The sequence below is a fragment of the Microbacterium sp. X-17 genome (assembly GCF_039615055.1).
Genome location: NZ_JBDHNI010000004.1, coordinates 227,394 through 673,869 on the forward strand (window position 1 = coordinate 227,394; position 446,476 = coordinate 673,869).

The 446,476-nt window shown below is 71.3% G+C and carries 436 protein-coding genes, 8 tRNA genes, 1 other RNA gene, 2 pseudogenes and 1 riboswitch (2 of these 448 only partly in view); of the genes and pseudogenes, 175 read left to right on the top strand and 272 right to left on the bottom strand.

Features of this window, described 5'->3' with window-relative positions; all coding sequences use genetic code 11:
* The 8 genes from ABCS02_RS20525 to ABCS02_RS20560 all read left to right on the top strand — a co-directional run.
* A protein-coding gene (locus tag ABCS02_RS20525) for a DUF58 domain-containing protein (protein WP_345837547.1) crosses the window boundary here: on the top strand, positions 1–298 show its final stretch. It extends 1,067 nt beyond the left edge of the window; only the last 298 of its 1,365 coding nucleotides appear in the window; its start codon lies beyond the left edge, outside the window; the stop codon is at positions 296–298.
* Positions 295–2,778, top strand: coding sequence for a transglutaminase domain-containing protein (locus tag ABCS02_RS20530; RefSeq protein WP_345837548.1), 2,484 nt, complete (start codon positions 295–297; stop codon positions 2,776–2,778). Before ABCS02_RS20525 ends, ABCS02_RS20530 begins: the two co-directional genes overlap by 4 nt.
* A complete protein-coding gene (locus ABCS02_RS20535) occupies positions 2,775–4,019 on the top strand; it encodes an FHA domain-containing protein (protein WP_345837549.1) in 1,245 nt (414 codons plus the stop codon). Before ABCS02_RS20530 ends, ABCS02_RS20535 begins: the two co-directional genes overlap by 4 nt.
* A complete protein-coding gene (locus ABCS02_RS20540; protein ID WP_345837550.1) occupies positions 4,016–4,636 on the top strand; it encodes a hypothetical protein in 621 nt (206 codons plus the stop codon). The genes ABCS02_RS20535 and ABCS02_RS20540 overlap by 4 nt, the downstream gene beginning before the upstream one ends.
* Positions 4,637–4,666: 30 nt before the next feature.
* Positions 4,667–8,704 (top strand): ATP-dependent RNA helicase HrpA, encoded by a 4,038-nt coding sequence (hrpA, locus tag ABCS02_RS20545; protein WP_345837551.1) that lies wholly within the window; start codon positions 4,667–4,669, stop codon positions 8,702–8,704.
* A 196-nt stretch (positions 8,705–8,900) separates the two neighbouring features.
* A complete protein-coding gene (locus tag ABCS02_RS20550; RefSeq protein ID WP_345837552.1) occupies positions 8,901–9,842 on the top strand; it encodes an NADP-dependent oxidoreductase in 942 nt (313 codons plus the stop codon).
* Between the two features lie 44 nt (positions 9,843–9,886).
* The gene (locus ABCS02_RS20555) at positions 9,887–10,879 is read left to right on the top strand and encodes a Gfo/Idh/MocA family oxidoreductase (protein ID WP_345837553.1); all 993 of its coding nucleotides are present in this window, start codon (positions 9,887–9,889) and stop codon (positions 10,877–10,879) included.
* Between the two features lie 4 nt (positions 10,880–10,883).
* A complete protein-coding gene (locus ABCS02_RS20560) occupies positions 10,884–11,753 on the top strand; it encodes an NYN domain-containing protein (protein ID WP_345837554.1) in 870 nt (289 codons plus the stop codon).
* 184 nt (positions 11,754–11,937) lie between these two features.
* Here the strand turns inward: ABCS02_RS20560 and ABCS02_RS20565 are convergent, their stop codons facing one another.
* Positions 11,938–12,726, bottom strand: coding sequence for an LLM class flavin-dependent oxidoreductase (locus ABCS02_RS20565; RefSeq protein ID WP_345837555.1), 789 nt, complete (start codon positions 12,724–12,726; stop codon positions 11,938–11,940).
* A gap of 175 nt (positions 12,727–12,901) precedes the next feature.
* Entirely contained in the window at positions 12,902–15,454 is a 2,553-nt protein-coding gene (locus ABCS02_RS20570; protein WP_345837556.1) for an ATP-dependent Clp protease ATP-binding subunit, read from the bottom strand.
* Positions 15,455–15,604: 150 nt separating this feature from the next.
* On the opposite strand from ABCS02_RS20570, the gene ABCS02_RS20575 reads away from it, so the two are divergent.
* The gene (locus ABCS02_RS20575; protein ID WP_345837557.1) at positions 15,605–15,976 is read left to right on the top strand and encodes a GNAT family N-acetyltransferase; all 372 of its coding nucleotides are present in this window, start codon (positions 15,605–15,607) and stop codon (positions 15,974–15,976) included.
* A gap of 12 nt (positions 15,977–15,988) precedes the next feature.
* Here the strand turns inward: ABCS02_RS20575 and ABCS02_RS20580 are convergent, their stop codons facing one another.
* Positions 15,989–16,888, bottom strand: a complete 900-nt coding sequence (locus ABCS02_RS20580; RefSeq protein ID WP_345837558.1) for a hypothetical protein — start codon at positions 16,886–16,888, stop codon at positions 15,989–15,991.
* Positions 16,889–16,898: 10 nt separating this feature from the next.
* Positions 16,899–18,725 (bottom strand): Na+/H+ antiporter NhaA, encoded by a 1,827-nt coding sequence (gene nhaA, locus ABCS02_RS20585; RefSeq protein WP_345837559.1) that lies wholly within the window; start codon positions 18,723–18,725, stop codon positions 16,899–16,901.
* A gap of 122 nt (positions 18,726–18,847) precedes the next feature.
* Here nhaA and ABCS02_RS20590 point away from each other — a divergent pair, with 122 nt between their 5' ends.
* From ABCS02_RS20590 to ABCS02_RS20610, 5 genes are all read left to right on the top strand, one after another.
* Positions 18,848–19,009, top strand: coding sequence for a hypothetical protein (locus ABCS02_RS20590; protein ID WP_345837560.1), 162 nt, complete (start codon positions 18,848–18,850; stop codon positions 19,007–19,009).
* Between the two features lie 183 nt (positions 19,010–19,192).
* A complete protein-coding gene (locus ABCS02_RS20595) occupies positions 19,193–20,257 on the top strand; it encodes a substrate-binding domain-containing protein (protein WP_345837561.1) in 1,065 nt (354 codons plus the stop codon).
* 87 nt (positions 20,258–20,344) lie between these two features.
* Entirely contained in the window at positions 20,345–21,133 is a 789-nt protein-coding gene (locus ABCS02_RS20600) for an ATP-binding cassette domain-containing protein (RefSeq protein ID WP_345837562.1), read from the top strand.
* On the top strand, positions 21,130–22,392 hold the full coding sequence (locus tag ABCS02_RS20605) for an ABC transporter permease (protein WP_345837563.1): 1,263 nt from the start codon (positions 21,130–21,132) through the stop codon (positions 22,390–22,392). Before ABCS02_RS20600 ends, ABCS02_RS20605 begins: the two co-directional genes overlap by 4 nt.
* A 168-nt stretch (positions 22,393–22,560) precedes the next feature.
* Positions 22,561–22,815: a hypothetical protein gene (locus tag ABCS02_RS20610; protein WP_345837564.1), complete on the top strand. Its 255-nt coding sequence runs from the start codon at positions 22,561–22,563 to the stop codon at positions 22,813–22,815.
* Between the two features lie 3 nt (positions 22,816–22,818).
* Here ABCS02_RS20610 and ABCS02_RS20615 read toward each other — a convergent pair whose 3' ends face one another.
* Positions 22,819–23,370: a hypothetical protein gene (locus ABCS02_RS20615; RefSeq protein WP_345837565.1), complete on the bottom strand. Its 552-nt coding sequence runs from the start codon at positions 23,368–23,370 to the stop codon at positions 22,819–22,821.
* Between the two features lie 136 nt (positions 23,371–23,506).
* On the opposite strand from ABCS02_RS20615, the gene ABCS02_RS20620 reads away from it, so the two are divergent.
* The 6 genes from ABCS02_RS20620 (at position 23,507) to ABCS02_RS20645 (ending at position 29,019) form a co-directional block, all read left to right on the top strand.
* Positions 23,507–24,184: a response regulator transcription factor gene (locus tag ABCS02_RS20620; RefSeq protein WP_345837566.1), complete on the top strand. Its 678-nt coding sequence runs from the start codon at positions 23,507–23,509 to the stop codon at positions 24,182–24,184.
* A gap of 11 nt (positions 24,185–24,195) precedes the next feature.
* Complete coding sequence (locus ABCS02_RS20625; protein ID WP_345837567.1) at positions 24,196–25,635, top strand: HAMP domain-containing sensor histidine kinase; 1,440 nt, start codon at positions 24,196–24,198, stop codon at positions 25,633–25,635.
* A gap of 516 nt (positions 25,636–26,151) precedes the next feature.
* Entirely contained in the window at positions 26,152–27,069 is a 918-nt protein-coding gene (locus ABCS02_RS20630; protein WP_345837568.1) for an FAD:protein FMN transferase, read from the top strand.
* Positions 27,066–27,650, top strand: coding sequence for a hypothetical protein (locus ABCS02_RS20635; protein WP_345837569.1), 585 nt, complete (start codon positions 27,066–27,068; stop codon positions 27,648–27,650). Before ABCS02_RS20630 ends, ABCS02_RS20635 begins: the two co-directional genes overlap by 4 nt.
* Positions 27,651–27,661: 11 nt before the next feature.
* Positions 27,662–28,828, top strand: coding sequence for an NADH-ubiquinone oxidoreductase-F iron-sulfur binding region domain-containing protein (locus ABCS02_RS20640; protein ID WP_345837570.1), 1,167 nt, complete (start codon positions 27,662–27,664; stop codon positions 28,826–28,828).
* A complete protein-coding gene (locus tag ABCS02_RS20645) occupies positions 28,825–29,019 on the top strand; it encodes a ferredoxin (RefSeq protein ID WP_345837571.1) in 195 nt (64 codons plus the stop codon). Before ABCS02_RS20640 ends, ABCS02_RS20645 begins: the two co-directional genes overlap by 4 nt.
* A 13-nt stretch (positions 29,020–29,032) precedes the next feature.
* Here the strand turns inward: ABCS02_RS20645 and ABCS02_RS20650 are convergent, their stop codons facing one another.
* Both ABCS02_RS20650 and ABCS02_RS20655 read right to left on the bottom strand, forming a co-directional pair.
* The gene (locus tag ABCS02_RS20650; RefSeq protein ID WP_345837572.1) at positions 29,033–30,766 is read right to left on the bottom strand and encodes a glycoside hydrolase family 3 N-terminal domain-containing protein; all 1,734 of its coding nucleotides are present in this window, start codon (positions 30,764–30,766) and stop codon (positions 29,033–29,035) included.
* Positions 30,767–30,783: 17 nt separating this feature from the next.
* Positions 30,784–32,070 (bottom strand): MFS transporter, encoded by a 1,287-nt coding sequence (locus ABCS02_RS20655; RefSeq protein ID WP_345837573.1) that lies wholly within the window; start codon positions 32,068–32,070, stop codon positions 30,784–30,786.
* Positions 32,071–32,186: 116 nt separating this feature from the next.
* On the opposite strand from ABCS02_RS20655, the gene ABCS02_RS20660 reads away from it, so the two are divergent.
* Positions 32,187–33,191 (top strand): LacI family DNA-binding transcriptional regulator, encoded by a 1,005-nt coding sequence (locus ABCS02_RS20660; RefSeq protein ID WP_345837574.1) that lies wholly within the window; start codon positions 32,187–32,189, stop codon positions 33,189–33,191.
* A gap of 31 nt (positions 33,192–33,222) precedes the next feature.
* Here ABCS02_RS20660 and nrdF read toward each other — a convergent pair whose 3' ends face one another.
* From nrdF to nrdH, 4 genes are read right to left on the bottom strand one after another with little or no spacing between them, the layout of a single operon-like run.
* Positions 33,223–34,197, bottom strand: coding sequence for a class 1b ribonucleoside-diphosphate reductase subunit beta (gene nrdF, locus ABCS02_RS20665; RefSeq protein WP_345837575.1), 975 nt, complete (start codon positions 34,195–34,197; stop codon positions 33,223–33,225).
* 33 nt (positions 34,198–34,230) lie between these two features.
* The gene (nrdE, locus tag ABCS02_RS20670; protein WP_345837576.1) at positions 34,231–36,393 is read right to left on the bottom strand and encodes a class 1b ribonucleoside-diphosphate reductase subunit alpha; all 2,163 of its coding nucleotides are present in this window, start codon (positions 36,391–36,393) and stop codon (positions 34,231–34,233) included.
* A complete protein-coding gene (gene nrdI, locus ABCS02_RS20675) occupies positions 36,372–36,839 on the bottom strand; it encodes a class Ib ribonucleoside-diphosphate reductase assembly flavoprotein NrdI (protein ID WP_345837577.1) in 468 nt (155 codons plus the stop codon). The genes nrdE and nrdI overlap by 22 nt, the downstream gene beginning before the upstream one ends.
* Position 36,840: 1 nt before the next feature.
* Complete coding sequence (nrdH, locus tag ABCS02_RS20680) at positions 36,841–37,074, bottom strand: glutaredoxin-like protein NrdH (RefSeq protein ID WP_307216613.1); 234 nt, start codon at positions 37,072–37,074, stop codon at positions 36,841–36,843.
* 404 nt (positions 37,075–37,478) lie between these two features.
* On the opposite strand from nrdH, the gene ABCS02_RS20685 reads away from it, so the two are divergent.
* Together ABCS02_RS20685 and ABCS02_RS20690 are read left to right on the top strand one after the other, a co-directional pair.
* A complete protein-coding gene (locus tag ABCS02_RS20685; RefSeq protein ID WP_345837578.1) occupies positions 37,479–38,234 on the top strand; it encodes an alpha/beta hydrolase in 756 nt (251 codons plus the stop codon).
* 1 nt (position 38,235) lies between these two features.
* Positions 38,236–39,411, top strand: coding sequence for an acyl-CoA dehydrogenase family protein (locus tag ABCS02_RS20690; RefSeq protein ID WP_345837579.1), 1,176 nt, complete (start codon positions 38,236–38,238; stop codon positions 39,409–39,411).
* Here the strand turns inward: ABCS02_RS20690 and ABCS02_RS20695 are convergent.
* Positions 39,408–39,680 carry a metal-sensitive transcriptional regulator gene (locus ABCS02_RS20695; protein WP_345837580.1) on the bottom strand — a complete coding sequence of 91 codons (273 nt, stop codon included), beginning with the start codon at positions 39,678–39,680 and terminating at the stop codon, positions 39,408–39,410. The two genes, ABCS02_RS20690 and ABCS02_RS20695, sit on opposite strands and share 4 nt — an antisense overlap.
* Before the next feature lie 65 nt (positions 39,681–39,745).
* Between ABCS02_RS20695 and ABCS02_RS20700 the strand changes: the two genes are divergently transcribed.
* The 3 genes from ABCS02_RS20700 to ABCS02_RS20710 all read left to right on the top strand — a co-directional run bounded on the left by ABCS02_RS20700 (position 39,746) and on the right by ABCS02_RS20710 (position 42,549).
* Positions 39,746–41,014, top strand: a complete 1,269-nt coding sequence (locus ABCS02_RS20700; protein ID WP_345837581.1) for a DUF445 domain-containing protein — start codon at positions 39,746–39,748, stop codon at positions 41,012–41,014.
* A gap of 135 nt (positions 41,015–41,149) precedes the next feature.
* Positions 41,150–41,521 carry a gamma-glutamylcyclotransferase family protein gene (locus ABCS02_RS20705; protein WP_345837582.1) on the top strand — a complete coding sequence of 124 codons (372 nt, stop codon included), beginning with the start codon at positions 41,150–41,152 and terminating at the stop codon, positions 41,519–41,521.
* A complete protein-coding gene (locus ABCS02_RS20710; protein ID WP_345837583.1) occupies positions 41,518–42,549 on the top strand; it encodes an LLM class flavin-dependent oxidoreductase in 1,032 nt (343 codons plus the stop codon). Before ABCS02_RS20705 ends, ABCS02_RS20710 begins: the two co-directional genes overlap by 4 nt.
* Here the strand turns inward: ABCS02_RS20710 and ABCS02_RS20715 are convergent.
* Entirely contained in the window at positions 42,546–42,830 is a 285-nt protein-coding gene (locus tag ABCS02_RS20715; protein ID WP_345837584.1) for an antibiotic biosynthesis monooxygenase, read from the bottom strand. The two genes, ABCS02_RS20710 and ABCS02_RS20715, sit on opposite strands and share 4 nt — an antisense overlap.
* 67 nt (positions 42,831–42,897) lie before the next feature.
* Here ABCS02_RS20715 and ABCS02_RS20720 point away from each other — a divergent pair, with 67 nt between their 5' ends.
* A complete protein-coding gene (locus ABCS02_RS20720; RefSeq protein WP_345837585.1) occupies positions 42,898–43,764 on the top strand; it encodes an LLM class F420-dependent oxidoreductase in 867 nt (288 codons plus the stop codon).
* A 6-nt stretch (positions 43,765–43,770) separates the two neighbouring features.
* Here ABCS02_RS20720 and ABCS02_RS20725 read toward each other — a convergent pair whose 3' ends face one another.
* Both ABCS02_RS20725 and ABCS02_RS20730 read right to left on the bottom strand, forming a co-directional pair.
* Positions 43,771–44,124: a VOC family protein gene (locus tag ABCS02_RS20725; RefSeq protein WP_345837586.1), complete on the bottom strand. Its 354-nt coding sequence runs from the start codon at positions 44,122–44,124 to the stop codon at positions 43,771–43,773.
* A 50-nt stretch (positions 44,125–44,174) separates the two neighbouring features.
* Positions 44,175–44,846 (bottom strand): DUF1345 domain-containing protein, encoded by a 672-nt coding sequence (locus tag ABCS02_RS20730; RefSeq protein ID WP_345837587.1) that lies wholly within the window; start codon positions 44,844–44,846, stop codon positions 44,175–44,177.
* Positions 44,847–44,901: 55 nt separating this feature from the next.
* On the opposite strand from ABCS02_RS20730, the gene ABCS02_RS20735 reads away from it, so the two are divergent.
* Positions 44,902–45,372, top strand: coding sequence for a MarR family transcriptional regulator (locus ABCS02_RS20735; RefSeq protein ID WP_345837588.1), 471 nt, complete (start codon positions 44,902–44,904; stop codon positions 45,370–45,372).
* Positions 45,369–47,258: an ABC transporter ATP-binding protein gene (locus tag ABCS02_RS20740; protein WP_345837589.1), complete on the top strand. Its 1,890-nt coding sequence runs from the start codon at positions 45,369–45,371 to the stop codon at positions 47,256–47,258. The genes ABCS02_RS20735 and ABCS02_RS20740 overlap by 4 nt, the downstream gene beginning before the upstream one ends.
* Positions 47,259–47,271: 13 nt before the next feature.
* On the opposite strand, the gene ABCS02_RS20745 is transcribed toward ABCS02_RS20740, so the two are convergent.
* On the bottom strand, positions 47,272–47,751 hold the full coding sequence (locus ABCS02_RS20745) for a MarR family transcriptional regulator (RefSeq protein WP_345837590.1): 480 nt from the start codon (positions 47,749–47,751) through the stop codon (positions 47,272–47,274).
* Between the two features lie 19 nt (positions 47,752–47,770).
* On the opposite strand from ABCS02_RS20745, the gene ABCS02_RS20750 reads away from it, so the two are divergent.
* Positions 47,771–48,493, top strand: coding sequence for a hypothetical protein (locus ABCS02_RS20750; protein ID WP_345837591.1), 723 nt, complete (start codon positions 47,771–47,773; stop codon positions 48,491–48,493).
* A 68-nt stretch (positions 48,494–48,561) separates the two neighbouring features.
* The gene (locus ABCS02_RS20755) at positions 48,562–49,035 is read left to right on the top strand and encodes a cupin domain-containing protein (RefSeq protein WP_345837592.1); all 474 of its coding nucleotides are present in this window, start codon (positions 48,562–48,564) and stop codon (positions 49,033–49,035) included.
* Positions 49,036–49,042: 7 nt separating this feature from the next.
* On the opposite strand, the gene ABCS02_RS20760 is transcribed toward ABCS02_RS20755, so the two are convergent.
* Complete coding sequence (locus tag ABCS02_RS20760) at positions 49,043–50,104, bottom strand: NAD(P)-dependent alcohol dehydrogenase (RefSeq protein ID WP_345837593.1); 1,062 nt, start codon at positions 50,102–50,104, stop codon at positions 49,043–49,045.
* Positions 50,105–50,269: 165 nt separating this feature from the next.
* On the opposite strand from ABCS02_RS20760, the gene ABCS02_RS20765 reads away from it, so the two are divergent.
* Positions 50,270–51,127, top strand: a complete 858-nt coding sequence (locus ABCS02_RS20765; protein ID WP_345837594.1) for an LLM class F420-dependent oxidoreductase — start codon at positions 50,270–50,272, stop codon at positions 51,125–51,127.
* A gap of 18 nt (positions 51,128–51,145) precedes the next feature.
* Here ABCS02_RS20765 and ABCS02_RS20770 read toward each other — a convergent pair.
* From ABCS02_RS20770 to galU, 4 genes are all read right to left on the bottom strand, one after another.
* Positions 51,146–51,218, bottom strand: a tRNA-Ala gene (locus tag ABCS02_RS20770).
* Positions 51,219–51,421: 203 nt separating this feature from the next.
* Positions 51,422–52,336, bottom strand: a complete 915-nt coding sequence (locus ABCS02_RS20775; protein ID WP_345837595.1) for a large exoprotein — start codon at positions 52,334–52,336, stop codon at positions 51,422–51,424.
* 80 nt (positions 52,337–52,416) lie between these two features.
* Positions 52,417–53,046 carry a GNAT family protein gene (locus tag ABCS02_RS20780; protein WP_345837596.1) on the bottom strand — a complete coding sequence of 210 codons (630 nt, stop codon included), beginning with the start codon at positions 53,044–53,046 and terminating at the stop codon, positions 52,417–52,419.
* Positions 53,047–53,072: 26 nt separating this feature from the next.
* Positions 53,073–53,960, bottom strand: coding sequence for a UTP--glucose-1-phosphate uridylyltransferase GalU (gene galU, locus ABCS02_RS20785; protein WP_345837597.1), 888 nt, complete (start codon positions 53,958–53,960; stop codon positions 53,073–53,075).
* Between the two features lie 95 nt (positions 53,961–54,055).
* Between galU and ABCS02_RS20790 the strand changes: the two genes are divergently transcribed.
* Genes ABCS02_RS20790 through mscL form a run of 3 tightly spaced genes read left to right on the top strand, consistent with a single transcriptional unit; the run spans position 54,056 to position 55,397 of the window.
* The gene (locus ABCS02_RS20790; RefSeq protein WP_345837598.1) at positions 54,056–54,652 is read left to right on the top strand and encodes a 5-formyltetrahydrofolate cyclo-ligase; all 597 of its coding nucleotides are present in this window, start codon (positions 54,056–54,058) and stop codon (positions 54,650–54,652) included.
* Positions 54,653–54,662: 10 nt separating this feature from the next.
* Positions 54,663–54,923 (top strand): FmdB family zinc ribbon protein, encoded by a 261-nt coding sequence (locus ABCS02_RS20795; RefSeq protein ID WP_345837599.1) that lies wholly within the window; start codon positions 54,663–54,665, stop codon positions 54,921–54,923.
* Between the two features lie 39 nt (positions 54,924–54,962).
* The gene (mscL, locus tag ABCS02_RS20800) at positions 54,963–55,397 is read left to right on the top strand and encodes a large conductance mechanosensitive channel protein MscL (protein ID WP_345837600.1); all 435 of its coding nucleotides are present in this window, start codon (positions 54,963–54,965) and stop codon (positions 55,395–55,397) included.
* 102 nt (positions 55,398–55,499) lie between these two features.
* Here mscL and ABCS02_RS20805 read toward each other — a convergent pair whose 3' ends face one another.
* Together ABCS02_RS20805 and ABCS02_RS20810 are read right to left on the bottom strand one after the other, a co-directional pair.
* Entirely contained in the window at positions 55,500–55,688 is a 189-nt protein-coding gene (locus tag ABCS02_RS20805; RefSeq protein ID WP_345837601.1) for a hypothetical protein, read from the bottom strand.
* Positions 55,675–59,289 (bottom strand): AAA family ATPase, encoded by a 3,615-nt coding sequence (locus ABCS02_RS20810; RefSeq protein ID WP_345838000.1) that lies wholly within the window; start codon positions 59,287–59,289, stop codon positions 55,675–55,677. The genes ABCS02_RS20805 and ABCS02_RS20810 overlap by 14 nt, the downstream gene beginning before the upstream one ends.
* 253 nt (positions 59,290–59,542) lie before the next feature.
* Between ABCS02_RS20810 and ABCS02_RS20815 the strand changes: the two genes are divergently transcribed.
* From ABCS02_RS20815 to ABCS02_RS20840, 6 genes are all read left to right on the top strand, one after another.
* On the top strand, positions 59,543–60,052 hold the full coding sequence (locus ABCS02_RS20815; RefSeq protein ID WP_345837602.1) for a methylated-DNA--[protein]-cysteine S-methyltransferase: 510 nt from the start codon (positions 59,543–59,545) through the stop codon (positions 60,050–60,052).
* A 38-nt stretch (positions 60,053–60,090) separates the two neighbouring features.
* Positions 60,091–60,435 (top strand): Lsr2 family protein, encoded by a 345-nt coding sequence (locus tag ABCS02_RS20820; RefSeq protein WP_345837603.1) that lies wholly within the window; start codon positions 60,091–60,093, stop codon positions 60,433–60,435.
* 131 nt (positions 60,436–60,566) lie between these two features.
* Positions 60,567–61,160, top strand: coding sequence for a hypothetical protein (locus tag ABCS02_RS20825; RefSeq protein WP_345837604.1), 594 nt, complete (start codon positions 60,567–60,569; stop codon positions 61,158–61,160).
* A gap of 71 nt (positions 61,161–61,231) precedes the next feature.
* Entirely contained in the window at positions 61,232–61,960 is a 729-nt protein-coding gene (locus ABCS02_RS20830) for a YcnI family protein (RefSeq protein ID WP_345837605.1), read from the top strand.
* Entirely contained in the window at positions 61,957–62,550 is a 594-nt protein-coding gene (locus ABCS02_RS20835) for a copper resistance CopC family protein (RefSeq protein WP_345837606.1), read from the top strand. The genes ABCS02_RS20830 and ABCS02_RS20835 overlap by 4 nt, the downstream gene beginning before the upstream one ends.
* 147 nt (positions 62,551–62,697) lie before the next feature.
* Complete coding sequence (locus ABCS02_RS20840; RefSeq protein WP_345837607.1) at positions 62,698–63,384, top strand: phosphatase PAP2 family protein; 687 nt, start codon at positions 62,698–62,700, stop codon at positions 63,382–63,384.
* A 57-nt stretch (positions 63,385–63,441) separates the two neighbouring features.
* Here the strand turns inward: ABCS02_RS20840 and ABCS02_RS20845 are convergent, their stop codons facing one another.
* From ABCS02_RS20845 to ABCS02_RS20870, 6 genes are all read right to left on the bottom strand, one after another.
* The gene (locus ABCS02_RS20845; protein ID WP_345837608.1) at positions 63,442–63,657 is read right to left on the bottom strand and encodes a hypothetical protein; all 216 of its coding nucleotides are present in this window, start codon (positions 63,655–63,657) and stop codon (positions 63,442–63,444) included.
* Positions 63,654–65,093, bottom strand: a complete 1,440-nt coding sequence (locus ABCS02_RS20850) for a glycosyltransferase (protein WP_345837609.1) — start codon at positions 65,091–65,093, stop codon at positions 63,654–63,656. The genes ABCS02_RS20845 and ABCS02_RS20850 overlap by 4 nt, the downstream gene beginning before the upstream one ends.
* Positions 65,090–66,400, bottom strand: coding sequence for an EAL domain-containing protein (locus ABCS02_RS20855; RefSeq protein WP_345837610.1), 1,311 nt, complete (start codon positions 66,398–66,400; stop codon positions 65,090–65,092). The genes ABCS02_RS20850 and ABCS02_RS20855 overlap by 4 nt, the downstream gene beginning before the upstream one ends.
* 161 nt (positions 66,401–66,561) lie before the next feature.
* Positions 66,562–67,893 (bottom strand): nitrate/sulfonate/bicarbonate ABC transporter ATP-binding protein, encoded by a 1,332-nt coding sequence (locus ABCS02_RS20860; protein WP_345837611.1) that lies wholly within the window; start codon positions 67,891–67,893, stop codon positions 66,562–66,564.
* Between the two features lie 14 nt (positions 67,894–67,907).
* A complete protein-coding gene (locus ABCS02_RS20865) occupies positions 67,908–69,644 on the bottom strand; it encodes an ABC transporter permease subunit (RefSeq protein WP_345837612.1) in 1,737 nt (578 codons plus the stop codon).
* A gap of 214 nt (positions 69,645–69,858) precedes the next feature.
* Positions 69,859–70,026, bottom strand: a riboswitch (M-box (ykoK) riboswitch).
* A 31-nt stretch (positions 70,027–70,057) separates the two neighbouring features.
* Positions 70,058–71,077 carry a LacI family DNA-binding transcriptional regulator gene (locus tag ABCS02_RS20870; RefSeq protein ID WP_345837613.1) on the bottom strand — a complete coding sequence of 340 codons (1,020 nt, stop codon included), beginning with the start codon at positions 71,075–71,077 and terminating at the stop codon, positions 70,058–70,060.
* 124 nt (positions 71,078–71,201) lie between these two features.
* Here ABCS02_RS20870 and ABCS02_RS20875 point away from each other — a divergent pair, with 124 nt between their 5' ends.
* The 7 genes from ABCS02_RS20875 (at position 71,202) to ABCS02_RS20905 (ending at position 81,725) form a co-directional block, all read left to right on the top strand.
* The gene (locus tag ABCS02_RS20875; protein WP_345837614.1) at positions 71,202–72,122 is read left to right on the top strand and encodes a sugar ABC transporter permease; all 921 of its coding nucleotides are present in this window, start codon (positions 71,202–71,204) and stop codon (positions 72,120–72,122) included.
* 122 nt (positions 72,123–72,244) lie between these two features.
* Entirely contained in the window at positions 72,245–73,054 is an 810-nt protein-coding gene (locus ABCS02_RS20880) for a carbohydrate ABC transporter permease (RefSeq protein WP_345838001.1), read from the top strand.
* Between the two features lie 80 nt (positions 73,055–73,134).
* On the top strand, positions 73,135–74,475 hold the full coding sequence (locus ABCS02_RS20885) for a sugar ABC transporter substrate-binding protein (protein ID WP_345837615.1): 1,341 nt from the start codon (positions 73,135–73,137) through the stop codon (positions 74,473–74,475).
* A 68-nt stretch (positions 74,476–74,543) separates the two neighbouring features.
* Positions 74,544–76,310: a beta-galactosidase family protein gene (locus ABCS02_RS20890; RefSeq protein ID WP_345837616.1), complete on the top strand. Its 1,767-nt coding sequence runs from the start codon at positions 74,544–74,546 to the stop codon at positions 76,308–76,310.
* Positions 76,307–77,458: a galactose-1-phosphate uridylyltransferase gene (gene galT, locus ABCS02_RS20895; protein ID WP_345837617.1), complete on the top strand. Its 1,152-nt coding sequence runs from the start codon at positions 76,307–76,309 to the stop codon at positions 77,456–77,458. The genes ABCS02_RS20890 and galT overlap by 4 nt, the downstream gene beginning before the upstream one ends.
* Positions 77,455–78,636, top strand: a complete 1,182-nt coding sequence (galK, locus tag ABCS02_RS20900; RefSeq protein WP_345837618.1) for a galactokinase — start codon at positions 77,455–77,457, stop codon at positions 78,634–78,636. The genes galT and galK overlap by 4 nt, the downstream gene beginning before the upstream one ends.
* 194 nt (positions 78,637–78,830) lie before the next feature.
* Positions 78,831–81,725, top strand: a complete 2,895-nt coding sequence (locus ABCS02_RS20905) for a glycosyl hydrolase family 65 protein (protein WP_345837619.1) — start codon at positions 78,831–78,833, stop codon at positions 81,723–81,725.
* A gap of 53 nt (positions 81,726–81,778) precedes the next feature.
* Here ABCS02_RS20905 and ABCS02_RS20910 read toward each other — a convergent pair whose 3' ends face one another.
* From ABCS02_RS20910 to ABCS02_RS20955, 10 genes are all read right to left on the bottom strand, one after another.
* Positions 81,779–82,429: a V-type ATP synthase subunit D gene (locus ABCS02_RS20910; RefSeq protein ID WP_345837620.1), complete on the bottom strand. Its 651-nt coding sequence runs from the start codon at positions 82,427–82,429 to the stop codon at positions 81,779–81,781.
* On the bottom strand, positions 82,426–83,889 hold the full coding sequence (locus ABCS02_RS20915) for a V-type ATP synthase subunit B (RefSeq protein ID WP_345837621.1): 1,464 nt from the start codon (positions 83,887–83,889) through the stop codon (positions 82,426–82,428). Before ABCS02_RS20915 ends, ABCS02_RS20910 begins: the two co-directional genes overlap by 4 nt.
* Positions 83,886–85,610: a V-type ATP synthase subunit A gene (locus ABCS02_RS20920; RefSeq protein WP_345837622.1), complete on the bottom strand. Its 1,725-nt coding sequence runs from the start codon at positions 85,608–85,610 to the stop codon at positions 83,886–83,888. Before ABCS02_RS20920 ends, ABCS02_RS20915 begins: the two co-directional genes overlap by 4 nt.
* Positions 85,607–86,116, bottom strand: a complete 510-nt coding sequence (locus ABCS02_RS20925) for a hypothetical protein (RefSeq protein WP_345837623.1) — start codon at positions 86,114–86,116, stop codon at positions 85,607–85,609. The genes ABCS02_RS20920 and ABCS02_RS20925 overlap by 4 nt, the downstream gene beginning before the upstream one ends.
* Positions 86,113–86,340: a hypothetical protein gene (locus tag ABCS02_RS20930; protein ID WP_345837624.1), complete on the bottom strand. Its 228-nt coding sequence runs from the start codon at positions 86,338–86,340 to the stop codon at positions 86,113–86,115. Before ABCS02_RS20930 ends, ABCS02_RS20925 begins: the two co-directional genes overlap by 4 nt.
* Positions 86,333–86,761 (bottom strand): ATP synthase subunit C, encoded by a 429-nt coding sequence (locus ABCS02_RS20935; protein ID WP_345837625.1) that lies wholly within the window; start codon positions 86,759–86,761, stop codon positions 86,333–86,335. The genes ABCS02_RS20930 and ABCS02_RS20935 overlap by 8 nt, the downstream gene beginning before the upstream one ends.
* Positions 86,758–88,110: a V-type ATPase 116kDa subunit family protein gene (locus ABCS02_RS20940; RefSeq protein WP_345837626.1), complete on the bottom strand. Its 1,353-nt coding sequence runs from the start codon at positions 88,108–88,110 to the stop codon at positions 86,758–86,760. Before ABCS02_RS20940 ends, ABCS02_RS20935 begins: the two co-directional genes overlap by 4 nt.
* A complete protein-coding gene (locus ABCS02_RS20945; protein ID WP_345837627.1) occupies positions 88,097–89,074 on the bottom strand; it encodes a hypothetical protein in 978 nt (325 codons plus the stop codon). Before ABCS02_RS20945 ends, ABCS02_RS20940 begins: the two co-directional genes overlap by 14 nt.
* Positions 89,071–89,508, bottom strand: coding sequence for a hypothetical protein (locus ABCS02_RS20950; protein ID WP_345837628.1), 438 nt, complete (start codon positions 89,506–89,508; stop codon positions 89,071–89,073). Before ABCS02_RS20950 ends, ABCS02_RS20945 begins: the two co-directional genes overlap by 4 nt.
* Positions 89,509–89,662: 154 nt before the next feature.
* Positions 89,663–89,737: transfer RNA gene (locus tag ABCS02_RS20955), tRNA-Arg, on the bottom strand.
* A gap of 110 nt (positions 89,738–89,847) precedes the next feature.
* Here ABCS02_RS20955 and ABCS02_RS20960 point away from each other — a divergent pair.
* Positions 89,848–90,132: a Fe-S cluster assembly protein HesB gene (locus ABCS02_RS20960; protein ID WP_345837629.1), complete on the top strand. Its 285-nt coding sequence runs from the start codon at positions 89,848–89,850 to the stop codon at positions 90,130–90,132.
* Positions 90,133–90,134: 2 nt separating this feature from the next.
* Here the strand turns inward: ABCS02_RS20960 and ABCS02_RS20965 are convergent, their stop codons facing one another.
* The 7 genes from ABCS02_RS20965 to ABCS02_RS20995 all read right to left on the bottom strand — a co-directional run bounded on the left by ABCS02_RS20965 (position 90,135) and on the right by ABCS02_RS20995 (position 99,472).
* Positions 90,135–90,659, bottom strand: coding sequence for a ferritin (locus ABCS02_RS20965; protein ID WP_345837630.1), 525 nt, complete (start codon positions 90,657–90,659; stop codon positions 90,135–90,137).
* A 39-nt stretch (positions 90,660–90,698) separates the two neighbouring features.
* Positions 90,699–94,295: an error-prone DNA polymerase gene (locus ABCS02_RS20970; RefSeq protein ID WP_345837631.1), complete on the bottom strand. Its 3,597-nt coding sequence runs from the start codon at positions 94,293–94,295 to the stop codon at positions 90,699–90,701.
* A 9-nt stretch (positions 94,296–94,304) separates the two neighbouring features.
* On the bottom strand, positions 94,305–95,894 hold the full coding sequence (locus ABCS02_RS20975) for a DNA polymerase Y family protein (RefSeq protein ID WP_345837632.1): 1,590 nt from the start codon (positions 95,892–95,894) through the stop codon (positions 94,305–94,307).
* Positions 95,894–96,625 carry a hypothetical protein gene (locus ABCS02_RS20980; protein ID WP_345837633.1) on the bottom strand — a complete coding sequence of 244 codons (732 nt, stop codon included), beginning with the start codon at positions 96,623–96,625 and terminating at the stop codon, positions 95,894–95,896. The genes ABCS02_RS20975 and ABCS02_RS20980 overlap by 1 nt, the downstream gene beginning before the upstream one ends.
* Before the next feature lie 249 nt (positions 96,626–96,874).
* Complete coding sequence (locus ABCS02_RS20985; protein ID WP_345837634.1) at positions 96,875–97,372, bottom strand: HNH endonuclease; 498 nt, start codon at positions 97,370–97,372, stop codon at positions 96,875–96,877.
* Positions 97,373–97,672: 300 nt separating this feature from the next.
* Positions 97,673–98,542, bottom strand: a complete 870-nt coding sequence (locus ABCS02_RS20990) for a M23 family metallopeptidase (RefSeq protein ID WP_345837635.1) — start codon at positions 98,540–98,542, stop codon at positions 97,673–97,675.
* A gap of 219 nt (positions 98,543–98,761) precedes the next feature.
* Positions 98,762–99,472, bottom strand: coding sequence for a metal-dependent transcriptional regulator (locus tag ABCS02_RS20995; RefSeq protein WP_345837636.1), 711 nt, complete (start codon positions 99,470–99,472; stop codon positions 98,762–98,764).
* Positions 99,473–99,577: 105 nt separating this feature from the next.
* Here ABCS02_RS20995 and serC point away from each other — a divergent pair, with 105 nt between their 5' ends.
* Positions 99,578–100,690, top strand: a complete 1,113-nt coding sequence (serC, locus tag ABCS02_RS21000; protein ID WP_345837637.1) for a phosphoserine transaminase — start codon at positions 99,578–99,580, stop codon at positions 100,688–100,690.
* A 45-nt stretch (positions 100,691–100,735) separates the two neighbouring features.
* Here the strand turns inward: serC and ABCS02_RS21005 are convergent, their stop codons facing one another.
* Positions 100,736–101,401, bottom strand: a complete 666-nt coding sequence (locus tag ABCS02_RS21005) for a DUF3027 domain-containing protein (protein ID WP_345837638.1) — start codon at positions 101,399–101,401, stop codon at positions 100,736–100,738.
* On the bottom strand, positions 101,385–101,768 hold the full coding sequence (locus tag ABCS02_RS21010) for a cold shock domain-containing protein (RefSeq protein WP_345837639.1): 384 nt from the start codon (positions 101,766–101,768) through the stop codon (positions 101,385–101,387). The genes ABCS02_RS21005 and ABCS02_RS21010 overlap by 17 nt, the downstream gene beginning before the upstream one ends.
* Before the next feature lie 110 nt (positions 101,769–101,878).
* Between ABCS02_RS21010 and ABCS02_RS21015 the strand changes: the two genes are divergently transcribed.
* Genes ABCS02_RS21015 through ABCS02_RS21025 form a run of 3 tightly spaced genes read left to right on the top strand, consistent with a single transcriptional unit; the run spans position 101,879 to position 105,582 of the window.
* Entirely contained in the window at positions 101,879–102,145 is a 267-nt protein-coding gene (locus ABCS02_RS21015) for a multidrug ABC transporter ATPase (protein ID WP_345837640.1), read from the top strand.
* 2 nt (positions 102,146–102,147) lie between these two features.
* Positions 102,148–103,893 carry a helicase-associated domain-containing protein gene (locus ABCS02_RS21020; RefSeq protein ID WP_345837641.1) on the top strand — a complete coding sequence of 582 codons (1,746 nt, stop codon included), beginning with the start codon at positions 102,148–102,150 and terminating at the stop codon, positions 103,891–103,893.
* 36 nt (positions 103,894–103,929) lie between these two features.
* Positions 103,930–105,582 (top strand): DNA repair helicase XPB, encoded by a 1,653-nt coding sequence (locus tag ABCS02_RS21025; protein WP_345837642.1) that lies wholly within the window; start codon positions 103,930–103,932, stop codon positions 105,580–105,582.
* A 141-nt stretch (positions 105,583–105,723) separates the two neighbouring features.
* On the opposite strand, the gene ABCS02_RS21030 is transcribed toward ABCS02_RS21025, so the two are convergent.
* The 4 genes from ABCS02_RS21030 to folE all read right to left on the bottom strand — a co-directional run bounded on the left by ABCS02_RS21030 (position 105,724) and on the right by folE (position 109,159).
* Positions 105,724–106,434, bottom strand: a complete 711-nt coding sequence (locus tag ABCS02_RS21030) for a pyrimidine reductase family protein (protein WP_345837643.1) — start codon at positions 106,432–106,434, stop codon at positions 105,724–105,726.
* Positions 106,431–107,246, bottom strand: a complete 816-nt coding sequence (gene folP / locus ABCS02_RS21035; RefSeq protein WP_345838002.1) for a dihydropteroate synthase — start codon at positions 107,244–107,246, stop codon at positions 106,431–106,433. Before folP ends, ABCS02_RS21030 begins: the two co-directional genes overlap by 4 nt.
* A 74-nt stretch (positions 107,247–107,320) precedes the next feature.
* On the bottom strand, positions 107,321–108,541 hold the full coding sequence (locus ABCS02_RS21040; RefSeq protein WP_345837644.1) for an FAD-dependent oxidoreductase: 1,221 nt from the start codon (positions 108,539–108,541) through the stop codon (positions 107,321–107,323).
* 27 nt (positions 108,542–108,568) lie between these two features.
* The gene (gene folE, locus ABCS02_RS21045; RefSeq protein WP_345837645.1) at positions 108,569–109,159 is read right to left on the bottom strand and encodes a GTP cyclohydrolase I; all 591 of its coding nucleotides are present in this window, start codon (positions 109,157–109,159) and stop codon (positions 108,569–108,571) included.
* Between the two features lie 84 nt (positions 109,160–109,243).
* Here folE and ABCS02_RS21050 point away from each other — a divergent pair, with 84 nt between their 5' ends.
* From ABCS02_RS21050 to ABCS02_RS21065, 4 genes are all read left to right on the top strand, one after another.
* A complete protein-coding gene (locus ABCS02_RS21050; protein WP_345837646.1) occupies positions 109,244–109,918 on the top strand; it encodes a helix-turn-helix domain-containing protein in 675 nt (224 codons plus the stop codon).
* A gap of 8 nt (positions 109,919–109,926) precedes the next feature.
* Positions 109,927–110,619, top strand: a complete 693-nt coding sequence (locus ABCS02_RS21055; RefSeq protein WP_345837647.1) for a response regulator transcription factor — start codon at positions 109,927–109,929, stop codon at positions 110,617–110,619.
* A gap of 133 nt (positions 110,620–110,752) precedes the next feature.
* Positions 110,753–112,381, top strand: a complete 1,629-nt coding sequence (locus tag ABCS02_RS21060) for a HAMP domain-containing sensor histidine kinase (RefSeq protein ID WP_345837648.1) — start codon at positions 110,753–110,755, stop codon at positions 112,379–112,381.
* Between the two features lie 219 nt (positions 112,382–112,600).
* Positions 112,601–112,888 carry a WXG100 family type VII secretion target gene (locus ABCS02_RS21065; RefSeq protein WP_345837649.1) on the top strand — a complete coding sequence of 96 codons (288 nt, stop codon included), beginning with the start codon at positions 112,601–112,603 and terminating at the stop codon, positions 112,886–112,888.
* Positions 112,889–112,949: 61 nt separating this feature from the next.
* Here the strand turns inward: ABCS02_RS21065 and groL are convergent, their stop codons facing one another.
* From groL to ABCS02_RS21080, 3 genes are all read right to left on the bottom strand, one after another.
* The gene (groL, locus tag ABCS02_RS21070) at positions 112,950–114,569 is read right to left on the bottom strand and encodes a chaperonin GroEL (RefSeq protein ID WP_345837650.1); all 1,620 of its coding nucleotides are present in this window, start codon (positions 114,567–114,569) and stop codon (positions 112,950–112,952) included.
* Positions 114,570–114,671: 102 nt separating this feature from the next.
* On the bottom strand, positions 114,672–115,241 hold the full coding sequence (locus ABCS02_RS21075) for a LytR C-terminal domain-containing protein (RefSeq protein ID WP_345837651.1): 570 nt from the start codon (positions 115,239–115,241) through the stop codon (positions 114,672–114,674).
* 35 nt (positions 115,242–115,276) lie between these two features.
* The gene (locus tag ABCS02_RS21080) at positions 115,277–115,525 is read right to left on the bottom strand and encodes a DUF3263 domain-containing protein (protein WP_345837652.1); all 249 of its coding nucleotides are present in this window, start codon (positions 115,523–115,525) and stop codon (positions 115,277–115,279) included.
* A 120-nt stretch (positions 115,526–115,645) separates the two neighbouring features.
* Between ABCS02_RS21080 and msrB the strand changes: the two genes are divergently transcribed.
* Positions 115,646–116,050, top strand: a complete 405-nt coding sequence (gene msrB, locus ABCS02_RS21085; protein WP_345837653.1) for a peptide-methionine (R)-S-oxide reductase MsrB — start codon at positions 115,646–115,648, stop codon at positions 116,048–116,050.
* Positions 116,047–116,586: a nitroreductase family protein gene (locus ABCS02_RS21090; RefSeq protein WP_345837654.1), complete on the top strand. Its 540-nt coding sequence runs from the start codon at positions 116,047–116,049 to the stop codon at positions 116,584–116,586. The genes msrB and ABCS02_RS21090 overlap by 4 nt, the downstream gene beginning before the upstream one ends.
* Before the next feature lie 16 nt (positions 116,587–116,602).
* Here ABCS02_RS21090 and ABCS02_RS21095 read toward each other — a convergent pair whose 3' ends face one another.
* From ABCS02_RS21095 to ppk2, 6 genes are all read right to left on the bottom strand, one after another.
* The gene (locus ABCS02_RS21095) at positions 116,603–117,307 is read right to left on the bottom strand and encodes an anti-sigma factor (protein ID WP_345837655.1); all 705 of its coding nucleotides are present in this window, start codon (positions 117,305–117,307) and stop codon (positions 116,603–116,605) included.
* A complete protein-coding gene (gene sigK / locus ABCS02_RS21100; RefSeq protein WP_345837656.1) occupies positions 117,304–117,903 on the bottom strand; it encodes an ECF RNA polymerase sigma factor SigK in 600 nt (199 codons plus the stop codon). Before sigK ends, ABCS02_RS21095 begins: the two co-directional genes overlap by 4 nt.
* A gap of 52 nt (positions 117,904–117,955) precedes the next feature.
* Positions 117,956–118,450: a hypothetical protein gene (locus ABCS02_RS21105; RefSeq protein WP_345837657.1), complete on the bottom strand. Its 495-nt coding sequence runs from the start codon at positions 118,448–118,450 to the stop codon at positions 117,956–117,958.
* A 10-nt stretch (positions 118,451–118,460) separates the two neighbouring features.
* Positions 118,461–118,871, bottom strand: coding sequence for a DUF4383 domain-containing protein (locus ABCS02_RS21110; RefSeq protein WP_345837658.1), 411 nt, complete (start codon positions 118,869–118,871; stop codon positions 118,461–118,463).
* 93 nt (positions 118,872–118,964) lie between these two features.
* The gene (locus tag ABCS02_RS21115; RefSeq protein WP_345837659.1) at positions 118,965–119,450 is read right to left on the bottom strand and encodes a MarR family transcriptional regulator; all 486 of its coding nucleotides are present in this window, start codon (positions 119,448–119,450) and stop codon (positions 118,965–118,967) included.
* Positions 119,451–119,500: 50 nt separating this feature from the next.
* Complete coding sequence (ppk2, locus tag ABCS02_RS21120) at positions 119,501–120,409, bottom strand: polyphosphate kinase 2 (RefSeq protein WP_345837660.1); 909 nt, start codon at positions 120,407–120,409, stop codon at positions 119,501–119,503.
* 150 nt (positions 120,410–120,559) lie between these two features.
* Here ppk2 and ABCS02_RS21125 point away from each other — a divergent pair, with 150 nt between their 5' ends.
* The 3 genes from ABCS02_RS21125 to ABCS02_RS21135 are packed head-to-tail and all read left to right on the top strand — an operon-like array spanning position 120,560 to position 123,454.
* A complete protein-coding gene (locus ABCS02_RS21125; RefSeq protein WP_345837661.1) occupies positions 120,560–121,738 on the top strand; it encodes an acetyl-CoA C-acetyltransferase in 1,179 nt (392 codons plus the stop codon).
* Between the two features lie 46 nt (positions 121,739–121,784).
* Positions 121,785–122,495, top strand: coding sequence for a response regulator transcription factor (locus tag ABCS02_RS21130; RefSeq protein ID WP_345837662.1), 711 nt, complete (start codon positions 121,785–121,787; stop codon positions 122,493–122,495).
* On the top strand, positions 122,492–123,454 hold the full coding sequence (locus tag ABCS02_RS21135) for a HAMP domain-containing sensor histidine kinase (RefSeq protein WP_345837663.1): 963 nt from the start codon (positions 122,492–122,494) through the stop codon (positions 123,452–123,454). Before ABCS02_RS21130 ends, ABCS02_RS21135 begins: the two co-directional genes overlap by 4 nt.
* On the opposite strand, the gene ABCS02_RS21140 is transcribed toward ABCS02_RS21135, so the two are convergent.
* Genes ABCS02_RS21140 through ABCS02_RS21150 form a run of 3 tightly spaced genes read right to left on the bottom strand, consistent with a single transcriptional unit; the run spans position 123,455 to position 126,191 of the window.
* Entirely contained in the window at positions 123,455–124,258 is an 804-nt protein-coding gene (locus ABCS02_RS21140) for an FAD:protein FMN transferase (RefSeq protein ID WP_345837664.1), read from the bottom strand. It abuts the gene before it with no gap.
* On the bottom strand, positions 124,255–124,749 hold the full coding sequence (locus ABCS02_RS21145; protein ID WP_345837665.1) for an FMN-binding protein: 495 nt from the start codon (positions 124,747–124,749) through the stop codon (positions 124,255–124,257). The genes ABCS02_RS21140 and ABCS02_RS21145 overlap by 4 nt, the downstream gene beginning before the upstream one ends.
* A 17-nt stretch (positions 124,750–124,766) precedes the next feature.
* Complete coding sequence (locus ABCS02_RS21150) at positions 124,767–126,191, bottom strand: ferric reductase-like transmembrane domain-containing protein (RefSeq protein WP_345837666.1); 1,425 nt, start codon at positions 126,189–126,191, stop codon at positions 124,767–124,769.
* A gap of 141 nt (positions 126,192–126,332) precedes the next feature.
* On the opposite strand from ABCS02_RS21150, the gene ABCS02_RS21155 reads away from it, so the two are divergent.
* The 5 genes from ABCS02_RS21155 to ABCS02_RS21175 are packed head-to-tail and all read left to right on the top strand — an operon-like array spanning position 126,333 to position 132,826.
* Entirely contained in the window at positions 126,333–126,761 is a 429-nt protein-coding gene (locus ABCS02_RS21155) for a pyridoxamine 5'-phosphate oxidase family protein (protein ID WP_345837667.1), read from the top strand.
* Position 126,762: 1 nt separating this feature from the next.
* On the top strand, positions 126,763–128,367 hold the full coding sequence (locus ABCS02_RS21160; protein ID WP_345837668.1) for an AarF/ABC1/UbiB kinase family protein: 1,605 nt from the start codon (positions 126,763–126,765) through the stop codon (positions 128,365–128,367).
* A gap of 51 nt (positions 128,368–128,418) precedes the next feature.
* The gene (gene ppsA / locus ABCS02_RS21165; RefSeq protein WP_345837669.1) at positions 128,419–130,806 is read left to right on the top strand and encodes a phosphoenolpyruvate synthase; all 2,388 of its coding nucleotides are present in this window, start codon (positions 128,419–128,421) and stop codon (positions 130,804–130,806) included.
* Positions 130,806–131,813, top strand: a complete 1,008-nt coding sequence (locus ABCS02_RS21170) for a 1-phosphofructokinase family hexose kinase (protein WP_345837670.1) — start codon at positions 130,806–130,808, stop codon at positions 131,811–131,813. Before ppsA ends, ABCS02_RS21170 begins: the two co-directional genes overlap by 1 nt.
* Positions 131,786–132,826: a zinc-binding alcohol dehydrogenase family protein gene (locus tag ABCS02_RS21175; protein WP_345837671.1), complete on the top strand. Its 1,041-nt coding sequence runs from the start codon at positions 131,786–131,788 to the stop codon at positions 132,824–132,826. Before ABCS02_RS21170 ends, ABCS02_RS21175 begins: the two co-directional genes overlap by 28 nt.
* Here the strand turns inward: ABCS02_RS21175 and ABCS02_RS21180 are convergent.
* Complete coding sequence (locus tag ABCS02_RS21180; RefSeq protein WP_345837672.1) at positions 132,780–133,244, bottom strand: pyridoxamine 5'-phosphate oxidase family protein; 465 nt, start codon at positions 133,242–133,244, stop codon at positions 132,780–132,782. The two genes, ABCS02_RS21175 and ABCS02_RS21180, sit on opposite strands and share 47 nt — an antisense overlap.
* A 137-nt stretch (positions 133,245–133,381) precedes the next feature.
* Here ABCS02_RS21180 and ABCS02_RS21185 point away from each other — a divergent pair, with 137 nt between their 5' ends.
* The gene (locus ABCS02_RS21185; protein ID WP_345837673.1) at positions 133,382–134,251 is read left to right on the top strand and encodes a universal stress protein; all 870 of its coding nucleotides are present in this window, start codon (positions 133,382–133,384) and stop codon (positions 134,249–134,251) included.
* A 35-nt stretch (positions 134,252–134,286) separates the two neighbouring features.
* Here ABCS02_RS21185 and ABCS02_RS21190 read toward each other — a convergent pair whose 3' ends face one another.
* The 7 genes from ABCS02_RS21190 to ABCS02_RS21220 all read right to left on the bottom strand — a co-directional run bounded on the left by ABCS02_RS21190 (position 134,287) and on the right by ABCS02_RS21220 (position 140,801).
* On the bottom strand, positions 134,287–134,919 hold the full coding sequence (locus tag ABCS02_RS21190) for a response regulator transcription factor (RefSeq protein WP_345837674.1): 633 nt from the start codon (positions 134,917–134,919) through the stop codon (positions 134,287–134,289).
* A complete protein-coding gene (locus ABCS02_RS21195; RefSeq protein WP_345837675.1) occupies positions 134,916–136,634 on the bottom strand; it encodes a GAF domain-containing protein in 1,719 nt (572 codons plus the stop codon). Before ABCS02_RS21195 ends, ABCS02_RS21190 begins: the two co-directional genes overlap by 4 nt.
* A 73-nt stretch (positions 136,635–136,707) precedes the next feature.
* On the bottom strand, positions 136,708–138,549 hold the full coding sequence (locus ABCS02_RS21200) for a heavy metal translocating P-type ATPase (protein WP_345837676.1): 1,842 nt from the start codon (positions 138,547–138,549) through the stop codon (positions 136,708–136,710).
* Positions 138,550–138,592: 43 nt separating this feature from the next.
* Positions 138,593–139,246: a BON domain-containing protein gene (locus tag ABCS02_RS21205; protein WP_345837677.1), complete on the bottom strand. Its 654-nt coding sequence runs from the start codon at positions 139,244–139,246 to the stop codon at positions 138,593–138,595.
* Positions 139,236–139,793, bottom strand: coding sequence for a universal stress protein (locus tag ABCS02_RS21210; protein ID WP_345837678.1), 558 nt, complete (start codon positions 139,791–139,793; stop codon positions 139,236–139,238). The genes ABCS02_RS21205 and ABCS02_RS21210 overlap by 11 nt, the downstream gene beginning before the upstream one ends.
* A gap of 45 nt (positions 139,794–139,838) precedes the next feature.
* Positions 139,839–139,911 (bottom strand) — tRNA-Thr (locus ABCS02_RS21215).
* 35 nt (positions 139,912–139,946) lie between these two features.
* Positions 139,947–140,801 (bottom strand): thioredoxin domain-containing protein, encoded by an 855-nt coding sequence (locus tag ABCS02_RS21220; protein ID WP_345837679.1) that lies wholly within the window; start codon positions 140,799–140,801, stop codon positions 139,947–139,949.
* Between the two features lie 333 nt (positions 140,802–141,134).
* Here ABCS02_RS21220 and ugpC point away from each other — a divergent pair, with 333 nt between their 5' ends.
* Complete coding sequence (gene ugpC, locus ABCS02_RS21225; RefSeq protein WP_345837680.1) at positions 141,135–142,238, top strand: sn-glycerol-3-phosphate ABC transporter ATP-binding protein UgpC; 1,104 nt, start codon at positions 141,135–141,137, stop codon at positions 142,236–142,238.
* A 37-nt stretch (positions 142,239–142,275) separates the two neighbouring features.
* Positions 142,276–143,577 carry a DUF4032 domain-containing protein gene (locus ABCS02_RS21230; protein ID WP_345837681.1) on the top strand — a complete coding sequence of 434 codons (1,302 nt, stop codon included), beginning with the start codon at positions 142,276–142,278 and terminating at the stop codon, positions 143,575–143,577.
* Between the two features lie 162 nt (positions 143,578–143,739).
* On the opposite strand, the gene ABCS02_RS21235 is transcribed toward ABCS02_RS21230, so the two are convergent.
* The 5 genes from ABCS02_RS21235 to ABCS02_RS21255 all read right to left on the bottom strand — a co-directional run bounded on the left by ABCS02_RS21235 (position 143,740) and on the right by ABCS02_RS21255 (position 148,707).
* Positions 143,740–144,381 carry an NAD(P)H-binding protein gene (locus ABCS02_RS21235; protein WP_345837682.1) on the bottom strand — a complete coding sequence of 214 codons (642 nt, stop codon included), beginning with the start codon at positions 144,379–144,381 and terminating at the stop codon, positions 143,740–143,742.
* A 71-nt stretch (positions 144,382–144,452) separates the two neighbouring features.
* The gene (gene rlmB / locus ABCS02_RS21240; RefSeq protein ID WP_345837683.1) at positions 144,453–145,448 is read right to left on the bottom strand and encodes a 23S rRNA (guanosine(2251)-2'-O)-methyltransferase RlmB; all 996 of its coding nucleotides are present in this window, start codon (positions 145,446–145,448) and stop codon (positions 144,453–144,455) included.
* Positions 145,445–146,863: a cysteine--tRNA ligase gene (gene cysS / locus ABCS02_RS21245; protein ID WP_345837684.1), complete on the bottom strand. Its 1,419-nt coding sequence runs from the start codon at positions 146,861–146,863 to the stop codon at positions 145,445–145,447. The genes rlmB and cysS overlap by 4 nt, the downstream gene beginning before the upstream one ends.
* Before the next feature lie 159 nt (positions 146,864–147,022).
* The gene (gene ispD, locus ABCS02_RS21250; protein WP_345838003.1) at positions 147,023–148,228 is read right to left on the bottom strand and encodes a 2-C-methyl-D-erythritol 4-phosphate cytidylyltransferase; all 1,206 of its coding nucleotides are present in this window, start codon (positions 148,226–148,228) and stop codon (positions 147,023–147,025) included.
* Positions 148,225–148,707: a CarD family transcriptional regulator gene (locus ABCS02_RS21255; RefSeq protein ID WP_345837685.1), complete on the bottom strand. Its 483-nt coding sequence runs from the start codon at positions 148,705–148,707 to the stop codon at positions 148,225–148,227. The genes ispD and ABCS02_RS21255 overlap by 4 nt, the downstream gene beginning before the upstream one ends.
* A gap of 146 nt (positions 148,708–148,853) precedes the next feature.
* On the opposite strand from ABCS02_RS21255, the gene ABCS02_RS21260 reads away from it, so the two are divergent.
* Entirely contained in the window at positions 148,854–149,342 is a 489-nt protein-coding gene (locus tag ABCS02_RS21260) for a DNA modification methylase (protein ID WP_345837686.1), read from the top strand.
* Between the two features lie 22 nt (positions 149,343–149,364).
* Here the strand turns inward: ABCS02_RS21260 and ABCS02_RS21265 are convergent, their stop codons facing one another.
* Together ABCS02_RS21265 and ABCS02_RS21270 are read right to left on the bottom strand one after the other, a co-directional pair.
* Entirely contained in the window at positions 149,365–150,048 is a 684-nt protein-coding gene (locus tag ABCS02_RS21265; protein WP_345837687.1) for a response regulator transcription factor, read from the bottom strand.
* Complete coding sequence (locus tag ABCS02_RS21270; protein WP_345837688.1) at positions 150,045–151,250, bottom strand: ATP-binding protein; 1,206 nt, start codon at positions 151,248–151,250, stop codon at positions 150,045–150,047. The genes ABCS02_RS21265 and ABCS02_RS21270 overlap by 4 nt, the downstream gene beginning before the upstream one ends.
* Positions 151,251–151,415: 165 nt before the next feature.
* Between ABCS02_RS21270 and phoU the strand changes: the two genes are divergently transcribed.
* A complete protein-coding gene (gene phoU / locus ABCS02_RS21275; RefSeq protein ID WP_345837689.1) occupies positions 151,416–152,072 on the top strand; it encodes a phosphate signaling complex protein PhoU in 657 nt (218 codons plus the stop codon).
* Between the two features lie 3 nt (positions 152,073–152,075).
* On the opposite strand, the gene ABCS02_RS21280 is transcribed toward phoU, so the two are convergent.
* Positions 152,076–152,825 carry a phosphoglyceromutase gene (locus ABCS02_RS21280; RefSeq protein WP_345837690.1) on the bottom strand — a complete coding sequence of 250 codons (750 nt, stop codon included), beginning with the start codon at positions 152,823–152,825 and terminating at the stop codon, positions 152,076–152,078.
* A gap of 53 nt (positions 152,826–152,878) precedes the next feature.
* Here ABCS02_RS21280 and ABCS02_RS21285 point away from each other — a divergent pair, with 53 nt between their 5' ends.
* On the top strand, positions 152,879–153,703 hold the full coding sequence (locus tag ABCS02_RS21285) for a class I SAM-dependent methyltransferase (protein WP_345837691.1): 825 nt from the start codon (positions 152,879–152,881) through the stop codon (positions 153,701–153,703).
* Here ABCS02_RS21285 and ABCS02_RS21290 read toward each other — a convergent pair.
* The 4 genes from ABCS02_RS21290 to ABCS02_RS21305 form a co-directional block, all read right to left on the bottom strand.
* Positions 153,700–154,806: an FUSC family protein gene (locus ABCS02_RS21290; RefSeq protein WP_345837692.1), complete on the bottom strand. Its 1,107-nt coding sequence runs from the start codon at positions 154,804–154,806 to the stop codon at positions 153,700–153,702. The genes ABCS02_RS21285 and ABCS02_RS21290 overlap by 4 nt on opposite strands.
* A complete protein-coding gene (locus ABCS02_RS21295) occupies positions 154,803–155,906 on the bottom strand; it encodes a folate-binding protein (RefSeq protein WP_345837693.1) in 1,104 nt (367 codons plus the stop codon). The genes ABCS02_RS21290 and ABCS02_RS21295 overlap by 4 nt, the downstream gene beginning before the upstream one ends.
* The gene (locus tag ABCS02_RS21300; protein WP_345837694.1) at positions 155,906–156,508 is read right to left on the bottom strand and encodes an FABP family protein; all 603 of its coding nucleotides are present in this window, start codon (positions 156,506–156,508) and stop codon (positions 155,906–155,908) included. Before ABCS02_RS21300 ends, ABCS02_RS21295 begins: the two co-directional genes overlap by 1 nt.
* 128 nt (positions 156,509–156,636) lie before the next feature.
* A complete protein-coding gene (locus tag ABCS02_RS21305; protein ID WP_345837695.1) occupies positions 156,637–156,927 on the bottom strand; it encodes a hypothetical protein in 291 nt (96 codons plus the stop codon).
* Positions 156,928–156,964: 37 nt separating this feature from the next.
* Here ABCS02_RS21305 and ABCS02_RS21310 point away from each other — a divergent pair, with 37 nt between their 5' ends.
* From ABCS02_RS21310 to ABCS02_RS21320, 3 genes are read left to right on the top strand one after another with little or no spacing between them, the layout of a single operon-like run.
* A complete protein-coding gene (locus tag ABCS02_RS21310; RefSeq protein WP_345837696.1) occupies positions 156,965–157,654 on the top strand; it encodes a response regulator transcription factor in 690 nt (229 codons plus the stop codon).
* A 40-nt stretch (positions 157,655–157,694) separates the two neighbouring features.
* Positions 157,695–159,863: an RNA degradosome polyphosphate kinase gene (locus tag ABCS02_RS21315; RefSeq protein ID WP_345837697.1), complete on the top strand. Its 2,169-nt coding sequence runs from the start codon at positions 157,695–157,697 to the stop codon at positions 159,861–159,863.
* A complete protein-coding gene (locus ABCS02_RS21320) occupies positions 159,860–160,798 on the top strand; it encodes an NUDIX domain-containing protein (protein ID WP_345837698.1) in 939 nt (312 codons plus the stop codon). Before ABCS02_RS21315 ends, ABCS02_RS21320 begins: the two co-directional genes overlap by 4 nt.
* 21 nt (positions 160,799–160,819) lie before the next feature.
* Here the strand turns inward: ABCS02_RS21320 and ABCS02_RS21325 are convergent, their stop codons facing one another.
* Positions 160,820–161,266: a hypothetical protein gene (locus ABCS02_RS21325; RefSeq protein ID WP_345837699.1), complete on the bottom strand. Its 447-nt coding sequence runs from the start codon at positions 161,264–161,266 to the stop codon at positions 160,820–160,822.
* Between the two features lie 130 nt (positions 161,267–161,396).
* On the opposite strand from ABCS02_RS21325, the gene ABCS02_RS21330 reads away from it, so the two are divergent.
* The 4 genes from ABCS02_RS21330 (at position 161,397) to pstB (ending at position 165,619) form a co-directional block, all read left to right on the top strand.
* Entirely contained in the window at positions 161,397–162,518 is a 1,122-nt protein-coding gene (locus ABCS02_RS21330) for a substrate-binding domain-containing protein (RefSeq protein ID WP_345837700.1), read from the top strand.
* Between the two features lie 185 nt (positions 162,519–162,703).
* Entirely contained in the window at positions 162,704–163,723 is a 1,020-nt protein-coding gene (gene pstC / locus ABCS02_RS21335) for a phosphate ABC transporter permease subunit PstC (protein WP_345837701.1), read from the top strand.
* Positions 163,720–164,820 carry a phosphate ABC transporter permease PstA gene (gene pstA / locus ABCS02_RS21340; RefSeq protein ID WP_345837702.1) on the top strand — a complete coding sequence of 367 codons (1,101 nt, stop codon included), beginning with the start codon at positions 163,720–163,722 and terminating at the stop codon, positions 164,818–164,820. The genes pstC and pstA overlap by 4 nt, the downstream gene beginning before the upstream one ends.
* A 19-nt stretch (positions 164,821–164,839) precedes the next feature.
* Complete coding sequence (gene pstB, locus ABCS02_RS21345) at positions 164,840–165,619, top strand: phosphate ABC transporter ATP-binding protein PstB (RefSeq protein WP_345837703.1); 780 nt, start codon at positions 164,840–164,842, stop codon at positions 165,617–165,619.
* Between the two features lie 229 nt (positions 165,620–165,848).
* On the opposite strand, the gene ABCS02_RS21350 is transcribed toward pstB, so the two are convergent.
* The 4 genes from ABCS02_RS21350 to ABCS02_RS21365 all read right to left on the bottom strand — a co-directional run bounded on the left by ABCS02_RS21350 (position 165,849) and on the right by ABCS02_RS21365 (position 168,374).
* On the bottom strand, positions 165,849–166,727 hold the full coding sequence (locus ABCS02_RS21350) for an aminotransferase class IV (RefSeq protein ID WP_345837704.1): 879 nt from the start codon (positions 166,725–166,727) through the stop codon (positions 165,849–165,851).
* A gap of 158 nt (positions 166,728–166,885) precedes the next feature.
* Complete coding sequence (locus ABCS02_RS21355; RefSeq protein WP_345837705.1) at positions 166,886–167,524, bottom strand: DNA-directed RNA polymerase subunit beta; 639 nt, start codon at positions 167,522–167,524, stop codon at positions 166,886–166,888.
* A 40-nt stretch (positions 167,525–167,564) separates the two neighbouring features.
* Complete coding sequence (locus tag ABCS02_RS21360; protein WP_345837706.1) at positions 167,565–167,972, bottom strand: VOC family protein; 408 nt, start codon at positions 167,970–167,972, stop codon at positions 167,565–167,567.
* Between the two features lie 54 nt (positions 167,973–168,026).
* Positions 168,027–168,374: a helix-turn-helix transcriptional regulator gene (locus ABCS02_RS21365; protein ID WP_345838004.1), complete on the bottom strand. Its 348-nt coding sequence runs from the start codon at positions 168,372–168,374 to the stop codon at positions 168,027–168,029.
* Positions 168,375–168,470: 96 nt separating this feature from the next.
* On the opposite strand from ABCS02_RS21365, the gene ABCS02_RS21370 reads away from it, so the two are divergent.
* A tRNA-Lys gene (locus ABCS02_RS21370) sits at positions 168,471–168,543 on the top strand.
* Between the two features lie 150 nt (positions 168,544–168,693).
* Here ABCS02_RS21370 and ABCS02_RS21375 read toward each other — a convergent pair.
* The gene (locus tag ABCS02_RS21375; protein WP_345837707.1) at positions 168,694–169,230 is read right to left on the bottom strand and encodes a helix-turn-helix domain-containing protein; all 537 of its coding nucleotides are present in this window, start codon (positions 169,228–169,230) and stop codon (positions 168,694–168,696) included.
* A gap of 45 nt (positions 169,231–169,275) precedes the next feature.
* On the opposite strand from ABCS02_RS21375, the gene ABCS02_RS21380 reads away from it, so the two are divergent.
* The gene (locus ABCS02_RS21380) at positions 169,276–170,538 is read left to right on the top strand and encodes an alpha/beta hydrolase (RefSeq protein ID WP_345837708.1); all 1,263 of its coding nucleotides are present in this window, start codon (positions 169,276–169,278) and stop codon (positions 170,536–170,538) included.
* Between the two features lie 74 nt (positions 170,539–170,612).
* Here ABCS02_RS21380 and ABCS02_RS21385 read toward each other — a convergent pair whose 3' ends face one another.
* Positions 170,613–170,885 carry a type II toxin-antitoxin system RelE/ParE family toxin gene (locus ABCS02_RS21385; protein WP_345837709.1) on the bottom strand — a complete coding sequence of 91 codons (273 nt, stop codon included), beginning with the start codon at positions 170,883–170,885 and terminating at the stop codon, positions 170,613–170,615.
* A complete protein-coding gene (locus tag ABCS02_RS21390) occupies positions 170,882–171,166 on the bottom strand; it encodes a type II toxin-antitoxin system Phd/YefM family antitoxin (protein WP_345837710.1) in 285 nt (94 codons plus the stop codon). The genes ABCS02_RS21385 and ABCS02_RS21390 overlap by 4 nt, the downstream gene beginning before the upstream one ends.
* Before the next feature lie 40 nt (positions 171,167–171,206).
* Between ABCS02_RS21390 and ABCS02_RS21395 the strand changes: the two are divergent.
* Positions 171,207–171,458, top strand: a pseudogene (locus ABCS02_RS21395) (helix-turn-helix domain-containing protein); the annotation flags it as partial.
* A gap of 157 nt (positions 171,459–171,615) precedes the next feature.
* Here ABCS02_RS21395 and ABCS02_RS21400 read toward each other — a convergent pair.
* Positions 171,616–171,705: pseudogene (locus ABCS02_RS21400) on the bottom strand (RidA family protein); the annotation flags it as partial.
* A 158-nt stretch (positions 171,706–171,863) separates the two neighbouring features.
* Here ABCS02_RS21400 and ABCS02_RS21405 point away from each other — a divergent pair.
* On the top strand, positions 171,864–172,295 hold the full coding sequence (locus ABCS02_RS21405) for an SRPBCC family protein (protein ID WP_345837711.1): 432 nt from the start codon (positions 171,864–171,866) through the stop codon (positions 172,293–172,295).
* An 18-nt stretch (positions 172,296–172,313) separates the two neighbouring features.
* Here ABCS02_RS21405 and ABCS02_RS21410 read toward each other — a convergent pair whose 3' ends face one another.
* Complete coding sequence (locus ABCS02_RS21410) at positions 172,314–172,583, bottom strand: hypothetical protein (RefSeq protein ID WP_345837712.1); 270 nt, start codon at positions 172,581–172,583, stop codon at positions 172,314–172,316.
* A 111-nt stretch (positions 172,584–172,694) separates the two neighbouring features.
* Positions 172,695–173,144 (bottom strand): hypothetical protein, encoded by a 450-nt coding sequence (locus ABCS02_RS21415; protein ID WP_345837713.1) that lies wholly within the window; start codon positions 173,142–173,144, stop codon positions 172,695–172,697.
* Between the two features lie 121 nt (positions 173,145–173,265).
* Here ABCS02_RS21415 and ABCS02_RS21420 point away from each other — a divergent pair, with 121 nt between their 5' ends.
* Positions 173,266–174,090: a universal stress protein gene (locus ABCS02_RS21420; RefSeq protein ID WP_345837714.1), complete on the top strand. Its 825-nt coding sequence runs from the start codon at positions 173,266–173,268 to the stop codon at positions 174,088–174,090.
* A gap of 102 nt (positions 174,091–174,192) precedes the next feature.
* On the opposite strand, the gene ABCS02_RS21425 is transcribed toward ABCS02_RS21420, so the two are convergent.
* From ABCS02_RS21425 to ABCS02_RS21480, 12 genes are all read right to left on the bottom strand, one after another.
* The gene (locus tag ABCS02_RS21425) at positions 174,193–174,711 is read right to left on the bottom strand and encodes a pyridoxamine 5'-phosphate oxidase family protein (RefSeq protein ID WP_345837715.1); all 519 of its coding nucleotides are present in this window, start codon (positions 174,709–174,711) and stop codon (positions 174,193–174,195) included.
* Entirely contained in the window at positions 174,711–175,310 is a 600-nt protein-coding gene (locus ABCS02_RS21430; protein ID WP_345837716.1) for an isochorismatase family protein, read from the bottom strand. Before ABCS02_RS21430 ends, ABCS02_RS21425 begins: the two co-directional genes overlap by 1 nt.
* Positions 175,307–177,478: an MMPL family transporter gene (locus ABCS02_RS21435; RefSeq protein WP_345837717.1), complete on the bottom strand. Its 2,172-nt coding sequence runs from the start codon at positions 177,476–177,478 to the stop codon at positions 175,307–175,309. Before ABCS02_RS21435 ends, ABCS02_RS21430 begins: the two co-directional genes overlap by 4 nt.
* 76 nt (positions 177,479–177,554) lie before the next feature.
* Positions 177,555–177,627 (bottom strand) — tRNA-Thr (locus ABCS02_RS21440).
* Positions 177,628–177,694: 67 nt separating this feature from the next.
* Entirely contained in the window at positions 177,695–179,233 is a 1,539-nt protein-coding gene (locus ABCS02_RS21445) for an alpha/beta hydrolase (RefSeq protein WP_345837718.1), read from the bottom strand.
* Positions 179,230–180,375 carry a DNA polymerase III subunit delta' gene (locus ABCS02_RS21450; protein ID WP_345837719.1) on the bottom strand — a complete coding sequence of 382 codons (1,146 nt, stop codon included), beginning with the start codon at positions 180,373–180,375 and terminating at the stop codon, positions 179,230–179,232. Before ABCS02_RS21450 ends, ABCS02_RS21445 begins: the two co-directional genes overlap by 4 nt.
* A 54-nt stretch (positions 180,376–180,429) precedes the next feature.
* Positions 180,430–183,123, bottom strand: coding sequence for a type I DNA topoisomerase (gene topA, locus ABCS02_RS21455; protein WP_345837720.1), 2,694 nt, complete (start codon positions 183,121–183,123; stop codon positions 180,430–180,432).
* 62 nt (positions 183,124–183,185) lie between these two features.
* On the bottom strand, positions 183,186–184,091 hold the full coding sequence (locus ABCS02_RS21460) for a CHAD domain-containing protein (protein ID WP_345837721.1): 906 nt from the start codon (positions 184,089–184,091) through the stop codon (positions 183,186–183,188).
* Between the two features lie 372 nt (positions 184,092–184,463).
* On the bottom strand, positions 184,464–184,808 hold the full coding sequence (locus tag ABCS02_RS21465; RefSeq protein WP_345837722.1) for a TadE family type IV pilus minor pilin: 345 nt from the start codon (positions 184,806–184,808) through the stop codon (positions 184,464–184,466).
* Positions 184,805–185,020: a DUF4244 domain-containing protein gene (locus tag ABCS02_RS21470; RefSeq protein WP_345837723.1), complete on the bottom strand. Its 216-nt coding sequence runs from the start codon at positions 185,018–185,020 to the stop codon at positions 184,805–184,807. The genes ABCS02_RS21465 and ABCS02_RS21470 overlap by 4 nt, the downstream gene beginning before the upstream one ends.
* A gap of 41 nt (positions 185,021–185,061) precedes the next feature.
* On the bottom strand, positions 185,062–185,913 hold the full coding sequence (locus ABCS02_RS21475) for a pilus assembly protein TadB (protein WP_345837724.1): 852 nt from the start codon (positions 185,911–185,913) through the stop codon (positions 185,062–185,064).
* 14 nt (positions 185,914–185,927) lie between these two features.
* The gene (locus tag ABCS02_RS21480; protein ID WP_345837725.1) at positions 185,928–186,938 is read right to left on the bottom strand and encodes a TadA family conjugal transfer-associated ATPase; all 1,011 of its coding nucleotides are present in this window, start codon (positions 186,936–186,938) and stop codon (positions 185,928–185,930) included.
* A gap of 359 nt (positions 186,939–187,297) precedes the next feature.
* Here ABCS02_RS21480 and acs point away from each other — a divergent pair, with 359 nt between their 5' ends.
* Complete coding sequence (gene acs, locus ABCS02_RS21485; RefSeq protein ID WP_345837726.1) at positions 187,298–189,280, top strand: acetate--CoA ligase; 1,983 nt, start codon at positions 187,298–187,300, stop codon at positions 189,278–189,280.
* Between the two features lie 310 nt (positions 189,281–189,590).
* On the opposite strand, the gene ABCS02_RS21490 is transcribed toward acs, so the two are convergent.
* Positions 189,591–190,058 carry a RidA family protein gene (locus ABCS02_RS21490; protein WP_345837727.1) on the bottom strand — a complete coding sequence of 156 codons (468 nt, stop codon included), beginning with the start codon at positions 190,056–190,058 and terminating at the stop codon, positions 189,591–189,593.
* Positions 190,055–190,279: a hypothetical protein gene (locus ABCS02_RS21495; protein ID WP_345838005.1), complete on the bottom strand. Its 225-nt coding sequence runs from the start codon at positions 190,277–190,279 to the stop codon at positions 190,055–190,057. The genes ABCS02_RS21490 and ABCS02_RS21495 overlap by 4 nt, the downstream gene beginning before the upstream one ends.
* A gap of 77 nt (positions 190,280–190,356) precedes the next feature.
* Here ABCS02_RS21495 and ABCS02_RS21500 point away from each other — a divergent pair, with 77 nt between their 5' ends.
* Positions 190,357–192,939 carry a transglycosylase domain-containing protein gene (locus tag ABCS02_RS21500; protein ID WP_345837728.1) on the top strand — a complete coding sequence of 861 codons (2,583 nt, stop codon included), beginning with the start codon at positions 190,357–190,359 and terminating at the stop codon, positions 192,937–192,939.
* 5 nt (positions 192,940–192,944) lie between these two features.
* Positions 192,945–193,868 (top strand): metallophosphoesterase, encoded by a 924-nt coding sequence (locus ABCS02_RS21505; protein ID WP_345837729.1) that lies wholly within the window; start codon positions 192,945–192,947, stop codon positions 193,866–193,868.
* Between the two features lie 52 nt (positions 193,869–193,920).
* Here ABCS02_RS21505 and ABCS02_RS21510 read toward each other — a convergent pair whose 3' ends face one another.
* The gene (locus tag ABCS02_RS21510; RefSeq protein WP_345837730.1) at positions 193,921–194,205 is read right to left on the bottom strand and encodes a winged helix-turn-helix domain-containing protein; all 285 of its coding nucleotides are present in this window, start codon (positions 194,203–194,205) and stop codon (positions 193,921–193,923) included.
* A 184-nt stretch (positions 194,206–194,389) separates the two neighbouring features.
* On the opposite strand from ABCS02_RS21510, the gene ABCS02_RS21515 reads away from it, so the two are divergent.
* Together ABCS02_RS21515 and ABCS02_RS21520 are read left to right on the top strand one after the other, a co-directional pair.
* A complete protein-coding gene (locus tag ABCS02_RS21515; RefSeq protein ID WP_345837731.1) occupies positions 194,390–196,831 on the top strand; it encodes a hypothetical protein in 2,442 nt (813 codons plus the stop codon).
* A 16-nt stretch (positions 196,832–196,847) separates the two neighbouring features.
* A tRNA-Pro gene (locus ABCS02_RS21520) sits at positions 196,848–196,924 on the top strand.
* A 52-nt stretch (positions 196,925–196,976) separates the two neighbouring features.
* On the opposite strand, the gene ABCS02_RS21525 is transcribed toward ABCS02_RS21520, so the two are convergent.
* Positions 196,977–197,765, bottom strand: coding sequence for an AAA family ATPase (locus tag ABCS02_RS21525; RefSeq protein ID WP_345837732.1), 789 nt, complete (start codon positions 197,763–197,765; stop codon positions 196,977–196,979).
* A gap of 258 nt (positions 197,766–198,023) precedes the next feature.
* Between ABCS02_RS21525 and ABCS02_RS21530 the strand changes: the two genes are divergently transcribed.
* The gene (locus ABCS02_RS21530) at positions 198,024–199,709 is read left to right on the top strand and encodes an FAD-dependent oxidoreductase (protein WP_345837733.1); all 1,686 of its coding nucleotides are present in this window, start codon (positions 198,024–198,026) and stop codon (positions 199,707–199,709) included.
* Complete coding sequence (locus ABCS02_RS21535; RefSeq protein ID WP_345837734.1) at positions 199,706–199,981, top strand: metal-sensitive transcriptional regulator; 276 nt, start codon at positions 199,706–199,708, stop codon at positions 199,979–199,981. The genes ABCS02_RS21530 and ABCS02_RS21535 overlap by 4 nt, the downstream gene beginning before the upstream one ends.
* 16 nt (positions 199,982–199,997) lie before the next feature.
* Here ABCS02_RS21535 and lgt read toward each other — a convergent pair whose 3' ends face one another.
* A complete protein-coding gene (gene lgt / locus ABCS02_RS21540) occupies positions 199,998–200,960 on the bottom strand; it encodes a prolipoprotein diacylglyceryl transferase (protein WP_345837735.1) in 963 nt (320 codons plus the stop codon).
* A gap of 115 nt (positions 200,961–201,075) precedes the next feature.
* Here lgt and ABCS02_RS21545 point away from each other — a divergent pair, with 115 nt between their 5' ends.
* The gene (locus tag ABCS02_RS21545) at positions 201,076–201,843 is read left to right on the top strand and encodes an HAD-IIB family hydrolase (RefSeq protein WP_345837736.1); all 768 of its coding nucleotides are present in this window, start codon (positions 201,076–201,078) and stop codon (positions 201,841–201,843) included.
* Here the strand turns inward: ABCS02_RS21545 and ABCS02_RS21550 are convergent.
* Complete coding sequence (locus tag ABCS02_RS21550) at positions 201,807–202,526, bottom strand: FCD domain-containing protein (protein ID WP_345837737.1); 720 nt, start codon at positions 202,524–202,526, stop codon at positions 201,807–201,809. The genes ABCS02_RS21545 and ABCS02_RS21550 overlap by 37 nt on opposite strands.
* A gap of 142 nt (positions 202,527–202,668) precedes the next feature.
* Here ABCS02_RS21550 and ABCS02_RS21555 point away from each other — a divergent pair, with 142 nt between their 5' ends.
* Positions 202,669–203,514, top strand: coding sequence for a DUF1295 domain-containing protein (locus ABCS02_RS21555; RefSeq protein WP_345837738.1), 846 nt, complete (start codon positions 202,669–202,671; stop codon positions 203,512–203,514).
* Here ABCS02_RS21555 and ABCS02_RS21560 read toward each other — a convergent pair.
* The 4 genes from ABCS02_RS21560 to ABCS02_RS21575 all read right to left on the bottom strand — a co-directional run bounded on the left by ABCS02_RS21560 (position 203,504) and on the right by ABCS02_RS21575 (position 208,245).
* On the bottom strand, positions 203,504–204,142 hold the full coding sequence (locus ABCS02_RS21560) for a thymidine kinase (RefSeq protein ID WP_345837739.1): 639 nt from the start codon (positions 204,140–204,142) through the stop codon (positions 203,504–203,506). The genes ABCS02_RS21555 and ABCS02_RS21560 overlap by 11 nt on opposite strands.
* Before the next feature lie 19 nt (positions 204,143–204,161).
* On the bottom strand, positions 204,162–205,595 hold the full coding sequence (gene mqo / locus ABCS02_RS21565; RefSeq protein WP_345838006.1) for a malate dehydrogenase (quinone): 1,434 nt from the start codon (positions 205,593–205,595) through the stop codon (positions 204,162–204,164).
* A gap of 51 nt (positions 205,596–205,646) precedes the next feature.
* Positions 205,647–206,723 carry an aspartate-semialdehyde dehydrogenase gene (locus tag ABCS02_RS21570; protein WP_345837740.1) on the bottom strand — a complete coding sequence of 359 codons (1,077 nt, stop codon included), beginning with the start codon at positions 206,721–206,723 and terminating at the stop codon, positions 205,647–205,649.
* Between the two features lie 235 nt (positions 206,724–206,958).
* On the bottom strand, positions 206,959–208,245 hold the full coding sequence (locus ABCS02_RS21575) for an aspartate kinase (RefSeq protein ID WP_345837741.1): 1,287 nt from the start codon (positions 208,243–208,245) through the stop codon (positions 206,959–206,961).
* A gap of 129 nt (positions 208,246–208,374) precedes the next feature.
* Between ABCS02_RS21575 and ABCS02_RS21580 the strand changes: the two genes are divergently transcribed.
* Positions 208,375–208,869 (top strand): hypothetical protein, encoded by a 495-nt coding sequence (locus ABCS02_RS21580; protein ID WP_345837742.1) that lies wholly within the window; start codon positions 208,375–208,377, stop codon positions 208,867–208,869.
* A gap of 17 nt (positions 208,870–208,886) precedes the next feature.
* On the opposite strand, the gene ABCS02_RS21585 is transcribed toward ABCS02_RS21580, so the two are convergent.
* On the bottom strand, positions 208,887–209,843 hold the full coding sequence (locus tag ABCS02_RS21585; RefSeq protein ID WP_345837743.1) for an AraC family transcriptional regulator: 957 nt from the start codon (positions 209,841–209,843) through the stop codon (positions 208,887–208,889).
* An 82-nt stretch (positions 209,844–209,925) separates the two neighbouring features.
* Between ABCS02_RS21585 and ABCS02_RS21590 the strand changes: the two genes are divergently transcribed.
* Complete coding sequence (locus tag ABCS02_RS21590; protein WP_345837744.1) at positions 209,926–210,417, top strand: anthrone oxygenase family protein; 492 nt, start codon at positions 209,926–209,928, stop codon at positions 210,415–210,417.
* Position 210,418: 1 nt separating this feature from the next.
* On the opposite strand, the gene recR is transcribed toward ABCS02_RS21590, so the two are convergent.
* The 10 genes from recR to ABCS02_RS21640 all read right to left on the bottom strand — a co-directional run bounded on the left by recR (position 210,419) and on the right by ABCS02_RS21640 (position 220,496).
* Positions 210,419–211,012 carry a recombination mediator RecR gene (gene recR / locus ABCS02_RS21595; RefSeq protein WP_345837745.1) on the bottom strand — a complete coding sequence of 198 codons (594 nt, stop codon included), beginning with the start codon at positions 211,010–211,012 and terminating at the stop codon, positions 210,419–210,421.
* Positions 211,012–213,111, bottom strand: a complete 2,100-nt coding sequence (locus tag ABCS02_RS21600) for a DNA polymerase III subunit gamma and tau (protein WP_345837746.1) — start codon at positions 213,109–213,111, stop codon at positions 211,012–211,014. Before ABCS02_RS21600 ends, recR begins: the two co-directional genes overlap by 1 nt.
* A gap of 64 nt (positions 213,112–213,175) precedes the next feature.
* A complete protein-coding gene (locus ABCS02_RS21605) occupies positions 213,176–215,758 on the bottom strand; it encodes a glycosyl hydrolase family 65 protein (RefSeq protein WP_345837747.1) in 2,583 nt (860 codons plus the stop codon).
* 40 nt (positions 215,759–215,798) lie between these two features.
* Complete coding sequence (locus ABCS02_RS21610; RefSeq protein ID WP_345837748.1) at positions 215,799–216,524, bottom strand: HAD-IA family hydrolase; 726 nt, start codon at positions 216,522–216,524, stop codon at positions 215,799–215,801.
* Positions 216,525–216,565: 41 nt separating this feature from the next.
* Entirely contained in the window at positions 216,566–217,339 is a 774-nt protein-coding gene (locus tag ABCS02_RS21615) for an ABC transporter permease (RefSeq protein WP_345837749.1), read from the bottom strand.
* A complete protein-coding gene (locus ABCS02_RS21620) occupies positions 217,336–218,157 on the bottom strand; it encodes an ATP-binding cassette domain-containing protein (protein ID WP_345837750.1) in 822 nt (273 codons plus the stop codon). The genes ABCS02_RS21615 and ABCS02_RS21620 overlap by 4 nt, the downstream gene beginning before the upstream one ends.
* The gene (locus ABCS02_RS21625) at positions 218,154–218,528 is read right to left on the bottom strand and encodes a DUF1048 domain-containing protein (RefSeq protein WP_345837751.1); all 375 of its coding nucleotides are present in this window, start codon (positions 218,526–218,528) and stop codon (positions 218,154–218,156) included. Before ABCS02_RS21625 ends, ABCS02_RS21620 begins: the two co-directional genes overlap by 4 nt.
* A 1-nt stretch (position 218,529) precedes the next feature.
* Positions 218,530–218,859, bottom strand: coding sequence for a PadR family transcriptional regulator (locus ABCS02_RS21630; RefSeq protein ID WP_345837752.1), 330 nt, complete (start codon positions 218,857–218,859; stop codon positions 218,530–218,532).
* A gap of 192 nt (positions 218,860–219,051) precedes the next feature.
* A complete protein-coding gene (locus ABCS02_RS21635; RefSeq protein ID WP_345837753.1) occupies positions 219,052–220,134 on the bottom strand; it encodes a cation diffusion facilitator family transporter in 1,083 nt (360 codons plus the stop codon).
* On the bottom strand, positions 220,131–220,496 hold the full coding sequence (locus tag ABCS02_RS21640; protein WP_345837754.1) for a metalloregulator ArsR/SmtB family transcription factor: 366 nt from the start codon (positions 220,494–220,496) through the stop codon (positions 220,131–220,133). Before ABCS02_RS21640 ends, ABCS02_RS21635 begins: the two co-directional genes overlap by 4 nt.
* A gap of 34 nt (positions 220,497–220,530) precedes the next feature.
* On the opposite strand from ABCS02_RS21640, the gene ABCS02_RS21645 reads away from it, so the two are divergent.
* Positions 220,531–221,178, top strand: a complete 648-nt coding sequence (locus ABCS02_RS21645) for a cation diffusion facilitator family transporter (protein ID WP_345837755.1) — start codon at positions 220,531–220,533, stop codon at positions 221,176–221,178.
* A 23-nt stretch (positions 221,179–221,201) separates the two neighbouring features.
* Here ABCS02_RS21645 and ffs read toward each other — a convergent pair.
* Positions 221,202–221,298, bottom strand: an RNA gene (gene ffs, locus ABCS02_RS21650) — signal recognition particle sRNA small type.
* A gap of 118 nt (positions 221,299–221,416) precedes the next feature.
* Between ffs and ABCS02_RS21655 the strand changes: the two genes are divergently transcribed.
* The 4 genes from ABCS02_RS21655 to ABCS02_RS21670 all read left to right on the top strand — a co-directional run bounded on the left by ABCS02_RS21655 (position 221,417) and on the right by ABCS02_RS21670 (position 226,032).
* Complete coding sequence (locus tag ABCS02_RS21655) at positions 221,417–222,403, top strand: MoxR family ATPase (RefSeq protein WP_345837756.1); 987 nt, start codon at positions 221,417–221,419, stop codon at positions 222,401–222,403.
* Between the two features lie 15 nt (positions 222,404–222,418).
* Positions 222,419–223,657 carry a DUF58 domain-containing protein gene (locus tag ABCS02_RS21660; protein ID WP_345837757.1) on the top strand — a complete coding sequence of 413 codons (1,239 nt, stop codon included), beginning with the start codon at positions 222,419–222,421 and terminating at the stop codon, positions 223,655–223,657.
* Positions 223,644–225,917, top strand: a complete 2,274-nt coding sequence (locus ABCS02_RS21665; protein WP_345837758.1) for a DUF3488 and transglutaminase-like domain-containing protein — start codon at positions 223,644–223,646, stop codon at positions 225,915–225,917. The genes ABCS02_RS21660 and ABCS02_RS21665 overlap by 14 nt, the downstream gene beginning before the upstream one ends.
* 27 nt (positions 225,918–225,944) lie before the next feature.
* Positions 225,945–226,032: transfer RNA gene (locus ABCS02_RS21670), tRNA-Ser, on the top strand.
* A 31-nt stretch (positions 226,033–226,063) separates the two neighbouring features.
* Here ABCS02_RS21670 and ABCS02_RS21675 read toward each other — a convergent pair.
* The gene (locus ABCS02_RS21675) at positions 226,064–226,633 is read right to left on the bottom strand and encodes a hypothetical protein (RefSeq protein ID WP_345837759.1); all 570 of its coding nucleotides are present in this window, start codon (positions 226,631–226,633) and stop codon (positions 226,064–226,066) included.
* 79 nt (positions 226,634–226,712) lie between these two features.
* On the opposite strand from ABCS02_RS21675, the gene ABCS02_RS21680 reads away from it, so the two are divergent.
* Complete coding sequence (locus tag ABCS02_RS21680; protein WP_345837760.1) at positions 226,713–226,937, top strand: DUF433 domain-containing protein; 225 nt, start codon at positions 226,713–226,715, stop codon at positions 226,935–226,937.
* Positions 226,938–227,134: 197 nt separating this feature from the next.
* Here ABCS02_RS21680 and ABCS02_RS21685 read toward each other — a convergent pair whose 3' ends face one another.
* The 11 genes from ABCS02_RS21685 to ABCS02_RS21735 all read right to left on the bottom strand — a co-directional run bounded on the left by ABCS02_RS21685 (position 227,135) and on the right by ABCS02_RS21735 (position 237,938).
* Positions 227,135–227,887 (bottom strand): sugar phosphate isomerase/epimerase, encoded by a 753-nt coding sequence (locus ABCS02_RS21685; protein WP_345837761.1) that lies wholly within the window; start codon positions 227,885–227,887, stop codon positions 227,135–227,137.
* A gap of 236 nt (positions 227,888–228,123) precedes the next feature.
* Positions 228,124–228,744, bottom strand: coding sequence for a DUF305 domain-containing protein (locus tag ABCS02_RS21690; RefSeq protein WP_345837762.1), 621 nt, complete (start codon positions 228,742–228,744; stop codon positions 228,124–228,126).
* Positions 228,745–228,809: 65 nt separating this feature from the next.
* Positions 228,810–229,235 (bottom strand): DUF6153 family protein, encoded by a 426-nt coding sequence (locus ABCS02_RS21695; RefSeq protein ID WP_345837763.1) that lies wholly within the window; start codon positions 229,233–229,235, stop codon positions 228,810–228,812.
* Positions 229,232–231,451 (bottom strand): heavy metal translocating P-type ATPase, encoded by a 2,220-nt coding sequence (locus ABCS02_RS21700; RefSeq protein ID WP_345837764.1) that lies wholly within the window; start codon positions 231,449–231,451, stop codon positions 229,232–229,234. The genes ABCS02_RS21695 and ABCS02_RS21700 overlap by 4 nt, the downstream gene beginning before the upstream one ends.
* Complete coding sequence (locus tag ABCS02_RS21705) at positions 231,448–231,678, bottom strand: cation transporter (protein WP_345837765.1); 231 nt, start codon at positions 231,676–231,678, stop codon at positions 231,448–231,450. The genes ABCS02_RS21700 and ABCS02_RS21705 overlap by 4 nt, the downstream gene beginning before the upstream one ends.
* A 66-nt stretch (positions 231,679–231,744) precedes the next feature.
* A complete protein-coding gene (locus ABCS02_RS21710) occupies positions 231,745–232,368 on the bottom strand; it encodes a VTT domain-containing protein (protein WP_345837766.1) in 624 nt (207 codons plus the stop codon).
* 73 nt (positions 232,369–232,441) lie between these two features.
* Positions 232,442–233,551 carry an acyl-CoA desaturase gene (locus ABCS02_RS21715; protein ID WP_345837767.1) on the bottom strand — a complete coding sequence of 370 codons (1,110 nt, stop codon included), beginning with the start codon at positions 233,549–233,551 and terminating at the stop codon, positions 232,442–232,444.
* 79 nt (positions 233,552–233,630) lie between these two features.
* The gene (locus ABCS02_RS21720) at positions 233,631–235,325 is read right to left on the bottom strand and encodes an AarF/UbiB family protein (RefSeq protein WP_345837768.1); all 1,695 of its coding nucleotides are present in this window, start codon (positions 235,323–235,325) and stop codon (positions 233,631–233,633) included.
* A gap of 36 nt (positions 235,326–235,361) precedes the next feature.
* Positions 235,362–235,916, bottom strand: coding sequence for a PadR family transcriptional regulator (locus ABCS02_RS21725; RefSeq protein WP_345837769.1), 555 nt, complete (start codon positions 235,914–235,916; stop codon positions 235,362–235,364).
* A 78-nt stretch (positions 235,917–235,994) separates the two neighbouring features.
* The gene (locus ABCS02_RS21730) at positions 235,995–237,152 is read right to left on the bottom strand and encodes a glutamate--cysteine ligase (protein ID WP_345837770.1); all 1,158 of its coding nucleotides are present in this window, start codon (positions 237,150–237,152) and stop codon (positions 235,995–235,997) included.
* Positions 237,153–237,239: 87 nt separating this feature from the next.
* A complete protein-coding gene (locus tag ABCS02_RS21735; RefSeq protein ID WP_345837771.1) occupies positions 237,240–237,938 on the bottom strand; it encodes a hypothetical protein in 699 nt (232 codons plus the stop codon).
* Between the two features lie 64 nt (positions 237,939–238,002).
* Here ABCS02_RS21735 and coaBC point away from each other — a divergent pair, with 64 nt between their 5' ends.
* Positions 238,003–239,217: a bifunctional phosphopantothenoylcysteine decarboxylase/phosphopantothenate--cysteine ligase CoaBC gene (coaBC, locus tag ABCS02_RS21740; protein WP_345837772.1), complete on the top strand. Its 1,215-nt coding sequence runs from the start codon at positions 238,003–238,005 to the stop codon at positions 239,215–239,217.
* 76 nt (positions 239,218–239,293) lie between these two features.
* Here the strand turns inward: coaBC and ABCS02_RS21745 are convergent, their stop codons facing one another.
* Entirely contained in the window at positions 239,294–239,701 is a 408-nt protein-coding gene (locus ABCS02_RS21745) for a glucose-6-phosphate dehydrogenase (protein WP_345837773.1), read from the bottom strand.
* Between the two features lie 312 nt (positions 239,702–240,013).
* Between ABCS02_RS21745 and ABCS02_RS21750 the strand changes: the two genes are divergently transcribed.
* Positions 240,014–240,418, top strand: a complete 405-nt coding sequence (locus ABCS02_RS21750; protein ID WP_345837774.1) for an SRPBCC family protein — start codon at positions 240,014–240,016, stop codon at positions 240,416–240,418.
* A 12-nt stretch (positions 240,419–240,430) separates the two neighbouring features.
* Here ABCS02_RS21750 and menD read toward each other — a convergent pair whose 3' ends face one another.
* Together menD and ABCS02_RS21760 are read right to left on the bottom strand one after the other, a co-directional pair.
* A complete protein-coding gene (menD, locus tag ABCS02_RS21755) occupies positions 240,431–242,089 on the bottom strand; it encodes a 2-succinyl-5-enolpyruvyl-6-hydroxy-3-cyclohexene-1-carboxylic-acid synthase (RefSeq protein ID WP_345838007.1) in 1,659 nt (552 codons plus the stop codon).
* Between the two features lie 115 nt (positions 242,090–242,204).
* Entirely contained in the window at positions 242,205–242,609 is a 405-nt protein-coding gene (locus ABCS02_RS21760) for a PLD nuclease N-terminal domain-containing protein (protein WP_345837775.1), read from the bottom strand.
* Between the two features lie 86 nt (positions 242,610–242,695).
* Here ABCS02_RS21760 and ABCS02_RS21765 point away from each other — a divergent pair, with 86 nt between their 5' ends.
* Positions 242,696–243,025 carry a DUF4229 domain-containing protein gene (locus ABCS02_RS21765; RefSeq protein WP_345837776.1) on the top strand — a complete coding sequence of 110 codons (330 nt, stop codon included), beginning with the start codon at positions 242,696–242,698 and terminating at the stop codon, positions 243,023–243,025.
* Here ABCS02_RS21765 and ABCS02_RS21770 read toward each other — a convergent pair.
* Genes ABCS02_RS21770 through ABCS02_RS21785 form a run of 4 tightly spaced genes read right to left on the bottom strand, consistent with a single transcriptional unit; the run spans position 242,989 to position 246,825 of the window.
* A complete protein-coding gene (locus ABCS02_RS21770) occupies positions 242,989–243,960 on the bottom strand; it encodes a 1,4-dihydroxy-2-naphthoate polyprenyltransferase (RefSeq protein ID WP_345837777.1) in 972 nt (323 codons plus the stop codon). The two genes, ABCS02_RS21765 and ABCS02_RS21770, sit on opposite strands and share 37 nt — an antisense overlap.
* Before the next feature lie 38 nt (positions 243,961–243,998).
* Positions 243,999–245,132, bottom strand: a complete 1,134-nt coding sequence (locus ABCS02_RS21775) for an AMP-binding protein (RefSeq protein WP_345837778.1) — start codon at positions 245,130–245,132, stop codon at positions 243,999–244,001.
* Positions 245,120–246,022, bottom strand: coding sequence for a 1,4-dihydroxy-2-naphthoyl-CoA synthase (locus tag ABCS02_RS21780; protein ID WP_345837779.1), 903 nt, complete (start codon positions 246,020–246,022; stop codon positions 245,120–245,122). The genes ABCS02_RS21775 and ABCS02_RS21780 overlap by 13 nt, the downstream gene beginning before the upstream one ends.
* Positions 246,019–246,825: an LLM class F420-dependent oxidoreductase gene (locus ABCS02_RS21785; protein WP_345837780.1), complete on the bottom strand. Its 807-nt coding sequence runs from the start codon at positions 246,823–246,825 to the stop codon at positions 246,019–246,021. Before ABCS02_RS21785 ends, ABCS02_RS21780 begins: the two co-directional genes overlap by 4 nt.
* A 157-nt stretch (positions 246,826–246,982) precedes the next feature.
* Between ABCS02_RS21785 and ABCS02_RS21790 the strand changes: the two genes are divergently transcribed.
* Positions 246,983–247,975, top strand: a complete 993-nt coding sequence (locus ABCS02_RS21790) for an o-succinylbenzoate synthase (protein ID WP_345837781.1) — start codon at positions 246,983–246,985, stop codon at positions 247,973–247,975.
* Between the two features lie 252 nt (positions 247,976–248,227).
* On the opposite strand, the gene ABCS02_RS21795 is transcribed toward ABCS02_RS21790, so the two are convergent.
* Entirely contained in the window at positions 248,228–248,851 is a 624-nt protein-coding gene (locus ABCS02_RS21795) for a helix-turn-helix domain-containing protein (RefSeq protein WP_345837782.1), read from the bottom strand.
* A 74-nt stretch (positions 248,852–248,925) separates the two neighbouring features.
* Between ABCS02_RS21795 and ABCS02_RS21800 the strand changes: the two genes are divergently transcribed.
* Together ABCS02_RS21800 and ABCS02_RS21805 are read left to right on the top strand one after the other, a co-directional pair.
* A complete protein-coding gene (locus tag ABCS02_RS21800) occupies positions 248,926–251,700 on the top strand; it encodes an MMPL family transporter (RefSeq protein WP_345837783.1) in 2,775 nt (924 codons plus the stop codon).
* The gene (locus ABCS02_RS21805; RefSeq protein WP_345837784.1) at positions 251,697–253,586 is read left to right on the top strand and encodes a YhgE/Pip family protein; all 1,890 of its coding nucleotides are present in this window, start codon (positions 251,697–251,699) and stop codon (positions 253,584–253,586) included. The genes ABCS02_RS21800 and ABCS02_RS21805 overlap by 4 nt, the downstream gene beginning before the upstream one ends.
* 211 nt (positions 253,587–253,797) lie before the next feature.
* Here ABCS02_RS21805 and ABCS02_RS21810 read toward each other — a convergent pair whose 3' ends face one another.
* Together ABCS02_RS21810 and ABCS02_RS21815 are read right to left on the bottom strand one after the other, a co-directional pair.
* Positions 253,798–254,289: a methylated-DNA--[protein]-cysteine S-methyltransferase gene (locus ABCS02_RS21810; RefSeq protein ID WP_345837785.1), complete on the bottom strand. Its 492-nt coding sequence runs from the start codon at positions 254,287–254,289 to the stop codon at positions 253,798–253,800.
* Positions 254,286–255,752, bottom strand: coding sequence for an AlkA N-terminal domain-containing protein (locus ABCS02_RS21815; RefSeq protein WP_345837786.1), 1,467 nt, complete (start codon positions 255,750–255,752; stop codon positions 254,286–254,288). Before ABCS02_RS21815 ends, ABCS02_RS21810 begins: the two co-directional genes overlap by 4 nt.
* A gap of 111 nt (positions 255,753–255,863) precedes the next feature.
* Between ABCS02_RS21815 and ABCS02_RS21820 the strand changes: the two genes are divergently transcribed.
* Entirely contained in the window at positions 255,864–257,294 is a 1,431-nt protein-coding gene (locus ABCS02_RS21820) for an NAD(P)/FAD-dependent oxidoreductase (RefSeq protein ID WP_345837787.1), read from the top strand.
* A gap of 125 nt (positions 257,295–257,419) precedes the next feature.
* Here the strand turns inward: ABCS02_RS21820 and purH are convergent, their stop codons facing one another.
* The 10 genes from purH to ABCS02_RS21870 all read right to left on the bottom strand — a co-directional run bounded on the left by purH (position 257,420) and on the right by ABCS02_RS21870 (position 269,860).
* Positions 257,420–259,024 carry a bifunctional phosphoribosylaminoimidazolecarboxamide formyltransferase/IMP cyclohydrolase gene (gene purH / locus ABCS02_RS21825; protein ID WP_345837788.1) on the bottom strand — a complete coding sequence of 535 codons (1,605 nt, stop codon included), beginning with the start codon at positions 259,022–259,024 and terminating at the stop codon, positions 257,420–257,422.
* Between the two features lie 29 nt (positions 259,025–259,053).
* Complete coding sequence (purN, locus tag ABCS02_RS21830) at positions 259,054–259,641, bottom strand: phosphoribosylglycinamide formyltransferase (protein WP_345837789.1); 588 nt, start codon at positions 259,639–259,641, stop codon at positions 259,054–259,056.
* Between the two features lie 4 nt (positions 259,642–259,645).
* Positions 259,646–260,887 (bottom strand): DUF6350 family protein, encoded by a 1,242-nt coding sequence (locus ABCS02_RS21835; RefSeq protein ID WP_345837790.1) that lies wholly within the window; start codon positions 260,885–260,887, stop codon positions 259,646–259,648.
* A gap of 59 nt (positions 260,888–260,946) precedes the next feature.
* Positions 260,947–262,515, bottom strand: coding sequence for a polysaccharide deacetylase family protein (locus ABCS02_RS21840; protein ID WP_345837791.1), 1,569 nt, complete (start codon positions 262,513–262,515; stop codon positions 260,947–260,949).
* Positions 262,512–263,081, bottom strand: a complete 570-nt coding sequence (locus tag ABCS02_RS21845; protein ID WP_345837792.1) for a hypothetical protein — start codon at positions 263,079–263,081, stop codon at positions 262,512–262,514. The genes ABCS02_RS21840 and ABCS02_RS21845 overlap by 4 nt, the downstream gene beginning before the upstream one ends.
* Positions 263,078–263,518 carry a nitroreductase family deazaflavin-dependent oxidoreductase gene (locus tag ABCS02_RS21850; RefSeq protein ID WP_345837793.1) on the bottom strand — a complete coding sequence of 147 codons (441 nt, stop codon included), beginning with the start codon at positions 263,516–263,518 and terminating at the stop codon, positions 263,078–263,080. The genes ABCS02_RS21845 and ABCS02_RS21850 overlap by 4 nt, the downstream gene beginning before the upstream one ends.
* Positions 263,519–263,571: 53 nt before the next feature.
* Positions 263,572–264,474 carry a succinate--CoA ligase subunit alpha gene (gene sucD / locus ABCS02_RS21855; RefSeq protein WP_345837794.1) on the bottom strand — a complete coding sequence of 301 codons (903 nt, stop codon included), beginning with the start codon at positions 264,472–264,474 and terminating at the stop codon, positions 263,572–263,574.
* A 30-nt stretch (positions 264,475–264,504) separates the two neighbouring features.
* Positions 264,505–265,668: an ADP-forming succinate--CoA ligase subunit beta gene (sucC, locus tag ABCS02_RS21860; protein WP_345837795.1), complete on the bottom strand. Its 1,164-nt coding sequence runs from the start codon at positions 265,666–265,668 to the stop codon at positions 264,505–264,507.
* Between the two features lie 134 nt (positions 265,669–265,802).
* Positions 265,803–267,425 (bottom strand): carbohydrate-binding protein, encoded by a 1,623-nt coding sequence (locus ABCS02_RS21865; RefSeq protein WP_345837796.1) that lies wholly within the window; start codon positions 267,423–267,425, stop codon positions 265,803–265,805.
* Entirely contained in the window at positions 267,422–269,860 is a 2,439-nt protein-coding gene (locus ABCS02_RS21870) for a glycosyltransferase family 2 protein (protein ID WP_345837797.1), read from the bottom strand. Before ABCS02_RS21870 ends, ABCS02_RS21865 begins: the two co-directional genes overlap by 4 nt.
* A 216-nt stretch (positions 269,861–270,076) precedes the next feature.
* Between ABCS02_RS21870 and ABCS02_RS21875 the strand changes: the two genes are divergently transcribed.
* The 4 genes from ABCS02_RS21875 (at position 270,077) to ABCS02_RS21890 (ending at position 274,917) form a co-directional block, all read left to right on the top strand.
* Positions 270,077–270,745 carry a TetR family transcriptional regulator gene (locus tag ABCS02_RS21875; RefSeq protein ID WP_345837798.1) on the top strand — a complete coding sequence of 223 codons (669 nt, stop codon included), beginning with the start codon at positions 270,077–270,079 and terminating at the stop codon, positions 270,743–270,745.
* A gap of 70 nt (positions 270,746–270,815) precedes the next feature.
* The gene (locus ABCS02_RS21880; RefSeq protein ID WP_345837799.1) at positions 270,816–272,276 is read left to right on the top strand and encodes an NAD(P)/FAD-dependent oxidoreductase; all 1,461 of its coding nucleotides are present in this window, start codon (positions 270,816–270,818) and stop codon (positions 272,274–272,276) included.
* A 2-nt stretch (positions 272,277–272,278) separates the two neighbouring features.
* Entirely contained in the window at positions 272,279–273,784 is a 1,506-nt protein-coding gene (locus ABCS02_RS21885; RefSeq protein WP_345837800.1) for a lipase maturation factor family protein, read from the top strand.
* 83 nt (positions 273,785–273,867) lie between these two features.
* On the top strand, positions 273,868–274,917 hold the full coding sequence (locus tag ABCS02_RS21890; protein WP_345837801.1) for an ATP-dependent DNA ligase: 1,050 nt from the start codon (positions 273,868–273,870) through the stop codon (positions 274,915–274,917).
* 112 nt (positions 274,918–275,029) lie between these two features.
* Here ABCS02_RS21890 and ligD (ABCS02_RS21895) read toward each other — a convergent pair whose 3' ends face one another.
* Complete coding sequence (gene ligD / locus ABCS02_RS21895) at positions 275,030–276,055, bottom strand: non-homologous end-joining DNA ligase (protein ID WP_345837802.1); 1,026 nt, start codon at positions 276,053–276,055, stop codon at positions 275,030–275,032.
* Positions 276,056–276,213: 158 nt separating this feature from the next.
* Between ligD (ABCS02_RS21895) and ABCS02_RS21900 the strand changes: the two genes are divergently transcribed.
* Both ABCS02_RS21900 and ABCS02_RS21905 read left to right on the top strand, forming a co-directional pair.
* The gene (locus tag ABCS02_RS21900; protein WP_345837803.1) at positions 276,214–276,495 is read left to right on the top strand and encodes a helix-turn-helix transcriptional regulator; all 282 of its coding nucleotides are present in this window, start codon (positions 276,214–276,216) and stop codon (positions 276,493–276,495) included.
* A gap of 117 nt (positions 276,496–276,612) precedes the next feature.
* Positions 276,613–276,930: a hypothetical protein gene (locus ABCS02_RS21905; RefSeq protein ID WP_345837804.1), complete on the top strand. Its 318-nt coding sequence runs from the start codon at positions 276,613–276,615 to the stop codon at positions 276,928–276,930.
* Positions 276,931–276,933: 3 nt separating this feature from the next.
* Here the strand turns inward: ABCS02_RS21905 and ABCS02_RS21910 are convergent, their stop codons facing one another.
* Together ABCS02_RS21910 and ABCS02_RS21915 are read right to left on the bottom strand one after the other, a co-directional pair.
* A complete protein-coding gene (locus ABCS02_RS21910) occupies positions 276,934–279,381 on the bottom strand; it encodes a UvrD-helicase domain-containing protein (protein WP_345837805.1) in 2,448 nt (815 codons plus the stop codon).
* Positions 279,382–279,429: 48 nt separating this feature from the next.
* Complete coding sequence (locus ABCS02_RS21915) at positions 279,430–280,608, bottom strand: hypothetical protein (RefSeq protein ID WP_345837806.1); 1,179 nt, start codon at positions 280,606–280,608, stop codon at positions 279,430–279,432.
* Positions 280,609–280,730: 122 nt separating this feature from the next.
* Between ABCS02_RS21915 and ABCS02_RS21920 the strand changes: the two genes are divergently transcribed.
* Complete coding sequence (locus ABCS02_RS21920; RefSeq protein ID WP_345837807.1) at positions 280,731–281,141, top strand: DUF4383 domain-containing protein; 411 nt, start codon at positions 280,731–280,733, stop codon at positions 281,139–281,141.
* 220 nt (positions 281,142–281,361) lie between these two features.
* Here ABCS02_RS21920 and ABCS02_RS21925 read toward each other — a convergent pair whose 3' ends face one another.
* From ABCS02_RS21925 to ABCS02_RS21935, 3 genes are read right to left on the bottom strand one after another with little or no spacing between them, the layout of a single operon-like run.
* Complete coding sequence (locus ABCS02_RS21925; RefSeq protein ID WP_345837808.1) at positions 281,362–281,733, bottom strand: DUF86 domain-containing protein; 372 nt, start codon at positions 281,731–281,733, stop codon at positions 281,362–281,364.
* Positions 281,730–282,020 (bottom strand): nucleotidyltransferase family protein, encoded by a 291-nt coding sequence (locus ABCS02_RS21930; protein ID WP_345837809.1) that lies wholly within the window; start codon positions 282,018–282,020, stop codon positions 281,730–281,732. Before ABCS02_RS21930 ends, ABCS02_RS21925 begins: the two co-directional genes overlap by 4 nt.
* 25 nt (positions 282,021–282,045) lie before the next feature.
* Complete coding sequence (locus ABCS02_RS21935) at positions 282,046–282,858, bottom strand: ArsR family transcriptional regulator (protein WP_345838013.1); 813 nt, start codon at positions 282,856–282,858, stop codon at positions 282,046–282,048.
* Here ABCS02_RS21935 and ABCS02_RS21940 point away from each other — a divergent pair.
* The 5 genes from ABCS02_RS21940 to ABCS02_RS21960 all read left to right on the top strand — a co-directional run bounded on the left by ABCS02_RS21940 (position 282,857) and on the right by ABCS02_RS21960 (position 284,439).
* Positions 282,857–282,931, top strand: a complete 75-nt coding sequence (locus ABCS02_RS21940) for a hypothetical protein (protein WP_345838008.1) — start codon at positions 282,857–282,859, stop codon at positions 282,929–282,931. The genes ABCS02_RS21935 and ABCS02_RS21940 overlap by 2 nt on opposite strands.
* A complete protein-coding gene (locus tag ABCS02_RS21945) occupies positions 282,928–283,320 on the top strand; it encodes a (deoxy)nucleoside triphosphate pyrophosphohydrolase (RefSeq protein ID WP_345837810.1) in 393 nt (130 codons plus the stop codon). Before ABCS02_RS21940 ends, ABCS02_RS21945 begins: the two co-directional genes overlap by 4 nt.
* Before the next feature lie 40 nt (positions 283,321–283,360).
* Positions 283,361–283,561, top strand: a complete 201-nt coding sequence (locus tag ABCS02_RS21950) for a type II toxin-antitoxin system VapB family antitoxin (protein ID WP_345837811.1) — start codon at positions 283,361–283,363, stop codon at positions 283,559–283,561.
* Positions 283,558–283,962: a PIN domain-containing protein gene (locus ABCS02_RS21955; RefSeq protein WP_345837812.1), complete on the top strand. Its 405-nt coding sequence runs from the start codon at positions 283,558–283,560 to the stop codon at positions 283,960–283,962. Before ABCS02_RS21950 ends, ABCS02_RS21955 begins: the two co-directional genes overlap by 4 nt.
* Before the next feature lie 72 nt (positions 283,963–284,034).
* Positions 284,035–284,439 carry a cupin domain-containing protein gene (locus ABCS02_RS21960; RefSeq protein ID WP_345837813.1) on the top strand — a complete coding sequence of 135 codons (405 nt, stop codon included), beginning with the start codon at positions 284,035–284,037 and terminating at the stop codon, positions 284,437–284,439.
* On the opposite strand, the gene ABCS02_RS21965 is transcribed toward ABCS02_RS21960, so the two are convergent.
* Positions 284,440–285,381 (bottom strand): glycerophosphodiester phosphodiesterase family protein, encoded by a 942-nt coding sequence (locus tag ABCS02_RS21965; protein ID WP_345837814.1) that lies wholly within the window; start codon positions 285,379–285,381, stop codon positions 284,440–284,442. It lies immediately after the preceding gene.
* A gap of 115 nt (positions 285,382–285,496) precedes the next feature.
* On the opposite strand from ABCS02_RS21965, the gene ABCS02_RS21970 reads away from it, so the two are divergent.
* Both ABCS02_RS21970 and ligD (ABCS02_RS21975) read left to right on the top strand, forming a co-directional pair.
* Positions 285,497–286,399 carry a Bax inhibitor-1/YccA family protein gene (locus ABCS02_RS21970; RefSeq protein ID WP_345837815.1) on the top strand — a complete coding sequence of 301 codons (903 nt, stop codon included), beginning with the start codon at positions 285,497–285,499 and terminating at the stop codon, positions 286,397–286,399.
* A 53-nt stretch (positions 286,400–286,452) separates the two neighbouring features.
* On the top strand, positions 286,453–287,697 hold the full coding sequence (gene ligD, locus ABCS02_RS21975; RefSeq protein WP_345837816.1) for a non-homologous end-joining DNA ligase: 1,245 nt from the start codon (positions 286,453–286,455) through the stop codon (positions 287,695–287,697).
* A gap of 7 nt (positions 287,698–287,704) precedes the next feature.
* On the opposite strand, the gene ABCS02_RS21980 is transcribed toward ligD (ABCS02_RS21975), so the two are convergent.
* The 5 genes from ABCS02_RS21980 to ABCS02_RS22000 all read right to left on the bottom strand — a co-directional run bounded on the left by ABCS02_RS21980 (position 287,705) and on the right by ABCS02_RS22000 (position 292,493).
* The gene (locus ABCS02_RS21980) at positions 287,705–288,157 is read right to left on the bottom strand and encodes a nitroreductase/quinone reductase family protein (protein ID WP_345837817.1); all 453 of its coding nucleotides are present in this window, start codon (positions 288,155–288,157) and stop codon (positions 287,705–287,707) included.
* Positions 288,158–288,276: 119 nt separating this feature from the next.
* Entirely contained in the window at positions 288,277–289,869 is a 1,593-nt protein-coding gene (guaA, locus tag ABCS02_RS21985) for a glutamine-hydrolyzing GMP synthase (RefSeq protein WP_345837818.1), read from the bottom strand.
* Positions 289,870–289,883: 14 nt separating this feature from the next.
* Positions 289,884–290,381: a DUF3817 domain-containing protein gene (locus ABCS02_RS21990; RefSeq protein ID WP_345837819.1), complete on the bottom strand. Its 498-nt coding sequence runs from the start codon at positions 290,379–290,381 to the stop codon at positions 289,884–289,886.
* 130 nt (positions 290,382–290,511) lie between these two features.
* Positions 290,512–291,378, bottom strand: a complete 867-nt coding sequence (locus ABCS02_RS21995) for an SURF1 family cytochrome oxidase biogenesis protein (protein WP_345837820.1) — start codon at positions 291,376–291,378, stop codon at positions 290,512–290,514.
* Positions 291,375–292,493, bottom strand: coding sequence for a GuaB3 family IMP dehydrogenase-related protein (locus ABCS02_RS22000; protein ID WP_345838009.1), 1,119 nt, complete (start codon positions 292,491–292,493; stop codon positions 291,375–291,377). Before ABCS02_RS22000 ends, ABCS02_RS21995 begins: the two co-directional genes overlap by 4 nt.
* Before the next feature lie 112 nt (positions 292,494–292,605).
* Between ABCS02_RS22000 and ABCS02_RS22005 the strand changes: the two genes are divergently transcribed.
* Together ABCS02_RS22005 and ABCS02_RS22010 are read left to right on the top strand one after the other, a co-directional pair.
* Positions 292,606–293,712, top strand: coding sequence for an FAD-dependent oxidoreductase (locus tag ABCS02_RS22005; protein ID WP_345837821.1), 1,107 nt, complete (start codon positions 292,606–292,608; stop codon positions 293,710–293,712).
* 5 nt (positions 293,713–293,717) lie between these two features.
* Entirely contained in the window at positions 293,718–294,611 is an 894-nt protein-coding gene (locus tag ABCS02_RS22010; RefSeq protein ID WP_345837822.1) for a sigma factor, read from the top strand.
* Positions 294,612–294,760: 149 nt separating this feature from the next.
* Here ABCS02_RS22010 and ABCS02_RS22015 read toward each other — a convergent pair whose 3' ends face one another.
* Positions 294,761–295,357, bottom strand: coding sequence for a TetR/AcrR family transcriptional regulator (locus tag ABCS02_RS22015; protein WP_345837823.1), 597 nt, complete (start codon positions 295,355–295,357; stop codon positions 294,761–294,763).
* A 77-nt stretch (positions 295,358–295,434) separates the two neighbouring features.
* Between ABCS02_RS22015 and ABCS02_RS22020 the strand changes: the two genes are divergently transcribed.
* Complete coding sequence (locus tag ABCS02_RS22020; protein ID WP_345837824.1) at positions 295,435–296,874, top strand: DHA2 family efflux MFS transporter permease subunit; 1,440 nt, start codon at positions 295,435–295,437, stop codon at positions 296,872–296,874.
* A gap of 174 nt (positions 296,875–297,048) precedes the next feature.
* Here the strand turns inward: ABCS02_RS22020 and guaB are convergent, their stop codons facing one another.
* Together guaB and groES are read right to left on the bottom strand one after the other, a co-directional pair.
* Positions 297,049–298,551 carry an IMP dehydrogenase gene (gene guaB / locus ABCS02_RS22025; RefSeq protein WP_345837825.1) on the bottom strand — a complete coding sequence of 501 codons (1,503 nt, stop codon included), beginning with the start codon at positions 298,549–298,551 and terminating at the stop codon, positions 297,049–297,051.
* 208 nt (positions 298,552–298,759) lie between these two features.
* Positions 298,760–299,056 carry a co-chaperone GroES gene (groES, locus tag ABCS02_RS22030; protein WP_047543013.1) on the bottom strand — a complete coding sequence of 99 codons (297 nt, stop codon included), beginning with the start codon at positions 299,054–299,056 and terminating at the stop codon, positions 298,760–298,762.
* 143 nt (positions 299,057–299,199) lie between these two features.
* Here groES and ABCS02_RS22035 point away from each other — a divergent pair, with 143 nt between their 5' ends.
* Positions 299,200–300,393 (top strand): SAM-dependent methyltransferase, encoded by a 1,194-nt coding sequence (locus ABCS02_RS22035; protein WP_345837826.1) that lies wholly within the window; start codon positions 299,200–299,202, stop codon positions 300,391–300,393.
* A gap of 187 nt (positions 300,394–300,580) precedes the next feature.
* Here ABCS02_RS22035 and ABCS02_RS22040 read toward each other — a convergent pair whose 3' ends face one another.
* From ABCS02_RS22040 to coaA, 15 genes are all read right to left on the bottom strand, one after another.
* Positions 300,581–301,135 (bottom strand): hypothetical protein, encoded by a 555-nt coding sequence (locus tag ABCS02_RS22040; RefSeq protein WP_345837827.1) that lies wholly within the window; start codon positions 301,133–301,135, stop codon positions 300,581–300,583.
* Positions 301,132–302,202: a tRNA (adenosine(37)-N6)-threonylcarbamoyltransferase complex transferase subunit TsaD gene (tsaD, locus tag ABCS02_RS22045; protein WP_345837828.1), complete on the bottom strand. Its 1,071-nt coding sequence runs from the start codon at positions 302,200–302,202 to the stop codon at positions 301,132–301,134. The genes ABCS02_RS22040 and tsaD overlap by 4 nt, the downstream gene beginning before the upstream one ends.
* Positions 302,193–302,699, bottom strand: coding sequence for a ribosomal protein S18-alanine N-acetyltransferase (gene rimI / locus ABCS02_RS22050; RefSeq protein ID WP_345837829.1), 507 nt, complete (start codon positions 302,697–302,699; stop codon positions 302,193–302,195). Before rimI ends, tsaD begins: the two co-directional genes overlap by 10 nt.
* Positions 302,696–303,373, bottom strand: coding sequence for a tRNA (adenosine(37)-N6)-threonylcarbamoyltransferase complex dimerization subunit type 1 TsaB (tsaB, locus tag ABCS02_RS22055; RefSeq protein ID WP_345837830.1), 678 nt, complete (start codon positions 303,371–303,373; stop codon positions 302,696–302,698). Before tsaB ends, rimI begins: the two co-directional genes overlap by 4 nt.
* Positions 303,374–303,419: 46 nt before the next feature.
* Positions 303,420–303,947 carry an NAD(P)H-dependent oxidoreductase gene (locus tag ABCS02_RS22060; RefSeq protein WP_345837831.1) on the bottom strand — a complete coding sequence of 176 codons (528 nt, stop codon included), beginning with the start codon at positions 303,945–303,947 and terminating at the stop codon, positions 303,420–303,422.
* A gap of 42 nt (positions 303,948–303,989) precedes the next feature.
* The gene (gene tsaE / locus ABCS02_RS22065; RefSeq protein WP_345837832.1) at positions 303,990–304,460 is read right to left on the bottom strand and encodes a tRNA (adenosine(37)-N6)-threonylcarbamoyltransferase complex ATPase subunit type 1 TsaE; all 471 of its coding nucleotides are present in this window, start codon (positions 304,458–304,460) and stop codon (positions 303,990–303,992) included.
* A gap of 37 nt (positions 304,461–304,497) precedes the next feature.
* Positions 304,498–305,622, bottom strand: a complete 1,125-nt coding sequence (alr, locus tag ABCS02_RS22070; protein ID WP_345837833.1) for an alanine racemase — start codon at positions 305,620–305,622, stop codon at positions 304,498–304,500.
* A complete protein-coding gene (locus ABCS02_RS22075; protein WP_345837834.1) occupies positions 305,619–306,008 on the bottom strand; it encodes a holo-ACP synthase in 390 nt (129 codons plus the stop codon). The genes alr and ABCS02_RS22075 overlap by 4 nt, the downstream gene beginning before the upstream one ends.
* A 3-nt stretch (positions 306,009–306,011) precedes the next feature.
* A complete protein-coding gene (gene glmS, locus ABCS02_RS22080) occupies positions 306,012–307,862 on the bottom strand; it encodes a glutamine--fructose-6-phosphate transaminase (isomerizing) (protein WP_345837835.1) in 1,851 nt (616 codons plus the stop codon).
* A 303-nt stretch (positions 307,863–308,165) separates the two neighbouring features.
* Positions 308,166–309,830 (bottom strand): biotin/lipoyl-binding protein, encoded by a 1,665-nt coding sequence (locus ABCS02_RS22085; RefSeq protein ID WP_345837836.1) that lies wholly within the window; start codon positions 309,828–309,830, stop codon positions 308,166–308,168.
* Between the two features lie 40 nt (positions 309,831–309,870).
* Positions 309,871–310,704: a DUF5666 domain-containing protein gene (locus ABCS02_RS22090; protein WP_345837837.1), complete on the bottom strand. Its 834-nt coding sequence runs from the start codon at positions 310,702–310,704 to the stop codon at positions 309,871–309,873.
* A 1-nt stretch (position 310,705) separates the two neighbouring features.
* A complete protein-coding gene (locus tag ABCS02_RS22095) occupies positions 310,706–311,932 on the bottom strand; it encodes an ABC transporter permease (protein ID WP_345837838.1) in 1,227 nt (408 codons plus the stop codon).
* Positions 311,929–312,648: an ABC transporter ATP-binding protein gene (locus ABCS02_RS22100; protein ID WP_345837839.1), complete on the bottom strand. Its 720-nt coding sequence runs from the start codon at positions 312,646–312,648 to the stop codon at positions 311,929–311,931. The genes ABCS02_RS22095 and ABCS02_RS22100 overlap by 4 nt, the downstream gene beginning before the upstream one ends.
* Position 312,649: 1 nt before the next feature.
* Positions 312,650–313,909, bottom strand: coding sequence for an HlyD family efflux transporter periplasmic adaptor subunit (locus ABCS02_RS22105; RefSeq protein ID WP_345837840.1), 1,260 nt, complete (start codon positions 313,907–313,909; stop codon positions 312,650–312,652).
* 128 nt (positions 313,910–314,037) lie between these two features.
* A complete protein-coding gene (gene coaA / locus ABCS02_RS22110) occupies positions 314,038–314,988 on the bottom strand; it encodes a type I pantothenate kinase (RefSeq protein ID WP_345837841.1) in 951 nt (316 codons plus the stop codon).
* Positions 314,989–315,030: 42 nt separating this feature from the next.
* Here coaA and ABCS02_RS22115 point away from each other — a divergent pair, with 42 nt between their 5' ends.
* Positions 315,031–315,963 carry a Ppx/GppA phosphatase family protein gene (locus tag ABCS02_RS22115; protein WP_345837842.1) on the top strand — a complete coding sequence of 311 codons (933 nt, stop codon included), beginning with the start codon at positions 315,031–315,033 and terminating at the stop codon, positions 315,961–315,963.
* A 195-nt stretch (positions 315,964–316,158) separates the two neighbouring features.
* On the opposite strand, the gene glmM is transcribed toward ABCS02_RS22115, so the two are convergent.
* From glmM to rplM, 3 genes are read right to left on the bottom strand one after another with little or no spacing between them, the layout of a single operon-like run.
* Positions 316,159–317,517 (bottom strand): phosphoglucosamine mutase, encoded by a 1,359-nt coding sequence (gene glmM, locus ABCS02_RS22120; protein WP_345837843.1) that lies wholly within the window; start codon positions 317,515–317,517, stop codon positions 316,159–316,161.
* Between the two features lie 8 nt (positions 317,518–317,525).
* On the bottom strand, positions 317,526–318,011 hold the full coding sequence (gene rpsI / locus ABCS02_RS22125; RefSeq protein ID WP_345837844.1) for a 30S ribosomal protein S9: 486 nt from the start codon (positions 318,009–318,011) through the stop codon (positions 317,526–317,528).
* Positions 318,012–318,036: 25 nt separating this feature from the next.
* Complete coding sequence (rplM, locus tag ABCS02_RS22130) at positions 318,037–318,483, bottom strand: 50S ribosomal protein L13 (RefSeq protein WP_345837845.1); 447 nt, start codon at positions 318,481–318,483, stop codon at positions 318,037–318,039.
* A gap of 389 nt (positions 318,484–318,872) precedes the next feature.
* On the opposite strand from rplM, the gene ABCS02_RS22135 reads away from it, so the two are divergent.
* Both ABCS02_RS22135 and ABCS02_RS22140 read left to right on the top strand, forming a co-directional pair.
* Positions 318,873–327,776, top strand: a complete 8,904-nt coding sequence (locus tag ABCS02_RS22135; protein ID WP_345837846.1) for an isopeptide-forming domain-containing fimbrial protein — start codon at positions 318,873–318,875, stop codon at positions 327,774–327,776.
* A 51-nt stretch (positions 327,777–327,827) separates the two neighbouring features.
* Positions 327,828–329,372 carry a LuxR C-terminal-related transcriptional regulator gene (locus ABCS02_RS22140; protein WP_345837847.1) on the top strand — a complete coding sequence of 515 codons (1,545 nt, stop codon included), beginning with the start codon at positions 327,828–327,830 and terminating at the stop codon, positions 329,370–329,372.
* A 237-nt stretch (positions 329,373–329,609) separates the two neighbouring features.
* Here ABCS02_RS22140 and ABCS02_RS22145 read toward each other — a convergent pair whose 3' ends face one another.
* The 3 genes from ABCS02_RS22145 to ABCS02_RS22155 form a co-directional block, all read right to left on the bottom strand.
* Positions 329,610–329,804 (bottom strand): hypothetical protein, encoded by a 195-nt coding sequence (locus tag ABCS02_RS22145; protein WP_345837848.1) that lies wholly within the window; start codon positions 329,802–329,804, stop codon positions 329,610–329,612.
* A 286-nt stretch (positions 329,805–330,090) separates the two neighbouring features.
* A complete protein-coding gene (locus tag ABCS02_RS22150) occupies positions 330,091–330,246 on the bottom strand; it encodes a ribbon-helix-helix protein, CopG family (protein WP_345837849.1) in 156 nt (51 codons plus the stop codon).
* A gap of 81 nt (positions 330,247–330,327) precedes the next feature.
* Positions 330,328–331,107: a CPBP family intramembrane glutamic endopeptidase gene (locus ABCS02_RS22155; protein ID WP_345837850.1), complete on the bottom strand. Its 780-nt coding sequence runs from the start codon at positions 331,105–331,107 to the stop codon at positions 330,328–330,330.
* Positions 331,108–331,232: 125 nt separating this feature from the next.
* On the opposite strand from ABCS02_RS22155, the gene ABCS02_RS22160 reads away from it, so the two are divergent.
* The 4 genes from ABCS02_RS22160 (at position 331,233) to ABCS02_RS22175 (ending at position 335,925) form a co-directional block, all read left to right on the top strand.
* Complete coding sequence (locus ABCS02_RS22160) at positions 331,233–331,847, top strand: low molecular weight phosphatase family protein (RefSeq protein ID WP_345837851.1); 615 nt, start codon at positions 331,233–331,235, stop codon at positions 331,845–331,847.
* Between the two features lie 46 nt (positions 331,848–331,893).
* On the top strand, positions 331,894–333,351 hold the full coding sequence (locus ABCS02_RS22165; RefSeq protein WP_345837852.1) for a polysaccharide biosynthesis tyrosine autokinase: 1,458 nt from the start codon (positions 331,894–331,896) through the stop codon (positions 333,349–333,351).
* A gap of 15 nt (positions 333,352–333,366) precedes the next feature.
* On the top strand, positions 333,367–334,278 hold the full coding sequence (locus tag ABCS02_RS22170) for a hypothetical protein (RefSeq protein ID WP_345837853.1): 912 nt from the start codon (positions 333,367–333,369) through the stop codon (positions 334,276–334,278).
* 159 nt (positions 334,279–334,437) lie between these two features.
* Positions 334,438–335,925, top strand: coding sequence for a sugar transferase (locus ABCS02_RS22175; RefSeq protein WP_345838010.1), 1,488 nt, complete (start codon positions 334,438–334,440; stop codon positions 335,923–335,925).
* A gap of 8 nt (positions 335,926–335,933) precedes the next feature.
* Here ABCS02_RS22175 and ABCS02_RS22180 read toward each other — a convergent pair whose 3' ends face one another.
* From ABCS02_RS22180 to ABCS02_RS22205, 6 genes are all read right to left on the bottom strand, one after another.
* Positions 335,934–336,317 carry an OsmC family protein gene (locus ABCS02_RS22180; protein WP_345837854.1) on the bottom strand — a complete coding sequence of 128 codons (384 nt, stop codon included), beginning with the start codon at positions 336,315–336,317 and terminating at the stop codon, positions 335,934–335,936.
* Positions 336,318–336,405: 88 nt separating this feature from the next.
* Positions 336,406–337,806, bottom strand: coding sequence for an O-antigen ligase family protein (locus ABCS02_RS22185; RefSeq protein ID WP_345837855.1), 1,401 nt, complete (start codon positions 337,804–337,806; stop codon positions 336,406–336,408).
* A 66-nt stretch (positions 337,807–337,872) separates the two neighbouring features.
* Positions 337,873–338,877, bottom strand: a complete 1,005-nt coding sequence (locus ABCS02_RS22190; RefSeq protein WP_345837856.1) for a glycosyltransferase — start codon at positions 338,875–338,877, stop codon at positions 337,873–337,875.
* Entirely contained in the window at positions 338,874–340,097 is a 1,224-nt protein-coding gene (locus tag ABCS02_RS22195; protein ID WP_345837857.1) for a polysaccharide biosynthesis C-terminal domain-containing protein, read from the bottom strand. The genes ABCS02_RS22190 and ABCS02_RS22195 overlap by 4 nt, the downstream gene beginning before the upstream one ends.
* Positions 340,094–341,164: a hypothetical protein gene (locus ABCS02_RS22200; protein WP_345837858.1), complete on the bottom strand. Its 1,071-nt coding sequence runs from the start codon at positions 341,162–341,164 to the stop codon at positions 340,094–340,096. Before ABCS02_RS22200 ends, ABCS02_RS22195 begins: the two co-directional genes overlap by 4 nt.
* A gap of 96 nt (positions 341,165–341,260) precedes the next feature.
* The gene (locus tag ABCS02_RS22205; protein WP_345837859.1) at positions 341,261–342,148 is read right to left on the bottom strand and encodes a glycosyltransferase; all 888 of its coding nucleotides are present in this window, start codon (positions 342,146–342,148) and stop codon (positions 341,261–341,263) included.
* A 456-nt stretch (positions 342,149–342,604) separates the two neighbouring features.
* Here ABCS02_RS22205 and ABCS02_RS22210 point away from each other — a divergent pair, with 456 nt between their 5' ends.
* Entirely contained in the window at positions 342,605–343,414 is an 810-nt protein-coding gene (locus tag ABCS02_RS22210) for a helix-turn-helix transcriptional regulator (protein WP_345837860.1), read from the top strand.
* Positions 343,415–343,422: 8 nt separating this feature from the next.
* Here ABCS02_RS22210 and ABCS02_RS22215 read toward each other — a convergent pair whose 3' ends face one another.
* The 3 genes from ABCS02_RS22215 to ABCS02_RS22225 all read right to left on the bottom strand — a co-directional run bounded on the left by ABCS02_RS22215 (position 343,423) and on the right by ABCS02_RS22225 (position 346,192).
* Positions 343,423–344,301, bottom strand: a complete 879-nt coding sequence (locus ABCS02_RS22215) for a glycosyltransferase (protein WP_345837861.1) — start codon at positions 344,299–344,301, stop codon at positions 343,423–343,425.
* A 227-nt stretch (positions 344,302–344,528) separates the two neighbouring features.
* Positions 344,529–345,647, bottom strand: a complete 1,119-nt coding sequence (locus ABCS02_RS22220; protein ID WP_345837862.1) for a glycosyltransferase — start codon at positions 345,645–345,647, stop codon at positions 344,529–344,531.
* On the bottom strand, positions 345,644–346,192 hold the full coding sequence (locus tag ABCS02_RS22225) for an acetyltransferase (protein ID WP_345837863.1): 549 nt from the start codon (positions 346,190–346,192) through the stop codon (positions 345,644–345,646). The genes ABCS02_RS22220 and ABCS02_RS22225 overlap by 4 nt, the downstream gene beginning before the upstream one ends.
* A 51-nt stretch (positions 346,193–346,243) precedes the next feature.
* Here ABCS02_RS22225 and ABCS02_RS22230 point away from each other — a divergent pair, with 51 nt between their 5' ends.
* The 4 genes from ABCS02_RS22230 to ABCS02_RS22245 are packed head-to-tail and all read left to right on the top strand — an operon-like array spanning position 346,244 to position 349,835.
* Complete coding sequence (locus ABCS02_RS22230) at positions 346,244–347,479, top strand: glycosyltransferase family 4 protein (RefSeq protein WP_345837864.1); 1,236 nt, start codon at positions 346,244–346,246, stop codon at positions 347,477–347,479.
* Positions 347,480–347,532: 53 nt separating this feature from the next.
* Positions 347,533–348,561 carry a GDP-mannose 4,6-dehydratase gene (gene gmd, locus ABCS02_RS22235; protein ID WP_345837865.1) on the top strand — a complete coding sequence of 343 codons (1,029 nt, stop codon included), beginning with the start codon at positions 347,533–347,535 and terminating at the stop codon, positions 348,559–348,561.
* Positions 348,519–349,538 (top strand): GDP-L-fucose synthase, encoded by a 1,020-nt coding sequence (locus ABCS02_RS22240; RefSeq protein WP_345837866.1) that lies wholly within the window; start codon positions 348,519–348,521, stop codon positions 349,536–349,538. Before gmd ends, ABCS02_RS22240 begins: the two co-directional genes overlap by 43 nt.
* A gap of 6 nt (positions 349,539–349,544) precedes the next feature.
* Positions 349,545–349,835, top strand: coding sequence for a Dabb family protein (locus tag ABCS02_RS22245; protein WP_345837867.1), 291 nt, complete (start codon positions 349,545–349,547; stop codon positions 349,833–349,835).
* Here the strand turns inward: ABCS02_RS22245 and ABCS02_RS22250 are convergent.
* Positions 349,817–350,317: a DUF4916 domain-containing protein gene (locus ABCS02_RS22250; RefSeq protein WP_345837868.1), complete on the bottom strand. Its 501-nt coding sequence runs from the start codon at positions 350,315–350,317 to the stop codon at positions 349,817–349,819. The two genes, ABCS02_RS22245 and ABCS02_RS22250, sit on opposite strands and share 19 nt — an antisense overlap.
* Positions 350,314–351,096 carry an alpha/beta family hydrolase gene (locus ABCS02_RS22255; protein WP_345837869.1) on the bottom strand — a complete coding sequence of 261 codons (783 nt, stop codon included), beginning with the start codon at positions 351,094–351,096 and terminating at the stop codon, positions 350,314–350,316. Before ABCS02_RS22255 ends, ABCS02_RS22250 begins: the two co-directional genes overlap by 4 nt.
* A 101-nt stretch (positions 351,097–351,197) precedes the next feature.
* Between ABCS02_RS22255 and ABCS02_RS22260 the strand changes: the two genes are divergently transcribed.
* The 3 genes from ABCS02_RS22260 to ABCS02_RS22270 all read left to right on the top strand — a co-directional run bounded on the left by ABCS02_RS22260 (position 351,198) and on the right by ABCS02_RS22270 (position 353,344).
* Complete coding sequence (locus ABCS02_RS22260) at positions 351,198–352,505, top strand: UDP-glucose/GDP-mannose dehydrogenase family protein (protein ID WP_345837870.1); 1,308 nt, start codon at positions 351,198–351,200, stop codon at positions 352,503–352,505.
* A gap of 5 nt (positions 352,506–352,510) precedes the next feature.
* The gene (locus ABCS02_RS22265; RefSeq protein ID WP_345837871.1) at positions 352,511–353,089 is read left to right on the top strand and encodes a YdcF family protein; all 579 of its coding nucleotides are present in this window, start codon (positions 352,511–352,513) and stop codon (positions 353,087–353,089) included.
* Positions 353,090–353,203: 114 nt separating this feature from the next.
* Positions 353,204–353,344, top strand: a complete 141-nt coding sequence (locus ABCS02_RS22270) for a hypothetical protein (protein WP_345837872.1) — start codon at positions 353,204–353,206, stop codon at positions 353,342–353,344.
* On the opposite strand, the gene ABCS02_RS22275 is transcribed toward ABCS02_RS22270, so the two are convergent.
* Complete coding sequence (locus ABCS02_RS22275; protein WP_345837873.1) at positions 353,307–353,606, bottom strand: hypothetical protein; 300 nt, start codon at positions 353,604–353,606, stop codon at positions 353,307–353,309. The genes ABCS02_RS22270 and ABCS02_RS22275 overlap by 38 nt on opposite strands.
* A 174-nt stretch (positions 353,607–353,780) precedes the next feature.
* Here ABCS02_RS22275 and ABCS02_RS22280 point away from each other — a divergent pair, with 174 nt between their 5' ends.
* From ABCS02_RS22280 to ABCS02_RS22305, 6 genes are all read left to right on the top strand, one after another.
* Entirely contained in the window at positions 353,781–355,145 is a 1,365-nt protein-coding gene (locus tag ABCS02_RS22280) for a DUF222 domain-containing protein (protein WP_345837874.1), read from the top strand.
* Positions 355,146–355,249: 104 nt separating this feature from the next.
* The gene (locus ABCS02_RS22285) at positions 355,250–357,124 is read left to right on the top strand and encodes a sigma-70 family RNA polymerase sigma factor (protein WP_345837875.1); all 1,875 of its coding nucleotides are present in this window, start codon (positions 355,250–355,252) and stop codon (positions 357,122–357,124) included.
* Positions 357,125–357,196: 72 nt separating this feature from the next.
* Entirely contained in the window at positions 357,197–358,717 is a 1,521-nt protein-coding gene (locus ABCS02_RS22290) for a LuxR C-terminal-related transcriptional regulator (protein ID WP_345837876.1), read from the top strand.
* Between the two features lie 132 nt (positions 358,718–358,849).
* Complete coding sequence (locus ABCS02_RS22295; RefSeq protein ID WP_345837877.1) at positions 358,850–359,260, top strand: hypothetical protein; 411 nt, start codon at positions 358,850–358,852, stop codon at positions 359,258–359,260.
* 30 nt (positions 359,261–359,290) lie between these two features.
* Positions 359,291–359,542, top strand: a complete 252-nt coding sequence (locus ABCS02_RS22300) for a type II toxin-antitoxin system prevent-host-death family antitoxin (RefSeq protein ID WP_345837878.1) — start codon at positions 359,291–359,293, stop codon at positions 359,540–359,542.
* On the top strand, positions 359,539–359,946 hold the full coding sequence (locus ABCS02_RS22305; RefSeq protein ID WP_345837879.1) for a type II toxin-antitoxin system VapC family toxin: 408 nt from the start codon (positions 359,539–359,541) through the stop codon (positions 359,944–359,946). The genes ABCS02_RS22300 and ABCS02_RS22305 overlap by 4 nt, the downstream gene beginning before the upstream one ends.
* 3 nt (positions 359,947–359,949) lie before the next feature.
* Here the strand turns inward: ABCS02_RS22305 and ABCS02_RS22310 are convergent, their stop codons facing one another.
* The gene (locus ABCS02_RS22310; protein WP_345837880.1) at positions 359,950–361,230 is read right to left on the bottom strand and encodes a cell division initiation protein; all 1,281 of its coding nucleotides are present in this window, start codon (positions 361,228–361,230) and stop codon (positions 359,950–359,952) included.
* A gap of 47 nt (positions 361,231–361,277) precedes the next feature.
* Complete coding sequence (locus ABCS02_RS22315; RefSeq protein WP_345837881.1) at positions 361,278–361,487, bottom strand: hypothetical protein; 210 nt, start codon at positions 361,485–361,487, stop codon at positions 361,278–361,280.
* Positions 361,488–361,662: 175 nt separating this feature from the next.
* On the opposite strand from ABCS02_RS22315, the gene ABCS02_RS22320 reads away from it, so the two are divergent.
* Positions 361,663–362,226 (top strand): YdcF family protein, encoded by a 564-nt coding sequence (locus tag ABCS02_RS22320; protein WP_345837882.1) that lies wholly within the window; start codon positions 361,663–361,665, stop codon positions 362,224–362,226.
* A gap of 207 nt (positions 362,227–362,433) precedes the next feature.
* On the opposite strand, the gene ABCS02_RS22325 is transcribed toward ABCS02_RS22320, so the two are convergent.
* Positions 362,434–363,267, bottom strand: coding sequence for a universal stress protein (locus ABCS02_RS22325; protein WP_345837883.1), 834 nt, complete (start codon positions 363,265–363,267; stop codon positions 362,434–362,436).
* Positions 363,268–363,526: 259 nt separating this feature from the next.
* Here ABCS02_RS22325 and ABCS02_RS22330 point away from each other — a divergent pair, with 259 nt between their 5' ends.
* Together ABCS02_RS22330 and ABCS02_RS22335 are read left to right on the top strand one after the other, a co-directional pair.
* On the top strand, positions 363,527–364,576 hold the full coding sequence (locus ABCS02_RS22330; RefSeq protein WP_345837884.1) for a glycoside hydrolase family 6 protein: 1,050 nt from the start codon (positions 363,527–363,529) through the stop codon (positions 364,574–364,576).
* A 133-nt stretch (positions 364,577–364,709) separates the two neighbouring features.
* Positions 364,710–365,846: a response regulator transcription factor gene (locus ABCS02_RS22335; RefSeq protein ID WP_345837885.1), complete on the top strand. Its 1,137-nt coding sequence runs from the start codon at positions 364,710–364,712 to the stop codon at positions 365,844–365,846.
* A gap of 16 nt (positions 365,847–365,862) precedes the next feature.
* On the opposite strand, the gene ABCS02_RS22340 is transcribed toward ABCS02_RS22335, so the two are convergent.
* Positions 365,863–367,422, bottom strand: a complete 1,560-nt coding sequence (locus tag ABCS02_RS22340) for a glycosyltransferase (RefSeq protein ID WP_345837886.1) — start codon at positions 367,420–367,422, stop codon at positions 365,863–365,865.
* 183 nt (positions 367,423–367,605) lie between these two features.
* Positions 367,606–368,319 carry a fructose 1,6-bisphosphatase gene (locus ABCS02_RS22345; RefSeq protein WP_345837887.1) on the bottom strand — a complete coding sequence of 238 codons (714 nt, stop codon included), beginning with the start codon at positions 368,317–368,319 and terminating at the stop codon, positions 367,606–367,608.
* Positions 368,320–368,423: 104 nt separating this feature from the next.
* Between ABCS02_RS22345 and ABCS02_RS22350 the strand changes: the two genes are divergently transcribed.
* The 4 genes from ABCS02_RS22350 to ABCS02_RS22365 all read left to right on the top strand — a co-directional run bounded on the left by ABCS02_RS22350 (position 368,424) and on the right by ABCS02_RS22365 (position 373,611).
* The gene (locus ABCS02_RS22350; RefSeq protein ID WP_345837888.1) at positions 368,424–370,052 is read left to right on the top strand and encodes a PAS domain-containing sensor histidine kinase; all 1,629 of its coding nucleotides are present in this window, start codon (positions 368,424–368,426) and stop codon (positions 370,050–370,052) included.
* On the top strand, positions 370,052–371,209 hold the full coding sequence (locus ABCS02_RS22355; protein WP_345837889.1) for a hypothetical protein: 1,158 nt from the start codon (positions 370,052–370,054) through the stop codon (positions 371,207–371,209). Before ABCS02_RS22350 ends, ABCS02_RS22355 begins: the two co-directional genes overlap by 1 nt.
* A gap of 9 nt (positions 371,210–371,218) precedes the next feature.
* A complete protein-coding gene (locus ABCS02_RS22360; RefSeq protein WP_345837890.1) occupies positions 371,219–373,006 on the top strand; it encodes a DUF4012 domain-containing protein in 1,788 nt (595 codons plus the stop codon).
* Positions 373,007–373,068: 62 nt separating this feature from the next.
* On the top strand, positions 373,069–373,611 hold the full coding sequence (locus ABCS02_RS22365) for a cell wall protein (protein WP_345837891.1): 543 nt from the start codon (positions 373,069–373,071) through the stop codon (positions 373,609–373,611).
* On the opposite strand, the gene ABCS02_RS22370 is transcribed toward ABCS02_RS22365, so the two are convergent.
* Both ABCS02_RS22370 and truA read right to left on the bottom strand, forming a co-directional pair.
* A complete protein-coding gene (locus ABCS02_RS22370; RefSeq protein ID WP_345837892.1) occupies positions 373,590–374,282 on the bottom strand; it encodes an endonuclease/exonuclease/phosphatase family protein in 693 nt (230 codons plus the stop codon). The genes ABCS02_RS22365 and ABCS02_RS22370 overlap by 22 nt on opposite strands.
* Positions 374,283–374,346: 64 nt before the next feature.
* The gene (truA, locus tag ABCS02_RS22375; RefSeq protein ID WP_345837893.1) at positions 374,347–375,180 is read right to left on the bottom strand and encodes a tRNA pseudouridine(38-40) synthase TruA; all 834 of its coding nucleotides are present in this window, start codon (positions 375,178–375,180) and stop codon (positions 374,347–374,349) included.
* A 49-nt stretch (positions 375,181–375,229) separates the two neighbouring features.
* Here truA and ABCS02_RS22380 point away from each other — a divergent pair, with 49 nt between their 5' ends.
* Positions 375,230–377,110, top strand: coding sequence for an acyltransferase family protein (locus ABCS02_RS22380; RefSeq protein WP_345837894.1), 1,881 nt, complete (start codon positions 375,230–375,232; stop codon positions 377,108–377,110).
* A gap of 81 nt (positions 377,111–377,191) precedes the next feature.
* Here ABCS02_RS22380 and rplQ read toward each other — a convergent pair whose 3' ends face one another.
* The 11 genes from rplQ to ABCS02_RS22435 all read right to left on the bottom strand — a co-directional run bounded on the left by rplQ (position 377,192) and on the right by ABCS02_RS22435 (position 385,226).
* On the bottom strand, positions 377,192–377,779 hold the full coding sequence (gene rplQ / locus ABCS02_RS22385) for a 50S ribosomal protein L17 (protein ID WP_345837895.1): 588 nt from the start codon (positions 377,777–377,779) through the stop codon (positions 377,192–377,194).
* Positions 377,780–377,807: 28 nt separating this feature from the next.
* Positions 377,808–378,797, bottom strand: a complete 990-nt coding sequence (locus ABCS02_RS22390; protein ID WP_345837896.1) for a DNA-directed RNA polymerase subunit alpha — start codon at positions 378,795–378,797, stop codon at positions 377,808–377,810.
* Positions 378,798–378,876: 79 nt separating this feature from the next.
* Positions 378,877–379,275: a 30S ribosomal protein S11 gene (gene rpsK, locus ABCS02_RS22395; protein WP_345837897.1), complete on the bottom strand. Its 399-nt coding sequence runs from the start codon at positions 379,273–379,275 to the stop codon at positions 378,877–378,879.
* Positions 379,275–379,655: a 30S ribosomal protein S13 gene (gene rpsM, locus ABCS02_RS22400; protein WP_345837898.1), complete on the bottom strand. Its 381-nt coding sequence runs from the start codon at positions 379,653–379,655 to the stop codon at positions 379,275–379,277. Before rpsM ends, rpsK begins: the two co-directional genes overlap by 1 nt.
* A 139-nt stretch (positions 379,656–379,794) precedes the next feature.
* Positions 379,795–379,911: a 50S ribosomal protein L36 gene (gene rpmJ / locus ABCS02_RS22405; protein WP_005050492.1), complete on the bottom strand. Its 117-nt coding sequence runs from the start codon at positions 379,909–379,911 to the stop codon at positions 379,795–379,797.
* Between the two features lie 65 nt (positions 379,912–379,976).
* Complete coding sequence (gene infA, locus ABCS02_RS22410) at positions 379,977–380,198, bottom strand: translation initiation factor IF-1 (RefSeq protein WP_013583992.1); 222 nt, start codon at positions 380,196–380,198, stop codon at positions 379,977–379,979.
* A gap of 142 nt (positions 380,199–380,340) precedes the next feature.
* Entirely contained in the window at positions 380,341–381,714 is a 1,374-nt protein-coding gene (locus tag ABCS02_RS22415) for an FAD-dependent oxidoreductase (protein ID WP_345838011.1), read from the bottom strand.
* A gap of 17 nt (positions 381,715–381,731) precedes the next feature.
* Complete coding sequence (locus ABCS02_RS22420; RefSeq protein WP_345837899.1) at positions 381,732–382,793, bottom strand: polyprenyl synthetase family protein; 1,062 nt, start codon at positions 382,791–382,793, stop codon at positions 381,732–381,734.
* 105 nt (positions 382,794–382,898) lie between these two features.
* Positions 382,899–383,645: a bifunctional demethylmenaquinone methyltransferase/2-methoxy-6-polyprenyl-1,4-benzoquinol methylase UbiE gene (ubiE, locus tag ABCS02_RS22425; RefSeq protein WP_345837900.1), complete on the bottom strand. Its 747-nt coding sequence runs from the start codon at positions 383,643–383,645 to the stop codon at positions 382,899–382,901.
* Between the two features lie 10 nt (positions 383,646–383,655).
* A complete protein-coding gene (locus ABCS02_RS22430; protein ID WP_345837901.1) occupies positions 383,656–384,576 on the bottom strand; it encodes an NAD-dependent epimerase/dehydratase family protein in 921 nt (306 codons plus the stop codon).
* Positions 384,573–385,226 (bottom strand): MerR family transcriptional regulator, encoded by a 654-nt coding sequence (locus ABCS02_RS22435; protein WP_345837902.1) that lies wholly within the window; start codon positions 385,224–385,226, stop codon positions 384,573–384,575. Before ABCS02_RS22435 ends, ABCS02_RS22430 begins: the two co-directional genes overlap by 4 nt.
* Positions 385,227–385,351: 125 nt before the next feature.
* Between ABCS02_RS22435 and ABCS02_RS22440 the strand changes: the two genes are divergently transcribed.
* Positions 385,352–386,569, top strand: coding sequence for an isochorismate synthase (locus ABCS02_RS22440; protein WP_345838012.1), 1,218 nt, complete (start codon positions 385,352–385,354; stop codon positions 386,567–386,569).
* Positions 386,570–386,579: 10 nt separating this feature from the next.
* Here ABCS02_RS22440 and ABCS02_RS22445 read toward each other — a convergent pair whose 3' ends face one another.
* Entirely contained in the window at positions 386,580–387,800 is a 1,221-nt protein-coding gene (locus ABCS02_RS22445) for a globin domain-containing protein (protein WP_345837903.1), read from the bottom strand.
* Positions 387,801–387,921: 121 nt separating this feature from the next.
* Between ABCS02_RS22445 and ABCS02_RS22450 the strand changes: the two genes are divergently transcribed.
* The 9 genes from ABCS02_RS22450 (at position 387,922) to ABCS02_RS22490 (ending at position 395,246) form a co-directional block, all read left to right on the top strand.
* Positions 387,922–388,545 carry a helix-turn-helix domain-containing protein gene (locus ABCS02_RS22450; RefSeq protein ID WP_345837904.1) on the top strand — a complete coding sequence of 208 codons (624 nt, stop codon included), beginning with the start codon at positions 387,922–387,924 and terminating at the stop codon, positions 388,543–388,545.
* 7 nt (positions 388,546–388,552) lie between these two features.
* Complete coding sequence (locus ABCS02_RS22455) at positions 388,553–389,461, top strand: DNA-3-methyladenine glycosylase 2 family protein (protein ID WP_345837905.1); 909 nt, start codon at positions 388,553–388,555, stop codon at positions 389,459–389,461.
* A 97-nt stretch (positions 389,462–389,558) separates the two neighbouring features.
* Positions 389,559–389,972: a VOC family protein gene (locus ABCS02_RS22460; RefSeq protein WP_345837906.1), complete on the top strand. Its 414-nt coding sequence runs from the start codon at positions 389,559–389,561 to the stop codon at positions 389,970–389,972.
* Positions 389,973–390,006: 34 nt separating this feature from the next.
* The gene (locus ABCS02_RS22465; protein WP_345837907.1) at positions 390,007–390,231 is read left to right on the top strand and encodes a hypothetical protein; all 225 of its coding nucleotides are present in this window, start codon (positions 390,007–390,009) and stop codon (positions 390,229–390,231) included.
* Between the two features lie 7 nt (positions 390,232–390,238).
* On the top strand, positions 390,239–391,201 hold the full coding sequence (locus tag ABCS02_RS22470; RefSeq protein ID WP_345837908.1) for a DMT family transporter: 963 nt from the start codon (positions 390,239–390,241) through the stop codon (positions 391,199–391,201).
* Complete coding sequence (locus ABCS02_RS22475; protein ID WP_345837909.1) at positions 391,198–391,617, top strand: YciI family protein; 420 nt, start codon at positions 391,198–391,200, stop codon at positions 391,615–391,617. Before ABCS02_RS22470 ends, ABCS02_RS22475 begins: the two co-directional genes overlap by 4 nt.
* Positions 391,593–392,882, top strand: coding sequence for a sigma-70 family RNA polymerase sigma factor (locus ABCS02_RS22480; protein ID WP_345837910.1), 1,290 nt, complete (start codon positions 391,593–391,595; stop codon positions 392,880–392,882). The genes ABCS02_RS22475 and ABCS02_RS22480 overlap by 25 nt, the downstream gene beginning before the upstream one ends.
* A gap of 10 nt (positions 392,883–392,892) precedes the next feature.
* Positions 392,893–393,672, top strand: coding sequence for an ABC transporter ATP-binding protein (locus ABCS02_RS22485; RefSeq protein WP_345837911.1), 780 nt, complete (start codon positions 392,893–392,895; stop codon positions 393,670–393,672).
* Positions 393,654–395,246, top strand: coding sequence for a hypothetical protein (locus ABCS02_RS22490; protein WP_345837912.1), 1,593 nt, complete (start codon positions 393,654–393,656; stop codon positions 395,244–395,246). The genes ABCS02_RS22485 and ABCS02_RS22490 overlap by 19 nt, the downstream gene beginning before the upstream one ends.
* Positions 395,247–395,424: 178 nt before the next feature.
* Here ABCS02_RS22490 and ABCS02_RS22495 read toward each other — a convergent pair whose 3' ends face one another.
* Both ABCS02_RS22495 and ABCS02_RS22500 read right to left on the bottom strand, forming a co-directional pair.
* Entirely contained in the window at positions 395,425–395,667 is a 243-nt protein-coding gene (locus ABCS02_RS22495; RefSeq protein WP_345837913.1) for a response regulator, read from the bottom strand.
* A gap of 126 nt (positions 395,668–395,793) precedes the next feature.
* Positions 395,794–397,614 carry a DUF2207 domain-containing protein gene (locus ABCS02_RS22500; RefSeq protein WP_345837914.1) on the bottom strand — a complete coding sequence of 607 codons (1,821 nt, stop codon included), beginning with the start codon at positions 397,612–397,614 and terminating at the stop codon, positions 395,794–395,796.
* 38 nt (positions 397,615–397,652) lie between these two features.
* Here ABCS02_RS22500 and ABCS02_RS22505 point away from each other — a divergent pair, with 38 nt between their 5' ends.
* On the top strand, positions 397,653–398,093 hold the full coding sequence (locus ABCS02_RS22505) for a MarR family transcriptional regulator (protein WP_345837915.1): 441 nt from the start codon (positions 397,653–397,655) through the stop codon (positions 398,091–398,093).
* A gap of 6 nt (positions 398,094–398,099) precedes the next feature.
* On the opposite strand, the gene ABCS02_RS22510 is transcribed toward ABCS02_RS22505, so the two are convergent.
* The 11 genes from ABCS02_RS22510 to ABCS02_RS22560 form a co-directional block, all read right to left on the bottom strand.
* Positions 398,100–399,122: an ABC transporter ATP-binding protein gene (locus tag ABCS02_RS22510; protein ID WP_345837916.1), complete on the bottom strand. Its 1,023-nt coding sequence runs from the start codon at positions 399,120–399,122 to the stop codon at positions 398,100–398,102.
* Positions 399,119–400,657, bottom strand: a complete 1,539-nt coding sequence (locus ABCS02_RS22515) for an iron ABC transporter permease (RefSeq protein WP_345837917.1) — start codon at positions 400,655–400,657, stop codon at positions 399,119–399,121. The genes ABCS02_RS22510 and ABCS02_RS22515 overlap by 4 nt, the downstream gene beginning before the upstream one ends.
* A 14-nt stretch (positions 400,658–400,671) precedes the next feature.
* Entirely contained in the window at positions 400,672–401,709 is a 1,038-nt protein-coding gene (locus ABCS02_RS22520; protein ID WP_345837918.1) for an iron ABC transporter substrate-binding protein, read from the bottom strand.
* A gap of 93 nt (positions 401,710–401,802) precedes the next feature.
* Positions 401,803–402,534 (bottom strand): ABC transporter permease, encoded by a 732-nt coding sequence (locus ABCS02_RS22525; protein WP_345837919.1) that lies wholly within the window; start codon positions 402,532–402,534, stop codon positions 401,803–401,805.
* Positions 402,531–403,280: an ABC transporter ATP-binding protein gene (locus ABCS02_RS22530; protein WP_345837920.1), complete on the bottom strand. Its 750-nt coding sequence runs from the start codon at positions 403,278–403,280 to the stop codon at positions 402,531–402,533. Before ABCS02_RS22530 ends, ABCS02_RS22525 begins: the two co-directional genes overlap by 4 nt.
* Positions 403,281–403,315: 35 nt before the next feature.
* On the bottom strand, positions 403,316–403,924 hold the full coding sequence (locus ABCS02_RS22535; RefSeq protein ID WP_345837921.1) for a TetR family transcriptional regulator: 609 nt from the start codon (positions 403,922–403,924) through the stop codon (positions 403,316–403,318).
* Between the two features lie 121 nt (positions 403,925–404,045).
* Positions 404,046–404,118, bottom strand: a tRNA-Arg gene (locus ABCS02_RS22540).
* 32 nt (positions 404,119–404,150) lie between these two features.
* On the bottom strand, positions 404,151–404,747 hold the full coding sequence (locus ABCS02_RS22545; RefSeq protein ID WP_345837922.1) for an asparagine synthase: 597 nt from the start codon (positions 404,745–404,747) through the stop codon (positions 404,151–404,153).
* A 6-nt stretch (positions 404,748–404,753) separates the two neighbouring features.
* Positions 404,754–405,191 carry a YdeI/OmpD-associated family protein gene (locus ABCS02_RS22550; RefSeq protein WP_345837923.1) on the bottom strand — a complete coding sequence of 146 codons (438 nt, stop codon included), beginning with the start codon at positions 405,189–405,191 and terminating at the stop codon, positions 404,754–404,756.
* Positions 405,192–405,213: 22 nt separating this feature from the next.
* Positions 405,214–406,155, bottom strand: coding sequence for an aldose 1-epimerase family protein (locus ABCS02_RS22555; protein ID WP_345837924.1), 942 nt, complete (start codon positions 406,153–406,155; stop codon positions 405,214–405,216).
* A gap of 54 nt (positions 406,156–406,209) precedes the next feature.
* Positions 406,210–408,546 carry an MMPL family transporter gene (locus ABCS02_RS22560; protein ID WP_345837925.1) on the bottom strand — a complete coding sequence of 779 codons (2,337 nt, stop codon included), beginning with the start codon at positions 408,544–408,546 and terminating at the stop codon, positions 406,210–406,212.
* A gap of 118 nt (positions 408,547–408,664) precedes the next feature.
* On the opposite strand from ABCS02_RS22560, the gene ABCS02_RS22565 reads away from it, so the two are divergent.
* Positions 408,665–409,234 carry a TetR/AcrR family transcriptional regulator gene (locus ABCS02_RS22565; RefSeq protein WP_345837926.1) on the top strand — a complete coding sequence of 190 codons (570 nt, stop codon included), beginning with the start codon at positions 408,665–408,667 and terminating at the stop codon, positions 409,232–409,234.
* Here the strand turns inward: ABCS02_RS22565 and ABCS02_RS22570 are convergent.
* The 4 genes from ABCS02_RS22570 to ABCS02_RS22585 all read right to left on the bottom strand — a co-directional run bounded on the left by ABCS02_RS22570 (position 409,231) and on the right by ABCS02_RS22585 (position 414,020).
* Complete coding sequence (locus ABCS02_RS22570; protein WP_345837927.1) at positions 409,231–410,766, bottom strand: carboxylesterase/lipase family protein; 1,536 nt, start codon at positions 410,764–410,766, stop codon at positions 409,231–409,233. The two genes, ABCS02_RS22565 and ABCS02_RS22570, sit on opposite strands and share 4 nt — an antisense overlap.
* A 242-nt stretch (positions 410,767–411,008) precedes the next feature.
* Positions 411,009–412,154, bottom strand: a complete 1,146-nt coding sequence (locus ABCS02_RS22575; protein ID WP_345837928.1) for a cystathionine gamma-synthase — start codon at positions 412,152–412,154, stop codon at positions 411,009–411,011.
* Positions 412,151–413,152, bottom strand: a complete 1,002-nt coding sequence (locus ABCS02_RS22580) for a pyridoxal-phosphate dependent enzyme (protein WP_345837929.1) — start codon at positions 413,150–413,152, stop codon at positions 412,151–412,153. The genes ABCS02_RS22575 and ABCS02_RS22580 overlap by 4 nt, the downstream gene beginning before the upstream one ends.
* A 112-nt stretch (positions 413,153–413,264) precedes the next feature.
* Positions 413,265–414,020: an SDR family NAD(P)-dependent oxidoreductase gene (locus ABCS02_RS22585; RefSeq protein ID WP_345837930.1), complete on the bottom strand. Its 756-nt coding sequence runs from the start codon at positions 414,018–414,020 to the stop codon at positions 413,265–413,267.
* Positions 414,021–414,191: 171 nt separating this feature from the next.
* On the opposite strand from ABCS02_RS22585, the gene ABCS02_RS22590 reads away from it, so the two are divergent.
* A complete protein-coding gene (locus ABCS02_RS22590) occupies positions 414,192–415,469 on the top strand; it encodes an ammonium transporter (RefSeq protein WP_345837931.1) in 1,278 nt (425 codons plus the stop codon).
* A 141-nt stretch (positions 415,470–415,610) separates the two neighbouring features.
* Positions 415,611–416,666 carry a TetR family transcriptional regulator gene (locus tag ABCS02_RS22595; RefSeq protein ID WP_345837932.1) on the top strand — a complete coding sequence of 352 codons (1,056 nt, stop codon included), beginning with the start codon at positions 415,611–415,613 and terminating at the stop codon, positions 416,664–416,666.
* A gap of 54 nt (positions 416,667–416,720) precedes the next feature.
* On the opposite strand, the gene ABCS02_RS22600 is transcribed toward ABCS02_RS22595, so the two are convergent.
* The 25 genes from ABCS02_RS22600 to ABCS02_RS22720 form a co-directional block, all read right to left on the bottom strand.
* A complete protein-coding gene (locus ABCS02_RS22600) occupies positions 416,721–417,914 on the bottom strand; it encodes an acyl-CoA dehydrogenase family protein (RefSeq protein ID WP_345837933.1) in 1,194 nt (397 codons plus the stop codon).
* A gap of 116 nt (positions 417,915–418,030) precedes the next feature.
* Positions 418,031–419,461, bottom strand: a complete 1,431-nt coding sequence (locus tag ABCS02_RS22605) for an NAD-dependent succinate-semialdehyde dehydrogenase (RefSeq protein ID WP_345837934.1) — start codon at positions 419,459–419,461, stop codon at positions 418,031–418,033.
* On the bottom strand, positions 419,458–419,655 hold the full coding sequence (locus tag ABCS02_RS22610; protein WP_345837935.1) for a ferredoxin: 198 nt from the start codon (positions 419,653–419,655) through the stop codon (positions 419,458–419,460). The genes ABCS02_RS22605 and ABCS02_RS22610 overlap by 4 nt, the downstream gene beginning before the upstream one ends.
* Positions 419,652–420,167, bottom strand: coding sequence for a 3-phenylpropionate/cinnamic acid dioxygenase subunit beta (locus tag ABCS02_RS22615; protein ID WP_345837936.1), 516 nt, complete (start codon positions 420,165–420,167; stop codon positions 419,652–419,654). The genes ABCS02_RS22610 and ABCS02_RS22615 overlap by 4 nt, the downstream gene beginning before the upstream one ends.
* Positions 420,164–421,480 (bottom strand): Rieske 2Fe-2S domain-containing protein, encoded by a 1,317-nt coding sequence (locus ABCS02_RS22620; protein WP_345837937.1) that lies wholly within the window; start codon positions 421,478–421,480, stop codon positions 420,164–420,166. The genes ABCS02_RS22615 and ABCS02_RS22620 overlap by 4 nt, the downstream gene beginning before the upstream one ends.
* Before the next feature lie 54 nt (positions 421,481–421,534).
* Entirely contained in the window at positions 421,535–422,236 is a 702-nt protein-coding gene (locus ABCS02_RS22625) for a GntR family transcriptional regulator (protein ID WP_345837938.1), read from the bottom strand.
* A gap of 26 nt (positions 422,237–422,262) precedes the next feature.
* A complete protein-coding gene (locus ABCS02_RS22630) occupies positions 422,263–423,105 on the bottom strand; it encodes a VOC family protein (RefSeq protein WP_345837939.1) in 843 nt (280 codons plus the stop codon).
* A gap of 17 nt (positions 423,106–423,122) precedes the next feature.
* A complete protein-coding gene (locus ABCS02_RS22635; protein WP_345837940.1) occupies positions 423,123–424,130 on the bottom strand; it encodes an ornithine cyclodeaminase family protein in 1,008 nt (335 codons plus the stop codon).
* Positions 424,127–425,140 carry a dihydrodipicolinate synthase family protein gene (locus ABCS02_RS22640; protein ID WP_345837941.1) on the bottom strand — a complete coding sequence of 338 codons (1,014 nt, stop codon included), beginning with the start codon at positions 425,138–425,140 and terminating at the stop codon, positions 424,127–424,129. Before ABCS02_RS22640 ends, ABCS02_RS22635 begins: the two co-directional genes overlap by 4 nt.
* The gene (locus ABCS02_RS22645; protein WP_345837942.1) at positions 425,140–425,799 is read right to left on the bottom strand and encodes a hypothetical protein; all 660 of its coding nucleotides are present in this window, start codon (positions 425,797–425,799) and stop codon (positions 425,140–425,142) included. Before ABCS02_RS22645 ends, ABCS02_RS22640 begins: the two co-directional genes overlap by 1 nt.
* Complete coding sequence (locus ABCS02_RS22650; protein ID WP_345837943.1) at positions 425,796–426,371, bottom strand: amino acid synthesis family protein; 576 nt, start codon at positions 426,369–426,371, stop codon at positions 425,796–425,798. The genes ABCS02_RS22645 and ABCS02_RS22650 overlap by 4 nt, the downstream gene beginning before the upstream one ends.
* 39 nt (positions 426,372–426,410) lie before the next feature.
* Positions 426,411–427,598, bottom strand: coding sequence for an amidohydrolase family protein (locus ABCS02_RS22655; protein ID WP_345837944.1), 1,188 nt, complete (start codon positions 427,596–427,598; stop codon positions 426,411–426,413).
* 7 nt (positions 427,599–427,605) lie between these two features.
* The gene (locus tag ABCS02_RS22660) at positions 427,606–428,760 is read right to left on the bottom strand and encodes an FAD-dependent oxidoreductase (RefSeq protein WP_345837945.1); all 1,155 of its coding nucleotides are present in this window, start codon (positions 428,758–428,760) and stop codon (positions 427,606–427,608) included.
* A gap of 92 nt (positions 428,761–428,852) precedes the next feature.
* The gene (locus ABCS02_RS22665) at positions 428,853–429,680 is read right to left on the bottom strand and encodes an enoyl-CoA hydratase/isomerase family protein (RefSeq protein ID WP_345837946.1); all 828 of its coding nucleotides are present in this window, start codon (positions 429,678–429,680) and stop codon (positions 428,853–428,855) included.
* A 111-nt stretch (positions 429,681–429,791) separates the two neighbouring features.
* Entirely contained in the window at positions 429,792–430,994 is a 1,203-nt protein-coding gene (locus tag ABCS02_RS22670) for an acyl-CoA dehydrogenase family protein (protein WP_345837947.1), read from the bottom strand.
* A 118-nt stretch (positions 430,995–431,112) separates the two neighbouring features.
* Entirely contained in the window at positions 431,113–431,919 is an 807-nt protein-coding gene (locus ABCS02_RS22675; protein ID WP_345837948.1) for an OB-fold domain-containing protein, read from the bottom strand.
* Complete coding sequence (locus tag ABCS02_RS22680) at positions 431,912–432,892, bottom strand: nitronate monooxygenase (protein WP_345837949.1); 981 nt, start codon at positions 432,890–432,892, stop codon at positions 431,912–431,914. The genes ABCS02_RS22675 and ABCS02_RS22680 overlap by 8 nt, the downstream gene beginning before the upstream one ends.
* A gap of 2 nt (positions 432,893–432,894) precedes the next feature.
* Positions 432,895–433,827 carry an enoyl-CoA hydratase-related protein gene (locus ABCS02_RS22685; RefSeq protein WP_345837950.1) on the bottom strand — a complete coding sequence of 311 codons (933 nt, stop codon included), beginning with the start codon at positions 433,825–433,827 and terminating at the stop codon, positions 432,895–432,897.
* An 8-nt stretch (positions 433,828–433,835) separates the two neighbouring features.
* The gene (locus tag ABCS02_RS22690) at positions 433,836–434,288 is read right to left on the bottom strand and encodes a MaoC family dehydratase (protein WP_345837951.1); all 453 of its coding nucleotides are present in this window, start codon (positions 434,286–434,288) and stop codon (positions 433,836–433,838) included.
* An 11-nt stretch (positions 434,289–434,299) separates the two neighbouring features.
* Entirely contained in the window at positions 434,300–435,463 is a 1,164-nt protein-coding gene (locus tag ABCS02_RS22695; RefSeq protein WP_345837952.1) for an acyl-CoA dehydrogenase family protein, read from the bottom strand.
* A gap of 75 nt (positions 435,464–435,538) precedes the next feature.
* On the bottom strand, positions 435,539–437,791 hold the full coding sequence (locus ABCS02_RS22700) for a CoA transferase (protein ID WP_345837953.1): 2,253 nt from the start codon (positions 437,789–437,791) through the stop codon (positions 435,539–435,541).
* Positions 437,784–438,170 carry a nuclear transport factor 2 family protein gene (locus tag ABCS02_RS22705; RefSeq protein ID WP_345837954.1) on the bottom strand — a complete coding sequence of 129 codons (387 nt, stop codon included), beginning with the start codon at positions 438,168–438,170 and terminating at the stop codon, positions 437,784–437,786. Before ABCS02_RS22705 ends, ABCS02_RS22700 begins: the two co-directional genes overlap by 8 nt.
* A gap of 10 nt (positions 438,171–438,180) precedes the next feature.
* The gene (locus ABCS02_RS22710; RefSeq protein WP_345837955.1) at positions 438,181–439,017 is read right to left on the bottom strand and encodes an acyl-CoA dehydrogenase family protein; all 837 of its coding nucleotides are present in this window, start codon (positions 439,015–439,017) and stop codon (positions 438,181–438,183) included.
* Positions 439,018–439,108: 91 nt separating this feature from the next.
* A complete protein-coding gene (gene fabG, locus ABCS02_RS22715; RefSeq protein ID WP_345837956.1) occupies positions 439,109–439,867 on the bottom strand; it encodes a 3-oxoacyl-ACP reductase FabG in 759 nt (252 codons plus the stop codon).
* 38 nt (positions 439,868–439,905) lie between these two features.
* Positions 439,906–441,072, bottom strand: coding sequence for an acetyl-CoA acetyltransferase (locus tag ABCS02_RS22720; protein ID WP_345837957.1), 1,167 nt, complete (start codon positions 441,070–441,072; stop codon positions 439,906–439,908).
* A gap of 103 nt (positions 441,073–441,175) precedes the next feature.
* Between ABCS02_RS22720 and ABCS02_RS22725 the strand changes: the two genes are divergently transcribed.
* From ABCS02_RS22725 to ABCS02_RS22745, 5 genes are read left to right on the top strand one after another with little or no spacing between them, the layout of a single operon-like run.
* Positions 441,176–442,369: a CoA transferase gene (locus tag ABCS02_RS22725; protein ID WP_345837958.1), complete on the top strand. Its 1,194-nt coding sequence runs from the start codon at positions 441,176–441,178 to the stop codon at positions 442,367–442,369.
* On the top strand, positions 442,359–443,489 hold the full coding sequence (locus tag ABCS02_RS22730) for an acyl-CoA dehydrogenase family protein (RefSeq protein WP_345837959.1): 1,131 nt from the start codon (positions 442,359–442,361) through the stop codon (positions 443,487–443,489). Before ABCS02_RS22725 ends, ABCS02_RS22730 begins: the two co-directional genes overlap by 11 nt.
* A complete protein-coding gene (locus tag ABCS02_RS22735) occupies positions 443,486–444,547 on the top strand; it encodes an acyl-CoA dehydrogenase family protein (protein ID WP_345837960.1) in 1,062 nt (353 codons plus the stop codon). Before ABCS02_RS22730 ends, ABCS02_RS22735 begins: the two co-directional genes overlap by 4 nt.
* A complete protein-coding gene (locus ABCS02_RS22740; RefSeq protein WP_345837961.1) occupies positions 444,544–445,305 on the top strand; it encodes an enoyl-CoA hydratase/isomerase family protein in 762 nt (253 codons plus the stop codon). The genes ABCS02_RS22735 and ABCS02_RS22740 overlap by 4 nt, the downstream gene beginning before the upstream one ends.
* Before the next feature lie 31 nt (positions 445,306–445,336).
* On the top strand, positions 445,337–445,702 hold the full coding sequence (locus tag ABCS02_RS22745) for a nuclear transport factor 2 family protein (RefSeq protein ID WP_345837962.1): 366 nt from the start codon (positions 445,337–445,339) through the stop codon (positions 445,700–445,702).
* 44 nt (positions 445,703–445,746) lie between these two features.
* On the opposite strand, the gene ABCS02_RS22750 is transcribed toward ABCS02_RS22745, so the two are convergent.
* A complete protein-coding gene (locus tag ABCS02_RS22750; RefSeq protein WP_345837963.1) occupies positions 445,747–446,145 on the bottom strand; it encodes a nuclear transport factor 2 family protein in 399 nt (132 codons plus the stop codon).
* A 163-nt stretch (positions 446,146–446,308) separates the two neighbouring features.
* Positions 446,309–446,476, bottom strand: the end of a protein-coding gene (locus tag ABCS02_RS22755; protein ID WP_345837964.1) for an enoyl-CoA hydratase-related protein. It continues 636 nt past the right edge of the window; 168 of the gene's 804 nt are visible here — the last part of the coding sequence; the start codon falls outside the window, past its right edge — the gene reads right to left on this strand; the stop codon is at positions 446,309–446,311.

Here is a 446,476-nt window from a genome sequence, read left to right on the forward strand (position 1 = left end):
CGACGCCCTGTCCGGGGTCGAGCGCGACGCCGGGATCACGGCGCTGCCGGACGTCGCGCGGCTCGCGGGCGAGGCGCATCCGGACGTGTCGATCGCGTTCCTCGTGTGCGGACCCGCGGCCACCCCGCGGATGCTGCAGACCACGGCGCTCGCGTTCCCGCTGGGCGTCGGCGTGGTCGCGGTCGTGTGCGACCCCCGCGCGCGGCCCGGGCTGCGCACGCTGGGCGACGTCGCGGTCGTCACGGTCGGCCTCGTCGACGATCTGCGCCAGATCCTCTCCCGCGGGGCGGCGTCGTGACGGGGCCGGTCTCGACGCGCGGCGGCCCGGCCCGGCCCGCCGGGTTCTTCGTCGCGAACGCGCTGTTCCTCCTCACGCTGTGCGCGGCGGGAGCGGCCGCCGTGTGGCCGATGTACGCGGATCCGTGGTTCCTCGTCGCGGTCGGCGCAGCGGTCGCGGCGGGCGGCACGATCGCGATCGTGACCGCGCTCCGCCGGGCGCGCTGGTGGTGGGTCGCGATCTGGACGGCCGGCGCATACGTCCTGCTCGGCGTGCCGTTCGCGGTGCCGGCGGTGTGGACCGACCCGGCGCAGCTCCCGTCCGCGCTCCTGCGGGTGCTCGTGGCGCCGGTCACGGGCTGGAAGGACGTGCTGACGCTCCCGGTGCCGCTCGGCACCTTCCAGGCGACGCTCGCGCCGGCGTTCCTGCTCTTCCTCGTCGTGCCCGTGACCGCGCTCACGTTCGCCTGCCGCGCGCGGACGTGGTGGGCGCTGTCGGCCGCGGTCGCGCTCGTGCCGACGGGGTTCGGGATCCTCTTCGGCACGAGCGCCGTGTCCGCCGCCGTCGCGGTGGGCCCGTTCCTCGTGCCGGGCCTCGCGCAGGCCGCGATCGGCCTGATCGCCTTCGGGCTCGCGCTCGGCTGGTGCATGTGGCGGCAGCGGTACGAGCGCGCGGCGGCGCTCCGCGCCGCGCAGCACGGCACGCGCGTGCGCGTCACCCGGTCCGCGGGCGCCGCCGCAGCGCGGTGGGCGCTCGCGGTCGGGATGCTGGCGGTCGCGGCGATCGCGGCGGTGGCCATCGCCCCGCTCGCGGTCGCGGGCGACACGCGCGACGTGCTGCGCACGAACACGGACCCCGACCTCCGCGTGCGCACGGCCCTGAGCCCGCTCACCACCTACCGGGAGTTCTTCTCGGACAGCACGTACGACGAAGCGCTGTTCACGGTGGACGCGCCGGCCGGCGTCGACCGGGTGCGCCTCGCGACGCTCTCGTTCTACGACGGGGTCGTCGCGCGGGTCACCGATCCCTCGGCCGGCACGCCGGACCCCGCGACCGCGCTCGAACGCGTGCCCTCTACGCTCGCCGGCCTCGGGCGGCCGGTCACCGCGGACGTGTCGATCGGCGCGTACTCCGGCCTCTGGGTGCCCACGGTCGGCACGCTCACGAGCATGGCCTTCGACGGCCCGAACCGCGCCGCCCTCACCGACGGCTTCTTCTACGCCCCGGGCGCCCAGCTCGGCGTCGAGCTCGCCGATCCCGGGCTCACGGCGGGCGTGTCCTACCGCCAGGACGCGGTCGTGCCGGAGGCGGCGGCGGATCCGGCGACCCTCACGCCGCCCGGCACCGGCCCGCGCGTCGACCCCGCGGACGTGCCGCAGAGCCTCGTGGACTGGATCGCCGCGCAGGGCGCGCCCACCGGCGGCGCGGGCCTCGTCGAGCTCACAGGCCGCTTGCGCGCGCGGGGCTATCTCAGCCACGCGCTCACGATCGACCAGACTCGGCCCCCCGCGTGGATGGGCGCGCTCGGCGATTACACGTTCGAGCCCAGCCGCGCGGGGCATTCCACGGACCGGATCGACGCGCTGTTCACGGCGCTCCTGCAGCGGCAGAACGAGGTCGGCGCGAACGCGGGTGCCGCCCTCGTCGCGGCGCCGGGCGACGACGAGCAGTTCGCCGTCGCGGCGGCCCTCATCGCGGACCAGCTCGGGTTCCCCGCGCGGATCGTGCTGGGCGCACGACTCGCCGGGGGCGGTCCCGACACCCCCACCTGCCAGGACGGCGTCTGCCGCGGCGCGGACATGTCCGCGTGGATCGAAGTGCAGGATGCGAGCGGTACGTGGACGCCGATCGACGTCACGCCGCAGCACGAGCATCCGATCGCCCCCGACCTGCAGGACCGACGCGACCCGCAGAACGTCACCGACGTTCCGCCGGAGAACGCGCAGACCGTGCTGCCGCCGGACTCGAACCCGGTCGAGCGCGCCGCCGAGCAGCCCTCGTCCGATCTGCCCGCCGACCTGTCGGGGCTCTGGGCGACCCTGCGGATCGGCGGGATCGCGGTGCTGCTCCTGGTCGTGCTCGCCGCGCCGTTCCTTGCGATCCTGGTGGCCAAGCTCCTGCGCCGGCGCGCCCGTCGCCGGGCCGGTCCCGCCGGCGACCGCGTCACGGGCGGCTGGGACGAGTACGTGGACGCCGCCGTCGACCACGGCGGACCGCTGCCCGCCGCGGAGACCCGCCAGGAGCTCGCAGCACTCTACGACCCGGCGGCGACCGGCGCGGGGACCGCGCTCGCGACATGGGCCGACCGCTCGGTCTTCTCCCCCGTCACCGCCGACGACGCGGAGAGCCGCCGGTTCTGGGAGCTCGTCGACGCCGAGCGCGCTCGCCTGGCCCGCGAATCCGGCTGGTGGGCGCGGCTGCGCGCGCGTCTGTCGCTGCGCTCGTTCCGCCGCGCGCTCGGCGCCCCGCGCGAGGGCGGCGCTAAAGTGGCGGGACGATGATCGTGACCGTCGTCTGGATCGCGTTCGCCACGGGCCTTTACGTCTGGATGGCGCTCGCCCTCATGGCCGTGTTCCGCAAGACCGGCGTCCGGGTCTGGCGCGCGTGGGTTCCCGTCGTGAACGCCTGGACCCTGTTCGAGCTCGCCGCGATCGGCGGCTGGTGGGCGATCGTGCTCCTCGGCGGGGCGATCGCGCTGTCCGTCGTGCCGCTCGGGATCGCGACGATCCTCCTGTCCGTCGCCTTCGCCGCGTTCTCGCTGGCGCTGGAGATCCGGATGCTGCTCGGCATCGGCCGCGGCTTCCGGGTCGCGGGCGGCTACGTCGTGCTCGGCGTGCTCCTCCTCCCGGTGTGGGCGAGCGTCCTCGGCTGGGGTCCCGCGCGCTGGGCCGGCTCGCGGCCCGTCGTGCCGGCCGCGTATTCGGCCGGACCGGGGGCGTATCCCGCCGGGCCGGGGTATCCGCCGCCCCCACTGCCGCCCGCGCCGTATCCGCCGGCCGGGCACCCCGCGCCGCCCGTGCCGCCGCGTCCTCCGGTGCCGCCGGTACCGCCCGCGGCCGCCGCTGCGCCGCCCGTCCCGCCGGCGCCCGCGCCCGTGCTGCCCGTGCCGCCGGCCGCGCGACCCGAGGAGGAGTCGGAGGGGCTGGCCTGGCTCGAATCGGCCGTCGCCCACACCGCGACCGACGGTGCCCCCGCCTCGGCCGAGAGCGCGCGGGCCGCGGCCGATCCCCCGTTCGGATCGCGTCGGGCGCCGATCACGCCCGTCGGGCCCGTGTCGGCTTTCGGCGACGCATCCGCCGTCTCGCCCGACACGGGCTCGGAGCCGGTCGCGTACGGCCCGCGCCGGGGCGCGCCGCAGGCCCCGCCGGACGACCTCGACGATCTGGACGAGCAGACGGCCGTCGGCGACCGGCACCGCCGGACCTCCCTGCTCGTGCTGCCCGACGGCACCCTCGTGCAGCTCCTCCGCGAGGCGGCGCTGCTCGGCCGCAACCCGCTGCCGCGGACGGACTCCCCGCACGCGCAGCTCATCCCCATCGCCGACCCCACACGCACGGTCTCCAAGACCCACGCCCTGCTGCGTCGCACGGACGACGGCTGGGAGATCCGTGACCTGGAGTCGACGAACGGCATCGTCCTCGTCGACGCGGCCGGCGTCGAGAGCGAGCTCGCCACGCCGGCCGCGGTGACCGAGTACTTCTTCCTCGGGGACGCCGAGCTGCGACTGCGCCTCGACGGATGAGCGACGAGTCCGAGTCTGCCGACGAGCTCACCCTCGCCATCCGCCGGGCATCCCGCCTCGGCCCGCCCGAGTCCGTGTCGGAGGCCGAGCTCGCGCTCGCGCTGGGGGACGCGACCGCTCCTGACGCGACGGCTCGCGACGCGACGGCGCCCGATGCCGCGGAGCCCGCCGAGGACGCGACCCGCATCGCCCGCCGCCCGCCACCGCTCCTGTCCGCGAGGCCGGACGACGCCACCGCCGTCTCCCGGCTCCGCATCGCGCCGACGACGCACCCCGAGGCCACCGACCCGAGCGCCCGGGCGCGGCGCGAGCTCGGGCTCCCGGCCGTCGCCCCGCTCCTCGCGGACCCCCGCGGTGCGTCCGTCCCCGTGATCGCGCCCGTCTACGGCATCCGGCATCCGGCGGCGGACGCCTCGGACGCGCCAGAGCTCCCCGATCCCGCGGAGCTCCCGGCCGTTCCCGTCCCACCCTCGCCCGGGTCGGGCACGGCATCCGTCCCCTCCCCGGCCCGCGGGCGGCGCCCGTCGACGCGCGGCCTCCTCGTGGGCGTCGCGATCGCGACAGTGCTCGTGATGGCGGCCGCCCTCGCAGGGGTCGTGGTGCTGCTCGCGCTCTGACGGGCGACCGCAGCGATACGATCGAAGGCTGTGTCCGCGCCCGATCTCCTCATCACATACCCGCCGGAGCTGCCCGTCAGCGCCGCGCGGGACGAGATCGCGCGCGCGATCCGCGACCACCAGGTCGTGATCGTCGCCGGCGCGACGGGCTCCGGCAAGACGACCCAGCTGCCCAAGATCTGCCTCGAGCTCGGCCGCGAGCGCATCGCGCACACGCAGCCCCGCCGCATCGCGGCGCGCACGATCGCGGAGCGCATCGCCGACGAGCTGCACGTGCCCATCGGCGGGCTCGTGGGCTACCGCGTGCGGTTCACCGACCGGATCTCGGACGAGACCCGGATCGGCCTGGTCACCGACGGCGTCCTGCTCAACGAGATCCACCGCGACCGGCTCCTACGTCGCTACGACACGATCATCGTCGACGAGGCCCACGAGCGGTCGCTCAACATCGACTTCCTCCTCGGCTACCTGACGCGCATCCTCCCGCAGCGCCCCGACCTCAAGGTCGTGATCACGAGCGCCACGATCGATCCCGAGAGCTTCGCCGCCCACTTCTCCCGCGCGCTGGGGTCCGAGGTGCCGGTGATCGAGGTGTCCGGCCGCACGTACCCGGTCGACATCCGCTATCGCCCCCTCCTCCCCCGCACAACTCCTGCAATCCCGGCCGCCGAGGGCGGATCCGGTGTCCCGGAGGCCCCCGAGCCCACGGATCGCAGGAGTTCTGCGCCGCGACGTCGCGCGCCGGCCGGCGGCGACGCCGACGCGGCCGACGCGGACCCCACGGACGGGATCCTCGGGGCCCTTCGCGAGCTCGACCGGGAGACCCCGGGCGACGTGCTCGTGTTCCTGCCCGGCGAGGCGGAGATCCGGGATGCCGTCGACGCGGTCCGCGGCGCGTACGCGAAGGATGCCGCGCCGACCGAGGTCCTGCCGCTCTACGGGCGTCTCAGCGCGGCGGAGCAGCACCGCGTGTTCGAGCCGTCGGCGGTCGCGGGCGTCCGCCGGCGCGTGATCCTCGCGACGAACGTCGCCGAGACGAGCCTCACGGTCCCCGGCATCCGGTACGTCATCGACACCGGCACGGCCCGCATCTCGCGGTACAGCGCGCGCTCGACGATCCAGCGGCTGCCGATCGAGCCGGTGTCGCAGGCGTCGGCGCAGCAGCGGGCGGGTCGCGCCGGCCGTACCGCGCCGGGCATCGCGATCCGCCTGTACGACGAGGACGACTTCGACCGCCGCCCGGAGTTCACCGAGCCGGAGATCCTCCGCACGGGCCTCGCGGCCGTCGTGCTGCAGATGCTGGCGCTCGGGTTCGGCGACATCGCATCGTTCCCGTTCCTCACGCCGCCCGACTCCCGCGGCGTCAAGGCCGCGCTCGACCTCCTCGTGGAGCTCGGTGCCGTCCGCGCCGGCCGCACGCCCGAGCTCACCGCGATCGGACGCCGCATCGCGCGGCTCCCGATCGATCCGCGCTTCGCCCGGATGCTCGTCGAGGCCGAGCGCACCGCGGTGCTCCCCGACGTGCTGGCGATCGTCGCGGGCCTGTCGATCCAGGACGTCCGCGAGCGCCCCGAGGAACAGCGCGAGCAGGCCACGCAGGCGCACGCGCGCTTCGCCGACCCGACGAGCGACTTCCTCTCGCTCCTGAACCTCTGGCAGCACCTGCGCGAGCAGCAGCGCGAGCTCGGATCGAGTGCCTTCCGGCGCATGTGCCGCGCGGAGTTCCTGAACTATGTACGCGTCCGGGAATGGTTCGACGTGCACGGCCAGCTCGCCCAAGCCATGGGCGTGCCGCGCGGGACCACGGCGCACCCCGAGGCGCCCGAGGCCCCGGCGGAGGCCGCCGGGACCCGCGCCGACACGATCCACCGCGCCGTCCTGTCCGGTCTCCTGTCGCAGATCGGCATCCTCGACGAGCGGGAGAAGAAGCCCGCGAAGACGGACCGGCGCGCGGTGCCCGAATACCGGGGTGCGCGCGGCGTCCGGTTCGCGGTCTTCCCCGGATCCGGCCTGCGCAAGCGCCGGGCGGATGCCGTCATGGCGGCCGAGCTCGTCGAAACGAGCCGCCTCTACGCCCGCACGGTCGCCGAGATCGATCCCGCCTGGGCGGAGCCGCTCGCGGGCGACCTCGCGAAGCGGCAGCTGAGCGATCCGCACTGGTCGAAGGATGCCGGCGCCGCGGTCGCGGCGGAGAAGGTCACGCTGTTCGGGGTCGAGATCGTCCCGCGCCGCCGCGTTCAGCTCGCCCGCTTCGACCGCCCGCTCGCCCGCGAGCTGTTCCTCCGGCACGCGCTCGTCGAGGAGGACTGGGATGCCTCGGCGCTCGACAAGCGCCTGACGGCCTTCGTCCGCCGCAACCTCGAGCTGCGCCGCCGGCTCGAGAAGATCGAGGAGCGCGAGCGCCGCCGCGACATCCTCGTCGGCGACGAGGCCGTGTTCGCGTTCTACGACGCCCGCGTGCCGGCCGACGTCGTCGACGTCCGGGCCTTCGAGGGCTGGTGGCGCGAGGCCAGCGCGCGCACGCCGCACCTCCTCGACCTGTCCGAGGCCGACCTCCTCGGTGCCGCGGACCGCTCTGCGGAGGGCGACTTCCCGCCGAACTGGCGACAGGGCGACCAGCGCCTGTCGCTCGCGTACCGCTTCGAGCCGGGCAGCCCCGACGACGGCGTCACGGTCGTCGTCCCCCTCGCGCTCCTCGCGAGTCTTCGGCCCGACGGCTTCGACTGGCAGGTGCCGGGCCTGCGCGACGAGCTCGTCACCGCGCTCCTGCGCGCCCTGCCGAAGGCGATCCGCCGGCACGTGGTCCCCGCCGCCGACTGGGCCGCGCGCTTCGCCGAGGAGCTCGGCGGATCCGGCCCGGAGGCGCACGACGGGATGCCCCCGCAGTCCCTGCGCGCGGCACTCGCCGGGCGTATCCAGCGCGTCGCCAACCAGCCCGTCACCGCCGCCGACTTCGAGCTCGACCGGGTGCCGCCGCACCTCACGATGTCGTTCCGCGCCGTCGACGAGCGCGGGCGCGCGGTGGGCTCGGACCGCGACCTCGGCCTGCTGCAGGAGCGCCTGGCGGGCCGGGCGCGCTCCAGTGTCGCGCGCTCGCTCGAGCGCGCCGGATCCCGCCCCGACGGCCCCGCCCGCGTCGCCGGTACGGGAGCCGCCGGCCCGGGAGCCGGCGGCCCGGGGCCGGCCTCCACCGCGGCGTTCGCGGAACGGACCGGGCTGACCACCTGGGACTTCGACGACCTCCTGGAGCGCGTCGACACCCCCGTCGCGGGCGGCGTCGTGCGCGGCTATCCGGCGCTCGTCGACGAGGGCGGATCCGCCGCGCTCCGGATCGAGGCCACCCCGGATGCCGCGGCCCGGGCCACGCGCCGCGGCGTGCGCGCCCTGCTCCTGCTGGCTGTGCCGTCGCCCGCGTCCTATGTGCTCGAGCACCTGACCTCGGCCGAGAAGCTCGCCCTCGCCGCGAGCCCCTATCCGTCCGCGAAGGCCCTCATCGAGGACGCGCGGGTCGCGGTGGCGGATGCCGCGCTCGCGCGCGCCGCGCCGGACGGCATCCTGCGCACCCGGGCCGCGTTCGAGGCCGCCCGGGCGGACTTCTCCGCCCGCTCCGTCGACGATGTCTTCGCCACGGTGAGCCTCGTCGCCCGCATCCTGACCCTCGCCCGCGAGGTCGAGCGGGGCATCCGCGACCAGACCTCGCTCGCGCTCATGGGGCCGCTCGGCGACATCCGCGCGCAGCTGTCCGGTCTGGTGCATCCCGGGTTCCTCGCGCGCGCCGGGCTCGCGCGCCTCCCCCACGTCGAGCGCTACCTGCGCGCGCTGCTCGCGCGGCTCGCGGGTCTCGCCGACAACCCCGGCCGCGACCGGCAGCGCCAGACCGAGTTCGAGCGCGCCGCGGCCGCCTACGCGGAGGCGGGCGGCACGATCCCCCTGCCGGACGACCCCGACCCGCGGCTCGCCCACGCCCGCTGGCTCCTGGAGGAGCTGCGCGTGAGCCTGTTCGCCCAGTCCCTCGGCACGGCCGAGCCGGTCTCCCCCCAGCGCATCCTGAAGGCCCTCCGCCCCTAGCCCGGTTCTCCCCGCCCGCGCCCCGCCCGCGCGCACCGCCCCTCTCGCGCGCCTCTTCCTCGCGCGAGCCACGCATCTTCGCGTAGCGCGTACGCGAAACGAGCGCGCGACCCCGGCGCGCTACCCGCGCGCGACCCTCCGCGCGCAGCGCGGGCCGGGCCCTGGGAGAATGGCCCGGGCGACAGAGGAGGAACCGATGGGGCAGGCGATCGTGTACACGGAGCTCGGCGGGCCCGAGGTGCTGCGGCTCGTGGAGCGGCCCGCGGCCGCGCCCGGCGCGGGCGAGCTCGTGATCCGCGTCGAGGCCGTCGGGGTGAACCCGATCGAGGGCAAGCTCCGCGCGGGCCTCCGCCCGTCCGGCCCGTTCGCGGAGCCCCGCCTTCCCGGCACGGATGCCGCGGGCTCCGTCACCGCCGTCGGCGCGGGCGTGGAGGGCTTCCGCGCCGGCGACGCGGTCGTCGTGGCGAGCGCTCCGGGCACGTATGCGTCCGAGATCGTGGTCCCGGCGGTCTCCGCCTGGCTGCGGCCGGCCGCGGTCACGGCCGCCACCGGGGCTGCGCTGGGCGTCCCGGCCGGCACGGCGTACCAGACCGTCCGCTCCCTCGCCGTGACCGCGGGCGACACGCTGCTCGTCCACGGCGGGTCCGGATCCGTCGGACAGGCCGTGATCCAGTTCGCCGTCCTCCAGGGCGCCACGGTCGTGGCCACCGCCTCGCCCGCCCGGGCCGACCGGGTCCGCGCGCTCGGCGCGATCCCGGTCGCGTACGGCGACGGCCTCGCCGACCGCGTCCGCGCCGCCGCCCCGCAGGGGGTCACGGTCGCGATCGACGCCGTCGGCACCGACGAGGCTCTCGCGACGAGCCTCGAGCTCGTCGCAGACCACGACCGCATTGCGACGCTCGTGCGCGGGGCGCAGGCCGCGGGCCTCGGCATCCGGGCGTTCGGCGGCGGCTCCCCGCATCCCCTCACGCCGCGCCAGGTCGCCTGGCGGGCCGAGGCGATCCCGGTGACGCTCGCCCTCCTCGCCGCCGGCGCGTTCTCGGTCGAGCTCGGGCCGTCGTTCCCGCTCGCGGAGGCCGGCGCCGCACAGGCCGCCGTCGCGGCGGGCACCGCCGGCAAGATCACGCTCGTCCCCTGACCCAGGCTCCCGCCGGACGACCGGCCGCGGTTAGGCTCGTGCGCATGACCGGACTTCGCTGGGGCATCCTCGCCACGGGCGGGATCGCGCACGCGTTCACGAGCGACCTCCGAACCGCCGGACTCGACGTCGCCGCGGTCGGCTCCCGGCGCGCCGAGGCGGCGGAGGCGTTCGCGGCGGAGTTCGCGATCCCGCGCGCCTACGGCTCGTACGACGAGCTCGTCGCCGACCCGGACCTCGACATCGTCTACATCGCGACGCCGCATCCGCACCACGCGGAGAACGCGCTGCGAGCGCTGGATGCCGGCAAGCACGTCCTCCTCGAGAAGCCGTTCACGCTCAACGCCCGCGAGGCCGCCGTCGTGCGCGCCCGCGCCCGCGAGCGGGGCCTGCTCGCGATGGAGGCGATGTGGACGCGCTACCTCCCGCACATGGTGCGGCTGCACGAGATCCTCGCGGCCGGCACCCTCGGGGAGATCCAGACGGTCTTCGCCGACCACACGCAGCGACTCTCCGCCGACCCGGCCCACCGGCTCAACGCGCTGGAGCTCGGCGGCGGCGCGCTCCTCGACCTCGGGATCTACCCGATCTCGTTCGCGTGGGACGTCCTCGGCCCGGCCGAGACGATCACGGCGCGCGCCCGCCTCGGCGAGACCGGCGCCGACACGACCGTCGCCACGATCCTGACGCACGCCGGCGGGGCGATCTCGACCTCGATCTCGGGATCGCGCGGGGCCGGTCCGAACACGGCGCACGTCGTCGGAACGGATGCCCGGATCGACCTCGACCGCATCTGGTACATGCCCACGCTCCTGCGCGTGACCGCCGCCGACGGCACGGTCCTGGAGGAGTTCGACGGGCGCACCGAGGGCCGCGGCATGCAGTACCAGGCGCTCGCCGCGGAGCGGATCCTCGCGGCCGGCGGCCGCGACAGCGACCGGCTTCCGCTCGACGAGAGCGTGGCGATCATGGCCACGCTCGACGCCATCCGCGCCCAGATCGGCGTCTCCTATCCGACCGCCCCCACCCAGGAGTGAGCTGATGCCCGACCCTTCCGATCCCCGCGTCGCGGTGTACCTCGACTTCGACAACATCGTGATGAGCTGGTACGACCGCGTCCACGGTCGCAACGCGTTCAGCCGCGACCGGCAGCGGATCGCGCAGGAGCCGATCGATCCGGAGATCGCGCAGCGCCTCGCCGAGGCCACCGTCGATGTCGGCGCGATCATCGACTACGCGGCATCCTTCGGCACGCTCGTGCTCACCCGCGCCTACGCGGACTGGTCGTCGGCCGTCAACGCCGAGTACCGGTCGCAGCTCGTGGCGCGCGCCATCGACCTCGTGCAGCTGTTCCCCGCGGCCGCGTACGCGAAGAACGGCGCCGACATCCGCCTCGCCGTCGACACGGTCGAGGACATGTTCCGCCTCCCCGACCTCACGCACGTCGTGATCGTCGCGGGCGACTCCGACTACGTGCCCCTCGCGCAGCGCTGCAAGCGGCTGGGCCGGTACGTCGTGGGCGTGGGCGTCGCGGGATCCACCGCGAAGTCCCTGTCCGCGGCGTGCGACCGCTTCGACGCGTACGACACGCTGCCGGGCGTGAGCCGTCCGGCCGGATCCGAGCAGAAGGCGGATGCCGCGCCCACCCGCTCGCGTTCCAAGAAGAGCGCGAGCGACCCGGGCGGCGACCTCCTCGCCCGCGCCCTGCGCCTCGAGGGCGACAAGGAGGGCACGGACTGGCAGCACGCGTCCGCCGTGAAGAGCCTCATCACGCGCCTGGACCCGTCCTTCTCCGAGAAGGCCCTCGGCCACCGCAGCTTCACCGACTTCGTGAAGGCCCACCCCCAGGTCGCCGAGCTCGACGAGACAGCGAACATCGTCCTCATCCGCCTGGCCTCCCCCCGCCCCTGACCCCGCCCCTCTCTCCCCCTCGCCCCACCCCGCTCGCCCCACCCACTTTCCCCGAACCCACCTCCTCGTCGCGAGACCACCCGCTCGCGACGCCCTAAGGGGGTGTTCTCGCGAGGAAGAGGTGGGCTCGTGGGAGCGCTGGAGGGCGCGCGCGGGCTCGGGCTTATAGCAGCGCGGGCCGGGGCTACGCCCGCTCCGCGAGGGCGCGCACGAAGGCGACGTACGCCTCGGGCTCGTCGCGGCCGGGGATGGCGCGGAGCACGAGCTCGTCCACCGACGCACGGTACGCGGCGAGGCCGGGCGCGAGGTCCCGGTCCCCGGGGAGCGGGAGCACGGTCGCTCCCGGGGTGATCCCCAGGCGCGCGAAGTTCGCGGCGTACGGAGCGTATCCGCCGTAGGCCGCGGCCTCCGCGTCGCGACGCGCGGCGCCGGCCGCGTCGAGCGAGGTGCGGACGTAGAGCGCGACGTGCGCGCCGGGTGCCGCGCGATGGGCCTCCGCGGCCTGCGCGGCGGCGGCCGCCGGGGGGAGCCAGCTGAACAGCGGCCCATCGGACACGGATGCCGCGAGCCGCCGCATCCGCGGACCGAGCGCTCCGATCATGACCCGCGCGGACGTACCCGCACGCAGCGCGCGGACCGTCTCGCCCACGCGCTCGAGGACGCCATCGCGCAGCTGGCCCGCGCCGAGGCCGAGCACGAGCCGGTCCTCCGGGAGTGCGAGGGCGCGCACCCGGGCCAGGATCGCGTCGGCCGGATGCCGGTCGACGGGAAGCACGCCCGTGCCGAGCACGAGCCGGTCCGTGACCCGGGCCGCCGCCGCGAGGGCCGCGAGCGCGTCCCCGCCCGGGGTGTCGTTCACCCACAGCGCGTGGAACCCGCACTCCTCCACCGCTCGCGCCACCGCGGCGATGGCCGCCGGCTCGAGCGTCCCCGCGATCCCGATCGACACGAGCCCCTGTGCAGCATCCGTCATGCTTCGACCTTGCCACCCCCCACGCGAGAACGCGCGCATGTCATCTCCGGGACCGGATTCCATGACATACGCGCGTTCTCAGCGTCGGGTGGCCCGAGCCCGAGGCCGGCGCCGCGCCCGAGCCTGGGCCGAGCCTGGGCCCGCGCCGGCCGGGCCGGGGCCCGAGCCCCCGGGGTCAGGCGGCCTGGGCCAGGCGCGGGGCGGAGGCCACCACGAGTTCGTCGCGCGTGGCGTCCACGGAGACCGCGCCGCCGTCCGCGACCGCACCGGACACGAACAGGTCCGCGATCCGGTCGTCGACCTGGCGCTGGATGAGCCGGCGCAGCGGCCGCGCGCCGTACTCGGGCTCGTACCCGTGCTCGGCGAGCCAGTCCACCGCGGCATCCGTCGCCGTGAACGACACCTCGCGCGCCGTCAGCCGCGCCTCGGTCGCGCCCAGCATCAGCCGCACGATGCGGTGCAGCTGCGGCTGATCCAGCTTCCGGAACAGCACGATCTCGTCGATGCGGTTCAGGAACTCGGGCCGCATGGCCTCGCGCAGGCGCCCCATGACGCGCACGCGGAGGTCGTCCTCGCTGCCGAAGCCGGTCGCCCCGCCGCCGTCCGCGATGAAGCCGATCGCCCCCGACCGGGAGGCCAGGAACTCGCTCCCCAGGTTCGACGTCATGACGATGACCGTGTTGCGGAAGTCGACCGTGCGACCCTGGCCGTCGGTCAGGCGCCCGTCGTCCAGCACCTGCAGCAGCAGGTTGAAGACGTCCGCGTGGGCCTTCTCGATCTCGTCGAACAGCACGACCGCGTAGGGGTTGCGCCGCACGCGCTCGGTCAGCTGCCCGGCCTCGTCGTAGCCGACGTATCCCGGAGGGGCGCCGACCAGGCGCGACACGGTGTGCCGCTCGCCGAACTCGCTCATGTCGAAGCGGATGACCGCGTTCTCGTCGTCGAAGACGGATGCCGCGAGGGCCTTCGCCAGCTCCGTCTTCCCGACGCCCGTGGGGCCCAGGAACAGGAAGCTGCCGATCGGCCGGTGCGCGTCGCCCATGCCGGTGCGGTTGCGCCGCACCGCGCGAGCAACCGCCGTCACGGCGTCGTCCTGCCCGATGACTCGGGCGTGCAGCTCGTCCTCCAGCGCCCCGAGGCGCGCGCGCTCCGTCTCCGTGACGCGCGATACCGGGATGCCGGTGGCCCGGCTGATGACCGCGGCGATCTGCGCCTCGTCCACGACGGCGCCGGTCGCACCCGCGACGGGTCCGGACACGGCGCTGTCGAGCCGACGCTGCACGTCCGCGATCGCGTCGCGGATGCGCGAGGCCTCCTCGTAGTGCTCGCCCGAGACGGCCGCGTTCTTGTCGGCCTCCAGGGTCGCCAGCTCCGCCATCAGCGCACCGGTGTCCACCTGCACGCCGAGGCGCAGCCGCAGCCGCGCACCCGCCTGGTCGATCAGGTCGATCGCCTTGTCCGGCAGTACGCGCTCGGTCAGGTACCGGTCGCTCAGCTCGACGGCCGCGCGCAGCGCCTCGTCCGTGTACGTCACGCCGTGGTGCTCCGCGTATGCGGGCGCGAGCCCGCGCAGGATCTGCACGGCATCCGACACGCTGGGCTCACCGACGCGCACGGGCTGGAAGCGGCGCTCCAGCGCCGGGTCCTTTTCGATCAGGCGGTACTCCTTCAGCGTCGTCGCACCGACGAGCCGCAGCTCGCCGCGCGCCAGACGAGGCTTCAGGATGTTGCCGGCGTCCATCGCGCCCTCGCCGCCGCCCCCGGCGCCGACGACGGTGTGCACCTCGTCGACGAACACGATGACCGCGCCGTCCTGCGCCGCGATCTCGTCCATCGTCTTGGTCAGGCGCTCCTCGAAGTCGCCGCGGAAGCGGGTGCCCGCCAGCATCGCCGGCAGGTCTAGCGCGATGACGCGCTTGTCCCGCAGCTGCTCCGGCACCTTCTCCGCCACGATCGCGCTCGCCAGACCCTCCACGATCGCGGTCTTGCCGACGCCCGCCTCGCCCACCAGCACGGGGTTGTTCTTCGTGCGGCGGCTCAGGATCTCGATCGTCTGCTCGATCTCGTCGGCGCGCCCGATCACGGGGTCGAGGCGGCCCGCCGCGGCCAGCGCGGTGAGGTCGGTGCCGAACCGGTCGAGCATCGGGGTCTCCGACGTCGCCTCCGGCTCGGATGCCGCGGCTCCCGCCGGCGTCACGGTCTCGCGCACGCCCTGGGTCAGGGCCTCCGCGGTGACGCCCGCCTGCGCGAGGATCTGCCCCGCGGGGGCGTCCTGCGCCAGGACCAGCGCGAAGAACAGGTGCTCCGGGTCCACGTAGGTCGAGCCCGAGGAGCGGGCGACCTGGAACGCGTGGAACAGCGCACGCTGGACGGACGGCGTCACCACGGCGGCGTCGGCCTGGACGGACGCGCTCGGCTGCGGCAGCCGTTCTTCCGCGGCGCGCTCCAGCGCGCGCGGGTCGACGCCCAGCCGCTCGACGGCGTCTTTCGCGGGCGCCTCCGCGACGAGGACGCGCAGCACGTGCAGCGCATCCAGTTCGCGCTGTCCGCGCTGCAGCGCGTACGCGCCGGCGGCCTGCAAGAGCTCCTGCGTGCGCGCGCTCAGGAAGCGGCCGAGGTCGATCGAGCGCTCCTCACGGGCGCGCTCGCCCTGGAGGTAGCGCGCCAGGAACTCGTCGAATGCGCTGGCGCCGTCGCCCTCGTTCTGAGGGGTGAAGTCTTCGGGCATGTGCGGTCTCCTGATACTTGAGTGTTGCTATGTCAAGTTTACAAACTTGACAGGCGAAGTATCAAGTTCAACGCGGGGGTACGGCGAGTATTCCCGGGTGTCGGAACCCCCTCGTAGCGTGGGGAGCATCAGCCAGAGAGAGGGCATCCCATGGACTGGAAGATCGAGCTCATCTTCGTCCCCGTCACGGACGTCGACCGGGCGAAGGAGTTCTATGAGCGGATCGGGTTCCACGCCGACCACGACCAGACGCCGTACGACGGCCTGCGCTTCGTGCAGATGACGCCGCCGGGGTCCGCGTGCTCGATCGCGTTCGGCACGGGGCTCGGGCTCGACCTCGAGCCGGGCCGTCAGAACACGATCCAGGTCGTGGTGCCGGATGCCGACGCCGCGCTCGCGCAGCTGCGAGCCGTCGGAGCGGAGGCGAACGGTGTGGACGAGCAGGCGTGGGGCCGCTTCGTCACGTTCGACGACCCCGACGGCAACACCTGGACCCTGCAGCAGCTGCTGCCGCGCGACTGACGCGGCGACCGGTCAGCCGGCGTCGCTCCGCTCGGGCTCCCCGTCCCACAGCTGGATCGTCTGGGTGGTCCAGAACACGGCGAACAGCCCAAGGGCGACGACCTCGCCCACGAACACGAGGGGCACGGGCGAGTTCACGACCGCCTCGACACCGGCGAGCGTGAGCGCGATGACCGTCAGCAGGAACAGGACGGCCAGGGCAATGCCGGTGGCCACGGCCGTGTAGAGCGTGCGATACACAGTCCCGCCGCGAGGGGTGCGGCAGACGCGGTAGGCGCGGATGGCCGAGAACACCGCGATCACGACGATCAGACCGAAGAAGATGGATGCCGCGGTCACGTGCGCGCCCGCGAGGTACGACGCCGGCGCGAGCCAGGCCCACAGCCCGAAGGTGACGACGATCGCGGCGGCGCCGGCGAGAGCGAGGCCGCGCGCGGGCGTCATCCGCCCCTGCACGACCGTCAGCACGAGCGCGAGCAGCACACCCAGTACCCCGACGATCACGAGGCTCGTCGTCGCGGTCCAGATCTGCGGCAGGAACACCGACGGGATGCACGGGGCGGTCTCCGGGCATGTGCTGCCGGGGACCTCGCCCGCGGCGATGAGCGGCGGCACGACCGCGATGACGGGCGCGCAAATCGCCATGTAGTCCAGCAGCACCTGCTCCAGGCTGTCCCCGCTCAGCGCCACGAGGCTGATCGCGATGGCGAAGATCGACCCGACGAAGACGTCGTGCGCCGACGAGTAGTACGTCGCGCTGACGGACCCGAGCGGCCCGTCGACCCACGTGGCGACCGCGATCCCGACCCCCAGCAGCACGACCGCGCCCACGATCGACAGCCGCACGTATCGGTAGGTCCGCTCGGTCGCGGTGTTGTGCAGCCGCATCCCCATCCCCCGCCCCCCGTCCACCTCCGCGAGACTATCCGCGCGAGGCCTCCAGCGCGGCGATCAGCGTTCGGGAGTCGTAGAAGCCGACGTGGCGCTTGCCGCCGATGTAGAAGGTCGGCGTGGAGTGCAGATCCATGAGCTCGGCGTCCATCGCGTCGTCCCTGACGCGCCGCGCGACCTCGGGCGAGCGGGCATCGCGGAGGAACTGCTCCTCGTCGAGCCCGATCTGCCGGGCGTACTCCAGCAGGTCGGCGTCGTCGAGGTTCGCCTGGTTCCGGAAGAGCACGACCGCCATCTCGAAGAACCGCCCCTGCATCGCGGCCGCCTCGACGGCGCGCGCCGCATGAACCGCGTGCGGGTGCACCTGCTCGAGCGGCAGGTGCCGGAACACCCAGCGCAGCTCGGAACCGAAGTGCTCGCGGACCGCGTCGATCGAACCGGTCGCCCGGCTGCAGAACGGGCACTCGAAGTCGCCGTACTCGACGATCGTGAGCGGCGCATCGACCCGCCCGCGGATGTGGTCGCGGTCGACGTCGACCGGCCGGTTCAGCTTCGCTCCGACCGCCTGGGGCGGGCGGAGCCGGTCGCCGATGGTGAGAACCGCCCAGCCGACGGCGAACGCGATGACGGATGCCGCGAGGATGCCGACCCGCGCGAGATCCTGCTGCTCCGGATCCTCGATCGCGATCGGCACGAGGAAGAGCGCGATCGTGAAGCCGATCCCGGACAGGGCGGCGCCGCCCGCGATGCGGTGCATCCCGAGCCCCGGCGCGAGCTTCCCGGCCCCGACGGCGCGCAGGAGCGCGGTGATCCCGGTGATCCCCACGAACTTGCCGACGACCAAGCCGACGACGACGCCCCACGTGATCGGCGAGGTGACGGCGGCCGCCAGCGTCGCGGGCGTCAGGTGCACGCCCGCGTTGGCGAGGGCGAACAGCGGGAGGACCCCGAGCTCCACATACGGCCGCCACGCGGCATCCACCCGCTCGTTGATCGAGATCGAATCGCGCACCGAGCGGGTGACGGCCGCTGCGTAGGCGGTGTTCGGCGACTCCCGGAACGCGCGGGTGAGCTCCGCCGTGCGCTCCACGTCGCCGCGGCGCGGCGCGAAGACCGGGATGAGGAGCGCGACGGCGACCCCCGCGAGCGTCGGATGGATGCCGGCGAGGTACGTCGCGGCCCACAGCGCGATGCCGAGCGTCGTGTAGGCGAGGCCGCGGCCCGCGGGGAGGAAGCGCACGAAGGCGAGCGCGACCAGCAGCACCACGGCGACGGCGAGCGGGATCGGCTGGATGCCGCTCGAGTAGAAGAACGCGATCACCAGGAGGGCGCCGATGTCGTCGACGACGGCCAGGGTCAGCAGGAACACCCGCAGGCGCATCGGGTATTTGGGTCCGATGATCGCGAGCGCCCCGATCAGGAAGGCGGTGTCGGTCGAGATGACGATGCCCCACGCGGAGGCGTCGCCGGTCCGCATCGTGAACAGGACGAAGATGAGCGCGGGCAGGGCGAGGCCCGCGATCGCCGCCGCGACCGGCAGCACCGCGCGCGAGCGCGAGGTCAGCTCGCCGATCGCGAACTCGCGCTTCACCTCGAGACCGACGAGGAAGAAGAACAGGGTCATGAGGCCGTCGTTCACGAGCTCGTGGACCGTGAACGAGAACAGCGTGCCGCCGACGTCGACGCGGACGACGGTCCCCCAGAACTCTTCGTACCCCGCACCCCAGGGCGAGTTCGCCCAGACGATCGCGACCACGGTGGCCAGCAGCATGAGGCCCGCGCCGATCCGGTCGCGCCCGCGCTTCCTCCGGACGGCGAGAGGCTTCCTCTCGATCGTCTGGATCGCGATCGACGTCATGCGTGCGCGCCTCCGGGATGACGGTGTCTCCGGCTCATTCTGGCCCAGCGGGGCCGTCGGCGGCGAGCGCAGTGCGACCGCGGCGCAAACCGGTAGCCTGGGGAGGCCACCGAAGGAGTCCCATGTACATCGTCGCCCTCTTCCTGTTCCTGCTCGGCATGTTCGCGACGGGCATCTCCTTCTCGGTCCCGGGCTGGGAGGCGATCATCTTCGTCGGCGGCATCCTCAGCGTGTCCGCCGCCATCGCGATCCCGGTGCACTCTCGCTGGAGCAGCCGCTCCTAGCCGTCCGCCCGGCGGATCACGTCGCTCCCGTCCTTTCGTGGCGGGGCACGGGAGCGGTCCCACAGTTACCGAACTGTGACCGCAAGGCGCTTTTCTTTCCGTTCGTTTTGGCGCACGATGCTGACGTCGCGGCAATGTTGCACGACACCACAAATCCTCACGTCAACGAAGGGTGAGAGAAAAATGAAGCGATCCTCTCTGGCCGCCGTGGTAGCGCTCTCAGGAGCGGCTGCCCTCCTCCTGGCAGGCTGTTCCGGCTCTGGCGGAGGCTCCGGCTCGGGTGCCGCGGCTGCTTCGACGCGCGCGTGCGTCATCCTGCCCGATGCCGCCTCCTCCCCCCGCTGGGAGAACTTCGACCGCAAGTACCTCCAGGACGGCCTGACCGCCGCCGGCTACGAAGCCGACATCCAGAACGCGCAGGGCGACACGAGCAAGTACGCCACGATCGCCGACCAGCAGCTCACGAAGGGCTGCGGCGTCATGGTGCTCGTCGACTACAACGGCGCCGCCGAGGGCGTAGCCACCAAGGCCAAGGCTCAGGGCATCCCGGTCATCGCCTATGACCGGCCGTTCACCGGCGCGGACTACTACGTGTCGTTCGACAACATCAAGGTGGGCGAGCTCGAGGGCCAGACCATCGTCGACGGACTCAACGCCCAGCACAAGGACCCGAAGACCGCGACCGTCGTCTACATGGGCGGTGACCCGACGGACGGCAACGCCGCGATGTTCCGCACCGGTGCGAACAACGTGATGTCGGCAGCGGGCATCAAGCCGGCTCAGGAGCCCAAGGGCGTCTGGGACCAGGCGCAGACCGCGACCAACTTCGAGCAGGCCCTGACGGCACTGGGCGGCAAGGTCGACGCCGTGTGGGTAGCCAACGACACGAACGCCGCGGGCGTCATCGCGATCCTGCAGAAGAACAACCTCACCGGCGTGCCGGTGTCGGGTCAGGACGCGAACGTCGCCGGTCTTCAGAACATCCTGACCGGATGGCAGACCGCGACGGTCTATAAGCCCGTGAAGGACGAGGCCAATGCAGCGGTCGACGTGATCACCAAGGTGCTCAAGGGTCAGACCGTGACGACGACCAACAAGCTCGCCGACGGCACCCCGTACATCGCGGTCACGCCGCAGCTGGTCGGCCCGAACGAGGTCGAGACGGTCGTGAAGGCCGGCGATGCCTCGGCGGCCGAGATCTGCACCGGCGACGTCGCTGCGAAGTGCGCGCAGTACGGCGTACAGTAACGCCGCAACGGGGGCGTCGCGTCCGCGAGGACGCGGCGCCTTCGGCGTACGCATCTGAGGGTCGAGCTGATCGCAAGGGAGCGGCACATGTCTGACCTCATCATCGAACTCGTCGAGATCAAGAAGTCGTTCGGACCGGTGACGGTCCTGAAAGGAGTCAACCTCCGGGTACGGCCGGGGAAGGTGACGGCCCTCGTCGGCGACAACGGCGCCGGCAAGTCCACGCTCATCAAGGGCCTCGCGGGCGTCCAGCCCTACGACGGCGGGGAGATCCTCTTCGAGGGCGCACCCGTCACGCTGCACTCGCCGCGTGAGGCCGCGGCGCTCGGCATCGAGGTCGTGTACCAGGACCTCGCGCTGTGCGACAACCTCGACATCGTCCAGAACATGTTCCTGGGCCGCGAGGAGACGAGCGCGGGCACGTTCGACGAGGGCCGCATGGAACGGGAGGCATCCGACACGCTGCGGTCGCTGTCGGTGCGGACCGTGAAGTCCGTGCGGCAGAAGGTGTCCTCCCTCTCCGGCGGGCAACGGCAGACCGTCGCGATCGCCCGCGCCGTCCTCAAGAAGGCGCGCGTCGTGATCCTCGACGAGCCGACCGCGGCGCTCGGCGTCGCCCAGACGGAGCAGGTTCTGAGCCTGGTCCGCCGACTCGCCGAGCAGGGCGTCGCGGTGATCCTCATCAGCCACAACCTGGTCGACGTGTTCGAGGTGGCCGACGACATCGCCGTCCTCTACCTCGGCCAGATGGTGGCGCAGATCGACGCGGATCAGACGACCCGCGACGACATCGTCGGCTACATCACGGGTACGAAGGTGCAGGAGGGCGTGAAGATCATGGACACTTCGACGATCGCGACGGAGGCCCTCCAATGAGCGTGCGGACGAATGCCGCGCCCGACCCGCTCGTCGGCGACCTCATCGGCAGCGGCATGGAGGGCGGCGTCCGGGAGCAGTTCGATGCGTGGCTGCAGCGACTGCGCGGCGGCGAGATGGGCGCCCTGCCCGCGATCGGCGGGCTCGTCGTGCTCACGATCCTGTTCACGATCCTGAGCCCGTACTTCCTCACCGCCGGCAACTTCGCGAACCTCCTGAACCAGGCGGCGACGCTCGTCATGCTCGGCATGGCGCTCGTGTTCGTCCTCCTGCTCGGCGAGATCGACCTGTCGGCCGGCGTGACCGGCGGCGTCGCGATGGCGATCTTCATCGTCCTGAACGACAGCTTCGGCGTGAACTGGATCCTCGCGCTCGCGATCGGCTTCGCGTTCGGGCTCGCCACGGGCGCTCTCATCGGCTTCTTCGTCGCGAGGGTCGGCATCCCGTCCTTCGTCGTGACGCTGGGCCTGTTCCTGGGGTACCAGGGGCTCGCACTGCTCATCATCGGATCCGGCGGGCTCTACCGGCTGCAGGTGCCGGAGCTCATCGCGCTGCAGAACAGCAACCTGCCGGTGTGGGGCGGATGGGTGATGCTCGTGATCATGCTGGCCGTGTCGGCGACGACCTCGTTCTGGGATCGTGCCCGGCGCACTCGCGCCGGAGTCGCGAACCGGGCCCTGTCGCTCGTGTGGATCAAGCTCGGGGTGATTGCCGTCATCGGCGGCGTGGTCGTCTACCTCCTGAACCTGAACCGGTCGTCGTCGATCATCCCGGTGGAGGGCGTGCCGATCATCGTGCCAGTCGTGCTGGTCATCCTGTGGATCGGGACGTTCACGCTCGACCGGACCCGGTTCGGCCGCTACATCTACGCGATCGGCGGCAACGCCGAGGCGGCACGCCGCGCCGGCGTCAAGGTGCGGTGGGTGAAGTGGTGGGCGTTCGTCCTGTGTTCCACGCTCGCCGTGCTGGCGGGCCTGTTCAGCGTCGCCCGCATCGCGTCGGTGGATGCCGCGGCCGGCCGCGACATCGTGCTGTCCGGCGTGGCGGCCGCGGTCGTCGGCGGGGTCAGCCTCTTCGGCGGACGCGGTCGCCTCATGCACGCGGCGATCGGCGCCCTCGTGATCGCGATGATCACGAACGGCCTCGGTCTGCTGAACCTCCCCGCCGGCATCAACCTGCTGGTCACGGGCGGCGTGCTGATCCTGGCCGCCACCGTCGACGCGCTCTCGCGCCTCCGCTCCGGCGGCGCGAGAACCTAGCCCGATACCCTCCGGGGTCCGCGCCACTCGGCGCGGGCCCGCCCGCCAGATCAGGTGATCACGCTCGCTCAGGACGTTCTCCGCCCGGATCGTCCTGAACCTGCGAGATCACCTGATCTGGCGCGGTGCACGCGGCGGACACATAGGTGCCGGACGTACCGTCGGCTCATGATCGTTCACCGCAATCCTCTACGCCTTCTGGAGGTCGCGGGAGGGGTCGCGCTCGGCATCGTCGCCGCCGCGATCGCCTTCTTCGTCCTCTACTGGATCATCCGGCTCGCCGTGTCGCACGCACTCCGCGATCACGAGCGGCGGATGCATCCGCCCGTCGTCACCGCTCCGCCCGCCTACCCGGCAGCGACCGCTCCCCACCCCGCGGATCCGACACCGCCGCAGGCTCCCGCGCCGCCGCCTCTCGAGTGAGCGTCAGCGGGGCAGCACGCCCGCGGTCGAGCGGATGAGCTCGAAGGTCTGCGTCAGGATCGCGACGCCGTAGACGACGCCGACGATCACCGACAGCGCGGTGACGGCGGCCCAGCCCCAGATCGGGCCGAGGCCGTGCCCCGTGCGCCGACGCAGCACGACACCGCGGCCGATGACGTAGACCCCGTTGTTGAGGAACGCGAAGAACGCCCACGGCCACGCGAACGGCCGAGGGATGCCGCGGCGACGCAGTTCACGCCAGTCGAGCCACGCGAACAGCACGCAGAGCCCGATCACCACGAGGCTGATCCCCCACACCGCCAGAGATCCAGCCAGATACGAGGCGGTCGCCGCGTTCGCCACCTGCCGGTGACCGGTCGCGGCCGCCTCGAACGTCGCCCGGAGGTAGGCGGACGTGTTCAGGAGGAACAGCGACGGCAGCGTGACGACCGGCAGCAGCACGTTGAGCCAGATCCAGACGGTTCCGGTCGGCGCGTTGACGCGCTCCGTGCCCGCTGCCCCCACCGGATATGCCGGCAATCCCTGCACGCTCATGGCTCCCCCGATCTGACGTTCCCGGGAACAGGCTACTCGGCGAGGCGCGGGCGTGCCGACACCGCGATCTTCGGTCGGGTGTTAAGCCCGCGTAAAGGCTCACCCGCGTCGACGTGGGGCTGGGTAGCGTGTCCTTGTGGTGCGCGTGCTGGTGGTCGAAGACGATGCGGCGATCCGCACGGGCCTCGTTCGCGGCTTGGCGGAGCACGGACACGTCGTGGATGCCGCCGCCACGGCCGTGCAAGCCCTCGCCGCCCTCTCCGGGGAACGGCCGGATGTCGTCGTCCTCGACCTCGGGCTTCCGGACCTGGACGGTTCGAACGTCCTCGAGGTGGCGAAGGTGATCACGAGCGCGCCGGTCATCGTGGCGACCGCCCGCGACGACGAGCGGGAGATCGTCCGTCTTCTCAACGCCGGCGCGGATGACTATCTGGTGAAGCCGTTCTCGATCTCCCAACTGGACGCGCGGATCCGTGCCGTTCTGCGCCGCGCCGCGCCTCCGGAAGTCGAAAAGGCCCTGGTCGTCGGCGGTCTCCGCCTCGACCCCGTCGCGCGAGAGGCCGCGCTCGACGGTCGAATGCTCGACCTGACCCGCAAGGAATTCGACCTTCTTCAGATGCTCATGCAGCACGCGGGGGAGGTCGTCGCCAAGCGTCTGCTCTTGGCGGAGGTGTGGCAGCAGGCGTGGGGAGGCGCCGATCGTACGGTCGATGTGCACCTTTCGTGGCTGCGCCGCAAGCTCGGCGAGACCGCAGCCAAGCCCCGATACCTGCTGACCGTCCGCGGCGTGGGCGTGAAGCTCGTCGAACCGTGAGGCGCTGGCGGGTGTCCAGCCTGCGGGGCCGGGTGATCGCGCTCGCGGTCGGGACGGCCCTCGCAGTCATCCTGCTCGCAGCCGTCCCGATCGCGGTGCTGCGCTACGCGCAAGCACAGACCGAGGCGGAGGCGGAGGCGACCCTCGCGGCGCAGTCGGCCGCGGACTACCTCAGTCTGGGCGAGGGCGACCTGGAAGGGGCGACCGCGTACGTCCAGCGTCTGAACCAGCGCCGAGGGCAGGATGACCCGCAGGTCACCATGCTCCTTCCGAACGGGAGCCAGATCGGCGCCCCGCTGCCGGCGGAGGTCCTCACCGCGATCACGGCGGCATCCTCGTCGAGCAACGACAGCACGAATGCGCAGAGCAACACCGACGACGACGACGTGAGCGGCAACGACGGGGGGAACGCGAGCACGGCCGCGTCGTCCCCCCGGCAGATCTCGGTGCCGGGCGGACGCGTGGTGCAGGTGGTCGCGCAGACGGCCTCCGGACGCGCCAGCGCGGTCGCGTTCGCGCGGGATGCCCCGGTGCAGGCGACCCTCGCGCAGCAGTACGGGATCGGCGCAGCGGTCGCCGTGGCGATCCTGCTGCTGGCATGGGCAGGAGCAGAGCTCACGGGCCGCCGCCTCATCCGGCCTCTGCAGCTGACGGCCGACACGGCGATCGCTCTGCGTGACGGCGACCTCGCCGCGCGAGCGCCCGTCGAGGGGCCGAGCGAGGTCGCGGCCGTCGCAATCGAACTGAATGCGCTCGCGGCGCGCATCGGCGAGCTGCTCACGCAGGAGCGCGAGGCCGCTGCCGACCTGTCGCACCGGCTGCGCACCCCGCTGATGTCGGTGCGCCTCTCGGTCGAGCGGCTGCCGGACAGCCCGCAGCGCGGGGAGGTGGAAGGCGACCTCGACCGGCTGGAGCGGATGCTGACGCGGATCATCCACGCCGCACGGCGCGGGGTCCGCGAGGGGGTTCATCCGCGGTGCGACGCTGCGGCGGTCGTCGCCGAGCGGGGCGCGTTCTGGCGTCCGTTGGCGGAGGACCAGGAGCGAGCGGTGACGATCGACGTGCCCGGTGAGCCCGTCTGGGTGCGCAGCACGGTCGACGACCTGGGGTCGGCGCTCGACGCGTTGATCGAGAACGTCATCGCCCACACCGCGCAGGGCACGGCGTTCCGCGTGAAGCTGACGGCGACCTCGTACGGTGCCGACCTCGTCGTGCGCGACGACGGTCCGGGCATCCCCCGTGCCGCGCTGGAGCGCGGGATGAGCGACCGCGGGTCGACGGGACTCGGGCTCGATGTCGCCCGCTCCGTGGCCGAGGCGGCCGGCGGCACGCTCGAGCTCGTCGACGCGGATGCGACGGGTCGCGCGCACGGGGTGCTGCTGAGGCTGCACGCTGACGCAGCCGGAGGGCCGCCCGCCGGGCACGCAGGGCGGAGTGCTAGCCGGGCTTGACCCGCTCTTGACGGTCCGCTGACGAACGCATAGCGCATATCCGACGAGGGTGGACGACATGAACGACCGGACGTCCTCCTCCAGCCGTGCCCGGATTCGACGACGCGCGCGCCTGACCCTTGTCGCGGTCGTCGCCGGCAGCGTCGCGGCCGGGGTCGGCCTGACGGCCGCGGCCGCGCATGCCGACCTCGAAGCTGCGGCGGGTACGGCACCGGCGTCCGGAGCGAATGGCGGCGCCGCGTCCCCCGCACCGACCGTCCCCGCATCCTCTCCGTCCCCGGTACGTTCACCGTCGGCATCGCCGCCTCCCCCGGTCGCCTCGCCCTCTGCTCCGCCGGCGCAGCCTGCTCCGCAGGCTCGATCGGCGCCGGCGCCCGCGCAACCGGCTCCGGCGCCCGCGCAACCGGCCCCGGCCCCCGCCCCCGCGCAACCGGCCCCCGCCCCGGCACAACCGGCCCCGGCGCCCGTGCAGCCGGCCCCCGCGCCCGCGCAGCCGCAAGCACGGACGCATTCCTCGTGACGACGGAGGAATGGGCCGACTGGTCCTGCGCGGTGGCGGTCGTGACGTCCGAGCCCGGAGCACTGGCCCCGTCCGTGGAGATCGTACGCACGGTGATGGCAGAGGTCGCCGCGGCGGCGAGCCGGTTCCGGGACGACTCCGATCTCGTCCGCGTCAACAACCGACCGGGACGCTACGTCCCGGTCTCTCCGCTCCTGCTGACCCTCGTGGACCTCGCGATCTCGGTCGCTGAGAGCACCGCCGGCGCGGTCACGCCGACGGTCGGCGCAGCGCTGGCGGCGGCCGGGTACGACGACGACATCGCCGTCGTACGGGCACGCCCGTCGACGTCGGAGGGCGAGCAGGATGCGCCCGTACCGCGAGCGGCCGAGGTCGTGCGCGTCGACCGCGAGCTGTGCCGTGTCGGCGTCACGGACGGCACGATCCTGGACCTTGGTGCGGTGGGGAAGGCGTGGGCGGTGGACGAGTCCGTCCGTCGCCTTGCCGCGCGCGGGATCGACGGCGTGCTGGTCTCGATCGGCGGCGACCTCGCCGTTCACGGCACGCCGCCCGGCGGATGGCGGATCGCGGTATCCGAGACCCCCGACTCCGCCGCCGAACTCGTCGAGATCGACGCGGGCGCCCTCGCCACTTCCTCGACGAGGGGACGGCGATGGGCGGGCGGACGACACCATGTCATCGACCCGCGCACGGGCCGCAGCACCCGCGGACGCTGGCGGAGCGCGACGGTGTGGGCGCCGACGGTGGTGGAGGCGAACGTGTTCAGCACGTGGACGCTCGTCTCCGCGGACGAGGCGGAGGCCGCTCTCGCGCGAGCGGGGCGACCGTCGCGCCTCGTGGCGGACGACGGGCGGATCGTGCCGCGGGCCGGTTGGCCCACAGCCACCTCGGATGCACCGCAGGTGGTCTCGTGACGATGTACGCGCTCATCCGTGCGCTCGGCCTGGTCGCGTACGGCGTCTTCAGCCTCAGTCTCGCTCTCGGCCTCGCGAGCACGAGCGGCGGCGGCACTCTCCGGGCGATCGACCGCCGCGCCGTCAGACAGCTCCTCCATCGGTCGACGGCCGTGGTCGGGCTCCTCGTTCTCGCTCTCCACGTCCTCCTCACGATCCTCGACACGTATATCGCGACGCCGTTGAGCGCGGTCCTCATCCCGTTCACGTCCAGCTACGACACCGTGGCGCTCGGCATCGGCAGCATCGCCCTCTATGCCTTCGTGCTGGCCACGGTCTCCGGCGCGCTCCGGCTGGCGACGGCACGGATGATCTCCGAGCGCGGCTGGCGCTGGCTGCATCGGAGCGCCTATGCGGGATGGTCGCTCGCGCTGCTCCACGGCATCCTCGCCGGCCCCGACACCCGGGAACCGTGGGCGCTCTTCGTGTATGCGAGCGGCGTGCTCGTGGTCATGATCGGCTGGATCGTCCGACTGCGGGGGAACAGCCGGCTCTGGCATCGCGATCGGGACGGGGTGCTCGGCGGGCGAGGCATCCGATGACGGGGGCGAGCATGACCGCTGCGCTGGACCGCTCTCGGCTGCACACGCTCGCCGAATCGCGTCTTCTCAACGGCGACCGCCTTCCCGTTCCGCCGCGGGATCAGCGCTGGCTCGTCGAAGCGGCGGAGAGCGTGAAGCTCCTCGGCCGGGGCGGGGCGGCGTTCCCGGTGGCGGCGAAGCTCTCGGCGGCGCGTCGGGGTGCACGGGTGCTGGCGAACGGCGGCGAGGGCGAGCCCCTGTCGTGGAAAGACCGGGCGCTCATGCGGCGCTGTCCCCACCTCGTCGTGGCGGGGGTCGCGATGACGGCCGCTGCGCTGCGAAGCCGGCATGCCGTGATCGCCGTGTCCGACGCTTACGCGGCAGACCTCCTGACCGCCGCCGCGGAGGGCACCTCGGTCGAGGTGCGGCGCGTGGGGTTCGGGTTCGTGGGCGGTGAGATCGGTGCTCTCGTGAACGGCCTCGACGGCCGGGCGCCGGTGCCCAACGGCGTCCGCGTGCACGCGACCGAGCGCGGACTCGGCGGCCGCCCGACGTACGCCTCCAATGTCGAGACCTTCGCGCAGCTGGCACTGCTGTCGGCGCTCGGACCGGAGGTCTACGCCGCCGTCGGCGCGCCCGCCGAGCCCGGCGTCAGCCTGCTCACTCTGCACGGGACGGAACGGGACGGCGTGTGGGAGGTCCCGAACGGGACCGACGTCCGCAGCCTCATCGGCGGAGACCTCCGGCGACCCGTCCTCGTGGGCGGCTACCACGGCACGTGGACGACCGAGAGCCGCCTTTCGGTGGACCGTCTCGAGATGCGCCGACGGGGCATCCGCTGGGGCGCGGGCGTGCTCGCCGTCCTCCCCGAAGAGACCTGCGCGCTCGGCGAGATCGCGCGCGTCGCCCGCTGGCTCGCGAGCCGGTCAGCGGGCCAGTGCGGCCCGTGCCGGTTCGGGCTCCCCGCGATCGTGGACGACCTCGCCCGCCTCGCCGCCGGCGCCGAGATCGACGTCGATCGGCTCTCACGCCGGCTCGGGTACGTCCACGACCGCGGCGCATGCCATCACCCCACCGGGGCCGTCGCCTTCATGGCCTCCGGTGTCGGCGCCTTCGAGAGCGAGGTCCGCCGACACCTTGCGGGCCGCCCCTGCGGACGCCCGGTGCTCGGCGTCCTCCCGCTCGGAGACTCCGCATGAGCTCCCGTCGACAGCTCCGCGTCGATTGGACCCGGTGCGACGGTCACGGCTTGTGCGCCCGGCTCCTCCCGGAGGCGATCCGACTCGACGAATGGGGCTTCCCGATCATCGACGAACGCGCCGAGGTCGAACGCGCCCACGTCCGTCGAGCCATTGCGACCTGCCCACGCCTGGCCCTCCGCCTCGGCTAGCCGTCGTGCCCAGCTAGGTCTTCGAGACGAGCCCGTACCCGGCGCGGAAGGTGGGATCGGCGGTGTCGAAGGGGACGTCCTCGCGCGACGCCTCCACGGCCGGCATCGACGACGGGATGTCGAACGGGAGCCGACCGGTGAACGCGGTCCGCCCGCCCAACGCGCCGAACAACACATCGTCGCCGACACCGAACTCCCCGACGACCACGGTCGCGATCTCGAGGAGCGGCTGGAGCACCGCCGGACGCTCGAGGTAGACGGCCGCGAAGACGGGGGCCGACGCCGCATAGCCGCGGAGCTTCTCCAGGGTCGTCGCCGGGAAGGCGAGCGAGCCGCCGTGGAAGAAGTCGCCCATCGATCCGCGCCCGGACTCGAAGGGCGCATCCAGCCGCACGACGATCGCCTCCGCTGCGGCAGGATCGGCCACGGCGACGAAACCCGAGCCGCCCGGGACCGTGCAGCCGTCCGCATACACGGCCGAGCCCTCGACGAGGGACCCGATTCCACCGCCCGCGTTCCCGTCCTTCAGCAGGACCAGTGACTTCTCCTGGGCGTCGAGACCGAGCTGCGTCACGTCTGGGGCACCGCAGATCTCACCGGCACGGGCCGGGTCGACGCGGCGACGTTCGAAGAGTCCGAGCCGGAACTTCTCGGTAAGCAACCGGATCACCGAGGCATCCAGCCGCTTCGCCGGCAACTCGCCGCTGTCGACCAGCTCCTCGATCAGCTCGGTGCCACGATCGCCACCGAACTGATCCACGCCGGCGTTGAGGGCGATGCGCAGGCGCTCGAGCGGGGTCCGGTCCTCGAGGCCCCATCCGTTCGGCCCGAACGTCATGCCGCCGATGTGGGCGGCGTCAATGACGTTCCAGTCGGTCACCACGATGCCCCCGAAGCCGAGGCGCTGCCGCAGGAGTCCCTGGACGACCGGTTCGTTGAATGCGAATCCGACCTCGTCCCAGTCGGTCCCCACCGGCATGCCGTAGTAGGTCATGACCTGGGTGGCGCCGGCCTGGAACGCGGCCTCGAACGGACGCAGGTGCAGCGCCTGTCGCCCGCCGGGATAGACCTGTTCCTTATAGCGCGCGTCGTGGGCGTCGTCGCCGTCCTTCTGCGGGCCCGCGCCGGGGAAGTGCTTCACGACGGCCGCGACGCTGTCGGGGCCGAGCTCCGCGCCTCCGCGAAGAGCCCGGATGAACTCCGCCGTCAGCGCGGACACCCGCTCGGGATCCTCGCCGAACGTGCCGAAGCCCCGTGACCAGCGAGGCTCGCTATAGATGTCGGCCATCGGGCCGAGATACACGCGAACGCCCATCGCCAGCATCTCCCGGCGCACCGTCTCACCGAATCGTGCGGCCGCCCCGGGCTCGTCGATGGCTGCGATGCCGGTCGTCTCCGGCCAGCGCGATAGCGACCCGAGCGCCTGTCCGGTGAACGGGCTGCTGCGGAAACCGTGACGCGGATCCGACGAGAGCGTGACGGGGATCCCCAGCCGGGTGGACTCGGCCATCTCCTGGAGGGTGTTGTGCCATCGTGCGATCTCTTCGCTGCCCTCGCCGTCGAGCACATTGAAGTGCGAGACGAGCCGCACGGTGACGTCGTCGATCGCTTCGCGGCGGCCGGCCTCCCCGACCGGAGTCGTCGAAGGCTGGAAGAGGAGGCCGGCCTTCTCCGCGACCGTCATGCGGCCGGCCAGGTCGGCCGCGCGGCGCTCCGGCGAGTAGGCAGGGTCGAGATATGCGTCCATGTGGTTCTTCCGAGAGGTCACCGCGCGTTGCGGATGAAGACGAGGGGGATGATGCCGGCGGCCGCCACGACACCGCCGGCGAGGAACAGAAGCGTGTAGTTGGCTCCGGACCCGATCCCGAGAAGCAGCGGGGCCACGAACGGCACGATCGAGAAGGGCAGGGTCACGGCGATGTTCGCGATGCCGAGATTGCGTGCCGCATCCGCCGGGCTCGTCATGGTCGCGATCGCGAGAGCGATGAAGGTGCCCATGAGGGCTCCGGCGCCGACACCGGACACCAGGCACACACCGACGACGAACTGCGTCGGCGAGGTCGCCGTCACGATCACGACGATGCCTCCCGCCACCGACAGCGCGGCCGCGATGACCACCGGCTTCCGCCGGCCGAGCCGGTCGCCGACCCATCCGGCAAGCGGAGTCGCGACCACCGCGACGACGCCGGGGAGAAGATACGCCAGCGTGAGAACGCCCGCGAGGTCGTCGGCGGGCACCGCGATCTGATCCTGGAGGAAGTAGACCGTGTAGGTCGACACGACGCCGAAGCCGCAGGCGACCAGGAACAGGCTCACGAGCAGCCACGTGAAGTTGGACTCGCTTCGCGGGTTCACGTAGAAGCTGCCGAGGAACTCCTTGAAGCCGAAGGGCACGCGCGGGCCCTGCGCGGGAGTGTCGTCGCGGTACGCGATGACAAGGAGCCCGCCGAAGACGACCGCGGCGAGGACCGGCAATCCGATCTGCGCCAGGATGCTGGTCGGGAAGATCTGGATGAAGAAGATGCCCACCACGATCGACAGCGAGCCGGCGAGGCCCGACAGCGAGCCCACGAAGCCCTGCTGCTCTTCCGGGATCCGGTCGGCGACGATCGCCAGCGCCGCGGCGATCGCGGCGTTGACGAACCCCTGCATCAGCACCCAGCCGATGATCATGAGGGGAACCGTGTTCGACAGGCCGATCACGGCCGCGCCGGCGGCCGTTCCGAGGACACCGACGACGATCCACGGGCGACGGCGTCCGAACCGACTGCGCGTGCGGTCGCTGAGCCTGCCGAAGAACGGGTTGGCGAGCACCGCGATGAGCGTTCCCACGCCGGCGACCAGCGAGTAGGTGCCGGTCTTGTTCTCGGGATCGATGTCGCCGATACGCAGCGCGATGGTCACCGAGGCGGGCAGATTGATCGACATCCAGATGCCGAACATCGCCAACAGGTAGATCGCGATGAAGCCGACGCCGACACGGGTGCGAGAAGGCTCGGCAAGGGCGGCCGCGGCCGCGGACTCCGCTCGGGCGGGAAGGTCAGCGCTCATGAATCCTCTTCGTCGAGTGTAAACGGATACGCCACCGGTAACGTTTCCGGCTTGATCCGGTAACGTATCCGGAGCGGTGAACGCGTGTCAAGTTCTCGCCGCGGGAGAGGACGTCCATGCCGCGGAAAGTAACGCTGGCCGAGGTCGCGGATGCCGCGGGAGTGGGCGTCGCGACCGTCTCCCGGGCGATGAGCGGGCACCCCGACGTCAGCGCGGCGACGCAGGACCGCGTGCGAGAGGTCGCCAAGCGACTCGGCTACCGTCCCTCGGCGGCCGCCCGCGCGCTCAAAGCCGGCAGCTACCACGAGTTCACCGTCATCGTCCCGACCGGCGCCCTGGGCTGGTGGGGACCTTTCATCCAGACGGCGTTCGAAGCGGCGGCCGCGGAGGGCTATCGCATCTCGGTCTTCCCGGTCGGCACGGAGGACGACGCCGCCGCGATGGTCGACACGCTGTCCCTCGCGCCGACGGAGGGCGTCCTCGTGTGCACGGGCGTGGATCAGGAGCGTGTCCGGCGCGCCTGCGACCAGCTCGGCCTCCCGGTGGTGGCACTCGACGACGCCTCACGCGATGTCGTCCTCCCGACGGTCGCGGTCGCCAGCCGCCAAGGCGCGGCGGTGGCGACCACCCATCTCATCGAGCGCGGGGCGCGGTCCATCGTCCTGTGCGGCGGGTCAGGCGACTGGTACTACGAGACGGAGCGGCTCGCGGGCTATCGCGACGCGCTGGAGGCCGCCGGCATCCCGTTCCGGGAGGAGCTGGTGATCGACTGCGCGACCGATTTCAGCGAGGCGGACGAGGACCTGCCGCCGCTGGCCGGCCTCCTCGCGTCCGGCGTGCCCATCGACGCCGTGTTCTGCATCGGTGACGTCGTCGCTCCCGCGGCCTTCCGAACCCTGCGCAAGCACGGCCTCTCCGTCCCCGACGACGTCGCCGTCGCCGGCTTCGATGACGAGCGGGCCGCCGTGCTCGTCGACCCGCAGCTGACCACCCTGCGTCAGCCGTACGAGGCGATGGCGAACGCCGCGATGGACCTGCTGCTGCGCCAGATCCGGCGCGAGCCGGTCGCCGCCGAGCGCCTGCAGCTGCCCGGGACGCTGATCGTCCGCGCCTCGGCGTGAGCGACGAGCACCTACGAGGGCTTGTGCCGACTTAGAAGTCCCAGTCCTCGTCCTCGGTCGCGACGGCCTTGCCGATCACGTACGAGGAGCCGGAGCCGCTGAAGAAGTCGTGGTTCTCGTCGGCGTTCGGCGACAGGGCGGACAGGATCGCGGGATTCACATCCGTCACGGTCGCGGGGAACATCGCCTCGTAGCCCAGGTTCATGAGGGCCTTGTTGGCGTTGTAGTGCAGGAACTTCTTCACGTCCTCGGTCAAGCCGACGCCGTCGTAGAGGTCCTGCGTGTACTGCACCTCGTTGTCGTAGAGCTCGTAGAGGAGCGAGAACGCGTAGTCCTTGACATCCTGACGCTCCGCCTCGGAGACCCGCTCGAGCCCCTTCTGGAACTTGTAGCCGATGTAGTACCCGTGCACGGCCTCGTCGCGGATGATGAGGCGGATGAGGTCGGCCGTGTTCGTCAGCTTCGCGCGCGAGGACCAGTGCATCGGGAGGTAGAACCCGGAGTAGAAGAGGAAGGACTCGAGCAGCGTCGAGGCGACCTTCCGCTTCAGCGGCTCATCGCCGCGGTAGTACTCCATGACGATCTGCGCCTTCTTCTGGAGGTTCTCGTTCTCCACCGACCAGCGGAAGGCCTCGTCGATCTCCCTGGTCGAGCACAGCGTCGAGAAGATCGACGAGTAGGACTTCGCGTGCACCGATTCCATGAACGCGATGTTCGTGTACACCGCCTCCTCGTGAGGCGTCAGCGCATCCGGGATCAGGGACACCGCGCCGACCGTGCCCTGGATCGTGTCGAGGAGCGTGAGCCCCGTGAACACCCGCATCGTGAGGGTCTGCTCCTCGGGGGTGAGCGTGTTCCACGACTGCACGTCGTTCGACAGCGGCACCTTCTCGGGCAGCCAGAAGTTGTTCACGAGGCGGTTCCACACCTCGAGGTCCTTGTCGTCCTCGATGCGGTTCCAGTTGATCGCCTGCACGTGGTCGATCAGCTTGAGCTTCTCCGTCATGTCTTTCCTCAAAAATAGTCGCTGATCAGGGGATCAGAGCATGCAGCTGACGCAGCCCTCGACCTCGGTGCCCTCGAGGGCCATCTGGCGCAGGCGGATGTAGTAGATCGTCTTGATGCCCTTCTTCCAGGCGTAGATCTGGGCCTTGTTGATGTCGCGCGTGGTCGCGGTGTCCTTGAAGAACAGCGTCAGCGACAGGCCCTGGTCGACGTGCTGGCTGGCGGCGGCGTACGTGTCGATGACCTTCTCGTAGCCGATCTCGTACGCGTCCTCGTAGTACTCCAGGTTGTCGTTCGTCATGAACGGCGCCGGGTAGTAGACGCGGCCGAGCTTGCCCTCCTTGCGGATCTCGATCTTCGACGCGATGGGGTGGATCGAGCTCGTGGAGTTGTTGATGTACGAGATCGACCCGGTCGGCGGCACGGCCTGCAGGTTCTGGTTGTAGATGCCGTGCTGCTGGATGCTGGCGGCGAGCTCCCGCCAGTCGTCCTGCGTCGGGATGTGCTGGCCCGCGAACAGCTCGCGCACGCGCTCCGTGGCCGGCGCCCACTCGACATCCGTGTACTTGTCGAAGAACTCGCCCGACGCGTAGGTCGAGTCGGCGAAGCCGTCGAACGCGGTCCCGCGCTCGATCGCGAGCCGGTTGGAGGCGCGCAGGGCGTGGAAGAGCACCGTGTAGAAGTAGATGTTCGTGAAGTCGACGCCCTCCTCCGACCCGTAGCGCACGTGCTCGCGCGCGAGGTAGCCGTGGAGGTTCATCTGCCCGAGGCCGATCGCGTGCGAACGGTCGTTGCCATCCTCGATCGAGCGCACCGACGCGATGTGGCTCTGGTTGCTCACGGCGGTGAGCGCCCGGATCGCGGTCTCCACCGTGGTGCCGAGGTCGCCGCCGTCCATCGCCAGCGCGATGTTCATCGAGCCGAGGTTGCAGGAGATGTCCTTGCCGATCTCGGCGTACGAGAGGTCCTCGTTGTACGTGGTCGGCGTGTTCACCTGCAGGATCTCGCTGCAGAGGTTGGACATGTTGATCCGCCCGGCGATCGGGTTCTGCCGGTTCACCGTGTCCTCGAACATGATGTACGGGTAGCCCGACTCGAACTGGATCTCGGCGAGCGTCTGGAAGAACTCGCGCGCGTTGATCTTCGTCTTCTTGATGCGCGGATCATCGACCATCTCGCGGTACTTCTCGGTGACCGAGATGTCGCCGAACGGGATGCCGTAGACACGCTCCACGTCGTACGGGGAGAAGAGGTACATGTCCTCGCCGTTGCGGGCGAGCTCGAACGTGATGTCCGGGATGACGACGCCGAGCGACAGCGTCTTGATGCGGATCTTCTCGTCGGCGTTCTCGCGCTTCGTGTCCAGGAAGCGGAGGATGTCGGGGTGGTGCGCCGAGAGGTACACCGCGCCCGCGCCCTGGCGCGCGCCGAGCTGGTTCGCGTAGCTGAAGCTGTCTTCGAGGAGCTTCATGACCGGGATGATCCCGCTCGACTGGTTCTCGATCTGCTTGATCGGAGCGCCGGACTCGCGGATGTTGGAGAGGAGCAGCGCGACGCCGCCGCCGCGCTTGGAGAGCTGCAGCGAGGAGTTGATGCCGCGCGAGATCGACTCCATGTTGTCCTCGATGCGCAGGAGGAAGCACGAGACGAGCTCGCCGCGCTGGGCCTTGCCGGCGTTGAGGAACGTCGGGGTCGCCGGCTGGAAGCGGCCGGAGATGATCTCGTCGACGAGCTGGGTCGCCACGGCCTGGTCGCCGTCGGCGAGCGCGAGCGCGGTCATGACGACGCGGTCCTCGAAGCGCTCGAGATAGCGCTTGCCGTCGAACGTCTTGAGCGTGTAGCTCGTGTAGTACTTGAAGGCGCCCAGGAACGTGTCGAAGCGGAACTTCTTCCCGTACGCACGGTCGTGGAGGTCGCGGATGAAGACGAACGGGTACTTCTCGAGCACGGTCGGCTCGTAGTACTCCTTCTCCACGAGGTAGTCGAGACGCTCCTGGAGGGAGTGGAAGAAGACCGTGTTCTGGTTGACGTGCTGCAGGAAGTACTCCCGGGCCGCCCGCCGGTCGGCGTCGAACTGGATCTTCCCGTCCGGGCCGTAGAGGTTCAGCATCGCGTTGAGGGAGTGGTAGTCCATCCCCTCGAAACGCGCCTCGGTCTTGAAGTCCTTCTCGCTGGTCAGCGCTGCTGCATCCACCATCGTTCCAATCCCCCGCTCACGCGATCGACGTCTTCCGGTGTGCCGAACAGTTCGAGCCGGTACAAGTGCGGCACATGACACTTGCGGCTGATGATGTCTCCGGCGGCCCCGAAGGACTCGCCGAAGTTCGTGTTGCCCGCGGAGATGACCCCGCGGATGTTGCTCCGGTTGCGCTCGTCGTTGAGGAACCGGATGACCTGCCGTGGGACGGCCCCCTTCTCCTCCCCCCGGCCCTGGCCGCCCCCGTAGGTGGGGGTGACCAGGACATACGGCTCGTCGACGACGAGCGGAGAGTCGGAGGGCTGGAGCGGAATGCGCCGGGCAGGAAGGCCGAGCTTCTCGATGAACCGTGCCGTGTTGCCCGACACGCTCGAGAAGTAGACCAGGAGCGGGACCGAATCGGCCGATGCGGTCGCGCCCACGCGCTCGGCGACCGCGACGCTCATGTCAGGCCAGACGAGAGGCGAGCTCGTCGATCTTGTCGGGACGGAAGCCCGACCAGTGGTCCTCATCGGTGATGACGACCGGCGCCTGCAGGTAGCCCAGCGCCTTGACCTGCTCGAGGGCCGCCGGGTCCTCCGAGAGGTCGTGAATCTCGTATTCGATGCCCTTGGAGTCCAGCGCGCGGTACGTCGCGGTGCACTGGACGCAGGACGGCTTCGTGTAGACCGTGATCGCCATATCCGTCTCCTTCTTTCCCCGTGGTCGTCTCTTCCCGTCCGCCCTTCGGGCCGGATCCCGGTGCGACCACCACCGGGAGTCTCAATACTACATATGGGTGCCGACACGGGGAAGCACCACAAGGGCTAGTAGTTACATTCGTGTAGTTCTCCACCGCTGTCCCCAGGTACAACACACGTTGTCCACCGATTCATCCACAGGCGGCGGATCGCCTGCGAACCTGGAAAAGCGCTGGAAACCGGCTCTTTCGCGAGCCAGCGAGCGACCTGTCCACAGGGCCGAACCTAATCACCCCCACCGACATGGGGATTTCGCTCCCCCGCACCCTTCGGCGTGTCGCGCGTCCGTGACGACGCTGGTCGCGCGCGCGTCCGAGGTCTCAGCAGACGCGTAGGATTTCCGTCGTGTCCGCACCCGTGACCCTTCCCCGCGTCGCCTGGGGCGACCCGGGCGCCGAACGTCAAGCGCTCCTCGTCCACGGCCTCGGCTCCAGCGGCGCCCTCATGTGGCGCTATGGCGTGGCCCTTGCCGAGGCGGGCTGGTACGCGCTCGCCGTCGACCTCCGCGGTCACGGGACGGCGCCCCGCACCCTCGACTACACGCTCGCCGCGTACGCGAGCGACCTGGCCGAGCTGCGGTCGGCCGACGGCGTGTGGGACCTCGTGCTCGGGCACTCGCTCGGCGGCGCGGCCGTCACGCTCGTCGCCGCCGACGACGCGCACTGGACCCGGCGCCTCATCCTGGTGGACCCGGCGCTGCAGATGTCCTCCAGCGAGCGCGAGACGATCCGCAAGAGCCAGGAGGCCGCGTTCGCCGATCCCACGGTCGACGCCGTGTGGACCGAGCACCCGAACTGGCATCCGCAGGACATCGAGCTGAAGGCGCTCGCGACCCGCCAGGCCAGCCGCTGGGCGATCGAGCAGACGAGCACGCAGAACGCGGAGTGGGACCTGCGTGGCGCGGCCGCGCGACTGACCGTGCCGACGCGCGTCATCGCCGCCGACCCCCGCGTGCACAGCATCTTCACCGGGCAGGTCGTGCAGGACGTGCTCACGAACCCGCTGTGCTCGATGACGGTCGTGCCCGACGCGGGCCACTCCCCGCACCGCGACGAGCCCGAGGCCACCGTCGCCGCGCTGTTCGAGGCCCTCAAGGCCTGACATGAGCGTCACGCCGTTCGATCCGACAGCTCTGCTGCCGGACGAGCTGCTCGCGCGCTTCCGCGAGCGCGCCGCCGTCCACGACCGCGAGAACACGTTCCCGGACGAGGACCTCGCCAAGCTCCGCGACCGCGGATACCTCGCGATCCTGGCGCCGCGCGAGCTCGGCGGCGGCGGACTCGGCCTGGCGGAGGCATCCGTCCTGCAGCAGCGCCTGGCGACGGCCGCGCCCGCGACGGCCCTCGCGATCAACATGCACCTCGTGTGGACCGGCGTCGCGAAGGTGCTCGCCGATCGCGGCATCGACACGCTCCGCTTCGTCCACGAGGGCGCCGTCGCCGGCGAGATCTTCGCGTTCGGCATCAGCGAGGCGGGCAACGACCTCGTGCTGTTCGGCAGCGACACGGATGCCGCCCCGCAGGCGGACGGGGGCTACGCCTTCACGGGCACGAAGATCTTCACGTCGCTCGCCCCGGTGTGGACGCAGCTCGGCCTCCACGGCCTCGACACGACTTCCCCGGACGCACCGCGGATGGTCTACGCGTTCGTGCCGCGGACGGATGCCGTCGTCACGCGCGACGACTGGGACACGCTCGGGATGCGCGCGACGCAGAGCCGCACGACCGAGCTCCGCTCGGCGCACGCCCCCGCTGATCGGGTCGTGCGCCGCATCCCGCCCGGGCCGAACCCCGATCCGATCGTGTTCGGCATCTTCAGCGTGTTCGAGCTGCTCCTCGCCTCCGTGTACACGGGGATCGCGCGGCGCGCGCTCGACCTCGCCGTCGAGGCGGCGAACGGGCGACGCTCGAAGCGGACAGGCGAGGCCTACAGCCAGGATCCCGACATCCGGTGGCGCATCGCGGACATGGCGCTCGCGTACGACGCGCTGCCCCCGCAGCTCGCGAGCCTCACGGCCGACGTCGATGGGCTCGTCGACCACGGCGCGCGCTGGTTCTCGCTGCTCGCCGGCGTCAAGCATCGGGCCGTCACGACCGCGAAGTCCGTGGTGGACGAGGCGATGCTCGTGGCCGGCGGCGCCTCCTTCTTCTCCGCGAACGAGCTGAGCCGCCTCGCGCGCGACGTTCTGGCCGGCGCGTTCCACCCGTCCGATCCCGAGTCGGCGCACGCCACGGTCGCGACGGCGTGGCTCGGTCCGCTGGAGCCTGGGCAGCCCTAGCGGCCGTCGAAGTCGAACGCCTTCAGCAGCTCGGCGACGGCGTGGTCGCGCTGCTCGCCGCCCTCCTCGAACATGTCGGTGACGTGCGTGCGGAGGTGGTTCTCGAGCAGGAGCCGATTGAGCGACTCGAGCGCCCGCTGGATCGCGCGAGACTGCGCGATGATGTCCATGCAGTAGTCCTCGTTCTCGATCATCTTCGCGAGCCCGCGCACCTGGCCCTCGAGAATGCTCGTACGATGCAGGGCGCGCTTCTTGATGTCGTCGATCACGCCGCCAGGCTACCCCCGGCGGAACCGGGTGAGGGGATCCCCGAACCGGAGGGAAGGAGCCGGGCATGGTGCGCACGCCCACCGCGCTGCTGAGTCCCGCGGATCGAGCGCGGCGTCGCGCGCTGCGCCGGATGCAGGCGATCGCGACCGCGGCGCTCGTCGCGCTCGCGATCGTGTTCGCCCTCGCGTTCGCGCTGCAGGAGCAGTACCCCTGGGTCGCCTACGTGCGCGCCGCGGCGGAGGGCGGCATGGTCGGCGCGCTCGCGGACTGGTTCGCCGTGACGGCGCTGTTCCGCCGTCCGCTCGGCCTGCCGATCCCGCACACCGCGATCATCCCCACGCGGAAGGACGAGATCGGCCGGGCGCTGGGCGAGTTCGTGGAGACGAACTTCCTGTCCGCCGAGGTCGTGCGCACGCGCCTGTCCGAGGCGTCGCTCGCGCCCCGGATCGGGACGTGGCTCGCCGAGGAGCCGCACGCGGAGCGCGTCGTGGCCGAGGCATCCCTCCTCGCCGGCACGACGCTGCGCGCGCTCGACGACGAGGAGGTGGGCGAGGTGCTCGAGAGTCTCGCGCGCGAGCACCTCATCGTGCCGGAGTGGGCGCCGCCGCTGGGCGAGCGGCTCGCGCAGGTCATCGCGTCCGGCGCGCACCACGGCGCCGTCGACCTCGCCGTGGACACGCTGGCGAACTGGCTGCGGCGGCATCCGGACGCCTTCTCGGGGCTCGTGTCCGGGCGGCTGCCGTCGTGGGCGCCGCGCATCGCGCAGCGGCTCGTCGACGAGGCGGTCTACCGTGAGGCGACCCAGTTCGTGATGACCGTGCGGGCCGATCCCGACCATCCCGCCCGCCGGGCACTCGACGACTATCTCGCGCGGCTTGCCGAGCAGCTGCAGCACGACCCCCGCACGATCGGGATGCTGGAGGACGCGAAGGCGAGCATCTTCGACAGTCCGCGCGTGCGCGATCTCGCCGGGCGCGCGTGGGACGCGGCGCGGCGCGGCCTGCTGGCGGCGCTGGATGATCCGGCGAGCGAACTGCGCGCCCGGGCGCGCAGCATCCTCCAGGACGTCGGCGTTCGCCTGGAGACGGATGCCGGGCTCCAGCGCCGACTCGACGACTGGCTCATCGGGGCGGCGGTGGTGCTCGTCGAGCGGTACCGGCACGACATCGCCTCGATCATCACGGACACGATCGAGCGCTGGGATCCCGCCGAGACCACGGAGAAGATCGAGCTCATGGTCGGCCGCGACCTCCAGTACATCCGGCTGAACGGCACGATCGTCGGCTCCCTCGCCGGCCTCGTGATCTACGCCGTGGCCCAGGCCCTCCTCTGACCCGATCCCCCTCCGGCCCCCGTCCGCTCCGGCCCGGTCCCCCTCCCGCTGAGAACGCGTGTATGTCACGAAATCCGCCCGTTTTCATGACACAAGCGCGTTCTCACGGGTCAGGGGGACCGGTAGCCTGGCGGCGTGACCGAGCCTGCCGACCAGTTCCTCTTCACATACGGGACGCTCCAGTACCCCGGGGTGCAGCTGGACACGTTCGGGCGGCTGCTCGACTCGGAGCCCGACACGCTCGAGCGCTACACGATCGACTACGTGGAGATCACGGATCCGCGGGTGGTCGAGCTCTCCGGGGAGGCCGTGCACCCCATCGTGCGGGCGACCGGGGATCCGCGCGACAAGGTCACCGGCGTCGTGCTGCGGGTGAGCGAGGCGGAGCTGGTCGCCGCCGACGAGTACGAGGTCTCGCTCTACCGGCGGGCGGCCATCACGCTCGCCAGCGGCCGGGAAGCGTGGATCTACCTGCCCGCGACCGCCCCGGGGATCCTCCCCTCGTGACGAAGTCGATCGGATACCTCTCCTTCGGCCACTGGTCGGAGGGCCCGTTCAGCGAGACGCGCACGGCGTCCGACGCACTGCTGCAGGCGATCGAGCTCGCCGTCGCGGCCGAGGAGATCGGCATCGACGGCGCCTACTTCCGCGTGCACCACTTCGCGCGGCAGCACGCGAGCCCGTTCCCCCTGCTCGCGGCGATCGGGGCGCGCACCTCACGGATCGAGATCGGCACGGGCGTCATCGACTTCCGGTACGAGAACCCGCTCTACGCCGCGGAGGATGCGGGAGCGGCCGACCTCATCTCCGGCGGCCGCCTGCAGCTCGGGATCTCGCGCGGCTCCCCCGAGCAGGTGATCGACGGATTCCGCTACTTCGGGCACATCCCCGGCGACGACGATCCCGCCGGCGAGCAGCTCGCGCGCACCAGCATCGAGACCTTCCTCCAGGTGATCTCGGGCGCGCAGTTCGCGGAGCCCAACCCGAGCCCGATGTTCCCCAACCCCCACCCCGGCGCGCTCGGCATCGAGCCCCAGTCGCCGGGCCTGCGGGATCGCATCTGGTGGGGATCCGCCTCGGACGCCACCGCCCGCTGGGCGGCGCAGCTCGGGATGAACCTGCAGAGCTCGACGCTGAAGCTCTACGAGTCGGACGAGCCCTTCCACGTGCAGCAGCGGAAGCAGATCGAGGTATTCCGCGAGGCGTGGAAAGAGGCCGGGCACGAGCGCGAGCCGCGCGTCTCCGTGAGCCGATCCATCTTCGCGCTCGTCGACGAGCGGGACTGGCGGTTCTTCGGCCGCGAGCGCGGCGGCGCGGACCAGGTCGGCAGCATCCCGGACACCGGCCGCGCGATCTTCGGCCGCTCCTACGCCGGCCCGCCGGACCGACTGATCGAGGAACTACGCGAGGACGAGGCGATCGCCGCGGCCGATACCCTGCTGCTCACGATCCCGAGCCAGCTCGGGGTCGAGTACAACCTGCATGCCCTGGACGCGATCCTGACGCACGTGGCCCCGGCCCTCGGCTGGCGCTAATCGTCGAGTCCGGTGACGACATAGCGACGCTCGATGGAGGCGGTCGCGGCGCCCCACTCGCTCGACGCGACCCGCGCCTGATGTGATCGGAACGATGCCGGGTCGGAAAATCGCTCGCTCACACTCCAGACGAGCGGATCGTCCGTCGCGACGACGACGAACGAGAGGCACCCGGCCTCCGCGCGCGTGAGCGCGATGTGGGTAGGCAGGAGCTCGGCGACGAGGGCCGCGTCATCCGCATCGCGACAGACGAGCAGCCCCTCGAGCGTCACGGTTGTCATCGCTCCATTCTGTCCTCTACGGCTGCCGTTCGGAGCGCCGACAGCGGGCCGGGCCTACGCTGAGTCCATGCGTGCCGGACTCCACTTCTGGAACTTCACGACGGCCGGGGGCCCGGCCACGATCCCCTCCACGCTCGCCGAGACCGCGCAGGTCGCAGAGGCGGGCGGCTTCGATCAGTTCACCGTCATGGACCACTGGTTCCAGATGGAGCGGGTCGGGGACCTCCGCGAGCCGATGCTGGAGGCGTACACGACGCTCGGCTTCGTCGCGGCGCTCACGTCCCGCATGCGCCTCACGCCCCTCGTCACCGGCGTCACCTACCGGCATCCGGGCCTTCTCGCGAAGATCGTCACGACGCTGGACGTCCTGAGCGGCGGCCGCGCGGCGCTCGGCATCGGCGCCGCCTGGTACGACCGCGAGCACGACGCGCTCGGCGTCCCCTTCCCCGTCATGAAGGAGCGCTTCGAGCGGCTGGAGGAGGCGGTCCAGATCGCGCTGCAGATGTGGAGCGAGGACGAGGGTGCCTACGACGGCACCCACTACCGGCTCGCCGAGACGATCAACAGCCCTCAGGCCGCGAGCCGCCCGCACCCGCCCCTCATGATCGGCGGCCGCGGGGAGAAGAAGACCCTGCGGATCGCGGCGCAGTACGCGCAGATCGTCAATCTGACCTCATCCGACCCGGACGAGATCACGCGGCTGCTCGGTGTGCTCCGCGGCCACTGCGACACCCTGGGCACGGACTACGACGCGATCGAGAAGCAGGCCATGGCCACGGTCCTCGACCCGGATGCGCCGGACTTCCTGCCGACGATGGAGCGGCTGGCGGACGCCGGCATCGACCTGGTCGTGTTCGGCGCGCGCCGCGAGCATCAGCGCGAGTGGGCGGAGAAGCTCTCCGAGGAGGTCATCCCCGCCCTCGCGGAGCTCTGACCGGGGTCAGCGCTGGAGCGTCTTGTAGAAGACGAGGCCGTTGCCCTGGTTGTCGTAGACGACCGCGCGACGCTCGTGCGCGTCGTCGTACGGACCCTTCGCGATCCCGCCGCCGGCCTCGTCGGTCGCCGCCGCGAAGCCGTCCACGTCGTCGGTCTTGATGCCGACGACGACCTGGCCGGGGATCGGGTGGTCGATCGCCGTCGCGAGGCCGATCGTGATCGAGCCGCCGTCGAGCGCGGCGTAGTGGTTCCCGTCACGGAACTTCAGCGGGAAGCCGAGCGTCTCCGTGTAGAACTTGATCGACCCGTCGAGGTCGTCGGTGGACAGAACGACCATTCGCACCTGCGCGTCGGACATGAGGCTCCTCCTTGAACTGGGATCGAGAGCAGCCTAGCGGCGCCCGCAGGTCACCGTGTGATCGTGTTGATGGCCAGGACGATGATGAGCGCGTTGAGGAAGAAGCTGATCGTCGTGTGCCACATGACCGTCCACCGCATCCGGGTCGTCGCGACCGAGACGTCGGACACCGAGAACGCCGTCGCGTTCGTGAACGAGAAGTAGAGGAAGTCCACGAGGCGCGGATGCTCCGTGCCCGGGAAGATCAGCGGAGGCCGATCGGAGCGCCCGTAGCTGCGCTGATAGATGCGCGCGAACCCCCAGTGGAAGAGCGCCCACGACAGCAGCATCGCCCAGACGGCGACGAACGTGATCGCCGGTCCCCACTGCTCGTTGTCGCGCAGGCCCAGCAGCACGCTCGCCGACCAGATGCCCATCGCGCTCGCGATGAACGTCGCGAAGCCCGCGACGAACCGGACGAGCGGCCAGCGGTCGAGCGCGTCCGCGATCGGCGCGGTCTGCGCCAGCGGCCGCACCGCGCTGCGCCACGCGACGATGACCGCGGCGAGCCAGTACAGCGAGCCGACGACGCAGAACCCGAACAGCCAGAGGAAGAACCCCTCCGGCGATTCGTCCTCGGTGAGGATGAACTGGGTCCCGAAGACGATGAGCAGCAGCTGAGCGACGAGGTCCAGTGACCGCAGCACGAGCACGCCGATCGTCGTCATCCGCGAGTGCTGCATCCGCCCATCGTAGGGGCGCGGCGCTCCTCGCAAATAGCTATGTAAAATAGTAATGATGAGCGATGACGTCGTGAGGTTCCAGACGCAGCTGCGCACCTTCGTGCGACGGCTGCGCACCGAGCAGCCCCTCGTGGAGGGACTGTCGCGCGGCGCCGTGCGCCTGCTGCACCTGATCTTCCGCGCCGGCGGCCCCACCACCCCGGGCGCCGTCGCCGAACTGCTCGGGATGACGTCGTCGAACGTCGCGCCGATCCTGCGCGAGCTGGAGACGGCCGGGCTCGTGCGCCGCGAGCGCGATCCGGATGACGCGCGACGCGTGCGCGTCATCCTCTCCGACCGCGGGCGCACGGTGTGCGAGCGGTCCCGCGAGGGTCGCGAGGAGTGGCTGCGCGAGGCGATCGCGACGACACTCGACCCGCGAGAGCGGGCTCTGCTGTTCGCGACGGGCGACCTGCTCGAGCGGATGGCCGCGGCTGCCCCCCGCCTCGGAACCCACGCCGCGGAGAAGGAAGAGGTGCGCGGATGAGCAACATGCACGGAGGCATGACCCGCGTGGGCGCGGTGCGACGCACGCCGATCTCGGGCGGGGATGCCGCGGCGCAGCGCGCGCTCAACGCGCAGGCGCCGAAGATCGACCATCTCCTGCGCCGCACCAGCTTGCTCTTCCGGCCGCACCGGGCCGCTCTGATCCTCACCGCCGCGCTCGTCCTCGCGAGCGCCGGGCTCACGGTGCTGCCCCCGCTGCTGACACAGTCCCTGTTCGACGACGCCCTGTTCCCGGCATCCGGCGGCGTCGTGATGCCGCTGCTGATCGAGCTGTCGGTCGCGATGATCGTCATCTACCTCGTCTCGACGCTTCTCGCGGTCTGGCAGACATACCTCACGGCGACCGTGGGAAACAAGGTCATGGGCGACCTGCGCGTGCGGCTGTTCACGCACCTGCAGGCGATGGAGCTCAGCTTCTTCACGCGCACGAAGACCGGCATCATCCAGTCCCGCCTGCAGAACGATGTCGGCGGTGTCGCCGGCGTGCTCTCGAACACGGTGTCGAGCGTCCTCGGCAACTTCGTGCAGGTCGCCGCGGCGCTCGTCGCGATGTTCCTGCTGAACTGGCAGCTCGCGATCGTGTCGATCGTGCTGATGCCGCTGCTCGTCCTCGTGCAGCGGCGCGTCGGGCAGGTGCGCGCGCGCATCGCCGCCCAGACGCAGGAGAGCCTGTCGGAGATGACCGCGATCACGCAGGAGTCGCTGTCGGTGTCCGGCATCCTGCTCGCGAAGTCGTTCAACCGGCCGAAGGGCGAGATCGCCCGCTACGGAGCGGAGAACGACCGGCAGGTCGGCCTCCAGGTGCGGCAGGCGATGAGCGGGCAGTGGTTCCTCGGGATGGTGCAGGTCTTCCTGTCCGCCATCCCCGTGGTCGTGTACATCGTCGCGGGCTGGCTGCTCACCGGCGGGGCGACCGACATCACGGCCGGCACGATCGTCGCGTTCACGGCCGTGCAGGCGCGGATGCTCTTCCCGCTCGTCGGCATCATGCGCACCGCGCTCGACCTGCAGACCTCCGGCGCCCTCTTCGCCCGCATCTTCGAGTACCTCGATCTGAAGCCGTCGATCACGGACGCCGCGGATGCCGCGGAGCTTCCCGCGGGACGGACCGCGGTGGGCGTCGACTTCGACCACGTGACCTTCCGCTACCCCGACGCGAAGCCGGGCGAGACCTCGACGCTCGACGACGTGTCGTTCCAGATCCCCGCCGGGACCTATGCCGCGTTCGTCGGCCCCTCGGGGGCCGGCAAGACGACCGTCTCGTACCTGATCCCGCGGCTGTACGAGGCGACCGCCGGCGCCGTGCGGGTCGCGGGGCACGACGTCCGCGACCTCACGATGGACTCGCTCATGGCGCACATCGGCATCGTGAGCCAGGAGACGTACCTCTTCCACGCGACGATCGCAGAGAACCTGCGCTACGCCCGGACGGATGCGACGCAGACCGAGCTCGAGGACGCCTGCCGGAAGGCGAACATCCACGACACGATCTCCGGCTTCCCGGACGGCTACGACACGGTCGTCGGCGAGCGCGGATACCGCCTCTCCGGCGGCGAGAAGCAGCGGATCGCGATCGCGCGCGTGCTCCTCAAGGACCCCGACGTGCTGGTGCTGGACGAGGCCACGAGCGCGCTCGACTCGATCTCGGAGAGCGTCGTGCAGGAGGCCCTCGACACCGCGGCATCCGGTCGCACCACGATCGCGATCGCCCACCGGCTCTCGACGATCGTGAACGCGGACCAGATCTTCGTGGTCGAGCGCGGGCGCGTCGTCGAGCACGGGACGCACGCCGACCTGCTCGCCGCCGGCGGCGCGTACTCCCGGCTCTACCTCCAGCAGACCCGGTCGCCCGAGCTCGCCGCATGAGGCGCGAGCCGCGTCACCCCTCGCGGTAGCCGCGATGGCTCTCGCGGCTGAGCCCGTGGGCGGCGAGCAGCGCGTCGAGGAGGCGCGTGAGCTCGGCCCGGTCCGCGGGCTCGAGCGGGCCGAGGAGGGCGGCGGACTGGCCCTCGGCCGCCAGCCGGATCTCCGCCATCGCGGCAGTGCCCGCGTCCGTGAGCCGCAGCAGCTGGGTCCGCCGGTCCTCCGTGCTGCGCTCGCGGCGCACGAGGCCGGCGGCCTCGAGTCCGTCCACGAGCACGACGACGCGGCTCGGCACCGTCCCGATCTCGGCCGCGAGCGCGCGCTGGCTCAGCCCGGGCCGCCGCGCGATCGTGCGCAGTACACCGGCCGCCGCGGGCGTCAGCCCCAGCGGTGCGAGCCGCTCCGCGAACAGGCTCGCGCTGAAGGATCCGAGCTGCGACAGCGCGAACCCGACGCGTGAGGGCCGTCCGTGATCCCGCTTGACGGATTCATTCATAGCGTGAATCATACTCGGTATGACACAGATTCCGCACCCCGACACCTCCCGAGGCGCGCGCCGCAGCGGCGGCCCCCACCTCGGCGTGCTGGCGATCGTCTCCCTCGCGCTGACGCTCGTCGGCCTCCTCCTCGCGGGCCTGCTCTCCGGCGGAGCCCTGCTCGCCTCCCCGTTCGTCCCGCTCGACCAGCTCCTCGCGCGCTACCCCGGCAACGAGGTCGCCGTGCGCGTCGGCACGCTGTTCCAGTTCGGCGCGTCGGTGCCGCTCGGCATCTTCGCGGCGACCCTCTACGCCCGCCAGCTCCGGCTCGGCGTCCGCGTCCCGGGGCCCTCGATCGCGTACTTCGGCGGCATCGCCGCCTCGCTCGCGCTCGGATTCTCCGCGCTCGTGTCGTGGCTCCTGTCGCTGCCGGACGTGTGGACGGATGCCGCCCTCGTGCGGGCGCTCGCCGTGCTCGCGTTCCTCCTCGGCGGCCCGGCGTTCGCCGTCGGGATGGGGCTGCTGATCGCGGGCGCCGCGGTCCCGGCCCTTATCCTCCGGTTCACGCCCGCCTGGCTCGCGTGGACGGGGCTCGTGATCGCGGCGCTGGCGGAGCTGTCGTTCCTGTTCCTCGTCGCCGAGCCGTTCCAGTACCTCATCCCGATCGCGCGCTTCGGGGGCGGCCTGTGGCTCATCGCGATCGGCTTCCTCCTGCCCACGAACCGGGCCGCCCGCAACGCCGAGGTCCCCCACGACGCATGAGGATGCCGCCGGCGATTCCCTCGCGCGGCGGCATCCTCTGCCACGCTGGCAGCATGTCCCGTACCCGCATGACCGCATCCGCCCTGCTGCTCGTGGGCGCCCTCGTCTTCACCGGCTGCACCGCCGTATCGAACGGTGCCGCCTCCCCGACCGCGTCACCCTCGCCCACCAGCACCGCACCCGTCACCGCCGTGGACCTCGCGAAGGGCGAGGACCCGAACGGCGTCGACGTGCAGGTCACCGGCTCATCGCAGGTCGTGTTCCGGCGGATCACGCTCCACCCGGGCGCGAGCACCGGCGACCACTGCCACGCCGGCCAGCTCATCGCCGTCGTCGAGCAGGGCACGCTGACGCACTACGCGCCGATCTACCCCGGCGGCGTCCACGTGTATCACACGGGCGACGCGATCGTCGAGGGATCGGGATACGTCCACAAGGGCGTGAACGAGGGCACCGACGACGTCGTGCTGCTCGTCACGTACGTGATCCCCGACGGTCAGCCGCTCGCGCAGACCGACCTCACGAAGTGCGACGCCCAGTAACCCGGGGTCAGGCGACGCCGGGGTACGTGGCGCTGTCGATCACGAAGCGGTAGCGCACGTCCGACGCCAGCACGCGCTCGAACGCATCGTTCACCTGCGCGGCATCGATCACCTCGATGTCCGCGGTGACGCCGTGCTCGGCGGCGAAGTCGAGCATCTCCTGCGTCTCCCGGATGCTGCCGAAGCTCGAGGCAGAGATCGACCGGCCGGCGGTCATGATGCTGAACGGGTTGTACGACAGCGACTGCGTGGTGAGGCCGACGTTCGCCAGCGTGCCCTCGCGACGCAGGGTGCCGAGGTAGGCATCCACGTCGATCGGGGCGCTGACGGTGTTCAACACGATGTCGAAGCGGTTCGACAGCTGGGCGAACACCGCGGGGTCCTCCGTGGCGTAGTAGTCGTCTGCGCCGAGCGCGAGGGCGTCGGCGCGCTTCGCCTCCGTGCGTGAAAGCACCGTGACCTCCGCGCCCATCGCCTTGGCCATCTTCACGCCGAGGTGACCGAGGCCGCCGAGGCCGAGGACCGCGACGCGGGTACCCGGGCCGGTGTTCCAGCGCCGCAGCGGCGAGTAGACCGTGATGCCCGCGCACAGCAGCGGCGCCGCGGCGGCCGGGTCGAGGCTCTCTGGCACGTGGACGATGTAGTCCTCGTTCGCCACGTACTCCTGCGAGTAGCCGCCCTGCGTGATTGTGCCGTCGAACGGGTCGAGACCGCCGAAGACGAGCACCGAGCCGTTCACGCAGTACTGCTGCTCGCCGGCCAGGCAGTTCTCGCACGTGCGGCACGACTCGACCATGCAACCGATGCCGACCCGGTCGCCGACCTTGTGCTTCGTGACCTCGGGACCGACCTCGGTGACGACACCCACGATCTCGTGGCCCGGCACGAACGGCTCGACCGCCAGCGGTCCGAAGTCGCCGGAGACGAAGTGGATGTCGGAGTGACAGATGCCGCAGAAGAGGATGTCGAGCTTGACGTCGTGGGGACCGACGTCGCGCCGCTCGATGGCGACCGGGACCAGCGGGGCTCCGACGGCGGGGGCTCCGTACGCGTGAACGGTGGTGGGCATTCGTGCTCCGATTCGTGAGAGGGCGAATGCGCCCGTCCGGGCGCAGCATCCCCTCCACACTGCCCTACCGACGGTCGGTCGGGCCCGCTCTGCGGGGGGAAGCCAGTACCTCCCTCGCGGTGTGGGGGCCGCTTAGCCTCGTGGTATCGCCACGAAAGGACCTTCATGGAACTCGGACTCCACATCGCCGACTTCACCTGGACGGGCGGCGCTCCCGCGCTCGGCCCGGCCCTGGCCCGCCACGCCCGAGAGGCCGAGCAGGCCGGCATCCGCCGGATCACGGTGATGGACCACTTCTGGCAGATCCGCGGGGTGGGGCCCAAGGAGAACGACATGCTCGAGGCGTACGCCACCCTCGGCTTCCTCGCCGCCCACACCGAGAACGCGCTGCTGCACACCCTGGTGAGCGGCGTCATCTACCGCGAGCCGGCGATGCTCGCCAAGCAGATCTCGACGCTGAACGTCCTCTCCGGCGGCCGCGTCGGCCTCGGCATCGGCGCCGCGTGGAACGAGGAGGAGTCCGTCGGCCTCGGCTTCCCGTTCCCGCCGGTCGGCGAGCGCATCAGCCGCCTCGAGGAGGCGCTGCAGATCTGCGCGCAGATGTGGTCGGACTCCGACGAGGCCTACGACGGCACCTACTACCAGCTGGGCAGCACCCTGAACGTGCCGCAGAACCTCTCCGCGCCGCGCCCGTATCTGATGGTGGCCGGCGGCGGCGAGAAGCGCACCCTCAAGCTCGTGGCCCAGTACGCCGACGCGTGCAACATCGGGGCCTCCCCCGAGGCCGCGCACAAGCTCGACGTGCTGCGGGCCCACTGCGACACGGTCGGCCGCGACTACGACGAGATCGAGAAGACCGCGATCTTCCGCATCGACCCCTCGTCCACGGTCGACGACATGGTCACGACGGGCCTCGAGCTGACGGACCTCGGCTTCACGGCGGCCTACGTCTACGCCAGCGGCATCACCGACCCCCAGCGCATCATCGGCATGTTCGCCGACGCCCAGCGCCGCCTCGCCTGAGCCGACTCAATCACACGGTGGACCTGAGGGGATTCGAACCCCTGACCTCTTCATTGCGAACGAAGCGCGCTACCAACTGCGCCACAGGCCCGTGAGAACAACCCCACAACACTACCACGCACGAGCCCGGCCCACCGAGCCGCACAACTCCTGCAATCCGGGCGGACACGCTCCGAGACGGGCCGGGATGCCGCGGGGTGCGAGCCGCCTCGACGACGGATTGCAGGAGTTGTGCGGCCGCGGGTCAGGAGACGGGGCGCCGCACCAGGCGGCCTCGCACCGGGCGGCCGCGGGTCAGACGGCGGCGCGACGGGCGAGGAGCTCGCGGACGTGCGCCTCGATCTCGGCGTCGTCGACGTAGCCCATGCGCGCATACGCGGAGGCCTCGGCCTTGGCGGCGCGCGCCGTGTCGATCGAGGGCGGCGCGATGCGCGCGGCGCGCTCCCGGGCGGCCTCCTCGCGTGCGGCGGTCCGCAGCGCATCGCGCGCGGCCTCGGCGTCGAGGACGGCAGCGGCACGGGATCCGGCGGACGACGCGAGCGGGCGGGGCAGGCTCCGCGGCTGCCACCGCGCGACGGGCGTCGCCTCCAGAGCGACATCCTGCACGGTAGCAGGGGCGGAGACGGCGACCGGGGCGGAGCCGGCCGAACGCGCGCGCGCCGACACCCGCGACATCCGCTGCAGCAGGAGGGCGCACACGAGCGTGAGAGCGCCGGCGGACCAGAGGAGCGCCTGCGCACCGGTGGAGACGAACTGCCACGCACCGAAGGCCACGGCGGCGAGCGCCACGAGTCCGATGGTCGTGGTCACGAGCCGGGCACGGCGCCGTGCGCGGGAACGCCGCGCCGCGGGCAGAGCCCGGGCGGCTGCGCGCTCCCCGCGCGCCACCTCGGCCGCGGCCGCGGCCTCGCTCCGGGCGACCTCCAGCTCGGCGCGCGCCTCCTCGAGGCCCGCGCGCTCGCGCTCGGCCAGCGCACGCCGGGCGAGTCGCTGCTGCGCCGCCGCGGTGCGGGCGCTGAGCTCGAGGTGCACCTCGCCGGGCGTCTCGCTCGACTCGGCGAGCACGCGCAGCGCCTGATTGAGGCGGACGGCGTTGCGCTCGGCGGAGTTGTACTGGTGCCGGCTGTGCCATGAGGGAAGCAGATAGACGAGCCAGAGGACGACCGCGACGAGCACGATCACACCGCCGCCGAGCACCTGTCCATCCATGCCCCCCACGGTATGGGACGCGCCGCGCATCCCCCGTCACGCCGCGCGCGTGTCACCGACCCGCGTGTCGGAAGGTCGTGCTAGACGGAACGCTGGTCCTCCGGCGGCCGGGACGCGGCATCCGCCGGGGCACGTCCGTCGAGCCAGCGCCGGAGCACTCCCTCCGGCACCTCCTCGCGCACGAGCGCGAAGGCGTAGTGGTCGCGCCAGTCGCCGTTGATGTGGATGTACCGGCGCCGCAGGCCCTCGTATCGGAACCCGAGCTTCTCGACGACGCGCAGGCTCGCCTGGTTCTCCGGGCGGATGCAGATCTCCATCCGGTGCAGCCGCAGCTCGGTGAAGCAGATGTCCGTCGCCATCGCGACGCTCGTCGGCGTGACGTTCCGGCCCGCGAACCGCTCGCTCACCCAGTAGCCGATCGTCGCGGACGCCAGCGAGCCGCGCGCGATCCCCCACACGTTGAGCTGCCCGGCGACCTCGCCGTCGTACTCCATGACGAACGGCACACCGTTCCCGTCGCGGTACTGCTGCAGCAGACGGCGGATGCCGAGCCGCATGTCGAACGAGACCGGGCCGTCGGGGCTCGTGGCCTCCCACGGCCGCAGCCACGACCGGTTGGACAGCAGCTCCTGCTGCAGCACCCGCGCATCGCGCTGGCGGACGAGACGGATCGCGACGGGACCCTGCTCGCGGGGAATCGTCAGATCCACGACACCCACTCCCTCGACGGTCGACGTCAAAGCTGCGCCGAGAACTCCTTCAGCCAGGGCCGCAGGTCCGGACCGAGGTCCTCCCGATCCGCCGCGAGCTGCACGATGGCCTTGATGTAGTCGAGCCTATCGCCCGTGTCGTAGCGACGCCCGCGGAACACCACGCCGTACACGCCCTCCCCCTCCGTGACGGCGAGCTCCTGCAGCGCGTCGGTGAGCTGGATCTCCCCGCCGCGGCCCGGCTCGGTGTGCTCGAGGATGCCGAAGACGCTCGGCGGCAGGACGTAGCGGCCGATGACCGCGAGGTTCGACGGGGCCTCCTCGGCCTTCGGCTTCTCCACGAGACCGGTGACCTTCACGACATCCGGGTCCTCGGTGGGCTCGACGGCGGCCGCGCCGTACATGTGGATATGTGCCGGATCGACCTCCATGAGGGCGATGACCGTCACGCCGCCGCGCTTGTCGAACTCGTCGAGCATCTTCGTGAGCAGCGGGTCGCGCTCGTCGATCAGGTCGTCGCCGAGCAGGACAGCGAACGGGTGGTCGCCGACGTGGTGGGCGGCGCGCAGCACCGCGTGCCCAAGTCCCTTCGGCTCCCCCTGACGGACCATGTGGATGTCGGCGAGCTCGGTCGAGGCCTGCACGCGGCTGAGGCGTTCGTCGTCGCCCTTCTGCCGGAGCTTCTCCTCGAGCTCCGGCACGGAGTCGAAGTGGTTGGCGATGTTGTTCTTGTTGCGCCCGATGATGATGAGGATGTCGGAGATCCCGGCCTCCGCGGCCTCCTCCACGACGTACTGGATCGCCGGCTTGTCGACGACGGGGAGCATCTCCTTCGGCATCGCCTTCGTCGCGGGCAGGAACCGCGTACCGAGTCCGGCGGCAGGGATGACGGCCTTGAAGGGCTTGTGAGGCATAGGGGTGATCCTAGCCATGCACCGTGGCGATCCCATGTCACCCCGGTGTCACCCTCCGGACCTGCCTCCGAGGCGATCTGCCTAGAATCGTGGGCATGCCCGACGCGATCGACGATGCGAAGCGCGCGCTTCGCGCCGATCTGCGCGAGCGCCGGCAGATCCGCTCCGAGGCGGCCCGCGCCGAGGCGGCCGAAGGCCTGCGCGCGCAGCTCGATGCGCTGGTGGCCGAGCTCGGCGCGCGCTCGGTGTCGTGCTATCTCTCGCTCACGACCGAGCCCGGCACGCACGCCTTCCTCGACGAGGCGATGACCCGCGGGCTCCGGGTGCTCCTGCCCGTGAGCCGCGACGACGGCCGGCTCGACTGGGCCGTCGCCGGGCACCGCCACGAGGTCCAGGAGGGGCTCTTCGGGCTCCCCGAGCCGACCGGCGACCTCCTCGGCCCGATCGCGGTCGAGGACGTCGACCTCATGATCGTGCCCGCCGCGGCCGTCGACCGGAGCGGGATGCGCCTCGGCTGGGGCCGCGGCTATTTCGACCGCACGCTCGGATCCCTGCGGCGCCAGCCGCCCGTCTACGCCGTCGTGTTCGACTCCGAGCTGCGGGACGAGATCCCCTACGACGTCCACGACCAGCCCGTCACCGGCATCGTCACCCCGACCCGGACCATCACGTTCGCCCCCCGCCCGCGCTGAAACGAGAGCCATGCCCACCTACGCCTACGCCTGCAAGCAGTGCGCCCACCGCTTCGAGGCCACCCAGTCGTTCTCCGACGCCACCCTCACCATCTGCCCCGAATGCGGCGGACCGCTGCGCAAGGAGTACGGATCGATCGGGGTCACGTTCAACGGCGCCGGCTTCTACCGCACCGACTCGCGCGCGGGCGCGAAGAGCTCCGGTTCGAGCGAGTCATCCAGCTCGTCGGCGCCCGCCAAGACCGAGTCGAGCTCGTCCTCGACGTCCTGATCCCTCCATCCTGAATCCCCCCATTAAGGAGACGCACGCATGATCAAGGGCTTCCGCGAGTTCATCCTCCGGGGAAACGTGATCGAGCTCGCGGTCGCCGTGGTCATCGGCGCCGCGTTCACCGGCATCGTCAACGCGATCGTCGCCGGTCTCATCAATCCGCTCATCGCGCTCATCTTCCAGGCCGACAGCCTCAACACGCTGGTCATGGGGGTGCCGAACGTCCGTGGCGGCACGACGGACTTCGCCTACGGCACGATCATCGGCGCGGTCATCAACTTCCTCGCCGTCGCGGTGGTCGTCTACTTCGTGTTCGTGTTCCCCATGAACAAGTGGAAGGAGCGCTCCGAGGCCCGCGCGAAGGCCGAGGCGGGCGTTCCGCCGGAGGAGCCGCTGCCCAGCGAGCAGGAGCTGCTCGTCGAGATCCGGAACCTCCTCGCCCGGCAGGCCGACCGGGGTCCCTCCGCCCGGTAGCCACGCGCTACCGTTCCCCGCTCGCGCGCCTGACATATGCGTAGCGCGTGCGAGGAACAGGCGCGCGGGCGTGGGGCCTGGCGCGGGACGTCGCGGCGCGGGTCAGTAGTGCGGGGGGACGTCGCGGCACAGGCGCTCGTCGTTCGGGCCCGCCTCGGCGGAGCCGGATGCCGCGTCGCCGTCCTCCTCGGACGGCGCGGCAGGCTCGGCGGTCGTGCCCGGTGCGGGCGTCAGCCGCGCTCGGCGGCGGCCCGGGACCTTCTCGATCCGCTGCCGGTCACTCGATGACATCGATCGGCTGCGTCTGCGCGCCGACGCCCGCAGACGGCTCCTCCCGGCCGAGCAGGGCCGCGATGCGCTCGGCGACCGAGCCGGGGTCGCTGTAGAGGTCGAAGGCGTGCACCCGCACGTAGTGCCAGCCGAGCCGGCGCAGCACCTGCGGGCGGAGGCGCAGCGACTCGCGCAGTGACTCGCCGCGGGTCTCTGGGTCACTCTCGACCACGACGGCCTTGCCGCCGTAGCGCGCGACGAGCCCGAGCCGCCCGCGGTAGTTGATGTCGACCGTGAGTCCGCGCTCGCGCAGCTCACGAGCGAGGATGCGGGTCAGGGGGTCGGCGAGGTCCTCGAGCTGGCTCTGCCGCTCGCGCGCGGCGATGCCGCCGAGGATCGACATGAGCGTCGCCGCCCCGTGCTCGAGGCGCCCGTCGTCGAACGCGGACGGACGGATCGACGACACGATCACCATCGAGCGCCGCGCGCGCGTCATCCCGACCGTCAGGAGACGCTCGCCGTCGACCGTGGACAGGTCGCCGAAGTCGCTGAGAACGCGCCCGTGCTTCGTGAGCCCGAAGCCGAGCGTGAAGATCACGCGGTCGCGGCTCTCCGCGACCGACTCCTCGAGCGTCAGCACGACGAACGGCTCGGCCGTGTCGCGGGAGAGGAAGTCGGCGACATCGGACCGCCCGGCGAACGCCGCGTCGACGGCCGCGCGGATGCGCTCGGCGTGCCGACGGCTCGCGGTCACGACCATCAGGGACTCGGTCCCGCGGCCGGTGGCGTGCTCGGTGACGAGCGTTACGACGCGCGCGACCTCGGTGTCCGGGCTCTCGACCGCTCCCGTCACGGGATCGGGCGTGCCCGTGCCGCCCTCGACGTAGTCGACCCCGAGGCTCCCGCGGCCGAGGTACGAACCGGCCCACGGGAGGGACACGAGGTCGCCCCCGTAGAAGGCGTCGTTGACGAGCTCGGCGAGATCCTCTCCCCCGGCGCGGTAGCTGCGCGTGAGCGTCTCGACGTCGAGCATCTCGGCGAGGCTCTCGAACACCGAGGTGTCGTCGTACTGCTCCTCCGCCGCCTCGTCGTCGGTCGGGAGGCCGGAGGAGACGCGGAACGGCGTCGGCCGCTGCGTCACGGGATCGCCGAACACGACGAGCTGACGGCCACGGCGCAGGGCGGGCGCGACCTCCGCCAGGCACAGCGACGCGGCATCCGCGACGATCACGACGTCGAACGCCGGATCGTCCGGGATCTCGGGCACCTCGTAGGGCGACGCGAGCCACACCGGTGCGAGCGCGCGCATGAGAGTCGGCGCGACGCGCAGCAGCACGGTCGGGTCGGACACGCCGTCCTTCAGCGCCCGCTGCAGCGCGGCCGCCTCACGGTCGTGGTCGACGATCCCGATGCGCCACTGCGTCGCGAGCTGCGCCGCGAGGAGCGGACCGGCGGATGCCGCGTGCGCCTCGTCGACGAGCCGGAAGTCGCGCTCCAGCCGGTCGACGACCGTGGTGTTCGCCCCGAGCAGCGCGCGGTCGGTGCGCAGCAGGTGATCGAGGGCCGACTGCCACCAGACGAACTCGAGCTCGCGGCCCACGAGCTCCTCGGGGACGTGCCGTACGGACAGCTCGGTCAGCAGCGGCTCCAGCCCGAGCCGCGCGAGCTCGGTGCGCAGCTGCGCGCGCTCGACGAGATTCTCGAAGTACGAGGACTCCGCGGCGAGGCCCGCGAGCGTCCGCACGAGCTGCTCGACCGGCAGCGCCGCGAGCCGCGCGGCGCCGTCGCGGCGCAGGATCGCGTCCAGCTCCCCGAGCTCGGCGTCGACGCGCTGCCACGCGACGTGCACGTCGGCGAGGCCCATCGGCACCTCGGGGACGACCGGGACATCGACGAACCGCTGCCACTGCGTGCGCTGCTCGTTGATGCGCACGAGCGCCTCGTACATGTCGGTCACGTGGACGCCGGGGCGGACGTACTCGCGCGCGAGGTTCCGGAGGCGCCGGCGCTGCGCGCCGCTGAGGTCGCCCGCGTCCCGGCGGTGGGCGTGCGCCTGGATGAGCTCGTCGAGCGGGCGCTCGAAGACCGACGCGCTGAACTTGTCGAACGTCTCGCGGATCCCCTGCAGCAGGCGCAGGTACTCGCCCATCTCCTCGATGCTGCGGAACGGCCGCATGCGCGTGCGTGCGATGAGCTCGTAGCCGCGCTCGAGCAGGCTCGGGACGTGCGAGGACTGCAGCCGTCGGGCCAGTGCGTGCGCCGTGTGCGCGTCCTCCGTCGCCGCGAACGTCACGCCGTACCACGGCGAGTCGGCCGGGCCGAAGCGGAACTCGCCGAGGCGGGCCGCCGTCGCGATCTTCTCCGCGGCCGCCGGACGCAGGTCGCGCAGCCGCTCGAGGGTCGCGACGTCGAAGCGCGCGGGCGACGAGGGCGCGGGCCGCAGCGCCGCGAGCTCCGTCAGGCGCCGCACCGTCTCGAGCGCCGAGACGCCGAGCGACGGATGCGGGGCCGTGAGCGCGACGCGGTACTCGCGCAGGACCGAGCGCAGGCGCACGAGAGCGTCGTCCACCTCGGACATGCTCGGCTGCGTCGCCTTCTCGTTGCGCCCGATCGCCCGGATGAGGTCGCGGCGCAGGTGCCGCGGCGACACGGCGAGCCCGTCGAGTCCGACGCTCGCGAGGCGGTGGCGGATCCCGTCGAGGGTCGAGCGGCGCGCGCTGACGACGAGCACGCGCTTGCCCATCTGGGTCAGCGCGCCGATCGCATTGAGGACGGTCTGGGTGCCGCCGGTGCCCGGCAGCGTGTGCACCGCGAGCGACTGCCCCGCGACGATCCGCGCGAGGACGCCCTCCTGCTCGGCATCCGCGTCGAGGAGCAGGGTGTCGGCAGCCGGTGCCCGCTCGTCGGGGTCGGCGACCGCGGGTGCGGCGCGCCGGATCGACAGGCGCTCGCGCTCCGCGGGCACGCCCACGAGCGCGTCCAGCACGGGGTGGTCGAGGCGGGCGGCATCCCGCGCCATCCCGGAGCCGACGTCCGCGAACGTCGACACCACGAGACGCGGCCGCACCGTGAAAGTAGGGATGTGCGTCGTCAGGGCGCGAAGGTGGTCGATGACCGGCTGCGGCTTGAACACGCTCTCGTCGTACGCGAGGGCCGCGAGGGCTGCGCCGTCGAGATGGATGCCGAAGTGATGGCCGAGCGCTCGAACGAGCTCGAGGTTCACGGCGAACGGGCCGTGGAGCTTCAGCTCGAAGTCGGTGTGGTGGCGGCGGATCGCGAGCGAGCGGAGGAGCACCGGGGCACTGCAGGAGAGCCCGCCGATCCGCCACGACGCCATGCCCACGGCGAGGTGGACCGCCTCGAAGCCCCGCGCCGTGCGCAGCTCGACGTTCTTCGCGGTGATCCGCTCTGCGGCGATCCGCGCGGTGCGCAGCGCGACCTCGTCGCGGAAGAGGTTGGAGAGGAGCGTCGCCCGACCGGTCAGGAACTGCGGAAGGCTGCCGGGGTGCGCCTTCGTGATGTCGATGCCCGCCTCGGGCGAGTCGGCGAAGTGCAGAAGGCTCGAACGCCCGCCGATCTCGGCGGCCTGCGCCCGGAGACGACGGCGACGCGCCTCGGCCATGTCCGCGGCGTCCGCCGGCTCTTCGGTGTCGGGAGGGGACGTCGGCGTCACCCCGTCACCGACCGCTGCGGTACCCTCTGTTCGCCACACGACAGTCACACTAGGCGCGCCTCCCCCGACCGGGCGGCAGAAACGGCCGAGTTTCGCGGGATTCAGGCATTTCCGCCCTCCCCAGGCGACCAGTTCGCACCGGTTGTTCACAACCGGCCGCCGAGGCGGATGCCTCGGCCAGCGGCGACGTGAGGATGACATCATGCTCCCGGCGACCTACCGCATCCACCCGACACCCCTCGGCGAGGCCCTCCTCGTCTCCACCACCGACGGGCTCGTCCACGTCCAGCTCCTCGACGCCCCGCTCGCCCACGCCCTCGCTCCTGTCGCGCTCGCACTCCGCGCCGCGCCGGTGCCGGACGACGCGGTGACGGATGCCGAGGAGTGGCTCGACGCATACTTCGAAGGCGAGCGCGGGCCCTGCCCGGCGGCCCTCGACTGGCGGCTCGCCCACGGCTTCACGCGGCGAGCGCTCGACGCGATCCGAGACATCCCCTACGGCGAGACCGCGACCTACGGAGAGATCGCCGCCGCCGCGGGAAGTCGCCGCGCACATCGCGCGGTCGGAACGGCCTGCGCGACGACGCCGTTCTCGCTCGTCATTCCCGTGCATCGCGTCGTGCGGGCCGACGGAAACATCGGCGAATACGGCGGTCGCCCCGACATCAAACGCGCGCTGCTCGAACTCGAAGGAGCCCTTCCGTCGAGATAGGAATTCCTTTTCTCGGGGTAATTCAATAAAGTGAGCGTATGGCTCGCAGAATCGTGCATCAGCTCGTCGACGATCTCGACGGAACCCTCCTCGAAGTCGGCGACGGCGAGACCGTTCTCTTCTCGCTCGACGGAATCGCCTACGAGATCGACCTGAGCGAAGGAAATGCGCGCAGCCTGCGCGAAGCGCTCTCCCCCTACGTCGGGGCCGGCCGCTCGGTCTCCGCCGCACGCACCACGACGCGCCGCTCGGGCCGCAGCTCGGCAGCCGCCTCGCGGGACCTGTCGGATGTCCGCGCGTGGGCAAAGGCCAACGGGCACCAGATCTCCGAGCGGGGCCGCGTTCCGGCCACCATTCTCGACGCGTACGACGCCGCGCACTGAGCCGATTTTCGGGTTTTCGAGACCCGAATAGTGTTCCCCATTCCGTCGGACGGATTGAATGGGCGCGGGGTCGCGCGCTCAGGCGGGATCCCGCGCTCGGGATGGGACGCGCGTCGGGTTAGCGTAGAGGGGTGACAGCGAACCGGGCGAGCCGGACGTGGCGGGGAATCGCCGCGGCCGTGTTCGCGACGTTCGCGGCGTCGCTGTCCCACTCGGTCGCGAACGGCACGCCCGCGCCGGCGCTCGGGGTGATCCTCGCGCTGACGCTGTCCGTCCCCGTCTGCATCGCACTCGCGGGGCGGCGATTCTCCTGGGTCCGGCTCTCGGTCGCGGTCGCCCTCAGTCAGTTCGCCTTCCACGGTCTGCTGCTGATCGGGGTCGGAACCGATCCGTCGACGGGGTTCACGCCGAGCGGCGCTCACGTCCACGGGGTCGCCGCGATCGCGGCAACCGGTACTGCGGTCCCCCACGATCACGCGGGCCTCGCGATGTGGGGCGCGCACGCGATCGCCGCACTGATCACGGTGCTCGTGTTCGGCAAGGGCGAGCAGGCCCTGCGCCGACTTCTCGACCTCGCCGGCTGGCGGCTGGTCGCGCGCCTCGTCGCGTGGCGACCGGCACCCGTCGCCGTCCGTCTTCCCGCACCCGCGGGCCGCGTGTTCGTCCCGCATCCCGCCGAGCTCCTGTCCGAGGTGTCGAGGAGAGGTCCGCCGCTACCGGCGTGACCTCGCATTCCTCACTTCTCACCTCGCGCGCACCGTTCTCATCGTCGCGCGCACGCACAGAAAGCTCTTCCATGTCACACAGAACCCTCACGCGCACCCTCGCCGGTGTCGGCGCGGGCGTCGCACTCGCGATCGCCATCCCCCTCGCGGCATCCGCTCACGTCACGATCAGTCCGAATCAGGCCGCCGCGGGCAGCGACGCCTATGTCACCTTCCGGGTGCCGAACGAGTCCGCGTCGGCGAGCACGACCTCGCTCGACATCCAGCTGCCGACCGACACGCCGTTCACGGACGTCGGATACCAGCCGGTGGCGGGGTGGACCGGGAACGTCACGACCGGCACCCTCCCCGCGCCCGTCGAGGTGGGCGGCAACACCATCACGGAGGCCCCGACCCACCTCGTGCTGACGGCGAATCCCGGTACCGGCATCGCACCCGGCCAGTTCCAGACGTTCGTCGTCTCGCTCGGGGCGGTACCGGACGTCGGGAGCATCGTGCTCCCGGTCACCCAGACCTACAGCGACGGCACGGTCGCCGAGTGGTCCGCGACCCCGGCCGAGGTCGCGGCGGACGACACCAAGGAGCCGGCACCGGTTCTGTACGTGAACGACGCGCCGCCGGCGGCCGGGCACGACGCGGCCGCCGCGCCGACGGTCACGGCCGAGCCCACGGCGTCCGCGGCTTCGAGCGATCCGGGCGCGGGCGTCGCGCTGGGCCTCAGCATCACCGCGCTCGTGGTCGCCGCGGCTGGCGCGCTGCTGGCGGCGTTGGCGCTGGGGCGCCGCCGGAAGACGACGTGATCCGGCGATCCGGCGCGGCGCTCGGCGTCGTCGCGGCCGCCGTCGCCGCGCTGGTCCTCCTCGCGCCGCAGGCCGCCCTCGCGCACGACTACATCGTGCAGACGGATCCTGCCGACGGCCAATCGGTCACGTCGCTGACGGAGATCGCGCTCACCTTCAACGGTGCGCCGATCGCCCAGCCGGGAGCGAACCTGGTCGAGGTCGTCGGGCCCGACGGACGGTATTACGAGACGGCGTGCCCGACGCTCGCGGGCACCGACGTCACGACACCGGTCACGCCGGGCGCCGCGGGCACGTATCAGGTGATCTGGCGGATCGTGTCCTCCGACGGGCATCCCGTCTCCGGGCAGTACTCCTTCCAGTACGCCCCGCCGGCGGGATCCGCGGCCGCCGCGGGAGCGGCCACTCCGGTGTGCGCGCCCGCGGGCGCCGCCACACCGGCACCCACCGAGGCGGACACGTCCGGCGCGGTGGGCGGCGTCTGGCTCGGGGTCGGGATCGGCGCTGCCGTGACGATCGCCGTCGCCGTCGGCGCGTGGTTCCTCATCCGCCGCCCGAGCTCGTCCGAGGACGACTCAGCCGACGAGTGAGCCGGGAGCGGCCCTCGCTTCACAGCGGGGGCCGCTCTCCTCGGCGACACGGCCCGCGTCCAGATCGATGAGCAACACGGGTTACGCTGTCCGCGTGAGTGATGCGTTGAAGTCGGTGGCCGCGAACGTCCCGGCGGGCGGCGCGAAGTGAGCGGACAGACGAAGCCCTCACTCCTGCTCTTGGGGATCATCGCGGCCATCACCGCCGTCGTGGTCCTCGTCGTCGGCTTCGTCGTGACCGCGCTCGGCGCGTTCGAGATGCCGCTGTCGATCGCGCTCAACAACCTTCACCAGGGCGTGCTCGGCGCCCTCGGTGACGCGCTCTACCGCTGGGTCGGCCCGGTGCCCGCCATCATCGGCACCGTCGTGGTGACCGTGATCGTGCTGCTCGTCCGCCGGGATCTGCGGGTGACGTCGACGTTCGCCATCACGATCGCGATCACGTGGCTCTCGGTCGCGGTCGTCAAGCTCGCCGTCGATCGGCCGCGGCCGGACGTCTCGATGCTGCCGAACGTCTATCAACCGATCCAGGTGGATGCCTCCTACCCGAGCGGCCACGCAGCGTTCATCGCGGCGCTCGTCTTCGCGCTCGTCGCGCTGTTCGAGACCCGCCGCGCTCGGGCGATCGCCGGCACGATCGGAGCGATCGTCGTCGCGTTCGCCGGCTTCCTCCTCGCCGTCGACGGCGTCCACTACGTCACCGACGTGCTCGCCTCGATCGTCTGGGTCGCGGGGGTGGCCCCCTTCGTACGCGCGGCCTGGCTCCAGCTCGTGGTGGCGCGCGTGCCACTGCTGCAGCGCCAGCTCTCCTTCGGTCGCTCCAGCAACTCCTGAGCCAGCCCGGCGTGCCCGTGATGACCTCGGCTCCTGAGGTGTCAGCCGGGCAAGCGGTCACTCCGGGGCGTCGGGGTGGATGCTGCGGGTCTCGCGGCGACGCGACCGGCCGCCGCGCCACCGGTGGCGCGGTGCCGGAAGGATCTTCAGGATCGTGAGGCAGACGTAGAGCACGGTGTTGACCGCCACGAACTGGGCGAGCACCGTGAACCAGACGCTCGAGAGCACCTCGACCGGGAGGACGATCCCGGTCGCCGGCATCCCGCCCGTCATTGCTGCGGCTCCGCGATCGGGACGTGCGACCACTTCGCCTCACGACCGAAGGTCATGTCGATCACGCCCTTCACGAACACGACGTCGATCACGAGGTCGTAGACGAGCTCAGGGAACACGAGCGCGGCGAGCAGTCGTGCCCGCCATCCGCCGCGCCACGCCGTGATGACCCGCTCGAGCATGAACATGACGCCGATCGCGATCCAGAACGCGAACCACACCCACTGGTCGATCGCCAGCAGCATCACGATCCCCAGCGCGAAGTAGGAGGTGAGCGCGATCACGGAGTAGCCGATGCCGATCTGCTGCGCCCAGTAGCGCAGCGTGGTCGGGGTCACGCCGTATTGGCCGAGGTTCTCGAGCGCGCCGCGCTGCCACCGCAGCCGCTGCTTGCCGAGCAGTCGCCACGTCGGCATGAGCTCGGTGACGACCGTGCAGTCGGTCGGCGAGATGATGAGGCCGCCGAGGCTCTTGATCGCGATCGTGATCTCGTTGTCCTCGGTCAGCGCGATCGTGTCGTAGACCTCGCCGGGATTGCCCGGGAGGACGCTCCCACGGGATGCGGCGACCGCCCGCAGCGCGGCCGAGCGGAAGACGCTCGCCGTGCCGGTGAGCACGAACACCCGACCCCGGCGGCGCGCGATCTCGCGCGAGTAGCGGACGAACTCGTTCCGCTGGAACTGACCGAGGAGCCCATGTCCCGGCTCGCCGAGGAAGAGCCCGCCGACGGCCATCAGCGCGCGGTCGTCCGTCATCCGCCGTCGGGCGGTCTCGAGGAACCGGTCGCTGGCGAACCGGGTGTCGGCGTCCATGACGAGCACCGTGTCGTTGTCGCCGAGCTCGGGGAGGAGCCGGGCGAGCGCCTGGTTGAGGCCGCCGGCCTTCTTGTGCGTGTTGGCCACCGTCTCCATGACCTCGACCCCCGCGGCACGCGCGAGGGCGACGGTGTCGTCGGTGCAGTTGTCGGCGATCACGATGACGCGATCGGGTGGCGTCGTCTGCGCCTGCAGCGAGGCGAGCGTGCCGGGGAGGTTGTCGGCCTCGTTGTGCGCCGGGATGACGGCCGTGATCGTCACCTCACCGGCGTACACGCCCCGGGTCGCGGCCATGATGCGTCGAGGCGCGAGCGGGCGACGCGTATCGCGCGGGGACGCGCGGCGCGCCACGGTCGCGACCCGCGTCTCGACGAGCGCGATGCCCAGGCCGGCGACGACCGCGAAGAGGATCGCGCCGATCAGGAGCCACCGGGATGGCAGGTTCGCGTCGTACCAGACGTCGAAGCCGAACACGTCGATCTGCTGCGGGTCGTAGAACGACCGCGGATGGCCGAGCACGACGAGCCCGACGACGGTGAAGGCCGCGAGCACCGTGATCACGATGATGATGAGCCCGGCGAACCGGCCGATCGACCTCCGCCTCCCGCGATCCCGGCTCATGCGCCACCCCTCCCCTGCACCCAGTCCCACAGCTCGTCGATCGGCATCGGGGGCGCGTAGAGGAAGCTCTGCCCCTGCGTGACCCCCACCTGCTGCAGCCGCTCCGCCTGCGCGGGCGTCTCGATCCCCTCGGCCACCACCTCGATGTCGAGCGCCGCCGCGAGAAACCCGATGCTCTCGACGATCGCGTGATCCCGTTCGGTGGCGAGACCGGCGACGAACGAGCGGTCGAGCTTGAGCCGGCCGAACCGCAGCGCGCGGACCATGCCGATGCCGGAGAAGCCGGATCCGAAGTCGTCCAGCGCGAAGCTCACCCCGAGGTCCTGCAGCCGCGCCGCGTTCGCCTGGAACGCCTCGGCATCCCGCACCGGCTCCGTCTCGGTGATCTCGAGCTCCAGCCGCTCCGGGTCGAGCTCGGCCGCCGCGAGCGCGGCCTCGACGACGTCCGGAAAGTCGTTCGCCTCCAGCACCGAGGTCGGGACGTTCACGCACAGGCGCACCCGCTCCCCGAAGCTCTCGAAGGCCCCCGCGCACTCGGCGCAGGCGTGCGAGAGCACCCAGGCGCTGATCGAGGGCATGAGCCCGTAGCGTGCCGCGACCGGCAGGAACGCGTGGGGATCGACGAGCTCGCGCTGCGCGTCGCGCATCCGCAGCAGCGCCTCGACGGCGACCATCCGTCCGCTGTCGAGCGCGACGATCGGCTGGTAGTGCACCTCGAGGCGGTCGTGGCGGAGCGCGCCGTGGATCAGCGCCACCGTGGCGCGCTCCTCGTCGACCCGCTGCTGCAGGAGCGGGTCGTACTCCCGCACGGGATCGTCGCTCGCCTTCGCCTCGTACATGGCGAGATCCGCCCGGTCGAGCAGCTCGTCGCGATCTTCGGCATCCGTGGGGAAGAGCGCGATGCCGATGCTCGCAGAGGTGAGGAGCACGTTGGCGTCGACGAGGTAGGGCCGGGCGAGCTTCGCGGCCATCCGGTCGGCGAGCTCCCGCACGGTCGCCGACCGCCCGTCCCGATGCGGCCTCGTGACGGCGACGGCGAACTCGTCGCCGCCCATGCGGCCGAGGAGGTCGCCGTCGCCCAGCGCCTCCTGGCAGCGGCGCACGGCTTCGACCAGCACGGCATCGCCCACGGCGTGCCCGTACCGGTCGTTGACCATCTTGAAGTCGTCGAGGTCGATGAACAGCAGCGCGACCGACCACTCCCGCTCCTGCGCCTCGGCCAGCCGCGCCGCCAGCTGCGCCTCGAAGGCTCCGCGACCGAGGCTTCCGGTCAGCGCGTCCCGCGCGGCGGCCTCGTCCGGTGTCACGTCCGCCGCCGTGCTGCTCCCGCGCGCTTCATGAGGAGGATCTTCCACCTGCAGTCAACTCTCGTCGTCAATCACCGAATGGGACGCTACTGCAACCGGGGCCAGAAATGGCGGAGGTTCTCCGGCTCCGGAACGCCGCGGCGACGACACTCGCTGAAGGATCAGGATGCTCCTCCCTGCTCGGGGTGCGGGTGCGTCGGAAGCAAGAGCCTGCCGGTGTCGGCGTCGAACTCGAACAGCTCACCGAAACGGCCCCATTCGATAGCGGTGTCCAGCTGCTTCCTCGCATCGTCCGTGCCATAGAAGGTGCTACGGAGCTGGCCGACGACGTCGTCGATGCTGAGAACGCCCGATGGCGTGTGGCGCAAGTCGTGGACGATGCGCCGCACGAGCGGCGCCGCCTCCATCGCGAGCGTGGCGAACTGCTCCTTGGCCCGGAGCAGATCCGCCGCCGCATAACGACGGCCCTGCTCGGTGATGCGGAGCTCGGTGCCCTGCGGTCGCGCCAGCTTCAGCAGCTCAGCGGCATCGACGACCGGGAGCAGGTCGTCGATCTCATAGCGGAGCTCGTCGGCGATCTCCGCGAGGCCCTCTGTCCCCCCGCGCTCGGCGAGCAGCTCCACGAGGCCACCGAGCTCACCGGTGCTGACAGCGGGGAGGGGCACCTCGATGCCGGTCGCTTCCGCTGACACCGCGTATGAACCGGACGGACCGGCGGGGCGTGCCGCGGCCTGCTGACCGGTGAGAATGCCGTAGACCTCGTCGACGAGCGCCTCGAACGCCGGCGCACGACGATCGCGAGGCTGTGGCAGGTCCACCGTCAGTTCGGCTTTGATGCGTCCCGGGTTGGTATCGAGGACGATCACACGATCGGCGAGCTGAATGGCCTCCTCGATGTTGTGGGTGACGATGAGCGCCGTCCTCGTGGGGAGCGTGCCGTCTCCCCACATGCGCACGAGCTCACCACGCAGGTTCTCGCTGGTCAGCACGTCGAGGGCGGAGAACGGTTCGTCCATCAGGAGGACGTCGGGTTCGACGACGAGGGCGCGGGCGAATCCGACGCGCTGCCGCATGCCCCCCGAAAGCTCCTTCGGGTAGGCCGACTCGAAGCCGTCGAGACCGATCTGGTCGATCGCGTGGAGGGCGCGCTGACGGCGGACCCCCGGACGGATGCCCTTGGCCTCCAGCCCGAGCTCCACGTTCTCGAGAACCGTCAGCCAGGGCAGTAGCGCGAACGACTGAAAGACCAGAGCGGTACCGGGATTGGCCCCGTTCAACACCTGTCCTCGGAACGACACCGTCCCCTTCGTCGGCGAGATCAAACCGGCGATGCAGCGCAGAAGCGTGCTCTTCCCGGAGCCCGAGCGGCCAAGAAGCGCCACGATCTCGCCCTCGCGGATGCTGAGGGTGATGTCGGAGAGCACGGTCTTCTCGCCGCCGTCGGTGGCAAACGACTTGGTGACGTCTCGGACGTCGATGAGCGTGGTGGTCATGGTGGGAGCCCTCCTCACAGGCTGAAGCGCTTCTCAGCGACCAGATAGAGCCGGCGCCAGAAGAGACGGTTGAGTCCGACGACGAACACGGACATGACAATGACCCCGACGAGCACACGGGCCATGTCGCCGTTCTGGGTCGCCTCGGCGATGTAGGCGCCGAGGCCGGTAGCGGTGTAGGTCTGGTGATCGTAGGTGACGACCTCGGCCACGATCGACGCGTTCCATGCGCCGCCGGCCGCGGTGATCCCGCCGGTGACGTACGCGGAGAAGATCGCCGGGAGGATCAGCCGCCGCCAGCGCTGGAACCGCCCGACACGGAAGCTGTCCATGGCCTGCCGCAGGTCGGTGGGAATCGCGCTGGCACCGGCGATGACATTGAACAGGATGTACCACTGCGACCCGAGCGCCATCAGGAGAATGCCGCCGATGTTGAGGGAGATACCCGAGGCGACGAAGAACGCGATCGCGAACGGGAACAGGAAGTTCGCCGGGAAGCTCGCCAACAGCTGCACCACCGGTTGCGCCAACCGGCTGACCCGCGGGTTCATGCCGATCCACACCCCGATCGGCACCCAGACGATCGTCGCGAAGACAAGGATCACGACGACGCGGAGCATCGTGATCGCACCGAGCCCGAACGCCTCGAGGAATGCTCCGACGCCCAGCGATTCCTGGATGAAGACGTAGGCGGCGATCGCGCCGATCAGGATCGTGCCGACGACCGCCACCGTCACGACGACATCCAGTGCGCGCTTGCGCACGACCGGCACCCGCAGCGGATGCTCGGCGAGGCCGAACGGACGCGTCGCCCGATCCAGTGCTCGCCCGATCGGCGCGAAGCCGCCCTCGACGGCCCGAGGCAGCCATGACCTGCTGATCAGGTCCAGCACCATGCTCCTGGGCCGATCCATCGGCGCGGTGTCCTCCTGACGGAAACGCTCCGCCCACGCGACCAACGGCCGCCAGAACAGGAAGTTCACGCCCAGCACCATGATCGCCATGGTGACGATCGCCCAACCCACACGCCCCAGCTGCCCGGCTTCGACCGCGGATGCCACGTAGGCCCCGACGCCCGGGAGTGCGTAGCTGTGGTTGTTGACGGTGATCGCCTCCGACGCCGCGAGGAAGAACCATGCTCCGCCGAAGCTCATCATCCCGTTCCAGACCAGCGGGATCATTCCGGAGGGGACGTCCAGCTTCCAGAACCGCTGCCACTTGGTCAGCCGCATCAGTCGGGTCGCCTCATCCAGATCCTTCGGCTGGCTGGTGAGCGACGCATAGAAGGAGAAGGTCATGTTCCACACCTGCGACGTGAAGATCGCGAAGACTGCGGCGGACTCGAGGCCCAGCGTCGAGCCGGGGAACAGGGCGATGAAGCCGGTGACGGTTACCGAGAGGAACCCGAGGATGGGAACCGACTGGAGGATGTCCAGGGCCGGGAGGATCACCTTCTCGGCCCGGGGCAGTCGTGCGGCGGCGGTAGCGACGACGAAGGTGAACACCAGCGATGCCGCCAGCGCCACGAACATCCGCAGCAGCGAGCGCAGCGCGTAGTACGGCAAGAGAGCCGGATCGGTCGAGATCGACGAGGGCACGTCGTCGAGTCGCACGGGCGCCGACGCACCGGTGGCCGCCTGGATGACCAGAAAGAACAAGACCACGATCGCCAGCGCGACGACGACATCGATCCAGCGGAAACGGACACGACGAAGCGTGCCGGCGCCGGGAACGGTTCGGAGAAGAGGCATGACAGGACCTCACGGAGGGGAGCCGACGGGGGACGCGAAGGGTCCCGTGCCGCGCCGAACTCAGGGACGACCGGACCACGAGAGCACGGGGGCCGCCGTCGCAGGCGCGCGGTAGGGACCGAACGAACTATGGTCGTCGCTCACGACGGATCACCTCCTCGCACTCAGGCAGGCTCACGCCAGGCTCCTCCCCGGGTCGCGCGTGCGTCCGGTTGCGGGACTCCCATGTAAGAGCTTCGGCACTGCACGACGTATCCCGCTCGGGAAGCCACCTGGGATCACCCCTTAATCCGGGGAGACCTGTCCTGATCTTGGGCGTCTCTCGACGTCGTCAGATCAGTGGCTTGTGTTCGCGCAGAAGCCTCACCTAACGAAGTTCTGCCTCGAAGACGGTAGCAGACCCAGGAAACACATCATTCCCTCGACGCGAACACCGCCGTGCTCTGACGCGTGATGAGTTCGGTCGGGATCAGCAACGACGCCTCCGGCACGGAGCCCTCGATGCTGGCGATGAGCGACCGGACCGCGGCGAGGCCCACCGCATCGAAGTGCTGCCGGACGGTCGTCAGCGACGGCCAGAACGAGGCGGCCTCGGGCATGTCGTCGAAGCCGACGACGCTGATCTCTCCCGGGACGTCCGTACCCGCGGCGTGGAGCGCGTGCAGCACCCCGAGCGCCATCTGGTCGTTGGCCGCGAAGACGGCGCTCACTCCGGCCTGCGTCAGGAGCCACTCGCCGGCGGCCTGCCCGGACTCCGCGGACCAGTCGCCGACGAACACCTCCGGGACCGAGGCTCCGCCCGCCTCCAACGTCTGCCGCCACGACTCGCGTCTGCGCTGGGCCGAGAACGACTCGTCGGGGCCGGCCACGTGCCACACCGTGGGGTGTCCGAGGTCGAGGAGATGCTTCGTCGCCAGCCGTGCGCCCTGCGCCTGATCCGTGTCCACGACGGGCTGGTCGTATTCCGCGCTGGAGTCGACGACGACGACGGGAAGCCCACTGGGCAGCTCGATCTCGGATTCGTTGAGGATGTGCGCCTCGATGATGATCACGATGCCGTCGACGGCCTGCTCGCTGAGTCGCGCGAACGCCCCGGACACGCTCGCCTGCGTGGCCGCATCCAGCGGAATGAGCGTCAGCGAGTAGCCCCCCGACGTGGCCTCCGTCGCGATCGCCTCGAGCGTGCGCATGTTGCCGTACGAGGACAGCGAGAACATGATGACGCCGATGCTCTGGTAGCGACCCGATTTCAGCGCTCTCGCCGCTCCGTTCGGCCGGTAGCCCAGGCGCTGCATCGCCCCGATGACCCGCTCACGCGTCTCCGGACGGACGACATCCTTGCCCGTCGCGACGCGGGACACGGTCTGCGCGGATACCCCGGCCGCGCGCGCCACGTCATTGATCGACGGCTCGCGTCGCAGACCATCAGCCATGAAGCGATCCGCCCCGTCTCGTCGGTGAACAAATTGTTTGCGTTGACATTCTACGACGATGTGATCTATGTTTGCGTAAACAACGGGCGCGAGCCCGGGGCATCACGACGAAGAGGCATGGTCAATGACGACTTCCGCGGCGATTCCGCTATCGACGGCGGGCGGGTCCCCCCGCCGCATCCGCCGCGACTGGCGGGGGTGGGCCTTCACCGGCCCGTTCATGGCGGTGTTCGCGCTGGTCTTTCTGGCACCCCTGCTGTACGCGCTGTATCTCAGCCTGTTCCGATCGCAGCTGGTCGGCGGCACGCAGTTCGTGTGGCTGGAGAACTACGGCCACGCGCTCACGGATCCCCAGTTCTGGGAGGCCTTCGGGCGGGTCCTGGTGTTCCTGGTGATCCAGGTGCCGATCATGCTGGCACTCGCACTCGCGGCGGCCCTCGCGATCGACAGTCAGCGCCTGCGCGGCTCCTCCTTCTTCCGCATCACCCTGTTCCTGCCGTACGCGGTGCCCGCCGTCGTGGCGGTGCTGATGTGGGGCTACCTGTACGGCAACCAGTTCGGACTCACGGCGAACATCAACCACCTCGTCGGGTTCGAGCTGATCACGCCGTTCGCGAAGAACTGGATGCTCGTGAGCATCGGCAACATCGTGACGTGGGAGTTCGTCGGCTACAACATGCTGATCTTCTACTCGGCGCTCAAGACGATCCCGACCGAGCTCTATGAGGCCGCATCGATCGACGGCGCGGGCTCGTGGCGGACCGTCTTCTCGATCAAGATCCCGGCGCTGCGAAGCGCGATCGTGATCGCGACGATCTTCTCCATCATCGGCAGCTTCCAGCTCTTCAACGAGCCCAACATCCTCCGCCCGCTCGCGCCGAACGTCATCACGACCTTCTACACACCCAACATGTACGCCTACAACCTGTCGTTCAGCGGGCAGCAGTTCAACTACGCGGCCACGGTCGCGATCATCATGGGCCTGATCACGGCGGTCATCGCCTACGTCGTGCAGCTCCGCGGCTCCCGGGCGGAGGTGCTCTGATGGCGACCACGAGCATCACGAGCACCACCGAGGCCGTCACCACCGCGCCGCGCCGTGCCGCCGAGCGACGCCCCGCCTACGCTCCCCACCGGCCGCGCCGCTCGAAGTGGCTCCTGATCGTGATGGTGCTCTACGCGCTCTACACGCTCGTGCCGCTGGCGTGGCTGCTCATCAACTCGACCAAGTCGTCGAGCGGCCTGTTCTCGAGCTTCGGCCTCTGGTTCGCAGACGACTTCTCGTTCTGGGACAACCTCGTCCAGACCCTCACCTATCACGACGGGATCTTCCTGAGGTGGCTGGGCAACACGCTCCTCTACGTCGTGCTCGGGGCCGGTGGAGCGACCCTGCTGGCCACACTCGCCGGCTACGGGCTCGCGAAGTACCGCTTCCCCGGGCGACGCGCCGTGTTCGCCATCGTGCTCGGGGCGGTGGCGGTGCCGGGCACCGCGCTGGCCGTGCCGACCTTCCTCCTCTTCAGCCAGCTGGGGCTCACGAATACCCCGTGGTCGGTGATCATCCCCTCTCTGATCAGCCCGTTCGGCCTCTACCTGATCTGGGTGTACGCCGCGGACGCGGTGCCGACGGAGCTCCTCGAAGCCGCCCGCCTCGACGGCGCCGGTGAGTTCCGGACCTTCTTCACGATCTCGATCCGGCTGCTGGTGCCCGGCATCGTCACCGTGCTCCTGTTCACGGTCGTCGCGACCTGGAACAACTACTTCCTGCCGTTGATCATGCTCAGCGACCCGCAGTGGTATCCGCTCACGGTCGGTCTGAACCAGTGGGCCGCCCAGGCCCAGGGCGTCTCCGCGCAGCCCATCTACAACCTCGTGATCATGGGCTCGCTCCTCACCATCATCCCCATCGTCATCGCGTTCCTCCTGCTGCAGCGGTTCTGGCAGTCCGGGCTGGGCGCGGGAAGCGTCAAGCAGTGACCGGGCGCCGCTTGCTCAAACCATCACCCGGTGGGGGCTTCGACCCGGAGCCCTGTCGCAACTCCGAAAGGACAACAGCAATGAAGCACTTGTCTCGGGCGGGACGCCGCGCCGCGGTCGTCGTCGCCCTCGGCGCGGCCGCGTCCCTCGCTCTCGCCGCCTGCGCCGGGGGCAGCGGGGCCTCCTCCAGCTCTTCCAGCGACTCGATCGACGCCGCCCTCCAGAAGGGGGGCGAGATCACGTACTGGAGCTGGACGCCTCAGGCCGACGCCCAGGTGAAGGCGTTCGAGGCGGCGTACCCGAACGTCAAGGTCAATCTCGTCAACGCCGGCACCGGAAACGACGAGTACACCAAGCTGCAGAACGCGATCACCGCCGGTTCCGGCGCCCCCGACGTCGTGCAGATCGAGTACTACGCGCTCCCCCAGTTCGAGCTCAGCAACGCGCTGCTCGACCTCTCGCAATACGGATTCGGCGACCTCCAGCAGGACTACACCGCCTCCACGTGGGGACACGTCGTCTCCGGCGACAGCATCTACGGCCTCCCGCAGGACTCGGGCCCCATCGCGCTGTTCTACAACAAGACGGTGTTCGACAAGTACGGCATCCCGGTGCCCACGACGTGGGACCAGTACATCGCCGCGGCCCAGAAGCTGCACGCCGCGGACCCGACGAAGTACATCGCCGCCGACACCGGCGACGCCGGCTTCACCACGACGATGATCTGGCAGGCCGGCGGACAGCCGTTCAAGACCGACGGCACGAACGTCACCATCAACCTCCAGGATGCCGGCACCAAGAAGTGGACGAGCACCTGGAACCAGCTGCTTCAGGGCGGCCTGCTCGCCCCCATCCCCGCGTGGAGCGACGACTGGTACAAGGCGCTCGGCAACGGCACGATCGCCTCGATCGTGCTCGGCGCGTGGATGCCGGGTGTGCTCCAGGGTTCGGTGCCGCAGGCATCCGGTGACTGGGCCGTCGCACCGGTTCCCACGTACGACGGCAAGCCCGCCACGTCCGAGAGCGGCGGTGGCGCGCAGGCCGTGACGAAGCAGAGCCAGAACCCCGCCCTCGCGGCCGGGTTCCTGAAGTGGCTGAACAACAGCGACGCGAGCCTCAAGATCTTCACCGACCAGGGCGGCTTCCCGTCGACGAAGGCGCAACTCACCAGCCCTGACTTCCTTAACTACCAGTCGACGTACTTCGGCGGTCAGAAGATCAACCAGGTGCTCAGCCAGGCTGCGCAGGACGTGGTCCCGGGATGGCAGTACCTGCCGTACCAGGTCTACGCGAACAGCATCTTCGGAGACACCGTCGGCCAGTCCTACGCCAACAAGTCGGACCTCAACCAGGGCCTGACGTCCTGGCAGGCCTCGCTCGTCCAGTACGGCAATTCGCAGGGCTTCTCCGTCAACAAGTAGTTCGTCAGGGGGCGGTCGGATGGGTTCCGGCCGCCCCCTGCGCACCCCCAGCATGAGAAAGGCCCTCCGTGACGTCCTTCACGATCGGTCGCACCGACTTCCTCCTCGATGGCCAGCCGTTCCGGATCCTCTCCGGCGCACTGCACTACTTCCGGGTCCACCCCGAACACTGGGCGCAGCGCATCCGGATGGCACGGCTGATGGGGCTGAACACGATCGAGACGTATGTCGCGTGGAACGCGCATGAGCCCCGGCGCGGCGCGTGGGATGCGACCGGCTGGAACGACCTGGGAGCGTTCCTCGACGCCGTCGCCGCGGAGGGGATGTACGCGATCGTCCGTCCCGGTCCCTACATCTGCGGCGAGTGGCACAACGGCGGGCTTCCGGTCTGGCTGACGCGCGCCTCCGGGATCGGGCTGCGCAGTTCCGAGCCGCGCTATCTCGCCGAGGTGTCGCGCTACCTCCGTCACGTGTACGAGATCGTCGCACCCCGGCAGATCGACGCAGGTGGCAATGTGATCCTCGTGCAGGTCGAGAACGAGTACGGCGCCTACGGCGACGACAAGGACTACCTTGCCGAGCTCGTCCGGGTGACCCGCGACGCGGGGATCACCGTCCCGCTCACGACCGTCGACCAGCCGACGCCGCAGATGCTCCGCGACGGCGCGCTGCCCGGGCTGCACGTCACCGGATCGTTCGGATCGCGCGCCCACGAGCGTCTGCGGACGCTGCGGGAGCACCAGCCCACCGGGCCGCTGATGTGCGCGGAGTTCTGGGACGGCTGGTTCGACTGGTGGGGCGGGCACCATCACGCCACCGCCCCCGCCGACACGGCGGCCGAACTCGACACGCTCCTCGCCGCCGGCGCCTCGGTGAACCTCTACATGTTCCACGGCGGCACCAACTTCGGACTCACCAACGGTGCGAACGACAAGGGCCGGTACCTCCCGCTCGTCACCTCGTACGACTACGACGCGCCGCTCGACGAGGCCGGCCATCCCACCGAGAAGTTCTTCGCCTTCCGGGAGGTGATCGCCCGCTACGCCCCGGTGCCGGCGCTGCCTCCCCTGCCGGACCCCGTGGTCCCGAGCCTCGACGTGCCTCTGAGAGACCACGGCGACTGGCTCGCGGCCATCGACCCGGCCGGCGCGACGACCGACGCGCCGCCCACGTTCGAGCAGCTTCAGCATCTCGACGCGATCGCGGTCTACACCACGGTCTCGCCGCTGCTCCCGGCCGGCGATTCGCACGTCTTCGCGGTCGAGGAGGTCCGCGACCACGCCTGGATCGAGGTGGATGGCGAGCCCGTCGGATCGCTGTCGCGCACACGCCACCAGCACCGGCTCCGGATCCCCGCGGGGAGCGAGCTGACCGTCGTCGTCGAGGAGCAGGGCCGGGTCAACTACGGGCACCGCCTCGGCGAGCACAAGGGCCTCATCGGCGCCGTCACCCTCGACGGAGTCCCGCTGACCGGGTGGACCGCGGCCACTGTCGATCTGCACGCGATCGCCCGGCGCGTCGCACGCGAGCAGAGCCGCACGCCGTCGCCGGCCGGCGGCATCCCGGCCGGACGCGTCGCGCTGCGCGGCGAGTTCACCCTGGACGAGGCATCCGACCTGTTCCTGGACACCCGCACGTGGGGCAAGGGGTATGTCTTCGTCAACGACTTCCTCCTCGGGCGCTACTGGCACAACGGCCCGCAGCGGACGCTGTTCGTGCCGGCTCCGGTCGTGCAGGCGGGCACCAACGTGATCGTCGTACTCGAGCTGGAGCAGGTCATGGACACGACGGCGCGCTTCACCGGCGAGCCCGACCTCGGACCGGTCGAAGAATGACCGTCTCGCTGCTCGGCGCGGGCGTCGTCAAACGTGCGACGCGGCTCTCCGACGGTCGCGAGCTCGTCTACTACGACGATCCGGACACCTCCCTGGGGCCCGACCGTGCCGTCGACACGCGCGTGCTCGATCCTCGTCCCGCGACCGCGACCATGCGGCAGGACATCCTCACCGGGGACTGGATCTCGGTCGCCGCGGCTCGACAGAACCGCGCGTTCCTGCCCCCCGCGGAGCGGGATCCGCTCGCGCCTCAGTCGCCGACCAACCCGTCGGAGATCCCGTCGGACTACGACGTCGCGGTGTTCGAGAACCGCTCGCCCTCGTTCGGGCCGGCGCTCGCGGCGGCATCCGGTGAGGTGCCGGCCTGCGCCAACGCACCGCGCGGCGACGACGACCTCGCGCAGCTGGGGCTCGGGCGCACCCGCTCGAGCATCGGGCGCTGCGAGGTCGTGTGCTTCTCCCCCGAGCCCTCGGGCTCGTTCGGCACCCAGTCCGCGACCCGCGCTCGCACCGTCATCGAGGCGTGGGCCGACCGCACCGCGGTGCTCTCGGCGCTGCCGGGCGTGGAGCAGGTCTTCCCGTTCGAGAACCGCGGCGAAGCGATCGGCGTCACACTGCACCATCCGCACGGGCAGATCTACGCCTATCCCTACGTCACGCCCCGCACCACGCGACTGCTCGACTCGATCGACCGCACCGCGCCGGATCTGTTCGCCCGGATCCTCGAGTTCGAGCAGGCCGGCCCCCGGGTCGTGCTCCGCGGCGAGCATTGGACCGCGTTCGTCCCGTTCGCCGCGCGGTGGCCGATCGAGGTGCACCTCATGCCGCACCGGCACGTGCCCGACTTCGCGGCCCTCGACACGGACGAACGCGACGAGCTCGCGCCGCTGTACCTACGGCTCCTGCGCGGGGTCGACGCACTCTACGACTCCCCGACGCCCTACATCGCGGCCTGGCATCAGGCGCCGGTGCGGGCGGGGCGCGACACCGTGCGCCTCACCATGCAGCTGACGAGCCCCCGCCGGGCGGCGGACAAGCTCAAGTACCTCGCCGGCTCGGAAGCGGCGATGGGCGCGTGGATCGCGGACATCCCGCCTGAGGAAGCGGCCGACCGGCTCCGTGCCGCGGTCGAAGGGGTTCAGCTGTGACGGCCGACCGGGAGGCCGTGGCTCTCTTCCGCGAGCTGACGGGGTCCGCGCCGTTCGGGATGTGGTCCGCACCCGGCCGCGTGAATCTCATCGGCGAGCACACGGACTACAACGAGGGCTTCGTCCTGCCGTTCGCGATCGAGCGTCGGACGTATGCCGCGGTCGGCATCCGCGACGACGGCCGCATCCGTGTCGTGTCGTCTCTCGATCCCCGGGCGCCGGTCGAGGCTGCGCTGAGCGACCTGCCGGCCCTCTTCCCGGACCGCCGCGACGAGATCGCAGAGTGGGCGCGTTACCCGCTGGGCATCGCGTGGGCGCTCCTCACGTCGACGTCGGCGGATGCGCAGGCCGTCTCCGGCGTCGACATCGCGCTGGCCTCGGACGTCCCCGTCGGTGCGGGGCTCTCCTCGTCCGCGGCCATCGAGGGGGCGATCGCCTCCGCGCTCAACGACATCTGGGGACTCGGCCTGCGCCGGGTCGCGCTGGCGCACGCCGGGAATGTCGCGGAGAACACGGCGGTGGGCGCGCCGACGGGAGTCATGGATCAGATGGCGTCGATGCTCGGCGAGCGGGATGCCGCGATCTTCCTCGACTGCCGCTCGCTGGACGCGTCGGTCGTCGAGCTGGGCCTCGCGCGAGCGGGCCTCGAGCTGGTGATCGTCGACACGCGCGTGCAGCACGCCCACTCGACGGGCGGCTACGGGGACCGACGCGCCGCGTGCGAGCGCGGCGCTCAGCTCCTGGGGGTGCCGGCGCTGCGCGATCTGACGATCGCGGACCTTCCTCGAGCGCAGCTGCTCCTGGATGACGTCACCTATCGTCGGGTGCGGCACGTGATCACCGAGGATGCACGGGTTCAGGAGACCGTGCGGACGCTGCAGGAACGCGGGCCGCGCGCGATCGGCCCCCTCCTCGACGCGTCCCACGCATCCATGCGCGACGACTTCGAGATCTCCGTCCCCGAGCTCGACCTCGCGGTGGACACCGCGCGGGCCGCCGGCGCGGTCGGCGCTCGCATGACGGGCGGAGGCTTCGGCGGATCGGCTCTGGCGCTGGTCGACCACGCCCTCGTCCCGACCGTGTCCGCCGCGGTCGAAGCCGCGTTCCTCGCGGCCGGCTTCGCGACCCCGCACGTGTTCACGGTGCGACCCTCGGAAGGCGCCCATCGCGACGGGTAGCTCGGCGTCGCGCGATCCATCGCGCCGCTTCGATCGCGGCGAGCAGAGGGCGGTTGCTGAAGACACCGAGCGTCCGCAGGGACGTCCGCCCGGCCCGAGCGGCGAAGGCTCCAAAAGGGGACCTTCGCCTCTCCCTCGCGCACTGTGCGACGTTATCGTTCGGAGGACGGCGACAGCGACGGATCGGAGGAGGGATGGAACCGCTGCTCCAGTTGCCTGTGTCGGCCGTGGTCCTCGACGGGGGCACCTCGCTCCCACCGGGCACCCTCGACCTCCTCCGGGCCTTGCGCGCCGCGAGTATCCGAGCCGCGCTGACGATCGCCGACGGAACCGCACGGGACGTCCTGGCCGGCACCCGGATCCGCCCTCTGCTGGATGCTCTCGTGGAGGCATCGGACGACGGAGGCACAACGACGTCTTCGCGGTCGGACGCCGGCCCATTCGGCGAGGCTTGCCGACGTCTCGGGGTATCGGCGGCCCGGTCGCTTCTCATCACGGACTCGGAGGCGAGCATCGAGGCCGGTGCCACGTCAGGCTTCGGCCTCACGGTCGGCATCGCCCCGGACCCACGCCGCGCGGCGACCCTGCGACGTGCAGGCGCCGACGCCGTCGTCTCCCGACTCGACCTCCTGGAGGTATCACCGTCGGGAGTCATCGGTCGAGTCGGCGCGCCCGATGAGTGGGTTCTTCGCTTCGTCGGCTACGACCCCGACGCGGAGACCACGCGGGAGAGCCTCTGCACGGTCGCCAACGGCTACTGGGGCACGCGAGGGGCGGCCGAGGAGGCCACCGCCGGACCGCACCACAGCCCCGGCACTTACCTGGCGACGGTGTTCGACGCGGTCGCCGACGGAGCCGCGGTCGCCGAAGAGATCGTCAACGCTCCCAACTGGGTCCGGATCGACCTCCGCCCTGAAGAGGGTGACTGGTTCCGAGCGGATCGAGCAGACCTGCTCGACTTCCGTCAGGATCTCGACCTCCGCCAGGGCGTCCTTCGCCGCATGTTCACGTATCGCGACGACGCCGCACGGGAGACGACGGTCCGCTTCCGGAGAATCGTCTCGCAGGCCGACCCGCGGGTAGGCGCGGTGGAGGCGACCATCGTCGCGCGCAACTGGTCCGGCCGGCTGAGGGTGCGAAGCGGGATCGACACCGCGGTTCGGAACACCTCCACGGACACCGCGAGCACCGACCGGACCGGGCGCAGAAGACAACACCTCCTCGTCCGGGAATGTCGCCACGTCTCGCCCGACACGCTCCTCGTCGAGGCTGAAACGCGCACCTCCGGGGTGCGGATCGCGCTCGCGGAACGCACTCGCGTCTTCCGCGACCACGAACAGCTCCCGACGACGATGGAATTCATGCGGACGAGGGGATTCGCGTTCCATGAGCTCTCTGTAGACCTCGACGAAGGCAAGCCGATCATTGTAGAGAAGATCGTCGGGGTCAGCACCTCCCGTGATCGCGCGACGGCCTCGCCCTCCGCATCGGCGAGGAGCACCGCCGCGCGGGCACCCCGCTTCTCGGTGCTCCTCGACGCTCATGCGCACGCATGGGAAGAACTGTGGTCGGCGTTCGCCGTCACGGTCCTGCCAGTCGGTGGTCACGGTCAGGCACTGAACGTCAACACGTTCCACGTGCTGCAGACGCTCACCCGGGCCGACGAAGATCTCGACGCGGGAGTTCCCGCGCGCGGACTCCACGGCGAGGCGTACGGGGGGCACATCTTCTGGGACGAGCTCTTCGTCTACCCGCTGCTCACCCTCCGCCGGCCGTCGCTCAGCCGCTCCCTGCTCCGATACCGGCATCGTCGGTTGCCCCAGGCTCTCCGCGCCGCCTCGGAAGCCGGGGGGAGCGGGGCCATGTTCCCATGGCAGAGCGCGAGCACCGGGGAGGATGTCACCCCCGACCGCTTGTTCAATCCCCTCACCGGCCGATGGATCCCCGACCATTCGCGCCTGCAGAGGCACGTAGGTCTGGGCATCGCCTACAGCGCCTGGCAGTTCTACCAGACGACCGGGGACGCCGAGTACCTGGCCGAGGAGGGCGCGGACCTCATCATCGGGGTCGCGCGCTTCTTCGCCTCGCTCGCCGACTGGGATGACGGTCGCGGTCGGTACTCGATCCGTGGCGTGATGGGACCCGACGAGTTCCACGACGGGACGCCGGAAGATCCCGGAACCGGGCTGACGGACAACGTGTACACGAACGTCATGACATCCTGGGTGCTGCTCCGCGCCATCGACACCGTGCGGCTCGTCGCTGCGCGGCCGGACCAGGCCGCGGCCCGCGCGTTGACCGTTACGCCGCAAGAGCTGCAGCATTGGGCGCACATCGCCGGACACCTGCGGATCGTGTTCAACGCCGATGGAACGCTCTCGCAATTCGACGGGTACGATCACCTGACCGCGATCGACCTCGACCGCTACCGCGAGCGGTACCCCACCTTCGGACGGCTCGATCTCGTCCTGGATGCCGAAGGCGACACCACCAACCGGTACCAGGTGTCGAAGCAGCCCGATTCACTCATGCTGCTCTATCTGTTCTCCGCCGAAGAGCTCCGCGAGCTCCTGGCGCACATGGGGTACTCGCTCGACGCCGACACGATCGTACGAACCGTCGAACGGTATTCCCGATCTTCGACGTACGGCTCGACACTCTCCAACGTGGTCCACTCCTGGCTGGAGGCCCGCCGTGATCGGTCCCGATCGTGGCAGTTCCTCGAACGCACGCTCCAGAGCGACCTGGCCGACATCCAGGGAGGCACGACCCGATACGGCGTCCACCTGGCGGCGATGGCCGGGTCGGTCGACTTGCTCATGCGCTGCTACGCCGGACTTGAGACGCGCGCGGACACGCTGTGGCTCCATCCCCTGCTGCCGGCGGAGCTCGAGTCCTTGGCCTTCGTCATCATCTACCGCTCACACAAGCTGGCCGTGTCGATCACGCACGTCTCGATTCGCCTCGAATCGGCGCCTGGCGAAGCCAACCCCATACGTGTGATGGTCGAAGGCCAATCGGTGGTGCTGCGCACCGGCCAGACGCGCGTCTTCGACCTACGACCTCCCGCCGACGGACCAAAGGCCTGAGCCGGCGGTGTCGGCGGCGGGATGGGAACCGGCTACCCGGGGGAAGATGCCGCTCATGACGGGACCCGAGCTGGTGCGCCGACGTCCTCCGATGTGCCACGCCGCGTGAGGACGATCCCGTTCTGGCCGGAAGCCCAGCGCACCTGAAGGGTCTCTTCGAACTCGAGATCGTCGAGACGGCGGCGCAGATCGGCGAGCGAGGCCTCCAGCCGCGGCATCCAGCGGTGGGTCACGGCCCGCTCGCGCTGCCGAGTGGTCAGGAGCTCCGCAGCGATGCGACGGACCGCCTCCTCCGATGCCGCATGCCGCACTGCCGCCTCCGCGGCGGCGCGGTGCGCACGCGCGGCAAAAACGAGCGCGCTGCTGCCGGACACCGCCCGCACCTCCGGGAGCACCGCTTCCACCTCGGCCGGAACACGGACGCCCATTATCACTCTCCACTCCAGCTCTGCCCTCGCGGTCGGTGGGGCCGCCGACCGGGCGATGCCCTCAGCGCCGTCGATCGCCGCCGCCCGGGCGAGCCAGAAGTCGGCTTCGCGGGCTGCGGCCTCGAACTCCTCCCGCTGCAGATCGGAGGCGAGCCGCAGCTGCTCGAGGTCGTCTTCGAGAACGCGGCGCTTACGGCCGAGCAACTCCGCTCCGCGTCGCGCGATGTCAAGACGGGACTCGATCCGGGCGCGATCGGCGCGGTTCGCAGATGTCATCCGTCCGCCCCGTCCGCCCGTGCCGGGTCGGCCGCCGGGGTCGTCTGATCCTGCGACGGCCGGTAGCGGTCGACGTACTCGCGCGGGATCATCGTCAGCTCTCGCTTCGGCAGGGCGGCGAGCGCCTGCCAGGCGCGGGTCAGCGTGTCATCGAGGTCGCGCTGCTCGTCGACGCCCTGAGCGAAGAACCCTCGCTCAACCGCATCGCGGAACGCGATGAACGCCCGATCCGTCTCGCCGAGCGCCGATTCACCGATCAGCTCCGCCAGCTCCGCGGCGCTGCGTGCCCGGGCGATCGCCGCGATCACCTGCGCCGCGACATCCTGGTGATCCTCGCGCGTTCTCCCGTGACCGGTGCCAGACCGCATCAGCCTGGAAAGGGAGGAGAGCACATCCACGGGTGGGTAGATCCCGCGCGCCTGGACCTCCGCGTCGAGCACGACCTGGCCCTCGGTGATGTAGCCGGTGAGGTCCGGCACCGGGTGAGTGATATCGCTGCCCGGCATCGTGAGGACGGGCAGGACCGTCACCGAGCCGTCCCGGCCGCGCACCCGGCCGCAGCGCTCGTACAGCGTTGCGAGATCGCTGTAGAGGTAGCCGGGGTAACCGCGCCGGGCGGGGATCTCTTTTCGCGCGGCCGACACCTCGCGGAGCGCCTCCGCGTAGCTCGTCATGTCGCCCATGATGACGAGCACGTCCTGGCCGCCGACATAGGCGAGATCCTCCGCGATTGTCAGCGCGATCCGCGGAGTGAGGATGCGCTCGATGACCGGGTCGTCGGCGGCGTTGAGCAGCAGCACGAGCTCGCCCGCAGCGCTGCGGGCCTCGAGCCGGTCGCGGACGAAGGCGATGTCCGTGTGCGTGAGCCCCATCGCAGCGAACACGACGCGGAACGGGCGCCCGCGCGCGTTCGCCTGGGCCGCGATCTGCGTCGCCAGCTCGAGATGGGGCAGCCCGGCTGCGGAGAAGATCGGGAGCTTCTGCCCCCGGACAAGCGTCATCAGCCCGTCGATGACGGACACCCCTGTGAGCACCGGCTCATCCGGGGGCTCGCGGAATACGGGGTTGAGCGGCCAGCCAGCCACCGGCGCGAGGCGCTCGCCGGTCACCTCCGGGCCGCTGTCGAGCGCCTCGCCGCGGCCGTTGCAGACGCGGCCGAGCCAGCTGTCGCCGACCGGTACGTGGAGCGGCTGGCCGTCGAAGCGCACCTCTACCCCACCGGAGGCGAGACCCGCCGTGCCCTCGAGTACCTGGATGGTCGCAAGGTCGTGGTCGACCTCGAGGACGAGCCCATGCCGGTCAGGGCCGCCGTCGACAGAGATTCGGGCGAACTCGTCCCAGCCGACCCCGGTCGCGTCGCCGACCACGACAAGCGGTCCGCGGACGCTGCGGAGGTCGCGATAGCCGATGGCGGATGGTGTGAGAAGCGCGTCCGGCTCGATCGAGGCCGGCTCGCTCATGATGCCTGCCTCAGCTCCGCAAGGAACGCATCGCGCCGCGCATCCAGCCCGGCCGCGTCGTCGGGTGCGAACTCGTTGCGCGCCCGCAGCAGCGGCGAGAAGTCCCACTGCTCCAGCGTGGTCGCGGCGACCCCGGCCGCGACGAGCCGCTGGCATTCGTCGATCGTGTCGAGCGCAAATCCGAGCAGTGCAGCGCTCTTCGCGCTCGAACTAGATGCGTCGTTTGCCTCGAGGGCGCTCTGGGTCAGAACCCCCTCCCGCAGCAACCGACCGCCGAGCAATGTCATCCGCTCCCGGCCGGGCAGGGCGCTCGCACCGATCACTTCGGCGAGGCCTGCGAGACGGTCTGCCTCGGCGAGGACGCCGAGCGCTCTGGTACGACGCTCTGACCAGCGCGGGTCGTCGTTGGCCGCATGCCAGCGCCCTATCTCATCGACATCACGAGCGAACGAGCCGCGCCAACTCACCGCTGGGTAGTGGCGCGCGTAGGCGAGGTCGCGGTCGAGGGACCAGAGCGCTCGGACGAAGCGCTCGGTGTTCGTCGTCACCGGCTCGCTCATGTCACCGCCCGGCGGAGAGACGGCGCCGATCACGGTGACCGCCGCGGTCCGACCACCGAGGGTCCGGACGCGTGCGGCGCGCGCGTAGAACGCCGCGAGTGCCGACGCGAGCGAGGCCGGGTAGCCCTCCTCCGCAGGCAGGTCGCCGTTTCGGTTCGCGAACTCGCGCAGCGACTCCGCCCAGCGGCTCGTAGAATCGGCGATGACGATGACGTCATAGCCCATGTCGCGGTAGTACTCGGCGATCACGAGCCCCGTATAGATGCTCGCCTCGCGGGCCATCATCGGCATGTTCGAGGTGTTCGCGACGATGACGGTCCGGTCGATCAGGCGGCTGCCATGACGATCGGTCAGCCCGGCGAGGCCCGACAGGACATCCGCCATCTCGTTTCCGCGCTCGCCGCAACCGACGTAGACGATGACGGAAGCATCGCTCCATTTCGCGATTTGCTGCAGCGCCACCGTCTTCCCGGTCCCGAAACCGCCCGGGACGGCCGCCGCCGTGCCCGCCGCGACGGGAAAGAGCAGGTCGAGGACGCGCTGACCGGTGTGAAGCGGGACGACGTCGGGGAGCCGCTCAGCGAAGGGGCGTGGCTCGCGCAGCGGCCACGGCTCGGCGAGCCGCACCTCGCGCCCCGCGATGCGGGCGACCGCATCGCGGGCGGGCGTCTCCCCTTCGGCCGCGATCCATTCCAGCACCCCGGACACGCCGGGCGGCACGAGGACCCGATGCTCCACCGCACCCGAATCGGGCACGGTGCCGAGCAGATCCCCTGCTACGACGGTCGCCCCCGCTATCGCCGAGGGTACGAAGCGCCACCGCCGGTCGAGAATCGACGGATCCTGCGTCGAACCCGGCCGATCCGGGCGCAGCCACTGCGGCGCGCCGGACAGCGGACGGAGTAGGCCGTCGTAGGCGTTCGCAAGGAGGCCCGGGCCGAGCAGGCCGCTGAGCGGCTCGGCTTGCGGGTCTGCCGTATCGCCCACGGCGACGCCGCCGGTGTACTCATAAGCCTGCAACACGGCCGATTCGCCGTCGATCGCGATCGTCTCCGCGGTGATGCGCGCGGCACCGAGAGCGACGACCTCGCCCATCGCAAGGCCGGGGAGCCGATGGGCCTCGACGACCGGGCCGTTGACGCGCGTGATGGCGCCGCTCATGCCCGCACTCCGTGCAGCCAGTCGCCCGCTGCCGCCGCAAGGGCGGGAAGGCTCGCGTCGATGCGGCGTGTGCCGTACGTGGCGATGATGCCGCCGTCCGGAGCGGTCTCGATCGTCACACTGGGCCCGAGGAGGGCGACCACCTCGGCGCGCAATCGACCCTCGAGCGCCGGGTAGTCGTCGCTGTCACGGAGTGCGACGACGGCCGCCGCGATCGCCGCACCGGTGGCGGCCTCAGCCTCCGACCGGGCACGCAGCACGGTCTCCCGGGCGTCACGGCGAGTGCGGGCGAGCCGGGCGGCGGCTTCCCGACGGCCCTCCGCCTCGCCCTCGGCGCGCGCGGCGGCGAGGAGATCATCGGCCTCTTGCTCGGCGGCGGCGATCGTCGCTGCTGCCTCACGGTCAGCGGCTGCCGCGATTCCGGCGGCGCGCTGCTCGGCGGCAGCGCGTAGCGCGCTCACGAGCGGATCCAGCGCGGCGGCAGCGCCCCTGGGCAGCTCGCTCATGCTGGAAGCACCGTCGTGAGTCGGTCGTCGCGGTGTTCGCCGATCGCGGCCGCCGCGGCGGGCGTCAGAATGACCATGCCGAAGCTCGCGGGTAGCGCGTCCCACGCCCTCCGGGCGGTGTCGGCATCCTCCGCCGGCCAGGTCGCTACGCCGACGAGCGCGTAGCCCTCGATGCGGGCCGCCTGACCGATCGCGGCGATGCCCGTCTGCCGCAGCTCAGGCATTGCCGATCAAGATGATCGCGACGATGAGCCCATATATGGCGATGCCCTCCGCGAGGCCGACGATGACCATCGAGCGGCCGAACATCTCCGGTCGTTCGCTCATCGCGGCCAGCGCCGCCGAGCCGGTGTAGGCGACAGCGATCGCCGCGCCCAGCGAGGAACCGGCGACGGCGATCGCCGCGCCGAGCAGCGCCGCCCAGGACGCGGACGAGGTCGACGAACCGGACGCTGCCGCGACCTGCGCGGCCTGCGCCGCCGCGGGGTGCAGGGCCGTCACGAGCGCAACGACGCCGCCGAAGGCGATCGCCGCATTCGCCCCGAGCAGCACGCCGAGGCCGGTGCGTCGTCGCCGGCGCATGAGCATCATCGAGATGGCGGTCACGACGACGAGGAGGGCGATGGCGGACAGCGAGAGAATCACGGGGCGGCCCCTTCCGGAATGGTCGGTTCGGTGTCGGTTACGTCGGTTGCGGTCGAGGTCGCGATCCCTGTCTGGTCATCGGACTCACTCCTGGGCAGTGCGGGCGCCCACGGACGGAACGCCCGACCCTCGCCGAGGAAGATCCGCGAGAAGAGCTCGTAGTACTCGAGCCGGAGGGCCTGGATACCCGCGACCAGCAGCTCCAGGCCGAAGGCGATCGCATTCCCGACAAGGAAAAGCAGGATCGCAAGCGGCGCACGCCAGTCGGCGTGCCACAACGCGGAGGTGCCCTGCCACACGACCGCCATCAGCGCGGCGTGCATCAGGCCGAAGGCGGCGAGGCGGGCGAAGGAGATGAGGTTCGAGCCGAGCCGGACCACGGTGTCCACGAGCTCGATCGCGGCCTGCATGACGCCGAGCCCCCCTCCACCAGAGTCGATGTAGAGACCGACGAAGATCGCGGCGAGCGCGAGCAGCCCCGCGACAGCGGCAGCGATGTCGAGCACGACGATGTCGAAGTAGACGCCCCCGGCGACGAGCGCCACCGCGACGTAGAGCAGGATGCCGGCGATCCCCGTACGGGAGTACAACGCATAGGCCCAGCCGCCCTCGCGCACCCGGTTCACCGTGCCGACCACGAGGGAGACCCCCAGTAGCCCTGCGCCGATGAGGATCCCCACGACCATCAGCTCGATCGGCTGTTCGAGCGGGTTGATCCAGAGGGTCGGGACGATCCCGGTCGGACCGAAGAACTCACCGTAGAGGAGACCGAACACCGCCGCGGCGATGCCGGCCGCGGCGATGAACCCGCCAAGTTGCCGGTAGCGCCGCAACGGAGGGATCCAGCCGGCGATCACGGCCACACCGACGAGCGCAAGGACGGTTCCCTGCCCGACGTCGCCGAACATGACCCCGAACATGAGGACGTAACTCGCTGCCGCGATCCAGCTGGGATCGACGTCGTCGTAGGGGACGACGCCGTAGGTGTCGACCAGGACGCGCCGCGCGGTCGGCCGCCGGGGTCCGCTGAGGAGGGTCGGCGGTTGCTCGCCTCGCGGACGGGCGATCGGGACGACCGCCGCGCCGATGGGAGCGAGCCCGGCCATCAGCTCCGGCAGCCGCGGCGACGGTGTCCAGCCGACGAAGCCGGCGACCGGCCCGAACACGACCGCCGATCGCTCGGCGAGCGAGAACGCGTCGGCCGCAGTCTCGGCGGGCCCGGTCGGCAGCGCGAGCTCAACCCCGCCATGTCGGGCGATCGCGTCGAGCATCGACCGCACCCGGTCGGACGGAGCCACGAGTGCGACCCGCTCCATCCGTGTGGGGGTGAGTGCGCTACGCCACGACATCGAGCACCGCCTTGCCGGCTTGCTCCGCCGTCTCGCCGGTATCGCCTGGGACGGCCGGGATCCCGCCCGTGTGCCGTCCCGCGACGGCGACCGCCGCCCGTGCTCGCCACACGTCCACGGCGAGCATCGCGACCACGGCGACCACGACGGCCGGGCCGTCCGCGTTTCGCCGCAGCAGGCGCAGCGAGTCGGTCTCGATGCGGGCCACGAGTCGCGCTTCTGCGAGCCACAGCGCCTCCGGCCCGTCGAGGTCACGGAACGGCTCGGCCGCGCCGTATGGCAACGAGGCAGCGAACGCGTCGAGCGTCCGCGCCGTCGCCCAGGTCTCGCCGAGGAATGGCCGCAGCGACTCCAGACACCGGGTGGTCGGTGGCGCGCCCTGAACAACAGCGACGCGAGCGGCGAGCAACGCCGCCCCCGCGACCGCCCACGGCCGGGTGAAAGGTGCCGCGACAGCGACCCGCCGCAGCCACGCGGCCGTCAGCTCGTCACGAAGCTCTGCCGGGCCCGTCGCACCGACCCGGCCCCACGGCGAACGGCCGAGCTCTTCCCGGAGTGCAGGAAAGTCGCGCGCCAGGCGTAGTCGCGGCCACGCCGTCGCGAGCGAGCCGAGTTCCCAGGACGTCGGCGCCTCGGTGCCGTCGTCGAAGGAGCGCGCGAGCGCGACCGCGTTGTCGCGCTCGTAGGGAGCCGCAAGCACACGGAAGAGGGCAGCCCCCGGTCGCGGAGCCCAGCCGGCGAGGACCCGCGTCCGCCATAGGAGCGCCCCACGCATCGCGTGCTCGGCGTCGCCACGGTCCGTGAAGGCCGCGCCCCGGTCCGACCCTTCGCCTGTGGCCGCCGCAATCACGCCGAGCGCTTCGGGCAGGTCGCCGGCGGCGAGCTCCTGCGCCGTGCCCGCGCCGAGTCGGCGTCGCGCGATGCCGCGAGCCCGGGTCGCAACGGCGACCCAGTCACCGTTCACGGCGTACGCCTGGTCGGTGCACCACCAAGGAGGTGCGCGACAGCGTGGGCCACGAGTCCAGCGCGTTCCGCGGCCGCGGCCGCGGAAGTCCGCGCTGCTTGGTCCTGGGCGCGGGCGAGCTCGGCCGTCGCATCGTTGTCGGCCTGCGCGACGATCCGCGCTGCCGCATCGGCCTGTGTCGTCGGGGCGCGTTGCCGGGCCGCCGCGATGAGGTCGGCGGCCCGCCGGCGCGCGGTCTCGACGCCGGCCTCGCCCCTCGCCGTCACCTCCGCGACGAGCCGTCCGTCCGCCGCGATGCCGGCGGCGAGAGCGGCGAACACCGGCGCGAGCTCCGCGGCCGGGCCGGTCAGCTCGTTCGTGGGGACGCCTGTGGTACCGGCGGCGCCCGGCGTGCCCACGAGGCGGAACCGGTCAAGGAAGTCGAGTCGAGTCACGGCAGTTCCCGCTCCTCTCCGACAGGTGGTCCGGTCACCCGCGACAGCCGCATTGTACTGCGGCGGCCTTCTCCTCGGGCGAGTGCCGAAGCGTCGTCGGCAGGGGCTTCAGCTCGCGCCGGTTATCTCAGGGATTTGTTCGGTGACAGCCTTTTGGTGCCCCTGGAGGGAGTCGAACCCCCAACCCTCTCCTTAGGACGGAGCTGCTCTTCCGTTGAGCTACAGAGGCCGGCACCCCGATTCTATGAGAGTTCCCTGGACATGGCGGGCAGGGGGTTGCACCTTGCGGGGGATCTCGGAATCGTGGCCGACGGCAGACATCCACGGAAGGAGAGCACCATGCTCACGCTCACCGAGAACGCTGCATCCGCGGTGAAGGGTCTCATCACTCGGATCCCGGACACCGATCACGGAGGGTTGCGCATTCGGAATACGGATGCGCAGGACGCCAGCTTCGAGCTGGCGCTGGTTCCCGAACCGAACGACGAGGACACGGTCATCGAGGTCGACGGGGCACGCGTGTTCGTCGACCCGGTCGTCGTCGACGCGCTCGATGACCGCGTGCTGGACGCGAAGGTCGCAGAGGACGGATCCATCCGGTTCGCCCTCGGCGTTCAGGGCTGACGCTAGACGACACCGCCCGCGGCGGCCGGAGCATCCGGGCTGGGGGCCGACGCGGCGGAGGTCTCGCGAGCGACGAAGTTCTCGATGTCGAAGAGATTGTCGGTGCGCTCCGCGACGTTCAGGAGCGTCTGCATCGACGCGATCTCCTCGACCTGCTCCCGCAGGAACCAGAGCATCGCCTGCTCGCCGAGACCATCGCTCTCGGTACGGGCGGCGCCGAACAGCACCTGGATCTGCTCGGACACCGTCTTCTCCTGCGCGAGAGCCAGGGCGATCGCCTCACGCACGTTCTCGAAGTCGTTGACGACCGCCGGGATCGCCGGGATCACCACGCGCATGCCACGGTCGAGGCGGTAGCGGACCAGCATCATCGCGTGGTTCCGCTCCTCGCGCGACTGACGGTAGAAGTACCCGGCGAGCTGCGGCAGGTCGTGGTCGTCGAACCACACCGCGATCGCGATGTACTGCTGCGAAGCGGCGAACTCGTGGCCGATCTGCTCGCTGAGGAGCGTATCGAAAGTGGGCATGTCTGATCCTTCCGGTCGCTTGAGGGGAGCCTAACCCGGTCACCGGAAATCACGGGAGGCATGCCGCACGCCGACGCGCAGATCCTCCGCATGATCGGCGACGAGGTTCGTCACCCCCTCGATCGAGCGCTCCAGCATCCCGCGCACGATGAGGGCCGGCGCATCCCGGAGGATCCGCCGATGGCGGTTCCACACCCCGATCGAGCAGATGACGTTGACGAGCCCGTGCTCGTCCTCGAGGTTGAGGAACGTCATCCCGGATGCCGTGGCCGGGCGCTGCCGGTGGGTCACCAGGCCCGCGACCTCCACGCGACGCCCGGCCTCGTGGGTCCGCAGCTCGCTCGACGTGAGGACTCCCCGGGCGTCGAGCTCGGACCGGAAATGCGTGAGCGGATGGTCGTCGGTCGAGATCCCCGTCGCCCACAGGTCGGCGGCCAGGCGCTCGTACGCCGTCGGGTCGGGGAACAGCGGCGGCTGCACCGCGACGAGCGAGTCGGGCAGGAACTCGACGCGGTCCTGCGCCGCCGGGCCCGCGAGCCACAGCGCCTCACGCCGGGTGAGCCCCATCCCCGCGAACGCGTCGGCGGTCGCCAGGCTCTCCAGCTGGGCGCGGGTCACGCCCGTGCGCCGCACCAGGTCGCGGATGTCGCGGAACGGCCCGTCCTTCTCCCGCGACGCGACGATGCCCGCCGCCACGGTCTCGCCGATGCCCTTGATCGCCGCGAGCCCCAGCCGCACCGCGAAGGCCCCGTCGCGCCGGTGCGCCGCCGACTCGTCGGGCGCCCCGGGATCGAAGTCCCCCACCGGCGGCTGCCGCGCCTCGAGGCACGCATCCCTCCCGCCCGCCCCCATCCCCGGCCCGCCCGCATCCCTCCCCACCCCACCCCCGCCCGCATCCATCCCCGGCCCGACCGTGACGAGGGGAGGAGATGTGAGGAAGGGAGGAGAGGCTCCGGGGGGTTGGTCCTCCGCTCGTTCCATCTCCTCCGCTCGCGACGGGGGATCGAGCGGGGCGAGGGGCTCGAGGGTGGGATGGGCGCCGGAGAGGAGGAGGTCGGGGCGGCGCACCTCCACGCCGTGCCGCCGAGCATCCGCCGTGAGGGTCGTGGGCGAGTAGAACCCCATCGGCTGCGCCCGCAGCAGCCCCGCGAGGAAGGCCCCGGGATAGTGCAGCTTGATCCAGGAACTGGCGTAGACGAGGAGTGCGAAGGAGAGCGAGTGCGACTCGGCGAACCCGAAGTTCGCGAACGCCTGGATCTTCGCGTAGATCGCGTCGGCCTCCTCCCCCTCCAGCCCGTGGTTCGCCATCCCCTCATAGAGCTGCTTCTTGAGCGAGTCGATCTTCTCGAGGCCGCGCTTCGAGCCCATCGCGCGCCGCAGGAGATCGGCCTCCTCCGGCGTGAGGTCCCCGATCTTCATCGCCATCTGCATGAGCTGCTCCTGGAAGATCGGGATGCCCAGGGTCCGCTCCAGCACGTCCTCAAGGTCGGGATGCGGGTAAGTCACGGGCGACGGCTCGGTCACCTCCTCGCCCCGGCGCCGCCGCGCCGCCTGCTCCTTCAGGATCGCGTGCCGCTTCACGAACGGATGCACCGCACCGCCCTGGATCGGCCCCGGCCGGATGAGCGCGATCTCGATCACGAGGTCGTAGTACTTGCGCGGTTGCAGCCGGGGCAGCAGGCCCATCTGCGCCCGCGACTCGACCTGGAACACCCCGATCGCATCGGCCCGGCACAGCATGTCGTAGACCGCGGCCTCCTCCTTCGGGATCGAATCGAGATCCCACTCCTCCCCCGTGGAACCCCGGATGAGATCGATGCAGTACTGCAGCGCGGCGAGCATCCCGAGACCGAGGAGGTCGAACTTCACGAGGCCCATCCACGCCGAGTCGTCCTTGTCCCACTGGATGACGGTGCGGTTCGCCATCCGCGCGTGCTCGATCGGCACGACCTCCCCGACGGGCCGGTCGGTCAGCACCATGCCGCCGGAGTGGATGCCGAGATGCCGCGGCGCCTTCAACAGCTGGGTCGCGTAATCGACGACCTGCCCGGGGATGTCGTGGTCGGCGTCGGTATCCAGCAGCGCACCCCACCGCTCGACCTGCTTCGACCAGGCATCCTGCTGCCCGGGCGAATAACCGAGCGCCTTCGCCATGTCGCGGACCGCGTTCTTGGGCCGGTACTGGATGACGTTCGCGACCTGCGCCGCGTTCCGCCGGCCGTACTTCCGGTACACCCACTGGATGATCTCCTCCCGGCGCCCCGAATCGAAGTCGACGTCGATGTCGGGCTCCTCATCGCGCATGCTGGAGAGGAACCGCTCGAACGGCAGGTTGAAGCCGATCGCGTCGACCGCCGTGATCCCGAGCACGTAGCAGACCGCGCTGTTGGCCGCCGACCCCCGGCCCTGGCAGAGGATGCCGAGACGCCGGGCCTCGGCGACGATGTCATGCACGATGAGGAAGTAGCCGGGGAAGTCCTTCGCCTCGATGACGTCGAGCTCCTTCTCGATCCGCCGCCGGTGGCCGTCGGGAAGGTCGGGATACCGCACGGCCGCCCCTCTCCAGACGAGCTTGCGCAACTGCGACATCGGCGTCTCGCCGGGATCGACGTCCTGCTTCGGGAGCGCCGGACGGGCACGTCGCAGGGGGAACGCGAGCTCGTCGGCGAGCGCCACGGTGCGGGCGACCACGCCGGGATACCGCGCGAACCGCGCCGCCATCTCCGCGCCGGAACGGAGGTGCGCGGCCCCGTGCGCGGGAAGCCAGCCGTCCAGCTCGTCCATGCTGCGCTGCGCGCGGACGGCCGCGATCGCCGCCGCGAGGATGCGCCGGTCGGGCGCGGCGTAGTGCACGTTGTTGGTCGCGAGGATCGGCAGGCCCCGCTCCGCGGCGAGGGCCGCGAGGACGTCGTTGTGAGTCGAGTCGAGCGGATCGCCGTGGTCGATCAGCTCGACGTTGACCGCCTCCGACCCGAACAGGTCGACGAGCCGGTCGAGCTCGAGCGCGGCAGCCCGGGGTCCGGCGTCGACGAGAGCACGGCGGACGGTGCCCTTCCGGCATCCGGTCAAGATCGCCCAGTGCCCGCCCGCCCGGTCGGCGAGCTCGTCGAGATCGTAGACCGGGCGCCCCTTCTCCGCACCCCGGAGCTGGGCTGCGGTGATCGCCCCGGCAAGCCGGTGATACCCCTCTTCCCCGCGCGCGAGCACGAGAAGATGGGCGCCGACCGGATCGGGCTCCCCGTTCTGATGCTTCGGCAGTTCGAGCGACAGCTCGGCGCCGAACACGGTCTTCACGACGAGCTTCTCCGCGGCCTCCGCGAACCGCACGATGCCGTAGAAGCCGTCGTGGTCGGTGACCGCGAGCGCGTGCAGCCCGAGCCGCTCCGCCTCCTCCGCGAGCTCCTCCGGCGCAGACGCCCCGTCGAGGAACGAGTACGACGAGTGCGCGTGCAGCTCGGCATACGGCACCGGATCTTCGGGGCGGTCGATGTGCTTCCCCACGTACGGACCGCGCTTCCGGGAGAAGGCCGGACCATCGCCCCCGTCGGCATCCGCCGGGATGTCGGCGGGACGCCGCTCGTCGCGCAACGCCCGTTCCAGCTCCGACCACGGCACGGGCGGGTTGTGCCATCCCATCAGGCCTCCTCAGTCATAGCGGGCCTCCGCGTACCAGGCCCCGCCCTCGCAGACGAGGAGCCACGCGTTCTGGTCGTCGTCGACGACCTGGAACCGATGCGCGACGCGGCGCCGCACCGCATCCCATTCCCGCTCGACGAGCGGCCACGGCCCCGCCCACGCGACGAGTTCATGCCGGCGCCCGCCGAGGACCGCCGTGCGCGGGATCGCACTGAGGATGCCGCGCTCGTCGACCGAGACGGGGGACTCCCCGTCCCCCCGCACGACGACGGGCTCGGGCCGCGGGAACACGGTCGCCGGCAGGGGGGCGGGCAGCCCCCCGGGCCACGGCCGCGCCCGGTCCTGCCCGACGACGGCGCGATCGCCCCAGGGCACGAGCACCTGCCGCTCCGCGAGCCGGCGGCCCCCGCCGATCGCCGCGGTCATGACCCCGCGATGCCCGAGCATCGCCTGCACCCGCGAGAGCGCGTGGTGCACCCGCTCGTCCGGACCCCCGCCGAACAGCGCGGCGGCGTGGTGGGATGCCCGGTCCACCGCCTCCGGCGCGATCCGCACATGGGCGACCCCGCTCCGGAACGCCGCGCCGCCCTCCGCTCCCGGCTCCTGCTTCGGGCGTTCCGGCACCGCCTGCTCCGCGAGCTGCCACCGCACCCGGTCGACGACCGCCGCGGCGTCGAACGAACCCGGATGCAGCCACACCCGCTCGCAGCGCTCGCCCCGCTCCCCCGTGAGCTCCACCCGCAGCTCGGTGCAGACGAGCCCCAGCGCGCCCAGGCGCGCGATGAACTCCTCCGCCGCGATCCGCATCCCGAACGCGATCTGGTCGGCGAGCTCGACGGGCGGCTCGAAAGCCACCTCGCGATGCAGCTGCGGTGGGGGCACGCGCGGCTCGACGGCACGGGAGTCCTCGCCCGCGGCGAGCGCGTGCAGCCGGCGGCCCCGGTCGCCGAGCCGCTCCTCGACGCGGGCGGGATCGAGCGCCGCGAACTCCCCGAGCGTCTGCACCCCGAGCCGCGCGAGGAGCGTCGCGAGCTCCTCGCCGCGGTGCGACGTCGCCGCGTCGTCGAGCGTCGTCACGGGCAAGGGCGCGAGGAAGGCCGCCGCCTCGCCCTCGGGAACGAGACGGACCGGATCGTCCGCCCGAGCCGTCCGCACCGCGAGCTCCGCCGTGAACAAACCGTCCGCCACGGCGGCCCGCGCCTCCCCGACCCCGAGCTCGGCGAGGGCCTCGAGCAGCGCGCGGGCCGCCGCCGCCTCGCCCCCGTAGTAGCGCACCGGGCCGCGGGCCCGCAGCGCGCACAGCCCGGGCCGCACGATCTGCACCCCCGGCGCGACCTGCTCGATCCTCGCCACGAGGGGCGCGAACTCGCGCTGATCGCGGAGCGGGTCGGCGGGGGCCAGCACGAGGCTCGGGCACCGGGCCTGCGCGTCACGGCGGCGCTGCCCCCGCCGCACGCCCTCCGCCCGCGCGGCCGCGGAGCACGCCACGACGGCGCCTGCCTCCACCACCGCGACCGGCCCCTCCGCCTCCCCCGCGCTCTCGCGGAGGGAGGCGACGACGGGCCACTCCGGCACCCAGAGCACGAGCACCCGCGACATCACCCCACCGCCCGGAGCGGGAGGGGCACCGGCGGCAGTGCCATCGGCTCGGAGGTCGTGGCGGGACGAGAACCCGCGACCCCCGCCCGCGCACCCGCGGCATCCAGGTCACCGCGGGCGTCGGGCAGGAGGAGCCGGGCGCGCCGCGGCGCGGGCGAGCGCCGCGAGCGCACCGTGACGGTGAGCGCGCGCGACTCGAGGTGCCCGTGCCCCCGCCCGAGCCCCGCCCACTCCGCCTCACCCACCTCGAGGGAGGCCTCGACCCCCGGCCACGCCCCCTGCACGACCAGCACCGTCCCCTTGTCGCGCAGCCGCGCCGACAGCCGAGCCACCTCGGCGCCCACGACCCGGCCCACCGGACGCACGACCACGACCGGCAGCACGTCGGCGAGCGCCGCAGTCACCGCCAGCCACCGGGACCCGGGATCGGGCACCAGCACGAGCCGGTCGAGCGCGACCCCCGCCAGCTCCGCCGCCTCGGCGCCGAGCTCCGGCATCCCCACCACGGCGCACCACGCCCCTTCACGCGACGGGCGCGCCAGGAGCCCGAGCAGCAGCGACGCGGACGGGGCGACCGTGTACGACGAACCCGCCCGGAGGCCGCCGCCGGGCAGCAGCGCGGCGAGCTCGGGATGCACCGGGAGGACCGGGGCCCCCATCCGCCGCCCCTCGACCTCGTCGAGACGCGCACGCAGCCGCCGCACGTCGTCGACCGTGCTCGCAGCGCCCATCGTTGCCTCCCTGGACAGATTAGAACATTCGTTCTACCTCTATCAATGCCCAGGTTCGAAGCTATGCACCCCTTCCGACATCCCCGATCGGAGCCTCGTCGGCCTCACCAGATCAGGTGATTCGGCGTACTCAGGAGGATCCTGGCTCCGAACACCCTGAATACGCGAGATCACCTGATCTCGCGCGGGCGCGGAGCCCACGGCGGCACTCGCACGGGCCCGGAGCACGCACCCGGGAACCCCGCGGGGTCAGGCGGCGAGGGCCAGGTACGGCTCCCAGCGGGGGTCGGCGCGCTCCGTGCCGCGGACCGTCCACTGCGCGCCGCGCGGGGGCGCCGGGGTCAGGCGGAGCGACCACGACATCTCCTGCGGGGTGCGGTCGCCCTTCACGTTGTTGCAGCGCAGGCAGCAGGCCACGAGGTTCTCCCACGTGTCCTTGCCGCCGCGGGAGCGGGGCTGCACGTGGTCGATCGTGGACGCCGCCTTGCCGCAGTACGCGCAGCGGTGACCGTCCCGGCGGAGCACGCCCCGGCGGGTCACCGGCACGTGGCGTCCGCCGGGGACGCGGACGTAGCGGGTCAGGATGATGACGGCCGGGCGGTCGTACGAACCGCTGGTCCCCCAGACGGGATCGCCGACGACGTGCTCGACGACGGTCGCCTTCTCGTTCATCACGAGCACGATCGCCCGCTTGAACGACACGACCGCGAGGGGTTCGTACCCCGCATTCAGCACCAACGTGCGCATTCCTCTTCCTCTCGAATGGCCGGGACGGCTTCTCGGTATTCGACTGGTGACGGGATCGAGGTGCGCAGGGGCATGAAAAAAGGCGCTGTCTCTATAGACAGCGCCTCGGCGCCATGGCGCGACCATGGCTCTCGCTCAGGCAATGCCGGAGGACGAGCAACCCCAGTGCATCCATGGTTCGGATGCGTGGCCCGCCGTCCATTCGGCTCCCTCCGCTTCTCTCAAGCGTCGAGGTAAAGGCTAACTCATGCACCAGAGGGCGGGGGCTCGCCCCGATGAACGTCTGGTGTCGTGTCGCGCTCAGCTGGCGTTGGCGTTGAGCCAGGCCAGCGGGTCGACGAGCGTGCCGTTGATCTCGACCTCGAAGTGGCAGTGGTTCGCGGTCGAGGAGCCGGTGCTGCCCACGAGGCCGATGAGCTGGCCGGCGGAGACCGTGGCCCCCACGTCGACCTGGCGACCGCCGTGGATCATGTGCCCGTACAGCGTGCTCACGAGCTGGCCGCCTATGACGGAGTCGATGACGATGGCCTCGCCGTATCCGCCGTAGCCGTCCTGCGACACGCGCACGACGCCGGCGGCGGCCGCGTAGATCGGGGTTCCCTGCGGCGCGAGCATGTCGAAGCCGTTGTGATCCGGACGGATCGGCGGACGGAAGAGGTTCTCCTCCGTGTACGTGAAGTGCGTCACGGGCCAGCGGACCTGCCCGCTGCCGGGCGCGACCATGCTGAGGTCGACCGAGACGCGGGTCGACGCCGACGCGGACGCGGAGGCGGCGCGGGCGGCCGCGGCCTCCTCGGCCTTTTTCTTCGCGATCTCGTCGGAGGTCGTCGCGTCATAGCTGCTGCGGCTCAGGCTCACGTCGGCGGCGTTCGAGGCCACGACGAGCGACTGCGCGTTCCCCTCCGCGACCTGCTGGGTCGTGACGGCGGCGGCGCCGCTGCTGGGCTGCCAGGCCGCGTACGCGGGGAGGGCGACGGTCGCGATGAGGCCCGCGACCATGCTCAGGATGACGACGCTGCGCACGGGCTTCGACGCGGCGGAGCGGAAACTCCGGCCCGCGGCGCGCGCGACGGGTCGGGTCGCCTTCTGCGGGGTGCGGGTGACGCTGCTGCCGCGATAGCGGATGCGGCGCGCGGGCTCGTTCGCGGGCGACTCGTTGTTCTCAGCCAAGCTGGTTCCTCCGTCGCCTCTGCGCAGGGCGCCGGCTCGTCATAACCCGGTTTTCGGGAGCGGGTTCACCGCGCGATACGACGAGCCGTCGAGGCAATCTGCACGGGGTCCGTCGGCGGTCTTTTCGCCTGTGGACCGTTCGAGGCTACCGGAGGATAACGAACATGTCACGTCGAGCCGCCCGGAGAGTCGCCCCCGGACGGTCGTCGCGGCGACGGATCAGCGCGACTGGTCGACGAGGAAGATGTGGCCCGCGACCTCGACCGGGAGCTCCAGGCCCTGGTCGTTCCCGTCCATCTGGACGAGCACGTAGCCGTCGCTGAACTGGTACTCGCCGGTGGCTCCGGGCACGACGCCCGCCGTCTGCAGCTGGTGCAGCAGCTCGGGATCGACCTGGGCGGGCTCGGCGAGCCGGCGCACGGTGCCGGTGACCGGGCCGCCGCCGTCCTCCAGCCGCTTCACGAGGCCGACGACGCCCTCCTCGAACGCGTGCGCCGCGCCCTCCGGGACGTCCACGATCTGGTCGAGACCGGGGATCGGGTTGCCGTACGGCGACTCGGTCGGATGCCCCAGCAGTTCCACGAGCCGGCGCTCGACCTGCTCGCTCATGACGTGCTCCCAGCGGCACGCCTCCTCGTGGACGTAGGCCCAGTCGAGGCCGATGACATCGCTCAGGAGCCGCTCCGCGAGACGGTGCTTGCGCATGACGTCGACGGCCTTGTGACGGCCGGCGTCGGTGAGCTCGAGCCGCCGGTCGTCCGAGACGACGACGAGCCCGTCGCGCTCCATCCGCCCGATCGTCTGCGACACCGTCGGACCGGAGTGCCCGAGACGCTCGGAGATGCGCGCGCGCAGCGGGACGATGTGCTCCTCCTCGAGTTCGAGGATGGTGCGCAGATACATCTCCGTGGTGTCGATGAGATCGGTCATGGGGGTGTCCTCGGGCCGTTCGGGATGAGAAGCCAAGCCTATCCCCGCGCGCGTGGGGACAGGCGGCGCCGGTGAGGGCTGCGACCGGCGGCTAGAGTCGAGGGCATGTCGGACATCGTGCTGCCCCGTGAGCTCCTCCCCGTCGACGGCCGGTTCGGCAGCGGACCCTCGAAGGTCCGCGCCGCGCAGCTGCAGGCACTCGCCGGGCCCGGGGCGTCGATCCTCGGCACCTCGCACCGCCAGGCGCCCGTGAAGGACCTCGTCGCGAGCGTCCGTTCGCGCCTCGCCGAGCTGTTCCGCCTCCCCGACGGCTACGAGATCGTCCTCGGCAACGGCGGTTCGACGGCGTTCTGGGATGCCGCCGCGTTCGGCCTCATCGAGCGCCGCAGCCAGAACCTCGTGTTCGGCGAGTTCGGCGGCAAGTTCGCCACCTCGGCGAAGACGCCGTGGCTGGAGGCGCCGGACGTCCGCAACGCGGAGCCCGGCACCCGCGCTGTGCCCGTGGCCGTGGAGGGCGTCGACGTCTACGCCTGGCCGCACAACGAGACCTCGACGGGCGTCGCCTCGCCGATCCAGCGCGTGCAGGGCGACGAGGGCGCGCTGACCGTCATCGACGCGACGAGCGCCGCCGGCGGCATCGACTTCGACATCACCCAGGCCGACGTCTACTACTTCGCGCCGCAGAAGAACCTCGGCTCCGACGGCGGCCTGTGGTTCGCCGCGGTCTCACCGGCGGCCATCGAGCGGATCGAGCGGATCGACGCGAGCGACCGCTACATCCCGCCGTTCCTCAGCCTCAAGCAGGCGCTCGACAACTCGCGCCTGCAGCAGACGCTCAACACCCCCGCGCTCTCGACGCTCCTCCTCCTCGACGACCAGCTGGGCTGGATCCTGGAGAGCGGCGGGCTCACGTGGGCGGCGGCGCGCACGCGCGAGTCGTCGTCGGTCCTCTACGACTGGGCCGCCGCGACCTCGTTCGCGACCCCGTTCGTCGCGGATGCCGCGGACCGCTCGCCCGTCGTCGTCACGATCGACATCGACGACGCGATCGACGCGACCCAGATCACGAAGACGCTGCGCAAGAACGGGATCGTCGACACGGAGCCGTACCGCAAGCTCGGCCGCAACCAGCTGCGGGTCGCGACGTTCGTCTCGATCGAGCCGAACGACGTCCGCCAGCTCGTCCGCTGCGTCGACTACATCGTCGAGAACCTCTGACCCCTTGAGGGATGGACTCGGGGGCGCGAGCCCCCGAGGACCGGATCAGCGGTCGCGGTCCTCGATGACGTCGAAGCCGTCCTCCTCGGACTCGAGGTGGTCGTCGTCGTCTTCGTCGAGGTCGTCCTCGTCGAGATCTTCCCCCTCGTCGAGGTCATCGTCTTCGTCGAGGTCATCGTCCTCGTCGAGGTCATCGACGTCGGCATCCTCGGCGAACTGGTCGATCTCGACGCCGTCGACGTCGCCGGCGTGGAGCCGCAGCACCTCGTCCTCGTCGAGATCGTCGTCGTCATCATCCTCGTCGTCGTCGTCGAGGTCATCGACGTCCGCGTCCTCCGCGGCGTCGTCATCGGCCTCGACGCCGGCCTGCGCGAGGGCGGCCTGCTGGGCCTGATAGTCGGCCAGGCGCTCCGCCCACGGCACCCACTCGGGGGCGAGGAGGGCTCCGGCGCCGGGCAGCAGCTCCGCCTCGAGCACGGTCGGCTCGGCCTCCTCCACGACGGCGAGGCTCACGGTCCAGAACCAGCCGGGGTACCCGGCCAGCCGGGTCGCGAACAGGAGCGAGACGACGCCCTCGTCCTCGACGGTGTAGCCGGCGGGGTCGCCGATCGTCGCCTCCGGAGTGATCTCGCGCAGCGCGGCGAGCGCGACATCGTGCGCCGCGAGCAGTCGCTCGTCGGGCACCTCCGAGTTCTCAGGCGTCGAGCTCATCGGCCACCTTGCGCAGCACCGCGGCGACCTTCTTCGCGTGACCGCCGCTGGGGTAGCGACCGCGACGCAGATCGCCGCCGATGCCGTCGAGGAGCTTCACGAGGTCCTCGACGATGACCGCCATGTCGTCGGCGGGCTTGCGGGAGCGCTTGGCGAGGCTGACCGGGGCCTCGAGGACGTGCACGGAGAGAGCCTGGGGCCCCTTCTTGCCGTCGGCGATCCCGAACTCGACGCGCGCACCGGTCTTGGGCGCAGCGCTCCCCGCCGGCAGAGCCGTCGCGTGAAGGAAGACATCCTGACCGTCATCGGTCGCGATGAAGCCGAAGCCCTTCTCCTCGTCGTAGAACCTGACCTTGCCGGTGGGCATGGGAAACCTCGCTGCGGATGGGCCCGCAGTGCGGGTCGTGATGGATCGGGATGCACGGCGCATCCGTCCCCCAGCCTACGACACTGGGCGTTCACGGTAGGCTGGTTCGGATGAGCACGCGCACTCCCGGAGGGGACACCCCGGTTCGCCGGATCGACCGGGTCCTGGCATTCATGTCGCTCGGGCTGCTGGTCCTCGCGATCGCCTGTTTCTTCGCGATCATCATCGGCACCACCGCCGGCGCGAACTTCGCGACGGGGATCTGGCCGCTCATCGGCGTGGTCGTCTACCTGGCCCCGATCGTGGCGTTCCTGCTGCTGTTCACGCTCCTCATCATGAGCTTCGTGCGGAGGTCGCGAGCCAACCGGAGCCGATAGCGGTGCCCGAGTCCTCCGACGAGCGCGCGCTCGCCTCCGCGCTGGTCGCGCGGGATGACGCCGAGCTCACCGCCCTGCTGCTCGCGCGCGGCATCGCCCCGTCCGCGTCCTGGGAGGACGCGTTCGACGCAGCGACCGCGCTGCTCGAGGAGTCCGCGGTCGAGCGGGCGCTCCTGCGAGCGCCGCGGTTCGTACTCGTCGCCCTCGGCGAGGCCGTCACGGAAGCCACGGCACTCCCCGACCGCGCGCGGGACTGGGCGTGGCGGCGCGGGCTCGTCGACGACGCCGGCGCACTGTTCGGCGGCGTCGCGCAGCGGATCCGCGACCTTGCCGACCGGGAGCCGGCCGCGTTCGAGGCCCGGACCGCGGCGGATCCCTCGCCGGCGACGGAGGACGAGCGGCACGCCGCCGAAGAGCGCGCGTTCTCGAGCGTCAGCGCCCTGACCGACCTCCTGGTCGCGGCATCCGACATCCCTCTGCTCCGCACCGGCGCGGGCCAGGTCAGCGCCGTGGATCGCCGACGTCTCGTGGATGCCGGCGCGGTGGCCGACGCGGAGGAGCTCGAAGACCTCGTCGCGAGCGCGGCCGAGGCGGGACTCGTGCGCGGCGTCGAGCGGGAGTGGGTCGTGACCGTGGATGGCCTCGCCTGGCTCGAGAAGGGCACGGCCGACCGCTGGGAGCGGATCGTGCGCGCCTTCCCGGGCGCGCTCGGCGAGGGCCTCGTGACCGACGACGGCGGGTTCGCGCCGCCCTCCCGCTGGCCGGACGCGTTCCCCCTCGACCCCGCCTGGCCGGATCGGGCGAGCCGCACGTGGCGGGTCGCGCTGCGCTGGGGCCTGTACGCCCCGTCCGGCGCGGAGCCGGACTGGACGACGGCGCTGCGCCGCACCGGGACCCCCGCGACGGCCGCGTTCGCGGAGCTCCTCCCCGCCGAGATCGACCGGGTATACCTGCAGGCCGACCTGTCCGCGATCGCGCCGGGCCCCCTCGCGCCGGCGATCGAGCTGCGCCTCCGGCGGATGGCGGTGCGCGAGTCGCGCGCCCAGGCCTCGACCTACCGCTTCACCCCCGCCTCCGTCGCGAGCGCGGTCGCCCTCGGGGAGACCGCGGCCTCGCTGCGCGCGTTCCTCGGGGGGATCTCGCTCACCGGCATCCCGCAGCCCCTCGACTACCTCGTGGAGCAGGAGAGCGCGCGGCACGGGCTCGTCCGGGTGGGCGTGGATCCGGCATCCGGGCGGACGCGCATCGAGTCCGCCGACCGGGAGCTCCTCGCCGCGATCGCCGTCGACCAGGCGCTCCGCCCCGTCGGCCTCGTGCCCGACGGTGACGCGCTGGCGTCCCGGGTGGGACGGGATGCCGTGTACTGGACGCTCGCCGACGCGCGCTACCCCGTGGTCGCGGTCGACGCCGCCGGCGCCGCGGAGCGGCCGGTCCGCCGCGAGCCGCCGGCCGCGAGCCGCCCGGCGACCCCGGACTACGGCCGCCTCGTGGCCGTGCTGCGCGCGGCGCAGGACGACGGATCGGACGCCGCGTGGCTGCAGCGCGAGCTCGACCGCGCCGCCCGCGAACGCCAGACGATGACCGTGGTGGTCGCGATGCCGGGCGGCGCGACGCGCGAGTTCCTCCTCGAGGTGACCGGCCTCGGCGGCGGGCGTCTGCGCGGGCGCGACCGCAGCGCGGACGTCGAGCGGACGCTTCCGGTGGCGAGCATCGTCAGCGCCCGACCCGCCGAGGATGCGACCGCCTGAGCTTCGGGACATCCGCGCGCAGTAGAATTTCCGGCTATGGCTGACGGCCCTCTCATCGTCCAGAGCGATCGCACGGTCCTGCTGGAGGTGGCCCACCCCGACGCGGAGAGCGCCCGGCACGAGCTCGCGGTCTTCGCGGAGCTGGAGCGCGCGCCCGAACACATCCACACGTACCGGATCACGCGCCTCGGTCTGTGGAACGCCCGCGCTGCGGGGCACGACGCGGAGGACATGCTCGGCACGCTCGACCGCTGGTCGCGCTTCCCCGTGCCGCCGTCGGTGGCCACCGACATCCGCGAGTCCGTGGGGCGGTACGGGCGGCTCGTGATCGACCGGGACGAGGTCGATGAGCACGAGGTCCTCGTGCTGCGCTCCACGGATGCCGCGGTGCTCAGCGAGGTCTCGCGCAACAAGCGCGTCGCGCCGCTTCTCGTCGGCCACCCCTCCCCCGACACCTACGTCGTCGAGGCCTGGGCCCGCGGGCAGATCAAGCAGGAGCTGCTGAAGATCGGCTGGCCCGCGGAGGACCTCGCCGGCTACACGCCCGGCACGCCGCATCCGATCGACCTCGACGAGGACGGCTGGCACCTGCGGCCCTACCAGCGGCAGGCGGTGGACAGCTTCACCGAGGGGGGCTCGGGCGTCGTCGTCCTCCCCTGCGGCGCCGGGAAGACGCTCGTGGGCGCCGCGGCGATGGCGGACACCAAGACGACCACGCTCATCCTCGTCACGAACACGGTGAGCGCGCGGCAGTGGCGCGACGAGCTGCTGCGCCGGACGTCGCTCACGCCCGAGGAGATCGGCGAGTACTCGGGGCAGGCGAAGGAGATCAAGCCGGTCACGATCGCGACGTACCAGATCCTGACGGCCAAGCGCCGGGGCCAGTATGCGCATCTCGCGCTCCTCGACGCGCTCGACTGGGGACTGGTCGTCTACGACGAGGTGCACCTCCTGCCCGCTCCGGTGTTCAAGCTGACCGCCGACCTCCAGGCCCGCCGGCGCCTCGGCCTCACCGCGACGCTCGTGCGCGAGGACGGACGCGAGGGCGACGTGTTCAGCCTCATCGGCCCGAAGCGCTTCGACGCTCCGTGGAAGGAGATCGAGGCCCAGGGCTTCATCTCGCCCGCGGTCTGCTACGAGGTGCGGATCGACCTGCCCGCCGGCGACCGCCTCGAGTACGCCGCCGCGGCCGACGACGACCGGTACCGGCTCGCGGCGACCGCGGCCGCGAAGATCGGGGTCGTGCGCCAGCTCGCCGACCGGCACGCGGGCGAGCAGATCCTCGTGATCGGCCAGTACCTCGACCAGATCGACGTGCTCGCCGACGCGCTCGGGGCACCCAAGATCACCGGCGCGACCCCCGTGGACGAGCGCGAGGAGCTGTACCAGGCCTTCCGGGAGGGCAGCATCCCCCTGCTCGTGGTCTCGAAGGTCGCGAACTTCTCGGTCGACCTGCCCGAGGCATCCGTCGCGATCCAGGTGTCCGGCTCGTTCGGCTCCCGGCAGGAGGAGGCCCAGCGCCTGGGCCGGCTCCTACGGCCGAAGCAGTCCGGGCACACCGCGAGCTTCTACACGCTCATCGCCCGCGACACCGTGGACCAGGACTTCGCCCAGAACCGCCAGCGCTTCCTCGCCGAGCAGGGCTACAGCTACACGATCCTCGACGCCGACGCCCTCGCCGCCGCCTGACCCCCGCCGGCCGAGGCCTGTCCCCCTCCTCCGCGAGAACGCGCGTATGTCACGAAAACGCCCGGATTTCGTGACACAAGCGCGTTCTCACGGGGAGGGGGCCGGCGGAGGGGAGGACAGGCGGAGCGGAGGGGCGGGGAGTCAGCGGGCGTAGCGGAGGAAGACGAAGCCGTCGTCGTCGGCGAAGGAACCGGCGAGGGCGAAGCGGCGGTCGGCCTCGGGAGCGCCCTGCACGATGCGTCCGGCCGTCCCGCCGACGAACCGCGGCGCGACCGTGACGCACACCTCGTCCACGAGTCCGGCGTCCAGCAGGGCCCCGAACAGGTGCGGACCCCCCTCGCACAGCACCTGCGTGAGGGCACGGGCCGCGAACGCGGCGAGCATCTCCCGGAGGACGACCGTGTCCACGCCGCACACCATCACGTCGGCGACCCGCTCCAGCGCCGCCCGGCGCTCGGGCGGCGCTGCGGCGCACGTCACGACCACCGGCCGCACGACGGCGTCGGCGAAGAACGGATGCCCCGGATCGAGGTCCAGGGCCCGGCTGACGACCGCCATCCGGGGCTGCGGCGGAAGCCCGCGATCCGGCCGCCACGCGGCGTCCTCGGCTCCGAGCTCGACGCCGCCGTATCCCTCCGCGCGCATCGTGCCGGCGCCGATGACGACCACATCGGCCATCGTGCGGAGCACCTGCATGACCGCGCGATCCGTCGTCCCGCCGAGCGCGCCGCTGCGGCCGCCGAGCGTGACGGCGCCGTCCGCGCTCTCGACGAAGTTCACGCGCACGCGGACCGCGTCGCGCCCGGGGAGGGCATAGGCCGCGAACAGATCCGCGCGCGACGGAGTCGTCATGCGTTCCCCTCCGGGCGCGTGTTGTGCCGCTCGAACGCCGGATCGCGCCAGCCGAGGATGCCCTCCACCATCCGCAGCGCGTCGACGGTCTCGCGCACGTTGTGCGCGCGCACGATCCGCGCGCCCTGCAGCACGCAGAAGACGGCCGCGGCGAGCGAGCCTGCGAGGCGATCGCCGCGGTCGCGGTCGAGCGTCTCGCCCACGAAGTCCTTGTTCGACAGCGCGACCAGGAGCGGCGCTCCGAGCCCGGTCAGCTCACCCAGCCGGCGGGTGAGCTCGAGAGAGTGGCGCGTGGTCTTGTTGAGGTCGTGGCCGGGGTCCAGGATAATCCGCTCGGGCGGGATGCCGCAGCCCAGCGCCCACTCGCGCCGCTCCGCGAGGAAGGCGCCGACCTCCGCGACGACGTCGCCGTACCGCGGCTGCGGATGCTCGGTGCGCGGGGCCGCGAGGCTGTGCGCGATCACCACCGTGGCCTCGGACTCGGCGACGACGGCGGCCATCCCCGGATCGCGGAACCCCGTCGTGTCGTTGATCACGCTCGCGCCCGCCTCGATCGCCGCGCGGGCCACCTCGGGCCGAAACGTGTCCACGCTCACCGCGACGACGGGGGCCAGCTCGCACACGACCGGGACGACCCGGGCGATCTCGTCCGCCACGGGCACCGGAGGTCCTGGCGCGAACGGGACACCCCCGACGTCGACGATGTCGGCGCCCGCCTCGCGCGCGGCGATCCCGGCGGCCACCGCCGCGCGGAGCGCGAACGTCGCGCCGCGGTCGTAGAACGAGTCGGGCGTCCGGTTGACGATCGCCATGACGGCCAGACGCGTCGTGAGGTCGACGAGCGCGCCCCCGAGCACGACCGCACACGGCGCCGTCGGCGACGACGTCACGGGACGAGGCTCTCGAGCGGCGTTCCGGGGTCGGCGAGAGCCTCGGCATCCACCTCTCCGCCCGCGCGGATCAGCCGCTGCACGGTCTCGTTGACGTCCCAGACGTTCACGTTCATGCCGCCGACCACACGGCCGCCGTCGACCCAGAAGGCGATGAACTCGCGCGCGTCCAGGTCACCGCGGACGACGAGCTCGGCCGCCCGCATGAGCGGCGGGTAGCCGGACAGCTCCATGCCGAGGTCGTACTGGTCGGTGTAGAAGTACGGGATGCCGTCGTGCAGGGCCGGGATGCCGAGCATCCCCCGCGCGGCGACGGGTCCGGACCGGAGGGCGTTGTCCCAGTGCTCGCTGCGCAGCCGGTGCCCGATCACGGGATGGATCGCGTTCGCGACGTCGCCGGCCGCGAACACACCGGGCGCGCTCGTCCGGAGGGCGGCGTCGGTCAGCACCCCATTGTCGACCTCGAGCCCGGCCGCCTCGGCGAGGCCGGTGTTCGGCACGGCTCCGACCCCGACGAGCACGAGGTCCGCCGGGACGGTCTCGCCGTCCGCGACGACGCCCGTCACGCGCTCCGCGCCCACGATCCGTTCCACGTGCGTCGAAGTGCGCAGGTCGACCCCGTGATCGAGGTGCAGCCGGCGGAACACCTCGCCCATGCGCGCGCCCACGGCGGCCGCGAGCGGCACGGCCTCACGCTCGAGGACGGTGACCTCGTTCCCGAGGGTGCGGGCGGTCGCGGCGACCTCCATCCCGATCCAGCCCGAGCCGATCAGCACGAGTCGCCGGCCGCCGTCCTTCAGCTCGGCGCGCAGGGCGTCGGCATCATCGAGCCGGCGCAGCGTCCGCACGCCGGGCAGGTCGTGTCCATCGATCGGCAGGCGGCGCGGCGCCGCACCCGTCGCCAGCAGCAGGGCGTCGTACGAGAGCGCGGACCCGTCTGCGAGCGCGACGCGGCGCGCGCCGGGGTCGACGGCCGTGGCCGCCGTCGAGGTGCGCACCTCGATGCGGTGCGTCTCGTACCAGTCCGGCGGGTGGAGGATGACGGCATCCCGGTCCTCCGTGCCCTGCAGGTAGCCCTTCGACAGCGGCGGACGCTCGTACAGCGAGTGCGGCTCGTCGGACACGACGGTGATCTCGCCGTCGTACCCCTCCTCGCGCAGGGTTCTCGCGGCCGACTCGGCCGCGAGGCCTCCCCCGATGATGACCATGTGCGCCATGTCGGCCCTCCTCGTCGTCCCCCGCCGTCAGTCGGTACGGAACCGCGCCCGGAGCGCAGGATCCGCCGCGATCTCGCCCCGGAACGCCGAGGTGACGGTCGTCGCGCCGTCCGCCCGGATGCCCCGCACGGACATGCACAGGTGCTCCGCGTGGATTACGACGCCGACGCCGCGCGCTTCGAGGTTCCGGTCGAGGTCGTCCGCGATCCGGACGGTGAGCTCCTCCTGCACCTGCAGGTCGCGCGCGTGCCGGTCGACGACGCGGGCGAGCTTGGACAGGCCGGCGATGCGGGCACCCGGAAGATAGCCGACGTGGGCCACGCCCCGGAACGGCAGCAGGTGGTGCCGGCACAGCGAGGTGAACGGGATGTCGCGGACGAGCACCAGCTCGTCGTAGGCGCCCGGATTGGGGAACGTCGTGAACGCGAAGTCCTCCGGCTCGAGCAGCTCCCGCAGCCCGTCGACGACGCGCCTCGGTGTGTCCGCGAGGTGTTCGTCGCCGAGATCACGGCCCAGGGCGACGAGGAGCTCGGCGACGGCCGCCTCCGCTCGGGCCACGTCGATGCCCGGCGAGGCCTCGACCGCGTGCAGCGGGAACGCCGTCTCGGGAAGTGCCATGGTGCTCCTCGCGTCCGTGCCCCCGACAGTAGGCGCGTCCACTTCTTCTGTCAAGATCACCATTTTTAGAACTAGACTCGCCCTATGACCGCTCTCGTGCCAAACGGCGTCACGGCGCTCGCGGCGCTCGGCGAGCCGGTTCGGCGCGACCTGTACCGGCTCGCGCGAGACGCCGCGCTCCCGCTCAGCCGCGACGACGCCGCGGCCGCGCTCGGCATCTCCCGGAGCACCGCGGCCTTCCACCTCGACCGTCTCGCCGAGAGCGGGCTGCTGCGCGTCGAGTACCAGCGGCGGTCTGGCAAGGCGGGCCCTGGCGCGGGCCGACCGGCGAAGCTCTATGTCGCGGCATCCGCCGACGTGATCGGCAGTGCCCCGGAGCGGCACTACGAGCTCGCCGGAGACCTCCTGGCCTCCGCGATCGAGGAGGCGGAGGTGCACGAGATGCCGGTGCGCGACGCGCTCGCGCTCCGGGCACGCGCCGCGGGCGTCGCGATCGGCACGGGGAGCGGGAGCCTGGAGGCGGCCCTCGTCGCGTGCGGCTACGCCCCGAGCGAGGACGCCGCGGGCGACGTGCTGCTCGACAACTGCCCGTTCCATGCCCTCGCGCGCGCCCACACGACGCTCCTGTGCGGCGCGAATCTCGCCCTGCTGGAGGGCGTCGTGGCCGGTACCGGCGACCCGCGCACGCCCTCGCTCGAACCCGGCGCCGGCGTGTGCTGCGTGGCCCTACGCCGAGATCACAGCCGAGCATCGTCATAATGGGGGGCATGACCGCACCGCGCATCCTCGTTGTGGACGACGAACCGAACATCCGCGACCTCCTCATTACGAGCCTGAAGTTCGGCGGATTCCAGGTCCGCGCCGTGAGCAACGGCGCGCAGACCATCTCGGCCGTCCTGGAAGAGGAGCCCGACCTCATCATCCTCGACGTCATGCTCCCCGACATGAACGGCTTCAGCGTGACGAAGCGGCTGCGCGAGGCCGGCTACACCGCGCCGATCCTGTTCCTCACGGCGAAGGACGACACCGAGGACAAGATCACCGGCCTGAACGCCGGCGGCGACGACTACGTCACGAAGCCGTTCAGCCTCGACGAGATCGTCGCGCGCATCCAGGCGATCCTCCGGCGCACGATGCAGGCCGACGAAGAGTCGGTCATCCGGGCCGGCGAGATCACGATGGACCAGGACACGCACGACGTGCTCGTCGGCGACGTCCCCATCGACCTGAGCCCCACCGAGTTCAAGCTCCTGCGCTACCTCATGCTCAACCCGAACCGGGTGCTCAGCAAGGCGCAGATCCTCGACCACGTGTGGGAGTACGACTTCAACGGCGACGCGGGCATCGTCGAGAGCTACATCTCGTACCTGCGCCGGAAGATCGACCCGTACTCGAGCGAACCGCTCATCCAGACCAAGCGCGGCTTCGGCTACATGCTGAAGGCCGCGAAGAGCGCCTGACGAGGACGCCCTGGAGCATCACAAGACCGATGGGCTGACGCGCTGGTGGCGCGGCACCAGCCTGCGCGCGAAGGTCACCGGCGTCACCGTCGCGATCCTCGCCATCGGCCTCTTCCTCGCGGGGATCGGCACGATGGTGTTCCTCCGCAACGCCCTCGCGACGAACCTCGACACCTCGCTGACGCAGCTCGGGCAGACGAGCGTCGCGGGCTCACTGCTCAACCTCTCGGTGACGAACGGTCAGCTCGGCGTCACGGCGCGCGACCAGCTCCCGCCCGGAGCGGACTATTTCGTCGCGGTCTACGGACCTGACGGAACGCTCCTCGGCAGCGCCGGCGGCGACGGGACGTCGCATCCGGTCTTCCCGTCCACGTTCGCGCTGCAGGATGCCACGACCAACGACCTGCGCCCGTTCACGCTTCCGAGCTCGGACGGGGAGAGCACATATCGGGCGGTCGTGGGCGTGTTCCAGATCCGCGACAACTCGACCCTGTTCACGCAGCTCGTCGCGGTGCCGACGACCGCGAACGACCGCGTGATCGGCACGTTCCTCGGGATCTACAGCATCCTCGCGATCCTCACGGTGGTCGCGAGCGCCTTCCTCGTGCGGTGGATCGTGACGCTCACGTTCCGAAGTCTCGGCCAGGTGGAATCGACCGCGATGGCGATCGCGGCCGGCGACTTCAGCCTCCGCATGACCGACATCGAGCCGATGACGACCGAGGTCGGCCGGCTCAAGGCCTCGATCAACACGATGCTCGGCCGCGTCGACACGGCTCTCGGCGATCGGGACTCCACGGTGCGGCAGATGCGCCGGTTCATCGGCGACGCGAGCCATGAGCTGCGCACGCCGCTCGTGACCGTCCGCGGATACGCCGAGCTGTACCGCATGGGCGCGATCCAGACGCCGGACGAGACCGCGCAGGCGATGGACCGGATCGAGAAGGAGGCGATCCGGATGACCGGGCTCGTCGAGAACCTCCTCGCCCTCGCCCGCCTCGACGAGAAGCGCGCCGTGGAGATCGTCCCGCTCGACCTACGGCCCATCGCCCGGGATGCCGCGCTGGACGTGCGTGCCGCGGCCCCCCAGCGCACCGTGACCGTGATCGACACGACGGAGGGCGAGGTGCCCGACGTCCTCGTCGCCGAGCCGGTCCTGCCGCCGCAGCCCGAGGCCGCCCCGCGGCGCCGCGGCGGCGCGCCGGCCCGGGTCATCGGGCGTGCCGGCGCGCTGCTGCGCCGGCGACCCCGGCCGACGGAGGTCGCGGTGCCCCCGAGGGATGCGGCGGCGCTCGACCTCTCGACGGGGGCCGTGCCGCTGCATCCGTCCCCGCCGATCGTGATGGGCGACGAGAACCAGGTGCGGCAGGTGGTCGCGAACCTCCTCGGCAACGCCCGGCGCTACTCGCCAGAGGACTCCCCCGTCGAGCTGCGGGTGGGCGTCGACGCCGACCGGCACGCCGGCTGGCTCGAGGTGATCGACCACGGCGACGGCATCCCCGAGCAGATCCGCGCGCACATCTTCGAGCGCTTCTGGCGCGCCGACACGTCGCGCACGCGCGAGACCGGTGGCTCCGGGCTCGGCCTGTCGATCGTGGCATCCATCGTCGAGACGCTGGAGGGCACCGTGGACGTGCGGGACACCCCCGGCGGCGGCGCGACCTTCCGGGTCAGCCTGCCGCTGGCCCTCGGCGCCGACACGGCCGCGCACCTGCTGATCGACACGCAGCCCCTCCCGCGCCTCCGCGACCCCCAGCCCTGATCCCCCGCCCGCCCCGCCTGCCTCGCCAGATCAGGTGATGTGGCGTATTCAGGACGATCCGGCGCGAGATCGTCCTGAATCAGCAAGATCACCTGATCTCGGAGGCTCTCCACAGGGCCTCCGGAACCGGATGCCGTCCCCAAGGGAGGCCGAGGAGGGACGTGCGGGCACCGCCGGTGCATAGCGTCGGGGGCATCCATCCCGATCCGAAGGAGCACCATGGCTGTCTTCTCCGTCGACTCCGACGCGGTCCTGTCCGCCACCGCCGCAATGCGCGGCACGATGGACCGCGTCCACGGCGACACCGCCGCGATGCTGGCGCTGCTCACGCAGCTGCAAGGCAGCTGGACCGGCTCGGCGTCCGTCGCGTTCCAGTCCGCGCTCGATCAGTGGCGTGCGGCGCAGCACCAGGTCGAGGAGGCGCTCACCGCGATCAACGCCGCCCTCTCCGCCGCGGGCGCTCAGTACGCCGAGACCGAGGCCGCGACGGCGAGCCTCTTCCGCTGACGCAGACGCGAGAAGGCCCCCATGCCGAAGCATCGGGGCCGTCACGGACGTCAGGGCCCGATCAGAAGTCCATGCCACCCGTCGGGTCGGCGGGAGCGGCCGCGGCCTTCTCCGGCTTGTCGGCGACGACGGCCTCGGTCGTGAGGAACAGGCCGGCGATCGACGCGGCGTTCTGCAGCGCCGAGCGCGTCACCTTCGCCGGGTCGATGATGCCCTGCGCGAAGAGGTCGCCGTACTCGCCGGTCGCGGCGTTCAGGCCGGAACCGGCGGGCAGCTCCGAGACCTTGTTCGCGACGACGCCGGGCTCGAGGCCCGCGTTGAGGGCGATCTGCTTGAGCGGCGCCTCGATGGCCACGCGCACGATGTTCGCACCGGTCGCCTCGTCACCCTCGAGGGAGAGGCCGCCGAGCGCGACCTTGCCGGCCTGGATGAGGGCCACGCCACCACCGGGGACGATGCCCTCCTCGACGGCCGCCTTCGCGTTGCGGACAGCATCCTCGATGCGGTGCTTGCGCTCCTTGAGCTCGACCTCGGTCGCCGCGCCCGCCTTGATGACGGCCACGCCACCGGCGAGCTTCGCCAGGCGCTCCTGCAGCTTCTCGCGGTCGTAGTCGCTGTCGGTGTTCTCGATCTCGCGGCGGATCTGGGTCACGCGACCCTCGATCTGCCCGGTCTCGCCGGCACCCTCGACGATCGTCGTCTCGTCCTTCGTGACGATGACCTTGCGGGCGCGGCCGAGCAGGTCGAGCGTCGCGTTCTCGAGCTTGAGACCGACCTCCTCGGTGATGACCTGGCCACCCGTGAGGATCGCGATGTCCTGCAGCTGCGCCTTGCGGCGGTCGCCGAAGCCGGGGGCCTTGACGGCGACCGACTTGAAGATGCCGCGGATCTTGTTGAGCACGAGCGTCGCGAGGGCCTCGCCCTCGACGTCCTCGGCGATGATGACGAGCTCCTTGCCGTCCTGGATCACCTTGTCGACGATCGGCAGCAGGTCCTTGATGTTCGAGATCTTCTGGTTCGCGAGCAGGATGTACGCGTCCTCGAAGACGGCCTCCTGGCGCTCCGGGTCGGTCACGAAGTAGGGGTTGATGTAGCCCTTGTCGAAGCGCATGCCCTCGGTGAGCTCGAGCTCGGTGCCGAAGGTGTTGGACTCCTCGACCGTGACCACGCCCTCCTTGCCGACCTTGTCGATCGCCTCGGCGATGAGGTCGCCGATCGCGGTGTCGGCGGCGGAGATGGATGCCGTCGCGGCGATCTGCTCCTTCGACTCGACCTCCTTGGCGGAGGAGAGCAGCTCGTCGGTGATGGCCTTGACGGCCTTCTCGATGCCGCGCTTGAGGCTGATCGGGTCGGCGCCGGCGGCGACGTTGCGGAGGCCCTCACGGACCAGGGCCTGGGCGAGGACGGTGGCCGTCGTCGTGCCGTCACCGGCGACGTCGTCGGTCTTCTTCGCGACCTCCTTGACCAGCTCGGCGCCGATCTTCTCGTACGGGTCGTCGAGCTCGATCTCCTTGGCGATCGACACACCGTCGTTCGTGATCGTGGGGGCGCCCCACTTCTTCTCGAGCACGACGTTGCGACCGCGCGGGCCCAGGGTCACCTTGACGGCGTCGGCCAGCGTGTTGAGGCCTCGCTCGAGGCCGCGGCGGGCCTCCTCGTCGAAAGCGATGATCTTTGCCATGAGTGTGTCGTCCCTCCCGGACGTTGGCTTTCGGGGTTAGCACTCAACAATCACGAGTGCTAACACATTCTGGCACTCGCCCACGGGGAGTGCAAGCCACGGCTACGGGGTCGGCGAGGGCGACGCGAGGTGGTCGAGCCCGATCACGAGCGTTAGCTGGTGCGCGGCGGTCGGATCCGTCGTACGGAGGTACGCGTCGTTCAGCTCGGTCCGGGCGCCGCCCACGAGGTCGGCGAGGCCCAGCGCCGCCGCCTCGTCCGCCGCGGTCGGGTAATAGACCGTCGTCTGGGCGAAGTCGGATGTGCCGGCCTGGCTCGCGAACACGGCGTCGGCCTTGAAGCCGGCCGTGACGAGCTGGTCCTTGACGCTCGAGGCGAGCCCGCTCTGGCCGGTCGCGTTGAGGACGACGACCGTGTAGCTCGTGTCGAGCGTGGGCTGGACGTCCGGCGTCGACGCGAACGTCGGCACCGGGGTCGGGAAGAGGGTCACGCGGCCGGAGACGATGAGGCTCGCGAAGATGCCGAGCGCCACGAGCACCACGGTCGCGACGACCGCCCACGCGAACACGAGCCAGCCGCGCATCCGCGGGTTCTCCGCCCGGTGCGCGCCCACGCGGCCGCTGCTCACGGGCAGGTCGTCGAAACGATCCCGGGGGTAGGTCTTGCGCGGCACCAGAGAATGCTACCGGGCGGCCCGAGGCCGCCCGCTCAGGCGGCGCCCGACGCGCGAGCGCGCCGCGTGCGCTCGCGCGCGTCGCGTGCGCGTCGCAGCCGGCCCACGAGGAGCGGATCGTGCGCGAGCGCGTCGCCCGACTCGATCAGCCGGCCGAGCAGCTGGTAGTAGCGCGCAGGCGTGAGCCGCAGCTCGGTCCGCACCGCCTCCTCCTTCGCGCCGGAGTGACCGGGCCGCGCCGCCTCGAACGCGAGGAGGGCGCGATCGCGGTCGGAAAGGGGCACGCCGTCACGCTATGTCGCGGGCGCGGCGGCGGACGTGCGCCACTCCGTCCGACCGGAACAACGCGCGGTGTCCCCGGGTTGCAGGATGATGGCTGAGACCCACCAACCCGCGGAGGCACCATGAGCTACGAGATCGAGAAGTCCGACGAGCAGTGGCGTGCCGAGCTGGATCCCGAGCGATACGCCGTGCTGCGCGAGTCCGCGACGGAGCGTCCGTGGACGGGCGAGCTGCTCGATGAGAGCCGGGCGGGCCTCTACACGTGCGCCGCGTGCAATGCGGAGCTCTTCAAGAGCGGCACGAAGTTCGACTCGCACTGCGGCTGGCCGAGCTTCTACGAGTCCGTGCGCCCGGAGGCGGTCGAGCTCATCGAAGACCGTACGCACGGGATGGTGCGCACCGAGGTGCGCTGCGCGCGCTGCGGCTCCCACCTGGGCCACGTGTTCCCCGACGGCGTCGGCACCCCGACGGGCGACCGCTACTGCATGAACTCCCTCGCGCTCGACTTCACCCCCGGGGCCGAGTGAGCTCGGCACGGGAGGCCGCGCAGGCCCGCCGCTCCTGGTCGAAGGTGACGACCGAGGCGCCGACGGATGCCGAGCTCGCGGAGCTCGTCGCCGCGGCATCCCGCGTCGCCGACCACTCCTCGCTGGAGCCGTGGCGGCTCATCCTCCTGCGCGACACCGACCGCGAACGCCTCGGTCGCGCGATCCACGAGGCGGAGGGCGCCCGTGGGACCTCGTCGAAGCCGCTGCGGGCGCCGCTGCTGATCGCCGTCGTCGCCAGCTACCAGCCCAGCGGGAAGGTGCCGCGCTGGGAGCAGGAGGCGGTCGCCTCCGGCGTCGCACACGTCCTCAGCCTCCTCCTCGACGAGGCCGGCTGGGGCGTCATGTGGCGCACCGGCTGGTACACGAGGCACGAGGTCGTGGCGCGCCTGCACGGTCTGGGCCCTGACGAGGCGCTCCTCGGCTGGCTGTACGTGGGCGGCAAGGCCGATCCGCACCGGCCCTCGCCACACGCCCCGCTGGCGGTCGCGACGCACCTGTCCGCGCTCCCCCGGTAGCTCGGAGGCGCCGGGCTCAGGCGGTCGGGATGGCGACGATGGGCGCGCTCGTGGGCTGCCCCGTCGGCGATCCCCCGGCGGGTTCGACGGTCACCGCGATGACGTCGCCCGGCACCATCCCGGCATTCAGCAGCGCGGTGGCGGATCCGGACCCCGCGTCGAACGTGCCCGCGGGGATCGGCGCATCGCCACGGACGTACCAGAGCTCGAACGTCTGATCCGACGCGATCGCGGGCAGTCCGTCCGTGACGAGGACGGCCTCGCCGACGCTCACGGACCAGTGCAGGGTGGCCGTCCCGCCGTCCGCGAGCGGAGCCGACGCCGACCGCGCATCGGCCGCGGCCTGGACGTTCTCCAGCGCGACGACGGCCGCCGGCCGCGTGGCCTGCTGCACGGCGACGGTCACGCCGACCGCCGCGGCGGCCACGAGCACGATCGACGCCGCGAGCACCCACCACATGCGGGGTCCGCGGCCGCGCGCCCGGCGAGGCCGCGTCGCCGGCTCCGCAACGGCCGCGAGCAGCGCCTCCCGGATGCCGGCCGGCGGATCCACCGGAGGGGTCGCCTCCGCGAGGAGGGCGGCCGTCTCCTCGTCGTGACGGACCTGCGCGTCGCGATCCGGCCGATCCCTCCGCGCCGCGGCGAACGCCCCGGCGTCCGCCGGATCGAGGGCGCCCAGGGCGTGGCCGGCGGAGAGCACGGCGAAGTCCTGCTCGTTCATGCCTCCACCCCCATCTCCTTCCGCAGCCTCGTGAGGCCGTCGCGCATCCTCGTCTTCACCGTTCCGAGCGGCGCGCCCACCAGGGCGGCGATCTCGCTCTGACTGTAACCGCCGTAGTAGGCGAGCCCGAGGGCTTCCCGCTGCGCCTCGGGCAGGCGTTCGAGGGCGGCGGTGACCCGCTCGCTCTCCACCTTCGCCTCGACGCGTTCCGCTACGCCGGGCTGCGTCGTGGCGAGCTCGCGCAGACCCGCCGCACGGTCGCGATCGTCGCTGGCCCGCACCGACCGCACGCGGTCGATGGCGCGGCGGTGGGCGATCGTCAGGATCCACGTGCGACCCTGACCTCTCTTCGGAGCGAACCGGCCGGCGGATTGCCAGATCTCGAGGAAAACCTCCTGCAGCACCTCCTCGCTCTGCGCGCGATCGACGAGCACCCGCAGGATGAGCCCGAACACGCGCGGGGCGAGGCCGTCATAGAGGCGCGCGAAGGCATCGCGGTCCCCCGCCGCGATGCTCCGGATCAGGTCGCCCACCTCGTCGGCGGGCGCGGCGTCCTCCGCCGCCTCGAACCCGTCGATCACCATGGGCACCAGCATGGCGGATCCTCCCCGGTCCCCGCCGCTCCGTTCCGGCGCCGGGACCGACCACTCAATGACCGGCGTGCCCGCTCATGGTCCCGCCGTCGTGCACCGCGTGCAGGCCCGCGTCGGTCGTCGCCAGTGCGGGCGTCGCGATCCCGGCGACGAGGATCGTGCCGAGCACGAGCGGGACGACGAACGGACGGGGTCGTCCGGGGTCGGCGGATGCCGCCCGGCGGGTGCGGAGGCGCCGTGCCGCGAACGCTCCCGCCCCCGTCGCGAGCGCCGTCGCGGCTGCCACGGCGAACAGCGAGCCGCCGACGGCGAGGGCGGCGGCCCCCATCCCGATGGCGACGACCGCGCCCGCCACCGCGACGCGGGGGGCGGGCGGGGCATCCGCCCGGATCGCGACGATCCCCCACACGAGCTCCGCCGCGCCCAGCACGATGAGCGCGCCGAGCACCACGTCGGTCGCCACGGCATGGGCGCCCGAGACGATCGCGGCGCCGAGCGCGAGGTGCAGGAGGCCCGCCCCCCACGCGAGGAGGGCGGGCCACGTGCGCATCATCCGGCCCTCAGGCGGTCGCCGCGCGCGAACGGCCGCGCTCCGCGCCGAGGCCCACGCCGAGCAGCACGATCGCGCTGGCGAGGTGCAGGAAATGGTCGACGGTGTTGAGCGCCAGGATGTTGGCCGCGGTGCCGACCAGGAAGAACCCGACGATGCCCAGCAGCAGGTAGACCGCGCCGATCGTAATGTTCGTGGTCTTCGCCGCCCGGACCGACACGAGGCCCGTGACCAGCAGGGCCGCGCCGATCAGGAGGTGCGCGACGTTGTGGAGCGGGTTGACCATGAAGACGCCGAGCAGGAGGCCGCCCTGCGTCGCGAGGAACGACACCCCTCCGGTCACGGCGAAGCCGAGGGCCCCCACGAGGAGGTAGACGGCACCGAAGATGACGGCGACGAGGCGGTTCGGTGAAGAGCTCATTCTTTCTCCTTCGATGCGTGGCGGATGCCCGCCGACGAGCGGCCCGGTCGCCGCTCACAGGAGATTCGGAGCCGACCCCGGATCGGATCGGATCTACTCCACGAGCTGGCGCAGCACCCGGACCAGGGCCGCGGCATCCGCCCCGTCGAGCCCCTGGAGGAGCTCCGCCTCGCGGTGCGCGAGCTCGGTCATGGCGCGGTCGACGACCGCGACGCCCTCCGGGGTCAGGCGGACGAGCACGCCGCGTCCGTCCCGCGGGTTCGGCGACCGCTCGATCAGCCCGCGCGCGACGAGCTTCTCCATGCGGGTCGTCATGGTGGCGCTGCTCGCCTTCGTGAACGCGATGAGGTCGGCGGGCGAGAGCTCGTGGTCGCTGCCATGCTGGCGGAGCACCGCGAGCACGTCGAACTCCCACGAGGTCAGGTCGGCCGCGGCGAACGAGGTCCGCCGCACGCTCTCCAGCCGCCGGGCCACGCGGCGGAGCCGGGACATGATGTCGAGCGGCGTCAGGTCGACGTCCGGGAGGATGTCGCTCCACGCGTCGATCAGCAGATCGACGTCGTCGTCCCGCGTATCCATGCTCCCGAGTGTAGGGAGGAGCCCACCACCCGCGCTCAGGGAGAGCCTGCCTACTCCTCGGCCTCTTCCTGCTTGCCGCGCATGACGATCAGCGGATCCGGCGTGCCGACGACGTCCGCATCCTTGCCCTCGTAGTCGAACTGGCCGAGGAAGAACTTCATCGCGCCGAGGCGCGCGCGCTTCTTGTCGTTCGAGCGGACGACCGTCCACGGCGCGTGCCTCTTGTCCGTGCGCCGGAACATCTCCTCCTTTGCCGCCGTGTACGCCTCCCACTTGTCGAGCGAAGCGACGTCCATCGGCGACAGCTTCCAGCGGCGCACAGGGTCGAGCTGGCGGATCGCGAAGCGCGTCCGCTGCTCGGTGCGGGAGACCGAGAACCAGAACTTCGTGAGGTGGATGCCGGAGTCGACGAGCATCCGCTCGAACGCCGGCGTCTGGTCCATGAAGGTCTCGTACTCGTCCGGGGTGCAGAAGCCCATGACGCGTTCGACGCCGGCCCGGTTGTACCAGGAGCGGTCGAACATCACGATCTCGCCCGAGGTCGGGAAGTGCCGGATGTAGCGCTGGTAGTACCACTCGCCCTGCTCGCGGTCGCTCGGCTTGGTGAGCGCCACGACCCGGGCGGTGCGGGGGTTCAGGTGCTCCGTGAACCGCTTGATGGATCCGCCCTTGCCCGCGGCGTCGCGACCCTCGAAGAGGATGATCGCCCGGCGCCCGGAGTCCTCGAGCCAGTACTGGAACTTCAGCAGCTCCACCTGAAGGCGGTACTTCTCGAGCTCGTACTCGTCGCGCGTCATCCGCGTCTCGTACGGGTACCCCTCCTGCCAGGTGAAGACGGGGTTCCCCTGCGGGTCGATGAGGTCCGGATCGGGCGTATGGCCGTCGCGCACCGTGAACCCCTGCTCGCGGAGGTATTCGATGTAGGCGCGCATGTCGTTCACGGGGACGTCTTCGAACATGAACCTCATCATTCCCGACCCGCGTCCCGAGCACCGGACGAATTTCGACCGGCGCGCGAACGGCCGGTAACCGTTCCGGAAACCGGAACCCCACCGAACCCCACACACCCGAACGGTAGGCTCGGAGGCTGTATCGGAATGGAGACTGACATGGATGACGTCGTCATCGTCGCCGCGGCCCGCACGCCGCAGGGCCGCCTGAAGGGCCAGCTGGCCGCGTTCACGGCGCCTCAGCTGGGCGGCATCGCGATCCGCGGGGCGCTCGCGCAGGGCGGCATCCCGGCGGAGGCGGTCGACGCTGTGCTCGTCGGCAACGTCCTCCAGGCGGGGCTCGGACAGAACCCGGCGCGTCAAGCGGCGATCGCCGCGGGCCTCGGCTGGGACGTCCACGCTTCCGCCGTCAACAAGGTCTGCCTGTCGGGCCTCACCGCCGTGATCGACGCCGCCCGGATGATCCGCTCGGGCGACGCCCGCGTCGTGGTCGCCGCCGGGATGGAGTCGATGACGCGCGCGCCCCACCTCCTCATGGGATCCCGCGACGGCTGGGCGTACGGCTCGATCGAGGTGCTCGACCACATGGCGCTCGACGGACTGACGGATGCCTACGACCAGGAGAGCATGGGCGCCTCCACCGAGCGCCACAACGCGCGCTTCGACCTGACCCGCGAGGACCAGGATGCCGTCGCGGTGCGGTCGCACGAGCGCGCCGCCGCGGCCCGCGATGCCGGCGTCTTCGCGGACGAGATCGTCCCGGTCGAGGTGCCGCAGCGCAAGGGCGATCCGATCGTCGTGACCGAGGACGAGGGCGTCCGCCCGGGCACGACGATGGAGATCCTCGCCGGTCTGCGTCCGGCCTTCGCGGCCGGCGGCTCGATCACGGCGGGCAACTCGTCGCCGATCTCCGACGGCGCCGCCGCGGTCGTCCTCACCAGCCGCGCGCACGCCGACGCCGAGGGCTGGGCCGTGCTCGCCGCGGTCGGCGCCTCCGGCCAGGTCGCGGGGCCGGACAACTCCCTGCAGGAGCAGCCCGCCCGCGCGATCGAGAAGGCGGTCCAGAAGCAGGGCATCGCGATCTCCGACCTCGACTTCGTCGAGATCAACGAGGCGTTCGGCGCGGTCGTGGCCCGCTCGCAGAGCGAGCTGGGCATCTCCGACGACATCGTCAACATCCACGGCGGGGGCATCGCGATCGGACACCCGATCGGCGCCTCCGGCGGCCGCCTCGTCGTGACCGCGGTCCACGAGCTCGTGCGTCGCGGCACCGGCACGGCCGCGGTCGCCCTGTGCGGCGGCGGCGGACAGGGCGACGCCCTCATCCTCACCCGCTGAGAATCGCTTGGCGCGGTCTTGGAGACCGGCTGGTTGAATCGTCTCCATGGCGGAAGTCGGCGGCGAGCATCAACGGACGGCCGACCTGCCGCGCACGCCGCGAGCGCGACTCCTCTACGTGGAGGACGACCGGACGATCGCCGAGATGACGATCGAGGTCCTGGCCGACTCGTACGAGGTCGAGCACGTGGCGGACGGGCGGGATGCCCTGGCCCGCGCGCTGCGTGACCGATATGACGTCATGGTCGTCGACCGGCGCCTGCCGGGCCTCGACGGCGTGAGCCTCGTCGAAGCGATCCGCACCGCGCGGATCACGACGCCGATCCTGCTGCTGACGGCGCTCGGGGCCGTCGCCGACCGGGTCGAGGGGCTCGACTCCGGCGCCAACGACTACCTGTCCAAGCCCTTCGACTTCGACGAGCTCCTCGCGCGGCTGCGCGCGCTCGTGCGCGGCTACCGGGCGGAGGGCCGTCGGCGGATCGTCGCGGACTGGACGTTCATCCCCGAGTCCGAGACGCTGTACGGTCCGGCCGGCGAGCGCGTCCTGCTGACGGCGACCGAGGCGAAGCTGCTGTCGCTCTTGACGACGAGCCCGGAGCACGTGTTCTCGCGTCAGGAGATCCTCGGCGCCGTGTTCGCGTCCGAGGACGCGCTCAGCTCCGTGGACACGTACGTGCATTACATCCGCCGCAAGTCCGCGGTGGATGTCATCGAGACCGTGCGCGGGCGCGGGTATCGCGCGGGTCCGTCGTCGTGACCGGAGACGCGGATCGCACCCGGCTCCAGCGCTCGGCGCGGCGGGTCGGCATCCTCGTCGGCATCGCGTCGGCGATCGTGATCGCGGGCGGCGTCGCGATCCTCGTGGCGGTGCTGCTGCTGACCTCGCATCCCGACTCCCATGGCGTCGGCGGCGACGGACACGACGGGGATCGCGTCGTCATCGACGTCGACAAGGTCCTCCCCTGGGTCCTCGTTCTCGGGCTGGTCGGCGTCCTCCTCCTGGGCGGCGTCGCCTGGCTGGCGGCGCGATGGGCGGCGCGACCGCTGGCAGAGGCCCTACGACTCCAGCGGGCCTTCGTCTCGGATGCCAGCCACGAGCTGCGTACCCCGCTCACCGCCCTCACGAGCCGCATCCAGATCCTGGAGCGTCGCCAGCGGCGCGCAGAGCCCCTGGACGCCACGATCGCCGAGCTGCGGCGCGATGCCTCGGTCCTGAACGACGTCCTCACCGACATGCTGCTCATCGCGGAGGGCGGCAACGCGCCGGACGAGCGAGCCGACGTCGCGGTCTGCCTCGCCGCAGCGGTTCAGACCATCCGGCCGCTCGCCGAGGAGGCGGACGTCGACGTGGTCTCGCACGTCGACGACGCGCCCGCGGCGCGGATCCCCGCCGTCACGCTGACGCGACTGTGCGTGGCCCTCCTCGACAACGCCGTGCAGCACGCGCCGTCGGGATCCCCCGTCACCATCTCGGCCCGGCCGGCGGGTGGGACGGTAGAGGTGCGCGTGGCGGATGCCGGCAGCGGCGTCTCCCCCGCCGATGTCGACCGCATCTTCGAGCGATTCGCGCGGGCGGGCGAGGCCGGGCGCCGGCGCGGCTTCGGCCTGGGGCTCGCGCTGGTCCGCGAGACCGCGACCCGCTACGGCGGGCGGGTGGCGATCGAGCGGACCTCGCCCGCGGGCAGCGTCTTCCTCCTGGTGCTCCCCGCGGCGTGATCAGGAGGTCGCGGGCACGACCTCGACCTCGACCCCCGCGATCCACCGGCGGACGCGACCGTCATCGTCCACGATCATCCCGGTCGTCACGGGCGCGCGCGAGATCCACCCCAGGTCCTCCCCGCCTGCGACGACGGCCGTCGTCGCCCAGACGTCGGCAGTGGCCAGGTCGTCGGCGACGACCGTGGCGCTGCGCACGCCGCTCCCGCGCCGGCCCGTGCGGGGATCCACGATGTGCTCGCCGCGCTCGGCGGTTCCCGAGGTCGCCACCGCGCCGTCGCGGAGCTCGAGCGTCGCGATGACGCCACCCGGCGTGCGCGGGTCGGCGATGCCGATCCGCCACGTCCAGTCGGCGTCACCCGCCGTGAACACCCGCAGGTCGCCGCCGGCGTTGATGCCCGCCGCGACGACCCCGGGCGCCGCCAGCAGGGGCTCCAGATGCCGACGTGCCGCCTCTTCGACGCTCCATCCCTTGACGAACCCCGTGGGATCGAACCATCCGCGCCACCATGCCGAGAACCGCCCGCCCGTCGCGATCCGCGCCACGCGGCAGCGCGCGGCGACGACGGACACGCGCGGATCGGCGTCCGGGAGCGCGAGCTCGCCCCGGCGCACGCGGGAGATGTCCGAGTCGTCGCGATACGTCGAGAAGACCCGCTCGACGTCGCGCAGCTCGGCGAAGCATCCCTCCGCCGCCGCCGCGACCGGTTCTTCCCCGCAGCGCTCGCCGATGACATGGATGCTGACGGCGGTGCCCATGAGGTGCTCGACCCACACCCGCCGCGGGCCCACCACCGGGCTCACGTCGCCGCCTCGTCGAGCGCCGACTGCAAGGACTGCTGGTAGCCGTCGCTCGTGTAGGTCGCGCCCGAGACCAGGTCGATCCGCGAGCTCTGCGCCGCAAGGGTCTCGGAAACCAGCTTCGGGATCGCCCGCTGGTTGATCTGCAGGTCGCGGGCCTCCCCATCGGGGTACTGGGGCACGTCGACGGCGGTGATCCTGCCACCGCTGATCGTGACCCGGACCTGGACGGCGCCATAGCGCGTGTTGACCGCGCCGCCGGTGTAGGAGCCGTCCTTCAGGCCGGACCGTGCGGTCGTGGATGGGGCGGAGGAGGAAGGGGCTGCCGCGGAGGGCGCCGCCGCGGACTGGTGAGCCGGCGATGTCGGGTCGGCGGCCGGGACCGTGTCTGCAGAGGCGAGCGACGGGGCCTCTGTGCCCAGCGAAGTGCGGTAGCTGAAGAGCAGCACGAGCCCGCTGAGGGTGGCAAGTGCGGCGTAGACGATCTTCTTCATCGCGGCTCCTGTTCGGTCTAGACGGAGAAGGTCTCGGTGTGGATGCGGTCGTTCGGGACGCCCGCGGCGCGCAGGTCCGCGCACACTGCGGACATCCAGGGCCCCGGACCGCAGACGAAGACGTCGTACTCGTGGAGGTCGGGCGCGATATGGCGGATGAGATCATGCCCACGCCACCCGCCGTACTTCGCGGACAGCCACGATGATCCCCGCGGCGTGCGGGGACCGTTCAAGGCGTAGTGCCGCAATCCCCGGATCCGCGACAGCCGGTGGATCTCGTCGGCACGCATGAGGTCGTCGTCCGTGTGATCTCGGGTCACGAGGACGGCCTCGCCCGGGCCGTAGGGCTCGGACTCGAGCAGCGCCACGAGCGGCGCCACCCCCGCACCCGCACCGAGCATCAGCAGCCGGCGCCCGGTGCGCGCATCGCCGGTCATGGTGCCGTAGGGCCCTTCGACGAGCACCCGGGTCCCGGGCGTCAGGCCGGTGAGACGGCGCGTACCGTCGCCGACGATCTTCGCCGCGATCACGAGCTCGCCGCGGTCCGGCGACGCGGCGAGAGAGAACGGGTGTCCTCGCGACCACTCGCGACCTTCGAGGAACCGCCACACGAAGAACTGGCCGGCCTGCGCACCCAGGCGGTGGAGCGCGCGCCCGCGCATCCGGACTGTGACTCCGCTGCGACCGTCCGGCCCCACCGAGTGGACCCGGATTCCGTGACGAAGGGAGCGCCACAGGGGTAGCCCGATCCGGAAGACGAGCACCGCAAGCGCGGCGAGGGCCCAGAGCGTCCACCAGTACGCGGTGGCCGCCGGGTTCGCGGTGAAGTCCGCTCCCGTCCACAGCATGTGAGGGATCGCCAGGCCGACGCCGAGGTAGCCGTACAGATGCAGCAGGTGCCACGACTCATAGCGCAGCCGACGGCGCGCCCGGCGGATCGACGTGACCACCACCAGCACGAGCAGCGCCGTGCCCGCGGTCGCGAGCAGCATCCCGGGGTAGTCCCAGACGAAGTCCCAGAGCTGCACGAAGGGGTTGACAGCAGCCTGGGCGGCGTACCCCATCACGAGGAGGACGATGTGCGCGATCAGCAGCCAGAACGACCAGAAGCCGACGTGCCGGTGCATCCGGGTGATGGCGTCCCGCCCGAAGCCCCGCTCGAACAGCGGCACCCGAGCCATGAGGAGCACCTGGTAGAGGAGGAGATTCGCCGAGAGCAGGCCAGTGAGGCGGCCGAGCGTGTTCAACGACTCGGCGCCGAAGCCGAAGAGCGCCTCGATCCCGCCTCCTGCGACCCACAGTGCCACCACGAAGAGGCTCGTCCCCCAGATGACCGCGACGGCCGCGAGGTTCCACAGCTGCCGACGGGACCGGCGACCGCGTCGACGCCGCGCGCTGCGCGTGACGGGCAGAGGCCGGGTGGACGCAGCGAGGGAGGTCATGGACCCATCGTGAGATCCCGGCTCTGAGGCGGCGCCAAGAATCCCGCCTTCTCAGGAACTCCCTATCCAATCGATGGATCGGGCCGCCTTCAGAGGGACCTTCGACCCGTCCCGTATCTCCTCGGAGAGAAGAATCTCGGTATGTCATGGTCCTATGAGGATGCGCTCGCAAACGAGCGCGAGCCCACGAAAGCCCTCAGCGAGAACGAATGCTGGAGCCGGCTCGAGGAAGCCGAGTACGGGAGAGTCGTGACCAGCGCGGCCGGGCAGATCGACATCTTCACCGTGAATCACCGCCCCGACGGACGGACGATCCTGTTCCGCACAGCGGCCGGGACGAAGCTCGTGGAACTGACCATCCACAGCGATGTCATCTTCCAGATCGACGGCAAGGACGACGACGAGGCGTTCAGCGTGGTCGTGAAAGGCCGCGCCGAGGAACTCCAGACCTCTCGCGAGACCGAGGCCGCCGAGCACAGCGGGGTGCACCCGTGGGCGCCCGAGGAGAAGGACCGCTGGGTTCGCATCACCCCGCGGGAAGTGACCGGGCGGTCGTTCCACCTGGCGTGACATGAGATCGCACGCGGCCCGATACCAGGAGATCGCCGAGACGCTGGCACGGCACGGCCTGGCGTCGCTCCTGGATGCCGCGGGGCTGCGCTTCGGGAATCCCCGTGCCGCCGAGCACGTACGCCTGGCCCTCGAAGAGTTGGGACCGACGTTCGTCAAGCTCGGACAGGTGCTCTCGACCCGTCCGGACCTGATCCCCGAACCGTTCCTCACGGAGCTCGCCAAGCTCCAGGACGGCGCTCGTCCCGTCCCGGCCGAGGAGATCCACGACGTCATCCGCCTCGAGCTCGGCGCGGATCCGGCCGACTTGTTCGCCTGGTTCCAGAGCGAGCCACTCGCCTCCGCGTCCATCGGGCAGGCGCACCTCGCTCGTCTCCCGGACGGCACCGACGTGGTGGTGAAGGTGCGTCGGCCGGGAGCCGTCGAACAGGTGGAAGGGGATCTGGAGATCCTGCGCGACCTCGCGGATCGAGCCAGCCGCACCTGGAAGGCGGCGAGAGCATACGACCTCCGCGGCTTGGTGCAGGAGTTCTCGCGGACGCTGCGTGCGGAACTCGACTACGTCCAGGAGGGGCGGAACGCCGAACGCTTCGCCACCAACTTCGCGAGGCGACCCGGGGTTCGGATTCCCCGGATCTTCTGGGATCTGACGACACCCCGCGTCCTCACGCTGGAGCGGATGAGCGGGATGAAGATCACCGATCTCACCGCACTGGACGAGGCGGGCGTGGATCGGAAGGCCCTCGCCAAGAGCGGGGCGACGATCATGCTGCAGATGATCTTCGACGACCGCTTCTTCCACGCCGACCCGCACCCGGGCAACCTGTTCGTCGCACCGAGCGGGTCGATATCGCTCATCGACTTCGGGATGGTCGGCGAGGTCGCGGACGATCTCGCCGACCATCTGACGACGTTCTTGGTCGCCTTCACCTTCCAGGATCCCGACGCGTTGACCGCTTCCGTGCTCGACCTCTCGGCAACCAAGGGCAGCATCGACCGGGAGGCGCTGCATGACGGCATCGTGTCGTTCGTATCGGAATACGAGGGCCGCCCGCTTCGTGAGATCGGCCTCACGCGCCTCGCACCCCATCTCTTCTCCCTGTTCCGCGCGCAGCACCTGCAGCTGCCGCGAGAGATCGCCCTCATCTTCAAGGTGCTCGTCGTCATCGAGGGGATCGGCGTCCGGCTCGACCCCGATTTCGACCTGTTCGCCGTTCTCCGCCCCTTCGTTCAGCAGCTCCTGCAGAAGCAGATGTCCTTCACGTCGGTCGCTCGACGGCTCGCGCAGGCCTCGACGGACGCCGGCGGGCTGCTCCTGGAACTGCCCGGTCACGTGCGCCGGCTGCTGGCGATCGCCGAGACGTCGGGGGTCGATGTCCACTTGAGGGCGGCGGAGCTCGAGCCTCTGATGAGGCGCGCGGAACGGATCGGAGACCGGGTGGTCGCCGGGATGATCGCGGCCGCCCTCATCGGCGGCGTCGGCGACCTGGTCGCGGGCGGAAAACGCTGGCGCTCCTGGCGGAGTGCATTGATGGGAGCCGGAATCGCCGGGATCGGCACCCTGCTCGGCTATCTCCTGTGGACGGAGCGAAGACGACCCCGGTGACGCGGGACCTTGGACCCCCGCCGGCCCGGGACGGCGCGTCATCGTCGTTCTGTGACCAATGTCTTGCGGTTGTCAGACGTCTCGATGGCAGACATCGCCCAGGTCGGAGGGAAGAACGCGTCGCTGGGCGAGATGATCTCCCGGCTGGCCGACGCCGGCGTGCGAGTGCCCGGCGGTTTCGCGACCACCGCCGATGCATACCGAGCATTCCTCGCCGCGGGTGATCTGGCAGCGCGGATCGACGATTCCCTCGCGCGCCTCGACATCGACGACGTCGAGGCGCTGGAGCGCACCGGTGCCGAGATCCGTCGGTGGATCCACGACCAGCCGCTCCCACCCGACGTGGAGCGGGACATCCGTTCCGCCTTCGATGAAGTGCTCAGCGCGGGTGCGAGCCCGCAGAACGCCACCTGGGCGGTGCGGTCTTCGGCGACCGCGGAGGATCTGCCGGACGCATCGTTCGCCGGCCAGCAGGAGACGTTCCTGCACATCGCCGGGATCGAGAACGTGCTGACCGCGGTGACGTCCGTGTTCGCATCTCTCTACAACGACCGGGCCATCGCCTATCGCGCCCACCAGGGCATGACCGGCCATGCCGTGGCCCTGTCCGCCGCGATTCAGCGGATGGTCCGGTCGGACATCGGGGCCTCGGGGGTGATGTTCACGGTCGATACGGAGAGCGGGAACGCCGACGTCGTGGTGATCTCGAGCTCCTACGGTCTCGGGGAGACCATCGTGCAGGGCCAGGTGAACCCGGACGAGTTCGTCGTCCACAAGCCCGGCCTCCGCGCCGGACGCCCCGCGATCCTCCGCCGCACGGTCGGCGAGAAAGCCACCGCGATGCGGTTCTCGTCCAGCGGGGGCACCGGCGAGAGCACCGTCACGGAGTCGGTCGCGGAGAGCGACCGGCTCCGGTTCAGCGTCTCGGACCACGAGGTCGAGGAGCTCGCTCGCCACGCGCTCACGATCGAGGAGCACTACGGCCGGGCCATGGACATCGAGTGGGCGCGGGACGGGATCGACGGCCTTCTCTACATCGTGCAGGCGCGCCCGGAGACGGTGGTGTCCCGCGCCGACCGAACGGTCATGCGCACCTTCTCCCTGCGGGCGCGCGGAGAGGTGCTCCTCGAGGGCGCCGCGGTCGGACAGCGAATCGGCGCGGGCACGGTGCGCGTGGTGACCTCGACGGCGGACATGGACCGCGTTCGCGTCGGCGACGTCATCGTCGCCGACATGACCGATCCCGATTGGGAGCCGGTCATGAAGCGGGTCGCGGGCATCGTCACGAACCGCGGTGGCCGAACCTGCCACGCGGCGATCATCGCTCGCGAGCTCGGAATACCCGCGGTGGTCGGCACCCGAACGGCCACTCAAGTGCTCACCGACGGCATGGACGTCACCATCTCCTGCGCGGAGGGCGAGGACGGTCGGGTCTACCGCGGCCGTCTGCCCTTCGTCGAGGAGGAGACCCACCTCGACGTGCTCTCCGACACCCCGGTGCGCCTCATGGTGAACGTCGCCACCCCGGACGAAGCGTTCATGCTCGCTCGTCTCCCGCATCAGGGCGTGGGGCTGGCACGTCTCGAGTTCATCGTGGGTCACCAGATCGGCATTCATCCGCAGGCGCTCCTGGATCTCGAGAAGCTCCCGGACGCGCTCGCGTCGAGGATCTCCGCTCGGATCGCCGCCTACCCCTCGCCGCGCGAGTTCTTCGTCGAACGCGTCGCCGAGGGCGTCGCGACGATCGCCGCCGCGTTCGCACCCGAGCCCGTGATCGTCCGTACGAGCGATTTCAAGACGAACGAGTACGGGCATCTCCTCGGCGGTGAGCTCTACGAGCCGCACGAGGAGAACCCGATGCTCGGCTGGCGCGGGGCGTCGCGATACGTCACTCCCGCGTTCGCCGAGTGCTTCGCGATGGAGTGCGAGGCGCTGCGCTTCGTCCGCGAAGACATGGGCCTCACGAACGTGAAGCTGATGATCCCGTTCGTCCGCACCGTGGCGGAGGCGATCGCGGTCACCGAGTCGCTCGCCCGCAACGGCCTGCGACGCGGTGAGAACGGTCTCGAGGTGTACATGATGTGCGAGATCCCCTCGAACGCGCTGCGGGCAGACGAGTTCCTGGATCACTTCGACGGGTTCTCGATCGGGTCGAACGACATGACCCAGCTGGTGCTCGGGATCGACCGCGACTCGGAGCTCGTGGCGCGGGAGTTCGATGAGCGGGATCCCGCGGTCCTCGACATCCTGGGTCTCGCCATCGACGCCTGCACCCGGCGTGGCCGCTACATCGGCATCTGCGGCCAGGGCCCGTCCGATCACCCGGACTTCGCCGACTGGCTCATCGACCGGGGAATCCAGTCGATCTCGCTCAATCCCGACACGCTCGTCACGACCCGGATCCGTCTCGCAGGTCACGCGGAAGTCGCGTCCGCCTGATGTCCGCCGCCTCCCACGCCGTCGTCTCGGAGGGAACGCCGGCCATCGTCACGCTCACGATGAATCCTGCACTCGACGTGTCCGCGACGACGGATCGGGTGGTGCCGGAGCACAAGCTTCGATGCGGGCCCGCACGATTCGATGCGGGCGGTGGCGGCGTCAACGTCTCCCGGGCGGTCCGGAACCTGGGCGGTCACTCTCTGGCCGTGTATCCGCTCGGGGGGCTCAACGGCGAGACCTACCGCGCCCACGCCGCGGCGGCCGAGATCTCGAGCGCCGTGATCCCGATCGCGGGTGAGACTCGCGAGAGCTTCACCTTCTCCGACCGCTCGACCGGCGAGCAGTACCGGTTCGTGCTGCCGGGGCCGACGCTGAGCGAGGACGAATGGCGCGCCTGCCTCGCGACCGTCCGCGCTCGTCTTCCCCGTGGCGGATACCTGGTCGCGAGCGGGAGCCTGCCGCCCGGGGCCCCCGAGGACTTCTACGCCCGGCTCGCCCGGCTCGCCGCCGACGAGGACGTCCGGCTGATCGTGGACGCGTCGGGTCGCCCGCTCGAGCACGCCCTGGCAGAGGGCGTGTTCCTCATCAAGCCGAGTCGGAACGAACTGGCCCAGCTCGTGCACGCGGACGGCGAGCTCGGACCGGAAGAGCAGCTGGATGCCGTCACCGCCCTCGTCAGCGCGGGACGCGCGCAGGTGGTGGCTCTCAGTCTGGGCGCCGCCGGCGCGCTCCTCGTGTCGTCGACGGGGATCCTGCGGTCGACCAGCCCGGCGGTTCCGGTCGTCAGTGCGGTCGGCGCGGGGGATGCGTTTCTCGCGGGACTCGTCCTGCGACTCGCGCAGGGTCGGTCGCTGGACGAGGCGTTCCGCACGGCGGTCGCGGCCGGCAGCGCGACGACGACGATGCCCGGCACGGAGCTGTGCCGCCGAGCCGACGTCGAACGACTCGAGGCGCTCCTGCCGAGCGAAGGAGGGATGACGTGGCGAAGCACATCGACACGACCATGACCGGATGGACGACCAAGGGGCTCGGGGACCTCGAGCGCGGCCGCGTCGAGATCCCCGAGCCGTCGGGCGGGGAGCTCGTCGTGCGGGTCTCGGCCTGCGGCGTCTGCCGCACGGATCTGCATGTGATCGACGGGGAGCTCCCACCGAGGCGGACCCCGGTGGTTCCGGGCCACCAGGTCGTGGGCGAGGTCCAATGGACGGGTCCTGGCGCGACACGATTCGTGACGGGCGACCGCGTCGGCATCGCCTGGCTGGCGGGGACGTGCGGAAGCTGCGTCTGGTGCCTCTCCGGTCGCGAGAACCTCTGCCCGTCCGCGCGATTCACGGGATGGGATCGGGACGGCGGCTACGCGGAGTACGTGCTCGTGGACGAGCGCTTCGCCTATTCCTTTCCCGATGATCTCGACCCCATCGAGACCGCGCCCCTGCTGTGCGCCGGCATCATCGGCTTCCGTGCACTGAGCCGTGCACGGGTGCCGGCGGGCGGCACGCTCGGCATCTACGGCTTCGGCTCGAGCGGCTCGCTCGTCGCGAAGATGGCCGCCGCATCCGGCGTGACCGTTCACGTCATGACTCGCGGGGAGCGGAATCGCGAGCTCGCGCGATCGCTGGGGCTGGGCTCGGTCGGCGAGGAGGCCGATGCGCCGCCCGAGCCGCTGGACTCGGCGATCGTCTTCGCGCCCGCAGGAGCGCTCGTACCGGTCGCCCTCGAGGCCACGACCGCGGGCGGAACCGTCGTCGTCGCCGGCATCCACCTGTCCGACGTCCCGGCCATGACCTACGCGGACCACCTCTTCCGCGAGCGCGATCTCCGCAGCGTCACCGCCAACACCCGCGCAGACGGGGAGGCCTTCCTCCGGCTCGCGAGGAAGCTCCGGCTCCGCGCCTCGGTCACCCGCTACGGTCCGGCCGACACAGCGCAAGCGTTGGACGACCTGCGGGCAGGGCGAGCGGCCGGCTCCCTCGTCATCGCTGGGGGCGGAAGCGGCATCCGGTCACCGCAGACGGGGTGATGCGCACGTAGTTGAACTTGTTCGTCGGGCTCGTGGTCTGCAGGTCCAGGACGCCGGACGCCTCGATCTCGTCGTCCCGGTTCATCCGGTTGGCGACGCCACGGAGCACCACGCTCCACTGGAAGCCGTCCTCACGGCCATCGACCTCGAATGCGATCCGGGGGTCGTGCGTGACGTCGACGAGCTTCGCTCCCGGCCCCGAGCGCAGGAACAGGGCCTGCTCGCCGACGAGGTAGTCCATCACGAAGACGTCGGGACCGCCGTCCGGCCGGATCACCGCCAGCCGACCGACGTGCTCCGTCGCGAGCAGATCCCAGCACCGCTCGCGGGTGAGCCGCTCGACCGCGGATGCCGTCAACGCGAGCGGCGTCGGCGGCCGGAGATGGCGGGTGCTGACCATCCTCGTCGTGTGCGTCATGTCCGTTCCTTCCGTTCCGTCGTCCATCCCAGCCGGACCCGCGTCGATCCGGTGGGCCGATGGTCCCGTGCGGCGCGGCCACGGCTCTCTACGGTGCTGGGGAAGGGTCGAACCCGAGGCCCGAAGGAGGCACTCACATGGAACGAATCGTCCTGGGATACGACGGCAGTCCCGCATCCGTCGCCGCCCTGTCCTGGGTCACGGCACGAGCAGCACGCGGGGATGTTCAGGTCGACGTCATCAACGTCGTCTCCCGTCACTCGAACGATCGCTCCGATGCCCTCGACCGCCTCGGTGACGCGGAGGACTTCCTGAGAGAGCGCATCCCCTATCTGAAGGTCGAGCTCCACCGCCTCCAGGGATCGGTGCTGGAGACGATCCCCGAGTTCGCGGACGACGCCGATCTGCTCGTCGTGGGGATCAACGTCGGCCACCCCCTCCGCGCGGCCCTGGCCGGCGGACTGCCGCTGCGCCTGACGACCGTGTCCCGCGTCCCGGTCTGTCTCGTGCCCGCCGGCTGGGCGGAAGGAGAGGAGCCGATCACGGTCGGCATCGCGGATGACACGTCGTCCCTGCCCGCGCTGGCGTTCGCCGCCGCGGAAGCGCACGCCACCGGCTCCACCCTCCGACTCGTGCACGCCTGGCTGATGCCCACTCCCGCCTTCACCACAGGATCGGTGGTCGTGGACCCCCTCCCCGAACCGGTGATCCAGGAGCATCGCCGCATCGTGGACACCGCCGTGAGGTGGGTCGCGGAGCGCTACCCGACGGTGGCCGTGGAGACAGAGCTCGTCCGCGACAGCCGTGCGGCAGCCTTGCTCCGCTTCGCCGGACGGTCCTCGCTCCTCGCCCTCGGAACGCACCAGACCGGGCTGCTGACGGGCGGCATCCTCGGCTCCGTCGCGCAGGACGTGCTCTGGCACGCCGAATGTCCCGTCTGCGTCGTGCCGGCCCACCCGCGTGCCGGTTCCGGGGCCCCCGCGCGGCATCACGGCGCCGTCGTCTGACGGTCGACGGCGCCGGCGAGCAAGGCGCGGAAAGCTCAGAAAGACGGATGCTCCACCTGGAAGACGGCAGCCTGTGTGCGCCGTTCCAACCCGAGCTTGTTCAGGAGTGAGGAGACGTAGTTCTTCACGGTCTTCTCCGCGATGCCGAGGCGGTCCCCGATCTGCCGGTTCGTCAATCCGTCCGCGATGAGCCGCAGGATCTGCTTCTCCCGCAGACCGAGCGAGCCGAGCCGTGGATCCTCGTCGGCGCGCTGACGGATGCGATGCGCCGCCCGCTTCGCGAGCGACGGGCTCAGGAGCGAATGCCCGGAGGCCACCCTTCGCACGGCATCCACGAGGTTGGCGCCGCCGACGTCCTTGATGACGTAGCCGGCGGCGCCGGCGAGGACGGCCGCGTTCATCGCCGCGTCGTCGTCGTAGGCGGTGAGGATGAGGCAACGGATCTCGGGGAGCCGGGACCGGACGTCGCGACACAGGTCGATGCCGCTCCCGTCGGGGAGACGGACGTCGAGCACCGCGACGTCGGGATGGGTCGCGTCGATGCGACCACGGGCCTGCCGGACGCTCGCCGCCTCGCCCACCACGGCCATGTCGGCCTGCGTGCTCAGCAGATCCGCGATTCCGCGGCGCACGATCTCGTGATCGTCGGCGAGGAAGACACGGATCACGACTGCTCCTCCTTCCGGCGCTCTCCCAAGACCCTCAGCGGAACACGCCAGCGCACCGATGTCCCCGGCTCCGGCGAGCCGAAGACGAGCTGGCCACCAAGCGCCTCGGCCCGCTCGGAGAGATTGGCGAGACCACTCCGGCGGGTGGCTCCCCCGAGCCCGACGCCGTCGTCCTCGACGTGCACGGAGGCCCATCCGTCCACGACCGCCACCTCGAGAGAGATCGCGCCCGCGTGCGCGTGCCGGATCGCGTTGCTCAGCAGCTCCCGGGTCACCGCGACGACATCGGCGGCGAGCTCTCCGACGATCGCGTGGTCGACGGGGCCGCCGAACCGCACGGCGGGTGGATGCGCGAGCGCGGACGAGAGCTCGGTGACCACGTCGAGAACGCGATGCCGGAGGGAGCTCTCGTCACGCTGCGAGAGCGCGAAGATCGCGGTGCGGATCTGGGAGATCGAGCCGTCGATCTGTTCGACGACCTCGGCGATCCGCTCCCGGTCGGCGGAGTTCTCGAGCGATCCCGCGAGCGCTTGAAGGGAGAGTCCGCTGCCGAACAGCTGCTGGATGACCTGATCGTGCAGGTCCCGTGCGATCCTTCGCCGGTCGTCGGCCAGCAGGGACCGTTGCTGCGCTTCCCGGGCTGCGGCGAGCTCCAACGCGATCGTGGTCCGCGACGCCAGGTCCGAGGCGCTCGCCCGGTCCTCCGGCCGGAAGCCGCGTCCCGTGGGGTCGCGGGCGATGCTGAGCGCACCCCAGAGTCGGGAGCGCGTGCGCAGCGGCACCGCCAGGATCGGACCGGCCTCGCCATCGCGACACACGCGCAGCGGATCATCCGCGTCCTCCGGCTCCCGGGGCAACGAGCAGGGCTCGCCCGTGCGCAACACGTCCTCGACGGCGGCGACCTGACGGCTCGCGATGACGGCGCCGTGCAGGCTGTCCTCATTCGTTCCCCGCGCCGCGACCACGCGCAGTCGCTCCTCGTCGTCATCCGTCAGCAGGACGCACACCAGGTCCGCGTTCGTCAGCTCCCGGACGCGGTTGGCCACGAGGTCGTACGCGGTGTCCGTCGAGGTGGACAGCAGGGCGGCGGACAGCTCGGCCGCCGCCGACATCCATCTCTCCCCGGCCTTCGCCCGATCCAGGAGCCGCGCGTTCTCGATCGCAAAGCCCGCCGTCGTGGCCAAGGCGGCGACGAGCTGCTCATCCTCTTCCGTGAACTCCCCGTCGCGGCGGTTGGTGAGGTAGAGGTTCCCGAAGACCTCGCCGCGCACCCGGACCGGGACGCCCAGGAACGAGTCCATCCGGGGGTGATGCGGCGGGAACCCGCCGGCCCGCGGATCCCCCGCGATCTCCGGCAGCCGGATCGGCCGGGGATCGGTGATCAGCGCGCCGAGCAGTCCGTGTCCGGTGGGAAGATCCCCGATCCGCGCGGCCTGCTCCGGGCCGAGGCCCACGTACACGAACTCCTCGAGATGGTCCCGCTCCGGCGCGATGACCCCCATCGCGCCGTACTCGGCATCGACGAGCGAGCAGGCGACCTCGACCACCCGGCGGAGCACGGTGGGGAGATCGCGCTCCTCGACGAGGGCCTGAGTCCCGGCGAGCAGCGCGCGCAGGCGCCGCTGCGTGCTGGCCCGCTCGGTCTGCGCCAGCAGGGTGACGAACGCGTCATCGAGCTCCAGAGGCGATTCATCCGGAACGGGCAGAGGATCCACGCGGTTGCTCCTCTCACACAAGCCGTCGGGGCCAGCGTAGGACGTGCCGGACGATGCCACCAGCCGCGCGGTCTCAGCGGCGGTCCCGGCGCGCCGCCGCTCGCAGCGCCCACAGGATCGAGATCACATCGACGGCCTCCTGCAGCCAGGCCCCGAGAAGCGCCGGCACGAATCCCGTCACGGCCAGCACCATGAGGATCAGGCTGAGGCCGATCCCGATCCCGATCGCCTGCAGCGCGATCGAGACGGTGCGCCGGGCCGTGGTCACGGCGCGAAGCACGCCGTTCAGGTCGTCGGCGAGAAGGACGATGTCCGCCGAGTCCGCAGCGGCGGTGGCGCCGCCCGCGCCCATCGCGATGCCGACGTCGGCGGCGACCAGGACCGGAGCATCGTTCACGCCATCCCCGACCATCGCGACGGGGCGGGGCTCGGCGGCGGTGATCGCCGCGACCTTGTCCTGCGGGGTGCAGCGTGCGCGCACATCGGTGATGGCGACCGTCTCCGCGATCCGCGCCGCGGTCTCCGCGTCATCGCCGGTGAGCATGATCACCGAGGCGATCCCACGCTCCCGCAGACCCTCGACGACGGCACGGGCGTTCGGTCGGACCTCGTCGCGGAAGACGAGGGCACCCGCGAGCTCGCCGTCGATCGCGACGTAGGCGACGGATTCACCGACCTCCCTCAGCTCGCTGGCGATCGGCGACTGGACGGCGCGTGCGACGAACGACCGGCCGCCGACGACCACATGACAGCCCTCCGCATCGGCCTCGACGCCGTCACCGGGATGCTCGACAGCGCGGTCGGGCTGGGGAAGGCGAGGGTTCTCCGGGAGAGCGGCGTGCGCCACGGCTCGCGCCAGCACATGGGGGGACGCCTGCTCGGCGATCGCGGCCCGACGAAGGACCTCCCCGCGAGTGAACGACCCCCGGGGACGGACCTCCCTGAGCTCCGGGCGACCCCCCGTGAGGGTCCCCGTCTTGTCGAAGGCGAAGGTGCGCGCGCGCTGGAGTGATTCGAGGGCCGTCGAGCTCTTGACGATCAGCCCCTCCTTCGCCATGCGGCTGATCCCGGCGATGAACGCGACCGGCGCCGCGATGATGAGCGGGCACGGAGTGGCGACCACGAGCACCTCGGCGAAGCGCACGGGATCACCGCTCACCCACCATCCGACGGCCGCGATGCCGATGGCGACGGCCGTGAACGGCAGCGCGAACCTGTCGGCGAGTCGCACCGTCGGCGCCCGGGACCGCGATGCCTCCTCGACGAGGGCGACGATCTGCTGATACTGGCTGGCGGCGGCGGCGCGGAGCACACGCAGTCGCACCGGTTGCGCGCCGTTGACCGCCCCGCTCGCGACCTCCTCGGTCCGGTGTCTCTCGACCGGAAGGCTCTCGCCCGTCAGCGACGACTCGTCGAAAGACCCGCGCTCGTCCAGGAGCATCCCGTCCACGGGCACGATCTCTCCCGACCGCACGAGCACCGTGTCGCCGATGCGGATCTCGTCCACCGGAAGCGTCAGCGTCGACCCGCCGTCGATTCGGTGGGCCGTGGTGGGTTCCCGCTCCCGGAGCGCGCGGAGCTCGCTCCGGGCCCGATGCGCCGCGTAGTCCTCGAGGGCCTCTCCGGTCGCGAGCATGAACCCGACGACGAACGCGGCCCATGTTTCGCCGACGAGCAGCGCCGCCACGATCGCCATGACGGCCAGCCCGTCGACGCCGAACGAGCCCCGCGCGATCTTCCGCACCGCAGCCCAGCTCGACCGGACCGCCATCACGATCGCATAGGCGGCCGCGACCCAGGGCGAGACAGCCGCGGCCGGTGTCAGGCTGAGACCGAAGGCGACCAGGGCGGCGCCGACAGCGGCGATGACAAAGGGATAACGAAGGAGTGTCCGCCACGCCCGACGTAGGGTCATTCGGTCTCCTGACCGGTCGGCGAGGGGAGGCCGCTCGGTCCGGTCAGTAGCCCTGGACGACGATCCGGTTGTCGACCTCGGTGACATGGGGGGAAGCCCACGCAGCTTCGCCCGCCTGCCGCTTCTCCGCCCACGAGCGGACCTGACCCGTGAGGACCACTTTGTTTCCGCTCACCGTGGCATCGATCGTGCTCGCGTCGAGCTGAGCATTCCGAGTGAGGGCGTCTCGGATGCGGGTCTCTGCGTCCGCCGCGGAGGCGCGCGCGGTCAGCGTGGTCAGATCGGTCACCGACGAGACCCCTCGCAGGTATTGCACGGCTCGCATCGCCGCATGACGCTGGAAGTCCCAGGCGACGTGCCCGGTCAGGGTGATGTGGTGCCCGTCGATCGTCGCCTTGACGGTGTCCGGGACGTTCGCCGCCATCTCGAGCGCGTGCTCGACCTCCTTGGCGATGTCGACCTCCGACATCGGCCAGGCGGCCTTCGACTCGACCGTCAGGTCGTCGATCACTGCCCGTACGCCTCGGACACGCAGCGCGGCTCGCTTCGCCGCCAGCTTCTCCGCGTAGGTCTCGACCTCGCCCGAGAGAGCGACCGTCCCCTCTTTGACGGCTATCCCGATGTGCTCGGAGCCGACGTCCGGCGTCCAGTCCAGTTCCTCCTCGACACGGTCCCGCACGACGGCGTCAGAGTCCATTGCGATGCCCATATTCTGTTCCCTCCTGTGGGTGAGATGCCTCCGCCTCCGAGGCGGTGGCGTATCGGAAGACCAGGACCGGACAGTGCGCGTGCGTCACGCAGGCGAGACCCACCGAACCGATGAGGAGGCCCGTGAACCCGCCGTGACCTCTACTGCCGACCACCAGCATCGCGGCGTCCTTGGATGCCTCGACGAGCTCGCGGGCGACCTGCCCGCGATGGTTGCTGGCACTGAACCACTCGGGGGTCGAGCCGGCGAACACTGCCTGCTCCGCCGCATCCAGCACCCGCTCGGCCTCCATGGCGAGCGACTCCGCGCCGTAGGGCGTCGTGTACTCGCCGAACAGGAGCACAGGGTAGTCCCAGACCGCCATCGCATGGACGGGCAGACCCAACGGGCCGGCGAGATCGACGGCATATCGGAGAGCATCCATCGAGCACTCGGATCCGTCGACTCCCACCAATATCCCGGGCCGCGACCAGGGAAGCCCGGAAGAACGCGGCGACGGATCGGGAGTGGGAAGCACCTCGGGCATACCGGACATGCTGCTCCGGATCAGCGCTCCGCTCCGGACCGAAAGTCCTATCGGAGCCGACAGCGGGACTCGAACCCGCAACCGCCCGATTACAAGTCGGGTGCGCTACCAATTGCGCCATGTCGGCGGACGCCTCAGTCTAGCGAGGCGGCTCCGGCCGGCTCAGTGCGCGGGGGTCACCGACGCCGTCGGCGTGGGTGTGGGCGACGCCGTGTTGTAGTACGCGTCGCTGGAGACCGTCAGCACGAACTGCTGGAACTCCTTCGGGTCGCCCAGCGCGCCGAGGTACGGCGTACCGTTCACGAGGATCATCGGCGTGCTCGTCAGCGTCACGCCCTTCGTGCCCGGGATGCCCGCGAGGGCACGATCGGTCGCGTCCTTCACCCAGTTGAGGTAGTTCTCGCCGAGGATGCAGGGCTTGACGTCCGTGGAGGCCACGCCGGCCGAGGTCGCGAGCGTCGCGAGCTGGTCGTCGCTCGGGCCCGCGGCATCCTGGTCCGGCTGCGTCCGCAGCAGCTCGTTGTTGAAGGAGAAGAACTTGTCGGGCGCGTAGGTCGCGACGCAGGCTGCGGCGCTCGCCGCCCGCACGGAGTACTTCGTGCCGTTCGACTTCGCCGTCAGCATCGCGACGGGGAAGTAGGTGAGGTTCACGGACTTCTGCTCGACCCACGTCGACAGCTGCTGGACGTTCGCGAGCTGGAACTCCTTCGCCTGCGGCGAGAGGTAGTCGATGTAGATGTCGATCGACACCTGCGGCGCCGCGGTCGCGGTCGGCGTGGGAACGGCCTGGGGCTGCTCCGCCGTCGGGTTGGACCCGCTCACCGAGTCGCCGTTCTGGCTCTGCTGCCCCTGCACGCCGGACACCACCGTCACGGGGAAGCCGTCGCCGCTCGCGCCCACGGGATCGAGCTGCGGACGCGACGTCGAGGACGACACCGCCCAATACACGCCACCGGCGATCGCGCCGACGACCACGATCGCGCTCAGTGAGAGAGCCGCCGCGCGCAGCACCCGCATCCGGGACTGCTTCGCATGGACGAGTTGAGCCTTCTCGCGTACCGCCTCACGCCGATCCCGCGGAGCGGAATCGTTCGAAGAGTCGTCGCTGGACATGCAAAAACCTCGGCAGAAGACAGGAGCCGGGACTCGCCCGGCGCACCGCACGGGAACTCGCGGCTCGTTCGATGTTAGCCAGGCTGGCTGAGAAAGCCCAGACAGGGCGACGGACCACGCTCCCCGGCCGGAGTGGAATACTGGCTCTGCGCCCGCCTCGGGCGTGCGGGCAAGCCCCCGCTCATTCCTGCACTACGGATCGTCCGGCACGTACCTGCCGGTGAAGGAGAAGAAAAAATGGCGTCCGTCACGTTCGACAACGCAACCCGCCTCTATCCCGGGGGCACCCGCCCCGCGGTCGACAAGCTCGACCTCGACGTCGGCGACGGGGAGTTCCTCGTCCTGGTCGGTCCTTCCGGATGCGGAAAGTCCACGTCGCTGCGCATGCTGGCCGGCCTCGAAGAGGTCAACTCCGGCCGCATCCTGATCGGCGACCGCGACGTCACCGACATCCCGCCGAAGGATCGCGACATCGCGATGGTCTTCCAGAACTACGCGCTCTACCCGCACATGACGGTCGCCGAGAACATGGGCTTCGCGCTCAAGATCGCCGGCGTGAACAAGGACGAGCGCGCCAAGCGCGTTCTCGAGGCCGCGAAGCTCCTCGACCTCGAGCAGTACCTGACGCGCAAGCCGAAGGCCCTCTCGGGCGGCCAGCGTCAGCGCGTTGCGATGGGCCGCGCGATCGTCCGCGAGCCGCAGGTCTTCCTCATGGACGAGCCGCTGTCGAACCTCGACGCGAAGCTGCGCGTGCAGACGCGCACGCAGATCGCCTCGCTGCAGCGGCGCTTGGGCGTCACCACGGTCTACGTGACGCACGACCAGACCGAGGCGCTTACGATGGGCGACCGTATCGCGGTGCTGAAGGACGGCATCCTGCAGCAGGTGGGCTCGCCTCGCGACCTGTATGAGACGCCGAAGAACATCTTCGTCGCCGGCTTCATCGGATCGCCGGCGATGAACCTGTTCCCCGTCGACCTCGCCGAGGGCGGCATCCGCTTCGGCACCCTCACCGCCCCCGTCGAGGCCGACACGCTCGGCAAGGCGACCGGCAGCGAGGTCATGATCGGCGTGCGTCCGGAGGATCTCGTCGTGAACCCGGCGGACGGCCAGGGCCTCTCGGTCATGGTCGACCTCGTCGAGGAGCTCGGCGCCGACGGCTACCTGTACGGCCACTCCGAGATCGAGGGCAAGCGCACCGACATCGTCGCGCGCGTCGACGGGCGCCGTCACCCGAACGCCGGGGAGCGGATCGTGCTCGCCCCGGTCCCGGGTCACGTGCACGTGTTCGACCCGGAGACGGGCGAGCGCCTCACCGACAAGGCGATCGCCGCGGCCTGACCCCACGACCGCCGTCGCGACACCGGGAGAGACACGGATGCCCGAGACTCTCACGATCGCCGCGACGGCGGTCGATCCCGGCCTGCTCACCCTCCCCTGGCATCTGCCGCTGGCGGACTGGCCGAGCTCGTCGATCGTCTATCTGCCCAAGGGCATCTCCCGGCACCTGGTCCGGTTCGCGACGCTGTCCGGCCGGGTCATCGCGGTCAAGGAGACGACCGAGGAGATGGCCCAGCGCGAGTACGACATGCTCGGCAACCTGCACCGGCTCGCGGTGCCGTGCGTCGAGCGGGTCGCGGTGATCGGCGGACGGACGGATGCCGCGGGCGAGCCCCTCCCGGCGGTCCTCGTCACCGCGCACCTGAGGTTCTCCCTCCCCTACCGCGCGCTGTTCACGCAGGTGCTGCGCCCGCACACGGCGACCCGCCTCGTCGACGCGCTCGCCGTGCTCCTCGTCCGGCTGCACACCGTCGGCTTCGCGTGGGGCGACGTCTCCCTCTCGAACACGCTCTTCCGTCGCGACGCCGGGGCGTTCGCCGCGTATCTCGTCGACGCGGAGACCGGCGAGCTGCACGAGGGCGGCCTGTCCGACGGGCAGCGCGAGCAGGACCTGGAGATCGCCCGGGTGAACATCGCGGGCGAGATCATGGACCTCGAGGCCGGCGGCCGGCTCGAGGGCGGCGTCGACGCAGCCCAGATCGCCGACGGCATCCTCTCCTCCTATCGCTCGCTGTGGGCGGCGCTGACCGACCAGGAGAGCTTCGCGTCGAACGAGTCCTGGCGTATCACGGAGCGCGTGCAGCGGCTCAACGCGCTCGGCTTCGACATCGGCGAGATGTCGATCCAGGCCACCGCCGACGGCGGGCGGGTCTCGATCCAGCCCAAGGTCGTGGATGCCGGGCACCACCAGCGGCGCCTGATCCGGCTGACCGGCCTCGACGTCGAGGAGAACCAGGCCCGGCGGCTGCTGAACGACCTCGACGAGTTCCGGGTGCGTGTTTCGCGAGCCGGCGACGACGAGGAGGTGGTCGCGCACGAGTGGCTCACCCGCGTGTTCGAGCCCGTGGTGCGGGCGATCCCGTTCGATCTGCGGGCCAAGCTGGAGCCGGCGGAGGTTTTCCACCAGGTGCTGGAGCACCGCTGGTACATGTCCCAGGCGCGGGGCACCGCCGTGCCGCTCGCCGAGGTGCTGACGTCCTATGTCGACGACGTGCTGCGGCACCGCAACGACGAGGCCACCGTGATGGGCCCGCCGACGGAGACGGTGAGCCTGTCCGTCCTCCCGCCCGATCCCGCCCACGACGACGACGCCGAGCTCGACTGGCGCGACCTCGTCTGACCCCCGCCCCCCTCTCCGCCCGCCCGGGCCCCGCCCCCTCCTCCGCGCGCCCGGGCCTCGCCCCCTCCTCCGCGAGAACGCGCTTATGTCACGGAAACGGGCCTGTTTCGTGACATACGCGCGCTCTCGCGGGAGGTGGGCCGGGCCGCGCCGGCGGGTCGGTCAGTAGCCGACGGTGAAGCGCTCGCGGCGGTGCTTCGGGCTCTCGATCTCGTCGAGGACCGCGACCGCGAAGTCGGCACCGGAGATGAAGGACTCGCCGTCGGCGTCCACGACGAGCACGTCGCCGCCGTCGCGGTACGTGCCGGTGCGCTCACCGGGCGCCCAGGCGCCGAAGCCGCCGGCGGGGTGGACGTAGAACCAGTCGCGCGATGCGGGCGTCTGCTCGAGGTCCTCGAGGATGTCGACCGCCTCGCGGGCCTCGGGCTTGTACTCGTCCGCGAAGCCGTCGGTGTCGATCAGGCGCGGGCCGCCGGCCGCGACCAGGCTTCCGCCGGCACCGCCGGTGAACCCGATGCGGACGCTGTCCGGAAGGGCCTCGGAGAGCTCCGCGATCGCGGGCCGGAGCTTGCCGAGCATGTCGCCGCGGGGCGCGACGGCCGAGAAGACCACGTCGACGCCCTCGAGCTCGGCCACGAGACCGGGCACGTCCAGCACGGTGCCCTCGACATAGGTGGCGCCCGGCACGCGCTCGGCGGCGCCCTTGCGAGCGACCGAGACCACGTCGTGGCCGCGGCGCACGGCCTCTTCCACGACGTTGCGACCGGCGTATCCGGTCCCTCCGAGCACAGCGATACGAGTCATGGCATTCCTTCCGTCAACGGGGTTACGGCAGAAACAATCCGCGGCGCCGCGACTTCATTCCCGCGAATGCGTCAGCCGTCGAGCGCGGCACGCGCCGTCGAGATCTGGTAGAGCGCGACGGATGCCGCGATCCCGGCGTTCAGGGACTCGGTCGTCGCCGAGATCGGGATCGACACGATCTGATCGCACGTCTCGGTGACGAGCCGCGACAGGCCCTTCCCCTCCGATCCGACCACGACCACGACCGGCCGGTCGGCGAGCTCGAGGCCGGGCAGCGACACGTCGCCGCCGCCGTCGAGCCCCAGGACGAACACGCCCTGCTTCTTGAACTCGCGCAGCGTCGTGGTGAGATTCGGCGCGATCGCGACGGGCACGCGCGCCGCGGCGCCCGCGCTCGTCTTCCACGCCGCTGCGGTGACGCCCGCGCTGCGACGCTGCGGCACGATGACCCCCTGACCGCCGAAGGCGGCGGTGGAGCGGATGATGGCGCCGAGGTTCCGCGGATCCGTCACGCCGTCGAGCGCGACGATGAGCGGCACCTGGTCCGCGTCGAAGATCTGCTCCAGCAGATCCTGCGGATGCGCGTACTCGTACGGCGGCACCTTCAGCGCCACGCCCTGGTGCACCCCGTCCGGACCCGCCATGCGGTCGAGCTCGGGCCGCGTCACCTCCAGCACCGGGATCTCCCGGTGCGTCGCGATCGACAGCATCTCCTTGACCCGGTCGTCCATCTCGACGCGCTGCGCGACGTAGAGCGCGGTCGCGGGGATGCGCGTGCGCAGGGCCTCCAGGACGCTGTTACGCCCGGTCACCGTCTCGGTGTCCGCGGCGTCCTTCCCGCGCGACGGGCGGTTGACGTTCGTCGCGCGCGGCTTCGGGCGGCCGCCCGCGGCGATGAACCGCTCCTGCGCGGCCTTGCGCTGACCCGCGGGATGCCAGGCACGATCCTCCGCCTTGGGCGTCGGGCCCTTGCCTTCGAGCGCCTTGCGCCCCTGCCCGCCGCTGCCCTTGGTCGCGCCCTTCTTGCTTCCGGTGCGTCGCGCGCCCGGCCGTCCTGGCTTCGTCATGAACGCCCTTCCTCTCCGGCCGCAATGGTCCAGTGCGTCCCGTCCGCCGTGTCCTCGAGTGTGATCCCGGCCTCGGCGATCGCGTGGCGGACGCGGTCCGCCGCGGCCCAGTCCTTCGCGGCGCGCGCCTCCGCCCGCTGCGCGATCATCGTGCGCAGCAGCGCGTCGAGCGCGGATGCCGCCGGCCCACCGTCCGCGGAGCGCCACAGGCTGTCGCTCGGGTCGATCCCGAGGACGCCGGTCATGCTCGACACCTCCCCGTGCGCGAGGATCGCGGCCGCGAGATCGCCGGCATCCAGTGCCGCGTTCCCGGTCCGCACCGTCTCGTGCACGACCGCGAGCGCCTGCGGGACGCCGAGGTCGTCGTCGAGCGCGGCGGCGAAGTCCTCGGGGATCCCGCCGGCCACCGGCACACCGCCGTTCGCCCGGACGACACGCGTCTGGAACGTGCGGATGCGGTCAAGCGCGGCCTCCGCCTCGTCGAACGCCTGCGCGGAGACGTCGAGGCTCGAGCGGTAGTGCGCGGCCGCGAGCGCGTAGCGCACCACGAGCGGGTCCCGGGTCGCAAGCACGTCGTGCGCGAGCACGAAGTTGCCGAGCGATTTCGACATCTTCTGTCCCTCGACCGTCACGAGCCCGTTGTGCACCCAATACCGTGCGAACGCGTCGCCCGCGGCGGCCGACTGCGCGAGCTCGTTCTCGTGGTGCGGGAACCGCAGGTCGAGGCCGCCGCCGTGGATGTCGAACTCGGGTCCGAGGTAGCGGCGCGACATCGCGGAGCACTCGATGTGCCAGCCCGGCCGGCCCGCGCCCCACGGCGCTGCCCAGGTCGCACTCGCCGGCTCGCCGGCCTTCGCACCCTTCCACAGGGCGAAGTCGTGCGGGTCGCGCTTCCCGCGCGGGTCGGCATCCGCCGCCTCCATGGCATCGAGCCCCTGGTGCGTGAGCGCGCCATATCCGCGCCACGAGCGCACCTCGAAGTAGACGTCGCCCGACCCGTCCGGCGCGGCGTAGGCGTGGCCCGCGGCGATCAGGTGCTCGATCAGCTCGATCATCTGCGGGATGGATCCGGTCGCGCGCGGCTCGTACGTCGGAGGAAGGATGCCGATCGCGGCATACGCGCTCGTGAACTCGAGCTCCATCCGGTACGCGAGCGCCCACCAAGGCTCGTCGTCCGTCGCGTTCGCGAGCACCTTGTCGTCGATGTCGGTGACGTTGCGCACGAACGTGACCCGCTCGAAGCGGTGCGCGAGCCACCGGCGGAGGAGGTCGAACGCGAGCGCGCCCCGCAGGTGGCCGATGTGCGGACCGGACTGCACGGTGGGTCCGCAGACGTACATCGTGACGTTCCCGGCCTCGCGGGGCAGGAACTCACGCAGCGCCTGCACCTTCGTGTCGTAGAGCCGGACGGTCACCCGTCCCAGCGTAGTCGGCGCACCCCTCCCTTCCCCGCCCCCCCCAGCCCCGCCACCTCCCGCCGAGAACGCGCGTATGTCACGTTCCTACGGCGTGTCTGTGACATACGCGCGTTCTCGCGGGGTGGGGGTCAGGCCGAGGCCGACCCGGAGAGGGGGTCAGGCGGGGAGGAGAAGGGCCACGGCGAAGGCGGCCACGCCCTCGCCCCGGCCGGGGAACCCCAGGCCGTCGGTCGTCGTGGCCGAGACGGAGACGGATGCCCCGCCCAGGGCCGCCGACAGGGTGCGCTCGGCCTCTTCGCGCCGTGCCGCGAACCGCGGCCGCGTGGTCTGCACCTGCACCGCGACGTTCCCGATGGTCCAGCCGGCGGCGCCGAGGAGCCCGCGCGTGTGGGCGAGGAAGACGTCGGCGTGCGCACCCGCGAACTCCGGGCGCGACGTGCCGAAGCGGCTGCCGATGTCGCCGAGCCCCGCCGCGGACAGCAGCGCGTCGACGATCGCGTGCGCGACGGCATCCCCGTCCGAGTGGCCGGAGAGCGCCGGCTCGCCGGGCCACTCCAGGCCCGCGAGCCACAGGACCCCGTCCCCGCCGAACGCGTGCACGTCGGTGCCGAGGCCGACGCGCGGCGCACCCGCCGCGGCCGCACCGGCGACCGCGGGGACCGGATGGACGGCCACGAGCGAACGCGCCCGCTCCAGGTCGGCGGGCGTCGTGATCTTGAAGGCGCGCGCATCGCCGGCGACGGTCGCGACCTGATGGCCCGCCGCCGCGACGAGCGCGGCGTCGTCCGTGTACTCGCGGTCGGCGACGCGGTACGCGGTGTCGAGGATCTCGCGCCGGAATCCCTGCGGCGTCTGGGCCGCGGCGAGCTCGGACCGGTCCACGACGCCCAGGATCTCGCTGCCCGAGACGCGCCGGATGGTGTCGACGACCGGCAGCACGGGGACCACGCCCCAGCCGGTCTCGTCGACCGCCTCGATCACGCGATCGAAGACGTCGGGCGGCGTCAGGGCGCGCGCGGCATCGTGCACGAGCACGATCTCGACGTCGGGCCACACGGCGGCGAGCCCCGCCGCGACCGACTCCTGCCGCGTCATCCCGCCGGACACGACGCTCACGAGCTCGCGCCGCGAGCCCGCGGCCTCCTCGGCATCCGTTCGCGCATCGCCGACGAACTCGCGCGGCGCCACGACGACGACCTGCGTCTCGTGCGCGACCGCGAACACGCCCCGGAGCGCGTGCCGGAGGATCGTATGCGCGTCGAGCCCGACGAACGCTTTCGGCAGTGCCCCGCCCAGTCGCGTGCCGGAGCCGGCCGCCACGACGACGACCGCGATGCGCGGCACCGGCGTGACCGCGTTCAGGAGGCGAGGACCTCGTCGAGGACGCCGGACGCCTGCTCCTCGTCGTTCTTCAGCGCGAGCGCGATCTCGGAGACGAGGATCTGGCGGGCCTTCGCGAGCATCCGCTTCTCCCCCGCCGAAAGACCGCGGTCCTGATCGCGGCGCCACAGGTCGCGGACGACCTCGCTGACCTTGATGACGTCACCGGAGGCGAGCTTCTCGAGGTTCGCCTTGTACCGGCGCGACCAGTTCGTGGGCTCCTCGGTGAACTCGGCGCGCAGCACCTCGTACACCCGCTCCAGCCCATCGGTGCCGATCACGTCGCGGACGCCCACGAGGTCGACGTTGTCGGCCGGCACCTCGATCGTCAGGTCCCCTTGAGTCACTCGCAGCTTGAGATAGACCTTCTCTTCGCCTTTGATGATGCGGGTCTTCACTTCGGCGATCGTTGCGGCCCCGTGGTGCGGATAGACGACCGTTTCGCCAACCTCAAAAAGCATGGAGTTATGTCCTTTCGGCGGCTTCAACCATACCACAGCGGTTATGCGCTAAGGTTCGCCGTTCACCGCCGGAGACCCCGTCCGGACGGGGTCGCGCCGACCCTCTAGACTTCAGGGTGGACGCCGAGATCCCTGTGGGAGGAACCGTGAAATCGCGCCTCATCGCGCCGCTCGCACCGCGCTTCGTCGCGGCCATCGCGCTGGGTGCCGCCATCGCTCTCGGAGCGACCGGATGCGCCTTCCTCACGCCGGTGAGCACGACGGTGCCCTACTCCCCTTCGGACGGGATGAACGTTCCTGCGGAGAGCGGCCCGCTCCAGGTGCGCAACGCGCTCGTCGTCGGCAACGAGGACGGCACGAAGGGCAACTTCGTCGCGGCGATCATCAACGACACCGACACGGCCCAGACGCTGAACCTCGACATCAACAACAACGGCTCGCGCCGCGTCCGCGTCCCCGCGCACTCCACGGTCAGCCTCGGCGCGCAGGGCACCGACCCGCTGCCGATCCAGAACCTCGGCACGCTGCCGGGTCAGACCATCCCGATCACGTTCCAGTCCGGCAACGCGACCGGCGTCACGGTCCTGGTCCCGGTGCTGAGCGCCGTCGGCGACTACCGGCTCCTCAACCCGTGAGCCGCCGCCGGCGCGAGCCGGCTCAGGCCTCGAACCGGTAGCCGAGGCCGCGCACCGTCACGAGCATGTTCGGCTCGCCCGGGTTCTGCTCGATCCGTGAACGGATCCGCTTGATGTGCACGTCGAGCGTCTTGGTGTCGCCGAAGTAGTCGGTGCCCCAGACGCGGTCGATGAGCTGCCCGCGGGTGAGCACGCGGCCGGCGTTGCGCATGAGCACCTCGAGCAGCTCGAACTCCTTGAGCGGCATGCTGATCTCGTCGCCGTCGACCGCGACGGTGTGCCGGTCGATGTCGAGCGTCACACGGCCGCCGGCGAGGACGTGCTCCTCCAGGTCGGACTCCACGTGCGAGAACCGGCGCAGCACCGCCCGCATCCGCGCGAGGAGTTCGCGGGCCGAGTACGGCTTCGTGACGTAGTCGTCGGCGCCGAGCTCCAGCCCGACGACGATGTCGACCTCGGAGTCCTTCGCGGTGAGCATGATGATCGGCACGTTCGACTCGCCGCGCAGCTGACGGCAGACCTCGGTGCCGGGCATCCCGGGAAGCATGAGGTCGAGCAGCACGATGTCCGCGCCGTGCTCGTGGTACGAGGCCAGCGCGGCGGCGCCGTCATCGGCGATCTCGACGTCGAAGCCCTCCCGGCGCAGCAGATACGCCAGCGGGTCGGCGAGATCCGGCTCGTCCTCGACGATCAGTACGCGGGTCATGCGAGCACTCCATTCGGGTTCTTCGGCTTCTTCTTCTTGGGCTTGCGGGGACGCTTCTCGACGGGGAACGACGTGTCGGCCGGCACCGTGGCGATCGGGATGCTCACCGTGAACGTCGAGCCGCGGCCCGGGCGTGACCAGAGCCGCACCTCGCCGCCGTGCCGCTGGACGGCGTGCTTGACGATCGACAGTCCGAGGCCCGTGCCCCCGGTCCGGCGCGAACGCGCGTGATCCGTGCGGTAGAAGCGCTCGAAGATGCGCTCCTGCTCCTCGTCCGGGATGCCGATGCCGCGGTCGGTGACGGCGATCTCCACGGTGTCGGCGACCGCCTTCACGCCGACGCCGACGCTCGAGCCACGAGGAGAGTAGGCGATCGCGTTGGCGATGAGGTTGCCGATCGCCTCGGCGAGCACCTGCCGGTCGCCGCGGACGTAGAGGCCGCGCATCCCGCCGCGCACGAGCTCCACGCCGGCGGAGCCCGCCTGGATCGCGTTGGCCTCGATGGCGGATGCCACGAACTCGTCCACCGGCACCTCGCGCACCTCGCCGAGCTCGTCGGCCGCCTGCAGCCGGGAGAGGTTCATGATGCGCGACGTGAGCGACGAGAGGCGGTTCACCTCCGCGGTGAGCCGGCGGGAGAAGACGCGCACCTGCTCGGGGTCGTCGGCGGCGGACTCGATCGCCTCGGCGAGGAGGCTGACGGCGCCGACGGGGGTCTTCAGCTCGTGGCTCGTGTTCGCGACGAAGTCACGACGCATCTGCTCGACGCGCTCCCGCTCGGTGATGTCGCGCATGATGACGAGCACGAGGCGCTGGGACAGCGGTACGGCACGCGCCGAGATCACCCGCGTCTCGGCCGCGGACGCCCCCCGGCGGATGCTCATGGTCTCGGCGGCCGGCGCGCTGTTCGCGCGGGCCGTGCGGGCGAGCTCGCGCACCTGCGGGTCGGGCACCTGCTCGCCCTCGCGGAGGCCGAACGCCTCGCCGGCGGCGGAGATCGCCTGCACGGTCCCGGATGCGTCGAGGACCGTGGCGGCGTCGTCGATGCCCGCGAGCACCTCGCGGACGCCGATCGGGATCGCCGTCGATTCGTCGCGCCGGGCCCGGTTCCGGGCGTTGATCGCGAGCGTGATGAGAAGCGTGAGCGAACACCCGATGAACAGACCCAGCAGGAGGCTCAGCGCCGCCTGCATCGTGTCCATTCCCTAAGAGTAGATGCCGCCGTTCGAGGCATCCGGCCCGAGACGCGCCCCACGGCCCGAGGGCCGGCAGTATTCACTCGGTCAGCACCGGACGTTAACCTTCGATGGCGAGAATCGCCAAGATCTGTGCCGTCTCCGCGGCCGTCTACCCAGGAAGGATGTGCGATGCGCGAAGTTTTCCAGCAGTCGCTCGCCGATGTGCAGGATCGGCTCGTCGAGATCTCCGAGCTCGTGACGGTCGCGATCGACAAGGCCACCCGGGCGTTCGGCTCGAGCGACGTGACGCTCGCGGAAGAGGTCATCCAGTCCGACCCGGAGATCGACAAGAAGAGCGTCGCCCTGGACGAGATCGCGATCGACCTCCTCGCCCGCCAGCAGCCGGTCGCGACCGATCTGCGCGTGATCGTCTCGGCGCTGCGAATGAGCGCGTCGCTCGAGCGGATGGGCGACATCGCCGAGCACATCGCCCAGCTGACCCGCCTCCGCTTCCCGGAGCGCGCGATCCCCAAGGGCCTCAAGCACACGTTCACCGAGATGGGCACGCTCGATGTGCAGATCTCGCGGAAGCTCACCGAGCTCCTCCGCACGTACGACATGAACATCGGGGTGGAGATCCGCGACATCGACGCGCAGCTCGACGAGCTCCACGTCAGCGTGTTCGAGAAGGTCCTGAGCGACTCGTGGAAGGGCGAGGCGACCGCGACGGTCGACGCCACGCTCGCGAGCCGGTACCACGAGCGCTTCGGCGACCACGCCGTGGCCGTCTCGAAGAAGATCGCGTACCTCGCGACGGGCGACTGGTCGGGCGAGACCCCGGTCTGAGCCCTACCGCTTGCCCTGGGCGGCGACCGCGGCGGCGCCCGCGGCCGCGGCCTCCGGGTCGAGGTACTCGCCGGCGCCGATCGGCGTCAGGTCCGCGTCGAGGCGGTACACGAGCGGGATGCCGGTAGGGATGTTGAGCGCGGCGATGTCGTCGTCGCCGATGCCCTCCAGGTGCTTCACGAGCCCGCGCAGGGAGTTGCCGTGCGCGGTGACCAGCACCGTCTTCCCGGCCCGGAGGTCCGGCACGATGTCGCTCTGCCAGTAGGGCAGCATCCGGTCGATCACCAGCGACAGCGACTCGGTGCGCGGGAGCACGCCGTCCATCCCGACGTAGCGCGGGTCGCCGACCTGGCTGAACTCGTCGTCGTCCGCGAGCGGGGGCGGCGGCACGTCGAACGACCGGCGCCACAGCATGAACTGCTCCTGGCCGAACTCCGCGAGCGTCTGCGCCTTGTCCTTGCCCTGCAGCGCGCCGTAATGCCGCTCGTTGAGGCGCCACGAGCGCTTCACCGGGATCCACAGCCGGTCGGCCGCGTCCAGCGCGATGTTCGCGGTCTGGATGGCGCGGCTGAGCACCGAGGTGTGCAGCACGTCCGGCAGCAGCCCCGCCTCCGCCAGCAGCTCGCCGCCGCGCTGCGCCTCCGCCTTGCCCTGCTCGGTGAGGCGGACGTCCACCCATCCGGTGAAGAGGTTGAGTTCGTTCCACTCGCTCTGGCCGTGGCGGAGCAGGATCAGCGTGTAGGGCTCGGTCATCCCGCCATGATATCGAGGCGAGATGACCGTCCCGAGGTGGCATCGTGGAACGCATGACGGCTGCCGAACGCCCCGTCGGGCAGATCACGCGGGGGACGACCGGCACCAACCGGCTGCGCCGCGTCGACCGCTGGATCGCGCGGCATCCCGTCCTGCGGCGGACCGCGGATCCGCTCGTCGTCGACCTCGGGTTCGGCGCCAGCGCCGTGACGACACTGGAGCTGGAGGCGCGGATCCATCGCGTCCGGGGCGACGTCGACGTGCTCGGGCTCGAGATCGATCCAGCCCGCGTCGCCCGGGCACGCGCGCAGCTCGCGGAGGTGCACGCGGGCGAGACGCCGTTCCGGCCGGACGCGCGCGTCGGCTTCGCCCGGGGCGGCTTCGAGGTGCCGGCTCCCGGCGGCCGGTCCCCCGTCGTCATCCGCGCCATGAACGTGCTCCGGCAGTACGAGGAGGGCGAGGTCGCGGATGCCTGGCGGCGCATGGCCGCGCGGCTCGCGCCCGGCGGGATCCTCGTCGAGGGCACGTGCGACGAGCTCGGACGGATCGCGACGTGGGTCGAGGTCGGCCCGGACGGGAACCCGCGGACGCTCACCGTGTCGTTGCGGCTCGCCGGGCTCGAGCTGCCCGGCGTCGCCGCCGAGCGGCTGCCGAAGGCGCTGATCCACCGCAACGTGCCCGGCGAGCGCGTGCACGACTTCCTCACGGCGCTCGACCGGGAGTGGATCCGCGCCGCGCCGCTGTCGCCGTTCGGCCCGGTCCACCGGTGGCGGTCCGCGCTCGCGGCGCTGGCGCACGAGTGGCCGCTGCCGGCCCGCTCCCGCTGGCGCCTCGGCGAGGTCACGGTCCCCTGGGCGGCGGTCGCCCCCGGGCCCTAGATGCGCGGGACGGCCGCGCGCGCGTCGGCGCTCGACAGGCCCGTCGCGGTGAGGAGATCCACGACGATCGGCCGCAGCGCGTAGGCGAGGTCCTGGTCACCGAGCGACCCGTCGGGGAGGATCTTCCGCGGATCGAGGCCTCCGGCGAGCGCCAGGAGCGCCTCCCGGGCGGCCGGCTCGAACGCGATGTCGTCGAGCGCCTCGTTGATGAGGCCGGCCGCGGCGACGATCTCGCCGAGGAGGCTGGCGACGACCGGGCGGCTCACCCCGTCGTCGGTCTGGTAGACGGCGCGCCGCGCGAGCACGCGGAGGTTGCGCACCGCGAGGTCCATCGCCCGGCGTACACGCTCGTGGCGGATCAGCTCAGCGCGCCCGCGACGGAGGAAGGGCGAGATCCGCGCGACCGCGACCGCGGAGTCGAGGGCGATCCGCCACTCCTCGACGAGCGGGCTCAGCGCGCGGGCCTTCTCGAGACCCCGCTCGGCCCGGAAGCGGTCGCCGCGGCGCAGCCCCTGCCCGACAGCGCCCGCGGCGGAGTCGAACGCGGCGAACAGGGCCTTCGCCTTCCGCAGCTCGTCATGGCGGATGCGACGCGGCAGCAGCGCGGTCGCGAGGAGCGCCACGACGGCGCCGACCACGGCATCCTCGAAGCGCGCGAACGGCGCGATGGTGGGCAGCACGACGACGATCGCGGACTGGATCGCCGCCACGATCGCGAATCCCGGCTGCGCGGAGAGGGCCCGGGCGATGAGCAGTGTGATCGTCATCGCGAGCGCCACCTGCCACCAGCCGGTGCCGGCGACCACCAGCAGGAGCTCCGCGATGAAGACGCCCAACAGCATCCCGACCACGGTCTCCAGCACCCGCAGCGGTCGGGCGTCCCCGGCGAGGCCGAGGCTGGAGATCGGGATCGTCACCGCAAGGATCGGATTCGGATGCCCGATCACGAAGAACGCGAACGCGTAGGCCGCCGTCGCCGCCACGACGATCTGCAGGATCGCGGGCCACGAGTCCCGCACGCGTCCGAGGGCGGCCCGCGGATCGATCGCCCGTCGCCATCCCGTCGGGACCGGACCCGTCGCGGGATCGCGCGGGGCGCTCACGACGCGGGCGGGCGGCGATTCAGCCGGGGCAGGCGGGGGACGGATGCCGCCGCCCCGGCCTCCGCCGGCACGACGACCCGCGGCGAGGCTGCGACGGGTCCGTCCGCGGTGTCCACGACGTAGTCGACGTCGACGGGCGCTGCGCGGCGCACGACCGCGAGCGCGATCGGGCCGTCCTCGTAGTGCACGGCCGCCGCGCGCACCGTGCCGATCACGTCGTCGCCGACGCGGACCTCGGCACCGGGCGCGGGCAGCACGCTGTCGCTCCCGTCGAGCTGCAGCGCGACGAGACGGCGAGGCGGATGCCCGAGGTTGTGCACCTTCGCGACGGTCTCCTGGCCGCGGTAGCAGCCCTTGTCGAGGTGCACGGCGGTGCGGAGCCAGTCGAGCTCGTGCGGGATCGAGCGCTCGTCGAGCTCGGCCGCCGAGGGCCGCCACGCCGCGATGCGCAGCGCGTCCACCGCCAGCAGTCCCGCGATCGCCCGCTCCCCCGCGGCGGCTTCGGCGATGAGCCGGCTGCGCTCGGCGCAGGCTACGACGGCCTCGGCCCAGTGGCGCGCGGAGCCCGGGTGGTCGGCGTCGTCGGCATAGCCGACGCCGCCGTCCGAGACGCCGGGCCACGGGTCGCGCCACAGGAGCGGGGTGCCGGCGGGCGAAGCCACCGCGACGCCCGCGAGGGCGTCCGGCGTGCCGCCGACGACCGCGTACTCCGCCGAGGCGTCCCACGGCTCCACGCGCAGGCGGAAACGCATCTTCAGGAGCCAGGCCAGCAGGCCCGCCGCCCGGTCGCGGTCGACGAGGAGCCAGGCGGTCTCACCGTCGTCGAGGACGCCGGCGGCGTGCTCGACGTGCCCCTGCGGGTCGAGCACGAGCAGCTCGGTGCTCACGCCCGGCTCGAGCCGGGCGAGCGCCTGGGACGTGATCGAGTCGAGCCACGTGAGCCGGTCGGGACCGCCGACGGCGATCACCGCGCGATCGTCGAGGATCGCGAGCGCCCCGCCCTCGGCGAGCGCGCGCTGCTCCGTCAGCGGCGAACCGCTGTGCTGGAGCCCGCGCTCGTCGACGACGGCGCCGGGGATCGTCCGCAGCTCGGCATCCATCAGTCGGCCTTCGCGAGTCGGGCGGACGCGTGGGCGGACAGCTCGGTGCCGAGCGCCGCGATGTCCCACGCCCACAGCAGATGGCGGTCGACGAGCCCGTACATGCGCGACGCGGCCGCGTAGGCCTTCGCGCCGGCGGTCCGGACGACGGCGTCGGTCGCGATGTCGATCCGCGGACCGCGGACCTCGCCGAGGTAGAGCTCGCACACCCCGTCGGCGCGCACGATGGAGACCTCGAGATCGAAGCCGCCCTCGGTGTTGCGGAGCAGCTCCACGTCGTCCGCCGTCCGGGCGACCGGCGGGAGCAGCGGCGGAAGAAGGGCCGGACCGGGGTCGGACTCCGCGGCCGTGCGCGACAGGCGCCAGTACCCCATCTCAGCGAGCAGCGGGGCACGCTCGCCATCCTCGGGCAGCAGCCACGCCGAGGCGGAGTAGTTCAGGTACGGGCCGCCGTCATGGCTGAAGCTCACGCGGTGCAGGAACTCGCCCGCGTAGTGGTGGCCGGCGGCCTCGTAGTCGATGACTCCCGTGCCCTCCCAGACACCGACCAGCCAGGACAGAGGGACGAGGTCGGCGGGAAGGTCGGTCGGAAGCTCGAACACGACGGTCAGCGCTGGCCGCGGTAGAGGTTCTTGATCACGACTCCGGAGACGAAGAGGATCGCGAGGGAGGCGAGACCCAGCAGCCCGACGAAGAAGAGTTCCAGCGCGACGAGGTCCATCCTCTTACCTTAGACCGGAAACAGAGCGGCGACGGCGAAACCGATGCTCTCGATGCCAAGCACGACAAGGGCGCCGAGGACGCTCAGGGCGACGCGCTCGATGAAGCGATGGGACGTCCCCGAGAGGATCTGGAGCAGGAAGGCGAGGACGAGCGAGCCGCCCAGCGCGACCGTCAGCCACGGTGCGCGCCACTCCGGTGTGGCGAAGATGCCGATCGCGATGCCGGCGAGCGCCGCGACGATCCAGACCGCGCCGACCGTGCCGGCAGAGCGCCGCGGTGCGAGCGAGGGCGTGGCCATGGGACCCACCCTAAGATAATCAATCACGGAGGGCGACGTGGCACAGCTACTGGTACTGAGTTCCGCGCGAGGCGACGGCGTGGCTCTGCCTGCACTCGAACTGCTGGGCCATGGCGTCCGTCAGATCCCAGCCGAACCGGCTCAGCTCGTGAACGCCCCGAGCGCGGACGTCATCTTCGTGGACGCACGCGCCGATCTGGCAGGCGCCAAGTCGCTCTGCAAGATCCTGACGACGACGGGGCTCGAGGCTCCGCTGATCCTCATCGTGACGGAGGGCGGCTTGACCGCCGTCTCGCCGGACTGGGGCGTCGACGACGTCGTCCTCGTCACGGCGGGCCCCGCCGAGGTCGACGCACGGGTGCGCCTCGCCGTGGGACGCGGCGAGAAGGATCAGGTCTCGACGCGGATCCAGGCCTCGGGCATCACGATCGACGAGTCCTCCTACTCGGCGAAGGTGCACGGGCATCCGCTGGACCTCACGTACAAGGAGTTCCAGTTGCTCCACTTCTTCGCGACGCACCCCGCACGGGTCTTCACGCGCGAGCAGCTGCTGAGCGAGGTGTGGGGCTACGACTATTTCGGCGGCACACGCACGGTCGACGTCCACGTGCGCCGCTTGCGCGCCAAGCTCGGCGACCTCGAGCAGCTGATCGGCACGGTGCGCAACGTCGGTTACCGGCTCAACGTCTACGAGGACGACCAGTCGCCCGCCCGGCCGAACGCGTGACGTTCATGCACCCGTCATCTAGCCCTGGGAGGATGAACGAATGATCGAACACGATGTGCTCGACACGGGGCTCGGGGACGCGGACGACGACGACTTCGATGCCGCCGTCGAGAGCTTCGACGCGGCGCTGCCCGAGAACCGCTACCTCGATCGAGAGCTGAGCTGGCTCGCGTTCAACCAGCGCGTCCTGGAGCTCGCCGAGGACCCGCGCATCCCGGCGCTCGAACGGGCGAACTTCCTCGCGATCTTCGGCAGCAACCTCGACGAGTTCTTCATGGTCCGCGTCGCTGGCCTGAAGCGCCGTATCGTGACCGGCCTCGCAGTGCCCACGAACGTCGGGCGCGCCCCGCAGGATCTGCTCGCCGACGTCTCCCGCGAGGCCCACCGCCTGCAGTTGCGGCACGCCGAGGCCTGGCGCTCCGAGGTCCGGCCGGCCCTCGCCGACGCCGGCATCGAGATCCTCGCCTGGTCCGAGCTGCAGGACGAGGACCGCTCCCGCCTGTACGACTTCTTCCAGGCCCAGGTGTTCCCGGTCCTCATGCCGCTCGCGGTCGATCCGGCGCATCCGTTCCCGTATATCTCCGGCCTCTCGCTGAACCTCGCGATCCGCGTCCGCAACGCGCGGACCGGCCGCCAGGAGTTCGCGCGCCTCAAGGTGCCGCCGATGCTCCCCCGCTTCGTCGAGGTGTCGCGGGAGGGCGAGCGCGTCCGCTACATCGCGCTCGAGGATCTCATCGCCAACAACCTCGGCGACCTCTTCCCGGGGATGGAGATCATCGACCACCACGCCTTCCGGGTCACGCGCAACGAGGACGTCGTGATCGAGGAGGACGAGACCGAGAACCTCATCCAGGCACTGGAGGCCGAGCTCCTCCGCCGCCGGTTCGGGCCGCCCATCCGCCTCGAGGTCGCCGAGGACATGGACGAGGTGACACGCGAGCTGCTCGTCGACGAGCTCGGCATCTCGGACCAGGAGGTTTACCGGCTCGCCGCTCCCCTCGACCTGCGCGGCGTCTTCCAGATCTCGCGGATCGACCGTCCCGAGCTGCACTACGCCCCGCACGTGCCGACGACGGCTGTCGCCTTCCAGCCCGGCGACAACAACGAGCGGCCGGACATCTTCTCGGTCCTCCGCCACGGCGACGTGCTCGTGCAGCACCCGTATGAGTCGTTCGCGACGAGCGTCCAGGCGTTCCTCGAGCAGGCGGCGAAGGACCCGCACGTGCTCGCGATCAAGCAGACGCTCTACCGCACCTCGGGCGACAGCCCCATCATCGAGGCCCTCATCGACGCGGCGGAGTCGGGCAAGCAGGTGCTCGCGCTCGTCGAGGTGAAAGCCCGCTTCGACGAGGCCGCGAACATCGTGTGGGCGCGCAAGCTGGAGAAGGCCGGCGTCCACGTCGTGTACGGCCTCGTCGGGCTGAAGACCCACTGCAAGCTCCTCCATGTCATCCGCGACGAGGACGGGATGCTGCGCAGCTACAGCCACATCGGGACGGGCAACTACAACCCGAAGACGAGCCGCCTGTACGAGGACTTCGGCCTCTTCACCTCGAACGCCGAGGTCGGCCGCGACCTCACGCGGCTGTTCAACGAGCTGTCCGGCTACGCGATCGAGAAGAAGTTCCAGCGACTGCTGGTGGCCCCCCTCCACCTGCGCAAGGGGCTCATCCGGCTCATCGACGACGAGCGCCGGAACGCGCTCGAAGGCCGCCCGTCGGGCGTCCGCATCAAGGTGAACTCGATGGTCGACGAACAGATCATCGACGCGCTCTACCGCGCGAGCCAGGCCGGCGTGCCCATCGAGGTGTGGGTGCGCGGCATCTGCGGCATCAAGCCGGGGGTCCCCGGCCTGAGCGAGAACATCCGGGTCCGCAGCATCCTCGGCCGGTACCTGGAGCACTCGCGCATCTTCTCGTTCGTCGCCGGCGGCGATGCCCAGGTCTACATCGGCAGCGCCGACATGATGCACCGCAACCTCGACCGCCGCGTCGAAGCGCTCGTGCGGGTCGTGGCCTCCGACCAGCTCGCGCAGCTCGACGACCTGTTCTCGCTCGCGATGAGCGACGACACGAGCTCCTGGTGGCTCGGCTCGGACGGCGAGTGGACGCGGCACAGCACCGGCGAGGAGGGCCAGCCCCTCCTCGACCTGCAGGATCACACGATGGCGAACATCCAGCGGCGGCGGCGTACGCGCACGGTGCGATGACGGACAGCGTCGTGCACGCGGCAGGCGGGGTCCTGTGGAGGCTGGTCGACGGCCGCCTCCGCATCCTCTTGATCCACCGCACGCAGTATCGCGACGTTACTTTGCCGAAAGGCAAGGTCGAGCCCGGCGAGACGCTCGTCGAGACCGCGGTGCGCGAGCTCGAGGAGGAGACCGGCATCCGCGTCGAGCTCGGGGTCCCGCTCGGCGTCTCCCGCTACCACCTCCCGAGCATGCGCGAGAAGGTCGTACAGTACTGGGCCGCGAAGGCGACGGACGAGGCGATCCAGCAGTCGTCGTTCGTGCCGAACAAGGAGATCGCGGCGGTCGAATGGGTCTCGCCGAAGCGAGCGCTGTCGTGCCTCAGCTATCCCGTGGATGTCGACATCGTGCGGCGCTTCCTCCGGTACGCGGACGACGGCGTGCTCGACACGTTCCCGCTCGTGGTGCTGCGTCACGCGAAGGCGGTCGCCCGCGGGGAGTGGACGAAGGACGACGCCAGCCGCCCGCTCACCGCACGCGGCGAACGGCAGGCGCGGGCCGTGGTCGGACCCCTGCGTGCGTTCGGCGTGCGCCGCATCTTCTCGAGCGACGCCGTCCGGTGCGCGGCGACCGTCGCGCCGCTCGCCGCCGCACTCGACCGCAAGGTGCACCTCATGCCGGAGCTCAGCCAGGATGCCTGGGAGCTCGGGCAGTCGGATCCGCGGACCGTCATCGGCAAGCGCATCCGCGCGAGCCTGCCCGCGGTGCTCTGCTCGCACGGACCGGTCCTGCCCGACATCCTCAACGAGATCGCGCTCGCCACCGGAACACTGCGCAACACGCACCTCGGCAACGCCTCGTCGCTAGAGGTGGGGGCCTTCTCGGTGGTCCATCTCTCCGCAACGAAGCCCGGGGCCGGGATCGTCGCGATCGAGACGCACGCCACCCAGGTCTGACCGCGGCGGCACCCGCCGAGGTCAGGACAGGAGCGCGACCAGCTGCGCCTTCCGCATCCGCGTGTAGCCGTGATGACCGGCGGCGCGCGCCCGCGACCGGAGCTCGATGACCGTGAGCTCGGCCAGCGCGGGCGCCGTCAGCACGATCGGGGCCGAGACCCCGGGGACGGCGGCGAGGGGCGGGGCGACCTCCACGCGCGTGCGCTCGGCCTTGGCGATCGCCTTCGCGGTTGCCCGTACCAGCGCACCGGTGATCGCGACGGCTTGTTTCGTGTACTTCTCGGGGTTCTTGCGGACCGTCTTCGTATCGACGTCCGTCAGGGCGCGGACCTCGTCCGCCAGCGCCGTCACCTTCTTCGCGTCCTTGCGGGGAAGGCTCCGGGCCACGGTGTGCGCCAGGGTCGCCGCGTCCGCGGCGACGGCAATCGCATCGAGCGCGGGTTGCGCCGATGAACTCGTCTTAGCCATGAGCAGAGCCTAACGCCGGTCCCCGTTCACCTCCCGTTCACGAATCGAGCTCACTCCCTTAAGAGTCGATGTCTACGTTCTACGCGAGCCCTGCACCGGGCCACAGATCCCTGAATGTGAAGGATTCACAGTGAAGATCACTCGTTTGGCCCAGATCGGGGCCATCGCCGCGGTCGGCGCGATCGCGCTCGCCGGATGCTCGTCCACCGCGGGTAGCGGTTCGTCGAGCTCGCCGTCGGCCTCAGCCTCCGCGAACGCCGTCACCTCGAAGGTGGACCCGAGCCTCACCGGCACGATCACCGCCGGTGGCTCCAGCGCCCAGGCCAACGCGCAGGCCGCATGGACCAGCGCCTACAACGCCCAGGTCAAGGGCGTCACGATCAACTACGACAAGTCGCAGGGCTCGGGCGGTGGCGTTACCAACTTCCTCAGTGGCGCCTACGACTTCGCCGGCTCGGACTCGCCGCTCAACGCGGACCAGACGACCAAGTCGCAGGCGATGGGCGGCGGCATCAACCTCCCCATCTACCTCGACGGTGTGGCGATCATCTTCAACATCCCGGGTGTCACGAGCCTGAAGCTCAGCGGCGCGACGATCGCGAAGATCTTCAACCTGCAGATCACCGACTGGTCGGACCCGGCCATCACGGCGGACAACGGCACCGCGCTCCCCGCCGGTCCGATCACCACGGTCGCCCGCTCGGACGGTTCCGGCACGACGCAGAACTTCACGAACTACCTCGCGGCGACGCAGGCGGCGAACTGGCCCTACAAGGCCGCCAACTCGTGGCCCGTCACCGGCAACGTCTCGCTCCAGAAGGGCGGCTCGGGCGTCGTGAACACGGTCCAGGCCGGCGCCGGCACGATCGGCTACGCCGACCACTCCGCGATCGGCACGCTGAGCTCTGCGGCGATCATCCAGAACGGCACCGCCATCCCGTTCAGCGCCGACGCGGTCACGCAGACGTTCGCGGTCGCGTCAGTCCCGAACCCGAACGGCGTCGCGGGCGACCTGTCGCAGAAGTTCGACTACTCGAAGCTCACGACCTCGACCTACCCGATCCCGCTCGTGTCGTACGCGGTCCTGCCGCTGACGTTCAAGACGGCGACGCAGGCGACGCTCACCACCAGCTACCTTGGCTTCATCGCCTCGACGGCGGGCCAGGCGGTCTCGGCGAAGAACGCTGGCTCGGCTCCGCTGCCGAACTCGATCCTGACGCAGGTTCAGACGAGCCTCGGGACCGTCAAGTAATCGCATAACGCGGAAGTTCAGGGCTGCCCCTGTCCGAGATCTCTCGGACAGGGGCAGACTGAGCAAGACCCCCGAACGGAGACGGTCGGAGGCCTCGCTGAGTCGAATGCCGAACCCGAGACGCAGGCGACCCAGACACCCGAACGAAGGAGCCATCGTGTCGATGCGAGACCCAGAGGAACGCAATGACTAGCGCGAGCGCATCCACGCGCGGCGTCGCGGTCAAGAACAGCGCGAAGCGCCGGGCGGGAGACTCCGCGTTCCTCGGGCTCTCGACGGGCGCCGCCATCTCGATCCTCGTCATCCTCGCCGGCGTCGCGATCTTCCTGATCATCCAGGGCCTCCCCGCGATCACCGCGAACTGGGCCGACAGCACGTCGCTCAGCTCGATCCAGAACCCTGCGCACGTGCCGTGGGCGAGCTTCTGGGCGTACGTGGCGCCGCTCCTGTGGGGCAGCCTGTGGGCCGCGTTCATCGCGATGGTGCTCGGAACGCCGGTGGCGGTCGGCATCGCGCTGTTCATCTCGCACTATGCGCCCCGCCGGGTCGCGGGCTTTCTCGGCTATGTGGTCGACCTGCTCGCCGCGGTCCCCTCGATCGTCTTCGGCCTCTGGGGCATCATCGTGATCCGCCCCTTCCTGCTACCGCTGTCGGACTTCCTGAACACGTACTTCGGCTGGATCCCGCTGTTCGAGGGCCCGGTCTCCTCAACCGGATCGACCATGCTCGCCGGTGGCCTCGTGCTCGCGGTGATGATCCTCCCGATCGTCACGTCGATCACGCGCGAGATCTTCCTGCAGACCCCGCGCCTGCACGAGGAGGCGGCGCTCGCGCTCGGCGCGACGCGCTGGGAGATGATCCGCCTGTCGGTGCTGCCGTATGCCCGCAGCGGCATGGTCTCCGCGACGCTCCTCGGCCTCGGCCGCGCGCTCGGCGAGACGATGGCCATCGCACTGATCATCTCGCCGTCGCTGATCTTCTCGGTAAAGCTGCTCACGGACGGTTACAACTCGCAGACGATCGCGGCGAACATCGCGCTGAACTTCCCCATCTCCGACGACATCCAGCGCTCGGCACTCGTCGGAACCGGCCTCATGCTGTTCGTGATCTCGTTCGGCGTAAACATGCTGGCGCGTTACATCGTCGCGGCCTCGGGGCCGCAGGGGAACAAACGCAAGCGCCGCAAGGAAGGGAAGACCGCGTGACCGCCTCCGCAGCGACCGGCGCGCGGCGCACCGCGCCCGCCCGCCTCACGAGCGGCCAGCTGCCGCGATTCATCGAGCCGATGATCCTCGTCGGTGTCGCGGTCGTCGTCGGCGTCGTCCTCTTCCTCCTCACCCGGGACTTCAACGCGGGTCTCTGGCTCTTCCTCACCGCGATCGCGTATCTCGTCGCGGTGGGTGTGGCTTCGAGCATCGTGGAGAACCGCCGGAAGGCGACCGACCGGGTCGTCCGCGGCCTCGTGGTGAGCGCGTTCGTGCTGGCCGTCATCCCGCTGGTCTCGACGCTCGTCACGGTCATCGCGCAGGGCGCGCAGGTCGTGAACTGGCAGTTCATCACGACCGTGGGCGGCACCCAGTTCAACCCCGAGACGCTCGAGGTCACGTACGTCCCCGGCGCGCTGCAGGCGATCGTCGGCACGCTCATCATCACCGGCATCGCGACGGTGATCTCGGTGCCGATCGGCATCCTGACCGCGGTCTACCTCGTCGAGTACGCCCAGCCGAACAACCCGCTGCGCCGCGCGATCACGTTCCTCGTGGACGTCATGACCGGCATCCCGTCGATCGTCGCCGGTCTGTTCGCGTTCTCGCTGTTCGCCCTCATCGTCGGGCCGAAGGCCTTCAGCGGGTTCTCCGCGTCGATCGCCCTCTGCGTGCTCATGATCCCGATCGTGGTCCGCTCGACGGAGGAGATGCTGCGGCTCGTCTCGCCGGAGCTGCGCGAGGCGTCCTATGCGCTCGGCGTGCCGAAGTCGACGACGATCATGAAGGTCGTGCTCCGCACCGCCGCGAGCGGCATCGTCACGGGCGTCGTGCTCGCCATCGCCCGCGTCGTCGGTGAGACCGCGCCGATCTTTATCGCGGCGAGCTTCACGGACGCGTTCAACGCGAACCCGTTCTCGGACCCGATGCAGACCCTCGCGGTCATGGCCTACACGAACTACAGCTTCCCCACGACGGACATCGCCGCCAGCCAGGCTCAGGCCTGGGGGGCCGCGCTGCTCCTGGTGATCCTGGTCGTGATCTTCAACCTCATCGCCCGCATCGTCGCGACCGTGTTCGCGCCGAAGAGCCGCTAAGCAAGGAAGGCGCATCCGCGTGTCCAAGAGCATCGAAGTCAACAACCTCAACGTCTACTACGGCGACTTCCTGGCCGTCGAGGGCGTGTCGATGGAGATCGCGCCGCGCACCGTCACGGCGTTCATCGGTCCGTCCGGCTGCGGCAAGTCGACCTTCCTGCGCACGCTCAACCGCATGCACGAGGTCATCCCCGGCGGTCACGTCGAAGGCGAGGTGCTCGTCGACGGTGAGAACCTGTACGGGCAGGGCGTCGACCCGGTTCTCGTGCGCCGTCAGGTCGGCATGGTCTTCCAGCGTCCGAACCCGTTCCCGACGATGTCGATCCGCGAGAACGTCCTAGCCGGCGTGCGCCTGAACAACAAGCGCATCTCGAAGTCGGATTCCGACGCGCTCGTCGAGCGGTCGCTCGGGGGCGCGAACCTCTGGAACGAGGTCAAGGACCGCCTCGACAAGCCGGGCGCCGGCCTCTCCGGCGGCCAGCAGCAGCGCCTGTGCATCGCGCGCGCGATCGCGGTCTCCCCCGACGTGCTGCTGATGGACGAGCCCTGCTCGGCCCTCGACCCGATCTCGACGCTCGCGATCGAGGACCTCATCGAGGAGCTCAAGACCGAGTACACGATCGTGATCGTGACGCACAACATGCAGCAGGCGAGCCGCGTGTCGGACAAGACGGCGTTCTTCAACATCGCCGGCACCGGCAAGCCGGGCAAGCTCATCGAGTACGACACGACCTCGTCGATCTTCACCTCGCCGTCCGTGCAGGCCACCGAGGACTACGTCTCCGGCCGCTTCGGCTGATCCCCCGGGTCCCTGGGCCGGGGCCCGGGGCCTGGCATGCACCCGCCGAGAACGCGCTTGTGTCACGAAAACGGTCCGTTTTCGTGACACAAGCGCGTTTTCACGTTGGGGTGGTGCGGGGCGGAGACGTCAGGTGGTGCGGGGCGGAGACGTCGGGTGGTGCGGGGCGGAGACGTCGGGTGGTGCGGGGCGGAGACGTCGGGTGGTGCGGGGCGGAGACGTTGGGGGGTCAGGAGCGGGGGCGCAGGAGGGCGGCGTTCAGGGCCGCGGTGAGGTCGGCGTCCACGGGGCGCGGGGCGCCGTCGACGGCGCGGATCGGGGCGGCCAGGCGCACGCTCGACAGGAGCCACGCGGCATCCGCATTCCGGAGGTCGTCGACGGACAGGTCCTCCTCCGCGGTCCCGACCCCTTCCGCGGCGAGGTGCGCGAACAGCGCGAGCTGCGTCGTGCCGCGGAGGATACCCGTGGTGTGGCGCGGCGTGCGGAAATGCCCGCGGATCCGGAGGACCACGGAGGACGTCGGGCCCTCCATCAGCACGCCGTCGGACGACACGAACACGACGTCGTCCGCGTCGCGCCGGTGCGCTTCGCGGAGCGCCGCCATGTTCACCGCGTAGGACTGCGTCTTCGCGCCGAGCAGCAGCCACGGCGCGCGCGCCGCGGCGCCACTGTCGAGCCCGCGATCGAGCGTGACCACGCGGATGCCGGTCGTGCGGGCGGGTCCGTTGTCCAGGGCCGGGTTCGCGACGATCCACGCCGTCGGCCCGCTGCCGCGACCGCGGCTGAGCACGAGGCGGATCGCGCTCTCCCCCGCCGGGCACTCCGCCGCGACGCGGGCGATCGCCGCCCGCCACTGCGCGGCATTCGGCCGCGGGAGGTCGCAGAGCCGCGACGAGTGGTCGAGGCGCGCGAGGTGCGCCTCGACATCCTGGGCGTGCCCGTCGACGACGCCGAGCGTCTCGAAGACGGCATCCCCCCGGAGCACGCCGTCGTCGTCGAGCGGCAGCACGGGGGTCGAGGGTGCGACGGAGACGAACGTGTCGTCGAAGCCGTCACGGTCGGCGTCGTGATCGACGGGCGCGATGAGCAGTGCGTAGGGCAGCGACATGCCCCGATGCTACGCGTCCGGAATGTCCGCGCAACGGTCGCCGTTACACTGAAGTGGCCGGGCCGCAGTAACCCCGGGCTCCATCTTCTGCCGCTACGAGCGGCCTTGCGCCGAGAGGCGTTTCTGCGGCCCGGCACTTTCGTTCTCGCCCGACGGTGTCAGGTCAGCGAGTCGCGCCGCCAGAGACCGGCGCTCGCTGCGAGGTCGTTCGCGTACGTCGACAGACGCAGCGCGCGCGTCGTGAGCGCCGAGGAGCGCTCCGGTTCCGTGGCCTCGTAGTCGTCCGCGAGGTGGGTGGCACCAGCGGCCGCGACGCGGCAGAACGCCGCGGCGCGGTCGAGCGCGACCCCGAAGTCGCCCGAGAAGAGCCCGCGCATGATCGTGTCGACGAGCGCGACGAGCTCATCCGGTCCGGCGGGCGCCGGCGCACCCGCGACGGCCGCGTCGATGGAGGCGAGCTCGCCACGGCCGCGCTCGTACAGGAGCGCGGCCGTGTGCGGGTCGTCGTGGATCATGAGCTGCAGGAGGTACAGGCGCCACAGCGCCCCCGGCAGGGTGCGGGCGGGCGACCGGGACCACAGCTCGGCGATGTCGTCGATCCCGTGCTCGCCGGTGAAGCCGACGAGGCGCTCGACGACGTCGGGATGCGGGTCCTCACGCACCCGCCGCAGCAGGGCAGCCGCCGTGGCGTGGGCGACGCGGGATACCTCGGAGGGGTCGTCGCCGGCGTAGAACCGGTCGAACACCTCGGCCGGCCGACGCACGGGCTTGTGGTAGCCGCGGGTCTGGTCCGTCACCCGTCTAGGCTACCCGCGGGCCGGCCGGCGGCGGCCCTGATCAGCCAGCCTGGTTGACGCGGATGAGGTTGCCGGCGGGGTCGCGGAACGCGATGTCGCGCGGACCCCACGGCTGGTCCATGGGCTCTTGCAGGACGTCGGTGCCTGACGCCTGCACGCGCTCGAACGTCGCGTCGAGGTCCTGCGACGTGAACACGTACGGGCCGAGGGATCCCTTCGCGAGGAGGCGGTGGAGGGCCTCCGCGTCGTCGGGCGAGCGGCCGGCGCCGGGCTCGGACAGCACGATCGAGAGGCCGGGCTGCGCGGCGACGCCGAGCGTGACCCAGTGGAAGCCCTCGTTCGCGACCTCGTTGAGGACGTCGAAGCCGAGGGTGTCGCGGTAGAAGGCGGTCGCCGCGGCGACATCGTCGACCGCGATGGGCAGGTAGGTGAGGGAGAGGTTCGTCATGGATGCCACGGTAGGCGCGGCATCCGCCCCGCGCTTCTCCGATCCTGCTCGTCCTCAGCGGTAGCGGGTGGGCCGGGTGAGGACGCGCGCCATGCATTCCGGCAGGGCCTCCGTCGCCTCGTGCGAGCGGCTGCGGTAGGCCGTCGGGGTCTCCCCCGCGAGCCGGCTGAACGTCGAGCTGAACGAGCCGAGCGAGGTTGCGCCCACCGCCATGCAAGCATCCGTCACGCTGACGCCGTCACGCAGCAGCGCCATCGCGCGCTCGATGCGCCGGGTCATCAGGTACGCGTACGGGGTCTCGCCGTACGCCTCCGCGAACTCGCGGGAGAAGTGCGACGGCGACATGAGCGCGCGCTGCGCCATCGTCGGGACATCGAGCGGCTTCGCGTAGTCCCGGTCCATCAGGTCGCGCGCACGCCGCAGATGGGCGAGCGTCTCGGGCGACTGCGGACGGCTGGACACGACTCCACGCTAGCCGGGCCACTACCCTGGGAACACGGGCCTGTAGCTCAGTCGGTAGAGCATCGGACTTTTAATCCGCGGGTCGTGGGTTCGAGCCCCACCGGGCCCACGCGACCGGCGCCGTCCCGAAGGGGCGGTGTCGGGCGCGTCATCCGGGTGGCGGCGCAGGACCCACCCCCGCGGGCCCGCAGGGCCCACGCGCGGGAGGCGCCCCTCCGGGGCGGCGATCCGCGCGTCCCGGACGAGCCCCCTCGCGGGTCTAGTTCTTTGTGCGTTCCGTCGGGAAGATGACCGGACTGAAGAGGTAACGTTCGCGGCCGGGTTCGGGTTGCTGGGCGCGGACGGCGGTGATGAGTCGGCCGAGTTGTGTCAGGAATTCGGCGAGTTCCTCATGCGAGAGCCAGAGCGACATCTGCTGGTAGCCGACTAGATCGTTCATCGGTGCGGCGTCGGGCCGATCGAGGTACGCGCCGAACTCCGACAGCAATGTGGTGACCGCGATGGTGAAGGCTCGGCGATGGTCGTTAGGGGTTGCCGATGCCACGGTTTCGGCGTCGACCGGTGGTCGATCCACGGAGAGTTGGTAGCTGCGCTCGACGGTGCCGCGGTTTCGTCGTTCGGCGACGACCTCGAGGATTCCGCCGTCGACCAGCAATGCGAGCTGGCGATACAGGCTCGCCAATGAGACGTCCGTCAGAAGTTCGTGGAGGTCGTGTGCGGTCAGGATCCGCTGGCCCGTGAGCGCGTGGACGATCCGTATGCGAACCGGGTGGATCAGGAGGTCTGCACGTTCCATAGCCTTATCTTCTCAGGATCGCTATTATTCTCAAACATGAGAACAATGGATCAAGTCGAGTCTGCCGAACGGCTGGTGCGGGTGCTTGCCGCGCACGATTTCGGCTCTGCGCGCCACATGTTCGACCGCAGAGTGCGCCGCAAGCTCTCGGCACGATCACTGGCCGCGGCATGGCAGATGCACGTGGATTCGCTTGGCAGCCCCGCCATGGTCGGTTCCGGCGAATTGGTCGATGCGACATCGCCTGCACGAGTCGAGGTCCCGATCGCCGTGGGAAGTCGGCACCTCTCGGCCAGCGTTCACTTCAACGATGACGGCCAATGCACGGATCTCCAGGTGCGACCGTCCCTCGTCGAGTGGACGCCACCGGACTATGTCGACCCGAACTCGTTCACAGAGGAGTCGTTCGAACTCGAAACCTCGACCAGCGCGGTTGGCGCGACGTTGACTCGCCCGCGGCCGGCCGGCCCGGTGCCCCTGGTCATCCTGCTAATGGGCGGTGGGCCGTTCGACCGCGACGGCACCGCGGGACCGAATCGTATCGGCCGCGATCTCGCGGGAGGCCTGTCCTCGGCAGGGTTCGCCGTGCTGCGCTTCGACAAGCCATCGTTCCGGAACCCCGCCCTGAGAGGCCGGCCCACCTTCGCACCCTCGCAGGACTACATTCCGCCGGTGGCAGCCGCCGTCAATCGGTTCGCCGGCCACCGGGAGTTCAACAGCGCGTGGCTGCTCGGACACAGCATGGGAGGGCGATACGCCCCACGCGTCGCCGCCGCCGTGACTGGCATCGACGGGCTCGTGCTCATGGCAGCCGACGCCGCCCCGATGCACCACTCCGCCGTTCGTGTCGCACGCCACCTGGCAGCACTCCCCGGCGCCGACAACACCGCCAGCGCCCTGACGACACAACTGGAGAAAGCCGCCACGCAGGTGGACTCACCACGGCTCTCACTGAGAACCGCTCCGTCGAAGCTCCCATTCGGCTTCACAGCCGGCACATGGCTGGAACTTCGCAACGATGACCCCGTCACAACCGCAGCCAACCTCGACATTCCCGTCCTCCTGCTCCAAGGCGGACGCGACTACCAGGTAACCGAAGCCGACGACCTCGCCCTCTGGCGACAAGGCCTCACCACAGGCGCCACCATCCGGGTCCTACCCGACGACGACCACTACTTCTTCCCCGGCACCGGAAAGTCGACACCGGCCAGCTACGACCAAGCACAACACGTCGATCACACTGCGATCTCCACAGTGACCGAGTTCATACGCCACGAATCGCCAACCCCGTCAGACAACCCTGCATGAAATACGGCTCGAGACCTCATCTCAACAGAGAGAAGGCGCGTAACCGAATCCTTCTGCGGGCGGGGCGTGGCCTGTTAGCGGTGGTATACGTCGCGGCGGTGGGTGATCGAGACGATTTCGATGACGAGGCGCTCGTCGATGATGCGGTAGAGGATGCGGTACTCGCCTCGGCGGGCCGAGTACAGAGGCGCCAGCGGCTCACGTAACGGCTTGCCGAGCCGGCGGGGGTTCTCGCACAGGGCGCCCATAATGAACTCGAACGCTGCGGCAGCGACTTTCTCGGGCAGGTCGCGTTCGAGTGCGCGGCGAGCAGTATGGGTGAAAACGACCTCGTATTGTGCGCTCACGCCGTGAGCCTGCCGCGCGCCTCCATCGCGGCACGCACCTCATCGGCGGACGACACCTGCCCGAGTGCGAGATCGGCGAGACCTTCCCGAATCGCTTCGACCTCGTCCGGATGGCTCAGGATGTCGACGGTCTCCAGCAGGGAGTCGTAGTCATCGGCGCTGAGAAGCACTGCCGCCCTGGAACCGTTACGGGTGACCTCGAACCGCTCGTGCGTCGTGACGGCCGACTCGATGAGCCTCGAGAGATTCGCGCGGGCATCCGCCACTGAGAGCGTCGTCATGTACAGAATTATAGCGGTAGTGCACGTAGCGGGATCCGTGTTCAACGTGCTCGGCATGGTCGCCGAGTTCGAAGCCGATCTGATCCGGACCCGCACGCGCGAGGGGATGCAGATCGCCAAGGCCGCTGGCAAGCTCCGCGGGAAGCAACCGACCCTGAGCAAAACGAAGCGGAAGCACCTGCTCGCCCTCGCCGCCGCCGGAACCCACACCCAGGCAGAGCTGGCAGAACTGTTCGATGTGTCCCGCACCACCATCTACCGCGAACTCCGCCGCGCCCAGCCAGAGGAGTGACCACGCCAAAGAGCGCTGCAAAACATCGCCAAAGAGCGTCAATCACACACCCCGCGGGTCCGCCAGGGCCCACGCGCGGGAGGCGCCCCTCCGGGGCGTCGATCCGCGCGTCCCGGACGAGCACGCTCGAGCCCCACCGGGCCCACGCGACCGGCGCTCAGTCGAGGACGGCGGCTACGGCCTGCAACTCCACGAGCTGGTCGTCGTAGGCCAGCACCGTCACACCCATCAGCGTGCTCGGCACGTCGAACGGGGCATACTCCCATCCTCGCCCTCAGAGCGTGGTTTCCGAACCGAGATCTGATCGGTCAGTACTGTGATTCTCGTAGCCGGTCAGCGATTCTCCACGACGCTGACAAGCCGTTACGCACCGGCCGTTTGACGTTGGCAGGAAGTGGGAGACACATGGCACACGCAGAGGCCTCGATCGTGATCGCACGACCTCCGCTGGAGGTATACGCCTTCCTCGCGGACGGGACCAACAACATGCGCTGGCGATCGGGCGTGACCTCGATCGAGCTCCGCAGCGGCCGCGCAGGCGAACTCGACGCGGTCTATGCCCAAACCCTCACCGGCCCGGGCGGCCGCCGGATCGCCGGGGACTACCGGATCACGTCCGCGGTACCCGGCACCGAGCTGCGCTTCGCCGTGATCGCCGGGCCCGCCCGACCGGAGGGCGCCTATCTCCTCACCCCGGACGGCGACGGCACACGCGTGACGTTCTCGCTGTCACTCACCCCGACCGGGCTCATGAAGCTCATGGGCCGGACCATCCAGAAGACGATGGATGCCGAGGTCGCACAGCTGCCGAAGCTGAAGGCCGCGCTCGAGTCCTGAGCCCCGGCCGAGCCGGCGTCAGCGGAGCTCGAGGCGCGGGCGAGGGCCCTCGAGGCGCGCCACGGCGATCGCGAGGTCGCCGACATCCTTCCGGACGCCCCCGAGATCCTGACGGACATCGCGCAACTCAGCGTCAACGCGAGCAAACCCTGACTCAACGCGCATCTCGACGCGCTCGAACCGGGAGTCGAGCCGCCGGACACTCCATGCCAGGAGACCACCGAGCGCCACGATGAGCGCGATCACGACACCGGTCATCGTGAGAAACGTCGATGCGTCCACGGGCATGCCTCCATTGTGCGGGTTCCGTCGGGATGTGTCACCACGCTAGGCCGCGTCACGGACACCCGGCCGCGCCTACGGCTGAACTGTGCACAACCCGCGCGTGTGGATACCCCGTCAGCGGGCGGGATGGCTCGCGTCGGCGAGCGAGGCGCGCGGGAGCCACCGCACGACGCCCAGCAGCGCCAGCACGATCACGAGCTGCACGATGCCGGTGACAAGGAAGATCGTCTGCAGCCAGCTGCCCGCATCCACGACCGCCATCTCCACGGCGATCCAGATGACCATGCCGAAGCCGGCGACCGCGGTCCACAGCAGGGCGGACTCGCGACGCGCGAGAAGGAGCCCGAGCGCGAGCGCCTGCGTGCCTCCGACCACCAGCACGAGCACGAGGCCGGGAACCGTGAACGAGCGGAAGGGGCCGGATGCCAGGAACTCGTACGGCATCCCGAGCCCGCCGGTCACGAGCATGGCGATGCCGCCGGCCACCGCGCTGACGGCGTTCAGCAGCGTGAGGAAGACCAGGACCCAGAAGAGCGTGAAGCGCAACGCGTGGTGGGTGTTCATCTCCCGAGTCTCCGGCGACGCGCCCGCCGGCCCCAGGGCCCAAGGTCCCGCGCCGAGGGACCTTCGTCCCCGCGAGCACGGACCCCGGCGCCTAACGTTGCGGTCGACCGCGGAGGGCCGAATGGAACGCATCGTGCTCGGATACGACGGAAGCCGGGGCGCCGACGCCGCCCTTGCGTGGGTCGCCGACCGGGTGCGGAAACGGCCCGCGCGGGTCGAGGTGGTGATCGTCGCGAACATGTTCGGGGCGGACCGGAGCGAGGTCCGCGGCCACCTGGAGCACGCGGAGCGGGAGCTGCGGAGCCAGACCCCCGCCTTCCCGGTCGAGACCCACTACTACGACGGGACGATGCCCCGCACGCTCGTCGACGCCGCCGAGGGGGCCGATCTGCTCGTCATCGGCCTCAGCCACGCCCACCCGCTGCGCGCGGCGCTGCACGGATGGATGCCGTTCCGCATCAGCGCGCAGTCCTCGGCGAAGACCTGCATCGTGCCCGAGAGCTGGGCGCCGCGAGACGGCGCCGTCGTGGTCGGCCTGCAGGACGACGACTCCTCCCTCGCCGCCCTCGACGTCGCCGCGAACGAGGCGCGCGACGCCGACTGCGCGCTGCACGTCGTCCACGCCTGGGCCGCCCCGGAGGAGCCGGACGTAGACGGATCGAGCGCCCTCGCCGCAGCACCGGCAGCCGAGCTCGCCGCGCACCGAGCCGTCGTCGACGCCGCCGTCCGTCGTGTGCGTGCGGCCCACCCGACCCTGCGCGTCGAGGGCGACCTCGTGCGCGCCGATCCGGTCATCGCGCTGAAGGATGTCGCGGCGGAGAGCCGCCTCGTCGTGATCGGCACGCACCAGCGCGGCATCCTCGCCGGCGGCCTGCTCGGCTCGGTCGCGCAGGACCTGATCTGGGAGCTGGGCGCGCCGCTCTGCGTGGTCCCGTCGGCCGGCTGAGGACTCGCCACCTCCCGCCGAGAACGCGGGTATGTCACGTTCCTACGGCGTGTCTGTGACATACGCGCGTTCTCGCGGAGAGGGGGGCGGGCTTGGGGAGGCTCAGTCCGGGAACGGCCGGTGGTGGGGGATCGTGATCGGCGCAGTCGCCCGGGACGTGACCGGTGTCTCGGCGGCGGGCTGCGGAGCCGCCGCCGGCGGCGGCACGGGACGGGCCGGCGGCAGCGGGAACCGCCGGCCGGTGACGGCGTGCGGTTCGATCTTCAGGACGAACGGCTTGGCGCGCAGCACCGACGACACCTGCCGGAGCACCCCGCTGCGGAAGATCTCATCCTCGTCGAACACGCGTACGATGGCACCGCGCACGACGACGCTCCAGCGGATCGTCTCGTCCTCTCCGTCGGCCTCCAGGGCGGCGACCGGGTTCGCCGCGATCTGGCGCAGCTTGGTGTCGCGCGCCGAGCGGAGGTAGACGGCGCCCTCGTAGACCGTGAAGTTCACGGGATACAGATCCGGCACCTGGTCGAGGCCCACCAGGGCCAGCCGCCCGACGTGGTGCACCTCGAGGATCTGCCAGCACTCGGCCGTGCCGAGCGACTCGGTCTTCCACGCGTCCGCCATCATCCGGCTCCTTCTGATCCCGCCGCGTCCGACACGACGAGCTCTCCGCCCGCGTGCGCGATCTCCGCCAGCGCCCGCTCGCTCGAGTCGGGGTGGACGCCCGCCACGAGGTCCGTGTAGACCCGCACGTGGCGCCCCGCGGCGATGGCATCCAGCGCCGACGCCCGCACGCAGTAGTCCGTCGCGAGGCCCACGAGGTGGACGTCGAGGATGCCGTGCTCGTCGAGCAGGTGCGCGGCCGTCTCGCCGTCGTCGCCGATCCCCTCGAAGAGTGAGTAGGCGGGCTTGCCCTGCCCCTTCCTCAGGTGGTGGGTGACCCGCGAGGTGTCGAAGACCTCGTCGTACTCCGCGCCGTAGGTGCCCGCGACACAGTGCGCGGGCCAGGTGTCGACGAAGTCGGGCTCGGCGGCGAAGTGGCCGCCGTTGTCGCCCGTGTCGTCATGCCAGTCGCGGGAGGCCACGATGATCGCGTAGTCGTCCGCGTGCGCCGCGAGGAAGCGCGTGATGCGCTCCGCGACCTCGTCTCCCCCGGCCACGCCGAGGGCGCCACGCTCGGTGAAGTCGTTCTGGACGTCGACGATGAACAGCGCTGTGCTCATGCTTCGAGGGTACGCTCACGCCGCCAGAGCTTCGAGGGCCACCAGATGGCGGGCCCGATGTCGTAGGTCAGCGCCGGGACGAGCAGCGAGCGCACGAGGAACGTGTCGACCAGCACGCCGAACGCGACGATGAACGCGATCTGCACGAGGAACAGGATCGGGATGACGCCGAGCGCCGCGAACGTGGCCGCCAGCACGAGTCCGGCCGACGTGATCACTCCGCCGGTTGCGACGAGGCCGCGCAGGATGCCGGGCCGCGTGCCATGCACGCGGGACTCCTCGCGGACGCGCGACATCAGGAAGATGTTGTAGTCCACGCCCAGTGCGACGAGGAAGACGAACCCGTAGAGCGGCACCGAGGGGTCCGCGCCGGGGAAGCCGAACACCGTGTTGAACACGAATGCGCTGACGCCGAGCGCCGCGCCGAACGACACGACGACGCTGAGGATCAGGAGTACGGGCGCGAGGATGGCGCGCAGGAGCGCCATCAGGATCAGGAGGATGACGAACAGGACGACCGGGATGATGAGGGTCCGGTCCCGGATCGAGGTGTCGTTCGTATCGATGGCGGTCGCGGTGACACCGCCGACGAGCGCGGTCCCCTCGCCGAGCGCGGTGTTCACGCTCGCACGGAGATCCCGCACGGTCTGCTCCGCGGCGGTCGAGTCGGCGGCATCCGTCAGCGTCCCGATCACCAGCACGTCTCCGCCCGCTACGGTCGGGGTCGGCGCGGGCGTGCCCGGCGCCCCGACCGGGGTGAGCACGGCGGTGCCGTTCACCACCGTTACCGGTGCCTGGCCGCTCGGCGAATCGGCCGAGGCCACCGCCACCGCACCGATGCCGGGCGCTTGATGGAGCACGTCGACCGTCGCGGCCAAGTGTTCCTGCGGCACGACGACGTACACGGGGCTCCCCGACCCGCCCGGGAAGTGCTCGCCGAGCACCTGCTGCCCGTCGCGGGCCTGGGAGGTGCCGAGCACGAGGTCGCTCTGCGGCACGCCGTCGGCCTTGAGCTGGAGGACGAGCGTGCAGGCCGCGAGCAGCACGACGGCGCACACGATCCAGACCGCACGCGCGTGCCGCGCGACGAACCGCGCCTGACGCGGCCAGAGCCCGCGCACGGGCTGCGTGAGATCGTCCGGGATCGCGACCGCGCCGTGTTTCGGGATGAACGGCCAGAACGCGACGCGACCGAACAGCGCGAGGAGCGCGGGGAGGAACGTGAGCGCGGACAGCACCGCGAACGCGATCCCGATGGAGGCGATCGGTCCGAGCGCCCGGTTCGTCGCGAGGTCGGACAGCAGGAGGCACAGCAGGCCCGCGATGACGGTGCCGCCCGAGGCGACGATCGGCTCGAACGCGCCGCGCCACGCCCGGACCGTCGCGTCCCACCGCCGCGCGCCGGCGCCGATCTGCTCGCGGAACCGCGCCACGTAGAGCAGCGCGTAGTCGGTCGCGGCGCCGATCACGAGGATGAACAGGATCCCCTGCACCTGCCCGTTGAGCACGACGATCCCCGCTTTCGCCAGCCACCAGACCGTCAGCAGCGCGAGGCAGAGGGCGAAGCTCGAGGTCAGGAGCACGAGGATCGGCAGCAGGGGCGAGCGATAGACGATCACGAGGATCACGAACACGGCGAGGAGCGCCACGCCCAGCAACAGCCCGTCGATGCCCAGGAATCCGCCGACGAGGTCGGCGGTGAGACCGGCGGGACCCGTGACCCAGGCCGTCAGCGGGGCGGTCAGCGTGTCGGTGGCGTGAGCGCGGAGCGCCGTCACGGACGCCCGGATGCCGGCATCCGACGCGATCGGCACGAAGATCTGCGCGGCCTGGCCGTCCGCCGAGACGACGGGCGGGGAGACGTCCCCGTTCACGCCCTCCACCGTGCCGAGGCCGCTCGCGAACGCCCGGATCTCGGCGAGCTGGCCCGGGGTGAGCGGCCCATCGCCGGTCACGACGACGACCGCCGGGATGCTGTCGCCGCCCGTGAAGTCCGCGAGCCGCTTGCTCACCTGCGTGGCGTCCGCGCTCTGCGGCAGATAGCTGGACTGGTCGTTCGTCGAGACCTCGTCCACCTTGCCGAAGTACGGCCCGCCGATCGCGCCGCCCACGAGCCACACGAGCACGAGCAGGACCGGGATGCCGATGCGGAGCCAGCGCGTGGTCATGTCGCTAGCTTATCTAGCTAGTTCCGATCCGGGCTAGACGCAGAAGAGGCCCGGGGAAACCGGGCCTCTTCGAGGGAGCCGCCTTGGGGAATCGAACCCCAGACCTATTCATTACGAGTGAATCGCTCTGCCGACTGAGCTAAGGCGGCGCGTCGCGACAGGCGCCACGCACGATCAACGATTCTACATGGTCGTGGTGCGGCCCGAGAACGCGGCTCAGGTGCAGCGGAGCCCGTTCTGCGGCACGGTGTCCTGCACGAAGTACGCGTCGACCGCCGCGTCCACGCACGCGTTGCCCTTGTTGTAGCCGGTGTGGCCCTCGCCGACGCGCGTGATGAGCACGCCTGACGAGAGCTGGTCCGCGAGCGACACCGCCCACGCGTACGGCGTCGCCGGGTCATTGGTCGTGCCGATCACGACGATCGGCGCGGCACCGGGGGCGGAGATGGATTCCCGGGTGCCCGCCGGCGGATACGGCCACACGTCGCACGGGTCGGGCCCGATCCAGTACGGCGCGATGACCGGCGCGTCCTGCTTCAGTTGGGCGGCCGAGGCGGCTTCGTCGGCCGCGGTCGCGCGCGGGTAGTCCATGCAGTTGTAGGCCGAGAACGCCTCCGTGGAGTTGTCCGTGTACGTGCCGTTCGCATCGCGTCCGTAGTACCGGTCGGAGAGGGACAGCGCGTACGCCGGGTCGCCCTGCAGCGTGTCGGTCAGCGCCACCGTCAGGGCCGGCCAGTTGGACTGCGAGTAGAGGGCCGTGACGATCGCCGTGACGAGCCGGTCGGCGCCCAGCATCCGCCCGTCCGAGTTCTTCAGCGGTGCGCTGTCGACGCTCGCGAGCAGCGTGCCGAGCGCGGCCATCCCGTCGTCGACCGAGCCGTGGAACGGGCAGTTCTTCCCCTGCAGGCACGCCGCCATGTAGGCGCGGAGCGCGGACTCGAAGCCGATGCCCTGCTGGGTGCTCACGTCGGTGACCGACATCGACGGATCCAGCGCGCCGTCGAGGACCATGCGCCCGACACGGTCGGGGTACAGGCCCGCGTATGTCGCGCCGAGGAACGTGCCATACGAGTAGCCGAGGTAGTTGAGGGACGAGTCGCCCAGCACCGCGCGGATGAGATCCATGTCGCGCGCGGCGTTCTGGGTCGTGATGTAGGGCAGGATGCCGCCGCTGTTCTGGTCGCACGCCTTGGCGAACGCGGCGTTGTTCGCGTTCGTCTCGTCGGTCCACGCGGCGCTCCCCCGCGGGTTCTGCGGGATGTCATAGAGGTACGCGTCCATGTCCGAGGCGTCGAAGCAGCGCACCGCCGTGGACTGGCCGACGCCGCGCGGGTCGAAACCGACGACGTCGTACGAGTCCTCCAGCTTCGCGTCGACGACGTAGCTCAGCGAGTCGCGCAGGATGTCGACACCGCTCGCGCCGGGACCTCCGGGGTTGGTCAGGAGCGCGCCGAGCGGTGAGCCGTCGCTCGCGGGGTGGCGGATGACGGCCAGCTCGATCTGCCCCTTCGTCGGGTTCGCCCAGTCGAGCGGCGCCGTCACGGTCGTGCACTGGAAGCCGTCGGCGCAGGAGCTCCAGTCGAGCGTCTGCCCGTAGAACGGCAGGAGCGCCGGGTCGACGCCGGAGACATCCGGCGTCGGCGACGGACGCGCCGACGTGTCGCCGGGACGGACCGAGAACAAGCATCCGGTGAGGAGCAGGGCCGCGGCCGCGAGGCCCGCGACCACCGCGGCGATCCGACGCGTCGGGGTCATGGGGTCCTTCCGGTGGCGACGGTGATGAGGAGGCTCTCCAGCGCGAGCGCGGGAGCGACGTTCTGCTCCAGGTTGCGACGCGTCTCGGCGAGGTGGTCGAGCACGATCAGCGTCCGCGCCGGCGGCCACGCGTCGGCAAGCGCGTGCAGCTGCGGCGCGAGCTCGGCGTTCACGAGGTCGGTGTCGCGCCCGAACTGCAGCATCACGACATCGCGGAACATCGACTGCAGATCGGTCAGCGCCCGGTCGATGCCGTCGCGGAGGCTGCGCGTCGCACGGCGCTTCTGCTCCTCCTCCAGCGCGTTCACCTGCGCGCGGACGGCCGGCGGGATCGGCCCGCCCTCGGGCACGCCCACCGTGTGGAGCAGGCTCGCACGCTCCGCCTCGTCGCGTTCGGCCGTGAGGGCCTTCGCGTCGTCCGTAGCGCTCTGCACCACCCGGGCGGCGACGTCGACGGCGTCGCCCACGCCGCGGACCGCGAGCACCGCACGCAGCGTCCCGTCGCGGCGCTCGCGGGTCGCGGCATCCGTCGCGAGCCGCTGAGCCATGCCGATGTGCCGCTGCGCGTGCCGTGCCGACTGCTCCGCGAGCGCGGCATCCACCCCCGTTCGCTCCGCGATGAGGCGGGCGACGTCGGCGAGCTCGGGCTCGCGCAGCCGCAGGGTGCGCACGCGCGAGCGGATCGTGGGCAGGAGGTCGGCGTCGCTCGGCGCGCAGAGCACCCACACCGTGCGCTCGGGCGGCTCCTCGAGGGCCTTCAGGAGGACGTTGGACGTGCGCTCGACCATGCGGTCGGCATCTTCGACGACGATGACGCGATAGCGGCCGACCGACGGCGCGAAGTATGCGCGCTCGACGAGGCGCCGCGCCTCGTCGATGCGGATCACGACCTGCTCGGTGCGCAGCGCGGTGAGGTCGGGATGCGTGCCGGCGAGCACCTGCCGCATGGCCGCCTCGTCGCCCTCGTCGGCGATGAGGGCCGCGGCGAACGCGTACGCGAGGTTCGAGCGCCCGGAACCGGGCGGCCCCGTGATGAGCCACGCGTGCGACAGCGCGGCGGGATCGGATGCCGCGCTCCGCAGTGTCGCGACGGCGTCGGGCTGGCTCCAGACCCCGCCCCACGGCACGTCGACGGCATCCATGCGGAACAGCCTAACCTCGGCCTCCGACCCCACCCTGTGGGGTCGTGAGCCGGGTCACTTCGAGGCGGCGGCCTTGCGGGTGGACGTGCGACGGGTCGTGCGCTTGGGCGCCGGGCCCTTCGCGCGCTTGTCCGCGAGAAGCTGGACCGCGCGCTCGAACGTGATCTCCTCGACGGTCTCGCCGCGCGGGATCGTCGCGTTGGTCTCGCCGTCGGTCACGTACGGGCCGAAGCGGCCGTCCTTGACCTTGATCGGCTTGCCGCTCGCGGGGTCGTTCTCGAACTCCTTGAGCGCGCTCGACGCGCGGCGCGCGCCGTACTTCGGCAGCGCGTAGATCGCGACCGCCTGCTCGAGCGTGACGTCGAAGATCTGCTGCTCGGTCTCGAGCGAGCGGGAGTCGGTGCCCTTCTTCAGGTACGGCCCGTAGCGGCCGTTCTGGGCCGTGATGGCCTCGCCCGACTCCGGGTCGGCGCCCACCGTGCGCGGCAGGTGCAGGAGCTTCAGCGCGGTCTCGAGGTCGACGGTCTCGACGGACATGCTCTTGAACAGGGAGGCGGTGCGGGGCTTGGGGGCATCCTTCGCCGGCTTCTTCTTCGGCGTCGTCTCCACGACCTCGCCGGTCGCCTCGTCGACGAGCTCGGGCTCCTCCGGCTCGACCTCCTGCACGTACGGCCCGAAGCGCCCGTCCTTCACGACCACGAGCTTGCCGTTCTCCGGGTTCTCCCCGAGCACACGGTCGCCCGCCACCGGGGCATCGATGAGCTCCTGCGCCTTCGCCGCCGTCAGCTCGTCGGGGGCCAGATCGTCCGGAACGTTGACGATGCGCGGCTTCGCCTCGGGATCCGCCGCCGCGACCTCCAGGTACGGCCCGTACTTGCCGAAGCGGAGCGTCGCGACATCGCTGATGCGGGTCGCGTTCAGCTCGCGCGCGTCGATCTCGCCGAGGTTCTCGACGATGTTGTGGAGGCCCACGTGCGCGTCCGAGCCGAAGTAGAAGTCGCGGAGCCACTGCTCGCGGCCCTGCTCGCCGCGGGCGATCGCGTCCAGGTCGTCCTCGAGCGCGGCGGTGAAGTCGTAATCGACGAGGTCGGCGAAGTGCTGCTCCAAGAGCCTGACGACGCTGAACGCCAGCCAGCTCGGCACGAGCGCCTGCCCGCGCTTCGACACGTAGCCGCGGTCCAGGATCACATCGATGATGCTCGCGAACGTGGAGGGGCGCCCGATCCCCTTCTCCTCGAGCGCCTTCACGAGGCTCGCCTCCGTGTAACGGGGCTTGGGCGTCGTCGCGTGCCGCTTCGGCTCGACATCCTTCACGTCGAGGGCGTCGCCGACCGCGAGCGCCGGCAGGGACTGGTCGTCGGCCTTGTCGGCATCCGACCGGTTCTCGTCGCTGCCCTCCTCGTACGCCTCGAGGAAGCCCTTGAACGTGTAGACCGTGCCGGATGCCGTGAACTCGGCGAGCTGGGCGCCGGCCTTCACCTCGAGCGTGACGGTGGTGGTCTCGTACTTCGCGTCGGCCATCTGGCTCGCGAGCGTGCGCTTCCAGATGAGGTCGTACATGCGCAGCTCGTCGCGATCGAGCGCGCTCGCCACCGACGCCGGCGTACGGAAGGTCTCGCCCGAGGGACGGATGGCCTCGTGCGCCTCCTGTGCGTTCTTCGAGGCGTTGCGGTAGCGGCGCGGCTCCGCCGGGATGGCGGCCTTCCCGTACAGCGACACGGCCTGCGCGCGCGCCGCCTGGACGGCCTGAGCGCTCAGGGCCGTCGAGTCGGTGCGCATATAGGTGATGTACCCCTTCTCGTACAGGCGCTGGGCCACGCTCATCGTGAGCTTCGCGCTCAGCGAGAGCTTGCGGCCCGCCTCCTGCTGGAGGGTCGAGGTCGTGAAGGGCGCCTTGGGGCTCCGGGTCCCAGGCTTCGCCTCGATGCTGGAGACGACGCCGGCGCCCGCCTCCGCGATCGCGTCGGCGAGCGCGCGGACGGCGGCCTCGTCGAGCACGAGCGCCTTCTTCTTCAGCACGCCACGGTCGTCGAAGTCGGTGCCGCGCGCGAGGCCCTGCCCGTCGAGGCGGGCCAGCCGGGTCGTGAACGAGTCGGTGCCGCGCGCGGCCAGCGCCTCGATGTCCCAGTACTCCGCGGACACGAACGCCATGCGCTCCCGCTCGCGGTCGACCACGAGCCGTGTCGCGGCGGACTGCACGCGGCCGGCGCTCAGCGCGGCGCCCTCGCGCCCGCTGCCGACCTTCCGCCACAGCACGGGCGAGACATCCCAGCCGTAGAGGCGGTCGAGCACGCGCCGCGTCTCCTGCGCGTCAACCAGCGCGAGGTCGAGCTCGCGGGTGTTCTCCGCGGCCGTGCGGATGGCATCCTTCGTGATCTCGTGGAAGACCATGCGTTTGACCGGGACCTTGGGGTTCAGCACCTGCAGCAGATGCCACGCGATGGCCTCGCCCTCGCGGTCCTCATCCGTCGCGAGGTAGACCTCATCGGCGTTCTTCAAGGCGCGCTTCAACTCGGCGACCGTCTTGGCCTTGCGCTCGTTGACGACGTAGAAGGGGTCGAAGCCGTTGTCGATGTCGATCGAGTACTTCCCGTAAGCCGCCTTCTTGTCGGCTGGGATGTCCTTCTTGCTCGCGAGGTCGCGAATGTGACCGACTGAGCTGAGCACCTCGTAGTCGTCGCCGAGGTAGCCCTGGATCGACGTCATCTTCGTCGGGGACTCGACGATGACGAGCTTCTTTCCTGCCACTGGGGTCCTTTCGTCGTTGCACACCATACACACCGTGCACGAGGAGCCGGCCCGCTCAGCTCTCAGTCAAGGCTCTCCCGCAGCTCCCGGGCAGTGGGGAGGGCCTGGTCGGCACGGCGCACGCGGCGCACGGCGGCGGGGAGCTGCTCGATCCGCTCCCGCGCACGCTCGCGCGCAGCGGCGGCCATCACGTCATAGGGTGCGGGCTCCTCGCCGGCGCGGACGGCGTGGGTCCGGGCGCGGTCGACCAGCTGCGCGAACAGCACCTCGTCCCGATGGTCGCCCAGCACGTCGTGCAGGCGCTTCCCGGCGTCCGCGAGCTGCTCCACCGCCTCGCCGAACAGCTGGGGCGCGGCCGCCGTCAGGGCCTCCGCGAGGTGGCGGAGACGCCGGCCGGCCTTTCGGAGGTCGTGATATCGCTCCATGGAGCCGTCGAGGTGACGAGCGGCGCGGCGCACCCGCCGCGCCGCCTGCCGGAGCAGCTTCTCGAAGACGTCGGCCGCGTCCGCATCCGGCTCGATCAGCGCGGGGTGCCGACCGAACTCGCGCAGGGCGGCGTCGCGGTGCATCGCCCGCGGCAGCCTGCTCAGTTCGACGAGACGCGCATGGAGCCGGTCGTATCCGGCACGCTCCGGATCGATCAGCCTCGCCCGGACCCGCTCATCGTCGAAGCCGCTCTCCTCCAGCGCGGCGGTCGCGAAGGCAGCGCGCACCTCGCCGTCGCGCACCGCGCCGAGCTGCGCCCCCCACTCCCGCAATGCGACCTCCAGCGCCGCCGACTGCCCGGCGTCCAGGATGTCGCGCATCGCCGCGAGCGCACCGCGCAGTCTGCGCACCTGCGTGCGGTGGTGGTGCACGCCGTCGGGGAGATCCTCGAGCGCCGCCGGCTCGGTCTCCACCACCCCGGCGACGAGGTCGTGGACGACGCGGCCCGCGACGCTGACGACCGTGACGAATGACGTCTCCATCGGACCACGATAGGCGCGCTCCCCGACTGTCGGCCAGGGTCTTCCGCGACCGCGCGGCGGGAGGAGGTCCGGCCCGCGCGGAGGCCGTCACGGGCAGCACCCCGAACGACGCGTGGACGGTTACGGTCGCGATCAGACCCGCGACGTCACAGGACTCCATCGTCGCCCCGGATGCCTCCGCGAGGCGGGCCGCCTGTTCGCACGGGACGCCGGGAACTGCGCCGGATGCCGCGTCCGCGGCGGCCAGGGCCGCGGCATCGGCAGCGGAGGCAGTGCGCTGCCCCACGACCGCGGCCGCGCCGACCGCGCCGAGCCCGACCGCCAGCGCGAGGCAGCCCGCGAGGATCCCGGCCGACAGTGCTGCGCCGGCCATCAGCGACCGCCCGCGAGCGCGCAGGCCGACGCCGCGAGCGGCGGCAGAACGGAGAGGAGCGGCAGGACAGGGGCCGCGACGGTCGCGGTGACGCAGACGAGATCGCCCCGCATCTCCACCGCGGCGCGCGCGCCCGGCACCGCTCGCGCCACGGTGGCGGCCGCAGCATCCGCCTCTCCTCGCCCCGCGAGCCGCGCCGCATCGGCCGCGGCGTCCTGCAGCTGCACGGCGCGGCCCGCGGCACTCAGTGCGCCGACGCCGATGAGAAGGACGACCAGGACCGCCGGGAGGACGACCGCGAACTCCGCCGTGACCGAGCCGCGGTCGTCGCCCCGGAGCCTCATGCGACGCTGAGCGCGCGGCGCACGAGGTCGGTGAGGATGCCGCGCACCTCATCGCTGCGCATGATGACGACCAGAAGGCCCGCGAAGGCGACCGCCGCCATCGTGGCGATCGCGTACTCGGCGGTGGCGGCGCCGGTGTCGTCGACCAGCAGCCTGGCTGCGCGCCTCGTCGTGAGCCGTGGGATGCGGACGGGTCGGACGGATCGGGTCATGGGGGTTCCTCCCTGGTGTGCGATGGGCGGGCACGGCTGGTTCACGTCGACAGCGACGTCGACGCGAGAACGGTGACGAGCATCGGCGCGACGCCGAGCAGCAGGAAGGCGGGCAGGGTGCAGACGCCGAGCGGGATGAGCAGCCGCGACGAGACGCGCGCCACCCGCAGTCGCCCCTCCGTGCGGGCCCGGTGTCGCGCCAGCGCTCCGGCGGCGCGCAGCAGCTCGACCGCGGGTGCGCCCGTCGCATGAGAGAGCGTGAGGATCTGCTCGGAGGCGGGCGCCGGCTCGGGGCCGCCCGCCTCCCGCACGACCACGCGTGCCCGGTCGAGCGACACTCCCCCGGACAGAGCGATCGCGAGCAGCTCGTCGGCGAGCCCCGCGACGCCGCCCGGCGGCCGGGCGGCGCGGACGAGCCGGCCCGTCCAGCGTCGGGCGGCGAGGATCAGCAGGACGCCCGCGACCAGGCACGCGATGCCGACCGGGTTCGTGGTGAGCACCCCGAGCACGTCGAACCCGAGCAGCGCACCCAGCACGACGCCGACGAGGGGCAGCCACGCCATGAGACGCGCGGTTCCCGCCGGCTCGGCGAGCGCGACCGCGAGGTCGTCGTTCCCGTCGCGCGCTTCGCGCACCGCCTCCGCGATCGCCCGCAGGCTCGGGGCGAGCGGCGCGCCGACGACCGCCGCGACCGACCACGCCGTGGCGACGGCGGGCCACTCCCCGCCGAGCCCGCGCACCGCCTCCGCGCCCTCGGTCCCCGCACCCGCGACGGCCGCGAGCCGCGGTTCGCCCTCCGCGACGAACGCCCAAGCGCGCTCCGGCGCCACACCGGCGCCGAGCAGCACGGCGAGACGCAGCGCGGTCTCCCCCGCGTCGACCGGTGGCGGCATCCGCCCCCGCGTCCTCAGCCGGAGCGCCACGACTGCTCCTCGAGGGTGAGGCGGTCGCCGGCGAGCGCAGGCCTGCCCACGCCCGCGATCCGCCGCCGGCCGTCCGCGGCGCGTTCCAGGTGCACGACCGCGTGGATGGCGCTCACCACCTGCCGGGCGAGTGCGGGCGGGGCGAGGCCCGCGAGCGCGCCGAGCGCCTCGAGCCGCGCGGGGACGTCGGCGATCCCGTTCGCGTGGAGCGTGCCCGCACCGCCGTCGTGGCCCGTGTTCAGCGCGGACAGCAGCTCCCGCACCTCGGCCCCCCGGCATTCGCCGACCACGAGCCGGTCGGGGCGCATCCGCAGCGCCTCGCGGACGAGCCGCGGCAGGTCGACGCCCCCGGCGCCCTCGAGGTTCGGCTGACGCGCCTCCAGGCGCACGTGATGCGGGTGGTCGATGCGCAGCTCCGCGACATCCTCGATCGTGACGATCCGCTCGCCGGGCGGCACCCGTTCCAGCAGCGCCGCGAGCAGCGTCGTCTTCCCGCTCCCAGCCGATCCGGTGATGAGGACGTTGCGCCGACGCGCCACGAGCTCTTCGAGCTCCGCCCTCCGCGCGCTCGGGAAAGCCCCTTCTCGCTCCAGCGCGTCGAGGTCGATCCGCTCCCACCGCGGGACGCGGATCGAGATCGCCGTGCCGTCCGACGCGACGGGCGCCAGCACGGCGTGGACACGCACACCGCCCGCGATCCGCACGTCGACGCACGGATGGGCATCGTCGATGTGGCGGCCGCCCAGCCCGATGAGGCCAACCGCGAGCGCGCGGACCTCGTCGCCGCGCAGCGGCCAGTCCGCCACCGGCTCCGCCCCACGACCGCGGTCGACGAACAGACCGGCATCGCCGTTGACGAAGAGGTCGGTCACGTCGGGATCGGCGAGGTGCTCAGCCAGCGGCGCGAGCGCGGGATGGGCGGGCAGCGCCCGCCGGCGCGTCACGACGACATCGCCGCGGGGGCGAACGACGAATCTCTCGAGTCTCTCGACCATGCCGTCGACGGTACGGAGACGGGGAACCGCACAGTTCGGCCGGAGGCCGATCGGTGGATGAAAGGGGTCCGCGCGACCGGTGGGGAGAGAGATGTGGCGGCATCCCGCAGGGGGATGGGATGCCGCCACCGCGGCTCTGGGCGTTGGGGGTGGCCCTCGGTCGCGGGCACCGAACGAGGTTCGGGACCGCAGCCGAGCATACGCGAGGAAATTGCGCAAGTCATCGCACGTCCCGCGTGCCGAGACGAGCAGGTCGCGAATGTCCAATCCGACGGGGTCGTCATCATCCCGATGCGGAAGGCGTGCCCCGCTGCCGGAGGGTAGATTGGCGACGCACATTGACCGCAAAGGAGCACTCTGTGAGCACCCCGGGCGAAGGGCAGATCGACCACCTCCTCACGGAGTCCCGCAGATTCCCCCCTTCGCCGGAGTTCACGGCGCAGGCGGTGGCGGATGCCGGCCTGTACACGGAGGCCGCGGCCGACCGCCTCGGATTCTGGGCCGACCGTGCGCGCGAGCTCGTGCACTGGCACACGCCGTTCACCGAGGTGCTCGACTGGACGAATCCCCCGTTCGCCCGCTGGTTCGCCGACGGCGAGCTCAACGTCGCCTACAACTGCCTGGACCGCCACGTCGAGGCCGGCAACGGCGACCGCGTCGCGCTCCTGTGGGAGGGCGAGCCCGGCGACGAGCGCCGAGTCACCTACGCCGAGCTGACCGACGAGGTCAAGCGGCTCGCGAACGTGCTCGCGGGCCTCGGCATCGGCGAGGGGGACCGCGTCGCGATCTACCTGCCGATGATCCCCGAGGCGATCGCGGCGATGCTCGCGGTCGCGCGGGTCGGCGCCATCCACTCCGTCGTCTTCGGCGGCTTCTCCGCCGACAGCCTGCGGTCACGGATCGACGACGCCGGCGCACGGCTCGTCATCACCGCCGACGGCGGATACCGCAAGGGCAAGGTCTCGGCCCTCAAGCCGGCGGTGGACCAGGCCCTCGCCGACCGCAACGGCTCGGGTCCGCAGGCGACGGTCGAGCACGTGCTCGTCGTCCGCCGCGGCGGGAACGACGTCGACTGGACCGAGGACCGCGACATCTGGTGGCACGACGTCGTGCCACAGGCCTCGGCGGACCACGTCGCGCGTGCCTTCCCCGCGGAGCATCCGCTCTTCATCCTCTACACCTCGGGCACCACCGGGAAGCCGAAGGGCATCCTGCACACGTCCGGCGGATACCTCACGCAGACGGCCTTCACGAACCGGATCGTGCACGACCTCCACCCGGAGGCGGACGTGTACTGGTGCACCGCGGACGTCGGCTGGATCACGGGCCACAGCTACGTCACGTACGGCCCGCTCGCCAACGGCGCGACGCAGGTGCTGTACGAGGGCACGCCGGATGCCCCGCACCCGGGCCGCTGGTGGGAGATCGTGCAGAAGTACGGCGTGACGATCTTCTACTCGGCGCCGACCGCGATCCGCTCGTTCATGAAGCTCGGCCGGCAGATCCCGCAGGAGTTCGACCTCTCCTCGCTGCGGGTGCTCGGCTCGGTGGGCGAGCCCATCAACCCCGAGGCCTGGATCTGGTACCGCGACATCATCGGCGGCGACCAGGCGCCCATCGTCGACACGTGGTGGCAGACCGAGACGGGCGCGATCATGATCTCCGCCCTGCCCGGGGTCACGACGACCAAGCCGGGCTCCGCGCAGGTGGCGCTGCCGGGCGTCTCGATCGACGTGGTCGACGACGCCGGCCGGCACGTCGGCAACGGAAACGGCGGACTCCTCGTGGTGACGGAGCCGTGGCCGAGCATGCTGCGCGGCATCTGGGGCGACCCCGACCGGTTCGTCGAGACGTACTGGTCACGCTTCGCCGACGAGGGCTACTACTTCGCCGGCGACGGCGCACGGCTCGACGAGGACGGCGACATCTGGCTCCTCGGCCGGGTCGACGACGTCATGAACGTCTCGGGCCACCGCCTGTCCACGGCGGAGATCGAGTCGGCCCTCGTCGCGCACGAGGCGACCGCGGAGGCGGCCGTCGTCGGGGCATCCGACGAGCTCACTGGCCAGGCGGTCGTGGCGTTCGTCATCCTCAAGCAGAGCTACCTCGCGCAGCACGGCGCGGAGGGGCTCGCGCAGCAGTTGCGCGCGTGGGTCAGCGAGCAGATCGGACCGATCGCCCGCCCGCGGGACATCTACATCGTGGGCGAACTGCCGAAGACGCGGTCCGGGAAGATCATGCGGCGCCTGCTCCGCGACGTGGCCGAGGGCCGCGAGATCGGCGACACGACGACCCTCGCGGATGCCCAGGTGATGACCATCATCTCGGCCCAGGTGAAGTAGCCCGAGCCCGACCCCGCGCTCGAGCCCCAGCCCCCGCGCTCGAGCCCGCGCTCCCACCGCGCTCCCACCGCGCTCCCACCGCGCGTCACGCGATCCCGCGCGCCCTCGCGCGCCCTCCCCACGTCACGCGATCCCACCTCCTGCTCGCGAACCCACGTGCTCACAGCGCAACGAGCGGGTGCGCTCGCGAGGAGGAGGTGGGCTCGCCGGCGGTGAGGCCCGCGCGCACCCAGGCCCGCGCGCACCGGGCGCAGGCGGGCAGGCCGGGCCCGCGCGCCGGGCGCGCGAGGCGCGTCCGGCGGGACGGGGCTCAGGCGTGGGTGAAGACGACCTCGACCTCGACCGGGGAGTCCAGCGGCAGGACGGGGACACCCACGGCGGAGCGCGCGTGGCGGCCCTCGTCGCCGAAGACCTGGCCGAGCAGCTCGCTCGCGCCGTTCACGACCACGGGCTGACCCGTGAAGCGCGGGTCGGATGCCACGAACCCGGTGACCTTGAGCACGCCCGTGAGCCTGTCGACGCCACCAACGGCCTCCGCCGCCGCGGCGATCGCGTTGAGCACGCAGAGGCGTGCGTACTCCTTCGCGTCCCCCGGGGGCACGTGGTGGGAGTCCTCGCCGACCTTGCCGGTCGCGGGCAGCACGCCCGCCACGAACGGCAGCTGGCCGGACGTGTAGACGAGGTCGCCGTGGACCTTCGCGGGCACGTACGCCGCGACCGGCGTGGCAACGGCGGGCAGGTCGAGCCCGAGCTCGGCGAGACGCGCGGAGACGGTCACGCGGCATCCCCCTCGAACTGACGCGCGGCCTCTGCGGCAGCCGCGAGGCCCGCGTTGGCGGCGGTGTCACCGCCGGTCGGACGCTTCAGGTACGCCACCAGCCCGCCCTCGGGGCCGGTGACGACCTGGACGAGCTCCCACCCCTGCTTGCCCCAGTTGTTGAGGATGGCGGCGGTGTTGTGGATCAGAAGGGGGGTCGTGAGGTACTCCCACGTGGTCATCGCGACTCCGAAGTAGAGGGACGGCATGCGGGAGCCTCTCGGGTGTTCGCCCAGGTATCTCCCTTACGATCAAGCCTATGCCTGCTTCGAAACGGACATCCGGCGGCGTGCTCGGGGGGATCGCCGGTCTCGTCGGTCTGAGCGTCGCCGCAGGCGTGCTCATCACCGCGACGGTGACTCCCGCGATCGCCGTCTCGGGCGCTGCGGCATCCTCCGCGATCACACTGTTCGACAACCTGCCGAGCGTGCTTGCGATCGACGACCTGATGCTGCCGACGACGCTCTACGCGAACGACCCGAACACGCACCAGCCCGTGGTGATGACGTCGTTCTACGACCAGAATCGCTCGCCGGTGACGTTCGATCAGGTCGCGCCGGTCATGTACGACGCGATCCTCTCCAGCGAGGACAAGAACTTCTACCAGCACGGCGGCATCGACCTCGTCGGCACGACGCGCGCCCTCCTCAGCGGTGGCTCCTCAGGTGGCGGTTCGTCCATCAGCCAGCAGTACGTGAAGAACATCCTGATCCAGAAGTGCGAGCGAGACGCACCGACGCAGGACGCGAAGGACCAGTGCTTCAACGACGCGACGGCGTCAAACGGCACGCAGGGCTATGAGCGCAAGCTGCAGGAGATGCGCTACGCGATCGCGCTCGAGCAGAAGTACTCGAAGGATGAGATCCTCCTCGGCTACCTCAACATCGCGAACTTCGGCGGCACGACGTACGGCATCGACGCCGCGGCGAAGTACTACTTCGGCGTGCCCGCAAGCCAGCTGAACCTCGCCCAGGCGGCGACGCTCGCCGGCATGGTCCAGACGCCGAACACCTACCGCATCGACCGCCCAGACGGTACGACGACGGACGCGGCGGGCAAACCCGTCAACAGCCAGGCCGACGGCTACTCGATCACGAAGGCCCGCCAGACCTACGTGCTCGACCGGATGCTGGCCAACGGCAAGATCACTCAGCAGCAGCACGACGATGCCGTGGCCGCGCCCATCCAGCCGCATATCACGCCGCCGCAGGCGGGCTGTGACGTGCTGGGGGCCGCAGCTTACTTCTGCCAGTACGTCGTGTCGGTCATCCAGAACGACCCCGCGTTCGGCGCCACCGCCGACGACCGCGCGAAGGCTCTTCGCCAGGGCGGGCTGAAGATCTACACCACGCTCGACTGGAACGTCCAGAACGCCGCGCAGCAGGCGATCGCCGACAACGTCCCGACGTCGTTGGCGGGCATGAACCTCGGTTCGACGTCCACGAGCGTCGAGGTCAACACCGGACGCATCCTGTCGATCGCGCAGAATACGAAGTTCACTCAGGATCCGTCGCTCGCCAATGATCCCAACTACTCATCGATCGTCTACGCGGGCGATTCCACGTTCGGCGGCTCCGCCGGCTTCTCCGCGGGTTCCACGTTCAAGCTGTTCACTCTCGTCGACTGGCTCGAGAAAGGGCACTCGCTCAACGAGTACCTCAACGGCAACGACCGCGTCATCCCCAAGATGACGAACTCCTGTACGGGCAACTGGATCAACACCGAGAACTGGGTTCCCGGAAACTTCGAGGGCGAGGCCGGCTTCTACGGAACACCGATGCAGTTCACCGCCAAGTCGACGAACTCGGGCTATCTCGCAATGGCCGAACAGCTCGATCTGTGCGACATCGCCAAGGTCGCGACCAAGATGGGCGTGACGACGGGTGACGGCCGACCCATCACGATGTCCGTCGCGAACAACGTGATCGGTTCGGACAACATCTCGCCTCTCACTATGGCCGCCGCCTACGCGACCATTGCGAACAACGGCACCTACTGCCAGCCGACACCGATCGACAAGGTGACCAACTCACAGGGCGTCGAGCAGCCGAAGCCCAACCGCACCTGCACCCAGGTCATCGCACCCAACATCGCCGCGACAGCAGCGACAGCACTGGCGGGCGTCATGGCCAGCGGAGGGACCGGCCGCCAGGGCAACCCGCTCGATGGCACGTCCCTCATCGGCAAGACCGGTACCCACCAGGATTTCCAGACCTGGATCATCGAGGCCAATACCCGGGTCGTGACCGCGAACTGGGTCGGCAACGCGGATGGCGAAGCCAACCTCTTCCAGATGTACACGAACAACGGACAGGTCGCGAACCTCAGGTACGCGATCGGCAAGTCTGTGCAACGAGCGGTCGACCAGTTCTATCCGGGTGGCAACTTCCCGGCAGCGGACCCGACTCTTCTGCGCACGGTCCTCAAGGACGTCCCCAACGTCGTCGGGATGCCCGTCGATCAGGCGACCACGACGCTACAGAACGCCGGGTTCCAGGTGACGGTCGGCAGCCCGGTCGATTCCGACCAGCCGGCGAACATCGTCGTGACGCAGAGCTCGACACGTGCAGCTGCCGGGTCGGTCATCACCATCAGCCCGAGCAACGGGCAGGGCGGCACGATCCCGAGCGGCATCGTCGGCATGTCCCCCGCCGACGCGAAGGCATCGCTGGCGAGCGCCGGCTTCGCGAATGTCACCGCCGGCGCCGGTTGTGAAGTGCCGACGGCGAAAGTCTCCGCCTCCAGCCCGGCACCGGGCACGGCGGCCAACAAGGCCGTTGCGGTGACCCTCACCTGCGCGGTCGCCGGAAACGGTAACGGGAACGGGAACGGCGGCCACTGAGAGGTATGGCCGTAGGCCACGCTCGGACGGCCCTCGTCGCGCTCGGCGCGGCGGGGGCCGTCGGCGTGGCAGCCGGCGTCTGGGGCATCGGGATCGAGCGGTACCTGTTCACGGTGCGCCACCAGGCCGTCCGTGCTCTGCCGGCCGGGTCGCGGGCGCTGCGCATCCTCCACGTCTCCGACGCGCATCTCGCGCCCTGGCAGCGGCGCAAGCAAGAGTGGATGGCCGCCCTCGTCCGGTTCGAGCCGGACCTGGTGATCAACACGGGCGACAATCTCGGGCATCCGGACGGGCTCCGCGGCGTGCGGCGCGCTTTCGACCCATTGCGCGGCATCCCCGGCCTCTATGTGCACGGCTCGAACGACCGTGATGCGCCCAGCGCCCGGAACCCCTTCCGGTACTTCGCGGGCCCCTCACGGCGCCGGCAGCGGCCGGAGGCGCTCGACACCGGATCGCTCGACCGCTACCTGCAGGACGAGCTCGGCTGGATCTGCCTCGACAACGACGCGGCGTCGCTGTCTGCGGGCGGTCTGCGGATCACCGCCGTCGGCACGGACGACGCACACCACGATCTCGATCGGCTCGACGTCCTCCCCGCCCGGACGGCGGCGCTGCCTGTGGCCGACGTCACATTGGGCGTGACACATGCCCCGTATCGCCGCGTGCTCGACGCGCTCACCGACGTCGGTGCCGACGCGATCTTCGCGGGCCACACCCACGGCGGCCAGGTGCGCCTGCCCGGCTACGGCGCACTCGTGGCGAACTGCGACCTCCCGCTCGCGCAAGCGCGCGGGCTCAGCACGTGGACGCACGACGGACGCTCGACGGCGCTGACGGTCAGCGCCGGCCTGGGGCACTCGATCTATGCCCCGGTGCGCTTCGCGTGCCGTCCCGAGGCATCCCTCGTGACACTGCTCCCCCGGGACTAATGCTCCGCCAGCGCGCCGTCTGCGGCACCTCGACGGACGACCTGACAGCGGTCTAACGGCGGGCGACGAGGGCGGACTCGAGTGGCGCATCCGCGTCGTCGGCCCGGCGCGGGCGGTACCGATACCACGTCCCGTCCTCGCCCGCGCACGCCTGGATCACGCCCTCGGAGGCAAGCTGCTCGAGCTCGCGGCTGACCACGATCGGACTGAGGCCCAGCGCGTCGGCGATGTCGCCGGCGTATCCGGGGGCCTCGACGAGGAGCCGGACGAGCCTCGCGCCGAGCGACGCATCCGCGTGAGAGACGCCGACGGGCAGCGTGAGGTGTCGCGTTTCCATTGCAGCCTCCTCGGACGATGAGTGGTGCGCTCCAGGGTGCGTGTTTTCGGAGCCGAGCGCCAGCAAACGGATCGCTGGGTGAGACATCGCCCGGCCTCTCCCCAGGCCGGCTCCTCGTCGCGGTTGTTCACAACGTGGCCGGAAGGCCGCCGCCGGCATCTCCCGCCCGGCGAGCATCGGTCGGGTGAGACGACGAACACGACGCCGGACAGCCCTCCTCTCCACGCTCGCCGCGGCCGCGGCCATCACCGGGGTCGCTGTGGCGATCCTGCTCCCCACGACCCACGTCGCTGCGGCGGGTCCGGGTGCCGGGTTCGGCACGTGGGCCCCCAAGTCGGAGTACGGATGGCACGGGTCGATGCTCGTCGACGGGGTGCACACGTACTGCATCCTGCCGGGCGATCCCGCGCCGACCGGGGACAGCGTCGATCACGGCATCAGCACGAGTGTGGCGGGCCTGAATCCGCAGCAGCTCGCGGGCATCAACCTGCTGGTGTCGCGGTACGGGCAGACCGGCGACGCGGTCCAGGCCGCGAGCGTCGCGTGGGCCGTGCGCTCGATCGCCGACTGGAACGCCAGCCTGCACACCTACGGATACCCGGGCGACAGCCTGCGCGGCGCGATCCACTGGACGTTCTCGGCCCTGTCGCCGGCCCACGACGAGCGGATCCAGGAGCTGGCGAGCACCTACTACGACGAGGCGATGCGCGCGCCCGTGCGGGCTGACGCGACAGTGACGATCTCCACCGACCCGGCGGATCAGGCCAACGGATCGGTCCGGATCGATACCGGTCTCCCGGATGCGACCGGCACGATCGTCCTCGAGAACGCGGTCTTCACCGACACCGGGGCGGCGTCGCGGGACGGCGTCCGCCAGGGCGTCGACTACGGCATCCGCGCGGTCAGCGACGGCGCCCCTGTGGTCGTCGCGGCCCGTGCCACGATGCGGGGCGGATACGCCCCGGCGATCCGGCACTACACGACGCCCGGCGGCCAGGACACGGCTGGCCCGGGCGGGCCGCTGGAGGTCTCGGTCGAGGGCCGGGATCAGACGCCCCGCATCCTCACGTTCGCGCCGACCATCACGACGACGGTCGCCGCCCGCTACCTGTCCGCCGGCTCGTTCGTCGACGACGTGTCGTTCGCGAGCGAGCGCAACCCCTGGCCGCGCGATGCCGCCGGCTATCTCCCGGTGCGTGCGCACGCCACCGTGTACCGCACCGACGAGGAGCCCGTGCTCGCCGACGCGGTGCCGGCCGATGCCGAGGTCGTCGGCCGGCTGACCGTCGAGACCGACCGTGGGACGGGGCCGACCGCGGCCTACCGCGTGGAACCGGACTGGGCCCTTCCCGGGCCCGGCTTCTACACCGCCGTCTGGGAGATCCGCGTGGAGGAGCAAGCCGCCGAGACGGCGCGAGCGCTGCCTCAGGGCTACGCGTGGCGGGAGCGGTTCGGCGAGCAGTCGCAGCTGATGCTGCTCTCCCGGGTCTGGTCGGAGGCGAGGCCGGTCGCCGCGGTCGGCGAGCCCTTCACCGACACCGTCATCGCGGACGGTCCGCTGCCGCGCGACGGACTCGATCTGTCGGCCGCGGTCTACCGCGCGGCGGACGAGCCCGAGGCATCCTGCGTCCCCGAGCGACTCGTATGGGACGGCTCCGCCACCCCGGTCCGCGCGACGAAGGCGGGGCGGTACGAGATTTCCGGGCCGCCTGTCCCCGACTTCGGCACGTACTACTGGCAGGAGCGCGCCGTCGACGCGCAGGGACGTCTCGTGCACCTCGGGGCCTGCGGCGTGGCGGAGGAGACGACGCGGGCGCCGCTGCCGACGGTCGTGACGAGCGCGCCTCCCTCGGCCGGGTTCGGCGCGCGGATCTCGGACGTCGCCCTCGTCTCAGGGCCCGTCCCGGCGACGGGCCGCACGGAGCTGACGTTCTCGCTCTTCCGGGATGCCGCCTGCGCCGAGCTCGTGGCCGAGACGACGGCCGCACCCGTCGTGGTCACACGCGAAGGCGCGTATACGTCGCCGACGATCCCCGTGGAGGCGACCGGAGCGCACTTCTGGGTCGAGCGGCTCACCTGGACACCGCCGGGCGGCGACGCCCCCCGTGAGCTCGCGCGAGGGATCTGCGGGGCGCCGGGCGAGACGACGGTCGTGGCGACGCCGGCGGTCACCACCCGGGCCGATGCCCGCGTCGTGCCCGGCGAGCCGTTCGCCGACACCGCGATCGTGACCGGAATGGATGCGGAGGCCACCGCCGAGCTCGTGTTCTCGGCGTACCGCGGGGGCGAAGGAGCAGCCGCGTGCACGGAGGCGACACGCGAGACGCAGACCGCTCCGGTGCCCGTGCGCGGTGATGGCGAGTACCGGTCGCCGGAGATCCGATCCGAGCGGGAGGGCACGATCCACTGGATCGCCGAGCTCGCGTATGCCCGTGCGGACGGCGAGCGGGTCGTTCTCGCCCGCGGCGCGTGCGGCGAGGCCGGCGAGTCGACGATCGTGTCCTCGCTCGCAGTGACCGGCATCGAGGACGCGCTCCCGGCGGTGATGGCGACCGGCGGCGCGCTCGTGGCCGGTGGGACCGTGATCCTCGGCCTCCGATTCGGCAGGCTGCGGCGGAACAGGTAGACTCGTGTGGTTGCCACGGGGTGTGGCGCAGCTTGGTAGCGCGCTTCGTTCGGGACGAAGAGGCCGCAGGTTCAAATCCTGTCACCCCGACCACACAGGCCCGGAGACTCGAGGGTTTCCGGGCCTCACCCGTCCCCGGCCTCCATCACTCCGAGGCAAGGAGATGCCGCAGATAACGCCCCGGCGAGTCGAGGAAGCGCCGGTGGTGCTGGACGAGCTCGAGCTCGTCCCACTGGGCTTCGCGGATTCCCCATTCGCCGAGCTCGAGAATCGTCGCGCCCGGCAGCGCGGCGAGGACCGGGGAGTGCGTCGCGCAGATCACCTGCGTGCCGCGGGCGCGCATCCGATCGAGCGCGACGAGCCAGCGCAAGGTCGAGTCGAACGACAGCCCCGCCTCAGGCTCGTCCATCAACACCAGGCCGACCCAGAAACGATCCGGATCCAGCTTCCGATCGAGAAGATCGTTGAACGACTCCCCGTGGCTGAGTTCATGCAGGCGAGCATCCGGATGCCCAGAGCCCGCGCCGACCCCGTCCTCCAGCCACGAGTAGTACTGGTGCATCGTCTCGGCCCGGAGGAAGAAGCCGCCCGTCGCAGCCATGGGCCCGCGCACGATCTTCAACCACTCCCCGAGCGGCGAGTCGACCGGCCGTGTGCGCGCTCCCCCGTTGACGGTGCCACCCTCGGGTGGGAGTCCGGCCGCCGCGGCGATCCCCTCGACGAGGGTCGACTTCCCCGATCCGTTCTCCCCCACCAGGAACGTCACCCCGGGGCCAAACTCCCACCCGCCGAACGGGGCGCCGGCGCGCGCAGTGTCGAGGAGCGCACGGATCGACGGCACCGTGGCCGGCCATTTCCGCACGTCGATCGCCACATCCGCGAAGACCCCGACCGCACGAATGGGACGAGTGTCGTACCGCCAGTCGACGTCCACGCCGCCACCTTACGTGGCGTCGGCGAGACCGCGCGCCTTCCTATACCCCGGGGGGTTTATACTGGATACCCTCAGGGGTATAACACGATGAAGGGATGCGACCATGTGCAGCCGAGTGACCTGTGCGGAGTGCGGCAAGGCGACCTGGGCCGGCTGCGGCCAGCACGTCGAGGAGGCACTGCGAGGCGTTCCCGAGGCGCGCCGCTGCCCCGGCCACGAGCATGGGGCGAAGACCGAGAAGAAGCGGGCGGTCGTGCGATGAGGATCGTGATCGTCGGCGGCGTCGCGGGCGGCATGAGTTGCGCGGCGCGCGCCCGGCGCCTCGACGAGCGCGCGGAGATCGTGGTGCTCGAGCGGGGCGCGAACGTCTCCTTCGCCAACTGCGGTCTGCCGTACTTCGTCGGGGGCGAGATCTCCGAGGAGCGTTCGCTTCTCGTTCAGACACCGCAATCGCTCCGCGCCGCGCTCTCACTCGACGTACGTACGGGCAGCGAGGTCACGGCCGTGGACATCGCCGCGAAGAGCGTGACGGTGCGCAACGACGGCGGCTCGTACGATCTCCCGTACGATGCGCTCGTGCTCTCCCCGGGCGCTTCGGCACTACGCCCTCCTCTTCCCGGCCTGGACTCGTCGCGAGTACGGACACTGCGCACGGTCGAGGATGCCGTCGCGCTAAGAGAAGCCGTCCACGACGGCGCGCGCCGCGCCGTCGTCCTCGGCGCGGGGTTCATCGGCCTCGAAGCGGCGGAAGCGCTCGCCCGGCAGGGCCTGGACGTATCCATCGTCGAACTCGCACCGCATCCTCTGCCCCCGCTGGAGAGCGAGCTGGCGTGGCTGGTGACGCAGGAGCTCGCCGAGCTGGGAGTCGAGACGCGGGCGGGCGTCGGCGCGCTGAGCATCGAACACGCGGATGACGCCGACACCGTCGTTCTCGCCGACGGCGCACGGCTGCCCGCCGACATCGTCGTCCTCTCCGTCGGGTCACGTCCGGATACCGCCCCGTTCGAGGCGGCCGGAATCGCCTGCGAACGCGGCGCGATCGTCGTCGACTCGCACGGTCGGACCTCGGCACCGGCTGTGTGGGCGGCAGGGGACGCGACCGTCTCCGTCGACGCGGTCACCGGCATCCGCCGGCCGGCAGCACTCGCCGGACCCGCGAACCGCGCCGGGCGCCTCATCGCAGACGACATCCTGCGCCCCGACGATGCCCGTGCCGTGCCCCCGCCCGTCGGCACCGCGATCGTCCGGGTGGGCGAGCTGACGGCGGCACTCACGGGCGCCAATCGCGCAGACCTGGAGACTGCCGGCATCGAGTACAGGACCCTGCACCTGCACCCGAGCCAGCACGCCGGATACTTCCCCGGAGCCGCACAGATCCACCTCGTGGTGCAGATCCGCGCCTCGGACGGCCTCGTGCTCGGGGCACAGGCAGTCGGCACTGACGGCGTCGACAAGCGCATCGACGTGCTGGCCACCGCGATCCGAGCCGGTATGCGCGTCGATGACCTGATCGATCTCGACCTCGCCTACTCCCCGCCCTACGGACAGGCGAAAGACCCCGTCAACCTCGTCGGCATGGTGGGCGAGAACGTGCAGAACGGCACACTCACGCTCTGGTACCCGCAGCAGTTCCACGAGGTCGCCGGCAGCGCCTTGATCCTCGACGTGCGCACCCGTGCCGAGTACGCCACGGGCTATCTCCCCGGGTCGCTCAACATCCCGCACACCGAGCTGCGTGAGCGTCTCGATGCGGTGAAGGACGCGGCCGGCGGCCGGCCCGTGCGGATCACGTGCCAGTCGGGCGTTCGGTCGGCGATCGCCCACCGCGTCCTCGCCCAGGCCGGCTTCGACTCGGCGTCGCTCTCGGGCGGAATGCTGACATTGCGGGCATGGCTGGGCGCCCGCGAGTCCGAAGTCCTCGAGTACGAAGGGGTGCTGTCATGAACACGACCGACACCGAAACGCGCACGCGCATCGTCAACCGCCTGCGCCGCGCCCGCGGACAGCTCGACGCGGTCATCGCCGCCGTCGAAGAGAACCGGCCGTGCCGGGACATCGTCACGCAGCTCTCCGCCGTGTCGAGCGCGCTCGACCGCGCCGGATTCGCGATCGTGTCCGCCGCGATGAGGCAGTGCATCGCCGACCCTGATGCCGCCCGAGACGAGCAGGGACTCACCACCGAAGAGCTTGAGAAGCTCTTCCTCATGCTCGCGTGACCGCCCGGGAATCGGCCTACGCCGTCGGTGGGTCCGCCGTCGCGGCGACGGCCTCCTCGGCATCCGCCTTCTCGGCAGCCGCCTTCTCGGCGTCGACCTTCGCCCGGAGGTCCTTGCGCATGGCGCGCGAATTCGGCTTGGTGAACGGCGACGGCTCCGGTCCAGGATGGCGTCGCGACTGCACGATCAGGAGGACGACGCCGACGATGACGGCGACGAAGGATGCCCAGACATTCGCCGGGATGCCCAGGAAGCTGTCGCTCGACGGATCGATGCGGATGGACTCGAGGTAGCTGCGGCCGGTGCCGTACCAAATGAGGTACAGGGCGAGCATCTTGCCCCACTGCAGGGTGAAGCGGCGCTCCAGCAGGAGGAGCACGGCGAACCCGATCAGGTTCCAGATGATCTCGTAGAGGAAGAGGGGGTGGAACAGCGTCCCCGCCGGCAGCCCGGGCGGGAACTTGGGGTTCGTGGCCTCGATCTGCAGCCCCCAGGGAAGGGTGGTCGGGAGGCCGAAGAGCTCATGGTTGAAGTAGTTGCCGAACCGGCCGAGCGACTGCGCGACGAGCAGCGCGGGGGCCAGCGCATCCGCGAACGTCCAGAATCGAACGCCCGCACGGCGGCAGACGATGAGGACGCCGACCGCACCCCCGATGAGGGCGCCGTAGATCGCGTTGCCGCCGTCCCAGATCGCGAACACGTTCCACAGGTTCGCGCCTGGGAAGAAGTAGTCGCCGACGTGCGTGAACACGTGATAGAACCGCGCGCAGATGATCCCGAGCGGCACGGCCCACAGCGTGGCGTCCACGGCGAAGCCCGGATCGACGCCCCGCCGGCCCAGTCGTCGGCCGGTGATCCAGACGGCCGCGACGATCCCCGCGATGATGCAGAGCGCGTAGGTGTGGATCGTCAGGGAACCGATCTGGAACTGGGACCATTCCGGGGGCGGACTGGGAATACTGGTCTTCACGAGGGGCACTCTCCAGACGGATTGACACGGCTCCCCCCAGCCTAAGCGCCATACATCCCGACCAAGTAGGGTCGTTTCGGCGCATCCGCGTCCGAGGAACCTGCTCCCCAACAGAGAGAGCCAGATGGCCACCCGATCCCCCCGCCTCGTCGCCTTCGACCTCGACGACACGCTCGCGCCCTCGAAGAGCGCGATCGATCCGAGGATGGGCGCCCTGCTCGTCGCGCTCGCCGAGCGCGTAGAGGTCGCGATCATCTCCGGGGGCCAGCTCGCGCAGTTCCGCGCACAGGTCGTCGACCTCCTTCCGGATGCGCCGGCCGAGATCCGCGACAGGTTCCACCTGCTGCCCACGTGCGGCACGCAGTACTACCGGCTCTCCGAAGACGGGATCGTGACGATCTACGCGCACGCCCTGACCGACGACGAGAAGGGCCGCGCAATGGCTGCCGTCGAGCAGGAGGCGCGGCGCCTCGGGTTCTGGGAGTCCGAGACGTGGGGCGACATCCTCGAGGATCGCGGCTCCCAGATCACGTTCTCCGCCCTCGGCCAGAGCGCTCCGCTCGACGCGAAGGTCGCGTGGGATCCGACCGGCGCGAAGAAGAACACGCTGCGCGAGGCGGTCCAGGCGCAGCTGCCGGACCTCGAGGTGCGCTCCGGCGGCTCCACGTCGGTCGACATCACGCACCGCGGCATCGACAAGGCCTACGGCATGCGGCAGCTCGCCGCGCAGAGCGGCATCGCGCTCGAAGACATGCTGTTCGTCGGCGACCGCCTCGACCCGGACGGCAACGACTACCCGGTCCTCGCCCTCGGCGTGCCCTGCCACGCGGTCGAGGGCTGGGAGCATACGGCCGACTACCTCGACGGACTCATCCCGACTCTCGCCCAGTAGCCGGCGATGTGGTCGCGGACGAGTTGCCGCGCACCGGCGCCATCCCCCGCCTCGACGGCGTCGAGGATGGCGCGGTGCTCGCGCCGTAGACCGGCGGCGGCTCCCTCCCAGTCCGGGATCCGGGCCGCGCCGTCGAGCACATAGGCCTCGACGGACGTGCGCAGGCCCGCCATCGTGGCAGCGACCACCGCGTTGCCCGTCGCCTCGGCGAGAGCACCGTGCATCTGCTGGTCCAGCGCGAGGAACTCCTCGCGCGACAGATCCGGCGCATCCATCGCGCGCAGCAGATCCCAGACGTCGTCGAGCTCGCGATCGGGGTCGGCGGCGAGGCGCTCGACGACGGCGCTCTCGAGCATGAGGCGGGCCTCGACGACGTCGTCGAACGGGAACGCCCGCGCCGCGACCTGCAGCCGCAGCACCGAGGACAGCGCGCCGCGCGGCGTCGCCGTGATGATCGCGCCGGATGTCGGGCCGCTGCCCGAGCCCGTCCGGATGAGGCCGAGCACCTCGAGCACGCGCAGCGCCTCGCGCACGCTCGACCGCCCCACGCCGAGCGACGACGCCAGCTCCCGCTCCGACGGCAACCGGTCGCCGGGACCGAGCCTGCCCTGCAGGAGATCCGCCTCGATCGTCTCGAGGACCAGTCGCCAGGCGCGCGCGGGCTGCTCGTCGTCGTGCGACACCGCGACTCCTCTCGGACCGTCCTCGGTCCGGTATCCCCCTGTGGTCAGCCCGCACTCTAGCATGTGGTCCGACCACACCGACCCCCGGCGGGACAGCCCAGCGAAACGCCCCGCCGCGACCTCGGCACCCTACGCTGGGGGCATGAGTCCCCTCCTGCTCGTGCTCCTCGTCGCCGTCGTGACGTGCGCGGCGTGCTGGGTGCTGTCGCTGATCACGCGAGACACCTCGTGGGTCGATCGCATCTGGTCGGTCGTGCCCGTCGTGTACGTCTGGATCTTCGCGGCGGCCTCGCTCATCGCCGGGCAGGATGCCTCACGGCTCGTCGTCATGGCCGCCCTCGCGACCCTGTGGGGAGCACGCCTCACCTTCAACTTCGCCCGCAAGGGCGGGTACAGCGGCATGGAGGACTACCGCTGGGCGGTCCTGCGCGGCCGGATGAACGGCTGGCAGTTCCAGCTCTTCAACCTTTTCTTCATCGTCCTGTACCAGAACGCGCTGCTCGTCCTCATCACCCTGCCCGCGTTCGTCGCGTGGCAGAACCCGGTGCCGATGACGGCGTGGGATCTCGTCTTCGCGCTGCTGTTCCTCGCCTTCCTCGTCGGCGAGTTCGTCGCGGACCAGCAGCAGTGGAACTTCCACCGGGCCAAGCGGCGCGCGGGCGGCACGCTCGAGCCGGGCTTCGCCACGACGGGGCTGTTCCGCTACAGCCGGCATCCGAACTTCTTCTTCGAGCAGTCGCAGTGGTGGGCGTTCTACGCCCTCGGCGCGACCGCGGCCGTCGCGGCGGGTGCCGGCTTCTGGGGCGGTGCGCTGAACTGGACGATCGCGGGTGCCGCTCTGCTCAGCATCCTGTTCATCGGGTCGACGATCTTCACGGAGTCGATCTCCGCGGCGAAGTACCCGGCCTACGCGGACTACCAGCACACGACGTCGATGCTCGTCCCGTGGCCGCCTCGTCGGCCGGCCCCGACAGCGATCAGCCGCTGAGCTGCCCGCCCGACTCGCGCAGGTAGCACTCGGCGCAGAGCGCCTCGTACGTGACCCGCTCGGGCGAGAGCTCGTCGATCGCCACCTGGTCGCCGTCGAAGACGAAGCGGCCCGCGACGAGACGCGCGTTGAAGATCGCCTTCCGCCCGCAGCGGCAGATCGTCTTGAGCTCCTCGAGCTGGTGCGCGAGCTCCATGAGCCGGCGGGAGCCGGGAAACGCGTCCGTGCGGAAGTCCGTGCGGATGCCGTACGCCAGCACCGGGATGCCGTCGAGCACGGCGATCCGCAGGAGATCCTCGACCTGGGCCGCGGTCAGGAACTGGGCCTCGTCAACCAGCAGGCACGCGACGTCCGCGGTCTCCGGGACGAGCGCATCCACGGCGGTGGCGACCACGAGCGCGCGCTCGCGGCCGAAGACGGCGCGGAAGTCGTCGCCGGGGTGCACGAGGAAGTCGACCGAGCGCGCGACACCCAGGCGGCTGGAGATCCGGTCGGCATCCTTCGTGTCCACCGCGGGCTTCGCGAGGAGCACGCGCTGACCGCGCTCCTCGTAGTTGTGCGCGACCTGCAACAGGGCCGTCGACTTGCCCGAGTTCATCGCGCCGTAGCGGAAGTACAGCTTCGCCATGCGCGGCGTCCGGCTCGGCTCAGTGCGTGAGGGCGAGGGCCTCGGCCGTGCGGCCGAGCTCGGTCTCCGCGGCGACCGGGTTCGTGTTGAGCGTCTCGCCGTAGCTGGGGATGAGCTCGCGAAGGCGCGACTCCCACTCCCCCAGTCGCTCCGGGAAGCACGTCTTGATGAGGTTCAGCATGATCGAGACCGCCGTCGACGCGCCCGGAGAGGCGCCAAGGAGCCCGGCGATCGTGTGATCCGCCGAGGAGACGACCTCCGTGCCGAACTGCAGCACGCCGCCCTTCTCCGGGTCCTTCTTCATGACCTGCGCGCGCTGCCCGGCCTGGATCAGCGTCCAGTCCTCCGACTTCGCGGTCGGCATGAAGACACGGAGGCTGTCGACCTTCTGCTCGTGACCCTTCAGCAGCTCGCCGAGGAGGTACTTGATGAGCCCGGGGTTGTCGACGGCGACCTTGAGCATGGGCCCGAGGTTGTGCGGCCGCACCTGCGAGACGATGTCGAACATCGAGCCGGTCTTGAGGAACTTCGGGCTGAACGTCGCGAACGGGCCGAACAGGAGCGAGGACTCCCCGTCCACGACACGCGTGTCGAGGTGCGGGACCGACATCGGCGGGGCGCCGACGGATGCCTGCGAGTAGACCTTCGCCTGGTGCTGCGCGACGATCTCAGGGTTGCGCGTCTGGAGGAACTGGCCGCCGATCGGGAACACGCCGTAGCCCTTGATCTCCGGGATACCGGAGCGCTGCAGAAGCTTGATGGCCCAGCCGCCCGCACCCACGAAGACGAACTTCGCGCGGACGCTGCCGGGAGTCCGGCCGACCAGGTCGCGGTAGGTGACGAGCCAGCTGCCGTCCTTCTGCTTCTTGAGCTTGCGGACCTCGCGATTCAGGACGACGTCGACGCCGCGCTGCTCGGCGAGGTGCTGGAGCAGCTGCCGGGTGACGGCGCCAAAGTCGACGTCGGTGCCGGCGGGGACGCGGGTCGCCGCGAACGGCTCGCCCTTGCGACGCTTCTGCATGAGGAGCGGCGCCCACTGGTTGATGACGCGCGAGTCCTCGCTGTATTCGATGCCGGCGAACAGCGGCTCGACGCGCAACGCCTCGTAGCGCTTCTTCAGGTACGCGACATCCTTCTCGCCGCGGACGAACGTCATGTGCGGCGTCGAGTGGATGAACGTGGACGGCTCGTCGAGGATGCCCTCGGCGACGAGCGACGACCAGAGTTGACGGCTCTGCTGGAACTGCTCGTTGATGCCGACGGCGCGGGCCGCGGTCACCGTGCCGTCTGCGCCCTCGGGCATGTAGTTCAGCTCACACAGGGCGGCGTGCCCGGTGCCGGCGTTGTTCCAGGCGTTGGAGCTCTCGAGTGCGACGTCCCCCAGTCGCTCGTAGACCGCGATCTTCCAATCGGGCTGGAGCTCGGACAGGAGAGTGCCCAGGGTGGCGCTCATCACGCCGCCTCCGATGAGCAGTACGTCGACGGATTCGGTCACCCGTCAATTCTAGGCGTCCGCGGTGACCCCGAAATTCGCCGCGATGCGCTCCGCGATCTGCACCGCGTTGAGCGCGGCGCCCTTCCGGAGGTTGTCGTTGCTGAGGAACAGGACGAGGCCGCGACCCTCGGGCGCGGACTGGTCGGCGCGGATGCGGCCGACGTAGCTCGGGTCCTTCCCGGCGGCCTGCAGCGGCGTCGGGACCTCCTCGAGCGCGACGCCCGGGGCATCCGCGAGCAGCTCGCGCGCCCGCTCCGGGGTGAGCTCGCGCGCGAACTCGGCGTTGATGCTGAGCGAATGGCCCGTGAAGACCGGGACGCGCACGCACGTGCCGGCGACGCGGAGGTCGGGCAGCTCGAGGATCTTCCGGCTCTCGTTGCGGAGCTTCTTCTCCTCGTCGGTCTCGTTCAGGCCGTCGTCGACGAGATTGCCCGCGAACGGGATGACGTCGAACGCGATCGGCGCCACGTACTTCTCGGGCGCCGGGATGTCGACGGCAGAGCCGTCGTGCACCAGGCGGAGCGTGTCGCCCTGCGCGAGGACGCCCTCGACCTGCCCGAGGAGCTCTTGCGCGCCGGCGATGCCGGAGCCGCTCACGGCCTGGTAGGTGCTGACGATGAGGCGCTCGAGCCCGGCCTCCTGGTCGAGGACCTTGAGGACCGGCATCGCGGCCATCGTCGTGCAGTTCGGGTTGGCGATGATGCCTTTGCGGGCCTCCGCGATCGCGTGCGGGTTGACCTCGCTCACGACGAGCGGAACGTCGGGGTCCATGCGCCAGGCGCTGGAGTTGTCGACGACGATCGCGCCGGCCGCGGCGAAGCGCGGCGCGTGCGTGCGGCTGCCGGTGGCGCCCGCCGAGAACAGGGCGATGTCGATGCCGGCCGGATCGGCCTCGGCGACATCCTCGATCACGACGGTCTGGCCCGCGAACTCGACCGACGTGCCCGCCGAGCGAGCGGTCGCGAACAGACGCAGCTCGCGGATGGGGAACCCGCGCTCGGCGAGGATCTCGCGCATGACCGTCCCGACCTGGCCGGTGGCGCCGACGACCGCGACGGAGAGTCCGGAATCAGAGATGCGAGTCATCCGTCGATTCTATCGGCCCGTTCCGATCCCTCTCCCCGCGCCGACCCTCGAGCCGGCCGCCTCACCCCGGCCGACCCTCCCGAGCCGGCCCCCGCGCACCCACCTCGCCGAGAACGCGCTTGTGTCACGAAAACGTGCCGTTTTCGTGACACAAGCGCGTTCTCACGTGGAGGTGGCCAGGCCCGCGGAGTGGAGGTGGCCAGGCCCGCGGAGCGACGCCTCGCGGAGCGGGGGCTCAGCGGCCGGAGCCGGCGTAGACCGTGGCGTCGTCGCCACCGTCGAGGCCGTAGGCGGTGTGCACGACGCGGGCCGCCTCGACGAGCTCGTCGCCTCGCACCACGACCGAGATGCGGATCTCGCTCGTCGAGATCATCTCGATGTTCACGCCCGCCGCGCTGAGGGCCTCGAACAGGGTCGCGGAGACGCCCGAGTGCGAGCGCATGCCCGCGCCGACGACCGAGAGCTTGCCGATCTGGTCGTCGTGGACGAGGCTCTCGAACCCGACGTCGGCCTGCTCGGCGGCGAGCGCGCGGAGCGCGGCCGCGGCATCCGTCTTCGGAAGCGTGAACGAGATGTCCGTGCGGCCGGTCGCTGCGGCCGACACGTTCTGCACGATCATGTCGACGTTCGCGCCGGACTTCGCGACGATCTTGAAGATCTCGGCGGCCTTGCCGGGGATGTCCGGCACGCCGATGATCGTGATCTTCGCCTGGCTGAGATCCGTCGCGACACCGGCGACGATCGGCTCTTCCATCTGATCTCCCTCTGCGGCGAGCTCCGCGAGGCGGGCGCCGCCCAGCACCCAGGTGCCCTCGCTCGAGCTGAAGGTGGAACGTGCGTGGATGCGGACGCCGTGCCGACGGGCGTATTCCACCGCGCGAATATACAGGACCTTGGCGCCATTGGCGGCGAGCTCGAGCATCTCCTCGCTCGAGACGTGCGAGAGCTTCCGTGCTCGCGGGACGACGCGGGGATCGGCGGTGAAGACGCCGTCCACATCGCTGTAGATCTCGCACACGTCAGCGCCGAGCGCCGCCGCGAGCGCGACCGCGGTCGTGTCCGAGCCGCCGCGCCCGAGGGTCGTGATGTCCTGCGAGTCGCGGTTGATGCCCTGGAAGCCCGCGACGATGACGATCGCGCCCTCGTCGAGCGCCTCCCGCACCCGGCTCGGCTCGACATCGACGATCCGCGCGGCGCCGTGCGTGCCGTCCGTCATCATGCCGGCCTGGCTGCCGGTGAACGAGCGAGCCTCGAAGCCCATCGAGTGGATCGCCATGGCGAGCAGCGCCATCGAGATGCGCTCGCCGCTCGAGAGCAGGAGGTCCAGCTCGCGCGGCGCCGGGATGGGGGCCACCTGCGCCGCGAGGTCGAGCAGCTCGTCCGTCGTGTCGCCCATCGCGCTGACGGCGACGACGACGTCGTGCCCACCGCGGCGGGTGTCGACGATCCGCTTCGCGACGCGCTTGATGCTCTCGGCATCCGCGACCGACGAACCGCCGTACTTCTGGACGATCAACGCCACGTGTCACTCCCCGGCCCGGGGCACGACGGCTGTCGTGCCCAAAGGACAATCTTACGCAGGCGACGCATGCCCGTATCGACACGCGATGCCGCCAGTGGGCCGGCCGCCGCCGCGCGATAGCCTCGTCGGGTGAGCGAGCTGATGGAGTCGTGGAAGGACTACAACGTCGCGATGACCGGTGCGATCACGGCCCTCGCCGGCCTCGTGATCGTCGCGGCGAGCGTCAACATCGAGCGGATCGTCAAAGGCCCCGCGCTCACCGCACGCCTCGCCGCCGCGATCGCGACGCTCGTGGCCGGCGTCGCGGTCTCCGCCCTGGGGCTCTTCCCCGGCATCCTCATGCCCGTGTACGGCACCGTCGTCATCGTGATCGCTGTGATCGCCGGCGTGTTCCAGGTGCACGCGGCTGTGCAGATCTACGCGAACGACCACCCGCAGAACCGCCTCCGCTTCGGCAAGTCCGCCCTCAACTTCGTGCCCGTGATCGCCTACGCGGTCGCCGGCGTCCTGGTGCTCGCCGGATCGCTGGAGGCCGGCCTCGTGGTGATCGCGTCCGGATCGGTCCTCGCGATCTGCACCGGGGTCCTCGTCTCGTGGGTCGCCCTCGTCGAGGTGCTCCGCTAGCGCTCAGACCCGCTTGCCTATCGGCGCGCGAGACGCGCCAGCTGCTCGTCACGATAGATGCGTGGACTGAGCCCGTAAACGCGTTTGAAGGCCGTGCTGAATGTGAAGGGGCTGCGATAGCCCACGGCGTCCGCGACCGCGGTGACGGTGGCACCGGGCTCGATCATGAGGTCGGCGGCGAGAGCCATCCGCCAGCTGGTGAGGAAGCTCATCGGCGGTTGGCCGACGAGCTCACGGAATCGCCGGGCCAGCAACGCTCGCGAGACCCGCGCTTCGACGGCGAGGCGGGCGACGGACCAGGCCTCTCCCGGGGCGTTCTGCATCAAACGGATGACCGGCCCCACGATCGGGTCTGCGCCGGCGCTGAACCACGCGGGCACGGCGATCCTCCCTGCCGCGAAGGCGGCTCGGAGCGCACCGATGAGGAGGAGGTCGAGGAGCCGGTCCAGCACGGCCTGCTGACCCGGTTCTTCGCGAACCGCTTCAGCGGCGAGCAACCCGATGATCGGCGATTCCCAGTCCGCAGCCCGCAGCACGACGAGAGGCGGCAAGGCATCGAGCAGCCAGCGGCTCACCTCGCCATCGCTCTGATAGGTGCCGACGACCATCACATTCGCGCCCGTGGTCGATGTGCCCCAGGTGCGGACCCCGAGCGACATCGTCTCGAGGAGACTGCGTCCGTCCAGAGCGTGGCAATGCCCACCCGGGCCGATGACCACGGTCGGTGCGGCGGTGGGACTCTGCGCGACGAAGTAGTGGTCCGGGCCGCGGGCGACGATCACGTCACCGACCGTCACGGCGACCGGCGGGGATGAATCGAACGGCATGACCCAGGCCTGCCCGCGGGTGACCGCGACGACGCTGAGCGGCGCCTCGTCTTCGACGCGCATCGCCCAGGGCGCGTCGAGGACGATCTTGAGCACGAAGGCTGACCGCGCTCGCGGGCCGGCCAGGAACTGGTCGAGCACGTCCACGACGACGACTGTAGACGGAAAACGATGAAACAGAGCGAGATGGCTATGGAGAGGATCACAAAGATCCGGCTTGGTGGTGGCCATGCACACCGTGATCCCCACCATCGTCCTCGCGGTCGGACTCGTTCTGAACGCGCTCATGGCCGGGCTGTACTTCGCCTTCTCCACTGCGATCGTGCCGGGCCTCGCCCGTACCGAGGATCGCGCCTACGTGACCTCGATGCAGCGGATCGACGAGTCGATCGAGAACCCCCTCTTTCTCACGGTTTTCGCGGGTGCGCTCGTCGTCCCGGTCGTCGCCGTGTTCCTTCATCTCGAAGACGCGGTTCGAGGTCGTCTGCCGTGGATCATCGCGGGCACCGTGCTCTACGGAATGACGGTCATCATCACCGGCGCGGTCAACCGGCCACTCAACAAGCGGCTCAGAGCCACCGGCAACGTCACCGACCACACGGCATCCGCCGTACGATCCGCGTTCCAGCGCCGGTGGATCCCGTTTCACACCGCCCGTACTGCGCTCTCCGCTGCAGGCGTCATCGCACTCACGGTCGCGATCGCAGTGCCGATCACATAGCTCAGACGGAGCGGCGGCCCTCGAACGCGCGACCCAGGGTGACCTCGTCGGCGTACTCCAGGTCTCCGCCGACGGGGAGTCCGGAGGCGAGACGCGTGACCGAGATCTCCATCGTGTGCAGGAGCCGGCTGAGGTAGGTGGCGGTCGCCTCGCCCTCGAGGTTCGGGTTGGTCGCGAGGATGACCTCCTGCACCGTCCCGTCCGCGAGCCGCTGCATGAGCTGCGCGATCCGCAGATCCTCGGGACCGATGCCGGAGATCGGGCTGATCGCGCCGCCGAGCACGTGATAGAGCCCGCGGAACTCACGCGTGCGCTCGATCGCCGCGACATCCTTCGCGTCCTCCACGACGCAGATCAGCGTCTGGTTGCGGCGGGGGTCGCGGCAGATCGAGCACCGCTCCTGCTCGGTCACGTTGCCGCACACCTCGCAGAAGCGCACCTTCTCACGCACCTCGCTGAGCAGCTCGGCGAGGTGCGAGACGTCGAAACCGGGCGTCTGGAGGATGTGGAACGCGATGCGCTGCGCGGACTTCGGGCCGATGCCGGGCAGCCGGCCGAACTCGTCGATGAGGTCCTGGACGATGCCGTCGTACATCAGCTGAACCTCGTCGGCGAGACGTGCGGCTCCTCGCGGACGAACGTCGCGCCGAGCACCTGGCGGACGACCGCCTCGCCGTAGCGCTCCGGACCGCGCCCGGCGGGGCGGACCTCGCGCGTCACGGGCGGCGCGACCGGCATCGCGGACGCGACGGCCACGGGATCCTCCTCCGCGTCCTCCTCGTCAGGCTCGATCGAGGGCACCACATCGGATGCCGGGAGCACGTCGCCCTCGGCGGGCGCACCCGCCGGCTCGTACCAGCGCTCCTCGCCGGGCCGGGTTGCGACCGCGATGCGGCTCTCCGCCTCCTCCGGCTCGTCGTCCACGGCGAACTGCGGCGGCTCGACCCGCGCGGCCACGGCCAGCGGCCGCGCGTCGTCGCGGAGGTCCGATCGGGCCTCCGGAGCGGGATCGGACGGGATCGGCGCGACGGCCCACTCGGTCACCGCGACGGCCGACGCAGCCGAGGTCGCTGCCCGCGGGGCGTCGGGCGCACGCGGCGGCTCGGGCGGCGCCGGCGGGCGTCCGCCGCCGGACGGGCCGCCACCCGCGGGCCCGCCGTCGCTCTCGTGACGGGCGATGTACTTCACCCGCACCCCGAGGACATTCTGGATCGCGGTGCGGAGGTCTTCGCTGGGGCCGCCACCCGCCGCCCGCTGCTTGAACGAGGCGACATCGCCGGGGTTCGCGAACACGAGCGTGAGCACGTCGTCGTCGTAGCCCGCGACGCGGGCGCCGAGCACCAGCATCCACGACGAACGCCGCACCTCCTCGAGCGCGGTGAGGACCTGCGGCCACGCCGCCGTCAGCGCCTCGAACGTCACCGGCCCCGCCGGGACCGGCCGCTCGGACGCCGCCGGCGCTTCCGTGCTCCCCTGATCTGGCGCGGGCGGCGCAGGAGCCGCCGCGGCCGGAGCGGGAGCCGCCGCGGGCGCGGGCGGCGCGGGAACCGGCGCGGGCGGCGGGGGAGCCGCCGCGGCCGGCGCGGCGGCGGCATCCGCGGAGGTCAGCACGCGGGCGATCATGAGCTCGAGCTGCAGGCGGGGGGAGGTCGCGCCCGTCATCTCGTCGAGGGCGGTCACGACGATGTCGGCGACGCGCGACAGCCGGGCCGTGCCGAACGCTCGCGCCTGCTCCGCCATCCGTTCGAGCTCGTCGGCGGGGATGCCGCGCAGGACGGCGGTGGCCCCGGCACCGGTCGCGGCGATCACGATGAGGTCGCGCAGCCGCTCCAGCAGGTCTTCCACGAAGCGCCGCGGGTCCTGCCCCGTCTGCACGACACGGTCGACCGCGCCGAACGCGGCCGCGGCGTCGCCCGACGCGAGCGCCCCCACGACGTCGTCGAGCAGGGCCCCGTGCGTGTAGCCCAGCAGCGCGACCGCGCGCTCGTACCGCACGATGTCGGCATCCGACCCCGCGATCAGCTGGTCGAGGAGCGAAAGGGTGTCACGGGGCGAGCCGCCCCCGGCCCGCACCACGAGCGGCAGCACGCCCGCCTCGACCTCGACGCCCTCGGTGCGGCAGAGGCCCTCGACGTACTCGAGCATCGCCGCCGGCGGGACGAGCCGGAACGGGTAGTGGTGCGTACGCGAGCGGATCGTGCCGAGCACCTTCTCCGGCTCGGTCGTCGCGAAGATGAACTTCACGTGGTCGGGCGGCTCCTCCACGAGCTTGAGCAGCGCGTTGAAGCCCTGCTGCGTCACCATGTGCGCCTCATCGAGGATGAAGATCTTGAACCGGTCGCGCGCCGGGGCGAAGATCGCGCGCTCGCGCAGGTCGCGCGCGTCGTCGACGCCGTTGTGACTCGCCGCGTCGATCTCGACGACGTCGAGCGAGCCGCCCCCGCCGCGACCGAGCTCGACGCAGCTGTCGCACGTGCCGCAGGGCGTGTCGGTCGGACCGGCCGCGCAGTTGAGGCAGCGCGCGAGGATGCGCGCCGACGTCGTCTTGCCGCAGCCCCGCGGGCCGGAGAAGAGGTACGCGTGGCCTACGCGGTCGCTGCGGAGCGCCGTCATGAGCGGCTCGGTGACCTGGGCCTGCCCGATCATCTCGCCGAACGTCTCCGGACGGTAGCGGCGGTAGAGGGCGGCGGTCACCCCCACAGCCTACGGCGTGCCCACGACATCGAGCCGGGCCGTTCCGCGGCCGGATCCGCCGCTGTCAGGCGTCCTCCACGAGCTCCCCGTCGCGTCCTACGACGGGGAGCACGCCGGTCACGACCGGGATCGCGCCGGTGATCACCGGGATGGCCTCGGTCGTGACGGGCACCGCGCTCGTCACCGTCGGCAGGGACGCGGAGAGGAACGTGCCGTCCTCGCGCCGCGCGTTCGCGAACTGGCCGAACGTCGGACGACCCGGGATGACGGGACCCTGCCCCACGAGCGGCACGACGACCTCGCCGCCGGGGTCGACCGTGAACTCCTGCCCGCGCACGAGGAACGCGACGGCATCCCCCTCACCCGCGCGGATCGCGATCTCGTCCCGACGCACCGTGACGTCCAGTCGCGTGCCGTGCCAGTGCAGCACGTACGAGAGCTCCGGCCACTCCGCGGGGAGCCGCGGGTCGAAGCTCAGCTCGCCGAAGTGGTCGCGCATCCCACCGAACCCGGACACGAGCGCCGTCCACACCCCGCCCGCCGAGGCGACGTGGACCCCGTCGGGAGCGTTGTTGTGCAGATCGGCGAGGTCGACGTAGATCGCCTCCCGGAAGTACTCGAGCGCCAGGTCCTGGTATCCGACCTCCGCCGCGAGGATCGACTGCACGACCGCGGACAGCGTCGAGTCGCCGGTCGTCAGCGGGTCGTAGTACTCGAAGTCCGCGAGCTTCTCCTCGTCGGTGAAGTGGTTGCCCTGCAAGAACAGAGCGAGCACGACGTCCGCCTGCTTCAGCACCTGGTACCGGTAGATCACGAGCGGGTGGAAGTGCAGGAGGAGGGGGCGCTGCTCCTTCGGCGTGTGCTCGAGGTCCCAGACCTCGCGCTCGAGGAACACGTGATCCTGCGGATGGATGCCGAGCGCCGGGCTGTACGGGATGTGCATCGCCTCCGCCGCACGCTCCCACTCGTCCGGCTCGTCGGCGCCGAGCCCGAGCCGGTCGACCATGAGCGCGTACGCCTCCGGCGCCTGCTCCGCCATCTCCCGCACCGTGCGCGCGGCGAAGCGGAGGTTGAAGCGCGCCATCACGTTCGTGAAGAGGTTGTCGTTGACGACCGTCGTGTACTCGTCGGGGCCCGTGACGCCGTGGATGTGGAACGTCTCGCCCTCGCCGTCGATGATCCCGTCGCTGGACCGCCAGAAGCCGAGCGTCGTCCACAGCCGGGCGGTCTCCACCGCGATGTCGACGCCCTCGCGGTAGAGGAAGTCGTCGTCGCCCGTGGCCCGGATGTACTTCGCGAGCGCGTAGCTGATGTCGGCGTTGATGTGGTACTGCGCGGTGCCGGCCGCATAGTAGGCGGAGGCCTCCTCGCCGTTGATCGTGCGCCACGGGAACAGAGCCCCCGCCTCGTTCAGCTGCTCCGCGCGATGCCGTGCCGCCGGCAGCATCAGGTACCGCATGCGGAGCGTGTTGCGCGCCCAGAGCGGGCTCGTGTACGCGAGGAACGGGAGGATGTAGATCTCCGTGTCCCAGAAGTAGTGGCCGCTGTATCCCGAGCCGGTGACGCCCTTGGCCGGGATGCCCTGGCCGTCCGCGCGGGCGGAGGCCTGCGCGAGCTGGAAGAGGCACCACCTCGTCGCCTGCTGCAGGTCGTCGCGGCCGGAGATCCGCACGTCCGAGCGGGACCAGAACTCGTCGAGCCATGCGCGCTGCATCTGGTACTGCTTGTCGGCGCCCTCGCTCATGGCCCGGTCGAGCGTGCGCCGGCAGCGGTCGATGAGTTCGCGGGCCGGCACGCCGCGGGACGAGTGGTACGCCACGAACTTGACGAGCCGCGTCGGGACGCCCGCCCTCGCGTGCACCCGGAAGATGCTCTTGGCGATGTCCGGCTCGATGAGGCGGCGCACCTCGTAGGAGTTCTCGGTCTCGAGCACGTGGTCGGTGAGCACCGCCATCGTCATCCCGGAGTCGGCCACGCGGTAGCTGAGCGCCGAGCGCGCGCCGTCCTGCCAGTAGTCCTGCGGCTGGAGGACGCGCTCCTCGATGTGCTCCGCGCGCCGCGGATCGAAGGCGGACTTCTTCGAGGCGAGCGGCGTGCCGCCGTAGACGTCCTCCCCGTCCTGCCGGTTGACCAGCTGCGAGCTGATGGAGATCGGCGCATCCGCGTTCAGCACGGTGACGGTGAGGCTCAGGAGCGCGAGGTGCTTCTCCTCGAACGACACCATGCGGTCCATGTCGATCCGCACGTCCTTGCCGGCGGGTGTGGTCCAGAGGATGTGGCGGCGCAGCACACCGTCCTTCATGTCGAGCACGCGCTCGTACTCGCGGATGTCGGCGATGTCGAGCGAGAGCGGCTCGTCGTCGACATATACGCGCATGACCTTCGCGTCGGGCGCGTTGATGATGATCTGGCCGACCTCGGCGAAGCCGTACGCCTGCTCGGCGTGACGGATCGGGAACGTCTCGTGGAAGCCGTTCAGGAACGTGCCGTGCTCCTGTGCCCACCGGCCCTCGGGGAAGTTGCCGCGGAGGCCGAGATAGCCGTTCCCGACGGCGAACAGGGTCTCCGTCACGCCGACGTCGTCGAGGTCCATAGAGGTCTCGATGAGCCGCCACGGATCGACGGGGAATCGGTCGCGATCCATCATCGAGAAGGGCCTTCCAATCGGAGGGGACGGGGACGTGCGCTCAGTCTACGAACGCGGCGAGGTCGTCGACGACGACGTCGGCACCGGCATCCGCGAGCTCCCCTGGGCCCACGCCGCGGTCGACCCCGACGACGAGTCCGAAGCCGCCCGCGGCGGCCGACCGGACGCCGCTCAGCGCGTCCTCGACTGCGGCGCAACGCGCCGGCGCCACGCCCAGCATCCGGGCCGCCGCGACGAAGACGTCCGGCGCCGGCTTCGACGCGAGCCCGTCGCGCTCGGCGATCACGCCGTCCATGACGACGGGGAAGCGGCCGCGGATGCCGGCGACCTCGAGCACCTCGACGGCGTTCTTCGAGCTCGAGACGACGGCGACCGGGGTGCCGGCGGCGGCGAGCCGGTCGAGCAGACGGATCGAGCCCGGATACGGCGCGATGCCGTCTGCCCGGAGCACCCGTTCGAACACCGCGTTCTTGCGGTTCCCGATGCCGCACACCGTGTCGGCGAGCGGATCGTCGGCGGGGTTCCCCCAGGGCACCTCGACGTCGCGGCTGCGCAGGAGGCTCGCGACGCCGTCGTAGCGCTTCTTGCCGTCGAGGTACTCGAAGTAGTCACGGTCCGTGTACTCCGGGGTGAGGCCCCACGCGGCGAACAGCTCCTGGAACATCGTGCGCCACGCGTGCATGTGCACCTCGGCGGTCGGCGTCAGCACTCCGTCGAGGTCGAAGAGCACGGCGTCGAACGTCGTCAGGTCGGGCAGATCCGTCACGATGCCTCCACGGCTTCCAGCTTAAGCCGGGGGTCGCGGGTCTAGCTGATCTTCCGGCGGTACGCGAGGATCGCGAAGACGTACGCGACCACCAGGATGCCGACGCACCAGGCGAGCGCGATCCAGATCTCGCCGCCCACCGGCTGCTGCGCGAACAACGCGCGGATCGTGTTCACGATCGGCGTGACCGGCTGGTTCTCCGCGAACCAGGCGACGGGCGCGGGCATCGTGTCGGTCGGCACGAACGCGGAGCTGATGAACGGCAGGAAGATCAGCGGGTAGGCGAACGCCCCGGCCCCGTCCACCGTCTTCGCCGAGAGCCCCGCGAGCACCGCGATCCACGTCAGCGCGAGCGTGAAGAGAATCAGGATGCCGGCGACCGCGAGCCACGCCCACACGCTCGCACCCGTCCGGAACCCCATCAGGAGCGCGACGCCCGTGACGATCACGAGCGAGACCAGGTTCGCGACGAGCGAGGTGAGCACGTGCGCCCAGAGCACGGACGAGCGCGCGATCGGCATCGACTGGAACCGCTCGAAGATGCCGCCCTGCAGATCCATGAACAGGCGATAAGAGGTGTACGCGACGCCCGACGCGATCGTGATGAGGAGGATGCCGGGCAGCATGTAGTCGATATACGAGCCCGACGTGGCCCCGGTCTGGATCGCGCCGCCGAGCACGTAGACGAACAGCAGCATGAACGCGATCGGCATGACCGCGGTCGTGATGATCGTGTCGGGGCTGCGCAGGATGTGGCGGAGCGAACGCCACGTGAGGACGCTCGTGTCTCCGATGACGTGGGTCGCGGTGCTCATGATGCGTCCTCCGTGGTCTCAGTTCCGGTCTCGGTGCCGTCGTCCCCGACGATCGCGAGGAACACCTCCTCGAGGCTCGGCTGCTTTTGCACGTACTCGACCTTCGCCGGCGGCAGGAGCCGCTTGAGCTCGTCGAGCGTTCCGTTCGCGATGATCCGGCCGCGGTGCAGGATCGCGATCCGGTCGGCCAGCTGCTCGGCCTCGTCGAGGTCCTGGGTCGTGAGCAGGACCGTGGTCCCCGCCGCCGCGAGCTTCCGGACGGCATCCCACACCTCGAGGCGGGCCTCGGGGTCGAGGCCGGTCGTGGGCTCGTCGAGGAACACGACCCGCGGCTCCCCGATGAGGCTCATCGCGATGTCGAGCCGGCGCCGCATGCCGCCGGAGTAGGTGGCCACGCGCCGCGTGCCCGCCTCCGTGAGGGAGAAGCGGGCGAGGAGCTCGTCCGCGATCCGCGCGGGATCCTTCCGGTGCCGCAGCTGCGCCACGAGCACGAGGTTCTCGCGCCCGCTGAGGACCTCGTCGACGGCGGCGAACTGGCCCGTGAGGCTGATCGACTCACGGACGTCGGCGGCCTTGCCGGCGACGTCGAAACCGTTCACGTCCGCGGCTCCGGCATCCGCCTTCAGCAGCGTCGAGAGGATCCGCACCACCGTCGTCTTGCCGGCGCCGTTGGAGCCGAGCAGGGCGAAGATGCTGCCGCGCTCGACCTCGAGGTCCACGCCACGCAGGACGTGGAGCTTGCGCGACCTCGGGAGCTTGTACGACTTCTCGAGCCCCCGGACTCGGATCGCGGGGGCGGCGACCGTCGGCGCGCTCATCCGTCCTCACCCCGCTCGGCCTCCGCCGCGGCCAGACTCTTCCGAAGGCGCTCGCGCTCCTTGCGGATCCAGCTCCCGCCGCCGTAATTGTCCATGAACGTCTCAGCGAAATCGACGGGATCCGCCCCGACGACATCCCGGAGCCGCGTGCCCGCCGTGACGCTCTGCTCGAGGAGATCCGCCAGATCGCTCAGCATCGCGATGAGGGCCTTGCCGTCGTTGCTCGGGCCGAGGTTGAGCAGGTAGCGCTCGAGCGCGGCCGCCCCTTCCCGATATTCCGGCGGAAGCGCCGCGACCCGCGCCTTGTATTCCCGGTACTGCTTCTTCTGTTCGAGCGAGCCGGTCACCAGCTCGTACCACTTGGGTGCCATGTCACTTGCCGCCTTCTCGGAGCTGGTCGAGTCGCTCTGCGAGGAAGCTCCAGGTCCTCCAGAACTCGGTGAGATAGTCGTGCCCCTGCGTGTTGACGGAGTAGACCTTGCGCGGCGGTCCCTTCTCGGACGGGACCTTCTCGACGTCGACGAGACCGCGCTGCTCGATACGGACGAGCAGCGCGTAGACGGTGCCCTCCGCGATGTCGGTGAAGCCCTGGTCGCGCAGCCACCCCGTGATCTCGTAGCCGTACGCGGGGCGAGTGGACAGGATCGCGAGCACGATCCCCTCGAGAACGCCCTTGAGCATCTCCGTGGCCTGTCTCGGCATCCGCTCCTCCTTGTCGCCGTTACTACTCAGCGTCGCTGGTATTCAGCAGCACTGACTACCAGTACATAGTAACGCCGAATAGCTCGAGCGCAAGCCCCGATGCCGCACAACTCCTGCACCGCGGGCGGGTTCGGGTCGAATACCCCGCTATCCGCGGAGGGAGGGTCGGATTGCAGGAGTTGTGCGGGGCGGTCAGTCGCGGCGGACGCCGACCACGAAGCCGTCGAGGTTGCGGAGGTGCGCGCGTACGCTCTCCTCGGCGCGGGCGCCGACCGCGGCCGCATCGACCGTGTGACCCGGAACCGTGACGATCGCGTCGCCCTCGATGCGGTGCCCCACCCAGCGCAGCCGGATCCGGTCGACGCGATGGATGCCGTCGACGTGGCTCAGGGCGTGTTCGGCGCGCTCGACCAGTCCGGGCTCGACGCCGTCCATGAGGCGCCGGCCGATCGAGCGGACGGTGCCGATCAGGAGGACGAAGATCGCCGCCGAGATGACGAGGCCGACGATCGGGTCGGCGAGGGGGAAGCCGAGGAGTGCGCCGACGCCGCCGACCACGACGGCCAGCGAGGTGAGGCCGTCGGTGCGGGCGTGGACGCCATCGGCGACGAGGGCGGCGGAGCCGATCCGGCGGCCGACGCGGATGCGGTAGATCGCGACGAGCTCGTTGCCGGCGAAGCCGATGAGGCCGGCGACGATCACCCAGCCCGCGTTCTCCAACGGACGCGGATCGAGCAGGCGCGCGATCGACTGCCACGCCGCGACGACCGCGGACAGGGCTACGACCACCACGATGAACAACCCGGCGAGATCCTCCGCGCGGCCGAACCCGTACGTGTAGCGGCGGGTCGCGGCGCGCCGGCCGAGGACGAAGGCGATCCACAGGGGCACGCCCGTCAGCGCGTCGGAGAAGTTGTGGATCGTGTCGGCGAGGAGCGCGACCGAGCCGCTGAAGACGACGACCACCGCCTGCAGGATCGTCGTGATCAGGAGCAGGACGATGCTGATGATCAGTGCCCGGACCCCCTCCCGGCTGGCCTCCATCGCGTCGTCTATGGCGTCGGCCGGGTCGTGCGTATGCGGCACGAAGAGGCCGACGAGCACACCCCGCAGTCCGGCCGGGTGCGAGTGCCCGTGATCGTGCGAGTGCCCGTGATCGTGCGAGTGCCCGTGATCGTGCGAGTGCCCGTGATCGTGCGCGTGCCCGTGATCGTGCGAGTGGCCGTGCGAGTGCCCGTGGTCGTGATCGTGATCGTGCGCGTGGAAGCTGGTCATCGCGCGTCCTGGTCGGCGTGGTGGTGCCGCGGCGTCCCGCCGAGCGAGTGTTCGGCCTGGAAGATCGCGTCGGCCACGAGGCGCGAGGCGTGCTCGTTCTCGAGGCGATAGAAGACGCGCTGGCCGTCCTGGCGCGTCGAGACGATACGTGCCAGGCGGAGCTTGGCGAGGTGCTGCGAGACCGCGGCGGGCGACTTGTCGACGATGTCCGCGAGATGGTTCACCGACAGCTCCCCCGCATCCTGCAGTGCCATGACGATGCGCACGCGCGTGGCGTCGGCCAGCATGGAGAAGACCTCGACGGCCAACTCGACGAACGGGCTCGACGGCGTGTAGCCGCACCCCTGCTTATCTGCAGTCATACGCAGATACTATGACAAAACAGAAGGGGAGGGTATGAGCCGACAGATGCCGCCACGGTGGAGCCAGCGTCGCCGCATCCTCATCGTGCTCGGCCTCAACGCCGCCCTCATCGCCGGGCTCGTGGTCGCCGGCATCCTCTCCGGATCCCTCAGCGTGCTCGCCGCGGCCGGCGACACGGTCGCGGACTGCCTCGCGCTCATCCTCGGACTGATCGCGATCGCGCTCCGAGACCGCGACCCGGACCATCCGCACGCGCAGCGGCCGATCGCGATCGCCGCGCTCGTGAACGCCTCGCTGCTGCTGATCGTCACCGTCACCGTGGTGGTCGAGGCGGTCGCCCGCTTGCGCGAGGGATCGCCTCCGGTGGAGGGGCTCCCGGTCGTGATCGCGAGCCTCGTCACGGTCGTCGTCATGCTCGCGGGTGCGGCCGTGCTCGGGCGCTCGGCGGCGGACGAGGACCTGCACATGCGCTCCGTCCTGCTGGACGCGCTCGCGGATGCCGCCTCCGCCGCGGCGATCGCCGCGGCCGGCGTCGTGATGCTCGCCACGGGCGGCTTGTACTGGCTCGACCCGGTGCTGGCCCTCGCGGTGTCCGCGCTCGTGGCGATCGCCGCGGGGCAGCTCATCGTGAAGGCCGTTGCGGCGCTGCGCGGGAAGACCGTCGACTTCACCGGCGACTGACCCGGGCGCGCCCGGCACGGGCATGAAAAGACTCTCCGCGCACCCGGCAGAGCCTGGTTACCCTTGCTACGTTTCCGTCCTGGGGGAGTTGGCCTGGATGCCGCCGCGCGGAGAGCTTCTGAGAGTCTATCGCAACCCCGTCCCACCGCTCCCGGACCGCGCCCAGGCGGACGGGGTTAGCATCGGGAGAACCGGACACGAGGCCCCTGGTCCGGCCCACGACGAGCATGGGACCAGCATGCACGAACCGGACGCACCTCTGACCGCGCAAGCTTTCGCGGACACCACCGCCGCCATCCTCGAATCGATCTCCTCCGTCATCGACGGCAAGCCGGACGCCGTGCGGGCCGCGGTCGTAACCCTCCTCGCGGAGGGGCACCTGCTCATCGAGGACGTCCCGGGCGTCGGGAAGACCATGCTCGCGCGGGCGCTGGCCGCGACGATCGACGCGAGCGTGCGTCGCGTGCAGTTCACGCCCGACCTGCTGCCCGGCGACATCACGGGCGTCTCGGTCTTCAACCCCGTCGAGCGGGAGTTCGAGTTCAAGCCGGGCGCGATCTTCGCGCAGATCGTCATCGCGGACGAGATCAACCGCTCCTCCCCCAAGACGCAGTCGGCCCTGCTCGAGGCGATGGCCGAGCGCCAGGTCACGGTCGACGGGATCTCGCGCGACCTCCCGGACCCGTTCCTCGTGGTGGCGACGCAGAACCCCATCGAGATGGAAGGCACGTACGCGCTCCCCGAGGCGCAGCGCGACCGCTTCATGATGCGGATCTCGATCGGATACCCCGACCCGCGGGATGAGTCGCTCATGCTCCGCGAGCGCGACCGGACGGATCCGCTGACGAGCGTCCGCCCGGTGGCGAGTGCGGCCCGCGTGCGCGACCTCATCACCTGGGCCCGTGCGGTGCACGTCTCCCCTGCGGTCGAGGAGTACGCGGTCGCGCTCGTCGGCGCGACCCGGACCCACCCCGACCTGCGGCTCGGGGCGAGCCCGCGCGCCACCCTGCAGCTCGTGCGTGCCGCGAAGGTGGCCGCGGCGCTGGAGGGGCGCGCGTACGTGATCCCGGACGACATCGCAGCCCTGCTCGTGCCGGTGCTCGCGCACCGCCTCATCCCGGCCCGCGTGACGGGGTCGGGCACGCGCGCGGTCATCGACACCGTCACCGACGTGCTCGAGCGCATCGCGAACACGGTGCGCGTGCCGCTCGTCGCGCGCCGCTGAGGAACGGATCCGACGATGCGCTGGTGGCCTCTCACGCTCCGCGGGTTCAGCGCGCTCGCCCTCGCGGTCCTGTGCATCGTGATGGCGCAGGCGTGGGGCTCCGTCGAGCTCCTCGCCGTCGCGGTGCTCCTCATCGCCCTCGTGGCGGTCAGCGTCGCGTCGCTGTACGTCCTTCGCCGCCCGGCGCGCGCGTCCCGGGCCGTGCGCCCCGTCGTACCGCGCGCGGGCGAGACCGCGCACGTCTCGGTGGGCGTGGCGGTGCGCACGACGCTCCCCACCGCCTCGGGCAGCTGGACGGACGGGATGCCGAGGGATGCCGCGGCCAACGCCGAGGGCGGCTTCGCCGCGGTGACCTCGGGCCTGCGCGACCCCGAGCGCACGGTCACCGTCAACTACAGGGTGCGGTTCGCGCACCGCGGCATCCATCAGATCGGGCCCTTCGGGGTGACGCTCCTCGACCCGTTCGGCCTCGCGCGGCGGACGCTCCGCATCGGCGCGACCACGCATGTCGTCGTCGCGCCCGCGGCGACCGAGCTCACCGGGAGCCCCCGCGTGACCGGCGGGCCGGGCGACCTGCCGCATGCCACGACGACGCAGTTCGGGCAGGGGGCCGAGAACCTGACCGCGCGACCCTATCTGCCCGGCGACTCGATGCGGCGCATCCACTGGCGAGCGACCGCGCGGCACGGCGCGCTCATGGTCCGCGAGGAGGAGCAGGAGGCGACGCCCGACGCCACGATCGTGCTCGACCGCTCGGCGGAGCGGTTCAGTGACCGCGCGCACCTCGCCCCCGGCGGCGATCCCGCGTTCGAGGACGCGGTCGGCGCGTGCCTCTCGGTCGCCGCGCGCCTCGTCCGCGACGGCTGCACCGTCGTCGTGACGGACGCGGACGGTCAGGAGCTGTGCCCGCCGCTCGTCTCGGTCGCCGACAGCGACCGCCTCGCGGCCGAGCTCGCGACCCTGACGACGCAGGCGGGCGACGCGCTGCCGCAGCTCGCGCTCCGGCTCGCCGGCGACCGGACCGGGCCGCTCGTGCTCGTCACCGGCCGGCTGTCCACCGGCGACGCATCCGCCCTCGCCACGCTCGCCTCCCGCAGCGCGTCGCCCGTGCTGCTGACGACCGACCCCGATGCGGATGCCGTCAGCACGGCGATCGCGAGCGGGTGGCACGCCGCCGCGATCGGCCACGGCCGCGACCTCGCCGAGGCCTGGGGTGAGGCGCTCGACCGGATCCCGCATCATGCCCGCCGCTGAGCGGCACGCCCGCCGCCCCTCGCTGGCGACGGCGCTCGCGCTCCTCGTGGCGCTCGTCGCGGCGATGCTGCCGCTCCTGCGCGTGATCGCGGTCGACGTGTGGGTCGTCGGTGCGCTCGCGATCGCCGTGCTCGTGCTCGCCGCCGGGGACATCGTGCGACGACTCGGCCTGCCCGCCGGCATCGCGACCGCGATCGAGGTGGCCGTCTGGTACCTCTTCACGATGCTCGCGTTCCTCGCCGGGACCGCGATCGCGGGGGTGATCCCCACCGCGGCGACGATCGACGCGGTCGTCGGCTTCGTGCAGACCGCGGTGCAGGAGGTCGCGCTCGGGGCCGCTCCGCTGCCGGCATCCACGGCGCTGTCGTTCTGCATCGTGACGGCGTTCGGCGCGCTGACGGTCGTGCTGGACCACGTCGTCATCACGACCCGCATGCCGCTCCTCGCCTCGGTGGCGCTCGTCGCGGTCTGGCTCATCCCGTCGCTCGTCGTGCCGGCGGGCTTCGACATCGTGACGTTCGTCGCGCTCGCGATCGGCATCCTCCTGCTGCTGCGGACCGAGACGCGCAGCCGCGACCGGATGCAACGGACGGGACCCGCGGGACTCATGGCGCTCACGATCGGCGCGGTCGCCACGATCGTCGCGCTCGTGGTGACGCCGCTCCTGCCCACGCCTCCCCCGCGGACCGACCTCGCGGGGTCCGGCATGGCGCTCGGGATCAACGCCGACCTCGACCTCGGGCGCGACCTCCGGCAGCCCGCGACGACGCAGGTCCTGACGCTCCGCACGACGGATGCCCCGCAGCCGCCCTATCTCCGCGTCACCACGCTCTCGACGCTCGACGGCAACGTGTGGCGGCCGGATGCCGGGGCCACGTCGCCGCTCACGAGCGACCGCGCGTTCACCCCGATCGCGGTCGATCCGCAGGTCCCGGTCGTCGACTCGACGGCGATCATCTCGGTCTCGGGCCTCGCGTCGGCCTGGCTGCCCGTGCCGTACGCCGCCGTGAACGTGAGCGGCCTGAGCGGGCCGTGGACGACGGCGTCCGACAACCGGACCCTGATCGGGGACGGCACGACGGCGGCGGACCAGACGTACACGGTCGAGTCCGAGCGGGCGAAGCCGACGCTCGAGCAGATCCGCGCGCGTCCCGCGGCCGGATCCGGCGACGACGCGCGCTACACGGCCCTTCCCGCCGGGATGCCGTCGGAGATCGCCGCCCTCGCCCGCGCGCGGACGGCCGGCACGACGAACGACTACGACGCGCTGCTCGCGCTGCAGCGCTGGTTCCGCGGCGCAGACTTCACCTACTCGCTCGAGGCCCCGGTGGCGCAGGGCTTCGACGGATCCGGGGTCGACGCGGTCGCGCGCTTCCTCGAGGTGCGCAAGGGCTACTGCGTGCACTTCGCGTCGGCGTTCGCCCTCATGGCGCGGTCGCTCGGGATGCCGACGCGGATCGTCATCGGCTACCTGCCGGGCACGAGCACGGGGCAGATGGAGGACGGGCAGCGCATATACACGGTCGCGAGCTCGCAGCTGCACGCGTGGCCCGAGGTGTACTTCCAGGGGATCGGCTGGGTCGGGTTCGACCCCACCAAGGGCCTCGGCCAGCCGACGAGCTTCACCTCGGCCTCGGCGACGACGTCGGGTTCCCTCGGCGGCGCGGCAAGCGGGCAGGAGTCGGCCGCACCCGAAGACACCGCAACCCCCGCCGCGAGCCCCAGCGCGACGCCCGGGCAGTCCGACGCCGCCGGCCCGCGTGCGTCGGGAGGCGGGCCCCTCGGACTCGTGCTGCCGCTGGGCGGAGCGGGCATTCTCGTGCTCGCGGCCCTCGGCATCCCGTCAATCGCGGGCGCGGTCCGACGCCGCACCCTGGCGGCGGAGGCGCGCGCCGGGCGGGCCGGCGCGGCGTGGACCCTCGTGCAGGACACCGCGATCGACCTCGGCATCCCCGTGCCTCCGAGCGAGTCGCCGCGCGCGTTCGGCGGCCGGCTCGCCGCCGTGCCCGGGGTGGATCCCCTCGCCGTCGGCGCGCTCGTCGCCGCGATCGAGCGCGACGCCTACGCCGCCGCCCACGACGCCCCGCCCGGCGATACCCCGACGGGGTCGCTGGACGCCGCCCTGTCCGTCCGCGCCGCGCTCCTGGCCGCCGCGACGCCCGCCCGACGCCTCCTGGCCGTGGCCTTCCCACGTTCGCTTGCGATCCGTCCCGGCAGCGCGTTCGCGACGGCATCCGGAGGCCGCTCCCGCACAGGGTAGAGTGGTTCCTCGGCCCGCGAGGGCCACGGAGGATTCGCCTAGTGGCCTATGGCGCACGCTTGGAAAGCGTGTTGGGTGAAAGCCCTCGGGGGTTCGAATCCCCCATCCTCCGCCAACATGTGTTGAGAAGCAGGCCGCCCGGCCGGCTACTGGGGCGTCGGCTGCCCACCGTCTTTAGACCACGGTACGGTCGGGTCGGGGCGCAGGACAAGGATGTCCCCCGGCTGGATCGTCTTTCCCGGCGGCCACCGGTGGTTGTAGACCTCGACGGTGACCTCGTCGATGCAGAACCGCTCACCGATGCCTTTCGGCGTATCGCCGGCCTGGACCGTGTAGGTCTGGATCCGGCCGGCGGCGTCATGGCCGACCGGCCCGGACGCGTACCGCGTCGCGCCCATGTCGGTCAGCTCCCCCAACAGCTCGACGGGTGCGTCTCCGTTCTCGTGCCACGGCGTGGAGAGGGAGGCGTTCGTCTTGCATTCGCCGGGGCCCACGGCGGAGAACGTGTAGCCATCGATCGTCTGGGTCGGTGCTCCGGCGGCGGCAGCAGGAATCCCCAGTCCGACGGACGCGGTCGGCTGAGGTGTCACGGTCGCTGCCGCCGCCGAGACCGAGCCCGTCACCGCCATGACGGCAGGCACGGCAAGCGCTGCGAGAGCGACGGCCGCAGCGGCTGAAGTGACCACGATCGTGATCTTCAGACGCCTCGACACCATGCTCCCGACGGTACGCGCTCTCCCCCCGACTCGCACGCGAGACCCCGCGGATCTGCCGCTCGCGAGTAAACTCGCGCCCGTGGACACCGACCGGATCACTGCAGACCCTGCCGTGATGGCGGGGGCGCCGACCATCCGCGGGACCCGCGTGACGGTCTCAGCGGTTCTCGGCCAGCTCGCGGCCGGTTCGACAGTCGACGAGTTCCTTGTCGACTACCCCTCGTTGACGCGCGAGGATGTCTACGCAGCACTGGCTTTCGCGGCGGATTCGATGCCGCAGGAACGCCCGTTCGCGGCCGCATGAAGTTTCTCGTTGACGAGAACCTCTCGCCGCGGATCGGCGCTCTCCTCCGCGAGGGCGGCGTCGATGCAGTGCACATCCTCGATCGCGATCTCGGAGGCGCGCCCGACACGGAAGTCAGTGCTGTGGCGGTCGCAGAGGGCCGGGGAAGCCGACCTCGTTCTCGATGCGGAGGGGCGCGTGGGCGGGCGCGGCGTCGCTCAGGTGCCGAGCAACGTCTGCATCGACGCGAAGGCGGCGCGGGCGAGCTCGGTGGGTGACGCGCCCGCGCGCTCCCGAAGCGGAACCTCGATGCTCAGCGGCACCTCGGCGGGGACGGCCGCGACGAGTTCGGCAAGAGGCAGTTCACCGTCTCCGGGCAGGAGACGACCATAGCGGGCCTCCTCCGGAAGCGCGTCGAATGCCGGTGAGACGGCCGGAGCATCGCACACCTGGACCACCGCGAGAAGGCCGGGATCGACGGCGGCCACGTCAGCCGGGGTCCCGCCGGAGCGCGCCAGGTGAAGAGCATCCACGCACAGCCCGACGCCCTCGGCATCGACGGCCTTCACGAGCCGAATGGCATGAGCGAGGCTGGAGATGGCCCGGTAGGGCATGAACTCGAGGCTGAGCCGCACGCCGAAGCTCGACGCGAGCATGCCCAGCCGCTCGAGGTGACCGCACACGAGCGCCTCGTCCTCGTCCGACCAACGGGTTTCGGCTGACGCGAGGGTGACGTGCGGTGCGCCGATCCGCTGGGCGAACTCGAGCATCGGAATCGCCTCGGAAGGAACGGTCGCCGGGCCGATCCGCAACAGCTCCAGATCGAGGGGTTGAACACCCGTATCGCTCAAGCGGTCCGCGATGGCGGTCATCAACGCAGCATCCGAGAGCACGTCCGCATCGCCTTCCGTCAATGCGGTGATGCGGAGGCCCGCGTGGCGGAATCCGGATGCCGCGGCGGCGTCGATCAAGTCGAGCGGGGAGCACGGGAGCACGGTCGTCGGCGACAGCGAGACGACTCTGGAGTCGGGCACGAGTGCACCCTACTCGCCGATCCGGGCGTGCCCCCTACCCGCGCGCCACTTCCTCGCGAGCGCTACTGCGATATCTGCCGCGCGTGCGGGAATCTGTAGCGCGGCCGACGGGAGGCCGCGCACGCACGAAGCCGCGGGCGCGACCGGACTGCGTCGGCGCCCGCGGCTTGCGGCTACGAGGTGCCGAGGAGGCCCTGCATCGTGGCGATCTCGGCGGTCTGGCCGGCGATGATCGCGTTCGCGAGCGCCGCGACCTCGCTGTTCCGGCCGGCGTCGAGGACGGATGTCGCCATCGCGATCGCGCCCTGGTGGTGCACGATCATCTGCCGCAGGAACAGGGTCGAGGCATCCGCACCGGTCGCGGACTCCAGTGCGGTCATGTCGTCGTCCGACATCATGCCGTCGCCCATGCCGCCCATCCCGCCGGACATCATCGAGGGGCTGTCGGAGACGCCCCAGTCCTGGAGCCATCCCTTCATCTTCTCGATCTCGGGCCCCTGCGCAGCCTTGATCTGCTGCGCGAGCGCACGCACGCGGTCGTCGACGCCGCTCTTCGCAAGGACGGCGTCGGACATCTCGACAGCCTGCTGGTGGTGCGGGATCATCATGACCACGAACATCTCGTCGGCCGCGTCGACGTCCGCGGGCATCGCCGCGGAGGTGGACGGGCTCGACCCGTAGTTCATGCCGGGCATGCCGTCGGGCATGGTGCCGCCGGTGGCCTGAGCACAGCCGGCGAGCAGGAGAACGAGGGCAATCGCGCCGGCTGCCGGCGCGAACGGTCGAATACGCATCACTGCGTCCTTTCATCAGTCGAAAACGATCGGATCCGGTGCCGCGGGTCGCGGCGCGGGACGGATCAGGTCCGGCTGATCGACAGGACGAGCAGAGACGGCGGCCTCGGCCACGGGAGCGCGTGCGCCGGCATCCGCCTCGCCAGCGTGGCGGGCGGGGCGGCGGCGCGACGCATCAGGCCGGGCGCGATCAGGACGACGACCGCGGCGACCAACGCGAGCACGCACATCGTGAGCAGCATCGAGTGATCGGATGCTCCCCCATGGCTGCAGTCACCGCCACAGTCGTCCGAGGCCGGCGCCGGATCGGGCGCCGGAGCCTCACCCATCGCCGCGTGGACCGCCGCGGCCGCGTGCGCCGACGGCGCGGAGGCGGCCGTCATCGTATGCATCGCGAGCAGTCCGGCGATGACGGCGACCGCCATCGCGAACGTCAGGAGGAGCCCGTGCGCCCGCGACCGGGTGCCCGTGAGCGCGCGGATCCGCCTCACGAGACCTCGCCCCGGAACCGGCGGAGCCGGAGGCTGTTGCCCACGACGAACACCGACGAGAACGCCATCGCGGCCGCCGCGAGGATCGGGTTCAGCAGGGCGAGCATCGCCACCGGGATCGCCGCGACGTTGTACGCGAACGCCCAGAACAGGTTCCCCTTGATCGTGCCGAGCGTGCGACGGGCGAGCCGGATCGCGTCCGCCACGAGCCGCAGGTCGCCGCTGACGATCGTGAGGTCGCTGGCCGTCATGGCGGCATCCGTCCCCGTCCCCATCGCGATGCCGAGGTCCGCCGCGGCGAGCGCGGCGGCGTCGTTGACGCCGTCCCCGACCATCGCCACGACCCGCCCCTCGGCCTGCAGCTGACGGATGGCGGCGAGCTTGCCGGCCGGCGTGACCCGCGCGCGGACGTCGTGGATGCCGACGGACGCGCCCACCGCATGCGCGGCGCCGGGGTTGTCGCCCGTGAGCAGGACGGGGGTGAGCCCGAGGCGCGTGAGCCGGGCGATCGCCTCCGCGCTCGTGGGCTTCACGGTGTCGGCGACGCGGATCGCGCCGCGCACGAGCCCGTCCCACGCGACGACGATCACGGTCGCGCCGCCGGCTTCATCGCGCTCGATCGTCTCGGCGAGCTCGGCGGGCACCGCGAGCGCCCACTGCTCGCGCAGCCACTCGGCGCGGCCGGCGACCACGAGCCGCCCCGCGACGATCGCCTGCACCCCGGCGCCCGCGTGGGCGGCGAACGCCTCCGCGGCGGGTCGGTCGGGTGCAGCGGCCACGATCGCGCGGCCGATCGGATGCTCCGATCCGTCCTCGGCGGCCGCGGCCATCCGCAGCAGCTCGTCCGCGTCCTCCCCGGGCGCCGGGCTGACCCCGCCCACGGCCATGGCGCCCGTCGTGATCGTGCCGGTCTTGTCGAGCACGACCGTGTCGATGCGGCGGGTCTGCTCGAGGACCTGCGGCCCACGGATGAGGATGCCCAGCTGAGCCCCACGGCCGGTCCCGACCAGCAGCGCCGTCGGGGTCGCGAGCCCCAGGGCGCACGGGCACGCGATGATCAGGGTCGTGACCGCCGCGGTGAAGGCCACCTCGGGACCCGCGCCGGCGATCATCCAGCCCGCGAACGCGACGACCGCCAGCCCGATGACGACGGGCACGAACACGGCCGACACCCGGTCGGCCAGGCGCTGCACCCGGGCCTTGCCGGTCTGCGCCTCCGCCACGAGCCGCGCCATCCGCGCCAGCTCCGTGTCGGCGCCGACGCGCGTGATCCGCACCACGAGGCGCCCGCCGACGTTGACGGTCGCGCCGGTCACCCGCGCGCCCTCGCCGACCTCGACCGGAATCGACTCGCCCGTCAGCATGCTCTCGTCGACGGCGGATGCCCCCTCCGCGACGATCCCGTCGGACGGGATCTTCTCGCCCGGCCGCACCACCACCAGGTCCCCGGGGACGAGCCGGTCGGCGCGGACGGACGACTCCACGCCGTCGCGCAGGAGCACGGCATCCTTCGCCCCGAGCTCCAGCAGGGCGCGCAGGGCGTCGCCCGCCCGGCGCTTGGCCCGCGTCTCCAGGTAGCGGCCCAGCAGGATCAGGACCGTGACCAGGGCAGCGACCTCGAGGTAGAGCTCGCTCCCGCCGGCCGCGGGCGTGCCGAGGAACTGGACGGTCATCCGCATGCCGGGCATGCCCGCCGTGCCGAAGAAGAGCGCGTAGAGCGACCAGCCGAACGCCGCGAGCACACCGACGCTGATGAGCGTGTCCATCGTCGCCGCACCGTGTCGGGCGTTGATCGCGGCGGCGCGGTGGAACGGCCACGCCCCCCACACGACGATCGGGGCGGTGAGCGTCAGCGCGAGCCACTGCCAGTTGGGGAACTGGAGCGCCGGGATCATCGAGAGCACCCCCACGGGAACGGCCAGCGCGGCGGTCACGAGCAGCCGTCGGCGCAGCGACGCGAGCTCCTCGTCGCGCGGCGGAGCTTCGTCGACGGCGGGATCCGGCGGCCGCACGACGGCGGCACGGTAGCCCGCGGCCTCCACGGCGGCGAGCAGGTCGTCGACCGGTACGTCGTCGGCGAGGACCCGCGCCTTCTCCGTCGCGAAGTTGACCGTCGCCTCGACGCCCGGCAGCTTGTTGAGCTTCCGTTCGATGCGCGTCGCGCACGAGGCGCAGGTCATCCCCGCGATGTCGAGCTCGACGTCGATCCCGCTCATGATGCCGGTGCGAGCGTGTATCCGGCCTCCTCGATGGCGGCGCGGATCTCGTCCAGGGCGATCGGCGCGGCGCTGGAGACGCGGACGCGGGATGCCCCGCCCGCGTTCAGATCGACATCCACCGCGGCGACCCCAGCAAGGGCCGAGACCTCCTCCGTGACACTGCGGACGCAATGGGCGCACGTCATCCCCGCGACGAGGTAGTCGGCCGTGATCGAAGCAGTCATGGTTCAGGTCCTTCCGAGGAGGTGACCACCTCAGCATACCCTAGGGGGGTATCCGGGGGGCGGTGCTCAGAGGTCGTCCTCCTCGCGTCCTCTGTCCTTGAGCCGGTGCCAGCGGCGCATGAGGTGATCCACGCCGACGCCGATGACCACCGCGAAGGCCAGAGCGACGACGACACCGAGCAGGGGGTTGTCGTGCACCCACTGGCCGGCGAACAGCCCGATCCCGATGGCGTACGCGACCCACGTCGCGCACGCGAACGCGTCGAAGAGAAAGAAGCGGCGGTGCGGGAACCGGGTCTGTCCGGCGACGTAGTTCACCGCGACCCGACCCCAGGGGATGTACCGGGCGGTGAAGATCAGCGTCGCGCCACGCCTGTCCAGCTCACCTCGCGCCCACGTGAACATGCGGTGGACCCGCGGCCGGCGCATCCACCGCCAGCGCTCGATCCCGATGACACGGCCGAACAGATACGCGAGGTTGTCGCCCACCATCGCGCCGACGAGCGCGGTCACGCCCAGGACGACGAGGTTCGGCTGACCGCTGTGGGCCGACAACGCCGCGAGTGCGACGAGGGCCGTCTCGCTGGGCAGGATGGTCGCGAAACCGTCGACGATGAAGAACACCAGGAGGATCGGGTACAGCCAGGCTTGCCCTGCGGCCTGCAACAGCCAGCCGTTCAGCAGCCCCATCCTGCCGAAGATAGCGGGCCGAGCGACCCGACGCGCTCCCGCCAGGTGTCCATCCGATGAACTCCCCCGAAGGTCAGATCCCGCGGAGGCTGAAGCGGGTCGGGCAGTCGAAGGGATCCCGCGCGGCGAGCCCCACCCGATTCAGGTAGGCGATCACGATCGCGTAGGACTTCCGGAGACTGGTCTCGGTGTATGGCACGTCGAGGGTGCGGCACATGTCGCGCACCACCTCGCGGGCACGGGACAGATGCGGGCGGGCCATACTCGGGAAGAGGTGGTGCTCGACCTGATAGTTGAGTCCGCCCATCAGCCACGTCGCCCACCAGCCCCCGCGGATGTTGCGGGAGGTCCGCACCTGCTTCGTGAAGAAGTCGATCCGGGCGTCGGGCGCGATGATCGGCATCCCCTTGTGGTTCGGTGCGAACGAGGCGCCCATGTAGACGCCGAAGACCGCGAGCTGCACGCCGAGGAAGGCGAAGGCCATCCCGGTCGGCAGGAGGAAGAAGACGGGCACCGCGATGACAGCGAGGCGCGCCAGCAACAGGGACAGCTCGAGCCAGCGGTCACGGATCTCGGCACGCGTCGTGACCAGATGACGGACGCTGAGGTAGTGCAGGTTCAGCCCCTCCAGCGTCAGCAGCGGGAAGAACAGCCAGCCCTGAAAGCGCGTGATCAGGCGGCGGAGCCCACGAGCCTCGGCGGCGTCCGCGTCGAGGAACGAGACGGTGTCGACCTCGATGTCGGGATCCTTGCCCACGCGATTCGGATTCGCGTGGTGTCGGCTGTGCTTGGCATCCCACCACGAATAGCTCATGCCGACGACCGCAGCGCCCAGGATCCGGGCGAGCCGGTCATTCGCAGGACCCGACGAGAGGATCTGGCGGTGGGCCGCCTCGTGCGCGAGGAATGCCGCCTGAGTGAAGAGGATGCCGAGGGCTCCCGCGATCAGGAGCTGGAGCCAGCTCTGGCCGAGCAGGACGAAGCCGGCGACGCATCCGCCGATCCCGAGTGCGATCGCCGCGGCGGTCAGACCGTAGAACCACGGCGTACGGCGGAGCAGACCGAGCTCTTTCACGACCTTCGAGACGTCTGTGTAAGCACGCGCAACCGGCGGGAACGAGCGCTGATCTGCGTAGGTCTGTCGGACGGGTCCGAGGGTGGCGGGAGGCGCAGAAGAGCTCATTGACAGCGACCCTAGGCGCCGCGGACGAGCGGGAACGAGCCCCGGGGGTGATCCACAGGCACTTGCCAGCCCCTGCGCATCAGCGCCGCGTCCGCCGCGTCATACCTCCGAACAGGGCGTAGATCAGCGGCGGCACCGACGCGATCATGAGCACGACGCCGAACACCATGTCATCGCGCCGCAGAAGGATGCCGCTCACCAGCAGCACCGCGAACAGGAGTGCGGCGAGGATGCGCAGACCCACTTGCTGCAGACGGTCGAGCCGGCGCTCGAGGAACGACATGTCCACCGTCACCTTCCCGTCCTCGACCATCTCGAGCACCGTGTCCAGCCGTTGCGGGAGGCGCCACACGGCACCCCCGACGGCCAGCACCTGCCGCGCGACGTCCCGGGCGGCGTGAGCGCTCTCGTCCCGGACGAGCTTCGTCGCGTAGGGCTCCACCGCGTCCCAGATGTTGAAATCCGGGTCGAGGGCGCTGCAGACACCCGAAGTGAGGGACATCGCGCGGATGACGAGGAGGAAGTTCTCCGGCAGCTGGAACGGCAGGGACCGGACGACGTCGCCGAACTCGGTCGCGAAGTCGCGGAAATCGCGCGGATCCACGTTCCGCAGCTGCGCGAACCCCATCCCCCCGAAGCGCGCGAACAGGTGCGTCATCGCGCGTTCGAGCTCGACCGTGTCCGCCGACGGCAGCAGCACACCCACTTCGCGCACGGCGGCGACGAGACCCTTGCTGTCGCGCGTGGCGACGGCGACCAGAAGCCGGCGCAGGCCGTCGCGGATCTGATCCGAGATCTCGCCCATCATCCCGAAGTCGACGAACGTCAGCCGCCAGGACGGGCCCGCGGCATCCTTCCTCCGCGGAAGTGGCGTGACGAAGATGTTGCCGGGGTGCGGATCGGCGTGGAAGAAGCCGTGCGAGAACAGCTGGTCGAACATGACCGCGGCGAAGACCGAGGCGACCTCGGACGGCCGGATGCCCGCGGCGCGGAGCGCGTCGACGTCGGTGATCTTGATCGCCGTCACGTCGGAGAGCGTGAGGATGCGCCGCGTCGTGCGCTCCCACACGACCTCCGGCACGCCGACGCGCGGGTCGCCGGCGAAGTCCTCCCCGAAGCGCTCCGCGTCCGCGGCCTCGTGCAGGTAGTCGATCTCCTTCAGGCTCGTCGCCGCGAACTCCTCGACGAGCGCGCGCATGTCGACGCGATTGGCGATCACGCGGATCCGGCTGAGCCACTCCCCCACCCGTCGGAGCGCCGCGAGGTCGACCTCGACGATCGCGACGATGCCGGGGCGCTGCACTTTGACCACGACGTCGTCGAAACCGACGTCGGCCGCATCGAGCTCGGAAAGCCGCGCCCGATGCGCCTGACCGAGGGATGCCGCGGCGACCGGCGTCTCGTCGAACCAGGCGAACGCGCGCGCGAGCGGGATGCCGAGCTCGGCCTCCGCGAGCGCGCGGATCGCCGGGTAGGGCACGGCCGGCACCTCGTCCTGCAGGCCCTCCAGCTCCTTGGTCACCTCGGGCGGCAGCACGTCCAGCCGCGACGACAGGAACTGGCCCACCTTGATCATGAGGCCGCCGAGCTCGAGCGCGAGCGTGCGGAAACGCTGCGCCGCGTGCGTCATCCGCGCGGGGCGGGTCCGCTCCGAGATGATCCCGAGCCCGATCCGGGGAAGGAACAGCTCGAACCACCACGTCTGGACGAGGTGGCGCGCGGCGAAGCGCAGGATCCGGCGGTAGCGGGCGCGGGTGTTCTGCACGTCGGGCATCGATCTCCTAGGCCCGACGTGCGCGGGGCACTCGGGTCAGTCCTGGGCGGCGAGGATCGAGTAGAGCTTACGACGCGCCTCGTCCAGCGTGTCCACCGCCTGGCGCACCTGCTCCGGCGTGCCGGTGCGGCCGACGTGCGCCGCGACCTGCGCGAGCTCCATCCCGGCCTTCGGCAGCGCGGTCGCGCGGCCGCTGTCGCGGAGGGTCGGCGCATCCCACGGAGCGGCACCCTCCTCCGAGACGACCTCGACCTCCGCGAGACCGGCGGCGGTCAGCGAGTACGTCTTGCGGCCGTTCGACTCCTCGGACTGCAGGTAGCCCTCGTCGGTCAGCAGCTGCAGCGTCGGGTACACCGAGCCGGGGCTCGGCTTCCACGCGCCACCGCTGCGGTCCTCGATCTCGTGGATGATCTGGTAGCCGTGCATCGGCGCCTCGGCCAGCAGCAGGAGCACCGCCGTCCGCACGTCGCCGCGGCCCATCCGCATGCTCACGCGCTTGTCGACGCCGGAGAAGAACTGCTCCACCGCCTCCCGGACGCCGCCGGGCAGGCCCCGGAGACCCTTGCCGTTGGTTCCGAACGTTCCGCTCATGACGACTCCCTCGCTGCCGACCGACATCTCGACGATATATCGCTCAGCGGTGAAGGCGCCAGCCCTTCTTCGCGCGGGTCAGGCGTCGAGGCCCGTCGCGAGGGCGTCGGCGACGACGTTCGCGAGCCCCCCGGATGCTGCGGCGCGGCGCTGCTGGACGGCGCCGCTCCCCCGACGGAGGATCTCCGCGACCCCGGCCCGCGTCGCGCGGCGCTCGGCCTCGTCGACGAAGCCGGGATCCACGTGGTCGAGGAGCGCCGCCAGGGCGTCCGCGGCGGGCAGGAGCTCGAGCGTCAACGGGTGGAGGAGCTGCTCCCCGACCCCGAAGCGGCTCGCGCGCCAGCTCGCGAGGCGCAGCATCCCGGTCTGCACGCGCGGCGCGGGGAGCCCCGCGTCGGCATCCGCGATCGACCGCTCCACGAGCGCGCGGACGAGGATCGCGACGGTGGCGGCATCCTCCGGCCTCAGGCACACATCGGCGATGCGCACCTCCACGGTCGGCGCGTGCGCGGACAGGCGCGCGTCGAAGTAGATCATGCCGATGTCGAGGCAGACCCCGGCGTCGAGCAGCGCGTGCACCTCGGCGCGGTACTCCTCCGGCGTGCCGAAGACGTCGTACGGGCCGGCCGTCGGCCAGCGCCCCCACATCTGGTAGCGATAGCTCGCGAAGGAGGAGTCGTCGCCCTGCCAGAACGGCGAGTTCGCGCTCATCGCGAGCAGCAGCGGGAGCCACGAGCGGATGCGGTCGAGCACCGCGACGCCCTCTCGGTCGGACTCGATGCCGACGTGCACGTGGAACCCGCACGTGAGCTGCTCCTCGATCGTGCGGGGGAACCGCTCGCGCATCCGGTCGTAGCGCGGATCCTCCACGAGATGCGTCCGGCAGTTCTGCGGGGCGGTGGCAAGAGGGACGGCCCGTGCCCCCGCCGCGCGCGCAGCGCGGTCAGCCGCTCGGCGGCCGGCGAGGATGCCCGCGGCCAGCGTGGCGCGATCGCGGACCGGCGGCCCCACGACCTCGATCTGCTCGCGCTTCAGCTCATGCTCGATCTCGATGCGACCGCGGCCGACGGAGGGCCGCCGGTGCTTGGCCGCCGCCGCGAGCGCCCTCGGGGACGCGGGCGTCGGCACGAGGGTGTCCGCATCGACGAGCAGGAGCTCCTCCTCCACGCCCAGCGAGCGGCCGCGCATCCGACGCGAGCGCACCGGGCGGGAGATCCGTTCCGGCAGAGCCGTCATGGACCCAGGGTCGCGCGTCGGGCCCTCCCATGGCAGGGGTTGACCAAACGTTCACCAGGCGTTACGCATCCCGCCTGCTTCGCGGGGCTACGCGGGGGCGGGCCAGGCACCGGGCTCGGGGAGCTCGGCGTAGCGGAGGTCGAAGGTGTCGGGACCGATCTCGGCGAGGCAATACAGCAGCGAGAGGGTCGGGACGCCCCACGGCCGGTTGTCGCGCACGAGCGCACGGTCGTCCGTCGGGGGCAGCGCGGCGCTCTCGTCCACGATCGCGAGCCAGGCCTGCGCCCACTCCTCGCCCGCGGCGCGCCGGGCCGCGAACTCCGGCAGCCACCGCGCGATGCGGACGGTGTCCGGATCGTCGACGTCGTCATGCGCGACCATGTGGACGCCCGGGCCGAGGACGGTCTCCCGCAGCTCCCGGCCGTCCCACGACAGGACCCGGGCCCCAGTCGGCCCGATGTCGAGCAGGTTGAAGCCGCGCATCCGCCGCATCGTGTCGGAGAGCCGGCCGGCGACGGCGTCGAGGACGAGCAGCCCGCGCGACAGCGGCGCGGGTCCGTCCTCGGGCAGCTCGTCGTGGCGGTTCAGCGCGACCGCGAGGGTGCGGCGCGCGGAATCGGCCGCGAGCCAGGCGCCACCGGCGCGACGGTCGCGGACCCCCCGCACCCCGGGCTGGTCCGGCCACCATTCGCCGAGCGGATCCCACGCGCGGGCGGGATCCTCGTCGCGGATGGCGAGGAGCCGGACGACCCCGTCGCCGCCGACGTCGATGACCGCGGTGCACATGCGGCGTCTCCTCTCCGCGCTCGCTGAAGTGTACGACCCCGCGCGCAGTGCGAGAATCGTGCCCGTGAACATCGTCGTCGGCGTGACGGGCGGCATCGCCGCGTACAAGACGGTCCAGCTCGTGCGCGGTCTCGTGCTCGAAGGCCACGAGGTGCACGTGGTGCCGACCGAGGACGCGCTGCGCTTCGTCGGCACGCCGACGTGGGAGGCGATCAGCCGGCATCCGGTCACGACGTCCGTGCACGAGGGAGTGGATGTCGTCCGGCACGTCGCGCTCGGCCAGGAGGCCGACCTCGTCGTCGTGGCGCCCGCGACCGCAAACACGCTCGCGGCGATGGCCGCCGGCCTCGCGTCGGACCTGCTCGGGACCACGCTGCTCGCGACGGAGGCGCCCGTGCTCGTGGCCCCTGCGATGCACACGCAGATGTGGCGGCATCCCGCGACGCAAGCGAACCTCCGCACGCTCCGCGAGCGCGGGGTGCACGTGATCGGACCCGAGGACGGGGCGCTGACGGGCGGCGACAGCGGGCTCGGACGGATGACCGAGCCCGACGACATCCTCCACGCCGCGCTCGCGCTCCTCGAAGGCGGCGACGACCTCGCCGGGCTCCGCGTCGTGGTGACCGCGGGCGGCACGCGCGAGCCGATCGATCCGGTGCGGTTCATCGGCAACCGCTCGAGCGGGCGGCAGGGCGTCGCCGTCGCCCGTGCCGCGGCGGACCGGGGCGCGCAGGTCGTGCTGATCGGCGCCCACCTCGACGAGGTCGTGGGGGCGGATGCCATCCACCCGCGCATCGAGCGCCGCTCGGCCGGAACCGCGGCGGAGCTCGGGGCCGCCGTGTCTGCCGCGGCGACGGACGCCGACGTCGTGGTCATGGCGGCGGCGGTCGCCGACTACCGCCCCGAATCGGTCGCCGACCGCAAGCGCACGAAGCGCGAGACCCCGCTGCGCACGCTCACGCTCGTCGAGACCGACGACATCACGGCCGCGCTCGTCGCCGCCCGGCGAGCGGGGCAGACGATCGTCGGGTTCGCGGCGGAGACCCCAGACGACAGCGAGACCCTCGTCGAGCGCGCGCGGCACAAGCGGGCGCGGAAAGGCCTCGACCTCATCGCGGCGAACGAGGTCGGCTGGGAGAAGGGCTTCGAGCGGCCCGACAACACGCTCGTGATCGTGGACGCCGCGGACCGCGTCGTCGCCGAGGCATCCGGCTCGAAGCGCGAGGTCGCGGACGCCCTGTGGGACGCGATCGTCGCCGTCCGCGGCGCGGGGTCCTGACCGGGATCCACCGGTCAGGCAGCAGGCCGAACGGGTAGGACGCCGACGGATCGGACGGGGCGAGGAACGCCTCGCGTCAGCCGACGCGCTCCCCGCACATGCCGCAGACGCCGGTCGCGGGCACCTCGACGAAGCAGTTCGGGCAGACCGCCCGGGGCGTGTCGGCGACCGCGGACGCACGGGACGCCGTCGTGCGCTCGCGGCGCACGGGCTCGCGCCGCGCGGGCTTCCGGCCCGGGGCTGTGGCCGCCGGCGCGGGCGCCGGCGGGGCGGGGCGGTGCGTCGCGCAGAAGAACCGCACGTAGCCGCCGTGCCGCGTCGGATGGCGGCGCTTGACGGCCCAGAGTTCGTCCCGCGGCAGCAGCGCGGCGTCGCTCGGGCATTCCGCGCAGCGCGCCGGACCGCCCGGCGCGATCTCGGACACGCGGACCGGCTGGTCGAAGGCGAGCTCGTCGCGCCAATCGGCGCCTTCCACGATCCTCATGCGAGATCCCCTCCGGCGCATTTCGGTCGAGACGCCCGCATAGCAGTATCCCTCGCCTGCGGGTCCGGCGCGGCCCCCGAGCGCGCACAACTCCTGCACGCTGTGCCCCCCGGCCGCCGCCGGCCCGGATCACCCCGTCCGCCTCAGCGCCGAGAACGCGCGTGTGTCACAAAAACGGGACGTTTTTGTGACACACGGGCGTTCTCACGGGGTGGCGGCCAGGAATCGGGCGACCCGGGGGCGCCGGGACGCAGAGACTGCAGGAGTTGTGCGGCGCGTGGCCCCGCACCCGGCGGGCGTAGCCTGGCGGGCATGACGTGGGAGGCGCGACACCTCGCGCAGTCGATCGAACGCGACCCGGGCGAGGTCGCGGCGTTCGCCGGCGCGTACGAGAACCTGCCGCGGTGGGCCGGCGGCCTGTCGGCCGGCATCCGCCGCGACGGCGACCGGTGGATCACCGACTCGCCCATGGGCGCCGTCGGGGTGCGGTTCACGGGCCCGGTCGAGCTCGGCATCCTCGACCACGACGTGACCCTCCCGGACGGCACGGTCGTGCACAACCCCCTGCGGGTGCTGCGCAATGACGCGGGCGCCGAGGTCGTGTTCACGCTCTACCGCCTGCCCCGGACCACGGACGAGGCGTTCGAGCAGGATGCCGCGCACGTACGGGCGGATCTGGCCCGCCTCCGCGACGTGCTGGAGTCCGCCCGCCGCTGATCCCGGCGCGGGTCAGCGCGGAAGGGGGACCTCGATCAGCGACCGGCCCGGATGGGGCGCGGTCAGGACCTGGTCGAGCTCGGTCCGGGTCGTGACGCGGCGGTACGCCCAGCCGTAGGCGGCCGCAAGCGCCGCGAGATCGACCGCCTGCGGCGTGTACTGCACGCGGGCGTGGGCCGCGGCATCCGCGACGCCGGCGACCTCGAGCTGGTCGAAGATCGTGCCGCCGCCGTCGTTGCCGACGATCACCTGGATCCGCGACTCGGCCTCCTCCGGGGGGAGGAGCAGCGCGCCGACGTCGTGGAGGAATGCGAGGTCGCCGAGCAGCACGCGGGTCACGCCCGCGGCCCCGGCCGCCTGGCTCGCGAGCGCGATGCCCGCGGCCGTGGCGATCGTGCCGTCGATCCCGGCGAGGCCGCGGTTCGCGTGCACCGGAATGCGCTTGCCGCCGACGACCTCGTCCGCCACGCGGACCAGCCGGGATGAGCCGAACACGAGACGGTCGTGCGGCCAGGTCGCGCGCCAGACGGCATCCGCGAGCGCGGCCCGGTCGACGGGGGCGCGGATGACCTCGAGCTCGGCCTGGATCGCGCCGAGCCGCTCGTGCGGCACCGCGGAGGCGAGGCCCGCGGCATCAGGCGCCGGCGGACTCACGTCGACGGCGGCGTCGCGCGACGCACGGAGCCACTCCGCGCGCCACGCCGCGTCCGGCTCGCCGGGCTCCACCCGGACCCGGGCGACGGACCGGGTCGCACCGTTGAGGTCGAGCCGCTCCCCCGGGCCCTGGACCGCGATCACCTCGACGTCGGCGCGCGACAGGAGCGCGGTCGTCTCGCGGCTGAGCGTCGGATGCCCGAACACCACGACTCGCTGGACCGCGGGGCCGAGCGCGCGCAGGACCGTGCGGTAGCCGTGCACGAGCGCCCGCCCGAACCGAGCTCCGCTGACGACCTCGGCGACCAGCGGCCAGGCGCCCTCGTGGGCGAGCTCCTCGGCTGCGGGGCCCGCGTCGGCACCCGCGACCACGATCGTGCGCGGACCCCGTGCGAGCACGTGCGGCTCGCCCGCGCCCGGATCGCTCCCGTCCGCTTCGCCGACGTCGCCCGGCGCGGAGGCGACGAGCCAGGACGGGATCCGGCCCGCGAGCGGCTCGCGCGCCGGCACGTTGAGGTGCACCGGGCCGGCGGGGCGGCCGCCCGTGCCCCGCGCGGCCGCGACCGCGTCCGCCGCCACCCGCCCGAGGCGGACGGTCTGCGCGCCCGTGCCGGCGGGGTCGAGCTCGTCCGGGACGGGCAGATCGGTCTCGGACCGCACGACCCCGGCGAACAGGTCCGCCTGCCGGGTCGTCTGGTTCGCGCCGATCCCCCGCAGCTCCGGGGGTCGGTCCCCCGTGAGGAGCAGGAGCGGAACCCCCGCGTGGTGCGCCTCGAGCGCGGCCGGCAGGAGGTTGGCCACCGCCGTCCCGGAGGTGCAGATCACGGCCGCGGGGATGCCGGTCTCCCGGCCGATCCCGAGCGCGGTGAAGCCGGCGACGCGCTCGTCGATCCGGACGTGCAGCCGCACGAGCCCCCGCGCCTCGAGTTCGGCCGCGACGAGCGCGAGCGCCTGCGAGCGCGAGCCGGGGCTCAGCACGACGTGCCGCACCCCCGCCCGCACGAGCCCCCCGAGCAGTGCGGCCGCGGCATCCGTCGCCGGCGCCGCCGCCGCCGCGGGGTGGGGTTCGGGCGCGGCCGCGGCATCCGGCGCCGGCGCGGGCGGACCCGGCGACCCCGCGGGATCCGCGGGGTCAGCCGCGGGCACGGGGACCGTCGTCGTCCGTGTCGGGCGAGGGCCGGTGCGCGGCATCCGACCCCTTGTCCTTCTTCTTCTTGCGGGTGTCGTCCTCGCCGTCGAGGCGGGCGAGGTCCTCCTCCAGGCGGCGGATGCGCTCGTCCTGGTCGCTCACCGTCCCGATGCGCCGCAGGAACTCGGGATCGTCGTCCGGCGCGGATGCCTCCATCGCGCGACGGCTCGCCCGGCCGAGCGTGAACCAGAGAATGCCGCCGATCACCGGCAGCAGGAGCACGATGAAGACCCACGCGACCTTGCCGACGCCGCGGTGGCGGAGGGCCGGCTGCACGATGCAGTCGATCACGCTGTAGACCCAGAACACCGTGGCCAGCAGCGCGAGAATGATCAGCAGCCTCGCCATCCCCTCAGTCTAGGCACCACCACTGTGAGCGGGCGGGGAGGTCTGGACGCGATGACGCGGGGCGCCGACGCGCTTACGATGGGGAGATGCGTGTACGTTCAGCCGTCCTGTACACGGTGCTCCGCCTCCTCGCGTTCCTGGTGCCGTTCGGCATCCTGATGCTGTTCCCGGTCTTCCAGCAGCTGTACTGGCTCGCTGCGATCTTCGCGGCGCTCATCGGCCTGAGCATCTCGATCATCTTCCTGCGCCGGCCGCTCAACGCCGTAACCTCCGGGTTCGCGGAGCGACGCGCGGCCCGGCCGCCCAAGGCCGCCCGCGCCGGCGCCCGGGCGCGCGACACGGCGGTCGAGGATGCCGCGGCCGACGCCGTCCGCGAGGATCAGACGACGAAGGACCAGGCCAGCAGCGCCGAGTAGCCGACCGAGGTCAGCGACGTCAGCGCCAGCGCCGTCACGAGCTCACGCGGCTGCCGGTAGGTCCAGACGATGAGGATCGCCGGCAGCGCCGCGAGCAGAGCCAGCAGCGTCAGCCACGCGACGGGGTAGAAGAGCGCGAGCCACACCCCGATGAGGAACGGCACGATCACGAGGATCGTGAACAGGACCTGCGTCGCGCGGCGCCCGATCCGCACGGAAAGCGTGCGCTTCCCGGCCCGGCGGTCCTGCTCGATGTCGCGGAGGTTGTTGGCGAGCAGCACCGCCACCGCGAGGACGCCGACCGCGATGGCGCCGAACCACGCCTCCTGCGGCAGCGCGAGCGCCTGCACCCACGTCGTGCCGAGGGTCGCGACGAGGCCGAAGAAGACGAAGACGAACAACTCGCCGAGCGCATAGTAGCCGTAGGGCCGCTTGCCGCCGGTGTAGAACCAGGCCGCGACGATGCAGATCGCGCCCAGCGCGAGGAGCCACCACTGCTGCGTGCGGATCGTGATCGCGAGACCGGCGAGCGCGGCGATCGCGAAGAACACGAGCGCGACGGTCAGGACCGTGCGCGGCGTCGCCTTGCGCGCGCCGGTCAGCCGCGCCGGGCCGACCCGGTGGTCATCGGTGCCCCGGATGCCGTCGCTGTAGTCGTTCGCGTAGTTCACGCCGATCTGCAGGCAGACCGCCACGATGAGGCAGAAGAGCGCGATGACCCAGTGGAAGCCGTTGACCACGACCATGGCCGCGCCCGTTCCGACGAGGATCGGGCTGACCGCGAGCGGCAGAGTGCGCAGGCGTGCGGCGCCGATCCAGTCCCGCGCGGTCGCCTTCGTCGGCCCGGTGGGATGGGTGCGGCGCGGGTTCCCCCGCGGCGGAGTCTTCTTCTTCGAGTTCGCGCGCGTCCGGCGCTTGCGGGAGGTGCCTGCCACGATCGCTCATCCTAGGCCGCAAGCCGATGGCTCCGCCCTCAGTTCTGGGCGGCGAGGCGGCGGATCGCGGCCCGGTCGGGCTTTCCGGACGGCAGGTGCGGCAGCGCATCGAGCACGACCAGCCGCGCGGGACGCGCGGGCGCGCCCAGCTCGGCCGCGACCGCCGCGCGGATCTCCTCCCACGCGGGAGCGGCGGCATCCGCGGGCACCGCCACGACGGCCGCCTCGCCCCAGCGGGCGTCCGGCACACCGACCACGACGGCCTCCGCGAGCCCCGGGAGGGTCCGGACGATGCTCTCGACGCGGTCGAGCGAGACGTTGACCCCGCCGGAGACGATCACGTTGTCGAGGCGACCGGCGATCCGGAGCATCCCGTCCGCGAAGGTCCCGGTGTCGCCCGTGCGGTACCAGCGCTCGCCGTCGAGCACGGGGAACGCGGCGGCCGTCCGCTCCGGCTCGCCCAGGTAGCCGGTCGCGAGCACGGGACCCGCGACGAGGACCTCATCCGCCGCGATCCGCACGCGCACGCCGTCGAGCGGGACGCCGTCGTACACGCAGCCGCCGCTCGTCTCGCTGGAGCCGTACGTGCGGACGATCCGCGCGCCCGCGGCCAGGGCGCGCTCCCGGACCGCGGTGGGCAGCGCCTGCCCGCCGATGAGGAGCGTCTCGAAGCCGCGGAGGGCGGCCGCGACCTCGGGGTCGCCGGCGGCGTCGAGGAGCCGCACGAGCTGCGCCGGGACCAGCGACGCGTACCGCGGACCCGGGGTCTCGGCCGCGGCCCGCGCGAAGGCGAGCGGATCGAACGGGCCGGTCACGACCGTGGGGGCCGTGCCGGCGAGGATGCCGCGCACGAGCACCTGGACCCCGGCGACATACCCCGGCGCGAGCGCCAGCACCCAGGTCCCTGCGCCGATGCGGTCCGCGCTCGCGCGCGCGCTCGCGTGGAGGGCCGCGGCGCTCAGCACGACCGACTTCGGGTATCCGGTCGAGCCGGAGGTCGTCACGACGACGGCGGTCCCGTCGGGGACGTCCGGGAGCGCGACGGCGTCCGGGAGCGCGGCGGGATCCGGTATCCCGAACCCGAGCGCGGGCCCGGAGCCGTCGAGCGCCGCCCGCAGCCGCCGGAGGAGCTCAGGGGTGTCGGCGGGATCGGTCCGCGTCAGTAGTGCCACGGGAACGGCGACCAGTCCGGCTCGCGCTTCTCCAGGAAGGCGTCCCTGCCCTCGACCGCCTCGTCCGACCCGTACGCGAGCCGCGTCGCCTCGCCGGCAAACACCTGCTGCCCGACGAGCCCGTCATCGACCGCGTTGAACGCGAACTTCAGCATCCGGATCGCCGTCGGCGACTTCGTGAGGATCGTGCGCGCAGCGGCGATCGCCGTCCGCTCCAGCTCGGCGTGCGGGACGACGCGGTTCACCGCGCCCATCTCGTACGCGCGCTGCGCCGAGTACTCCTCCGCGAGGAAGAAGACCTCGCGGGCAAACTTCTGCCCGACCTGGCGGGCGAAGTACGCGGAGCCGTAGCCCGCGTCGAACGAGCCCACATCGGCATCCGTCTGCTTGAAGTGCGCGTGCTCCGCCGACGCGATCGACAGGTCGCATACGACGTGCAGCGAGTGCCCGCCGCCGGCGGCCCAGCCCGGGATGACCGCGATCACGACCTTCGGCATGAAGCGGATGAGGCGCTGCACCTCCAGGATGTGCAGCCGGCCGGCGCGGGCCGGGTCGTGGACCGTCGCCTCGTCGTCCGAGTACTTGTAGCCGTCGCGGCCGCGCATGCGCTGGTCGCCGCCGGAGCAGAAGGCCCAGCCGCCGTCCTTGGGGCTCGGGCCGTTGCCGGTGACGAGCACGACCCCGATGCGCGGGTCCTGCCGGGCCACGTCGAGCGCGTGGTACAGCTCGTCCACCGTGTGCGGCCGGAAGGCGTTGCGCACCTCCGGCCGGTCGAACGCGATCCGCGCGATGCGGCCGTCGTGGCTCCGGTGCGCGGTGATGTCCGTGTAGCGCTCGGCGCCCGGGGCCTCGACCCACTCCGCCGCGTCGAACAGCTCGGAGACGCTCATGCGCGGCCCCCGTTCCGCGCGTCGCGCCAGCGCAGCCAGCCCGCGACGAGGTCGAAGTCGGGCGTCCCCGGCTCCCAGCCCAGGGTGAACAGGCGCGTCCCCGCGTCGAACAGGGCGTCGGCATCCGCCTCGTCGCGGCGGCGCAGCTCGTTCGACACGACGATGCCGGACACGTCGCGTCCCTCGACCCGGCCCCACTCCTCGATGACCGAGAGCTTGTGCGCGAGGCCCTCCGCGGGAACGAAGCTGTGCCAGACGTCGGCGTGCCGGGCGACGATCCGCAGCGTCTTCTGCTCGCCCTTCCCGCCGATGAGGATCGGGATGCGGCGCGTGGGCACCGGGTTGAGCTTCGTCCAGCGGGTCTCGATGCGCGCGAGGCCCGTCGCGAGCTCGTTCAGCCGCGTGCCGGCGGTGCCGAACTCGTAGCCGTACTCGTCATAGTCGCGCTCGAACCAGCCCGAGCCGGTACCGAAGATGAAGCGGCCCTGGCCGCCCTTCGCGGACATGTGGTCGATCGTGCGGGCCATGTCGGCCTGGAGGTCCGGGTTCCGGTAGCTGTTGCAGTTGACGAGCGCGCCGAACTCGACGCGCTCGGTCTGCTCGGCCCAGGCTCCGAGCATGGTCCAGCTCTCGAAGTGCGCGCCGTCGCGCTCGCCGTACAGCGGGTAGAAGTGGTCCCAGTTGAAGACCACGTCGACGCCCATCTCCTCGAAGCGGAGGACCGCATCCCGGATCTGTCCGTACGTCGCATGCTGGGGCTGGATCTGCACGCCGAGGCGCACCGGAGTGTCGAGGAGTGGCATAGCGCCAGCCTATTCCCGCCCGTCACGCCGCCACGGTCCGCACAACTCCTGCAATCTGGAGGCCGCCGGGCCGGCAAGGGCCCGTGCACGCCCGCGGCCGCACGAACTGCAGGAGTTGTGCAGCGGGTCCGGGCACGACCGCGGCAGGATGGGGGGCGTGGACCTGCCCCCGCTCGACGACCTGATCTCCACCGCGCGCGTCGTGGCGCTGCCGCTGGTGACGCGGTTCCGCGGGATCGACACGCGCGAGGCACTCGTGTTCGAGGGGCCCGAGGGGTGGACGGAGTTCTCCCCGTTCCCGGAGTACGACGACGCCGAGGCCGCGTCGTGGCTCGCCGCGGCGATCGACTACGGCTGGCGGGCACAGCCCGCCGCGCGGCGCGACCGCATCCCCGTCAACGCGACGGTGCCGGCCGTGCCCGCCGCCGAGGTGCCGGCCGTCGTGGCCCGGTTCCACGGCTGCCGCACCGCCAAGGTGAAGGTGGCCGAACGCGGGCAGACCCTGGCCGACGACGTCGCGCGCGTCGCCGCCGTGCGGGAGGTCATGGGGGCGGCGGGCCGCATCCGCATCGACGCGAACGGCGGATGGAACGTCGACGAGGCCGAACACGCGATCCATGCGCTGGCCGGGTTCGACCTCGAGTACGTAGAGCAGCCGTGCGCCACCGTGGAGGAGCTCGCACTGCTCCGCGAGCGCGTCGCGCACCTCGGCATCCCGATCGCCGCGGACGAGAGCGTCCGCAAGGCCGCCGACCCCCTCCTGGTCGCGATGGCGGGCGCCGCGGACGTGCTGGTCGTGAAGACGCAGCCCCTGAGGGGGGTGCGCCGCGCCCTCTCGATCGTGCGCGACGCGGGCCTGCCCGCCGCGGTCTCGAGCGCGATGGACACCTCGATCGGAATCGCGATGGGTGCGGCGCTCGCCGCAGCCCTGCCGGAGCTCGAGTTCGACTGCGGCCTGGGCACGGCCTCCCTGCTCGCCGCCGACGTGACCGACACCCCTCTCGTGCCGGTGGACGGCAGCATCCCCGTCGGACGGGTCGTCCCGGATGCCGCAGCCCTCGCCCGCGCGGAGGCCGCCCCCGACCGCCGCGACTGGTGGCTCGCGCGCCTGACCCGCGTCCACGCGGTGCTGGCGGCCGAGCCCGCCTGACCCCCGCCCCGGCCCCGCCCCGCCCGCGCCGGGCCCACGCGCCACCCCGCGAGCCCACGTGCTGGGCCCCGCGCCACCCCGCGAGCCCACGTCTTGGTCGCGAACGCACCCCGTCCCCGCGCCGGGAACGGGTGGGCTCGCGAGGACGAGGTGTGCTCGGGAGCCGGGAATGAGGTGGGTCGGGGTAGGGCGGGCCCGGGACAGGGTGCCGGGGCAGGGAGCAGGGGGCAGGCCGGGGCAGGGGGCAGGGGGTCAGCGGGGGAGGTCGTCGACCAGGGCTACCGCGATCTGCTCCATGCGGGCGACGGCGAGGATGCGCATCTGCTCCTGGTCGAGGCGGTCGATGACGGATGCCGTGGCGGTGGCCTCCCAGACGTCGAGCATGATCCGCGCGAAGTCCTCCGCCGGCACACGCAGCCGCACCCCGTAGACCTCGGCGAGACCCCGGATGATGCCCGTCACGCGGTCGCAGACGCCCCGCTCCCAGCGCCGGTAGCGCTCGGCCGTCTCGGCGTCGCGCATCGCGCGGAGCTTGACCTCGCTCATGAGCACGACGCCGAGCGGATCGTCGACCGCGGTGTCGAGCACGGCGCGCACGATCTGCTGGATCGTCGACGGCGGCTGGTCCTGTGCGCGCAGCTCGCGCACGCGCTCGGTGACGCTTCCGAGCTTGCGCTCCGCGACCGCCGTCGCGAGCTCGACGAACAGCTCGTCCTTCGAGACGAAGTTCGAGTAGAACGCCCCGCGCGTGAAGCCCGCGCGCTCGCAGATCGCCTCGACCGAGGCGGCGTCGAGACCGACCTCGGCGAAAACCGCGTATCCGGCATCCATCAGCCGGGCCCGGGTGTTCTCGCGGCGGCGGGTCGGGTTCTGCATGATCACCCCTAACGATACAGCGGTGTATTCGATACATTAGTGTATCGAGAATCCCCGAGCACCCGGAGCGACGCGTGTCCACCCTCCTCTTCTCCCTCGGCCGCTGGTCCTTCCGTCACCCGTGGCGCGTGCTCGTCGGGTGGCTGGTGCTGCTCGCGCTCGCCGGCGGTGGGGCCGCCCTGTTCGCGAAGGGGATCGACAACACGTTCTCGATCCCGGGGACCGAGTCGCAGGCCGGGCTCGAGCAGCTCAACAACACGTTCCCGCAGGCGGCGGGTACGAGCGCGCAGTTCATCGTGGTCGCGCCCGCGGGGTCGCGGGTCGACCAACCGCCATACACGACGAGCATCGAGCGCACGATCTCTCAGATCGAGGGCGTCGACGGCGTGCTCGCGGTGACGGACCCCTTCTCGAACACCGTGACCGGCCTCGTGTCGGACGACGGCAGCGCGGCGCTCGTACGGTTCCAGTTCGCCGGGCAGGCGACGGATGTCTCGGCCACCACCCGCTCGACGCTGAAAGGCATCACGGCCGACCTCCAGTCCGCCCTTCCGGCCGGCAGCACGGTCGCGCTCGGAGGCGACCTCTTCTCGCAATCGCTGCCCACGGTCTCGATCACGGAGGCCCTGGGCCTGCTGATCGCGCTCGTCGTGCTGATCGTCACGTTCCGGTCGTTCGTGACGGCCGGCCTCCCGCTCGTGACGGCGCTCGTCGGGGTGAGCCTGTCGATCCTCCTCATCGTGGGCGCGACCGCGTTCGCGACCGTGTCGTCGACGACCCCGCTCCTCGCCCTCATGCTCGGCCTCGCCGTCGGCATCGACTACGCCCTGTTCATCATCGCCCGGCAACAGGACCAGGTCAGATCCGGGATCGATCCGGAGGAGTCCGCGGCCCTCGCGGTCGGCACCGCCGGGTCGGCCGTCGTGTTCGCGGGCGTCACGGTGCTCATCGCGCTCATCGGCCTGTCGTTCGCGAACATCCCGTTCCTCACCACGATGGGGATCGCCGCCGCCGCCGCGGTCGCCGTCGCCGTGCTGGTCGCACTGACCCTGACCCCCGCGCTCCTCGGGTTCGTGAAGGGCCGGGTCGTCGGCTGGCGCCCGCGCCGGAAGGGGGCGGCGGTCACGGCGCCGACGTCCGGGCCGAAGCGGATCAACCGGTGGGTCGCGCTCATCACGCGGCATCCGATCGTCACGACCGCGGCCGTCGTCGTCACACTCGGGATCGTCGCGATCCCCGCGGCCAGCCTCACCCTCGCCCTGCCGAACGCCGGGATGCTGCCGGAGGAGAACCAGGCGCGGCAGACGTACGACCTCGTCGCCGAGCACTTCGGCCCCGGCTACAACGGTCCGCTCGTCATGACCGGCACGATCGTGACCTCGAACGACCCGGTCACGCTCATGAAGGACCTCGGCGCCGACATCGCGAAGATCCCGGGCGTCAAGGAGGTGACGCTGGCCACGCCGAACCAGACGGCGGACACCGGCATCGTGAACGTCATCCCCACGACGGCGCCGGACGATCCGGCCACGAGCGATCTCGTCCGGGAGCTGCGGTCCCAGCACGACCGGCTCCTGGCGCAGTACGGCGTCGACTTGAAGGTGACCGGGTTCACCGCGATCGCGATCGACATCTCGGACCGGCTCGCCCAGGCTCTGCTCCCGTTCGGGATCTTCGTCGTCGGGCTCTCCCTCGTCCTCCTCGCGATCGTGTTCCGCTCGATCTGGGTGCCCATCACCGCGGCGCTCGGCTACCTCCTGTCCGTCGTCGCCGCGTTCGGCATCGTCGCGGCGGTGTTCGAATGGGGGTGGGGCGCCGAGCTGCTGAACGTCGCCAAGGTGGGGCCTGTCATCAGCTTCCTGCCGATCATCCTCATGGGCGTGCTCTTCGGGCTCGCGATGGACTACGAGGTCTTCCTCGTCTCGCGCATGCGCGAGGACTACGTGCACTCCCGCGAGACGGGCGCGAGACCGCGGGCGATCGCCGCGGTGCGGACGGGCTTCACGGCATCCGCCCGCGTCGTCACGGCCGCGGCGGTCATCATGTTCGGCGTCTTCGCGGCATTCATCCCCGACGGGGACGCCACGATCAAGCCCATGGCCCTGGGCCTGGCCTCGGGGGTCGCGATCGACGCGTTCCTCGTGCGGATGACGCTCATCCCGGCGGTGATGGCGCTGCTCGGACACCATGCGTGGTGGCTGCCGCGGTGGCTCGTGCGCCGGCTGCCGCACCTCGACATCGAGGGCGAGGCCGTCGAGCGCGAGCGCCGGCTCGAGGACTGGCCCGAGCCCGAGACGACCGCGGTCGTCGTCGCCGAGGACCTCGAGCTCGCGGACGACGACGCCCGCGCCTTCGCCGGCGTGGACCTGCGCGTCGAGCCCGGCGGGACGCTGCTCGTGACCGGCGCGGACGCCCGCGCGCGGCGCGCACTGCTGCTCACCCTCGCCGGACGTGTCGCCCCCACGGGCGGCCGCCTCAAGGTGCACGGCCACCTGCTGCCGGGGCGCGGCGCCTGGGTGCGGGCCCGCGTCGGTGTGGCCCTGCTGGACGGCTCGGCGGATCCGGCGCGCGAGCTGCGCACGGCCCTGCGCGGCGGTACGCGCACCGTCGTCGTCGACGGCCTCGACGCGGCCGTCGCGACGAGCCAGCCCGATCAGCTCACGGCCGCCCTCAGGGATGCCGCGCGCACGGATGCCGCGACGATCATCGCGTCCGCGGCCGACGCCGGTGCGGCACGATCCCTCCTCGCAGAGGCCGGCCGCGGCGCTGCGCACGTCCTGACCCTGCCGGCGAGCCCGCCCGGCCCGCCGACCCCGTCCACCCCCGCGAGCCACGAGGTGACCGCATGACCCTCCCCGTCGAGCGCGCCCGCACGCGCAAGCCCATCACCTGGCTGACGATCATCGGCGTGATCCTCCTGCCGGTCGCGATCGGCGGCATCCTCGTCGCCGCGCTCTACAACCCCGTCGACCGGCTCGACAACATGACCGCCGCGGTCGTCAACGACGATCAGCCCGTCACCGTCAACGGGCAGATCGTGCCGCTCGGGCGGCAGCTGACCGCGGGTCTCGTGGCGGGATCCGACACCCTGCCGAGCAACATCCACTGGGTCATCACGAACGGCGGCGACGCGTCGTCCGGGCTGGCGAACGGCACGTACGACGCGGTCATCACGATCCCGCAGGACTTCTCCGCCGCCGCGACGTCGACCACGACGAGCACCCCCGTGCAGGCCACGATCCAGGTGACGACCCCGCCGGACTCGCGGATCGTCGACGACGCCATCATCGCGCAGGTCTCGCAGGCGGCGGCGTCCCTCACGGGGCAGCAGATCTCGGAGACGTACCTGAAGAACGTGTTCCTGGGCTTCACGAGCCTGCACGACCAGCTCGGCCAGGCCGCCTCCGGCGCGACCCAGCTCGCGAGCGCGGCGACCCAGACCGCGACCGGCGCAGCCCAGCTCGTGCCGGCCGCGACCGGGCTGGCGAGCGGGGCGAGCACGCTCGGCTCCGGCGCCGGCCAGCTCGCGGGCGTCCTCGGGACGCTGCAGACCGGGACCGAGTCCTCCGCCGCGGGCGCGACCCAGCTCGCGGACGGCGCGAACGCCGCGATCACCCAGATCCAGCAGCAGGGGATCGTGCCGTCCGAGCTGACCGCGCTCGCCCACGGCACCGCCGCCGGGACGGCAGACCTCGCGGCGGGCTGCGCCGCGTCGGGCGCCTCCCCCGCGTACTGCGCCAAGGTCGCGGCAGCGGCGGGCGCGACCGCTCTGACCGCGGCCGGCGTGCAGCAGCTGGCGGACCGAGCGCCGACCGACCTGGCGCAGCAGCTCACGCCTCTTGCGACCGGCGCGCAGGGTCTGGCCGATGGGCTGAACCAGATCGCGAGCGGGATCGGGGCAGCGCAGACGGCGGCGTTCGGCCTCCAATCCGGCGCGTTCCAGCTCGCCGACGGGGCGACGCAGCTCGCGACGGGGACCCAGTCGCTGTCCGACGGCGCCGGGCAGCTGGCATCCGGGGCCTCGTCCCTCGCGAGCGGGCTGAACACCGCCGTCGCCCAGGTGCCGACATACACCGACCAGGAGGCGCAGAGCTTGGCGACGGTCGTCGCCGATCCGGTGGCCGCGACCGGCCTCAGCACGAATCTGTTCGGGGCATCCGCGATCCCCCTGCTCGCGACGCTCGCGCTGTGGTTCGGCGGGCTGGCCTCGTTCGTGGCGCTGCGGGCGATCCCGCGGCGGTCGCTAGCATCCCAGCGCCCGTCCGCGCTGCTCGCGCTGCGGGCGCTGCTGCCCGGCGCGATCGTCGGGGTCGCGCAGGGCCTGCTCGTGGCGATCGTCGTGGAGATCGCCGCGTCCTACGACCTCGGCACCTGGTCGCTGTTCGCCCTGCTGTGCGCGCTGACCGGCGTCGCGTTCGCGGCCGTCAATCAGGCGCTCGTGGCCGTGTTCGGGGGCTCCGGCCGCTGGATCTCGGCGCTCGTGGGGGTGCTCGCGGCCGCCACGGGGATCGTGTCCACCGTGCCGGCATGGCTCGTCTCGGTGGCCGGGTTCCTGCCGACGGCGCCCGCGTCCGCGGCCATGGCCGGCGTGCTGACCACCGCCGGCGGCGCGGGTGCGGCGGTCGTGGGCCTGGTGGTGTGGGCCGCGCTCGCGTTCGTGGTGACCGTGCTGGCCGTGACGCGCCGCCGCACCACGAGCGCTAAGGCCCTCCTCCTCGGCCCCGCCCCCGCCTGACCCTCACGCCCGGCCGCGCAGGCCCCGGGTCGCGCGCGCAACTCCTGCACACCTGCCCGGCGCACAACTCCTGCACCCTGCGCCCGGCATGCTGCGGCTGCCGCGGAACCCCGGCACCGCCGGGTATCCGCGCGCCCGGATTGCAGGAGTTGTGCGGCGGATGGGCGCCTCGAGCCGGGGCAGGCGGGGGCGGGCGGGGGTCAGGCGGGGGTCAGGCGGACTCGCGGGACAGGAGGGACTGCTTCACCGGCAGGCCCCAGGCGAAGCCGCCCAGGGAGCCGTCGGACCGGAGGACGCGGTGGCACGGCACGAACAGGGCCGGGGCGTTGCGGGCGCAGATCGAGGCCGCGGCCCGCACCGCGGAGGGGCGGCCCAGGGCCGCCGCGAGCTCGGTGTACGTGAGTGGGGCGCCGGGGCGGATCCCGCGGAGGGCACGCCAGCCGGCCAGCTGCAGGTCCGTGCCCTGCTGCCGGACGGGCACCCCGTCGATCGCGGCGACATCACCCGCGTAGTACGCGCGCACGGCGGCCGCGGCCTCCGTCGCGCCGTCGCGGGTCTCGGCGGGGCGCAGACGAGGGTGGATCCGGGCGAGCGCGGCGGCGGCATCCGCGGTCCAGCCCGAGGCCAGCACGCGCTGGCGCTCGTCGACGACGATCGTGAACGGCCCGTCGGGTGTCCCGACGGTCTCGACGAGGGCGGTCATGAGGACTCCTTCGGGGGGAGGGCGGCGGCGCGCCACAGGTGCGTCGTGAGGTAGCTGCGCCAGGGCGCGGTGCGGGCGGCCCACGCGTCGAGGGCCCGCGGGGTGTCGGGAAGGCCGGCGGATGCCGCGCCACGGCGCTCGGCGACATCGCCGGGGAGGAACACGTCCGGATCGCCGGTGACGCGCATCCGCACGTAGTCGGCGGTCCACGGGCCGACGCCGGGCAGGGCGAGCAGCGCGGCGCGCTGCTCGCCCGCATCGTCGCCGATCGAGAGCGTCACGTCGCCCGCGGCGAGGGCTGCGGCCGCGCCGACGACGGCCCGGACGCGCGAGGCGGGTCCGCGCAGCACGTCACTCCCCCGCTCCGCGATCGCCGCCATGGTCGGGAACAGGCGGTCGGTGCCGTCATGCTCGGGCACGGGCTCGCCGAGCGCCTCCGTCAGCCGCGCGAGCGCGGTACGTGCCGCCGGCACCGAGACCTGCTGGCCGACGAGGGCCCGCAGGAGCATCTCGTGCGGATCGCTCGCGCCGGGCACGCGGATGCCCGGGGTGCGGGCCACCAGTCCGCGCAGCTCGGGCTGCCGGGCGAGTGCCGTATCGACCGCGACCGGGTCGGCGTCCAGGTCGAACAGCCGCCGCACCCGGGCGACGAGCGGGGGCAGGTCGGCGAGCCGCGCGAGCCGCGCCTCCAGCCGCAGCCGCCCGCCGTCGAGCCGCACCCGGAACCAGGCCGGACCGCCGTCGAGGCGCAGCGTCCGGGCGTAGGAGCCGGATGCCGCGACCTCCACCCCCGGGATCGCGCGCGCCGCCATCCACGCGAACACGCCCGCGGCGTCCATCGGCTCGCGGAACGGGAGCGCCAGGTCGATCGCGCCGGGGGCGTGCGGCTCGAGGATGCGGCGGCGCGCGCGGAGCTCGAGCGGCGGCATCCCGAACACCTCCCGGACCGTGTCGTTGAACTGCCGCACGCTCACGAAGCCGGACGAGAACGCAACGTCGGCGGCCGGCAGGCTCGTTCCGACGAGGAGCATCCGCGCCGTGTGGGCGCGGTGTGCGCGGGCGAGCGCGAGGGGTCCGGCGCCGAGCTCCCGCGCCAGGAGGCGGGTGAGGTGCCGGGTCGAGTAGCCGAGCCGCGCGGCGAGGCCGGGCACTCCCTCGCGCTCCACGACGCCGTCGGCGATGAGCCGCATGGCGCGCCCGACCGCGTCGCCGCGGACGTTCCAGGTCGGGGACCCGGGCGCAGCCTCCGGCAGGCACCGCTTGCACGCCCGGTAGCCCGCCTCGTGCGCGGCGGCCGAGGTCGCGAAGAACTCCACGTTCTCGCGCTTCGGCGTGCGCGCGGGGCAGCTCGGGCGGCAGTAGATCCCCGTCGACCGCACCGCGGTGACGAACTGGCCGTCGAACCGCACGTCGCGCGCTTCGATCGCGCGATAGCGCTCCTCGAACCCCGCGATCATGCTCATGCCCCCAGCCTCGCACGCCTCCGTCCCGCCGGCTGGCGGTTTTCGGACACGGCAGTCCCGGCGTCCGGCCGCACGGGCGGCGGGCATAGGGCGGCGCGGTACCGTGAGGGCATGAGCGAGCGGGAGTACGACGTCGTCATCATCGGGGCGGGGCCGGTCGGGGAGAACATCGCCGATCGCACCGCGCAGGCGGGCCTCACGACCGTGGTCGTGGAGAGCGAACTGGTCGGCGGCGAGTGCTCCTACTGGGCCTGCATGCCGTCGAAGGGACTGCTGCGCGCCGGCGCTGCCCTCCGGGCGGCGCGGGATGTCGACGGCGCGCGCGCGTCCGTCACCGGCGGCGTCGACGTCGCGGGCGCGCTGCGCCGCCGCGACCGCATCGTCCACGACTGGCACGACGACGGCCAGGTGGCCTGGCTCACCGCGACGGGGATCGACCTCGTGCGCGGGCACGGACGACTCACGGGCCCCAAGCGCGTCGAGGTCACCGCGATGGACGGCACCGTCACGACGCTCGTCGCCCGGCACGCGGTCGCGGTGAGCACCGGATCCGCCCCGCTCCTCCCCGACGTGCCCGGCCTCGCCGACGTCGACCCGTGGACGAGCCGCGAGGCGACGAGCGCGGAGGACATCCCGGCATCCCTCGCGATCATCGGCGGCGGCGTCGTCGCGGCCGAGATGGCGACCGCGTACGCCGGCTTCGGCACGCGCGTGACCCTCATCGTCCGCCGCAGCCTGCTGCCGAACATGGAGCCGTTCGCCGCCGACCTCGTCGCGGAGTCCCTCCGCTCCAGCGGCGTCGAGGTCCGCACCGGGGTGGAGACGACGGATGCCACGAACACGGACACCGGCGTCCGCCTCACCCTCGACGACGGGTCGACCGTCGAGGCCGAGCGCGTCCTCGTGGCGATCGGCCGCACCCCGCGCACGGGGGACCTCGGCCTCGACACGGTCGGGCTCGAGCCGGGCGCCTGGCTCGAGGTCGACGACACGTTGCGCGTCACCGGCACGGACTGGCTCTACGCGGTCGGCGACGTGAACCGTCGCGCGCTGCTCACCCACCAGGGCAAGTACCAGGCGCGGGCGGCGGGCGACGTCATCGCCGCGCGGGCCGCGGGCGGCGCCGTCGACGACGCTCCCTGGGGCGCGCACGTCGCGACGGCCGACCACCGGGCGGTGCCGCAGGTGACGTTCACCGAGCCGGAGATCGCGTCGGTCGGACTCACCGAGGCCGCCGCCCGCAAGGCCGGCCTCCGCATCCGCGTGCTGGACTACGACCTGTCCTGGCTCGCCGGCGCCACCACGCACTCCGACGACTACCGCGGCCAGGCCCGCGCGATCGTCGACGAGGATCGCAACGTGCTCGTCGGCGCGACGTTCGCCGGACCGGACGTCGCCGAGCTCCTGCACTCCGCCACGATCGCCGTCGTCGGCGAGGTCCCGCTGGATCGCCTCTGGCACGCCGTGCCGTCGTACCCCACGCTCAGCGAGGTCTGGCTCCGCTTCCTGGAGGCCTTCGGCCGCCCGACGCCCAGCGCCTGAGACTCGGCATCCGCGCCGAGACCCGGCGCGAGGCCGCGTGTATCGGCGCGGACGCCGAGTCTCGACGGGTGACGACGACGGGGTGACGACGACGGGGTGACGACGACGCGAGGCCGACCCAGGGCCTAGTGGTAGAAGTGGCGCTCGCCGGTGAAGAACATGGTCACGCCGGCCTGGCGGGCGAGGTCCACGACCTCCCCGTCGCGGACGGATCCCCCGGGCTGGATGATCGCGGACACGCCCGCGTCCACGAGGATCTGCGGGCCGTCCGCGAACGGGAAGAACGCGTCGGATGCCGCGACCGAGCCCCGCGCGCGCTCGCCCGCCCGCTCGACCGCGAGCCGGCACGAGTCGACGCGGTTGACCTGGCCCATGCCGATCCCGACCGTGGCCGAGTCCTTCGCGAGGACGATCGCGTTCGACTTCACCGCGCGGCAGGTCTTCCACGCGAAGATGAGGTTCGAGAGCGCCTCCTCCGGCGGCCGCTCGCCCGAGACGAGCTCCCACTCCGCGGCCACCGACTCGATGTCGTCCGGGAAGCGGTCGGCGTCCTGCAGCAGGAGGCCGCCGGACACGAGGCGGACGTCCATCCGCTCCTGGTGCCAGTCCGCCGGCAGCTCCAGCACGCGGAGGTTCTTCTTCAGCCGGAAGACCTCGAGCGCCTCCGGCTCGAACCCGGGCGCGATGATGACCTCGGTGAAGATGTCGCGGAGGTTCTCGGCCATCTTCAGCGTCACGGTGCGGTTCGCGGCGATGACGCCGCCGAACGCGGACACCGGGTCGCACGCGTGCGCCCGCAGGTGCGCGCTCGCGATCGGGTCGAGCGCGTGCGGCGCGGCGGTGGCGATCCCGCACGGGTTCGCGTGCTTGATGATCGCGACCGCGGGCTTGAGGAGGTCGAACGCCGCCCGCAGCGCGGCATCCGCGTCCACGTAGTTGTTGTACGACATCTCCTTGCCCTGGAGCTGCGTGGCCTGGGCGATGCCGTGGCCGCCGACGCGCGTGTAGATCGCGGCGCGCTGGTGCGAGTTCTCGCCGTACCGCAGCGTCGCGAGCCGCTCGGCCTTGATCGTGAGGTGGTTGGGCAGCGCGTCCTCGTGGATCGTGCCCTCCGCGAACCACGTCGCGACGGCGCGGTCGTACTCCGCGGTGTGCGCGAAGGCGCGGGCCGCGAGCTCGCGCCGCTCCTGCAGGCGCGTGCCGCCGACGCCGAGCGCCTCCACGATCGACGGATACGACTCGGGCGAGACGACGATCGCGACGTTCGCGTGGTTCTTCGCGGCGGCGCGGACCATCGCGGGTCCGCCGATGTCGATCTGCTCCACGACGTCGTCGCGGGCGGCGCCCGAGGCGACGGTCTCGACGAACGGGTACAGGTTCACGACGACGAGCTCGAACGGCGCGATCGCGAGCTCCTCGAGCTGACGCTCGTGGTCCTCGAGCCGGAGGTCGGCGAGGAGGCCCGCGTGGACGCCCGGGTGCAGCGTCTTGACGCGGCCGTCGAGAGCCTCGTCGAAGCCCGTGACGGCCGAGACATCGGTCACCGCGAGACCCGCGTCGCGGATGCGCGCCGCGGTCGAGCCGGTGGAGACGATCTCCACGCCCGCCCCCGCGAGCGCTTGCGCGAGCGGGACGAGGTCCGTCTTGTCGCTCACGGACACGAGCGCGCGCCGGATCGGCACGAGGTCGCGCTCGCGGTAGAGGGAGGGGTCGTGTCGGGGACCGGCCATTGCTTGCCTCGCTTCGTGGGATTCGGCGCTCAGCGCACCGCGGTCAGGTCGAGCTCGCCCGTGGAGATGCGGCGCACCACGTCGATGAGAAGGCGGCGCTCCACGAGCTTGATCCGCTCGGAGAGGGCGTGCTCGTCGTCGCCGGGCAGGATCGGGACCCGCTCCTGCACGATCACGGGCCCGGTGTCGACGCCGTCGTCGACGAGGATGATGCTCGCGCCGGTCTCGCGGACGCCGGACTGCAACGCGTCGCGCACGCCGTGCGCGCCGGGGAACTCGGGCAGGAACGCGGGATGGGTGTTGAGCAGCCGGCCGGACCAGCGCCGGACGGATGCCGGGGGCAGGAGCCGCATGAGCCCGCTCAGAACGACGAGGTCGGGCTGCCAGGCGGCGAGCTGGGCGTCGAGCTCCGCACCCCACGCCTCGCGCTCGCCGGCGCCGCGCCACGGCACGACGAAGCTCGGGATGCCGAACTCCTCCGCGTGCGCGAGGCCGGATGCCTCGCGGTCGGCCCCGACCGCGACGACGTGCGCGGGGTATCCGGCATCCGCACTGGCCTCGAGGAGCGCCCGGAGGTTGGAGCCGCCCCCGGAGATGAGGACGGCGACTCGCAGCACCTTCTCAGTGTACCCGGGGGGCGAGAGCGTCCTCGGCGGCGGGCGCCGGGGCCTCGGCCCGCACCCGGGGGCGGGGCGAGAGCAGCAGGATGCCGCACCCGAGCGCGACCTCGATGCCGACGGCCAGGGCCAGGGGCCCGGGTGCGGGCCCCGCGTGCGCGAGCTGCCCGGGGCCCATCGAGCCCGACGACGCGAGCGCGAGCAGCGCCGCGAAGCCCGCGGAGAGCACGGCCACCGCGAGCACGAGGACGACCCGCGGGGCGACCTCGTCGCCGGTCCGGGCGCGGAGGACCCACCCCGCGAGCGCGCCGACGCCGATCGGCAGGAGCACGAGCAGGAGGTACCAGCTCGAGGCGTCGGGCGGGGCGAGTGCGAGCACGGGGATACCCGGGACGACACCGACCTGCCCGCTGCCCGGCGCGACCGACGCGTCGGCGCCGATCGCGAACCCGGGCCCGGCGGCGAACGACACGGCCCACGCCACGAGCGTCGGGAGGTAGACGAGCTGCCCGAGCGCGACCACCGTCGCGCCGAGCCCGTCGACGTTCGCGGTCTGGAACAGCGCGATGGCCTCGGAGCCGCGCAGCAGCACCGCGAACAGCACGACGAGCGCGCCGACGCCGGCGAGGCCCGCGACGACGACCCCCAGGCCGCGGAGGGCGAGGGCGGGCACGTCGGCCCAGCTGCCCGGCATCCGCTCGATCCGGTCGCGGACGGCGTCGACCACGCCGCCGTCGCCCTCGCGCCAGGCGGTCACGATCCCGGCGACGAGCGCGGGCACGAGGTAGACGAGCATGGGCAGCAGGATCGCCGGCAGGAGGTCGACGACGGCGATCGGGTTCCGGGTCGTCAGCGCGACCACGGCCGCGATCACGCCGAACACCAGGGCGCCGGTCACGACGCCCGTGAACCACGCGCCGGCACGGGCGGCGCGGCCCGCGGAACGCGCGGCCGACCACGCCGTAAACAGCGCGAACGCGAGCGGCGCGAGCGAGAGCACGAAGGTCGCGGCCTCCGGCGGGATGCCGCTGACCGCGAGGTACTCCCCCGGCAGCGTCACGGTGACGGGCACGAAGTGGCCGAGCTGCCACACGACGCCGGATGCCGGCCACAGGTCGCCCCACGCCGGGTCGGGGAGGGCGAAGACCCAGAGGAGCGCCAGGGGGGCGAGCGCCGCCGCGATCCCGACCGCGCCGGCCACGAGGGCGTCAAGCGCGGTGAGGAGGGCGACGAGGACGCGTTGCATGGCGCACCCGACACTAGTCGGGGCATCCTCCCTCGCCGCGCCGCCTCACCGGCGGAGCGTCAACGGCCGCTCTTGACGATGCCCGAGGCCGGCAGCTTCCCGCCGAGCAGCTGCTGGACGTTCACGAGCGTGAAGCCGCGATCGGCGAGCCCGTCGTAGACCGTCCCGACGACCCGGCCGGTGACCGCCTGGATGTCGTGCTGCAGCACGATCGACCCGACCGACGGGCCGTTGACCGCGCGGTCGATGAGCACGCTGTCGGCCGGACCCTGCCAGTCGAGCGTGTCGTAGTCCCACAGGATGGCGGGCAGGCCGGCGGCGGCGAGCACCCCCGGGTTGTACTGCCCGTACGGCGGCCGGAACGCCTTCGGCGTGACGCCCGCGGCGGTCGCGAGCGCGGCCTGCGTGTCCTTGATCTGCTTGGTCACGGCGGCCGGGCTCAGGGTCGTGAGGTGCGGATGGTTCCACGTGTGGTTCTCGACGAGGTGTCCCTCGGCCACGGCGCGCTTGATCGTGCCGGCGTACTGCGCGGCCTTCTCGCCCATCCAGAAGAACGTCACCGATGCGTGGTGCTTCGCGGCCGCGTCGAGGATCGCGGAGCTGAGGTCGCTCGGGCCGTCGTCGTACGTCATCGCGACGCACGGCACGAGCGTGCAGTCGACGGACTCGGCGCCGGCCGGCACGGCCGCCGGCGCCGCGAAGGCCTGTCCCGCGGCCTCGACCAGCTGCCGGGCGAACGGCGTCGTGAGCGGTCCGGAGGCGGACGGCCCGACCGCGATCGAGGTGCTCTCCGTCGTCGGCGGGAGGCCGAGTGCGACGAGCTCGGGGGCCGTGAAGCCCGGGGGCAGGGTGATCACGAGAGAGCCGTCCGGCGCCGCGACGGTCGAGGCGAGCGCGGCGCGGATCGCGGCCGCTCCGGCCTGATCCGGCGGCGCGATCGTCGCGAGGCTCAGAGACCCGGCGTCGCGGCGCATCGCGTCGACGACGTCGTCCCACAGTTCGGCGGGGGCCGCCGCGGTCCACAGCTGCGCGGCCAGGGTCACCTCCCCGGTCGCGACGTTCGTGTACAGCAGCGTCGAGGCGTCGGATGCGACGTGCGCGGGGTCCCCCGTGACGACGCGCATCCGCTCGCCGAGGAAGGGGCCGATCGCCGTGACGATGTCGCACGTCACCGCCGTGCCGCTGGGGCCGGCCGGGCCGAGGGCCGGGTCGGTGAGCACCTCGGCAGCCGGGCGGAGGGTGGAGCCGCGCACGCAGCCGCGGTCGCCGAGGCCCGCGCTCGTCGGGAAGACGGCGGGCGTGTACCGCGTCTTGGTCGCCGTCGCGCGGGCGGTCACGGCATCCTTCACGAGGCCGGCGAGCCTCCCGTTGAGCGCCTGCGACCCCGGCAGGAGCGACCAGCGCGCGGCGATGCCCACGGCATCGTTGCGGATCCGCTGGCCAGTCAGGTTCGCGACCGACGCGGGGTCGAGGGGTGCCGGCGCAGTCACGCGCACGGCCGCGGGAAGAGACCACGCAGGCGGCGTCCAGGTCGCGTCCGCGGGGGTCGCGCAGCCGGCCAGCACGAGCGCGACCGCGACGAGTCCGAGAGATGCTGCGGCCAGGCGCCGCAGCGGTCCGCACCTCACCGCGCCACCCGGATCGACGCGAGGACACGGGCGATCGCGGGGCGATACGCGGCGGCATCGTCGGTGTCGACGCTTGCGGTGACGGTCGCGCTGTCACCGTCGCCGCCGACGGCCGCGATGACGGTGTGCCCGTCCGCGGTCGTGGCGTGGCTGCTCCTCAGCCCCGAGCCGAGGATCTCCGTCACAGCCGAGCCGAGGCCCGCCGTCCCGGCGGCGGCCGCGGCGAACGCGGCATCAACGGGTCGCGCGACGGCCGTGATCGTCAGGACCAGACGCCCGTCGGGCGAGCGGACGACGAGCTCGTCGTCCCGGAGGAACGGATGCTGCGCGGTCCAGCGGGCGGGGAGCAGGAAGCTGGCCGCGAGGTTCGCCGTCGCGACCGGGGTGTCGACGGTCGGGGTCCGGGAGGTGAGGTTCGTGGCCACGAGCGGGACGACGACGTACGCCGCGCCGCTGAGCATTGCGAGCCCGGCGACCGCCCCGGCCACCGCGATCGCGATCGTCCCGCCGCGGCGCCGGCGCGGCTCGGCGTGAGCGGCGCGGGCGCGCGTGCGGCGCGCGGTCACGACTCGAGGGGCTCGAGGAGGAAGACGGCGATCTTACGGTCGGTCTTCTCCTGGTAGTCCGCGTACGCCGGCCAGGCCGCCACGGCGTGCGCCCACCACTCGTCGTACTCGGCACCGGCGAGCTCGCGGGCCGCGTAATCACGGGTTGTCGCGCCGTCCTGCAGCTCGACGTGCGGGTTCGCGCGGAGGTTCCAGTACCACTGCGGGGCCTTCGGGGCGCCGCCGCGCGAGGCCACGACCGCGTACCGGCCGTCGTGCTCGACGCGCATGAGCGCGGTCTTGCGCAGCCCGCCGGTCTTCGCGCCGACCGTCGTCAGGACGATGATCGGCTTCCCCCGCAGGTCAGCGGCCTCGGCGCCCCGGGTCTCCTCGTAGCGTTCCGCCTGCGTCCGCGCCCATTCGGCGGTCCCCGGCAGGTAGTCCCCAGTCAACGGCATGGGCCGATTGTACGTCGGCCCACCCCCGTGAGACTGCCTCCGCAGTCTTACGGTTAGAGCGACTCGATGATCTCCCGCATCAGGGCCGCGGTCTCGGACGGCGTCTTGCCGACCTTCACGCCCGCGGCCTCCAGGGCCTCCTTCTTCGCCTGCGCGGTGCCGGCCGAGCCGGACACGATCGCGCCGGCGTGGCCCATCGTCTTGCCCTCGGGGGCCGTGAAGCCCGCGACGTAGCCGACGACCGGCTTGGTGACATTGGCGCGGATGAAGTCGGCCGCGCGCTCCTCGGCGTCGCCGCCGATCTCGCCGATCATGACGATCGCCTTCGTCTCCGGGTCGGCCTCGAAGGCCGCGAGCGCGTCGATGTGCGTCGTCCCGATGATGGGGTCGCCGCCGATGCCGATCGCGGTGGAGAAGCCGAGGTCGCGCAGCTCGAACATCATCTGGTACGTGAGCGTGCCCGACTTCGACACGAGGCCGATCGGGCCCTTGTCGGTGATGTTGGCCGGCGTGATCCCGACGAGCGACTCGCCGGGCGTGATGATGCCGGGGCAGTTCGGGCCGATGATGCGCGTCTTGTTGCCCTTGCTCTTCGCGTAGGCCCACGCCTCGGCGCTGTCCCCGACCGGGATGCCCTCCGTGATGACGACAAGGAGCGGGATCTCGGCGTCGATGGCCTCGACCATCGCGTCCTTCGCGAACGCCGGCGGAACGAACGCGATCGACACGTCCGCGCCGGTCCGCTCGATCGCCTCGGCGACCGAGCCGAAGACGGGGAGCTCGACGGCGCCGCCGTCCTTCGCGGTGTGCGACACGGTGGTGCCGGCCTTGCGGGCGTTGACGCCGCCCACGACCTGGGTGCCGGCCTTCAGCATGAGGGCGGTGTGCTTGGTGCCCTCGCCGCCGGTGATGCCCTGGACGATGACCTTGGAGTCCTTGTTGAGGTAGATCGACATGTCTCTAGTCCCTTATCCGGATGCCGCGGCTCAGGCGTTCGCCAGCTCGGCGGCCTTGTCGGCGCCCTCGTCCATACCGGCGGCGAGCGTGACGAGCGGGTGGTTGGCGGCGGCGAGGATCGCGCGACCCTCGTCCACCTGGTTGCCGTCGAGACGGACGACGAGCGGCTTCGTGGCCGCGTCGCCGAGGATCTCGAGAGCCTTCACGATGCCCTCCGCAACCGCGACGCAGGAGGTGATGCCGCCGAAGACGTTGACGAACACGCTCTTGACCTGCGCGTCGCCGAGGATCACGTCGAGGCCCGCGGCCATGACGGTCGCCGAGGCGCCGCCGCCGATGTCGAGGAAGTTCGCCGGCTTGACGCCGCCGTGCGCCTCGCCCGCGTAGGCCACGACGTCGAGCGTCGACATCACGAGGCCGGCGCCGTTGCCGATGATCCCGACCTCGCCGTCGAGCTTCACGTAGTTGAGGTCGTGCTGCTTCGCTTTCGCCTCCAGCGGATCGGTGGAGGCCTTGTCCTCGAGCTCCTCGTGCTCGGGGTGGCGGAACGCTGCGTTCTCGTCGAGCGTGACCTTGCCGTCGAGCGCGATGACGTCGCCGTCGGCCGAGAGGATGAGCGGGTTGACCTCGACGAGCGTCGCGTCCTCCCCCTTGTAGACGTCGTAGAGCTTCACGAAGACGTCGGCCACCTTGGGTGCCAGCTCGTCGTCGAAGCGTGCGGCCTTCGCGATCTCGAGCGCCTTCGCCGGGCTGATCCCCTCGAGCGGGTCGACCTCGACGCGGGCGAGGGCCTCGGGCCGCTCGACGGCGAGCTCTTCGATCTCCATGCCGCCCTCGACGCTCGACAGCGACAGGTACGAGCGGTTCGCGCGGTCGAGCAGCACCGAGAAGTAGAACTCCTTCGCGATGCGGGCGCCGGCCGCGACCATGAGGCGCTTCACGACGTGGCCCTTGATGTCGAGGCCGAGGATCGCCTGCGCGGCCTCGTACGCCTCGTCCGGCGTCCGGACGACCTTCACGCCGCCGGCCTTGCCGCGGCCGCCGGTCTTGACCTGGGCCTTCACGACCACGACGCCGCCGAGCTTCTCGGCTGCCGCGCGCGCCTCCTCGGGCGTGTCCGCGACGATGCCGGCGAGCACCGGCACCTCGTACTTCTCGAAAAGGTCTCGTGCCTGATACTCGTACAGATCCACTGCAGTCCTTCACTGGGAACGGGATTGGCAGACGCGAGCACGTCTTTGATGTCGGGCGAGCCCGACCAAGCCACGAGCCTACTACCGCCCGAAGACGCGTCCTTCACGGCCGTCTCGGCCAGTGGCACGCCCGTTCAGCCGGCGGGCGGTGCGGGTGTCGGAGACACCGCCGGGCTCGCGCCGGAGTTGATGTCCTCGATCTGCTTCGCGGTCAACGGGATCCACGGCGAGCCGTCCGGGTTCGTCGACTGGGCGGCGGGGTTGTCCCCGCGCGTCCACCACTTCGCCTCGTAAGGCACGCCCTGGAACATGATCCGGTTGCCGGCCGTGTAGACCGTCTGCGGATCCCACGCGGGGTACGTACCCGGCGCCAGAGTCGGCTGCGGGTACGGCGTCTCGCCGGGCAGGACCGGACCGATGAGCTTCCACGGCCACGAGTCCGCGTTCGCGAGCGGGCTGTCCGGGTTGTCCCCGCGCGTCCACCACTTCGCCTGATAGACGTTGCCCTTCCACACCACTTTGGCCCCGGAGAGGTACGTGGCGTCCGCGCTCCAGATCGGGTACGGGCTCGTCGACGGGTTGTCGGTCACGACCGGCGACGCCTCGGGCGTCGTCGTCTTGTCCGCCGAGGCATCCGGCGGGGCCGTGAAGCCGGGCTGGAGCGTCTGCGCGAACGTCGTGTCGCCCTGGTCGACGCCGCTGCACTGGTTGGAGACCACGGTCGGGTCGGCGTAGTTCGTGCCGCAGGCCCGGTCGCGGTTGAGCGACCACATCGACATCCGGCCGAGGTGCTGGCTCTGTGCGAACGAGTTCAGCTGCTGCGCATCGTCGATCGTGAAGACCTCGCCGGAGACGTCGTTCTGCCCGATCATCGGCGTCGCGCCGAGCTTCGCCCAGACCGTGGCGTCCGTCAGCGACGTGCCGGCCTGCTGGTAGAGGGCCGACAGCTGCCGCTCCGTCGCCCGCAGCGCGGAGATCGAGACCTGCGCCATCGACTGGCCGCCCAGATTCGTCCCGTAGTCCATCGTCATCGCGTTGACCCCGGCGAGGTCGACGCCGGACTGGAGCATCTGGGTCACGGCCTGCTGCCCGTCGGCGGTGAGGCCCGACGGACTCACCGGCAGGGTCAGCCAGACGGCGAGCGGCTTGCCCTCAGCGCGCATCTGCTTCTGCACCGCGGCGATCGTGACCGCGCGGCGCAGGCCCGCGACCGGGTCGGTGAGGTTGCCCTGCTCGATGTCGAGGTCGATCGTCGACACGGCGTAGCGATCGATGACCGACGCGTACGCCTGCTGGAGCGCAGCATCCTGCGTGCAGGCCTTCGCGAGCTCGGTGTTGGCGGCGCCGCCGAACGAGACGACCACGTCGCCGCCCTGGTTGCGCAGGCGCTGGATGCGGCGGTCGAGGTCGAGGTTCTGCGCGGCCTCGTCCATCGTGTAGGCCGCACCCCAGGAGGGCGTGCACGAGGTCGCCGACTGCGCGACCACGAACGCGAGCACGACATCGAGGTCGGCGTTGTTCGCCGGCTTCTCGAAGGCATAGGTGGGCGTCACCGTGACATCGACGTACGGGGCGAACCACGGCGCGGACACGTCGCCGCGCACCTGCTCGTTCGCGAAGAAGCGGTACCCGAAGATCGCGGCGGCCACGATGGCGGCGAGGATCAGGATCCCGAGCAGCACGCGCCAGGGGGAGAGGCGCTTGCCGTCGTACGGGCCCGGAGAGGGTTGCGAGACATAGGCGATGCGGGACTTCACGACACGGGGCTCTGGTTCTCAGGGGTCGGCGACGACGGCGGGGTGTCCGTGGAGGCGGCGGACGTCTCGGTCGACGTCACGGTCGCCGTGGGGGCGCTCCCCCCGGCGGGCGGGTTCTCGATGGGGACACTCCCCGGGACGCGCTGCGGCACGGGGCGCTTGCGTGACCGGGACGGCGTGGGGGCGCCGGGCTCGCCGGCCGCGGGGTAGCCGTGGAACAGCGCGTCCTGCCAGTCGAAGCCCGCCTGGCCCGGCGTCGCCTTCGTCCGGGCATCCTTCTTCACGGGCACCCACATCCAGTTCGTGAGCCCCATCCAGAAGTCCACGATCGAGTTGCGGATGCCGATGTTCTCGACGCACGCCCAGAGGGCGGTGACGAAGTTGAAGGCGCCGAAGATGAACGTGCCCCAGTTCTGCGCGGTGAAGCTCCACCACGCGGTGAACAGCGAGAACGCGACGATCCCCCACGGGAACACCACATAGAGGAGCGTCGTCGCGGTGCGGTCGCGCACCTTGGGCGTGCGCGCGAACGGGATCTTCCGCCCGGTGAGGCCCTGCTCGATGGACTTCAGCACGCCGGCGAGGTTCACCGCCAGCAGGATCAGGTTGAAGCCGTAGATCCGGAAGATGTCGATGTACTTGTACCCGGAGTACTTGAGGTCGCTCGCCTGGCAGACGAAGTAGGGCACGGCGGCGACCAGCACGAGCGGGCTCAGCAGCGTGCTGTCGAACGGGAACACGAGGATGAACACGAGCGCGAAGCTCGCCCACGCGAGCGAGGCCATGTAGTTGACGCGGATCATCCACTCGCCGAGGCGCACCGGGTTATTGGTGTGCCGGCGCGAGCGTACCTGCTTGAGGAACTTCGGCAGGATCAGCAGCCCGCCGTTCGCCCAGCGGCGGCGCTGCACGACGAGCGAGCCGAAGTCGGGCGGGGTCGCGGAGTAGCTGAGGCGCTCGGGGTAGTTGACGAGGGTCCAGTCGTGGTCGGCGAGGTCGACGCTGGACTCGGTGTCCTCGATGACCGTGCGGTCTTGCACGTAGCGGCGGACCTCGAACCCGTCCTGCTCCTCGATCTGCATGATGTCGTCCATGGCATCCATGCGGATGACGGCGTTCGCGCCGACCCAGAAGGTCGCGTTGTAGCCCGACATCCCCTGGTGGAGGATGTGCTGGATGTCGGTCGTCGCGCCCGCCAGACGCTCGATGCGCGTCGGGGCGCCGCGGAACGAGGAGTACGGCGTCTGCGTCACCGCGATGCGCTCGTTGCCGGGCTGCTCGAGGAAGTACACGAGCCGGAGGCAGTAGTCGCGCAGGAGCAGCGAGTCCGCGTCGAGCGTCAGCAGGTAGTCGGAGTTCGGGATGATGAGGTCGGCATCCTGGGCCGCCCCCGCCACGAGACGCAGGACGGTCTTGCCCGAGGGCGACTTCTCCATGCGGTAGCGGCCGCCCATGAGGCCGATGTAGGCGTTCAGGTTCATCGCCTTGTTCGCCTCGTTCGACAGCGACGCGAACTTCTTCCGCTCGAACGTCGCCATCTCGGCGGAGAAGATCCACACCAGGCGGCGATAGAGCTCGTACAGGCGTTCCGGGGTCGGGGTCGTATGCGTGTCGTACGCGGTGTCGAGAGCGGAGGCGGTGAGGTCGAGGTCTTCGGCGAGCTCGAGGATCACCTGGTCGATGAAGAACGTGTCGACGTGGTCCTCGTGAACCTCGGTCGCGGCCATGTCGCGCAGCCACTGCACGGCGTAGCGGTACTCGTCGCGGAGCTTGCGGACGTGCTCGTCGTTCACGTTGCCGAGGATCATCGACTCGTGCTCGTAGGCGAAGAGCGCCTGGGAGAAGCGGTAGGACGGCTCGCTGAGGTCTTCGCCGATGCCCTCCGCGAGCGCGCGCGTCGCCTCGAGGCGCGCCTTGACGTTCGGGTCGGTGGGGTACGGCGGGTCGTCGAGCAGCAGGACGACCCGCAGCGACGGGTACTCCTGCAGCGCCGCCGACCACATCGTCTTGCGGATGACCGAGGGCTCCTCCGCGTAGGAGGGGATCAGCACCGTCATCCCCTCGCCGTGCTCGTCGTAGAAGTGGCGGTCGAGCTCCGCGCGGGGCACGCGCTCGTGGTCGCGGAAGCGGCGGAGCGCCGCCTCGCGCTGGACGAGGAACATGAGCGCGGAGAAGTTGAGGAACGTGATGATGGCGGCGTAGAGGTACGCCTCGAGCGTCAGGAACCACTGGTCCGGCCCGTAGAGGAAGATCTGGCGGAGGATCGTCGTGAGGATGTACGCCACCCAGGCGAGCACCGTGATGACGATCGCGACGCGCGCCCAGACGAGCTTCGCGGCGGACGGCTTCGCGTGCAGGGTCGGCAGCGGCGTGCGGTTGCGCTCAGATCCCCACTGCCGCTTGCGCGTGCTGGGAAGTGCGGGCTTTCTCGGCATGGCTTCTGCTCTTCGGCGTCGTCCCGGACGGGTCGGGGTGGTGTGGGCGTACCGGCAGCACCGTGCGCTGTCGGTACCAAGGTACGAGAGACCGACCCCATCCTCCCAGCGGACGCGGAAACTCTGCGCGCGTGTAGCGCAAGCCTTGCGTCGGAGGCCCGTCCTTGCGCTTTTCTTGCGCCGTTCTTGAGGTTGGCCGGCGGTAGGCTCGGCCGCATGTCCGAGTCGTCGCCGTCGTCCGCCGCGCCCGGCGCGGTAGTCGCCGTGGCGCTCGACCTCTTCGCGACGCGGGGCTTCGACGCCACCTCGGTCGAGCAGATCGCGCAGGCGGCGGGCATCTCGCGCTCGACGTTCTTCCGCACCTTCGGCGGGAAGGACGACGTGGTCTTCGCCGACCACGAGGTGCTGCTCGAGCAGCTGCGGGCATACCTGGCCCAGCCGCACGAGAACCCGTGGGAGGCCGTCTGCGAGGCCTCGATCCAGGTGTTCCGGCACTTCGCCGCGGAGGCAGACCTCGGCCGGCGCCGCTACGCCGTCGTGCGACAGGTGCCGGCGCTGCGCGACCGCGAGATCGTCACGGTGTTCCGCTACGAGCGGCTGTTCGACGAGTACCTGCGCCGCGCCTTGCCGGGACTCGATCCGCTCGACGCGGTCTCGTTCGCGGCGGCTGTGACCGCCGTGCACAACGGCGTGCTGCGCCAACTCCTGCGCGGGCAGAAGCGCGTGTCGGTCGCGACCCTGCGCGCCGCCCTCGACATGGCCATGCAGCGCTTCGGGGTCCACCCCGCGCCGGTGCCGGACGCGGACGAGGTGGTCGTGGCCGTCTTCCCCCGCCGGATGCCGCCGGCCGAGCTGGCCCGGCGCCTGCGCAGCGAGCTCCCCTGACCCCCGGAGGGGGTCAGGACCGCCGGTCAAGGGCCCGGAGGGCGTGCGCGCCCGGTGGGAGACTGGGGTCGTGACGCGGACGGCGACGATCGTCGGCTCGGGGCCCAACGGGCTCGCAGCCGCCGTGACGCTCGCGCGCGCCGGACTCCACGTGCGCGTGCTCGAAGCGCAGGACGGGATCGGGGGCGGCGCGCGCACCGTCGAGTCGACGCTGCCGGGATTCCGGCACGACCTGGGCTCGACCGTGCATCCCGCGGCGATCGCGTCGCCGTTCTTCCGCGCGTTCGGGCTCGACCGGCACGTGGACTGGATCGTGCCCGACATCTCCTACGCGCATCCGCTCGACGGGGGCCGGGCCGCGATCGCCTGGCACGACCTGGAGCGCACGGCCGACGCGCTCGGCCACGACGGGCACCACTGGCGGGCGCTCGTCCGGCCGCTCGTGCGCCGCATCGAGGGGGTCGTGGACTTCACGGACGACCAGCTCCTCCGCATTCCCCGCGACCCGGTCGCCGCGGCGCGCTTCGGCATCCGGGTGCTGGAGCAGGCGACGCCGCTGGCCGCCACGAGCCTGCGCACCCCCGAGGGCAGGGCCCTGTTCGCGGGCGTGCTCGCGCACGCCAACACGAGGATGCCGTCCCTCGCGGCCGCCGGAGCCGGCGTCCTGCTCGCCGCGTATGGGCACGCGGGCGGCTGGGGGCTCCCGCGCGGCGGCGCCCGCGCCATCACCGACGCGCTCGCCCAGGACCTCCGCCGCCACCGCGGCACGATCGAGACGCACCGCCGTATCGACTCCCTCGACGACCTCGACTGGGGCGACCCGGCGGCGGGCGACCTCCTGCTGCTCGACACGTCGCCGCGGCTCCTGCTGACCGCGGCCGGACTCCCGGACCGCTACGCCGAGTCCGTCCGCCGCTACCGCTACGGACCGGGGATCGCGAAGGTCGACGTCGCGCTCGACGGTCCGGTGCCGTGGGCGAACCCGGACGTCGCGGCGGCCGCCACGGTGCACCTGGGCGGCACGCGCGCCGAGATCCTGGCCGCCGAGGAGCAGGTCGCGCGCGGCCGCGTCCCCGACCGGCCGTACGTGCTGGCCGTGCAGCCGAGCGTCGTCGACCCGACGCGCGCCCCCGCCGGGAAGGGCGTGTTCTGGGCGTACACCCACGTGCCGTCCGGGTCCGGGTTCGACGCGACGGAGACGATCATCCGGCAGGTGGAGCGGTTCGCGCCCGGCTTCCGGGATCGGATCCTCGCGATCCATTCCGTGCCGGCCGAGAGCCGCAGCGCGATCAACCCGGCCGAGATCGGCGGCGACATCCTCGGCGGCGCGTTCACGCTCCGGCAGTCGGTCCGCCGGCCGGTCGTGTCGCGGCATCCGTGGCGCACGCCCCTGCCGGGCGTGTACCTCGCCTCGGCGGCGACGCCGCCCGGGCCGTCCGTGCACGGGATGGCCGGCTGGCACGCCGCCCGCACCGCCCTGCACGACATGACCGGCCTCGAGCTGAGCCTGGCCGACCTGTTCGGGGTGTGACGATGGAAGGGTTCGCCGCCGTCGACTTCGGCTTCGCCCGCGAGGTGCTCCAGCGCGGCATCGCGGCCCTGTACGTCATCGCGTTCACGTCCACGCTGCTGCAGTTCCCGGCGCTGCTCGGCGAGCGCGGGCTGCTGCCGGTGCCGCGGCTGCTGCAGTGGGCGGCGACCTCGAAGGCGCGGACGCGGATGCTGCGGCCGACCGTCTTCCGCCTCGTGCGCTACACCGACGCGCGCCTGCGGATCCTCTGCGCCGGCGGCATCCTCGTGGCCCTGTCCCTCGTCGCGGGACTCCCCCAGCTCGGTGCCCCGTGGGTGCCGATGCTGTGCTTCCTCGCGCTGTGGCTCGGGTACATGTCGATCACAAGCGTCGGGCAGACGTTCTACGGCTTCGGCTGGGAGATGCTGCTCCTGGAGGCCGGGTTCCTCGCGGCGTTCCTCGGGTCCGCGGACCAGCCGCCGCCGACCGTGGTGATCGTGCTGTTCTGGTGGCTCGTGTTCCGGCTCGAGTTCGGCGCGGGCCTCATCAAGATCCGTGGCGGATCGGAGTGGCGCGACCTCACGGCACTCATGTACCACCACGAGACCCAGCCGATGCCCGGGCCCCTGAGCCGGCAGGCGCACCTCCTGCCGGCGTGGTTCCACCGCGGCGAGGTCGTGGGCAACCACGTCGCGCAGCTCGTCGTGCCGTGGTTCCTCTTCGCCCCGGTCCTGGGCCTCGTCGTGCCGGGGCCGGTGCCCGCGATCGTCGGCGCGGTCGCGGCGGCGCTCGTGATCGCGACGCAGCTGTGGCTCGTCGCGACCGGCAACTTCGCGTGGCTGAACTGGGCGACGATCGTGCTCGCGTTCTCCGCGATCGGACTCCCCGGGATCGGGGCCGCGAGCAGTGCCGGCCCGGCGGGCGGGGCGGGTGCGGCGGGCGCGGCGGGCGGCATCCCGTTGTACTGGATCGTCGTGACCGCGGCCGTCTTCGGCGGCTACGTCGTGATCTCGTGGCCCGCGGCGCGCAACCTCGCGGCACGGCGCCAGCTCATGAACGCGAGCTTCAACCGCTGGCAGCTCGCGAACGCGTACGGCGCGTTCGGGAGCGTGACCCGGCAGCGCGTCGAGGTCGTCGTGGAGGGCACCCTCGACGACGACCCGCGCACGACGGCGTGGCGCGAGTACGGGTTCCACGGCAAGCCCGGCGACCCGCGGGCCATCCCGCGGCAGTGGGCCCCGTACCATCTGCGGCTGGACTGGCTCATGTGGTTCCTGCCGCTGGGTCGCATCGACGAGGACTGGTTCCAGGCGTTCCTGGGGAAGCTCCTCGAGGCGGATCCCGCCACCCTGCGGCTGATCCGGCACGACCCGTTCGTCGGCGAACGCCCGTCCTGGATCCGCGCCCGCACGTACCTCTACCGCTTCTCCACCCGCGCCGAGTTCCGCGCGACCCACCGCCGCTGGATCCGCGAGCCCCTCGGCGTGGCGATCGGCCCCGTCCGCCTCGCCCCGTCCACCTCCCCGTGAGAACGCGCTTGTGTCACGAAAACGGCCCGTTTTCGTGACACAAGCGCGTTCTCAGCGGGGGGTGGGTCGGGCAGGATGGTGCCGTGCGGTACGAGATCCCCGAGCCCATGCTCGCCAAGGCCGTCGGCGACGTCCCGGATCCGGCGGGGTTCGCGGGCGGCCTGTCGTTCGAGCCGAAGTGGGACGGGTTCCGCGTGCTCGCGGCCTGGGACGGCGAGTCGGTCGAGCTCGGCTCGCGCGGCGCGAAGCCGCTCACGCGCTACTTCCCCGAGCTCGTCGAGGCGCTCCCCCGGATCCTGCCCGGCCCGTGCCTCATCGACGGCGAGCTCATCGTCGCCCTCCCCCATGCGGACGGGAGCACCCGCCTGGACTGGGAGGCGCTGAGCCAGCGCATCCATCCCGCGGCATCCCGCGTCGCGATGCTCGCGGAGACCACTCCCGCCATGCTCGTGGCGTTCGACCTCCTCGCCACGGGCGACCGCGAGCTCCGCGACGAGCCGTTCGGGGTCCGGCGCGCGGAGCTCGAGCGGCTCCTCGCGGACGTGCCCTCCCCCGTGCACCTCACGCGCACGACGCGGGATGCCGCGCTCGCGCGCCGATGGCTCGCCGAGTTCGAGGGCGCGGGCCTCGACGGGGTCGTGGCGAAGCCGCTCGACCAGCCCTACGCACCGGGGAAGCGCACGATGCTGAAGATCAAGCACGCGCGCACCGCGGACGTCGTCGCGATCGCGTACCGCATCCACAAGAGCGGGCAAGGGGTCGGCTCGATCCTCCTCGGGCTCTACGGCGAGGATGGCGAGCTGCGCATGGTGGGCGCGGTGTCGGCCTTCAGCAACCAGCGGCGTCTGGAGCTCATCGACGAGCTCGCGCCGCTCGTCGCGCGGGACGAGCACGGCGAGATCCTCCGCGGCGAGGGCGAGCGCTCGCGCTTCACGGGGACCGACAAGGACACGTCCTTCGTGCGGCTCCGGCCGGAGCGGGTCCTGGAGGTGCGCTACGACCAGCTCGAGGGCTGGCGCTTCCGGCACACGGCGCAGTTCGAGCGCTGGCGCCCCGACCGCGCGCCCGAGTCGTGCACGTACGACCAGCTCGAGCAGGTCCGCGCCTACGACCTGGCCGACGTCCTCTCCTGAGCCGCTCCGGTGTCACTCGCGCACACTCCCGCGCGCCACGACTGTGCGTAAGTGACACCGGACGGGCTCGCCGCGGACGCGGTCGCGCGCGCGGCGCGGGCGGGGCGCGGGATCAGGCGTCGGGCTTGCGGGCGCGGCTCGGCTGCACCCGCGGGGGCTCACCGGGCATCTTCGGGAACTCGGGCGGGAACGGGAGCTCGCCGAGGCCGTTCGCGAGATCGCGCTCCCACCACTCCAGGAGCGTGTCGATGCGGCCGGGGTTCGCGCCGAAGTCCGCCCAGGGATCACCCCCGGCGGCCAGACGTTCGGGCACGGTACGGACCGTGAAGGATGCCGGATCCGCGGCATCCAGCTCGTCCCAGCGCAGCGGCGTCGACACGGTCGCCGCCGGTAGCGCGCGGGGGCTGTAGGCGCCGGCCATCGTGCGGTCGCGGTTGGCCTGGTTGAAGTCGACGAACACGCGCTCGCCGCGCTCCTCCTTCCACCACGCCGTCGTGACCCGGTCCGGCATCCGCCGTTCCAGCTCACGCGCCGCCGCGATGACCGCGTGCCGCACGTCGAGGAACTCGTGCACCGGGGCGATCGGGCAGAACACGTGCAGGCCGCGGTTGCCGCTCGTCTTGATCCAGGCCTCGAGCCCGGCCTCGGCGAGCACCTCGCGCAGGGTCGGCGCGATCGCCGCGGCATCCGTGAAGTCCGTCCCGGGCTGCGGGTCGAGGTCGATGCGGAGCTCAACCGGGTTGTCGGTGTCCGCCGTCCGCGACGCCCACGGATGGAAGACGACGGTGTTCATCTGCACGGCCCAGAGCGCGGCGGCGAGCTCCGTGAGGACGAGCTGCAGATGCCGGCGGCCGCTGTTGTAGGTGACCGTCACGGTCTCGACGTAGTCGGGCGCCCCCTTGGGCGGGTTCTTCGAATAGAACCGCTCGCCGTCGACGCCGTCCGGGAAGCGCTCCAGCGACACGGGCCGGTCGCCGTTCGCCGCGAGGAACGGATCCGCCACCGCGATGAGGTACTCCGCGAGCTCGCGCTTCGTAATGCCGGCCTCGGGCCAGATCACGCGCTGGGGGCTGGAGAGCGACAGCTCCCGATCCCCGTCCGGCCCCGGCACCGTCAGCGAGACCCGTTCCGACGCCATGCTCCCGAGCCTAGGGCGCGCCCGTCCGTGACGCACCCCTCGCGCGACAGCATGCATACATGTCATGATGCTGGGACGCGTCGCCGGCGAGGCAGGGGGTCCTCGAACAGCATGTCTGCATATGCACGTCTTCCCGCGGGAATTGCCAAGCTGGGAGGATGCCGCAGTCGACCGAGTCCGCCGCCTGGATCGCGTACGCCGAAGCCCTCGGACTCGCCCTCAGCAACGCCCGCCGCCGGCGCGGGCTGTCTCAGGAGCGGATCGCGCACGCCGCCGGCATCTCGACCTTCACGTACCGGAAGCTGGAGAAGGGCGAGTCCAACCCCGGGACGCCCGCCAACCCGCGGCTCGTCACCCTCGTGTCGCTCGCCGAGGTGCTGCACGTCCCGGTCGTGGACCTGCTCCCGCCGGATCCCGGAGGGATCGCGCCCGGTCGCTGACGCGCGGCGCCCCGCGCCCGGTCGAGGGGTGATGTCCGTACCCCGTGCTTCACTCGAGGACACAACGTGCCCACGTCCCCTATCGAGCTCTCGCGTAGCGGTTGAAGGAACAGAGGCATGAGCGACTCCGAGCAGCGACCGACCGATCCCTGTCCGTTCCCGTGGTGCACGACGCCGCACGGTGCGACGCTCCATCCCGATGACGAAGATCATCGGAGCGACGGCATCCTCGTCCCGGCGACCGTGCGCGGCGCCGACGGCGCGGAGGAGGTGGAGCTGGAGGTCGGCCTCCTCCGCCGACGCGCCGACGACCAGACGTGGCTCGTCGTGGAGGACGGGACGGGTGCGCACCTCGAGCTCACGCTCGCGAGCGCGCGCCGCCTTCGCGACGTCGTCCGGGCAGACGAGGCCCTGGCCGCGGAGCTGCGCTCCTGACGCTCAGAGCTTGACGATCGGCGCGACCTTGATGAGGAGCTTCTTCGCGCCGGCCTTGTCGAAGCGCACGTGCGCGACTCGCTTGGCGCCCTCTCCCGTGACGGCGTCGACCCGGCCCTCGCCGAAGTCGTCGTGGCGGATGCGGTCGCCCGCCGCGAGCTCGAGGTCGCCGTTGTCGCGGATCTTCGCCGGGATCCGGTTCGGGAACCGCTCCAGCGAGGTCGACTTCGGCGCCAGGGGCGGAAGGTCGCGCGACCCCGAGCCGGATCGGCCGTTGAGCGCGCGCGACCGCATGCCGCCGCGGGAGTTGACGTCGCCGGGCGACTGCCGCCAGTCGATGAGCTCCGCCGGGATCTCCTGCAGGAACCGGCTCGGCATCGCGACGGACACCTCGCCGAACTGCGCACGGGTCATCGCGAGGGAGAGGTACAGGCGCTTGCGCGCCCGCGTGACGCCCACGTAGAACAGCCGCCGCTCCTCGGCCGGGCCCCCGGGTTCGCCCGCCGAGATGCGGTGCGGGATGAGGTCCTCCTCCACGCCGGTGATGAAGACCGCGTCGTACTCGAGGCCCTTCGCCGTGTGGAGCGTCATGAGGGAGACCGAGCCCGAGGCATCCTCGAGGTCGTCGGCGTCGGAGACGAGCGCGACCTCGGTGAGGAAGTCGAGCACGGTGCCCTCAGGGTTGTTCCGCGCGAACTCGCGCGCGACCGCGACGAGCTCGTCGAGGTTCTCGAGCCGCGCCTCGTCCTGCGGGTCTCGACTCGCGCGCAGCGCGTCAAGGTAGCCCGACTTGGTCAGCAGCAACGAGAGCCCCTCCGCGACCGCGGTCGGCGGCGGGATCTCGCCGGAGGCGGGGAGCATGATGCCGGTGGCCTCCGCCAGCACGGCGTCGAGCTGGCCGATCGCGGCCTGCAGCTTCGGGCCGAGGCCCAGCTCCGCGGCATCCGCCAGCGCGTCGCGGAACGTGATCCCGTGCTCCGCGGCATAGCGGGCGATCGCGGTCTCGGTGACGTCGCCGATGCCGCGGCGCGGCTTGTTCAGGATCCGCCGCAGCGAGCCCTCGTCGGCCGGGTTCGCGACCGATACGAGGTAGGCCAGCGCGTCCTTCACCTCGGCGCGATCGTAGAACTTCGTGCCGCCCATGATCTTGTACGGCAGGGCGGAGCGGATGAAGATCTCCTCCAGCGCGCGGGACTGCGAGTTCGTCCGGTAGAAGACGGCCACGTCGGAATAGGCGATGCCCGATCGATGGATCGCCTCGACCTCGTCGGCCACGAACTGGGCCTCGTCGTGCTGCGAGTAGCCGGTGAAGCCGACGATGCTCTCCCCCGCGCCGACGTCCGTCCACAGCCGCTTGTCCTTGCGGTCGAAGTTGTGGCTGATCACGGCGTTCGCGGCGGACAGGATGTTCTGCGTCGAGCGGTAGTTCTGCTCCAGCAGCACCACTTTCGCTCCCGGGAAGTCTCGCTCGAACTCACTGATGTTGCGGATGTCGGCGCCGCGGAACGCGTAGATCGACTGGTCGGAGTCGCCGACGACGGTGAGCGACGCGGCATCCTCCTCGGGGTTCGAGGACGGCGCGTCGAAGATCATCATCCCGGAGTCGCCGTGCGGGGTGCCGGTGTCGCCCGAGCCGACGGGCCGCGTCAGCTCGTGGATGAGCGCGTACTGCGCGTGGTTCGTGTCCTGGTACTCGTCGACGAGGATGTGCCGGAACCGGCGCCGATACGTGTCCGCGACCCCGGGGAAGGCCCGGAAGAGGTAGACGGTCTGCGCGATGAGGTCGTCGAAGTCGAACGCGTTCGCCCGCTGCAGCGCGCGCTGGTAGTCGGCGAACACCTCGACGAAGACGCGCTCGGCGGGGTCGTTCATGTTCGCCGAGCGGGCGTAGGACTCGGCATCGGACAGCTCGTTCTTGAGCTTCGAGATGCGGCTCTGCACGCTCGCGGGGCTGTGGCCGAAGGCATCCGCCTCGTGCTCCTTGACGAGCCGCTTGATGAGCGCGCGCGAGTCGCCCGAGTCGTAGATCGTGAAGTTGCGCGTGAAGCCGAACTGGTCGGCCTCGCGCCGGAGGATCCGCACACAGGCGGAGTGGAACGTCGAGATCCACATGCTGCGCGCGCTGTCGCCGATGAGCTGGGCGACGCGCTCGCGCATCTCCCCGGCCGCCTTGTTCGTGAACGTGATCGCGAGGATCTGGCTCGGCCACGCCTCGCGGTTGCGCAGGAGCGAAGCGATCCGGTGCGTCAGTACGCGGGTCTTGCCGGAGCCCGCCCCCGCGACGATCAGGAGCGCGTTCCCGCGGTACACGACGGCCTCGCGCTGCTCGGGGTTGAGCCCCTCGAGCAGGTCGGCGTCGGCCCGCGCGGCGCCCCCCGCGCCCGGGCCCGTCCCCGCGACGACGACGGGTATGGATGCCGCGGTGCGCGCGGCCGAGGAGGCATCGGTCATGGCCCGACAAGTCTAGGCGCGGCCACCCCCACGGGTCCCCGGGTCGGGTCAGAGGGAGAGGGAGGTCGGGCGGCGGCGCGGAAGCGCCAGCGCCAGCCCCACCACGAGCAGCAGCAGGCCGAGGACGGCCGCGTACCACGCGGCGGAGTCCGGGATGCCGAGGTTCCGCGCGACGTCCAGGATGCGCGGCGGCGCCTGGGGTAGCAGCCCGACCTGGGCGTTCCACAGCGTCAGCGCCTGCGGGAACCCGATCGCGCCCACGACGGCGGCGGGCACCGCCAGACCCGCCCCGACGCCGGCCAAGACGGCCCCGGTCCCCCGGCGGGGGCCGATCTGCGTCCCGAGCGCCCAGCCGGCGGCGACGAACGCCCACAGGAACAGCGCCACCGCGAGCGCCACATAGAGGTCCCGGCGCGCCGGATCCGTCCAGAACGCGTACCAGAACCCGCCCGGGCCGGTGAACGACAGCGCGAACAGGGTCACGATGCAGCGGAGCACGACCACGCCCCCGACGGTCGCGATCACGGGCCACGGCGATCGCCGCCCCACCACGAAGCGCACGACGAGGGCGAAGAGGACCCACGCGCCGACCACGATCACGAGGTGCATCCACGACAGGAACGACGTCTGCACCGCCCGCGTCGCGACGAGGAGCGCCGCGGGCACGACGAGCACGAGCCAGCGGTCCAGGGGCAGGAACCCGAGGGTCGACTCCCGCGCCCGCCACGGCCGGGTCGACCCGATCCACGTCGCCCGGGCTGCGGCCGCGCCGGGCCGCCGGACGAGCCGCGTGCGCGCCGACAGCATCCCGATCAGCAGCCACGCGATCGCGAGCAGGAGGAGCACTCGGGCGATCCACGCCATCGCGAGGTCGCGATCGGCGCGCTCCACCCCGAGCTGCGCGGCCGCGAGGTCGAACCCCGGTTGGACGATGTCACCCTCGCCCGTCGCGCGGTACACGTCGACCTCCGCCACGAACGCGTCCCGCGCCTGCGCCCACGCCTCGTACGCGGCCTCCGTCGAGGTGTCGTGCCACTCGTCGTACCGCGCGATCATCGTCCGGTATGACGTGGGAGAGACGGCACCGGCGGATGTCGCCCCCATCTCCGGCCCGGCCCCGACGACCGCGTTCGAGATCGCGAACGCCATGACCGCGCCGAGCGCAAGGAGCACGACGACGGTGGCGACCGCGAGAACACCTCGCCTGCCGTCCGACGCCATCGCCATCCACCTACGCTAGCGCTCCGCTTTTCCGCGCGCCGCCACGCAAAAGCCTTGCCCCGAGGGGCGCGCAGGCGCTAGTCAGGAGTCGGCGCACCAGGGCGTCCACACCGCAGAGGAGTCCGTCCATGCACTCACCGAATCGCATCGTCGCCACCGTCTTCGGCGCGGTCTACCTGCTCGTCGGCCTGTTCGGCTATGCGGCCACGGACGGCGTCGGGTACTTCGCCACCCAGGGCGGCCTCCTGCTCGGGCTCTTCGAGGTGAACCCGTTCCACAACACGGCCCACATCCTCATCGGGATCGTGCTGCTCATCGGCGGACTTTCCGGCATTCAGCTCGCCAAGATCGTCAATGTCGTGATCGGCGCCGCGTACCTGCTTCTCGGGATCGTCGGCTTCTTCCTGGTCGGCACGCCCGCGAACATCCTCGCTCTGAACACCCCCGACCACTTCCTCCACCTCGCCAGCGCGATCCTCCTGCTGGCGATCGGACTGGGAGCGGATCGCGGCGCCCTGCGAGTCTCCGAGACCGGCTGATCCCCGCCCCGGGCCGCCCGACCGGGGCGACATCCTCTGCAACAACGGGTGCACAATCGTGGCCGAACCGTTACCGTTGAGGACATCGCGGCGATCCGGACGGCTCCGGGCTCCGGCTCATATCCGGGTGCGCAGCGGGTTCGACTCCCGCCGTCGCGTCTACCGCCTCAAGGTGTCGTCACCGCATTGTTTCGACGGGATCGCGGGATTTCGGCCCTCATCAGCGTTCAGGCTCAGCCTCGGGCAGCGAAGCGAGCAACGTCGCGGCTGTCTCAGCGAGGGCTGGGAGGTCCGACGTCACCGTCGACCAGAGAATCCCCAGGTCGACCGAGAAGTAGCCGTGCGCGACAGCGTTGCGCATCTGATAGGCGGGCCCGAGTGGCAGTTCTGGGTGGACAGCAACGAAATCGGGATAGTTGACCTGAATGCGGCGTGATGCCTCGCCGATCACCTCGATGTTGCGGATGACGCCATCCTGGATGAGCGCGTCGTGCTCGAATCCGGCTTCATCCAGGTCGCGGGTGTAGCCCTGGATGCGCTCGATCGCTTCGAGGATGTGGCTCAGGTAATCCGCCAGACGGGGCTGACTCACACCGGAATCGCTTCCGCGAGAACCGCATCGCGGAACTTGCTCGGCAGCCCACGGGGCGTCACCACATCAACGGACACACCGAGCAGCTGCAACAGCTCGTGGCGGATCGCGCCGATGTCCATGAGCGTTGTCTCGCGGGTCGGCTCGACGAGGAGGTCGAGGTCGCTCGCCGCCGTGTCGGCACCACGGACCACCGACCCGAAGACCCGCGGGTTGAGCGCACGGTGAGCGAGCACGATCCGGCGTACCGCTTCACGGTTTGCGTCGAGCGCCACAGACGGCTTCATGTGCTGACCTCCGTTCCCCTCGAGTCTACCGAGGCACCGCAATCGCGAGAGCGGCGACCTCCCCGGTTCGGCGACGAGCTGTCCCATCTGGAGAAGGAATCGGTTCGATTCTCTCTTCCGACATGGCAGCGGCTTCACGCGTCCTCCGAAGTTGTCGTAACTCGCTCTGAGCGGGGTCACTGCCACGGAAGGTCCCGATGATCGGTACCGTGGGGTTCGCACGCACGTGGTCGAGAAAGCCCGAGTCGACCGCCAGCTCCGCGCGCGTGAGAATCGTGGCGTTCACCGGGCGATGCACCGCCTCTTCGACTCGATCGCAGACTTCGTAAACACGCTCGGCATCGGGGGTTCCGATCACCATCACATCGATGTCGTTCGGCACTGGCCCATCGACGCCGCGCAGCCTCGCGGCGAACGATCCGTACAGGAACACCGACTCGATCCCCTCAACGTCGGCAAACTCGTGGGTGAGCATGATCACCGGACCGGTGACGATCTGAAGGATCTCGCGCAACGGCGGGACCAGCGCACTGTCCGGGTTCGCCGACAGCAGCCGCGTGCGCCCAGCCTGCCGCTCAGCGAGGATCCCCGCATCCAGTAGCCGGGCAACCTCGCGGTGGGCAGTCGCGTAGGCGAGATCCGCCCGCGCGGCGAGGTCTGTCAGACTCAGTTCACCCTCGCCCAGCAGGATCACCGACAGCAGGCGGGCCTGACCCTCCGACCGAAAGATCGGAGCGAGGAGCGGCGCCTCAGTTCTCATATAACTGATGTTATTATCAGTTATATCGACAGTCAAGAGGCGAAGCGCGACCGTGAAGACGCACATCAAGAACGTCATGGCGAAGCTCCACGTCCACGACCGAGCTCAGCTGGTGGCGCTGGCGCACCGCATCGGATTGGTGCGGCGATGAGCAGGAACATCGACGTCGTCGGGGCTGTCATCGTGCGGGACGGACGCGTGCTCGCCGCACAACGCGGGCCGGGCGGGAGCCTTCCCCACCTGTGGGAGTTCCCGGGCGGGAAGATCGAGGACGGCGAGTCCCCGCAGGAGGCCCTCGCCCGCGAGATCCGCGAGGAGCTGCGTATCGACGTCCGGGTCGGCAACGAGGTCGTCTCGACGATCCACGAGTACGACTTCGGCATCGTCACGCTGACGACGTACGTCTGCGAGCTCCTGTCCGGTGTCCCTCAGCTGACCGAGCACGCGGCCGTGCGCTGGCTCACCGGCGACGAGCTGCTCACGGTGGCGTGGGCGCCGGCCGACCTCCCCGCGGTCGAACGCGTCCGCGCCGCCCTCTGACCCGGCCGACATGTGTAGTCTTGTGTGTGAGGTGACACACATGGCGACGAATCTTGCGATCGACCCCGCGCTTCTCGATCACGCGCTGCAGGTGAGCGGCGAGAAGACCAAGAAGGCTGCCGTGACCCTCGCGCTCGAAGAGTTCATCGCCCGACGCGAGCAGGCGAAGATCCTCGAGCTGGTAGGCACACTCGACTGGGACGAGTCCTTCGACTACAAGGCTGAGCGCTCACGCTCATGAGCCTCCTCGTCGACACGAGCGTCTGGTCTCTCACCCTCCGGCGTGATCGACCCGACGACTCCCCCGTCGTCGAGGAACTGCTCCGAGCGCTCGCCGGCTCCGACATCGTCGTGACGACCGGTCTCATCCTGCAGGAGCTGCTTCAAGGATTCCTTCCCGATCAGGCGCGCTCCCGGATCGCGGAACGGTTCATGAGCATGCCGCTGGTCGATCCCGATCGCGATGACTACATGGCTGCCGCGGCCATCCGCAACACGTGCCGAAAGGCCGGCGTACAGGTCGGCACCGTGGACGCGCTCATCGCCCAACTCGCCATCCGTCACGACCACACCCTCCTCACGGCTGACCGGGACTTCGAGCACGCCGCTCCGCACATCGGTCTGCGCTTGTGGCGACCGTAGATCGTCAAGGACCCGAGCCCGGTACTGACGGTGCCTCCCGCCGGTCCGGGGCGGCGACGTAGCGTGAGGGGCATGAACATCGAACCGGCCCAGCCCACGATCAAGAACCCGCCCGAGCAGTTCGCCGGCGACGTCTGGCTCGACCCGATCGCGCGGCCCCACGAGGGCGACCAGCGGATGGCGGTCTCCACGGTGCGGTTCGCGCCGGGCGCCCGCACCGCGTGGCACTTCCACGCCCGCGGCCAGTACCTCCGCGTCACCCAGGGCGTCGCCCGATTCGGCGGCCGCGACGGAAAGATCATCGACGTCCACCCCGGCGAGACGCTCTATACGCCGCCCGGCGAGCACCACTGGCATGCTGCGGCACCGGGCTGCTTCATGGAGCACATCGCGATGATCGAGAACGCCGACGACCCGGACGACACGACCACGTGGCTCGAGCACATCACGGACGACGAGTACAACGGAACCGCCTGATCAGTCGCGGAAGAAGGCGACTCCGAGGTCGGGGTGGTCGACGAAGACGCCGTCGACGCCGGCATCCCGCAGGACCCCCCACTCCCCCCGCCAGTCGCCGAACGCCGTCGGCTCCGACCCGAGCCGGAAACGCTCGTCGAGGAACACATTCTCCGGACGGCATGTCCACGCGTAGACCCGGAGTCCGCACGCATGCGCGGCCACCACGACTCCGGGATCGGCGAGGACCAGCGCCTTGTCGAGACTCACCGCATCGACCTCGTGCGCGAGCCCATCCAGCCCGGCGGGCGTGACGAACGACGGGTACGGCCGCGCGGCGACCCCGAAGCGCGCAACCAGATCGGCGGGGGCGCCGTCCGCCGCGACGAGCTGCACGTACTCCGCGGACACCCCGCGCTCACGCAGCGCCGCCAGCACCCCGGGTTCGAACGACTCGATCACGACGGGCTCGGTCCATCCGGCATCCGCCAGCTCGGCCGCGACGAGCGCCGCGAGATCCCAGCCGAGCGCGGCGAAGAAGTCCGCGTGCTTGATCTCCAACACGAGCCGGATGCCGCGACCCTGGACGAGCTCGAACAGGTCGCGCAGCCGCAGAATCGGCTCCTCGCCGTCGAACCGGGCGCTGTCCGGGCGGAGGCGCGGGAGGCGCTCGCGCGCGGTGAGGGTCGCGAGCTCCGCCCACGTGAAGTCCTCCGCGAACCAGCCGGACAGCTCCTCGCCGTCCACGCGCTTCGTGGTGCGGCGGTCCGCGAACTCCGCGCGGTCGGCGACATCCGTGGTGCCGGAGATCTCGTTCTCGTGCCGCACGACCAGCACGCCGTCGCGGGAGACGACGAGATCGGGCTCGACGGCATCCACGCCGGCCGCGATCGCGAGCTCGTAGGACGACCGTGTGTGCTCGGGACGGTAGGCGGGCGCGCCGCGGTGGCCGATCACGATCACGGTCACAGGCTAACGGCGGCGAACGCTCAAAGCCCTCTCACAGGCACCCGCCTCCCGGCCGGCTGACCAGGCGGATATCGTGGGAGTACCGACAGCACTGGAGTGTGAGACCGCCATGGCCTCGAGCAACCCTGTATTCAGCAACCCGGCGTTCCAGGAGCCCGGCGCCGGGCGCCGCTCGCCCGGCGCGGCCGCGCCCACCGCGGCACAGGCGACCGCCACGCAGGCCGCGACCGACACCGCGACCACCGCGCACCTCGAGGGCATGTACTCGGCTCCCGCCGCGGGCGCGATCGAGACGGGCCGGATGACGGTCGAGGACACCGTCATCAAGACGCTCGGCCTCTTCGCGATCCTGCTGGTGACCGCCGTTGCGGGCTGGATCTGGACCATGTCGAGCGTCCCCGCGACGGGTCGACCGAACGTGCTGCCCTGGATCATCGGCGCGATCGGCGGCTTCGTCATGGCACTCGTCGTGATCTTCGGCTCGCGCACGAAGGTCCGTCCGCCGCTCATCTTCCTCTACGCCGCGTTCCAGGGCCTGTTCATCGGCGGGATCTCGGCGTTCTTCGAGTTCATCTACCCGGGCATCGTCGTGCAGGCGACCCTGGCGACGCTCGCGGTCGTGGGCGTCACGCTGGCGCTCTTCGCGAGCGGCAAGATCCGCGCCTCGGCCCGCGCCACGAAGATCTTCCTCGTCGCGATGGTCGGCTACCTCGTCTTCGGTCTCGTCAACCTCCTCCTCATGGTGTTCAACGCCCCGATCGCCGGCGGCGCGTTCGGCCTCTACAGCGTCAAGCTGTTCGGCTGGCTGCCCCTCGGTGTCGTGATCGGCGTCTTCGTCGTGATCCTCGCCGCGTACTCGCTGGTGCTCGACTTCGACTCGATCCAGCAGGGTGTTCGCAACGGCGCCGCCCGCCAGCACGCCTGGCTCGGCGCGTTCGGCATCATGGTGACCGTGGTCTGGCTCTACCTCGAGATCCTCCGCATCCTGGCCCTGCTCCGCGGCAACGGCTAGCCCCCACCGCGGATGGGATGACGGGCGTCGGGGGCACGCCGTAGCGTGGGGGCGTGAGCGCGAAGAGCGAGACCCACGTCGACGTCGGCGGGACCGTCGTCCGGGTGTCCAGCCCCGACAAGGTCGTCTTCCCCGATAGCGGGATCACGAAGCTCGACCTCGTCCGGTACTACCTCGACGTGGCGGATGGCGCCCTGCGCGGCGCGGGCGGACGGCCCATGGTGCTCAAGCGCTTCCCGAAGGGCATCGACGAGGAGCCGTTCTTCCAGAAGCGCGTGCCGGAGAACCACCCCGACTACGTCGAGACCGCGACCCTGCACTACTCCCGCGGCACGTCCGCGGAGGAGGCCGTGATCCGGGATGCCGCGGGCCTCGCCTGGGTCGTGAACCTCGGCTGCCTCGACCTCAACCCGCACCCGGTGCGGGCGGAGGACCTCGACCACCCCGACGAGCTGCGCATCGACCTCGACCCCATGCCGGGCGTGGAATGGACGCAGATCGTGGATGTCGCCATGGTGGCGCGCGAGGTGCTCGACGACCACGGCCTCGTCGGATGGCCGAAGACGAGCGGATCCCGCGGCCTACACATCCTCGTCCGCATCGCCCCGGCGTGGGACTTCCGCGACCTGCGCCTGGCGGCGGAGACGCTCGCGCGCGAGGTCGAGAACCGCGCGCCCGGGCTCGCGACGGCGCGCTGGTGGAAGGAGGAGCGCGGCGAGAGCGTCTTCGTCGACTTCAACCAGAACGCGAAGGATCGCACCGTGGCCTCGGCCTACTCCGTCCGCCCGCTGCCGGACGCCCGGGTGTCGACGCCGCTGGACTGGGACGAGGTGCGGATCCGCCGCCCCGAGGAGTTCACGGTGCGGACGGTGCCCGCGCGGTTCGCGGAGCGCGGAGACCCGCACGCCGGGATCGACGACGCCGCGGGCGTGCTCGACGGGCTCCTCGCACTGGCCGCCGAGCTCGGGCCTGCTGGGCCCCCGCCTCGAGAGGCTCCGCGCGGCGGCGACCGATCCGGCCGGCGGGTCTCGACGATGCCGCTCATCGAGGTCGCGCGGACGAAGACCAAGCCGGAGGCGCTCGAGGCGCTGGAGGCGTGGAAGGCGAAGCATCCGGACGTCGTCGGGATGCTGCATCCCGCCGACGTGCTCCTGGACGGGATGCGCGGGTCGAGCTCGCTCTGGTACCGCGTGCGGGTCAACCTTCAGCACGTGCCCGAGCCGGAGCGGCCGGCTCAGGGCGAGCTGGAGGCCGACTACGATCCATGGGCGGGCCGCACGTGGCCGGGCCGCACCTAGCCCTCGCTCACTCCGCGGGCGCGAGGCGGAAGACGGGGAAGCCCGGGGCGATCTCGAGCAGCTTCGCCTCGGACGAGGCCTTGTCCACGCCCTCGAAGAAGCGGCCGACCTCCCAGGCCCAGACCCGCAGGTACTCGCGGAGGATCGGCGGCTTCTCGGCATCCAGGATCTCCACGGCCGAGAACGCCTCGGCGGATCGGCCCTTGCGGAGCTCGCCGCGGCCGCCCGCGGCACGCAGGTTCCGCACCCACTGCGTTTCCCCGCGGGGCGCGACGAGGTAGCGCTCGCCCGCCACGACGAGCGGATTGACGGGCGTCGTCCGCCACTCCCCGCTCGCACGGCCGCGGACCGCGAGCACGCGGCTGCCCGCCATGGGCATCCCCATCCGGGTGGACCATCCAACGACCGCGTTGAAGGCGGTATCCCAGGTCGTCGGCTTGACATAGCGCTCGTCGCTCATAGCGCCATCCTCCTCCGTCCCGCACAACTCCTGCACATCGGCGCGAGAACGGCCGGCAGCGGGGCTCTCAGGCGGCCGCGCGACGGAATGCAGGAGTTATGCGGGCTCGAAGGCCGGGATCACTCCCACTCGATGGTCCCCGGGGGCTTCGACGTCACGTCGAGCACGACCCGGTTGACCTCGCGGACCTCGTTCGTGATGCGGTTGCTGATCCGGGAGAGGACGTCGTACGGCAGGCGGCTCCAGTCCGCCGTCATGGCGTCCTCGCTCGACACCGGACGCAGCACGATCGGATGCCCGTAGGTGCGGCCGTCGCCCTGCACGCCCACCGAACGCACCTCGGCGAGGAGCACCACGGGGCACTGCCAGATCTCGGCGTCCAGCCCCGCCGCCGTGAGCTCGGCACGGGCGATCGCGTCGGCATCCCGCAGGATCTCCAGGCGGTCGCGCGTGACCTCGCCGACGATGCGGATGCCGAGGCCCGGGCCGGGGAACGGCTGACGGGCGACGATGACCTCGGGCAGACCCAGCTCGCGGCCGATCGCGCGGACCTCGTCCTTGAAGAGGGTCCGCAGCGGCTCCACGAGCTCGAACTGCAGGTCCTCGGGCAGGCCGCCGACGTTGTGGTGGCTCTTGATGTTCGCGGTGCCGCTGCCGCCGCCGGACTCGACCACGTCGGGATACAGCGTCCCCTGCACGAGGAAGCGGATCGGCTCGCCGTCGGCCGCGGCCTCCGCAGCCAGGTCGGCCGCCGCGCCCTCGAACGCGCGGATGAACTCGCGGCCGATGATCTTGCGCTTCTGCTCCGGGTCGGAGACGCCCGCGAGCGCATCGAGGAACCGGTCTTCGGCATCCACCGTCACGAGCCGGATGCCCGTGGCGGCGACATAGTCGTTCTCGACCTGTGCGCGCTCGTCCTTGCGGAGGAGGCCGTGGTCGACGAACACGCACACGAGCTGGTCGCCCACCGCCTCGTGCACGATGGCGGCCGCGACGGCGGAGTCGACGCCTCCGGACAGCCCGCACAGGACGCGCGCCGATCCGACCTGCGCGCGGATCCGTGCGACCTGCTCGGCGATGACATTGCCGCTGTTCCAGTCCGCGGGGATGCCGGCGGCGTCGTGCAGGAAGTTCTCCAGGACCCGCTGGCCGAAGTCGGAGTGCTTCACCTCGGGGTGCCACTGCACGCCGTAGAGGCGCCGGGCGTCGTCGCCGAAGGCGGCGATGGCCGTGGCATCCGTCCGCGCGAGGACGTCGAAGCCCTCGGGGGCACGGGATACCTGGTCGCCGTGGCTCATCCAGACGTTCTGCTCGGCGGGCTGGCCGGCGAGCAGCGTGCCGCCGGCGACCACCGTGGCATCCGTCGCGCCGTACTCGCGCAGGCCGGTGTTGGCGACCTCGCCGCCGAGCTGCCGCGCCATGACCTGGAAGCCGTAGCAGATGCCGAGCGTCGGCACCCCGAGCTCCAGCACGCCGGGGTCGAGCGCCGGCGCGCCCTCCTCGTACACCGACGACGGACCGCCCGACAGGATGATCCCGACCGGGTTCTTCGCGGCGATGTCGGCGGCGGAGGCCGTGTGCGGCACGATCTCGCTGTAGACGCCCGCCTCGCGCACGCGGCGCGCGATGAGCTGCGCGTACTGCGCACCGAAGTCGACGACGAGGACCGGTCGCTGCTCGGTCTGCGCAGACGCGTCGTTCTGTTCCGTCACGGATGCCTTCCGGGTCAGTCCTGCGTGGGGGTCGAGCTCGTGAGCGTCGGGCTCCCAGCCGGGACCGCGACGGCCTCCGCCGCCTCGCGCGCGCGGAGGTAGGCGCGCACCTGGCGGACGACCACGACCTCCATGACGAACGACAGGAACGGCACGACGCCACCCGCGGCGAGGACGAGGAAGCGCCAGAACGGCCAGCGCATGAGGCTCCAGATGCGGAAGCACGCGAAGAGGTAGACGACGTAGAACCAGCCGTGCGCGATGAGGATCAGCGTCGACAGGTTGACGGCACCGCCGGTCTGCGCGAGCCCCGCCGTGTCGGCGGCGGTCGGATGCAGCCACAGCGCCCCGCCGGAGCCCCCGGCATAGAGCTCGTAGCCGTAGCCGTACTTGACGATCATCTCGACGACGAGCAGCAGCAGGAGTGTGCCGGTGATGGCGGCCGCGATCTCGTAGAAGCGCAGAGCGCCGCGGATCGCCGGGAACGAGGCGAGCTTCGGGGCGGCAGGCATGACTGCGATTCTACCTTCGCGTTCTGATGCCCCCGCGCCGCCTCCGCCCGTCCCCCACCCCGCGAGAACGCGCCTGTGTCACGTTTGCGCGGCGTGTCTGTGACATACGCGCGTTCTCGCGTGGAGGGGGTCAGGCCCCGGGGGCCTCGGGGGACGGGTCCGTGAGGGCCTCGACCTCCTTCTCCCAGGCATCGCGAGCGAGGCGGTACCAGAGGTAGAAGGCGAAGCAGGCGAAGACGGCCCACTCGATCGCGTAGAAGATGTTGAGCCAGTTCAGGCCGCCGCCGGCCGGCGCGGGCGAGGAGATCGCGGTGAGCCCGGCGAGCGGCGCGGCCGCCGTCAGGTACGGCCGGTAAACGGACAGACCGGCGGTGTCGTGCCACCGCCCGAGCAGCGCGGCCGGCGACATGCGCGTGAGCTGCAGCGGATCCGCGTGCGGCGGCACGAGGGGCCCCTCGTCCGCGATGATCCGGCCCGTGAGGTCGACGACCGCGGTCGGATTCGCGGCGGTCTGGTCTTGCAGAGCGGATGCCGCGGCCTGCGCCTGATCGAGGCTGTCGGTCCAGCCGACCGCGACCGCGAGCGACACCGGCTGACCCGGCGTCCCGGACGCGGCGTCCGTGAGCCGGAGCTGGCCGGTCACCCAGTAGCCCTCGACCCGGTCGTTGTACCGGGAGGACACGACGATGAAGTCCCCCGGCACCCACCGGCCGGACACGCTCACCCGCTGGCCGACAAGCGGCTCCGGGAGGTAGGCGCCTGGCTGCACGATCTGGTCGATCGGCTGCACCTGCTCGGTCGCCCCGGGGTCGACATCCGGGGTCTGCAGTGCGCGGCCGAGCTGCCACTGCCCGAGCCACGCGAAGACGCCGGCCACGACGAGGCACAGCAGCAGCATCCCGATCCAGCGCGGCCGGAGCATGACCTCCCGCAGCGTGGGCGGGAAGACCTCGGGGGCGTGAGCCGGCTCAGCCACGGGGCTCTCGGACGTCGTCATCCGTGCTCGTAGGGCGCGACGACGACCTCGACGCGCTGGAACTCCTTGAGGTCGGAGTATCCGGTCGTGGCCATCGACTTGCGCAGCGCCCCGATGAGGTTCGCCGTCCCGTCCGCGACGGGGGCGGGGCCGTAGAGGATCTCCTCGAGCGGCCCGACCTGCGCGACCTTCACCCGGCGGCCGCGCGGCAGCTTGGAGTGGTGCGCCTCGGGCCCCCAGTGGTAGCCGGCGCCCGGCGCATCCGTCGCCCGGGCCAGCGCGACGCCGAGCATGACGGCGTCGGCGCCCATCGCGAGCGCCTTCACGATGTCGCCCGACGTGCCCACGCCGCCGTCGGCGATCACGTGCACGTACCGCCCGCCCGACTCGTCGAGGTAGTCGCGGCGCGCGCCCGCCACGTCCGCGACCGCGGTCGCCATCGGGGCATGGAGGCCGAGCGTCACGCGCGTCGTGGAGGCGGCGCCGCCGCCGAACCCGACGAGGACCCCGGCCGCGCCCGTGCGCATGAGGTGCAGCGCGGCCGTGTACGTGGATGCTCCGCCGACGATGACCGGCACATCGAGGTCGTAGATGAACTTCTTCAGGTTGAGGGGCGCCGCGACTGAGGAGACGTGCTCGGCGGAGACCGTCGTGCCCCGGATGACGAACAGGTCGACGCCGGCCGCCACGACCGTCTCGTACAGCTCTTGCGTGCGCTGTGGCGTGAGCGAGCCGGCGACGGTCACCCCGCCGTCGCGGATCTCGGCGAGCCGGTCGCGGACCAGTCCGGGCTTGATCGGCTCGGAGTACAGCTCCTGCATGCGGCGCGTCGCGTCGACGTCGGGCAGGGCCGCGATCTCGGCGAGGAGCGGCTCGGGGTCGTCGTACCGGGTCCACAGCCCCTCGAGGTCGATCACGCCGAGCCCGCCGAGCTGTCCGAGCATGATCGCGGTGCGCGGGCTCACGACCGAATCCATCGGCGCGCCCAGCACCGGGATCTCGAACTGGAAGGCGTCGATCGACCACGCCGTCGAGACATCCTCCGGATTCCGCGTGCGCCGCGACGGGACCACGGCGATGTCGTCGAACGTGTACGCCCGGCGCGCGCGCTTGGCGCGGCCGATCTCGATCTCCATCGTCACGGCCTCAGCCTACCCGCGACCTCCCCCGCCGCCGTCTGTCACAGAATCCGCACGGGCGGTGTCCCCTCTGTGAGAGCCGCAATCGGATGCGGCGGATGGGAGAGACATGGACGGCATCGTGGTCCTCGGCGCGGGGTATGCGGGAGTCATGGCGGCCAACCGGCTCGCCGCGCAGGGCGAGGACGTCACCGTCGTGACGCCGCAGCCGTGGCTCGTGGAGCGGATCCGGCTGCACCGGGTCGCGAGCGGGCTCCGCGACGACGCCCGCGCGCCGCTCGCCGAGCTGCTGCATCCCGACGTCCGGGTCGTCGAGGACACCGCGACCCGCATCGACGCGGCGAACGACGCGGTCGAGCTCGCCTCGGGAACCGTGCTCCCCTATGGATGCCTGGTGTACGCGGTGGGCTCGGGCGTCCGGGATGCCGCGCTGCCGGCATCCGTCCACGTCGTCACGGACGAGGCCGGCGCGCTGCGGCTGCGCGGCGCCCTGGCGGCGCGCCCGGAGGCGACGGTCCGTGTCATCGGCGCCGGTCTTACCGGGATCGAGCTCGCCTCGGTGCTCGCCGGTTCCGGCCGGCGCGTCCACGTCGTGACGACCTCCTCGCTGACCGCGACCCCGTCGGAGCGGGCGCACGCGCGGCACCTGCGCGGTCAAGGCGTCGTCCTGGAGACCGGCAGGCGCGCGACGCGCGACGACGCCCCCGACGACGAGATCACGGTCGACACGACGGGGTTCCACGTCCCCTCGCTCGCCGCGGACTCGGGCCTCCCGACGGACGCCGACGGACGGCTCCTCGTCGGCGCGGACCTCGCGGTCGACGGCATCCCGAACGTGTTCGGCGCCGGCGACGCCGCCCGGGTCGACGATCCGTCTGGGGCGCACCTGCGGATGGCGTGCGCGACCGCGCTCCCGATGGGGGCGCACGCGGCCGACGCGATCCGCGCCCGTGCCGCCGGCAACCCCGCACCCGCGTTCTCCCTGGGCTACGTGCTCCGGTGCGTGGACCTCGGGCGCGCCGACGCCCGCGCGCAACACGTGACGGCTGAGGACGAGGACCGGTCGTTCGCCGTCGGCGGTGTCGCGGGCGGGATGATCAAGGAGGCGATCTGCCGGATGACGCTGCAGTGGATCCGGAACGAGCGCCAGCGTCCCGGCCGGTTCCGCTGGGCCGACGGCCCGCGGCTCGCCGCCGAGCCGGTCGCCGTACGATGAGCCGCGTGGAAGCCGACCGCCCGCCCGCCGCGGCCCCGGATCGCGGGCACGATCCGCGCCTCGAGGCGTTCACGGAGCACCGCCCGACCCTGCTCGCCGCGGCGTTCCACATCACCGGATCCCGCGCCGACGCGGAGGACGTCGTGCAGGATGCGTGGGAGAAGTGGGCGCGCGTCGACCTCGGCGAGATCGACGCGCCCCGCGCGTTCCTCTCGGTCATGGTCTCGCGCCTTGCCCTCAACGCCGTGCGCGCCCAGCGGCGGCGGCGCGAGACCTACGTCGGACCGTGGCTTCCCGATCCGATCGTCGACGACGGCTCCCCGGAGTGGGCCGTCCTCCAGGCCGAGGGGCTCGGGCACGCCCTCGACATCGTGCTGACGGCCCTGACCCCCGAGCAGGCGACGGCCTACGTCCTGCGCAAGGTGCTGGATGTCGCGTACGCCGACATCGCCGCGGTGCTCGAGTGCACCCCGGCGGCGGCGCGCCAGCTCGTGTCCCGCGCGCAGCGCGCGATCGGCACGCTCGTCGACGGGACGCCGGCCGAGCGCCGCGCGCGCGACGAGCGCGCTCTCGCGGCCCTCGCGGCGGCCGTGTCCACGGAGGACGTCGATCAGATCGTGGCGCTGCTCGATCCGGCATCCACGCTGTACTCGGACGGCGGCGGGAGAGCCAAGGCCGCGCTCCGCCCCGTCCTCGGGCCCGAGCGGATCGCGCGGTTCCTCCTCGGCACGGTCCAGCGCGAGGACTCCCGGTTCGAGGTGGTCGTCATCAACGGCCGTCCGGGGGTGCTCGCGGTCGTGGATGGCGTCGTCACGACGACCCTCACGCTCCGCGTGAACGACGCCGGCGTGATCGACCGCCTCTACTTCGTGCGCAACCCGGAGAAGCTCCCCGCCTGACCCCCGCCCCGCCCCCGCCGCTCGACCCCGGCCCACCCCTCGCTGAGAACGCGCGTATGTCACGAATGGGGGCCCATTTCGGTACACAAGCGCGTTCTCAGCGGGAGGGGGCGGGGCCGGGCCGGAGGGGGGGCAGAGGGGGTGGGGGGTCACCAGGGCTCGGTCGCGCGCGGGACGACGTCGAGCACCTGCGTGAGCTCGGTCGGAAAGCACTCCTGGAAGAGCTCGCGGATGCCGCGATCCCGATCCACATCGGAGACGAGACGCAAGCCGATCATGGTGTTGATCAGCATCCCCTTCGCGAGGAAGATGTGCGCCTCGGGGCCGTCGAGACCGACCTCTTCGCGGCAGAACGCCCAGACCTGCGCGAATCCGGTGCGCGCGGCGGGTCCGATCACGGGGTGGCCGCCGAGCAGGAAAGCGTGGGACAGCGTCTGGTGCAGCCCCCGCACGGACAGGAGCCCGACGTAGGCCTTGCCGACCCGCTCGAGGAGCGGGACGTCGGTGTCGGTGCGGGCGAGCTCGGCGCGGAAGTCGGCCAGGAGCCGGCGGAGGGCCTCGGCGAGGGCCGCGAGGAACAGGCTCTCCTTCGTGCCGAACAGGCGCACGACGTACGGCTGGCTGACCCCCGCGGCGCGCGCGACCTCGTCGGTGGTCGTGCCTTCGTACCCGCGGGCGCCGAAGACCGCGATCGCGGCCAGGAGGATCTGGTCGCGCCGCTCGTCGGAGCTCATTCGTGTGGCCACGCTTGACATGTTATCAGCGGATTACTACATTGGCCGGTGTCTTGTAATCATCCAATTACAACCGATCGGATCCTACGATGACCACCGACCTCGCCCCGGCACCGGATGCCGTGGCCCCGGGCGCTCCGGCCCGCCGGCGCCCCTTCGCCCTCATCGTCGCCGCGGCATCCCTGCCGATGTTCATGGCGACGCTCGACAACCTCGTCATGACCAACGCGCTGCCGGTCCTCCACACCGAGCTCGGCGCGTCCGTCGAGGAGCTGCAGTGGTTCGTCAACGCCTACACGCTGACGTTCGCGAGCATGATCCTTCTGGCCTCTGCCCTCGGCGACCGCTTCGGCCGGCGCACCGTGTTCGCGATCGGCATCGCCGTGTTCGGGATCGGGTCCGCCCTCGCGGCGCTCAGCACGGATCCGGGCCAGCTCATCGCGGCCCGGGCCCTCCAGGGACTCGGCGGCGCCGGGGTCCTCCCCCTGTCGCTGGCGCTTATCTCCGGCGGCGTCGCGCCGGCGCGGCGACCGCTCGCGATCGGCATCTGGGGCGGCATCTCCGGCCTCGGGGTCGCCGTCGGGCCGCTCGTGGGCGGCGCGATCATGGAGGGCTGGAACTGGCAGGCGATCTTCTGGATCAACGTGCCGATCGCGATCATCGCCATCCCGCTCGCGCTGTACGCGCTGCGCAACGACTTCGGCGCGCGCCAGCGGATCGACGTCCTCGGCGTCCTGCTGTCAGGGGCATCCGTCCTGCTGCTCGTGCACGCGATCGTCCGCGCCAACGACGAGGGCTGGGGCTCGTTCCAGATCGTGATGGAGCTCATCGGCGGCGTCGTCCTCATGGCCGTGTTCCTGCTGTGGCAGTGGCGGGCCAAGGCCCCGATCGTGCCGCTGCGCCTCTTCCGCGACCGGAGCTTCTCGCTCACGAACCTCGTCGGCTTCGGGTTCAGCTTCGGCACGTTCGGCGCCGTGTTCATCCTCATCCAGTACATGCAGGTCGTGCAGGGCGCGAACCCCCTCGAGGCCGCCGTGCGCACCACCCCCTGGACGCTCGCGCCCATGATCGTGGCCCCGCTCGCCGGGATCATCGCGCCGCGCGTCGGCACCCGGATCCTCATGCTCGTCGGCCTCCTCCTGCAGGGGGCGGCACTCCTGTGGCTCGCGCTGACGATGTCGACCTCGACCCCGTACGCCGAGATGGTGGCGCCGTTCATCCTCGCGGGCGTCGGCATGGGCCTCGTGTTCGCGCCCTCCGCGACGGCCCTGCTCGCGACCCTCGGGGTCGTGGACCACGCGAAGGCATCCGGGGTGAACTCGACGGTCCGGGAGATCGGGATCGCGCTCGGCACGGCCGTGCTGACGGCGATCTTCACGGGCGCCGGCGGCCAGCTCGTGCCGGACCTCTACGTGACGGCCGCGCAGCCCGCCGTCATGACGGGCGCGTTCGTGCTCTTCGCGACCGCCCTGGCGGCCCTGTTCCTGCCCGCCGGCCGGGGCGCTCCCGCGGCCGCCGCCGCGCACTGACCCTGGTCCCCGCCGGCGAGACTGCATCCGCGCTCCGAGACTGCGGGATACCCGCGCAGTCTCGGAGTGCACGTGCAGTCTCGACGAGGATGGGGCCGCGCCCGCGGGACGGGGCCGCGGGCGGGCCGGTCCGCGAGCGGGACGGGCCGCCGCGGGCGGCGGCAGCGGGGGGCGTCAGCGCTTGTAGTTCGGGGCCTCGACCACGATCTGGACGTCGTGGGGGTGCGACTCCTTCAGGCCGGCGGGGGTGATCCGCACGAACTTGCCCTTGGCCTTGAGCTCCTCCACGGTGCGGGCGCCGACGTAGAACATCGACTGCCGCAGCCCGCCCACGAGCTGGTACGCCACCGCCGACACGGGGCCGCGGTACGCCACCTGGCCCTCGATGCCCTCGGGGATGAGCTTGTCGTCGCTCGGGACATCCGCCTGGAAGTAGCGGTCCTTCGAGTACGAGGTCTTCTTGCCGCGCGTCTGGAGCGCGCCGAGCGAGCCCATGCCGCGGTACAGCTTGAACTGCTTGCCGCCCTGGAAGACGATCTCGCCCGGCGACTCGTCCGTGCCGGCCAGCAGCGAGCCCAGCATGACGGTGTCGGCCCCGGCCACGAGGGCCTTGGCGATGTCGCCGGAGTACTGCAGGCCGCCGTCGGCGATGACCGGGATGCCCGCCGGCCGCGCCGCGAGCGAGGCCTCATACACCGCCGTCACCTGCGGGACTCCGACACCCGCGACGATCCGCGTCGTGCAGATCGAGCCCGGACCCACCCCGACCTTGACGGCGTCGACACCGGCGTCGATGAGCGCCTGCGCGCCCTCGCGGGTCGCGACGTTGCCGCCGATGACGTCGATGTGCGCGAACGACTCGTCCGCCTTCAGGCGCCGCACGATGTCGATGACCCCCGCGGACTCGCCGTTGGCCGTGTCGACCACGAGCACGTCGACGCCCGCGTCGCGCAGGGCCTCGGCCCGCTGCCACGCGTCGCCGAAGAAGCCGATCGCGGCGCCGACGCGGAGCCGGCCCTGCTCGTCCTTCGTCGCGAGGGGGTACTTCTCGCTCTTGTCGAAGTCCTTGATCGTGATGAGGCCCGCGAGCGTGCCGTCGTCGTTCACGAGCGGGAGCTTCTCGACGCGGTGCTGGGCGAACGTCGCGATGACCTCGTTCGCGTGGATCCCGACCGGGGCCGTGATGAGGTTCTCACGCGTCATGACGTCCACGACCCGCGTCGTCTGGCGCTCGAAGCCGGAGACGAAGCGCATGTCGCGGTTCGTCACGATCCCGACGAGGCGGTTGTCCTCGTCGACCACCGGAAGACCGGAGATGTGATAGGTCGCGCAGAGGCTGTCGACCTCTTCGATCGTGGCGTTCGGCGTCGTCGTGATCGGGTCCGTGATCATTCCCGACTCGCTGCGCTTGACCCGATCGACGTGCGCCGCCTGCTCCTCGATCGAGAGATTGCGGTGCAGGATGCCGAGGCCGCCCTGACGGGCGATCGCGATCGCCATCCGCGCCTCCGTGACGGTGTCCATCGCGCTCGAGACGAGCGGGGTCGCGACCGTGATGCGGCGCGTGACGCGCGAGGACGTGTCGGCCTCGGAGGGGATCACGTCCGTGTGACCCGGCAGCAGAAGCACGTCGTCGTACGTGAGTCCGACGAAGCCGAAGGGGTCGTAATCCGTCATGCCGATGTCCTTTGCGCGAGAGCCCGTACCGATTGTAAGCGCGCGCGAAGGTCCGGCATTCCGAGCTGCTCCGGTGTCACTCCGGCACAGCTCCGGCGGCCCCGACTGTGCGCGAGCGACACCGGAGCAGTGCGGGGCCGGAGCGGAGCGGGGCCGGGGAACGACGAAGGCCCGGATGCCGCAGCAGCCGGGCCTTCGTGCAGGGGTGTCAGCGAACGACGACCGCGAGCACGTCGCGGGCCGAGAGCACGAGGTACTCGTCGGCGCCGAACTTGACCTCGGTCCCGCCGTACTTGCTGTAGATCACGCGGTCGCCGACGGCGACGTCGAGCGGAACGCGGTTGCCGTTGTCGTCGATGCGGCCGGGGCCCACCGCGACGACCTCGCCCTCCTGGGGCTTCTCCTTCGCGGTGTCGGGGATGACCAGGCCACTCGCGGTGGTCTGCTCGGCCTCGACCTGCTGGATGACGATGCGGTCCTCGAGCGGCTTGATGGAAACCGACACGGTCTACCTCTTCTTTCTCGTTCGTGAACGGAAGTCTGGGTTAGCACCCTCTCCGTGAGAGTGCTAACCGCAAGTCTAGGCAAGCACTGGCACTCACGCAACGCGAGTGCCAGCCGCGGGGCTGCGGCCCGTAGGCTGGGCGGATGGAGATGGCGGAGCTCGAGGCGCTCCTCACCCCGGCGGGGCTCGCCCTCCTCGACTCGCTCCCGCCGATCACGTCGAAGACGGACGTCGCGCGCGTCGTCTCGCGGCTTCGTGCGGCGGGGCATCCGCCGACCCTGGTCTCCGCCGTCGTCGGGCAGGCGACCCTGCGCGAGCGCGCACGGGCGAAGTTCGGGGAGTTCGCCGAGCGGATGCTGTTCACCCGCGCGGGCCTCGAACAGGCGACGCGGCGCGAGGTGGCGGCCCTGCACGCGGCGCGCTTCCGCACGGCCGGCATCGCCCGGGTCGCGGACCTCGGCTGCGGGATCGGCGGCGACGCGCTCGGCCTCGCGGCCCTCGGCGTGCGGGTGGACGCGGTCGATGCGGATGCCGTGACCGCGGCGATCGCGGCGTACAACCTCGCCCCTTTCGGCTCGGACGTGACCGTGCGGCACGCGCGCGCGGAGGACGTCGACCTGTCGGCGGCGGACGCGGTCTGGCTCGATCCGGCGCGGCGGTCCGCGGGACACGGCGAGACCACGCGCGTCCGCGCCGAGGACTACACGCCGCCGCTGCCGTGGGTCTTCGCTCTCGCGCAGCGCCTGCCGGCCGGGATCAAGCTCGGGCCGGGCTTCGATCGCGACGCGATCCCGGACGACCTCGAGGCGCAGTGGATCGGCGTCGACGGCACGACGCTCGAGCTCGTCCTGTGGTCCGGCGCGCTCGCCCGGCCGGGGGTGCGGCGGGCGGCGCTCGTGCTGCGGGGCGGGTCCGCGCACGAGCTCACCGCGCCGGCGGACACGCCCGACGCCGAGGTGCGCGCGCTCGGCGCGTACGTCCACGAGCCGGACGGGGCCGTCATCCGCGCGCGCCTGATCGGCGACGTGGCGCGGTCGCTGGAGGCGGGCATGCTCGCGCCCAGCATCGCGTACCTCACCTCGGACCGCGGCCACACGAGCCCGTTCGTCTCCACCTTCCGCGTGCGCGAGGAGCTGCCGGCGGACACGAAGTCGCTTCGCCGCGCCCTCCGCGAGCGCAACATCGGCACCCTGGAGATCAAGAAGCGCGGGGTCGACGTCGACCCCGCCGCGCTGCGCACGGCCCTGCAGCTGCGCGGGGCCGACGCCGCGACCCTGATCCTGACCCGCACCCCGCACGGCCGCCTGGCCCTCCTGGCCGACCGCGTCGCCGCCTGACCCCCGGCCCGCCCGGCGGGTCCACCCCGGGTCCACCTCCGCCGCAGCGTACAACTCCTGCAATCCGTGAGGCCCCGACGGACGGGACCGCGGAATCCCGCAGACCACCCGGCCGCGACGCACCGGATTGCAGGAGTTATGCGCCGCCGCGAGCGGAGACGGCGTCAGCGCAGGCCCGGCCGGGAGGTCAGGCGACGGCGCCCGTGAGGCGGAGGATGCCCCAGACGAGCCAGCCCGCGCCGTACAGGGTCGCGAGCGCGCCCAGCGCGAGGGCCCAGATCGCGGCGGCGCGGTGCGGGAGCTGCCGCCGCAGGGCGCGCGCGGCGAGCACCACCGCGGCGAGGCCGAGCAGCAGGCCCCACACGACGAAGACCGACAGGGCCAGGCCCGCGATCGCGAGACCGAGCGCGCCCGCGGCGAGGCTCCCGCGACGGGTGCGGGCCGGAATCGTGCCGGTCGGCGTCCAGCCCGGCTCCGGTTCGAGCTCGTCGTGCTCGAACCGCGTCACCTCGACGGGCGCGGTGAGCTCGCGGGCGAAACCACCGCGGTGCTCGCCCGGCATCGCGGGGCTCTCGCCGGGCGAGACCACGTCCGGCGAGGCCGGCTCGATCACGGCCACCACCGGGTCCACCCGGCTCGGCTCGGGCACCGGCTCGGGGGGCGCCGCGCCCACGGCGACCTCGTCCGGCGCGGTCTCCGGATGCCGGAGAGCCCGGCGGGTGGGGGGCTCGTGCTCGATCACGCGGCCTCCCCCGCCACATGGATCTCGGTGACCGGCAGCGTCGAGTCGGCACCGAACACGAGCGTCGACGGAGGGCGGCCCGAGGCGATGAGCTCGGCGGCGAGCCCCGCGATCATCGCACCGTTGTCCGTGCACAGGGACAGCGGCGGGATCCGCACCGCGACGCCCGCGGCCGCGCCGCGCTCGGTCGCGACCTCGCGGAGGCGCCGGTTCGCGATCACGCCACCGCCGAGGAGCAGCCGCGGCACGTCGTGCCGGGCGCACGCGTCGAGGGCCTTCGTCACGAGCACGTCGACGACCGCCTCGCGGAACGACGCCGCGACATCCGCGATCGGCACGGGCTCCCCGGCCGCTTGGCGCTGCTCGATCCACCGTGCGACCGCCGTCTTCAGTCCGGAGAAGGAGAAGTCGTAGCGGTGCTCCGCGAGATCGGATGCCCGGGACAGGCCCCGCGGGAAGCGGATCGCCGCGGGGTTGCCGGATGCCGCCGCCCGATCGATCTCCGGACCGCCGGGGTAGGGCAGGCCCAGGATGCGGGCGACCTTGTCGAACGCCTCCCCGGCTGCGTCGTCCATCGTGTCGCCCAGCAGCTCCACGTCGGACACGAGGTCGCGGACGAGCAGGAGCGAGGTGTGCCCGCCGGAGACGAGCAGCGCGACGGTCGGGTACTCGAGCGGCGGGGCATCCGCGTCGAGCAGGTCGGCGGCGATGTGTCCGACGAGGTGGTTGACGGCATAGAGCGGCCGGTCCCACCCGATCGCGAGCGCCTTCGCGGCGCCGATCCCGACCATGAGCGCCCCGGCGAGGCCGGGTCCGCTCGTGACGGCGACCGCGTCGATCTCCGCGGGGGTCACGCCGGCGGTGTCGAGCGCGGCGCGGATGGTGGGCTGCAGCGCCTCGAGGTGCGCGCGCGCCGCGACCTCGGGCACGACGCCGCCGTAGCGGGCGTGCTCGTCCATGCTGCTCGCGATGACGTTCGCCAGCAGCTCCCGGCCGCGCACGATCCCGACGCCGGTCTCGTCGCAGCTGGTCTCGATCCCGAGCACGACCGGCCCGCTCACGTGCACACCCCCGCGTCCGCGGGGCGGGCCGTGCGGGCCTCGGTCCAGCCGCGGAGGTCGAGCCGCATGACGATCGCGTCGACCCCGACGGCCTGGTAGTAGCCCGGGCGACGGCCGATCTCGACGAAGCCCTCGGAGCGGTACAGCTCCTGCGCGGGCGCGTTGTCGGCGCGGACGTCGAGGAACACCTCGCGGACGCCGCGCGTCGCCGCCTCCGCGAGCAGCGCGGTCAGGAGCGTGCGCCCGCGGCCGCGGGTCCGGGACTCCGCGGAGACCGCGATCGTCTGGATGTCGGCATCCGCGGATCCGGCGGGGGCGCGCAGGCCCGCATACGCGACGACGCGGCCGGCCTCCTCCAGCACGAGATACGCCGTGTGGGGCGACTCGAGGTCGGCGCGCATGGATGCCTCCGACCACGCGTCGTCCGGGAAGGCGACCCGCTCGATCGCCATGATCGCGTCGAGGTCGTCGGCGCCGGCGGCCCGCGGCGCGAACGCGCTCATGCCGTCACCCGCTTCGGCGTGTGGGCGAGCGTCACGTCGGGCGAGCGGAGGTACAGGGGCTCGGACGGTCCGATCTCGCGACCCGCGGCGAGCGCACGCGCCGCGGCCAGCGCCAGTATCGCCCCGGGGATGACGGCGGCGTCCCGCCGCACCGCCCCGAGCTCCGCGAGGCGGGCGTCGACCTCGTCGCGCGGGGCGAGCGCGGGCTCCGTCACCCGGACGGGGAGCCCGTCGTCGTCGAGGCCGTCGTACACCGTGTAGGCCACCTCGCGGCGGCGCGCGTCAGTGACCACGGCGAAACGCTCGGGGTCGGCATCCGTCAGGTACGCGTGCAGCAGCACCCCGAGCGCGACGGCGTCGTGGCTCACGACCGGGATCACGGGGATGCCGCGGGCCAGGGCGAAGGCGCGGGCCGCGGCGATGCCGATCCGCAGCCCTGTGAACGGCCCGGGTCCCATGCCGGCGGCGACATGCGACACGCCCCCGTCGGCCACCGCGCCCGGGACCCCGAGCGCCGCACCCACGCGGGCCTGGTCGAGCGCGTCGGCGAGGAGCGTGCCGACGACCTCGGCGTGGCGCAGCGGATCCGCGCTCGACGACTCGGCGCGCACGACCCCGTCCGGATCCACGACCGCGACGGTCGTGCCCGCGGACGTGTCGATGCCGAGGATCATCCCTCCAGCGTAATCGGCCCGATCCCCCGCCCCGCCGGGCGCCGGGTCAGCTCGACGCGCGGAGGGACCCCGCGATGCCCGCCACGCGCCGCACGTTCGCGGCGTACTCGGCCACGGCGGCGTGCACGACCTCGTCGAGCTCGTCGAGCTGGCTGAGGGAGAGGTAGAAGCCACGACCGGGCACGGTGGCGCCGAGCTCCGCGAGCAGCGGGGCGAGCGTGAACGTCGGGCCCATCGAGTGCGAGAAGTCGCCACCGGTGTGCAGCGGGATCGCCGTCACCCCCGCGAGCCCGTTCGTCGGATACCGGTCGAGGAACGCCTTCAGCAGCCCCGTGTAGGTCGCCTTGTACGTCGGCGACGCGAACACGGCGAGGTCGCTCTGGGCGACCCGGGCGTTCAGCGCGCCCACCCGTTCGGACTCCCACGAGAAGATCTCGTCGGTGTAGTCGGCGAGATCGATGACCTCGAGGTCGTACGTGCCGGGCTCAAGGAGCGCATCCACGAGCACCTCCGCCACGTGACGCGTCCGGGACGCCGGCTTGGGGTTGCCGACGACGATGACTGCTTTCACCATTCCTCCACCCGTTCCGTTGCGTGACCCATTATGCCGAGGGGGTCACCCGGGGTGGCGGGTGATCGTGACCGTGCGCGGATCGGATGCCTCGAGCTCGTCCTCCGGGCCGGCGCTCGGCCGCTCGATCTCGACCTCCCACCAGCGCTCCCGGAGACCGGCGACGTAGTCGCGGCCCCATTCGACCACGGTCACCGCGTGGTCCAGGTCGAGGTCGAGGTCGTCGAGCTCCGCCGCGCTCCCGAGCCGGTACGCGTCGACGTGGAGCAGGGCGGGCCCGGCCCCGAGCGACGGGTGCGTGCGGGCGATCACGAACGTCGGGCTCTGCACGGTGCCGCGCACCCCGAGGGCCGCGCCGATCCCGCGCGTGAGGGTCGTCTTGCCCGCGCCGAGCGCGCCGGTCAGCACGACGAGGTCGCCGGCGCGCAGCATCCCGCCCATCCGCGCCCCGAGCGCCGTCATCTGGGCCGCCGTCGCGATCTCGTGGCGGCCGACGAGCGGGTCGAGGCCGCTCACGCCGCCGCCCGAAGGTCGGTCACCGCGCTCGGTGCGATCACGCGGACACCTGCCGGCGCGGCACGCGCGGGCCGATGCGCGTGACGATCTCGTAGTTGATCGTGTCAGCCGCATCCGCCCACGCCTCCACGGCGGGCGCGCCGAGCGTGGGGTCGCCGAACAGGATCGCCTCGTCGCCGACCGCGACGGCGTGGTCCCCGACGTCGACGACGAGCTGGTCCATCGCGACGCGGCCGGCGACCGGGAATGTGCGGCCGTTGATCGAGACCGCGCCCCCGCCGGACGCCTGACGCGGCACCCCGTCGCCGTAGCCGAGGGGGACGAGCGCGAGGGTCGTGTCCCCGTCCGCGCGGTGGTCGTAGCCGTACGAGACACCGTGGCCGTCGGACACGCGGCGCACGGCCGCGACGGACGCGCGCACGGTCATGGCCGGGCGCAGGCCCAGGTCGGCGGAGGTCCGGTCCGGGAACGGGGAGAGCCCGTAGATCCCGACCCCGAGGCGGACACAGTTCAGGCGCGTCTCCGGCAGCGTGATCGCGGCGCCCGTGGCCGCGAGGTGGCGCAGCCGCGGCGCGAGACCCACGGATCCCGCGACGGCGAGGCCGTCCTCGAACAACCGCAGCGCGGCGCGATCCTCCTCCGGCGAGGCGTTCGAGAGGTGGCTGAACGCACCGACGACGCGGAGCTTGCCGATCCGCTCCAGGCGGGCCGCCTCCGCGAACACGACCGCGAAGTCCGCGGGCGCGATGCCGTTGCGGCCCAGGCCCGTCTCGAGCTTGAGGTGCACGGCAGCGGGCCGGTCCATCGCGGCCGCGGCGGCGGCGGCCTGCAGCTGCGTGTACGAGGAGATGCCGAGCTCGATCCCGGCATCCACCGCCTCCCCGAACGAGGCGCCGGGCGCGTGCAGCCACGCGAGGATGGGCGCGTCGATCCCGGCGCGGCGCAGGGCCAGACCCTCGCCGACGTCCGCGACGCCGAGCCGTGTCGCCCCGCCCGCGAGCGCCGCCGCGGCGGACCTCGCCGCGCCGTGCCCGTATCCCTCGGCCTTGACGACCGCGATGACCTCGACCCCGACGATGCGGCGCAGGTGCCGCACGTTCGCCTCGATCGCGCCGACGTCGATCGTCGCCTCGCGCATGACCCCTGCCGGCAGCCTGCTCACGCGGACGTCCCCCCTGCCTCGATAGCGGGATCCCCGCCGGATTCGGCGACGACGTACGCCGTCGCCAGCTGCGCATCGTGCGACATGGACAGATGCAGCGTGCGGATACCGCGGGCCGCGACGATCTCGGCCGTGGACCCGCTGAGCGTGAACCACGGGCGCCCGGATGCCTCCGGGGTCACCTCGATCTCGGTCCAGTGCACGCCGTCCGAGCCGCCGAGGGCCTTGATGAGCGCCTCCTTCGCGGCGTACCGGGCCGCGAGCGAGCGCGGCTTCAGCAACCGCTCCGCCGGCGAGAACAGGCGCGTGAGGAGACCCGGGGTGCGCGCGAGGTGCTGCTCGAACCGCGGGATGTCGACGAGGTCGACGCCGATGCCGACGATCACGGGCTACTCGACGGTGACCGACTTCGCGAGGTTGCGCGGCTGGTCCACGTCCAGACCGCGGGCTGTGGCGAGTCCGAGGGCGAACAGGTGCAGGGGCACGACCGCGAGGAGCGGCTCGAAGAGGGGACCGGCGAGCGGGATGCGGAACACCTCGTCGGACGACGGCAGCACGGCGACATCGCCCTCCTCGGCGATCGCGATGACGCGCGCGCCGCGGGCCTGGATCTCCTCGATGTTGGAGACGACCTTCGCGTGCAGCACCGGCGACTCGCGTGGGGACGGCACGAGCACGAAGACCGGCTGGCCGGGCTCGATCAGCGCGATCGGACCGTGCTTGAGCTCGCCCGCGGCGAAGCCCTCGGCGTGGATGTACGTGATCTCCTTGAGCTTGAGGGCGCCCTCCATCGCGATGGGGAAGCCGACGTTCCGCCCGAGGAACAGCACGGATCGGGTGTCCGCCATCCAGTGCGCGAGCTGCGCGATGCGCTCGGACTCGAGGTCGAGCACGTGCTGGATCTTCGCCGGCACCGCCTCGAGCTCGCGGACGTGGTGCGCGATCTCGGTGGACGACAGGATGCCCCGGATCCGTCCGATGTGGAGGGCGAGGAGCTCCAGCGCAGCGATCTGCGCGACGAACGCCTTGGTCGATGCGACCGCGACCTCCGGGCCGGCGTGCGTGTAGACGATGGCGTCCGACTCCCGCGGGATCGTCGCACCCTGCGTGTTGCAGATCGACAGGGTGCGGGCGCCGCGCTCGCGCGCGTACTTGACCGCCATGAGCGTGTCCATCGTCTCGCCGGACTGGCTGATGGACACGACGAGCGTCTCCGGCCCGATCACCGGGTCGCGGTAGCGGAACTCGTGCGCGAGTTCGACGTCGACCGGGACGCGCGCCCACTGCTCGATCGCGTACTTGCCGACCTGCCCGGCGTAGGCGGCGGTGCCGCACGCGACGATGATGATGCGCTGGGCGTCGCGGAAGAGGTGATCGAGGCCGTCGAGCTCGGGGATCGCCACGACCCCGTCGTGGATGCGGCCGCGCAGCGTGTTGGCGACCGCCTCGGGCTCCTCCGCGATCTCCTTCGCCATGAACGACGACCAGCCGCCCTTGTCCGCCGCCGTGGCATCCCACGTCACCTCGAACGGCTCGACCTCGACCGGGTGGCCGTCGAAGTTCGTCACGGTGACCGTGTCGGCGGTGATCGCGACGATCTCGTCCTGCCCGATCGCGAGCGCGTTGCGCGTGTGCTCGACGAACGCCGCGACGTCCGAGCCGAGGAAGTTCTCGCCGACGCCGAGCCCGATCACGAGCGGCGAGTTGCGGCGGGCGCCGACGACGAGGCCGGGCTGGTCCTGGTGCACGGCGAGGAGCGTGAACGCGCCCTCGAGCCGCCCGACCGTGCGCCGGAACGCCTCGACGAGGTCGCCCGTCTCGCGGTACTCGCGGCCGAGCAGCACCGCCGCGACCTCGGTGTCGGTCTCGCTCCGGAACGTGTAGCCCTCGCTGACGAGCTCCTGCTTCAGGGCGCCGAAGTTCTCGATGATGCCGTTGTGGATGACGGCGAGCCGGTCGTCGTCGGCGAGGTGCGGATGGGCGTTGCCGTCGGTTGGGCCGCCGTGGGTCGCCCACCGCGTGTGTCCGATGCCCGTCGCGCCCGCCGGCAACGGGGCGAGCGCGAGGTCGTCGCGCAGGACGGCGAGCTTGCCCGCGCGCTTGCGCATCCCGAGCCGGCCGTCACCATCGACGATCGCGACCCCCGCGGAGTCGTATCCGCGGTACTCGAGCCGGGCCAGACCCGCGAGAAGGATGTCCTGGCTCGGACGAGGGCCGACGTATCCGACGATTCCGCACATGGGGACCATCCTAGGGAAGCCACCTGACCGGTTCGGGTCGGGCACCGACCCGGCAGAAGGCTCAGAGCTTGCGGAGGTGCGCCCTTCCCCGCGCAGCCTCACCGCGCACCCTCCCCGCGAGAACGCGCTTGTGTCACAGACACGCCGTGGATTCATGACACAAGCGCGTTCTCGCGGAGGTGGAGGACATGTCCGCCGGCGCCGGGAGGTGGAGGACAGGCCCCGGCACGGGAGGTGGAGGACAGGTCCCGGCGCGGGGAGGGGACGGGCCGGCCGGCGTCTCGGAGGCAGGTGGGTGCGGGATCAGCCGCCGGCGCGGGCGGTGCCACCGGTTCCGGCGCGGGCTCCGCCGGTGAAGGTGGCGCCGCCACCGCCGAATCCGCCGCCGCCCGCGCCGAAACGGACGGCGGTGGAGTTGCTCGGCAGCACCGCCGCCGTGTCGGCGATCACGACCTGCTGACCGGCCTGGAGGCCGCTCTGGATCTCCGCCCAGCCGTCGCCGACCGCGCCGACCTGCACCGTCACCGGGCTCGCGCTGTCGGAGCCGGTCATCACCGACGCGGTCGCGGTCGTGCCGGTGAGGCCCGTCAGCGCCGACGCCGGGATCCGCAACACGTTCTTGACCGATGCGACGGTCAGCGCCACGACGGCCTGCGACCCGGTGGCGAGGGCGATCGGCGGATTGGTGACCGTGACGACCGCGGGGTACGACGGCGAGCTCGACGAGGCGGATGCCGGCAGCAGGCTCACGGTCGTGACCGTGCCCGGCAGCGCGGTCTGCGCGCCGTCCGGGGTCACCTGCGCGGCGAGCCCCGACGACACCAGCGGCATGTCCGCGACCGGCACGTCGACCGTGACGTCGGCGTCACCGGCCGCGGCGATGACGATGGCTTCGCTCGTCGTCGCGGTGTCGCCGACCGCGAAGGGGATGCTCGCCACGACGCCCGTGACGGGCGCGACGAGGGTCGCTTCGGCGAGGTTCGCCTGGGCCGTCGCGACCGCCGACTGGTCCTGCAGGACGGTGACCGCCGCCGAGGCGACACGGCTGGCCTGGGTGGCATCGGACGAGCTGGAGGCGGAGGCGGAGGCGGAGGCGGAGGCGGAGGCGGACCCGCCGCCCGAGGACGCCCCCGGCGTTGCCCCGCCGCCGTGGGATGCCGAGACGATCGCCGCGGCCGCCTTGGCGATCGCCGCACTCGCCTTCGCGATCGCCGACGTGCACTGCTGGAGCTCCGCGGTCGTCGGGGTGCCGCCCGATGAGGCGGACGGGGTCGGCGAGGGCGAACTGGTGGGGGTCGGCGAGGGCGAGGCTGTCGGGCTGGACGACGGCGACGGCGAGTTGGTCGGGGTCGGCGTCGGCGTCGGCGTTGGCGTCGGGGTCGGCGCGAGGAGCGCGGCGCACGCCGTCTGCTCGGCCTTCACCGCGGCATCCATCGCCGTCGTCGCAGCCGTGATCGCCTCCGTCGCCGCGCCACCCGAAGCCGCGCCACCCGAGCTACCCGTCGCCGCGCCACCCGAGCCCGCGCCACCCGAACCCGAGCCGCCCGAACCCGCACCCCCCGAACCCGAGCCGCCGGTGCTCGTCCCGGACTGGGCCGCGTCGAGCGTCGCCTGATCGGTGGCGAGCTGCGCCTGCGCGGCGAGCAGCGCCGCCTGCAGCGGCGCCGGGTCGATCGTCGCGAGCGTCACCCCGGCGGTGACCGTCTGCCCGACCGTCACGGGGACGCTCGTCACGGTGCCCGACGTCGGAAAGCTCACCGAGGTGTCGCCGAGCCGCTGCACCGTTCCGGTCAGGGTGAGCACGCGCGCCACGTCGCCGGTCGAGACCTCGGCGGTGCGGAAGCGGTCGGATCCGCCCGACGCCTGGACCGCCGCGACCGCGCCGCCGGCGGCGACCACGACCACGACGAGGCCGATGGCGCTGCCGACGATCCAGGTGAGGCGTCGACGTGGCCGCGTGGGTGACATGGTGCTCTTTCCGTTCGAGGGTGCGGGCCGGGGCCGGTCGCTACGAGTTCGAGCCGGACGAGCCGGAGCCCGCGCCGCCTGCGCCGCGGGCACCGAAGCCCGCCATGCAGACGCCGTTGACGGCCGGGCTGACGGTGATCGCGGTGGCCGTGAGCGAGCCCGTGCCGTCCTTCGCCCCGGTGGCCGTGACGCACACGCCGGTCGTGACGTCGCTCGCGCTGCCGGCGACGACCTGCGAGTAGGTCGTCGCCGCAGACGTCGTGACGGTCACCTGGGTCGAGCTGCCGTCACGCGCGGTCTCGGTGACGACGAACGAGCCGCTTCCGACCGAGGCGATCTGGCCGAATGCGCCGAAGCCACCCGCGCCAGGCCGCGCCGACGGACCGCCCGAGCCCTGAGCGCCGTTCCCGCCGCCCTGGGGGCCTGCCCCGTTCCCGCCGCCGTTGCCGCCGCCCGGCCCGCCCGGACCGCCGAAGCCGGCGCACGTCGATCCGCCCGTCGCGGTGATGTCGACCGCGGTCGCCGTCACCTGGGTCGGCGGGGTCCCCGACGAGCCGTTGGCGCCGTTCTGGTCCCGGACCACGACGCAGTCGCCTGCCGCCAGGGCCGTGGCATCCGCCGTCTTCTGGGTCTGGAAGGTCGTCGACGAGGTCCAGGTCACGGCGGTCTGCGCCGTCCGCGACTGCACCTGTGCGGTGCTGCCGGAGACGGCGGCGACCAGGCCGCTCACCCCCGGAACGCGCGCGGAACGGCTGCTGGAGGGTCCGGGGTTCGGGGCTCCGTTGTCTGCGGCGCCGGCCGCGGCGGAGCAGGCCGAGAGCACGATCGCTGCTCCGGCCAGGACCACCAGGAGGGAGGTCTTCTTGTACTTCATGTCATTCGCTCCTCAGCGCGTCGATCGGCGCCAGTCGCGCCGCTCGTCCGGCGGGGTAGACCCCCGCCACGATTCCGATGATCAGTGACACCAGCAGGGCGCCCGCGGCGACCGGGAGGGACAGCAGCACCGGCTGGTTCAGCACAGCGGGCAGGGTCAGGGCGCCCACGGTGCCCAGCGCGATGCCGAGCACCCCGCCGATGAGGCCGAGCACGCTGGCCTCGACGAGGAACTGGCGCAGGATCGCCCGTGGAGTGGCGCCGAGGGCCTTCCGCAGGCCGATCTCCCGCACCCGCTCCGTGACGGAGACGAGCATGATGTTCATCACGCCGATGCCGCCGACGAGCAGCGAGATCGCGGCGATCCCAGCGAGCAGGATCGTCAGGATCTGGGTCGTCGACGTTGCCGTCTGCAGGAGAGAGGCCTGGCTCGCGACCTGGAAGTCGGCGTTCGCGGACGTGACGCCGTGTTGCGTGAGCAGCGCGTTGTCGGCCTCCTGATAGGCGGCCGACAGGGTCTGCGTGCTCGCGGCCTCGACGTAGATCGACGAGACGGTGGATCCGCCCGAGCTCGAGAAGACCGACGCCCACGTCGTCGAGGGCACGACGAGCTGGTCGTCCTGGTCGCCGCCGACCGTGGAGCCGGCGGTGTTGAGCTCGCCGATGATCGTGAACGGGACGCCGCCGACCGTGACCTGCTGGCCGACCGGATCGCGGAGGCCGAACAGATCCGATGCCGTGGTCGACCCGATCACGGCGACGTGCGCGAGGTCGTTCACCTCGTCGCTCGTGAAGAAGCGGCCGGACACGACGCTGCGCGCACGCACCGGCAGCCAGGTCGGCGTGGTGCCCACGATCGAGGTCGTCCAGTTCGCGGTGCCGGCGACGACGAGCTGCGAGCTGGTGGACACCGGTGCGACGGCCGCGATGTCGGGCGCGACGGTGGTGTTCGACAGGAGGGCCGCGTCGGCGGCGGTGAGCGTCGACGCCGATCCGGCTCCTCCGCGCACCCCGCCGACGCTGGTCGTCGATCCGGGCGTGACCACGAGAAGGTTCGATCCGAGCGAGTCGATCTGCGCGGTGACCTGCTGCTGCGCGCCCTGCCCGAGACCGACCGTCAGCATGACCGCCGCGATGCCGATGAGGATGCCGAGCACGGTCAGCGCGGACCGCATCCGCCGGTGCCGGATCGCGTCGAACGCGGTGCGCAGCGTCTCGGCCCAGTTCATCGCCCGACCTCGTCCCCGGCCGCCGCCAGGACCCCGTCCGGATCCTGCAGTTCCCCGTCGCGGATGCTGACCGCGTGCGCGGCGCGGTCCGCAACCTCGTGCTCGTGCGTGATGACGACGACCGTGCGGCCCTGCTCGTGCAGCTCGTCGAAGAGCCCCAGGATGTCCTCCGTCGACACGCTGTCCAGGTTTCCGGTCGGCTCGTCGGCGAGGATCATGCTCGGCCGCGTCACGAGAGCCCGCGCGACGGAGACGCGCTGCTGCTGGCCGCCGGAGAGCTCGTTCGGCCGGTGATCGACGCGATTGCCCAGGCCGACGTTCTCCAGCGCCTCGATCGCGCGGCGCTTGCGCTCGTCGCGGCCGACGCCGGCGTATACGAGCGGGAGCTCGACGTTGCGCCACGCCGCCAGCGACGGCAGCAGGTTGAACTGCTGGAAGACGAAGCCGATACGACGGTTCCGGATCTCGGCCAGCTGCGCCTCCGACAGAGTCGAGACATCCTCCCCGGCGAGCCGATACGTCCCGGACGTCGGGATGTCGAGGCAGCCGAGGATGTGCATGAGCGTGGACTTGCCGGAGCCGGACGGGCCCATCACGGCGAGGTAGTCGCCCTCGCGCACCGTGAGGCTGAGCCCGCGGAGGGCCTGCACCTCGATGTCGCCGATCGTGTACGACTTGCGCACCTCGTCGAGCTCGATGATGGGATCGCCCCGCATGTCAGTTGCCCCCGGTCGATCCGGAGCCGGACCCTGCGCCGCCCCCGCCCGTGCGGCCCGCACCGCCGCCCGCTCCCCCGGTCCCCCCGCGACCGGTACCGCCGGCGCCACCGCCGCCGCCGAAGATGCCGGCGCCGCCGCCCGTCCCGCCGGCGCGCGCCGTGGCGACCGGCACGACGATCTGCTGACCCTCGGACACACCCGCCGTGACCTCGGTCTGCGCGCCGAAGATCTGGCCGAGGGTCACCTGCACGGTCTGATCCACGCCGTTGTCGCTCACGGTCACGACCGTCTGTCCGTTCTCGGTGCGCACGGCCGCCGTCGGCACGGTGAGCACGTTGTCGCGCTCGCTCGTGACGATGCTGACGCTCGCAACCGTGCCGGCGTAGAGCCCCGTGGGCGCGCCGGTGAGCGCGATCGTCACCGGGAACTGCGCGACGCCCGCCGTGCTCGACGAGGACTCCACGCCGATCGACTGCACGGTGCCGAAGAGCGGCTGGGTCGCGCCGGTCGGGGTCACCTGGGCCTGCATACCGGTCTTGATGTTCGCCAGATCCGCGTTGCTCACGGTCGTCTGGACGATCCACGAGCTCGGCGAGATCACGGTGACAGCGGCCGCCGTGCTGGTCGGCGCGCTCGACGAGGCGGATGCGGAGGATGCCGAGGTCCGCGACGAGGACGAGCCACCGGACGAGCCGGCCGTGCCGCTGGATCCGATCTGCGTGCCCACCGAGACGTTCACCGCAGCAACGACCCCCGCGATCGGCGAGGTCAGCGTCGCCTGCGTCACCGCGGTCTGCGCGAGCTGCAGCTTCGCCTGCGCCGACGCGACCTGCGCCGACGCCGCGGCGATCTGCGCGTCGCTGCCGCCGGATGCCGCGCTCTGCTGCGCGTCCGCCTGATTCAGCTCCGCCTGGGCGAGCGTCACCTGGTTCTGCAGCTGCGTCGGATCGATCGCGGCGAGCGCCTGCCCCGCCGCGACCGTCTGCCCGACTTGAACGTCGACGGCATCGACGGTGCCGCCGGAACCGAAGCTCAGGTTCGCGACCGTCGCGGGCTCGATCGTCCCCGACGCCTGCACGCTCTGGTCGTACGTACCCACCGCAGCGGCGACGAGGCGCTCTCCGGCCGGCTTCGGCGAGAGGAAGTAGACGGCCGCCGCGGTGCCGCCGCCGGCCACGACCACGACGGCCGCGATCGTGATGATGATCCCCGGGCGTCGCCACCAGCGTCGCGATCCTCGCACGCGCGTTTTCGCCATGCCTCGGTCCTTTCGAGAAACGTCCCCGAGAGACGCTACGAAGGCACGATCAGCCAGGGGAGCCCGGCGGATATGGCGTGGTTATGTGTTCGCCCAGCTTCGACCACGGCGAGGCGGACGGCCGATGGTCAGAGCTTGCGGAGGAGGACCCGCTCGACCTCGTGGTTCGCACCCTTCTGAAGGACGAGGCTCGCCCGGTGCTTCGTGGGCAGAACGTTCTCCACGAGGTTCGGGAGGTTGATCTCGTTCCAGTACCGACGCGCGGTCTCGACGGCTTGCTCGTCGGAGAGTTCCGAGAACACGCGGAAGTACGAACTCGGATCGGCGAAGGCGCCCGCCCGCAGGGCGAGGAACCGCTGGACGTACCACTCCTCGATGTGCGCGGCCTCGGCATCCACGTAGACGGAGAAGTCGAACAGGTCGCTCACCGCGACGTCGTGCGGGGCCGGCGACGGCTGGAGCACGTTCAGCCCCTCGACGATCACGACGTCCGGTCGGCGAACGGTGATGCTCGCGTCCGGAACGATGTCGTACTTCACGTGCGAGTAGACGGGTGCGCGCACCTCGTCGGCGCCGCTCTTGACGTCGGTGAGGAAACGGACGAGCGCGCGTCGGTCGTACGACTCCGGGAAGCCCTTGCGGCCCATGAGCCCGCGCCGCTCGAGCTCCGCGTTGGAGTAGAGGAAACCGTCCGTCGTGACGAGCTCGACGCGCGGCGTGTCGGACCAGCGACTCATGAGCTCGCGGAGGAGGCGCGCGATCGTCGACTTCCCGACCGCGACGGAACCGGCGACGCCGACGACGAACGGGGTCGTGCCATCCGGTTCACCGAGGAACGTGCTCGTGTCCGCACCGAGCCGCTGGGTGGAGTTGGCGTAGAGGCTGAGGAGGCGGCTGAGCGGGAGGTAGACCTCTTCGACCTCGTCGAGGCTCAGCCGGTCGCCGAGACCGCGCAGCTGCACGACCTCGGTCTCGGTCAGCGGCTGCGTCATGCCGGCGGCGAGCCGTGCCCAATCGCCGCGATCGATCTCCTGATACAGCGACATCGCGAGCGGCGCGGCGTCGACGGCTTCGGGCATGGCGAACATCGTAGCCCCGCGCGACCGCTACCCTGGACTCCCGTGCGTCTGGGCGTCCTCGATATCGGATCCAACACGGTCCACCTCCTCGTGGCCGACGTGCACCCCGGCGGCCGGCCGCAGGGCACGACGAGCAAGCGCACGGTCCTCCGGCTCATGCGCTACCTGGAGAAGGACGGCTCGATCTCGCGCAAGGGCATCCGTGCGCTGGAGGATGCCGTCGCCGAGGCGCGCCGCGTGGCCAAGGCCGAGAAGGTCGCGGAGCTGCTCGCGACCGCGACGTCCGCCGTGCGCGAGGCCACGAACGGACCCGAGGTGATCGGGCGGATCGAGAAGGCCCTCGGCCAGCGCCTGCAGGTGCTCGGCGGCGAGGAGGAGGCCCGGCTCACCTTCCTCGCGGCACGCCGCTGGTTCGGCTGGTCCGCGGGGCAGATCCTCCTCTTCGACATCGGCGGCGGGTCGCTCGAGATCGCGTCCGGGGTCGACGAGCTGCCGGACGCCGCGGCATCCGTCCCCCTCGGCGCGGGCCGCATGACCGTGCAATTCCTGCCCGACGACCCGCCGGGCGAGGCCGCGATCGAGACGCTCGCCCAGCACGCGCGGCGCGTGCTGGCGCCGGTGGCGCAGCGCTTCGCGACGCAGCCCCGGCCGGACCACGTGGTCGGCTCGTCGAAGGCGATCCGGTCGCTCGCGAAGCTCGCCGGATACCCCGTCCCGGGCTGGTCGGGGATCGAGCGGATGGTGCTGCCGCGCGCAGCTCTCGGGTCGTGGATCCCGCGGCTCGCCCGCATCCCGGCATCCGCCCGCCAGGAGCTGCCCGGCATCACGGCCGACCGCACGGTCCAGATCGTCGCCGGGGCCGTGGTCCTGCACACCGCGATGCAGCTCCTCGAGGTCGACGAGCTCGAGGTCAGCCCCTGGGCCCTCCGCGAGGGCGTCCTCCTCCGCTACATCGAGTCCATGGCCTGGCGCTGACCCCCGCCCCCTGACCCCGGGCCACCCCTCCCCGGGCCACCCCTCCCCGGGCCGCCCCTCCCTGGGCCACCCCTCCCCGAGAACGCGCTTGTGTCACGAAAACGGCACGTTTTCGTGACACAAGCGCGTTCTCACGTGGGTGGTGTCGGGCTGAGCCCGGCCGGCGTCCGAGCCCGGCCGGCGCGGATGCCGGGGTTACAGCGAGAGGCGGGCGCGCACGACCGAGGCGAGGGAGTCCGCGGTCTCGCGGGCGAGGGGCGCGTCGGCGGCCTCCACCATGACCCGCACCAGGGGCTCCGTGCCCGAGGCGCGCAGCAGCACGCGGCCGGTGTCGCCGAGCTGCGCGGTCGCCTCCGCGACCGCCGCCGCCACGATCTCGTCGTCGACCCGGGCGCGGTCGACCCCGGGCACGTTGACGAGCACCTGCGGGTACACGGTCATGACCGAGGCGAGCTCGGCGAGGGACTTCCCGTGCGCCGCCATCTCGCTCATCAGGTGGAGGCCCGTGAGAAGGCCGTCGCCCGTCGTCGCGAACCGGCTCATAATGACGTGGCCGGACTGCTCGCCGCCGAGTGCGAAGCCGCCCTCGTTCATCGCCTCGAGCACGTAGCGGTCGCCGACCGAGGTCTGCACGACGGAGATGCCGTGGTCGGCCATCGCACGATGCAGGCCGAGGTTGCTCATGACGGTCGCCACGAGCGTGTCGTGCGCGAGCACGCCCCGCTCCTTCATCCCGACCGCGAGGATCGCCATGATCTGGTCGCCGTCGACGATGCGGCCGGCCGCGTCCACGGCGAGGCAGCGGTCGGCGTCGCCGTCGTGGGCGATGCCCAGGTCGGCGCCGATGCGCACGACCTCCGCCTGGAGCACGTCGAGGTGCGTCGAGCCGTGGCCGTCGTTGATGTTGATGCCGTCGGGATCGGCGCCGATGACCGTGACCCGTGCCCCGGCATCCCGGAACGTCTCGGGCGAGACCCCGGATGCCGCGCCGTGCGCGCAGTCGAGCACGACGTGCAGACCGTCGAGCCGATGCGGCAGCGACTGGAGGAGGTGCACGATGTAGCGGTCCTCGGCATCCGCGAACCGCTGGATGCGCCCGACATCGCCACCGGTCGGCTGCAGCTTCGGCGCGGCCATGGCGGCCTCGATCCGCTCCTCGACGACGTCGGGAAGCTTCACCCCGCCGCGCGCGAAGATCTTGATGCCGTTGTCCGGTGCCGGGTTGTGCGACGCCGACACCATGACGCCGAAGTCCGCGTCGCGATCGGCGACGAGGAACGCGGCGGCCGGGGTGGGCAGCACGCCGGCATCCAGCACGTCCACGCCCGAGGAGGCGAGCCCGGCCGCCACGGCTGCGGAGAGGAACTCGCCCGACACGCGCGGGTCGCGCGCGACGATCGCCGTGAGCCGGCGACCACTCGCGCGCCGCGCGTCCGCACTCCGCCCCCTCCCCAGGACGACCGCGGCCGCCTGGGCGAGGGAGAGGGCGAGGTCCGCCGTGAGCACGGGGCCGTTCGCGAGGCCCCGTACGCCGTCCGTGCCGAACAGCGCCATGGGCCGGATCAGCGCTTCGAGTACTGGGGCGCCTTGCGCGCCTTCTTGAGACCGGCCTTCTTGCGCTCCTTGACGCGCGCGTCGCGCGAGAGGAAGCCGGCCTTCTTCAGGGCCGGGCGGTTGTTCTCGACGTCGACGCCGTTGAGGGCGCGGGCGATGCCGAGGCGCAGCGCGCCGGCCTGACCCGAGGGGCCGCCGCCGGAGATGCGCGCGATCACGTCGTACGCGCCGGCGAGGTTCAGCACCGTGAACGGGTCGTTGATGAGCTGCTGGTGCAGCTTGTTGGGGAAATAGTCCTCGATCGTGCGGCCGTTGACCGTGATCACGCCGGTGCCGGGGACGATCCGTACGCGGGCGATGGCCTGCTTGCGGCGGCCCACGGCCGCGCCGGGGACGCTGAGGACGGGACGCGCGACGGCCGCGACGACCTCGTCGGCCGGGGTCTCGGTGGAGTAGTTGCCGTCGGGGGTTTCGGTGATTTCGATGTTCGACATCGTGAGGATCCTGTTCTCGCCGCGCTTACTGGGCGACCTGGTCGAAGATGTACGTCTTGGGCTGCTGCGCGGCGTGCGGGTGCTCGGCACCGGCGTACACCTTGAGCTTGCCCAGCTGCTGGCGGCCCAGGCTGTTCTTGGGGAGCATCCCGCGGATCGCCTTCTCGACGGCGCGGACCGGGTTCTTCTCCATGAGCTCCGCGTAGGAGGTCGCCGTGAGGCCGCCCGGGTAGCCCGAGTGGCGGTAGGCGAGCTTCTTCTGGAGCTTCTGGCCCGTCAGCGCGACCTTGTCGGCGTTGACGATGACGACGAAGTCGCCGGTGTCGACATGGTTGGCGAAGGTCGCCTTGTGCTTGCCGCGCAGAAGCGCGGCGGCGTGCGAGGCCAGGCGGCCCAGGACGACGTCGGTCGCGTCGATGACCAGCCATTCGCGCTGGATCTCGCCGGCCTTCGGGGTGTAGGTGCGCGTCACGATAGTGCTGCTTTCTTGATCGAACGGAGAGGTCCGTGAATCCCGCTCCGGGGCGCTTCGCCGGGGATCCCGTCGAAGAAGCCGGTGGAGGGCTCACGTTCGCGGCGCGCCTCAGCGAGCGCACCAAGATTCCACTATAGGGCACGCCGCCACGGATCCCCAACGCACCCGGTCGGGGGTGAACCCGGGGGTGAATTCCGGGTGACGCGGACCCTAAGAAGAATCTCACCCTCCAGACTCGCTTCTTGTCCGGCATGCGCCGCGATCCCCCGATGCAGACCCGAATCCGCTCGAGGGACACCCGCGCGGCGCTGCCGGGTTCTCGAGCGCGCCGGGGGAACGCGATCCCCGGCGGGCTCTTCCGACCGACGAACCGGAGACCCGTAACGATGTCGTCTGCCCTTGGTGCACCCCTGCGCTCCTCCCGCCGCGCGGCGCGCTTCCGCGCGCAGAAGAAGCGCGCCCGCCTGATCTCGCTGATCCTCGCCCCGGCGATCGTGCTGTCCACGATCGGCCTCAGCGTGTGGGGCGCGACGACGGCGGCGAGCGCGGCGGCGATCCCGGCCCCCACGGTGTCGATCGCGCTGGAGCAGACCGGCGGGAAGTACGGCGACGCGGATCCGAAGCCGTTCATCCTTGCGGGTGAGGATGCGACGTTCGACGTCGGCGTGAAGAACTCGTCGTCGACGCAGAACGGGTACAACACGTCCCTGACCCTGACCGTGCCGAACGGGATCGGCTTCGTCTCGTCGGGCGGGATGGGTACGCCGATCGTCTACGCGAGCGGCGACACGCTCCCCAACAGCGCGAAGACCCCGCCGCTCGCCACGGTGCCGGCCGGCTTTCAGCTCTGGGTCTTCATGGATGTCGCCGACCTCCCGGCGACCGCGGCCTACACCTCGACGCTGACGGTGCGTCCGGATGCCGCCGTGTTCCCGGTCGGCGCGAACCCGGCCTTCGGCCTCACCGGCTACGTCTCGAGCGACCCCACGCTGGTCCCGATGTTCGACGGCTCCACGGGCGTCGGCGGCGTGCCGGCCCTGAACGACACGAGCTCGGGCACCGCATCCACGACGGCACCCGTCCACGCGCTGCGTCTGACCAAGACGGAGCCGAGCCCCGAGATCGAGCTCCTCCGCGGCGTGCACGACAACCCGACGACCTACACGCTGACGGTCGAGAACACGCCCGAGGGTGCCACGAACGGCGTCACGGTCGTCGACTACCTCCCGGCCGGCCTCGAGTTCCTCGGGTGCGGCACGGTCGAGAACACGCAGAACTCCCCGCTGCTCTACACGAGCGGCGGCGCGCTGGGCGGCTCCCGCGAGTACCCCGGCGCCGGCCCGCTCGGGACCGCCGGCGATCCGGGCGACTGCCTCACCCCGGCCACCGTCGAGACCGTGGACAGCGGCCTGCCCGCCGGCCTCGCCGCCGGCGTCTACACGAAGGTCACGTGGAACCTCCCGTCTCTCACGAACACGAGCTCGAACGTGGGCATCAACGGCGTGCCCCAGTCGGTCCCGGGCACCGCCGGGACCGCGGGCGCGTACGTCATCAAGTACCGCGCCGCCGTCGCGCTGTTCGAGAACACGATGAACTTCGTCACGACCGCGGGCGGGCCCCCGAACACGACGGGTCAGCAGGCCGCGAACCTGAACAACAACAACGGCCCCTCGACGCGCCAAGGCCTGGGACCGGTCCCGCCGAGCATCCACCCGGGCGACGGGAAGCCCTACACGAACACGGCGACCGTCGCCGGCACGTACGCCGGTCCGCGCGCGGCGGGCGCCTCGGCGAGCGTGTCCGACACCGACACCGAGACGATCCAGGCGATGGATCTCCGGATCCTGAAGAGCGTCGACACGCACGGCACGGCGCCGGACTCGTTCGTGACGAACGGCCTCGCGACCTTCACGCTCGACCTCGCGACGAGCGAGTACACGAGCGCCGGCGGGATGACGGTGACGGACACGATCCCGAACGGCCTGTGCCCCGCACTCCCGTCGAACGTGCCGGTTTCGGGCGATCCGTTCCCCGCCGAGTGTCAGTTCCCGGTCACGGGGACGGGCGCCGCCCCGACCCTCACCGGCGCGACCGCCGACGGCATCTCCTTCGACGCCGCGAGCGGGAAGTTCACGCTCACGATGACGGTCGACCCGAACACGATGGCCGCGGAGGCCACGCACCGGATCCAGTACACGGTGCTCATGCGCCCGCAGTACCAGACGAACCTCCCGTGGCAGGGCAACACGACCTCCGGCGACACGCTCACGAACCACGTCGAGCTCACCGGGACCACGCACTCGATCGCGAACCTCGCGGGTGTCACGAACGGCTCCGGCACCCCGGCGTCCGGCGACCAGAGCGTCTGGGACGACTCGTCCGCGGGCATCAAGTCGAACTTCTCCGGCATCCAGAAGCAGGTCCTCCCGCGGGGCAGCGTCGTGCCGAGCGGCTCGCCGAGCGCGGCGACCAGCTGCGCCGTCGACCCCGGCGCACCGTGGGCGCAGAATCAGACCGACCCGACGGATGCCGCGTTCGTCCCGGGCGACATCGTCTGTTACGAGCTCACGGTCGACTTCGCGAAGCAGATCGACGTCCGCAACCCGAAGGTCACCGACTTCCTGCCGCGCGGCGTGCAGTACGTCGACTCCACCGTGTACGGCGGCGCCCACGGCACGACCGCGGGCGTGACCGTCGCCTCGCCCACCGTCTCCGGGCAGCGCATCGACTGGCTCGTGGGCGCCGTCGGCCCCGACGGCGACCGCTACGTGCCGCAGAGCGGCCTGCTCGTCCTGCACGTCATGGGCCGCGTCGTCCAGACGTCGCCGAACGCGGCGGCGCTCGACAAGCCGCAGAACCTCATGAAGTACCAGCAGGAGAACGTGCTGGGCGACGTGTTCTTCCTCCGCGACGCGTCGGCGATCCAGATCGACTCCAGCCCCACGCTCCTCAAGGGTGTGCGCGACATCGACGGCGTTCCCGCCGGCGGATACCCGTTCAACTCGAACATCGACAACCAGGCCGTGCGGCAGGGCGACGTCGTGACCTACCGCGTCGATGTCACGGCCCCGCGCACGGACACGACCGGCTACCACGTGTGGGACGCCCTCCCCGCCGGCATCACGAAGGCGGATGTCGCGAGCTTCACGGCCGCGACGGTCCAGAAGGTCGGCGCGGCGAGCCCGGTCGAGACCCCGCTCGCCGGTGGCACGTTCACCGCGACCGCGGTCGACCCCGGGGATCCGGGCTACCCTTCCGACGTCGCCGGCGCGTACAGCGGCCGCTCGCTCGTGCTCTGGAACGTGACGGCCACCGTGCCCGGCTCCGACCCGAACACGAGCACGGTCCGCGGCCTCACGCTCGGCTACGACGTGACGATCCCGAACAACGCCCTGGTCGCCACGACCTACACGAACCTCGCGTCGATCGTCGACTACCAGACGATCGGCAACGGCCCCGGCACGACGACCGTGGTGCCGAGCGGCCCGATCTCGACCACCCCGGCCGGCCCGGGCGAGATCGCGGTCCCCGGCACGAACACGTACGACGACGCGACCGTGGCCACCCCGGCCGCCTCCGTCGACAAGCAGCTCGTCACGACCGAGATCACCCACTCGAGCAGCCCGGCCGATCCGAACAACGACGTGAGTCAAGCCGTCCAGGGCGAGCTGATCACGTACCAGTATTCGGTGACGGTGCCCGCGCACACGAGCGTGGCCAACGGCGTGCTCGCCGACCGCGGCACCCTCACGCCCGGCAACCTGCCGTACACGGTGTACGGCACGCCGACGTGGACCGCGTCCGCGCTGACCGGGGCGGCGACCGGCGATTTCACGCTGTCCGGCTCCGGGCAGCTGACGTTCCCGACGACGTATCGGAACTCCTCGGCCGTCCCGCAGGTCTTCACGGTCACGCTCGTCGCGTACCTCGGCAACCTCGGCACGAACCCGCTCACCCTCACCAACCGCGCGACGTTCGCGAGCGACAGCTGGAGCGGCTCGCACGACGCGCAGGTGCAGTACATCGACCCGTCGCCGACGATCGACAAGTCGGCGACCCCGTCGACGAACCTCGTCGGCGGCCAGCAGGTCACCTACACGCTCCGCGCCACGAACGCGGCGAACCGGCCGCTGCTGTACGGCACGGTCGTGACCGACTGCGTCCCGGCGGCGCTCCTCAACGTCACGCTCGTCGGCGGCCCCGCGGGGGCCGTGGTCGGCGCGCAGGGCACGAGCTGCGACATCGCCCCCGGCACCGCCAACGGCACGAGCATCAGGTGGACCCTGCCGACGGCCCTCTCCCCGAGCGCGCCGCAGCAGATCCAGTACACGGTGAACCTGCCCCCGACGCCGTCGGGCTCCGACACGTACCAGAACACCGCGAACCTCACCGGCACGACGATCCCGTCGACGTTCCCGGATGCCGCGACCCGCGCCGGCACCCGCACCTCGACGGACTCGCAGCAGCTGCAGGTCGCGGCCGCGTCCATTGCGAAGTCGGTGAACCCGACCTCCGCCCCGATCGGCGCGACCCCGACGTACACGCTGGACGTCACGCTCCCCCGCGACATCCAGTTCTTCGACACGGCGATCACCGACACGCTCCCCGCGGGCGTCTCGTTCGGCACGGTCACGGGCTGGACCACGACCGGGCCGGACCCGGTCTCCCAGGTCGCGGTGTCCCAGGCCGGCCAGGTGCTGACCTGGAACCTCGGCGACGTCCCGGCCTCGACCGGTGACCGCACGATCCGGATCACCTTCACGGCGACGCTGACCAACGCGGTCGCGGCCACCCCCGTGCACAACACGGTGCAGCTCGCGTGGAACCGCGTGAACGGCGACTCGACGACGCGCGTCACGAAGAACAGCTCCGCGAACGTCACGGTGCTGAACCCCGTCCTCGCGATCGACAAGACCGTCGACAACCAGGCGTCGATCGTGGCGAACCCGGCGCAGACGTTCACGTACCGGGTGAAGGTGACGAACACGGGCAACACGCCCGCGTTCAACTCCGTCGTGACGGACACGATCCCGGCCGGCGTGATCGTCAGCGGGATCTCCGACGGCGGCACGATCACCGGCCAGGACGGCACGACCGGCGGTGGCGGCACGATCACGTGGAACCTCGCCGGCCCGCTGAACCTCGGCGACGCGAACGCGAAGACCTTCACGTACTCAGGCGTGCTCATCGCGAGCGCGAACCTGACCGACGCGAACCAGGTCAACACGGCCCGGGTCACGCACTTCGAGTCGTTCCCGACGGGCGGCCGTCCGTACGACCCGACGACCGTGCAGGACACCGCGACCGTCGACCCGGCCTTCCCGGCCGTCACGCTGACGAAGACGGCATCCGGCACCGACCCGGCCGGCGCCGACATCGCCTACGCGAACCAGCCGTTCCCGTGGACGCTGACGCTCGTCAACACGGGCCAGGGGCCGGCGCAGACGATCTCGGTGCAGGACGTGCTGCCGAAGAACTGGACGTTCGACGCCGGCTCGGCGCACATCCGGATCGGCGGCGGCGCCACGACCGCCCTCGCGGACCCCGCCTCGAGCCCGATCTCGGGCGGCGTGCAGACGCTGACGTGGGCTGCGAACCAGGTCTCGGCGGCCACGCCCGCCCTGCCCGGCACCGCGTCGGGCGCGACGACCGCGCAGCGCACGATCACGATCACGTTCACGGCGACGCCCACCACGGCGGCGCTGACGGATGCCGGCGTGACGCAGGCCGGTCCCCCGGTCGTGCACGTGCCGCACACGAACACGCTGGCGGCCACCACGACCGACACGTCGGGCGCGACCGGCAACGCGGGCGGCTCGTACACGGGCCCGAACGCGACCGCGAACGCCTTCCTCGACCTCGCCGACCTCGTCCTGAACAAGGAGGCGATCGGCGGAACCGCGTCCACGCAGTGGGTCCCGGGCCAGGCCGTCGGCGGCGCGTACACGCAGCCGCAGTGGCGGATCACGGTCCACAACCAGGGACCGGATGCCGGCTACGGACCGTTCTCGTACGTCGACACCTCGACCCTGCCGGCGGGCGTGACGGTCGGCGCGTACACCGCGCGCTACTACAGCAGCGCGGCGGACACGACCGGCACCTCCCTCCCCATCACGGGCACCGGCACCGCCGGTGACCCCTACCTCGTGGGCTCGACCTCGACCTCGCTCAAGGCCGACGGGAGCGACCGGATCGTCCTCGTCGCGAACGTCACGGTCGCGGCATCCGCCACCGGCACGGCCACGAACACGGCCACGGTGACGGGCCGCACGTACGAGACGAACACCGGCAACAACACGGACACGGCGACCCAGCCGCTGACCCCGTCCGCCGACCTCGCGATGCACAAGACCGGACCGGCAACGGCCCCGAACGCGGGCGACCCGCTCGCGTGGACGCTGACGGTCACGAACAACGGCCCGTCCGACTCGCTCTCCACGACGGCGCAGCCGATCACGGTGACCGACACGATCCCGGCCGGGATGCAGAACGCCACCGTCGTGACGCCCGCCGGCTGGACCGCAAGCGGCACGACGTTCAACGCCGGCGACACGGTGACCTTCACGCTCGGCGACGGACTGAAGCTCACCCCGTCCCAGTCCGTCCAGTTCACGGTGAACGGCACCGTCGTCGCGGCGCAGCCCGCGGGCACGCCGATCACGAACAGCGCGACCGTGAACCCCGGCGCGACGACGGACCCGAACCCGGGCAACAACACGGATGACGCGACCACGACACCGACGACCAACACGACGCTCGGCATCGACAAGACCCGCGTGGTCTTCGTCGGCGGCGCGTGGGTGCCGGCGGTCTCGCAGTCGCCGGTCCCGCCGGTGGTCCCCGGTCAGCCGGTCGTCTATCAGGTGACGGTCACGAACACCGGGACGGCGGATGCCCGCAACGTCACGGTGACCGACGACCTGGAGTCCTACCTCGCGTTCTCGGCGCTCGACTCGGTGGCGCCGAACACCTGGACGCACACGTCGGGCACGACCGCGCCGGGCGACCCGCAGACGTTCGCGCTGACGGGGAACCTCGCTCCGGGGGCGTCGGCCGCGTTCCGCGTGACGACGAACCTCGACCCGGGGTGGAACGCCGTCGTGACGAACACGGCGGTGGCCCACGCGGACAACTCGACGAACGATCCGCGCGACACGGACGACTCGAACTCGACGCGTGACGCCGACCTGAAGATCGAGAAGACCCACACCTCGCCGGTGCCGCCGGCCTCGGTGAACGCGGGCCGGTCGGTCGACTACCAGCTGACCGTGACGAACCTCGGCCCGTCCGACTCGTCCGGCCCGATCGTGGTCTCCGACAAGCTGCCGCTCGGCTTCACGTACGCGGCGGGCACGGCGCGGATCGCGGTCGCCGGCGCCCCGGCGACGACGGTGGCCCCGGTCATCGGCAACGACGGCGGCCGGGTCACGCTCACGTGGACCGTCGGCACCTCGAGCACGTCGCTGGCGAACGGCGCGACGATCCTCGTGACGTACACGTCCGACATCGATCCGACGGTCACCGCCGGCAACTACATCAACAACGCGCACGTCGACGGCCCGGACGACAACAATCCGGTGAACGATGACGCGACCGACAGCGTGCCGGTCACCGAGTCGGCGGACCTCTCGGTCGTGAAGACAGCCGCCCCGGGTCCGTACGTCGCGGGTCAGCCGGTCACCTACACGGTCACCGTCACGAACGCCGGCCCCTCGGTCGCGCGGAACGTGAGCGTCGTCGACGCGGCCCCGGCCGGCACGACCGTCACGGCGCTGTCCGGCAGCGGCTGGACGTGCGACGTGCCGACCGCGACGTGCACGATGCCGCAGCTCGGCGTCACCTCGGCCTCGTTCACGGTGACGGCATCCATCGCCTCGAACGTGCCGACGGGCACCGCGCTGACGAACGTCGTCACGGTGACGAGCTCGACGCCGGATCCGACGACGCCGGTCACCGACCACGCGACGATCACGACGACGGCCCTCGCGGACCTCGCCCTCACGAAGACCGCGGTCGACGCCTCGGGCGCCCCGATCACGACGGCGAACGCGGGCACCCAGGTGCGCTACCAGCTGAAGGTGCACAACAACGGGCCGTCCGACGCCGTGGGTCCACTCACGATCGCGGACACCCTCCCGGCCGGCTTCTCGTACGTGTCGATCGCCACCGGCGGCTCGGCGTGGACGGGCGTGGTGGATCCGGTGGACGCGCACAAGGTGACGTTCACGCGGATCGCGGGTCTCGCCGCCGGCGCGGATGCCGATGACCTCGTGTTCATCGCGTTCATCGACCCGGCGCAGCCGACCGGCACCTCGACGAACACGGCCACCGTGAGCTCGCCGACGACCGATCCGGTCCTGCCGAACAACACGAGCACGGCTCCCGTCACGGTCACGCAGTCGGCCGACCTGTCGATCACGAAGACGCACGACGCGAGCGCCGTGCGGATCGGCGACCCGCTCGACTTCACGATCGGGGTCCGCAACGCCGGTCCGTCAACCGCGACGGGCGCGACGGTCGTGGACACGATCCCCGCGGGGCTCGTGTACGTGGATGCCGCGCACAGCGACCCGGCGTGGACCGTCGTGGCCGCCCCCGTGGCTCCGAACGGCACGACGACCGTGACGGCGACCCTCACCGGCTCGCTCGCCCCGGCCGGGACGGCTCCGGCGCTCGTGCTGACCACCACCGTGACGGCGGCCGCGTACGACGCGGTCACCAACACGGCCGAGGTCGCGGCCACGCAGCCGGATCCGGACCCCGCGAACAACACGACGGACGACCACGTGACGGTGCCGCCGCAGGCGACGCTCGTGCTCCACAAGGAGGCCGTCGGCGCGTTCCAGGTCGGCGAGAACGGGCAGTACCGCCTGACCCTCACCAACCAGGGACCGACCGAGGACCCGGGTCCGATCACGATCACCGACGAGCTGCCGAACGGCCTGCACTACGTGTCGTCCGACACGTCGGGGGCGACCTGCAGCGCGGCCTCGCGGACGGTGACGTGCGTCGTCACGGGTCCGCTGGCCGTCGGCGCCACGGTGCAGATCACCCTGACGGTCGCGGTGGGCTACGCCGCGTACCCGACGGTGACGAACACCGCGGTCGTGACGACCCCGACGCAGCAGCTTCCGGATGCCGTGCTCACGAGCTCGGCGACCACGACGGTCGCGGCGCAGCCGCTGCCGGCGACGGGCGGGGTGCTGCCGAACCTGATGATCGCGCTCGCGCTCATCCTGTTCGGGATCGGTGCGCTGCTGCTGATCCTGCGGCGCCGCCAGAATGCCTGAGCCCGTGCGGCGGGGAGGATGCTCCCTCCCCGCCGCACGCGGGGGCCGGCGATGACCGACCTCCGCTCGAGCCTGTCCCCCGCGGAGGCGCGGGCCCGGATCTCCGCCGCGATCACGGCCGGTGACGTGGATACCGCGGCGGAGCTGATCGGAACGTTCGTGTGGGTCCTCCTCTTCGACGACCCGATCGCGATGCGCGAGCTGATCGGCCGGCTTCCGGCATCCGTCCTGCAGTCCCGTCCGGCGCTGGCGATGGTGGCGTCGTTCGCGGCCCCGCTCGCGCTCGTACCGTCGCGGGGTCTGGGGGCCCCGCTCGTGCCGCCCGCCGTGGACATGGACGCGCTGACCCCCGGCGAGCGCGACTGGTATCTCATGGCGCTCGTCGTCGTGCACCGGCTGCGGTCGGAGTTCCGGGAGGCGCGCGAGGTCGCCGCCCGGGTGCGGCCCCGGCTGCGGCGGCCGACGGAGCAGCAGAGCCGCGTGCTGCGCGAGTTCCTCCCCGGCTATTTCGCGCAGCTCGGGGCGGCGGAGCTCCTGGGCGGCGACATCGATCAGGCGCTCGCCGACTTCGACGAGGCCGCCACGCTCGATCCGGTGGACTCGAGCGACACCTTCGTGCGGGACGCCCTCATCCGCGCCGCGATCGTGCACGCCGTCGAGGGCAGCACGCACGAGGCCGAGCGCCTCCTCGCCGCCGCGCACACCTACCCCGAGCGCGCGGACCGCTACGGCGAGCGCACCGCGGCCCGTGAGCTGCTCGCCCGGGCGCTCCTCGCCGTGGAGCGGCTCGATCCCGACGCGGGCGACCTGGTCGACGCGTCCGAGGCGCACGCCGACGACGAGCTCTGGCCCCTCCGCCTGCTCCTGCGGGCGCGGTGGGAACGGGCGCACGGCAACCACGGCGGCGTGCTCGAGCTCGTCTCCCGCGCCCGGTCGGCGCATCCCGTGCCGGCGGGCTCGCTTGCGGAGCAGGTCGTCCACCACGACCACGTCGTCGCGCTCGTCCTCATGGACGTGGCGGAGCAGGCGCGCGGCGACCTCGAGGGCGACCCGTCGCGCCTCGCGCCGCTGCCCGCGATCGCTCGCGTGCGGCTCATGCTGCACCTCGACGATCCGGCCGCTGCGCTGCAGGCCGCGCGGCGGCTCGCGGCCCGGGACCGCCTGGGGCCGACGTTCCGCGCCGAGGCGCTGCTGCTGGCCGCGTGGGCGCACGAGCTCCTCACGGGCGAGGTGCACGAGGGCTACGCCCGCGCCGCGGGCGCCCTCATCGCGCAGGAGCGCCTGTGGCGCGTGCTGGGTCTCGTGCCGCCGCCCCTGCGGGCGGCCACGGGTGCGGTGCCGCCGGCGGATGCCGCGGAGCTCCTGGCATCCGCGCTCGTCCCGCTGCCCGAGGCGACCGTGCACGTCACGACGCGCGAGCGGGAGGTGCTCCGCGCGCTGTCGGCCGGCGGGTCGCTGCCCGAGATCGCGCACCGCCTGCACGTCTCGGTCAACACCGTGAAGAGCCAGGCCCGCTCCGCCTACCGCCGCCTCGGCGTGAACTCCCGCGCCGCCGCCGTGACGGAGGCCTCCCGCCGCGGCCTCCTCTCCCCCTGACCCCCCCGCCCCGAGGCCCGCCCGCGGCACCCGCGCCCGCCCGAGGCCCGCGCCCGCCCGCGGCGCCCGCGCGTCCCGGGCCCCGCCCGCGCCCCGCGCCCCATCCACCATTCCTCGATCCCACCTCCTCCTCGCGAACTCACTCCGTCCCAGCGCAATGACGGGGTGGGCTCGCGAGGAGGAGGTGGGTTCGAGGTGGACGAGGTAGGGCAGCGGCGCAGGCCCGGCCCCGAGGGGTCAGTCGCGCAGGTGCTCCTTGGCGGCGTTGCGCGCCTTCACCGAGTCGGCCTCGGCCTCGGCCTTCTTCACGTTGGCGTCGGCCTTGACCTCGTCGACCTTATCCTTGACCCGGTCCACCCCGTCTTCGACGGCCTCTCCGACCTCCTCGCCGGCGGTCTTCGCGGTCTCTTTGGCATCCTCAAGAATTCCCATGAGGGACTCCTCTCTCGTTGACATCCGGCCACGCTAAGGAGACCCAAAGCCACCCCACAGGGGCCTTGAGCGCGGCATCCCGCCGCGCTACCCGACGCCCCGGATCCAACCCGCCGGATTTCACCCAGGCCTTCACCCAGATTTGCGGTTCCATGCGGTTGAATCTCTGTTAGCTTTTGGATCAACAAGCCCGCAAAGACGGTGGTGCGCACCAGTCCCGCGGACCGAAGGATGCTTTCTCCGATGAGCATCCCGAACGAGGCCCCTCCCCGAGGGGCCTCGTTCGTTAACGGGGGCGGTCCTCCTCGATGTACGCGTCGAGCGCCATGCGAATGACTTCGGAGAGCGAGCGGCCCTCCGACCGGGCCTTCTCCAGCGCGGCGCGATAGAGGTCGTCGGAGATCCGGAACGACCTCATCGGCGTTTTCGCGTCGTTCGGCATGCAGACATGATCGCACCGGCCTCCGACGTCCCGGAGTGCCTTTACTCCTCGGCCGGCCGGTGCTACCGGTGTGATGACAGCTCAGCGGGCGAAGGTGCCGACGAGCGCGAGCACGACGAACGACCCGTTGTAGACGACGTGCGTGAGGATGGCCGGCCAGATCCGGCCGGTCAGCACGACCAGCAGCCCGTTGGTCACCGCCAGCAGGAGCAGCGCGACCGCCGTGTACCAGGGCAGGGGCGACACGACCGCGTGGGCGAGCAGGAACAGGCCGGTCGAGAGCAGCACCGCCGCCGCGCCGGCCACGGACCGATCGCGGGACGCCCGCAGCACCGAGACGAAGATCGCGACGAGCACGAGGCCGTGGAAGAAGAACTCCTCGACGGCCGGCCCGATCAGGATCGGCGCGAGCGCGTCGGTGAACCACCAGCCGGTCGGCAGCTGTCCGTCCGCGGTGATGTACGAGGGGAAGCCCAGGGGGCCGGCGGCGGACTGCAGCCAGCCCTGCGCGAGGCGCAGCAGGATGCCGAACGCGACCGCGTAGAGGAGGTCGACCGGACGGAACCCGAGGAGCCCGCGCGGCACGGAGATCCGGAGCGCGACTACGACCGGCACCACCATGGCGACCCACAGCGCGAGGGTGGAGAGGAGGCTCCCGAGCTCGCCGCCGATGAACTGCGCGGCCGCGGCTCCCGCGAGGACGCCGACGCCGAGCGCGAGCACGGCCCAGCCGACCATCCCCCAGTTCCACCGGCGCACGGAGCTGCCACCGCGCCGCCAGCTGCGGCGCCGGCGGGCCCGCGCCGCCCCCCGCCGATCGGTCGAGTCGGGCATCGTCTCCGTGTCCGAGGGCTCACTCACGCCGCTCACGTTACCGCCGCCGACCTCGACTTCCTCGCCGCCCTCGGCATCGAGGCGTGAGAGCGCGTCGCTAGAATCGCTCACGCCCCGGTCGGGGACCTCCCCCTTCCTCGAGAGAGTGATCGATGCTCGGCATCCTCGTCGTCTGCACCGGCAACGTCTGCCGGTCCCCTCTCGCGGAGCACCTGCTCCGCGAGGAGCTGCGCGACGCGGACGTGTCCCTGACGAGCCGCGGCACCCGCGCGCTGCGCGATCAGCCGCCGACGCCCGAGACGATCGGCCTGGCGACGTCGCTCGGCATCCCCGTCGCCTCGATCTCGGAGCACCGGGCGCAGCAGCTCCGCGAGGCCCATCTCGCGGAGGCCGACCTGGTCCTGACGATGGCGCGCGAGCACCGGCGCGAGGTGGTGGAGCTGAGCCCCGTCCACGTGCGCTCCACCTTCCTCCTGCGCGAGCTCGGGCGCCTCGGTGAGGCCGTGCCGGATGCCGAGCTGACCGCCGTCGCGAACGCTGCGGGCCGCAGCAGCCGGACGCGCCTCGACGCGCTGCTGCAGCGGGTCGCCGCCGTGCGGGGGGAGCTCCCCCCGCCCACCGCCCCCGGCGAAGACGACGTGATCGACCCCTTCCGCCGCTCCGAGGAGACGTACCGCGAGAGCGCGAGCCAGATGGCATCCGGCATCGCTCAGGTCGTCCGGCTGACCCGCATCGCGGAGGCGAGACCCCTGGTCACCAGCCGTTAACACCCGCTGTGGCAGGATTGGGGCAATCGACCCCCGGAAAGGCCCCATGGACCTGCGCGATTACCTCCGTGTCCTGCGGAAGAACTGGCTCATCATCGTCGTGCTCACCCTCGTCGGGGTCGGGGTCGCCGCGGGCTATTCGCTGACGAGGACTCCCCTCTACCAGTCCGAGAGCACCGTGTTCGTGTCGACGCAGTCGGCGGATACCGTCCAGGATCTCCAGTCGGGAAACACCTTTACGCTGGCCCGCGTCACCACCTATGTGAACCTCGTGAAGACCCCCGCGGTGCTGAATCCCGTGATCGCGCAGCTCGGCCTCAATGAGACGGCGGACACCCTCGCCGCATCAGTCACGGCCTCGAACCAGCTGAACACTCTCCTTATCCAGATTGCGGTACAGAATCCCGACCCGGTCGCCGCGGCGAACATCGCGAATGCGATCGGTGCGAGCCTGACCAACGTCGTCTCGACGATCGAGACGCCGACCGACAAAGCGACGAGCCCCGTGCGCCTTACACGCGTCCGGGACGCAACGCCGACGACGACGCCGGTCAGTCCGAACGTCCCGCTGAACCTCGCACTGGGTGCCTTGATCGGCCTCGTAGTTGGCATCGCCGTCGCGGTCCTGCGTACGGTGCTGGACAACAAGGTGCGCTCGGCGCGCGATGTCGAGCAGATCACAGACCGTCCGATCATCGGCGGGATCCCGTTCGACCCGAAAGCGGCCGAGCGCCCGATCATCCTGGAGGCCGATCCGCACAACGCGCGCTCCGAGTCCTTCCGCAGCCTGCGCACGAACCTCCAGTTCCTGGAGATGGACGGCGGTCACAGCTTCGTCGTGACATCGAGCATCCCCTCCGAGGGCAAGTCGACGACCACCATCAACCTCGCGATCGCGCTGGCGGATGCCGGAAAGCGCGTGGCGCTGCTCGACACCGACCTCCGCAAGCCGAAGGTCGCGGAGTACCTCGGCATCGAGGGCGGCGTCGGGCTCACCGACGTGCTCATCGGGCGCGCCCGCGTGGGCGATGTCATGCTCCCCTGGGGCAACCGGCCGCTCTACGTGCTGCCGGCCGGGAAGATCCCGCCGAACCCGAGCGAGCTGCTGAGCTCGGCGCAGATGACGCAGCTGCTGGAAGCCTTCACGCGCGACTTCGACGTCGTTCTGCTCGACGCGCCGCCCCTCCTTCCGGTGACGGATGCCGCGGTGCTCGCGAAGGCGACTACGGGCGCGATCGTCGCGGTCGCCGTGGGCCGGGCGTCTAAGGGTCAGTTCGAGGGAGCGATCGACGCCCTCGAGACGGTCGACGCGAAGGTCGCGGGCGTCGTGGTCACGATGCTGCCGACCCGCGGCGCGGACGCGTACGGCTACGGGTACGGCTACGGATATGGGTACGGCGGGTACGGCGGCTACGGCACCTACTCGAGCGACGATTCCAAGAAGTCGGCGCGCAAGCGCAGGAAGCCCGCGCGGGGAGGCTCGGAGCCGGCACCCGCGCAGTAGGAACACGAGGACACGATGGCTCGCAGACCCCGAACCAGCACCCCCGCCGCTTGGCTGGCCGGGGTGCTGGTCAGCGTTCTGGCCGTCGGCGTCATCGTCCTGAGCGCGTTCGCGGTCTTCCACGGTCGGGACGCGGTGGCATCGGACCAGACGGCGCAGCCGGTTCCGACCTTCACCCGAGGGCCCGCACCGACGGCGACGCCCACCCCCACGCCCACCGCGAAGGCCGCGGCGGCGCCCGGCGCGGCGGAGCGCTTCCTCAGCATGGGTGACGGCGTGATGTGGCGTGCGACCGCCGGCGCGTGCGGTGGGGCGCTGCCCCTGCTGGAGCGCTCGACCGACAACGGTGCGACGTGGTCGGACGTGACCCCGATCTACCGCGGCATCGGGCGGATCGACCGGCTCGATCCCCTCGCCGGCGTCCAAGCCGAGATGGTCGCCGGCGTCGGCGCGGGATGCCCGACCCAGGCGATGCGGACGTTCACGAGCGGCCAGTTCTGGGACTTCTACCCGGACGTGCTGGCCGCGAGCTCGTACATCGACGGGGCGCACCCGGGAACGATCGTGACCCCCACCGGCCCGATCACGGCTCCGTGCCCGACGGCATACGGCCTGCGCGGGTCGGCGTCGTCGACGCTCGCGATCATCTGCAATGGCCACGCATACACGCTCTCGTCCAGCAAGGCGTGGACCGACCTCGGTCTCTCGAACGCCGTCGCCGCGGCCGTGTCGGACGACGAGATCATCGTGGCGCACACCGCCACCGACTGCGCAGGGGTGAAGGTCAGCGCCGTTCGGGTGGGGACCTCGGCGCCGACCTCGGTCGGGTGCCTCGCGGGGGCGAGCCCGAGCGCACCGCTCGCTTTGGCCGCCGATGGCGCGAACACGATCGCCTGGACGGGCGCTTCCGTCGTGGTCGTGAAGTAGCCGGTCGCATCCAGGACAACGGCGCGTCATATTCACGACATACGCGGCTGATACCGTGCGGGCACGCCAGGGTGAATTGGGGGGTGAGGCATGGCAACGAACGCGGAGACCCGCGAAGCGGTAACGTCGAGCCGTTCCGTCGTGAACACGGATTCCCCCATGACTGACGCTCCACTCTCCTCGATTCGCACAAGCGCGAGCCGGCCCATCGGCGACCGGTGGCGGGGGCGCTACGCGCGTTGGCTGCGCATCAGCGATTTCCTCGCCCTCGTGTGGGTCGTCTTCGGAACGCAGATCGCGTGGTTCGGGCTGGGTAATGCGCAGGTGGCCATCAGCGCCGACCCGCGATTCAACGTGGTCTCCTACTGGATGTTCTCGGCCGCGCTGGTCCTCTGCTGGATGTGGGCGCTCACGCTCAACGATTCGCGCGGGCACCGCATCGTTGGCACGGGTGCGACGGAATATGTTCGGGTGGCCGATGCCAGCTTCCGACTGTTCGGCGCCATTGCGATCGTCGCCTTCCTCGCGGGGATCGACCTCGCACGCGGATTCCTGCTGATCAGCCTGCCGCTGGGTATCGCCGTTCTTCTGCTCGAACGCTGGCTGTGGCGACAGTGGCTGCTCGCCAAGCGCGCCAGCGGGGAGTACTCCGCACGCGTGCTGCTCGTGGGGTCTCCGGCGTCTGTGTCTCGCATCGCGAACGAACTCGCCCGCACACCGAGTGCGGGCTATCTGGTCGTCGGGGCCTGCGTGCCTGCCGGCACGGTAGGCCAGTTCGTCGAGAGCACCGGAGTGCCCGTGATGGGCGACGTCGACGCCGTCGAGGCCGCCCTTGCCGCAACAGGAGCGGACACCGTTGCGATCACGAGCACAGACGAGCTGCCCGCCGACAAGGTGAAGCAGATCTCCTGGGGCCTCGAGGCGGGCCGCCAGCATCTCGTACTCGCACCGAGCATCACCGACATCGCAGGCCCACGGTTACACACCCGACCGGTCGCCGGCCTCCCTCTGATCCATGTGGAGACTCCGCGGTTCAGCCGCGGCCAGGTGCTCTTGAAGCGCACGGTCGACATCATGCTGAGCCTCGTCGGCATCATCGTGCTGTCACCACTTCTCGCCTTCCTCGCTCTCAGCGTCCGCCTCACGTCCGAAGGGCCGGTGCTCTTTCGGCAGACGCGCATCGGCTACCGCGGGCGCGAGTTCCAGATGCTGAAGTTCCGCTCGATGGTCATCAACGCCGAAGAGTTGCTCGCGCAGCTGCAGACTCAGCAGGATCACGGAAACGCCGTGATGTTCAAGATGAAGAACGACCCCCGGGTCACCCCCGTCGGTCGCTTCATGCGGAAGTACAGCCTCGACGAGCTGACCCAACTCTTCAACGTCCTCGGTGGCTCGATGTCACTCGTCGGCCCGCGCCCGCCGCTCCCCCGCGAGGTCGCCCAGTACGCAGACCACGTCCATCGTCGCTTCCTCGTACGCCCCGGCATCACGGGGCTGTGGCAGGTCAGCGGTCGGTCGGCGCTGTCTTGGGAGGACACCGTACGCCTCGACCTGTCGTACGTCGAGAACTGGACGCTCCTCGGCGATCTCCTCATCCTTAGCCGCACCGCCAAGGCGGCGCTCCTGCCCGGAGACACGGCGTCCTAAGGCTCGACCTACGCCGGCTCGACGGCCGTGAACTCCAAAGGCTTGCTGAGAGTGGCGCGTACCGGTGATCGTTCGAGCCGGTTCATGATGGCGGCCCGGTGTGCTTCGAGCCCAACCGGTAGATCGAGCGCGTAGTGGAAGCGGGAGAGATCTTCGGCGCGCTCGATCTCCACGCGCACGGACACCCCCGTGTCATCGGCGCCGAGATCGTGGAGCTCCATCCGCGCTGCAATCGTCATGCAACTGGCGAGGGCGGCCTCCAGGAGCTCGTGCGGGCGCATGCCCGCACCACCACCAACCCCCTGCTTGAAAGTGTCGGATACGCCACTATGAGCCCCGGTTGCATATGCCGCCTGCCAAGGTTCCGTCAGGGCACGAGCTTCAACAGTCATGACAGCATTCTCGCCGAACGGGAGAACCCATCTCCCCGCCCTACGCGTCAGTCGCAGACGCCGTGAGTCGCTCCTTGAAACGCTCTCTTCAGAACGCCGGGTCGGCTGCAGCGACGGATGCTCCTCCACCCGGAGACACTGCGTCCGGCTGGCCGTCGCTATCCGCCGGAACGGCGTCAGAAGGAGAGACCGCGGCGGGCCGACCGCTCCGCATCGAGGATCCTGCCCGGCGCCGCCCACTGGACGCGGCGCTTGCTTCGAATGCGGCGGCCGCGGCGTCCACGATGGTCGACTCCGATACCAGGAAAAGAAGAACGATCAGGCCCGCCATGAGGTACACCCGCCCCGGCGCCGAAAACACTTCGGTGAGCGAGGCGAGGAACGTGAGGGAAAACAGGGATGCCGTAAGGGCGGCGACACGAATGGACCGACGACGCGCAAGGGCGAGCAGCATTGCAATAAGGAGGGCGAGAGAGCCAATAATCCCAACGGAAACCAGCATCTCCGTTGTGAGATTATGCGTCGAGTAATTCCGATCGACGGCATCGGATGCTGAATTTCCGACCCAAAAGGAAGATCCATAACCGAACCACGGCGACTCAAGAACAAGCTGTTTTGCGTAAATCCACAGCGCGCCACGTCCGGTAAACGCATCCCCGGTCCAGCCCAGGAAAGGCCAAACGATAACCACCCCGGCGGAGACCAACGCCGCTATTCGAACCAACCAAAGGCGGGATGTGGCCAAGGTCAGCCAGTACACAATCGCCACGACCACACCCGCGATCCAGACCAGTTCGCCCGTACGCGTACTGGTCAGATTGACGAGCAAGTAACTGCCCCCGACGCACAGGATGATGCCAATCACCCGCGATGAGAGCAGGATCGTGATCGCCGCGACGACAGCGAGAACCATGCCCAGGGCGTTCCCGAGCCCATACGGTCCCAGGGCGACACCCCAGACCGAGCACTTGTCTCCTCGGCAGGGGCCGATCAGACCGTTCGGATCAACCAGGATCCACCCGCCCAAGGCGATGAGCAGGACGAGCGTGCCCACCAGCGCACCTGCACGGACGCTCACGAAGCTGTATCCACCCTTTGGCACGACCAGGACCGGAAGGAAAGTAAGGAGCGACAACAACGTCATGAGCACCTGATTGTTGACCACGAACGCGAACATGATCAAGAACACGGGCACCAGGAAGAACGCAAAACTAGGAATAACCGGGGATTTCCGCAGTGTCGAGAACACCATCAGAAGCCCCACCGCGATCAGCGGAAGCGTGCGCAAGTACGTAACGCCGTCGATGGAGAGGTTCAAAACGCCGATATTGGAAAGGGTGGTGAACCCACCTGTGAAGATCGCCAACAGGACCCACCAGAACTCGGCGTGCCGCGAGCTCTCCTTCAGACCCAACGACCCCCCGAGGAGGACACCGGAACCCCAGAGCACTGCGCCCAAGAGGGCGGCGAGGACGGCCGCCTGCGTCACCGGAGCGACAATCCAGACACCATGCCAACAGCGTACGCGTCCACTGTGTCGGCCAGGTGAACGATGTCAGCGGGCGGGCCTCGCGGAATCGAACCACTCGACGTAAGTGCGCGCCACAGCCGTCGCATCCGACGTACGGCGGAGTTCGGGGGCGTTCGCGACGGCGGCGTCGGCGACCTGATCCCAGTCCTGAAGCATCTTGGCGAGGATCCGCGTCGCATCCGCGTCCACATCGATGCGGAACTGCTGCGCGAACGGAGGATGCAGTTCTGGGGAGTTCACGGAGTCGGCGTACACGATCGGCGCACCGCTCACGGCGGCCTCGACCAGCGCGATGCTGTGCGCCTCACGCTCCGAGGTGTGCAGCACGATGTCCGCTGTCGCAAGGACCGACGCGACGTCGGTGGTGGGCCCGCGGAACGCGGCGTTGGGCGGCAGATTCTCGAACGCGCTGTCGAGCCCCGGGTCGCCGGACAAGGGCCCCCACCACTCGAACGCGAGCGAGGGCATCGTGTGGCGCGCCTCCTCGACCGAACGTCGCCACACATCGGGTCGCTTCTGCCGCGCGACGCGCGAGATCGTGACCACTCGCGCCGGCTCCGCGGCACGAGCGGTACGCGGAACGATCGAGCCCGAGACGCCGTTGCGGATCACCGTGGTCAGACGCGCCTGCGGAAAGTGCGAACGGTAGACCTGGAGCTGCGTGTCGCTCACGGCGATGACGCTTGCGGTGCGACGGAGCAATGCGCGCTCAACAATCTGCGAGGCCGCTCCCGCGTAGTCGTCCCCAGCGGAATGCAGCACGTAATGCACGGGGACCTTACCCCCGAAAGCGGCACGCGAGTACAGCGCCGGGAGGAAGCTGTGCGCGACGACGACGTCGAACTCGTGGTCCCTCGCGAGCCTGCGCATGCGGCGAAGTCGGGCGAGCCTGCCGCCGGCCGTACCGGGCGGATCGAGGTAGTGGATGGCCGGGTCGTGTCCCAAAGCTCGCCACTCCGCGTCCAGTGAATCAGCCAAGGCTTCGGCACCGCCGACCCGGGGACTCAGCAACAGCTGCGCGATTCTCATGCCGGTGCACCTACCCGGCTGTGCCGACGATATGCCGCCGCGAGAACTCCCGAGAAGGCCAGAAGGAGGATCAGCTGCAGTGCGCAGAATGCGATCGCTGCGCCGATCGCGCCGGCGATCGAGCCGAGTACCGCCACCCCGATCAACTGCAACGCGACGGCCATCAGCATGATGACGGCAACCCCGCGGTCATGATTGCGCGCCTGGAGGATGGCCGCCAACGGCTGGTTCAAGACGGCCGGAATGGTGCCAAGCGCGAGGAGCTGAAGAAGCGGGACCGATCCGAGATAGGCATCGCCGAGGAGGAGGGGCACGATCACCGGCGCGAGAATCGCGGCCAGGAGTGCGCCGAGAATGGCGACGCCGAGCAGCCATACCGCGCGCGTGGATATCCGGAGGACGTCCCGCCAGCTCGCGGCTGCGGCGACGAACGGCACCGCTGCACTAGAGAAGGCGGTTGCGATGATGCCCATCGGCTGAGTCCATCGATTGACCGCCCCGTAGACTCCCGCGGCACTGGGTCCTGCAACGACTCCGAGAAGCGCGAGATCGAGCTGCTGGGCCGAGTTTGCCGATGCGCTTAGGCCGTAGTACGCCGCACCAGACCAGGGGTTTCCGAGGCCCCGCCTGAAGAAACGGAATCGAGCGGGCCCCGCGGCGATGTGGGCGAAGAGCGCCGAGAGAAGCGACCCGAACACGAGCGAGGGTACGAGGGCGTCGAGTGAGCCGACGCCCACCATCGCCAGCACGCCGAAAAGGGCGATCGCCGCCACCCGTTCAACGAGGAAGGCGATCGACACGTAGACGCCTTGGCGATCCGCGCGCAGCGGCACGAGCATCATCTGGCCGACGACGACGGAGAAGAGGATGACGGCCACGATCACCGGTGTTGAGGACCAGACGAGTCCCGCCAGACAGAGCAGCGCACCGATGACGGCGATCAGCAGGAGCTTCGTGCGCGCACGACTGCTGAACTGCGTCAGACCAAGGCGTGCGGCGGCACGCTCGCGCAGCCAGACCGAGTTCGAGCCGAAGTCGTAGAACCCCGCCGCCGACATGCCCACCGATATCGCCGCGACGACGACACCATAGCTGCTCGGATCGGACGATCTCGCCGCGAGCACGTAGAGCACGGCCACGATGAGCTGTGCGACCGCGCTGCCAACGGTGAGCGCGATCGCCTGAATCCCCACGGAGTCGCGGTGGCGCACAGCACTCACCGGCCGCCCCCGCTCAGGAGGGCGTCGGCGAACTCCACGGCATCCGCGACCGGCGGCTCGAACGAGCGCGGAGCACGGACAGAGCGGGCAAGGGCCTCGGCGAGCGCAGGGGCGGTCAGCGGCACCCAGACCGCCTGCGCGGGGAGGCAGGCCGCATCCTGTCGGAGCGACGAAGCCCCCGCGAGGACAAGAGGGCGGCCCAGCACCGCCGCACGCGCGACGATCCCACTCGGGCCCTCATTGGAGTGCGCAGCGACAACACAGTCCGCGCGATTGATCAAGGCATCGAAGAAGGCGTCTTCGAGCGGGCCGGGGAACCAGAGAAAACGCCCGTTCTCCCGGAGACGAGCGAGCAGCGGCGCGGCCCGCCGTTCTGCCTCAGGGGAGATGATGCCCGCGACCAGCAGGCCGAGACCTGCGCGTTCCACCGCGTCGGCGACCACCGAGAGATTCTTCCGCTCGTCGACATAGCCAAAGACGCCGACCCATTCCGCGCCGCTGAACTCACGCAGAGGGAGCGGCAGCTCGAGAGCGGCGATCGCCTCCCGGTCGATCTCAACGGGGTCCGGCACCCACCGCACCAGCCCCTCCGAGCGCGTCCGCAGAGGGCTGCGCAACGCGAACTCGTCCACGCCCCGACGACGACGGGCAAGCGACATCAGTGCCCGCTTCGTGAGCCGCGCCGCCGTCGAAAGAAGCCGGTTTCGACGCGGTTCCGCATCGGGCCTCATGACGAGAAGCGACAGTCTCCCTGGCCCGCGCCAGCCGCTTCTGACGACCTGCCGCAAGAACCCGTCGGCATCGGGAATCACCGTGCGGACGGCACCCACCCGGCGCGCCGCAGCCGCCACCTCGGCGAGATCTCGAGGGGATGTCGTCTGGTGAACGGTCAGCTGCCCGACAATCTCGGAGAGATGGACCGCCCACTCAGGTGCTTCCGGAGTGCGGTGCGACGTCAAGACATGCGGAGTAAGTCCGCGCTCCATCGCACGGCGCGCGACCAGTCGTACGTAGCCGAGACGATGGCCGTGCGGATTGCCCTCGACGATCAGGACCGATCCCGCCACCACCAGCTCCTCAAGCTCATCCCGCTTTGCCCATCACGGCAGAAGGCACGCTAGCAGGCGCGAGTGTCGTCGACGTTTCACGGCTGGTGTGAGGCGCTATGAAAGGAGAGCTGCGCGAAAGACGTCGGCGAACCGCTCCGGTGTATGAGTGAGGATGGCCGGCTCGACTATCCGTCCTTCCCATTGCTCACGGCTAGCGCGCATCGCACGGGCGATCGATGCGACGCCGGGCTGGCAGAGGAAGACACCATCCATGTCCGCGATAGACGGGGCGACGCCTGCGATCTCGCTCACGACGACGTGGCACCCGGACGCGAGCGCCTCGTTCGCGACGAGCCCCCAGACCTCGACGAGCGAGGGAAGGACCAGCGTCTGAGCCCGACCGAGGGTCGCGGGGAGTTCCGAATAGGGAACGGCACCGCGAAAGTCCACATATCCGCTCAGACCGAATAGCTCAACGAGGCGCGTGAGGTCGGGTCTCAGTTCGCCTTCTCCGATGATGGTGAGCGTGTCGTGAGTGGCTCTTATCAGCCCGAATGCTTCGATCAACGCTGCAACATTCTTACGTTCGATGAGCTGGCCGACGTAGACGAATCCGTGACCGGGTCCTTCGGCGCCCGGTTGCTGCGCGGCGTGGAAGCCGGCGACATCGACCGCGTTGAACCCGAGGTGAATGCGATCGTCACCGACACCCAAGCTGCGAACGGCGTCGCGGGCGGCAATACCCGGCACGACGACAGCATCCAAGCCTTGAAAAAACCGTCTCCGCGCTCCTGCGATGGGTCCGGCACGGTGTCCCATGCTCGCCAGGGTGGACTCGTAGAACCCCACTCGCCGCGCACCGCGACGACGGGCGGCGCGGGCTATCTGCCAATACGCGGGCGATTCCCATCCGCCGAGAAGAACCGCAGCGGCATCGCCGACGAGGCGACCCGCCGACTCGGCCAACAGGTAGTAAGTGCTCTCTCCACGACGCACGCTCACGGTGCGCGCCTCCCGAAGCCGATGCTGCCGACCAGCCGGAGTCACATCCGCCGACCAGTCATCCGAACGGCGACCGTCGCGCCGCCGCCGGGTCTCCGACTCCAGTAGCACGACCTCGAGGCGCGTGCGCGCACCGAGGCACTCCCAGAGGGGGCGCCGATACGGGGCACTGAGGTTCGTGACCCATCTCAGCTCAGGGGGACTGGCGGCGGGGGGTGGCATCGGTGGACTGCACTCCATCCAGAGGAGACGATTCGGGTCGCTACCGTGCCCATACAACCGCCGCCGAAGTCACGGGCGGAGGTCCTTGAGGCCGATCCGGACGGACTCGGAAAAAACGGACGGGCGCGCGAGATACACTCGGGTCGCACTCGGAACTACGCGCTATCAATGAAAGAACTGGTGTCATGCGCGCCCCCCATCCATGAGGCTGCGCGGGAAGGATGGGACTTCCGTATGGAGGACGGTCAGGCGGACCCGGGCGATCAGGAGAGCGGCCGGTCGGAGATCGCACAGTTCGCCGCCGAACTTCGTAGGCTCCGCCTCGATGCGGGCAACCCGACGCTGGTCCATCTCCAGCATGCGACGGGCGTCTCGCGCAGCGTCATCTCGGCGGCGTTCGCGGGACGCCGCCTGCCCTCCGCGCGCACCGTAGATGGCATCGTGCGTGCGTGCGGCGCCGACCCGAGCGGGTGGCTCGTTCGGCGTGATCGGCTGGCTGACGAGCAGACTCCAGCGGTCAGCGGGGAGGTGCCGGACCACGGGCGGAAGAAGAAGCGGCGAACCATACGTGTCACCTCCGCGGTATGGATGACCCTCGCGGCACTGCTCCTCGGCACAGTGATCGGCGGATCGGTACCCGGCGCGGTGGCCCCACACGCGACCAACGATGCGCTCGCCTTCACGGTGAAGAACGGCTACGTGGTCGAGTTCACCCCGTGCCGCAACGATGCGCGCGTCCTTGCCAGCGAACGGCGCGCTGCGAACGCGGTCATGCAGATCATGTGGTCGGACAAGTGTCACGCCGCCTGGGCAACGGCTGCTCTCCCCCGTGCGAGCGTCGATGTCGATACGACGATACGAGTGCGCCTCTATGTAGAGGGGGTACCCGATGGCCCTGATACGCAGGACGACACCGAGAACGACTGGGAGACGGCGGAGACCCCGATTCTCGTACGTCCGGACGGCGACCCGCGGCTATGCGCGGTCGGGAATGTGTCGCAAGGCACAACGATGATCGACCTCGGCGACCCCCTCTGCGCCTGAAGGAGCATTCAGACCGATCGCGGCTGAGTGCGCCCGTCGAGCATCGCGGCGATCCCGCTCGCGAAGTTCTCGACCATCCCGTCGAGCGTGGGGTAGGTCCACTCATGGGTCGGGAACTCGCCACGGCTCAGATACGACTCCATCGCGTCCGCGAACGCCTCAGGGTCGTCGTCGGACGTGAGCCTCGACTCTCCCTCCACGAGGTACTCCGCTTCCGGCGCATGAAACGGCCACGCCGTCGTCAGGATGGGCTTGCCCGCCACAAGCGCATCCACGGCCAGCAAACCGATCCTGCCCGGTGACACGATCCCGACGCACGCATCGAGCAGCTCCGCCTTGTGTGCGGTGTCGAGGTATCCCAGGAGGGTGACCTGGCCGACGTCGACCGCGTCGTCCAGGTCATGCAGCTGCGTCCCCCCGCCCGCGACTGCGACGTGCACCGCCGTGCCTCTGCGACGCAGGATGTCGAGTGCGGCCGCGAGGAACTTCACCCGCTTGCTCTCGTCCAGCCCGCCGATGAACGCGAAGAACGGCCCGGAAGGGAGCGCGAGCGCCCGTTCTTGTGAGCTTCGAACCCGGGCCAGCGCAGCCTCGAGTTCGTCGGTATCGACCGCGTTCATGACTGCGGTCACCCGCTCAGGCGCAGCTCCCCACGCCAGCGCTGTCCGCGCGCCATGTGGGGTGTACGCGAACACATGGTCGGCACGACGAACCTGCCGCTTCTCGACAAAGTTGTCGACGGGATTCGGGGGCGCCACATATGAAGCGACGTGACCCCAGAGCCCCACTCGGCGGCTCGAACCCAGCAGCGCGAGGTGGGTGTCGAGGGACGTCCCTTGAAGGGGGACGATCACCCCATCTGCCGATCGCCAGTGCGCTCTCGTCATCGTCATCGCGAGCGTACGTCGGCCCCAGCCGCATCGACCTCGGCCGAGCGGGAACGACCCACTCGAGGTGCGCTTGGTCGCCGCGCGCGGCTTGCTCACCCTCGGGCACTCCCGCGACGATTCTGAGCTGGATGCCCTCCCGGTGGAGCCGGGCATGCAGTCGCTCGAAGAACGCAACACGATACGCGGGGATGTAGGGCTGGACGATCCAGACCTCCGGCAGAGAGTCAGCCACGTTCGGCGGCTCCTTCATAGAGGGCGGACAGTGAAAGCGCCACGCTGGAGATGTCCAAACGTTCCCGCAGATAGTCGAGTGCGCCCGAGCGCAGGACCAGAGCCTGATCCCGCTCGTTGAGGACCGACGCAACAGCATCCGCGAGGGAGGGGACGGATCCGTCGGTGACGATCGCGGCTTCGTACTCCCGGCAGTCGTCGCTGATGCCCAGGGAGTCGGTGACCACGACGGGCGTACCCGCTCGGAACGCCTCCAGCACCGTCATGGGGAAGACCTCTCCGACCGAGGGGAGCACATACACGCCCGCGGACCGCAGGAGCGCATCCGTCTGATCGGGCGAGACGGCGCCGTGGATCTCGACGACCGCGGCGAGTCCCAGCCGGTCGACGGCCTGACGCGCTGCGGCCAGCTCGCCCTCATCTGGGCCCGCGAGCACGAAGCGAGCCTCGGGGCAGCGCGCAGAGACGAGCGCGGCCATCTCGACGAATGCGACAGGGCGCTTCCGAGGATGCAGGCGAGCCAGGAACAGCACGATCTGCTCTCTGCCTTCGTAAGCCGGCGGAGTTTCGACGCGGATGCCGTTGCGGATCCGCGAGACCTGCGCGCGGGGTTCGATGGAGGCCATGTCGTCGTCCTCCTGCGAGGTGAGCGTCAACACCCGCTCGGCCTCGCGCAGTGCCGATCTCGTCCACAAGGCGTCGACAGGACCCGCCAGGACGCGATCCGACGCGTCGATCATGCCATGCGGCTGGACGACATACGGGACTCCGGTGCGTTTCAGCGCGCGGGCGGCTGGCAGGGTGACGAGGTCGCGAGCGAGATGTACATGGGCGACGTCCAGGAACGGCGCCTCGCGCCGAAGCGCCGGAGTGAGACCGACAGCCCGCATGCCCGCGAAACCGAGACGGGACGAGAGTCGGCGCGCCGGGAACAGGCGGAGTCGATAGCCGTCCACCAGAGTCTCTGCGGGAGCGTCGATCGGTGCAGCCGCGAACAGCTGCACCTCGTGGCCCTGCTCTGCGAGCGCGGCGCACTGTGCCTCCGCCACTCTGGTCGGACCGCCGAACGCACCATCCGGCGAGAGATAGGTGACGACCTGAGCGATCTTCACGCGAACCGCACGTGCTCGAAGCCGGATGAGCCCCACACGGCGTTCGCGGGCACCGTTCCTTCGACGCGCGTGAGGGGGCGGACGAGCGCGGAGCGCCCGACGTGCGCTCCTCCTAGCACGAAGCAGCGCGACGTGATCCAGGCGCCGTCGTCGACATGGATCGGGCGGGTGAGCAATGCCATGTCGCGACGGTGCGAATGGCTGCCGGTGGTCAGCATCGTCTCCTGGGAGATCACGACATCGTGTCCTATGTATATGTGGTCCTGGTTGTGGAACCACACTCCCTCACCGATCCACGAGCGAGCACCGATGTGCAGCTTCCAGGGGAACTTCACCCGTGTGCGGGGCCGAAAGACCACGCCGGGACCGATCTCCGCGCCGAACGCCCGTAGCACCCGCACTCTCAGGCTCGAGCTGATCTGCCACGGGTTCGTGACGAACAGCAGCTCACAGACCGCCCAGAGATAGATGATCCACGTAGGGCGATCCCACGCGAGACGCTCCCCCGGAGCCCGGGATAGATCGATCACCGGGATGTCCGACACCGGAGTCTCCTTCGCAATCAAGCCGTAACGGCGGCGGGGTATGGTCGTCGCATGTCGCGCCCCGTCTCCCGCGTCACAGTACTAGGTCTGAATTACCCTCCGGAGCCCACAGGCATCTCGCCATATACCGGTGCACTGTCTCGGGGCCTCGCCCGCCGCGGCTTTTCGGTCCGAGTGCTGACGACGCATCCTCATTATCCGGAGTGGCGCGTACGGGCAGGTTACGGCCAGTGGTCGCGCAGGGAACAGATCGACGGGGTCGCTGTGGAGCGGATGCGGCACTATGTGCCGGCGCGACCGACGGGGGTTCGCCGCCTCGTTTCCGAGATCAGCTTCGGCACGCGTCTCGTGTTCTCCCGCTGGGGGCAATCCGGCGCCGTGGTCGCCATCTCGCCAGCGCTGATCTCGACGACGATGGCCGCGATCCGCGCGCGCCTCTTTCATCGCGATAGGCCCCTCGTGGTCTGGGTGCAAGACCTCTACACCCTTGGCCTCGCGGAGACGGGACAAGGCGGCCGCCTCGTCGGACGGATGATGGGCAAGCTCGAAGGCTGGCTCCTTCGCCGAGCCCACCACGTGGTCGTGATTCACGAACGCTTCGCCGACGTGGTCTCCCGCGACTTCGACATTCCTTCCGAACGGGTCGTCGTAGTCCGCAACTGGACACATCTTCCGCCCTTCCCCGACGTCAACGTCGATGCCGCCCGGCACTCGTTCGGATGGGGCGGGCACCGCGTCGTCCTCCACGCGGGAAACATGGGCGTGAAACAGGGACTGGACAACGTGGTGGAGGCCGCGCGGCTCGCGGCTGAGCGCGGCGATGCTGTCCGCTTCGTACTGCTCGGCGACGGCGGTGAGCGTGAGCGCCTCGAAGCCCTGGGCGCCGGCATACCGACGCTTCAGTTCATGAGACCGCTGGCGGACGAGGACTTCGCGAAGGCGCTCGCCGCGGCCGACATGCTGCTCGTGAACGAGAAGCCCGGCGTCGCCGAGATGGCGGTGCCGAGCAAGCTGACCTCGTACTTCTCCGCCGGCCGGCCCGTCGTCGCCGCGACGGACGCCACCGGGATCACCGCGGCCGAGATCGCCCGGGCCGAGGCCGGAGTGATCGCGCCAGCGGGCGACCCCGCCGCGCTCCTCGCGGCGGTGGCGGAACTGGCCTCTGACCCCGTGCGCGCCCAGCAGCTCGGGGAGAACGGCCGCCGTTACCGAATGACGGTGCTCGACGAAACCAACGCGCTGGACGCGTTCGCTACTCTTCTTACTCGACTCACCGCCGACCGGTAGCCCGGGCCAGGCGCCGCTTCACCCCACTCACCTCTTCTCTGATCGGAGCCTCAGTGACCAAGCGTGCCCTCATCACCGGAATCACGGGCCAGGACGGGTCCTACCTCGCCGAGCTTCTGCTCTCGAAGGGATACGAGGTCCACGGTCTCATCCGCCGCGCCTCGACGTTCAACACCGCCCGGATCGATCACCTCTACGTCGACCCGCACGACCCGGAGGCCAAGCTCTTCCTGCACTACGGCGACCTCAGCGACGGCGCCCGCCTCGTGACGCTGCTCGCCGAGATCAACCCGGACGAGGTCTACAACCTCGCGGCGCAGTCGCACGTGCGCGTCTCCTTCGACGAGCCGGAGCACACCGCGGACACGACGGGCACCGGCACGATCCGCCTGCTCGAGGCGGTCCGCCTGTCCGGCATCGAGACGCGCTTCTACCAGGCATCCTCGTCGGAGCTGTACGGCGCGACGCCGCCGCCGCAGTCGGAGACGACGCCGTTCTACCCGCGCTCGCCGTACGCCGCCGCCAAGCTGTACAGCTTCTGGATCACCAAGAACTACCGCGAGGCGTACGACATGTTCGCGGTGAACGGCATCCTCTTCAACCACGAGTCCCCGCGCCGCGGCGAGACGTTCGTGACGCGCAAGATCACGCGCGCCGTCGCACGCATCAAGGCGGGCGTGCAGAAGGACCTCTACCTGGGCAACCTCGAGTCGGTCCGCGACTGGGGCTATGCGGCCGAGTACATCGAGGGGATGTGGCGGATGCTGCAGGCCGACACTCCCGATGACTTCGTGCTCGCGACCGGTGTCGGGTACACGATCAAGGACTTCCTCGAGACCTCGTTCGGCCACGTCGGGCTCGAATGGCAGAAGTACGTGAAGTTCGACGAGCGATACCTCCGCCCGACGGAGGTCGACGCGCTGATCGGCGACTCGACGAAGGCTCAGGAGACCCTCGGGTGGACGCCGACCATCGACGGCGCCGCGCTCGCGAAGCTGATGGTCGACGCCGACGTCGAAGCCCTCGAGAAGGGCCCGGAATGGATCGACACCGTCAAGCTCGTCTCGTGGGCCACGGCGTGACCGCCACCGACGGCGTCGACTACACGCCCGGCGAGCTCGATCGCGACGCGACGTTCTATGTCGCCGGGCACCGGGGGCTCGTGGGCTCGGCGATCGTGCGGAAGCTCGAGGCATCCGGGTTCGGGAACATCGTCGGCAAGACCTCCGCGGAGCTGGACCTGAAGAACCGCGACGCGGTCTTCGCGTACATGGCCCAGGTCAAGCCGCGGTACGTCGTTCTCGCCGCGGCGAAGGTCGGCGGCATCCTCGCCAACAGCACGTATCCGGTCGACTTCCTCAGCGACAACATGCGCATTCAGGTGAACGTGCTCGACGCCGCACTCGCGAACGACGTCGAACGCGTGCTGTTCCTGGGCTCGTCGTGCATCTACCCGAAGTTCGCGGAGCAGCCCATCCGCGAGGACTCGCTGCTGACCGGTCACCTCGAGCCAACGAACGATGCCTACGCGATCGCGAAGATCGCCGGCATCCTCCAGACCCAGGCGGTCCGCCGTCAGTACGGACTGCCCTGGATCTCGGCGATGCCGACGAACCTCTACGGGCCGAACGACAACTTCTCGCCGAAGGGGTCGCACGTGCTGCCGGCGCTGATCCGTCGCTATGACGAGGCTGCGAAATCGGGCGCCGCCAGCGTCGCGAACTGGGGCACCGGCACTCCTCGCCGCGAGTTCCTGCACGCCGACGACATGGCGGATGCCTGCCTCCACCTCCTGGAGAACTACGACGGCCCCGACCAGGTGAACGTGGGAACCGGAAGCGACGTGACCATCCGCGAGATCGCGGAGACCATCGCGGATGTCGTCGGCTTCGCCGGCGAGACGGAATGGGACACCTCGAAGCCCGACGGCACCCCGCAGAAGCTCCTCGACGTATCGAAGCTCGCGGACGCCGGCTGGACGTCGAAGATCTCACTGCGCGACGGTCTCGAGCGCACGATCTCCTGGTACCGGGAGCACGTCGACACCATCCGCGAGTAAGAGACCGTGGCCTACCGTCACATCGTGCTCTTCCGCGTGCACGAGGACGTCGCGGAGGCAGCGGTCGCGCGGGCGATCGAGGAACTGCGCGCACTCGGGCGGCTGCCCGGGGTGACGTCCTGGAACGTGGAGCTGTCCCTCGACGACCGCAAGGGACGCGTGATCGTCGAGGACGCGACGTTCGAGGATGCCGACGCCTATCGCTCGTTCGCCGAGAACTCCGGCCACCGCCGCGCCGGGGAGCTGCTCCGCGAGATCTCGGACTGGTGGGTGGGCGACTACGCGACGCCCTCGTAGCGCGCGAGCAGTCGTGCCACGAGGTCCGCGCTTCCAGGCCACATCGGTTCGGGCAGCGCGTCCGGGGCGAAGAAGCGGAACTCGTACGCCTCGTTCCGAGGGGCGGGGACGCCGCTCATCGTGACCACGAACGAGAGGCCGATCGCATGCTTGCGAGGATCTTCGCCGAACGGCGTGCCGTCCGCGGGCGCCACGTCCGCCGGGTACCACGGGTAGACGAGCAGCGGCTGAGGGTCGAGGGGGAGGTCGAGCTCGACGCCGAGGGTGTCGTCGGCGTGCCGCCGCAGCGCGTCCGCGAGAGTCTCCCCGCGCAGGATCCGCCCGCCCAGGTGGCACCACACGCGCCCGAACGGCGAGTCGCGGAGAATCAGTCCGATCGTCGCCCCCGAGGGATCGTCCTGCCGGATCGGAACGAAGTCGACGCACGCGATGGGCATCGAGCGCTCGATCTCGGCATACAGCTCGTCGGGCAGGAACGTCACCCACCCATGATGGATCCACGAACGACGTAGCCGACGCCAGCCTCGGAATCCGAAGTCTGATCGGCCGTCGAGTCGGAGAAGAAGAAGTCGCTCACTCGATCCAGCACACGGGCCCACGTCGGCTCATCGAGGCGTAGGCCGTGATCGCCATCCACGAACTCCATGGTGGTGGAGGGCGAGAGCGGGTACACGTTCGCGATCTCGAGGCCGCCGTAGACGTCTCGCGCGCCCTGGACGATCAGCATCGGCGTCCGCAGGCTCCGGAGGTGGAGATAACGGGCGGGATTCGGACCCTCGGTAGGGCTCTGAAACGGATACCCCAGAGCAGCCATACGTGCCACGCCCGCCGAATCCGCCACCAGCGAAGCGATCCGTGCTCCCAGTGATCGCGCCAGCAAGAAGACCTCTCGATCCTCTGCCAGTTCTTCGATGGCCGCACGAAGTGCGTGAGCACGGTTCGAGACAGAGCCGACGCGCTCGCGATATCGAGGGGAGAAGTGCGCCCACCGGGCGGGGTAGGCAAGGAGCATCAACGCTTTGATCGTGCCCCGAACCGGACCCGGCAAGCCGCGACTCCAGCGAGGACTGATCCGCCGGGCGGTCTCGGCATACCGAGATTCGTATCGCACGACGGTCACGCCGCGTGCGGAGAAATAGGCGACGACACGCGCCACGAGAGCGTCATCAGCGAAGAAGTCGTCCCTCTCGACGATGAGCAGGATCCGACGCACTGCCAGCGCACCGTGCACCTCGAACGAGCTCCCGTCGGGAGAGGCCATACGAACCCGCTTCATATTCCCCCAATTGTTGCTCAGCGGCGACGACCGCCTCGTCATCTCGCTGGCAAACACCCGTCATCTCACTCTGGTAAAAGGGACGAATGCGTCTGTCTGTGATCGGCTGTGGTTACCTCGGAGCAGTGCATGCGGCGGCGATGGCATCCATCGGGCACGACGTCGTCGGCATCGATGTCGACAAGAGCAAGGTTGCCTCACTCACTGCGGGACGCGCGCCGTTCTTCGAGCCGGGCCTGCAGCAGATCCTCGAGAGCGGACTCGCGTCCGGGCGCCTCACATTCACGACGGACATCGCCGCGGCCCACGGTGCGGACGTGCACTTCGTCGGCGTCGGCACGCCGCAGGTGCGCGACGGGTACGCGGCCGACCTGACGTACGTGAACGCCGCGATCGACGCGCTCCTCCCCCACCTGCGGCCGGGCGACGTCGTGGCGGGGAAGTCCACGGTTCCGGTCGGCACGGCGGCCGCGCTCGCGGAGCGCGTCGAGCCGACGGGCGCGACCCTCGTCTGGAATCCGGAGTTCCTGCGCGAGGGGTGGGCCGTGAAGGACACGATCGATCCCGACCGCCTGGTCGTCGGCGTGCCCGTGGACGGGGGCGAGCGCGCCGCCCAGATCCTCCGCGAGGTCTACCACACCGCGGTCGCCAAGGAGACGCCGTTCCTCGTGACCGACCTCGCGACGGCGGAGCTCGTCAAGGTCGCCGCGAACGCGTTCCTCGCCACGAAGATCTCCTTCATCAACGCGATGGCCGAGATCGCGGAGGTCAGCGGCGCGGACGTCACGCAGCTCGCCGACGCGATCGGTCACGACGTGCGCATCGGCCGTCGGTTCCTCGGGGCCGGCATCGGGTTCGGCGGGGGCTGCCTGCCGAAAGACATCCGCGCGTTCTCGGCGCGTGCCGAGGAGCTCGGCCGGAGCGAGTCGGTCGCCTTCCTCCGGGAGGTGGATGCCATCAACCTGCGGCGCCGGGATCGCGCCGTGCAGCTCGTGGTCGAGGGCCTCGGCGGATCCGTCTTCAAGAAGAACGTTACGGTGCTCGGGGCGGCGTTCAAGCCGCACAGCGATGACGTGCGCGACTCCCCCGCGCTGGACGTCGCCGTCCGGCTCCACGGGCTCGGGGCCTGGGTCACGATCACCGACCCCGCCGCGATCGAGAACGCCCGCCGCCTGCATCCGCAGCTCAACTACGTGGAGGAGCGCGACGAGGCCATCCGCGGCGCGGACGCGATCATCCTCGTGACCGAGTGGGACGAGTACCGGCGCGAACTCGATCCCTCGCACGCCGCCGAGCTCGCGACCGGGCGCGTCGTCGTCGACGGACGCAACGGGCTGGATGCCGCCGCCTGGCGCGCCGCCGGCTGGACCTACTACGGCATGGGGCGCCCGTAACACCCGTGGATGCCGACCCGCTCGAGCGCGAGTGGCGGCGCCTCCGCCGGCGGAGCCGGTGGGCGATCGCCGTCGTCGCGGTCGTCCTCGTCGCGCTGACGCTGCCCACGCTGGCCGTGGCTTTCCCGGCGCCGGCGGCGGTCGGCCCGGCCGACGTGATCTACGTGATCGGGCCGCCGACCCCGCCCCGGATCGCCCTCGAGGCGCGGCTCCGCGCGCGCGGGATCGCGCCGGCCGCGCTCATCTCGGTCCCCGCGACCGGGCCCCTCAGCGAGGGAGGGCTGACCGCCTGCCGGGACACCGCGGTCACGTGCCGCGTGGCGGTCCCGTTCACGACGAAGGGGGAGGCGCTGATGCTCACGCGCTATGCCATGCAGCATCCGGCATCCCGGGCCGTCGTCATCACGTTCACCCCGCACGTCGACCGCACGCGCTACGTCTTCGCGAAGTGCTACGCCGGCCAGGTGACCGTGGTCGGCGTCGACGAGCGGATGTCGTTCCGCGAGTGGGTCTACCAGGTGCTCTACCAGTCCGCGGCCTTCGTGAAAGCCTGGATCACTCCCTGCGCGCAGCTCGACGACTGAGGCTCCGCAGCCCCCGGCAGCGCTCGGCAGATGCATAGGCGCCGTGAACCGTCCGTTTCCCGGCGGGAAACACGGCCCGGGTAACGTCGCGCGCATGACGGATCGGACCCGCCCATGACCGCGCGCCCTCGCACCGGCCGGGGACGCCGCCGCACTCCCCTCCGCCGGGGCGTCCCCTGGACCGTCTACGCGGGGATCGCCCTGCTCGCCTTCCTCGTCATCGCCGTCGCGGTGTACGCGCTCGCGACCCGGTGACGGGCCGCTCGGGCGTCCGCGGGCGGCCGTAGAGCTCGCGCTCGGCGGCGCGGTCCCATCGGCGGGGACTCCGCGCGACCGCGGCCACGAGAGCCACCACGAACATCGCCGTCGCGGCGAGCAGGAAGCCGACCCCGGTGAGACGGCCGGTCATCGGCATCCCGTCGATCACCGGGATGAGGGTCGCCGCCCACAGGGCTATCAGGGCGAGCCCCGCGGCGATGAGTCCGGCGATCGCGATCGCTCGGCGGAGAGAGAGCATAGGACCTCCTCGTCCGTGTGCTGCTGTCTGCACACTAGGGGATCAAACCCCCGGAAGCCGAGAGGGGGATGTCGGTGGCCTGTGTGATGCTGAGTGTGTCGATGTCACCGAGTGCCCCGGTGGTCGGCCCGAGAGGCGGGTCGACGTTACGGAGCAGCGACGGCTGAGGGCACGATGGGCGACCACGACGCATCCCGTGACGCGGCGCGGCGTGACCCGGCCCAGTCGGCGGGTTCGCCGACCGCGGCCGAGACGGCGCAGCTGGGGGTGCTGGCGGACCGGCTTCAGCGGATCGAGGCGGAGAAAGCACGGCTCGCGGCGGCCGAGCATGACGTGTACGCGGAGGCGATGGTCCTCGCCGAGACGCAGCGGGCACGGATCAGGTCGCGGGATGTCGCGGAGCGGGACATGCCGGTGCGGTCCATCGCGGCGGAGCTCGCGGCCGCGACCCGCACCAGCGACCGCACCACCCAAGCCCGGATGGGCACCGCCGCTCGACTGGTGGGCGACTTCCCCGCGACCCTGGCCGCGTTGCGTGAAGCACGGATCTCGGTCGGGCATGTGCGGGCGGTGCTCGACGCGGGCACCCCGATCACCGACCCCGCCGCCCGCGCCACGTTCGAACGGGTCGTGCTGGAGCGGGCGGTCACCCTCTCCGTCGGCCGCACCCGCGCGTACGCGACCCAGGTCGCGGAACGGCTGAACCCGGCCACCATGACCGAACAGCACCGCACCGCCCGCGACGACCGGTCGGTGTGGGTCACCGACCGAGAGAACGGGATGTCCGAACTCGGCATCTCCGGGCCTACGGTCCTCATCCGCGGCATCCACGACCGGCTCACCGAACAAGCCAAGACCCTGCGCACCGAGACCGCGGCCATGCTCCGCGAGGCCGTCACGGCAGGTCAGCCCACCGAGGGCCTCACCGACGAACGGACCATCGATCAGCTCCGTGCCGACATCGCCACCGACCTCCTCCTCACCGGGGCGCCGGTGATCGACCCGACCCGGGACCGCAGCCCCGGCGGGCTCGGCGCGATCCGCGCCCACATCCAGGTCACCGTCCCGGTCACCACCCTCACCGGCACCACCGGCTCCGGCGCCGACCTCGACGGGCGCACGCCCATCGACCCCGACACCGCCCGCATCCTCGCCGGAAACGCCCCCGGATGGGACCGGGTCCTCACCCACCCCATCACCGGCACCGTCCTCACCGTCGACCGGTACACCCCCTCCGCCGAACAACGCCGCCACCTCGTCGCCCGCGACCAGCACTGCCGATTCCCCGGATGCCGCACCCCCGCCCACCGCTGCGACACCGACCACACCCACGACCACGCCAAAGGCGGGAAAACCGAGATCTGCAACCTCGCCTGCCTCTGCACCCGCCACCACACCCTCAAACACGCCACCACCTGGAAAGTCCGCCAACTCCCCGACGGCATCCTCGAGTGGACCAGCCCCACCGGCCGCACCTACACCGACCAACCCCCACCCCGCGTGGTGTTCACCCCCCACACCGACCCACCACCCTTCTAACCCAGCGGATTCGCGTCACGAAACGTCGCAAACGGCGTCTCCATAGGGTGAAAAACGAGGTGAACCCGGCCCAATCGGTCGAAGACACAGCAGACTGTAACGACATGGCCCCCACCCGAGGGGCGCTGGGGAACAACGAGATGGCTCGAACGCGCGCGTCGTCCTCTTCAGATGACGAACTCGTCGCGATCGCGCGACGCGGCGACGACGTCGATGGGGACGCCTACGCCGAGCTCTGGCGGCGGCACAGTCCGGCGGCTTACGCCGCGGCACGCTCGTTCACGAGCCTCGACGCCGACGACGTCGTCGCAGAGGCCTTCACCCGGATCCTCGTGGCGATCCGTGCCGGCGGCGGCCCCATGATGGGCTTCCGCGCGTACCTCCTCACCTCGGTCCGCAACGTCGCCCGCGAATGGGGCTCGCGACACGGCCACGTCGACGCGACCGACCTCGAGGATCTCGCCGACCCCGCGGAGACGGAAGACTCCGCGATCGCCGCGATGGAGGCCGGCGCCACGGCATCCGCGTTCCGCAGCCTCCCGACCCGATGGCAGGAGGTGCTCTGGTACAGCGAAGTCGAGAACCTCAAGCCCCGCCACTTCGCGCCCCTGCTCGGGCTCAGCGCGAACGCGGCATCCGCCCTCGCCGTCCGCGCGAAGCAGGGGTTCCGGGATGCCTGGATCGCACACCAGCTCAAGACCACCGAGGATCCGCGGTGCCGCGCCACCCTCACGCTCCTCGGCGCCCACACCCGCGGAGCCCTGAGCGCGCGCGACGAACGCACGGTCACCGCGCACGTCGAGACCTGCGTCAGCTGCGCGCTCGCGTGGGAGGAGGCGCAGCACGTCTCCCACCGACTCGCCCTCGTGCTGATCCCGCTCGTCGTGGGCCTGTCCGGCACCGCCGCGTACGCCGCGTGGACCCAGACCGGCGCGACCGGCGCCGCAGCCGGCGGTGCCGTCGCCCTCGGCGTCCGGCCCCGGCCGAGCGGCAAGACGGTCGGCACCGTCGTCGGCGTCGCTGCGGTGTCCGCCGTCATCATCGCGGGCGGTATCGCCTTCGCCGCCCAGAGCTCGTTCACCGCGACCGAGCCCGACTCCGATGACCTGGCCGCCGCCGCACCCGCCGCGGCTCCGCCCGCCGCAGACGCACCGGCACCCGCGGCGACTCCCCCGGCAACGCCTCCGGCCGCGAACGCAACCCCGACGGCACCGGAGCAGACGCAGGATGCTGCACCCGACCCGGCACCGGACCGCGGGATCTCCCGTGCCGCGCAGCCCGCGACGCCGGCGCAGCCCGGGCCGGCGCCGCCCGCTCCGCCACCCACGCCGACCCCAACCCCCAGCCCCAGCCCGACGCCGACCCCGACCCCGAGCTCGACGCCGTCGGTGCCGCCGCTCGCGGCGCCCGTGATGTCCGTCGACATCTCCGCGGGCCCGACGGTGTATCCCCTCATCTCCGGGGTCGACGCAGAGCCCGGCGCGGTGATCGAGATCCTGGACGAAGGCTCGCGCGTCCGCGCGACCACGACGGCGGACGCCTCTGGGGCCTGGTCGGTCGACGACCTCGCCGGCGGCGTCGCGTGCGCCACCGACGCCGACGCGTACCTCCCCGCGGGCGTCCATTCCCTGACCGCGCGGCAGCGCGTCGGCGGCGAGGTGTCCTCGGCATCCGCGCCCGCGACCATCACGGTCGCCACGCCACCGAGCTTGGTCTCGCCGCATGACGGCGACGTCTACCCCGGCGGCACGTTCCTGCTCCAGCTCACGGGCGACGCGAACGCGCTCGTGCAGCGCATCAAGCTCCCCGACCCGGCCCCGTGCCGGCCCACGCCGATGGCGCTGGACGCGGCCGGGACGTTCTCCGAAAACTTCTCGATCACCGACGCTCCGGGCATCCCGGTCACGATCGGCGTGCGCTACATCGACGCGAGCGGCCGCCACGGCGCGGCCCGTTTCGTCACGATCACGAAAAGCTGACGGATCCGCGTCACGAAACGCGCGCCCGGGCATCTTCTCACCCGAGGGGGAAGAGCTCCCGGGGAGACGACCGTGATCACACCGATCTGCAGCACCGAGTCCGACGCGACGCTCGCCGAGCGCGTGCGCGCCATCAGCGAGTCCGAGGGGTGGCCGACGGCCGCCGCGCTCATCGAACGTGAATGGGATGCGCACGTCACGCGCGACCCGGAGATCCTGCTCGACGCCATCAAGGTCCTCCCGGCCGAAGCCCTCATCGAGCACGATGGTCTGCTGGTCGCGGTCGACTACCTCCGGCACCTCGTGTCCGGCGGCGGACCCGGCCGATTCCGCGTGAGCACGACCCGCGGCGCGGACCGCGGTGACCTCGCCAACCGCCTCATCGTGCTGACCGGGCGCACGGCCGAGCTCCGCACGGCAGGATCCGTGCTCGCGGCGGCCGACGCCGTGCGCGAGGCGCGGGAGCTGCTCGCGGATGCCACGGATGCCCAGCGCACGAGCGCCCGCCGCACGCTCCCGCACGTCCAGTACCAGTGGGGCGTCACCCTCGATCTCGCCGACGACGACACCGCGGCCGCGCAGTACGACGAGAGCTACCAGGTCGCGATCGTGACCGGTCAGCCCGCGATCGCACGGCGGGCCGCCGGCGCGCTCGCCTGGCTGTACGCGTCCCAGGGACGCACGCGTGCGGCATCCCTCTGGATCGATCGGGCGAACGCGACCCACGAGCCGGATCCTCGCAACGACACGCCTCTGCGGCTCGCCGAGGCGATGCGCGCCACGGATGTCCTGCACCCCGACCCTCTGCACGGGCTGCCGGTCGATGCGGATCCCGGGGAGTATTGGCTCGCCGCCCTCTGGACACGGGCCCACTCCGCCCGTACCCGCGCATCCGCCCTCCTCGTCGAGGCGGCACTGGAGACCGAGCTGGCGCGGCACGACGAGCGACTCGTCGCCGTCGGCGCGAACCGTCGCTATCTCATCGCCGCCCGGATGCTGCTGGCCGCTGCGCACCGCCGCCCGTTCACACCCGACAACGCGTCCGGCCCCTACGAGGAGATCTTCGCCGCCGTGACGCACTACCGCTCCGGCGACCGGCGGCTCCTGCGTGAGAGCCTGCGCACGCTCACGTCCCCGGAACAGCATCCCCGCATCCTCGCCGTCGCGCTCCTGCTCGCCGCCGCGACCGACCTCGACGCCGAGAGCCGCGAGGCCGCCGCCGACGGATTCCGGCAGGCACACGCGCTCATCGAGCACGAGGAGCTCCTGCTCTCCTACGCCGTGCTCACCCCTGCGCACCTGCGCGAGCTGTTCGCCCTCGCGGGCCTCGAACCCGCCCCGCGCGTGCACACCCGCTATTTCACCGCCGACGACGACGGCGAGGCCACCCGACTCGCGCGCCTCTCCAAGCGCGAACGCCAGGTGCTGACGCTCCTCGCATCGGAGCACAGCATGACCGAGATCGCCGACACCCTCTTCGTCAGCCTCAACACCGTAAAGACGACGGTCCGCCGCCTGTACGCGAAGCTCGGCGTGCACGACCGCCGGCGCGCCACCGACATCGCCCACCGCGCCGGCCTCCGCACCGGCTGAGCCCGCACCGGCTGAGCCCGCTCCTCCCCAGGCCGCGGGATGTCCCGAGTTCTCCGACTGGCCGCATGTTCACATGTGTTTGGAAGGGGAACCTGTGCGAAGCTGAGGGCACCGCATACGAAGGGGGACACGATGACCGACCCGCAGGCCTGGACACTCATCGGCGTGTTCGTCGCGGTCATGCTCGGCGGCATGACGTTGTCGACCACCCTCATCATGAGGACGACCTCCGCCGAGATCGGCGGCGTCCGCGATACCGTCGGCAGCCTCCGCGAGTCGGTCGAGGCCCAGATCGGAGGCGTCCGCGAAACCGTCGGTAGCCTCCGCGAGTCGGTCGAAGGTCAGATCGGAGGCGTCCGCGAAACCGTCGGCAGCCTCCGCGAGTCGGTCGAGGCCCAGATCGGCGGTCTCCGCGCCGAGATGAACGCGCGGTTCGACGCCGTCGACGCGCGCTTCTCGTCGATGGATGCCCGCATCGATCACCTGGACCGGGATGTCTCCGCGCTCACCCGTCGCATCTGGGGCGAGCCGCACCCCGACTGACGAGTGTGCTACGCGCGCTACACTGGGGCTATGTCGACGTTGAGTCAGCGGGAGATGCGAAACAACAGCAGCCAGGTGCTGCGCGCCGTCGCCGCCGGTGAGTCGTATGTCATCACGAACGACGGCCTGCCGGTCGCCCGCCTCGTTCCCATCGACGGCGAACCGACCGTACCTCGCCCCACTCGCGCGGCGACGAAGCGCGGAGGCCTCCGAGACCTGCCCCGCCACCTCATCCAGGGGACGCTCGCCGAGACTCTCGACGAACTGCGGGGCGAGAAGTGATCCGGGCCTACCTCGACACGTCGGCCATAGGGAAGCTCCTCATCGAGGAGGCCGAGTCGGATGCGTTAGCCGCGTGGGCGGACGACAACGACGCAGCACTTCTGGGCACATTTCTCCTCGAGACCGAGCTGCGTCGGGTCGCGGTGAGGCATGGCATTCACCAAGCCGCCGCGACGGCCGTGCTCGAGCATGTCTCGCTCTTCGACGTGCCGCCCTCGCTCTATCGTGAGGCCGGCCTGCTGCCGGGACGCCACCTGCGATCGCTCGACGCGCTCCACATTGCGTCCGCGATCCGCCTCGAAGCGGACATCCTCGTCACGTATGACGTCCGCCTCGCGGATGCAGCGAACGACGCCGGCCTCATCGTCACGGCGCCCGCGAACAGCGAGCCGCACCCCGACTGAGAGCTACTCGACCTCGAGCGGAGCCTCGGTCGCGGGTTCCGCCTCGGGGTCGGCGGCGAGGTCGGCCGGCTCCGGGGCGGGCAGGCCCTCGGGGCGAATGAGCTCGCGCACCTCCGCCATGAAGCTCGTGAGCTGCTGCTGCTGCCAGCGGAGCTGACGGGTGCGGTCCTCGGCATCCCGCAGGACGCCGGTCGTGTGCGACGTGACGCTGTCGACGATCTTCTGCGCCTTCGTCCGCGCCCGGTCGAGGGTCTCGCGCGCCTTCACCTGGGCGTCCGCCTCGATCTGCTGAGCCTGCGCGCGCATGAGCCGCTCGTAGTCGTCCGCCTTCGCGGAAATCCGCTGCGCGTGCGCGAGGGATCCCGCGACCTGCTCGTTCGCGTCGTTCGTAATGCGCTCGGCGTGCGCGACCGCCTGGTTGTGCAGCACGAGGAACTCCTGCTGCGCGTCATCCTGGCGCCGCGTCAGGGTCTCCTCGAACTCCAGCACGCGGGCGTTCATCTCCCGGACGTCACGCTCGGCCTCGGTCCGCTGCTCGGTCGTCTCGCGCGTCACCATCGAGCGCAGCGCCGCCGCGCCCTTCTCCGCCTCCGAACGGATCGTCGCGGCCTCCTGCTCCGCCTGCGACACCTTCTCCGCGGCGTGGGCTGCCTCGCGCTCGATCCGGGCCTGGTGCGCGGTGTACTCCGTGTCCACGCGGAGGCGCACCTGGTCGGCGTCGTGCTGGGCCTGCGCCGTGATCCGCACGACGTCCGCGTCGAGCTGGGTCCGCTGCCCGGCGATCTCCTCCCGCGCCGCCGCGATGAGACGCTCCGCCTGCACCGCCGCGTTCTGGATGAGGACGTTCGCCTGCTCCTCGGCCACGCGGAGCACCGCCTCGAACTGCTGGCGCGAAGGACCTTCGTCATCCCCGTCAGCCGGGACCTCCGCGAGCTCCTCGCCGACCGCAGCGAGACGCTGCTCGGCCTCCGCCGCCTGGGCCTTCGCGGTCGACAGCTCCGACTGGAGCCGGGCGATCGCGTCCTCCTGCTCGGCCTGCAACCGATCCACCGTCTCCTGCCGCTCGGTGGCCGACCGCTCGAGCGCGTCGCGGTAGTGGCCCTCCAGTGCGGCGAGCTCGGTGCCGCTGCGCTGCAGCCGGGTCGTCAGCTCGGCGATCGCCGTGTCGACCTCATGCCGGTCGTAGCCGCGGAAGCCGACCGTGAACGCGGTGCCTTCGGATCCATCGGATGCCGACTGCATCAACTGCTCGAACGGTGACGAGTCGTTCCGGGAATCGGACATGGCGGGCGTCCTCTCGTGGGTGGTCCCCACCGCGGGCGCCGGGGGAACTAGCGTTCGTCGCGCCGGGGAGAGCGCGTCAGGATGACAGCAAGAACGATACCCGCCAGGAGCAGGATCGTCCCACCGAGGAAGAGGACGACGTTGAGCCCGCGGTCCGCGTCGCCGAGCTGCGTGAGCTGACGGGACACGACGAGCATCCAGGTGGTGAGCAGGATCGCGCCGGCTCCGATGAAGCCGGCGATCGTGAGAGCACGCATGTGCGTCGCCTCCGGGAGGGCCGAGGGTGTGATTTCGGGAAGAACGGGTATCAGTGCGAAGGTAACGGGGGCCAGCACCGGATACAGCGATCATCGGGCACAATTGCGTGGTCCTTGCGGGAAACCCCCGGCTGGCCCGAGGTTTTCACCCCCGAAATCACGTCAGGGAGCGGACATGGCCTTACGGAGACGCCTCGCCGTCGGAGCGGCGATCGCGATCGGGCTGTGCGCCGTAGTCGCCGTCGCGGGACTGCCGCTCTACGTCTTCCCTCCGCAGGCGCAGATCCCGTCGGACGCCGACCTCATCTACGTCATCGGCCCGCCCCGGTCCCCGCGGATCGAGACCGCCGAGCTGCTGCGCGCCGACGGCGTCGCCCGCGACGTGCTCGTCTCCGTCGCCGCCGTGCCCCGTCCGGACGCCGGCGACATCACAGCGGCCGACGTTCCGATCTGCGGCGAAGCGGACGTGACGTGCGAGAGTCCCGCGCCGTTCACGACGGCCGGCGAGACGCGGATGCTGACGGACTACGCGCGCGACCACCCGGCCGCGGACACGGTGGTGCTCACCTTCACGCCCCACGTCGCGCGCACGCGCTACCTGTTCGCGAAGTGCTACGGCGGGAAGGTGACGGTCGTCGGTGTGGACGAGCACCTGAACCTCGGCGACTGGATCTACCAGTACGCGTACCAGACGGCGGCGTTCGTGAAGGCCTGGTTCGAGCCCTGCCCGGGGACGTAGCCCGCGCCGAGAGGACGGCGTTCAGAGAAGAAGAGTGTAGGAGACCGGCGGGTTCGCGGTGGGACGGGAGATTCGGGTTCCCGTCCCCTCGCGAACCTGCGCTGCCAAGTTACCCAGCCGACCGCAAGCGACCCGCGACGTCCCACCAACGCAAGCGCAAGATCAGCGCAAGAAAACCTCAAGGACAGCGCAACGACGGCGCTCCGGTCAGCGCACGACGGCGGTGACCGTTACAAGGTGCTGCAGGACCTGCTCGCTCGTCGAGCCGAGCAGGAAGCGGGTGAAGCCGGTGCGCCCGTGCGTCCCGACGACCGCCAGCCGGGCGGTCGCGGCGATGTCGTTGATGACCGACGCGGGGTCGCCGTCCTCGACGCGAGTCACGATCTCGAGGTCCGGGTACGTCGCGCGGATGCCTTCCGTCATGCCCTCGACGAGACCCTTCGTGGCGCTCTCGAGGTCGGCGACGTACATGTCCGGATACATCGTGAGGTCACCTGGCACGACGACCGGCGACCAGGCGGACACCGCGATGAGCGGTTCGCCGAGTCGGTCGGCCTCCGCCGCGGCGAACTCGATCGCCTTCTTCGAGACATCCGATCCGTCGATCCCGACAACGATGCCGTGGCGGCCCTCGATGTCGACGTCCGGCACGACCACGACGGTGCAGCGCGCACCCGCGACGACGTGCGGCCCGTGGGGTCCATTGCGGCGGCCATGCTCACGGGGCTCGCTCGCGATCACGAGCAGCGCGGCATCCTTCGCCGCGTCGATCAGCTCGGTGGTGGGGTTTCCGTGGCTGGCGCGCGCCGTCACGGTGACGCCCTCGGCGCGCACGCGATCCGCCTCCGCCGCGACGACCGACTCCGCGGCGGCCACCGCCGTAGCCAGCACCTCGGCCTCGCCGACGGCGCCGATCGCTCCGCCGACCACGGTCAGCAGGACGACGTCCTGTCCACGGCTCGCGGCACGGGCGACCGCCCAGTCCACCGCCCGGCGCGCAGCCGGGGTCCCTGTCACTCCCACGACGATCGAATCGCTCATCCCCATCCCTTCCTCGCGATCCAGGCTATTGCGTGCGCAGACCGCCTGTTGCCATGCGGGCCGGAGGCCCTTATCCTGGCCGTGCATGTTCCTCACCCCCTTTTAGGGATCGCGGCCCGACGATCCCCGTTGGGCGAGTGGTTGACCCTGCACCCCCCGCGCAACCTGCGATTCTGAGGCACATGCACCGCGGCCCCCTCGAACCCCCCCTGTTCCTCGAGGGGGCCGCATCTCACGACGCGCCCAGTAAGGTGCGAGAGTGACCGCGCTTTCCGCTCCACCGCAGCGGTCTCCCCGTCGACGCCGACGGCTGCCGGCCTGGGCGATCGTCACGATCGTGGTCGCGGGGCTCCTCGCATGCATCGCCGCACTCGGGGTCGTCGGCTGGATCGCCTCACAAGCCCTCCTCGCCCTCGGCGCCAGCCCTCCCGGCGTCGGCACCCGGATCGTCGCGCCCGACGAGTCGAAGGCCGCGCAGGCCGCGGCGTCCGGCACCGGGACACCGGGCGAGCACGACGCGGCGGCATACCTCGCCGCACAGCCGACGGCGTACTGGCTGACGCCGGAGCTCGACGGCATCGACGAAGTGCAGGATCGCGTGCTGCACTTGGAGAGCGAGGCCCGGACGCAGAGCGCGTCGCTCGCGATCGTCGTCTACGGTCTCCCCGGGCGCGACTGCGGCAACCACTCGGCCGGGGGCCTGGACGAGCCCGCGTACCAGCAGTGGACCCAGAAGATCGGCGACGCGCTGCGCACCGCCGGCGACGTCCGGAAGATCGTGGTGCTCGAGCCGGATAGCCTCGCGCTCGCCCCGCAGTGCGGGAACGTCGACGAGCGCGTCAGTGAGCTGCGCGACGCGATCGAACGCCTCGCGAGCATCAACACTTGGATCTACCTCGACGGCGGCCACTCGGACTGGCTGCCCCCCGACCAGATGGCGAGCCTCATCGCCCAGGTCGGCGAACGCGACAAGATCCGCGGCTTCGCGACCAACGTCTCGAACTACCAGTGGTCCTACAACGAGTTCGCCTACGCGCACAAGGTGTCCGACGCGCTCGGCGGATCCCACGCCATCGTCGACAGCTCCCGCAACGGCGCCGGGCCGACCGGCGACTGGTGCAACCCTCCCGGGCGACTGGTCGGCGAGGCCGGTGGGACGTACGGCGACGACGTCGTCGACACCAACCTCTGGATCAAGCCGCCGGGCGAGAGCGACGGCGCCTGCAACGGCGGCCCGCCGGCAGGGGAATGGTGGGCGACCGGCGCGGTCGGACTCACGCGCGAAGTCGATCCGGGAGCAGCGAAATGAGCAGCGTAGGGACCCGCGCAACAAGCGGTGCGGCGACCCGGGAGCCGGGTGGATTTGTGGAACAATTGGGCCATTCCTCTCGCGGTAGGCGGCATGTCCGCGGCCGCGGGCTGTCACATGCGGGAGCGAGCGAATGAGCGATCAGGGGACGGTCCAGAAGACAGCCGTCATCGTCGAAGATGACCCCGACGTTCGGCACCTGGTCGTCGAGGTCCTCGAGGCGGCCGGCTTCTCGACGATCTCCGTCGGCAACGGCATCGACGGCGTCCGGGCGGTCATCGCCTATCAGCCGTTCCTCACGACGCTCGACGTCAACATGCCCGGCATCGACGGATTCGAGGCAGCACGCCGCATCCGCGCGCAGAGCGACTCCTACATCATCATGATCACGGGCCTCACCGAGGAGGCCGACGTCGTTCTCGGGCTCGCGGCGGGTGCCGACGACTACATCGTCAAGCCGTTCCGGCCGCGCGAGTTCCGCGCCCGCGTCGAAGCCCTCCTCCGCCGACCCCGGCCGAGCGAGCGGCAGAACAGTGTGCCGCAGCAGGAGAGCCACGGGCCGTCGTTCCCGGGCGCCCGCCCCGCCACCCAGAGCGTGGGTGCCCCGCAGATGACTCCGCCGGAGCCGACCTACACCCTGCCGCCGCAGAACTATGGCACGCCCCAGCCGCTCCCCGGCCAGTACGTGCCGGCGCCCGCGCAGTACGTGCCGGCGCCTGCCCCGGCGATGCCCGTCCCGCCCCCGGCCCAGCCCGCGCCCGGCCCGGTCATGCCGGCTCCCGCCGCGCCGGTTCAGGTGGTCCCGCCGCAGGTCATCCCGCAACAGCAAGTCCCGCAGCAGGTCGTCCCGCCGCAGGTCGTCCCGCAGCAGCATGTCGTCGCGCAGCAGCAAGTCCCGCAGCAGCAGATGGATGTACCGGTGCCCAAGGGCGGCGAATGGATGGTCCACCGTGATCTCCGGCTCGACCCGGAGAGCAGGGTCGTGCTCGTCGGCGATCGCGAGATCGAGTTGACGCGCACCGAGTTCGATCTGCTGGCCACCCTGCTCGAGTCGAAGCGCCGCGTGCGCAGCAAGGCGGACCTGACGCTCGTGCTCCGCGGCGAGTCCTATGTCACCTCGTACCTCGTCGGCGAGGCCGACAAGCGCGCGATCGAGGCGCACATGACCAACCTCCGCCGCAAGCTGGGCGACGACCCCACGACCCCGCGCTACATCGAGACCGTGCGCGGCGTCGGCTACCGGCTCACGTCGGAGGCGGCACCCGCGTAGGGCGCTCGCGTAGCGCTCACACCATGTAGCCGTGCTGACGGCGAACCAGCTTCATGAACATCATGAAGGTCTGGATCACCGTCACGACGCCGACGATCGGCCACCCGATCGACAGGATCGACGACTGCAGGGCCGGCCCGGCGATGTTCCAGAGGAAGGCCATCGTCACGAACACCGCGGCCAGCAGGAACAGCGGCGTCCAGTGGCCCAGGCCGCCGCGCCGCTCCGCGTTCGCCTGCGCAGCCCAGTTGTCGACCTTCTTCCGTGAGAGGAATCGGCTCCACGAGCGCACGAAGTGGCTGAGCCGGATCCACATGTAGATCTCGGCCGGGAAGACGAGACCCGCGAACGCGATGTCCCTCGAGTCGTGGTGCTTCATCGTCCGCGCGATGCGCAGGTTCAGCAGCGTCGCGACCGCCGGCGGGATCAGCCACCACGCGGAGAAGACGAACGCGTTGATCGACAGCGATCCGGCGAGCAGGACCAGGAAGGCGACACGGACGAAGAGGTTCGTCAACATGCCGAAGTTCTCGAACCACCGCAGACGAAGGTTGGGGTGGAGGGGCTGGCCCTTGGTGTCCCCGCGCTGACCGGGCCACATGAGCTCGATAGCGCCGACGGTCCATTTCACCTGCTGAGCATCCAGCCCGCTCAACGAGGTCATGCCGCCGACATACGCGCGCGCATAGGGGCTGATCTTCGTCAGGTATCCGGCGGTCTTGATCTGCAGGGACAGGAGGGAGTCCTCCACCTCGCTGTCGCGCACCCAGGGAGCCGACTGGTGGTTCTCCTTCATCGTCTCGCGCAGAGCCGTCGTCGAGAAGATCGAGAACTGCCCGCCGAGCACGGCCATGTTGCGCCCGCGGAGGAGGTTCTGCAGGTTGAACGCGGCAAACTGCGTGCGCTGACCGGCGACGAGGAACTTGGCCATCGGGCCCTTGATGGGCGCGTAGTCGATCGTGAAGATCGCGGAGATGCCGCCGATCCGCGAGTCGGCGATCGCCTCGGTCTCCAAGAGCTCGACAGCGTCCGGCTCGGCGATGGTGTCGCCGTCCACGCCGAGGAGGTAGTCGCAGCCCTCCACGAGCGCATAGCCGTAATTGAGCGCGCCGACCTTCTTGTCGGGGTTCTTGCCGATGTCGTGGACGAACACCTCGGTGAACTGCTCGCCGACCGCAGTGGGGATCTCGTGCGGGCCGGCGTACTGCGAGGCGATCTGGACAGTGCGGTCGGAGGTGTTGTTGACCACGACGTGGATGACGTCCGGGACGCGTGTCTGACCCAGCAGCGCCTCGATCACGGCCGCGATCGACTCCTCCTCGTTGTAGGCGGGGATGACACAGCCGATCGTCGAGCGGTGGACCGTGACGTTCTCCAGAACCGAGAAGAAGTCGTCGCTGTGGGTCGGCACGGCAGGGTATTGCGGCGCGGCGTACTGAGGCGGCACGCCGTACTGAGGCGGCACGCCGTACTGAGGCGGCACGCCGTACTGAGGCGGCACGCCGTACTGAGGCGGCACGCCGTACTGAGGCGGCGCAAACTGCGGCGGAGCGATCGCCGCGGCAGGGCGAGTCATCGTCGGCTGCATCCTGCTGTAGCTGCTGTATCCGGACATCTGCTTACTCCGCGGGTTCGGGTATCGGGCGGAAGGACCGGCCCTCAGTCTGGCGGATCGAGGGCAGGGAACGCCGCCTCAGGGCGAGGCCGCTCCATCAATTTCTGCGCAAGGAATCCGCAAGATTCCCCAGGGTGGCGCCGATCAGGAGGTCGGGTAGATCGCGATCGGCAGGTACTCGTACACGGTCTGCGTCGTGAAGCTGGTGTCGGTGTTCGCGCTGCCCTCCACCGAGACGTTGAGCGCGAACTGGAGCGTCAGACCGTACGTGTCAGCCGGCAGCTGATGGATCACGGTCGCCGGGACGAGCAGGCCGCCCTGGTAGCTGTTGAGGAGGAGACCCTTGTCGTTACGGAGCGTGTCCTGCGGGACGAGCGTGCGCGGATCGGCGCTGAACTGGAAGGGAGTCTGCACCTGCCCGGACGTCTGCGCCGTCTGAGAGGTGATCGAGACCGAGGAGATGTAGACGCGGCGCTTCTGCGTCAGCACCGCCTTGTCGTCCACCCGGTGGTCGTAGACGTTGACCGCGAAGCCGAACGTCTTGGGGTTCGCGGGCGTCCACTCCGCCGTGCGCTTCGGATCCACAGCCCAGACGTCGAGGCGCAGCTCGAGGCCGTCCTCGAGGTCGGACGACAGCGAGACCGAGCCGTCGTACGTGAACTGCGAGTTGAACGGGAGCGAGGCCGACGGGCTCGGGACCGGCGACGGCACCGATACGGCCGCCGGCTTGCCCTGGACCTGATTGAAGAAGTCGGAGACCTGCGAGCATCCGGTCATCGAGGTCACGCCGACGACGATCATCGCGGTCGTGAGCAGAAGACGGCGCGCGCCGCGGCGGGTGGGTTGACGCAGTGACACGGGGTACTCTCCTCGTGAGGGGTCGCCCCGCGGCACGCGTCGGGATTCACGGCACGTCGGGGAAGTCGCAGTCAGTGTAGGGCAACAACAATAGACTCGGGGCTATGTCAGCAGGGGGTGACGCGCTGTCGCCGGCACCGATGTCGCGCACGCGCTCTATTTGGCTGACGCAACTGCTGATGGCGGGCAGCGTCGCGATCATCTCGGTCGTCGTGCTCGGCATCATGCCCGAGCAGTTCGCGAGCTGGAACTACCCTACCGGCGTCGCGATCATCTTCTTGACGACGATCCTCGCGCTGGTGCTGCCGTGGGCGAAGCTGCCCCGCGACCTCGTGCTGATCCTCCCCTATGGGGACGTGCTCGGTGTCGCCGCGATGACGCTCGGCTCCGACATGCAGTTCGCGTTCTTCTGGGTGTTCCCCGTCATCTGGATCGCGACGCACTTCCGGATCGGCGCCCTCATCGCCGTCATCGCTGCGATCGCCGTCGGCGTCCTGGTCGACTCGGCGGTCAGCGGCGCGAACGACACTGTCGCGCTGCGGCTCATGATCGTGACGATCTCGCTGCTGTTCATCGGTCTCACGACCCACTTCGCTGCCGCGCAGACCCGCGCGTTCAAGCAGCTCCTGCGCCGTCAGGCGCAGCGGATGCAGGACACGATCCAGCGCGTGAGCGCGCAGGAGCAGCGCGTGTCGCGCATGCTCAACGGCCTCGACGTCGGGATCGCGCGCATCGGCGCGGACGGCGACATCCTCGCCATCAACGACACCTACATCGAGCTCTACGGGATCGACCGCGAGGACCACACCCGTCCGGCGCGCGCCGTCGAGTACGCGACGCTGCGCGGCAACGCCCTCTCCGAGCTCGTCCGACCGCTCGCGCGCGCCATGCGTGGCGAGGCCCTGGAGGACGAGCGTGTTTGGCTCTACGACGCCGCGGGCTCGTGGCACGCACTGTCGGTCACGACACGTCCGCTCGACGGCGTCGACGGCGAGCCCGCCAGCACGCTCCTCATCGTGCACGACGTCACCGACCTCATCGAGTCCGAGAACGCGCGCGAGCGTCTCGCCGCCGTCGTCTCGCACGAGCTCCGCAACCCGCTCACCGCGATCATCGGCCACGCCGAGCTCGCGCTCGACGACCGGACCCTCGCCCCCACTACCCGCGAGCAGCTCGAGATCATCGACAGCGCCGGTCAGCGGATGCAGCACCTCATCAGCGACATCCTCACGGCCTCTCAACGCGAGGAGCCGGCGTCGCACGATCCCGTGCGTCTGGATCTGCGCGGCGTCCTCGAGGCGTCGCTCGAGTCCTTCCTGCCCGCGGCGACCCTGCGCGGCGTCCGCGTCACGATCGAGCTGGCCGACCCGCTGCCCGTGCTGGGCGACGCCTTCCGGCTGCGCCAGGTCATCGACAACGTCCTGAGCAACGCGATCAAGTACACGCCGCGGGACGGCATCGTGGAGATCGGCGGTCGCGCCGACTCCCGCGTCGTGGCCGTCACGATCGCCGACACCGGCATCGGGATCTCCTCCGAGGACCTCCCCCGCATCTTCGACCCGTACTTCCGCGCCGGCACGGCCCACGAGAGCGAGACCCCCGGCACGGGCCTCGGCATGGGCATCTCGCGCGACATCCTCACCGAGCACGGTGGGAGCATCGACGTCGACAGCGAGGCAGGGCTCGGGACGAGCGTGACGATCGTGCTGCCGGCGGCGAACGAGCTCGTCTGATGCTGCCCGTCGGTGCCGACACGATCGGGATCGCGCAGGCGGTCCTGACCACCCTCGGTGCCCTGCTCGTGATCGGCCTCGCGTTCGTCCCGCATCCGAATCGCGCCACCCTGCTGTGGGCGATCGGCTTCCTGCTGTCGGCGATCTTCGTGCTCATCGCCGTGTTCGCGATGTTCGACGGGCTCGAGATGCTGCGCCGCGCGATGATGGCCTCCCTCCTCGCGTGCACCGTCTTCCCGTGGGCAGGCCTCCGGGCATGGCGCCGAGCGCCGTCAATGGCGTGGCTCTTCCTGCCGACGATCCTCGTGCTCCTCGCGCTCCTCCTGCTTCCTGGGACGCTGCCGATCTACAGCCTCTGCTTCCGCATCGCGTTCCTCCTCGCGGCGATCTTCCCGGCGCTCGCGGTCTGGGAGATCCTCCGGCTGCCGGAGCGGACGGACGTCCTCCTCCAGCCCATGCTCATCGGATCCGCGGCCTTCGTCGCGTTCGCCCTCGGCAGCGCGATCGCCGGCGTCTTCTACCCGCCCACCGAGGGCGACGACCTGACGCTCGTGCGCACGCTCAACGCGATCGGGATGCTGATCTACGTCACGTGCCTGTTCGTCAGCATCGTCTGGCTCGCGCAGCAGCGCCGGCCGGCGACCGTGCGGCACGCGGTGGCCGACTGGGCGCGGTTCTGCGACGTCGCGCGCGAGCGGCTGCGACGGGCGGACGAGGGCGGCGAGCAGTCCTGGGCGCTGCTGGCGATCCACCTGGACGACGAGGCGACGATCCGCGCCGCGACCGGCCCGGGCTCGTTCGCGTCGATCACGGGCGAGCTCGACACCCACGTCCGGCAGACCTTCCCCGCGGATGCCGACATCGGGCGGCGGGGCAGCGGCCGCATCGTCGTGCTCGTGCCGCGCAGCACGGTCGTCGTGCGGGAGCTGGTCCGCGCGCTGCTGAAGGCCGTGAACGCCTACGGCGGTCCGGGCCTGGAGACGCTGCAGAGCTCGGCGAGCGTCGGCTGGGTCACCGTCGATGTCGCCGGCTATGACTTCGCCGCACTCCTCGACGCCGCGACGATGGCCGTCGAGCGCGCCGCCGCCGCGGGCGGCGACCGCTGGTACCGCGTCACCGACGCGGACCTGGATCGATCCATCGAACCCGCTGTCTAAGGTAGTGGGGTGGCCGCTCCCCCCGTGACCTCCTCCGCCCGCCGCCGGACCGCAGGACGTGTCGTCGCCTGGGTCCTCGGGATCGGTCTCGTCGTCGCCGTGCTCGGGGCCGTGTGGATCGGCGTGTCCGCCCTCCTCGCCTTCGGCCACGTCCGCGCAGCGCAGAACGCGGCCGCCGACGTGTCGCTCGACATGGCCGACATCGGGAAGGCGGCGGCGACGCTCGACCGCGTGGCCGCCGAGACCAGCGCCGCCCGGGCACTGACTTCGGGTCCGGTGTGGAGCGCCGCGGCGGCGCTCCCCTGGGTCGGGCCGCAGCTGTCCGCCGTCACCACGACGATCACGTCGATCGACGACGTCGCCTCCGACGGCGTCCGCCCGCTCGTCGACGCGGCGGAGAACGTGTCGATCGCGTCGCTGCGTCCGCACGGCGGGGCGTTCGACCTCTCCGCGTTCGCGACCTTGCACACCGCCGCGGCCCAGAGTGTCGCCGACGTCGATCGCGCCGACGCGGCCGTCCAGAGCATCGACACGAGCGTCCTCCTCCCCGCGCTCCGCGCGCCGATCACGAGCGCCGCCGACTTCCTGGACCGCACGCGCTCGACGGTCGACGGCCTCGCCCAGGCCACCGCGCTCCTCGCGCCCGTGCTCGGCGGGAACGGGCCCCGCGACTACCTCGTCGTCTTCCAGAACAACGCGGAATGGCGGTCGCTCGGCGGGATCGCGGGCGCGATGACGGTGCTGCACACGGATGCCGGCCGCATCACGCTCGGTCAGCAGGCCTCCGGGGCGGACTTCCGGCGCTACAGCGATCCGGTCCTGCCGCTCTCGGACGACCTCGTCCAGGTGTTCAGCCGGCGCCCCGGCCTCTTCATGCAGAACGTCACTCAGGTGCCCGACTTCCCGACGACGGCGGCCCTCGCGCGCGCGATGTGGGCGGGGCGCACCGGACAGCAAGTCGACGGGGTCATCTCGCTCGACCCGGTCGCGCTCTCGTACATCCTCGCCGCGACCGGACCCGTGAAGCTACCGTCCGGCGACACGCTCACGAGCGCCAACGCCGTCTCCCTGCTCCTCAACGAGGTCTACCTCCGCTACCCCAAGCCCGCCGACCAGGACGCGTTCTTCGCAGCCGCCACGGTCGCCGTCTTCAACAGCCTCGCAAGTGGGTCCGCCGATCCGGGAAGGCTCGTGAAGGCGCTCGCGCAGGCTGACGCGGAAAGCCGGGTCCTCATGTGGAGCACGCACCCCGACGAGCAGGAGATCATCGAGGGCACCACGCTCCAGGGCACGCTCCCCGCGACGAACGGCGACCGGACGACCTTCGGGGTCTACCTCAACGACGGCACCGGCTCCAAGATGGACTACTATCTGCGGGTCGCGAGCGCAACGACGTGGTGCACAGACACGGAGGGCTCGCCGGATGCCGCGCTGACGGTGACGCTGCGCAACGACGCTCCGGCCGATGCTGCATCTCTACCGTGGTACATCACGGGCGGCGGCGTGTACGGCGTCCCGGACGGCTCAGCGAAAACCGTGGCCTACCTGTTCCTACCGGCCGGCTCGAGCACCGTGTTCACCGACTCGACCGGAGGCGGCGCGGGCGGTTTCGGCAGCGGGACGTACGAGGGGCACCCCGTCGTCACGTGGACGACGCAGCTGGCCCCCGGCGAGCAGGCCTCGGCGACCGTGCGGGTACGGACCCCGCAGACGGCCGAGCTCGGAGCCCAGATGACGCCGGTCATCCCGCAGTCGCAGGCGGCTCCGTTTGCGGCGGAATGCTCTCGCAAGGGATAATGACCGAGCCGGCTGCGCCGGCGTTTCGATCCCCCCGTCGATTCCCCACGGAAATACGAGAGATGAAACGTCTTCTCGCGACCGCAGCCGCGTCCCTGCTGCTCTCCGCCATGACCGCGTTCGGCATCGCCGGCGCGGCGCAGGCCGCCGTCTACCCGCCGTCCGACTCGATCGTCGTGTCGTCGACCACCGTCGAGCCCGGCGGGTCGATCGTGGTGCGGATCAAAGACGGCACGTTCGGCAGCGGCGAGCAGCTGACCGTCACGACGACGGGCGAGCGCGGCACCGACGTGAGCTACGCGCTGGTCCGGTTCGACAGCACGACCTCGACCTACCGCGACGCGCGGGCGAACGCCGCCGGCGGCGCAGGACCGATCACCGTCACGTTCCCGAGCGGGGCATCCGGCGTGTACACGATCGCGGTGTTCAGTCCGTCCTCCCCCGGCGTAACAGCGACGATCACGGTAGGCACCCTGCCCGTGACCGGGTTCAACGCCTCGAGCACGGTCGGCCTGTGGGTCGGCGGCGGGGCACTCGTCCTCGCGGGCGCCGTCGTGGCGATCGCGGTCGCGGTGCGCCGGGTTCAGGCGACGCGCTCCGAGTAGAGCTGCTCCGGCTCCGCCGTCACGAGGATCGGCAGGTGGTCGCTGAGCCCCTGCGGCAGCGTCCGGATGCTCTCGATGTCGAAGCCGGTCGAGGTCGCGAAGTCGTAGTGGCCGCGGAAGAAGCGGTAACGGGTGTAGGTGCGCGAGTCGCTGAGGGTGAGCTCGTACCCCTGATCGCGCACGCGCAGCCCGAGGTTCTCCTTGAAGACCGGGTAGTTGTAGTCGCCGACCATGAGCACCGGCAGCGACGGGCCGAGCGTCTGCAGCTCGGACAGCGCGGTGCGGATCTGGTGGCGACGGAGCGAGTTCAGCGCCGTCAGCGGGGCGGCATGGAACGAGGCGACGATCAGCTCGCTCCCGTGGTCGATGTCGAGCAGGCGGACGCCGAGGAGACGTTCCTCCGCGGGCTTCAGCACGTAGTCGTGCAGCGACTTCTTCAGCGCGAGGGCGCGGACGTCCATCGCGCGGAACTCGTTCTCGCGGTAGTAGACGGCCAGCCCGAGCCGGTTCCGCTGGGTCGCGTGGGCGAGGCGCAGCCCGCCGATCCGCTCCGGAAGGTCGCTCGTGTCGGCCTCCTGCAGGCACATGATGTCGGCGCCGTGACTCTCGGCGAGCTCGGCGAGCTCGGACGCCGCGCGATGCTTGCGGAGGTTGTACGACACGACTCTCACGGGCTCAGCCTAGGCCGAGACCCTGGCGCCGGGCAGTCGGATCGCGCCGATCCATAGGCAGCGTTCAGGCGGGGGCGCGTCGCGCGCGGGTCTGGTTCGCCCGGGACGCGAGCAGCTCCGCGGCGGGATAGCCGACCTCCGTCAGAGTGAGGCCGCGCGCGGCCAGCACCTTGAACGCGCTCGTGCGCGTGAGCTCGTCGCGCAGCCGCGCGGCATCCGCCACCGTCAGCCGGCCGGCGCCGACGGCCGCGCACGCGCCCACGAGCGCGCGCACCATGCTGTGGCAGAACGCGTCGGCCTTGAGGTTCGCGACGAGGACGCCCGCGTCGTCCCGGTGCCAGTCGAACTCGAGGAGCGTGCGGATCGTCGTGGCTTCCTCGCGCGGCTTGCAGTACGCCGCGAAGTCGTGGAGTCCGGTGAGGGACCGCGCGGCGGCATCCATCGCGGCGACGTGCAGCGCGCCGCGCCAGGTCGTCGTGCGGGCGCGGTCGGTCGGGTCGTAGCCGGAGAGGTCGTCCGCGAGGCGGTACTCGTACCGGCGCCAGACGGCGGAGAAGCGCGCGTCGAAGCCCTCCGGCGCGACGGATGCCGCGGTCAGCGCGACGTCGGGGTAGGGGCCGAGGACCCCCTGCACGCGCCGCGGCAGCGAGGCGAGCGGGTCGGCGTCGCGGGTGCGCCGCAGGCGGGCTTCCTGCGCATCGTCCAGGTCGACGTGCGCGACCTGACCGCGCGCGTGGACGCCGGCATCCGTGCGCCCCGCCACCGTCAGCACGACCTCGCCACCGACGACCCGGGCGAGCGCCTCCTCGAGCGTGCCCTGCACGGTGCGGAGGCCGGGCTGCCGCGCCCAGCCGCGAAAATCCGTCCCGTCGTAGGCGATATCGAGCCGCACCCGCATCCTCTCAGCCTAACGAGGCCGGCCCGTAGACTGGGGTCCCGGCTCCCCCATGCACACCACCCCCGCTGCCGCACGGTTCGCAGGACTCGATGGCCTTCGCGCCGTCGCCGTCCTGCTGGTCGTCGTTTACCACCTCTTCCCAGGCTGGTGGCTGCGGGGCGGCTTCATCGGCGTCGACGTGTTCTTCGTGATCAGCGGCTTCCTCATCACGACCCTGCTCCTCCGCGAGACCGCCACGGGCGGTCGCATCGGGCTCGTGTCGTTCTGGCGCCGACGGGCGCGGCGGCTCGTGCCGGCGCTGCTCGCGCTCCTCGCGATGTGCTCCACGTTCGCGTGGCTGATCGGCGGCGACGTGCTGGCGCAGCTCGGTCCGCAGCTGCTCGGCGCGCTCACCTTCAGCTACAACTGGGTGTCCATCGCGGGCGGATCCGGCTACTTCGCCGCGACGTCGCCCGAGCTGTTCCGCAACCTGTGGTCGCTCGCCGTCGAGGAGCAGTTCTACGTGCTGTGGCCGCTGCTGCTGCCGCTCCTGCTGCTCCTTCCGCGCACGCGGTGGCGCGTGGGCCTCGCGCTCGGCGTCGCGGTGCTGTCCACGGCCTGGATGGGCGTCGCCGTGCTCGCCGGCGGCGACCTGACGCGCGCGTACTTCGGGACGGACACGCACGCATTCGGGCTGCTGGCCGGCGTCGCGCTCGCGTTCGGATGGCACGGGCTGCGCGCGCGGACGTGGATGACCGGACGCGCCGCCCGGACGACCGCGACCACGATGGGCGCCCTCGCGCTCGCCGGGCTCGTCGGGGTCGCGCTGATCCCCGAGACGCCGACGCTCCTGAGCTTCCCCGGCGCGATCGCCGCGGCTGTGGTCCTCACCGCGGTCGTGATCGTGGCGGGGCTGTGGCCCGGCGCCGGCTTCGGGCGGATGCTCGACGTCGCGCCCCTGCGCTGGATCGGCGACCGCTCGTACGGGATCTACCTCTGGCACTGGCCGCTGCTCGTGCTGCTCGTCGCGGCCGCCCACGGGACGACCGCCGACGTGCCGGTCGGCATCGGGCTCGCCGTGCTCGGGCTGACGTTCGCGGTCGCCGAGTTCTCGTACCGCGCCCTCGAGATGCCCGTGCGGCGCCACGGGTTCCGGGGCGCCCTGCGCGGCGTCCGGGCCGCGCTGGCCGGCTCCGCCCGCGCGCGGTTCGGCGCGCTCGCCGGGGTCGCGGCCGCCGTCCTGTTGGTCGGGGGGACGTCGGCCGCGCTCGCCGCGGCGCCGGACACGACCAGCGGCCAGTCGGCGGTGGCGGCCGGCGCAGCGGCCCTGGCCGCGGCATCCCCCGGTCCCACGGACGCTCCCCCGCCCCCGCTTCCGACCGGGCCGTCGCCACAGCCCGTCACGGGCGACGAGGTGACCGCGGTGGGCGACTCCGTCATGCTCGCCTCCGCTCCGGGCCTGCTCGCGCGGCTGCCGGGGATCCAGGTGGATGCCGAGGTGTCCCGGTCCATGTGGGCGGCACCCGGGATCCTCCGCGACCTCGCCGACCGCGGGCAGCTGCGGCCGTTCGTCGTCGTGGCGCTCGGCACGAACGGAGCCGTCGACCCCGAGGCGCTGGACGACATCTCGCGGACGATCGGCCCGGGCCGGTGCCTCGTGCTCGTGAACGCCTTCGCCCCGCGAGACTGGATCGACGGCGTCAACGCCGAGCTGCGCACCTACGCCCAGGCGCATCCGGATGTCGAGGTGGCGGACTGGGCCGGCGCGATCGCCGGGCACCAGGACCTCCTGGCCGGGGACGACATCCACCCCGGGGAAGCCGGCGGCACGCTGTTCGCGGGCGTGGTCGCGACGGCCCTGGACGCGGCCGAGCGGGAGCGCGCGCAAGAGGTGTACGACAACGAGCTCCGTGCCCGTCTCCTCGGCGGCGGCGTCCCCACCCCGCACTAGCGGGTGCCCGCGGCCCCGGGGCCGGACGCGACGAAGCCCGGCACCCGCGGGAGCGGGGCCGGGCTTCGTGTGCGTGCGAGCTTACTTCTCTGCCGGAGCGTCCTCGGCGGGAGCCTCGTCGGCAGCGGCATCCTCGGTCGCGTCGGCCTCGGCGACGGCCTCGGTCGCCGCATCCTCGGCCGCGTCCTCCACGGCCTCGGCCGTGGGCTCGTCGGCGACGGGCTCCTCCGCCGCGGGCTCCTCAGCCGCGGGGGCGGTGGGAACAGCCGCGGGGGCAGCCGCCGACTTGGCCGGCTTGGCCTTCGGGGTCACCGGCTCGAGCACGAGCTCGATGACCGCCATCGGCGCGTTGTCGCCCTTGCGGTTGCCGACCTTCGTGATGCGGGTGTACCCGCCCTCACGGTGCTCGACGAGCGGCGCGATCTCGGTGAAGAGGACGTGCACGACCTCCTTGTCACCGATGACGCTCAGGACACGACGGCGCGCGTGCAGGTCGCCGCGCTTCGCGAACGTGACGAGACGCTCGGCGAGCGGACGGAGGCGCTTGGCCTTCGTCTCGGTCGTCGTGATCGACTTGTGGGTGAACAGCGCGGCGGCGAGGTTCGCCAGCAGCAGACGCTCGTGAGCGGGACCGCCTCCGAGGCGGGGACCCTTCGTGGGCTTCGGCATTGTCAGTTACTCCGTGGTGTGAAAAGGATCAGACGGACTCGTCGTCGTAGCCGCCGTAGAAGTGCGCGCCGTCGAACCCGGGGACCGAGTCCTTCAGCGACAGGCCCAGCGACGTGAGCTTGTCGCGCACCTCGTCGACCGACTTCTGGCCGAAGTTGCGGATGTTCATGAGCTGCGCCTCCGAGAGGGCGACCAGCTCGGAGACCGTATTGATCCCCTCGCGCTTGAGGCAGTTGTACGAGCGCACCGACAGGTCGAGGTCCTCGATCGGCATCGACAGCTCGTTGGTCAGGACCGTCTCGACCGGCGCGGGGCCGATCTCGATGCCCTCGGCCTCGAGGTTCAGCTCGCGGGCGAGACCGAACAGCTCGGTGAGCGTGCGGCCCGCCGAGGCCACGGCGTCGCGCGGGGCGATCGAGGGCTTGGTCTCGACGTCCAGGACGAGCTTGTCGAAGTCCGTGCGCTCGCCCGCACGCGTCGCGTCGACGCGGTAGCTGACCTTGAGCACCGGCGAGTAGATCGAGTCGATCGGGATCTGGCCCGCCTCGGCGTACTCGTTGCGGTTCTGCGTCGCCGAGACGTAGCCGCGGCCGCGCTCGATCGTGAGCTCGAGCTCGAAGCGCGCCGTGTCGTTGAGCGTCGCGATGACGAGCTCGGGGTTGTGCACCTCGACCCCCGCCGGAGCGGAGATGTCGGCGGCGGTGACCTCGCCCGCACCGGTCTTGCGCAGGTACGCCGTGATCGGCTCGTCGCGCTCGCTGGAGACCACGAGCTGCTTGACGTTCAGGATGATCTCGGTGACATCCTCCTTCACGCCCGGGATCGTCGAGAACTCGTGGAGCACGCCGTCGACGCGGATGCTCGTGACGGCGGCACCGGGGATGGACGACAGGAGGCTGCGGCGAAGCGCGTTTCCGATCGTGTACCCGAAACCGGGCTCGAGAGGCTCGATGACGAAGCGGCTGCGGAACTCCCCGACCTTCTCTTCGGTCAGAGTGGGACGCTGTGCGATGAGCACGATGTGTTCCTTTCGGCTAAGTGCCCGCTATATGACACTTGGACGGAATATGGAGTTTTGGCGAAAAGGGGGTCGGGGGTCAGACGCGGCGGCGCTTCGGCGGACGGCAGCCGTTGTGGGCCTGCGGCGTCACATCCTGGATCGAGCCGACCTCGAGGCCGGCCGACTGCAGCGAGCGGATCGCCGTCTCGCGACCCGATCCCGGGCCCTTCACGAAGACGTCGACCTTCTTGACGCCGTGCTCGGCGGCCTGACGGGCCGCCGACTCGGCGGCCATGCCGGCCGCGTACGGCGTCGACTTGCGCGAGCCCTTGAAGCCCACGCCACCCGAGGAGGCCCAGCTGATGACGGCGCCGGACGGGTCGGTGATCGACACGATGGTGTTGTTGAACGTCGACTTGATGTGGGCCTGGCCCAGCGCGATGTTCTTCTTCTCCTTGCGGCGCGGCTTGCGCGCAGCGGTCTTGGGAGCAGCCATTACTTCTTACCCGCCTTCTTCTTGCCGGCGACGGTGCGCTTCGGGCCCTTGCGCGTACGCGCGTTCGTCTTGGTGCGCTGACCGCGCACGGGGAGGCCGCGACGGTGGCGCAGACCCTCGTAGGAGCCGATCTCGACCTTGCGGCGGATGTCGGCGGCGACCTCGCGGCGGAGGTCGCCCTCCACCTTGTACGTGCCCTCGATGTGGTCACGGAGCGCGACGAGCTGGTCGTCGGTCAGGTCCTTGACGCGGATCTCGGGGCTGATCTCCGTCGCGGCGAGGATCTCGCTCGAACGGGTACGGCCGATGCCGTAGATGTAAGTCAGGGCGATGACCACGCGCTTGTCGCGCGGGATGTCGACGCCGGCCAGACGTGCCATGCGGCTCTCCTTATGGAGTATGTCGGAGGTGTGGAGCAGGATCGGTGCCCGGGCCTCCGACCCGGGGTGTCACCCCCGGATGCGATCCGGGGGTTCTGATCCTGCCTGTCGTATTGAGTTGTGTGAGCTTCTTGGGGTCTCAGCCCTGGCGCTGCTTGTGGCGCGGGTTGGACTTGCAGATGACCATGACGCGGCCGTGGCGGCGGATCACCTTGCAGTGATCGCAGATCGGCTTGACGCTCGGGTTGACCTTCATGATGTTTCCTCGCTGTCTTCGTACCTCGCGTGACGTGCACGCGGGGCCGTTACTTCTCGACCGGCCTAGCGATAGCGGTAGACGATGCGCCCGCGGGTGAGGTCGTAGGGGCTGAGCTCCACGACCACACGGTCCTCGGGGATGATGCGGATGTAGTTCTGCCGCATCTTGCCGGAGATCGTGGCCAGCACCTTGTGCCCGTTCGTCAGCTCCACGCGGAACATCGCGTTCGGCAGCGCCTCGGATACCGTGCCTTCGATCTCGATGACACCGTCTTTCTTTGCCATAGCCTCGCTATCGCTGTGCAGACCGGTCGGTCTGCGGGTGGATGGGATGCTGGTGCCCGGACACGCCAATAGGCGCAAGGCACCAAAGATCAACTATACGTGGCCGAACGGTGTCCGGCAACCTGAGCTCGGAATGACCGGTCTACTCACCGCTGGAGACGGCGAGCATCGCGTCGCGGGGGACGAGCTTGATGCGGGCGCGCTCGCGGGGAGCGCCGAGCGCGATCTCGTGCGCGTCGAGGCGGTGCCAGCCGTCGAGGTCGGTCCAGCGGACGCCGCGGGACGCGAGCAGCGCCGGGATGGCCGCCTCGGACGGGTCCTCCGGCCGCCACCAGGAGCCCTGGTCGTTCACGAGGTGCTGGATCGTCTCCATCGCGTCCGACTTCGTGTGCCCGATGAGCCCGACCGGCCCGCGCTTGATCCACCCCGTCGCGTACACCCCCGCCAGGCGCTCGTTCGAGTCGGCGTGCAGGACCTGCCCCTCGTGGTTCGGGATCACCCCGTGCACCTCGTCGAACGGGATGCCCGGAACCGGCGACCCGAAGTAGCCGACCGCGCGGTAGAGCGCCTGCAGCGGGATCTCGCGCAGCTCGCCGGTGCCGACGACGCCGCCCTCCGCGTCGGGACGGGTCCGCTCGTACACGAGGGATCGGACGCGGCCGGAGGCATCCGTCTTCACCTCGACGGGCTTCGCCCAGAAGTGCAGGTGCAGGCGCCGCGAGGCCGTGCCACCCCGACCGTTCGCCGCGGGGCGCTGCCGCCACGACTGCAGCACGCGGTCGATCACCATGACCTGCTTGTTGGTCTCGATCGCGGTGCGGGAGGCCGCGTCCCCGTCGAAGTCCTCGTCGTAGACGACCAGGTCCACGTCGCGCAGCTCGCCGAGCTCGCGCAGCTCCAGCGGCGTGAACTTCACCTGCGCGGGGCCGCGGCGACCGAAGACGTGCACGTCGGTGACGGCGGATGCCGCGAGCCCGGCGTGCACGTTGTCCGGGATCTCGGTCGGAAGGAGGTCCTCCGCGTGCTTCGAGAGCATCCGCGCGACGTCGAGGGCGACGTTCCCGTTGCCGACCACCCCGACGGACGCGGCATCCAGCGGCCACTTCCGCGGCACGTCGGGATGGCCGTCGTACCAGCTGACGAAGTCGGCCGCACCGTACGACGCGACCGCGTCGATGCCCGGGATGCGCAGATCGGCGTCGCGGATCGCGCCGGTCGCGAAGATGACCGCGTGATAGTGGCGCTTGAGGTCGTCGAGCGTGATGTCCTCGCCGAAGCGGACGTTGCCGAAGATGCGGATGTCGCCGCGGTCGAGCACCTCGCGCAGCGCCGTGATGATGCCCTTGATCCGCGGGTGGTCGGGCGCGACCCCGTAGCGCACGAGTCCGTACGGCGCGGGGAGCTGCTCGAACAGGTCGATCGAGACCTCGAAGGCGCGCTCCTCCTTGAGGAGGATGTCGGCCGCGTAGATCCCGGCGGGGCCCGCGCCGACGATGGCGAGTCGAAGCTTCGTGATGGTTCTGCCTTTCGCGACTAGCTGCTGCGGTCGGCGACGACCTCGGCGAAGCGCGTCAGACCCTCCCGCACCGGGCCGTCCGGCACCGGAGCCAGCGCCGCGATCGCCTGGTCCGCCCATTCCCGGGCGAGACGGAGCGTCTCGTCGGTCGCGTCGTGGTCGCGCAGCTCGCCGAGCGGGCCGTCGAGGATGGCCGGGGCGGCACCCGCCGCGATCTGCGCGACGCCGTCGTCGATCCGCGCCCGGAGGTCGACGGATGCCGCATCCGTCCGCTGCCCGAGGAGGAGGTACGGCATCGTCGGCACGCCCGCGCGGAGGTCGGTCCCGGGCACCTTGCCGGTCTCGTCCGCGTCGGAGGAGAGGTCGATGACGTCGTCCAGGAGCTGGAACGCGACGCCGGCGCGCTCACCGAAGACGTGCAGGGGTTCCTCGTACTCCGCGGGGGCGTTCGAGAAGATGACGCCCGCCTGCGCGGCGGCGGCGATGAGCGACCCGGTCTTGTCCGAGAGCACCTTCAGATAGAACGCGATGGGGTCGTCGGTCTCCGCCGGGCCGACAGTCTCGTGGAGCTGACCGAGGACGAGGCGCTCGAACGTGTCCGCCTGGAGCTGGATCGCCCGGGCGCCGTTGCGGGTCATGAGCTGGCTCGCGCGCGAGAAGAGGAGGTCGCCGGTGAGGATCGCGACGTTGTTGCCCCACACCGCCTGCGCGCTGGGGACGCCGCGGCGGACGTCCGCACTGTCCATCACGTCGTCGTGGTACAGCGAGCCGAGGTGCGTCAGCTCGAGCGCCATCGCGCCGTTCAGCACCGCCTCCGTCGTGCCGTCGCCGAGCTGCGCGGTGAGGAGCGCGAGCGTCGGACGGATCCGCTTCCCGCCGGCCTCGAACAGGTACCGGCTCGTGGCGTCGGCGAGCGAATCAGCGACGTGGAGCTCGCGTGCGAGGCCCTCCTCGACCACGACGAGACCGTCCTCGACCGCGCGGAGGAGGCGGCGCGAACGCGGACCCGCGAAGATCCGCTCCGTCAGACCGAGGCGGCTCGCGAGACGCGGACCCTGCGCGGGGCGGCTCGAAGTCACCTCGCCAGCCTACCGGGGCAGAGAACCCCCGCTCCGCGCAGTTCGAGTGTCGCTCGCGCACGGTTCCACGGGCGAAAGGGTATGCGCGGCTGACACCGGAGCGGCTCAGGCGGGGCGGCGGGCACGGTGGAGGGCGACGATGCCGAAGGTGAGGTCGCGATGGGCGACCTGGGTCCAGCCCGACTCGCGGATCCAGGCCGCGAGCGTCCGCTGGTCGGGCCACGCCCGGATCGACTCGTTGAGGTAGTCGTAGGCCGCCGCGTTGGAGCTGACGGCGCGCGCCACGAGCGGCAGCACGCGATCGCTGTAGAGGCGGTAGGCGGATGCCACGAGCCTCGCCGGCGGGTGCGAGAACTCGCACACCACGAGACGCCCGCCGGGGCGGACGACCCGCAGCATCTCGCGAAGCGCCTTCCGCGGATCGTTCACGTTGCGCAGGCCGAACGAGATCGTGGCCGCGTCGAACTCGGCGTCGGCGAACGGCAGGTCGGTGGCATCCGCCTCGACGAACGTCACGTTCGGGATGCCGCCGTGGCGGCGCCGCCCCTCCGCGATCATCCCCGGCGAGAAGTCCGCCGCGACGACCTCGGCCCCCGAGCGCGCGAGCGCGACGGAGCTCGTGCCGGTGCCGGCGGCCAGGTCGAGGATGCGCTCCCCCGCCACGGGCGCGACCGCGCGGGTCGTCGCGATCCGCCACCGCGCGTCGTTGCCGACGCTCAGGACGGCGTTCGTGCGGTCGTACGCGGGCGCGACCTCGTCGAACATCCCGCTGACCTGGGACGGATCCTTCCCGAGATCGGCACGATCGGCGCGATCAGGGCGGTCGGCGCGGTGCGGCGCGGGGTCGCTCATCCGTCCGAGTCTAGGCCCGCGCCGCCGCCAGCGACGCGGCGATCCCGTCGGCGTACGGCGTCGCCGTCATCCCGAACGCGTCGGTGAACGCGCTCGCATCGAGGACGTACGGGGCGGTGTACTGGTACGCCATCTCCAGGGTCTCGCGCGCTTCGCCGGTGAATAGCGCGCCGACCCGCATCGTGAACGTGCTCATCGTGCGGCAGCGGGCGTCGGGTCCGGCCGCGAGCGCGACGTACTCGCGACCGGTCAGCGCGGGACCCGTCGGCAGGTGCCAGACCCCGCCCCGGGCACGGGGGTCGGTGCCGAGCACGGCGAGCGCGTCGCCGATGTCGGGCGTGTACGTCAGCGAGTGCGGCTGGCCGGCGTCGAACAGCCAGACACCCTCGCGCCCGGCCGCGACCCGATCGATCACGAACCGGTTGAACGCGCTCGTCCTCGCGCCCGGACCGTAGAAGTCCGCGCTCCGGCCGATCGTGCACACGAGCCCGCGGCCCCGGGCGGAATCCAGCTCGGCGAGGACCGCCGCGCGCGCCCGCCCCTTCCGGCTGGCCGGCGCGATCGGCGTGCGCTCGGTCATGACGCCCTCGACGCGGCCGTACGCATAGACGTTGTCGAGGAACACGAGATGCGTGCCGTTCTCGACCGCGGCGTCGGCGACGGTGCGCGCGATGACCGGCCACTGCTCCTCCCACGCGCGCGACGTGTAGGGCAGCCCGAGGACGAGGTAAGCGGTTCCGGCGCCGCTCAGCGCGGTCCGTGCCTCGCTCGCGACCGTCAGGTCGGCGAGGACCGAGGGGATGCCGCCGGCGGCCGAAGCTGTCCGTGTGACCGACACGGGATCGAGGCCGCGGTCGCGGAGCGCGCGGAGCGTCTCCCGGCCGATGACGCCGTTGCCGCCGAGGACGACGTGCGAAGCGGGGGTGTTCATGAGTCCTCCTGGGGGTCGGCGGCGGGAGCTCCCGCCGCGGGGAAGAGCCGGTGGGTGGCGTCCTGATGCGCGATGCGGCGCAGCCCGGCGAAGAGCGGATCGCCGAGCACCGTGCCGACGACCATGAGCTCGGCGACACGGTCGGGGTCGCCGAGCTCCGCGAGCGCGTCGAGGTCGACCCGCGCGGTCGCCGCCGCGGCGTCCGCGTATGCGGCGAGGTAGGTCTCGGGCGCGTCGAAGCCGATCGCCGCGAGACCCTCCAGAGCGCGTGCCGCCGCATCGATGCCGGGATTGTCGGCGGTGAAGGCCCAACCGCGCGCGCGGGCGATCCGCTCGACGCGCTCGCGCGCCCCGGAGGCCGGCGCCTGGAGGCCGGTCACGGCCATCGCGTGCTGCGCGACCGCGAACGCCTCGGCGAGCGACGCATCCTCGGCATCGAGCACGCGGATGACCTCGGTCGCGGCTGAGACGGAGAGCCCGCCGGTCTCGAGCAGCGCGCGGATGAGGCGGACGCGCTCGACGTGCCGCTCGTCGTAGTCGACCTGGTTGGGTGCCGACCGTTCGCCGTCGGGGATGAGCCCCTCGCGCTGGTAGTACTTCACGGTCGACACGGCCACACCGGCCCGCCGGCTCAGCTCGGAGATGCGCATGCATGGATATTAGCACTATCCGATAGCTGAACTATCCATTTTTCCTCGGACGCCTGGGTGGCGGGAACTAGGCTGGGGCGGTGATCGCGAGCGCCCGGCCTCGGCTGATCGTCGAGACCCGCGCGATCTCCGCCGGCTTCGACGACGCCTTCGCCTCGACGGACCCCGCCGATCCCCTCGTCTGGCTCCGCCGCGGCGAGGGCATGTTCGGCGCCGGCCCCGCGGTGCTGCGGATCGACGACCGCGAGCCCGGCCCGCGCGGTGCGCGCGCCGCCCGCCTCTCCGCCGCCTGGCGCGAGGTCGCGGCGGCCGCGGAGGTGGACGACCCCCTCGGCATCCCGGGGACGGGCCTCGTGGCGTTCGGCGCCCTCGCGTTCGACGAGCGATCGGACGCCCCGAGCACGCTGATCGTCCCGTCCGTGATCACGGGCCGCCGCGGCGACACCGCGTGGATCACCCGCATCCGCACGGCGGACGCCGCGTTCGAGGAAGCTGCGGCCACCGAGATCGGACCCGAGTGGTCCGCGGCGCTCGCTCCCGGCGCGGAGTCCCCCGAGGCCTACGCCGCCGCGGTCGAGCAGGCCCTGACCGCGATCGACGCGGGCGAGGTCGCGAAGGTCGTCCTCGCGCGCGATCTCGCCGGGCGCGTCCCTCCGGGCGCCGACCTGCGGCGGACCGTGGCGCGGCTCGCCACCGGCTACCCGGACACGTGGGTCTACGCCGTCGACGGGCTGATCGGCGCGAGCCCGGAGACACTCGTCACGGTCTCGCGCGGAGCCGTCACCGCGCGGGTGCTCGCCGGGACCGCGCCCCGCGGTGACGATCCGGACTCGGATGCCGCGGCCGCGCTCGCCCTCGCGACGAGCCCGAAGGACCAGGACGAGCACCAGTACGCGGTGCGGAGCCTCGTCCGCACGCTCGAGCCGCACACGCGCGCGCTGGCGGCGAGCGAGCAGCCGTTCGCGCTCAAGCTCCCGAACGTCTGGCACCTCGCGACGGACGTCGAGGCCGAGCTCCGCGGCGACGCATCCGCCCTCGATCTCGTCGGCGCGCTGCATCCGACCGCCGCGGTCGCCGGCACGCCGACGGATGCCGCGATCGAGGTGATCCGCCGGCTGGAGCCGTTCGACCGCGGCCGATATGCGGGTCCCGTCGGCTGGATCGACCACCGCGGCGACGGCGAATGGGCCATCGCCCTGCGGTGCGCGCAGTTCACGCCCGACCGGGACGCCCGGCGCGTGACCGCGCACGCCGGCGCCGGCATCGTCTCGGGCAGCCGGCCGGAGTCGGAGACGCTCGAGACGCGCGTGAAGTTCCGCGCGATCCTCGAAGCGCTCGCCTGAGTCGATTCGATCAGGCTGCGACGCTCTCCGGTCGTCGCGCCCACAGGTCGGGCCCGAACACCTCGTAGTGGATCCGCTCGCTCGGGATCCCCCGCGCGATCAGCGTGTCGCGCGCCGTCTGCATGAACGGCAGCGGCCCGCACATGAACACCGCCGCATCGAGCGGGAGCTCGACATCGGCCAGTTCCATGAACCCCGGCCGCGCGGGGTGGAGGGTGGGCGCGAGCTCCGCGTCCGTCTCGTACCAGTTCTGCGCCTTCGCGTCGCGCATCGCCAATACCTGGCGCCGCAGCGAGGCGTACAGCGCGTGCGTGTCGTGCGCGCGGTCGGCGTGGAACAGCCGCACCGTCCGCTCCGGCTGGCGGCGGGACAGGTCTTCGAGGATCGCGGCGATCGGAGTGATGCCGATGCCCGCCGACACCAGCACGAGCGGACGATCGGTCTCGTCGAGCACGACGTCGCCCGCCGGCTGCGACACATCGAGCAGCGTCCCCGGCAGCGCGTTCTCGTACAGCCACGTCGACACCTGTCCGTCCGGAGCGCCGTCGGCTCCGCGCACGCGCTTGATCGTCACGCGGATCGAATCGCCGCGCGGGCCCGACGAGATCGTGTACTGGCGCGGCTGGCGCGACCCGTCCGGCAGGTCCACCGCGATCGCGACGTACTGACCGGTGCGATGCGCGGGCACCTCGCCCGACACCGGGGCGAGCAGCAGCGAGAACACGTCGTCGGTCTCCTCGAACCGCTCGACGACGCGATACTCCCGCCAGGGGTGGTCCGGGTCGGTGCCCCCGAGCGCGTACAGCTTCGCCTCCTCCGCGATGAGCGAGCATCCGAACAGCCAGTAGACCTCGGCCCAGGCCGCCCGCACCTCCGGGGTGACCGCGTCGCCGAGCACGACCGCGACCGCGTCGAGCAGGTGGTGCTCGACGACCGTGTACTGACGGGCCTGGATGCCGAGCGAGACGTGCTTGTGCGCGATCCGCCGCATCACGGGTGCGAAGTCCGGCGCGTCCGGGTCGATGAGCTGCACCGCGAACGCGACGACCGACGCGGCGAGCGCCTTGGGCTGCTCCCCCACGGCCTGGTTCGCCCGGTTGAATACGCGCAGCAGTTCGGGATGGGCCGCGAACATCGCCGAGTAGAAGACCTTCGTGATCTGCTCGGCGTGCTCGGCGACGACCGCGGCGGTGGCACGGACGACGGCCTCGGACTCGGGGGAGAGCTTCATGGCGTTCCTTTCTCGAAGCGCTTCGACCCTCCTCCTCGGGCCATCTGTCCCGCGGCGGGTTCCGCCGGTTTTATTCGTCGCACGCACACTCCGCGCTCCCGTTCGGGGTTACTGTCGGGGCATGCCCCGCCGCGCCCACGACTTCCGCGGGCTCACCCAGCCCACCCGCATCCGGCTGCTGCGCGCCGTCCAGCGGGTGCCGGGGCGCCGTGCGGGCGAGCTGGCATCGGAGTGCGGGATCCCGCTGAACACGGTCCGCGATCACCTCCGCGTCCTCGAGGACGAGGGGCTCATCCGCGGGGAGACCGTGCAGGTGGGCAGCCGCGGGCGCCCGCCGATCGTCTTCCACCCGGTGCGCGAGTCGTCGACGAACGCCGCGGCGAGCGCGCGGGTGGCGGGCGCGGAAGTGCGCGGACGGATGCTGCGCGCGGTCACCCGCACGGACGCTCCCGAGCTCGAGGCCGACGCGGTCCACCAACTGGACGTCCTGTACGAGCATCTGGATGACGCGGGCCTCGATCCCCACGTGGACGAGGACGCGCTGTCGTTCGAACTCGCGCCCTGCCGGTATCACGACATGATCGACGAGGACCGCGCGCTCATCTGCGGCGTGCACGCGAACCTCGTGGCGGACGTCCTGCAGCACACGCGTGGACCGCTGAGGTTGGATCGCCTGGAGCCGTTCGTGACGGCGCATCAGTGCCGTCTCCTCCTCACGATCGGCGCGAGTCGCCCGGAGGACTGACCTGCCCATGGAGACGGAGTACCAGCCGCCGCATCCCGTCGACCTCGCCGCGACCGTGCTGTTCCATCGGCGCGGGGGGAACGACCCCACGATCCTCCACGCCGGCGGCGTGATCTGGCGCGCGAGCCGCACCCCGGACGGGCCCGCCACCCTCGCGCTGCGGATGGTCGGGGGCGGCGCGGTCCGCGCGGCCGCCTGGGGTCCGGGTGCGGACTGGGCGCTCGCGCAGGTGCCCGCGCTGTGCGGCGCGCTCGACGACGCGGACGGCTTCGATCCCTCGGCGCACCCCCTCGTGGCCGAGCTGCACCGACGCCTGCCCGGCCTGCGCCTGAGCCGCACCGACCTGGTGTTCGACGCGCTGGCGTCCTCGATCGTGGAGCAGAAGGTGACGGGCCTGCAGGCCTTCGGCGCGTGGCGGCGCCTCGTCACGTGGTTCGGCGAGCGTGCCCCGGGTCCCACCCCGCGCCCCCTCTTCGCGCCGCCCACGGTCGAGCAGTGGCGCCGCATCCCGTCGTGGGCGTGGCACCGCGCCGGGCTCGAGCCTCCGCAGTCGCGCGCGATCGTGGCGGCGGCCCAGCGCGGGCCCTCGATCGTCGCCGCGACGCTCGCGGCGACCGACGGCGAAGCGCGCGATCGGGTGCTCACGAGCCTCGCCGGCGTCGGCCTCTGGACCGCGGCGGAGACCCGGATCCGGGCGCTCGGCGACCCCGACGCCGTCAGCGTCGGCGACTACCACCTCGCGCACGAGATCGGCTACGCGCTCACCGGCGAGCGCGCGGACGACGACCGCATGCTGGAGCTGCTGGCGCCGTGGGCCGGCCAGCGGCAGCGCGTCATCCGGCTCCTCCGGGCGGGCGGCCCGCGCGAGCCGCGGCGTGCACCGCGCCTGCACCCGGAGGACCACCGCACGCGCTGATGCGTTCATCGCCCGTTCCCTTGCCGCTGCCACGGACGCGGGAGCACACTGGGGGTGCCTCCGGGTCCCCGGGGCGTCCACGATTCCGGGAGCAGCCATGCTGACGCTCAACCCCTACCTCTCGTTCCAGGGTCAGGCCCGCGAGGCCATCGAGTTCTACCAGAGCGTCCTCGGCGGCGACCTGCAGATCATGACGTTCGGGGACATGCCCGACCTCGGCACCGAAGCGAGCGAGAACGACCTCGTGATGCACGGACAGCTCGAGACCCGCGACGGCTTCACCATCATGGCCTCCGACACCCCGAGCAGCATGCCCTACGTGCCTGCGGCCGGCGTCTCGATCTCGGTCAGCGGCGACGACGAAGCCGTTCTGGAGCAGTACTGGGACGGGCTCTCGACGGGCGGCACGATCGCCCTGCCGTTCGCGCCCGCGCCCTGGGGCGGCCGCTTCGGCATGTTCACGGACCGGTTCGGCATCTCCTGGATGCTGAACCTCAACGCCCCCGCCTGACGCCCGGTCGCCGGCGGCCGGTAGCCTGGACGACATGGCATCCTCGGGCACCGGCTTCCCGCGCGGCCGTGTCGCGTGGATCGTCGGCACCGTCGTCCTCATCGGCGGCGGCGTGCTCGTCGGCCTCCTCCTCGGGAACCTCTGGACCGGGCTCGTGCTCGCCGCCGCCGTGTCCGTGGGCTGGCTCATCGCCTACGAGTCGTCGCGCGGCCGCAACGTCGGCCTGAACGACCGCGACGACGACGGCGCGCAGCTCTGACCCGCCCGTGAGCGCCCGCGTCCTGCCGGCCGCGGCGATCGGCGCCGCGGTGGCCCTGTGGTCGGTCACCTACGTCCTGTCGGGGTGGGCGCTCGAGACCGGATCGGCGGCCGTCCTCTCCGTCGGCCGGTTCGGGCTCGCGCTCGTCGTCCTCCTGCCGTTCGCCGCCCGGCGCCCCGGCTTCGCCGCCGCGATGCGCAGCCCCCGCACGATCGTGCTGGGCCTGCTCGGCGTCACCCTGTACTACGCCCTCGCGAACATCGGGCTCCTCTTCACGACGGCGGGCACCGCGGCCCTCGTCGCGTCGTTCATGCCGGCGATGACGGCGATCGTCGCGCTGATCGTCCTCCGCGAACGCATCAGCGGCCGCACCGGGATCGGCCTCGGGCTGGCGACGATCGGGGTGGCCCTCATCTCCACGGCGGGTGTCCAGGTGGATGTGGGCGCGATCCTCAACCTGCTCGCCGTCGTCGCCTACGCGCTGTACACCGTGCTCCTGCGTCGCGAGGACGGCTCGGCGCTCGGCCGGGACGCCCTGTCGCTCGCCACCGCGACGATCGCGTGGGGGACGATCCTCATGCTCCCGTGGCTCGGCGGGGAGATCCTCACGGGCACGGCCGCGATCCCCAGCGACCCGCGCGGCATCCTCAGCATCCTCGCGGAGGGGGTGGTGATCACGGCTCCGGCGCTCGTGCTGTTCAGCTATGCCGCGCAGCGGCTGCCCGCGGCAGTGTCCGGCGTCGCCTTCGCCGCGGTTCCCGCACTCGGCTACGGCTTCGCGCTGCTGGTGGGCGAGCCGTTCGACCCCCTCAAGGCGATCGGCGGCGGCGTCGCGCTCGTGGGGGTCCTGATCGCGACGCTGAGCCAGACGGAAGAAGATCTGCCGCGACGTCGATTCCGCGCGACGCCGTTCGACGCAAGGGTAGGAGGATCGCAACGGGCGATCCCGGTCGAGGAGACGAATCCATGAAGTACATGCTGATCATGCGGGCGAGCCAGGAGGCCGTCGAGCGCTACGCGGAGCTCGACTTCGAGGCGATCATCAACGCGATGGGCGCCTACAACGAGTCGATGATCAAGGCCGGAGTGCTGCTCGCCGGCGACGGGCTGACGGACGCGGCGGAGGGTGCCGTCGTTGACTTCCAGTCCGACCCGCCGATCGTGACCGACGGCCCCTACGGCGAGATCCACGAGCTGTTCAACGGCTTCTGGATGATCGACGTCGCCAGCAAGGAGGAGGCGATCGAATGGGCGAAGCGGGCGCCTCTCGGCGCCGGCAACAAGCTCGAGGTGCGGCGCGTCACGGGCGACGACGACTTCGCCGAGTACGCCGACAACGAGTACGTGCAGAAGGAGAAGGAGTGGCGCGCGGCGGCGGAGGGCTGAGCCCCGCCGGGAGCCCTACGGAGCGGGCGCTCGAAACCGTCTGGCGGCGGGAGAGCGCCCGCATCGTGGGCGCCCTCGCGCGGATGACGGGCGACCTGGGCGTTGCCGAGGATGCCGCGCAGGAGGCGCTCGTCGAGGCGCTCCGCGTCTGGCCGCGCGACGGCGTCCCGCGCAACACGGGCGCCTGGCTCCTGGCCGTCGCGAAGCGCCGCGCGATCGACGCGTGGCGACGGACGGACGCGCGCGACGAGCGGTACCGCACGATCGCGCTCGAGCCCGCGGCCGAGGAGGACGACACGGAGCCGATCGACGACGACATCCTGCGCCTCGTGTTCACGGCGTGCCACCCCGTCCTCTCGCGCGAGTCGCAGGTCGCCCTGACGCTCCGGGTCGTGGGCGGCCTCACGTCGGAGGAGATCGCGCGGATGCTGCTCGTGCCCGTGCCGACCGTGCAGGCGCGCATCACACGGGCGAAGAAGACGCTCGGCGCGGCGCACGTGCCGTTCGCGACGCCCGAGCCGGACGAATGGGCGGAGCGGCTCGGCGGCGTGCTCGCCGTCGTGTACCTCCTGTTCACGGAGGGCTACGCCGCCACCTCGGGCGAGCGATGGACGCGGGAGGACCTCGCGAACGAGGCGCTCCGGCTCGGCCGCATCCTCGCCGCGCTCCTGCGGCGCGAACCCGAGGTCCACGGCCTCGTCGCGCTCATGGAGCTGCAGGCGTCGCGGTTCCGTGCGCGCTACGACGACGCCGGCGCCGCGGTGCTCCTCGCCGACCAGGACCGCACGCGGTGGGATCGTGCGCAGATCGAGCGGGGCCGCGCGGCGCTTCGCCGGTCCGACGCGCTGGGCCGCGGCCGCGGGGCGTACGCGCTGCAGGCGGCGATCGCCGAGTGCCACGCGGTCGCGCCGAGCGTCGCCGACACGGACTGGGAGCGGATCCTCCTGCTGTACGAAGCGCTCGGACGCCTCGCGCCCAATCCCGTCGTCGAGCTGAACCGCGCCGTCGCGCTGGCGATGACGGGCTCGCCCGAGGAGGCGCTCGCCCTCGTCGACGCCGTCGCGGCGAGCGGCGCGCTGCGCGACTCGCACCTCGTGCCGAGCATCCGCGGCGAGCTGCTCACCCGGCTGGGGCGCGACGCCGAGGCCCGCGAGGAGCTCCTCCGCGCGGCCGAGCGGGCCGGGAACCGGACCCAGCGCGACGTGCTCCGGACGAAGGCCGCGGCCCTCGCCGAGCACCTCGAAGACGACGGCGGCCGTCGATAGGGTGGGCCGGGTGACGACTCCCCCTCCCCCCACCACTGACGACGCGCTCGTGCTGTCGGGTCTCGTCAAGCAGTTCGGCCCGAAGGTCGCGGTCGACCAGCTGAGCCTCACGGTGCCGGTCGGCTCGTTCTACGCGCTCGTCGGCCCGAACGGCGCCGGCAAGACCACGACCCTCTCGATGGCCACCGGCCTGCTGCGGCCGGACGCCGGGACGGCGACCGTCCACGGCGTGGACGTTTGGCAGCAGCCCGTCGAGGCGAAGCGGATGATCGGCAACCTGGCCGACGGCGTCCGCCTGTTCGACCGGCTCACCGGCGAGCAGCTCATCACCTACACCGGGCTGATGTTCGGGCTCCCGCACGAGATCACCGCCGAACGCACGGCGGACCTCCTCGCGCTCATGGACCTGAAGGATGCCGCGGGCACCGCGGTCGTCGACTACTCCGCCGGCATGACGAAGAAGGTCGCGCTCGCGTGCGCGCTCGTCCACTCGCCGCGGCTGCTCGTGCTCGACGAGCCGTTCGAGTCGGTCGATCCCGTGTCCGCCGCGAACATCGAGGACGTCCTGCGCGGATACGCCGGATCCGGCGGCACCGTGATCGTGTCGAGCCACTCGATGGATCTCGTGCAGCGCATGTGCGATCACGTCGCGATCATCGCCGCCGGACGCGTCCTCGCTGCCGGCACGACCGAGGAGGTCCGGGGCGCCGAGACGCTGCAGGACCGGTTCGTGGACCTCGTCGGCGGACGCCACCGGACGGAGGGACCGGAGTGGTTGCGACAGTCCTGAGGATCAAGTTCCGCGTCCTCGGCAACACCCTCGCGGCCCACCCCTGGCAGCTCGTCGGCTTCCTGTTCGGTGCACTGTGGGGGCTCGTCGTCGTGGTCTTCGCGGCCATCGGGCTCGTCGCGGTGGGCTTCGCCGGGCTGGCACCCGCGCAGGCCGTCGTGACAGCGGCCGGCACCCTGGTGACGCTCCTCTGGGTGCTGGCGCCGATCTTCGTCGCGGGCGTGGACACGACGATCGACCCGAAGCGGCTCGCGCCGTATCCGATGAGCACGCGCCAGATCATGCTGGCGCTCACGGCGAGCGGGCTCACCGGCATCCCGGGCCTGCTCACGATCCTCGGCGCCCTCGCCACGTTCGGCACGTGGTTCCACTGGCCCCTCGCGATCGCCGGCGCGATCGTCGGGATCCCTGTCGGCGTGCTCGTGTGCGTCGTGGCGGGGCAGCTCGTCGCGGCGCTGTCGTCCGGCGGCGGAAGCCGCCGGACGCGGGAGATCGCGAGCTTCGCGATCTTCGGCATCCTCATCCTCGCCGGACCCATCGTGGTCGGCATCATGCTCCTGATCCGGGCGGCGTCGCGCACGACGGATGCGGCCGGGATCTTCGGCAGCATCCTCGAGGGCGCGTCGTGGACGCCGCTCGGGGCGGCGTGGGCCGCGCCGGGCGACCTCGCCGCCGGCGCGATCCTGGCCGGCATCGCGAAGCTCGCGATCGCGATCGCGACGCTCGTCGTGCTCTGGATGCTGTGGCGCTGGAGCCTTGCACAGTCCGTCGCGCGACCCGCGCAACGCCGCGTCGCCCGCGTGGCCGCCGGCCGGCTCGGCTGGTTCGGGCGCCTGCCGAGCGGCGGGGCGGGGGCCACGTGGGCGCGGTCGCTGACCTCGTGGCTGCAGGATCCGCGGTACCTGCGGCAGCTGCTCGTCGTCCCGCTGTTTCCGCTCGTTTTTCTGTTCTACTCGCGCTTCGATGTGACGTTCCCGCTGTTCGCGTTCTCGACGCTCGTGGTCGCGTTCTTCGTCGGCGTGACCCCGTACACGGAGGTCTCGTACGACGGCACCGCCTTCGCGACCGTGCTCGCGACCGGCGTGCGCGGCCGGGACGACCGGCTCGGGCGCATGCTGGGCGCCGCGACCATCGGTCTGCCCGCCGTCGTGCTCGTGGCCCTCGTGACGAGCGGCCTCGGCGGTCGGTGGGCGGAGCTTCCCGCGGTGCTCGGCGCCAGCGTCGGGCTGCTGCTCACCGGGTACGCGGCGTGCGCGGTCTGCTCCGCGTATCTCGTCGTGCCGGTGCCGGCGTCGGGCGAGAACGCGTTCAAGCGCGTCCCGGGGACGACGTTCGGCATGTTCCTGTCGTTCTTCGGACTGTGGCTGGCCGTCGCGGTCCTCGCCGCACCCGAGGTCGCCCTCGCGATCGCCGGCGTGATCACGGGCAACGCGCTGTGGTCCTGGCTGTCGCTCCTCGTGGGGGTCGTGCTCGGCGCCGTCCTGCTCGCGATCGGCATCCTCGTCGGCGGTCGGGCGTTCGACCGGAACGGCCCGCAGCTCCTGCAGCGCCTCCGCTCCTTCAAGGGAATGTGACGGATCACGAAAAGATAACGGCTGGACCTTCCCTTCCGTTACCGGTCCGTTATAGAGTGCAGTCAGGTAGTTGTTTTGCTGTGGCAACTATCCACATGTGATTGCAGGACACTCTTGGTGCAAGGGACAGGGCCGGTCGGATGCCTCTCCGACCGGCCCTCACTCTGTCCAGCATCCGTCAGCGGCCGGTGACCAACCGGGGCCGGGGCCCCTCGACGCGTGCGATCGCGACCTTGATCTCGACGAGCTCCCCCTCCAGCCGCTCGAAGCGAACGTTCGCGTTCTGCTCCAGCCGCTCGAACCGGGCGTCCACCCGCTCGAACCGGGCATCCATGCGCGCGATGACCCACGCGAAGCCGCCGAGCGTCGACACGAGCAGGGTCGCGCCGAGCCCGATCATCGTGAGGACCTCGGGAGACATGTACACATTCCTATTCTGCCCCGGCGACGCCGTCGGCGCACCACAACACTCGCCGACGTCGGGGGCATCCGAGGGCTCCCGCCGCTGATCCGTGGAGAACGTGCGCCTGTCCACAGGCGCTGCGGGTCAGACGCCGCCGCCCCCGCCACCGCCCCCGCCGCCTCCGGCTGAGCCGCCGCCCCCTGCGCCACCCGAGGAGCTGGCGGAGATGCTCGAGGACAGCGAACCGATCCCCGAGGAGAACGCGCTCGGGTCGAACACGGCGGCCCCGACGTACCAGGACGGCGAGACGCCCTCGCCGTAGCGCGCCGCGAGCTCCTCGGACCAGCGCTTCTCCTGCCCGAACACGACCGCGTATGGCAGCAGCTCCTCGTACAGGTGCAGCACCTGCGCGGGATCCGCCGCATCGACGCGACGGCGCTCGGCCCCCTGCGGGGACTGCAGCATCCGGATCCGGTCCGCCTCGGCCCAGTCGATGAACACGCGCAGCCCGTGCAGGCGGTCGCGCACCTCGGCGCCGAGCGGCGACAGCGGGCGGTGCGGCACGATCGACGCCACGACGAAGAACACCACCACCGCGAGCACCATGAGCGCCATCGGGAACGGCACGAACACCCCGGCCGAGAGCGCGGCGATCCCGCACGCGACCACGAGGATCCCGGCGGCGAGCGCGGCGAGGATCGGCAAGCCGCGGACCCATCCCGGCACCGACCGTACGAGGCCGCGGTCTCGCAGCTCGCGCGCTGCCCACCTCTGCAGCTGGCGCGCCGTCGCGGGCAGCTTCGTCGCGTCCCGGGAGAAGTCGAACGACGCACCGGCGATCGGGGCGTCCCCGAACAGTCCGGTGAGCAGCAGCGCGCCGTCGGTGTCCGCGCGCGACGGATCGACGAGCTCGGCGCGCAGCTTCGGCTTCCCGCCCCACGTGCGCCCGTCCTCGACGATCCGGATGCTGCCGGCGACCGCCTGCTCGAGGATCTCCGCCGGCACCGCCTTGGTCTGCCGCCGGAGCAGCACGGCCGCCAGCAGGGCGTCGACCTGTGCCGGGGGGTCGTACTCGGGCACGATGAAGCGCAGCCCGGGGGCGTCGCGCAGGCGCGTCACGCGCAGCACGATCGCCCAGACGAGCACGGCGATCGCGCCCAGAGCGCCCGCGAGCGCAAGCCACCCCCAAACCGACCGGAACGGCGACGCGTCGAACGTCGCGAACGTGCCGGGCGCGAAACCGACCGCGATCGTCATCGTCTCGTGCGGGCCGAGATCCGCCGCCTTCGCGGACACGGCCACGCCGCCGTCCGGCTGGGGCCCGGCCGCGATCTCGCACGTCGTCGTCGCCCCCTGCGCCCCCTGGTAGCAGGCGTGCTGGCCCGTCAGCGCCGGCGCGAGGTCGGCCGGCACGTGCAGCCGGGCCGTCACGGCGCCGAACGGCTGCGGCCAGTCGGTGCCGTTGACGTCCCAGTAGAACTCGTCGTCGTTCGTGTTCGGGAAGTGCCATGTCACGTTCTCGAGCGTGTAGGTGACGACGAACGTCTGCGCGCCGTGCAGGTACTGGTCGGCGCGGGACGTGATGACGAACTGGCCGTCCGTCGTGTCGGTCTCCGCCGGTCGGGGCGTGCCGTCGGCATCCGTCACCGAGACGAGCCGGGGCTCGAGCGGCTGACCGTTGTAGGTATCCGGGATCGAGCGCCGGATGCCGTGGTTCTGGTCGTAGTCCGGGAACACCGCGACGATCGTCTCCACGACGGTGAGCCGGCTCGTGTCGTCTTCGGCACGGGTGAGGGTGTAGTCCGCATCGAAGCTCGCGAACGTGAAGTCGTCGACGTTCGTCGAGACCGATCCGCCGGTCGCCGTGCCGGAGTCGCCCGAGACGGAGACCGCGCAGGCGGTGAGGAGCAGCGCAGCGCCCGCCGCGAGCGCGAGCGCGGCGAACCGGCGCAGGGTCCTGGTCACCACCCCACCCTAGGAGCCCAGCGCGTACCCTTGTCGCCATGACGAACCGGCGCCTCGCGATCGACGCGTGGGAGAGTCTCTTCCGCGCACAGCACGAGGTCCTGGCGGAGATCAGCACCGACTTCGACGCGAGCGAGCTGTCACAGGGCGAATACGACGTGCTCCTGACGGTCACGCGCGCGCCCGACATGACCGCGCGCCTCCGGGACGTCACCGCGAACATGCTCGTGAGTCAGCCGAGCGTCTCGCGCCTCGTCGACCGGATGGCGGTGCGGGGCCTCATCTCGAAGTGCGCCGACCCCGACGACGGCCGCGGCGCGCTCGTGCGCGCGACCGAGGAGGGCGCTCGCCGCTTCCGCGCGGTCGCGACGGCCCACGGCCGCTCGATCGCGGAGCGGATGTCGCTGCTCGACGACGCGGAGCTCGCGACCCTCCGGGCGCTCACCGAGAAGCTGCGCGCGAAGGACGAGGCCCGCTGAGGCGGATCACTCCGCGGCGAACGCGACCCCGGTCCCGCGCACCTCGACGCGCACCCGGTCGCCGGGCGCGGGCACGGGCTCGTACGGGTCGGCGACCAGCGCGAGCGTCTCGGCGCCGGTGTCGAGCTCGAGCTCGACACCCGGGCCGCGCCGCGTGGCGACCGCGACGACCGCGTTCGCGTCGGGCGCGTCGGCGACGATCCGGAACTGCGCGGGCCGCAGCATGACCCGCGTGCTCCCTTCGGGGACCGGCCCCCGCAGCGCGACCGCGCCGAGCGCGGTCTCCGCGGCATCCCGTCCGACGCGCGCCGCCAGGAAGCACGCCGGCCCGAGGAACCGCGCGATCTCGGCCGTGCGCGGGAGGTCGTAGAGGTCCTCGGGCGCGCCGGCCTGGCGGAGCCGGCCGCCCTGCACGATCGCGAGCCGGTCGCCGAAGGTGAGCGCCTCCTCCTGATCGTGCGTGACGAGGATCGCCGTCGCGCCGCGTGCCGCGAGCTCCGCCACGACCCGACGGCGGGCGCGCTCGCGCAGCCCTGCGTCGAGCGCGCTGAAGGGCTCGTCGAGCAGGATGGCGGGGAAGCCGACGGCGAGCGCGCGGGCGAGCGCGACCCGCTGCTGCTGTCCGCCGGACAGCTCGTCGGGATAGCGGTCGAGCAGCTCGGCCGGAAGGCCGACCGTGTCGCAGAGCGCGTCGAGGTCGGGCATCGGCATCCCTCGCACCCCGAACCCAATGTTTCGCCGCACGGTCAGGTGGGGGAAGAGGGCGCCATCCTGCGGCACGTAGGCGAGCCGACGCCGATGCGCCGGGAGGACGCCGTCGGGTCCCGCGACCTCCACGCCGTCGAGGCGCACGGTCCCGGCGGAGGGGGCCGAGAAGCCCGCGATGACCCGCAGGAGCGAGGTCTTGCCGCTCCCCGAGTCGCCCACGATCGCGAGGCGACCGCCGGCGGGCACCGTGAGCGAGACGTCGTCGAGGATCTGTGTCGAGCCGAACGCGAGGCCCACCCCGTCCACGTCGATGCGGGTCATGAGCGTCTCCTCGTCTCGGCGTACATGAGGGCGACCGCGGGGATGCTGACCGCGACCAGCAGGGCGGCGTAGGGCGCGGCATCCGCGTAGGCCACGGAGCTGCTGGCCGACCAGAACTCGGTCGCGAGCGTCCGTGTGCCGTTCGGCGCCAGCAGCAACGTGGAGGTGAGCTCGTTCGCGACGCCGATGCCGACGAGCGCGGCGCCGGCGAGGACCGGCGCGGCCATGATCGGGAGGGTGACGCGCAGACGCGCAAGCCAGGGCGGCACCCCGAGGGATCGCGCCACCTCCTCGCGGCGCTCGGGCGCCTGCGCGATCCCGGCGCGGACGCTCACGAGCGCGCGCGGCAGAAACATCACGAGGTAGGCGACGACGACGGTCGCGAGCGTCTGGTAGAGCCCCGGCACGATCCGCAGCGTCACGGTGACGAAGGCCAGCGCGATGATGATGGCGGGGAGACTGCTGGCGAGGTAGTTCGCCCGTTCGGTCAGGCGCGAGAGGCGCCCGGGGTAGCGCACGAGGAGCCAGGCGAGTGGCAGCGCGGCGAGCGTCGTCACGATCGCGCCGGCGACCGCGAGCCCGAGCGTCGTGGCCACCGCCTGGATCAGGTGCCGCTGGGCCCAGCCGTCGCCGGCGAGGAGCCATCGCGTGATGGTGACGAACGGCACGCCGGCGCCCAGGAGGCCGTAGCCCGCGACGAAGAGGAGCGAGATGGCGACCCCGAGCGGGGCGAGCCGCGTGCGCAGCGCGGGCCGGGGCACGCCGGAGCCGATCCGCGCGAGCCGTAGGCGGCCGCGCAGGCGCGCGTCACCGGCGAGCAGCAGGAGACAGAGGAGCGTCAGCACGACGCCCAGGGCGTTGGCGGCGGGTCCCGCGAAGGTCGACTGGAACTGGACCATGATCGCGGTCGTGAACGTGTCGAACCGGATGAGCGCGAATGCGCCGTACTCGGCGAGGAGGTGCAGCCCGACGAGGAGCGCGCCGCCGGAGATCGCGACCCGCAGCTGCGGCAGCACGACGCGCAGGAAAACGTGGGCCTCCCCCAGGCCGAGCGCCCGCGCCGTGTCCTCGAGCTCGGGATCGAGGCCGCGCAACGCCGCGAGGCACGGGAGGAAGACGAGGGGGCTGTAGGCGAGCACCGAGATGAGAACGCCGGCGCCCAGCCCGTTGATCGAGGGCACCGCGCTCACCCACGCGTAGCTCGCGACGAACGCCGGGACCGCCAGCGGAGCCACGAGCACGACGGTGGCGACGCGGCGTCCGGGGAGGGAGCTGCGCTCCACGAGCCAGGCCCCGGCGACCCCGACGGCGACGCACGCCGGCACGGCGATCGCGACGAGCAGGACGGTGTTCACGAGCAGCTCCACCACACGGGGCCGCGCGATGAGCTCCCACGTCGGCACGAGCCCCGTCGTCACGACGGAGCCCACGACGAAGCCGACCGGGACGAGCGTGAGGAGCGTCACGGCGCCCGCCGCGACGATCAGCCCCACGCCGGGGCGGCGGTGGCGGGGCGCCCGGAGACGTCCCGCCACCGCCGGAGAGGTGCTCAGAGGAGGCCCGCCTGCGTCATCAGCGTGACGACCTGCGGCCCGTTGAGCGAGGCCGGATCGATCTTCGGCGCCTGGAGCGTGTCGAGCGGGGGCAGCGCCGGGTTCGCCGGGACGCCACTGGCGATCGCGTACTCGAAGCTCGTCCCGTCGCGCAGGATGCCCTGCCCGCCGGTCCCGGTCACGTACGCGAGGAACGCCTGCGCCGCGGCCGGGTTCTTGCTGGAGGCCAGCACGCCGCCGCCGGACACGCTCACGAACGCGCCCGGATCCTCGTTCTTGAGGAAATGCAGCTTCGTGTTCTTGCTGTTCTCGCCGGTCTTCGACTGATCGATGTACCAGTAGTAGTGGTAGATGACGCCCATCGGGATCTCGCCCGCGTTGACCGCCTTCATCACGGTCGAGTTGCCCTTGTAGGCGACCGAGTTCTGCTTCATGCCGGCCAGCCACGCAGCGGTCGCGTCGGCGCCCTTCTCGGCGAGGATGGCGGAGACGATCGCCTGGAAGTCGGCGCCGGTCGGCGAGGCGGCCCAGCGCCCCTTCCACTCGGGGTTCTGCAGATCCATGATCGAGGCCGGCAGGTCCGCCTCCGAGATGAGCGACGGGTTGTAGACGATCACGGTCGCGCGAGCCGCGACGCCCGTCCAGTTTCCGGTGCCGGGCACGTACGGCGTCGGGACGGCGGCCAGGGTGGAGGAATCCACCGGGGCGAACAGCCCGGCGTTGTCGACCTGCGTCATGGCGGGCGAGTTCTCCGTGATGAAAACGTCCGCCGGCGAGGCGCTCCCTTCCTGCACGATCTGGTTCGACAGCTCCGTGTCCGAGCCGTTGCGCAGAGTCACCGTCACGCCGGTGTCGGCGGTGAACGCGTCCGCCCACGCCTGCGTGAGCTCTTCGTGCTGGGCGTTGTAGACCGTGATCGCGCCACTGAGCGCGGCGGGGGTCGACGCCGCGGGCGCGGATGCGCCGGACGCGCAGCCGGTGAGCGCCGCGACGGCCGTCACGGCGACCGCGGCGAGGAGCAGGGAACGCTTCATAGGGGGATCCTCCGAGATAGGTAAGGCTGTCCTATCTTATGGGGATCCGGGGCGGGCGAGAAATCGCCCCCGGGCGAACCGGCTCGAGCGGGCTCAGCGCGTGCGACGACGCAGGGTGAGCGACCCGAGGATGAGCGCGGCGACCGCGAAGCCGAGTACGACGAGCAGCGGACCGAGGACCTTCCACCCCTCGTCGCCCGCGGTGACGGCGTTGATCGCGTCGACCCCGTAGCTGAGCGGCAGCACGTTCGAGATCGCGTACAGCGCGTCGGGCATCTGGTCGCGCGGCAGGAACAGCCCGCCGAGGATGATCTGCGGGAAGACGACGACGGGGAGGAACTGCACCGCCTGGAACTCCGTGCGCGCGAAGGCGCTCGTGAACAGCCCGAGCGCCGTCCCGAGGATCGCGTCCACGATCGCGACGAGCCCCAGCTGCCACAACGGCCCGTCGACCTTGAGGCCACAGACGCCCACCGCGAAGGCGACGGTCAGGACCGCCTGCAGGGTCGCGACGATGCCGAACGCCAGGCCGTAGCCGAGGATCACCTCCGCCTTGCCGAGCGGCGTCGTCATGAGGCGCTCGAGCGTGCCCGACCGCCGCTCGCGGAGCGTGGTGATGGACGTCACGACGAACATCAGGATGAACGGGAACAGCGCCAGGATGGCGCCGCCGAACTGGTCGAACACCCCGGTCTGATCGACGAACAGCCACGCGAACAGGCCGATGAGGAGGCTCGGCGCGAACATCATGAGCACGATCGAACGCGGGTCGTGCCGCAGCTGCGTGAGGACCCGGCCCGTGGTCGCGAGCGTCCGGACGATCATGAGGCATCCTCGTTCGCGCTGCGCGGATGCTTCGCGCTGTCACGCTCGATGAGGCGGAGGAACGCGGTGTCCGGGTCGTCGGAGCCGGTCTCGTCCAGCAGGCCGCGCGGGGTCGTCTGCGCGAGCACGCGCCCGGCGCGGACGAGCACGACCTCGTCGCAGCGCAGGGCCTCGTCCATCACGTGGCTCGACACGAGCAGGGTCGCGCCTGCGTCGGCGATCCGCCGGAAGAGCGCCCACAGGCTCTCGCGGAGGACGGGATCGAGGCCGACGGTCGGCTCGTCGAGCACCACGAGCTCGGGTGTGCCGAGCATCGCGACCGCCAGCGAGACGCGCCCGCGCTGCCCGCTGCTGAGCGATCCCACGAGCTGGCGCGCCTGCGGACCCAGGCCCACCTCGCCGATGACGCGACTCTCGTCCTTCCGCCCGACGCCGAGCACGCGTGCGAAGTAGCGGATGTTCTGGGCGACGGTGAGGTCGTCGTAGACCGAGGCGGCCTGCGTGTCGTAGGCGACGCGGCGCCGGAGGGCTGCGGATCCAGCGGGCTTGCCCAGCACCGTGACGGTGCCGCCGTTCACGATCTGCACCCCGACGATCGCACGCATGAGCGTCGTCTTGCCGCCGCCGCTCGGCCCGAGGAGGCCCGTGATGCGGCCGGCCGGGAGGTCGAGATCGAGGCCGTCGAACACGGTGGTGCGCCCGCGGCGCACGCGGAGCCCTCGGATCACGACGGCCGAATTATTCATCACACGGTGAATAATCCTCTCGGCGTCTCCCGTCGTCAAGCCCCGAGGTAGGCCTGGATGGTCGCGCCGACGCGCGTGACGAGCTCGTCGACGGATGCCTCGACGAGCGGGCGGACGCGGAGCACGTAGCGGCCGAGCAGCAGGCCGGCGATCTGCGAGCCCGCGAGCGCGGCGCGAAGCGCGGAATCCTCCCCCTCGACCGTTCCGGCGATGCGCGGCAGCAGCTCGCGCGCGAGGAACTCGGCGAGCAGCGGCGTCGTCAGCCTGTTGCCGATCGCCGCGCGGAGCACCGCGATGCCGCGGCGGCGCACCTCGGGGCGCTCCCACGTCTCGAGGATGTACCGGACGACGCGTTCGCCGACCTCGTCGCGCGGCCCGTCGAGGATCGAGGGGAGATCCCGATCGGGCCGGATCGGGAAGTCCACGACCTCCATGAACAGCTCCGACTTGCCGCCGAAGTAGTGGTGCAGGAGCGCGGCATCCACGCCGGCCCGCGCAGCGATCCCGCGCATCGTCGCGGCGTCGTAGCCGTGCTCGGAGAACTCGTGCGCCGCCGCCTCGAGGATCCGCGCGCGTGCATCGCTGGCGCCGCCCCGCGGACGACCCCGGCGACGTGGCGCCTTCGGCAGCACGTAGTCCGGCACGCGCTCAGCCTATGCCGCACCTCCCCCGCCGACGAGGGGGATCATCTGCGGGCCAGGCAGGAAAGAAGCCCCGGCCAGCGATTTCTCGGCTGACCGGGGCTATTACTGTCTCAACACAGTGTGCGCCTGGAGGGACTCGAACCCCCAACCTTCTGATCCGTAGTCAGATGCTCTATCCATTGAGCTACAGGCGCGGTCGTGCCCGAAGGCACCAGGAGAGCCTACCTCACGCGTCGTCGCGCGACGAATCGGCGGCGTCGGCGGGGTCGGACGGGGCGCGCCGGCGCTGCGCGGCGAGCTCCGGGAGATCGACGAGGCGCAGGCTCTGCATCCGCCCCAGGCGCAGGCGCTCGTAGTCGGGCTCGAGATCGGGACGGGCCGACGCGATGCGGAGGCTCTCGTCGATCGTGCGCGAGAGCTCGGCCCACGCAGCCTCGCGCGCGGCGTGCACGAGCTGGCGCAGCTCGGCAGGATCCTCGGCCCGCGCGCGGAGCGCCGCCGCGACCTGCGTCGCCTGCCGCTCGCGGCGGCGGAGATTGCGCACGTCGCGGCTGCGGTAGTCATGCGTGCCGTCGGAGACGCTGAAGCGGCCGCGGGCGATCTTGCGCTCGCGGCTCGCGCGCTCGGCGTCGGCATCCGCCTCCGCCGCGAGCCCCTCGAGGATGGCGCGCGCCTCGGGCACCAGCCGCTCCACGTCGAAGTCCTCGTCACGGGCGAGGGCCTCGACGAGGATGTGGTTCTTCAGCGCGAGCCGGGTGGCAGCGGCGGCGATGTAGAGCCCGTCGGCCACGACCTCCGCCAGCGTGGGACGTTTCGTACGCACGCGGACTCAGATCGAGAGCTTCGCCACGACCGCCTCGATGCGGCGGGTGCGCGTCTCGGCGGCCTTCGCCGACTCGACGCTCGTGACGTGCGCCTTGCGGTGGCTGGGCGGCAGGCGGTCGAACGCGGCCCGGAGCCCGGCGCCGTCGAGGGCGACCGCGAGGTCGTCCGGCACCGCCACCTCGCGTGGCGCGGTGTCGAGCTCGACCTCGACGGAGATCGCGTCGCCGCCCCGGAGACCGGACTCGGCGCGGCGCTCCGCGCTGAACGGGATCAGGTAACGCCCCTGCATGACGCCGACCGTCGACCGGTACTCGTACGCCCCCACGCGCACCACGACCGCGGGCCGCTTGCCGCCCCCGAGCGACTCGATGATCTCGGGCGACACCTCGATGCCGGTGTTGTTCCCGGTCTGGAGGAGGGTCGTCTGGAAGCGCTCCGTCACGGTCGCGAGCTTAGCGCTCGCGTCAGACGAGGGCGGAGATGCGCCAGGATGCCGACGCCGTCTCGCCCCCCGGGATCACCTGCAGCCCGGTGTCGAACGGGTAGCGGTCGGCGTTGAAGGCGTCGGGCGCGCACGTCATCGGCTCGACGGCCAGGCCGATCCGGTCCCCCGGGTCGCCGGCCGGGCGGTCGGCCGTGTGGATCTGGAGCCACGGGCACGAGGCATCCCAGCTGACCTCGACGCCGGCACCCGTGGCATCCGTCACCCGCACCGCGGCACGGCCGTCCGCGTCGCGTGCGAGACCCGTGAAGGCGTGGTCGATCCGGGCTGCGCCGATCGCACGCGCCTCGCGGAAGTCGAACCGCGCCGGATCCGTGTCGACCCCGGCGAGCTCCGTCGGGATCAGGCGGTCCTCGGTCACGAGCAGCACCTCGGATGCCGGGAGCTCGAGCGTCCAGTCGTCGACGCGGCCGGGACCGGCAACGACGTACGGGTGGGTGCCGGTGCCGAACGGCGCGGGCACGTCGCTGCGGTTCATCACGATGACCTCCTGGCGGAGCCCGTCCGGTCCGAGCGCGTACGAGGTCTCGAGCCGCAGGCGCCACGGATAGCCCGTCTGCGCCTCGATGTAGCCCGCGAGCGCGACGTGGTCGGGCCCCTTGTCGATCACGGTGAACTCGAGCCACGCCGCGAGCCCGTGCAGCGCGTGGCCGCGCCCGGGCTCGGTGAGCGCGGTCTGGTGCTCGGCGCCGTCGAACGTGTACCGCCCGTCGACGATGCGGTTCGGCCAGGGCGCGAGCGTCGCGCCGCGGAACGCCGGGCGCACCTCGCCGGCGCCGAACGGCACGACGAGATCGCGCCCGTGGTAGGTCAGGGAACGCAGCGTCGCCCCGACGCTCGCGACGGTCGCCTCGTACTCCCCCGCACGGAGTATGTGCTGGGTTCCGGAAATGGGCGTGACCATGAAGCTCTCCTCGGCGGATCGGTGAACGGACCCCCCGTCCACGGTAGTGCGGACTCAGCCGACGTGGTGAGTCCGTTCGAGGGCGGCGCCCTCGACGTCGACGTTCGGGATAATCCGGTCCAGCCATCTCGGCAGCCACCACGCGGCACGTCCGAACAGGTGCATGAGGCCGGGGACCAGCAGCATCCGCACGACGAACGCGTCGAAGAGCACGCCGATCGCGAGGCCGAAGCCGAGCGGCCGGATCATCGCGAGGTGCGAGAAGACGAATCCGCCGAAGACGGAGATCATGATGATCGCCGCCGCGGTGACCACGGCGCGGCCGTGCCGGAGACCCGCGACGACCGCGGTGCGCGCCGGCGTCCCGTGCACATACGCCTCCCGCATCCCGGACACCAGGAAGAGCTGGTAGTCCATCGCGAGGCCGAACAGCACGCCCATGATGATGATCGGCGCGAAGCTCAGGATCGGTCCGGGGTTCGTCACCCCGAAGACCCCGCCGAGCCATCCCCATTGGAAGATCGCGGTCATCGCGCCGAAGGTGGCGAACAGGGACAGCACGAACCCGGCCGTCGCGATCACCGGCACGAGCAGCGACCGGAAGACCACGATCATGATCAGCAGCGAGAGGCCGATGACGACCGCGAGGTAGAGGGGCAGGACGTCGGCGAGCTTCTGCGAGACGTCGATGTTGCCGGAGGCCTGGCCCGCGACGCCCAGCGCGATGTCGCCGTCGAGCGGGGAGAGCCCGCGCAGATCCTGCACGAGCCGTTGGGTGGACACGCTCGACGGACCGTCCTGCGGCACCACCTGGAAGGCGAGGACGTCGCGGGCATCGGATGCCGCGACCGGGGCGACCGCGACGACGCCGTCCTGCGCGAGAAGCGTCCGCACGAGCGGCGCCTCGGCCGCCGTCAGGTCGTCCGCCGCCACCGGTGCCGGGAGCGTCGCGATCACGAGGAGCGGCCCGTTCACGCCCGCGCCGAACGCCTCAGACGTCAGCGTGTAGGCGCGGTGGCCGGCGGTGTCCGGGGCCTCCGTCGACCCGTCGGGCAGGCCGAGGCGCATCGTCAGCGCCGGGATCGCGATCACGAGCAGCCCGACGACCGCGAGCGCGACCGCGCCGACGGCGCGCGCGGTGCCCATCGGGCGGACCTCCCGCGCGACGTGGTCGGGGTGGCCGATGCGGGCCCGCGCGCGCTTACCGAGCACCCGCATCCCGAACAGCCCGAGGAGCGCGGGCGTGAACGAGATCGCGACGAGCACGGCGACGAGGACGCATGCCGCACCGACCGTGCCCATGACCCCGAGGAACGGCACGCCCGTGACGTTGAGCGCGAGGAGCGCGATGAGGACCGTGGATCCGGCGAACACGACCGCGTTTCCGGAGGTGCCGGTCGCGAGCCCGATCGACTCCTGCTTCGGAACGCCCGCCAGCAGCTGTTTCCGGTGCCGGTTGAGGATGAACAGCGAGTAGTCGATGCCGACCGCGAGCCCCAGCATCACCCCCAGCACGGGCGTGACCGAGGACATGTCGGCGACGCTCGAGAACGCGAGCGATCCCGCGACGCCGACCCCCACGCCGATCAGGGAGCTGAGGAGCGGGATGAGCGCGGGGAGCAGCGCGCGCAGCATGACGATCAGGACGATCACGGCGACGAGCAGGCCCACGATCTCGCCGGGGCCGATGAGCCCGTCGGTGCTCGTCGCGATGTCGCTCGAGTAGGCGACCGTGACGCCGTCGATGCGTGCGTCGTCGAGAACGGTCTTGACGCCGTCCTTGACCGCCGGCGGCAGCGTGAACAGGTCGTCCTGGAACGAGACCACGCCGAGCGCGGTGGTGCCGTCCGCCGAGACGGTCCGGATCGCCGAGGCCGCGTCGAGCAGCGTCCGCCCGTCGGCGAGCTGCTGCGCCCGCGCGTCGAGCTGCGCGGTGGCATCCTGCAGCTGCGCCGCGGGAAGCTGTCCGGCCGCGGCCTGGAGCTGGGCGCGGGCCGCGTCGATCTGCGCCTGACCGTCGGCGAGCTGCTGCGCCTGCTGGTCGCGCTGCGCTTGCGCGGTGAACGGATTCGTCGTGCCGACGATGCCGTCGAGCTCCCCCACGCGCGTGAGCAGCTGGCCGATCTCGGTCTTCTGCACGTCCGTGAACGCGCCATCCTCGGACTGGAACACGACCGTGGCGGAGAGCCCCGTGAGGTCCGGCATCGCGGCCTTGAGCTGGTCGTTGACGCGCTGCGTCTCGGTGCCCGGGATCGAGAAGCTCGTCGCGAGCGTCCCGCCGAACGCGAGGAGGCCGCCGACGGCGAGGCCGAGCGCGACGATCCAGCCGACGATGACGACCCACGGACGTCGGCCGGAGAACCGGCCCAGCCGGTAGAGGAGGTTGGCCATGGGATGCCTTTCGCGGGACGGGCCTGGGGCGGCGCGCCGTCGAGCCGAGGACAGCTTATCCGACATCTGTTGGAAAAATGACCACGGACCCCCGGCGCGGTCCTGGCAGAATCCCTCCATGGATCCCCGCGTCGCCCGCACCCGCCGGAGCCTCCAGGAGGCCTTGCTCGAGCTGGCGCGGAGGCGGCCGCTCGACGAGATCACCGTGGGCGACATCGTGGAGCGCGCCGGCGTGAACCGCAGCAGCTTCTACCAGCACTACACGGACAAGGACACGCTCCTCGCGGATGCCCTCGAGGTCGCGATCGGCGAGGTGTCGGCGCCGATCGTCGCGGATCCCGACTACCGGATGCCGCCGGCGCTCGTCGCGTATCTCGAGCACCTCGCGGCCAACGCCGCGCTCTACCGCCGCGTGCTCGGGCCGCACGGGTCGGCGCTCGTCGCGAACCGCCTGCGCGCCCGGGTCCACCAGATCGCGCAGGAGCATCTCGCGTACGCGGATGCCGGGATCGAGGGGCTCCCCGCCGACATTGCCGCGGCCGGCATCGCCGGCAGCGCGCTCGGCGTCGTCACGGCGTGGATCGCGCTCGACCCGCTGCCGACCGCCGACGTCGCCGCGGACTGGGTCTGGCGGACGCTGCTCGGCCCCGGGCGCGCGTGGCGCCCGGCCGACGAGGTGACGTCCTAGGCGAAGGCGAGCACCACGTCGCCCCAGCCGGAGCGGAGCGCCTCATCGACGTCGGCGACGCGGTCGTCGTGGTCGATCACGAGCGAGGCTCGGGCGTCGGGACCGTACTGCGGCCACGCCACGGCGTCGGCCGCGTCCGGCGCCTCGCCGCGGGCGAACGCGGTCCACCGGCTCAGCATCCGCTCCGACAGGCGCTCGCCGGCGCGACGGCCGCCGAGCCGGAACGTCGGATCCTTCGGCCGCGCGTCGAGGTTGCCCCAGACGTACGGGAGCTCCGCGCCGTGCGTCGCGCCGAGCCCGAGCAGGCGGAAGAACGGGGTCGTGAAGTCGAACCGGTACAGCCACACCGGCGCGACCGCGGCATGCCCCTCGGCCGCCCAGACCGTCGGCATCCGGAAGCCGATGTCGCGCGCGATACCGAGGCCTCGCGACCGGTGTCGCACGCCCTCGTAGGCGGCACGCACCTGCGCGGCATCCGGAATGAGGAGCTCCGGCTCCTCCTCTGCGAGGTCGCGGAACATCTTGTCGATCTGCTCGTCCGTGATCGGCATGAGCGGTGACTTCATGAACTTGAAGAAGGATGCCTCGTCCTTGTTCGTGCCGATGAGGAGCGGCACGGGCAGGGCGCGGCCCTCGTGCAGAACCGTCACCGGCGCCTCCGGGACGAGGTCGCCGTCGACGACCGGCGCGTACGCGATCGTGCCAGGATCCTCCGCGGGGATCTCCGCGAACAGCTGCGTGCCCGCGGCGACGATCGCGTCGACCCCGAGCGCGCGGAGCGCCGCCGGGTCGCCCGCATCCACACCGGCGAGCTCGAGGAAGCGCGCCGCGACCGTGCGGGCGCGGGCTGGCCCGTACGCCGTGGACACGGGCGCGGATTCCGCGATCGCTCGGGAGAAGAGCTCCGCGGCGGACGGGGTGGCGAGCAGCGTCGTCACGAGGCCGCCGCCCGCCGACTCGCCGAAGACCGTGACGCGCGCGGGATCCCCGCCGAACGCCGCGATGTTCGCCTGCACCCAGCGGAGAGCCAGCAGCACGTCCTTCAGTGCGAGGTTGCCGTCGAACGGGACATCCGGGGTCGCGAAGCCGGTGAGATCGAGGAAGCCGAGCGCGGCGATCCGGTAGTTGAGCGTGACGACCAGGACGTCGCCCTGCGCCACGAGGCGGGTCGCGTCGTACATCGGCTGCGTGCCGGAGCCATACGTGTAGGCCCCACCGTGGAGCCAGACCATGACCGCGCGCGGGCCACCCTCGGCCGCGGCCGGGCGCCAGACGTTGAGGAACAGGCAGTCCTCGTCCTGCACGGCCCCCTCGCCGAGACCGACGACGGGGTTCTCCTGCTGGGGCGCGACCGTGCCGAACACGAGCGCGTCGACGACGCCCTCCGCCGGGGCGGCGGCCACGGGGTCCCGCCAGCGCCGCTCACCCGTGGGCGGCTGCCCGTAGCGGATGCCGCGGAACACGTGCACCGCGCCCGCGTCCTCGCCGCGGAACGCTCCCGCCGGGCTCTCGACGACGACTTCCTGCACCATGACGCCTCCCCTGGCGCGGCCCGGGTCCGCCGCATCCTTCCCATTCTGGCCCCGCCCGCCCCGCCCGTGCTCCCGCCCCGCCCCCGCGGCCCCGCACCCACGCCCGCGGGGCCGGGCCCCCGCACCCACCCCCGCGAGAACGCACTTGTGTCACGAAAACAGGCCCGGAACGTGACATATGCGCGTTCTCGACGAGGGGAGGACCGGGCTCCGGGCGAGGATGACCGGGCTCGGGGTCGGGGTCAGAGGGCGGCTAGGGCCTCGTCGAGGTCGGCGAGGAGATCCTCGACGGACTCGATGCCGACCGAGAGGCGCACGAGCTCCACGGGCACCGCGAGCTCGGTGCCACGGACGGATGCGTGGGTCATCTCGTCCGGGTAGTTCACGAGCGACTCGACGCCGCCGAGCGACTCGGCGAGCGTGAACAGGCGGGTCGACTCCGCGAACCGGCGCGCGGTCGGCCCGTCGGCCAGCTCGAGCGAGACCACACCGCCGAACCCGGTCATCTGGTTGCGCGCCGTCTCGTGACCCGGGTGCCCCGGAAGGCCCGGGTAGTACACGCGGGCGACGCGCTCGTGCGCGCTCAGGAACTCGGCGATCTTCTGCGCGTTCTCGCTGTGCCGCTGCATCCGCACCGCGAGCGTCTTGATACCGCGGGTCGTGAGCCACGCATCGAGCGGACCGGAGACGGCACCGGCGGCGAACTGGAGGAAACGCGCCTGCTCGGCGACCGCGTCGTCGGCGAAGACGAGCGCACCGCCCACGACGTCGGAGTGGCCGCCGAGGTACTTCGTCGTCGAGTGCACGACGACGTCGGCGCCGAGCGCGAGCGGCTGCTGCAGCGCCGGCGACGCGAACGTGTTGTCCACCACGACCAGCGCGCCCGCCTCGTGGCCGAGCCGCGCGAGGCCCGCAATGTCGGCGATCCGCAGGAGCGGGTTGCTCGGGGTCTCGACCCACACGATGCGGGCCGGGCGCTCCGCGAGCGCCGCGGCGACGGCATCCAGGTCGCTCATGTCGACGACGCGCAGGCCGATGCCCCACGGCCCGAGGATCCGCGCGATCAGGCGGTGCGTCCCGCCGTACACGTCGCTGCCGAGGAGCACCTCGTCGCCCGGCCGCAGCACGGAGCGCAGCAGCGCATCCTCGGCGGCGAGGCCCGAGGCGAAGGACAGCCCGTGACGCCCGCCCTCGATCGCGGCGAGCTGCCGCTCGAGCGCCGTCCGGGTCGGATTGCCCGACCGCCCGTACTCGTAGCCGTTCCGCAGGCCGCCTATGCCGTCCTGGGCATATGTGCTGGAGAAATGGACCGGCGGGATGACGGCACCCGTCGTCGGATCGAACTCCTGGCCCGCGTGCACCGCCCGCGTCTCGAAACCCTCGGTCATGCCTCGCTCCTTACGCTCTTCCTTACGCTCTCGGACACCGCTTCGGTCTCGAAGCCGTGGTCATGCATCCATCCATCGTCGAAGATCTTGCTGAGGTATCCGCGGCCCCCGTCCGGCAGCAGGACGACGACGACCGCGTCCGCGTCCAGATCCCGCGCCGCGCGCAGCGCGCCGACGACCGCCATGCCGCTGGACCCGCCCACCAGGAGTCCCTCCTCCCGCGCGAGGCGCCGCGTCATCGCGAACGACTCCGCGTCGGAGACCCGCTGCAGCTCGTCGACGAGCGACGGATCGTATGCCGCGGGCCAGAAGTCCTCGCCGACGCCCTCGACGAGGTAGCCGTGGACGGGTCCGCCGCTGTAGATCGAGCCCACCGGGTCGACGCCGACGATCCGCACGCGGTCTCCCGCCACCTCGCGGAGGTAGCGCCCGGTGCCCGTGATGGTGCCGCCGGTTCCGACGCCCACGACGAAGTGCGTGAGACGTCCGTCCGTGTCGCGCCAGATCTCCGGGCCCGTGGTCTCGTAATGGCTGCGCGGCCCGTTCGGGTTCGCGTACTGGTTCGGCTTGAAGGCGCCGGGGATCTCCGCGACCAGCCGGTCGGAGACGCTGTAGTACGAGCGCGGGTCCGCGGGTTCGACGGCCGTCGGGGCCACGACGACCTCGGCTCCGTACGCGCGGAGCACGGCGCGCTTGTCCTCGGCGACCTTGTCCGGCACGACGAAGATGCAGCGGTATCCGCGCTGCTGGGCCACGAGCGCGAGACCCACGCCCGTGTTGCCGCTCGTCGGCTCGACGATCGTGCCGCCGGGCGCCAGGAGCCCTTCGCGTTCGGCGGCGTCGATGATGTTGGTCGCGATGCGGTCCTTCGAGGAGCCGCCGGGATTGAAATACTCCACCTTCGCGAGGACCGTGGCACGGATGCCGTCGGTGACGTGGTTCAGGCGGACGAGCGGGGTGTTGCCGACGAGGTCGACGACGCTGGATGCGTAACGCACGAGAAGGTCCTAAGAGATGCCGCGCGGACCGCGCGGGAGCTGACGGGGTTGACGAAGAAGCGCGAGAGCGCGCTCAGCGACAACAACGACAGGTCAGCACGGACTCACCCTACTACTGCGGAGCCATCCGGATGGCGCCGTCCATGCGGATCGTCTCGCCGTTGAGGTAGTCGTGGTCGATGATCGACAGGGCGAGCTTCGCGTACTCCGCGGGCTGCGCGAGGCGATGCGGGAACGGAACGGACGCCGCGAGGGACGCGTTCACCTCCGGGCCGAACGACGCGAGCATGGGCGTGTCGACGATGCCCGGCGCGATCGTGACCACGCGGATGCCGTACCGCGCGAGGTCGCGGGCGGCCGTGAGCGTGAGACCGACGACGCCCGCCTTCGACGCCGCATAGGCGGTCTGCCCGATCTGCCCCTCGTACGCCGCGACCGATGCGGTGTTGACGATGACGCCGCGCTGGCCGTTCTCGTCGGGCGCGGTGTCGGCGATCCGCTCGGCGGTGAGCCGGAGGACGTTGAACGTGCCGATGAGGTTGACCTCGATCGTCGTCCGGAAGAGCGCGAGGTCGTGTGGTCCCCGCGAGGAGAGGGTGCGCTGCGCCGGCGCGATCCCCGCGCAGTTGACGGCGATCCGCAGCGGACGGTCGGCGGCCGCGCGATCCAGCGCCGCACGCACCTGCGTCTCGTCCGTCACGTCCGCGGGCACGAGCGTCACGCCCTCGACCGGCGACGCCTTCTCGATGGAGGCGGCGAGGTCCAGCCCGATGACACGAGCGCCGGCGTTCACCAGCGCGGTCGCCGTGGCGGCACCGAGGCCGGACGCGGCGCCGGTCACGACGGCGGTGGTTCCTTCGATCTGCACGGTTCCCACTGTGCCACGCCCGAAGGCAGCGCCTCGTAACGCAGCGTTTACACACCGAGCCCGACGGCAATCTGAACGAAACACTCGCGCATGCCCGTGGAAACTTCCTGACGGAACACTGGGAGGACCCGACGCAGTTCCTCGCGTCCCTGTAGAGAGGCTCTCTTCGAGATGGATCAAGGTAACACCGCTTGGATACTGCTGACCGCAGCACTCGTCCTGCTGATGACGCCCGGACTGGCGTTCTTCTACGGCGGCCTCGTGAAGGCCAAGAGCGTCATCAGCATGATGATGATGAGCTTCGGCGCGATCGGCCTCATCGCCGTCCTGTGGGTCATCTTCGGCTACGCCATCGCGTTCCCGTCCACGGCCCCCGGCACCATCAACCTCCCGTGGGTGATCGACTGGAATGAGATCGGCCTCCAGAGCCTGCTCACCATTCCGGACGGCGCAGCGTACCCGCCGCTCGCCTACGTCGGCTTCCAGGCCACGTTCGCCATCATCACCGTGGCCCTGGTCTCCGGCGCCATCGCCGACCGCGCCCGCTTCGGCGCCTGGATGCTGTTCGCGGGCCTGTGGGCGACGATCGTCTACTTCCCGGTCGCGAGCTGGGTCTTCAACTTCGGCCTCAACCCGAGCACGGGCAGCTTCACGTACGGCGGCTGGCTCACGTACGGCATGCAGACGTGGTTCGGACAGGGCCTGATCGACTTCGCCGGCGGTACCGCGGTCCACATCAACGCGGGTGCCGCGGGCCTCGCGCTCGCGATCGTGCTGGGTCGTCGTCTCGGCTTCCAGAAGGGCGCGAGCGTCCCCCACAACCCGCCGTTCGTCCTGCTCGGCGCCGGTCTCCTGTGGTTCGGCTGGTTCGGGTTCAACGCGGGCTCCGAGCTCGCCGCCGACGGCACCGCCGCGGTCGCGTGGATCAACACCCTCGCCGCCCCGGCCGCAGCGCTTCTCGCCTGGCTGATCGTCGAGAAGATCAAGGACGGCAAGCCGACCTCGGTGGGCGCCGCATCGGGCGCCGTCGCCGGTCTCGTCGCGATCACGCCGGCCTGTGCGGCGCTGACGCCGATCTGGGCGATCGTGCTCGGCCTCGTCACGGGTGCCGTCTGTGCCATCGCGATCGAGCTGAAGTACAAGTGGGGCTTCGACGACTCCCTCGACGTCGTGGGCATCCACCTCGTCGGCGGCCTCATCGGTACCCTCTACATCGGCTTCTTCGCGAACAACGTCGGCCTCTTCATGGGCGGCGGCTGGACGCAGCTGATGGTGCAGGCCATCGCGGCGCTCGCCGTGATGATCTACTCCTTCGTCCTCGCATGGATCATCGGCTTCGTGATCGAGAAGACGATGGGCTTCCGCGTCAAGAACGAGGACGAGGTCGCGGGCATCGACACCGCGGTGCACGGTGAGGAGGGCTACATCCTCGCCGACACCAAGGCCTGAGCCTTCCCCGGCCGGCCTGAAAGGCCGGATAGCCCTGCACGCGGCAACGTCGCTGCGTGCAGGGCTATCCGTTTTTCGGGACGGCCCAGAACTACGCTAAGGGGGCGAGCACGCAGCCCCGCCCGGAACGAAGGAGTGCCGTTGGCCGAGGAACGAGAGCGCGACGCAGAGCTGATCGCCGGCGTCCGCACGAAGGATCTGCCGGAGAGCGAGGTCGGCGAGTTCTTCGGTCGAGCCGTGCGTGAGACGCTGCAGCACGTCCCGCGCGAGCTGCTCGCAGGGCCGATGACCGCCGTCTATCACGACGATCAGGGCGACCACTTCGAGGTGACGGTGGGCTTCCCCGTGTCGGAGCGTCCGGTCGACCCGTCCCTCGACGTCGTAGAGATCCCGGCGGGCCGGAAGATGGTGGAGACGCATCGCGGCGACTACGTCACGCTCGGCGAGGCGTACGCCTCCCTGCGCGCCGCGGTCGAGGAGCGCGGCGGCACCCTCGGCGTGGTCTGCGAGCGGTATCTCGTCGGGCCCGCGGACGACGCGGACTCCGCGAACTGGATCACCGAGCTCGTGACCGCCCTCCCGGATCCCAAGAAGCGCGGACCGCGCGGACCCTACGCCAAGACGGCGACGACGCGGAAGGCGATCCTGGACGCCGCGCTCGAGGTCTTCGGTCAGACCGGGTACCACAAGGGCTCCCTCCGCGAGATCTCGGCGCGCATCGGCATCAGTGAGGCCGGCGTCCTCCATCACTTCCCGAGCAAGCGCGCGCTGCTGCTCGCGACGCTCGAGCACCGCGACGAGGTCGCGATCCGCGACGTGCTGCCGGAGGCGCGCGGGGAAGGATCTGCCTGGCTGCACCGGCTCATCGACCTCGTGCGCTTCAACATGGGGCAGCCGGGCGTCGTCGAGCTCTACTCCACGATGTCCGGGGAGGCCTCCAACGAGAGCCACCCGGCCCACGAGTACTTCGCCGACCGCTACGCCCGGGTGCTCGAGACGATGCAGGAGCACCTGGAGGCCGCCGGGCGCGAAGGCCTGCTCCGGCCGGGCGTCGATCCCGCCACCGCGGCACGGCAGCTGACGGCGCTCCTCGACGGGCTCCAGATCCAGTGGCTCTACGACGACGGCTTCGACATGACGCAGCCGCTCACGGCCTACCTGGACCTCGTGCTCGCGCCCGCCCCCCAGACAGACTGATGCCCCGTGCCCGACCGCTTCTCAGCGGCCGAACACGGGGCATTCAGAACGAGCTCAGAGGACGCCGGCGACGGGCTGCTCGTTGCCGAGCAGCTGCTTGCCGTAGATCTCCTCGGCGATCTCGTAGTTGAGGTACGAGTGACGCGTCGCGACCATGACGTTGCGCAGGATCCGCTGGAGCACGTTCACCTGAGCGAACGAGCCGGCGCCGGAGACCGACACCAGGCCGTCGATGGCCTCGCGGAGGGACTTGCCGACCCACGCGAAGTCGAGGCGGAGGGCGGCGCGCTCGACGGGAGGCATCTCCTCGCCACGCTCGGCATAGCGCCAGATGTCTGCAGCGCCGGCCTCGGCGACACGGGCCGCGTTCCGGATCACGGCGGCCGCGCGGCCGATCCCGATCTGGGCGGTGGGGGCGTCGACGTGCGAGCGGTACAGCGTGTCCGAGATACCCTTCGTCGGGGCCTTCTGCAGCACGTACTCGAGCGCCGCCTCGGCCATGCCGAGGATCGGGCCGGCCACCAGCGCGCTGCCGGTGGGCACGAACGCCGTGGCGTACAGCGCCTCGTCAGTGTGCGGCGTCGTGCGCCAGCGGTGCAGGTCACCCGAGGTGCCGGAGTCGAAGTCGATCCGGTAGTCCGGAACGAAGACGTCCTCGCCGACCCACGTGTTGCTGCCGCTGCCGCTCATGCCGGCGACGAACCAGGTCTCCTTGAGCGTGAGCTCCGAGGTCGGGACGACCGCGAGGCCACCGAGGATGTCGCCGGACTCGGTCGTGGTCATGGCGCCGACGACGACCCACTGGGCGTAGTGCGAGCCGGAGGAGTTCGCGAACGAGCCGCTGAGGAGGTAGCCGCCCTCGACCTTGGTCGCCGTTCCGATCGAGCCGGTGGCGCCGCTGATCAGGGTGTCGGGGCCGGTGGCCCACACCTCCTGCTGAGCCTGGTCGTTGAAGCGGCCGACGAGCCAGGCGTCGGCGCTGTACAGGGCCACGGCCCATGCCGGCGAGCCATCGCCGTGGGCGAGCTCACGGAGCACCGCCATCTGCGTCGCGACGTCGCACTCGTAGCCGCCGAAGCGCTGCGGGACGGCCAGACGGAACAGACCGGCCTCACGGAGAGCGGCGATCGACTCCTCGCCGACGCGACGCTCCTTCTCGGCTTCCTCGGCGTTCGCCTTCAGCTGCGGCACGAGCGCCGCGGCGCGCGCGACGAGCTCTTCCCGAGTCGGCGTGGTTGAAGTCGACATTGTCTTCCTTTCGGTGTTAAGCGGTCTCGCTCGAGACCATTAGATAGCGGGATGCGGGGAGGTCCGACCTATGGTTCGCACAACGAACCACAGGTCGGACCGATGCCGTCTCGCGCTCACGCGGTGAGCGCGATGTACTTCTCCTCGAGGAACTCACGGATGCCTTCGAAGCCGCCCTCACGGCCGAGGCCGCTCTGCTTGACGCCGCCGAACGGGGCCGCGGGGTCGCTGACGACGCCGCGGTTGACGGCGACCATCCCGGCCTCGAGCCGGCGCGCGACCGACGTGGCCTCGCGCTCCTCGCCGAACACGTAGGCCATGAGGCCGTAGATCGTGTCGTTCGCCATGCGGACCGCCTCGTCGACGTCCGTGTAGCGGACGACCGCCGTCACCGGTCCGAAGATCTCGTTGCGGTTGATCGCAGAGCCGTGGGCGACGTCCGTCAGCAGCGTGGCGTCGTAGAAGGCGCCCTCGTCGCTGCTCCGGCCGCCGACGACGACCTTCGCGCCCTCGCCGACCGCGGTCTCCACGAGAGCGGCGACCTTGTCCCGCTCGCCGACCGAGACGAGCGCGCCCAGGTCGTTGCCGCGGTCGATGCCGGGGCCGACCGAGTATGCCGAGAGGGCCTGCGCCATGCCGGCGACGAACTCGTCGTGCACGGAGTCGTGGACGTAGAAGCGGTTCGCCGCGGTGCATGCCGAGCCGCCGTTGCGCATCTTCGCCAGCAGGGCGCCCTCGACGGCCTGCGCGATGTCGGCGCCGGGGAGGACGATGACGGGCGCGTTCCCGCCGAGCTCCATCGACGCGCTGACGACCGAGTCGGCGCACGCGTGGAGGAGGTCGCGACCCACCTCGGTGGAGCCCGTGAACGAGAGCTTGCGCACCTCGGGCCGCGCGATCATCTTCGCGACGAGCGGGCCGGTCGGGACCGGGGTCACGAGGTTCACGACGCCGGCGGGCACGCCCACGCGATCGAGAACGTCGACCATGTACGCCGCGGTGAGGGGGGTCTCGCGCGCGGGCTTCAGGATCGTGGTGCAGCCGGCCGCGAGCGCAGGGGCGAGCTTGCGCGTCGCCATCGCCGCGGGGAAGTTCCACGGGGTGATCAGCAGGGAGACGCCGATGGGCTGGCTGTCCACGACGATCCGCTTGTCTCCGGCCGGGGACAGGCGGTAGTCGCCCGGGATCCGGACGGCCTCCTCGGCGAACCAGCGGAAGAACTCCTTCGCGTAGTTCGCCTCGCCCATCGCGTCCGACCAGGACTTGCCGTTCTCGAGGACCATGATCTCGGCGAAGGTCTCGACCTCCTCCGTGAGGACGTCGTATGCCGCGCGCAGCAGCTCGCTGCGGACACGGGGAGCGGTGGCCGCCCATGCCTCGCCCGCCGCGGCGGCGGCATCCACGGCCGCCATGCAGTCGGCCTCGGTCGCGATCGCGAACGTGGAGAGCACGGATCCGTTCGCCGGGTTGATCACGTCGAAGCGGTCACCCGCCGAGCCCGGAACCCAGCTGCCGTCGATGAAGAGGTCGGAGCGATACGACGTCATGCTTCCACCACCGCGATCGCCGCGACGGGGCACACGGCGGCGGCGGCGCGCATGTCGGCGAGCCGGTCCTCGGGGATCTCGTCGACGAGCAGGAATGCCTGCCCCTCGTCGTTGATGTCGAGGATGCCGTCGCCGGGGGTCAGGCAGTTGCCGTAGCCCTGACAGCGGCTCAGGTCGATGGAGACGTTGATCATAGGAAGACTCCGAGGTTCTTGGTGGAGAGGGAGGACTGGTCGAGGATGGCGCGGCGGCGGCTGATCTTCCACTCGTCGCCGACCTTCCGGAACCGGTCCTGACGCTCCCCGACGATGAGGTCGTACTGGCCGCGGTCGCCGCGGCTGCGGAAGAGCAGCAGGTTCGAGCGCACGTCCAGCTCGTCCGGGACGTCGGTCAACCGGATGCGGATGTTCGTGATGAGCCGGCGCGTGTGCGAGGGCGGGTCCTCCGCCCAGGCCACGTCCGTGCGCAGCCGCCGGACGCGGAGGTCGAGCGACTGGTAGGTGTCGTCGAAATGACCGATCTCGTCGATGATGTCCGGCGCCGGCGACTTGCGGGCGACGCGGATCGGCGCGGTGTAGCGCACGTCCTCGGTGAACAGGGCGAGCCAGTCCTCGAACCGACGGTCGTCGAGGTACTCGGCCTCCTGCACGAGGAGATCGGAGATGAGGAGCCGCAGCTCGAGATCCACTTCCACCGCCCGGGTCATGAGCGCTCTCCCGCCAGGATGAGGTCGAGCCACGTTCGCCAGTAGACGCGACCGGCGGCCTCCGAGAACTTGCCGTCATATACGGCGCCGGGGCCAGGGAACTCGGTCAGCGGCTCTCCCTCCAGGCCCATGCCGTAGTGAAGGACGATCTCCCCCTCCCGGGCGAGCGCCGAGTTGGCGTTCTTCGTCTGCAGCTCCCAGTTCTCCGTGTCGTCCTGGTCGAACATGCCGGAGGAGCCGAAGGTCTGCACATAGGCGGCCTTCGCGGCGTCCTTCCACCACTGCGGACCGTTCTTCTCGATCAGGTGCCACGACCAGACCTGCAGCCTGTCGTGCCCGATCGGCTGCCAGACGCGCAACATCATGCCGCTGACCTTCCGGCCGCCCAGCTCGATGAAGTTCGGCTGGAGGAAGGACATGTGGGGGAAGATGTTGCCGTGCAGGTTCTTGAGCCGGCTCAGGACCTTGTACTGGTCCTCGGAGAGGTTGCTCCGGTACTCGTCCTGCAGCTCCGGCGGGAAGTACGACTCCTCGTCGAAGTGGATTCCGATGCCGAGGCCGTGGCCGTGGCCGGGCGAGACGTGGTAGCCGTCGCGGCCGAAGTCGACACCCTTCGTGAGGCCGAGGCGGCCGAGGAAGGAGTGCGCCGTGGCGGTGTGATAGGCGTCGGACGTGAAGTTGTCGGACGGCAGCTTCCAGCCAGACGGGACGACCCACTTCTGGGGAACGCCCACGACCTCCATCTCCGCGCGGCCGAACAGGAGGTCGAGGTACCACCGGGCGTCGCCGAGGAACTCCTCCAGCGACTCGCCGTCGCGGTCCCACGTCGCGAAGATGAGGCCGTCATAGGTCTCGCAGCGGGCCTCGATGAGCCGCAGCGCGTCCTTGTCGAGACCCTGCGGGTACGCCTTGCGCTCGAACGGCGCGCCGCGCATCGTGCCCATGAACTCGCCCTTCGAGCCATAGGTGAAGCCGTGGTAGGGGCACCGCCAGTTCTCGACCTCGCCGAAGTCCTCGCAGGCGAGCTTCATGCCGCGGTGGCGGCAGGAGTTGAGGAACACACGGACGGTCTCGTCGTCGCCTCGACCGACGATGACCGACTGCTCCCCCATGTCCCGCACCACGAACGAGCCGGGGTTCGGCACCTCGGACTCATGGGCGAGGAACAGCCAGGTCTTACCGAACACGCGTTCGAGCTCGAGACGATAGACGTCGGGGTCCGAGTAGACGAACATGGGGATCCACCCCTGCTCGGGCTCTACCGTTCGCTCCAGCCGATCGATCAGCTCGTTTCGCTCCGTTGCCGTCACCATGTACACAGAATACACTTGCGTTGCGGTTTACGTCATCGGCCCGCGAACGGCCTCTTAAGAGAGGCTGGCCGCGCGCGCGCCGAGATCGAGCACGCTGTCGCGGGTCCGCAGAACGTGCTGCCGCAGCAGGTCGCTCGCCTCGGCCACCTGCCCGCTCTCGACGAGCGAGACGATGCTCTCGTGCTCGTCGGCGGCCTGAATGGGGCGGTGGACGCCGCTGCCCTTGCGCCACATCCGCGCGTACCGCTCACCGCGGGCGCGGAGCTGCCCCAGCAGCTCGAGCGTCATGGTGTAGCCCGAGGGCTCATAAAGCACGTTGTGGAACGCCGCGTTCAGCTCGAGCCAGTCCGCGTGGGACAGCTCCGCCCGCAGCTGCTCGTTGATCCCGCGGGCGCGCGCGAAGTGCGCCTCCGTGAGGTTCTCCGCCGCCGTCTCCAGCAGCCAGGACTCCAGCACCGCCCGCAGGAGGTACACCTCGTTGAGGCGGTTGATGTCCAGGCCCGTCACGACCGCGAGCTGATGGGCGCGCAGCTCCACGAGGCCCTCCGCCTGGAGCTGGCGGAGCGCCTCGCGGACCGGCACGCGGGAGACCCCGAAGTGGACGGCGAGATCCGCCTGGTTCAGCAGCGCGCCGTCTTCGATGGCGCCGGCGTTGATGGCCGAACGCAGGGCATCCGCGATGTAGTCCGCGGTGATGCGCTTCTCGGTGAGGTCACGCTCGAGGACGACGCCGCTCAGGTCAGATCGAGCAGACATGTATGCAGAATACTCCTCTGCCGTCCTTACTCGAGGAAGCTCGGCGGCGGGGTGGGGCCCCAGATGTTGATCGTCTTGGTGAAGCGGTCGCCCGCCTCCCAGCTGATCGGGGGCGTGTCCGGCCCGGTCGTGATGTGCGCCATGTCCGAGAACAGCTCGAACCGAAGGCCCGAGGAGGGGTCCCGGACGTACGTGAAGAAGCTGCCGCCCGGGCGGTGCTTGCCCGGGCCGTACTCGGCCTTGTACCCGACCGCGTCGAGGTGGTCGAGGACGAACTGGTAGGCGCCCCACCCGGCCATCTCGAAGCCGAGATGGTGGATGGCTCCCACGTCGCCGCGGCGAAGCCCCACGTTGTGGTGCTCCGTATAGGTGCGCAGGAAGAAGAAGTCCTCACCGATGTGCTCCGAGAGCGCCATCCCCAGCGCGCGCCGGTAGAACTCGACGGTCGCGATCGGGTCCGGCGACTTCGCGTTGATGTGCCCGAGACGCCGCGGCCGCAGAGATGAGATCTGCGGACGGGCGACCTGCACCGCGGCAACCGGCTCGATTAGGACGCGCAGCCCGGACGGATCCTGGAGCTGGACGCCGCCGTTGGCCGTCGCCTCGCCGCCGAACTCGCGCCGGAGGGCGTCGACGTCGATCGCGTCCTCCGCCCCGAAGACGACGTTGCGGATCGTGAGCTCCGGCGCCTGCGTGATCTCGAGCGAGCCCTGACCGAACTGGCCGTACTCGCCGACGGTGTCGGCGAAGAGCCGGCCACCCTCGTCACGGATGTGGAAGTCCAGGCCCTCGGAAAGGAACGTGAGGGTCGCATCCGGGTCGGGCACGCCGACGACCACGCGATGCAGGGTGGGCAGGTTCTGCGACATCTCTTCTTCTCCTCAGCTCAGCGGGACGCCGGCTCTGGCGTCTTCGCGGGACGGGGCTCGGCCTTCTTCAGGCTCGCCAGCTCGCCGAGATCGCGGCCGGCGCCGCGCTCGCCGGCCGCTTTGACCAGCTCGGCCGCGAGCAGGAGGTCCTGCACCGCGGTTCCGACCGACTTGAACGAAAGCAGGTCGCGAGACGGGTCGCCCGCGGGGCCTTCGCCGGTCCACTGCGAGACCGGGATCAGGTGGTCCGGAGTGATCGCACCCTCGTCGAGCGCCGTGCGGATGTCACCCGACTCGAGCCGGACCTGATCTGCGTCGTCGACCAGGACGGCGCGCGAGCGCCGCAGCGTCTCGACATCCAGCTCACGCAGGTCGGGGCGGGTGGAGCCGATCGAGAGGATGACCGAACCCGGAGCGAACTCGGACCCGTCGACCACCGGCACGGTGGACTTGGTGCACAGCAGGGTGACGGGCGAATCGGCGACCGCGTCCCTCCGCTCGCTCACCGCTTCCACGCGGATCCCCAGCTGCTCGGACATCTCCGCGGCGAAGCCCTCGCGCTTGTCCGCCGAGCGGCTGTAGACCTTCACCGTGGACAGCGGCCACAGGTGCGCGAAGGCGCGCAGGTGGCCGGCGGCCTCGAAGCCGGTGCCGATCAGACCGATCTGCGTCGCGCCCTCAGGGCGCATGACGGCGGCCGCGGCGGCCGTCGTGGCAGCCGTCCGCAGACGGGTCACCTCGTCGGCGTCCATCACGGCGATCAGGTCACCGGTGTCCTGCCCATACAGCAGCAGGAGGTAGCGGTTGCCGATGCCGCGGGCCAGCGTCATGATCTTGAGGCCCACGTACTCGCCCACCGCGGCGGGCATCACCCGGAAGAACCCGTTCGGAAGGTCGATGTCATAGCGCGGCGGCACCGTCGTGGCGCCGGACCGCTGCGCGTCGAGCACGCTGCGGGCGGCATCCAGCGCGACCTGCTCCGAGCACAGCGCCCGGACCTCGGTGCTGTCGAGGTAGAGGGTCACTGCACACGCCCGGTGAAGAAGTCGTCGTCGTTCGCGGGCAGGTCATAGCCCGAGGCCGCCAGGCCACCGCGAAGGGACTTCAGCTGGGCGGGGCTCAGGCGCATCTGCGGCATGCGCAGGAGGCCGCCGTTGAAGCCGTTGAGCCAGCCGAGGTACTTCCAGCCCTGACGGTGGATGAGGTTCGCGCCGGCGAACGTGGCGTGGAACGCACCCTTGGCCTCGCGGCCGGCGTTGTAGCTCCAGAAGATGTCCATCGCCTCGTCGTACTTGCCTTCGCCGAGCAGGGAGAACACCCGCGGGACGCGGTCGCCGAACGACTCGTACGCGCTCGTGCCCCACCAGCGCACGCCGAACCCGCGCGCCTGCACCGGCGCGTGCTGCTCCATCGGGTTCTGCACGAGCACGTGCTCGTTGCACAGGTCGAAGACCTGCGCGAACGCGGACATGACCGCGCTGCCGCCGCCCTCGTACTTGAGCGCCGCGGCCGTGTCGGTCTTCACCATGTCCGGCAGCGCGGCCAGCGGGAAGCCGGTCGTGTCGAGCGGCTTGAAGCCCCACGTCGTCGAGGCGAACAGGATCATGGCGAGATCCGTGTTGTCCGTGACGTACTTGGTGTGCTCGACGACCTCCGCGGCCGACTTCGGACGGAACGACTGCGGGTAGGACAGCAGGCCCGCCTCGATGCCGAGCGCCTCGCCGAGCTTCGAGATCTCGATGGCCTGGTCGACCGTGTCGAAGCTGAGGTGCGCCACGATCCGGAAGCCCTTCGGGGCGGCGTCAGCGGCGACCTCGAGGAAGCGCTTGTACTCCTCGAACGTCGTGCCGCTCTCCGAGGCGACCAGCGTGCCCCAGAAGCCCAGCTTCGCGGCGTGCTGGATGTCGTGGCGGATGCCCGCCTCGTTGAGGCCGGAGAAGTCCGGCGTGAAGCTCGGCAGCGTGACGCTGCATCCGCCCACCCACTCGTTCCGGGCGCGATCCTTGACTTCCGAGCGCGTGTATTCCAGTGCCATCAGCTCTGCTCCTTCGATGCGAACGCGTGGTGGATGGGCGTGTAGACCCACCGACCGCTGTCAAACCAGTCACGGGAGGCGAGCGCGTCCCGTCGGGGGGTGTTGCGCGCGGCCTCGCGCTCCGGCGCGTCCATGACGGCGGGAGAGGCGATCTCGTGCAGCGCGAAGTGCGTCCACGGCCGGCCGGCGGAACCCGGACGGGTGCGGTAGCGGCGGACGCGGAGCCAGCCGGGGACCTTCATGAGCAGCGGGACGTGCTCCTCCTGGTACCAGCCCTCGAACTCGTCCGCGTCCTCGTCGGGAACCTCGAACGCCACGACGAACAGCGCGCCCGCGGCCTGCGGGTCCACCTCGCCGGTGTCGGAGATCTGGTCGGCGATGTAGCGGGTGAAGCCCGTGACGGAGGCGAGCATCTCGTCCGTCCGCGGCGACGGGTCTTCCTTCAGCTGGCGGTACTCCGGGGTATCCAGCGCGGCCATGTCGTCGATGAAGTACACGGCGAGGTAGCGCGGGTCGCCGTCGTGCTCGTACCGGATGGCGTGGTGGAAGCCGTCAATGTCCAGCCGGGCCGGGATGTGCTCGGTCTGGTACCAGTCGTGGAAGTCCGCATCGCGCCCGGCCGGCGGGTGCATCTGCGAGAAGAGCATGCCCGCGGTCATCGGAGGCCGTCCCCGATCGCGTCGGCCTTGGCCAGGCCGCCCACGCGGTGGTGCACGCGGCCGCGCGAGGCCACCGCGGCGATGACGGCGATCTCGTCCGGACGGGGGCCGTTCGGGAGCGTGATGGAGATCGTGTCGTAGAACTCACGGACGAACAGCGCGCGCTTGTAGGCGAGCGGGACGTCCAGCGTCGCACCGGCGCCGGCGACCTTCGTCGTCGAGGTGACCCAGCCGGTGCCGCCGATGCCCTCGCGCATCGCGTCGCCGAACGGCGTCGTCAGGCACGCGACGCCGTGCTCCTGCTCACCGGCGATGCCGACGATCGCGCCCTTGCCGCAGCTCTCGGCCTCACGGCCGCCGAGCGCCGCGATGCAGCGGGCGACCAGCTCGCGCGACAGCTCGACGCTGCCGTCGATGAGCTCCTGGAGCGACTCGGAGTACGCCCCGGCGTAGGGGTTCGCGATGATCGCGGCGACCGCGACCTTGACGAGCGGCTCGTCGACGACGGGACCGCCGTCGGTCGCGATCTCCTGGATCACGGTGTGCCAGCTGCGGACTTGGGGCATGGTCATGGTGCTTCTCCTGATTTCGATCTGTCGCGAGTGGCGGTCTCAGTGTCCGGCGGCGGCGGCTTCCTGGCCGTTGACGCGCACCTGCCGGCGCGCGGCCGGAGTGTTGCGGCTCTTCGTGTACCGGAGCACGCCGGAGGTCACTGCGGCCGAGATGCCCGGCACGTCGCCGGCCTCGAGGGCCTGCGACCAGTCGTCGCCGACGGAGCCGAGCGGCGCGTCGACCACCAGCAGGTCGGCGGGCTTGCCGACCTCGAGGCGCCCGGAGGCGAGTCCGTAGACATCCGCCACGTTGCCGGTCATCGCCGCGACGGCCTGACGCCAGTCGAGCCCGCCGAGCGAGACGATCTCGGCCGTGAGGTGCCAGAGTGCGAGCGGGACCACGCCGGTCCCCGTCGGGGTGTCGCTGGCGATGAGCAGGCGATGCGTCTGGCCGTGGTCGCGCGCGAGCCGGCAGATGTCGAGGGTCGAGCGGAGGTTGCCGGCCATGACGACCTGCAGGGCGATGTCGCCGCCCTCGACGACGATGCGCTCGTTGTCGCGCGCGGTCATCGCGGTGGGGCCGCCGTTCACGTGGAAGGACACGTTCGGCTGCATCGCCAGCAGCGCGTCGGCGTCGATCCGCTCGAGGGTGCCCGGGATCGAGCCGCCGCCGGTGTGGACCGTCACGACGATGCCCGCCTCGCGGGCGTTGCGGACGAGGGGCACGTAGTCCGCCGCGGAGCTCACCGCGCCGAACCCGCCCTTGGCCAGCCACACGCCCTCGCGACGGAGTTCGCGGAAGTCCTCCGCGGTGAGGCCGGGCTCGAGGATGACGGAGCCGGCGTGGACGGTCATCCCGCCGGGCCGGTAGTGCGAGAACGCGCGCTGCGCGGCGATCGCGAGCGCCTTGACACCCGCCGGGTCGGACGGGCGGCCGGGAACGTGCACCTCGCTCGCGCCGAGGGCCGTGGTGACGCCGCCGTGCGTGTAGCTCTCGAGGAAGCCGACCGTCTGCTGCCGCGGGGTGTAGTCCCCGAACGTCGTGTGCACGTGCGAGTCGATGAGCCCCGGCACGACGCCGGCGCCCTGTGCGTCGATGACGACCTCGTGGTCCTGCAGGGAGACGTCGGAGGTGTCGCCGATCCAGGTGATGACGCCGTCTTCGCAGACGATCGCGTCACCGGGAAGCGGGTCTCCGGAGAGGGATCCCGCGTGGCTCAGACCGATGGAATGGACGACGAGGCTCATGACCCGCTCACCCGACCCTTTCGCGCAGTTCGCTGGTCAGCCGCGCGCGGAGGCGCGCGATCTCCTTCGGCATGCCGTAGGCGAGACCGCCGACGAGCTCGTCATCGCGGTGGACGGCGATCGCGTAGCGCCCCTCTTCCGGGTCGCCGGCGACCAGCTCGGCCCGATCGGCCGCGGAGTAGGAGCCGACGCCCTGCAGGCGGATGCCGCAGTGGTCCGACCAGAAGCTGGGCAGGACCGGTGCGCCCGCCGGGATGCCGAGGAGCGACAGCGCCGCCGTCTTCCCCTGCTCCACGGCGTTCGACCAGTGCTCGACGCGCACCGAGGCGTTCCGCAGGAACGGGTTGGGCCACCGCGCGACGTCGCCCGCCACCACGATGTTCTCGAGCCCGACGACACGGCAGTCTGCGTCGCTCAGCACGCCGTCCTCGACCGGGACGACGCTCTCGCGCAGCCACTCAGTGTTCGGGATGCTGCCGATCGCGACGACCGCGATGTCGAACTCGATCCGCGTCCCGTCCGTCAGCACGGCCACGCCGTCCTCGACGGAGAGCGAATCCACCATGGGGCCGACCGAGAGGCGGACGCCGGCGGCCTCGAGCAGCCCGGCGCACGTGGACGACACCTGGGGGCCGACGACGGAGAGCGGAGCGACATCGCCGATCAGCGTCACGGGGCAGCCGAGCTTCTGCGCGGACGACGCGACCTCCACGCCGATGAAGCCGGTGCCGATGATCAGCACGCGCGGGGTGGTCGCCAGCGCGCCCCGGAGGGCGATCGCGTCCTCGACCGTGCGCAGCGTGAAGATCTTCGTGCGGTCCGCCGGCGCGAAGGGCAGCTGGCGGGCCCGCAGGCCCGTGGCGATCACGAGTCCGTCGAACGGCACCTCGTGATCGGTCGTCGTGACGACCCGGGCCTCGACGTCCACGCCGGTCGCCCGCTGTCCGAGCAGCCAGTCGGCCTCCACCGCACCGCCGCCCAGATCCAGCGCATCGGGCTCCCAGGCGCCGGTGAGGATCTCCTTCGACAGCGGGGGCCGGTCGTACGGCATCCCGCTCTCGTCGCCGATCACCACGAGCTCGCCCTCGTACCCGCGCTCACGCAGGGTTCTGGCGGCGTTCAACCCGGCCAGCGACGCGCCGACCACCGCAATTCTCCGCATGTGGCAACTGTATACACCTTTGGGAAGGTCCTCAACCCAAACGGAAGGGGCGGGCGTGCGATTCGCACACCCGCCCCTTCTCGTCGACCTCGTCAGACCTTCGAGATGTCGTCCGCGAACTGGGCGTCGCGGCGGCGGACCGCCTCGCGGAGCCCGAGCTCCTCCACCGACCGGTCGAACTCGGCCGCCATGTCCTCGTGGGGCGGTCCCCAGCGCTTGAGCACCGTGGGCGCCAGCGCGAGTCCCATGACCTCGTACGTGCGGTGGATCGTCTCCTTCGAGTGACCGAACGACTCCGTCGGGATGAGCGCCGCCTGCTTCGCCCAGCGCAGCGTCTCCGCGCGCACCTCGGACTCCGGCACGACCCGCTGCACGAGCTGGAACTGGTGGGCCTCCTCGGCATCCATCCAGCCGCCGAGCAGGAAGAGCTTCTTGATCACGCGCACCGGCAGCAGCTGGTACAGCGGGAGCCAGGGCAGCATCGGGGCGGTGGGCCGCGAGACCTCGCAGCTGAACTTCGTGCCCTCGGCCGCGATCACCCAGTCGCAGTGGCTGATCCACGCCAGCGCGTACGGGCCCACGTACTTGTGGACGCCCGCGATGAGCGGCTTGCGGAAGAACCACGGCCGCGCGAGCGCCGGTGCGACGGACGGCGAGGCCAGCGGGAACATCTCCTGCTCCTGGAACACCGGGTTGTCGCCCGACCGCTCCTTCAGGTCGCCGCCGGCGCTGAACATGGGGCCGGCGCCGGTGATCATCACGGCGCGGACCTCGGGGTCCTTCTCGGCGCGGTCCAGCGCGGCGAACAGCTCCTGATCCATGAACTTCGAGATCGCGTTGCGGCTCTCGGGGCGGTTCAGGACGATATCGAGAACATTGTCGACCAGCGTGCACTGGATCGTTTCGAACTCATAAGACATAAGCGCACTCCTCGGACGACGCACTGGGAGACCCCTATCGTCGCAGGCGCCCCCCGCGCGATCCGCAGACGGTCCGCAGACCGAACCGTCTGCCGACCGTCTGCGGGGCGTTCAGATGAACGTCGTGACCCGGTGCTCGGTGCCGAGGCGGACGCCGCCGTAGATCTCCTCGGCGATCTCGGCGTTGAAGAACGCGTGCCGGGATCCGGTCAGGATGTCCCGGTAGATCCGCTCCAGCGGGTTGGACACGGCGAACGTGGATGCCCCGTGCAGCGACACGAGACCGTCCACGGCCCGGCGCGCCTCGCGCGCCGACCACGAGATCTCGCAGCGCAGCTCCGCGCGCAGGACCTCGGGCATCGGCTCCCCGCTGATCGCGTACCGCATGATGTCCGCGCCCGCCGACTCGATCATGAGCTCGGCGGACTTGATCGTGACGGCCGCGCGGGCGATCGCGGCCTGCGCGATCGGCGCATCCATCTGCGTCTTGTAGAGCGTGCCGTGGATGCCCTTCGTCCGGGCCTTCTCGGAGACGAGCTCGAGGGCGGCGTTCGCCATCCCGAGCACCGAGCCGACGAGGTACATGCAGCCGATCGGCACGATCGCGGCGCGGAACAGCGGCTCGTCAGTGAACGGCGTCCGCATGAGATCGTCGTCCGGGTCCGTCACGAGGATCGTGCGGTGGGTCGGGACGAACACGTCGTCCGCGACCGTCGTGTTGCTCCCGGTGCCGCGCATGCCGGTGACGTACCACGTGTCCTTCGTGATCAGCTCCGTCCGCGGCACGAGGGCCTGGACGATCGCCGGCTTCCCGGAGGGATCCGTCGTCTTCGCCGTGATCGTCGTCCACTGCGCGTGGCTGGAGGCCGTCGAGAAGCCCCACGATCCACTGAACCGGTACCCGCCGTCGACCGGGATCGCCGTCCCGACCGCGTCCGCGTGCCCGCAGATGATCGCCGGCACGCCCGAGCCCCACACGTCGTCCTGCGCCTGGGCGCCGTACCGGCCAGCGAGCCACGAGCAGGAGCTGGCGAGCCCCACGACCCACGCGGTGGAGCCGTCGCCGCGCCCGAGCTCCCGGGTCACGGCCACCTGGGTCCGGATGTCCGACTCGTAGCCGCCGTACCTCTTCGGCATGGACAGCCGGAAGAAGCCGGCGTCGTCGAGCGCCGCGATGATCTCGTCCGGAATCCGCCGGTCGCGATCGATCCGCTCCGCGTTCTCCTTGAGCAGCGGCACGAGCGCGGCCGCGCGCGCGACGAGCTCTTCCCGACTCGGCGTCTGGACCTGCACGACATCCGCTGGGCTGGTCATTCTGGTCTCCTGTCTCCGGGCCTCGGCCCGTCGACGGTGACGCTATTCCTGCGCGATAAGTAAATCTGCATTCGGTTCGCTGAGCGAACCTTGCCGCGCAATCCTGCGGGTCTCCCCGTCAGGCGACGATCTCGCCCTTCCGGACGACGGTCCCGCGGAGCACCCGCCAGGAGCCGTCCTCCAGCCGGCGCATGACGTGCGCGTCGGTGCCGATCGTGCGCACGCGTGCGCCGTCGGCGCCGTTCCGCTCCACCTCCACGTCCACCTCGGTGAAGGCGTGGTCGTCGAACTCGATGACGCGGATGTCGACGGGCCGGACGCGCGGGTCGGTGTCGATCATCGCCGCCAGCCGCGTGCGCAGCTCGGCCACGTCGAGGCGAGCGCCGTCGCGGACGAAGATCGTCTCCGGGGTGTAGACGGAGACGGCGCCTTCCAGGTCGCCGTCGTTGATCGCCCCGTAGAAGACGGCATAGACCTCGGCGGGCGTGCGGGCTTCGCGCAACGTGTTCTCCTTCGTGTCGGATGCGGCGGCGACGAACACCGCGAGCGCCTGCTCGTCCTCGGTGTCGAACGTCACGACGACCTCGTCGCCGATCGCGGTGGCAGCACCGGCGGCCGCCGTGACGGTGCTCATCATGCGGAAGCCCTCGTCGAGATCGATCAGGGCCACCGTGTACGAGCTCCCGTCGCGCCGGGTGATCGTGCTCTGGGAGTAGATCCGGCCGCGTCCCGCGGACGCCTCCCACGCCAGGACGCCACCGCCGCAGACCGGGCAGAGGACGCGTGGCGGGAAGATCGCGGAGTCACAGCTCGTGCAGCGCTCGTAGGCGAGCACGCCCTCCTGCGCGAAGCGGTCGTAGACCGTGCCGGGCGCGGTCTCGGGGGTCAGCTCCTCCGAGCTCACGGTGAGCAGGACCTCAGACATCGCGCACCACCAGACCGGGAAGCCGACGCGTGATGATCTCCTCGGCCTCGGACACGATCCGGGAGACGGCTTCCGCGACGGTGGGGATGTCGCGGATCAGTCCCTGCACCATACCGACGCTCCAGACTCCGGCCTCGATGTCGCCGGTCTCGTACACCCCGCGTCCGCGGGCGCCCGCGACCAGCTCGCGGACGTCGGCGAACTCGCCCCCGGCGTCGAGGATCTCGACCACCTTGCGGCTGACGCTGTTGCTCGCCACCCGCGCGGTGTTCCGCAGTGGTCGGAACATCAGCTCCGTGTCCGTCTCCGTGGCCGCCACGATTCGCTCCTTGACCTTGAGGTGGATCGGGGACTCCTGCGTGCACATGAACCGGGAGCCCATGTTCACGCCGTGCGCGCCGAGCGCGAGCGCCGCCGCGAGCCCGCGGCCGTCCGCGAAGCCGCCCGAGGCGATGAAGGGGATCTTCAGGCTGTCCGCCGCGCGGGGGATCAGCACGAGCCCGGGGATGTCGTCCTCGCCCGGGTGACCGGCGCACTCGAAGCCGTCGATGCTGACCGCGTCGACGCCGAGAGCCTCGGCCTTCAGCGCGTGCCGGACGCTCGTGCACTTGTGGATCACCGTGACCCCGGCGGCCTTGAAGTCGCCGAGGTGGTCCTCGGGGCTCGACCCGGCGGTCTCCACGATCGTGACGCCGGACTCGATGATCACGCGGCGATACTCGTCGTACGGCGGCGGGGAGATCGTGGGGAGGATCGTCAGGTTCACGCCGAACGGCTTGTCCGTCATCTCCCGGCATCGCGCAATCTCGGCGGCGAGCGCCTCCGGCGTCGGCTGCGTGAGCCCGGTGAGGATGCCGAGTCCGCCCGCGTTGGAGACCGCGGAGGCCAGCTCGGCGCGACCGACCCACTGCATCCCCCCCTGGACGATCGGGTGAGCGATCCCCAGGAGCTCGGTGATCGGGGTGCGCAACATGTCTACTCCTCCCCCCGGCCGCGCGGCCGGGATCCGTACGGGCTGCCGTCGCCGGGCCAGACCGGGGCGACGTCCGGATAGTGCTCGCTGACCCGGGCCGTGAAGTGCGCCGGACGCTTCTCGATGAACGACGTCACGCCCTCCGCGGCATCCGGTCCCTGCTTGATGAGCGGCAGGATGTGGCTCTCCCGCTCGTGCGCCCACCACGGCGAGGGCTCCGAGAGCCCCGCCCACAGCAGTTGCCGCGCGATCGCGATCGAGAGCGCGGACGTGTTGTCGCGGATGTCGGCGGCGACGCGCATCGCCGTCGGCAGCAGCTCCTCCGGCTCGACGACCTGCGACACGAGTCCCGCCTCGAGGGCCTCCTCGGCGGAGATCAGGCGGCCGGTTGCGACCCAGTCCATCGCGCGCGAAATGCCGACGATGCGCGGGAGGAACCAGCTCGACGCCGCCTCCGGGACGATGCCCCGCCGGGCGAACACGAACCCGAAGCGCGCCGTCCGCGCGGCGATGCGGATGTCCATCGGCAGCGTCATGGTCACGCCGACCCCGACCGCCGCGCCGTTGAAGGCCGCGATGATCGGCGTCCGCGTGGACGCCGCCCGGAGGCTGACCACGCCGCCGCCGTCGCGCAGCACGCCGTCCTCGAAGGCGGGCGCCGGCTGCGTGTCCGCCTGCCCCGCGCCGGCCCCGCCGAACGGCTGGTCCGGCGCGTTGCCGGCGAGATCCGCTCCCACGCAGAAGTGCCGCCCGTTGCCGGTGAGGACGATCGCACGGATGTCGTCATCCGCGTCCGCCGCAGTTAGCGCCTCGTCCAGCTCCCGCCGCATGACGGCGGTGAACGCGTTGCCGGCCTCGGGACGGTCGAGCCGGATCACGGCGATGCGATCCTCTCGCGTCACCTCGATCTGCGCGAAACCGCCCTCGCTCGTCATCGGCGCGCTCAGAAGTGGTAGCGCGTGAGCTGCTCAGCCACGAGGACGGGCTTCGCGACGCCCTCGGCCGTGATCGTGGCGGAGTACGTCGCCTGCACACCGCCGGGGACGTCCTCGGCGGCGACCAGCACGGTCGTCACGCGCACGCGCGAGCCGACCGGGACGGACGCGGGGAACCGGACCTTGTTCAGGCCGTAGTTCAGCGCGAGCTTCCGGTTCTCCACGGTCAGAGTCTGGGACATCAACGGGACCAGCAGGGAGAGGACGAGGTAGCCGTGCGCGATCGTGCCGCCGAACGGCCCGCCCGCCGCCCGCTCGACATCGACGTGGATCCACTGGCGATCCTCGGTGGCCTCGGCGAAGAGGTCCACGCGGCGCTGGTCGATCTCGAACCAGTCGCTGACGCCGAGCTCGGTGCCGACGGCCGCGTGGAACGACTCGACGCTGTCGAAGACGTGCATCCGCGGGCTCCCTAGAAGTCCCGGCCCATGCCGAGCACGCGGTTCGCGACGATGTCGCGGTGCACCTCGTTCGGGCCGGTGGCGATCGTGACCTTGCGGAAGTCGAGGTGACGGCCGCGCCAATACGCCTCGTCCGCCGGGCCCGCCAGCTCCAGACCGAGGTCGGTCATCTCCTGGGTGAGCTCGGTCCAGTAGATCTTCATGGGCGCCGTCGCCGGGAACGTCTCGCGCCCGGCGATCGCGTCGGTCACCGCGCGGCGGATCTGCTGCTGGTATCCGCGCACGCGCAGGACGACCTCGTCGACCCGACCGCGCAGCCGCTGCTTCGTCGTCTCCGGCGCCGCGTCGAACGTGCGCTGGAGACGCCGCGCCCACGCGCCCATCTGCGACGATCGCTCGGCGTTGCCCGACGGGCCGCGCTGACGCTGGGCGCCGACGAGCGACGAGTAGGCCCAGCCCTGCCCCTCCTCACCGAGGAGGTCGCTGTCCGGGACATCCGTGTCGATGTGCACGTGACCGAACTCGGAGATGCCGGTGATGTCCTTGATCGGCTCCACGACGACGCCGGGCGAGTGCATGTTCAGCGCGAACACGCTGAGGTTGTGCCGCTTCGGAGCGTTCGGGTCGGTGATCGCCAGGCAGTACATGCGGTCGGCCTGCGGCGACGAGGACGTCCAGATCTTCTCGCCCGTGATGTGCCAGCCGGACTCGGTGCGGGTGGCCCGCGTCTTGTAGTTGGCCATGTCGGCGCCACCGCCGGGCTCGGAGAAGCCCTCGCACCAGATGTCGTCGTCGTTGAGGATGCGCGGGAGGAAGTACTCCTTCTGCGCCTCCGAGCCCCAGTCGCTGAGCGCGCGGCCCGCGAACCGGCCGACGACGTTGAAGATCAGCGGCGCCTCGAGCTCGCCCCACACCTCGTTGTACAGGACCTCCTCGACGGGACCGAAGCCCGCGCCCCACGGCTCCGGCCACGTGATCTGGCCGAGGCCGATGGCGTTCCGGTTCCGGTCGAACTGCCGCCGGGCCTCGTGGTTCGCCGGGTGGAACTCGGGGAGATCCTTCACGGCCTCCCAGCTCTCCGGGATGGTGGCGCGCAGCTCTTCGCGCAGCGTCTCGACGAACTCGTCGATGCCGGGATCGGTGAACGAGGTGAACCCGGGTGATCTGACGGCCATGTGCTGTACTCCTTCTTCTTCCCTCAACGCCATCGGCGGTGAGAACCTCTTCGTCTTTCGCGAGCCGCGCGGGGCTCAGGGGACTCGGGCGACTCCCTCGGCGACCAGCGCATCGATCTGCGCGGTCTCGAAGCCCAGCTCGGCGAGTGCCTGCGTCGTGTGCTCGCCGACCCCGGGGATCCGCAGCGTCGGGCCGGGACCGGGCAGCGGCCCGGTGCGCAGCAGGGGCCCGATCTGCTCGAGCCGGCCCCACGGCTCCGTCTCGTACGCGACGGCCCGCGCCAGCTGACGGTTCACCGGGTCATCCAGGATGCCGCGCCGGAACTGATCGCGATCGGCCTGGACAACGACCTCCGCGAGGATGCCGGCCTCCGCGAGCCGCGGCATCCACGTCTCCACGGTGTCCTGCGCGATCGCGCGCTCCAGAACGCGCTCGGCCTCGACGGCCTCCGCGTCGTTCCCGGCTCCGCGGAGCGGCGTGAAGCGCTCCGGCAGCTCGGGGACGAGCGCCCGCAGGCGGGACCACGCGTCCGCGTCGGGCGTGACCAGCGCGAGCCAGCCGTCGCCCGCACCGCGGTACATCCGGTAGCCCGGACCGTAGCCGGTCTGGTCGCCGTCGAGCTCGGGACCGCGGACGATCCCGCCGTCGCGGAGGAACACGTCGCTGTGGACGAGCATGCCCGCGCCGAGCAGCGACGTGACGACCTTCTGCCCCCGACCCTCGACGGCACGCGCGTACAGGCCGGCGAGCGTGCCGCACGCGGCCAGCCAGCCGCCGGCGACGTCCACGGGCGTCCAGTTCGCGGCGATCGGCCGGTTCCCCGCCCCGCCGTTGGCGCGCTCGACGCCCGCGAGCGCCTGGACGAGCGCATCGTTGCTCGGGTCGGTCACGCGCGCGCCTCGGTCGCCGAGAGCGGTCGAGTGGCAGTAGACGATGCCCGGATTGATCTGCAGGGCCGCGTCCGCACCGATGCCCAGACGCTCGGCGACGCCGACCCGGAAGTTGTGGATGACGACGTCCGCCCAGGCGAGCAGACGCTCCACGACCGGACGCGCCTCCGGCCGTCCGAGGTCGAGGGCGAGGCTCCGCTTTCCGCGGTGGCTCGCGGCCACGGCGTGGGCGACCGAGCGCATGGCGTCGCCCCCGGGCGGCTCGACCTTCAGCACGTCCGCACCGAGGTCGGCGAGCACCTCCGCGGCGAGCGGACCCGCGATGAAGGCCGAGAAGTCGACGACCTTGAGCCCCGCGAGGAGGTTGCCCGCGGCGACCGGGGCGTCCGTCTGCGGGCCCGGGGTGACCTCGATCGGCGTGCCGAGCAGGACGTCGACGGATCCGTCCCGGTCCTCCTCGACGGCCAGGCCCGTCTCGCGCGCCTGCGGGTGGGCAAGGACCTCGCCCGGCCCCAGTACCGGCTCGCAGCCGATGCCGGCCGCCCGGAGCCGCTCGAGCCACTCGTCGCGCGGGAGCTCGAGGAAGCGCGACTGCCAGCGGGCGGCGCGCTCCGGCAGCCGGCCCATCGACTGGTCGACGTAGTAGCCCGCCGTGCTGGGCTCGTCGCCCATGACCTCGATCAGGCGGTCGTACATCCCCTTGCCGCCGAACCAGACCTGGATGAGCTCGCCGTCGCCGCAGTCGAACATGAAGTTCGGGTAGTCGTTGCCGACCTTGAAGTAGGCCTCGACGTTCTCGTTGGCGCGCTCCGGCCGGCCGATCATGCAGCCGAGCGTGGAGAGCATGCCGTCGTAGAGGGAGCCGTCGGCCCAGCCGCCGGTGCCGGTGAGCACCTTCTGACGCAGGAGGACCAGTGCCGAGGACGTCAGCACGTACGCAGCGCCCGAGGTGGACGCGCGCACGTCGACGAGGATCGGACCGGGACGGTGCCCGGCGAGCTGCGAGCAGAACCCGGCGTTCGCCTCGACGAGCAGGCCGTAGTCGGCAACGGCGCCCCGCGCGGTGCGACTCGGGCGGCAGCGGACGTAGACGAGCTCGGGGTGCGCGGCGGACACGTCCGCCCATCCGAGCGCGCGCTCCTCGACATCCGCCTCGTCGCCGTACACGAAGGCCACGTCGGCGTCCGCGAGCAGCGCGCGGATCTCGTCCGCATCGCCCGTCGCGACGACGGACTTGCGGGCGTGCCAGACACGCCCCCACTCGACGTGCTCGTCGATCTCCGGCGTGCGCTCGCCCACCACGCGGGTGACCGATGCACCGAGGTCGGCGAAGATCTTGCCGGGGATCCCCCCGGCGGCGCCGAGCCCGACATCGCTGACGCCGACGGCGATCTCGACGACCCGGACGTCCGCGAGCGGAAGCGCGGATTCAGGCATCGAGCACCCTTCGGCCGAGCACGGTGCCGCGGAGGATCTTCCAGGTCCCGTCGGGCTGACGGCGCAGGATGTGCGCGTCGGTGCCGGCGGTGCGCACGACGGCGCCGTTCTCGTCCGTGCGCGCGACCTCCCAATCCACCTCGGAGTACACGTAGTCGTCGAACTCCGTCAGACGGCGCGACACCTCGCGCATCTCCGGCTTCGCGAGAACGAACGACGAGATCCGGTTGCGCAGCTCGTCGACACCCCGGATGAGCGTGTCGCCCTGGACGAACACGGTCTCGGACGTGTAGATCGAGACGGCGGCCTCGAGGTCTCCCGCGTTGACGGCGTCGTGGAAGATGTCCTCCACCTGACCTGCAGAACTGGCGTCTGGCACGATGTCTCCCCTACTCGGCGAAGCGGAGCTGCTTCTGGACGACGATGATGTGGCGCAGGTAGCGGTGCATCGGGAACTCCCACGTGAAGCCGTTCGCACCGTGGACCTGGATGGTCCCCTCGACCACCTCGCGCGCCGACTGCGTCACGAGCCGGGCCGTGGCGAGCGCGTCCTCCGGCGAGGTGACCGCCAGCGTGATCAGCCCGCGCGCGGCCTCGATCTTGAGGTGCATGTCCGCGAGCCGGTGGCGCAGGGACTGGAACTTGCCGATCGGGCGCCCGTAGGCCTCCCGCGTCATGGCGTACGCGACGGCGAGGCCGAGGCACTTGCGCGCGGCGCCGAGGCTCTCGGCCGCGCGGAGGATCGCGGTCTCCTGCCGCAGCGTGCTCGAGACCTCCTCGGTCGCGACGGGTCCGACCGCGAGCGGGAGCGAGGGCGCGAAGTCATCGGCGCCATCGGCGGTCGCGCCGTCGCCGAAGGGGACGAGCTGCAGGGCGGGCGGCTTGCTGATCGAATACGTCAGCGCGCCCGGGAAGCGCTCGACCGGGCTGCTCGGGGCCGCCGGATGACGCCGCGCGAGCACGGAGGTGAGGAACGGCGCGGGCACGAGGTGGAACCCCCACCGCTCGGCGAACTCGACGAGGTCGACGATCGTGAACGCATCCTCGGAGGGCTCGCCGATGTCGAGCCAGCCCGCCTCCAGGATCGCGTCCCACGCCCCTGGGTAGGACTCCTCGTCGCTGGGCAGCGGAGGCGACACGCTCTCCAGCAGGCGGTCGAACTCGCTCGCGGCCTCGAGCGTGTCGTCGCTCGCGATGAGCTCGATCTCGCTCCGGTATGCAGTCATGGAACCGTCCTTCATCGATTGCGCCCTGCTCGCTTCGTCATTGTCTCAGCGCCCTGCGGGGCGCACGGTGCGGGTTCGGTGAATGAACCGTTCACCGAACCATCACCCGACCGCCATCGACGGAGAGGACCTGGCCGGTCAGATAGCCGGCGTCCTCCTGCGCGAGGAAGAGGTAGGTGGCGGCGACCTCGTCGGGCTCGGCCCAGCGGTGCAGCGGGATCGAGTCGAGGTAGTTGTCCTTGAAGCGCTCGTCGGTGCGGATCGTCTCCGTCATCGGCGTCGCGGCCGCGGGCGCCACGGCGTTCACGGTGATGCCGGCCGGCGCGAGCTCGCGCGCTGCGGAGCGCGTCATCCCGAGCAGGCCCGCCTTGGCGACCGAGTAGTTGATCTGACCGATCGTGCCGATGATGCCGGCGGCGGAGGTCGTGAAGATGATGCGCCCGTACTCGCGCTCGCGCATCCCCGGCGCGACCGCCTGCAGCCAGTAGAAGCTGCCGCCGACGTGCGTGTCCATGACCTGGTTCCACTGGTCGTCGGTCATCTTCCACAGCATCGCCGGACGGGTCACGCCCGCGTTGCTGACGAGGATGTCGATGCCACCGAGCTCGGCGACGGTCTTCTCGGCGGCGGCGTTCACGCTCTCGCGGCTCGCGACGTCGCACTGCACGGCCACGGCGACGCCGCCGCCCTCCACGATGCTCCGCGCGACTGCGTCCGCAGCGTCGACGTTGACGTCGACGACGGCGACCTTCGCGCCCTCGGCGGCGTAGCGGCGCGCGATGGCCTCGCCGATCCCCTGTGCCGCCCCGGTCACCACGGCGACGCGTCCGTCGAGCTTTCCTGCGCTCATGAATTCCTCCACTTACTCGGTTCGGGTGCGGTCCGCGGTCACAGGGTCGCGGCGCCGCCGAGGACGGCGGTCACCTCGCTGGACAGCGTTCCGCCGTTGCCGTGCACCACGGCGAGATCGTGCCGGTCGACCTGTCGGGCGCCGGCTTCGCCCCGGATCTGGCGGACCGCTTCGATGATCATCAGCAGTCCGTACATACCCGGATGACAATAAGAGAGGCCACCGCCGTTGGTGTTGACCGCGAGCCGTCCGCCCGGGGCGATGCTCCCGTTCTCGACGAAGCGGCCGCCCTCGCCCTTCGCGCAGAAGCCCAGATCCTCGAGGAAGAGGATCGTGTTGATCGTGAACGCGTCGTACACCTGCACGACGTCGACGTCCGCGGGACCGTAGCCGGCGATCTCGAACGCGCGCTTGCCGGACTCGGCCGCGGCGGTCGTCGTGAGATCGGGCATCTGCGAGATGTTCATGTGCCAGGTCGCGTCGCCGGATCCGAGGAGGTAGACCGGGGGCTTCCCGAGGCTGCGCGCGCGCTCGGCCGACGTGACGATCACCGCGCCGCCGCCGTCCGTGACGAGGCAGCAGTCGCGCACCGTCAGCGGGCTCGAGACCATCCGCGAGCTCAGCACGTCGTCGATCGTCAGGTCGCCGCGCTCGAACGCCTTCGGGTTCAGCTGCGCCCACTTGCGTGCCGCGACCGCGACCTCGGCGAGCTGCTCGCGCGTCGTGCCGAACTCGTGCATGTGCCGCGCGGCCGCGAGAGCGTAGGCGGTCGCCGGGAGGCGCGGCCCATAGGGCGCCTCCCACGAGCGCGTCAGCGCCGCGCCGGAGGTCAGCAGCCCGCCGCCGTGCGAGCGCTGCGTGCTGCTGTAGACGATGAGCGCCACCTCGCACAGCCCCGCCTGGATGGCCGCCGCGGCGTGCCAGAGATGCGTGACGAAAGAGGAGCCGCCGATCGCGGTGCCGTCGCTGTATTTCGGCCGGATCCCGAGGTACTCGGCGGCCGTCGTGACGGGGGACGAGAAGAAAGCGGAGTGACAGAACAGCCCGTCGATGTCACTCTTACGGAGACCGGCATCGTCGAGGGCGCGCACCGTGGCCTGGCCGATGAGGTCGAGGGAGCTGATTCCCGGGCCTACCGCCCCCAGATCGGACTCGGCAACACCGACGATCGCGGCGCTCGCCCGGAGGTCATGCTCTTCGCCCACTCGAACCTCCACGGCGAGTCCTCGAGTCGTCCCGATCTGGACGTCTGCATGCACTTTATTATACATTCGTGTCGGTGTGGGGAAATAAAGAAGGACTCGAGCTATGAGCGTCAGCGAAGACGGCAACCGGAAACAGGGTCCGCTCACGGGCGTGCGCGTCCTTGACCTGACGCGGGTCGTGATGGGTCCGCTGTGTACGCAGATCCTCGCGGATCAGGGCGCTGACGTCGTCATCATCGAGGCGGCGGGCGGCGACACCAACCGGGTCATGGGCCCGGGACCGCACCCGGAGCTGTCCGGCATCGCGCTCAACCTCCTGCGCAACAAGCGCTCCGTCGAGGTCGACCTCAAGAGCGCCGAAGGCCTCGCCGCCGTGCGCGAGATGGTCCGCGACGTCGACGTCGTGGTGACGACCATGCGGCCGCACACGATCACACGGCTCGGCCTGGACTACGACACTCTGCGGGCGATCAAGCCGGACCTGGTGTACTGCCAGGCCCAGGGCTTCCCGATGGGCAGCGAACTGGCCGACGAGCCGGCGTACGACGACATCATCCAGGCGGCGACGGGCGTCTCCGACATCATGGAGCGCGTCTTCGACATCCCCTCCCTGATGCCGACGATCTTCGCCGACAAGGTCTGCGGGATCGTCATGGCGCAGGCGATCACCGCCGCGCTCTTCCACCGCGTGCGCACGAGTGAGGGCCAGCACATCGAGGTCCCGATGTCCCAGGCCATGACCGCCTTCATGCTCGCCGAGCACGGCAGCGGCGCGATCCCCGAGCCGCCCACGCCCGCCCCGGGCGCCCCGGCCGCCGGCTATCCCCGCATCCTCTCCCCCGAGCGCCGCCCGCACCGCAGCAAGGACGGCCTCGTCCACCTCTTCCCCTATCTGCCGCAGCACTACGCGGACCTGTTCGCCGACGCCGGCATCCCCGGCGCCCGGACGGACCCGCGGTACGTCGACCAGCGCGCAGCGCTCGCGAATTCGGAGTCGCTCTACCGCGACGTCCGCCAGCTCGGGCCGACCAAGACGACCGAGGAATGGCTGACGTACTGCCGCGCGGCGGGCATTCCCGCCACCCGGGTCGCGAGCCTCCAGGACCTGGTCGACGAGCTGCCGCTCACCCAGCACCCGGTCGCCGGCGAGTACCGCGTCATCCCGCAGATGGCGAACTTCAGCAAGACGCCGGGCGACCTGCGCCTGCCGGCGCCGCTCATCGGCGAGCACACACAGGAGGTGCTCGCCGAGGTGTACCTCAAGGCCGAGCGGGAAGGAGCGGGAAGTGCGACTTGAAGCCACGGAGCTGACCGAGGCGGAGCTCGAGCTCCAGCAGGAGGTCCGGGAGTTCCTCGCCGAGCGGCTCCCCGCGGGCAGCTATCCGATCGGGCTCGGGGTGCCGGGCGCGGTCGATCCGGAGTTCTCCAAAGCCCTCGGCGCGCGCGGCTGGCTCGGGATGGCGCTTCCGCGTGAGTACGGCGGCGGCGGACGCAGCGCGGTCGAGCGCCTGATCGTGGCCGAAGAGCTCCTCGCCGTCGGTGCGCCCGTCGGATACCACTGGATCGGAGACCGACAGTCCGGGCACAGCATCGCGGCGAGCGGCACGGAGGCGCAGAAGCGCGCGCTGCTGCCCGGCATCGTCAGCGGCGAGCTCTCGTTCGGCATCGGGATGTCGGAGCCGAGTGCAGGATCCGACCTCGCGGGCCTCCGCACGCGGGCCCGGCCCGTCGAGGGCGGCTGGTCGGTCACCGGCACGAAGATCTGGACGACCGGTGCCCTGCACGCCACGCACTTCCTCGCGCTGTTCCGCACCGCAGACGAGCGGCACGGCGGACTCACGCAGTTCATCGTGGAGCGCGACCTGCCAGGGCTCACGATCGCGGCGATCCCCTTCATCGACGGCACCGAGGACTTCTGCGAGCTGACCTTCGACGAGGTCTTCATCCCCGACGAGATGCGTCTCGGCGAGATCGGCGCTGGATGGGGCCAGAACATCGCGGAGCTCGCGCTCGAGCGGGGCGGCGTGGACCGCTGGATGTCGATGGTCCCGGTGCTCGATCACTGGTCGCGGGGCGGGTTCGGCCCGCTCTCGGAGGCGGCGCGCGAGGACCTCGGGCTGATCGTCGCCCGCATGTGGGGCCTGCGCGGCATCTCGCTCTCCATCGCACGCGCCGTCGACGAGGGTCGGACGCCGTCCATCGAGGCGGCGCTGGCCAAGGAGATGGCGACGCGGTTCGAGCAGGACTGCGTCGAGGTCGTCAGCCGCCACTTCGGCCGGACCCCGGATCCGAGCAGCGACGATCCCTACGAGCAGCTGCTGGCACGCGCGATCCTCGTCTCGCCGTCGTGGTCCATCCGCGGAGGCACGATCGAGATCCTCCGCAACATCGTCTCCAAGGGACTGGGTATCGCATGAGCGCAACCAACGATGAGGAGCAGTACGAGCGGCTGGCTCGGGAGTTCTTCGCGGGGACCATCACGCCGCGGCGCGTCACCGAAGCCGAGGACGTCGTCCTCGACGAGGAGCTCTGGAGCGAGATCCAGGAGATGGGGATGCCCCTGATCGGGATCCCGGAGGAGCGCGGCGGCGCGGGCGGCGACCTGCCCGCCCTCGTCGGCATCCTTCGCGCGGCCGGAGCCGCGGCGGTGCCGGCGCCCGTCGCCGAGACGCAGCTGGCGACCTGGGCGATCACCGCCGCAGGCCTGGAGCTGCCCGACGCCGAGCGCCCCCTGACGGTGTTCCCGGGCGACCCGCGCGACACCTGGACGTTCGCGAACGGCGTCCTGACGGGCCGCTTCCACGGCGTGCCGTGGGCGCGCGCGGCCAGTCACGCGGTCGCGCTGCTGGCCCTGGACGGTCGCGAGACCCGGCTCGTGATCGTGCCGCTCGAGGGCACCCGCATCGAGGCCGGCTACGACCTCGCGCGCCAGCCGAAGGACGTCGTCGAGGTGGCATCCGCCGTCGAGGTCGCGGCCTGGGACGACCATCCGGATGCGTTGCGATCGCTCTTCATCCTCTCTCGCAGCGCCCTCATGGCCGGCGCCATCGAGGAGATCGCGAACCTCACGCGGGCGTACGTGACCGAGCGCGAGCAGTTCGGCCGCCCCATCGGGAAGTTCCAGTCGGTCCAGGAGCACGTCGTGCGTCTCGAGCAGATGGCCACGATGTCGCTGCTGGCGGTCGACCGTGCGGTCGGCGCCCTCACCCGGTCGCCCGGAAGCCTCGAGGTGTCGCTCGTGAAGCTGCTGCTCAACGAGAACGCCCGCGTGGCGGTGCGCGCGGCGCACCAGGCGCACGGCGCGATCGGCATGACGCAGGAGTACCGCCTCCAGCTGCTGACGCGCCGGCTGAACTCCTGGCTGGGCGAGACGGGCACCACCGTCGAGCTCGCTCCGATCGTCGGCCGCGCCGCGGAGCTGACCGGCGTCTCGGCGCTCATCAACGCGCCGGGTGTCACGGGCGAGCCCGCATGAGCGCCGACCTCCTCGTCGATCGCGACGGCGACGTCGCGATCATCGCGATCAACCGCCCGCCGGCAAACTTCTTCGACGCGGCACTGATCTCGGATCTCGCCGACGCGTACGAGCGGGTCGCGGACGAGGGCGCCCGCGTCGTCGTCCTCCGCTCCGAGGGGAAGCACTTCTGCGCGGGGGCGGACTTCTCCTCCGCCGGCATGGCCGACCGCGGGGCATCCGCCCAGGCGGTCTACCGGGAGGCGGTGCGGCTCTTCCGCGCCCGCCTGCCCATCGTCGCCGCGGTGCAGGGCTCCGCGGTCGGCGGCGGACTCGGGCTCGCCTGCTCCGCCGACTTCCGCGTCGCCTCGTCGGCCACCCGGTTCCTCGCGAACTTCTCGATGCTCGGATTCCACCAGGGCTTCGGGATCAGCGAGTCCCTCCCGGCGATCGTCGGCACCCAGGCCGCGATGGACCTGCTCTACACGAGCCGGCGCGTCGACGGCGTGCGCGCCGCAGAGATCGGCCTGGTCGACCGCATCGCCGAGCCGGGGCGCGAGACCGAGGTCGCGCTCGAGTACGCGCGCGAGATCGCGGCGGCCGCACCTCTCGCGGTGCAGTCGATGAAGCAGACCCTGCGCGGGGCGCTGGCCGAGCGGGTGGAGCGCGTCATCGACCGCGAGCTCGCCGAGCAGCGCCGCCTGTGGGACACCGAGGACAGTCGGGAAGGCATTCGCGCGAGCATCGCCCGCGAGACCCCTGCCTTCACCGGAGAATGACCGACCCGAACGAGAGCGAAGGAGCACCGACATGACGGAAGCAACGACCGCCGAACTGGCGACCACGATGATGGACAAGCTCGCGGAGGCGTGGCGCAACGGGGATGCGGACGCGGCGATGCCGCTGTTCGCGTCGACCCGCGAGTACCACCACCGCCCCTGGGACATCGGCACGACGGCCGAGGAGTACCGCTCCTACTGGTCGGGCATGGACGACTTCGAGAACATCACCGTCGACTGGGACCTCGTCAGCACGGACGGCCGCACCGCGGTCGTGCACTGGGTCAACACCTTCGGGCTGGCCGGGACCAACTACCACGTGGACGGCCTCTACGTCATCGAGTTCAACGACGCCGGCGAGTGCGACGTCATCAAGCAGTGGTTCTTCACCAAGTAGATCCGCGAGGATCGCGGGCGTAGCCCGCTCGACGCGCGGCTCGATCATCCGATCGGGTCGCGCGTCTCCTTTCGGGTGACGGTGCGGCGCAGCACCGTCCAGGCGCCGTCCTCCCGCTGTCGGACGATACTCGTGTCGGAGCCGCGGAGGTGGACCGCTCCCCCCTCGGTGTCGAGGCGGTCGAGCTCCCAGTCGGCGAAGAGCACGGCGTAGTCGTCGAAGTGCACGACGCGCTGGGCGAGCACCCGGTGCTGCGGGTCGAGCGCGAGAGCCGCGGCGAGCCGCACCCGGATGCCGTCGACGCCGTGGATCGTCTCAGCCTCCGTCGGGCCGACGAAGACCGTGTCGACGTCGAAGACCGCGAGCGCCCCCTCGAGGTCGCCGGCGTTCATCGAGGCGATGTAGATCTCCTCGACCTCCTCCGGAGTTCTCGCTGTCCGCATCGTTCCGCCTCTCTCTCGGATGCCCGAGGTCCGTCCAGCGAACCGGGTGCCCTGCACGGGGATCGCATTCGTTAGCTTGCTCGACAAATCCGCGATCTCGTCAGCAGCGTGGCTGAGCGGGAGCGTCGCGGCGGAAGGAGGCGGAGTGTCCGCTCGCCCCGGCTCAGAGCACCCACTCGCCCGTGTACTGCGGCGTGGTCTTCGCGGCGAACGCGGCCCGCGCCAGCGCCGCGTCCTCGGTGCCGTAGTTGACCGCCTGGGCGCGGACCTCCGCCGCGAGCGCGGCGTCGAACGAGGCGAGCGCGCCCTCCGCGACGAGGGCCTTGTTGAG

What these genes read in the sequence shown, in the direction of transcription:
- ABCS02_RS20535 (WP_345837549.1), top strand. Translation starts at nt 2,775, where the DNA reads ATGATCGTGACCGTCGTCTGGATCGCGTTCGCCACGGGCCTTTACGTC.
- ABCS02_RS20540 (WP_345837550.1), top strand. Translation starts at nt 4,016, where the DNA reads ATGAGCGACGAGTCCGAGTCTGCCGACGAGCTCACCCTCGCCATCCGC.
- ABCS02_RS20550 (WP_345837552.1), top strand. Translation starts at nt 8,901, where the DNA reads ATGGGGCAGGCGATCGTGTACACGGAGCTCGGCGGGCCCGAGGTGCTG.
- ABCS02_RS20555 (WP_345837553.1), top strand. Translation starts at nt 9,887, where the DNA reads ATGACCGGACTTCGCTGGGGCATCCTCGCCACGGGCGGGATCGCGCAC.
- ABCS02_RS20560 (WP_345837554.1), top strand. Translation starts at nt 10,884, where the DNA reads ATGCCCGACCCTTCCGATCCCCGCGTCGCGGTGTACCTCGACTTCGAC.
- ABCS02_RS20565 (WP_345837555.1), bottom strand. Translation starts at nt 12,726, where the DNA reads ATGACGGATGCTGCACAGGGGCTCGTGTCGATCGGGATCGCGGGGACG.
- ABCS02_RS20570 (WP_345837556.1), bottom strand. Translation starts at nt 15,454, where the DNA reads ATGCCCGAAGACTTCACCCCTCAGAACGAGGGCGACGGCGCCAGCGCA.
- ABCS02_RS20575 (WP_345837557.1), top strand. Translation starts at nt 15,605, where the DNA reads ATGGACTGGAAGATCGAGCTCATCTTCGTCCCCGTCACGGACGTCGAC.
- nhaA (WP_345837559.1), bottom strand. Translation starts at nt 18,725, where the DNA reads ATGACGTCGATCGCGATCCAGACGATCGAGAGGAAGCCTCTCGCCGTC.
- ABCS02_RS20590 (WP_345837560.1), top strand. Translation starts at nt 18,848, where the DNA reads ATGTACATCGTCGCCCTCTTCCTGTTCCTGCTCGGCATGTTCGCGACG.
- ABCS02_RS20595 (WP_345837561.1), top strand. Translation starts at nt 19,193, where the DNA reads ATGAAGCGATCCTCTCTGGCCGCCGTGGTAGCGCTCTCAGGAGCGGCT.
- ABCS02_RS20600 (WP_345837562.1), top strand. Translation starts at nt 20,345, where the DNA reads ATGTCTGACCTCATCATCGAACTCGTCGAGATCAAGAAGTCGTTCGGA.
- ABCS02_RS20605 (WP_345837563.1), top strand. Translation starts at nt 21,130, where the DNA reads ATGAGCGTGCGGACGAATGCCGCGCCCGACCCGCTCGTCGGCGACCTC.
- ABCS02_RS20610 (WP_345837564.1), top strand. Translation starts at nt 22,561, where the DNA reads ATGATCGTTCACCGCAATCCTCTACGCCTTCTGGAGGTCGCGGGAGGG.
- ABCS02_RS20615 (WP_345837565.1), bottom strand. Translation starts at nt 23,370, where the DNA reads ATGAGCGTGCAGGGATTGCCGGCATATCCGGTGGGGGCAGCGGGCACG.
- ABCS02_RS20640 (WP_345837570.1), top strand. Translation starts at nt 27,662, where the DNA reads ATGACCGCTGCGCTGGACCGCTCTCGGCTGCACACGCTCGCCGAATCG.
- ABCS02_RS20645 (WP_345837571.1), top strand. Translation starts at nt 28,825, where the DNA reads ATGAGCTCCCGTCGACAGCTCCGCGTCGATTGGACCCGGTGCGACGGT.
- ABCS02_RS20650 (WP_345837572.1), bottom strand. Translation starts at nt 30,766, where the DNA reads ATGGACGCATATCTCGACCCTGCCTACTCGCCGGAGCGCCGCGCGGCC.
- ABCS02_RS20655 (WP_345837573.1), bottom strand. Translation starts at nt 32,070, where the DNA reads ATGAGCGCTGACCTTCCCGCCCGAGCGGAGTCCGCGGCCGCGGCCGCC.
- ABCS02_RS20660 (WP_345837574.1), top strand. Translation starts at nt 32,187, where the DNA reads ATGCCGCGGAAAGTAACGCTGGCCGAGGTCGCGGATGCCGCGGGAGTG.
- nrdF (WP_345837575.1), bottom strand. Translation starts at nt 34,197, where the DNA reads ATGACGGAGAAGCTCAAGCTGATCGACCACGTGCAGGCGATCAACTGG.
- nrdE (WP_345837576.1), bottom strand. Translation starts at nt 36,393, where the DNA reads ATGGTGGATGCAGCAGCGCTGACCAGCGAGAAGGACTTCAAGACCGAG.
- nrdI (WP_345837577.1), bottom strand. Translation starts at nt 36,839, where the DNA reads ATGAGCGTCGCGGTCGCCGAGCGCGTGGGCGCGACCGCATCGGCCGAT.
- nrdH (WP_307216613.1), bottom strand. Translation starts at nt 37,074, where the DNA reads ATGGCGATCACGGTCTACACGAAGCCGTCCTGCGTCCAGTGCACCGCG.
- ABCS02_RS20690 (WP_345837579.1), top strand. Translation starts at nt 38,236, where the DNA reads ATGAGCGTCACGCCGTTCGATCCGACAGCTCTGCTGCCGGACGAGCTG.
- ABCS02_RS20700 (WP_345837581.1), top strand. Translation starts at nt 39,746, where the DNA reads ATGGTGCGCACGCCCACCGCGCTGCTGAGTCCCGCGGATCGAGCGCGG.
- ABCS02_RS20715 (WP_345837584.1), bottom strand. Translation starts at nt 42,830, where the DNA reads ATGACAACCGTGACGCTCGAGGGGCTGCTCGTCTGTCGCGATGCGGAT.
- ABCS02_RS20720 (WP_345837585.1), top strand. Translation starts at nt 42,898, where the DNA reads ATGCGTGCCGGACTCCACTTCTGGAACTTCACGACGGCCGGGGGCCCG.
- ABCS02_RS20725 (WP_345837586.1), bottom strand. Translation starts at nt 44,124, where the DNA reads ATGTCCGACGCGCAGGTGCGAATGGTCGTTCTGTCCACCGACGACCTC.
- ABCS02_RS20730 (WP_345837587.1), bottom strand. Translation starts at nt 44,846, where the DNA reads ATGCAGCACTCGCGGATGACGACGATCGGCGTGCTCGTGCTGCGGTCA.
- ABCS02_RS20735 (WP_345837588.1), top strand. Translation starts at nt 44,902, where the DNA reads ATGAGCGATGACGTCGTGAGGTTCCAGACGCAGCTGCGCACCTTCGTG.
- ABCS02_RS20740 (WP_345837589.1), top strand. Translation starts at nt 45,369, where the DNA reads ATGAGCAACATGCACGGAGGCATGACCCGCGTGGGCGCGGTGCGACGC.
- ABCS02_RS20745 (WP_345837590.1), bottom strand. Translation starts at nt 47,751, where the DNA reads ATGAATGAATCCGTCAAGCGGGATCACGGACGGCCCTCACGCGTCGGG.
- ABCS02_RS20750 (WP_345837591.1), top strand. Translation starts at nt 47,771, where the DNA reads ATGACACAGATTCCGCACCCCGACACCTCCCGAGGCGCGCGCCGCAGC.
- ABCS02_RS20755 (WP_345837592.1), top strand. Translation starts at nt 48,562, where the DNA reads ATGACCGCATCCGCCCTGCTGCTCGTGGGCGCCCTCGTCTTCACCGGC.
- ABCS02_RS20760 (WP_345837593.1), bottom strand. Translation starts at nt 50,104, where the DNA reads ATGCCCACCACCGTTCACGCGTACGGAGCCCCCGCCGTCGGAGCCCCG.
- ABCS02_RS20765 (WP_345837594.1), top strand. Translation starts at nt 50,270, where the DNA reads ATGGAACTCGGACTCCACATCGCCGACTTCACCTGGACGGGCGGCGCT.
- ABCS02_RS20775 (WP_345837595.1), bottom strand. Translation starts at nt 52,336, where the DNA reads ATGGATGGACAGGTGCTCGGCGGCGGTGTGATCGTGCTCGTCGCGGTC.
- galU (WP_345837597.1), bottom strand. Translation starts at nt 53,960, where the DNA reads ATGCCTCACAAGCCCTTCAAGGCCGTCATCCCTGCCGCCGGACTCGGT.
- ABCS02_RS20790 (WP_345837598.1), top strand. Translation starts at nt 54,056, where the DNA reads ATGCCCGACGCGATCGACGATGCGAAGCGCGCGCTTCGCGCCGATCTG.
- ABCS02_RS20795 (WP_345837599.1), top strand. Translation starts at nt 54,663, where the DNA reads ATGCCCACCTACGCCTACGCCTGCAAGCAGTGCGCCCACCGCTTCGAG.
- mscL (WP_345837600.1), top strand. Translation starts at nt 54,963, where the DNA reads ATGATCAAGGGCTTCCGCGAGTTCATCCTCCGGGGAAACGTGATCGAG.
- ABCS02_RS20805 (WP_345837601.1), bottom strand. Translation starts at nt 55,688, where the DNA reads ATGTCATCGAGTGACCGGCAGCGGATCGAGAAGGTCCCGGGCCGCCGC.
- ABCS02_RS20810 (WP_345838000.1), bottom strand. Translation starts at nt 59,289, where the DNA reads ATGGCCGAGGCGCGTCGCCGTCGTCTCCGGGCGCAGGCCGCCGAGATC.
- ABCS02_RS20815 (WP_345837602.1), top strand. Translation starts at nt 59,543, where the DNA reads ATGCTCCCGGCGACCTACCGCATCCACCCGACACCCCTCGGCGAGGCC.
- ABCS02_RS20820 (WP_345837603.1), top strand. Translation starts at nt 60,091, where the DNA reads ATGGCTCGCAGAATCGTGCATCAGCTCGTCGACGATCTCGACGGAACC.
- ABCS02_RS20830 (WP_345837605.1), top strand. Translation starts at nt 61,232, where the DNA reads ATGTCACACAGAACCCTCACGCGCACCCTCGCCGGTGTCGGCGCGGGC.
- ABCS02_RS20845 (WP_345837608.1), bottom strand. Translation starts at nt 63,657, where the DNA reads ATGACGGGCGGGATGCCGGCGACCGGGATCGTCCTCCCGGTCGAGGTG.
- ABCS02_RS20850 (WP_345837609.1), bottom strand. Translation starts at nt 65,093, where the DNA reads ATGAGCCGGGATCGCGGGAGGCGGAGGTCGATCGGCCGGTTCGCCGGG.
- ABCS02_RS20860 (WP_345837611.1), bottom strand. Translation starts at nt 67,893, where the DNA reads ATGACCACCACGCTCATCGACGTCCGAGACGTCACCAAGTCGTTTGCC.
- ABCS02_RS20865 (WP_345837612.1), bottom strand. Translation starts at nt 69,644, where the DNA reads ATGCCTCTTCTCCGAACCGTTCCCGGCGCCGGCACGCTTCGTCGTGTC.
- ABCS02_RS20870 (WP_345837613.1), bottom strand. Translation starts at nt 71,077, where the DNA reads ATGGCTGATGGTCTGCGACGCGAGCCGTCGATCAATGACGTGGCGCGC.
- ABCS02_RS20875 (WP_345837614.1), top strand. Translation starts at nt 71,202, where the DNA reads ATGACGACTTCCGCGGCGATTCCGCTATCGACGGCGGGCGGGTCCCCC.
- ABCS02_RS20880 (WP_345838001.1), top strand. Translation starts at nt 72,245, where the DNA reads ATGGTGCTCTACGCGCTCTACACGCTCGTGCCGCTGGCGTGGCTGCTC.
- ABCS02_RS20885 (WP_345837615.1), top strand. Translation starts at nt 73,135, where the DNA reads ATGAAGCACTTGTCTCGGGCGGGACGCCGCGCCGCGGTCGTCGTCGCC.
- galT (WP_345837617.1), top strand. Translation starts at nt 76,307, where the DNA reads ATGACCGTCTCGCTGCTCGGCGCGGGCGTCGTCAAACGTGCGACGCGG.
- ABCS02_RS20905 (WP_345837619.1), top strand. Translation starts at nt 78,831, where the DNA reads ATGGAACCGCTGCTCCAGTTGCCTGTGTCGGCCGTGGTCCTCGACGGG.
- ABCS02_RS20910 (WP_345837620.1), bottom strand. Translation starts at nt 82,429, where the DNA reads ATGACATCTGCGAACCGCGCCGATCGCGCCCGGATCGAGTCCCGTCTT.
- ABCS02_RS20915 (WP_345837621.1), bottom strand. Translation starts at nt 83,889, where the DNA reads ATGAGCGAGCCGGCCTCGATCGAGCCGGACGCGCTTCTCACACCATCC.
- ABCS02_RS20920 (WP_345837622.1), bottom strand. Translation starts at nt 85,610, where the DNA reads ATGAGCGGCGCCATCACGCGCGTCAACGGCCCGGTCGTCGAGGCCCAT.
- ABCS02_RS20925 (WP_345837623.1), bottom strand. Translation starts at nt 86,116, where the DNA reads ATGAGCGAGCTGCCCAGGGGCGCTGCCGCCGCGCTGGATCCGCTCGTG.
- ABCS02_RS20930 (WP_345837624.1), bottom strand. Translation starts at nt 86,340, where the DNA reads ATGCCTGAGCTGCGGCAGACGGGCATCGCCGCGATCGGTCAGGCGGCC.
- ABCS02_RS20940 (WP_345837626.1), bottom strand. Translation starts at nt 88,110, where the DNA reads ATGTCGTGGCGTAGCGCACTCACCCCCACACGGATGGAGCGGGTCGCA.
- ABCS02_RS20960 (WP_345837629.1), top strand. Translation starts at nt 89,848, where the DNA reads ATGCTCACGCTCACCGAGAACGCTGCATCCGCGGTGAAGGGTCTCATC.
- ABCS02_RS20965 (WP_345837630.1), bottom strand. Translation starts at nt 90,659, where the DNA reads ATGCCCACTTTCGATACGCTCCTCAGCGAGCAGATCGGCCACGAGTTC.
- ABCS02_RS20970 (WP_345837631.1), bottom strand. Translation starts at nt 94,295, where the DNA reads ATGGGATGGCACAACCCGCCCGTGCCGTGGTCGGAGCTGGAACGGGCG.
- ABCS02_RS20975 (WP_345837632.1), bottom strand. Translation starts at nt 95,894, where the DNA reads ATGTCGCGGGTGCTCGTGCTCTGGGTGCCGGAGTGGCCCGTCGTCGCC.
- ABCS02_RS20980 (WP_345837633.1), bottom strand. Translation starts at nt 96,625, where the DNA reads ATGGGCGCTGCGAGCACGGTCGACGACGTGCGGCGGCTGCGTGCGCGT.
- ABCS02_RS20985 (WP_345837634.1), bottom strand. Translation starts at nt 97,372, where the DNA reads ATGCGCACGTTGGTGCTGAATGCGGGGTACGAACCCCTCGCGGTCGTG.
- ABCS02_RS20995 (WP_345837636.1), bottom strand. Translation starts at nt 99,472, where the DNA reads ATGACCGATCTCATCGACACCACGGAGATGTATCTGCGCACCATCCTC.
- serC (WP_345837637.1), top strand. Translation starts at nt 99,578, where the DNA reads ATGTCGGACATCGTGCTGCCCCGTGAGCTCCTCCCCGTCGACGGCCGG.
- ABCS02_RS21005 (WP_345837638.1), bottom strand. Translation starts at nt 101,401, where the DNA reads ATGAGCTCGACGCCTGAGAACTCGGAGGTGCCCGACGAGCGACTGCTC.
- ABCS02_RS21010 (WP_345837639.1), bottom strand. Translation starts at nt 101,768, where the DNA reads ATGCCCACCGGCAAGGTCAGGTTCTACGACGAGGAGAAGGGCTTCGGC.
- ABCS02_RS21015 (WP_345837640.1), top strand. Translation starts at nt 101,879, where the DNA reads ATGAGCACGCGCACTCCCGGAGGGGACACCCCGGTTCGCCGGATCGAC.
- ABCS02_RS21025 (WP_345837642.1), top strand. Translation starts at nt 103,930, where the DNA reads ATGGCTGACGGCCCTCTCATCGTCCAGAGCGATCGCACGGTCCTGCTG.
- ABCS02_RS21030 (WP_345837643.1), bottom strand. Translation starts at nt 106,434, where the DNA reads ATGACGACTCCGTCGCGCGCGGATCTGTTCGCGGCCTATGCCCTCCCC.
- folP (WP_345838002.1), bottom strand. Translation starts at nt 107,246, where the DNA reads ATGGCGATCGTCAACCGGACGCCCGACTCGTTCTACGACCGCGGCGCG.
- ABCS02_RS21040 (WP_345837644.1), bottom strand. Translation starts at nt 108,541, where the DNA reads ATGGCGCACATGGTCATCATCGGGGGAGGCCTCGCGGCCGAGTCGGCC.
- folE (WP_345837645.1), bottom strand. Translation starts at nt 109,159, where the DNA reads ATGGCACTTCCCGAGACGGCGTTCCCGCTGCACGCGGTCGAGGCCTCG.
- ABCS02_RS21050 (WP_345837646.1), top strand. Translation starts at nt 109,244, where the DNA reads ATGACCGCTCTCGTGCCAAACGGCGTCACGGCGCTCGCGGCGCTCGGC.
- ABCS02_RS21055 (WP_345837647.1), top strand. Translation starts at nt 109,927, where the DNA reads ATGACCGCACCGCGCATCCTCGTTGTGGACGACGAACCGAACATCCGC.
- ABCS02_RS21060 (WP_345837648.1), top strand. Translation starts at nt 110,753, where the DNA reads ATGGTGTTCCTCCGCAACGCCCTCGCGACGAACCTCGACACCTCGCTG.
- ABCS02_RS21065 (WP_345837649.1), top strand. Translation starts at nt 112,601, where the DNA reads ATGGCTGTCTTCTCCGTCGACTCCGACGCGGTCCTGTCCGCCACCGCC.
- groL (WP_345837650.1), bottom strand. Translation starts at nt 114,569, where the DNA reads ATGGCAAAGATCATCGCTTTCGACGAGGAGGCCCGCCGCGGCCTCGAG.
- msrB (WP_345837653.1), top strand. Translation starts at nt 115,646, where the DNA reads ATGAGCTACGAGATCGAGAAGTCCGACGAGCAGTGGCGTGCCGAGCTG.
- ABCS02_RS21095 (WP_345837655.1), bottom strand. Translation starts at nt 117,307, where the DNA reads ATGAACGAGCAGGACTTCGCCGTGCTCTCCGCCGGCCACGCCCTGGGC.
- sigK (WP_345837656.1), bottom strand. Translation starts at nt 117,903, where the DNA reads ATGCTGGTGCCCATGGTGATCGACGGGTTCGAGGCGGCGGAGGACGCC.
- ABCS02_RS21105 (WP_345837657.1), bottom strand. Translation starts at nt 118,450, where the DNA reads ATGCGCACGTGGCCCGCCCTCCTCGCGTGGGGGGCGGGCCTCCTGCAC.
- ABCS02_RS21110 (WP_345837658.1), bottom strand. Translation starts at nt 118,871, where the DNA reads ATGAGCTCTTCACCGAACCGCCTCGTCGCCGTCATCTTCGGTGCCGTC.
- ABCS02_RS21115 (WP_345837659.1), bottom strand. Translation starts at nt 119,450, where the DNA reads ATGGATACGCGGGACGACGACGTCGATCTGCTGATCGACGCGTGGAGC.
- ppk2 (WP_345837660.1), bottom strand. Translation starts at nt 120,409, where the DNA reads ATGTTCGAAGACGTCCCCGTGAACGACATGCGCGCCTACATCGAATAC.
- ABCS02_RS21125 (WP_345837661.1), top strand. Translation starts at nt 120,560, where the DNA reads ATGGATGACGTCGTCATCGTCGCCGCGGCCCGCACGCCGCAGGGCCGC.
- ABCS02_RS21130 (WP_345837662.1), top strand. Translation starts at nt 121,785, where the DNA reads ATGGCGGAAGTCGGCGGCGAGCATCAACGGACGGCCGACCTGCCGCGC.
- ABCS02_RS21145 (WP_345837665.1), bottom strand. Translation starts at nt 124,749, where the DNA reads ATGAAGAAGATCGTCTACGCCGCACTTGCCACCCTCAGCGGGCTCGTG.
- ABCS02_RS21150 (WP_345837666.1), bottom strand. Translation starts at nt 126,191, where the DNA reads ATGACCTCCCTCGCTGCGTCCACCCGGCCTCTGCCCGTCACGCGCAGC.
- ABCS02_RS21155 (WP_345837667.1), top strand. Translation starts at nt 126,333, where the DNA reads ATGTCATGGTCCTATGAGGATGCGCTCGCAAACGAGCGCGAGCCCACG.
- ABCS02_RS21160 (WP_345837668.1), top strand. Translation starts at nt 126,763, where the DNA reads ATGAGATCGCACGCGGCCCGATACCAGGAGATCGCCGAGACGCTGGCA.
- ABCS02_RS21170 (WP_345837670.1), top strand. Translation starts at nt 130,806, where the DNA reads ATGTCCGCCGCCTCCCACGCCGTCGTCTCGGAGGGAACGCCGGCCATC.
- ABCS02_RS21180 (WP_345837672.1), bottom strand. Translation starts at nt 133,244, where the DNA reads ATGACGCACACGACGAGGATGGTCAGCACCCGCCATCTCCGGCCGCCG.
- ABCS02_RS21185 (WP_345837673.1), top strand. Translation starts at nt 133,382, where the DNA reads ATGGAACGAATCGTCCTGGGATACGACGGCAGTCCCGCATCCGTCGCC.
- ABCS02_RS21200 (WP_345837676.1), bottom strand. Translation starts at nt 138,549, where the DNA reads ATGACCCTACGTCGGGCGTGGCGGACACTCCTTCGTTATCCCTTTGTC.
- ABCS02_RS21205 (WP_345837677.1), bottom strand. Translation starts at nt 139,246, where the DNA reads ATGGACTCTGACGCCGTCGTGCGGGACCGTGTCGAGGAGGAACTGGAC.
- ABCS02_RS21210 (WP_345837678.1), bottom strand. Translation starts at nt 139,793, where the DNA reads ATGTCCGGTATGCCCGAGGTGCTTCCCACTCCCGATCCGTCGCCGCGT.
- ABCS02_RS21220 (WP_345837679.1), bottom strand. Translation starts at nt 140,801, where the DNA reads ATGCGGGTGCTGCGCGCGGCGGCTCTCTCACTGAGCGCGATCGTGGTC.
- ugpC (WP_345837680.1), top strand. Translation starts at nt 141,135, where the DNA reads ATGGCGTCCGTCACGTTCGACAACGCAACCCGCCTCTATCCCGGGGGC.
- ABCS02_RS21230 (WP_345837681.1), top strand. Translation starts at nt 142,276, where the DNA reads ATGCCCGAGACTCTCACGATCGCCGCGACGGCGGTCGATCCCGGCCTG.
- ABCS02_RS21235 (WP_345837682.1), bottom strand. Translation starts at nt 144,381, where the DNA reads ATGACTCGTATCGCTGTGCTCGGAGGGACCGGATACGCCGGTCGCAAC.
- rlmB (WP_345837683.1), bottom strand. Translation starts at nt 145,448, where the DNA reads ATGACGAAGCCAGGACGGCCGGGCGCGCGACGCACCGGAAGCAAGAAG.
- ABCS02_RS21255 (WP_345837685.1), bottom strand. Translation starts at nt 148,707, where the DNA reads ATGCTTTTTGAGGTTGGCGAAACGGTCGTCTATCCGCACCACGGGGCC.
- ABCS02_RS21265 (WP_345837687.1), bottom strand. Translation starts at nt 150,048, where the DNA reads ATGACCCGCGTACTGATCGTCGAGGACGAGCCGGATCTCGCCGACCCG.
- ABCS02_RS21270 (WP_345837688.1), bottom strand. Translation starts at nt 151,250, where the DNA reads ATGGACACGATGCAGGCGGCGCTGAGCCTCCTGCTGGGTCTGTTCATC.
- phoU (WP_345837689.1), top strand. Translation starts at nt 151,416, where the DNA reads ATGCGCGAAGTTTTCCAGCAGTCGCTCGCCGATGTGCAGGATCGGCTC.
- ABCS02_RS21280 (WP_345837690.1), bottom strand. Translation starts at nt 152,825, where the DNA reads ATGACCGAGCCCTACACGCTGATCCTGCTCCGCCACGGCCAGAGCGAG.
- ABCS02_RS21285 (WP_345837691.1), top strand. Translation starts at nt 152,879, where the DNA reads ATGACGGCTGCCGAACGCCCCGTCGGGCAGATCACGCGGGGGACGACC.
- ABCS02_RS21295 (WP_345837693.1), bottom strand. Translation starts at nt 155,906, where the DNA reads ATGGATGCCGAGCTGCGGACGATCCCCGGCGCCGTCGTCGACGAGCGC.
- ABCS02_RS21305 (WP_345837695.1), bottom strand. Translation starts at nt 156,927, where the DNA reads ATGGCCACGCCCTCGCTCGCACCGCGGCGCTCTGCCGGCACGGTCGGC.
- ABCS02_RS21315 (WP_345837697.1), top strand. Translation starts at nt 157,695, where the DNA reads ATGATCGAACACGATGTGCTCGACACGGGGCTCGGGGACGCGGACGAC.
- ABCS02_RS21320 (WP_345837698.1), top strand. Translation starts at nt 159,860, where the DNA reads ATGACGGACAGCGTCGTGCACGCGGCAGGCGGGGTCCTGTGGAGGCTG.
- ABCS02_RS21325 (WP_345837699.1), bottom strand. Translation starts at nt 161,266, where the DNA reads ATGGCTAAGACGAGTTCATCGGCGCAACCCGCGCTCGATGCGATTGCC.
- pstC (WP_345837701.1), top strand. Translation starts at nt 162,704, where the DNA reads ATGACTAGCGCGAGCGCATCCACGCGCGGCGTCGCGGTCAAGAACAGC.
- ABCS02_RS21350 (WP_345837704.1), bottom strand. Translation starts at nt 166,727, where the DNA reads ATGTCGCTGCCCTACGCACTGCTCATCGCGCCCGTCGATCACGACGCC.
- ABCS02_RS21360 (WP_345837706.1), bottom strand. Translation starts at nt 167,972, where the DNA reads ATGACGAACCTCTCCCTCACCTACCTGCCCATCGCGGTCGACGATGTC.
- ABCS02_RS21365 (WP_345838004.1), bottom strand. Translation starts at nt 168,374, where the DNA reads ATGGACCGGGACTACGCGAAGCCGCTCGATGTCCCGACGATGGCGCAG.
- ABCS02_RS21375 (WP_345837707.1), bottom strand. Translation starts at nt 169,230, where the DNA reads ATGGAACGTGCAGACCTCCTGATCCACCCGGTTCGCATACGGATCGTC.
- ABCS02_RS21380 (WP_345837708.1), top strand. Translation starts at nt 169,276, where the DNA reads ATGGATCAAGTCGAGTCTGCCGAACGGCTGGTGCGGGTGCTTGCCGCG.
- ABCS02_RS21390 (WP_345837710.1), bottom strand. Translation starts at nt 171,166, where the DNA reads ATGACGACGCTCTCAGTGGCGGATGCCCGCGCGAATCTCTCGAGGCTC.
- ABCS02_RS21405 (WP_345837711.1), top strand. Translation starts at nt 171,864, where the DNA reads ATGGCACACGCAGAGGCCTCGATCGTGATCGCACGACCTCCGCTGGAG.
- ABCS02_RS21410 (WP_345837712.1), bottom strand. Translation starts at nt 172,583, where the DNA reads ATGCCCGTGGACGCATCGACGTTTCTCACGATGACCGGTGTCGTGATC.
- ABCS02_RS21415 (WP_345837713.1), bottom strand. Translation starts at nt 173,144, where the DNA reads ATGAACACCCACCACGCGTTGCGCTTCACGCTCTTCTGGGTCCTGGTC.
- ABCS02_RS21420 (WP_345837714.1), top strand. Translation starts at nt 173,266, where the DNA reads ATGGAACGCATCGTGCTCGGATACGACGGAAGCCGGGGCGCCGACGCC.
- ABCS02_RS21425 (WP_345837715.1), bottom strand. Translation starts at nt 174,711, where the DNA reads ATGGCGGACGCGTGGAAGACCGAGTCGCTCGGCACGGCCGAGTGCTGG.
- ABCS02_RS21430 (WP_345837716.1), bottom strand. Translation starts at nt 175,310, where the DNA reads ATGAGCACAGCGCTGTTCATCGTCGACGTCCAGAACGACTTCACCGAG.
- ABCS02_RS21435 (WP_345837717.1), bottom strand. Translation starts at nt 177,478, where the DNA reads ATGACCACGCGCTGGCTCCGCATCGGCATCCCGGTCCTGCTCGTGCTC.
- ABCS02_RS21445 (WP_345837718.1), bottom strand. Translation starts at nt 179,233, where the DNA reads ATGACCCCGACGCGTCGGATCGCCGCGGTGGTCGCGGGCCTCGCGGCC.
- ABCS02_RS21450 (WP_345837719.1), bottom strand. Translation starts at nt 180,375, where the DNA reads ATGGATGCCGTCGACGTGCCGTGGGGCGGGGTCTGGAGCCAGCCCGAC.
- ABCS02_RS21460 (WP_345837721.1), bottom strand. Translation starts at nt 184,091, where the DNA reads ATGGAGACGTCATTCGTCACGGTCGTCAGCGTCGCGGGCCGCGTCGTC.
- ABCS02_RS21465 (WP_345837722.1), bottom strand. Translation starts at nt 184,808, where the DNA reads ATGAGGCTCCGGGGCGACGACCGCGGCTCGGTCACGGCGGAGTTCGCG.
- ABCS02_RS21470 (WP_345837723.1), bottom strand. Translation starts at nt 185,020, where the DNA reads ATGACCCGATCCGTCCGACCCGTCCGCATCCCACGGCTCACGACGAGG.
- ABCS02_RS21475 (WP_345837724.1), bottom strand. Translation starts at nt 185,913, where the DNA reads ATGCCGCCACCGGTCGACGCGGGGGAGACCGCGCTGCGTCTCGCCGTG.
- ABCS02_RS21480 (WP_345837725.1), bottom strand. Translation starts at nt 186,938, where the DNA reads ATGGTCGAGAGACTCGAGAGATTCGTCGTTCGCCCCCGCGGCGATGTC.
- ABCS02_RS21495 (WP_345838005.1), bottom strand. Translation starts at nt 190,279, where the DNA reads ATGACCACGTGGGAGTACCTCACGACCCCCCTTCTGATCCACAACACC.
- ABCS02_RS21500 (WP_345837728.1), top strand. Translation starts at nt 190,357, where the DNA reads ATGCCTGCTTCGAAACGGACATCCGGCGGCGTGCTCGGGGGGATCGCC.
- ABCS02_RS21505 (WP_345837729.1), top strand. Translation starts at nt 192,945, where the DNA reads ATGGCCGTAGGCCACGCTCGGACGGCCCTCGTCGCGCTCGGCGCGGCG.
- ABCS02_RS21510 (WP_345837730.1), bottom strand. Translation starts at nt 194,205, where the DNA reads ATGGAAACGCGACACCTCACGCTGCCCGTCGGCGTCTCTCACGCGGAT.
- ABCS02_RS21530 (WP_345837733.1), top strand. Translation starts at nt 198,024, where the DNA reads ATGAGGATCGTGATCGTCGGCGGCGTCGCGGGCGGCATGAGTTGCGCG.
- ABCS02_RS21535 (WP_345837734.1), top strand. Translation starts at nt 199,706, where the DNA reads ATGAACACGACCGACACCGAAACGCGCACGCGCATCGTCAACCGCCTG.
- ABCS02_RS21545 (WP_345837736.1), top strand. Translation starts at nt 201,076, where the DNA reads ATGGCCACCCGATCCCCCCGCCTCGTCGCCTTCGACCTCGACGACACG.
- ABCS02_RS21555 (WP_345837738.1), top strand. Translation starts at nt 202,669, where the DNA reads ATGAGTCCCCTCCTGCTCGTGCTCCTCGTCGCCGTCGTGACGTGCGCG.
- ABCS02_RS21560 (WP_345837739.1), bottom strand. Translation starts at nt 204,142, where the DNA reads ATGGCGAAGCTGTACTTCCGCTACGGCGCGATGAACTCGGGCAAGTCG.
- mqo (WP_345838006.1), bottom strand. Translation starts at nt 205,595, where the DNA reads ATGAGCGCCACCCTGGGCACTCTCCTGTCCGAGCTCCAGCCCGATTGG.
- ABCS02_RS21570 (WP_345837740.1), bottom strand. Translation starts at nt 206,723, where the DNA reads ATGACTCGCATCTCTGATTCCGGACTCTCCGTCGCGGTCGTCGGCGCC.
- ABCS02_RS21590 (WP_345837744.1), top strand. Translation starts at nt 209,926, where the DNA reads ATGCACACCGTGATCCCCACCATCGTCCTCGCGGTCGGACTCGTTCTG.
- recR (WP_345837745.1), bottom strand. Translation starts at nt 211,012, where the DNA reads ATGTACGACGGCATCGTCCAGGACCTCATCGACGAGTTCGGCCGGCTG.
- ABCS02_RS21605 (WP_345837747.1), bottom strand. Translation starts at nt 215,758, where the DNA reads ATGATGGATCGCGACCGATTCCCCGTCGATCCGTGGCGGCTCATCGAG.
- ABCS02_RS21615 (WP_345837749.1), bottom strand. Translation starts at nt 217,339, where the DNA reads ATGAGCACCGCGACCCACGTCATCGGAGACACGAGCGTCCTCACGTGG.
- ABCS02_RS21620 (WP_345837750.1), bottom strand. Translation starts at nt 218,157, where the DNA reads ATGAGCGCGCCGACGGTCGCCGCCCCCGCGATCCGAGTCCGGGGGCTC.
- ABCS02_RS21625 (WP_345837751.1), bottom strand. Translation starts at nt 218,528, where the DNA reads ATGGCACCCAAGTGGTACGAGCTGGTGACCGGCTCGCTCGAACAGAAG.
- ABCS02_RS21630 (WP_345837752.1), bottom strand. Translation starts at nt 218,859, where the DNA reads ATGCCGAGACAGGCCACGGAGATGCTCAAGGGCGTTCTCGAGGGGATC.
- ABCS02_RS21635 (WP_345837753.1), bottom strand. Translation starts at nt 220,134, where the DNA reads ATGACCAGCTTCCACGCGCACGATCACGATCACGACCACGGGCACTCG.
- ABCS02_RS21640 (WP_345837754.1), bottom strand. Translation starts at nt 220,496, where the DNA reads ATGACTGCAGATAAGCAGGGGTGCGGCTACACGCCGTCGAGCCCGTTC.
- ABCS02_RS21645 (WP_345837755.1), top strand. Translation starts at nt 220,531, where the DNA reads ATGAGCCGACAGATGCCGCCACGGTGGAGCCAGCGTCGCCGCATCCTC.
- ABCS02_RS21655 (WP_345837756.1), top strand. Translation starts at nt 221,417, where the DNA reads ATGCACGAACCGGACGCACCTCTGACCGCGCAAGCTTTCGCGGACACC.
- ABCS02_RS21660 (WP_345837757.1), top strand. Translation starts at nt 222,419, where the DNA reads ATGCGCTGGTGGCCTCTCACGCTCCGCGGGTTCAGCGCGCTCGCCCTC.
- ABCS02_RS21665 (WP_345837758.1), top strand. Translation starts at nt 223,644, where the DNA reads ATGCCCGCCGCTGAGCGGCACGCCCGCCGCCCCTCGCTGGCGACGGCG.
- ABCS02_RS21675 (WP_345837759.1), bottom strand. Translation starts at nt 226,633, where the DNA reads ATGGTGTCGAGGCGTCTGAAGATCACGATCGTGGTCACTTCAGCCGCT.
- ABCS02_RS21690 (WP_345837762.1), bottom strand. Translation starts at nt 228,744, where the DNA reads ATGCGTATTCGACCGTTCGCGCCGGCAGCCGGCGCGATTGCCCTCGTT.
- ABCS02_RS21700 (WP_345837764.1), bottom strand. Translation starts at nt 231,451, where the DNA reads ATGAGCGGGATCGACGTCGAGCTCGACATCGCGGGGATGACCTGCGCC.
- ABCS02_RS21705 (WP_345837765.1), bottom strand. Translation starts at nt 231,678, where the DNA reads ATGACTGCTTCGATCACGGCCGACTACCTCGTCGCGGGGATGACGTGC.
- ABCS02_RS21710 (WP_345837766.1), bottom strand. Translation starts at nt 232,368, where the DNA reads ATGGGGCTGCTGAACGGCTGGCTGTTGCAGGCCGCAGGGCAAGCCTGG.
- ABCS02_RS21715 (WP_345837767.1), bottom strand. Translation starts at nt 233,551, where the DNA reads ATGAGCTCTTCTGCGCCTCCCGCCACCCTCGGACCCGTCCGACAGACC.
- ABCS02_RS21720 (WP_345837768.1), bottom strand. Translation starts at nt 235,325, where the DNA reads ATGCCCGACGTGCAGAACACCCGCGCCCGCTACCGCCGGATCCTGCGC.
- ABCS02_RS21725 (WP_345837769.1), bottom strand. Translation starts at nt 235,916, where the DNA reads ATGAGCGGAACGTTCGGAACCAACGGCAAGGGTCTCCGGGGCCTGCCC.
- ABCS02_RS21730 (WP_345837770.1), bottom strand. Translation starts at nt 237,152, where the DNA reads ATGACGGCTCTGCCGGAACGGATCTCCCGCCCGGTGCGCTCGCGTCGG.
- ABCS02_RS21735 (WP_345837771.1), bottom strand. Translation starts at nt 237,938, where the DNA reads ATGTGCACCGCGGTCATCGACGTCGGCGGCGACGGGGTCGTCCGGCTC.
- ABCS02_RS21745 (WP_345837773.1), bottom strand. Translation starts at nt 239,701, where the DNA reads ATGAGGATCGTGGAAGGCGCCGATTGGCGCGACGAGCTCGCCTTCGAC.
- ABCS02_RS21750 (WP_345837774.1), top strand. Translation starts at nt 240,014, where the DNA reads ATGACGTGGGAGGCGCGACACCTCGCGCAGTCGATCGAACGCGACCCG.
- ABCS02_RS21760 (WP_345837775.1), bottom strand. Translation starts at nt 242,609, where the DNA reads ATGGCGAGGCTGCTGATCATTCTCGCGCTGCTGGCCACGGTGTTCTGG.
- ABCS02_RS21765 (WP_345837776.1), top strand. Translation starts at nt 242,696, where the DNA reads ATGCGTGTACGTTCAGCCGTCCTGTACACGGTGCTCCGCCTCCTCGCG.
- ABCS02_RS21780 (WP_345837779.1), bottom strand. Translation starts at nt 246,022, where the DNA reads ATGAGCGTCTCCGAGCTGTTCGACGCGGCGGAGTGGGTCGAGGCCCCG.
- ABCS02_RS21785 (WP_345837780.1), bottom strand. Translation starts at nt 246,825, where the DNA reads ATGCCACTCCTCGACACTCCGGTGCGCCTCGGCGTGCAGATCCAGCCC.
- ABCS02_RS21795 (WP_345837782.1), bottom strand. Translation starts at nt 248,851, where the DNA reads ATGCAGAACCCGACCCGCCGCCGCGAGAACACCCGGGCCCGGCTGATG.
- ABCS02_RS21805 (WP_345837784.1), top strand. Translation starts at nt 251,697, where the DNA reads ATGACCCTCCCCGTCGAGCGCGCCCGCACGCGCAAGCCCATCACCTGG.
- ABCS02_RS21810 (WP_345837785.1), bottom strand. Translation starts at nt 254,289, where the DNA reads ATGACCGCCCTCGTCGAGACCGTCGGGACACCCGACGGGCCGTTCACG.
- ABCS02_RS21815 (WP_345837786.1), bottom strand. Translation starts at nt 255,752, where the DNA reads ATGAGCATGATCGCGGGGTTCGAGGAGCGCTATCGCGCGATCGAAGCG.
- ABCS02_RS21820 (WP_345837787.1), top strand. Translation starts at nt 255,864, where the DNA reads ATGAGCGAGCGGGAGTACGACGTCGTCATCATCGGGGCGGGGCCGGTC.
- purH (WP_345837788.1), bottom strand. Translation starts at nt 259,024, where the DNA reads ATGGCCGGTCCCCGACACGACCCCTCCCTCTACCGCGAGCGCGACCTC.
- ABCS02_RS21835 (WP_345837790.1), bottom strand. Translation starts at nt 260,887, where the DNA reads ATGCAACGCGTCCTCGTCGCCCTCCTCACCGCGCTTGACGCCCTCGTG.
- ABCS02_RS21850 (WP_345837793.1), bottom strand. Translation starts at nt 263,518, where the DNA reads ATGCCGTTGACTGGGGACTACCTGCCGGGGACCGCCGAATGGGCGCGG.
- sucD (WP_345837794.1), bottom strand. Translation starts at nt 264,474, where the DNA reads ATGTCGATCTACCTCAACAAGGACTCCAAGGTCATCGTCCAGGGCATC.
- ABCS02_RS21870 (WP_345837797.1), bottom strand. Translation starts at nt 269,860, where the DNA reads ATGCCGAGAAAGCCCGCACTTCCCAGCACGCGCAAGCGGCAGTGGGGA.
- ABCS02_RS21875 (WP_345837798.1), top strand. Translation starts at nt 270,077, where the DNA reads ATGTCCGAGTCGTCGCCGTCGTCCGCCGCGCCCGGCGCGGTAGTCGCC.
- ABCS02_RS21885 (WP_345837800.1), top strand. Translation starts at nt 272,279, where the DNA reads ATGGAAGGGTTCGCCGCCGTCGACTTCGGCTTCGCCCGCGAGGTGCTC.
- ligD (WP_345837802.1), bottom strand. Translation starts at nt 276,055, where the DNA reads ATGGCGTCGGAACGGGTCTCGCTGACGGTGCCGGGGCCGGACGGGGAT.
- ABCS02_RS21900 (WP_345837803.1), top strand. Translation starts at nt 276,214, where the DNA reads ATGCCGCAGTCGACCGAGTCCGCCGCCTGGATCGCGTACGCCGAAGCC.
- ABCS02_RS21905 (WP_345837804.1), top strand. Translation starts at nt 276,613, where the DNA reads ATGAGCGACTCCGAGCAGCGACCGACCGATCCCTGTCCGTTCCCGTGG.
- ABCS02_RS21910 (WP_345837805.1), bottom strand. Translation starts at nt 279,381, where the DNA reads ATGACCGATGCCTCCTCGGCCGCGCGCACCGCGGCATCCATACCCGTC.
- ABCS02_RS21915 (WP_345837806.1), bottom strand. Translation starts at nt 280,608, where the DNA reads ATGGCGATGGCGTCGGACGGCAGGCGAGGTGTTCTCGCGGTCGCCACC.
- ABCS02_RS21920 (WP_345837807.1), top strand. Translation starts at nt 280,731, where the DNA reads ATGCACTCACCGAATCGCATCGTCGCCACCGTCTTCGGCGCGGTCTAC.
- ABCS02_RS21930 (WP_345837809.1), bottom strand. Translation starts at nt 282,020, where the DNA reads ATGAAGCCGTCTGTGGCGCTCGACGCAAACCGTGAAGCGGTACGCCGG.
- ABCS02_RS21935 (WP_345838013.1), bottom strand. Translation starts at nt 282,858, where the DNA reads ATGACGTTCTTGATGTGCGTCTTCACGGTCGCGCTTCGCCTCTTGACT.
- ABCS02_RS21945 (WP_345837810.1), top strand. Translation starts at nt 282,928, where the DNA reads ATGAGCAGGAACATCGACGTCGTCGGGGCTGTCATCGTGCGGGACGGA.
- ABCS02_RS21950 (WP_345837811.1), top strand. Translation starts at nt 283,361, where the DNA reads ATGGCGACGAATCTTGCGATCGACCCCGCGCTTCTCGATCACGCGCTG.
- ABCS02_RS21955 (WP_345837812.1), top strand. Translation starts at nt 283,558, where the DNA reads ATGAGCCTCCTCGTCGACACGAGCGTCTGGTCTCTCACCCTCCGGCGT.
- ABCS02_RS21960 (WP_345837813.1), top strand. Translation starts at nt 284,035, where the DNA reads ATGAACATCGAACCGGCCCAGCCCACGATCAAGAACCCGCCCGAGCAG.
- ABCS02_RS21970 (WP_345837815.1), top strand. Translation starts at nt 285,497, where the DNA reads ATGGCCTCGAGCAACCCTGTATTCAGCAACCCGGCGTTCCAGGAGCCC.
- ABCS02_RS21980 (WP_345837817.1), bottom strand. Translation starts at nt 288,157, where the DNA reads ATGAGCGACGAGCGCTATGTCAAGCCGACGACCTGGGATACCGCCTTC.
- ABCS02_RS21990 (WP_345837819.1), bottom strand. Translation starts at nt 290,381, where the DNA reads ATGCCTGCCGCCCCGAAGCTCGCCTCGTTCCCGGCGATCCGCGGCGCT.
- ABCS02_RS21995 (WP_345837820.1), bottom strand. Translation starts at nt 291,378, where the DNA reads ATGACGACGTCCGAGAGCCCCGTGGCTGAGCCGGCTCACGCCCCCGAG.
- ABCS02_RS22000 (WP_345838009.1), bottom strand. Translation starts at nt 292,493, where the DNA reads ATGGAGATCGAGATCGGCCGCGCCAAGCGCGCGCGCCGGGCGTACACG.
- ABCS02_RS22005 (WP_345837821.1), top strand. Translation starts at nt 292,606, where the DNA reads ATGGACGGCATCGTGGTCCTCGGCGCGGGGTATGCGGGAGTCATGGCG.
- ABCS02_RS22020 (WP_345837824.1), top strand. Translation starts at nt 295,435, where the DNA reads ATGACCACCGACCTCGCCCCGGCACCGGATGCCGTGGCCCCGGGCGCT.
- guaB (WP_345837825.1), bottom strand. Translation starts at nt 298,551, where the DNA reads ATGACGGATTACGACCCCTTCGGCTTCGTCGGACTCACGTACGACGAC.
- ABCS02_RS22035 (WP_345837826.1), top strand. Translation starts at nt 299,200, where the DNA reads ATGGAGATGGCGGAGCTCGAGGCGCTCCTCACCCCGGCGGGGCTCGCC.
- rimI (WP_345837829.1), bottom strand. Translation starts at nt 302,699, where the DNA reads ATGAGCGCGTTCGCGCCGCGGGCCGCCGGCGCCGACGACCTCGACGCG.
- tsaB (WP_345837830.1), bottom strand. Translation starts at nt 303,373, where the DNA reads ATGATCCTCGGCATCGACACGTCCGCGGGCACGACCGTCGCGGTCGTG.
- ABCS02_RS22060 (WP_345837831.1), bottom strand. Translation starts at nt 303,947, where the DNA reads ATGGTGAAAGCAGTCATCGTCGTCGGCAACCCCAAGCCGGCGTCCCGG.
- glmS (WP_345837835.1), bottom strand. Translation starts at nt 307,862, where the DNA reads ATGTGCGGAATCGTCGGATACGTCGGCCCTCGTCCGAGCCAGGACATC.
- ABCS02_RS22085 (WP_345837836.1), bottom strand. Translation starts at nt 309,830, where the DNA reads ATGTCACCCACGCGGCCACGTCGACGCCTCACCTGGATCGTCGGCAGC.
- ABCS02_RS22090 (WP_345837837.1), bottom strand. Translation starts at nt 310,704, where the DNA reads ATGAAGTACAAGAAGACCTCCCTCCTGGTGGTCCTGGCCGGAGCAGCG.
- ABCS02_RS22095 (WP_345837838.1), bottom strand. Translation starts at nt 311,932, where the DNA reads ATGAACTGGGCCGAGACGCTGCGCACCGCGTTCGACGCGATCCGGCAC.
- ABCS02_RS22100 (WP_345837839.1), bottom strand. Translation starts at nt 312,648, where the DNA reads ATGCGGGGCGATCCCATCATCGAGCTCGACGAGGTGCGCAAGTCGTAC.
- ABCS02_RS22105 (WP_345837840.1), bottom strand. Translation starts at nt 313,909, where the DNA reads ATGGCGAAAACGCGCGTGCGAGGATCGCGACGCTGGTGGCGACGCCCG.
- coaA (WP_345837841.1), bottom strand. Translation starts at nt 314,988, where the DNA reads ATGCCCGAAGCCGTCGACGCCGCGCCGCTCGCGATGTCGCTGTATCAG.
- glmM (WP_345837843.1), bottom strand. Translation starts at nt 317,517, where the DNA reads ATGGCGCTGTTCGGCACGGACGGCGTACGGGGCCTCGCGAACGGCCCC.
- rpsI (WP_345837844.1), bottom strand. Translation starts at nt 318,011, where the DNA reads ATGTCGAACATCGAAATCACCGAAACCCCCGACGGCAACTACTCCACC.
- ABCS02_RS22135 (WP_345837846.1), top strand. Translation starts at nt 318,873, where the DNA reads ATGTCGTCTGCCCTTGGTGCACCCCTGCGCTCCTCCCGCCGCGCGGCG.
- ABCS02_RS22140 (WP_345837847.1), top strand. Translation starts at nt 327,828, where the DNA reads ATGACCGACCTCCGCTCGAGCCTGTCCCCCGCGGAGGCGCGGGCCCGG.
- ABCS02_RS22145 (WP_345837848.1), bottom strand. Translation starts at nt 329,804, where the DNA reads ATGGGAATTCTTGAGGATGCCAAAGAGACCGCGAAGACCGCCGGCGAG.
- ABCS02_RS22150 (WP_345837849.1), bottom strand. Translation starts at nt 330,246, where the DNA reads ATGCCGAACGACGCGAAAACGCCGATGAGGTCGTTCCGGATCTCCGAC.
- ABCS02_RS22160 (WP_345837851.1), top strand. Translation starts at nt 331,233, where the DNA reads ATGCTCGGCATCCTCGTCGTCTGCACCGGCAACGTCTGCCGGTCCCCT.
- ABCS02_RS22165 (WP_345837852.1), top strand. Translation starts at nt 331,894, where the DNA reads ATGGACCTGCGCGATTACCTCCGTGTCCTGCGGAAGAACTGGCTCATC.
- ABCS02_RS22170 (WP_345837853.1), top strand. Translation starts at nt 333,367, where the DNA reads ATGGCTCGCAGACCCCGAACCAGCACCCCCGCCGCTTGGCTGGCCGGG.
- ABCS02_RS22175 (WP_345838010.1), top strand. Translation starts at nt 334,438, where the DNA reads ATGACTGACGCTCCACTCTCCTCGATTCGCACAAGCGCGAGCCGGCCC.
- ABCS02_RS22180 (WP_345837854.1), bottom strand. Translation starts at nt 336,317, where the DNA reads ATGACTGTTGAAGCTCGTGCCCTGACGGAACCTTGGCAGGCGGCATAT.
- ABCS02_RS22190 (WP_345837856.1), bottom strand. Translation starts at nt 338,877, where the DNA reads ATGAGAATCGCGCAGCTGTTGCTGAGTCCCCGGGTCGGCGGTGCCGAA.
- ABCS02_RS22210 (WP_345837860.1), top strand. Translation starts at nt 342,605, where the DNA reads ATGGAGGACGGTCAGGCGGACCCGGGCGATCAGGAGAGCGGCCGGTCG.
- ABCS02_RS22215 (WP_345837861.1), bottom strand. Translation starts at nt 344,301, where the DNA reads ATGACGAGAGCGCACTGGCGATCGGCAGATGGGGTGATCGTCCCCCTT.
- ABCS02_RS22230 (WP_345837864.1), top strand. Translation starts at nt 346,244, where the DNA reads ATGTCGCGCCCCGTCTCCCGCGTCACAGTACTAGGTCTGAATTACCCT.
- ABCS02_RS22240 (WP_345837866.1), top strand. Translation starts at nt 348,519, where the DNA reads ATGGATCGACACCGTCAAGCTCGTCTCGTGGGCCACGGCGTGACCGCC.
- ABCS02_RS22255 (WP_345837869.1), bottom strand. Translation starts at nt 351,096, where the DNA reads ATGGCCTCTCCCGACGGGAGCTCGTTCGAGGTGCACGGTGCGCTGGCA.
- ABCS02_RS22260 (WP_345837870.1), top strand. Translation starts at nt 351,198, where the DNA reads ATGCGTCTGTCTGTGATCGGCTGTGGTTACCTCGGAGCAGTGCATGCG.
- ABCS02_RS22270 (WP_345837872.1), top strand. Translation starts at nt 353,204, where the DNA reads ATGACCGCGCGCCCTCGCACCGGCCGGGGACGCCGCCGCACTCCCCTC.
- ABCS02_RS22275 (WP_345837873.1), bottom strand. Translation starts at nt 353,606, where the DNA reads ATGCTCTCTCTCCGCCGAGCGATCGCGATCGCCGGACTCATCGCCGCG.
- ABCS02_RS22280 (WP_345837874.1), top strand. Translation starts at nt 353,781, where the DNA reads ATGGGCGACCACGACGCATCCCGTGACGCGGCGCGGCGTGACCCGGCC.
- ABCS02_RS22285 (WP_345837875.1), top strand. Translation starts at nt 355,250, where the DNA reads ATGGCCCCCACCCGAGGGGCGCTGGGGAACAACGAGATGGCTCGAACG.
- ABCS02_RS22295 (WP_345837877.1), top strand. Translation starts at nt 358,850, where the DNA reads ATGACCGACCCGCAGGCCTGGACACTCATCGGCGTGTTCGTCGCGGTC.
- ABCS02_RS22300 (WP_345837878.1), top strand. Translation starts at nt 359,291, where the DNA reads ATGTCGACGTTGAGTCAGCGGGAGATGCGAAACAACAGCAGCCAGGTG.
- ABCS02_RS22310 (WP_345837880.1), bottom strand. Translation starts at nt 361,230, where the DNA reads ATGTCCGATTCCCGGAACGACTCGTCACCGTTCGAGCAGTTGATGCAG.
- ABCS02_RS22315 (WP_345837881.1), bottom strand. Translation starts at nt 361,487, where the DNA reads ATGCGTGCTCTCACGATCGCCGGCTTCATCGGAGCCGGCGCGATCCTG.
- ABCS02_RS22320 (WP_345837882.1), top strand. Translation starts at nt 361,663, where the DNA reads ATGGCCTTACGGAGACGCCTCGCCGTCGGAGCGGCGATCGCGATCGGG.
- ABCS02_RS22325 (WP_345837883.1), bottom strand. Translation starts at nt 363,267, where the DNA reads ATGAGCGATTCGATCGTCGTGGGAGTGACAGGGACCCCGGCTGCGCGC.
- ABCS02_RS22335 (WP_345837885.1), top strand. Translation starts at nt 364,710, where the DNA reads ATGAGCGATCAGGGGACGGTCCAGAAGACAGCCGTCATCGTCGAAGAT.
- ABCS02_RS22340 (WP_345837886.1), bottom strand. Translation starts at nt 367,422, where the DNA reads ATGACTCGCCCTGCCGCGGCGATCGCTCCGCCGCAGTTTGCGCCGCCT.
- ABCS02_RS22350 (WP_345837888.1), top strand. Translation starts at nt 368,424, where the DNA reads ATGTCAGCAGGGGGTGACGCGCTGTCGCCGGCACCGATGTCGCGCACG.
- ABCS02_RS22355 (WP_345837889.1), top strand. Translation starts at nt 370,052, where the DNA reads ATGCTGCCCGTCGGTGCCGACACGATCGGGATCGCGCAGGCGGTCCTG.
- ABCS02_RS22365 (WP_345837891.1), top strand. Translation starts at nt 373,069, where the DNA reads ATGAAACGTCTTCTCGCGACCGCAGCCGCGTCCCTGCTGCTCTCCGCC.
- truA (WP_345837893.1), bottom strand. Translation starts at nt 375,180, where the DNA reads ATGCGGGTGCGGCTCGATATCGCCTACGACGGGACGGATTTTCGCGGC.
- ABCS02_RS22380 (WP_345837894.1), top strand. Translation starts at nt 375,230, where the DNA reads ATGCACACCACCCCCGCTGCCGCACGGTTCGCAGGACTCGATGGCCTT.
- rplQ (WP_345837895.1), bottom strand. Translation starts at nt 377,779, where the DNA reads ATGCCGAAGCCCACGAAGGGTCCCCGCCTCGGAGGCGGTCCCGCTCAC.
- rpsK (WP_345837897.1), bottom strand. Translation starts at nt 379,275, where the DNA reads ATGGCTGCTCCCAAGACCGCTGCGCGCAAGCCGCGCCGCAAGGAGAAG.
- rpsM (WP_345837898.1), bottom strand. Translation starts at nt 379,655, where the DNA reads ATGGCACGTCTGGCCGGCGTCGACATCCCGCGCGACAAGCGCGTGGTC.
- rpmJ (WP_005050492.1), bottom strand. Translation starts at nt 379,911, where the DNA reads ATGAAGGTCAACCCGAGCGTCAAGCCGATCTGCGATCACTGCAAGGTG.
- infA (WP_013583992.1), bottom strand. Translation starts at nt 380,198, where the DNA reads ATGGCAAAGAAAGACGGTGTCATCGAGATCGAAGGCACGGTATCCGAG.
- ubiE (WP_345837900.1), bottom strand. Translation starts at nt 383,645, where the DNA reads ATGAGCGACCCCGCGCCGCACCGCGCCGACCGCCCTGATCGCGCCGAT.
- ABCS02_RS22430 (WP_345837901.1), bottom strand. Translation starts at nt 384,576, where the DNA reads ATGAACACCCCCGCTTCGCACGTCGTCCTCGGCGGCAACGGCGTCATC.
- ABCS02_RS22435 (WP_345837902.1), bottom strand. Translation starts at nt 385,226, where the DNA reads ATGCGCATCTCCGAGCTGAGCCGGCGGGCCGGTGTGGCCGTGTCGACC.
- ABCS02_RS22445 (WP_345837903.1), bottom strand. Translation starts at nt 387,800, where the DNA reads ATGAAGCTCTCCCCCGAGTCCGAGGCCGTCGTCCGTGCCACCGCCGCG.
- ABCS02_RS22450 (WP_345837904.1), top strand. Translation starts at nt 387,922, where the DNA reads ATGCCCCGCCGCGCCCACGACTTCCGCGGGCTCACCCAGCCCACCCGC.
- ABCS02_RS22455 (WP_345837905.1), top strand. Translation starts at nt 388,553, where the DNA reads ATGGAGACGGAGTACCAGCCGCCGCATCCCGTCGACCTCGCCGCGACC.
- ABCS02_RS22460 (WP_345837906.1), top strand. Translation starts at nt 389,559, where the DNA reads ATGCTGACGCTCAACCCCTACCTCTCGTTCCAGGGTCAGGCCCGCGAG.
- ABCS02_RS22465 (WP_345837907.1), top strand. Translation starts at nt 390,007, where the DNA reads ATGGCATCCTCGGGCACCGGCTTCCCGCGCGGCCGTGTCGCGTGGATC.
- ABCS02_RS22475 (WP_345837909.1), top strand. Translation starts at nt 391,198, where the DNA reads ATGAAGTACATGCTGATCATGCGGGCGAGCCAGGAGGCCGTCGAGCGC.
- ABCS02_RS22495 (WP_345837913.1), bottom strand. Translation starts at nt 395,667, where the DNA reads ATGTCTCCCGAGGTCCTCACGATGATCGGGCTCGGCGCGACCCTGCTC.
- ABCS02_RS22505 (WP_345837915.1), top strand. Translation starts at nt 397,653, where the DNA reads ATGACGAACCGGCGCCTCGCGATCGACGCGTGGGAGAGTCTCTTCCGC.
- ABCS02_RS22510 (WP_345837916.1), bottom strand. Translation starts at nt 399,122, where the DNA reads ATGACCCGCATCGACGTGGACGGGGTGGGCCTCGCGTTCGGCTCGACA.
- ABCS02_RS22520 (WP_345837918.1), bottom strand. Translation starts at nt 401,709, where the DNA reads ATGAAGCGTTCCCTGCTCCTCGCCGCGGTCGCCGTGACGGCCGTCGCG.
- ABCS02_RS22525 (WP_345837919.1), bottom strand. Translation starts at nt 402,534, where the DNA reads ATGATCGTCCGGACGCTCGCGACCACGGGCCGGGTCCTCACGCAGCTG.
- ABCS02_RS22530 (WP_345837920.1), bottom strand. Translation starts at nt 403,280, where the DNA reads ATGAATAATTCGGCCGTCGTGATCCGAGGGCTCCGCGTGCGCCGCGGG.
- ABCS02_RS22555 (WP_345837924.1), bottom strand. Translation starts at nt 406,155, where the DNA reads ATGGTCACGCCCATTTCCGGAACCCAGCACATACTCCGTGCGGGGGAG.
- ABCS02_RS22560 (WP_345837925.1), bottom strand. Translation starts at nt 408,546, where the DNA reads ATGGCCAACCTCCTCTACCGGCTGGGCCGGTTCTCCGGCCGACGTCCG.
- ABCS02_RS22565 (WP_345837926.1), top strand. Translation starts at nt 408,665, where the DNA reads ATGGATCCCCGCGTCGCCCGCACCCGCCGGAGCCTCCAGGAGGCCTTG.
- ABCS02_RS22570 (WP_345837927.1), bottom strand. Translation starts at nt 410,766, where the DNA reads ATGGTGCAGGAAGTCGTCGTCGAGAGCCCGGCGGGAGCGTTCCGCGGC.
- ABCS02_RS22575 (WP_345837928.1), bottom strand. Translation starts at nt 412,154, where the DNA reads ATGACCGAGGGTTTCGAGACGCGGGCGGTGCACGCGGGCCAGGAGTTC.
- ABCS02_RS22590 (WP_345837931.1), top strand. Translation starts at nt 414,192, where the DNA reads ATGGATCAAGGTAACACCGCTTGGATACTGCTGACCGCAGCACTCGTC.
- ABCS02_RS22600 (WP_345837933.1), bottom strand. Translation starts at nt 417,914, where the DNA reads ATGTCGACTTCAACCACGCCGACTCGGGAAGAGCTCGTCGCGCGCGCC.
- ABCS02_RS22605 (WP_345837934.1), bottom strand. Translation starts at nt 419,461, where the DNA reads ATGACGTCGTATCGCTCCGACCTCTTCATCGACGGCAGCTGGGTTCCG.
- ABCS02_RS22610 (WP_345837935.1), bottom strand. Translation starts at nt 419,655, where the DNA reads ATGATCAACGTCTCCATCGACCTGAGCCGCTGTCAGGGCTACGGCAAC.
- ABCS02_RS22615 (WP_345837936.1), bottom strand. Translation starts at nt 420,167, where the DNA reads ATGACCCGGGCGGTGGAAGTGGATCTCGAGCTGCGGCTCCTCATCTCC.
- ABCS02_RS22620 (WP_345837937.1), bottom strand. Translation starts at nt 421,480, where the DNA reads ATGGTGACGGCAACGGAGCGAAACGAGCTGATCGATCGGCTGGAGCGA.
- ABCS02_RS22625 (WP_345837938.1), bottom strand. Translation starts at nt 422,236, where the DNA reads ATGTCTGCTCGATCTGACCTGAGCGGCGTCGTCCTCGAGCGTGACCTC.
- ABCS02_RS22630 (WP_345837939.1), bottom strand. Translation starts at nt 423,105, where the DNA reads ATGTCGCAGAACCTGCCCACCCTGCATCGCGTGGTCGTCGGCGTGCCC.
- ABCS02_RS22640 (WP_345837941.1), bottom strand. Translation starts at nt 425,140, where the DNA reads ATGGCACTGGAATACACGCGCTCGGAAGTCAAGGATCGCGCCCGGAAC.
- ABCS02_RS22645 (WP_345837942.1), bottom strand. Translation starts at nt 425,799, where the DNA reads ATGACCGCGGGCATGCTCTTCTCGCAGATGCACCCGCCGGCCGGGCGC.
- ABCS02_RS22650 (WP_345837943.1), bottom strand. Translation starts at nt 426,371, where the DNA reads ATGACCATGCCCCAAGTCCGCAGCTGGCACACCGTGATCCAGGAGATC.
- ABCS02_RS22655 (WP_345837944.1), bottom strand. Translation starts at nt 427,598, where the DNA reads ATGAGCCTCGTCGTCCATTCCATCGGTCTGAGCCACGCGGGATCCCTC.
- ABCS02_RS22660 (WP_345837945.1), bottom strand. Translation starts at nt 428,760, where the DNA reads ATGCGGAGAATTGCGGTGGTCGGCGCGTCGCTGGCCGGGTTGAACGCC.
- ABCS02_RS22665 (WP_345837946.1), bottom strand. Translation starts at nt 429,680, where the DNA reads ATGTCTTATGAGTTCGAAACGATCCAGTGCACGCTGGTCGACAATGTT.
- ABCS02_RS22670 (WP_345837947.1), bottom strand. Translation starts at nt 430,994, where the DNA reads ATGACCAGCCCAGCGGATGTCGTGCAGGTCCAGACGCCGAGTCGGGAA.
- ABCS02_RS22675 (WP_345837948.1), bottom strand. Translation starts at nt 431,919, where the DNA reads ATGTCTGAGGTCCTGCTCACCGTGAGCTCGGAGGAGCTGACCCCCGAG.
- ABCS02_RS22680 (WP_345837949.1), bottom strand. Translation starts at nt 432,892, where the DNA reads ATGTTGCGCACCCCGATCACCGAGCTCCTGGGGATCGCTCACCCGATC.
- ABCS02_RS22685 (WP_345837950.1), bottom strand. Translation starts at nt 433,827, where the DNA reads ATGACGAGCGAGGGCGGTTTCGCGCAGATCGAGGTGACGCGAGAGGAT.
- ABCS02_RS22690 (WP_345837951.1), bottom strand. Translation starts at nt 434,288, where the DNA reads ATGCACGTCTTCGACAGCGTCGAGTCGTTCCACGCGGCCGTCGGCACC.
- ABCS02_RS22695 (WP_345837952.1), bottom strand. Translation starts at nt 435,463, where the DNA reads ATGGCCGTCAGATCACCCGGGTTCACCTCGTTCACCGATCCCGGCATC.
- ABCS02_RS22700 (WP_345837953.1), bottom strand. Translation starts at nt 437,791, where the DNA reads ATGCCTGAATCCGCGCTTCCGCTCGCGGACGTCCGGGTCGTCGAGATC.
- ABCS02_RS22710 (WP_345837955.1), bottom strand. Translation starts at nt 439,017, where the DNA reads ATGACTGCATACCGGAGCGAGATCGAGCTCATCGCGAGCGACGACACG.
- fabG (WP_345837956.1), bottom strand. Translation starts at nt 439,867, where the DNA reads ATGAGCGCAGGAAAGCTCGACGGACGCGTCGCCGTGGTGACCGGGGCG.
- ABCS02_RS22725 (WP_345837958.1), top strand. Translation starts at nt 441,176, where the DNA reads ATGAGCGTCAGCGAAGACGGCAACCGGAAACAGGGTCCGCTCACGGGC.
- ABCS02_RS22735 (WP_345837960.1), top strand. Translation starts at nt 443,486, where the DNA reads ATGAGCGCAACCAACGATGAGGAGCAGTACGAGCGGCTGGCTCGGGAG.
- ABCS02_RS22740 (WP_345837961.1), top strand. Translation starts at nt 444,544, where the DNA reads ATGAGCGCCGACCTCCTCGTCGATCGCGACGGCGACGTCGCGATCATC.
- ABCS02_RS22745 (WP_345837962.1), top strand. Translation starts at nt 445,337, where the DNA reads ATGACGGAAGCAACGACCGCCGAACTGGCGACCACGATGATGGACAAG.
- ABCS02_RS22750 (WP_345837963.1), bottom strand. Translation starts at nt 446,145, where the DNA reads ATGCGGACAGCGAGAACTCCGGAGGAGGTCGAGGAGATCTACATCGCC.